Source organism: Pseudomonas sp. WS 5503, from assembly GCF_012985385.1.
Lineage (GTDB): Bacteria > Pseudomonadota > Gammaproteobacteria > Pseudomonadales > Pseudomonadaceae > Aquipseudomonas > Aquipseudomonas paracarnis.
This window is the reverse complement of the sequence record NZ_JAAQWI010000003.1, coordinates 57,672-519,044: the sequence shown is the minus strand read 5'-3', so window position 1 is coordinate 519,044 and position 461,373 is coordinate 57,672. Positions and strand designations below refer to the sequence as shown.

General features: G+C 60.2%; 392 protein-coding genes, 5 tRNA genes, 4 pseudogenes and 1 riboswitch (2 of these 402 running past the window's edge). Of the genes and pseudogenes, 181 read left to right on the top strand and 220 right to left on the bottom strand.

Annotation, left to right across the window (positions count from 1 at the left end; genetic code table 11):
• Positions 1–3,627 carry the 5' portion of a DUF6543 domain-containing protein gene (locus HBO10_RS11380; protein ID WP_034126392.1) on the bottom strand. 3,315 nt of this gene lie to the left of the window's left edge, so only the first 3,627 of its 6,942 coding nucleotides appear in the window; its start codon is at positions 3,625–3,627; its stop codon lies off the left edge, out of view.
• 158 nt (positions 3,628–3,785) lie between these two features.
• Here HBO10_RS11380 and HBO10_RS11375 point away from each other — a divergent pair, with 158 nt between their 5' ends.
• Positions 3,786–5,054, top strand: a complete 1,269-nt coding sequence (locus tag HBO10_RS11375) for an Hsp70 family protein (RefSeq protein WP_034126391.1) — start codon at positions 3,786–3,788, stop codon at positions 5,052–5,054.
• Between the two features lie 620 nt (positions 5,055–5,674).
• Here the strand turns inward: HBO10_RS11375 and HBO10_RS11370 are convergent.
• From HBO10_RS11370 to HBO10_RS11360, 3 genes are all read right to left on the bottom strand, one after another.
• A complete protein-coding gene (locus tag HBO10_RS11370) occupies positions 5,675–6,688 on the bottom strand; it encodes an AI-2E family transporter (protein WP_003188124.1) in 1,014 nt (337 codons plus the stop codon).
• A 205-nt stretch (positions 6,689–6,893) separates the two neighbouring features.
• Positions 6,894–7,193 carry a PsiF family protein gene (locus HBO10_RS11365; RefSeq protein WP_014716700.1) on the bottom strand — a complete coding sequence of 100 codons (300 nt, stop codon included), beginning with the start codon at positions 7,191–7,193 and terminating at the stop codon, positions 6,894–6,896.
• Between the two features lie 71 nt (positions 7,194–7,264).
• Positions 7,265–8,053 carry a helix-turn-helix transcriptional regulator gene (locus tag HBO10_RS11360; RefSeq protein ID WP_034125676.1) on the bottom strand — a complete coding sequence of 263 codons (789 nt, stop codon included), beginning with the start codon at positions 8,051–8,053 and terminating at the stop codon, positions 7,265–7,267.
• A gap of 98 nt (positions 8,054–8,151) precedes the next feature.
• Between HBO10_RS11360 and HBO10_RS11355 the strand changes: the two genes are divergently transcribed.
• Entirely contained in the window at positions 8,152–9,042 is an 891-nt protein-coding gene (locus HBO10_RS11355) for a DMT family transporter (protein WP_034125675.1), read from the top strand.
• 97 nt (positions 9,043–9,139) lie between these two features.
• The gene (locus tag HBO10_RS11350) at positions 9,140–9,670 is read left to right on the top strand and encodes a ferritin-like domain-containing protein (RefSeq protein WP_034125674.1); all 531 of its coding nucleotides are present in this window, start codon (positions 9,140–9,142) and stop codon (positions 9,668–9,670) included.
• 113 nt (positions 9,671–9,783) lie between these two features.
• Here the strand turns inward: HBO10_RS11350 and HBO10_RS11345 are convergent, their stop codons facing one another.
• Positions 9,784–11,850, bottom strand: coding sequence for an AsmA family protein (locus HBO10_RS11345; protein ID WP_034125673.1), 2,067 nt, complete (start codon positions 11,848–11,850; stop codon positions 9,784–9,786).
• Positions 11,851–12,207: 357 nt separating this feature from the next.
• Here HBO10_RS11345 and HBO10_RS11340 point away from each other — a divergent pair, with 357 nt between their 5' ends.
• Together HBO10_RS11340 and HBO10_RS11335 are read left to right on the top strand one after the other, a co-directional pair.
• A complete protein-coding gene (locus HBO10_RS11340; RefSeq protein ID WP_003188116.1) occupies positions 12,208–12,528 on the top strand; it encodes a hypothetical protein in 321 nt (106 codons plus the stop codon).
• 151 nt (positions 12,529–12,679) lie between these two features.
• Complete coding sequence (locus tag HBO10_RS11335) at positions 12,680–13,312, top strand: TetR family transcriptional regulator (RefSeq protein WP_003188114.1); 633 nt, start codon at positions 12,680–12,682, stop codon at positions 13,310–13,312.
• Positions 13,313–13,317: 5 nt separating this feature from the next.
• On the opposite strand, the gene HBO10_RS11330 is transcribed toward HBO10_RS11335, so the two are convergent.
• Positions 13,318–13,824 (bottom strand): C40 family peptidase, encoded by a 507-nt coding sequence (locus tag HBO10_RS11330; protein WP_034125672.1) that lies wholly within the window; start codon positions 13,822–13,824, stop codon positions 13,318–13,320.
• 340 nt (positions 13,825–14,164) lie between these two features.
• Here HBO10_RS11330 and ureE point away from each other — a divergent pair, with 340 nt between their 5' ends.
• The 5 genes from ureE (at position 14,165) to HBO10_RS11305 (ending at position 17,831) form a co-directional block, all read left to right on the top strand.
• Positions 14,165–14,665 carry an urease accessory protein UreE gene (gene ureE, locus HBO10_RS11325; protein ID WP_034125671.1) on the top strand — a complete coding sequence of 167 codons (501 nt, stop codon included), beginning with the start codon at positions 14,165–14,167 and terminating at the stop codon, positions 14,663–14,665.
• Positions 14,662–15,336, top strand: coding sequence for an urease accessory protein UreF (locus HBO10_RS11320; protein WP_034125670.1), 675 nt, complete (start codon positions 14,662–14,664; stop codon positions 15,334–15,336). The genes ureE and HBO10_RS11320 overlap by 4 nt, the downstream gene beginning before the upstream one ends.
• A 14-nt stretch (positions 15,337–15,350) precedes the next feature.
• Positions 15,351–15,965 (top strand): urease accessory protein UreG, encoded by a 615-nt coding sequence (ureG, locus tag HBO10_RS11315; protein ID WP_003188109.1) that lies wholly within the window; start codon positions 15,351–15,353, stop codon positions 15,963–15,965.
• Positions 15,966–15,987: 22 nt separating this feature from the next.
• A complete protein-coding gene (locus HBO10_RS11310) occupies positions 15,988–16,560 on the top strand; it encodes a HupE/UreJ family protein (protein ID WP_034125669.1) in 573 nt (190 codons plus the stop codon).
• A 161-nt stretch (positions 16,561–16,721) separates the two neighbouring features.
• The gene (locus HBO10_RS11305; RefSeq protein WP_034125668.1) at positions 16,722–17,831 is read left to right on the top strand and encodes an AGE family epimerase/isomerase; all 1,110 of its coding nucleotides are present in this window, start codon (positions 16,722–16,724) and stop codon (positions 17,829–17,831) included.
• A 109-nt stretch (positions 17,832–17,940) separates the two neighbouring features.
• Here the strand turns inward: HBO10_RS11305 and HBO10_RS11300 are convergent, their stop codons facing one another.
• From HBO10_RS11300 to HBO10_RS11260, 9 genes are all read right to left on the bottom strand, one after another.
• A complete protein-coding gene (locus HBO10_RS11300) occupies positions 17,941–18,846 on the bottom strand; it encodes a cation diffusion facilitator family transporter (protein ID WP_003188105.1) in 906 nt (301 codons plus the stop codon).
• A 229-nt stretch (positions 18,847–19,075) separates the two neighbouring features.
• Complete coding sequence (locus tag HBO10_RS11295) at positions 19,076–19,843, bottom strand: SDR family oxidoreductase (RefSeq protein WP_034125868.1); 768 nt, start codon at positions 19,841–19,843, stop codon at positions 19,076–19,078.
• An 823-nt stretch (positions 19,844–20,666) separates the two neighbouring features.
• Positions 20,667–21,383: an ABC transporter ATP-binding protein gene (locus tag HBO10_RS11290; RefSeq protein ID WP_034125667.1), complete on the bottom strand. Its 717-nt coding sequence runs from the start codon at positions 21,381–21,383 to the stop codon at positions 20,667–20,669.
• Positions 21,380–22,255, bottom strand: coding sequence for an ATP-binding cassette domain-containing protein (locus HBO10_RS11285; protein ID WP_005784285.1), 876 nt, complete (start codon positions 22,253–22,255; stop codon positions 21,380–21,382). The genes HBO10_RS11290 and HBO10_RS11285 overlap by 4 nt, the downstream gene beginning before the upstream one ends.
• Entirely contained in the window at positions 22,252–23,529 is a 1,278-nt protein-coding gene (gene livM, locus HBO10_RS11280) for a high-affinity branched-chain amino acid ABC transporter permease LivM (RefSeq protein ID WP_003188100.1), read from the bottom strand. The genes HBO10_RS11285 and livM overlap by 4 nt, the downstream gene beginning before the upstream one ends.
• Positions 23,530–23,531: 2 nt before the next feature.
• Positions 23,532–24,446: a branched-chain amino acid ABC transporter permease gene (locus HBO10_RS11275; RefSeq protein ID WP_034125666.1), complete on the bottom strand. Its 915-nt coding sequence runs from the start codon at positions 24,444–24,446 to the stop codon at positions 23,532–23,534.
• 284 nt (positions 24,447–24,730) lie between these two features.
• On the bottom strand, positions 24,731–25,867 hold the full coding sequence (locus tag HBO10_RS11270; RefSeq protein WP_034125665.1) for a branched-chain amino acid ABC transporter substrate-binding protein: 1,137 nt from the start codon (positions 25,865–25,867) through the stop codon (positions 24,731–24,733).
• Between the two features lie 374 nt (positions 25,868–26,241).
• On the bottom strand, positions 26,242–27,525 hold the full coding sequence (locus HBO10_RS11265; RefSeq protein ID WP_034125664.1) for an FAD-binding oxidoreductase: 1,284 nt from the start codon (positions 27,523–27,525) through the stop codon (positions 26,242–26,244).
• Between the two features lie 197 nt (positions 27,526–27,722).
• Complete coding sequence (locus HBO10_RS11260; protein WP_019818294.1) at positions 27,723–29,213, bottom strand: aldehyde dehydrogenase family protein; 1,491 nt, start codon at positions 29,211–29,213, stop codon at positions 27,723–27,725.
• Between the two features lie 153 nt (positions 29,214–29,366).
• On the opposite strand from HBO10_RS11260, the gene HBO10_RS11255 reads away from it, so the two are divergent.
• The 3 genes from HBO10_RS11255 (at position 29,367) to nadE (ending at position 32,510) form a co-directional block, all read left to right on the top strand.
• The gene (locus tag HBO10_RS11255; RefSeq protein ID WP_034125663.1) at positions 29,367–30,257 is read left to right on the top strand and encodes a LysR family transcriptional regulator; all 891 of its coding nucleotides are present in this window, start codon (positions 29,367–29,369) and stop codon (positions 30,255–30,257) included.
• A 207-nt stretch (positions 30,258–30,464) separates the two neighbouring features.
• Positions 30,465–31,679 carry a nicotinate phosphoribosyltransferase gene (gene pncB, locus HBO10_RS11250; RefSeq protein WP_003188094.1) on the top strand — a complete coding sequence of 405 codons (1,215 nt, stop codon included), beginning with the start codon at positions 30,465–30,467 and terminating at the stop codon, positions 31,677–31,679.
• A 3-nt stretch (positions 31,680–31,682) separates the two neighbouring features.
• Entirely contained in the window at positions 31,683–32,510 is an 828-nt protein-coding gene (nadE, locus tag HBO10_RS11245; RefSeq protein ID WP_014716685.1) for an ammonia-dependent NAD(+) synthetase, read from the top strand.
• Positions 32,511–32,646: 136 nt separating this feature from the next.
• On the opposite strand, the gene azu is transcribed toward nadE, so the two are convergent.
• The gene (gene azu / locus HBO10_RS11240; protein WP_003188091.1) at positions 32,647–33,093 is read right to left on the bottom strand and encodes an azurin; all 447 of its coding nucleotides are present in this window, start codon (positions 33,091–33,093) and stop codon (positions 32,647–32,649) included.
• Positions 33,094–33,426: 333 nt separating this feature from the next.
• Here azu and HBO10_RS11235 point away from each other — a divergent pair, with 333 nt between their 5' ends.
• Positions 33,427–33,609 (top strand): hypothetical protein, encoded by a 183-nt coding sequence (locus HBO10_RS11235; RefSeq protein ID WP_034125662.1) that lies wholly within the window; start codon positions 33,427–33,429, stop codon positions 33,607–33,609.
• Between the two features lie 131 nt (positions 33,610–33,740).
• Here HBO10_RS11235 and HBO10_RS11225 read toward each other — a convergent pair whose 3' ends face one another.
• The 15 genes from HBO10_RS11225 to rnr form a co-directional block, all read right to left on the bottom strand.
• Positions 33,741–34,631, bottom strand: coding sequence for a transglutaminase family protein (locus HBO10_RS11225; protein WP_034125661.1), 891 nt, complete (start codon positions 34,629–34,631; stop codon positions 33,741–33,743).
• Positions 34,631–37,117, bottom strand: a complete 2,487-nt coding sequence (locus HBO10_RS11220; RefSeq protein ID WP_034125660.1) for a circularly permuted type 2 ATP-grasp protein — start codon at positions 37,115–37,117, stop codon at positions 34,631–34,633. The genes HBO10_RS11225 and HBO10_RS11220 overlap by 1 nt, the downstream gene beginning before the upstream one ends.
• Positions 37,118–37,310: 193 nt before the next feature.
• Complete coding sequence (locus tag HBO10_RS11215) at positions 37,311–40,601, bottom strand: transglutaminase family protein (RefSeq protein ID WP_034125659.1); 3,291 nt, start codon at positions 40,599–40,601, stop codon at positions 37,311–37,313.
• 187 nt (positions 40,602–40,788) lie between these two features.
• Positions 40,789–41,238, bottom strand: coding sequence for a hypothetical protein (locus tag HBO10_RS11210; RefSeq protein WP_034125658.1), 450 nt, complete (start codon positions 41,236–41,238; stop codon positions 40,789–40,791).
• Entirely contained in the window at positions 41,235–42,155 is a 921-nt protein-coding gene (locus HBO10_RS11205; RefSeq protein ID WP_034125657.1) for a hypothetical protein, read from the bottom strand. The genes HBO10_RS11210 and HBO10_RS11205 overlap by 4 nt, the downstream gene beginning before the upstream one ends.
• 166 nt (positions 42,156–42,321) lie before the next feature.
• Positions 42,322–42,771 (bottom strand): hypothetical protein, encoded by a 450-nt coding sequence (locus HBO10_RS11200; protein WP_034125656.1) that lies wholly within the window; start codon positions 42,769–42,771, stop codon positions 42,322–42,324.
• The gene (locus HBO10_RS11195) at positions 42,768–43,700 is read right to left on the bottom strand and encodes a hypothetical protein (RefSeq protein WP_014716676.1); all 933 of its coding nucleotides are present in this window, start codon (positions 43,698–43,700) and stop codon (positions 42,768–42,770) included. Before HBO10_RS11195 ends, HBO10_RS11200 begins: the two co-directional genes overlap by 4 nt.
• Before the next feature lie 202 nt (positions 43,701–43,902).
• Positions 43,903–46,206, bottom strand: a complete 2,304-nt coding sequence (locus tag HBO10_RS11190) for a YgiQ family radical SAM protein (protein ID WP_034125867.1) — start codon at positions 46,204–46,206, stop codon at positions 43,903–43,905.
• 113 nt (positions 46,207–46,319) lie between these two features.
• Complete coding sequence (gene dnaB / locus HBO10_RS11185; protein ID WP_003188079.1) at positions 46,320–47,717, bottom strand: replicative DNA helicase; 1,398 nt, start codon at positions 47,715–47,717, stop codon at positions 46,320–46,322.
• Between the two features lie 110 nt (positions 47,718–47,827).
• Positions 47,828–48,274 carry a 50S ribosomal protein L9 gene (gene rplI, locus HBO10_RS11180; RefSeq protein ID WP_003171376.1) on the bottom strand — a complete coding sequence of 149 codons (447 nt, stop codon included), beginning with the start codon at positions 48,272–48,274 and terminating at the stop codon, positions 47,828–47,830.
• A gap of 18 nt (positions 48,275–48,292) precedes the next feature.
• The gene (locus HBO10_RS11175) at positions 48,293–49,186 is read right to left on the bottom strand and encodes a hypothetical protein (RefSeq protein ID WP_034125655.1); all 894 of its coding nucleotides are present in this window, start codon (positions 49,184–49,186) and stop codon (positions 48,293–48,295) included.
• A gap of 36 nt (positions 49,187–49,222) precedes the next feature.
• On the bottom strand, positions 49,223–49,453 hold the full coding sequence (gene rpsR, locus HBO10_RS11170; RefSeq protein WP_002551829.1) for a 30S ribosomal protein S18: 231 nt from the start codon (positions 49,451–49,453) through the stop codon (positions 49,223–49,225).
• A gap of 28 nt (positions 49,454–49,481) precedes the next feature.
• Positions 49,482–49,904 carry a 30S ribosomal protein S6 gene (rpsF, locus tag HBO10_RS11165; protein WP_003236224.1) on the bottom strand — a complete coding sequence of 141 codons (423 nt, stop codon included), beginning with the start codon at positions 49,902–49,904 and terminating at the stop codon, positions 49,482–49,484.
• A gap of 324 nt (positions 49,905–50,228) precedes the next feature.
• Entirely contained in the window at positions 50,229–50,990 is a 762-nt protein-coding gene (gene rlmB / locus HBO10_RS11160; RefSeq protein ID WP_003188074.1) for a 23S rRNA (guanosine(2251)-2'-O)-methyltransferase RlmB, read from the bottom strand.
• The gene (rnr, locus tag HBO10_RS11155) at positions 50,987–53,614 is read right to left on the bottom strand and encodes a ribonuclease R (RefSeq protein ID WP_169921992.1); all 2,628 of its coding nucleotides are present in this window, start codon (positions 53,612–53,614) and stop codon (positions 50,987–50,989) included. Before rnr ends, rlmB begins: the two co-directional genes overlap by 4 nt.
• 224 nt (positions 53,615–53,838) lie before the next feature.
• Here rnr and HBO10_RS11150 point away from each other — a divergent pair.
• The 4 genes from HBO10_RS11150 (at position 53,839) to HBO10_RS11135 (ending at position 56,889) form a co-directional block, all read left to right on the top strand.
• Positions 53,839–53,925 (top strand) — tRNA-Leu (locus HBO10_RS11150).
• A gap of 154 nt (positions 53,926–54,079) precedes the next feature.
• A tRNA-Leu gene (locus HBO10_RS11145) sits at positions 54,080–54,166 on the top strand.
• A 144-nt stretch (positions 54,167–54,310) separates the two neighbouring features.
• On the top strand, positions 54,311–55,336 hold the full coding sequence (locus HBO10_RS11140) for an extracellular solute-binding protein (RefSeq protein WP_034125652.1): 1,026 nt from the start codon (positions 54,311–54,313) through the stop codon (positions 55,334–55,336).
• The gene (locus tag HBO10_RS11135) at positions 55,336–56,889 is read left to right on the top strand and encodes an iron ABC transporter permease (protein WP_034125651.1); all 1,554 of its coding nucleotides are present in this window, start codon (positions 55,336–55,338) and stop codon (positions 56,887–56,889) included. The genes HBO10_RS11140 and HBO10_RS11135 overlap by 1 nt, the downstream gene beginning before the upstream one ends.
• Positions 56,890–56,996: 107 nt before the next feature.
• On the opposite strand, the gene HBO10_RS11130 is transcribed toward HBO10_RS11135, so the two are convergent.
• The 12 genes from HBO10_RS11130 to HBO10_RS11075 form a co-directional block, all read right to left on the bottom strand.
• A complete protein-coding gene (locus HBO10_RS11130; protein WP_034125650.1) occupies positions 56,997–58,931 on the bottom strand; it encodes a methyl-accepting chemotaxis protein in 1,935 nt (644 codons plus the stop codon).
• Between the two features lie 139 nt (positions 58,932–59,070).
• On the bottom strand, positions 59,071–60,360 hold the full coding sequence (locus HBO10_RS11125; protein ID WP_014716669.1) for an adenylosuccinate synthase: 1,290 nt from the start codon (positions 60,358–60,360) through the stop codon (positions 59,071–59,073).
• A gap of 54 nt (positions 60,361–60,414) precedes the next feature.
• Positions 60,415–61,602 carry an ATP phosphoribosyltransferase regulatory subunit gene (locus HBO10_RS11120; protein ID WP_034125649.1) on the bottom strand — a complete coding sequence of 396 codons (1,188 nt, stop codon included), beginning with the start codon at positions 61,600–61,602 and terminating at the stop codon, positions 60,415–60,417.
• Between the two features lie 293 nt (positions 61,603–61,895).
• The gene (hflC, locus tag HBO10_RS11115; protein WP_003188064.1) at positions 61,896–62,762 is read right to left on the bottom strand and encodes a protease modulator HflC; all 867 of its coding nucleotides are present in this window, start codon (positions 62,760–62,762) and stop codon (positions 61,896–61,898) included.
• Positions 62,762–63,937, bottom strand: a complete 1,176-nt coding sequence (hflK, locus tag HBO10_RS11110; RefSeq protein ID WP_003188062.1) for an FtsH protease activity modulator HflK — start codon at positions 63,935–63,937, stop codon at positions 62,762–62,764. Before hflK ends, hflC begins: the two co-directional genes overlap by 1 nt.
• Positions 63,938–64,033: 96 nt before the next feature.
• A complete protein-coding gene (gene hflX, locus HBO10_RS11105) occupies positions 64,034–65,335 on the bottom strand; it encodes a ribosome rescue GTPase HflX (RefSeq protein WP_003188061.1) in 1,302 nt (433 codons plus the stop codon).
• Between the two features lie 12 nt (positions 65,336–65,347).
• Positions 65,348–65,608, bottom strand: coding sequence for an RNA chaperone Hfq (gene hfq, locus HBO10_RS11100; RefSeq protein ID WP_003188059.1), 261 nt, complete (start codon positions 65,606–65,608; stop codon positions 65,348–65,350).
• Between the two features lie 94 nt (positions 65,609–65,702).
• Positions 65,703–66,674, bottom strand: a complete 972-nt coding sequence (miaA, locus tag HBO10_RS11095) for a tRNA (adenosine(37)-N6)-dimethylallyltransferase MiaA (RefSeq protein WP_034125648.1) — start codon at positions 66,672–66,674, stop codon at positions 65,703–65,705.
• On the bottom strand, positions 66,674–68,575 hold the full coding sequence (gene mutL / locus HBO10_RS11090) for a DNA mismatch repair endonuclease MutL (protein ID WP_020301630.1): 1,902 nt from the start codon (positions 68,573–68,575) through the stop codon (positions 66,674–66,676). The genes miaA and mutL overlap by 1 nt, the downstream gene beginning before the upstream one ends.
• A 14-nt stretch (positions 68,576–68,589) precedes the next feature.
• Positions 68,590–70,011, bottom strand: a complete 1,422-nt coding sequence (locus HBO10_RS11085) for an N-acetylmuramoyl-L-alanine amidase (RefSeq protein WP_003188054.1) — start codon at positions 70,009–70,011, stop codon at positions 68,590–68,592.
• Positions 70,012–70,026: 15 nt separating this feature from the next.
• Positions 70,027–70,497: a tRNA (adenosine(37)-N6)-threonylcarbamoyltransferase complex ATPase subunit type 1 TsaE gene (gene tsaE, locus HBO10_RS11080; protein WP_034125647.1), complete on the bottom strand. Its 471-nt coding sequence runs from the start codon at positions 70,495–70,497 to the stop codon at positions 70,027–70,029.
• Positions 70,485–71,345, bottom strand: a complete 861-nt coding sequence (locus HBO10_RS11075; RefSeq protein ID WP_034125646.1) for an NAD(P)H-hydrate dehydratase — start codon at positions 71,343–71,345, stop codon at positions 70,485–70,487. The genes tsaE and HBO10_RS11075 overlap by 13 nt, the downstream gene beginning before the upstream one ends.
• A gap of 63 nt (positions 71,346–71,408) precedes the next feature.
• Between HBO10_RS11075 and queG the strand changes: the two genes are divergently transcribed.
• Entirely contained in the window at positions 71,409–72,473 is a 1,065-nt protein-coding gene (gene queG, locus HBO10_RS11070) for a tRNA epoxyqueuosine(34) reductase QueG (RefSeq protein ID WP_034125645.1), read from the top strand.
• Here the strand turns inward: queG and HBO10_RS11065 are convergent.
• Together HBO10_RS11065 and orn are read right to left on the bottom strand one after the other, a co-directional pair.
• The gene (locus tag HBO10_RS11065; RefSeq protein ID WP_169913170.1) at positions 72,470–73,087 is read right to left on the bottom strand and encodes a trimeric intracellular cation channel family protein; all 618 of its coding nucleotides are present in this window, start codon (positions 73,085–73,087) and stop codon (positions 72,470–72,472) included. The two genes, queG and HBO10_RS11065, sit on opposite strands and share 4 nt — an antisense overlap.
• 182 nt (positions 73,088–73,269) lie before the next feature.
• Entirely contained in the window at positions 73,270–73,812 is a 543-nt protein-coding gene (gene orn / locus HBO10_RS11060; RefSeq protein WP_003171343.1) for an oligoribonuclease, read from the bottom strand.
• Between the two features lie 108 nt (positions 73,813–73,920).
• Between orn and rsgA the strand changes: the two genes are divergently transcribed.
• Positions 73,921–74,952: a small ribosomal subunit biogenesis GTPase RsgA gene (gene rsgA / locus HBO10_RS11055; protein WP_003188044.1), complete on the top strand. Its 1,032-nt coding sequence runs from the start codon at positions 73,921–73,923 to the stop codon at positions 74,950–74,952.
• 360 nt (positions 74,953–75,312) lie between these two features.
• On the opposite strand, the gene motB is transcribed toward rsgA, so the two are convergent.
• Both motB and motA read right to left on the bottom strand, forming a co-directional pair.
• Positions 75,313–76,332 carry a flagellar motor protein MotB gene (gene motB / locus HBO10_RS11050; RefSeq protein WP_034125644.1) on the bottom strand — a complete coding sequence of 340 codons (1,020 nt, stop codon included), beginning with the start codon at positions 76,330–76,332 and terminating at the stop codon, positions 75,313–75,315.
• Positions 76,333–76,335: 3 nt separating this feature from the next.
• Positions 76,336–77,187, bottom strand: a complete 852-nt coding sequence (gene motA / locus HBO10_RS11045; protein WP_003188041.1) for a flagellar motor stator protein MotA — start codon at positions 77,185–77,187, stop codon at positions 76,336–76,338.
• A 166-nt stretch (positions 77,188–77,353) separates the two neighbouring features.
• Between motA and HBO10_RS11040 the strand changes: the two genes are divergently transcribed.
• The 3 genes from HBO10_RS11040 to asd are packed head-to-tail and all read left to right on the top strand — an operon-like array spanning position 77,354 to position 80,638.
• On the top strand, positions 77,354–78,889 hold the full coding sequence (locus HBO10_RS11040) for an HDOD domain-containing protein (RefSeq protein ID WP_034125643.1): 1,536 nt from the start codon (positions 77,354–77,356) through the stop codon (positions 78,887–78,889).
• A gap of 57 nt (positions 78,890–78,946) precedes the next feature.
• Complete coding sequence (locus HBO10_RS11035) at positions 78,947–79,762, top strand: rhodanese-like domain-containing protein (protein WP_034125642.1); 816 nt, start codon at positions 78,947–78,949, stop codon at positions 79,760–79,762.
• 15 nt (positions 79,763–79,777) lie between these two features.
• Entirely contained in the window at positions 79,778–80,638 is an 861-nt protein-coding gene (gene asd, locus HBO10_RS11030; RefSeq protein WP_034125641.1) for an archaetidylserine decarboxylase, read from the top strand.
• Between the two features lie 134 nt (positions 80,639–80,772).
• Here asd and serB read toward each other — a convergent pair whose 3' ends face one another.
• Positions 80,773–81,987 (bottom strand): phosphoserine phosphatase SerB, encoded by a 1,215-nt coding sequence (gene serB / locus HBO10_RS11025; protein ID WP_003188034.1) that lies wholly within the window; start codon positions 81,985–81,987, stop codon positions 80,773–80,775.
• A gap of 133 nt (positions 81,988–82,120) precedes the next feature.
• Between serB and HBO10_RS11020 the strand changes: the two genes are divergently transcribed.
• On the top strand, positions 82,121–83,668 hold the full coding sequence (locus HBO10_RS11020; protein WP_034125640.1) for a HAMP domain-containing protein: 1,548 nt from the start codon (positions 82,121–82,123) through the stop codon (positions 83,666–83,668).
• Between the two features lie 53 nt (positions 83,669–83,721).
• Here HBO10_RS11020 and HBO10_RS11015 read toward each other — a convergent pair whose 3' ends face one another.
• The 9 genes from HBO10_RS11015 to HBO10_RS10975 form a co-directional block, all read right to left on the bottom strand.
• Positions 83,722–86,292, bottom strand: a complete 2,571-nt coding sequence (locus HBO10_RS11015) for a hypothetical protein (protein ID WP_052199931.1) — start codon at positions 86,290–86,292, stop codon at positions 83,722–83,724.
• Positions 86,293–86,455: 163 nt separating this feature from the next.
• Positions 86,456–87,169: an ABC-type transport auxiliary lipoprotein family protein gene (locus HBO10_RS11010; protein WP_032873461.1), complete on the bottom strand. Its 714-nt coding sequence runs from the start codon at positions 87,167–87,169 to the stop codon at positions 86,456–86,458.
• A 173-nt stretch (positions 87,170–87,342) separates the two neighbouring features.
• Positions 87,343–89,607 carry a DNA topoisomerase IV subunit A gene (gene parC, locus HBO10_RS11005; RefSeq protein ID WP_034125639.1) on the bottom strand — a complete coding sequence of 755 codons (2,265 nt, stop codon included), beginning with the start codon at positions 89,605–89,607 and terminating at the stop codon, positions 87,343–87,345.
• A 70-nt stretch (positions 89,608–89,677) separates the two neighbouring features.
• The gene (locus HBO10_RS11000; RefSeq protein ID WP_034125638.1) at positions 89,678–90,673 is read right to left on the bottom strand and encodes an esterase-like activity of phytase family protein; all 996 of its coding nucleotides are present in this window, start codon (positions 90,671–90,673) and stop codon (positions 89,678–89,680) included.
• Positions 90,673–92,577 carry a DNA topoisomerase IV subunit B gene (parE, locus tag HBO10_RS10995; protein ID WP_003188026.1) on the bottom strand — a complete coding sequence of 635 codons (1,905 nt, stop codon included), beginning with the start codon at positions 92,575–92,577 and terminating at the stop codon, positions 90,673–90,675. Before parE ends, HBO10_RS11000 begins: the two co-directional genes overlap by 1 nt.
• 46 nt (positions 92,578–92,623) lie before the next feature.
• Positions 92,624–93,232, bottom strand: coding sequence for a YqiA/YcfP family alpha/beta fold hydrolase (locus HBO10_RS10990; RefSeq protein WP_014716651.1), 609 nt, complete (start codon positions 93,230–93,232; stop codon positions 92,624–92,626).
• Between the two features lie 177 nt (positions 93,233–93,409).
• A complete protein-coding gene (gene cpdA / locus HBO10_RS10985) occupies positions 93,410–94,222 on the bottom strand; it encodes a 3',5'-cyclic-AMP phosphodiesterase (RefSeq protein ID WP_034125637.1) in 813 nt (270 codons plus the stop codon).
• Positions 94,223–94,319: 97 nt separating this feature from the next.
• Positions 94,320–94,769: a DUF1249 domain-containing protein gene (locus HBO10_RS10980; RefSeq protein WP_003188022.1), complete on the bottom strand. Its 450-nt coding sequence runs from the start codon at positions 94,767–94,769 to the stop codon at positions 94,320–94,322.
• Entirely contained in the window at positions 94,760–95,377 is a 618-nt protein-coding gene (locus tag HBO10_RS10975; RefSeq protein ID WP_034125636.1) for an NUDIX domain-containing protein, read from the bottom strand. Before HBO10_RS10975 ends, HBO10_RS10980 begins: the two co-directional genes overlap by 10 nt.
• Positions 95,378–95,570: 193 nt before the next feature.
• Between HBO10_RS10975 and HBO10_RS10970 the strand changes: the two genes are divergently transcribed.
• Positions 95,571–96,317 carry an RsiV family protein gene (locus tag HBO10_RS10970; protein ID WP_034125635.1) on the top strand — a complete coding sequence of 249 codons (747 nt, stop codon included), beginning with the start codon at positions 95,571–95,573 and terminating at the stop codon, positions 96,315–96,317.
• A gap of 182 nt (positions 96,318–96,499) precedes the next feature.
• On the opposite strand, the gene thiC is transcribed toward HBO10_RS10970, so the two are convergent.
• On the bottom strand, positions 96,500–98,389 hold the full coding sequence (thiC, locus tag HBO10_RS10965) for a phosphomethylpyrimidine synthase ThiC (RefSeq protein WP_034125634.1): 1,890 nt from the start codon (positions 98,387–98,389) through the stop codon (positions 96,500–96,502).
• A gap of 149 nt (positions 98,390–98,538) precedes the next feature.
• A riboswitch (TPP riboswitch) is annotated at positions 98,539–98,644 on the bottom strand.
• Between the two features lie 196 nt (positions 98,645–98,840).
• Between thiC and HBO10_RS10960 the strand changes: the two genes are divergently transcribed.
• On the top strand, positions 98,841–100,280 hold the full coding sequence (locus tag HBO10_RS10960) for a TolC family outer membrane protein (RefSeq protein WP_034125633.1): 1,440 nt from the start codon (positions 98,841–98,843) through the stop codon (positions 100,278–100,280).
• Between the two features lie 118 nt (positions 100,281–100,398).
• Here HBO10_RS10960 and waaA read toward each other — a convergent pair whose 3' ends face one another.
• Positions 100,399–101,676, bottom strand: coding sequence for a lipid IV(A) 3-deoxy-D-manno-octulosonic acid transferase (gene waaA / locus HBO10_RS10955; protein WP_034125632.1), 1,278 nt, complete (start codon positions 101,674–101,676; stop codon positions 100,399–100,401).
• A 23-nt stretch (positions 101,677–101,699) separates the two neighbouring features.
• On the bottom strand, positions 101,700–102,590 hold the full coding sequence (locus tag HBO10_RS10950; protein ID WP_014716644.1) for a LysR family transcriptional regulator: 891 nt from the start codon (positions 102,588–102,590) through the stop codon (positions 101,700–101,702).
• A 103-nt stretch (positions 102,591–102,693) separates the two neighbouring features.
• Here HBO10_RS10950 and HBO10_RS10945 point away from each other — a divergent pair, with 103 nt between their 5' ends.
• Genes HBO10_RS10945 through HBO10_RS10930 form a run of 4 tightly spaced genes read left to right on the top strand, consistent with a single transcriptional unit; the run spans position 102,694 to position 106,070 of the window.
• Positions 102,694–103,029, top strand: a complete 336-nt coding sequence (locus HBO10_RS10945; RefSeq protein ID WP_034125631.1) for a multidrug efflux SMR transporter — start codon at positions 102,694–102,696, stop codon at positions 103,027–103,029.
• A gap of 55 nt (positions 103,030–103,084) precedes the next feature.
• A complete protein-coding gene (locus HBO10_RS10940; RefSeq protein WP_034125630.1) occupies positions 103,085–104,260 on the top strand; it encodes an FAD-dependent oxidoreductase in 1,176 nt (391 codons plus the stop codon).
• Complete coding sequence (locus HBO10_RS10935) at positions 104,257–105,069, top strand: aldo/keto reductase (RefSeq protein ID WP_034125629.1); 813 nt, start codon at positions 104,257–104,259, stop codon at positions 105,067–105,069. The genes HBO10_RS10940 and HBO10_RS10935 overlap by 4 nt, the downstream gene beginning before the upstream one ends.
• 41 nt (positions 105,070–105,110) lie before the next feature.
• Positions 105,111–106,070: a hypothetical protein gene (locus tag HBO10_RS10930; protein ID WP_034125628.1), complete on the top strand. Its 960-nt coding sequence runs from the start codon at positions 105,111–105,113 to the stop codon at positions 106,068–106,070.
• A 27-nt stretch (positions 106,071–106,097) separates the two neighbouring features.
• Here the strand turns inward: HBO10_RS10930 and hldE are convergent, their stop codons facing one another.
• Together hldE and msbA are read right to left on the bottom strand one after the other, a co-directional pair.
• Positions 106,098–107,522, bottom strand: coding sequence for a bifunctional D-glycero-beta-D-manno-heptose-7-phosphate kinase/D-glycero-beta-D-manno-heptose 1-phosphate adenylyltransferase HldE (hldE, locus tag HBO10_RS10925; RefSeq protein WP_034125865.1), 1,425 nt, complete (start codon positions 107,520–107,522; stop codon positions 106,098–106,100).
• A gap of 229 nt (positions 107,523–107,751) precedes the next feature.
• Positions 107,752–109,557 carry a lipid A export permease/ATP-binding protein MsbA gene (gene msbA, locus HBO10_RS10920; protein ID WP_014716640.1) on the bottom strand — a complete coding sequence of 602 codons (1,806 nt, stop codon included), beginning with the start codon at positions 109,555–109,557 and terminating at the stop codon, positions 107,752–107,754.
• A 158-nt stretch (positions 109,558–109,715) separates the two neighbouring features.
• Between msbA and HBO10_RS10915 the strand changes: the two genes are divergently transcribed.
• A complete protein-coding gene (locus HBO10_RS10915; RefSeq protein WP_034125627.1) occupies positions 109,716–111,557 on the top strand; it encodes a bifunctional O-antigen ligase/aminoglycoside phosphotransferase family protein in 1,842 nt (613 codons plus the stop codon).
• A gap of 120 nt (positions 111,558–111,677) precedes the next feature.
• Here the strand turns inward: HBO10_RS10915 and HBO10_RS10910 are convergent, their stop codons facing one another.
• The 7 genes from HBO10_RS10910 to HBO10_RS10880 all read right to left on the bottom strand — a co-directional run bounded on the left by HBO10_RS10910 (position 111,678) and on the right by HBO10_RS10880 (position 118,729).
• Positions 111,678–112,559: a glycosyltransferase gene (locus HBO10_RS10910; RefSeq protein ID WP_034125626.1), complete on the bottom strand. Its 882-nt coding sequence runs from the start codon at positions 112,557–112,559 to the stop codon at positions 111,678–111,680.
• Complete coding sequence (locus HBO10_RS10905; protein ID WP_034125625.1) at positions 112,556–113,704, bottom strand: glycosyltransferase family 4 protein; 1,149 nt, start codon at positions 113,702–113,704, stop codon at positions 112,556–112,558. Before HBO10_RS10905 ends, HBO10_RS10910 begins: the two co-directional genes overlap by 4 nt.
• Positions 113,705–113,789: 85 nt before the next feature.
• Entirely contained in the window at positions 113,790–115,196 is a 1,407-nt protein-coding gene (locus HBO10_RS10900; RefSeq protein ID WP_034125624.1) for a PIG-L family deacetylase, read from the bottom strand.
• A complete protein-coding gene (locus HBO10_RS10895) occupies positions 115,193–116,089 on the bottom strand; it encodes a GNAT family N-acetyltransferase (protein WP_034125623.1) in 897 nt (298 codons plus the stop codon). The genes HBO10_RS10900 and HBO10_RS10895 overlap by 4 nt, the downstream gene beginning before the upstream one ends.
• Positions 116,090–117,847 carry a carbamoyltransferase gene (locus tag HBO10_RS10890; RefSeq protein WP_014716634.1) on the bottom strand — a complete coding sequence of 586 codons (1,758 nt, stop codon included), beginning with the start codon at positions 117,845–117,847 and terminating at the stop codon, positions 116,090–116,092. It abuts the gene before it with no gap.
• Positions 117,848–117,989: 142 nt separating this feature from the next.
• The gene (locus HBO10_RS10885) at positions 117,990–118,346 is read right to left on the bottom strand and encodes a YceK/YidQ family lipoprotein (RefSeq protein WP_034125622.1); all 357 of its coding nucleotides are present in this window, start codon (positions 118,344–118,346) and stop codon (positions 117,990–117,992) included.
• Between the two features lie 56 nt (positions 118,347–118,402).
• Complete coding sequence (locus tag HBO10_RS10880) at positions 118,403–118,729, bottom strand: YceK/YidQ family lipoprotein (RefSeq protein ID WP_034125621.1); 327 nt, start codon at positions 118,727–118,729, stop codon at positions 118,403–118,405.
• Between the two features lie 189 nt (positions 118,730–118,918).
• Here HBO10_RS10880 and HBO10_RS10875 point away from each other — a divergent pair, with 189 nt between their 5' ends.
• Positions 118,919–121,006, top strand: a complete 2,088-nt coding sequence (locus tag HBO10_RS10875; RefSeq protein WP_034125620.1) for a TonB-dependent receptor — start codon at positions 118,919–118,921, stop codon at positions 121,004–121,006.
• Between the two features lie 98 nt (positions 121,007–121,104).
• Here HBO10_RS10875 and HBO10_RS10870 read toward each other — a convergent pair whose 3' ends face one another.
• The 8 genes from HBO10_RS10870 to glnE all read right to left on the bottom strand — a co-directional run bounded on the left by HBO10_RS10870 (position 121,105) and on the right by glnE (position 131,224).
• On the bottom strand, positions 121,105–122,556 hold the full coding sequence (locus tag HBO10_RS10870; RefSeq protein WP_034125619.1) for a lipopolysaccharide kinase InaA family protein: 1,452 nt from the start codon (positions 122,554–122,556) through the stop codon (positions 121,105–121,107).
• Positions 122,556–123,308: a lipopolysaccharide kinase InaA family protein gene (locus tag HBO10_RS10865; RefSeq protein WP_034125618.1), complete on the bottom strand. Its 753-nt coding sequence runs from the start codon at positions 123,306–123,308 to the stop codon at positions 122,556–122,558. Before HBO10_RS10865 ends, HBO10_RS10870 begins: the two co-directional genes overlap by 1 nt.
• On the bottom strand, positions 123,305–124,039 hold the full coding sequence (locus HBO10_RS10860) for a lipopolysaccharide kinase InaA family protein (protein WP_003187993.1): 735 nt from the start codon (positions 124,037–124,039) through the stop codon (positions 123,305–123,307). The genes HBO10_RS10865 and HBO10_RS10860 overlap by 4 nt, the downstream gene beginning before the upstream one ends.
• Positions 124,039–124,845, bottom strand: coding sequence for a lipopolysaccharide core heptose(I) kinase RfaP (gene rfaP / locus HBO10_RS10855; protein WP_014716628.1), 807 nt, complete (start codon positions 124,843–124,845; stop codon positions 124,039–124,041). The genes HBO10_RS10860 and rfaP overlap by 1 nt, the downstream gene beginning before the upstream one ends.
• Positions 124,842–125,966, bottom strand: a complete 1,125-nt coding sequence (locus HBO10_RS10850; protein WP_034125617.1) for a glycosyltransferase family 4 protein — start codon at positions 125,964–125,966, stop codon at positions 124,842–124,844. Before HBO10_RS10850 ends, rfaP begins: the two co-directional genes overlap by 4 nt.
• A complete protein-coding gene (gene waaC, locus HBO10_RS10845; RefSeq protein WP_034125616.1) occupies positions 125,966–127,027 on the bottom strand; it encodes a lipopolysaccharide heptosyltransferase I in 1,062 nt (353 codons plus the stop codon). Before waaC ends, HBO10_RS10850 begins: the two co-directional genes overlap by 1 nt.
• 1 nt (position 127,028) lies before the next feature.
• A complete protein-coding gene (gene waaF, locus HBO10_RS10840) occupies positions 127,029–128,063 on the bottom strand; it encodes a lipopolysaccharide heptosyltransferase II (protein ID WP_032893896.1) in 1,035 nt (344 codons plus the stop codon).
• A gap of 221 nt (positions 128,064–128,284) precedes the next feature.
• Positions 128,285–131,224 carry a bifunctional [glutamate--ammonia ligase]-adenylyl-L-tyrosine phosphorylase/[glutamate--ammonia-ligase] adenylyltransferase gene (gene glnE, locus HBO10_RS10835; protein ID WP_034125615.1) on the bottom strand — a complete coding sequence of 980 codons (2,940 nt, stop codon included), beginning with the start codon at positions 131,222–131,224 and terminating at the stop codon, positions 128,285–128,287.
• Between the two features lie 383 nt (positions 131,225–131,607).
• Between glnE and aceE the strand changes: the two genes are divergently transcribed.
• The 4 genes from aceE (at position 131,608) to msrA (ending at position 139,737) form a co-directional block, all read left to right on the top strand.
• Positions 131,608–134,253, top strand: coding sequence for a pyruvate dehydrogenase (acetyl-transferring), homodimeric type (gene aceE / locus HBO10_RS10830; protein WP_034125614.1), 2,646 nt, complete (start codon positions 131,608–131,610; stop codon positions 134,251–134,253).
• Positions 134,254–134,264: 11 nt separating this feature from the next.
• Positions 134,265–135,917, top strand: coding sequence for a dihydrolipoyllysine-residue acetyltransferase (gene aceF / locus HBO10_RS10825; protein WP_034125613.1), 1,653 nt, complete (start codon positions 134,265–134,267; stop codon positions 135,915–135,917).
• Between the two features lie 406 nt (positions 135,918–136,323).
• Complete coding sequence (locus tag HBO10_RS10820; RefSeq protein ID WP_034125612.1) at positions 136,324–139,017, top strand: GGDEF and EAL domain-containing protein; 2,694 nt, start codon at positions 136,324–136,326, stop codon at positions 139,015–139,017.
• A 72-nt stretch (positions 139,018–139,089) separates the two neighbouring features.
• A complete protein-coding gene (msrA, locus tag HBO10_RS10815) occupies positions 139,090–139,737 on the top strand; it encodes a peptide-methionine (S)-S-oxide reductase MsrA (protein WP_014716620.1) in 648 nt (215 codons plus the stop codon).
• Between the two features lie 127 nt (positions 139,738–139,864).
• Here the strand turns inward: msrA and rlmJ are convergent, their stop codons facing one another.
• From rlmJ to putP, 4 genes are all read right to left on the bottom strand, one after another.
• Positions 139,865–140,701: a 23S rRNA (adenine(2030)-N(6))-methyltransferase RlmJ gene (rlmJ, locus tag HBO10_RS10810; protein WP_032893901.1), complete on the bottom strand. Its 837-nt coding sequence runs from the start codon at positions 140,699–140,701 to the stop codon at positions 139,865–139,867.
• 97 nt (positions 140,702–140,798) lie between these two features.
• A complete protein-coding gene (locus HBO10_RS10805; RefSeq protein WP_034125611.1) occupies positions 140,799–141,524 on the bottom strand; it encodes a DUF4123 domain-containing protein in 726 nt (241 codons plus the stop codon).
• Positions 141,524–143,545, bottom strand: a complete 2,022-nt coding sequence (locus HBO10_RS10800) for a type VI secretion system tip protein VgrG (protein WP_034125610.1) — start codon at positions 143,543–143,545, stop codon at positions 141,524–141,526. The genes HBO10_RS10805 and HBO10_RS10800 overlap by 1 nt, the downstream gene beginning before the upstream one ends.
• 217 nt (positions 143,546–143,762) lie before the next feature.
• A complete protein-coding gene (putP, locus tag HBO10_RS10795; RefSeq protein ID WP_034125609.1) occupies positions 143,763–145,247 on the bottom strand; it encodes a sodium/proline symporter PutP in 1,485 nt (494 codons plus the stop codon).
• A gap of 461 nt (positions 145,248–145,708) precedes the next feature.
• Here putP and putA point away from each other — a divergent pair, with 461 nt between their 5' ends.
• Positions 145,709–149,662 carry a trifunctional transcriptional regulator/proline dehydrogenase/L-glutamate gamma-semialdehyde dehydrogenase gene (putA, locus tag HBO10_RS10790; protein WP_034125608.1) on the top strand — a complete coding sequence of 1,318 codons (3,954 nt, stop codon included), beginning with the start codon at positions 145,709–145,711 and terminating at the stop codon, positions 149,660–149,662.
• 231 nt (positions 149,663–149,893) lie between these two features.
• A complete protein-coding gene (locus HBO10_RS10785) occupies positions 149,894–151,696 on the top strand; it encodes an acyl-CoA dehydrogenase (RefSeq protein WP_169921991.1) in 1,803 nt (600 codons plus the stop codon).
• Here the strand turns inward: HBO10_RS10785 and HBO10_RS10780 are convergent.
• Both HBO10_RS10780 and HBO10_RS10775 read right to left on the bottom strand, forming a co-directional pair.
• Positions 151,693–151,986 (bottom strand): cell division protein ZapA, encoded by a 294-nt coding sequence (locus tag HBO10_RS10780; protein ID WP_003187971.1) that lies wholly within the window; start codon positions 151,984–151,986, stop codon positions 151,693–151,695. The two genes, HBO10_RS10785 and HBO10_RS10780, sit on opposite strands and share 4 nt — an antisense overlap.
• Complete coding sequence (locus tag HBO10_RS10775) at positions 151,983–152,213, bottom strand: hypothetical protein (RefSeq protein WP_003187970.1); 231 nt, start codon at positions 152,211–152,213, stop codon at positions 151,983–151,985. The genes HBO10_RS10780 and HBO10_RS10775 overlap by 4 nt, the downstream gene beginning before the upstream one ends.
• A gap of 277 nt (positions 152,214–152,490) precedes the next feature.
• On the opposite strand from HBO10_RS10775, the gene HBO10_RS10770 reads away from it, so the two are divergent.
• The 4 genes from HBO10_RS10770 (at position 152,491) to HBO10_RS10755 (ending at position 161,045) form a co-directional block, all read left to right on the top strand.
• Complete coding sequence (locus HBO10_RS10770) at positions 152,491–154,116, top strand: methyl-accepting chemotaxis protein (RefSeq protein WP_034125606.1); 1,626 nt, start codon at positions 152,491–152,493, stop codon at positions 154,114–154,116.
• Between the two features lie 241 nt (positions 154,117–154,357).
• On the top strand, positions 154,358–156,100 hold the full coding sequence (locus HBO10_RS10765; RefSeq protein ID WP_034125605.1) for a potassium/proton antiporter: 1,743 nt from the start codon (positions 154,358–154,360) through the stop codon (positions 156,098–156,100).
• A gap of 49 nt (positions 156,101–156,149) precedes the next feature.
• Positions 156,150–159,533 carry a mechanosensitive channel MscK gene (mscK, locus tag HBO10_RS10760; RefSeq protein WP_034125604.1) on the top strand — a complete coding sequence of 1,128 codons (3,384 nt, stop codon included), beginning with the start codon at positions 156,150–156,152 and terminating at the stop codon, positions 159,531–159,533.
• Positions 159,534–159,581: 48 nt separating this feature from the next.
• The gene (locus tag HBO10_RS10755) at positions 159,582–161,045 is read left to right on the top strand and encodes a protein adenylyltransferase SelO (protein WP_034125603.1); all 1,464 of its coding nucleotides are present in this window, start codon (positions 159,582–159,584) and stop codon (positions 161,043–161,045) included.
• A 4-nt stretch (positions 161,046–161,049) separates the two neighbouring features.
• Here the strand turns inward: HBO10_RS10755 and HBO10_RS10750 are convergent, their stop codons facing one another.
• Positions 161,050–161,451: a transcriptional regulator gene (locus HBO10_RS10750; RefSeq protein ID WP_034125602.1), complete on the bottom strand. Its 402-nt coding sequence runs from the start codon at positions 161,449–161,451 to the stop codon at positions 161,050–161,052.
• Complete coding sequence (locus HBO10_RS10745; protein WP_034125601.1) at positions 161,448–161,744, bottom strand: type II toxin-antitoxin system HigB family toxin; 297 nt, start codon at positions 161,742–161,744, stop codon at positions 161,448–161,450. Before HBO10_RS10745 ends, HBO10_RS10750 begins: the two co-directional genes overlap by 4 nt.
• Positions 161,745–161,961: 217 nt before the next feature.
• On the opposite strand from HBO10_RS10745, the gene trxC reads away from it, so the two are divergent.
• On the top strand, positions 161,962–162,396 hold the full coding sequence (gene trxC / locus HBO10_RS10740; protein WP_034125600.1) for a thioredoxin TrxC: 435 nt from the start codon (positions 161,962–161,964) through the stop codon (positions 162,394–162,396).
• Positions 162,397–162,600: 204 nt separating this feature from the next.
• Here the strand turns inward: trxC and HBO10_RS10735 are convergent, their stop codons facing one another.
• Positions 162,601–163,371 (bottom strand): ParA family protein, encoded by a 771-nt coding sequence (locus tag HBO10_RS10735; protein ID WP_034125599.1) that lies wholly within the window; start codon positions 163,369–163,371, stop codon positions 162,601–162,603.
• Between the two features lie 316 nt (positions 163,372–163,687).
• Here HBO10_RS10735 and HBO10_RS10730 point away from each other — a divergent pair, with 316 nt between their 5' ends.
• From HBO10_RS10730 to HBO10_RS10635, 20 genes are all read left to right on the top strand, one after another.
• A complete protein-coding gene (locus tag HBO10_RS10730) occupies positions 163,688–164,407 on the top strand; it encodes a beta-ketoacyl synthase chain length factor (RefSeq protein WP_034125598.1) in 720 nt (239 codons plus the stop codon).
• Positions 164,383–165,195, top strand: a complete 813-nt coding sequence (locus HBO10_RS10725) for a lysophospholipid acyltransferase family protein (protein ID WP_003187953.1) — start codon at positions 164,383–164,385, stop codon at positions 165,193–165,195. The genes HBO10_RS10730 and HBO10_RS10725 overlap by 25 nt, the downstream gene beginning before the upstream one ends.
• The gene (locus tag HBO10_RS10720) at positions 165,173–165,442 is read left to right on the top strand and encodes a phosphopantetheine-binding protein (protein ID WP_034125597.1); all 270 of its coding nucleotides are present in this window, start codon (positions 165,173–165,175) and stop codon (positions 165,440–165,442) included. Before HBO10_RS10725 ends, HBO10_RS10720 begins: the two co-directional genes overlap by 23 nt.
• 9 nt (positions 165,443–165,451) lie before the next feature.
• Entirely contained in the window at positions 165,452–165,706 is a 255-nt protein-coding gene (locus HBO10_RS10715) for an acyl carrier protein (RefSeq protein WP_003187949.1), read from the top strand.
• Positions 165,703–166,248, top strand: coding sequence for a membrane protein (locus HBO10_RS10710; RefSeq protein ID WP_034125596.1), 546 nt, complete (start codon positions 165,703–165,705; stop codon positions 166,246–166,248). The genes HBO10_RS10715 and HBO10_RS10710 overlap by 4 nt, the downstream gene beginning before the upstream one ends.
• Positions 166,245–167,915: an AMP-binding protein gene (locus HBO10_RS10705; RefSeq protein WP_034125595.1), complete on the top strand. Its 1,671-nt coding sequence runs from the start codon at positions 166,245–166,247 to the stop codon at positions 167,913–167,915. The genes HBO10_RS10710 and HBO10_RS10705 overlap by 4 nt, the downstream gene beginning before the upstream one ends.
• A 161-nt stretch (positions 167,916–168,076) precedes the next feature.
• Positions 168,077–168,811, top strand: a complete 735-nt coding sequence (locus HBO10_RS10700; RefSeq protein WP_034125594.1) for a glycosyltransferase family 2 protein — start codon at positions 168,077–168,079, stop codon at positions 168,809–168,811.
• Positions 168,808–169,743 (top strand): glycosyl transferase, encoded by a 936-nt coding sequence (locus HBO10_RS10695; protein ID WP_034125593.1) that lies wholly within the window; start codon positions 168,808–168,810, stop codon positions 169,741–169,743. Before HBO10_RS10700 ends, HBO10_RS10695 begins: the two co-directional genes overlap by 4 nt.
• A complete protein-coding gene (locus HBO10_RS10690) occupies positions 169,727–171,268 on the top strand; it encodes an aromatic amino acid ammonia-lyase (protein ID WP_034125592.1) in 1,542 nt (513 codons plus the stop codon). The genes HBO10_RS10695 and HBO10_RS10690 overlap by 17 nt, the downstream gene beginning before the upstream one ends.
• Positions 171,261–171,686 (top strand): acyl-CoA thioesterase, encoded by a 426-nt coding sequence (locus HBO10_RS10685; protein WP_034125591.1) that lies wholly within the window; start codon positions 171,261–171,263, stop codon positions 171,684–171,686. Before HBO10_RS10690 ends, HBO10_RS10685 begins: the two co-directional genes overlap by 8 nt.
• Positions 171,683–172,366, top strand: coding sequence for an outer membrane lipoprotein carrier protein LolA (locus HBO10_RS10680; RefSeq protein ID WP_052199929.1), 684 nt, complete (start codon positions 171,683–171,685; stop codon positions 172,364–172,366). The genes HBO10_RS10685 and HBO10_RS10680 overlap by 4 nt, the downstream gene beginning before the upstream one ends.
• Positions 172,338–174,668, top strand: coding sequence for an MMPL family transporter (locus HBO10_RS10675; protein ID WP_034125589.1), 2,331 nt, complete (start codon positions 172,338–172,340; stop codon positions 174,666–174,668). The genes HBO10_RS10680 and HBO10_RS10675 overlap by 29 nt, the downstream gene beginning before the upstream one ends.
• Positions 174,669–174,701: 33 nt before the next feature.
• Positions 174,702–175,949 carry an NAD(P)/FAD-dependent oxidoreductase gene (locus HBO10_RS10670; RefSeq protein WP_034125588.1) on the top strand — a complete coding sequence of 416 codons (1,248 nt, stop codon included), beginning with the start codon at positions 174,702–174,704 and terminating at the stop codon, positions 175,947–175,949.
• Complete coding sequence (locus HBO10_RS10665; protein ID WP_034125587.1) at positions 175,946–176,695, top strand: class I SAM-dependent methyltransferase; 750 nt, start codon at positions 175,946–175,948, stop codon at positions 176,693–176,695. The genes HBO10_RS10670 and HBO10_RS10665 overlap by 4 nt, the downstream gene beginning before the upstream one ends.
• Positions 176,692–177,174, top strand: coding sequence for a hypothetical protein (locus HBO10_RS10660; protein WP_034125586.1), 483 nt, complete (start codon positions 176,692–176,694; stop codon positions 177,172–177,174). Before HBO10_RS10665 ends, HBO10_RS10660 begins: the two co-directional genes overlap by 4 nt.
• Entirely contained in the window at positions 177,171–178,337 is a 1,167-nt protein-coding gene (locus tag HBO10_RS10655; RefSeq protein WP_034125585.1) for a beta-ketoacyl-[acyl-carrier-protein] synthase family protein, read from the top strand. The genes HBO10_RS10660 and HBO10_RS10655 overlap by 4 nt, the downstream gene beginning before the upstream one ends.
• Positions 178,334–178,795, top strand: coding sequence for a hotdog family protein (locus HBO10_RS10650; protein ID WP_034125584.1), 462 nt, complete (start codon positions 178,334–178,336; stop codon positions 178,793–178,795). Before HBO10_RS10655 ends, HBO10_RS10650 begins: the two co-directional genes overlap by 4 nt.
• Positions 178,792–179,520, top strand: coding sequence for a 3-oxoacyl-ACP reductase FabG (gene fabG / locus HBO10_RS10645; RefSeq protein ID WP_014716589.1), 729 nt, complete (start codon positions 178,792–178,794; stop codon positions 179,518–179,520). Before HBO10_RS10650 ends, fabG begins: the two co-directional genes overlap by 4 nt.
• Positions 179,520–180,746 (top strand): beta-ketoacyl-ACP synthase, encoded by a 1,227-nt coding sequence (locus HBO10_RS10640; RefSeq protein WP_032893933.1) that lies wholly within the window; start codon positions 179,520–179,522, stop codon positions 180,744–180,746. Before fabG ends, HBO10_RS10640 begins: the two co-directional genes overlap by 1 nt.
• A 26-nt stretch (positions 180,747–180,772) precedes the next feature.
• On the top strand, positions 180,773–181,192 hold the full coding sequence (locus tag HBO10_RS10635; protein ID WP_003187927.1) for a hypothetical protein: 420 nt from the start codon (positions 180,773–180,775) through the stop codon (positions 181,190–181,192).
• 101 nt (positions 181,193–181,293) lie between these two features.
• Here the strand turns inward: HBO10_RS10635 and HBO10_RS10630 are convergent, their stop codons facing one another.
• Positions 181,294–182,187: a LysR family transcriptional regulator gene (locus HBO10_RS10630; protein ID WP_034125583.1), complete on the bottom strand. Its 894-nt coding sequence runs from the start codon at positions 182,185–182,187 to the stop codon at positions 181,294–181,296.
• Between the two features lie 124 nt (positions 182,188–182,311).
• Between HBO10_RS10630 and HBO10_RS10625 the strand changes: the two genes are divergently transcribed.
• Positions 182,312–183,586, top strand: coding sequence for an MFS transporter (locus HBO10_RS10625; protein WP_034125582.1), 1,275 nt, complete (start codon positions 182,312–182,314; stop codon positions 183,584–183,586).
• 115 nt (positions 183,587–183,701) lie between these two features.
• Here HBO10_RS10625 and hemE read toward each other — a convergent pair whose 3' ends face one another.
• The 10 genes from hemE to pilM all read right to left on the bottom strand — a co-directional run bounded on the left by hemE (position 183,702) and on the right by pilM (position 198,118).
• Positions 183,702–184,769 (bottom strand): uroporphyrinogen decarboxylase, encoded by a 1,068-nt coding sequence (gene hemE / locus HBO10_RS10620; protein WP_034125581.1) that lies wholly within the window; start codon positions 184,767–184,769, stop codon positions 183,702–183,704.
• Positions 184,770–184,965: 196 nt separating this feature from the next.
• Positions 184,966–186,384, bottom strand: a complete 1,419-nt coding sequence (locus HBO10_RS10615) for an FAD-dependent oxidoreductase (protein WP_034125580.1) — start codon at positions 186,382–186,384, stop codon at positions 184,966–184,968.
• A 32-nt stretch (positions 186,385–186,416) separates the two neighbouring features.
• The gene (gene gltB, locus HBO10_RS10610; protein WP_034125579.1) at positions 186,417–190,862 is read right to left on the bottom strand and encodes a glutamate synthase large subunit; all 4,446 of its coding nucleotides are present in this window, start codon (positions 190,860–190,862) and stop codon (positions 186,417–186,419) included.
• Between the two features lie 351 nt (positions 190,863–191,213).
• Positions 191,214–192,791, bottom strand: coding sequence for an AAA family ATPase (locus HBO10_RS10605; RefSeq protein WP_034125578.1), 1,578 nt, complete (start codon positions 192,789–192,791; stop codon positions 191,214–191,216).
• Positions 192,792–192,800: 9 nt separating this feature from the next.
• A complete protein-coding gene (gene aroB, locus HBO10_RS10600) occupies positions 192,801–193,901 on the bottom strand; it encodes a 3-dehydroquinate synthase (RefSeq protein ID WP_034125577.1) in 1,101 nt (366 codons plus the stop codon).
• A 126-nt stretch (positions 193,902–194,027) separates the two neighbouring features.
• On the bottom strand, positions 194,028–194,546 hold the full coding sequence (gene aroK, locus HBO10_RS10595) for a shikimate kinase AroK (protein ID WP_003187914.1): 519 nt from the start codon (positions 194,544–194,546) through the stop codon (positions 194,028–194,030).
• A 4-nt stretch (positions 194,547–194,550) separates the two neighbouring features.
• Entirely contained in the window at positions 194,551–195,876 is a 1,326-nt protein-coding gene (locus tag HBO10_RS10590; protein ID WP_034125576.1) for a type IV pilus secretin PilQ family protein, read from the bottom strand.
• Between the two features lie 69 nt (positions 195,877–195,945).
• Positions 195,946–196,917 (bottom strand): pilus assembly protein PilP, encoded by a 972-nt coding sequence (locus HBO10_RS10585; protein WP_034125575.1) that lies wholly within the window; start codon positions 196,915–196,917, stop codon positions 195,946–195,948.
• A complete protein-coding gene (locus tag HBO10_RS10580; protein ID WP_034125574.1) occupies positions 196,914–197,465 on the bottom strand; it encodes a PilN domain-containing protein in 552 nt (183 codons plus the stop codon). The genes HBO10_RS10585 and HBO10_RS10580 overlap by 4 nt, the downstream gene beginning before the upstream one ends.
• Positions 197,462–198,118: a type IV pilus assembly protein PilM gene (gene pilM, locus HBO10_RS10575; protein WP_034125864.1), complete on the bottom strand. Its 657-nt coding sequence runs from the start codon at positions 198,116–198,118 to the stop codon at positions 197,462–197,464. Before pilM ends, HBO10_RS10580 begins: the two co-directional genes overlap by 4 nt.
• A 229-nt stretch (positions 198,119–198,347) precedes the next feature.
• On the opposite strand from pilM, the gene HBO10_RS10570 reads away from it, so the two are divergent.
• Positions 198,348–200,813 (top strand): penicillin-binding protein 1A, encoded by a 2,466-nt coding sequence (locus HBO10_RS10570; protein ID WP_034125573.1) that lies wholly within the window; start codon positions 198,348–198,350, stop codon positions 200,811–200,813.
• A 212-nt stretch (positions 200,814–201,025) separates the two neighbouring features.
• Here HBO10_RS10570 and HBO10_RS10565 read toward each other — a convergent pair whose 3' ends face one another.
• The 3 genes from HBO10_RS10565 to rpmE form a co-directional block, all read right to left on the bottom strand.
• A complete protein-coding gene (locus HBO10_RS10565) occupies positions 201,026–202,294 on the bottom strand; it encodes a malic enzyme-like NAD(P)-binding protein (RefSeq protein WP_005784034.1) in 1,269 nt (422 codons plus the stop codon).
• Positions 202,295–202,476: 182 nt separating this feature from the next.
• Positions 202,477–203,283 (bottom strand): thermonuclease family protein, encoded by an 807-nt coding sequence (locus HBO10_RS10560; protein WP_034125572.1) that lies wholly within the window; start codon positions 203,281–203,283, stop codon positions 202,477–202,479.
• Positions 203,284–203,297: 14 nt separating this feature from the next.
• Positions 203,298–203,531, bottom strand: coding sequence for a 50S ribosomal protein L31 (gene rpmE, locus HBO10_RS10555; protein WP_005784030.1), 234 nt, complete (start codon positions 203,529–203,531; stop codon positions 203,298–203,300).
• Positions 203,532–203,888: 357 nt separating this feature from the next.
• Here rpmE and HBO10_RS10550 point away from each other — a divergent pair, with 357 nt between their 5' ends.
• The 10 genes from HBO10_RS10550 to HBO10_RS10505 all read left to right on the top strand — a co-directional run bounded on the left by HBO10_RS10550 (position 203,889) and on the right by HBO10_RS10505 (position 216,777).
• A complete protein-coding gene (locus tag HBO10_RS10550) occupies positions 203,889–206,108 on the top strand; it encodes a primosomal protein N' (protein WP_034125571.1) in 2,220 nt (739 codons plus the stop codon).
• 204 nt (positions 206,109–206,312) lie between these two features.
• Complete coding sequence (gene argS, locus HBO10_RS10545; RefSeq protein ID WP_034125570.1) at positions 206,313–208,049, top strand: arginine--tRNA ligase; 1,737 nt, start codon at positions 206,313–206,315, stop codon at positions 208,047–208,049.
• Position 208,050: 1 nt separating this feature from the next.
• The gene (locus HBO10_RS10540) at positions 208,051–208,752 is read left to right on the top strand and encodes an SPOR domain-containing protein (protein ID WP_003187899.1); all 702 of its coding nucleotides are present in this window, start codon (positions 208,051–208,053) and stop codon (positions 208,750–208,752) included.
• 219 nt (positions 208,753–208,971) lie between these two features.
• Positions 208,972–209,502, top strand: coding sequence for an ATP-dependent protease subunit HslV (gene hslV / locus HBO10_RS10535; protein ID WP_003171209.1), 531 nt, complete (start codon positions 208,972–208,974; stop codon positions 209,500–209,502).
• A gap of 37 nt (positions 209,503–209,539) precedes the next feature.
• Entirely contained in the window at positions 209,540–210,877 is a 1,338-nt protein-coding gene (gene hslU / locus HBO10_RS10530; RefSeq protein ID WP_034125569.1) for an ATP-dependent protease ATPase subunit HslU, read from the top strand.
• A gap of 160 nt (positions 210,878–211,037) precedes the next feature.
• Entirely contained in the window at positions 211,038–211,415 is a 378-nt protein-coding gene (locus tag HBO10_RS10525; protein WP_034125568.1) for a DUF971 domain-containing protein, read from the top strand.
• 249 nt (positions 211,416–211,664) lie between these two features.
• Positions 211,665–213,344, top strand: coding sequence for a class II poly(R)-hydroxyalkanoic acid synthase (phaC, locus tag HBO10_RS10520; protein ID WP_034125567.1), 1,680 nt, complete (start codon positions 211,665–211,667; stop codon positions 213,342–213,344).
• Positions 213,345–213,509: 165 nt separating this feature from the next.
• Positions 213,510–214,355, top strand: a complete 846-nt coding sequence (phaZ, locus tag HBO10_RS10515; RefSeq protein ID WP_019820034.1) for a poly(3-hydroxyalkanoate) depolymerase — start codon at positions 213,510–213,512, stop codon at positions 214,353–214,355.
• A gap of 90 nt (positions 214,356–214,445) precedes the next feature.
• A complete protein-coding gene (gene phaC / locus HBO10_RS10510) occupies positions 214,446–216,128 on the top strand; it encodes a class II poly(R)-hydroxyalkanoic acid synthase (protein WP_034125566.1) in 1,683 nt (560 codons plus the stop codon).
• A gap of 28 nt (positions 216,129–216,156) precedes the next feature.
• A complete protein-coding gene (locus HBO10_RS10505) occupies positions 216,157–216,777 on the top strand; it encodes a TetR/AcrR family transcriptional regulator (RefSeq protein WP_034125565.1) in 621 nt (206 codons plus the stop codon).
• A 186-nt stretch (positions 216,778–216,963) separates the two neighbouring features.
• Here the strand turns inward: HBO10_RS10505 and HBO10_RS10500 are convergent, their stop codons facing one another.
• The 3 genes from HBO10_RS10500 to HBO10_RS10490 all read right to left on the bottom strand — a co-directional run bounded on the left by HBO10_RS10500 (position 216,964) and on the right by HBO10_RS10490 (position 218,696).
• Complete coding sequence (locus tag HBO10_RS10500) at positions 216,964–217,881, bottom strand: phasin family protein (protein WP_034125564.1); 918 nt, start codon at positions 217,879–217,881, stop codon at positions 216,964–216,966.
• Between the two features lie 12 nt (positions 217,882–217,893).
• Positions 217,894–218,316 (bottom strand): phasin family protein, encoded by a 423-nt coding sequence (locus HBO10_RS10495; protein ID WP_034125563.1) that lies wholly within the window; start codon positions 218,314–218,316, stop codon positions 217,894–217,896.
• Between the two features lie 104 nt (positions 218,317–218,420).
• The gene (locus HBO10_RS10490; protein WP_034125562.1) at positions 218,421–218,696 is read right to left on the bottom strand and encodes a polyhydroxyalkanoic acid system family protein; all 276 of its coding nucleotides are present in this window, start codon (positions 218,694–218,696) and stop codon (positions 218,421–218,423) included.
• Between the two features lie 145 nt (positions 218,697–218,841).
• Between HBO10_RS10490 and ubiE the strand changes: the two genes are divergently transcribed.
• The 11 genes from ubiE (at position 218,842) to HBO10_RS10435 (ending at position 229,004) form a co-directional block, all read left to right on the top strand.
• Positions 218,842–219,612: a bifunctional demethylmenaquinone methyltransferase/2-methoxy-6-polyprenyl-1,4-benzoquinol methylase UbiE gene (ubiE, locus tag HBO10_RS10485; protein ID WP_003171186.1), complete on the top strand. Its 771-nt coding sequence runs from the start codon at positions 218,842–218,844 to the stop codon at positions 219,610–219,612.
• Positions 219,612–220,235 carry an SCP2 domain-containing protein gene (locus HBO10_RS10480; RefSeq protein ID WP_034125561.1) on the top strand — a complete coding sequence of 208 codons (624 nt, stop codon included), beginning with the start codon at positions 219,612–219,614 and terminating at the stop codon, positions 220,233–220,235. Before ubiE ends, HBO10_RS10480 begins: the two co-directional genes overlap by 1 nt.
• Positions 220,232–221,836 carry a ubiquinone biosynthesis regulatory protein kinase UbiB gene (gene ubiB / locus HBO10_RS10475; RefSeq protein ID WP_019820016.1) on the top strand — a complete coding sequence of 535 codons (1,605 nt, stop codon included), beginning with the start codon at positions 220,232–220,234 and terminating at the stop codon, positions 221,834–221,836. The genes HBO10_RS10480 and ubiB overlap by 4 nt, the downstream gene beginning before the upstream one ends.
• 41 nt (positions 221,837–221,877) lie before the next feature.
• Positions 221,878–222,270 carry a phosphoribosyl-AMP cyclohydrolase gene (hisI, locus tag HBO10_RS10470; RefSeq protein WP_003187884.1) on the top strand — a complete coding sequence of 131 codons (393 nt, stop codon included), beginning with the start codon at positions 221,878–221,880 and terminating at the stop codon, positions 222,268–222,270.
• Between the two features lie 2 nt (positions 222,271–222,272).
• Positions 222,273–222,605 (top strand): phosphoribosyl-ATP diphosphatase, encoded by a 333-nt coding sequence (locus tag HBO10_RS10465; protein ID WP_003187881.1) that lies wholly within the window; start codon positions 222,273–222,275, stop codon positions 222,603–222,605.
• Positions 222,606–222,631: 26 nt separating this feature from the next.
• Positions 222,632–222,910: a twin-arginine translocase TatA/TatE family subunit gene (locus HBO10_RS10460; protein ID WP_003187877.1), complete on the top strand. Its 279-nt coding sequence runs from the start codon at positions 222,632–222,634 to the stop codon at positions 222,908–222,910.
• 10 nt (positions 222,911–222,920) lie between these two features.
• Complete coding sequence (tatB, locus tag HBO10_RS10455; RefSeq protein ID WP_034125560.1) at positions 222,921–223,328, top strand: Sec-independent protein translocase protein TatB; 408 nt, start codon at positions 222,921–222,923, stop codon at positions 223,326–223,328.
• The gene (tatC, locus tag HBO10_RS10450) at positions 223,325–224,116 is read left to right on the top strand and encodes a twin-arginine translocase subunit TatC (RefSeq protein WP_034125559.1); all 792 of its coding nucleotides are present in this window, start codon (positions 223,325–223,327) and stop codon (positions 224,114–224,116) included. Before tatB ends, tatC begins: the two co-directional genes overlap by 4 nt.
• Entirely contained in the window at positions 224,113–224,820 is a 708-nt protein-coding gene (locus HBO10_RS10445) for a 16S rRNA (uracil(1498)-N(3))-methyltransferase (RefSeq protein WP_034125558.1), read from the top strand. The genes tatC and HBO10_RS10445 overlap by 4 nt, the downstream gene beginning before the upstream one ends.
• A 224-nt stretch (positions 224,821–225,044) precedes the next feature.
• The gene (locus tag HBO10_RS10440; RefSeq protein WP_034125557.1) at positions 225,045–226,961 is read left to right on the top strand and encodes a methyl-accepting chemotaxis protein; all 1,917 of its coding nucleotides are present in this window, start codon (positions 225,045–225,047) and stop codon (positions 226,959–226,961) included.
• A 135-nt stretch (positions 226,962–227,096) separates the two neighbouring features.
• Positions 227,097–229,004, top strand: a complete 1,908-nt coding sequence (locus HBO10_RS10435) for a methyl-accepting chemotaxis protein (protein WP_034125556.1) — start codon at positions 227,097–227,099, stop codon at positions 229,002–229,004.
• A 108-nt stretch (positions 229,005–229,112) separates the two neighbouring features.
• Here HBO10_RS10435 and HBO10_RS10430 read toward each other — a convergent pair whose 3' ends face one another.
• The 21 genes and pseudogenes from HBO10_RS10430 to hutC form a co-directional block, all read right to left on the bottom strand.
• Positions 229,113–229,847: an amino acid ABC transporter ATP-binding protein gene (locus tag HBO10_RS10430; protein WP_034125863.1), complete on the bottom strand. Its 735-nt coding sequence runs from the start codon at positions 229,845–229,847 to the stop codon at positions 229,113–229,115.
• A complete protein-coding gene (locus HBO10_RS10425) occupies positions 229,840–230,799 on the bottom strand; it encodes an amino acid ABC transporter permease (RefSeq protein ID WP_032893984.1) in 960 nt (319 codons plus the stop codon). Before HBO10_RS10425 ends, HBO10_RS10430 begins: the two co-directional genes overlap by 8 nt.
• A 130-nt stretch (positions 230,800–230,929) precedes the next feature.
• Complete coding sequence (locus tag HBO10_RS10420; RefSeq protein ID WP_032901820.1) at positions 230,930–231,727, bottom strand: transporter substrate-binding domain-containing protein; 798 nt, start codon at positions 231,725–231,727, stop codon at positions 230,930–230,932.
• 219 nt (positions 231,728–231,946) lie between these two features.
• A complete protein-coding gene (locus tag HBO10_RS10415) occupies positions 231,947–232,747 on the bottom strand; it encodes a transporter substrate-binding domain-containing protein (RefSeq protein WP_034125555.1) in 801 nt (266 codons plus the stop codon).
• Between the two features lie 179 nt (positions 232,748–232,926).
• Positions 232,927–235,505, bottom strand: a pseudogene (mdoH, locus tag HBO10_RS10410) (glucans biosynthesis glucosyltransferase MdoH); the annotation flags it as partial.
• Positions 235,498–237,234, bottom strand: coding sequence for a glucan biosynthesis protein G (locus HBO10_RS10405; RefSeq protein WP_034125862.1), 1,737 nt, complete (start codon positions 237,232–237,234; stop codon positions 235,498–235,500). The pseudogene mdoH and the gene HBO10_RS10405, both read right to left, overlap by 8 nt.
• 267 nt (positions 237,235–237,501) lie before the next feature.
• A complete protein-coding gene (dtd, locus tag HBO10_RS10400) occupies positions 237,502–237,939 on the bottom strand; it encodes a D-aminoacyl-tRNA deacylase (RefSeq protein ID WP_034125553.1) in 438 nt (145 codons plus the stop codon).
• Positions 237,936–238,907 carry a prolyl aminopeptidase gene (pip, locus tag HBO10_RS10395; RefSeq protein ID WP_034125552.1) on the bottom strand — a complete coding sequence of 324 codons (972 nt, stop codon included), beginning with the start codon at positions 238,905–238,907 and terminating at the stop codon, positions 237,936–237,938. The genes dtd and pip overlap by 4 nt, the downstream gene beginning before the upstream one ends.
• 103 nt (positions 238,908–239,010) lie before the next feature.
• Positions 239,011–239,130, bottom strand: a pseudogene (locus HBO10_RS31290) (alpha/beta hydrolase); the annotation flags it as partial.
• Positions 239,131–239,268: 138 nt separating this feature from the next.
• Positions 239,269–240,069 carry an N-formylglutamate deformylase gene (gene hutG, locus HBO10_RS10390; RefSeq protein WP_034125551.1) on the bottom strand — a complete coding sequence of 267 codons (801 nt, stop codon included), beginning with the start codon at positions 240,067–240,069 and terminating at the stop codon, positions 239,269–239,271.
• Between the two features lie 12 nt (positions 240,070–240,081).
• Complete coding sequence (gene hutI, locus HBO10_RS10385; protein ID WP_034125550.1) at positions 240,082–241,287, bottom strand: imidazolonepropionase; 1,206 nt, start codon at positions 241,285–241,287, stop codon at positions 240,082–240,084.
• A gap of 15 nt (positions 241,288–241,302) precedes the next feature.
• Entirely contained in the window at positions 241,303–242,712 is a 1,410-nt protein-coding gene (locus HBO10_RS10380; RefSeq protein ID WP_034125549.1) for an amino acid permease, read from the bottom strand.
• Positions 242,713–242,876: 164 nt separating this feature from the next.
• Complete coding sequence (gene hutH / locus HBO10_RS10370; protein ID WP_089042090.1) at positions 242,877–244,415, bottom strand: histidine ammonia-lyase; 1,539 nt, start codon at positions 244,413–244,415, stop codon at positions 242,877–242,879.
• Positions 244,416–244,441: 26 nt separating this feature from the next.
• Entirely contained in the window at positions 244,442–245,950 is a 1,509-nt protein-coding gene (hutH, locus tag HBO10_RS10365; protein ID WP_034125860.1) for a histidine ammonia-lyase, read from the bottom strand.
• A 148-nt stretch (positions 245,951–246,098) separates the two neighbouring features.
• The gene (locus HBO10_RS10360) at positions 246,099–246,923 is read right to left on the bottom strand and encodes a glycine betaine/L-proline ABC transporter ATP-binding protein (protein WP_052199928.1); all 825 of its coding nucleotides are present in this window, start codon (positions 246,921–246,923) and stop codon (positions 246,099–246,101) included.
• The gene (locus HBO10_RS10355) at positions 246,920–247,771 is read right to left on the bottom strand and encodes a proline/glycine betaine ABC transporter permease (RefSeq protein WP_003187838.1); all 852 of its coding nucleotides are present in this window, start codon (positions 247,769–247,771) and stop codon (positions 246,920–246,922) included. Before HBO10_RS10355 ends, HBO10_RS10360 begins: the two co-directional genes overlap by 4 nt.
• Positions 247,772–247,842: 71 nt before the next feature.
• Positions 247,843–248,808 (bottom strand): ABC transporter substrate-binding protein, encoded by a 966-nt coding sequence (locus tag HBO10_RS10350; RefSeq protein ID WP_034125548.1) that lies wholly within the window; start codon positions 248,806–248,808, stop codon positions 247,843–247,845.
• A 69-nt stretch (positions 248,809–248,877) separates the two neighbouring features.
• Positions 248,878–250,323 (bottom strand): cytosine permease, encoded by a 1,446-nt coding sequence (locus tag HBO10_RS10345; protein WP_034125547.1) that lies wholly within the window; start codon positions 250,321–250,323, stop codon positions 248,878–248,880.
• A 177-nt stretch (positions 250,324–250,500) separates the two neighbouring features.
• The gene (gene hutU, locus HBO10_RS10340) at positions 250,501–252,171 is read right to left on the bottom strand and encodes a urocanate hydratase (RefSeq protein ID WP_034125546.1); all 1,671 of its coding nucleotides are present in this window, start codon (positions 252,169–252,171) and stop codon (positions 250,501–250,503) included.
• A 389-nt stretch (positions 252,172–252,560) separates the two neighbouring features.
• Positions 252,561–253,121 carry a HutD family protein gene (locus tag HBO10_RS10335; protein WP_034125545.1) on the bottom strand — a complete coding sequence of 187 codons (561 nt, stop codon included), beginning with the start codon at positions 253,119–253,121 and terminating at the stop codon, positions 252,561–252,563.
• The gene (gene hutC / locus HBO10_RS10330) at positions 253,118–253,897 is read right to left on the bottom strand and encodes a histidine utilization repressor (RefSeq protein WP_169918764.1); all 780 of its coding nucleotides are present in this window, start codon (positions 253,895–253,897) and stop codon (positions 253,118–253,120) included. The genes HBO10_RS10335 and hutC overlap by 4 nt, the downstream gene beginning before the upstream one ends.
• A gap of 78 nt (positions 253,898–253,975) precedes the next feature.
• Here hutC and HBO10_RS10325 point away from each other — a divergent pair, with 78 nt between their 5' ends.
• The gene (locus tag HBO10_RS10325; protein ID WP_034125543.1) at positions 253,976–255,340 is read left to right on the top strand and encodes a formimidoylglutamate deiminase; all 1,365 of its coding nucleotides are present in this window, start codon (positions 253,976–253,978) and stop codon (positions 255,338–255,340) included.
• Between the two features lie 125 nt (positions 255,341–255,465).
• Here HBO10_RS10325 and HBO10_RS10320 read toward each other — a convergent pair whose 3' ends face one another.
• From HBO10_RS10320 to HBO10_RS10305, 4 genes are all read right to left on the bottom strand, one after another.
• Positions 255,466–256,035, bottom strand: a complete 570-nt coding sequence (locus HBO10_RS10320) for a lipocalin family protein (RefSeq protein WP_034117302.1) — start codon at positions 256,033–256,035, stop codon at positions 255,466–255,468.
• 30 nt (positions 256,036–256,065) lie between these two features.
• Positions 256,066–256,320, bottom strand: a complete 255-nt coding sequence (locus HBO10_RS10315; protein WP_003187823.1) for a hypothetical protein — start codon at positions 256,318–256,320, stop codon at positions 256,066–256,068.
• A 176-nt stretch (positions 256,321–256,496) separates the two neighbouring features.
• A complete protein-coding gene (locus HBO10_RS10310; RefSeq protein WP_003187818.1) occupies positions 256,497–257,507 on the bottom strand; it encodes a class 1 fructose-bisphosphatase in 1,011 nt (336 codons plus the stop codon).
• A gap of 229 nt (positions 257,508–257,736) precedes the next feature.
• Entirely contained in the window at positions 257,737–260,187 is a 2,451-nt protein-coding gene (locus HBO10_RS10305; RefSeq protein WP_034125542.1) for a glycogen/starch/alpha-glucan phosphorylase, read from the bottom strand.
• A 237-nt stretch (positions 260,188–260,424) separates the two neighbouring features.
• Here HBO10_RS10305 and HBO10_RS10300 point away from each other — a divergent pair, with 237 nt between their 5' ends.
• Complete coding sequence (locus HBO10_RS10300) at positions 260,425–260,859, top strand: YkgJ family cysteine cluster protein (protein WP_003187815.1); 435 nt, start codon at positions 260,425–260,427, stop codon at positions 260,857–260,859.
• A 197-nt stretch (positions 260,860–261,056) separates the two neighbouring features.
• On the opposite strand, the gene typA is transcribed toward HBO10_RS10300, so the two are convergent.
• Positions 261,057–262,877, bottom strand: coding sequence for a translational GTPase TypA (gene typA, locus HBO10_RS10295; protein WP_014716526.1), 1,821 nt, complete (start codon positions 262,875–262,877; stop codon positions 261,057–261,059).
• Positions 262,878–263,016: 139 nt separating this feature from the next.
• Positions 263,017–264,471, bottom strand: coding sequence for a tRNA uracil 4-sulfurtransferase ThiI (thiI, locus tag HBO10_RS10290; protein WP_034125541.1), 1,455 nt, complete (start codon positions 264,469–264,471; stop codon positions 263,017–263,019).
• 334 nt (positions 264,472–264,805) lie between these two features.
• Between thiI and glnA the strand changes: the two genes are divergently transcribed.
• The 4 genes from glnA (at position 264,806) to ntrC (ending at position 269,827) form a co-directional block, all read left to right on the top strand.
• Positions 264,806–266,212: a type I glutamate--ammonia ligase gene (gene glnA, locus HBO10_RS10285; RefSeq protein WP_003187811.1), complete on the top strand. Its 1,407-nt coding sequence runs from the start codon at positions 264,806–264,808 to the stop codon at positions 266,210–266,212.
• A 198-nt stretch (positions 266,213–266,410) separates the two neighbouring features.
• Positions 266,411–266,950, top strand: coding sequence for a chorismate mutase (locus HBO10_RS10280; RefSeq protein WP_034125540.1), 540 nt, complete (start codon positions 266,411–266,413; stop codon positions 266,948–266,950).
• Positions 266,951–267,308: 358 nt separating this feature from the next.
• Positions 267,309–268,394 (top strand): nitrogen regulation protein NR(II), encoded by a 1,086-nt coding sequence (gene glnL / locus HBO10_RS10275; protein ID WP_014716523.1) that lies wholly within the window; start codon positions 267,309–267,311, stop codon positions 268,392–268,394.
• Positions 268,391–269,827: a nitrogen regulation protein NR(I) gene (ntrC, locus tag HBO10_RS10270; RefSeq protein ID WP_003187806.1), complete on the top strand. Its 1,437-nt coding sequence runs from the start codon at positions 268,391–268,393 to the stop codon at positions 269,825–269,827. Before glnL ends, ntrC begins: the two co-directional genes overlap by 4 nt.
• A gap of 445 nt (positions 269,828–270,272) precedes the next feature.
• Here ntrC and HBO10_RS10265 read toward each other — a convergent pair whose 3' ends face one another.
• The gene (locus tag HBO10_RS10265; RefSeq protein ID WP_034125539.1) at positions 270,273–270,713 is read right to left on the bottom strand and encodes a hypothetical protein; all 441 of its coding nucleotides are present in this window, start codon (positions 270,711–270,713) and stop codon (positions 270,273–270,275) included.
• On the opposite strand from HBO10_RS10265, the gene HBO10_RS10260 reads away from it, so the two are divergent.
• Positions 270,712–271,167 carry a tRNA (cytidine(34)-2'-O)-methyltransferase gene (locus tag HBO10_RS10260; protein ID WP_003171120.1) on the top strand — a complete coding sequence of 152 codons (456 nt, stop codon included), beginning with the start codon at positions 270,712–270,714 and terminating at the stop codon, positions 271,165–271,167. The two genes, HBO10_RS10265 and HBO10_RS10260, sit on opposite strands and share 2 nt — an antisense overlap.
• 159 nt (positions 271,168–271,326) lie before the next feature.
• On the opposite strand, the gene secB is transcribed toward HBO10_RS10260, so the two are convergent.
• From secB to HBO10_RS10245, 3 genes are read right to left on the bottom strand one after another with little or no spacing between them, the layout of a single operon-like run.
• Positions 271,327–271,806: a protein-export chaperone SecB gene (secB, locus tag HBO10_RS10255; RefSeq protein ID WP_032894017.1), complete on the bottom strand. Its 480-nt coding sequence runs from the start codon at positions 271,804–271,806 to the stop codon at positions 271,327–271,329.
• Positions 271,807–271,847: 41 nt separating this feature from the next.
• Complete coding sequence (grxC, locus tag HBO10_RS10250; protein ID WP_003171118.1) at positions 271,848–272,102, bottom strand: glutaredoxin 3; 255 nt, start codon at positions 272,100–272,102, stop codon at positions 271,848–271,850.
• A 1-nt stretch (position 272,103) separates the two neighbouring features.
• Positions 272,104–272,517: a rhodanese-like domain-containing protein gene (locus HBO10_RS10245; RefSeq protein WP_032901811.1), complete on the bottom strand. Its 414-nt coding sequence runs from the start codon at positions 272,515–272,517 to the stop codon at positions 272,104–272,106.
• Positions 272,518–272,668: 151 nt separating this feature from the next.
• Here HBO10_RS10245 and gpmI point away from each other — a divergent pair, with 151 nt between their 5' ends.
• The 4 genes from gpmI to HBO10_RS10225 all read left to right on the top strand — a co-directional run bounded on the left by gpmI (position 272,669) and on the right by HBO10_RS10225 (position 277,869).
• Complete coding sequence (gene gpmI / locus HBO10_RS10240) at positions 272,669–274,195, top strand: 2,3-bisphosphoglycerate-independent phosphoglycerate mutase (protein WP_034125538.1); 1,527 nt, start codon at positions 272,669–272,671, stop codon at positions 274,193–274,195.
• A 258-nt stretch (positions 274,196–274,453) separates the two neighbouring features.
• A complete protein-coding gene (locus HBO10_RS10235; protein WP_169921990.1) occupies positions 274,454–275,749 on the top strand; it encodes a murein hydrolase activator EnvC in 1,296 nt (431 codons plus the stop codon).
• 30 nt (positions 275,750–275,779) lie between these two features.
• A complete protein-coding gene (locus tag HBO10_RS10230; protein ID WP_034125537.1) occupies positions 275,780–277,093 on the top strand; it encodes a S41 family peptidase in 1,314 nt (437 codons plus the stop codon).
• Positions 277,094–277,095: 2 nt separating this feature from the next.
• Complete coding sequence (locus HBO10_RS10225; protein ID WP_034125536.1) at positions 277,096–277,869, top strand: divergent polysaccharide deacetylase family protein; 774 nt, start codon at positions 277,096–277,098, stop codon at positions 277,867–277,869.
• 110 nt (positions 277,870–277,979) lie between these two features.
• Here the strand turns inward: HBO10_RS10225 and HBO10_RS10220 are convergent, their stop codons facing one another.
• From HBO10_RS10220 to HBO10_RS10190, 7 genes are all read right to left on the bottom strand, one after another.
• Entirely contained in the window at positions 277,980–278,735 is a 756-nt protein-coding gene (locus HBO10_RS10220; RefSeq protein WP_034125535.1) for an ABC transporter substrate-binding protein, read from the bottom strand.
• Between the two features lie 66 nt (positions 278,736–278,801).
• The gene (gene hisF, locus HBO10_RS10215; protein ID WP_003187786.1) at positions 278,802–279,572 is read right to left on the bottom strand and encodes an imidazole glycerol phosphate synthase subunit HisF; all 771 of its coding nucleotides are present in this window, start codon (positions 279,570–279,572) and stop codon (positions 278,802–278,804) included.
• 9 nt (positions 279,573–279,581) lie between these two features.
• Positions 279,582–280,319: a 1-(5-phosphoribosyl)-5-[(5-phosphoribosylamino)methylideneamino]imidazole-4-carboxamide isomerase gene (gene hisA, locus HBO10_RS10210; RefSeq protein ID WP_003187784.1), complete on the bottom strand. Its 738-nt coding sequence runs from the start codon at positions 280,317–280,319 to the stop codon at positions 279,582–279,584.
• Positions 280,320–280,358: 39 nt separating this feature from the next.
• Positions 280,359–280,616, bottom strand: a complete 258-nt coding sequence (locus HBO10_RS10205) for a DUF2164 domain-containing protein (protein ID WP_032894032.1) — start codon at positions 280,614–280,616, stop codon at positions 280,359–280,361.
• Entirely contained in the window at positions 280,617–281,255 is a 639-nt protein-coding gene (gene hisH / locus HBO10_RS10200; RefSeq protein WP_034125534.1) for an imidazole glycerol phosphate synthase subunit HisH, read from the bottom strand.
• Positions 281,255–281,851, bottom strand: coding sequence for an imidazoleglycerol-phosphate dehydratase HisB (gene hisB / locus HBO10_RS10195; RefSeq protein ID WP_003187781.1), 597 nt, complete (start codon positions 281,849–281,851; stop codon positions 281,255–281,257). The genes hisH and hisB overlap by 1 nt, the downstream gene beginning before the upstream one ends.
• 276 nt (positions 281,852–282,127) lie before the next feature.
• Positions 282,128–283,789: an OFA family MFS transporter gene (locus HBO10_RS10190; RefSeq protein ID WP_019819976.1), complete on the bottom strand. Its 1,662-nt coding sequence runs from the start codon at positions 283,787–283,789 to the stop codon at positions 282,128–282,130.
• A gap of 326 nt (positions 283,790–284,115) precedes the next feature.
• On the opposite strand from HBO10_RS10190, the gene HBO10_RS10185 reads away from it, so the two are divergent.
• The 11 genes from HBO10_RS10185 to HBO10_RS10135 all read left to right on the top strand — a co-directional run bounded on the left by HBO10_RS10185 (position 284,116) and on the right by HBO10_RS10135 (position 295,350).
• Entirely contained in the window at positions 284,116–286,332 is a 2,217-nt protein-coding gene (locus HBO10_RS10185) for an AsmA family protein (RefSeq protein WP_034125532.1), read from the top strand.
• Positions 286,329–287,396: an A/G-specific adenine glycosylase gene (gene mutY / locus HBO10_RS10180; RefSeq protein ID WP_034125531.1), complete on the top strand. Its 1,068-nt coding sequence runs from the start codon at positions 286,329–286,331 to the stop codon at positions 287,394–287,396. The genes HBO10_RS10185 and mutY overlap by 4 nt, the downstream gene beginning before the upstream one ends.
• Entirely contained in the window at positions 287,393–287,665 is a 273-nt protein-coding gene (locus HBO10_RS10175) for an oxidative damage protection protein (protein WP_034125530.1), read from the top strand. Before mutY ends, HBO10_RS10175 begins: the two co-directional genes overlap by 4 nt.
• Before the next feature lie 103 nt (positions 287,666–287,768).
• Positions 287,769–287,844: transfer RNA gene (locus HBO10_RS10170), tRNA-Phe, on the top strand.
• 632 nt (positions 287,845–288,476) lie between these two features.
• A complete protein-coding gene (locus tag HBO10_RS10165) occupies positions 288,477–289,451 on the top strand; it encodes an ABC-three component system protein (protein ID WP_169921989.1) in 975 nt (324 codons plus the stop codon).
• Positions 289,438–289,683 carry an ABC-three component system middle component 6 gene (locus tag HBO10_RS10160; RefSeq protein WP_169921988.1) on the top strand — a complete coding sequence of 82 codons (246 nt, stop codon included), beginning with the start codon at positions 289,438–289,440 and terminating at the stop codon, positions 289,681–289,683. The genes HBO10_RS10165 and HBO10_RS10160 overlap by 14 nt, the downstream gene beginning before the upstream one ends.
• Entirely contained in the window at positions 289,674–291,398 is a 1,725-nt protein-coding gene (locus HBO10_RS10155) for a DUF2326 domain-containing protein (protein WP_169921987.1), read from the top strand. The genes HBO10_RS10160 and HBO10_RS10155 overlap by 10 nt, the downstream gene beginning before the upstream one ends.
• Before the next feature lie 1,295 nt (positions 291,399–292,693).
• Positions 292,694–293,248, top strand: coding sequence for a hypothetical protein (locus HBO10_RS10150; protein WP_169921986.1), 555 nt, complete (start codon positions 292,694–292,696; stop codon positions 293,246–293,248).
• Positions 293,226–293,594, top strand: coding sequence for a hypothetical protein (locus HBO10_RS10145; protein ID WP_169921985.1), 369 nt, complete (start codon positions 293,226–293,228; stop codon positions 293,592–293,594). The genes HBO10_RS10150 and HBO10_RS10145 overlap by 23 nt, the downstream gene beginning before the upstream one ends.
• 170 nt (positions 293,595–293,764) lie before the next feature.
• The gene (locus tag HBO10_RS10140; RefSeq protein ID WP_169921984.1) at positions 293,765–294,919 is read left to right on the top strand and encodes a site-specific integrase; all 1,155 of its coding nucleotides are present in this window, start codon (positions 293,765–293,767) and stop codon (positions 294,917–294,919) included.
• A gap of 80 nt (positions 294,920–294,999) precedes the next feature.
• A complete protein-coding gene (locus HBO10_RS10135; RefSeq protein WP_169921983.1) occupies positions 295,000–295,350 on the top strand; it encodes a hypothetical protein in 351 nt (116 codons plus the stop codon).
• Positions 295,351–295,649: 299 nt separating this feature from the next.
• Here HBO10_RS10135 and HBO10_RS10130 read toward each other — a convergent pair whose 3' ends face one another.
• The 4 genes from HBO10_RS10130 to HBO10_RS10115 all read right to left on the bottom strand — a co-directional run bounded on the left by HBO10_RS10130 (position 295,650) and on the right by HBO10_RS10115 (position 300,978).
• The gene (locus HBO10_RS10130; protein WP_169921982.1) at positions 295,650–297,839 is read right to left on the bottom strand and encodes a DUF927 domain-containing protein; all 2,190 of its coding nucleotides are present in this window, start codon (positions 297,837–297,839) and stop codon (positions 295,650–295,652) included.
• Complete coding sequence (locus HBO10_RS10125; RefSeq protein ID WP_169921981.1) at positions 297,836–298,942, bottom strand: tyrosine-type recombinase/integrase; 1,107 nt, start codon at positions 298,940–298,942, stop codon at positions 297,836–297,838. Before HBO10_RS10125 ends, HBO10_RS10130 begins: the two co-directional genes overlap by 4 nt.
• Positions 298,943–299,567: 625 nt before the next feature.
• Positions 299,568–300,332: a site-specific DNA-methyltransferase gene (locus HBO10_RS10120; protein ID WP_169921980.1), complete on the bottom strand. Its 765-nt coding sequence runs from the start codon at positions 300,330–300,332 to the stop codon at positions 299,568–299,570.
• A complete protein-coding gene (locus HBO10_RS10115; RefSeq protein WP_169921979.1) occupies positions 300,319–300,978 on the bottom strand; it encodes a restriction endonuclease in 660 nt (219 codons plus the stop codon). The genes HBO10_RS10120 and HBO10_RS10115 overlap by 14 nt, the downstream gene beginning before the upstream one ends.
• A 215-nt stretch (positions 300,979–301,193) precedes the next feature.
• On the opposite strand from HBO10_RS10115, the gene HBO10_RS10110 reads away from it, so the two are divergent.
• The 4 genes from HBO10_RS10110 (at position 301,194) to HBO10_RS10095 (ending at position 305,721) form a co-directional block, all read left to right on the top strand.
• Complete coding sequence (locus HBO10_RS10110) at positions 301,194–302,456, top strand: site-specific DNA-methyltransferase (protein ID WP_169921978.1); 1,263 nt, start codon at positions 301,194–301,196, stop codon at positions 302,454–302,456.
• 442 nt (positions 302,457–302,898) lie between these two features.
• Positions 302,899–303,492 carry a lecithin retinol acyltransferase family protein gene (locus HBO10_RS31665; RefSeq protein WP_169921977.1) on the top strand — a complete coding sequence of 198 codons (594 nt, stop codon included), beginning with the start codon at positions 302,899–302,901 and terminating at the stop codon, positions 303,490–303,492.
• 133 nt (positions 303,493–303,625) lie between these two features.
• Entirely contained in the window at positions 303,626–304,624 is a 999-nt protein-coding gene (locus HBO10_RS10100; RefSeq protein WP_169921976.1) for a PD-(D/E)XK nuclease family protein, read from the top strand.
• Between the two features lie 425 nt (positions 304,625–305,049).
• Positions 305,050–305,721, top strand: coding sequence for a hypothetical protein (locus HBO10_RS10095; protein WP_034125529.1), 672 nt, complete (start codon positions 305,050–305,052; stop codon positions 305,719–305,721).
• A 36-nt stretch (positions 305,722–305,757) separates the two neighbouring features.
• Here the strand turns inward: HBO10_RS10095 and HBO10_RS10090 are convergent, their stop codons facing one another.
• Positions 305,758–307,365 carry a glycosyltransferase family 39 protein gene (locus HBO10_RS10090; protein WP_034125528.1) on the bottom strand — a complete coding sequence of 536 codons (1,608 nt, stop codon included), beginning with the start codon at positions 307,363–307,365 and terminating at the stop codon, positions 305,758–305,760.
• 87 nt (positions 307,366–307,452) lie between these two features.
• Positions 307,453–308,418: an arsenic resistance protein gene (locus HBO10_RS10085; protein ID WP_034125527.1), complete on the bottom strand. Its 966-nt coding sequence runs from the start codon at positions 308,416–308,418 to the stop codon at positions 307,453–307,455.
• A 158-nt stretch (positions 308,419–308,576) separates the two neighbouring features.
• On the opposite strand from HBO10_RS10085, the gene HBO10_RS10080 reads away from it, so the two are divergent.
• On the top strand, positions 308,577–308,990 hold the full coding sequence (locus HBO10_RS10080) for a hypothetical protein (RefSeq protein ID WP_034125526.1): 414 nt from the start codon (positions 308,577–308,579) through the stop codon (positions 308,988–308,990).
• Positions 308,991–309,301: 311 nt separating this feature from the next.
• Here the strand turns inward: HBO10_RS10080 and gabP are convergent, their stop codons facing one another.
• Positions 309,302–310,693 (bottom strand): GABA permease, encoded by a 1,392-nt coding sequence (gene gabP / locus HBO10_RS10075; protein ID WP_034125525.1) that lies wholly within the window; start codon positions 310,691–310,693, stop codon positions 309,302–309,304.
• Positions 310,694–311,248: 555 nt separating this feature from the next.
• Here gabP and HBO10_RS10070 point away from each other — a divergent pair.
• From HBO10_RS10070 to HBO10_RS10050, 5 genes are all read left to right on the top strand, one after another.
• Complete coding sequence (locus HBO10_RS10070) at positions 311,249–312,022, top strand: ABC transporter ATP-binding protein (protein ID WP_010213906.1); 774 nt, start codon at positions 311,249–311,251, stop codon at positions 312,020–312,022.
• A gap of 13 nt (positions 312,023–312,035) precedes the next feature.
• Entirely contained in the window at positions 312,036–312,788 is a 753-nt protein-coding gene (locus tag HBO10_RS10065; protein ID WP_014716503.1) for an ABC transporter substrate-binding protein, read from the top strand.
• A gap of 74 nt (positions 312,789–312,862) precedes the next feature.
• Positions 312,863–313,558 (top strand): ABC transporter permease, encoded by a 696-nt coding sequence (locus HBO10_RS10060; protein ID WP_005783890.1) that lies wholly within the window; start codon positions 312,863–312,865, stop codon positions 313,556–313,558.
• A gap of 38 nt (positions 313,559–313,596) precedes the next feature.
• On the top strand, positions 313,597–314,286 hold the full coding sequence (locus HBO10_RS10055; protein ID WP_032803763.1) for an ABC transporter permease: 690 nt from the start codon (positions 313,597–313,599) through the stop codon (positions 314,284–314,286).
• Positions 314,267–315,454 carry a methyltransferase gene (locus tag HBO10_RS10050; protein WP_034125524.1) on the top strand — a complete coding sequence of 396 codons (1,188 nt, stop codon included), beginning with the start codon at positions 314,267–314,269 and terminating at the stop codon, positions 315,452–315,454. Before HBO10_RS10055 ends, HBO10_RS10050 begins: the two co-directional genes overlap by 20 nt.
• A gap of 241 nt (positions 315,455–315,695) precedes the next feature.
• On the opposite strand, the gene bcsQ is transcribed toward HBO10_RS10050, so the two are convergent.
• Positions 315,696–316,592 (bottom strand): cellulose biosynthesis protein BcsQ, encoded by an 897-nt coding sequence (gene bcsQ / locus HBO10_RS10045; RefSeq protein ID WP_034125523.1) that lies wholly within the window; start codon positions 316,590–316,592, stop codon positions 315,696–315,698.
• Positions 316,593–316,921: 329 nt separating this feature from the next.
• Between bcsQ and HBO10_RS10040 the strand changes: the two genes are divergently transcribed.
• Positions 316,922–316,997, top strand: a tRNA-Thr gene (locus HBO10_RS10040).
• Between the two features lie 271 nt (positions 316,998–317,268).
• Positions 317,269–317,550 carry a hypothetical protein gene (locus tag HBO10_RS10035; protein ID WP_080757644.1) on the top strand — a complete coding sequence of 94 codons (282 nt, stop codon included), beginning with the start codon at positions 317,269–317,271 and terminating at the stop codon, positions 317,548–317,550.
• An 81-nt stretch (positions 317,551–317,631) separates the two neighbouring features.
• On the opposite strand, the gene HBO10_RS31280 is transcribed toward HBO10_RS10035, so the two are convergent.
• The 4 genes from HBO10_RS31280 to HBO10_RS10020 all read right to left on the bottom strand — a co-directional run bounded on the left by HBO10_RS31280 (position 317,632) and on the right by HBO10_RS10020 (position 321,255).
• On the bottom strand, positions 317,632–318,402 hold the full coding sequence (locus tag HBO10_RS31280) for a hypothetical protein (protein ID WP_230633823.1): 771 nt from the start codon (positions 318,400–318,402) through the stop codon (positions 317,632–317,634).
• 3 nt (positions 318,403–318,405) lie between these two features.
• Positions 318,406–319,434, bottom strand: coding sequence for a cobalamin-dependent protein (locus HBO10_RS31275; RefSeq protein WP_230633822.1), 1,029 nt, complete (start codon positions 319,432–319,434; stop codon positions 318,406–318,408).
• Between the two features lies 1 nt (position 319,435).
• Positions 319,436–320,374, bottom strand: a complete 939-nt coding sequence (locus tag HBO10_RS10025) for an EamA family transporter (protein ID WP_034125522.1) — start codon at positions 320,372–320,374, stop codon at positions 319,436–319,438.
• A gap of 104 nt (positions 320,375–320,478) precedes the next feature.
• Positions 320,479–321,255 (bottom strand): AraC family transcriptional regulator, encoded by a 777-nt coding sequence (locus tag HBO10_RS10020; RefSeq protein WP_034125521.1) that lies wholly within the window; start codon positions 321,253–321,255, stop codon positions 320,479–320,481.
• Between the two features lie 303 nt (positions 321,256–321,558).
• Here HBO10_RS10020 and HBO10_RS10015 point away from each other — a divergent pair, with 303 nt between their 5' ends.
• Genes HBO10_RS10015 through HBO10_RS10005 form a run of 3 tightly spaced genes read left to right on the top strand, consistent with a single transcriptional unit; the run spans position 321,559 to position 324,897 of the window.
• A complete protein-coding gene (locus HBO10_RS10015; RefSeq protein WP_034125520.1) occupies positions 321,559–322,902 on the top strand; it encodes a CHASE2 domain-containing protein in 1,344 nt (447 codons plus the stop codon).
• A 37-nt stretch (positions 322,903–322,939) separates the two neighbouring features.
• On the top strand, positions 322,940–323,305 hold the full coding sequence (locus HBO10_RS10010) for a hypothetical protein (RefSeq protein ID WP_014716500.1): 366 nt from the start codon (positions 322,940–322,942) through the stop codon (positions 323,303–323,305).
• Positions 323,306–323,319: 14 nt separating this feature from the next.
• A complete protein-coding gene (locus tag HBO10_RS10005; RefSeq protein ID WP_034125519.1) occupies positions 323,320–324,897 on the top strand; it encodes a M48 family metallopeptidase in 1,578 nt (525 codons plus the stop codon).
• Between the two features lie 82 nt (positions 324,898–324,979).
• On the opposite strand, the gene HBO10_RS10000 is transcribed toward HBO10_RS10005, so the two are convergent.
• Positions 324,980–326,266, bottom strand: a complete 1,287-nt coding sequence (locus HBO10_RS10000; RefSeq protein WP_034125518.1) for an OprD family porin — start codon at positions 326,264–326,266, stop codon at positions 324,980–324,982.
• 408 nt (positions 326,267–326,674) lie between these two features.
• Between HBO10_RS10000 and HBO10_RS09995 the strand changes: the two genes are divergently transcribed.
• On the top strand, positions 326,675–328,750 hold the full coding sequence (locus HBO10_RS09995) for a TonB-dependent siderophore receptor (protein WP_034125517.1): 2,076 nt from the start codon (positions 326,675–326,677) through the stop codon (positions 328,748–328,750).
• 447 nt (positions 328,751–329,197) lie between these two features.
• Here the strand turns inward: HBO10_RS09995 and HBO10_RS09990 are convergent, their stop codons facing one another.
• The 3 genes from HBO10_RS09990 to HBO10_RS09980 all read right to left on the bottom strand — a co-directional run bounded on the left by HBO10_RS09990 (position 329,198) and on the right by HBO10_RS09980 (position 333,786).
• Complete coding sequence (locus HBO10_RS09990) at positions 329,198–329,413, bottom strand: hypothetical protein (protein WP_034125516.1); 216 nt, start codon at positions 329,411–329,413, stop codon at positions 329,198–329,200.
• Between the two features lie 235 nt (positions 329,414–329,648).
• Complete coding sequence (gene aguA, locus HBO10_RS09985) at positions 329,649–330,755, bottom strand: agmatine deiminase (protein ID WP_034125515.1); 1,107 nt, start codon at positions 330,753–330,755, stop codon at positions 329,649–329,651.
• 121 nt (positions 330,756–330,876) lie between these two features.
• The gene (locus HBO10_RS09980; protein ID WP_169921975.1) at positions 330,877–333,786 is read right to left on the bottom strand and encodes an aminotransferase; all 2,910 of its coding nucleotides are present in this window, start codon (positions 333,784–333,786) and stop codon (positions 330,877–330,879) included.
• 153 nt (positions 333,787–333,939) lie between these two features.
• Here HBO10_RS09980 and rfbB point away from each other — a divergent pair, with 153 nt between their 5' ends.
• Genes rfbB through HBO10_RS09945 form a run of 7 tightly spaced genes read left to right on the top strand, consistent with a single transcriptional unit; the run spans position 333,940 to position 341,009 of the window.
• Positions 333,940–335,022, top strand: coding sequence for a dTDP-glucose 4,6-dehydratase (gene rfbB / locus HBO10_RS09975; protein ID WP_034125513.1), 1,083 nt, complete (start codon positions 333,940–333,942; stop codon positions 335,020–335,022).
• Positions 335,019–335,894 (top strand): glucose-1-phosphate thymidylyltransferase RfbA, encoded by an 876-nt coding sequence (gene rfbA / locus HBO10_RS09970; RefSeq protein ID WP_003187717.1) that lies wholly within the window; start codon positions 335,019–335,021, stop codon positions 335,892–335,894. Before rfbB ends, rfbA begins: the two co-directional genes overlap by 4 nt.
• Positions 335,891–336,436, top strand: coding sequence for a dTDP-4-dehydrorhamnose 3,5-epimerase (rfbC, locus tag HBO10_RS09965; protein ID WP_034125512.1), 546 nt, complete (start codon positions 335,891–335,893; stop codon positions 336,434–336,436). Before rfbA ends, rfbC begins: the two co-directional genes overlap by 4 nt.
• Entirely contained in the window at positions 336,433–337,302 is an 870-nt protein-coding gene (gene rfbD, locus HBO10_RS09960; protein WP_034125511.1) for a dTDP-4-dehydrorhamnose reductase, read from the top strand. The genes rfbC and rfbD overlap by 4 nt, the downstream gene beginning before the upstream one ends.
• A gap of 34 nt (positions 337,303–337,336) precedes the next feature.
• On the top strand, positions 337,337–339,145 hold the full coding sequence (locus HBO10_RS09955; RefSeq protein WP_034125510.1) for an ATP-binding protein: 1,809 nt from the start codon (positions 337,337–337,339) through the stop codon (positions 339,143–339,145).
• Complete coding sequence (locus tag HBO10_RS09950) at positions 339,142–340,527, top strand: sigma-54 dependent transcriptional regulator (RefSeq protein ID WP_034125509.1); 1,386 nt, start codon at positions 339,142–339,144, stop codon at positions 340,525–340,527. The genes HBO10_RS09955 and HBO10_RS09950 overlap by 4 nt, the downstream gene beginning before the upstream one ends.
• 26 nt (positions 340,528–340,553) lie before the next feature.
• The gene (locus HBO10_RS09945; protein WP_034125508.1) at positions 340,554–341,009 is read left to right on the top strand and encodes a thioesterase domain-containing protein; all 456 of its coding nucleotides are present in this window, start codon (positions 340,554–340,556) and stop codon (positions 341,007–341,009) included.
• A gap of 127 nt (positions 341,010–341,136) precedes the next feature.
• On the opposite strand, the gene cysQ is transcribed toward HBO10_RS09945, so the two are convergent.
• On the bottom strand, positions 341,137–341,973 hold the full coding sequence (gene cysQ / locus HBO10_RS09940; RefSeq protein ID WP_034125507.1) for a 3'(2'),5'-bisphosphate nucleotidase CysQ: 837 nt from the start codon (positions 341,971–341,973) through the stop codon (positions 341,137–341,139).
• Positions 341,970–342,536, bottom strand: coding sequence for an ADP compounds hydrolase NudE (gene nudE / locus HBO10_RS09935; RefSeq protein WP_014716485.1), 567 nt, complete (start codon positions 342,534–342,536; stop codon positions 341,970–341,972). The genes cysQ and nudE overlap by 4 nt, the downstream gene beginning before the upstream one ends.
• A gap of 87 nt (positions 342,537–342,623) precedes the next feature.
• Here nudE and yrfG point away from each other — a divergent pair, with 87 nt between their 5' ends.
• Positions 342,624–343,289 (top strand): GMP/IMP nucleotidase, encoded by a 666-nt coding sequence (gene yrfG / locus HBO10_RS09930; RefSeq protein WP_034125505.1) that lies wholly within the window; start codon positions 342,624–342,626, stop codon positions 343,287–343,289.
• A gap of 127 nt (positions 343,290–343,416) precedes the next feature.
• Here yrfG and lysM read toward each other — a convergent pair whose 3' ends face one another.
• Entirely contained in the window at positions 343,417–343,857 is a 441-nt protein-coding gene (lysM, locus tag HBO10_RS09925) for a peptidoglycan-binding protein LysM (RefSeq protein WP_032894105.1), read from the bottom strand.
• A 242-nt stretch (positions 343,858–344,099) separates the two neighbouring features.
• Here lysM and fdhD point away from each other — a divergent pair, with 242 nt between their 5' ends.
• From fdhD to HBO10_RS09910, 3 genes and pseudogenes are all read left to right on the top strand, one after another.
• Positions 344,100–344,939: a formate dehydrogenase accessory sulfurtransferase FdhD gene (gene fdhD / locus HBO10_RS09920; protein ID WP_169921974.1), complete on the top strand. Its 840-nt coding sequence runs from the start codon at positions 344,100–344,102 to the stop codon at positions 344,937–344,939.
• Positions 344,936–347,284, top strand: a complete 2,349-nt coding sequence (locus HBO10_RS09915; protein WP_034125503.1) for an FdhF/YdeP family oxidoreductase — start codon at positions 344,936–344,938, stop codon at positions 347,282–347,284. Before fdhD ends, HBO10_RS09915 begins: the two co-directional genes overlap by 4 nt.
• A 345-nt stretch (positions 347,285–347,629) precedes the next feature.
• Positions 347,630–348,101 (top strand): annotated as a pseudogene (locus HBO10_RS09910) (hypothetical protein).
• 146 nt (positions 348,102–348,247) lie between these two features.
• Here the strand turns inward: HBO10_RS09910 and HBO10_RS09905 are convergent.
• From HBO10_RS09905 to HBO10_RS09895, 3 genes are all read right to left on the bottom strand, one after another.
• Complete coding sequence (locus tag HBO10_RS09905) at positions 348,248–348,679, bottom strand: thioesterase family protein (protein ID WP_032894109.1); 432 nt, start codon at positions 348,677–348,679, stop codon at positions 348,248–348,250.
• 12 nt (positions 348,680–348,691) lie between these two features.
• Entirely contained in the window at positions 348,692–350,629 is a 1,938-nt protein-coding gene (locus HBO10_RS09900; RefSeq protein WP_034125501.1) for a RecQ family ATP-dependent DNA helicase, read from the bottom strand.
• A gap of 224 nt (positions 350,630–350,853) precedes the next feature.
• Entirely contained in the window at positions 350,854–352,029 is a 1,176-nt protein-coding gene (locus tag HBO10_RS09895) for a tetratricopeptide repeat protein (RefSeq protein WP_034125500.1), read from the bottom strand.
• A gap of 175 nt (positions 352,030–352,204) precedes the next feature.
• On the opposite strand from HBO10_RS09895, the gene HBO10_RS09890 reads away from it, so the two are divergent.
• From HBO10_RS09890 to HBO10_RS09880, 4 genes and pseudogenes are all read left to right on the top strand, one after another.
• Positions 352,205–352,375: a YhfG family protein gene (locus tag HBO10_RS09890; protein ID WP_087149535.1), complete on the top strand. Its 171-nt coding sequence runs from the start codon at positions 352,205–352,207 to the stop codon at positions 352,373–352,375.
• A pseudogene (locus HBO10_RS31270) lies at positions 352,375–352,551 on the top strand (cell filamentation protein Fic); the annotation flags it as partial. The gene HBO10_RS09890 and the pseudogene HBO10_RS31270, both read left to right, overlap by 1 nt.
• An 893-nt stretch (positions 352,552–353,444) precedes the next feature.
• Positions 353,445–353,801, top strand: a complete 357-nt coding sequence (locus HBO10_RS09885) for a DUF1493 family protein (RefSeq protein ID WP_034125858.1) — start codon at positions 353,445–353,447, stop codon at positions 353,799–353,801.
• A gap of 191 nt (positions 353,802–353,992) precedes the next feature.
• Entirely contained in the window at positions 353,993–354,856 is an 864-nt protein-coding gene (locus tag HBO10_RS09880; protein ID WP_230633821.1) for a DMT family transporter, read from the top strand.
• A 55-nt stretch (positions 354,857–354,911) separates the two neighbouring features.
• Here the strand turns inward: HBO10_RS09880 and HBO10_RS09875 are convergent, their stop codons facing one another.
• Both HBO10_RS09875 and hslO read right to left on the bottom strand, forming a co-directional pair.
• The gene (locus HBO10_RS09875) at positions 354,912–356,453 is read right to left on the bottom strand and encodes a phosphoenolpyruvate carboxykinase (protein WP_005783824.1); all 1,542 of its coding nucleotides are present in this window, start codon (positions 356,451–356,453) and stop codon (positions 354,912–354,914) included.
• A gap of 179 nt (positions 356,454–356,632) precedes the next feature.
• Positions 356,633–357,535 carry an Hsp33 family molecular chaperone HslO gene (hslO, locus tag HBO10_RS09870; protein WP_034125498.1) on the bottom strand — a complete coding sequence of 301 codons (903 nt, stop codon included), beginning with the start codon at positions 357,533–357,535 and terminating at the stop codon, positions 356,633–356,635.
• 124 nt (positions 357,536–357,659) lie between these two features.
• Here hslO and HBO10_RS09865 point away from each other — a divergent pair, with 124 nt between their 5' ends.
• Positions 357,660–358,463, top strand: a complete 804-nt coding sequence (locus HBO10_RS09865; RefSeq protein ID WP_034125497.1) for a phosphatase PAP2 family protein — start codon at positions 357,660–357,662, stop codon at positions 358,461–358,463.
• A 135-nt stretch (positions 358,464–358,598) separates the two neighbouring features.
• Here the strand turns inward: HBO10_RS09865 and HBO10_RS09860 are convergent, their stop codons facing one another.
• Complete coding sequence (locus tag HBO10_RS09860) at positions 358,599–359,006, bottom strand: S4 domain-containing protein (protein ID WP_003236026.1); 408 nt, start codon at positions 359,004–359,006, stop codon at positions 358,599–358,601.
• A 116-nt stretch (positions 359,007–359,122) separates the two neighbouring features.
• Between HBO10_RS09860 and HBO10_RS09855 the strand changes: the two genes are divergently transcribed.
• Genes HBO10_RS09855 through rimK form a run of 3 tightly spaced genes read left to right on the top strand, consistent with a single transcriptional unit; the run spans position 359,123 to position 361,300 of the window.
• Entirely contained in the window at positions 359,123–359,902 is a 780-nt protein-coding gene (locus HBO10_RS09855; protein WP_034125496.1) for an EAL domain-containing protein, read from the top strand.
• Positions 359,903–359,948: 46 nt separating this feature from the next.
• Complete coding sequence (locus tag HBO10_RS09850; RefSeq protein WP_169856571.1) at positions 359,949–360,398, top strand: ATP-dependent zinc protease; 450 nt, start codon at positions 359,949–359,951, stop codon at positions 360,396–360,398.
• Positions 360,395–361,300 (top strand): 30S ribosomal protein S6--L-glutamate ligase, encoded by a 906-nt coding sequence (gene rimK / locus HBO10_RS09845; protein ID WP_003187674.1) that lies wholly within the window; start codon positions 360,395–360,397, stop codon positions 361,298–361,300. Before HBO10_RS09850 ends, rimK begins: the two co-directional genes overlap by 4 nt.
• 140 nt (positions 361,301–361,440) lie before the next feature.
• On the opposite strand, the gene HBO10_RS09840 is transcribed toward rimK, so the two are convergent.
• Both HBO10_RS09840 and ompR read right to left on the bottom strand, forming a co-directional pair.
• Complete coding sequence (locus HBO10_RS09840) at positions 361,441–362,754, bottom strand: ATP-binding protein (protein WP_003187671.1); 1,314 nt, start codon at positions 362,752–362,754, stop codon at positions 361,441–361,443.
• A gap of 117 nt (positions 362,755–362,871) precedes the next feature.
• Positions 362,872–363,612 (bottom strand): two-component system response regulator OmpR, encoded by a 741-nt coding sequence (ompR, locus tag HBO10_RS09835; RefSeq protein WP_003187669.1) that lies wholly within the window; start codon positions 363,610–363,612, stop codon positions 362,872–362,874.
• A 357-nt stretch (positions 363,613–363,969) separates the two neighbouring features.
• On the opposite strand from ompR, the gene HBO10_RS09830 reads away from it, so the two are divergent.
• The 7 genes from HBO10_RS09830 to tauD all read left to right on the top strand — a co-directional run bounded on the left by HBO10_RS09830 (position 363,970) and on the right by tauD (position 372,192).
• Complete coding sequence (locus HBO10_RS09830) at positions 363,970–366,294, top strand: Tex family protein (RefSeq protein ID WP_034125495.1); 2,325 nt, start codon at positions 363,970–363,972, stop codon at positions 366,292–366,294.
• Positions 366,294–366,677, top strand: a complete 384-nt coding sequence (locus HBO10_RS09825; protein ID WP_052199927.1) for a PaaI family thioesterase — start codon at positions 366,294–366,296, stop codon at positions 366,675–366,677. The genes HBO10_RS09830 and HBO10_RS09825 overlap by 1 nt, the downstream gene beginning before the upstream one ends.
• 214 nt (positions 366,678–366,891) lie before the next feature.
• Positions 366,892–368,475, top strand: coding sequence for a glutamate--cysteine ligase (gene gshA / locus HBO10_RS09820; protein ID WP_034125494.1), 1,584 nt, complete (start codon positions 366,892–366,894; stop codon positions 368,473–368,475).
• A gap of 258 nt (positions 368,476–368,733) precedes the next feature.
• On the top strand, positions 368,734–369,711 hold the full coding sequence (tauA, locus tag HBO10_RS09815; protein WP_034125493.1) for a taurine ABC transporter substrate-binding protein: 978 nt from the start codon (positions 368,734–368,736) through the stop codon (positions 369,709–369,711).
• A 17-nt stretch (positions 369,712–369,728) separates the two neighbouring features.
• Positions 369,729–370,508: a taurine ABC transporter ATP-binding subunit gene (tauB, locus tag HBO10_RS09810; protein ID WP_034125492.1), complete on the top strand. Its 780-nt coding sequence runs from the start codon at positions 369,729–369,731 to the stop codon at positions 370,506–370,508.
• Positions 370,505–371,341: a taurine ABC transporter permease TauC gene (gene tauC, locus HBO10_RS09805; protein ID WP_034125491.1), complete on the top strand. Its 837-nt coding sequence runs from the start codon at positions 370,505–370,507 to the stop codon at positions 371,339–371,341. Before tauB ends, tauC begins: the two co-directional genes overlap by 4 nt.
• A 14-nt stretch (positions 371,342–371,355) precedes the next feature.
• Complete coding sequence (tauD, locus tag HBO10_RS09800) at positions 371,356–372,192, top strand: taurine dioxygenase (RefSeq protein WP_034125490.1); 837 nt, start codon at positions 371,356–371,358, stop codon at positions 372,190–372,192.
• Positions 372,193–372,332: 140 nt separating this feature from the next.
• On the opposite strand, the gene mgrA is transcribed toward tauD, so the two are convergent.
• From mgrA to epsC, 3 genes are all read right to left on the bottom strand, one after another.
• Positions 372,333–373,370, bottom strand: coding sequence for an L-glyceraldehyde 3-phosphate reductase (gene mgrA / locus HBO10_RS09795; protein WP_034125489.1), 1,038 nt, complete (start codon positions 373,368–373,370; stop codon positions 372,333–372,335).
• A gap of 127 nt (positions 373,371–373,497) precedes the next feature.
• Positions 373,498–375,459 (bottom strand): choline transporter BetT, encoded by a 1,962-nt coding sequence (gene betT / locus HBO10_RS09790; RefSeq protein WP_169921995.1) that lies wholly within the window; start codon positions 375,457–375,459, stop codon positions 373,498–373,500.
• 399 nt (positions 375,460–375,858) lie between these two features.
• Positions 375,859–376,785 (bottom strand): serine O-acetyltransferase EpsC, encoded by a 927-nt coding sequence (gene epsC / locus HBO10_RS09785; protein WP_014716464.1) that lies wholly within the window; start codon positions 376,783–376,785, stop codon positions 375,859–375,861.
• Between the two features lie 166 nt (positions 376,786–376,951).
• Here epsC and HBO10_RS09780 point away from each other — a divergent pair, with 166 nt between their 5' ends.
• The 11 genes from HBO10_RS09780 to HBO10_RS09730 all read left to right on the top strand — a co-directional run bounded on the left by HBO10_RS09780 (position 376,952) and on the right by HBO10_RS09730 (position 388,223).
• Positions 376,952–377,947: a D-cysteine desulfhydrase gene (locus HBO10_RS09780; protein ID WP_034125487.1), complete on the top strand. Its 996-nt coding sequence runs from the start codon at positions 376,952–376,954 to the stop codon at positions 377,945–377,947.
• 188 nt (positions 377,948–378,135) lie between these two features.
• Positions 378,136–378,930: a cystine ABC transporter substrate-binding protein gene (gene tcyJ / locus HBO10_RS09775; protein ID WP_014716462.1), complete on the top strand. Its 795-nt coding sequence runs from the start codon at positions 378,136–378,138 to the stop codon at positions 378,928–378,930.
• Positions 378,930–379,595 carry a cystine ABC transporter permease gene (gene tcyL, locus HBO10_RS09770; RefSeq protein WP_003187646.1) on the top strand — a complete coding sequence of 222 codons (666 nt, stop codon included), beginning with the start codon at positions 378,930–378,932 and terminating at the stop codon, positions 379,593–379,595. Before tcyJ ends, tcyL begins: the two co-directional genes overlap by 1 nt.
• Positions 379,596–379,598: 3 nt before the next feature.
• A complete protein-coding gene (tcyN, locus tag HBO10_RS09765) occupies positions 379,599–380,345 on the top strand; it encodes an L-cystine ABC transporter ATP-binding protein TcyN (protein ID WP_014716461.1) in 747 nt (248 codons plus the stop codon).
• 371 nt (positions 380,346–380,716) lie between these two features.
• On the top strand, positions 380,717–381,505 hold the full coding sequence (locus tag HBO10_RS09760) for a hypothetical protein (RefSeq protein WP_034125486.1): 789 nt from the start codon (positions 380,717–380,719) through the stop codon (positions 381,503–381,505).
• A gap of 185 nt (positions 381,506–381,690) precedes the next feature.
• Positions 381,691–382,932: an SfnB family sulfur acquisition oxidoreductase gene (locus HBO10_RS09755; RefSeq protein ID WP_034125485.1), complete on the top strand. Its 1,242-nt coding sequence runs from the start codon at positions 381,691–381,693 to the stop codon at positions 382,930–382,932.
• A 39-nt stretch (positions 382,933–382,971) separates the two neighbouring features.
• The gene (locus HBO10_RS09750; protein WP_034125484.1) at positions 382,972–384,165 is read left to right on the top strand and encodes an SfnB family sulfur acquisition oxidoreductase; all 1,194 of its coding nucleotides are present in this window, start codon (positions 382,972–382,974) and stop codon (positions 384,163–384,165) included.
• Positions 384,165–385,523, top strand: a complete 1,359-nt coding sequence (locus tag HBO10_RS09745) for an LLM class flavin-dependent oxidoreductase (protein WP_034125483.1) — start codon at positions 384,165–384,167, stop codon at positions 385,521–385,523. The genes HBO10_RS09750 and HBO10_RS09745 overlap by 1 nt, the downstream gene beginning before the upstream one ends.
• 138 nt (positions 385,524–385,661) lie before the next feature.
• The gene (locus HBO10_RS09740; RefSeq protein ID WP_034125482.1) at positions 385,662–386,477 is read left to right on the top strand and encodes a MetQ/NlpA family ABC transporter substrate-binding protein; all 816 of its coding nucleotides are present in this window, start codon (positions 385,662–385,664) and stop codon (positions 386,475–386,477) included.
• On the top strand, positions 386,474–387,589 hold the full coding sequence (locus tag HBO10_RS09735; protein WP_034125481.1) for an ATP-binding cassette domain-containing protein: 1,116 nt from the start codon (positions 386,474–386,476) through the stop codon (positions 387,587–387,589). The genes HBO10_RS09740 and HBO10_RS09735 overlap by 4 nt, the downstream gene beginning before the upstream one ends.
• On the top strand, positions 387,579–388,223 hold the full coding sequence (locus HBO10_RS09730; RefSeq protein ID WP_003187635.1) for a methionine ABC transporter permease: 645 nt from the start codon (positions 387,579–387,581) through the stop codon (positions 388,221–388,223). The genes HBO10_RS09735 and HBO10_RS09730 overlap by 11 nt, the downstream gene beginning before the upstream one ends.
• Before the next feature lie 2 nt (positions 388,224–388,225).
• On the opposite strand, the gene HBO10_RS09725 is transcribed toward HBO10_RS09730, so the two are convergent.
• Positions 388,226–389,329 (bottom strand): hypothetical protein, encoded by a 1,104-nt coding sequence (locus tag HBO10_RS09725; protein ID WP_034125480.1) that lies wholly within the window; start codon positions 389,327–389,329, stop codon positions 388,226–388,228.
• A gap of 176 nt (positions 389,330–389,505) precedes the next feature.
• Here HBO10_RS09725 and HBO10_RS09720 point away from each other — a divergent pair, with 176 nt between their 5' ends.
• Positions 389,506–390,132: a class I SAM-dependent methyltransferase gene (locus HBO10_RS09720; RefSeq protein WP_034125479.1), complete on the top strand. Its 627-nt coding sequence runs from the start codon at positions 389,506–389,508 to the stop codon at positions 390,130–390,132.
• Between the two features lie 109 nt (positions 390,133–390,241).
• Here the strand turns inward: HBO10_RS09720 and HBO10_RS09715 are convergent, their stop codons facing one another.
• The 4 genes from HBO10_RS09715 to HBO10_RS09700 form a co-directional block, all read right to left on the bottom strand.
• Positions 390,242–392,431, bottom strand: coding sequence for a glycoside hydrolase (locus HBO10_RS09715; RefSeq protein ID WP_034125478.1), 2,190 nt, complete (start codon positions 392,429–392,431; stop codon positions 390,242–390,244).
• A gap of 218 nt (positions 392,432–392,649) precedes the next feature.
• On the bottom strand, positions 392,650–395,715 hold the full coding sequence (locus HBO10_RS09710; RefSeq protein WP_034125477.1) for an efflux RND transporter permease subunit: 3,066 nt from the start codon (positions 395,713–395,715) through the stop codon (positions 392,650–392,652).
• Positions 395,712–396,782: an efflux RND transporter periplasmic adaptor subunit gene (locus HBO10_RS09705; protein WP_034125476.1), complete on the bottom strand. Its 1,071-nt coding sequence runs from the start codon at positions 396,780–396,782 to the stop codon at positions 395,712–395,714. The genes HBO10_RS09710 and HBO10_RS09705 overlap by 4 nt, the downstream gene beginning before the upstream one ends.
• The gene (locus HBO10_RS09700) at positions 396,779–397,861 is read right to left on the bottom strand and encodes an efflux RND transporter periplasmic adaptor subunit (protein ID WP_034125475.1); all 1,083 of its coding nucleotides are present in this window, start codon (positions 397,859–397,861) and stop codon (positions 396,779–396,781) included. The genes HBO10_RS09705 and HBO10_RS09700 overlap by 4 nt, the downstream gene beginning before the upstream one ends.
• A gap of 121 nt (positions 397,862–397,982) precedes the next feature.
• Here HBO10_RS09700 and HBO10_RS09695 point away from each other — a divergent pair, with 121 nt between their 5' ends.
• The gene (locus HBO10_RS09695) at positions 397,983–399,146 is read left to right on the top strand and encodes an AAA family ATPase (protein WP_034125474.1); all 1,164 of its coding nucleotides are present in this window, start codon (positions 397,983–397,985) and stop codon (positions 399,144–399,146) included.
• A 112-nt stretch (positions 399,147–399,258) separates the two neighbouring features.
• On the opposite strand, the gene HBO10_RS09690 is transcribed toward HBO10_RS09695, so the two are convergent.
• From HBO10_RS09690 to HBO10_RS09635, 12 genes are all read right to left on the bottom strand, one after another.
• Complete coding sequence (locus HBO10_RS09690; RefSeq protein ID WP_169921973.1) at positions 399,259–400,107, bottom strand: transporter substrate-binding domain-containing protein; 849 nt, start codon at positions 400,105–400,107, stop codon at positions 399,259–399,261.
• A complete protein-coding gene (locus HBO10_RS09685; protein WP_034125472.1) occupies positions 400,104–400,880 on the bottom strand; it encodes an amino acid ABC transporter ATP-binding protein in 777 nt (258 codons plus the stop codon). The genes HBO10_RS09690 and HBO10_RS09685 overlap by 4 nt, the downstream gene beginning before the upstream one ends.
• Positions 400,877–401,536 (bottom strand): amino acid ABC transporter permease, encoded by a 660-nt coding sequence (locus tag HBO10_RS09680; protein WP_034125471.1) that lies wholly within the window; start codon positions 401,534–401,536, stop codon positions 400,877–400,879. The genes HBO10_RS09685 and HBO10_RS09680 overlap by 4 nt, the downstream gene beginning before the upstream one ends.
• Positions 401,517–402,182 carry an amino acid ABC transporter permease gene (locus tag HBO10_RS09675; protein ID WP_003187615.1) on the bottom strand — a complete coding sequence of 222 codons (666 nt, stop codon included), beginning with the start codon at positions 402,180–402,182 and terminating at the stop codon, positions 401,517–401,519. Before HBO10_RS09675 ends, HBO10_RS09680 begins: the two co-directional genes overlap by 20 nt.
• Before the next feature lie 363 nt (positions 402,183–402,545).
• A complete protein-coding gene (locus tag HBO10_RS09670; protein WP_034125470.1) occupies positions 402,546–403,328 on the bottom strand; it encodes a MetQ/NlpA family ABC transporter substrate-binding protein in 783 nt (260 codons plus the stop codon).
• Between the two features lie 106 nt (positions 403,329–403,434).
• Positions 403,435–404,361 carry a sigma 54-interacting transcriptional regulator gene (locus HBO10_RS09665; protein WP_034125469.1) on the bottom strand — a complete coding sequence of 309 codons (927 nt, stop codon included), beginning with the start codon at positions 404,359–404,361 and terminating at the stop codon, positions 403,435–403,437.
• Positions 404,362–404,408: 47 nt separating this feature from the next.
• Entirely contained in the window at positions 404,409–404,990 is a 582-nt protein-coding gene (locus HBO10_RS09660) for an alpha/beta hydrolase (protein ID WP_034125468.1), read from the bottom strand.
• Positions 404,991–405,182: 192 nt separating this feature from the next.
• On the bottom strand, positions 405,183–408,113 hold the full coding sequence (locus HBO10_RS09655; protein WP_080757646.1) for a DUF6543 domain-containing protein: 2,931 nt from the start codon (positions 408,111–408,113) through the stop codon (positions 405,183–405,185).
• A gap of 186 nt (positions 408,114–408,299) precedes the next feature.
• Positions 408,300–408,701, bottom strand: a complete 402-nt coding sequence (locus HBO10_RS09650) for a biopolymer transporter ExbD (RefSeq protein WP_034125467.1) — start codon at positions 408,699–408,701, stop codon at positions 408,300–408,302.
• 1 nt (position 408,702) lies between these two features.
• On the bottom strand, positions 408,703–409,425 hold the full coding sequence (locus HBO10_RS09645; RefSeq protein ID WP_096143914.1) for a MotA/TolQ/ExbB proton channel family protein: 723 nt from the start codon (positions 409,423–409,425) through the stop codon (positions 408,703–408,705).
• Positions 409,426–409,450: 25 nt separating this feature from the next.
• Positions 409,451–410,263, bottom strand: coding sequence for an energy transducer TonB (locus HBO10_RS09640; protein ID WP_034125465.1), 813 nt, complete (start codon positions 410,261–410,263; stop codon positions 409,451–409,453).
• 235 nt (positions 410,264–410,498) lie between these two features.
• A complete protein-coding gene (locus HBO10_RS09635; protein ID WP_005783745.1) occupies positions 410,499–411,350 on the bottom strand; it encodes a LysR substrate-binding domain-containing protein in 852 nt (283 codons plus the stop codon).
• Between the two features lie 105 nt (positions 411,351–411,455).
• Here HBO10_RS09635 and HBO10_RS09630 point away from each other — a divergent pair, with 105 nt between their 5' ends.
• Together HBO10_RS09630 and HBO10_RS09625 are read left to right on the top strand one after the other, a co-directional pair.
• Positions 411,456–411,917, top strand: coding sequence for a nucleoside deaminase (locus tag HBO10_RS09630; protein ID WP_034125464.1), 462 nt, complete (start codon positions 411,456–411,458; stop codon positions 411,915–411,917).
• A complete protein-coding gene (locus HBO10_RS09625) occupies positions 411,904–413,091 on the top strand; it encodes a CynX/NimT family MFS transporter (RefSeq protein WP_034125463.1) in 1,188 nt (395 codons plus the stop codon). Before HBO10_RS09630 ends, HBO10_RS09625 begins: the two co-directional genes overlap by 14 nt.
• On the opposite strand, the gene HBO10_RS09620 is transcribed toward HBO10_RS09625, so the two are convergent.
• Positions 413,062–415,377 carry a TonB-dependent receptor gene (locus HBO10_RS09620; RefSeq protein ID WP_034125462.1) on the bottom strand — a complete coding sequence of 772 codons (2,316 nt, stop codon included), beginning with the start codon at positions 415,375–415,377 and terminating at the stop codon, positions 413,062–413,064. The genes HBO10_RS09625 and HBO10_RS09620 overlap by 30 nt on opposite strands.
• 155 nt (positions 415,378–415,532) lie before the next feature.
• Between HBO10_RS09620 and HBO10_RS09615 the strand changes: the two genes are divergently transcribed.
• From HBO10_RS09615 to HBO10_RS09605, 3 genes are all read left to right on the top strand, one after another.
• Positions 415,533–416,477, top strand: a complete 945-nt coding sequence (locus HBO10_RS09615; RefSeq protein ID WP_073844017.1) for a LysR family transcriptional regulator — start codon at positions 415,533–415,535, stop codon at positions 416,475–416,477.
• Between the two features lie 104 nt (positions 416,478–416,581).
• A complete protein-coding gene (locus tag HBO10_RS09610) occupies positions 416,582–417,043 on the top strand; it encodes an HIT family protein (RefSeq protein ID WP_034125460.1) in 462 nt (153 codons plus the stop codon).
• Between the two features lie 242 nt (positions 417,044–417,285).
• On the top strand, positions 417,286–418,893 hold the full coding sequence (locus HBO10_RS09605) for an alkaline phosphatase family protein (protein ID WP_034125459.1): 1,608 nt from the start codon (positions 417,286–417,288) through the stop codon (positions 418,891–418,893).
• Positions 418,894–419,018: 125 nt separating this feature from the next.
• Here HBO10_RS09605 and HBO10_RS09600 read toward each other — a convergent pair whose 3' ends face one another.
• Positions 419,019–419,924: a TauD/TfdA family dioxygenase gene (locus HBO10_RS09600; protein ID WP_034125458.1), complete on the bottom strand. Its 906-nt coding sequence runs from the start codon at positions 419,922–419,924 to the stop codon at positions 419,019–419,021.
• Between the two features lie 184 nt (positions 419,925–420,108).
• Between HBO10_RS09600 and HBO10_RS09595 the strand changes: the two genes are divergently transcribed.
• The gene (locus HBO10_RS09595; RefSeq protein ID WP_003187586.1) at positions 420,109–421,029 is read left to right on the top strand and encodes a LysR family transcriptional regulator; all 921 of its coding nucleotides are present in this window, start codon (positions 420,109–420,111) and stop codon (positions 421,027–421,029) included.
• Positions 421,030–421,132: 103 nt separating this feature from the next.
• Here the strand turns inward: HBO10_RS09595 and HBO10_RS09590 are convergent, their stop codons facing one another.
• Complete coding sequence (locus HBO10_RS09590; RefSeq protein WP_020302215.1) at positions 421,133–422,134, bottom strand: ABC transporter substrate-binding protein; 1,002 nt, start codon at positions 422,132–422,134, stop codon at positions 421,133–421,135.
• 278 nt (positions 422,135–422,412) lie between these two features.
• Here HBO10_RS09590 and HBO10_RS09585 point away from each other — a divergent pair, with 278 nt between their 5' ends.
• Positions 422,413–424,011, top strand: a complete 1,599-nt coding sequence (locus tag HBO10_RS09585) for an ABC transporter permease (RefSeq protein ID WP_034125457.1) — start codon at positions 422,413–422,415, stop codon at positions 424,009–424,011.
• A complete protein-coding gene (locus HBO10_RS09580) occupies positions 424,008–424,823 on the top strand; it encodes an ABC transporter ATP-binding protein (protein WP_034125456.1) in 816 nt (271 codons plus the stop codon). Before HBO10_RS09585 ends, HBO10_RS09580 begins: the two co-directional genes overlap by 4 nt.
• Here the strand turns inward: HBO10_RS09580 and HBO10_RS09575 are convergent.
• On the bottom strand, positions 424,810–425,880 hold the full coding sequence (locus HBO10_RS09575) for a fatty acid desaturase (RefSeq protein ID WP_034125455.1): 1,071 nt from the start codon (positions 425,878–425,880) through the stop codon (positions 424,810–424,812). The two genes, HBO10_RS09580 and HBO10_RS09575, sit on opposite strands and share 14 nt — an antisense overlap.
• Before the next feature lie 101 nt (positions 425,881–425,981).
• Here HBO10_RS09575 and HBO10_RS09570 point away from each other — a divergent pair, with 101 nt between their 5' ends.
• The 3 genes from HBO10_RS09570 to uraH all read left to right on the top strand — a co-directional run bounded on the left by HBO10_RS09570 (position 425,982) and on the right by uraH (position 428,093).
• On the top strand, positions 425,982–426,986 hold the full coding sequence (locus HBO10_RS09570; protein ID WP_034125454.1) for an AraC family transcriptional regulator: 1,005 nt from the start codon (positions 425,982–425,984) through the stop codon (positions 426,984–426,986).
• Positions 426,987–427,181: 195 nt separating this feature from the next.
• Positions 427,182–427,655, top strand: coding sequence for a heme-binding protein (locus tag HBO10_RS09565; protein ID WP_034125453.1), 474 nt, complete (start codon positions 427,182–427,184; stop codon positions 427,653–427,655).
• A gap of 27 nt (positions 427,656–427,682) precedes the next feature.
• The gene (gene uraH / locus HBO10_RS09560; protein ID WP_014716425.1) at positions 427,683–428,093 is read left to right on the top strand and encodes a hydroxyisourate hydrolase; all 411 of its coding nucleotides are present in this window, start codon (positions 427,683–427,685) and stop codon (positions 428,091–428,093) included.
• Here the strand turns inward: uraH and HBO10_RS09555 are convergent.
• The gene (locus HBO10_RS09555) at positions 428,088–428,774 is read right to left on the bottom strand and encodes a Crp/Fnr family transcriptional regulator (RefSeq protein ID WP_034125452.1); all 687 of its coding nucleotides are present in this window, start codon (positions 428,772–428,774) and stop codon (positions 428,088–428,090) included. The genes uraH and HBO10_RS09555 overlap by 6 nt on opposite strands.
• Positions 428,775–428,857: 83 nt before the next feature.
• On the opposite strand from HBO10_RS09555, the gene HBO10_RS09550 reads away from it, so the two are divergent.
• Positions 428,858–429,427, top strand: coding sequence for an Mpo1-like protein (locus HBO10_RS09550; RefSeq protein ID WP_052199926.1), 570 nt, complete (start codon positions 428,858–428,860; stop codon positions 429,425–429,427).
• A gap of 56 nt (positions 429,428–429,483) precedes the next feature.
• Here the strand turns inward: HBO10_RS09550 and HBO10_RS09545 are convergent, their stop codons facing one another.
• From HBO10_RS09545 to dibA, 6 genes are all read right to left on the bottom strand, one after another.
• Positions 429,484–430,452: a sulfate ABC transporter ATP-binding protein gene (locus HBO10_RS09545; protein ID WP_034125451.1), complete on the bottom strand. Its 969-nt coding sequence runs from the start codon at positions 430,450–430,452 to the stop codon at positions 429,484–429,486.
• Between the two features lie 3 nt (positions 430,453–430,455).
• Entirely contained in the window at positions 430,456–431,328 is an 873-nt protein-coding gene (cysW, locus tag HBO10_RS09540; RefSeq protein ID WP_034125450.1) for a sulfate ABC transporter permease subunit CysW, read from the bottom strand.
• 13 nt (positions 431,329–431,341) lie between these two features.
• Complete coding sequence (gene cysT / locus HBO10_RS09535) at positions 431,342–432,160, bottom strand: sulfate ABC transporter permease subunit CysT (protein ID WP_032894195.1); 819 nt, start codon at positions 432,158–432,160, stop codon at positions 431,342–431,344.
• 194 nt (positions 432,161–432,354) lie between these two features.
• Entirely contained in the window at positions 432,355–433,365 is a 1,011-nt protein-coding gene (locus HBO10_RS09530; RefSeq protein WP_003187562.1) for a sulfate ABC transporter substrate-binding protein, read from the bottom strand.
• 148 nt (positions 433,366–433,513) lie between these two features.
• The gene (gene oscA, locus HBO10_RS09525; protein WP_010565387.1) at positions 433,514–433,696 is read right to left on the bottom strand and encodes a sulfur starvation response protein OscA; all 183 of its coding nucleotides are present in this window, start codon (positions 433,694–433,696) and stop codon (positions 433,514–433,516) included.
• A gap of 296 nt (positions 433,697–433,992) precedes the next feature.
• Complete coding sequence (gene dibA / locus HBO10_RS09520; RefSeq protein WP_034125449.1) at positions 433,993–435,909, bottom strand: phosphodiesterase DibA; 1,917 nt, start codon at positions 435,907–435,909, stop codon at positions 433,993–433,995.
• 166 nt (positions 435,910–436,075) lie between these two features.
• On the opposite strand from dibA, the gene desA reads away from it, so the two are divergent.
• The gene (gene desA / locus HBO10_RS09515) at positions 436,076–437,260 is read left to right on the top strand and encodes a delta-9 fatty acid desaturase DesA (protein ID WP_003187559.1); all 1,185 of its coding nucleotides are present in this window, start codon (positions 436,076–436,078) and stop codon (positions 437,258–437,260) included.
• 188 nt (positions 437,261–437,448) lie between these two features.
• Entirely contained in the window at positions 437,449–438,450 is a 1,002-nt protein-coding gene (locus HBO10_RS09510) for a sensor domain-containing diguanylate cyclase (protein WP_034125448.1), read from the top strand.
• A 141-nt stretch (positions 438,451–438,591) separates the two neighbouring features.
• Here the strand turns inward: HBO10_RS09510 and HBO10_RS09505 are convergent, their stop codons facing one another.
• The 11 genes from HBO10_RS09505 to HBO10_RS09455 all read right to left on the bottom strand — a co-directional run bounded on the left by HBO10_RS09505 (position 438,592) and on the right by HBO10_RS09455 (position 447,414).
• Positions 438,592–439,794, bottom strand: coding sequence for an HDOD domain-containing protein (locus tag HBO10_RS09505; protein WP_034125447.1), 1,203 nt, complete (start codon positions 439,792–439,794; stop codon positions 438,592–438,594).
• Positions 439,795–440,016: 222 nt separating this feature from the next.
• Positions 440,017–441,294 carry a 4-aminobutyrate--2-oxoglutarate transaminase gene (gabT, locus tag HBO10_RS09500; protein WP_014716416.1) on the bottom strand — a complete coding sequence of 426 codons (1,278 nt, stop codon included), beginning with the start codon at positions 441,292–441,294 and terminating at the stop codon, positions 440,017–440,019.
• A 177-nt stretch (positions 441,295–441,471) separates the two neighbouring features.
• The gene (gabD, locus tag HBO10_RS09495) at positions 441,472–442,914 is read right to left on the bottom strand and encodes an NADP-dependent succinate-semialdehyde dehydrogenase (protein WP_003187552.1); all 1,443 of its coding nucleotides are present in this window, start codon (positions 442,912–442,914) and stop codon (positions 441,472–441,474) included.
• Positions 442,915–443,333: 419 nt separating this feature from the next.
• Positions 443,334–443,648, bottom strand: coding sequence for a RebB family R body protein (locus HBO10_RS09490; RefSeq protein WP_003187551.1), 315 nt, complete (start codon positions 443,646–443,648; stop codon positions 443,334–443,336).
• 50 nt (positions 443,649–443,698) lie between these two features.
• Positions 443,699–444,013, bottom strand: coding sequence for a RebB family R body protein (locus tag HBO10_RS09485; protein WP_003187550.1), 315 nt, complete (start codon positions 444,011–444,013; stop codon positions 443,699–443,701).
• Positions 444,014–444,093: 80 nt separating this feature from the next.
• Positions 444,094–444,417, bottom strand: a complete 324-nt coding sequence (locus tag HBO10_RS09480) for a hypothetical protein (protein ID WP_034125446.1) — start codon at positions 444,415–444,417, stop codon at positions 444,094–444,096.
• A gap of 40 nt (positions 444,418–444,457) precedes the next feature.
• Entirely contained in the window at positions 444,458–445,099 is a 642-nt protein-coding gene (locus HBO10_RS09475; RefSeq protein WP_229999321.1) for a hypothetical protein, read from the bottom strand.
• A 67-nt stretch (positions 445,100–445,166) separates the two neighbouring features.
• The gene (locus tag HBO10_RS09470) at positions 445,167–445,739 is read right to left on the bottom strand and encodes a hypothetical protein (RefSeq protein WP_034125444.1); all 573 of its coding nucleotides are present in this window, start codon (positions 445,737–445,739) and stop codon (positions 445,167–445,169) included.
• Positions 445,740–445,757: 18 nt separating this feature from the next.
• Entirely contained in the window at positions 445,758–445,985 is a 228-nt protein-coding gene (locus HBO10_RS09465; RefSeq protein ID WP_003187543.1) for a RebB family R body protein, read from the bottom strand.
• 103 nt (positions 445,986–446,088) lie between these two features.
• Positions 446,089–446,631: a sigma factor-like helix-turn-helix DNA-binding protein gene (locus HBO10_RS09460; protein WP_052199925.1), complete on the bottom strand. Its 543-nt coding sequence runs from the start codon at positions 446,629–446,631 to the stop codon at positions 446,089–446,091.
• An 87-nt stretch (positions 446,632–446,718) separates the two neighbouring features.
• Positions 446,719–447,414: a Crp/Fnr family transcriptional regulator gene (locus HBO10_RS09455; RefSeq protein WP_169921972.1), complete on the bottom strand. Its 696-nt coding sequence runs from the start codon at positions 447,412–447,414 to the stop codon at positions 446,719–446,721.
• A gap of 216 nt (positions 447,415–447,630) precedes the next feature.
• Here HBO10_RS09455 and HBO10_RS09450 point away from each other — a divergent pair.
• Together HBO10_RS09450 and HBO10_RS09445 are read left to right on the top strand one after the other, a co-directional pair.
• A tRNA-Arg gene (locus HBO10_RS09450) sits at positions 447,631–447,707 on the top strand.
• 600 nt (positions 447,708–448,307) lie between these two features.
• Positions 448,308–449,378, top strand: coding sequence for a hypothetical protein (locus HBO10_RS09445; protein ID WP_080757648.1), 1,071 nt, complete (start codon positions 448,308–448,310; stop codon positions 449,376–449,378).
• A 1,227-nt stretch (positions 449,379–450,605) separates the two neighbouring features.
• Here the strand turns inward: HBO10_RS09445 and HBO10_RS09435 are convergent.
• Positions 450,606–451,481, bottom strand: coding sequence for a LysR family transcriptional regulator (locus HBO10_RS09435; RefSeq protein WP_034125440.1), 876 nt, complete (start codon positions 451,479–451,481; stop codon positions 450,606–450,608).
• Between the two features lie 116 nt (positions 451,482–451,597).
• On the opposite strand from HBO10_RS09435, the gene HBO10_RS09430 reads away from it, so the two are divergent.
• The gene (locus HBO10_RS09430; RefSeq protein ID WP_034125439.1) at positions 451,598–452,629 is read left to right on the top strand and encodes an SDR family oxidoreductase; all 1,032 of its coding nucleotides are present in this window, start codon (positions 451,598–451,600) and stop codon (positions 452,627–452,629) included.
• Positions 452,630–452,677: 48 nt separating this feature from the next.
• Here the strand turns inward: HBO10_RS09430 and HBO10_RS09425 are convergent, their stop codons facing one another.
• From HBO10_RS09425 to HBO10_RS09395, 7 genes are all read right to left on the bottom strand, one after another.
• Positions 452,678–453,265 carry a hypothetical protein gene (locus HBO10_RS09425; protein ID WP_034125438.1) on the bottom strand — a complete coding sequence of 196 codons (588 nt, stop codon included), beginning with the start codon at positions 453,263–453,265 and terminating at the stop codon, positions 452,678–452,680.
• Positions 453,262–453,834 (bottom strand): RNA polymerase sigma factor, encoded by a 573-nt coding sequence (locus HBO10_RS09420; RefSeq protein WP_034125437.1) that lies wholly within the window; start codon positions 453,832–453,834, stop codon positions 453,262–453,264. Before HBO10_RS09420 ends, HBO10_RS09425 begins: the two co-directional genes overlap by 4 nt.
• A 194-nt stretch (positions 453,835–454,028) precedes the next feature.
• Positions 454,029–455,657 carry a VWA domain-containing protein gene (locus HBO10_RS09415; RefSeq protein ID WP_034125436.1) on the bottom strand — a complete coding sequence of 543 codons (1,629 nt, stop codon included), beginning with the start codon at positions 455,655–455,657 and terminating at the stop codon, positions 454,029–454,031.
• A gap of 201 nt (positions 455,658–455,858) precedes the next feature.
• Positions 455,859–456,509, bottom strand: coding sequence for a DUF799 domain-containing protein (locus HBO10_RS09410; protein WP_005783625.1), 651 nt, complete (start codon positions 456,507–456,509; stop codon positions 455,859–455,861).
• Entirely contained in the window at positions 456,506–456,868 is a 363-nt protein-coding gene (locus HBO10_RS09405) for a DUF4810 domain-containing protein (protein ID WP_034125435.1), read from the bottom strand. The genes HBO10_RS09410 and HBO10_RS09405 overlap by 4 nt, the downstream gene beginning before the upstream one ends.
• Before the next feature lie 29 nt (positions 456,869–456,897).
• Positions 456,898–457,578 (bottom strand): CsgG/HfaB family protein, encoded by a 681-nt coding sequence (locus tag HBO10_RS09400; RefSeq protein WP_005783620.1) that lies wholly within the window; start codon positions 457,576–457,578, stop codon positions 456,898–456,900.
• 453 nt (positions 457,579–458,031) lie between these two features.
• Positions 458,032–458,724 carry a hypothetical protein gene (locus HBO10_RS09395; protein WP_034125434.1) on the bottom strand — a complete coding sequence of 231 codons (693 nt, stop codon included), beginning with the start codon at positions 458,722–458,724 and terminating at the stop codon, positions 458,032–458,034.
• Between the two features lie 254 nt (positions 458,725–458,978).
• Here HBO10_RS09395 and HBO10_RS09390 point away from each other — a divergent pair, with 254 nt between their 5' ends.
• Positions 458,979–459,236 (top strand): hypothetical protein, encoded by a 258-nt coding sequence (locus HBO10_RS09390; protein ID WP_005783616.1) that lies wholly within the window; start codon positions 458,979–458,981, stop codon positions 459,234–459,236.
• 1,061 nt (positions 459,237–460,297) lie between these two features.
• Here the strand turns inward: HBO10_RS09390 and HBO10_RS09385 are convergent.
• Together HBO10_RS09385 and HBO10_RS09375 are read right to left on the bottom strand one after the other, a co-directional pair.
• On the bottom strand, positions 460,298–460,699 hold the full coding sequence (locus HBO10_RS09385) for a hypothetical protein (RefSeq protein WP_054896839.1): 402 nt from the start codon (positions 460,697–460,699) through the stop codon (positions 460,298–460,300).
• A protein-coding gene (locus HBO10_RS09375) for a DUF637 domain-containing protein (protein WP_080757642.1) crosses the window boundary here: on the bottom strand, positions 460,696–461,373 show its 3' portion. Its footprint extends 7,479 nt past the window's final position; the window shows 678 of its 8,157 coding nt (coding positions 7,480–8,157); the start codon falls outside the window, past its right edge; it ends in the stop codon at positions 460,696–460,698. The genes HBO10_RS09385 and HBO10_RS09375 overlap by 4 nt, the downstream gene beginning before the upstream one ends.

The window sequence follows — 461,373 nt, the reverse complement described above, 5'->3', positions numbered from 1 at the left end:
CAGCACTTGCAAGGCATCCAGAGCGCTCAAGCTTGCCGCGCTACGCTCGCTCAGTTTCAGTTCATTGGAGGGCAGTTTCAACGACGTGAGCTGCTTCATATCGCCGATCACCGCCGGCAACTCGACCAACTCGGCGCCAGTCATGCTCAGGCTCTTGATATGCGTGAAATTTTCGAGGAACAACGAGCTGGAGTGCCCCTTCCATGTGAGCCCCGATAACGCCACTTCCTGGACATGACTGAAGTCGGCCTTCAGCGGCGGCAAATCCACCCAACGAATCTCGTCTTTTGAACGACGGATATTCAACTGGCTTCCGGTCTCGCGACGCCAGCAGCGTTTGATTGCATCACTCACACGCCATTCGGCGCTGTAGTACGCCAGGGCATGTGGCCCTCTGGAGCGAGCCCACGCTTTCAAGGATTTTTTCAGGTGGTGGTATTCCAGCTCACGACTGGCCAACCCGCCTGGGACATCTTCGCCCAGCGACTGAATAAACGCTGTGACTTGCTCCTCAGTGAATGATGGATACAACCGGCGTACCCGCTCTGCTGGAGAGCGCAGCACATTAGCCGCCACCCTTGCCATATGCCGAAAGCCCGGAGCGCCGCCCATCAAGCGGACCATCGGATCGTACTCGGGCTTGCGCAGCGGTTGGTCCTCCAGCACCGTGCGCAACGCCTGGCGCGAAAGAGGGCTGCGTTGAATCGCCTGCTTCAATTCGACCGCGCTGCCCAACCCGAGACGCTGACGCTCATCGGGCGCGAGTTGCTCCCAGATGGCGCTGTAGAAATCGCCGGGCATGGTTGCCTGGAACTCACCGCTGTCCAGCAGTATCAGGCTGCGCTTGTGCGGGAAGTCGGGGGAGCCGATGGCGTCCATCAGCGTGCCCTCCGCCGAGTACTGACGCAACTCCACCCGCGAGCCACGGTGCCAGCCCGGCAGGGTTTCCAGGGTGCGCAAGGCCAGGCGCTGACTGTCGAGGTGGGTCTGAGTATCCAGGTGCAGCCCTTCGTAGGCGCGCGCCACGCGGGTTTCCTGCGCGCACCATTTAGCCTGCGTGGCCAACCGGTCAGGCAGGCGCCCGCTGCTGCGAAAAGCGGTCAGCTCATCCACAGCAGCGCCTTGCAGCAAGCGTTCGGCGGCCAGCGTCGGCAAGGCCGGGTAGGCATCCAGCACGCGCTGCACATCGGCGTCAGACGTTGGGTTCAACGCACGGTAACGCTCCTCCAGCAGCGGTCCCTTGAGGCTATCAACGGCATCGCCAAGGTACTGGCGCAGCTTGGCGGCGCGAACGTCCAGCGACTCTTCGGGGCTGCCGGGGAGTTCCTTGAGCTGCGGGTCGACGCCTTGCAAGGTGTACAGCAACTCCCTGAGTAAACGGCCCTGGGCCATGGCGGTCTCGGTCAACACCATCACGCGCTTGGGCAATAAGGGCGACGCATCGGCGCTTTCCCACACGACCTCGCCCGTTGGGCCGATGACTTTCAGCGCTACGCCATCAGGCAGCAGGCCGCGGCGTTGAAGCAGGTCAAACTGCAGTGCCGGTTCGGCCTTCTGATAGACCAGCGGGTCGCTGCTTTTGATTTGCTCGACAAAGGTAGTCAGTTGCTGATGCAGCTCGAAGCGCTTGATGGTGTCGTCAAGCAACAGCGGCAAGGGTTCATGATCGACCGCAACCTGGCGCAGAGCGTCAGTTTCGACGCCGCTGATACGCAACGGATCCGCCTGCTCGACCAGCCCGAGGCGCTTGATCAAGGTGGGCTCGTCCCAGGTCAGCGGTTCTTCCAGCTCATGAGTCCACACCCCGTTATGGTTGTGTTCCAACTCCGGCGCATAGGCGTCGGGGCGAGTCGGGTGCTGAATACGGTACTGGCCGCTCGGGTCTTGCTTGACCTGGTAATGCGTATCCTCAAACGACACCCATTGCTGACCGGCATGATCGTACAGGCCCAACGTATTGGGCTTGACCTCTGGCGCCGGTTTGGTGGTAGAGGCATAGGGCCTGAGGTCGGGGTTCCACAGTACCTGCTTGCCCGTGGGCAGCGTCACCGGTTTGAGGTGATCCACTGCGCTTTGCCATTTGACGGCGGGCAGCACCTTGGACCCGGTGGCGATGAACGCTACGTTCAGGGCTACCGATGCAAAATGCGCCCACATCTGGCGGGGCTCGCCTTGATCGTAGGCCTCAATGCCTTCAAATACTTCGTAGCACATCTGCGATGCGCCCACGGCCAACATGATCGGGCCGAGCCCCGGCACCACGAACGCGGCGAGATTGAATACGCTGACGGCCGCCTCGAAAAAGCCTTCCAGGCGTTCGAGCCGGGCCTTGCGGTCCTCGTCTTCGGTGGGCACGGCCACTGCGCGTGCATCGCTCAGGATCTTGCTGATATGCGCCTGGCGACTGCGCTGCCACAGCTCACCGGCAAGGGCGAACTCTTGCATAGGCAAGCGCGCCAACGGCGTGCGCAACGGGTAGTCCGCGCCGCCATTGCCGTTACTGGCAGGCTGGTACAGACGGTTGAACCGGGTGAAGAACCCGCCTTGTTCGCGCACCGGCACAAAGCGGCTGAAGAAGCGCCGGTACGATGCGCTGTGCAGACGGGTACGCAAGTCGGCCATGAATTCGCCACTGGACGCATACTCCTTGAGGGGCTGTTGCGGGTCGCCGGGGATGTACACCACCAGAGGCTCGGGGCGGTTGGTGTTTTGCCGATCAGGGCCGATCAGCAGCGGCCCCACCAATACGCTGTCGAACACGTTGAGCGCGGTGTATGTCACAGGCTTCCCGGCCAGTTTCGGCGTGGCGGAGCCCGTGACCACATTCTGGAGCATCTGGCAGGCGTTGGCACTGAGCGGTCCGGTGCTTTGCGACCGGGCAATATCGATGCACAGTGCCAACTGCTCGCGTTGATGCTCTTCCAACAGCTGTTCAAGCGCCTGGCGTTCATCCGAGTCCTGGGGCTCTACAATGGCCTTGATATGCGCCTGATAAAGCGCGCCAAGGTCCAATGTGCGGCAAAGCCTGGCGAAAGCATGGGGCGTGATCGCCACCGCCTGTGCATGGACGGCCGCGAAGGTCGCAATGATGTGGGGGTTTTCTAGGTTGAAGGTGGTGATCAGTTGGCAATCGGTGCACGACGACGGCTGCTCTTCATCGGCCTCGAAATTGGCCAGGGCCGCTTCCAACAGGGAAATGCCGCGATACCTGTAGCTCAGTGACGGGTCGTTTTGCTGCTCGAAAACAAAGGCACCGTAGAAGTCATCGCGAGCACCTTTTGAGCCGTATTTGCGCACGAAAAATACATTGCGCACATCCAGTTCCAGGTTGAACTCTTTCTTGATCGCCTCTTTGAGCGGCTGTTCGGCGAAGGCCAGGACGTCTTCAATCTGGCCCAGGTGCTCTTCAATCGCATTGAGCGTTTCGCGAAAGCGCGTGTGCCGGGCAGCCAGAGTGGTTTTGTCTTGGTGAGTGGCGGCCAGGTACCAGGCAGGAATATCCATCTCGTGCGTGCCTAGCTCTTGCTGGCGTTGCGGCGAGCCTTCCATGAACCAGTTCGGCACGCGTTGTTTGAGAAAGTCGTAATGCACGCCGCGCAGGTCGGCGTTGAAGGTTGCATCAGGCATAGCGATTCGTCCGTGAGGGCAGTAAAACCCGAGCCTAACCAAGCCCCTGCCGGTTCAAGACGTAGCTATATAGCGCGAATTTACGGATCGCCGGTCTACGCATCCGCTCGCGAGTGACATACACTGCGCGGCCGTTTTTTGCCCGGAACCTGTAAGACATGAAAAACGAATCTCCAGCCCGTGCCTGCGGCATCGACTTCGGCACGTCCAACTCCACCGTCGGCTGGATCCGCCCCGGCGAGGAGACGCTGATCGCGCTGGAGGACGACAAGATCACCCTGCCGTCAGTGGTGTTCTTCAACTTCGAGGAGCGCCGCCCGGTATATGGTCGCCTGGCGCTGCACGAATACCTGGAGAACTACGAAGGCCGCCTGATGCGCTCGCTCAAGAGCCTGCTGGGTTCCAAGCTGATCAAGCACGACACCAGCGTGCTCGGCACTGCCATGCCCTTCACCGACCTGCTGGCACTGTTTATCGGCCAACTCAAGAGCCGCGCCGAAGCCAACGCCGGTCGTGAATTCGAAGAAGTGGTACTGGGCCGCCCGGTATTCTTCGTCGATGACGACCCGATGGCCGACCAGGAAGCGGAAAACACCCTGGTGGATGTGGCGCGCAAGATCGGCTTCAAGGACATCTCGTTCCAGTACGAACCGATTGCAGCGGCGTTCGACTACGAGTCGACCATCGAGAAAGAAGAGCTGGTGCTGATCGTCGACATCGGCGGTGGTACCTCCGACTTCTCCCTGGTGCGTCTGTCGCCGGATCGTCGTCACAACGACAATCGCCAGAGCGACATCCTCGCCACCGGCGGCGTGCACATCGGCGGTACCGACTTCGACAAACAGCTCAGCCTGCAAGGCATGATGCCGCTGTTCGGCTACGGCAGCCGCATGAAGAGCGGCGCCTACATGCCCACCAGCCACCACATGAACCTGGCCACCTGGCACACCATCAACTCGGTGTACTCGCAAAAATCCCAGCTGGCCCTGGGCAGCATGCGCTACGACATCGAAGACACCGGCGGCATCGACCGCCTGTTCAAACTGATCGAACAGCGCGCCGGGCACTGGCTTGCCATGGAAGTGGAAGAAACCAAGATCCAGCTCACCCATCAAGACAGCCGCCACGTGCCGCTGGACCGCATCGAAGCGGGCCTGAGCGTAGACCTGAGCCGCGCACTGTTCGAGTCGTCCATCGACAGCTTGCTGGAACGTGTACGCGGCAGCGTCACGCAGTTGCTCAACGACGCCTCGGTGAGCGTGGCGCAGGTGGACACGGTGTTCTTTACCGGCGGCTCCAGCGGCATCCCGGCGCTGCGCCACAGCATCTCTGCAATGCTGCCGAATGCGCGGCATGTGGAAGGCAATATCTTCGGCAGCATTGGCAGTGGTTTGGCGATTGAGGCGAGCAAGCGCTACGGCAGCTGAGTTTCAGCTGAAACCGTGGCGCGCCCACTTGACGGTAACCACGATGCGAAGCGAGCCGCTTTTGATCTTGATCTGCTTTTGATCTTAGGCGCCCCGTTAAACCACGCTGGCCGGAATTCGACAGGGATTTGGGGGGTAAACCGGCAGGGATGCCGGTTTAGCCGCCCCGCGCCATGGATGGCGCGTGGCGGCGGCCCCCTAAATCACTGGCGGATTACGGGCACACCGAGCCCAAGCGAGGTGCCGAGTGGTGGGGCAAGAGCGTTTTGCTTACTTTTGCGCTTCTCAAAAGTGAGACGCCGTCAGGGCGTAACCCTAAGCGGCCGTTACCTAAATAACGGATATGTACGCGGTCAAATCCAAGATCCCGGTCGGCAGTCAGGCCGCCTTCGCGAGCAAGCCCGCTCCCACAGTTTGATCGCGGGGCGTCAGATAGATAGGGGCCGGCTGTGAGGCCGTCATCGCAGGCAAGCCAGCTCCCACAATTTGATCGGGTTGCGTCAGGTAGATAGGCTTCGGCTGCAGGCCGTCATCGCAGGCAAGCCAGCTCCCACAGATGATCGCATTTCAATGTAGGAGCGGGCTTGCCGGCGATGGCGTCAGCCCAGGCGACACAAGGCTTAAACCATCCCACCCAGCTTCAGCTCGCTTTTCAGATAGGCATAGTAAATCGGCCCCGCCACCACCCCCGGCAGGCCGAACGCTGCCTCAAACACCAGCATCGCCAACAACAACTCCCATGACTTGGCACTGATCTGCCCGCCGACGATTCGCGCGTTGAGGAAGTACTCGACCTTGTGGATCACGATCAAATACCCCAGTGCCGCCACCGCCACCCAGATCGACAGCGACAGCGCCACGATGGTGATCAGGGTGTTGGAGATCAGGTTGCCAATCACTGGCAGCAGACCGAGCAGGAAGGTCAGCACGATCAGGGTCTTGGTCAACGGCAGGTGAATGCCGCATAACGGCAGCACCACTGCCAGGAACACCGCGGTGAAGGCGGTGTTGAGCGCGGCGATCTTGATCTGGGCGAACACGATATTGCGAAACGCCTGGACCAGCAGGTGCAGGCGGTCGAACAGCGCGGCGGCCAAGGGTTTGCGCTTGGTCAGGTCGGGCACGCGCTGCAAGGCGATGATCGCACCCAGCACCATGCCGATCAGCAAGGTGACGAACATGTGGGCGGCGTCTTTGCCGACCAGTTGCAGTTCGCTCAAGTGCTTGCTTAGCCAATCGCCAATGGCCACGCGAAACTCCGCGGCGCTGGCGGGCAAATAGGCGTCGATGGACGGCGGTAATTGACCGCGCGCGCGGTCGACCACGCCCATGAATTTGTCCAGGGAAGCCCCCGGGTTTTCCGCTTCGTGGAGCAGGAAGCTGATGGCGCCAGCGAAGATCAAGGCCAACACGCTGACGATCAAGGTGCCCAGCAAGGCCACCGCCAGCCAACGCGCGCGCCGGCCTTCGATCAGGCGTTGCAGTTGAGGGGTGAGCATGTTGACCAGTTCATAGACCAACAGGCCGGCCAGCAGGCTGGGCAGCAATTTCAGCGGCAGTACCAGCAGCAACCCGCCGAAAATGATGATGTAGCTGGACAGCAACAACACATGACGCTGAGAAAACGTTGGCATACAGCCTCAAAACAAACGGCGTTGAAGGATGGGCAGTCTGCCAGCCTTGAGGGAATCAAGCGAGAGCGGGTGTTGTGAATACGATCAGGTGTGGGAGCTGGCTTGCCTGCGATACGGGCACCTCGGTGTATCCGTCATACCGAGGCGACGCAATCGCAGGCAAGCCAGCTCCCACAGGGGTTCTGCAGCATTCGTGAACTCGCGATCAGCCCTTGAGGCAGGTGCTCATGAATGTCTTGCGCGCATCACCGGTCAACGCCTTGGTTTTCGCCGACGCATTGCAGTCTTTCATCTTCTGCTGCTGCGGGGTCAGGGTCTTGGCGTCGTTGGCGGCAGGTGCCGACAGGCAGGTCTTCATGAAGGCCTTACGGTCATCGCCCTTGAGCGTCTTGGTGGTGGCCTCGGCATTGCAGGTGGTCATTTTGTTCTGCTGGGCAGTGGCGGCAAAACCCTGGGCACACATCAGCAGGCCCATCATCAACAACGGAATACGCAGCATCTTCATGGAGTTTTCTCCCTGTTACCGTGCCGACGGGCACGGCCTACAGCGCAGTGTAGTCAAAACCTGTTACAACTTCACCGGCCACGAATATTCGCCCGCCGGTATTGCTCCGGCGTACAGCCGGCGTGGCGTTGGAACATGGCGATAAACGCCGAGGCGGTGCTGTAGCCCAGATCAAACGCCACGTGTTGCACACTGCGGTCGCTGTCCAGTGCCTCGATGGCCGCCAGGTAGCGCAGGCGCTGGCGCCATTCGCCAAAGCTCATGCCCAGCTCGCGCACAAACTGGCGCGCCAGGGTGCGCTCGCTCACATGCACCTGCTCGGCCCATTGCGCCAGTGGCCGGTTGTCTCCCGGCTCTGCCTGCATGCCCTCCAAGACCCCAAGCAATCCCGGGTGGCGGGCGTAGGGCAGGAAGCAGTCGTGGACCGGCGCCTGCCTGAGCTGGTCCACCAGCACCTGGGCCAGGCGGATGTCGGCGTCGGTGCGCGGTGCATTGACATCGCGCAGGGCGAAATCCTTGAGGATCGCCTTGAGAATGTCGCTGATCGCCAGGGTGCAAGGCTGCTGCGGCAACTGCTCGCACAGCTGCGGCGCCAGCCCTACGGAGTGGTAGACAATCGCCTCGGCATTGTAGGAGCTGTGCTCGGTATGCGGCGGCACCCACACCGCGTATTGCGGTGGCGACATGAAGCGATTGCCCGCCACTTCCATGCGCATCACACCGCTGGCCGAGTAATCCAGCGAGCCCCAGGTGTGCTGGTGCGGGGTGCATTCGGTGTCCGGGGCAAAATCGGAATACCGAAAGTACACCGGGCTTGGCAGGCGGGCAAAATCGGGCAGGCGCACGGTATGTCGGGACATATTGTCTGGATTCAACGCTTAGTTGTCTGGATCGCAGTATAGGCTTCGATCCAGACAGAGGATAATCCTGCCTCGTCAACACTCTGGGTTTCTTTTCAATGCAATACGCGTATCCGCTGCTGGCTATCTTTATCTGGGCCGGCAACACCGTGGTCAACAAATTGGCCGTGGGCTCGATCTTCCCGGCTGAAATCGGCTTTTACCGCTGGCTGTTCGCTGCGTTGCTGTTCACGCCGTTCATGCTCAAGCCGGTGATCGCCCACTGGCCGCAGATCCGCCCCAACCTGGGCAAGATCTTTATCCTCGGCGTACTCGGCATGGCGGTGTATCAAAGCCTGGCCTACTACGCCGCAACGCTGACCAGTGCCACCAACATGGGCATCATCCTCTCGCTGATGCCACTGATGGCGTTGACCGCCGCGATTATCAGCCTCGGCCAACGCCTGACCTTTGGCGCGCTGACCGGCGCGGTGCTGTCGTTCGCAGGCGTGGTAGTGGTCGTGTCGGCCGGCAGCCTGGGCGCGTTGCTGCAACATGGGGTCAACCTGGGCGACGGCATGATGCTGGTGGCGACCCTGGCTTATGCGGTCTACAGCACCCTGCTGAAAAAATGGCAACTGCGCCTGCCGCCGTTGGTGCTGCTGTATTTGCAGGTGCTGGTCGCGGTGGTGGTGCTGCTGCCGCTGTATCTGTTCTCGGCCAAGGCCGGTTTGGGCTGGGCGAATATTCCGCTGGTGCTATATGCCTGCCTGCTGGCTTCGATGCTGGCACCGCTGGCGTGGATGCACTCGGTCAAGACCCTGGGGCCAAGCCGTACCACACTGTTTTTCAACCTGCTGCCTTTGATTACCGCACTGATTGCAGCCGTGGTGCTGAAGGAGGAGTTGGCGCTGTATCACTTGGTGGGGGGCTTGCTGACCCTGGGTGGAGTAATTCTGTCAGAGCGTTGGACCACACCGGTCAGACGCCCTCAGGACACATCCTGTTAAATCCGATAAAACTTTTCGCCTGGCCCGGGACTCACAACCAATAGCGATCACGCCGGCAGAGCGTGGCGTACAACCGGATTAGCCCCAGGAGATTGAAATGACTGAAGCACGATTGACTGACGTTGCAACCCTGCGCAGCCGCGCCCGCCAGAACGTCGAAAACGGCGCCGTGACCGAAGGCTATGACGCCGACCGCGAAGAAATCATCCGCCTGCTCAACGAGTCGCTGGCCACCGAACTGGTCTGCGTGTTGCGCTACAAGCGTCACTACTTCATGGCCAACGGCCTCAAGGCCAGCGTGGCTGCTGATGAGTTCCTGGAACATGCGACCCAGGAAGCCGAGCACGCTGACAAACTGGCCGAGCGTATCGTGCAACTGGGCGGCGAGCCGGAGTTCAACCCCGACCTGCTGTCGAAAAACTCCCATGCGCAATACGTGGCGGGCAACACCTTGAAGGAAATGGTCTACGAAGACCTGGTGGCCGAGCGGATCGCGGTAGACAGCTACCGCGAGATCATCCAGTACATCGGTGACAAAGACCCGACTACCCGTCGCATCTTCGAAGACATCCTGGCTCAGGAAGAAGAACACGCCGACGATATGGCGGATATTCTGCAGGATCTGTAATAACTAACACCGCAACATCCCCCTGTGGGAGCGGGCTTGCTCGCGATAGCGTTGGATCAGTTGATAAATCTTTGACTGATACTCCGCTATCGCGAGCAAGCCCGCTCCCACAGTTACTTCACGGTCTTGGGCGCCTTGCCTTCCTTCATCTGTTGCAGCAACGGTGCGCACTCATTGGGCTCGCCACCGCTTGGGGCAACCAAGGCGAGCAAGCCAGCAGCAGGCCCGGCGATCACGCCGAGGGCGACCATGCCCGCACCGCGTAGCGCCAACGGAATGGCTTTCACGCCAGCATTGGGCTTGATGAAAGGTCCATTGACGTAGAGCGGTGAACGCAGGGAGAACAGGCGAAAGCCCTTGGATTCCGGCGTGATGGTCAGGTCCAACTGCTCGGTGGCCATATTTGCGGTGCCGTCGATGTAGATGATCGCGTTCTCGGTATCGAACACAAACAGCCGCGTGGTCGCCAGGCCCGTCTTGATGCCGAAGTCCGCCGCTGCGCAGTTAATCTTCACTTCCTCGTCGCCGAACAGACGGCCCACCACGTAGTTGCCCACGTTGAGCCCTGCGATTTCCATCAGGCTTCGGCTGATGGCGCCATCGTTGATGAGCATCTTCAGGTCACCGTTGGACGTGCCCAACAGTGCGGCCACCGAGTTGCCGCGCCCGGAAATATCGGCATCGCCGTTGAGTTCACCGAAGCTGGTTTTCATCGGTTCGAAAGTCGGGAACAGCTGCTTGAGCTTGAAGTTGCGCGCCGTCAGCTTGGCGCGGCCCTCCATCGGCGTAGTGCGGCCGTTCAAGCGAATCTGCGCATCAAGCTTCCCACCGGCCACGCCAAAGCGCAGGGGTTCAAGGCTCAGTTGGCCGTCGTTGAGCACCAGGTGGGTGTAGAGGTCGGTAAAGGGCAAGTCGGCACTGTGCACGATACGCTTGCCGGTGAACTCCACATCGGCATCCATCTCGCGCCAGCGTTCGGTGCGGAACTCTTCAACCGGCAGCACTTTGGTCGCCGGTTGCTTGCTTTCACCGCCACGGGCTTTTTGCTCGGCATTGGAATCTGCGCCAATCAGCGGCGCCAGGTCATCCATCAGCAGTTGGTTGGACACCAGCGCGCCGCTGAGCTTGGGCCGTGGCTGGCTGGCAACATAGGCCAGGTCGCCGTGGATGTCGCTGTTGCCAATCTTGCCGTTGAAGTTCTCGTAGCGAAAGGAGGCGCCGCTGGCCTCATGCAGTTTGGCGATCAGGTGGCCGTCGGTGGAATAGGCCGGCGAATCCGGCAGGGTCACGCCGGTCAGCGGATACAGGTTGCCCAGGCTGCTGCCCGACAGTTTCAGGCGCAGGTCCAGGGCACCTAGGTTCAGCGGGTCGGTCAGGGTGCCGGCCAGGGCGATGCTGGTGTCCGCGATCTTGACTTGGGCTTGCAGCGGGAACGGCTTGGCCGCGTCCTGCAAGGCCAGCAAGCCACCGATCTTGCCCGTGCCCGCGAGTTTCTGGCCGTGGTACTGGCCTTTGACCTTGAGGCCGAACGCGTAATCCTGGGGCGCCGAGCCTTTTTCCAGGGCTTTTTTGGCGTCGGCATCGCCGACGATTTCACCGAAGGGAATCGGCTTGCCCAGCGGGTCGATGATCACATCCAACTGGGTCTTGAGGCTTTGATCGTCAAGGGTCACATGGCCTTTGTCAAAGCCGATGGCGCCAATATCCACCACCCAATTGGACGGTTCGGCGTTGGGGTCCTTGGGGTCGAACTTGAACGTCCAGTTGGCGCGGCCATCAGCCAGGCGCTGCAACTGGGCACTGGGTTCGGTGAGGTCGATGCGCGGGATCACCACACGCTGCACCAGCAAGGCCAGGGGCGAAATGCGCAGCTCAACCTTCTTGAGCGTGACCATCTGCGGTTGTTTCGACCAATCGGGGTTCCCCAGAGTCAGGTCTTCGGCAATCACATGGGGCCACGGCACCCAGGCGCGCCAGCCGCCTTCATCGGGCTCACGCTGCCACACCACGGCGAGGTTGCCGTTGATGGCGAACGGACGATGCAGTTCTTCGGAGACCTTGGCATTGAGGGGCGGCTTGATGCGGTTCCAGTCGAAGAACACCAACACCAGTACCACGATGGCAATCAACAGAACGAAGCTGGCGCAGCTCCAAGCGAGAATTTTACGAGTGCGCGTCATTGCACAGGACTCCTGAATACGACTGGCTGGGCAACAGCCTTTTAAACAGCTTATAGGACTACGACTGGCAAAGTGCCTGGGGGTTTAACGCAACCGCGGATTTAACCGAAAAAAGCGATTTTCCTGATCAACCAGACAATTTTCCCCATCGACGACGCACCATTGTTACCCAGGTTCGTGTCGAAAATACCCACATCGGTGCAAAGCCGCGGGCTTGAGAGGCTCGATCTAGAGCCTCCGGCGAGAACAATCAATTCTGTTGATTATTACCATTGTGTTTATGAACTTTTATATCGACTTATCAAGGGTAACATTAGCCCTGTACCCACTTTATCGCCCTCCCTAGGAGCAACCATCATGAAACGCCAATTACTCGCTACCGTTCTGTTATCTGTCCTGGCTTCCAGCGCTTTTGCCCTGCCAGCTGCCGAACAGGCCACCCCGCAGAACAAAGCTCAAGCCGTGCAAACCAGCCAAACCGTGGCTCGCAGCGGTTCGCAAGAAGACGAAAACCGTGATTACGCCAAAGGCGCGGTAGCTGAAAATGGCTACAACCGCCTGCAAGAAAAAGGTCTGGTCGAAGGCGGTGCTGAACAAGCCAACAAACGCGCCTACACCGAAGGCGTTGCTGAAGGCGGTGCCGACCGTCTGCAAGAACTGCATCAAGCACAGAGCTAAGCCTGTGGTGGCCCAGAAAAAAGCCCGATCTGCCGATCGGGCTTTTGCTTTTATATAGAACGCATCACGCCCCGCCCCTGCCAAGTTCGACGCCGGCAAAGCGCTTTTGCTAGAGTGCGTCGCTGTACTTGCCGACAAAGCTCATCCGCTCATGCTGCCCCGCGCCGAACAGAAGCAACAGACCCGCCTCGCCCTGATGGACGCAGCCCGCCATCTGATGGAGTGTGGCCGTGGGTTTGGCAGCCTGAGTTTGCGCGAAGTGGCCAAGACCGCGGGTATCGTGCCCACCGGTTTCTATCGCCATTTCGCCGACATGGACCAACTTGGGCTGGTACTGGTAAGCGAGGTCGGCCAGACCTTTCGCGCCACGATCCGCCTGGTGCGCCACAACGAATTCGTGATGGGCGGCATCATTGATGCCTCGGTGCGCATATTTCTCGATGTGGTTTCGGCCAACCGTTCTCAGTTCCTGTTCCTGGCTCGCGAACAGTACGGCGGCTGCCTGGCCGTGCGCCAAGCCATCGCCGCCCTGCGCGAAGACATCACTCGCGACCTGGCCGCCGACCTGACACTGATGCCCAAACTTCAGCACTTGGATGCCGAAGGTTTGCACGTGATGGCCGACCTGATCGTCAAGAGTGTGTTCGCCACCCTGCCCGACATCATCGACCCACCGGCCCACGCCTTGCCGGCCCACCTTACGCCCCAGGCGAAAATCACCCAGCAGCTGCGCTTTATCTTTATCGGCCTTAAACATTGGCAAGGGCTGGGCAGTACCGAGTAAGTCAATCAACCCGCCGTGTGGAACCGTTTGGCGGTGGTGTAGTGCTTGTTCCAGTAGCTATTGCTCAATGAATCGATACGGATGGTTTTGCCGGTACGCGGCGAATGGATGAATTTGCCCTGGCCGATATAAAGGCCGACATGGCTGACCTGACCCCGCCCGTTGCCTTTGAAAAACACTGCATCCCCTGGCTTTAAAGCACTGCGTTTGATGGTTGTCGCCGATGAACGGTGCATGGCGGCAGTGGTGCGGGGTAGCTGGATATTGGCTTGGGTCTTGAACAAGTACACCAGGAAGCTACTGCAATCGAAGCCCTGCTCTGCCGATGTGCCGCCCCACTTATAGGGCGTACCCAGCAACTCATGGGCGCGGTCAATGACATCGTCGATAGAGGCCGGCTTGATGCTTTGCAGCGAAGAGCTGAAGGTGGCGCGGGGTTGGAAATTGGCCTTTGCCGATGAAATAAAGCAGGTCAGGCTGACAAGGCATACACAAAAAATTGATCGAAGCATGATGAACGTCGCGGTGGAATTAAACAGGCCGCATAGCGTAAAGAACCCGCAGGTAATCTCATGAGCTCCAAATCCTGATGACTCGTAGGAAAAATCCTAAAAAACACCCACAAAGAAAAAGATGAAAGAAACTTCATCAAACTGAGCGGCGCCATCAACGCAGAATGCCCTTCCCCGGTGCTATAAACCTCGGCACGCACCAAATTGATACATGCGCGGAAATCATCCGACGCCCTATTGAGCAGCATGCCTGCCTGACTACAGGGAATTCCTACTCGATTCCGTGATTGGCAAGCCCCTTGCTCTAGGTCTTTCATCGCTCACAGTTGGAAGCTCTCTGATGCTGGTGATACACCGCCGAATCGCCCCCCAAGCCCTCTGGGCCGCCGAGTTGCTGCTCAACTTCGAAGCCCGCAGCAAAAGCCGCCTGCGCTGTTTCAGTGCCGACGGTGAAGACGTCGGCCTGTTTTTGGAGCGGGGCCAGCCGCCCTTGCACGATGGTGAATTCCTGCAGGCAGAAGACGGACGCGTCGTACGGGTATGCGCCCGCCCTGAACAACTGCTGCACGTCACCTGCCGCAACGCCTTCGAGCTCACCCGTGCCGCGTATCATCTGGGCAACCGCCATGTGGCCCTGCAAGTCGGTGACGGCTGGCTGCGCCTGCTCGATGACTACGTGCTCAAGGCCATGCTCGAGCAAATGGGTGCCGATGCGCAGACCCTAGAGGCGCCGTTTCAACCTGAGCACGGCGCCTATGGCGGCGGCCATCATCATTCACGGCATGGTGATGAAGACTTCAACTACGCGCCCAAGCTGCATCAGTTCGGCGTGCGTCTATGAACCCAGCCTGGGCGCTGCTGCGCCTGGCCAGTCCGCAACTGCCGATTGGCGGCTACAGCTATTCCCAAGGCCTGGAAATGGCGGTGGACAACGGCCGCGTGCAGGATGCCGCGAGCTCCCGGCGCTGGATCAGTGACCAGTTGCTGCTCAACCTGGCGCGTTTCGAAGCCCCGCTGCTGCTCGCCCACTGCCGCGCAGCCGTCGAACAGGACTGGGCCCAATTGGCGCAGTGGTGCGACGAGCATCGCGCCAGCCGTGAGACCCGGGAGCTGTATCAGGAGAGTCGTCAGATGGGCTATTCCCTGCAACAACTGCTCAACGGCTTGCCGGAACTGGACGACAGCGCCCGTGATTTTCTTGCACAACGCGACGAACCGCATCTGGCCCTGGGCTGGGCCTTGGCCGCGCGCGCCTGGCACATCAACCCCGGCGATGCTCTTGCCGCCTGGCTATGGAGCTGGCTGGAAAACCAACTGGCGGTACTGATGAAAACCCTGCCATTGGGCCAGCAAGCGGCCCAGCGGTTGACCAGCGAACTGCTGCCGCTGCTGCAACAAGCACAGCAGGATGCCGAACGCATTAACCCTAACCATTTGGGCAGCGCCGCTTTTGGCCTGTCCCTGGCGTGCATGGCCCACGAGCGCCAGTACAGCCGCCTGTTCCGTTCCTGATTCTGGAGAAGCACATGAACACACAACCCCTGCGCGTCGGTATCGGCGGCCCGGTAGGCTCGGGCAAGACCGCCCTGACCCTGGCCCTGTGCCTGGCGCTGCGCGATCGCTACAACCTGGCGGTGGTCACCAACGACATCTACACCCGTGAAGACGCCGACTTCCTGGTGCGTAACCAGGCCCTGGCGCCGGAGCGCATCATCGGCGTGGAAACCGGTGGCTGCCCACACACGGCGATTCGCGAAGATGCCTCGATCAACCTGGAGGCCGTGGACCAACTCAACCGCCGTTTTCCCGGCCTGGACCTGATTCTGGTGGAGTCCGGCGGCGACAACCTGTCGGCCACCTTCAGCCCGGAACTGTCGGACCTGACCATCTATGTGATTGATGTCTCTGCGGGCGACAAACTGCCGCGCAAGGGCGGGCCCGGTATTTGCAAATCCGACCTGCTGGTGATCAACAAGATTGACCTGGCCCCGCTGGTGGGTGCCTCGCTGGAACTGATGAACAGCGACACCCAGCGCATGCGCAACGGCAAACCCTTTGTGTTCAGCAACCAGAAGACCGGGGTCGGCCTGGACGACATCGTCGCCTTCATCGAACGCCAGGGCCTGCTGACCGCCGCCTGATCAACTTATAAGGAACCTGTCCGTGAGACTCAACAGACTTTTCGCCGCCGCCGCGCTGCTGCTCGCCCCTGCCTTGGCCTTCGCCCATCCGGGCCATGGCGACAATGGCCTGGTGGCCGGTATCAGCCACCCCTTGGGCGGCCTCGATCACTTGCTGGCCATGCTTGCGGTGGGCCTCTGGGCGGCCCAGCAAAAAGGCGCCGCGCGTTGGGCGCTGCCGTGCACCTTTGTCGGCACCATGCTGATCGGCGGGGTGTTGGGTTTCGAAGGGCTGCAATTGCCGGCGCTGGAAAGCGGGATTGCTGCATCGGTGCTGGCCTTGGGCCTGGCGGTAGCGTTGGCGGTCCGGCCGCCGCTGTTCGTGGCCGTGGGCGCCACGGCGTTGTTTGCGCTGTTTCACGGCGTGGCCCATGGCCTGGAACTGCCGGATATGACCAGCCCTTGGGCGTATGCGGCTGGGTTCGTGGGGGCAACAGCCGTGTTGCACGCTGCGGGTTATGCAGTGGTGCGCTTTTTGCCGGCAGCTGCGGCACCCTTGGTGCGAGTGGCCGGGGCTGCTTCGGCGGCGACTGGGGTGTGGTTGCTGGCGGGCTGAGGAAAAGATCGTTCCCACGCTCCGCGTGGGAATGCAGCCTAGGACGCTCTGCGTCCCAAAGCATGACGCAGAGCGTCATAAAATGCATTCCCACGCAGAGCGTGGGAACGATCAGCCTGCTACCATGCGCGCCTACACCCCTGCCGTGACGACGCCAGCCAATGCCCATCGCTTCCCCCTCTTCCCTGACGCCTGTGCTCACGCACTTCCATGACCTGATCGTGCCTCTCTGGCAAGGCCCGGGCTGGAATGCCGACCTGGCACTGCCCTTTGAGGCACTGGATGCCGATCACCAGCCACTGCCCCCCCAGCGCTATCGCGCCATGGCTTGCGCCCGGCAGTTGTACCTGTTCGCCAGCCTGATCGGCGAACCCGGCGCGGCTTTCGCCGAAGAACGTGCGGCGGCGCTGTTTCGCTCCCTGCAACGGCACTTTCATGATGCCGAACACGGTGGCTGGTTCTACAGCATCGACCCCGCCGGCCAGCCGCTGGACGAGCGCAAAGACCTCTACACCCACGCCTTCATTATCTTTGCCTGCGCCCATTACTGGGCCAAGGTGCGTGAGCCGTTGGTCGAGTCGGTACTCAACGCTGCCCTGGAAGTCGTCGCCCAACGCTTTGCCACCGGTGACGGCTTGTACGAGGCCGTACTGGAGCGCAACTGGGCCTCGCTCGACTCCGGCCCGTTGCAAAACCCGTTGATGCACCTGGCTGAAGGCTTCCTCGCCACCCTCGCGGTGCGTGAGGACGCCCAGGTACAAGCGGCCCTGCTGGCACTGGCGACGGCCATGCAGCAACGCTTCATCGACCGCGAGCACGGCGTGATGATGGAGAAACCTTTGGGCGCTGTGGATAACTGGTTTGAGCCGGGGCACCAGTTCGAATGGTTCTTTTTGCTGGAATCTTCAGCTGTGCTGCGCGGCACTGCACTGCATGAGTCGCTGACACGGGCATTTGCCTATGCCGAGCAAAAGGGTGTGGATAAGTTAAGCGGTGCGGTCAGCGGCATGCTGGCGCTGGATGGCACGGTGCGCGACGGTACCCAACGGATCTGGGCTCAGGCGGAGTACCTGCGGGCACTGACTTTGCGGCCAGGCAGCGAGGCGATGCTGCAGCGTCAGTTGCAGGCGCTGCAACAGCGCTTTTTGCATGCCAAGGGTTGGCATGAATGCCTGGATGGCGAGGGTAAGGTGAGCCGGCGGGATATGCCTTCGACTACGCCCTATCATTTGGCGACTTGCTATCAGGGTTTGGTCCAGTATCTGGGCTGACCTGCAGGGCTCCATCGCAGGCAAGCCAGCTCCCACAGTTGATTGTGTTCGCACATTTAAATGTGGGAGCTGGCTTGCCTGCGATAGCCTCACCTCGCTCTAACAGACTTTAGGCAATCCACTTGCGGTCGCCCGTAAAACTGATCGTCAACCACCGCGCCGCATCCGCCGCCCCCAGCCCTGTGGATATCTCTTCACGCAGCCCATCGAGGGTGGCGACGTTATCCACCGGGTAATCCGCTGGCAGCACCACATGAATCTCGATAAACCGCGCCCGCCCGTGCTTCTGCACATAGGACACGTAGTCGTCGAAACCATGCTTGGCCTGCGCCGCGTCCATCACCTCGCGGACCTTGTCGTCCAAGTGATCCGGCGCGATCCCCAACACTTCGCGCAGCGCCGGGCGCAGGATCTTGAACGCCGGCGCCAGCATGCTCAGGGCCAGCAGGATCAGGATCAACGGGTCCACGTAGACCGCCCACTCGCCATAGCCCTGGGACTTGAGCAACAGCGCCGCCAGGAAGCTGATCAGCAAGCCCACCGACAGCATCGCGTCCACCAGCCAGCTGATGTTGTCGAACTGGATCAATGACGATTTGAGTGTGCGATTGCGGTAGCGCACATAAAAGAAGTACGCGAACTCCACGACCGTAAATACCGCCGCATAAATGATCACCAGCCCCAACTCGATTTCGCGCCCGCCATTGATAATGCCGAACACGCCATTGAGGAACGCGTAGATGGCGATCAGCAGCAGGAAACTGCCTTCTATCAGCAGCACCATCGGCTCCAGGTGCCAATAGCCGAATTGGAAACGCTCGTTGCTTTTCTTGGCGATCAGCTTGGCCGTGATCAGCATCAGCACCTTGATGGCGGTGGCGATCAGCGAGAAAAAGCCGTCGAACAGAATGGATTGGGCGCCGGATATCACACCCGTGACAATCCCTGCGATCGCGACTGCGAACATCAGGATAGTCGATTGTTTGAGCAGTGCCTGCTCACCTCGGTTACTCACATTGCCTCCTGTCAAAACCTTTAAACCGCTGGGTGCGGTGGGGTTTTCAGGCGGGCAGTGTACCTTATGCCGCATTTTGACCGATTTGCCGCCACTGATCGTTCCCACGCTCCGCGTGGGAATGCATCGCGTGACGCTCTGCGTCACCAGCAGAAAGCGGGGCGCAGAGCGCCCCCGGCGGCATTACCACGCGGAGCGTGGGAACGATCAGCGTGTGTGGCGCAGGCGCTTAGCCCTTGGCCCCACGCTCAATCGCAAACCCAGCCCAGGTCTGGCTCACCGGCATCAGCTCCAGGCGGTTGATGTTCACGTGCGCCGGGGTGTTCATCACCCAGAAAATCGTATCGGCAATGTCCTGCGGCTGGATCGGCTCCGCACCTGCGTAGGTGGCGTCATAACGCGCCTGGTCACCGCCGAAGCGCACCAGGGAGAACTCGCTTTCACACAAGCCCGGCTCGATATTGGTCACGCGCACGCCGGTGCCTTGCAGGTCGCAGCGCAGGTTCAACGAAAACTGCTTCACGAACGCCTTGGAGCCGCCATATACATGGCTGCCCGGGTACGGGTAGTTACCGGCGATGGAGCCCAGGTTGATGATCCCGGCACCGCGGCCATGGGCAATCAGGCGCGGCAACAGCAGGTTAGTGGTGGTCAGCAGGCCCTTGATGTTGGTATCGACCATGGTTTCCCAATCGTCGAGGTCGCACTTGGGCGCAGGGTCGGTGCCCACGGCCAGGCCGGCGTTGTTGATCAGGCCGCGCAGCGTGGCGAACGACGCCGGCAGGTTGGCGATGGCCTCCTCCATGCCTTTGCGGTCGCGCACATCCACCACCAGGCCATGCACTTCGGTCTGCTTGGAAAGCTCTTCGACCAAGGCGTTCAAGCGCTCGGCACGACGACCAGTGAGCACCAGTTTCCAACCGGCCTCGGCAAAGCGACGGGCACAGGCTTCGCCGAAACCTGAAGTAGCGCCAGTGATAAACAGCGTGTCGGACATGGTGTTCTCCTTGCGGGCATCGGGGAAAAAAACAGCCAGCAGAATGCCCTTACGCCGCGTTTGCGGCAACCGCTGTGCACACACACGCATGCCTGACTGATCATTTTTTAACCAATCTTCGCAAAGCCGTATAAACCGTAGCTTGCAGCCATATACGCGCAGGTTATCCACAACTGCGCCCACAGTCTTTGGGGGCAAGTGCAAACGGCTCAAAGCCGCTGTGTACAAGGGTTGCAGGCGGTTTTATAAAGTTTTTTGCTTGACCTGGGCGAGCGCCTATGTAGCCGCTGACAAATGCAGAAAAACACAACGATGGCTCCAGGCCAGTCATTCCGGCCCCTGCGCAAGTCTTTCCAGAGTTTAGTCACAGACTTATCCACAGGCTGGAAGGACTTATTTCGTTCATATACCTGTGTCTTTAAACAGGTTGACAAACCCTTGAGACGGTCGCGAAAAATACCCTGATCGAAAAACAACCAACACGCTACAAGCCACGTGGTTAAAGGCTTTCAGCCAGCTACTCCCACGTTACCCACAGCCGGTTCCACAGTGGATGGGGACAAGTCAAAACTGTGACAAAACAGGGATTTGCGGCGGCTATATGTCGCGCTTTTGAGGTGGGCTGGATTTGTTTTCCACAATTTGGTGGAGGGCTTGTTGACACCGCAAAAACAAATGTGGGAACCGGCTTTGGGTGGGCGCTGGCTTGCCTGCGATGCGGCCACCTCGGTATGTCAGCTAAACCGAGGTGATGCTATCGCGGGCAAGCCCGGCTCCCACATAAGGCCCGGTTCCCACAGGGTTGATGCGCCTGGATCTTGGGTCAGTGACCGCCCAGGTAGGCGTTGCGCACTTCCTCGTTCACCAGCAACTCCTTGCCGGTGCCTGTCAGGCGAATCTCACCATTGACCATCACATACGCCCGGTCCGACAGGCGCAGCGCATGGTTGGCGTTCTGTTCCACCAGGAAAATGGTCATCCCGGTGGACGCCAGCTCGCGCAGGGTGGAAAAGATCTGCTTCACCACAATCGGCGCCAACCCCAAGCTTGGCTCATCGAGCAGCAACATCTTGGGCCGGCTCATCAGCGCACGGGCGATGGCGAGCATTTGTTGCTCACCACCGGACATGGTCATCGCCCGCTGGTTGCGTCGCTCCTTGAGCCTGGGGAACAGCTCGAACATGCGTTGCATGTCCTCGCTGGCGAACTTGTCGCCAATGGGGATGGTGCCCATCAGCAGGTTTTCCTCGACGGTCATGTCGGGGAACACCCGCCGCCCTTCCGGCGACTGCGCAATGCCGTTGGAAGCGATGTAGTGGGACGACTTGTGAGTAATGTCGACGCCGTTGTAGAGGATCTGTCCCGACTCGGCCCGAGGCTGACCGAAGATCGACATCAGCAACGTGGACTTACCCGCGCCATTGGAGCCGATCAGGCTGACGGTTTCGCCTTCGTTGATGTGCAGCGAGACTTTTTTCAGGGCCTGGATCGGGCCGTAGAACACGTCCAGGTCCTTCATTTCGAGGATAGGTGCGCTCATACCAGCTCCTCTTCGTCCGCGCCCAGGTAGGCGGCGATCACTTTCGGGTCGTTGCGGATCGCATCCGGGCCGCCTTCGGCGATCACGTTGCCGTGGTCCAGCACCACAATGTGGTCGGAAATACTCATCACCATGCCCATGTCGTGTTCGATCAGCACCACCGTAAGGTCGTGTTCGTCGCGCAGCAGGCGAATCATCGCGCTGAGGGCTTCGGTTTCCTGCGGGTTGAGGCCGGCTGCCGGTTCGTCCAGGCAGATGATCTGCGGCCGCGTGCACATGGCGCGGGCGATCTCCAGGCGGCGCTGCTGGCCGTAGGAGAGCTCGCCGGCCAGACGGTTGGCGCAGTCCACCAGGTCGACCACTTCCAGCCAGTAGAACGCGCAGTCCAGCGCATCGCTTTCGGCCTTGCGGTAGCCCTTGGTGTTGAGGATGCCGGCAAGCATGTTGCGGTTGACCCACATGTGCTGGGCCACCAGCAGGTTTTCCAGCACCGACATTTCCTTGAACAGGCGAATGTTCTGAAAGGTGCGAGCCAGCCCGGCACGGTTTACCAGGTGGGTGCCGCCGAACATCTTGTAGTACACGCGGCTGAGGAAGCTTTTGGGCGACACGAAGTCGGTGGCCTCAAAGCGCTCGCCGAGCAGTTGGATCACGTTGGTTTGCTTGCCGCGCACGTTGAGCTCGATCTTGCCGCCACTGGCTTTGTAGAAGCCGGTGAGGCAGTTGAACACCGTGGTCTTGCCGGCGCCGTTGGGGCCGATCAGGGCGAAGATCGAGTTGCGTTCAACCTTGAGGCTTACATCGCTCAAGGCTTTGATACCACCGAAGTGCATCATCAGGTGTTCGACGGACAGCACGACTTCCTTGCTCATGGCGCTACCCCTTTGCGTGGCGTCACACCGGTACGGCTAATCCGAATCAAGCCACGCGGTCGCCAGATCATCATCACCACCATCAACACCCCAAACAGCAGCACGCGGTACTCGGAAAAACTACGCAGCAGTTCCGGCGCCACGGTCAACACGAACGCTGCGATCACCACGCCAACCGTCGAGCCCATGCCGCCCAACACCACAATGGCGAGGATCAACGCCGACTCGAAGAAGGTAAACGACGACGGGTTGACGAAGCCCTGGTAGCTGGCAAAGAACACCCCGGCCAAACCGGCGGTGGACGCGCCGATGGTGAAGGCTGAGAGTTTGACCAGCACATGGTTCAGGCCCATGGAACGGCAGGCGATTTCATCTTCGCGCAGGGCTTCCCAGGCGCGGCCGACCGGCATGCGCGTCAGGCGATGCTTGATGTACAGCACGGCCAGCACCACCAGAAACAGCACGATGTAGATGAACATGAACTTGATGTTGGGGTTGTAATCGATGCCGAAAAACTCGTGAAACGGAATGCCGCCATCCTTCGCACGCTTGCCGAACTCCAGGCCCAGAAAGGTCGGTGACGGCACGGGCATACCGTTGGGGCCACCGGTGAACGACAGCCAGTTGTTGAGCACCAGGCGAATGATTTCACCAAAACCCAGGGTCACGATGGCCAGGTAGTCACCGTGCATTCGCAGCACCGGGAAGCCGAGTATGCAACCCGCCAACGCCGCCGCGATGGCCGCCAGTGGCAGGACCGTCCAGAAGCCCAGGCCCAGGTATTGATAACCCAGCGCCAGGCCGTAGGCACCGATGGCGTAGAAGGCCACATAACCCAGGTCGAGCAGGCCCGCCAGGCCCACCACGATGTTCAGGCCCAGGCCGAGCAACACGTAGATCAGCCCCAGGATCACCACGGTGAGCAGGTATTTGTTGGCGAAGATCGGAAACACGATGGCGATCACGATCAGCGCCGGGATGATCCAGCGCAGCCGCGACTTGTAATCCGGTGGCAGCACGTGCACGCCGGAGCCGCTGCTCTCGAACCCCTGCAGGATCTTCACGCCCTTGGGTGTTTGCAGGAACAGGCTGAGGGCAAAGCGCCCGGCCATTACGATGGCGACCAGCACGGCAACCCGCGCAGGTTCCAGGTTGAAGCTGTAGCCGTCGAGCACCACGCCGACAATCGGGCCGAACACGATCAGCGAAATCAGCCCCGCGAGTACCGTATCGACCACACTTTTCTTGATATCAATGGATTTGGCAGCAGACATGTTTACACCTTCGCCACGAGTGGGCGACCAAGCAGGCCCTGGGGACGGAAAATCAGAATCACCACCAGCAGGGAGAAACTGAACACGTCTTTGTAGTCAGAGTTGATCAACCCCGCGAACAGCGACTCGGAGATACCGAGGATGATCCCGCCCAGCATCGCCCCAGGCAGGGAGCCGATGCCGCCGAGTACCGCCGCGGTAAACGCCTTGATGCCGATGATGAAGCCGGCATAGAAGTCGAAGGTGCCGTAGTTGAGGGTGATGAGCACGCCGGCCAGGGCGGCCATGGCGGCACCGATGACAAACACGTAGGAGATCACGCGGTCGGTGTTGATGCCCAGGATCGAGGCCATCTTGCGGTCTTGCTGGGTAGCGCGGCACATGCGGCCGAGCTTGGTGTATTTGATGATGTAGGTGAGCAAGGCCATGCCGGCAAAAGCGGCGACCAGGATGAACACTTTGGTGTAGGTCAGTTGCACGAACCCGGTGCCGATATCGACGCGCCAGGCGCCGGCCAGCAGGGTGGGAATGCCTTGTTGCTTGGCGCCCTGGGCGATCTGCGCGTAGTTCTGCAGGATCAGGGAGATACCGATGGCGCTGATCAGCGGTGCCAGGCGGGTGGAGTTACGCAGGGGTTTGTAGGCGACACGCTCAATCACCCAACCGTACACGCCGGTGACGACCACGGTGAAGATCAAGGTACCGAGAATGAGCAGCGGGAAGGATTCGATGCCGAAGTAAGCCAGCAGTGCCAGACTGATCGCCGCGAGGTAAGCGGAAATCATATAAACCTCGCCGTGGGCGAAGTTGATCATGCCAATGATGCCATAGACCATTGTGTAGCCGATGGCGATCAGGCCATAGACCGACCCGAGGGTCAGGCCGTTGACCAGTTGCTGCAGGAAAATACCATCCATAACGCAATCTCACGCGGTGAGCACCTGCACACCGGTGGGTGTGCGGCGCTTCTGGAGGAAAAGACAGGTTTGTTGCAATGGAGCAGGCAACCACGCCCTCTGTGGGAGCTGGCTTATGTGGCGAGGGAGCTTGCTCCCGCTGGGCTGCGAAGCAGCCCCAAACTGGGCAATCGAGATACATCAGATGTATTTCGGTAAGCGGTTGGGAGTGCTACGCACTCCAGCGGGAGCAAGCTCCCTCGCCACAGCAAGCCCCCCTAACCTTAGGCCCGTGGTGCTTGTACTTACTTCTGCTTTTCCAGCTGATGGTATTTGCCGTCTTTGTCCCACTGGTAAACCACGTAGTCAGAGACTTTCAGGTCGCCCTTGGTATCCCAGGCTTTTTCGCCCATGACGGTTTTAACCGGGTTGGCCTTGAGCCACTTGGCAGCGTCTTCGCCCTTGTTGGACTTGGCACCGTTGAAGCCGGCGGCCAAGGCCTGGATCGAAGCGTAGGCGTACAGGGTGTAGCCTTCAGGCTCGGTGCCGTTCTTGCGGAACTCTTCCACGACCGTCTTGCTGTCCGGCAGCAGGCGCGGGTCGGCGCCGAAGGTCATGTACACGCCATCGACGTACTGCGCACCACCTGCGGTGGACACCAACTCGTCGGTGACCACGCCGTCATCGGACATGAACTTGACGTCTTTCAAGCCCGCTTCACGGATCTGGCGCACCAGTGGGCCGGCTTCCGGATGCAGGCCGCCGAAGTACACGACGTCGGCGCCCAGGGAGCGGATCTTGGTGACCAGGGCGCTGAAGTCTTTCTCGCCACGGGTCAGGCCCTCTTCCAGCACCGGCTTGACGCCGCGCTTGGTCAACTGGGCGGCGGTGGCGTCGGCCAGGCCTTTGCCGTAGGTGTCCTTGTCGTTGATCACCGCGACTTTCTTGCCCTTGAGCACGTCGACGATGTAGTCGCCGGCGACGATGCCTTGCTGGTCGTCACGCCCGCACATACGGAACATGGCGCCCAGGCCGCGTTCGGTCACTTGTGGGTTGGTGGAGCCTGGGGTGATGGCGATGATGCCTGCTTCGTCGTAAACCTCAGACGCCGGGATGGTGTTGGATGAGCAGAAGTGCCCGACCACACCGATCACTTTGTCCTGGTCGGCCAGGCGGTTGGCCACGGCCACGGCCTGCTTGGGCTCGCAGGCGTCATCGCCCGCCACCAGTTTGATCTGCTCGCCGTTGATGCCGCCGGCCTTGTTAATAACGTCGGCTGCCGCCTGGGCACCCTTCATGTACTGCTCACCGAAAGCGGCGTTGGCACCCGTCATCGGGCCCGCCACACCAATTTTCACATCAGCTTGAACAAACGTAGAAACACCCAGCGCCGCAGCAACGGCGAGGGCCAGAAAACCTTTCTTGTAAAACGTCTGGGACATGAGTGGTGCTCCGATATTTTTGATTTTTGGCACGACAACTTGCATTCAAACCTTTCACCGAAAGCTCAGAGCAAGCCGCGTGCCATTACTTTTTTATTCTTCAAAAAGACACGGTGTCATTGTTATTACAGGCGTTTCGACGCCTTTTGCCAGGACGTGCAACCGTCTAGCGTCTAGAGGTGCAACCAACACTTCAAAAAAGTACAACCCTGGCAGGTCGCACCTGCAACCACAGGCATAAACGACAGTTCCTGCAGCTGTAACAATGTGCGTAACGGAACTGCACATTTACAGTGCGTGATTGCTACGACTTGCACCAATACAGATGGGTAGCCTGCTAAGAAAACGCAGGCTTTTGAGGGGTATTTCGCTGATCAGATCACGATCCTCAGGCATTGCCCGGCGTGATAGAGCGAGAAGCCGGCTTCATACAGGCAGCTGCGCAAGCCCACCGCGGCCAAGGGTTGCATGGGCGTAAAAGGGATCGGCAAGGCTTGGGTGTCCTGGTGACACAGGTAGTCGGCAAACGCCTTGCCCACCACGCTGCCGGTGGTCACCCCGCGTCCGTTATAACCGGTAACCGCCACCAGGCCGGGGGCCGGTTCGAACAGGCGCATCAAGTGGTCGGGAGTGAATGCGATGCAGCCGGTCCAGGTGTATTCCCACTGCACCGGTTTGAGGTACGGGAAGTAGTGTTGCTGCACCCGATCGGCCCACGCCTTGAGGAACCACGCCGGTTTCTGGTTGCCGTTACCCAGGCTGCCCAGCAACAGGCGGCCATCGGCATCGCGGCGAATGCTGCTCAGGACCTGGCGCGTGTCCCACGAACCCTGGCCGCCGGGGAGGATCTGCTTGGCCGCGTCATCGGTCAGCGGCGCCGAGGCCACCTGATAGTAATAGCCGGGGAAGAAGTTACGCCGCAGTTCGGTCCATTCGCCTTCGGTGTAGGCGTTGGAGGCGATCACCACCTGCGCGGCCTGCACCGCGCCCTCGGCGGTCTGCACCGACCAATCGGCGCCTTGGCGTTCAAGCTGGGTGACCGGGGAATGATCGAACAACTGCCCGCCCAACGCTGCGGCGGCATTCGCCAACCCAGTGGTGTAGGCCATGGGGTTCAAGGTGCCGGCGCGCCGATCCAGCAACGCGGCGGCGATTTTCCGGGTACCGGTGGCCTGCTCGCAGGCCTGGCCGGTGAGTAACTCAACCGGTGCGCCACGGCGTTTCCACTGCTCCTCACGGCTGCGCAAATCCGCCTCGCCACGGGCGTTGTGCGCCATGTGCAAGGTGCCTTCACGGCGCAATTGGCAGTCGATGTTGTACTTGTCGATCAGGCTGAACACCAGGGACGGCGCCGCACCCAACATGCGGTTGAGTTGGCTGCCCACCGCCGTGCCGAAACCGGCCTCGATCTCGTCCGGTGGAATCCACAGGCCGGCGTTGACCAGCCCGACGTTGCGCCCCGAACCACCGTGGCCGGTGCGATGGGCCTCCAGTACGGCGACGCTTTTACCCTGTTCCAGCAAATGAATGGCCGCCGACAAACCGGTGATGCCGGCGCCGATCACGCACACATCCACCTTGACCGCGCCCTTGAGCGTGGCCCGGTCCGGCCGGCCTGGGGTGAGGTGTTCCCATAAACATGTTTCGCGCAGTGCCATTGCCAGACTCCGGGATGAATTCACCACCGCTCGTTCCCGCGCTCTGCGTGGGAATGTAGCCTTGGACGCTCCGCGTCCGCATTGTCGTGACGCGGAGCGTCACAGGATGCGTTCCCACGCAGAGCGTGGGAACGATCAGTATCACCTGTGGGGGCTGGCTTGCCTGCTCCCACATTGATCTCACTCCGACCTGAGGCTCAGTCGAACGTGATGCCTTGTGCCAACGGCAACTCCAGCGAGTAGTTCACGGTATTGGTCTGCCTGCGCATATACCCGCGCCACGCATCCGAGCCCGATTCACGCCCGCCGCCGGTTTCTTTTTCACCCCCGAACGCGCCACCGATCTCCGCGCCGCTCGGGCCGATGTTGACGTTGGCAATGCCACAGTCGCTGCCCACCGCCGACATGAACTGCTCGGCTTCACGCACGTCAGTGGTGAAGATGCAGGATGACAAGCCTTGTGGCACGGCGTTGTTCAGGCGCAGGGCTTCGGCGAAGTCGGTGTAGCCGACCACGTAAAGAATCGGCGCGAAGGTTTCGCTGCACACTACGTCGCTTTGCTCGGGCATTTCCACGATGGCCGGCGATACGTAGTAGGCGTTGGGGAATTTGTCTTGCAGTTGGCGCTTGCCGCCGAACACCTTGCCGCCTTCGCTCAAGGCTTGCTCAAGGGCGTCCTGCATGTTGTCGAAACTGTGCTTGTCGATCAGCGGGCCGATCAGATTGCCTTCCAGAGGGTGGCCGATGCGCACTTTCGAATAGGCGGCCTTGAGGCGGGTGACGATTTCTTCCTTGACCGACTCATGGGCGATCAGCCGGCGCAGGGTGGTGCAGCGTTGGCCGGCTGTGCCCACTGCGCTGAACAGGATAGCGCGTACGGCCATGTCCAGGTCGGCGCTTGGGCCGAGGATCATCGCGTTGTTGCCGCCCAGCTCAAGGATGCTGCGGGCGAAACGCGCGGCGACTTTGGGTGCCACTTCACGGCCCATACGCGTGCTGCCGGTGGCGCTGATCAGGGCAACGCGCGGGTCATCCACCAGCGCAGCGCCGGCGTCGCGGCCGCCGATGATCACTTGGCTGAGGTACTCGGGGGCACCGTCGAATTTTTTCAGTACGCGCTCGAACAAGGCCTGGCAGGCCAGTGCGGTGAGCGGGGTCTTTTCCGACGGTTTCCAGATCACCGCGTTGCCGCACACCAAGGCCAGCGCAGTGTTCCACGCCCACACAGCCACCGGGAAGTTGAAGGCGCTGATCACGCCGACCACGCCCAGCGGGTGCCAGGTTTCACGCATATGGTGGCCTGGGCGCTCGGAGGCGATGGTCAAGCCGTACAACTGGCGCGACAGGCCGACGGCGAAGTCGCAGATGTCGATCATTTCCTGCACTTCACCCAAGCCTTCCTGGGTGATCTTGCCGGCTTCCCAGGAAACGAGTTCGCCCAGGTCGGCCTTGTACTCGCGCAATACGTCGCCGAACTGGCGCACCAGCTCGCCACGTCGCGGCGCCGGCACTTTGCGCCAGGCTTCGAATGCATGCTCGGCGCGACTGACCTGTTGCTCCACCTCGGCGGCACCTTCCCAATGGACACTGCCGATACGGCTGCCATCAATCGGTGAATGCACAGGTTGTTTCCCCGCCTGGTACAGCGCCGGGTTTACCCCGAGACGATCAAGCAATGCGGCAACCATGGGTCGCTCCTTCAAATCTGCGTAGAAAAATCGCGCCGCTGCTTGCACGGCGATCCTGAGCCTATTTGTAGCTGGCCCAAGACTTGCCAACAAACGACGATTAGGCGAGATATCATTCCCTTTATTCATGCAAAGAATAAAAAGAGGCATGCCGTGCTGAACAAAAGATATTTGCCCTCGATCACCGCCCTGCAGTGTTTCGAAGCGGCCACCCGCCACCTGAGCTTCACCCGCGCCGCCGAGGAACTGAACCTCACCCAAAGCGCGGTGAGCAAACAAGTAGCGCAGCTGGAAGAGCTGTTACAACACTTGCTGTTTCGCCGCGTGCGCCGCCGCTTGCAGATGACCCCGGCGGGCGACCTGTACCTGGTGGAAGTGCGCAAGATCCTCACCCAAGTGGAAATGTCCACCCACTACCTGCGCTCCTACGGCGGTGAAACCGAAGTGCTGCGCGTGTCCACGCCCTACACTTTTGGCGCACGCTGGCTGGTGCCGCGCCTCAAGGGTTGGCGTTTGCGCCACCCGCAGATCCACCTGGACCTGTGCAACGAACAGGACCCGGACGAGTTACTGCAAGGCAAGGCCGACATGGCGTTCTATTTCGGCCAGGGCGCACGCCCCGGCACCGAGAGCCTGAAATTGTTCAGTGAAGAGCTGGTACCGGTGTGTTCGCCCGACAGCCTGCCCGCCCAGCCCTTCACCGACCCCACACAACTGAGCGAGCTGGTGCTGCTGCAAAACGCGTCACGGCCCCAAGGCTGGCATGACTGGTTCGCCAGCCAGGGTTTCCATACCGAGCACAGCTACCATGGGCCGCGGTTCGACACGTTTTATATGTGTATTCGTGCGGCGCAGGTGGGATGCGGCGTGGCGCTGTTGCCGCGTTTTCTGGTGGAGGAGGAATTGGCCGAGGGCAAGTTGGTGATCCCCTGGCAACATGCGATGCCGAGCCAGGATGCTTACTACCTGGCGTATCCTGAGCATTCGGCAGAGGTGCCCAAGGTGCGCGAGTTTGTGAAGTGGATGATGGAGCAGGTGCTTTAGCGCCTGGAGAATCGCCATCGCAGGCAAGCCAGCTCCCACCGTTTGGAATGCACTTCAAATGTGGGAGCTGGCTTGCCTGCAATGGCGCCAGTGGCCTTACTGAAAAAATCACTGGCAAAACCCCACAAGTCTATGCGCCACTAACCCCCTTCCTCAATTGTGCGTAAAGGCCGGCCTCCATCGCCGACCCGTCTGGAGATTCCCGTTATGAGCGAGAGTGTGTTTGCCGATCGCATCGTGCAGAACCTGCTCGACACCGACTTCTACAAGCTGACCATGATGCAGGCGGTGCTGCACAACTACCCGAACGTGGAAGTTGAATGGGAGTTTCGTTGCCGTAACAGTGAAGACCTGCGCCCTTACCTGGCGGAGATTCGTTACCAGATCGAGCGCCTCGCCGAGCTGAGCCTGAGCCCCGATCAATTGGGTTTCCTGGAACGCATCAGTTTTATGAAACCGGATTTTCTGCGCTTCCTCGGGCTGTTTCGCTTCAACCTGCGGTATGTGCAAACCGGCATCGAGAACGGCGAGTTGTTTATCCGCCTGCGCGGACCGTGGCTGCATGTGATCCTGTTTGAAGTGCCAATGCTGGCCATCGTCAGCGAGGTGCGTAACCGCTACCGCTACCAGACCGTGATCCTTGAACAGGCCCGCGAGCAGCTGTATCGCAAGTTCGACTGGTTGACCGCCAACGCCAGCAGCGATGAGCTGTCGGAGCTGCAAGTGGCGGACTTCGGCACGCGCCGGCGTTTTTCCTACCGGGTGCAGGAGGAAGTGGTCAGCGTGCTCAAGCACGATTTCCCTGGGCGCTTTGTCGGCACCAGCAACGTGCACCTGGCGCGCGAATTCGATATGAAGCCGCTGGGCACCATGGCCCATGAGTGGATCATGGCCCACCAGCAACTCGGCCCGCGCCTGATCGACAGCCAGATCGCCGCCCTTGATTGCTGGGTACGCGAGTACCGTGGCCTGCTGGGTATCGCCCTCACCGATTGCATCACTACCGACGCCTTCCTCGGCGACTTCGACTTGTACTTCGCCAAGCTGTTCGACGGCCTGCGCCATGACTCCGGTGATCCGATCCAGTGGGCAGAAAAAGCCATCGCTCACTACCACAAGCTGGGCATCGAACCGATGAGCAAGACCCTGGTGTTCTCCGACAGTCTGACATTGCCCAAAGCCTTGGAAATATTCCGGGCGTTGCGCGGTCGCATTAATGTGAGCTTTGGCATCGGCACCAACCTGACCTGTGATATTCCAGGGGTGGAACCGATGAGCATCGTGCTTAAAATGACCGCCTGCAATGGCCAGCCCGTCGCGAAGATCTCCGATGAAGCGGGCAAGACCCATTGCACCGACCCGAATTTTGTCGCCTATTTGCGTCACGTTTTCAAAGTACCTGCCCTATCCAGCAAGGAGTGAATCATGCAAGCCGTACAGCGTGAGATTGCACAACAGCTCAAGGTGCAAGCCCCGTTCAAGGACCAGGCCGCACTCGAAGCCGAGGTTGCCCGGCGCGTGGCCTTTATCCAGGACTGCCTGCGCAATTCCGGGCTCAAGACCCTGGTGCTCGGCATCAGTGGTGGTGTCGACTCCCTGACCGCAGGCCTCTTGGCCCAACGTGCGGTGCAGGAACTGCGCGCCAGCACCGGCGATGAGGCGTACCGCTTTATCGCCGTGCGCCTGCCCTACGAAACCCAGTTCGACGAGCACGACGCCCAGGCCTCGGTGGACTTTATCGAGCCGGATGAACGTCACACCGTGAACATCGGCCCGGCGGTTAAAGCCCTGGCCAATGAAGTGGCCGCCTTTGAAGGCAAGGCCGCGGCGTCCCGTGACTTCGTGCTGGGCAACACCAAGGCGCGCATGCGTATGGTGGCGCAGTACACCATCGCTGGCGCGGCCGGTGGCCTGGTGATCGGCACCGACCATGCGGCGGAAGCGGTGATGGGCTTCTATACCAAGTTCGGTGATGGCGCGTGCGATCTGGCACCGTTGAGCGGGCTGGTGAAGCATCAGGTGCGGGCCATTGCCCGTCACTTTGGTGCGCCGGAATCGTTGGTGGAGAAGGTGCCGACCGCTGACCTCGAAGACCTGTCGCCGGGCAAGCCGGACGAGGCGTCACATGGGGTGACCTATGCCGAGATCGATGCGTTCCTGCAGGGGGAGCCGGTGCGTGAGGAGGCGTTCAGGATTATCTGCGAGACCTATCGCAAGACTGAGCACAAGCGGGTGATGCCGTTTGCGCCTTGAGGTGAACCCGATGGTTTTGCATTGATTGTCAGATCGCCATCGCAGGCAAGCCAGCTCCCACACTTGACCGGATTCCAACATGGGAATGCGGTCGAATGTGGGAGCTGTCTTGCCTGCGATGAACGGTAACGCGGTCTTACTTCAGGACCACAGCACCTTTCATCATCGAGATGTGGCCTGGGAACGAGCAGAAGAAGCTGTATTTCTCATCGGCCTTCAGCTTGGAGACGTCGAAGGTCACCGAGTCTTTCTCGCCGGCACCGATGATCTTGGTGTGGGCGATGATGCGCTCATCACCGGCTTTCAGGTAATCCTTGTCGATCCCCGCAGCCATGCCGTCGGTTGCCACCGGTTGCATATTGGCTTCGGTAGTCAGCACCCAGTTATGGCCCATCACGTTCTTGGGCAGGTTACCCGAGTGAGTCAGCTCAACGGTGAACTGCTTGCAGCTCTTGTCGATGGTGATTTCTTTAGTGTTGAACGACATTTGGTCGGTGGAGTCGACAGTGACCTTGCACTCTGCAGCAAGCAACTGGCCGCTCGCCAGAGTCAGCAGGGAAACAGCAACGAGTTTGGCAAACATGTGAATCTCCAAGGCAGGGTTTTAAAAACGCGGATTGCGGTAAGGGTGCCTCAATCAGGCTTGAGTTCTTATGATCTGAATCAACAGATTGTATACAACTTTAGGCTATCAGCTTCATCAACACAATCAACCAGCCAAACTGCCGCACCCTGATTATGATCGGCCCATCACTCACGGGAGTTCATGCCATGCACCTCAATCACCTGTTCAACGGCCTCCTGGCTGCCTACGCCTGCGGTAAGTGAAAGCAAACGCCCCCCCGAAGCTGCTACCATGACGACCCGAGGCAGCTGCGCGCCGCCCACCCTCACCTTCGACCCTAGAGGATCGCCCATGGCCAAACCTAATTACTCCTTCGCCAAACGTCAGAGAGACTTGGCCAAGGAACAGAAGAAAGAGGAAAAGCTGCAACGCAAGAAAGCCGCTGCTGAGGAAGAAGCCGGCGCGCTGAACCCGGATGCCGAAGGTGAAGCGGCACCTGACGAGACCGAAACCCCGAAAGCTCCAACTGAATGATCGTTCCCACGCTCCGCGTGGGAATGCAGCCCCGGACGCTCCGCGTCCCGCACCAGGCTTGAAGCCAGCGCAAGGGTGACGCAGAGCGTCACAGCAGGCATTCCCACGCAGAGCGTGGGAATGATCGTTTTTCATTCCAGCGGCATCACCGTCACCCGCACCTCCGGGTCGTGGCTGCCTCCCCCCAGAATCACCCCACGCAACGGCGACACATCGGAGAAATCCCGGCCCCAGGCCAGGGTGATGTGCTCCAGCGCCGGCTGCACATTGTTGGTCGGGTCAAAATCCACCCAGCCTGATACCGGGCAAAACACCGAGACCCACGCATGGGACGCATCCGCGCCAATCAGCCGTGGCTGGCCGGGCGGTGGCTGGGTCAGCAGGTAGCCGCTGATATAGCGCGCCGCCAGGCCCCGCGAACGCAGGCAGGCAAGCATCAGGTGAGCGAAGTCCTGGCACACGCCGCGACGGCGCTCCAGCACTTCAACCAGCGGCGTGGCGACCTGGGTGGCTTCGGCATCGAAGGTAAATTCGCTGAAGATCTTCTCCATCAATACCTGCGTGCCCAGCAGTAAAGGCTCGCCGGGCGGGAAGCAGCTTTCGGAGAACTCGACGAAAGTTTTCTTCAGATGGACATAGGGCGACTCGAAGCGATAACGACAGGCTTCGATCAGTTCGGCGCTCAATGCCTGGCTGCTGTAAGTCAGGCTGTCGCGGGTGTGGTCCCAGGGCGGCGACCGCTGGAAGTCCAGAGCGGGTCGCGCCAGCACTTCCACGGTGAGCCCGGCGTTCACCAGCAATTCATCATGGGGCCGTTCGAACGCCAGGCGAGTGATCGGGTTGCCGAATACGTCCAGTTCGTCGCGGCGCGAGGTGGGTTCCGGGCTGATATCCAACTGCTGCCAGGTGCACTTCTGCCAGGCGCACGGCCTTGGCCAGAGGTGCGCCAGTTGCTGGGCCAGGGACACCGGGCTGTCATAGTGGTAATGGGTATCGTGGAAAATCTGGTAGCGCGCGCTCATTACACCGACACCGTTTGCTGGCTGACATCATCCACGTGGGCAAAATGGCGCAGCGCCAGGCGATCCGACACTTGCCCGCTTTCATCGGCCACCGCTTGCAACAGGTCGGCCAGGCCGTCCAGCGCGGCACGCACGCTGGTTTCGCCAAACAGGCCGTTCTCCAGGCAGCCCAGGTCAAAACGCGCCAGGCACTCGACCAAAGGCACCAGCCCGGTTTCACGGGGCACGCCAAAATCATCATTGAGACGGCGCAGGGTGCGGCTCACCAACTTGAGCTGGAACAGCACCGCATGGGGGTTCTGCTCGTCGAGCAGCAGCAGGTCGAGCACCGGGATCAACTGCGGCACCGCCAGGTAGCGCGAGCGGTAGGTGATACTGCTGTTGCCCAGCTCCAGCAACCATTCCAGCCCGGCCTGATCGAACACCGCCACGCCGCGCAGGAATGCCGCAAGGCTGCTGCTCAGAAATTGCAGACGCTCGATGCGCCGGCCCATCATCAAGAAGCGCCAGCCTTCATCGCGGGTCATGTCGTCCAGGGCAAAACCGGACAGTGCCGCCAGGGACATCACCAGGCGGTTGAGAAAGTCGAGCAGCTCGCCAAAGTCTGCAGTGTCGCTTTCCAGTTCCATGGCTTCGCGTTGCAGCTCCACCAGGGCCTGCCAGTTTTCCCTGGACAACTTGCCGCGCACCTGGGACGCCGCCCACTGCAGACGCTGCAGGTTGGCGCGCAGACTTGAAGGCCAGTCATCACCCAGCAAAGCGGCGAGCAGGCGCTCAGGCAGCTCGCCCTCCTCAGGCAACAGGCGCAGGCTTTCGCCCAGTTCGACGGCGGCCTGCAACGCCAGCGGATCGTCGCCATCGACATACCGCGCCAGCACAATGCGCAGCCAGCGCGCACTGTCGTCGCAGCGCTCGCAGTAACGACCGAACCAGAAGAGGTTTTCCACCACGCGCGAGGGCAGATAGGGATCGCGGCGCACCAGGTCATAGGCGCCAATGGTGCGTTGGGCGCGCCACTGCTCGCCACCCGGCACACGTTCGCCGAGTACCCAGGTGTCCTTGCTCGCCCCGCCGCGCTGCATCGACACCACCTCGGCATCGGCGTCGGCCGCCACGCGAGTCAGGCCGCCGGGCAGTACCCGATAACCGTCTTCACTGGCCACGGCGTAGACACGCATACCAATGGCACGGTGTTGCAGGTGGTCATCCACGGTGTGCCATACCGGCGCCTGAGACAGTTGCGCCAGCTCTTGAGCGACATAGGCATAGGGCCGCGCACGCATGCGTTCAGCCAGGGCCTGGCGCTGTTCGTCGTCAAGTTCGCGACCAAACACCGGGGCGAAACTTTGTGAGGGAAATGCCGGCTTGATCAGCAGCTCCGGGAGTTTTTCCAAGGCTTCGGCAAGCACCGGCGCTTCGCCGCACCACCAGGTGGCAATCGACGGCAGGATCAAGGCTTCACCGAACAAAAACTCGTTGATCTTGGGCAAAAAGCCCAGCAACCCCGGGGACTCCAGCACGCCGCTGCCCAAGGCATTGGCCACCAGCACATTGCCTTGGCGTACGGCGTCGAGCAGGCCCGGCACGCCGAGCGCGGAGTCGGTGCGCAACTCCAGCGGGTCGCAGAAATCATCATCAAGGCGACGCATGATCGCGTGCACCCGGCGCAGGCCGCTAAGGGTTTTCAGGAACACGGTGCTGTCGCGCACGGTGAGGTCGCCGCCCTCTACCAAGGGGTAGCCGAGCTGGCGCGCCAGGTACAGGTGTTCGAAATAGCTTTCGTTGAAACGCCCCGGCGTGAGCAGCACGATCAGTGGCGGCTGGTCATCGCCAGGGGCCTGACGCGCCAGGGTTTCCTGCAGCGTGCGAAAGAAACCGGTGAGGTGCTGCACCTGCATATCCCGGTACAGGTCCGGGAAGGCGCGGGACACGATGGTGCGGTTTTCCAGGGCGTAGCCGGCGCCCGATGGGGCTTGGGTACGGTCGGCGGTGACCCACCAGCGGCCGTCCGGCGTGCGCGCCAGGTCGACCGCGTACAGATGCAGGAACGCACCGTCGGGCGGCTGGATGCCCTGGCACGGCCACAGAAAATTGTTATGCCCGAACACCAGTTCGGCCGGCAGCAAGCCTTCCTTGATCAGGCGCTGCGGGCCATACAGGTCGGCCAGCACCGCATTGAGCAGGCGCGCACGCTGGGCGATGCCGGCCGACAGTTGCTGCCACTCCTCGGCCGCCAGCACATGAGGCAGCAGGTCCAGTTCCCAGGGGCGGTCGGCGCCCTTGGGGTCGGCGTAGACGTTATAGGTGACGCCGTTTTCCTGGATCTGACGCGTCAACAACGCCTGGCGCTGGGCCAGTTGTGCGGGCGTGCTGCGTTGCAGGTGATCGAACAAGCGTCGCCAATGGGCACGCACCGCGCCGCTGGCGTCCAGCAGTTCGTGATAGGTGCCCGCGGTGAGCGGGTAACGGTCGAGCAAGTCGGACATGGAACGCTCGGCAGAGGCAAGGGAAGTCAGGTTAACTCAAATTCACTACGATCCAATGTGGGAGCTGGCTTGTTGTGGCGAGGGAGCTTGCTCCCGCTCGACTGCGCAGCAGTCGCCTGCTATTGGGGGCGCTTCGCACCCCAGCGGGAGCAAGCTCCCTCGCCACAAAAGCCCTCCCACACTTGGATCATGTTCATTCCTTATTTTTTGTGAAGCGCCGCAAATCCAGGGTCATTGGCAACTCATCGTTTACCGTTACAGCCGGCACTGGCAGCTTGCCCGGGCTATGCCCCAAGCGGAAAAACCGCGCCATGCGCCGGCTCTCCGCCTCATTGGCGTTCACCGGCAGGCTGTCGTAATTGCGCCCGCCCGGGTGCGCCACATGGTATTGGCAGCCACCCAACGAACGCTGCATCCAGGTGTCGAGCAGGTCAAATACCAGCGGCGCATGCACGGGGATGGTCGGTTGCAAGCAGTTGGCCGGTTGCCAGGCACGGTAACGCACGCCCGCCACGAACTCGCCGACGCGGCCGGTTGGTTGCAGCGGCACCGGCACGCCATTGCAGGTCAGCAGGTAGCGTTGCGGTGGCAACCCGCTCAACTTCACTTGCAGGCGCTCCAGGGACGAATCCACATACCGCACCGTGCCACCCACTGCGCCCTCCTCGCCCAGCACATGCCAAGGCTCCAAGGCCTGGCGCAGTTCCAGTTCGATACCGCTGACGGCGTAGTCGCCCACCTTGGGGAAACGAAACTCCAGATGCGCCGCGAACCATTCGGCACGCAGCGGGTAGCCGGCCGCGTTCAGCTCGACGATCACGTCGGCAAAGTCCTGCTCGATAAAGTGCGGCAACAGGAAACGGTCATGCAGTTCAGTGCCCCAGCGCGCCAGCTTCGGCGGCGCATAGGGCTCGCGCCAGAACCGCGCGACCAGCGCCCGCAGCAACAACTGCTGGGTCAGGCTCATGCGCGCATGGGGCGGCATTTCAAAGGCGCGCAATTCCAGCAGCCCCAGGCGGCCAGTGGCGCCGTCGGGTGAGTAAAGTTTGTCGATACAGAATTCGGCGCGATGGGTATTACCCGTCACGTCGATCAGCAGGTTGCGCAACAGGCGATCCACCAACCATGGCGGGCAGTCCTCGCCCGGTGCCGGCATCTGCGCGAAGGCGATTTCCAGTTCATACAGCGCATCGTTGCGCGCCTCATCCACCCGGGGTGCCTGGGAGGTGGGGCCGATAAACAGGCCGGAGAACAAATAGGACAACGACGGGTGGTTATGCCAGTAGCTGATCAGGCTGCGCAGCAGGTCCGGTCGGCGCAGGAAGGGCGAATCCTTGGGCGTCGCGCCGCCGAGCACGAAGTGGTTACCGCCACCGGTGCCGGTATGGCGCCCATCGATCATGAACTTCTCGGTGGTCAGGCGGGTTTGCCGAGCCTCTTCGTAGAGGAATTCGGTGCGTTCTACCAACTCGTCCCAGGTGGCGGACGGCTGTACGTTGACCTCGATGACACCGGGATCTGGCGTGACCCGGAAATTGCTCAGGCGCGTATCCGCTGGCGGCTCGTAGCCCTCCAGCAGTACCGGGCAATGCAGCTCTTCGGCGGTGGCCTCAATGGCAGTCACCAGCTCCAGGTAATCCTCGATGCGCTCCAGCGGCGGCATAAACAGGTACAGGCGGCCTTCCCGTGCTTCGGCGCACAGCGCGGTACGGGTCAGCCAGTCGGCGGACTCGTCGACCTTGGGCACACGCTCGTCGTCCGGGGCCGGCTCGCCATGGCTGCGCAATTGCGCCGCAGTGGGAAGCTCGGGCTGGTCCTGGTTCGGGTCGGTGGGGTGTATGAACGGATACTCAGCCGCCGTCACCCAGGGCTGGGAAGCCAAGGGCAGCCGGTAACCCAGCGGCGAATCACCCGGCACCAACCGGCAATGGTTGTCGCGCAGGTACCAACGCCCACTCTGCCAGCGGTCATTGGCCGCAGTACGTGCCAGCGGCAGCACCTGGCCGATGACTTTATCCAGGCCCTGGCTGAACACTTTACGCAGGCGTTCACGCTCCAGGTCGTCGCTCAGACGCGGGTCCTGAGCGGTGACGTTCTGGGGCAGCGCCCCTTCGCGCCACAGGTAGTAGAAATTGTCCTCGAACGCCGGGAACACAAAGCGCGCCGGCAGTTTCAGGCGCTCGGCGACGCTGGCCAGGAAACGCCCGGCCATCACCCCATCGGCGCCGTAGTCTTCTTGCTCATCGGCGATCAGTGCGCTGTTGTGCCAGATCGGCACGCCGTCGCGGCGCCAGTAGCAATTGAGCGACCAGCGCGGCAGTTGCTCGCCGGGGTACCACTTGCCTTGGCCGAAATGCACCAGGCCCTTGGGCGCATAGTGCTGGCGCAGGCGCTGGAACAGCTCGGCCGACAGGCGACGCTTGTCCGGGCCCAGGGCTGCGGTGTTCCATTCGGCGCCGTCTGGGTCGTCAATAGAGACGAAGGTCGGCTCGCCGCCCATGGTCAGGCGTACGTCGTCCTTGAGCAGGTCGCCGTCGATCTGCCGGCCCAGGGCCTGGATCGCCAACCATTGTGCTTCGGTGTAGGGCTTGGTCACCCGTGGCGCTTCCCAGATGCGCTCCACCGACATCTCATGGGTGAACTCGCATTCGCACGGCTCAACCAACCCACTGATGGGCGCGGCAGACGATGGATCGGGGCTGCAGGCCAAGGGGATATGCCCTTCACCGGCGAACAACCCGGACGTGGCATCCAGGCCAATCCAGCCAGCGCCGGGCAGATACACTTCGCACCAGGCGTGCAGGTCGGTGAAGTCCACCTCGGTACCGGACGGGCCGTCGAGGGCTTTGACGTCGGCGGTCAGTTGAATCAGATAACCAGAGACAAATCGCGCCGCCAACCCGAGGTTGCGCAGCAATTGCACCAACAACCAGGCCGAGTCGCGGCAGGAGCCGGACGCGTTTTCCAGGGTAAATTCCGGGGTTTGCACACCCGGCTCCATGCGAATCAGGTAACCGATATCGGCGGCCAGGCGCTGGTTGAGGCCGACCAAGAAATCCACAGCAGGCAGCGGCGTGCGGTCGATACCGGCCAGGTACGCAGCCAACCTTGGCGTCAGCGGCAAGGTTTCCAGATACGGCGCCAGCTCGCGCTGCTCATCGGCGGCGTAGCTGAACGGGATTTTTTCGGCGTAGGGCTCGAGGAAAAAATCGAACGGATTGAACACCGCCATCTCGGCGACCAGGTCGACCTCAATGCGCAACTCGTCAGTCTTTTCCGGGAACACCAGGCGCGCCAGATAATTGCCCTGGGGGTCTTGCTGCCAGTTGATGAAATGCTGCTCGGGCAACACCTTCAGCGCGTAGGACAGTATTCGCGTACGGCTATGGGCTGCCGGACGTAGCCGAACGATCTGTGGGCCGAGTTCGACAGCACGGTCGTAGCGGTAATGCGTAACGTGGTGCAACGCGACATGAATCGACACGGCGGCCTCCTGCGAGCCAGGGCATAAGCACAACGCGCGCAAGACTTATGCCACAGCAGCAGTCATTGCACTAAAACGTCAGGCCCGGTGCAGTACAGCACCAAAACGGCGCCAACGTTGTGGCTATGGTGCAGGCGCTGCACACATTTGTAGCGCCGGGCTGAGGGCAGGTGGTGAATCTACCCAATCAGTGGTGTTTGTGTTGGGCAATCATGGCCTGGCGCAGGCAGCGGACTTCGACCAGTTTCTGGCGCATTTCACGGTGGCGTTTGCTGTTGAACAGCAATAGCCCAATTAATGGAAACACCAGGCTCAAGGCATATACCACCCCGTTCGGTTGATCATTGAGTGTTGGCAATACACCCAGAAAGCATACCCCCAGCAGCAACACTAGCGGCCAAATCCATTGGGGACGCCCGCGTGCGATCATGAAATTGCAGTGCACAATGACTAGCGTGAGTGCGATACCCGCCAGGAAGGAGTATTTGGCATTATCTGCCATGGACAGGCTTGGCATATAGCTATCGAAGAACACCGGAACCGCAAACACGAGGGTGAAAATGCAGACGAATATCGCCCCCATAAAGACGGGGAAATACGTCGACAGAAAACTGCGAATGCTAGGCAGCTCGTTCATTGTTCGGCCTCCTCATACAGACCTATGGCAATTGTGCGTACGTTCCCTGACACCGCACTACCGGTAAAACCGATGGCTGCGCCCAACGCGTCCTTGATCTGCGTGACCGTTGCATGCTTGACCTCGGTGGGCGTGAACCGCTTAGGCAACTCGCCCGACAACTGCTTTAACTTGATCATCTTGGACGTCAAGCGTGGGTCGTTGATGCTCAGCAGCTCTTTGGTCAGCTTGGCGCGCTCCTGTCGATTCAGGCCCCTGAGTACCTCTCTCACACTTTTCCCGGTAGAGGCCTTATTCAGCCGCACCAGCTTGACCGTTGCCAATGCCGATGAACCCACCCCAACCAACGACGCCGCATCCAGGGCAATCATGGTGTATTGGTACCACTCCTCACTGTCGAGCTGATCATTGCGCGCGGGGTTGCGGATCTCATTGACGGTGCGATAGCCGCTGGCAAAGCACTGCACAGAACTGGCTGCCGCGGCCGTATAGCCGAGCGCCACGACCACCGAACTGGCCCCCGCCGAAAACGGAACTGCGACGGAACCACTGAGCACCACGATCCAACCGATAACCGCGCCGGCACACGATAGCGTGGTATTGACCGCTTCGCCCACCAAGCGGGACTCACGCGGATTGTCTTGCACCTGCTGAGCGAATTGCGTTGGTGCGATGTACTTCTGCGCCTCACGCAGGATCAAACGCTTGGGTGCGATGCTGCAGATGGGCTGAAATTCGCGCAGGGTGACAACGTTGAAATCGGCATCGATATACACAACACCTGCACCGACAATGGCGGGGTCTGCATCGATGGCGGCGAACAGCCGTGGCAGGTTGATCAGGCTCTCGATACGCTGGCGCGCCATAAATTGAGAGCGGTTGGAATCCATGCCGATGTTGAACAAGGAGCTGCCCATAAGTGTTCTTCCTTGAAATTGAAAGTGCCCAGACCGGCCTCATCGCAGGCAAGCCAGCGCCCACACTTGAAATGCATTCCCCTGTGGGAGCTGGCTTGCCTGCGATAGCAATCTGATGAGCGCCCCCCTAACAAACAGGCCACCTACCGCCAATAAACCTATCTAATCAACGGGTCTTGCGTTGCGCAATCGCCGCCCGACGCAGGTGACGTATTTCGAGTAATCGCTGACGCATTTCACGATGGCGCTTGCTGTTGAGCAGCAGCAAACCCAGCAGCGGAAACAGCACCGCCGAACCGTACACCAGGGTATTGAGGCCGTATTGAATCATCGGCAAAACGAACAGCAGGCAACACACCAGATAGCCCGCCACCAGCCGGGTCGCCCAGGGGTACCCGCGTGCAATCATCACATTACCAAACACCAGTACCGCTACCAGCACCAGTATTGCAGCCCCGGAGTAGTTGGCCTTGAGCGCCGGTTCAACCCCGCGCAAATAGGTTACGCCCGCCGTGGAGACAGCCACCGAACCAGAGAAAATCGCCATGAAGATGGTGCCCATGAACACCGGAAAATAACGCGCAAGGAAACTGCGCCTATCGGGAAACCCCTTCATTCCGTCAGTTCCTCATACAGGCCAATGGCAAGCGTCGACGCCGAGCCGACGTGACCGGTTCGATAGCTGCCCCAGATACCCAACATGCCGCCCAAGGCGTCCTTGAGCTGGGTGAGCGTGGCATGACGAATTTCCGTGGAGCTGTAGCGCTTGGGCAACGTGCCGGCGCGCTGCTGCAACTTGAGCAACTTGGGGGTCAGGCTTGGGTCTTTGAGACTGAGCAATTCCTGGGTCAACTTCTTGCGCTCCTGGCGATTCAAGCCCTTGAGCAATTCATACCAGCTCTTGCCCAACGCAGCGGCTTTTTTGGCCTTGAGCAGCCTTAATGTGGTGAAGGCTCCCGTTCCGATCCCGACCAACGACGCGGCATCGAGAATCGGTGACACCGCGCCATACCACTGGGCGTCGTCCATGCGGTCGTTGGCATCTGGGTCAAGGATCTCGTTATAGGTCCGGGCCACGCCAAACCCGCACTGAGCGCTGCTGGCCAGCGCCGCCGTGACACCGATACCCACCACAAAAGCACTGGCACCGGCGGTGAACGGTACGGCGACGCTGCCACTGAACACCACGATCCAGCCGATCACCGCCGCCCCACAGGAAAGCCCCATGTCAAAGGCCTCCTTCTGGAGGCGCCCTTCACGGGGGTCGGTCTTCACCTGCTCGACAAACTGCGCCGGCGAGATGTACTTCTGCGCCTCGCGCAAAATGACGCGCTTGGGTTTGATGCTGCAGATGGGTTTGAATTCGCGCAGGGTGATCACGTTGAAGTCGGCGTCGATGTACACCACGCCAGCGCCGACGATGCTGGGGTCGGCGTCAATGACGGCGAACAGCCGCGGCAGGTTGATCTGGCTCTCAATGCGCTGGCGCGCCATGAATTGGGAGCGGTTGGAGTCCATGCCGATGTTGAGCAAGGGGTTGCCCATAAGTGTTCTTCCTTGAAATCGAGAGTGCCCAGACCGGCCTCATCGCAGGCAAGCCAGCTCCCACGCTTGAAATACATTCTCCTGTGGGAGCTGGCTTGCCTGCGATAGCAATCTAATGGGCGCCACCTTACCAAACAGACTCACCACCGACCAGAAAGCAAAACGCCAGCACGAGGCTGGCGTTTTGCATTTCAGGCGTCGATCACCGCGGTACAACCGGCTTGCGCGTAGGCTTGCCGCCCTTGCCCTTGGCCGCATCGCTGCGCTCTTTGGCCGCCTGCTTATTGCGCGCCTGGGCCGCAGCCTTGGCTTGCTCGCGCTTGTCCCACGGGTTGCTGCCGTCGCTGCCACGGGGTGGCAGGCCGGTGTGCTGGGTGAGGATCCTGGTGGTGGTTTCCTTGGCGACCTTATGGCTGCCGGCCGGCGTCGAGTTCTTGCGCCGGGCGCTCTGGTAGCTGTCGGTGGACGGCTGGTGCAGCGGGATCAACTGGTCCTTGCCCGACCCGATCAGGTCGGCACGGCCCATGCGGGTCAATGCTTCACGCAGCATCGGCCAGCCCTTCGGGTCGTGGTAACGCAGGAACGCCTTGTGCAGGCGGCGCTGCTCCTCGCTCTTGACGATGGTCACCGCGTCGCTCTTGTAGGTGACCTTGCGCAACGGGTTTTTGCCCGAGTGGTACATCGCGGTGGCGGTGGCCATCGGCGACGGGTAGAACGCCTGCACCTGGTCGGCACGGAAGCCGTTGCCCTTGAGCCACAGGGCCAGGTTCATCATGTCTTCATCGGTGGTACCCGGGTGGGCGGCGATGAAGTACGGGATCAGGTACTGCTCCTTGCCCGCTTCCTTGGTGTACTTCTCGAACATGCGCTTGAACTTGTCATAGCTGCCAATGCCCGGCTTCATCATCTGGTTGAGCGGACCTTCCTCGGTGTGTTCCGGGGCGATCTTGAGGTAACCACCGACGTGGTGGGTGACCAGCTCTTTGACGTATTCCGGCGACTCGACGGCCAGGTCGTAGCGCAGGCCGGAAGCGATCAGGATCTTCTTCACACCCGGCAACGCACGGGCGCTGCGGTACAGCTGGATCAACGACGAGTGGTCGGTGTTCAGGTTAGGGCAGATGCCAGGGAACACGCACGACGGCTTGCGGCACGCGGATTCGATTTCCGGGCTTTTGCAGGCGATGCGGTACATGTTCGCCGTCGGGCCGCCGAGGTCGGAGATCACGCCGGTGAAGCCCGGCACTTTGTCGCGGATCTCTTCGATCTCGCGAATGATCGACTCTTCGGAACGGTTCTGGATGATGCGGCCTTCGTGCTCGGTGATCGAGCAGAAGGTGCAGCCGCCGAAGCAGCCACGCATGATATTCACCGAGAAACGGATCATGTCGTAGGCCGGGATCTTCTCCTTGCCATACGCCGGGTGCGGTACGCGGGCGTACGGCATGCCGAACACGTAGTCCATTTCTTCGGTAGTCATGGGAATGGGCGGCGGGTTGAACCATACGTCCACTTCACCGTGCTTCTGCACCAGGGCGCGAGCGTTGCCTGGGTTGGTTTCCAGGTGCAACACGCGGTTGGCGTGGGCATAGAGCACCGCGTCGCCGCGGACTTTTTCCACCGATGGCAGGCGGATCACGGTCTTGTCACGGGTCATGCGCGGGCTGGCCAGGATCTGCACAACCTTGGCTTCTTCCGGATCATCCACCGGCCCCTTTTCCTGCTCGATGGCGCAGGCCTGGGTGTCCTGGGTGTTGACGTACGGGTTGATGATCTTGTCGATCTTGCCCGGACGGTCGATGCGCGTGGAATCCACTTCGTACCAACCGGCCGGCGTATCACGGCGGATGAACGCGGTACCGCGCACATCGGTGATGTCTTCGATCTTGTGGCCCCACGACAAACGCTGGGCAACTTCGACGATGGCCCGCTCGGCGTTGCCGTACAGCAGGATATCGGCGGTGGCGTCGATCAGGATCGAGTTGCGCACGCGGTCCTGCCAGTAGTCGTAGTGGGCGATACGACGCAGGGAAGCTTCGATGCCGCCAAGCACGATCGGCACGTTCTTGTAGGCTTCCTTGCAACGCTGGCTGTACACCAGGCTTGCACGGTCGGGACGTTTGCCGGCCATGCCGCCAGGGGTATAGGCGTCGTCGGAGCGGATTTTCTTGTCCGCGGTGTAGCGGTTGATCATCGAGTCCATGTTGCCGGCCGCGACGCCGAAGAACAGGTTCGGCTCGCCGAGCTTCATGAAGTCGTCTTTGGACTGCCAGTTCGGTTGCGCGATGATCCCGACGCGAAAGCCCTGGGACTCCAGCAGCCGGCCGATGATCGCCATGCCGAACGATGGGTGGTCAACATAGGCATCACCGGTGACGATGATGATGTCGCACGAATCCCAGCCAAGCTGATCCATCTCCTCCCTGCTCATCGGCAGGAATGGCGCAGGACCGAAACATTCGGCCCAGTACTTGGGATAGTCAAATAACGGCTTGGCTGTTTGCATGACGGTGACCGGTGTGAAGATGAAAAATCGCGGGCGCGGAATATAGCACAAATTTTGACCAATTCCGACGGTAGTAGTCGGAATTGTGGTGGCCCCATCGCAGGCGCTTGAAACTACTCGTCGTCGTCGAAGTTGTAGCTACCCGGCGCCAGGTTCTCGAAACGCGTGTACTTGCCGATGAACGCCAACCGGATAAACCCGATCGGGCCGTTCCGCTGCTTGCCGATGATGATTTCGGCAATGCCCTTGTGTTCCGTCTCGGGGTGGTACACCTCGTCGCGGTACACGAACATGATCACGTCGGCGTCCTGCTCGATCGCTCCGGATTCCCGCAAGTCGGAGTTCACCGGACGCTTGTTGGGACGTTGTTCCAGGGAACGGTTGAGCTGGGACAACGCCACCACCGGGCAGTTGAATTCCTTGGCCAGGGCCTTCAAGGAACGAGAGATTTCAGAAATCTCGTTGGTACGGTTGTCGCCACTGGAACCGGGGATCTGCATCAACTGCAGGTAGTCGATCATGATCAGGGCGATGTCGCCATGCTCACGCACCAGGCGCCGGGTACGCGCGCGCATTTCGGACGGGCTGATACCGGCAGTGTCATCGATGAACAGCTTGCGGTCGTTGAGCAGGTTGACCGCGGAGGTCAGGCGCGGCCAGTCGTCGTCTTCAAGCTGGCCGGAACGCACCTTGGTCTGGTCGATACGGCCAAGCGACGAGAGCATACGCATGATCAACGATTCGCCTGGCATCTCGAGGGAGTACACCAGCACCGCCTTGTCGCTGCGTAACACGGCGTTTTCCACCAGGTTCATCGCGAAGGTGGTCTTACCCATGGACGGACGACCGGCGACGATGATCAAGTCGGACGGCTGCAGGCCGCTGGTCTTTTCGTCGAGGTCGGTGTAACCGGTGGAAATACCGGTAATCGCGGCATCGGTGTTGAACAGGGTGTCGATGCGGTCGATGGCTTTGGTCAGCAGGTCGTTGACGCTGACCGGGCCGCCGGTTTTCGGACGGGCCTCGGCGATCTGGAAGATCTGGCGCTCGGCTTCGTCAAGGATCTCGGCAGCGGTGCGGCCTTCGGGGTTGAAGGCGCTGTCGGCGATTTCGGTGCTGATGCCGATCAACTGGCGCAACGTGGCGCGCTCGCGGACGATCTGGGCATAGGCCTTGATGTTGGCGACGGACGGCGTGTTTTTTGCCAGCTCACCGAGGTAGCCCAGACCACCCACTTGGGAGGTCTGGCCTTCCTTGTCCAACTGCTCGGCCAGGGTTACCACGTCGATCGGTGAGTTCTGGTCGGCCAGCTTGGCGATGGCGCGGAAGATCAGGCGGTGGTCATGACGATAGAAGTCACCGTCCGAGACTTGATCCAGCACGCGTTCCCAGGCGTTGTTGTCCAGCATCAAGCCACCGAGCACGGCCTGTTCGGCCTCGATGGAATGCGGCGGCACCTTCAGGGCAGCGGTTTGCAGATCGTATTGCTCAGGAGCAGAGATTTCGTTCATGGCCACTTGGAATTTGGGGTGTGTAGAAAAACAAAAGGCACGACCTGTAAACAGGATCGTGCCCGATGTTAACCGGCTGGCACGCGAGGTGCCAGTCAGTTAGGTGCGACTTAAGCTGCTACCACGACAACGCGTACGGTGGCTTCAACTTCGGCGTGCAGGTGCACGGCTACGTCGAATTCGCCTACGTTGCGGATGGTGCCGTTCGGCAGACGAACTTCGCTCTTCTGCACTTCAACGCCGGAGGCGGTCAGTGCATCAGCGATGTCGTGGGTACCGATCGAACCGAACAGCTTGCCTTCGTCACCAGCGGTGGCAGTGATAGTCACTTCCAGCTCAGCCAGTTGGGCAGCGCGAGTTTCGGCCGACGCTTTTTTGTCTGCTGCGGCTTTTTCCAGCTCAGCACGACGCTCTTCAAACGCAGCCAGGTTGGCAGCGGTTGCAGCGGTGGCTTTGCCGTATGGCAGCAGGTAGTTACGACCGTAGCCGGCCTTAACGTTCACTTTGTCGCCCAGGTTGCCCAGGTTGGCGACTTTTTCCAGAAGGATCAGTTGCATGTGAAAATCCTCTAACTTTTAACCTTCACCGTTCGCGTTATCGGCGTCTTTCGACGCCAGACGACCGCGAAAATCAATCAGGCTGTCAACAATGGCCAAGACCACGAGTAACGGATAGATCAGCTGCATGAACAGCAACAGCGTGACGTACAACCCCACCAGCCAAAACCTGGCCAGTCGCTTTTGCGCGGCAAGCCCATGAATCAGGGCCAGCCCGGCAAACACCAGCGGTACGCTGCAAATCGGCGCCAGCAAGGCCATCTGTGGGCCGAAGTTCGGCCCGACAACCATGCACGCCAGCAGCAACATCGCCGGCCCCGCTGGGATTCTGATACTGCGAAACTCGCGACCAAAACCACCCGGGTTGTACAACAACGCCTGCCAATAACGCCCAAGAATCAGGCTCAGCACGCTGACGACCTGCAACAAAGCCGCAATAAGGCCGGTCAGGACCGGGGCAATCAGTGACGCAAACCGCGCTCGCTCATCTACCGACAAATGCTGGTAGAGATCCCCGAGGGCCAACGGCAGGATCTTGACGATCTCCTGCGCCAGCGCCTCGATCTGCGGGCGGAAAGCCGCGCCAAGCATCACTGAGTACACCAACCCCAATGCCACGCTGACCAGCAGCGTGCGGACCCAGGACTCACTTGCGCGCAAAACCAACGCAAGGCTCGATGACCCCAGCAGTACCAGAAGTACCCGTGGATCACCCATTTGCAGCCACCAGATCAAGGCCGGCAACAAACCCAGGGCAAGAACGCCAAGGGCGTCCTTCAAACCGCGCCGCAGTAGCACAAGGCAACCTGCGGCAGCACCCAACCAATAAAGCAACGGCAATGCCGCACATCCAGCCACTACCAGAGTGGCCTGCACGCGACCGCGCATGATGAACTCAGCTAAGGCGCGCATGCATTCAATCCCTTACTACTTGTCGACTGCCCGGTCTCAGCGGCCGTGGCTGTCGGTGTAGGCCAGCAGGGCCAGGAAGCGGGCGCGCTTGATAGCGGTGGCCAGCTGACGCTGATAACGTGCTTTGGTACCGGTGATACGGCTTGGAACGATTTTGCCGGTCTCGGATACGTAGGCTTTCAGAGTGTTGAGATCTTTGTAATCGATCTCTTTCACGTCTTCAGCGGTGAAGCGGCAGAATTTACGACGACGGAAGAAACGTGCCATTTGATAGGCTCCTTAAAAGGTCCGTGGATTACTCGTCAGCGTTATCGCTGTTGTCGCTGTCATCACTATCAGCGCTATCAGCGCCTTCGTGCTCAGGACGGTCGCGACGCTCACGGCGCTCACTGCGGTTTTCTTCAGCCTTGAGCATCTCGGATTGGCCAGTAACGGCTTCTTCGCGACGGATGACCAGGTTACGGATCACAGCATCGTTGTAGCGGAAGTTGTCTTCCAGCTCGGCCAGGGCCTTGCCAGTGCACTCAACGTTCAGCATCACGTAGTGAGCCTTGTGAACATTGTTGATTGCGTAGGCCAGTTGACGACGGCCCCAATCTTCCAGACGGTGGATTTTGCCGCCGTCTTCTTCGATCAGCTTGGTGTAACGCTCAACCATGCCGCCGACTTGCTCGCTTTGATCCGGGTGGACCAAAAAGATGATTTCGTAATGACGCATGAATGCTCCTTACGGGTTGTAGCCTGCCGCTCAAAAACGGTCAGACAAGGAGTGAATGACACTTATGGATCTTGCCGCAGGGGAGGCACATCGGTGCCTGCCAGGAAGGCAAGGGGCGCAATTGTAGAGAAGGGGGAGAAGCGGCGCAAGGCAATTGGTGATTATTTGAACAACCCCAAGCACCACAAACACAAATGTAGGAGCGAGCTTGCTCGCGAAAAACTCACAGACACCGCGCTCATTCAGGAAGCCCGCGTTATCGTTGACGTTTTTCGCGAGCAAGCTCGCTCCTACATCAGGATTGGGGCAAGCCCCACATGGTGATTACTTCTTGGGCTTGGCCTTAGCCTTCGCACCACGCTGACGCTGGGCTTCAAACAGGCACACGCCCGTCGCCACCGACACATTGAGGCTGCTGACACTACCGGCCATCGGCAGGTGCACCAGATAATCGCAATGCTCACGGGTCAGGCGGCGCATGCCTTTGCCTTCGGCGCCCATGATCAGGATCGTAGGGCCGGTAAGGTCCTGGTCATAAATGCTGACCTCAGCCTCCCCCGCCGTGCCCACGACCCACAGGCCGCGCTGCTGGAGCTTCTCGAGGGTACGCGCCAGGTTGGTCACGGCCACCAGCGGAATCACTTCCGCCGCACCGCAGGCGACCTTGCGCACCACCGGCGTCAGGGTCGCGGACTTGTCCTTGGGCACGATCACTGCCAGCGCACCGGCAGCATCCGCCGAACGCAGGCAGGCGCCGAGGTTGTGCGGGTCGGTCACGCCGTCCAGCACCAAGAGCAACGGTGCACCTTCGGTACGGTCGAGCAGCTCGTCGAGCATCGCCTCGCCCCACACCTGGCTCGGACTGACGTCAGCCACCACGCCTTGGTGAACGCCTTCGACCCACACGTCCATTTCACGACGCTCGGCCTGGCCGATGGCAACCTTATTCTGCGTAGCCAACTCGACCAGCGCCTGTACGCGCGGCTCGCTGCGACCTTCGGCCAACCACACCTGCTTGACGCGCTTGGGATGGTGACGCAGCAGTGCTTCTACGGCGTGCACGCCGTAGATTTTTTCCAGACTCATGACTTGGCCTTAGGTTTGCGCGACCCGCCGCTTTTTGCGGGAGCCGAACCCGCTTTTGGCGGGCCTTTACGGTGTTTACTTGGCTTGCTCGACGGCTTTTCCGCCCCGTGGGACTTTCCCCCAGACGCCGCTTTACCACCGCTTTTGGCTTCGTTGAGCAACTGCTGCTTCAACTCGCGGCTCTTGCGCAGCTCGGCGTTTTTCGCCGCCGCGTCGCTTGGGCGGTAGGCTTCAGGGGCCTTGTCCTTGGCGGAAGAACGACGACCAGTCTTGGCAGGTGCAGGCTCGGCCGTGGTTTTTGGGGTGGCCGCTTTGCCTTTGGACGCAGGCGCCGTGGTTTCACCACGTTTTTTACGACCCGCAGGCTCTGCCGGCTTGTCAGGCATGCCGAAGTCGATCTTGCGCTCGTCGAGATCGACACGCATGACCTGCACTTCAACGGTATCGCCCAAGCGGAAGCTGCGACCGGTGCGCTCGCCCGCCAGGCGGTGATGCACAGGATCGAAGTGGTAGTAGTCACCCGGCAAGGCGGTGACGTGCACCAGGCCCTCGACGTAGATGTCGGTCAGCTCGACGAACAGGCCAAAGCCGGTCACGGCGGTGATGACACCCGGGAACGACTCGCCCACGCGATCCTTCATGAACTCGCACTTGAGCCAGTTCACCACGTCGCGGGTGGCTTCGTCGGCGCGGCGTTCGCTCATGGAGCACTGCTCGCCCAGTTGTTCCAGGGCCGCTTCGTCGTACGGGTAGATCCGTGCTTTCGGAATGGTCATGGCACCGGCGCGCTTGACGTGCGGGGTGTTCTGCTTGGAATGGATCACGCTGCGGATCGCACGGTGCGTGAGCAAGTCCGGGTAGCGGCGAATTGGCGAAGTGAAGTGGGTGTACGCCTCGTAATTCAGGCCGAAGTGGCCCTGGTTATCGGCGCTGTACACCGCCTGGCTCAGCGAGCGCAGCATCACGGTCTGGATCACGTGGTAATCCGGACGGTCCTTGATGCTGGCCAGCAGGGCCTGGTAATCCTTCGGCGTCGGGCCGTCCTTGCCTTTGTGCAGGGACAGGCCGAGTTCGCCGAGGAAGGCGCGAAGTTTTTCCAGGCGCTCCGGCGGGGGGCCGTCGTGCACACGGTACAACGCAGGAATTTCGTGCTTCTTGAGGAACTCGGCAGTGGCCACGTTGGCCGCCAGCATGCACTCCTCGATCAGCTTGTGCGCGTCGTTACGGGTGGTCGGGGTGATCGCCGCAATCTTGCGCTCGGAGCCGAAGACAATGCGGGTTTCCTGGGTTTCGAAATCGATCGCGCCACGGGTATGACGGGCACCCAGCAACACCTTGTACAGCGAGTACAGCTGCTTGAGGTGCGGCACCACGCCAGCGTACTCGGTACGCAGGGCCTTGGCTTCGCTGGTCTTCGGCGTTTCCAGGATGGTGCTGACCTTGTTGTAGGTCAGGCGTGCCTGGGAGTGGATCACCGCTTCGTAGAACTGGTAGTCGGTCATTTCGCCGGTTTTGGAGATGGTCATCTCGCACACCATGGCCAAACGGTCGACTTTCGGGTTCAGGGAGCACAGGCCGTTGGACAGCTGCTCGGGCAGCATCGGGATCACGCGCTCTGGGAAGTACACGGAGTTGCCGCGCACCTGGGCTTCGTTATCCGGGGCCGAACCGATCTTCACGTAGCTGGACACGTCGGCAATCGCGACGTACAACTTCCAGCCGCCGGAGAACAGGCGCAGCTTGCCAGGCTTGGCTTCGCAGTAGACCGCATCGTCGAAGTCGCGGGCATCTTCACCGTCAATCGTGACAAACGGCAGATGACGCAGGTCGATGCGTTTTTCTTTGTCTTTCTCTTCGACTTCCGGCTTGAGCTTGGCGGCTTCCTTGAGCACGGCCTCAGGCCAGACGTGAGGGATATCGTAGGTGCGCAAGGCAACGTCGATTTCCATGCCCGGCGCCATGTAGTTGCCGACCACTTCAACGATATCGCCCTGGGGCTGGAAGCGCGCCGTTGGCCAGTGGGTGATTTTCACCTCGACGAACTGGCCGACCTTGGCGGCGCCATTACGGCCCGGGGTGATCAGCACTTCCTGCTGGACCTTCGGGTTATCCGGCACAACGAAGCCGATGCCGCCTTCTTCGAAGTAACGGCCGACGATGGATTCGTGGGCGCGGGACACCACTTCGACGATCACGCCTTCACGACGACCACGGCGGTCGAGGCCAGAAACCCGCGCCAGGGCACGGTCGCCATCGAACACCAGACGCATTTGCGCCGGGCTCATGAACAGGTCGTCACTGCCATCGTCCGGGATCAGGAAGCCGAAGCCGTCACGGTGGCCGGCAATGCGACCCAGGATCAGGTCCAGCTTGTCGACCGGCGCGTAAGTGCCACGACGGGTGTAGATCAATTGAGCATCGCGCTCCATCGCACGCAGACGGCGGCGCAGGGCTTCGAGCTGGTCTTCGGTGGTCAGACCGAATTCTTCAACCAGTTGCTCACGGCTAGCAGGCGAACCACGATCGGCGAGGTGCGCCAGGATCAGTTCGCGGCTAGGAATAGGGTTTTCATATTTTTCCGCTTCACGAGCGGCCTCGGGATCGAGGGACTGCCAATCGGCCATTAGAGAGTTTTCACCTTGTCTATATGCGGGTTAGTTTGGCATACGCGTATTGAAACGGGAAATTTCAGGTATCAACAAGCGTTTAAAAGCCCTTTGCGGCCCCCGGAGCGCACCTTGCACGACCACTGGCGAAATTTTCCAGGCTTTTTTCATGGCAGGGGTTTACAGCTCAAATATCGCTCCGTATAGTGCGCGCCATCGACGACGGCAACGTTGTTGATGCTGCCCAGGTGGTGAAATTGGTAGACACGCCAGCTTCAGGTGCTGGTGATCGCAAGGTCGTGGAAGTTCGAGTCTTCTCCTGGGCACCAAATTCAGATCAAACCCGCGAAAGCGGGTTTTTTCGTTTCAGGCCTCTGATTTTTAACGGAAAAATTGATTTATATTTTTCGAATCAGGGGTTTACAGATCAAAAGCCCCGCCGTATAGTTCGCCCCATCAACAGCGGCAACGTTGTTAGATAATGCCCAGGTGGTGAAATTGGTAGACACGCCAGCTTCAGGTGCTGGTGATCGCAAGGTCGTGGAAGTTCGAGTCTTCTCCTGGGCACCAAATTCAGATCAAACCCGCGAAAGCGGGTTTTTTCGTTTCCGGGGTTTGAAAACTTCCCCAGTGATTTCCCCCTCATCCGCACTTGAGAAGATTTATCGTTTATCCTTGCAATGATTTGTTGCATATAAGCGAGGAACACTTCGGATGATGATCCGTGACAACCGACTCAAGACATCCCTTCTGCGCGGCCTGACCCTCACCCTACTCAGCCTGACCCTGCTCTCGCCCGCCGCCCATTCTGCCGACAAGGTCTCCCTGACCTTATACAACGGCCAACACAAAGAAGTCGGCGATGAACTCGCCAAGGCCTTCGAAGCCAAGACCGGCATCCACGTCAACGTGCGCAAAGGTAGCAGCAACCAGCTGGCCAGCCAGGTCGTCGAAGAAGGTGAGCGCTCCCCTGCAGACGTCATCTACACCGAAGAATCACCGCCCCTGAACAAACTCGGCGAGCAAGGCCTGTTGGCAAAAATCGATGCCAGCACCCTCGATGTCCTGCCCAAGGATTACGTGGGCAAAAACGGCGACTGGATGGGCGTGACCGCACGCACCCGCGTCGTAGCCTTCAACCCCAAACTGATTGCCGAAAAAGACCTGCCCAAGTCGGTACTGGATTTTGCCGGCCCCGAGTGGCAAGGCAAAGTCGGCTTCGTTCCCACCAGCGGCGCGTTCCAGGAGCAAGCCGTGGCGATCATCAAGCTGCACGGTCGCGAAGCCGCAGAAGAATGGCTGACCGGCCTGCGCGCCTTCGGCAAGGTGTACAGCAACAATATGGTTGCCCTCAAGGCCGTGGAAAAAGGCGAAGTAGCCACCGTGCTGGTGAATAACTACTACTGGTTTGCCCTGAAAAAGGAAAAAACCAATCTGGATTCCCAACTGCACTACTTCACCGATGGTGATGCTGGCGGCCTGATCACCGTATCCTCCGCTGCCGCACTCAAATCCAGCAAGCATCCCAAAGAAGCTCAGCAATTGCTGGCATTCATGGCCAGCGAAGAAGGCCAGCGCGTGATCACCAACACGTCGGCCGAGTACCCGCTGCGCAAGGGCATGGAATCGAACCGCGGCCTCAAGCCATTCAGCGAACTGCAGCCACCAAAGGTCACCCCCGCAGACCTGGGTAACGCCGAAGAAGCCCTGGAACTGGAACGTGACGTTGGCCTGAACTGATGAACCCATCGCTTTCCGTCGCGGGGTTCACCCCCCGTCGCAAACGCCCGTCGATCTGGCTGCTGCTACCTGTGCTGTTGCTGGTTGGCCTGAGCCTGTTGCCGCTCGCCTACGTCGGGCTCAAAGCCTGGCAGGCGGGCTGGACGGAGGCGATGCATCTACTGTGGCGGCCTTATGTGTTCGGACTGCTGCGCAACACCCTGGCGCTGATGGTCGGCGTGACCCTGACCTGCGGCGTGATCGGCCTGTCCCTGGCCTGGCTGCTGGAACGCAGCAACCTGCCAGGGCGGCGCATCTGGGGTGTGATCCTGTGCCTGCCGTTTGCGGTGCCGGCGTTCGTCAGCAGTTTTACCTGGGTGTCGCTGAGCGCCCAGTTCGAGGGGCTTGGCGGCGCGATCCTGGTGATGAGCCTGTCCAAATACCCGCTGGTATTTCTGCCGGTGGCGGCAACGCTACGCAATCTTGACCCCTCCCTGGAAGAATCGGCCCGCACGCTGGGGCTCAACCGCTGGGGCGTGTTCTTTCGCATCACCTTGCCGCTGCTGTGGCCATCGCTGCTGGCCGGCTCACTATTGATCGCACTGCACATGCTGGTGGAATTCGGCGCGCTGTCGATCATTGGGCTGCAGACCTTCACCACCGCGATCTACCAGCAGTTCGAACTGGAGTTCAGCAATGCCAATGCGGCAATGCTCTCGGCAGTGCTGCTGGTGATGTGCCTGACCCTGCTATGGCTGGAACTGCGCGTACGCGGCAAAGGCCGGCACGTGCGCATCGGCCAGGGCGCGGCGCGGCACGCCGAGCAGGTTCGACTGGGCAAGTGGGCGCCATTGGGCCAGGTGTATTGCCTGGCGCTGGCGATCATTGGCAGTGGCATCCCACTGGGAATGCTCGGGTATTGGTTGGCAGTCGGTTCGTCGGCAGCGTTTCCGATGGCCGAGATCGGTGAGGCGCTGCTGTCTTCCCTGGCGCTCTCGCTGGGCGGCGCCGCACTGTGCCTGGTACTGGCAGTACCGGTTGGTTTGCTGGTGGTGCGCTACAAAGGGCAACTGGCGCTATGGGCCGAACGCTTGCCGTACTTACTGCATGCCCTGCCCGGCCTGGTGATTGCGTTGACCCTGGTGTATTTCGCCCTGCATTACGTGCCAGCGCTGTACCAGACCTCGGCATTGCTGCTGATTGCTTATGCGCTGCTGTTTTTGCCATTGGCGCAGGCGCCGATTCGTACAGCACTGAACAAGGCGGCGCCACAGTTGGAAGAGGCTGCGCGCACGTTAGGCGCATCGTCCTTCAGTGCGTTTTGCCGGGTGACGTTGCCAATTATCTTTCCGGCGCTGGGGGCGGCGTTTGCCTTGGTGTTCCTGGATGCGATGAAGGAATTGACGGCGACATTGCTGCTGAGCCCGACCGGGCTGAATACCTTGGCGACGGCCGTCTGGGCGCATACCTCTAATGTGGAATTTGCGGCGGCGGCGCCGTATGCAGCGTTGTTGATTCTGGTGTCGGGGTTGCCGGTGTATCTACTTACGACGCGGATGTATTTGAGCCGCTGAAACAGTTATCGCAGGCAAGCCAGCTCCCACAGTGACCGAGTTCCAACTTTGGAATGCAGTTGAATGTGGGAGCTGGCTTGCCTGCGATGAAGCCCGTCCAGACAACCTCACGCCCTGAACTGCCCCAAGCTCGCCTTCAACTGCGCCGCCAACCCATCCAGCACCTTCCCACTGGCCGTCGTCTCCACCACCGCTTGCGCCGCACGCTCGGCCTGGGCATGGATCACCTCCACGCGCCCACGCACCGCATGCGCGCCCTGGGCTTGATGCTCGGCCGCGCGCGTCGCCAGGCCAATCGCCGCATGCACCTGCTCCACAGAAGCCTGCACCGTCTGCTGCAAGCGCACGCTGTCGCGCAGCACCAGCAAGCCCTCATTGGCCTGGCGCCCCGCCTTGCCGATGGTTTCCACCGCCTCACGCGCGCCCTGCTGCAATGCCACGATATGCGCCTGGATATCGCCGGTGGAGCTTTGAGTCTTGCTCGCCAGCGCACGCACTTCATCGGCCACCACCGCAAAGCCGCGCCCAGTCTCGCCAGCCCGTGCCGCCTCGATGGCCGCGTTGAGAGCGAGCAGGTTGGTTTGCTCGGCGATGCCGTGAATCACGGTGAGCACGACCTCGATTTGCTCGCTTTGCTGCGCCAGCCGTTCGATCACTTGGGAACCGGCCTGCACCTGCCCCGCCAACGCCTCGATCAAGCTACCGACTTCAGCCGAGGTTCGTGAGTTTTCATCCGTGGCCTGGCGAATATCCACCACCTGCTGCAAGGCCGCCTGCATAGCGTGGCTTTCGGCCTGGGCCTCGTCGGCCATTTGCGACAAAGCGCGCAAACTCTCGGCCACTTCATCACGCTGCAAGCCCGCCGCCGCATCGGCGCCAGCATTGCGCAACGTCATGGCGCCGATTTCCACGCCAGTACGCTGGGCCACGTCGCCCGCCTCGCGCACGATGGGCTGCAACTTATCCACAAAGCGATTGACCGCCGAGGCCATATCGCCGATTTCATCCTTGCTGTTGATCTGCACGCGCTTGGTGAGGTCGCCCTCGCCGGCCGCCAAATCATCCATCGCGGCAATCAGCAACTTCAGGCGATTGACCACGCGTCGCCCCAGCACAATGGCGATCAGCAGCAATACCCCAAGCCCCACCAGTGCCAGCCCCATGCCGATGCGCCAGCGCAGGGTGCCCGCCGCGTCTTGCACGGCGGCGGCGGTGTTGGCCGTCATTTGCGTGGCAGTGGCTTGTGCCGATTGCAGCCGGGCACCCATCGCGTTGGCGCTGTCAGCGGCGGCTCCCTTGAGGCTATCACCCACCAGTTGATCACCGCTGGCGATCAGCGCGGCAAAGCGCTTATCCAAGGCTTGCAGGTCGGCCTCAACCGCAGCGGTCGACACGCCCATGCGCACCTTGCCGATTTCCACACCGTTGGGGCTGATGGAGGCTTCAACGTAGTACACGGAAGGGTCAGTCTTGGCCGCGTCCAGTACCTTATCCAGAGCACGCTCACCCGCGCCTTTTGCCAGCAACGCCTGGTTGATCGGGTTCTCACGGTTCAGATAACGCGTCAGGTGCTCGCCTGCGGCGTCGTCATACACCACGAACAGCACATTGGGATTGCGCTGGGCCCGGCGGGCAAACTCTGAAAGAGTCGGCACGTCACTGTCCCACATGGCACGGGGCGCGACCGAGGCCAGCAGTTGCGCCATGTCATTGGCGGAGTCCTGCAGGTCTTTTTCCAGCGTCGCACGCAACTGCTTTTGCTCTTCCTGCAAGCGCGTGGAAAGCCCGGCTGTGAGGCGCTGGCGCGTGCTGGCGGAGAGGCTGTCCAGGCTGGACGTGACTTCCTTGCCAGCCTGGGCCAGTTCACCAGACAACTTCTGGCTATCTATGCCCAGGCGATTGCCCAAATCGGCTTCCAGCGCCGTCACCGTGCTCCGCGTCAGCGCGACGGCCACCAGCACTTGCACCAAAAGAGCGATACCAAGGGTAACGAACACCGGCCGCAACAGACGGCTTTGTAACAACGAGAGAACGGCAGACACTGGAAATCCCTCCACCACGGGTGCCATTAATTTGATAGCACCTCGAAAGAGGGAAACACAGCAAGGGTCGTGCCGCTTGCCAGGCAGAAACGACAAAGGGCTCCCGAAGGAGCCCTTTGCTTTTTACATCAACAACTTATTACGCGAACGGGTGACGCAGAACGATGGTCTCGTTGCGGTCCGGGCCGGTCGAAATAATGTCGATCGGTGCACCGATCAGCTCTTCCACACGCTTGATGTAGGCGCGGGCGTTGGCTGGCAGTTCTTCCAGGGTCTTGGCGCCCACGGTCGATTCGGTCCAGCCTGGCACTTCTTCGTACACAGGCTGCAGGCCCACGTAGCTGTCAGCGTCAGTCGGGGCAACATCGTTGCCTTGGGCGTCTTTGTAGCCGACGCAGATGTTGATGGCTTCCAGACCGTCGAGTACGTCCAGCTTGGTCAGGCAGATGCCCGAGATGCTGTTCACATCGATAGCGCGACGCAGGATAACGGCATCGAACCAGCCGCAACGACGAGCACGGCCAGTGGTGGCGCCGAATTCGTGGCCTTGCTTGGCCAGGTGCGCGCCGACGTCGTCGAACAGCTCAGTCGGGAACGGGCCCGAACCTACACGGGTGGTGTAAGCCTTGGTGATGCCCAGGATGTAGTCCAGGAACATCGGGCCAACGCCCGAGCCGGTGGCAACGCCGCCAGCAGTAGTGTTGGAGCTGGTCACGTACGGGTAGGTACCGTGGTCGATGTCCAGCAACGAACCCTGGGCACCTTCGAACATGATGTCCTTGCCAGCGCGACGCAGGTCGTGCAGCTCGGCCGTCACGTCCAGCATCAGCGGCTTGAGCAGCTCAGCGTATTCCTTGCACTCGGCCAGGGTCTTTTCAAACTCGATGGCTGGCTCTTTGTAGTAACCGACCAGCATGAAGTTGTGGTAATCCACAAGTTCACGCAGCTTGTCTTCAAAGCGCGGCATGTTGAGCAGGTCGCCCACACGCAGGCCACGACGTGCAACCTTGTCTTCGTAGGCCGGGCCGATGCCGCGACCGGTGGTGCCGATCTTCAGCTCGCCACGCGCCTTTTCACGGGCTTGGTCCAGCGCAACGTGGAAGGACAGGATCAGCGGGCAGGACGGGCTGATACGCAGGCGCTCGCGCACCGGTACGCCTTTTTCTTCCAGCTTGGTGATCTCGCGCAGCAGGGCGTCAGGCGCAACCACCACGCCGTTGCCGATCAGGCACTGCACGCCTTCGCGCAGAACACCCGACGGGATCAGGTGCAAGACGGTTTTTTCGCCATCGATGACCAGGGTGTGGCCAGCGTTGTGGCCACCTTGGTAGCGCACTACGGCGGCAGCATGTTCGGTCAGCAGATCAACGATCTTGCCTTTGCCCTCATCACCCCATTGGGTGCCCAGGACTACGACATTCTTACCCATAACACTTGTCCTCATTCGCGCAAACTTGGTGCCGGCGATGGCCGGCAGGAAAACTCAAGAAGCCAGTGGCGATACTTGCCAAAGCCCGTTCTGCTGAATCAATTGCCGGTCGCAGTCCGCTTCACGGGCGGCGGCCAATGGCTGCCCAGGCAAGGCCTGGACTACACGCTGACCCTCACGGCGTAACTGGCAAACCTGCTGCCAGAGCGCTGCGTCCGTACTGTCGGGCATCCAGATGCCACCAGACGGCAGCTCGACCTCAGCACGCCCCAGGGTCACCAGGGTTTTCAAATCGGTGGAAAAACCAGTGGCCGGACGCGCACGACCGAAGTCGGCGCCGATATCGTCATAGCGACCACCTTGGGCGATGGCCTGGCCAACACCCGGGACGAATACCGCGAACACCACACCGGTGTGGTAGTGGTAGCCGCGCAATTCACCCAGATCAAAATACAGCGGCAGCTCCGGGAACCGTGCCGACAGGCGCTCGGCAATTGCCAGCACATCGTCCAGTGCCGCCAATACCGGTGCCGGAGCATTGGCCAGGCGCTCACGCGCAGCCACCAGCACTTCACGGCCGCCGCACAGATTTACCAGCGCCCGCAGCATGCCAGCCAGCTCAGCAGGCACACCCTCGGTGAGAGCGATCACTTCATCGATCGCCTTGCGCTGCAGGGCATCGAACAACTGTTGCTCCACTTCACCGGACAACCCGGCAGCACGCGCCAGGCCACGGTAGATACCGACGTGGCCCAGGTCCATGTGCACGTCCGGCACATCCGCCAGTTGCAGCATGGCCAGCATCAGGCTGATCACTTCCACATCGCTGCTCGGGCTGGCGTCGCCGTACAACTCGGCGCCCAACTGGATCGGGCTACGGGAAGACGACAAGGCGCGCGGCTGGGCATGCAGTACGCTGCCGGCGTAGCACAGGCGGCTCGGGCCTTCACGACGCAGGGTGTGCGCATCGATGCGCGCCACTTGTGGCGTGATGTCGGCACGGAACCCCATTTGCCGGCCCGATTGCGGGTCGATGACCTTGAAGGTGCGCAGATCCAGGTCCTGGCCCGCGCCGGTCAGCAGGGATTCCAGGTACTCGATATGGGGAGTCACGACAAACTCGTAACCCCAGCTCTGGAACAGATCCAACACCTGGCGACGCGCTACTTCAATGCGCGCAGCTTCTGGTGGCAGTACTTCTTCGATGCCATCTGGCAGCAGCCAGCGGTCTACCGTTGCCATTACGCCATTCCCCTTTGATCCGGGCGGCCAGCCCTCGGCCGAGCCTTGAGTGAAGCAGAAAATACCCGCCCCTTGCATAAACCACGCGCAAGAGCGACGTGACGAACGGCCTGCAAACGGCCTCGTCGGGCACTTTCCTCGAAAAACCTGTCACGCCTGCCGAATCAAACATGCAGACGCAAAAAAGCCGGGAATTTCCCGGCTGCCGCATCATACACCCGTTTTCTGAAAGGATCACCCCGCCAGGCATTTTAGCCGCCCGACGGAGTGCGCCTTACAGAATCACGGGCTGGTTACTTGGACTTTTCCAGGTAGCGGAAGAAGTCGCTGCTTGGGTCCAACACCAGTACGTCGGTTTTGTTCGCGAAGCTTTCACGGTAAGCGCGCAGGCTACGGTAGAACGCGTAGAACTCCTGGTCCTGGCCGTAGGCCTTGGCGTAGATCGCCGCGGCTTGAGCATCGCCGTCACCACGAGCCTCTTCAGACTCACGATAGGCTTCTGCCAGCAGTACACGACGCTGACGGTCGGCATCGGCACGGATACCTTCAGCCAACTCGTTACCCTTGGCGCGGTGCTCACGCGCTTCACGCTCACGCTCGGTGCTCATACGCTCGAACACGCTGCGGTTCACTTCCTTGGGCAGGTCAATGGCCTTGACGCGAACGTCGACCACTTCAATACCCAGCTCTTTTTCCGCCATGGTGTTCAGCGAACGGGTGATGTCAGCCATCAGCGCATCACGTTCACCGGATACCACCTCGTGCAGGGTGCGCTTACCAAACTGGTCACGCAGGCCCGATTCCAGACGACGGGACAAACGCTCGTCGGCAATCTGCTTGAGGCCGGAAGTCGCAGTGTAGAAGCGCTCGGCATCCTTGACGCGCCACTTGGCGTAGGCGTCAACCATCACGGCTTTCTTTTCCAGGGTCAGGAAGCGCTGTGTCGGTGCATCCAGGGTCATCAGGCGGGCGTCGAACTTGCGCACCTGGTTGACGTAGGGGACTTTCACATGCAGGCCCGGCTGGACATCCGCCTGGACCACGCGACCGAATTGCAGCAGCACCGCACGCTCGGTCTGAGCGACGATGTAGAAGCAGTTCCAGGCAGCGATGACCACGACGACGCCCACAATCAGGGCGGTCAGCGATTTATTGCTCATCAACGGCTCTCCCTGGTACGTGTTTGCTGTTGCAGCAAGTCAGCGGCCGCACGGGCGCTCGCTTCGTTGGCAGCGGCATTCGAACCGGTGGACGGTGCACTGGCGCCGCTACGACCACCTTCGATCATCTTGTCCAGCGGCAGGTACAGCAGGTTGTTCTGCCCACCTTTGCTGCCGGTCACGAGAACCTTGCTGGTGTTGCTGAAGACTTCCTGCATGGTGTCCAGATACAGACGCTCGCGGGTCACTTCAGGAGCCTTGCGGTACTCGGCGACCAGCTTGGTGAAACGATCTGCCTCACCCTTGGCGCGGGAGACCACCTCATCGCGGTAACCGTTGGCATCTTCAAGGATGCGCTGGGCCTGACCACGGGCTTCCGGCACAACGCCGTTGGCATAGGTTTCAGCCTGGTTGCGCGAACGCTGCTCGTCTTCACGTGCACGGATCACGTCGTCAAAGGCTTCCTGCACTTCACGCGGTGCCGCTGCGCTCTGTACGTTCACCTGGGTAACGGTGATACCGGTGCGGTAAGTGTCGAGGAAGCGTTGCAGACGCTCCTTGATTTCGCTGGCCATCAACTCACGACCTTCGGTGAGCACCTGGTCCATGGCGGTGGAACCCACCACGTGGCGCAGGGCACTTTCGGTTGCGTGTTGCAGGCTGATTTCCGGCTGATCAACGTTCAGCACGAAGTCTTGCAGGTTGCTGATCTTGTACTGCACGGTCAGCGGCACTTCGACGATGTTCTCGTCTTCGGTCAGCATCTGGCCCTGCTTGGTGTACGCACGCTCACGCGTCACGTTCTCCATGTACTTCTTGTCGATCGGCGGGAAATAGATGTTCAGGCCTGGCCCGACAGTCTCGTAGTACTTGCCGAAGCGCAGCACCACGGCTTGCTCCTGCTCGTCCACCACGTAGACCGCGCTGTACAGCCATACGGCCGCGAGCACGACAAGACCCAGGCCCAGCAGGCCATAGCCACCGCCCTTGCTTGTGCGACCGCCGTCGTCACCACCACGTTTTTTTCCACCACCGAACAACCCATTCAGGCTTTCCTGCAGCTTTCGGAAGGCCTCGTCGAGATCCGGTGGCCCCTTGCGGTCGCCATTATTGCGGCGCTTACCACCCCAAGGATCCTGATTATTCGAGTTGCCACCCGGCTCATTCCAAGCCATAGCGCTCTCCATCTGATAAAGCAAAGACGCACCCACGGCGCGCCGACCAATGCTACAGAATGCCTGCTACTGCGGCACAACCGCTTTCTCAGGCTTTTATTGCAAAGTGTGTTGTTCGATGAACTCTGCCGGTACAACACCCTCTCGGCTGACCAGCCGATTGAGTTCCGAGCGTGGCAATCGAACGGCCAGCAAGCTGACACCTTCTTCGTCGTGTTCTTCTTTCTGTACCGCGCCCAACTCGAAAAACTGTGCACGCAGTCGAGCAAAACGCTGCGGCAAGCGCAAGGTGCCGACGAACAAATCGCTGCCGAGCAATTCGGCAATGGCTTGTTCCAGCAACTCCAAGCCACTGCCATCTCGCGCCGACAACCAGACCCGCTGGGGCTTGCCGTTCTCGTCGCGCTGGATCTGTGGCTCAACGCCTTCAAGCAAATCGAGTTTGTTATAGACCTCGAGGATCGGCAAGTCCTGGGCACCAATCTCGCCCAGCACCACCATGACCTGTTCAATCTGCAACATACGATCCGGTTCGGCCGCATCGATCACGTGCAACAGCAGGTCGGAATTGCTCGACTCTTCGAGCGTAGACCGAAATGCCTCGACGAGCTTGTGGGGCAGGTGACGAATGAAACCCACAGTATCGGCCAGCACAATCGGCCCCAGGTCGTCGATGTCCAGACGCCGCAGGGTCGGGTCGAGGGTGGCGAACAGTTGGTCGGCCGCGTACACATCCGACTTGGTCACGTTATTGAACAACGTGGACTTGCCGGCGTTGGTGTACCCCACCAGGGACACGGTCGGGATATCCGCACGGGAACGGCCACGTCGCGACTGTTCACGCTGGCTGCGCACTTTTTCGAGGCGGCCCTTGATCTGACGCAGGCGAACCCGTAGCAGACGCCGGTCGGTTTCCAACTGGGTTTCACCCGGGCCACGCATGCCGATACCGCCACCCTGACGTTCAAGGTGAGTCCAGCCGCGAACCAGGCGGGTGCTCATGTGGTCAAGCTGGGCCAGTTCAACCTGGAGCTTGCCTTCATGGGTGCGGGCGCGCTGGGCGAAAATATCGAGAATCAGACCGGTACGGTCGATCACGCGACACTCGAAAACACGTTCGAGGTTACGTTCCTGACTGGGCGTGAGGGTGTGATTGAAGATCACCAGATCGGCTTCTTCGGCATGAACCAGGTCGCGCAGTTCCTCGACCTTGCCGCTGCCAATCAGATATTTGGCGGTTGGCCGATGACGCGGTACGTTAAAAAACGCAACGGTCTCGGCGCCGGCCGAATTTGCCAACTCCTGAAACTCCTGCGGATCTTCGCGCGCCTCAGGGTCCTGTCCATCCAAGTGAACGAGGATTACTCGCTCACCACCACCGTGGCGCTCAAAGAACAAAGGAGACTCCTATCAGGCGTTACCTGGCTCAGCGTCACCCTGTTCATCACCTGCTGCGCTAGGCAGACGGATTGGACGAACTGGAACGACTGTCGAGATAGCGTGCTTGTAAACCATCTGGCTGACGGTGTTTTTCAGCAGGATAACGAATTGGTCGAACGACTCGATCGTACCTTGCAGCTTGATGCCGTTGACCAGATAGATGGAAACCCCAACTTTCTCTTTACGTAAAGTATTCAAGTAAGGGTCTTGTAGCGAATGCCCTTTTGACATGTGCCGCACTCCTTTAAGGATCAATAATAAAAAATCGGAAAATAGATAGCTTATGGCCGTCACACCCCCAAGGATAGACGGCAATTGCAAGGACTCAGCTCAATATGGAGACCGTTCCCAAGTATTTCAAGGCGCGTGACAGATTGTCGCTGTCCAGGCTGTCCAACCAGTGCAAATCGCTCCAGCTGCGCAGCCAGGTGAACTGGCGCTTCGCCAATTGGCGCGTGGCAATGATGCCGCGCTCCTGCATTTCGGCGGACGTCAGCTTGCCATCCAGATGATCCCAGACTTGGCGGTAGCCTACAGCACGTATCGAAGGCAGCCCTGCATGCAGGTCGCCTCTTGAACGCAATGCTACGACCTCGTCCACAAACCCCTGTTCCAACATTATTGTGAATCTTTGTGCAATTCGTTCATGCAACACCTGGCGGTTTGCCGGAGCGATGGCCAGATTCGCCACAGTATAGGGCAATTGTGACTGTCCAGATGCGCCTGCATCAGTACTTTGCGCAGTTTGTTTCAGGCGATGTTCAGTCATGGTCTGGCCACTGACGCGCCAGACTTCCAGGGCGCGTGTGAGCCGCTGGGGGTCATTGGGGTGAATACGTTCCGCAGACACCGGGTCTACCGCCGCCAACTGGTCGTGAAGGGCCTGCCAGCCAAGGCGCGCAGCCTCATCTTCAAGTTCGGCGCGCACCTGGGCATCGGCAGGCGGCATATCGGCCAAGCCTTCCTGCAACGCCTTGTAATAGAGCATGGTGCCGCCCACCAGCAGCGGGATATTGCCGCGCGCGGTGATCTCGGCCATGGCCGCCAGGGCGTCGGTGCGAAAGTCCGCCGCCGAATAGCTCTGCGCGGGGTCGATGATGTCGATCAACTTGTGCGGATATTGGGCCAACAGCGCCTTCGACGGCTTGGCCGTACCGATATCCATGTCCCGGTAAACCAGGGCAGAGTCGACGCTGATCAACTCACAGGGCAGCACCTTGGTCAGCTCGATGGCCAGGTCGGTCTTGCCGGCGGCCGTGGGGCCCATCAGGAAAATGGCGGGGGGCAAGGCACTCATCAGCGGCCGCGCAAGAACAGTTTGTCCAGATCATCCAGGCCCATCTGGGTCCAGGTCGGTCGGCCATGGTTGCATTGGCCGCTGCGCTCGGTGTTTTCCATGTCGCGCAGCAGGCCGTTCATTTCCGGCAGGGCCAGGCGGCGGTTGGCGCGGATGGCGCCGTGGCAGGCCATGGTGCCGAGCAATTCGTTGATATGCGCCTGGATACGGTCACTGGTGCCGTACTCCATCAGGTCTGCCAGTACGTCGGCCACCAGGCGGTTGGCCTCGGCCTGCTTGAGCAGCGCGGGAATCTGGCGGATCGCCAGGGTTTCCGGGCCCAGGCGTTGCAGTTCGAAGCCCAGCTTCTGGAACACACTGTGATGTTCTTCTGCGCAGTCGGCTTCACGCTGGCTCACCGCCAGGGATTCGGGCACCAGCAGCGGCTGGCCGCTCAGGCCTTCGCTGGCCATGGCGATCTTCAGGCGCTCGTACATGATCCGTTCATGGGCAGCGTGCATGTCCACCAGCACCAGGCCATGGGCGTTTTCGGCGAGGATATAAATGCCTTTGAGCTGCGCCAGGGCATAACCCAGCGGCGGAATATCACCGCCGCCTTCGGGCAACGCCACAGCAGCACCCGACTCGGCACCCGGCAGCGGCGCGAAAAACTCACGGTACGCCGCCTGGGCCTCGGCCACCGGCACCGTCGATTGCGGGCGCGGTGTGTATTGATACTGATAACCCGCACCGGCACCCGAATTCGGCGCCGTGTAGGCTGGCTGCGCCTGCGGCGATTGCAGCAGGTTGGCCGCCAGGCTCATTTCACCTTGCGGCCCGAACTCACCGGCCTCGGGACCGCTCGGGCGCACCACCGCGGTGACGATCGGCGCCGACAATTGATCATCCGGGCGCACATCACCCAGGGCACGGTGCAGCGTGCCATACAGGAAGTCATGCACCATGCGCCCGTCACGGAAGCGCACCTCATGCTTGGTCGGGTGCACATTGACGTCGACCACCGAAGGGTCAACCTCAAAGAACAGCACAAAGGTCGGGTGTCGCCCGTTGAACAGCACATCGCGATAAGCCTGGCGCACCGCGTGGGCCACCAGCTTGTCGCGTACCGCCCGGCCGTTCACAAAGAAATACTGCAAGTCGGCCTGGCTGCGGGAGAACGTCGGCAACCCGACCCAGCCCCACAACCTCAAGCCATTGCGCTCGATCTCAATCGGCAGCGCCTGTTCCAGGAACCCGCTGCCACACACCGCTGCCACCCGCCGAGCACGCGCGGCGTCGTCGTTGGCTTCGTGCAGGCTGAGGATGGTCTTGCCATTGTGGCGCAGGTGAAACGCCACATCGAAACGCGCCAAGGCCAGGCGCTTGATGACTTCTTGCAGGTGATCGAATTCGGTTTTCTCGGCCTTGAGGAATTTGCGCCGCGCCGGGGTATTGAAGAACAGGTCGCGCACTTCCACCGAGGTGCCCACCGGATGCGCCGCCGGCTGGACCCGAGGCGCCATGTCGCGGCCTTCGGTTTCCACCTGCCAGGCTTGCTCGGCGCTACGGGTGCGGGAGGTCAGGGTCAGGCGGGCCACGGAGCTGATGGAGGCCAGGGCCTCGCCTCGAAAGCCCAGGCTCATGACCCGCTCCAGGTCTTCCAGGTCGCGGATCTTGCTGGTGGCGTGACGGGCCAGGGCCAGGGGCAGGTCATCCGAAGAGATGCCGCTGCCATCGTCACGTACCCGCAGCAGCTTGACGCCGCCCTGCTCCACATCGACATCAATGCGTTTGGCACCGGAGTCGATGCTGTTTTCCAGCAACTCCTTGATTACCGACGCCGGGCGTTCAACCACCTCACCCGCGGCGATCTGGTTGGCAAGGCGCGGGCTGAGCAATTCAATGCGCGAGCCGCTGTTCAAGGTGGATTCGCTCATCACTGCGCCGCCAATGAAGTGCCGGGGATGGTCAACACCTGGCCTATCTTCAACTCGTCGGTTTTCAGGTTATTGGCGCTGCGCAAGGCAGCAGGCGTGACCTGGAAACGGACCGCCAGCATGGCAACGGTATCACCGGGTTGCACACGATGGTCACGCGGGCCTTGGGCGATTTTGCCGGAGTCGCGCAACCAGGCGATATAGGTGCCCGGCGGCGGGTTTTGCTGGAAGAACTGCCGCACACCGGCGCTGATCGAGCGCGCCAGCGCTTGCTGATGACTGGCGCTGGCCAGTTTCGACGCTTCGTTGGCGTTGGAGATAAACCCGGTTTCCACCAGGATCGACGGGATGTCCGGCGACTTCAACACCATGAACCCGGCTTGTTCCACACGCTGTTTATGCAGCGACGTCACGCGACCGATATTACTCAGCACTTTCTGCCCGACGTTAAGACTGGAAGTCAGCGAGGCCGTCATCGACAGGTCGAGCAGCACCCCGGCAAGCATCTTGTCCTTGTCATCAAGGGAAACGTTGCCGGCCCCGCCGATCAAGTCTGAACGGTTTTCACTGTCGGCCAGCCAGCGCGCAGTCTCGGAGGTGGCGCCGCGATCCGACAGGGCAAATACCGAGGCGCCAAAGGCAGCGGTTGAAGGCGCGGCGTCGGCGTGAATGGACACAAACAGATCCGCGCCCTTCTTACGGGCAATTTCAGTACGGCCACGCAGCGGAATGAAGTAGTCACCGGTACGGGTCAGCTCGGCGCGGTAGCCTTTCATGCCATTGACCTGGCGTTGCAGCTCACGAGCGATGGCCAGTACCACGTCCTTCTCGTGCTGGCCGCGTGAGCCGGAAGCCCCCGGGTCTTCGCCACCGTGGCCGGCGTCGATCACCACGATAATGTCGCGCTTGCCTGCCGGTGCAGGCGGCGGCGGTGGCAGCTTGACTTGGGGTTGCGAAGGGTTGACCGGCACCGCAGGCACCGTCGCCACGCTTGGCGTTGGCGCAGGCGGCGGTGCGGCGTCGGCGGGGTTGTCGAACAAGTCGACCACCAGGCGGTTGCCGTACTGGGCGTTGGGGGCCAGGGAGAAGCTTTTGGGGGTCACGGCCTTTTTCAGGTCAATGACCACACGCAGGTCGGTCGGCGTACGCTGGGCAGAGCGCATGGCGGTGATGGGCGTGTTGGCGGTGGAGACTTTCAGCGGCGCGGCCAGGCTGGCACCGTTGATATCGATCACCAGGCGATCAGGCGCCGTCAAGGTAAAGACGCTGTGCTGGACCGGGCCAGACAGGTCGAACACCAGTCGCGTGTTATCCGGCGCTCGCCACAGGCGAACACTTTTCACCTGTGAAGCAGCCAGAGCATTGACAGTCATTGCCGCAAGCAACACCCCCACGACAGCAACCAACGCGCGAAAGCGCATACCTAACCCCACCAATTATTTGAATTCCAATGCCAGAGCAGCACACCACGACTCAGCGCGTGGGCTCTGGGGCAACAACTTCAGCTGACGTCCGTGCTCATGCGGGGTAATGGTAATGGTCAGGTCCGGCTTTGGCAAAAAGCCTGTGCCTTTATTTGGCCACTCGATCAGGCACAGCGCATCATCGTCGAAGTAATCACGGATGCCCATGAACTCCAACTCTTCCGGATCGACCAGGCGATAGAGGTCGAAGTGGAAAGCACGCACGTCGCCGATCTCGTAGGGCTCGACCAACGTGAAGGTCGGGCTTTTTACCGCGCCGGCATGGCCAAGGCCGCGAATAATCCCTCGGGACAGTGTGGTTTTGCCTGCGCCCAGGTCACCCTCGAGAAAGATCAACCCGGCCCCTTGCGTGACCTGTGAAATACGCTGGCCCAACGCGACCATGGCCTCTTCATCTGCCAGGAAAAGAATTACTTCAGGCACGGCGACTGCTCCTCCAGCAATTGACGAATGGCGGGGATCAGGTCGCTGGCAGCCAAGCCGCGACCAAAACTACCCTGGCGGTCTCCGGCGGTCGCGTGCAACCACACGGCCAGGCAGCTCGCTTCGTACGCGGGCATCCCCTGAGCCAATAGTGCCCCGACCAGACCGGCCAAGACATCACCGAGCCCCGCCGTCGCCATCGCCGGATGGCCTTGATCACAACGGGCAAGCCGTCCATCCGGACTTGCAATCAAACTGCCAGCACCCTTGAGGATAGCCACTGCATTGAATTTCTGACTCAACGCGCGCGCCACCTTAAGGCGATCTGCCTGAACCTCGGCTGTCGATAGCCCCAACAAACGCGCAGCTTCGCCCGGATGAGGGGTAATCACACAGTTGGCCGGCAGCTCGACGCTGCCAGTGGCCAGTTGATTGAGCGCGTCGGCATCCCACACCTGCGGCACGCTGGCATTGGCCGCGACCGACAACAGGCTCTTGCCCCAGGCGTCATCGCCCAGGCCTGGGCCAATGACGATCACCGAGATTTTTTCCAGCAGGCCCATCAACTGGTTGGCCGAGCTCACGCCGACGGCCATGACCTCCGGCAGCCGAGCCAGAGCGGCCGGCACGTGTTCCGGCCGCGTCGCCAGCGAGACCATGCCGGTGCCGCTGCGCAAGGCACTTTCGCTGCTCAGCAACGCTGCGCCGCCAAAGCCACGGTCACCACCGATGACCAACAGGTGGCCGAACTGGCCCTTATGGGCGTCCGGGGAACGCGCAGCCAGTTGCGGCAAATGGCCGGGCAACAACAGCTGAACGTCGGTAATTGGGTGTTTTGTCTGAGGCATGCGTCTTCAAGCTCCGATGTCTGGCAGAATTATACGCATCTAACCTGTGGTTTCCCCTGTCTCATGCCTGCTATTACCTCCGATCTGCCCGCCCTCGCCCAATCGATCAAAGACTGGGGTCGCGAGCTGGGCTTTCAACAAGTGGGCATCAGCGGCCTCGACCTGGCTGAGCATGAACAGCACCTGCAACGCTGGCTCGACGCGGGTTACCACGGCGAGATGGAGTACATGGGCGCCCACGGCAGCAAACGCTCCCACCCCGAAGAGCTGGTGCCCGGCACCCTGCGCGTGGTTTCACTGCGCATGGACTACCTACCTGGCGACACCCAGATGGCGCAATTGCTGGCCCAACCAGAAAAAGCCTACATCTCGCGCTACGCCCTGGGCCGCGATTACCACAAGCTGATCCGCAAGCGCGTGCAGCAACTGGCCGACCGCATCCAGGCGCAGATCGGGCCGTTCGGCTTTCGCGCCTTCGTCGACAGCGCGCCCGTCCTGGAAAAAGCCATTGCCGAGCAAGCGGGCCTGGGCTGGATCGGTAAAAACACCCTGGTTCTCAACCGCAAGGCCGGCAGTTATTTCTTCCTGAGCGAACTGTTTGTCGATCTACCGTTGCCGGTAGACCCACCCCACGCCACAGAACACTGCGGCCGCTGCACGGCGTGCCTGGACATCTGCCCCACCAACGCCTTCGTCGGCCCTTACGTGCTGGACGCGCGACGCTGCATTTCGTACCTGACCATCGAACTCAAGAGCGCTATCCCCGAAGACCTGCGCCCACTGATTGGTAACCGGGTATTTGGCTGCGATGACTGTCAGATCGTTTGCCCGTGGAATCGTTTCGCTCGACCTACCGCCGAAAGCGATTTCAAGCCACGGCACAATCTGGATAACGCAGAACTGGCCGAATTGTTTATGTGGGACGAGGATAAATTCCTCAGCAGCACCGAGGGCTCGCCCCTGCGTCGCGCCGGTTACGAGCGCTGGTTACGCAACCTGGCGGTGGGCCTGGGTAATGCGCCCTCCAGCATTCCAGTGCTGGAAGCCTTGAAGGCGCGGCGGGACTACCCGTCGGAGTTGGTACGCGAACACGTGGAATGGGCGCTGGAGCAACACGCTGCGCGCTAGTGCACATCGTCGTTGTAGACGAACTTGGGCATTTCCCAGTGAAACCGGATCGCCAGCAGGCGTAACAGGAAACCACTGAACAGCGTCAGCAGAATTGCTTGCTCGCTGGGCAGCTCCAGGTACAGGCACAGCAAGTAGAACCAGGCAGCCAGGAACGACACGCTGGCATACAGCTCGCGGCGGAAGATCAGCGGGATGTCGTTACAGAAGATATCCCGCAGGATGCCGCCGAATACCCCGGTGATGACCCCGCTGACCGACGCCACCAACATGCCGTGGCCCATTTCCAGGGCGGTCATGCAGCCGATCAGGGTGAAGGCCACCAACCCCACCGCATCCAGCGCCAGGAACAGCGAGCGCAGGTGGCGCATCAAGGGCGCGATAAAGATCGTCACCAATGCTGCAACAGAGGTCAGCACCAAGTATTCCGGGTGTTTGACCCAGGTCAGCGGGTAGTGGCCGAGCAACACATCGCGCACCGAACCGCCGCCCAGGGCTGTCACGCAAGCGATCAGCACCACGCCAAACCAGTCCATGCCACGCCGACCCGCGGACAGGGCGCCAGTCATGGCTTCGGCGGTGATGGCGACGAGGTAGAGCATCAGCAACATGATGGCGATCCTGACAGAGAGGCCGGCAGTCTAATCATTTGCCGAGGGCACCAAAAGGGGGCGCTTGGCGATAAACCGCGTCGCCTGTATCGCAGGCAAGCCAGCTCCCACACTTTGAATTTGCGAATGCAGTCAAATGTGGGAGCTGGCTTGCCTGCGATAGCGCACTCACTGGCGCCGCAGAATCAAGCCTTGATGAAATGCTTGCGGTAATGCTGCAACTCGGCAATCGACTCACGAATATCGTCCAGCGCCAGGTGCGTGCTGCCTTTATGGAAGCTGTCTTTGACTTCCGGCGCCCAACGCGCAGCCAGTTCCTTCAAGGTCGACACGTCCAGGTTGCGGTAGTGGAAGTAACTTTCCAGCCCCTTCATGTGCGTATAAAGGAAGCGGCGATCCTGGCAGATGCTATTGCCGCAGATTGGCGACTTGCCCTTGGGCACCCATTTTTCCAGGAAGGCGATAGTTTCGGCCTCGGCTTCGGCCATGCTGATGCGGCTGTCGCGCACGCGCTGGGTCAGCCCGGAGTTACCGTGGGTGCGGGTGTTCCACTCGTCCATGGTGGCGAGTACGGCGTCGCTGTGGTGGATGGCGATCACCGGGCCTTCGGCCAAGGTGTTGAGGTTGCTGTCGGTGACAATGGTCGCCATCTCGATGATGACGTCGGTGTCGGGGTTCAGACCGGTCATTTCCAGATCGATCCAAATCAGGTTCTGTGGGTTTTGCATGGCTTGATTCTCTTGGCACCTTGGCGTAGCCGGGCAGTTTAGCAGGCGGGGGCGTGCTAGACTCGCGACCGTTTTACCCAACTTTTGCATTATCGACACGGAACACCAATGGCCAAACGCCAGCTCAACCGTCGCCAAAACTGGCGCATCGAAAAGATTCAAGGTGAACGCGCCGCCCGCGCCGCCAAACGTGAATCCTCCGCCGTGGAAGCGCTCGAGGGCGGCGACCTGGGCCCCGAACAAACGGGCCTGGTGATCGCGCACTTTGGTGTGCAGGTCGAAGTCGAGGCGCTCGAAGGCGAACTCGCAGGCCAGGTGTTCCGTTGCCACTTGCGCGCCAACCTGCCCGCGCTGGTCACCGGCGACAAGGTGGTGTGGCGTGCCGGCAACCAAGGCATCGGCGTCATCGTCGCCCAGTTGCCACGCAGCACCGAACTGCGCCGCCCCGACAGCCGTGGGCAGCTCAAGCCGGTGGCGGCCAACGTCGACATGATCGTGATCGTGTTCGCGCCACTGCCCGAGCCCCATGCCAACCTGATCGACCGTTACCTGGTCGCGGCTGAGCATGCTGGCATCCGCCCGTTGCTGCTGCTGAACAAATTCGACCTGATCGACGAGCAGAACGCCCCGGCGCTCAACGCATTGCTGGCGGTCTACCGCACCCTGGGCTACCCGGTGCTGGAAGTGTCGGCTCACCACGGCAACGGCATGGAACAGCTGCAACAGCAGTTGGACGGGCGGATCAGCGTGTTCGTCGGCCAGTCTGGCGTGGGCAAGTCGTCGCTGGTCAACAGCCTGTTGCCGGAAGTCGAAACCCGCGTGGGCCCGCTGTCGGAGCTGTCCGGCCAAGGCACCCACACCACCACCACCGCACGGCTGTTCCACTTCCCGGGCGGCGGCGAGTTGATCGACTCGCCGGGTATCCGTGAATTTGGCTTGGGCCACGTCAGCCGTAGCGATGTGGAAGCCGGCTTTATTGAGTTCAACGACCTGATCGGCACCTGCCGCTTCCGCGACTGCAAACACGACCGCGAGCCGGGCTGTGCGCTGCTCAAGGCACTGGAAGATGGGCGCGTGCAGCAGCAGCGGATGAACAGCTATCGGTCGATTATTGCGAGCTTGCCCGAGAGCAGCTACTAAGCAGCCCCCACCTCTGTAGGAGCGAGCTTGCTCGCGAAGACCTCAAGCGCAACGCGGGCATCCTGGATACACGCGTTATCGTTGACGTTTTTCGCGAGCAAGCTCGCTCCTACAATGCAGCATCGGTATCGGTGGCCGTTACCGCAGGAATGGATATGTACATCGGCAAATCGCCATCGCAGGCAAGCCAGCTCCCACATTTGGATTGAGGGCGTCAGGTAGATAGGCGCCGGCTGTCAGGCCGTCACGGGAGCAAGCTCCCTCGCCACAGGCCCAGCGTCGCCCCAAAATTGTGTAGATATCTATGACAGCGCAGATACAACAAGGCCGCGATTATCGCGGCCTCGTTGTATCTGGAACTTACGGCTTCGGCGCAGGCGTCGTAGGATCCTTGACGCCCCCATCATCAAACAGGTTCAGCTTCTGGCGCAGCTCATGGGCTGGCAGCGGTTCCTGCTCCGGCGGTAGCGCGTTGGGGTCGGCCGGCACTTCGCCTGGCGCACCGTCGCCCTGGGTCGGTACCGGTGGCGGGGGTTGATCGCCTTCAATCGCACGCTGGGCTTTTTTGGTCAGCACCACGATGTCGATACGGCGGTTGACCGGGTTGAACGGGTCTTTGGGATCAAACAGTTGCGAGGAGGCAAAACCCACTACCCGCGCCACTTGCGGGTCCGGGTAGCTGCCGGCCACCAGCGCACGCCGGGCAGCATTGGCGCGGTTGGCCGAGAGTTCCCAGTTGCCGAAATCACCCTGGCCCGCGTAGGGCTTGGCGTCGGTATGCCCGCTGATGCTGATTTTGTTCGGCACCGCCTTGATGGTGTCAGCCATGGCCAGCAGGATGTCTTCAAAGTACGGCTTCAACCGCGCACTGCCAGAGTCGAACATCGGCCGGTTGGCCGCATCGGTAATCTGGATGCGCAGCCCCTCGGGGGTGATCTCGAAGGAAATCTGGTCCTTGAACTTCAGCAACTGTGGGTTTTCTTCAACCTTGTTCTGCAATTCCTGCAGCAACAGTTCCAGTCGCTCCTGTTCGACCTGCTCGGCCATGGATTCGACAGTGTCGCGCTCAATCGGGATTTTTTCCTGAGGCGATTCAGTTTGCACTTCCGGGTTGATGGTGCGCTCGGGCGCCAGTTCCGGCGAGCCGCCCAGGTCAATGACAAACGGCGTACCGCTTTCCGAAAAGCCAATCGGGTCCTTGAAGTAGCCGGCGATGGCGATTTTCTGTTCTGGCGTAGCGGTGGACATCAGCCACAACACCAGGAAGAACGCCATCATCGCCGTGGCAAAGTCGGCGAAGGCGATTTTCCAGGCACCGCCATGGTGCCCCGCAGCGAAGCGCTTGACGCGCTTGATGATGATCGGCTGGTTGTTTTCCATGGCTTAGCGACCGCGAACCGCTTGTTCCAGCTCGGAGAAACTTGGGCGGTGTTTCGGGTACAACACCTTGCGCCCGAACTCCACGGCCAACGACGGCGGCATGCCCGACGCCGATGCCACCAGGCACGCCTTGATCGCTTCGTAGAGGTTGATCTCTTCCTTGGCATCGTGGGCCAGGGAGGTGGCGAGCGGGCCGAAGAAACCATAGGCGGCGAGAATACCGAAGAAGGTGCCGACCAGCGCCGCACCTACGTGCATGCCGATGGCCGCCTGATCGCCCTCGCCCAGGGACGCCATGGTCACCACGATCCCCAGTACCGCCGCGACAATACCAAAACCGGGCATACCGTCGGCAATGCCGGTCACGGCGTGGGAAGGATGCTCCAGCTCTTCCTTGAGGCTGAACAACTCCATGTCGAACAGGCCTTCCAGCTCGTGAGGCGCCATGTTGCCGGAGGACATGATGCGCAGGTAATCACAGATATACGCGGTCATGCGCTCGTCTTTGAGCACGGCCGGGTACTTGGCAAAAATCGGGCTGGCCGCGGCGTCTTCGATATCGCCTTCGATCGCCATCATGCCTTCGCGGCGGCTTTTGTTGAGGATCTCGTAGATCAGCCCCAGCACTTCCAGATAAAACGTGTGGGAGAAGCGCGAACTGAACATGCCCAGGGACTTCTTGACCACGTGCATGGTCATATAGCCTGGGTTGGCCTGCAAAAATGCGCCGAACGCGGCACCGCCGATAATCAGCACTTCGAAAGGCTGGATCAGTGCGGCGATTTTACCGTGGGAGAGGACGTACCCTCCGAGCACACTTGCGATGACGACAATGATGCCGATAATTTTAGCCATAGGAGAGGGGTACTTGCGCCGTCGGGTTCATGGACATATGGGGTGCAGCAGAAAACTCTTGTTCTACTTATCGGCAAAACTGCGCCAGACTATAGCCCGTTAAGGCGAAAAGCCAATTCGGCCCGTTCCGGGCGTGTTGAACGCAAGTGATGATCGCGCCCCAATCATGGCAATTGAAACGACAGTCCCAACAAACCGCCCCACTACCCTCGCCGCTTGGATCAAGTGCCTGGACGACGTGCTGCTGCCCGTGCCCCAGGCCAGCCATGAACGTGTGTGTAAAGCCATTCGCGATAGCCGCAGTTCATTGCGAGAAATTGCTGAGCTGATGCAAAACAGTCCGGCCCTTGTGCTGAGCGTGATGCGCGAAGCCAACAGCCACGCCCACGGCAGCCTGACCGAACCTGCAGAAAACCTTGAAGTCGCACTTAACCGTCTTGGCCTCAAACGTGCCGAAGAGTTGTTGGCGCGCCTGCCTTCGGTACCCGCCCGGGAAATCCCCGTGGCCTTGCGTCAACTGCTGCTGATCAGTCAGCACGCATCCCAGCAAGCCAACGGTTTGTTCGGCAGTCGCCTGGCGCGGCTGTGGCAGGACATCCACTGGGGCAGCCTGCTGTTTCTGTCGCCGCTGTGGCCGATGGCCGTCGCCTACCCCAAGCTCCTGGAGGAGTGGGAGTTGCGGGTGATCCATAAAGGCCAATCGGCGCGCCAGGTCGAGCAACAGCTGTTCGGCGTGCGTTTGCTTGACCTGTGCCTGGGCCTGACCGAAGCCTGGCACCTGCCGATCTGGGTTTCACAGGGCTACAAGTTGCTGTTGGCCGAGCAACGCCTGCTGGTCAAGGCGCTGCACATTGCCCGTCAAGACGATGCCCTGCGCCACCAGCAATTGCTCGATGCCGAGCCCAACCTGCGACGCTGGCTGAACCAGCCGGCCAACACCGTGTTGCTGGCCAACGGCCTGGCGATGTCGGCCCAGGAATCCTGGACCTGCCCGCACACTGAGCGCTGGCAATACCTGACGGCGCTGTACCTGCAAACGCCGTTAAGCGATGTGCAACAGCAAGCCCACCAACAAGCGGTGACCAGTGCTCGTACCACCTTGATGCCCGACCTCTGGCACCCGGCGCTGTCGCTGATCTGGCCGTGGCACGTACAGAAAGTCCATCGCGGCTTGCTGCCTGCACCACCGCCCACTGCCGAAGCCTTGGCCGTGTGGCGCACGCGTTGCACCGAGTTGCTGGTGGAGCCGAGCCGCTTTGCCAACGCCATGCACCTGACCACTTGCGCCAAGGAAGCCCTGGTGGCAAGTGGCATGCAGCGGGTACTGATATTCATGGCAGATCGCGCCTTGAGCACCTTGCGTGTACACCAAGCCGACGGCCTGCCCAAGGACGCGGCTCACCTGAGCCTGGATGTGGTCAATAGCACACTGCTGCAACGCCTGCTGGAAAAGTCCGCCCAGGTACGCCTGAACCCCGACAACCATGCGCAGTTTTCCGCATTGCTGCCACCGATCCTGCATCGTCTGTTTATTGGCGAGCATCTGCTGCTGCGCTCACTAAGCTGCAACGGCCGTGTGGTCATGCTGATCGTGGCGGACCAGGGCGGCGGGCCGTTCTCGGAAACCACCGTGCAGGCGTTCGGCAAAACCGCCCAATGCATCGAGAAAGCCCTGCACAGCTTTACCAACCGCAGCGCCTGATGCTTGCGCTACAATCACCGGCCTTTATCGCCAACATTTGTGCCCAGGAGACCTCACATGCCTGACTTCTCTGGCTTGCCGCTGGTGATCGAATCCGCCGACCTGTTGGGTCGCCTCGATTCCAAGCACTTGATACTGGTAGACCTCACCAGTATCGCCCGCTACGCCGAAGGGCATATCCCCGGCGCGCATTTCGTTGACCCCAAGCGCACCCAACTGGGACAGCCACCGGCACCCGGCCTGCTACCAAGCAAGGCCGACCTGGAAAAACTGTTCGGCGAACTGGGCCACACCCCGGACGCCACCTATGTGGTCTACGACGACGAAGGCGGCGGTTGGGCCGGGCGTTTTATCTGGATGCTCGACGTGATCGGCCACCAGAAATATCACTACCTCGACGGTGGCCTGCTGGCTTGGCTGGAGGAAGGGCACCCGCTTTCCACCGATGTGCCCCCAGCAGCCGGCGGCCCGGTCAGCCTTACGCTGCACGACGGCCCCACAGCCACCCGCGAATACCTGCAAAGCCGCCTCGGCGCGGCCGACCTGGGGATCTGGGACGCTCGTGGCCCGCTGGAGTATTCCGGCGAGAAAGTGCTCGCAGCCAAGGGCGGCCACATTCCCGGCGCGGTGAACTTCGAATGGACCGCCGGCATGGACAAGGCGCGCAGCCTGCGTATCCGCCGTGACATGCCGCAAATCCTCGAAGACCTCGGGCTGACCAAAGACAAAGAAATCATCACCCACTGCCAGACTCACCACCGCTCTGGCTTCACCTACCTGGTGGCCAAGGCGCTCGGTTATCCGCGAGTCAAAGGTTATGCCGGTTCCTGGGGCGAATGGGGCAACCACCCCGACACCCCCGTTGAGATTTAAGGTTTAAGGACAGTTATGAAAAAGCAGTTGTTTATCCTCAGCCAGTACTTGCTGCCGCACCACTTGCTGTCGCGCCTGGCCGGCTGTATCGCCGAGTGCCGCGTGCGCTGGTTCAAGAACGCATTCACTGCCTGGTTCGCCAAGCGCTACCAGGTGGACATGTCCCAGGCCCTGGTGGAAGACCTGACCGCCTACGAGCACTTCAACGCCTTCTTCACCCGCGCGCTGAAAGACGGCGCCCGTCCGTTGGATCCAACCCCATGCGCAGTGCTGAGCCCTGCCGATGGCGCGGTTAGCCAGCTAGGCCCGATCGAACATGGTCGTATCTTCCAGGCCAAGGGCCACAGCTTCAGCGTGCTGGAACTGCTCGGTGGCGATGCGGCAATGGCTGCGCCGTTCATGGGCGGCGACTTCGCGACTATTTACCTGTCGCCCAAGGACTACCACCGGGTACATATGCCACTGGCCGGTACCCTGCGCGAGATGGTGTATGTGCCAGGGCGGATTTTCTCGGTCAACCAGACCACCGCCGAAAACGTGCCGGAACTGTTTGCCCGTAACGAGCGCGTTGTCTGCTTGTTCGACACCGAACGCGGCCCGATGGCCGTGGTGTTGGTAGGTGCGATGATCGTTGCGTCGATTGAAACCGTGTGGGCCGGTTTGGTAACGCCGCCGAAACGCGAGCTGAAAACCTTCCGCTACGACGAAGCGGCCCGCGCGCCGATTCATCTGGAGAAAGGTGCGGAGCTGGGTCGCTTCAAACTGGGATCGACCGCCATCGTGTTGTTCGGGCCGGACCAGGTGAAGTGGGCTGAAGAACTGGCAGCGGGTACGCCGGTGCAGATGGGCCAGGGTATCGCCGCTGCTAAAGCCTGATATTGCAGTTGATCGCTCCCACGCTCCGCGTGGGAATGCAGCCCGAGGCGCTCTGCGCCCAAAGCGTGACGCAGAGCGTCACTGGAGGCGCTCCCACGCGGAGCGTGGGAACGATCAGTGACAGTGAGATCGGCTTATAGCTGACCGTCTCGGTCACGCAGGCCCAGCAGATACAACACGCCATCCAACCCCAAGGTCGAAATCGCCTGCTTGGCTGACTGCTTGACCAAGGGTTTGGCGCGAAAGGCCACGCCCAACCCGGCAATCGCCAGCATCGGCAAGTCATTGGCGCCGTCGCCGACCGCAATGGTCTGCTCCAGGCGCAAGCCTTCCTTATGGGCCAATTCCTTGAGCAGGTCGGCCTTGCGCTGGGCGTCGACAATCGGCTCCACCGCGACGCCAGTCACTTTGCCATCCACCACTTCCAGCTCGTTGGCGAATACATAGTCAATGCCCAGCTTGGCCTGCAACTGCTTGGCAAAGTAAGTGAAGCCGCCGGACAGGATGGCGGTCTTGTAGCCCAGGCGCTTGAGTTCGGCGAACAGGGTTTCGGCGCCTTCAGTCAGGCGCAGCGACGCGCCGATCGAATCCAGCACGCCAACGTCCAAGCCTTTGAGCAGCGCCAGACGCTCCTTGAAGCTGGCACGAAAATCCAGCTCGCCGGCCATCGCGCGCTCGGTAATCTCCGAGACTTGCTCGCCCACACCGGCCGCCTTGGCCAGCTCGTCGATGACTTCGGCTTCGATCAAGGTGGAGTCCATGTCGAACACCGCCAAGCGGCGATTGCGACGGAACAGGGAGTCTTCCTGGAAGGCGATATCGACATTCAGTTCCTGGGCCACGCTCAGGAAATCGGCGCGTAGCGCTTGCGCGTCAGCCGGTTCACCGCGCACGGAGAACTCGATGCAGCCCTTGCCTTTGTCAGCCGGAGTGTCCAAGGGCATGCGACCCGACAGACGGTCGATATGGTCGATATTCAATCCGTATTGCGCGGTGATCGAACTGACGCGCTGCAACTGCTCAGCCGTTACCTTGCGGGTCAACAGGGTGACGATATGGCGCTTTTTACCCTGGCCTTCGACCCAGTGCTGGTAGTCAGCTTCGGACACCGGGGTGAAACGTACCTGTTGATCGAGCTTATACGCCGTAAACAGGATGTCCTTGAGTACCGAGGAGGCCTGTTCGGTGCTAGGGATCTCCACCAGGATGCCGAACGACAAGGTGTCGTGGATCACCGCCTGGCCGATGTCGAGAATGTTCACACCACCCTGGGCCAGGACGCCGGTAATGGCTGCGGTGAGACCCGGCCGGTCTTCACCCGTGATGTTGATCAGGACAATTTCGCGCAAAGCGCACCCCCAGGCTGGAAAAAAACCGCATTCTACCCACTTTCAGTGACCATCGGGCACAGCCAGCGCTTTGCCGGCCATGGGCCTGTCGCTATACTGCGCGTCAACTTCACGGACCAAGAGCCGAGCGCAAGTGAACCGGCCCACGCCAGTAAAAACCGATAACTTCTTCCTGCTGATCTTCCGGGCACTGCGCCATCGCCGTGTACCGATTGCATTGCGCATCGCCAGCCATAACGTGATCCTGGTCGCTCTGGCCCTGGTGATCTACGCCTGCGTGATGGGTTTGCAGTTCAAGCAGGCCATGCACGAGCAAGCTGACGCCCTGGGCGCGAGCCTGACAACCCAGACTGCCACTTCGGCGACTGAGTTGTTGGTGTCCAACGACATCCTCAGCCTCAACGTGTTGCTCAACAACCTGACCAAGAACCCGCTCGTGGCCCACGCCGCTATCTATAGCGTGGACAACCGGATCATGGCCGAGGCCGGGCAACGCCCGAAAAACGGTCTGCTCGGTGAGGCCGAAGGCCTGTATCAGAGTAATATTACGTTCCAGGACGTGAAGGCCGGCCAACTGCGTATCAGCCTTGATATGCAACAGTTCCAGCAGCCGATGACCATCAGCCTGCAAAGCATGGGCATTCTGAGCGCGATCCTACTGGCCTTGGCCCTGGCCTTGAGCCTGCGCCTGGGCCGGCATATCTCCACACCGTTGATGCAACTGCGCATCTGGCTGCGGGATATCGACGAACACACCCCGGCCACCGATCGCCAGGACGAAATCGGCGACCTCGCGCGTCAGCTCCACGCCAGCTTTGCCCCGGAGCCAAAAGCGCCTGAAGTCGAGCCCGAGCCTGAGTACGACGACACCGAGGACTACAATGACGAGCCTGAGTTTGAAGTGCGCGACCTGCGCGACCCAGGCTTCGACGAAAGCGCCCCGGTGGCCGGCCTCAAGCCTGCGCCGCGCCATGTGATCAAGGCCGAGGAAGACGAGCTGGACGACGAAGACCCGTTCGCCGACCTGCGCGACACCTCGGCAGCCGCCCCAGTCGCTGCGCCCAAACCCGTTGCGGTCAAGAACGCCGAGCCACAGCACAGTGCCGTACTCGCCGTGCAACTGGGCGCCCAGGAGCAACTGCGCCGCCTGCCCCGTGCCCGCCTGACCGAACTGCTCGAACGCTACCGCGACTGCCTCGACCAGGCCGCTTCGCTCTACCAGAGCGAACTGCACACCCTGAACGATGGCAGCACGCTGATGCTGTTCCACAGCGAAGACAGCGGCGAGGACTACCTGACCAATGCCATCTGCTGCGGCGAGCTGTTGCGCGCCCTGGGCCATGCCCTGCAGATCGAAGTGGCCGACAGCGGCATTACCCTGCAACTGCAGCTGGGTCTAACCGTGGGTGACGACCTGTTTGGCATCAGCCAGATCGACCTGCTGCTGACCGAAATCGCCCAGGATGCCCTGGCCTTGTCCCAGCACAGCCGTAACCTGCTGTTGGTGGAGCGCAAGATCAGTGAAGACACGTTGATCCGCCAACGCGCACGTATCCGCCCGATTGCCAGCCCTGAAGGGGCCAGCTGTGTGGAGCGGTTGATGGAGCCGTATCCATCGATGCTGGAGCGGCAGTTGGCGCGGATGCATGAGACCCGCAACAAGGGTCGACTCCAAGACTAATGCATTGATGATCACAAGCCCGCAGAGAACAAACACCTGCGGGCTTTCTAGTACTATTTGATTTTCTTGCTATCCACGACATTTATGGTTCGGCGTGGAATCCAGCCTGACCTGACCTGGTCCAAAAGCTGATACCCACTCATTTTAAAGTTGGACCCGACGGGTAGCGGCCTTTCTATCTGGACAGACCATTGTCCAAAACCATCGACAACCGCGTACCCAAGTGGAACTCCGGGCCTGTTCTCCTGATTCAACTCAACCACGGCCCCCACAACGCCAGTGCCTTTTACAAGAGGCTGGCGGCCAACGGTCTGGTTTTCGGCAGGGGTTTCGATAACCGGAGCATCGGGAACCTGCACTACCTGGAAGGTCCTATTCGCCAACCAGCGGGCGATTTTACCGTCAAGCTGCTGATAGCCCGTCATGACAAAGGAGTTTGTGACCGGCAGAGGCTGATCAACCTGCACCGACCAGCGTCCATAGCCATCGACAGTGGTGGTCGCCAAGGCGTTATACGGGTCACCCGATTTGAGCAACACGACGGTCGCGCCCGCAATACCACTACCTGACACAACTGGCCGACGTCCTGTTTTCACACCTTGTGCAGGGGTTTCGATAATCGCCAGATCGGGAGCATCGACAACCTGGATAGTTCTATTGGCCAACCAACCGGATCTTTTCCCCTCAATCGACTGATATCCAGTCATGGTAAAGGCGGGTGGGCTTATCGGCAGCGGATTATCAACCTGCGTGGCCCATCGCCCATAACCATCGACGGTAGTAGTGGCTAAAATATTTTCAGGTTTGTACGACTGCATCAACACAACAGTAGCACCTGCTACACCCGTACCGGTCACAAAAGGCCGGCGGCCCGTTCTGACGCTTTGGGCCGGCGTTTGGATAATCGCCGGGTCAGGTACATCAACAACCTTGAGTGTCCTGTTCGCCAGCCAACCCGAACGTTTTCCATCAAGGGTTTGATAGCCGGTCATGGTAAAGGCGGGTGGACTTATCGGTAGAGGGCGCTCTATGCGCACTGACCAGCGGCCATAGCCATCGACCCTAGTAGTGGCCAGCGGGTTGTAAGGATCGTAGGATTTAAGCAACACCACAGTAGCACCAGGAACACCGGTACCTGACACTTGCGGCAGGCGGCCAACTTCGACATTTTGGGCGGGGGTCTCGATTATTGCCGCAGGCACGCTCAGTTCAGCCACCTTGAAGCTGCGATTGCCAGATAACACCGAGGTTCTTCCCCCAAAAGTTTGTCGGGCAGTATAAGAATAACTGCCAACATCATGCACTGACAGCGAGTACACCGACCAGTTGCCGTTGCCATCGGCAATGGCAGTGCCCACGACCTCCTCGGGCTTGGAAGCATTTACTATTTCAATACGTGCGCCAGGCCAGGCAGTGCCGGCAAATACTGGCTGTTTACCGGTGCTGGCCCCCTCGAGAGGGACCGCAATGACGGGAGCGGGGACCGTGGTTGTACAGTAAGGAAAACCCGCCCCATCAAGCGCGACCGCGACTATCGCCTCGTCCGCCCCGGCGCTGCACACAAACACTTTAACCTTGCCGGAAGAGTCCTCAAATGTCTGCCCCGTAAGTAAGGTAGGATCGTTGGTTCTTGGCGTCTCTGGCGTGGCATCAATCTGCACATTCTGCACGCCTTGCTCCCTCGCATAACGCATCCACACGCCATTGACCCGGTTGTCATTCTCCGGAAAGTTATCAAAGACCGTAGGTTTCCTGTATTCGAGCGACAACAACGGGTAGTAGGCCCCACCGGGCGAATGGGTTTCAGGGATCTTGATCAGGTACAGCTGCGGGCCTTCGCGTCCCAACACCTTCAAACTGTAAAGGCCGGTGCGCGTGATAGTCGTCGCCTGGCCATCATCCAGCCAGCCGGCATAGCGGCGGCTGACCGCAGGATAAAGCGTGCCACCACCTGACACTGAGTCACCAGTGTCTCCATACTCAACGTAAGTGCAATCAACAGGCGCACTCACAGACGCGCCATTGCGGGGGCAGCCTATGAGGCTTCCCCCATGACGAAAGCCTAAATTATGACCAAGCTCGTGCTTGTAAACATGCGGTGAGCCTGCCTTGCCAAACACTCCAACATGCCTACCGGGGGTAAAGGCCAAGGCGCCACCGCCACAGTTAACGATGTTAATTTCATAGTCGAAATCATCGGGATTAAGGCCATTCTTTTCGGCAGTCTTGCGACCCTCCGCGATAGACGTGGACATAGAGCATCCCTCAGGCTTCGGTCCAGACGTCGCCTCCACTACCCGCCCCTCCAACTTCAGCTTTCCACCGGACGCAGCCAGAATATAAGAGCGTAATGAATTAGGATCAGTAGACAGCGTATGCAACTCCACCTGATCCCTGTCCAACACTCGCTCTCCCTGCCAATGGGTTACCGTGACCAGCATCCTCTTGGTGCCCGTCACAGGGCGGATTATCTGACTCAAGCTTGACAGTTCACCTTCGGCGGGCGGAAGTTCATCATTTTCAAGGCCGCCAAATTCACGATTAACTTCATGGCTACAGCCCATGAGAGCAACACTTAATGCACTACAAAAAAACCAAGCGAGGAAGATCGATATTTTTTTCATGAGTTCAGTACCTTAAGAGATAGGACTGAAATCACACTAGAGACCTTATGCGCAGCTGGATACTGTCAGAATTAACAGGTACGCAGAATTAGGCGCTGGCGTTTTACAGCAGGCATGAAAAAGCCCGCGGGCTTGGCGGGCTTTTTCAAAAATAAATTTCAGATCAGAACCTGAACACTTCCAGATCCGTACGAATCGGCGTGGCCATCGGCATCTTCGGCTTTTCCGGGGCCGCAGGCTTGGCCTGGGCAGGGGCCTGTTTACGCGGCTGCGCTTCGGCAATCGGCGGCTGGTTGGCCAGTGGTTTGAGCGCCACCGACAACTGCTGTGCCAAGTGCTGCAACAGCACACCCTGGGCCTGGACCTGGGACGCAGTGGTGCCGGCGTGTTCTTCCTGCAGGTGCACAATGCGGTTGTCCCGCACCTGCCCGCGACGGTCGATCAGGCGCCACTGTGCATCCAGGATCGCCGGTTGCGACTTGCCGGAATCCAGCCGCGTAATGGTCAGCAACACCTGTACATCCGGGGTGAACCCGGAGGGTCCCGGCGCCAGGACTACTCGCTGGCTGTCTAACTGGCCGGCGACCTGACGCAACATCAACTGGTTGATATCCGACGACAGGCTACCGGCCCAACGACCATCTGTGGAACCTTGCAGGCTGCCGTCGTTCTGACGTTGAAGCAGGGTTTCGCGTTGCAGGTAATCGGCAACGACTACCGGCCCCAGCAATACTGCCATGCCAGCGGTTTGGGCTGGCTGAGCCGGACTTCCGCTGTCCAGCTGGTACAGCGACACCGGTTGATGTGTGCTGCAACCCGCCAACCCCAAAAGGCCAGCGAGCATCAAAAATAGAGGAAGGCGTGGAGCAGTCATCATCCCATCCAAGTGGCTGCCACAAGGCGAACCACAATGTAATACTAAAAATAACCTGAACACGCTCGGCCACGCCGGCGCTGGAAAGGCCATATCATCCGTGAATATGCGCCATGACTCCAGCGCGAAAGCATCGATCTACGCGTTAAATCGTAGATCGAGGCCTCTAGTACCGCTTAAACCGGCGTTTCGACCAGCAAGGCATCCACTCGCTGGAAGCCTCGTGGCAGTTTGTTACCTCGCCGGCCACGCTCACCCTTGTAGTGTTCAAGGTCGTCAGGGCGCAATGACAACGTGCGCTTGCCGGCCTGGAGCACCAGGGTAGAGCCTTCCGGGACCACGGCGATGTCAGTCACATACTCCTCGCGACTGGCCACCCGGTCACCGGGAATCCCGATGATCTTGTTGCCTTTACCCTTGCCCAACTGCGGCAAGTCGCTGATCTTGAACACCAGCAAGCGCCCTTCGGTGGTCACCGACGCCAGCCAGTTGCTTTCACGATCCTCCACCGGCCTCGGCAGAATCACCTTGGCGTTGTTCGGTAGGCTCAACAGCGCCTTGCCCGCCTTGTTCTTGGCCTGCAGGTCTTCACCCTTGACCACGAAACCGTAACCGGCGTCGGAGGCGATGACATACAGCGAATCATCGTCCGGCAACAGCACGCACTCGAAATTCGCCCCCGGCGGCGGCGTGAGGCGCCCGGTCAACGGCTCGCCCTGCCCCCGTGCAGACGGCAGGGTGTGGGCCGGCACCGAATAACTGCGCCCGGTCGAGTCGATAAACACCGCGAACTGATTGGAACGCCCGGCGGCAGCGGTCTTGAAGCCATCACCGGCTTTGTACGAAAGGCCGGTTGCGTCAATATCATGCCCTTTGGCGGAGCGAACCCAACCCTTTTCCGACAGAACGACGGTAATTTTCTCGTTGGGCAACAGCTCGGTTTCGGTCAGGGCCTTGGCTTCAGCGCGCTCGACGATAGGCGAGCGACGGTCATCGCCATAGGTTTCCGCATCTTTGAGCAGCTCACTGCGCACCAGCTTCTTGAGCTTGGCTTCGCTGCCCAGCAGGGCTTGCAGCTTGGCTTGTTCCTTGAGCAGGGCATCCTGCTCATCGCGCAGTTTCATTTCTTCCAGGCGTGCCAACTGGCGCAAGCGGGTGTCGAGGATGTAGTCCGCCTGGATTTCGCTCAGCTCGAAACGCGCGATCAGCTCGGCCTTCGGATGCTCGGCGGTACGGATGATATGGATCACTTCATCCAGGTTGAGGTAGGCGATCAGCAAACCGTCCAACAGATGCAAGCGGCGCTCGACCTTGTCGAGGCGGAATTGCAGGCGGCGGCGCACGGTTTGTACGCGGAACTCCAGCCATTCCACCAGCAGATTGCGCAGGTTCTTCAACTGCGGCTTGCCGTCCAGGCCGATGATATTGACGTTGACCCGATAGCTGGACTCCAGGTCGGTGCTGGCAAACAAATGCTGCATCAACACTTCATGATCCACCCGGCTGTTGGTCGGGATGATCACGATACGGCACGGGTTCTCATGGTCGGACTCGTCACGCAGGTCGGCCACTTGCGGCAATTTCGACGGCTTGGCCTGCATCAACGCGGCGATCTGCTCCAGCACCTTGGCACCCGATACCTGGTGCGGAAGCGCGGTCACAATAATGTCGCCGTCCTCAATGTGGTACACGGCACGCATACGCACCGAGCCCTTGCCCGTTTCGTACATCTTCAGCAGGTCGGCGCGCGGCGTGATGATCTCTGCTTCGGTCGGGTAATCCGGGCCCTGGATATGCTCGCAGAGCTGCTCGACCGTAGCCTTGGGCTCATCGAGCAAGCGCACGCAGGCGGTGGCGACTTCGCGCAGGTTGTGCGGCGGCACGTCGGTGGCCATGCCGACCGCGATACCGGTGGTGCCATTGAGCAGGATATTCGGCAAACGCGCCGGCAACACCAGGGGTTCGTCGAGGGTGCCGTCAAAGTTCGGCCCCCAGTCGGCAGTGCCCTGGCCCAGCTCGCTGAGCAGCACTTCGGAATAACGCGACAGCCGCGCCTCGGTGTAACGCATGGCGGCGAAAGATTTGGGGTCATCCGGTGCACCCCAGTTACCCTGGCCGTCCACCAAGGTATAGCGGTAGCTGAACGGCTGAGCCATCAGCACCATGGCTTCATAGCAAGCCGAATCACCGTGGGGGTGGAATTTACCCAGCACGTCACCGACGGTACGCGCCGATTTCTTGTGCTTGGAATCGGCGTCCAGGCCCAACTCACTCATGGCGTAGATGATGCGCCGTTGCACGGGCTTCAGGCCGTCGCCGATATGCGGCAAGGCACGGTCCATGATCACGTACATGGAGTAGTTGAGGTAGGCATTTTCGGTGAATTCAGCCAGCGACCGGCGTTCTACGCCATCTAAGCTGTCTGCGAGGATGTCACTCATGCGGGCCTCATCATGGGGTAAGGCGCAGCGGAACTGCCGCTGCGCTGATTCAATTCAAAAAAATCTCGACTCATGGCTGGGCACTCCAGCCGCCATCCGGAGCGGCAAAACGATAGACCATCGGACGTTTTTCACCATCGGCACGCGGGCCGAAATTGTTGTCGATCCCAACCCAGGCACCGTCAGCATCCACCAACAGGGCCTCAGCCAGGCCATACGACTGTGGGTAACGTCGCTGTGGCGTCAGGGTGTCGTCGGCAAACGACCAGCACAGCTCAACCTTGGCCGTGAGCGGGTCGCGCCGGCAGATCTGGAACGCATTGCGCTCCAGGGTAAACAGCTTGCCGTTGAACAGCGACAAGTCGGCAAAGTCCTTGGACACGGCCTTGGCGTTGGGGAACTGCGCCGGTTGCACTTCCTGGCCGGCCTCGCTCAACAATACACAACGGCCATCACAATCCCATACGCTCTGCCCACGCTTGATCGAGACCAGGCCACGGCGTTCACGCTCGGCAGCCAGCCAGATCTGATTGCCTTCAGGGTTTACCGCCAAGCCTTCGAACAAGGCATTAAAGTGCAGCAACATGCCACTGGCCCTGGCTTCACGCACCATGCCCGGCGCGATTTTCAACCACTCCGGCGCGCCCGTGGCGGGCACCTGCAACACCGCGGCATGGGCTTCGCTGACAATGTAACGATTGCCTGCGGCATCACAGCTGATGCCTTCAAAGTCCAGGTCACCACCACGTATGAACGAAGCGGCCTTGGTGCGCGAACGCAAGCCCCAAGGCAGGCCGGACTCGGGCACGGGCGGCACGTCGATCTTCAGCGCTTGCGCGCTCCACGTCGGCGCACGGGTATCCAGGCGGTAAATCTGGTCGTCATCGCGGTCCGAAACCGTCCACAGCTCGTTGCCACACAACGCCAGGCCCGACAGGTTCCCACCGCGCATGCCGTCAACCGGGTGTTCCGAGACCAGCTTGAGCTCTGCCACGCTGGCTGCGGCCAACTGGGTGACCGCCAGCCCGCTCAACATCAGGATCGCCAGGGCGAAGCCTGTGCGCATCAGCCCAGAACCTCGGCCAGGTTGCCTTTGGATTCAAGCCAGGTCTTGCGGTCGCCAGCGCGTTTCTTAGCCAGCAGCATGTCCATCATTTCCGAGGTAGCGGCGAAGTCTTCCAGGGTCAACTGCACCAGGCGCCGGGTGTTCGGGTCCATGGTGGTTTCGCGCAGTTGCGGCGGGTTCATCTCACCCAGGCCCTTGAATCGCGTGACCTGTGGCTTGCCGCGTTTCTTCTCGGCCACCAGGCGGTCGAGGATGCCATCGCGCTCGGCTTCGTCCAGGGCGTAGAAAATTTCCTTGCCCAGGTCGATGCGGTACAGCGGCGGCATGGCGACGTAGACGTGACCGGCATCCACCAATGGGCGGAAGTGCTGCACAAACAACGCGCACAGCAAGGTAGCGATGTGCAGGCCGTCGGAGTCGGCGTCGGCGAGAATACAGATCTTGCCATAGCGCAGCTGGCTCATGTCCGCTGCACCCGGGTCGACCCCGATGGCCACGGCGATGTTGTGCACTTCCTGGCTGGCCAGCACTTCGCTGCCGTCGACTTCCCAGGTGTTGAGGATCTTGCCGCGCAGCGGCAGGATCGCCTGGAACTCCTTGTCCCGCGCTTGCTTGGCGGAACCGCCGGCGGAGTCACCTTCGACCAGGAACAGCTCAGAACGCATCGGGTCTTGCCCGGCGCAATCGGCCAGCTTGCCCGGAAGTGCCGGGCCCTGGGTGATGCGCTTGCGCTCGACCTTTTTGCTGGCCTTCAAGCGCCGGCCGGCGTTGTTGATCGCCAGCTCCGCCAGGGCCAGGCCCAGCTCGGGATGCTCGTTGAGCCACAGGCTGAAGGCGTCCTTGACCACGCCAGAGACAAACGCCGCTGCCTCGCGGGACGACAGGCGCTCCTTGGTCTGGCCGGAAAATTGCGGTTCCTGCATCTTCATCGACAGCACGAACGCGATGCGTTCCCACACGTCTTCCGGCGCCAGCTTGACGCCGCGCGGCAACAGGCTGCGGTATTCGCAGAACTCACGCATGGCATCCAGCAAGCCTTGGCGCAAACCGTTGACGTGGGTGCCGCCCTGGGCCGTGGGGATCAGGTTGACGTAGCTTTCCTGCACGCTGTCGCCACCTTCGGGCAACCACAGCAGCGCCCAGTCCACCGCTTCTTTATTACCCGACAGGCTGCCGCAGAACGGCTCGTTGGGCAGGCGTTCGAAGTCGCTGACCGAGTCTTCCAGGTAGGAACGCAGGCCGTCTTCGTAGTGCCACTCGACCTTCTCGCCGGTGCCTTTGTCTTCAAAGCTGACCAGCAGGCCCGGGCACAACACAGCCTTGGCCTTGAGCACGTGCTTGAGGCGGCTGATGGAGAATTTGGGCGAATCGAAATACTTGGGGTCCGGCGCAAAGTACACGCTGGTGCCGGTGTTGCGCTTGCCAACGGTACCGATCACTTCCAGGTCGGTGGCTTTGTAGCCATCGGCGAAGGTCATCTGGTACTCGTTGCCGTCGCGCTTGACCTTGACCCGCACCAGGGTCGACAGCGCGTTGACCACGGAAATACCCACACCGTGCAAACCGCCGGAGAACTGGTAGTTCTTGTTGGAGAACTTGCCGCCGGCATGGAGCTTGGTAAGGATCAGCTCGACGCCCGGCACACCCTCTTCGGGGTGAATGTCCACCGGCATGCCACGACCATCGTCGGACACTTCCAGGGAATGGTCGGCGTGAAGGATGACTTGCACCGACTTGGCGTGCCCGGCCAAGGCTTCGTCGACGCTGTTGTCGATGACTTCCTGGGCAAGGTGGTTCGGCCGACTGGTGTCGGTATACATGCCGGGGCGTTTGCGCACCGGGTCGAGGCCCGAGAGGACTTCGATGGCGTCGGCGTTATAAGAGCTAGCGCTGGGAGTGGCCATGGGGTCTCGTCGTGAGTCGTTCGATTAAAAAGTGACCTGCGATTTTTTACAGTGACGAAAAATCGAAGGATTGAAACTGATCTGCGCCAATGCCGGCAAAACACAACAGTGCCGGCAATTGCTGGGCGAACCCCTGGTAGCCATGGTCGCCACCGGCCTGGATGCGCAAGGCGCAGGCCCGGTAATACTGTTGGGCCAGGCGATAATCCAGGGTTTCGTCCCCGGTCTGCAACCACACCTGATAACGCGCGGCATCCTGGGGCGCCGGTACTTCCAGCTCGGCCAGGGCCGTGACGTGGTCCTGTGTCAACTCCCAGGTCTCATCGGTGTAGAGGTTCTTCTGGGTGCCCAGGTAACCGTCGAACATCCGATGGGGACTGACCGCCGGGTTGACCAGCAACGCCTTGAGACCATGGCGTTCTGCAAGATGGGTTGCATAGTAGCCGCCGAGTGAGCTGCCGACCAGCAGTGGCCGGCCCAGTTGCGCAATCGCTTGCTCCAATTGAAGAATCGCCTGACGAGGGTGGTGATGCAGCGCCGGTACACGTAGCTGGTCGGACAGGCCGAGGGTGCCCATCACAGTGGTCAACTGGCTGGCCTTGTTGGAAGCCGGCGCACTGTTGAAACCGTGGATATACAGGATCGAAGCGGACATGCCGGGCTCTCCGTGCTGGGGCCAAAGAGGCGCAGTTTACAGGGAATGCAGGCAGAAGCGGACCAATGTGGGAGCTGGCTTGCCTGCGATGGCGGCGATTCAGTCAACGAGTCAGCGCCAGGTACACCGCCATCGCAGGCAAGCCAGCTCCCACCCTTTGATCAGTGTTTGCAGGTCTTAATAGCCGTTGCTGCCGTAATCGACGGTGAATGCGAAGCCCACCAAACGCTCCACCCCCGTCTCCAACCGTCCGTCGCCATGCAAACGCAACCAGCGATAACCCGGCGCCTGCTCGCTGACCTGGAAATCCTCACTTCCCGGCGCGAACTGGATACAGGTGGACGGCGAAGCCAGCAGTCGCACCCCGTTGCGCTCGCCGTCGATCTCCTGATGCACATGGCCCCAAAGCAATGCCTTGGTCTGCGGGAAGCGCTCAAGCACGGCAAACAGCGCCTCGGGGTTGCGCAGGCCGATAGGCTCCATCCACGCACAACCGATGGGCACCGGATGATGGTGGAAACAAACCAGGTGATGGCGGTCCGGCGCTTCGCTCAAGGCCTGCGCCAGCCGTTGCAGTTGCTCGTCTTGCAAGTAGCCCGGCACCGAACCGGGTACCGCCGAATCCAGCAGGGTGATACGCCAGTTGCCGATATCCACCACCGGTTCGAGCAAATCACTGTGCATGGCGGCCTGGGCCATGACCTGCGGTTCGTCGTGGTTGCCGGGAATCCAGCGCGCCGGGGCGCCAAGGGGAGCGGTCAAATCGCGAAACTGCTGATAGGACGCCAGCGTGCCGTCCTGAGACAAGTCGCCGGTCGCCAGTATCAGGTCGATGGCCGGCTGTTGCGCACGCACCAGCTCGACCACCCGCTGCAGGCTTTCACGGGTATTCATGCCCAGCAACGTGGCGTCAGCGTCGGCGAACAGGTGGCTGTCGGACAACTGCACCAGCAACACGGCATCAGGATTCACGGCGGATACGCTCGGCAAGGCGCTCTCCCTGGCAACTACAGGAATGGACATTTGGCGCGATTATGCTGGGGCAGGACACAAAGAGGAAACCCAAGGAAGCAGGCACAGTTCACATCTACCGCACCACTTCAAACTCATGGCCCAAGGCCAGGCAGTGGCTGAGCCATTCGCCGAGGAACACATTGAGCTGTGCTTTCTCATCGGGCTGGTGCATGAACACATTCGGGTAAGGATAGATGCTGCGAAAGCGTCGTGCGTGCTCGGCACTGATCACTTCGGCCATACGCGCGTCGTGGTACACCTGTACTTCCAGTTGCGGCACCGGCAACCACGGCAGGCTGTGCTCCTGGCGCACCCGCAGGGTGGTGGTGTACGGGCAGGTCAGAATGACTTCCAGGGTCAGCACACCGAGCATCTGATCGCCATGGGTGACAGCAATGCGCCGCGCCTGCGGGGCGTGGCGCATGTCCGGGAGCAGGCGCATCAGCCGCGCATAGTTGGCCTCGCAGGCCGCTTGCAGCCCGATCAGGTCAACTCGATAACGTTCCCGTGCCTTTACTGCCATAACCCCCTCACTTCCGCGCGATTAAGCGCAAGCCATTGCAGGGCGATAATGCTGGCTGCGTTGGAAATCTTGCCATCGCGCACCGCCTGCAAGGCATCTTCGAATGCCCAGACGGTGACGCGGATGTCTTCTGCTTCTTCTTCCAATCCATGGACACCACCCGCGCCCGAGCTGTCGCATCGGCCCAGGTACAGGTGGACAAATTCAGTACTGCCGCCCGGCGACGGGAAATACTTGGTGATCGGCCACAGCGCGGAGAATGTCAGCCCAGCTTCCTCCTCGGCCTCGCGGTGTGCAACCTCCTCGGGTTGCTCATCCTTGTCAATCAGGCCGGCGACCATCTCCACCAGCCAGGGGTTGTCGGCGCGGCCCATGGCGCCGACGCGGAACTGTTCGATCAACACCACCTCATCGCGCAGCGGGTCGTAGGGCAGCACGCACACGGCGTCATGACGCACGAACACCTCGCGGTTGATCACCCGGCTCATGCCGCCGTCGAATTTTTCGTGGCGCAGTTGCACGCGATCGAGCTTGTAGAAGCCTTTATAGGCATTGTCACGCTGAACAATCTCGATCTTGTTCGGCGTCGACTTCGCGATATCCGTCATGGTGTCCCTCGTTAAGCTCGTGCAATGGGCGCCATCCTAACGCGCCGACGCCCGTTGATGCAGCCCCTTTGCGGTTGCCGGGAGAGGCGGCGAGCGTCAAACTCGCTGCAATCAGTTTAGTGGCGAACTGGCGGCCACGTTGGCAGTCCAAGCGCTACTCTTTTCGCTTTCCATCGCTTTACGAAGGACACACATGTCGCTTTTAAAAATCGCCTCCGTGGCCTGTATTGCCTTGACCCTGGGTGCTTGCCAGAGCCTGTTCCAACCGGCCTATCTCAAGCCGCTGGACGTTACCACCGACAAATCGGAGCAGATCAAGCCCGGCTGTGACAGCCCGGCCTGCCCGCTGGTGAACATCGACACCGTGCATTTCCCCACCGAGCCACAACTCGACAGCCTGGTGGAACAGCGTTTGCTGCAAATGACCCGCACCACGCCTGGCGCCAGCGTACCGGCGAGCCTGAACGCCTACCGGAACACCTTCCTGCGTGAGTCGCCGGACCGCCATGGTATGTACTTGCAAGCCAAGGTACGTGACCAGCATGACGGACTGGTGATCGTTGAAGTGTCCAGTTACCTGGACACCGGCGTCGCCCACGGCGAGCCAGGCCGGGGGTTTATCAACTATTCACGGATTCTGCATAAGGAACTGACCCTGGCCGACATGCTGTTGCCCGGCCAGGAGCAGGCCTTCTGGAATACCGCGAAAGTTGCCCACAACAGTTGGTTGATCGGCACCAAGATGGACCGCGATCCGGAGTTCGTGAAGAGCTGGCCATTCCAGAAAACCCCGAACGTGGCCCTGACCAGCGGCGGTGTGGTGCTCAAGTACAACGTCAGCACCATCGCCCCTTACGCACAGGGGCTGATCGAAATCACCCTGCCCTATACGCGCCTCACCGGCGTGATCAAGCCTGAGCTGGTGCCCGCACGCCGTTGATCGGTTGGTGGTTCAAGGGTGTTATTGCAGAGGGAGATTGGGTGTTCGTCGGATCGCTATCGCGGGCAAGCCCGACTCCCACAGGGGATCGGCTGTGAACACAAAATCTGTGTCCACTTAGGCCAACTGTGGGAGCCGGGCTTGCCCGCGATGACGGCGGTGCAGACACCGCCGCCTAGGGATCAGACCTTCTTGTAGAGCTGGCTACCTTCCTGTTTGAAACGCTCAGCCTGCTCGGCCAAGCCCTTGGCCACGTCCACATCCACCGCATCGATGCGCTGGTTGGCCGCGTACTCACGCACCTCATGGGTGACCTTCATCGAGCAGAATTTAGGCCCACACATGGAGCAGAAATGCGCGACCTTGGCCGATTCCTTGGGCAACGTCTCGTCGTGGAATGCCCGTGCGGTGTCCGGGTCCAGGCCGAGGTTGAACTGGTCTTCCCAGCGGAATTCGAAGCGCGCCTTGCTCAGGGCGTTATCGCGAATCTGCGCGCCAGGGTGGCCTTTGGCAAGGTCGGCCGCGTGGGCCGCAATCTTGTAGGTGATGATCCCGGTCTTCACGTCATCCTTGTTCGGCAGCCCCAAGTGCTCCTTGGGCGTGACGTAGCAGAGCATGGCGCAACCGAACCAGCCGATCATCGCCGCACCGATACCCGAGGTGATGTGGTCGTAGCCCGGCGCAATATCAGTGGTCAGCGGGCCGAGGGTGTAGAACGGCGCCTCGTCGCAGCACTCCAGCTGCTTGTCCATGTTCTCTTTGATCAGTTGCATCGGCACATGGCCGGGGCCTTCGATCATGGTTTGTACGTCGTGCTTCCAGGCGATCTTGGTCAGCTCGCCCAGAGTCTCCAGTTCACCGAATTGCGCAGCGTCGTTGGCATCGGCCACCGACCCCGGGCGCAGGCCATCCCCCAGGGAGAAGCTGACGTCATAGGCCTTCATGATTTCGCAGATCTCTTCGAAGTGCGTGTAGGCGAAGTTTTCCTTGTGATGGGCCAAGCACCACTTGGCCATGATCGCGCCGCCACGGCTGACAATGCCGGTGACGCGATTGGCGGTCAGCGGCACGTAGCGCAGCAGTACGCCGGCGTGAATGGTGAAGTAGTCCACGCCTTGCTCGGCCTGTTCGATCAGGGTGTCGCGGAACAGCTCCCAGGTCAGGTCTTCGGCAACGCCGTCGACTTTTTCCAGGGCCTGGTAGATAGGCACGGTGCCGATCGGCACGGGCGAATTACGGATAATCCACTCGCGGGTTTCATGGATATGCTTGCCAGTGGACAGGTCCATGATGTTGTCCGAGCCCCAGCGAATGCCCCAGGTCATCTTCGCCACTTCTTCTTCAATGGACGAACCCAGGGCGCTGTTGCCGATGTTGCCGTTGATCTTCACCAGGAAGTTACGGCCGATAATCATCGGTTCCAGCTCGGTGTGGTTGATGTTGGCCGGGATGATTGCGCGGCCGCGAGCGATTTCTTCGCGCACGAACTCGGGCGTGATGATTTTCGGAATACTGGCGCCGAAGCTGTGCCCGGCATGTTGTTGCTTGAGCAGGCCGCTGGCGCGAGCTTCCTCAAGCTTCATATTTTCGCGGATGGCCACGTATTCCATTTCTGGCGTGATGATGCCTTTGCGCGCGTAGTGCATCTGGCTGACGTTGGCGCCGGCCTTGGCCCGACGCGGGTTTTGCAGGTGGGCAAAGCGCAGGTAGGCCAGGTCGGGGTTATCCAGACGTTCCTGGCCGTAGCGTGAACTCAAGCAGGCCAGCCGCTCGGTGTCGCCACGCTCTTCGATCCACGGCGAGCGCACATCGGCCAAGCCTTTGCGCACGTCGATGATGACATTGGGGTCGGTATAGGGGCCGGAGGTATCGTAGACCACTACAGGGGCGTTGATTTCGCCACCAAACTCAGTGGGGGTCACGTCCAGGCTGATTTCACGCATCGGCACGCGAATATCCGGGCGGGAGCCCTGCACGTAGATTTTTTGCGAGCGGGTAAATGGCTGCACGGAGCCGGAGTCGACCTTGGCCGATTCACTCAGGTGCACGGTATTTTTTAGTTTTGTACTCATCACAGGCTCTCCAACTTATCCAGGCGGTGGATTTTTGTCGGAGCGAACCTGTGACGGACGGACGCACTGGAACCAGTGCTGTGCTTGGCGCACGAGGGCTGTTCGATTGTCGAACAACATCCCGGACGAAGCACAAGAGGACTCGCCGGGTGACGAGAAATCTTGTTCCCTACGCAGGCGCTAACCTGATCAGGTTCAACGGGATCCGGTATTTACCGATCTCAGCCTTCCAACAAGGCACCCCGACAAGAACGCGGCCAGTCTAGACCATGGCGTGGGCAAATTGCCAATAGCGGTGCATTCAGCGTGATGAATGGCGTGATCGTGGGATTGTTGTGTGACGGTACGGCCACTACACTCGGGCACGGCCTCAAGGCTTGACGCCAGGCATGGCCAGCCTTAGCCTTGGGCGCTGAATTATCACCGTAATATTCTTACTAGGGATCGCCTCATGCTGCGCAAACTCTCACTGGCTGTTGCCGTGTCTTGTGCGACCAACGGACTGGTCTGGGCAGCTGAAGCGCCCTTGTCCGCCAATACCGACCTGGTCAGCGTCTATCAGGAAGCGGCGAACAACAACGCCGACCTGGCCGCTGCCCGTGCGCAGTACGGCGCGCAAAAAGAAGTAGTGCCCCAGGCCCGCGCAGGTTTGCTGCCGAATCTGTCGGCCGGCGCCGACAGCAATAACGTACGTACCCAGATCGACCAACCGGCCGCCACGGCCAACCGTGACGCCCACTCCTGGCGGGCCACCCTGAGCCAGCCGCTGTTCCGTGCCGACCGCTGGTTCCAGCTGCAAGCCGCCCAAGCCGTTAACGAGCAAGCCTCGCTGCAACTGTCGGCCTCCGAGCAGAACCTGATTTTGCAAAGTGCCGAGAGCTACTTCGCCGTGCTGCGTGCCCAGGACAACCTTGCGTCGACCAAGGCCGAAGAAAATGCCTTCAAGCGCCAGCTCGACCAGTCCAACGAACGCTTCGATGTGGGCCTGTCGGACAAGACCGATGTGCTGCAATCACAAGCCAGCTACGACACTGCCCGGGCCAACCGCATCCTGGCCCAGCGTCAGGTGGACGACGCTTTCGAAGCGCTGATCACCCTGACCAACCGCCAATACAACTCGATTCAGGGTATCGTCCACACGCTGCCGGTGCTGCCGCCGGCACCGAACGACGCCAAGGCCTGGGTCGAAACTGCCGGGCGCCAGAACCTTAACCTGCTCGCCAGCAATTACGCGGTAACCGCCGCCGAAGAGACCCTCCGGCAGCGCAAGGCCGGCCACTTGCCGACGCTCGATGCGGTTGCGCAATACGAAAAAGGCGACAACGACGCCCTGGGCTTCAGCAACCCGAATCAGTTGCCCATCCCGTACGGTGGCGATGTGTCGCAACGCACCCTCGGCCTGCGCTTGAACATCCCGATCTACAGCGGCGGCCTCACCAGTTCGCAAGTGCGCGAATCCTATTCGCGCCTCGACCAGACCGAACAACAGCGCGAAGGCCTGCGCCGCCAGGTAGTGGAAAACACCCGCAACCTGCACCGTGCAGTCAACACCGATGTGGAGCAGGTACAGGCACGCCGTCAGTCGATCATCTCCAACCAGAGCGCGGTGGAAGCCACGGAAATCGGCTATCAGGTGGGTACGCGCAACATCGTCGACGTGCTGGACTCACAGCGCCAGCTGTACGCGTCAGTGCGCAACTACAACAACAGCCGCTACGACTACATCCTCGACAACCTGCGCTTGAAGCAGGCGGCGGGCACGCTCAACCCGGGGGATTTGCAGGATCTGGCGCGCTATCTCAAGGCCGATTACAACCCAGACAAAGACTTCCTGCCGCCGGACCTGGCCAAAGCCGCTGCCGAACAGCTGAAGGCCCGCCCCGGCTATTAAGCGCACCGCCGAACTCATGTGGGAGCTGGCTTGCCTGCGATGCAGACACCTCGGTACATCAGGTACACCGAGGTGATGCTATCGCAGGCAAGCCAGCTCCCACATTGGGTTGGTGTGGTCAGTGTTTGATCAGTTTGTCCAAGCCATCCAGTAAACGCTTTAACGCGCCCTGGTTGGCCTGCATCACCTTGAGCCCAGCCTGCGCCATCTTGCGTGCATCCTGGGGCAACTCAAACAACTGTCGCACCGCTTCGGCCAGCCCATCGGCATCGTCCACCTCTCGCAAAGCCCCGGCGTCGCGCATCATCGCGGTGATGTCGAGGAAGTTGAAGACATGCGGGCCCATGATCACCGGTTTACCCAGCGCCGCCGGTTCCAGCGGGTTGTGCCCGCCAGTCGGCACCAGGCTGCCGCCGACAAATGCGCTGCCGGCCAGGGCGTAAAGAAACAGCAATTCGCCCATGGTGTCGCCAAGCAGCACCGAGGTTTGCTCGGTGACCGGCTCACCGCTGGAGCGACGCACGGTGGCAAACCCTTGCTGCACGCAGCGATCAAACGTCGGGCCAAAGCGCTCCTGATGACGGGGCACCAGAATCAGCAGTGCATTGGGATAGTTCGCCAGCAACTGGCGATGAGCTGCCAGCACCACGTCGTCTTCACCTTCGTGGGTACTGGCGGCGATCCAGACCGGACGCTCGCTGGCGCCCCATTGTTCACGCAGGGCGGCGGCGCGGGCCGTCAACTGAGGGTCGATGCTCAGGTCGAACTTGATCGAGCCGGTCACTTCCACGGTTTCAGGCCGTGCGCCCAGGCTGCGAAAACGCTCGGCCTCTGTCTCGGTCTGTACCGCGAGCAAGCTCATTTCTGCCAGCATCGGCGCCGTCAGCTTGGCAAATCGCGCATACCCCTTGGCCGAACGCGCCGACAGCCGCGCATTGGCCAGCGCCACCGGGATACCGCGCTGGGCGCAGGCATGGATATGGTTGGGCCACAGCTCGGTTTCCATGATCACCGCCAGCGTAGGCTGCACGCGGTCGAGAAAACGCTTGGCGGCGCAGGGCAAGTCGTACGGCAAATAGCAGTGCTGGATGCGCGGTTCGTTGGCAAATAGCGCCTGGATACGCTCGGAACCTGTGGGTGTCATGCAGGTGACAGTCATCGGCAGCTGTGGATAACGCTCCAATAAGCCGCGAATCATCGGGGCGGCGGCAATGCTTTCGCCGACCGACACCGCGTGCACCCAGATCCCGCCGGGCCGCATCACCGGCAAGCCATAGGAAAACCGCTCGCCCACCCGCTTGGCATAGGCCGGCGCTTTGCGCGCACGCAACCACAAGCGTAAAGCCACCAACGGCAGCGCCAGGTAAAACAGACAGCTGTAGAGAGTTCTATTCATGGCGGCGGAGTTTATCGGCTTTTTCAGTCGATCGCCTGCAAGCACTCGGCAAAACGTTTGGCCAAGAAGCGAGCGGCGGGCCCCAGGTGCTCGTCGCGGCGCCACACCAGTTCCACCACCAGGGCGGGCGGGGTCCATTCGCTGGCCAATTCGACCATCTGTTGCTGGTAGGTCGGGTATTGCACGATATGCCGAGGCAGCCAGGCCCAGCCCAGGCCACTCATCAGCCATTCGGCCAATACGTAGAAGCTGTCGGCACGCCATACCAAGGGGCTGGCCGCCTCGCTGCCGGGGTAGACGCTGGTCTGGGTCGACATCAGCAACTGCCGAAACTGGGCCAGGTGTTGGCACGTCACGTACTGCTCCTTGGCCAACGGGTGATTGACTCCGCACACCGTGACCATTTCCACACTGCCCACCACCCTTCGCTCCAGGGCTTCGGGAATCTGGTCGTGATAGAACAACAGCCCCAGGTCCGCCTTGCGCTCCACCAGCTTGCGCGCCACATCCCCCTGGGCCGCGCTGGACAACTGCACCTCTAAAAGCGGGTAGTGCACCGCCAGCGCCTCCAGGCTGTCGAGCACAGGCTGGAACAACATCGCCTCATCCTGAGCCAGGCGCAGGCAGGCTTCCTCGCCGCGGGTCAACGACAACGCCCGGCCCGTGAGGCGCTCACACTGGCGCAGCACCTCACGCGCTTCCTCCAACAACACACTGCCGGCCTCGGTCAGGCGCGGTTGCCGGCCGCTGCTACGTTCGAACAGGACAACGCCCAAGTCAGCCTCCAGCAGGGCAATGCCACTGCTGACCGCCGATTGCGCCTTGCGCTGCCCACGGGCCACGGCAGAAAACGAACGCTGCTCGGCGACGCTGACAAACAGCCGCATCTGCTCCAGATCCCATTGCACGCTCATGGCTCAACCCATCTCAATTCCAGATAGGTAATGACTTTACCCCATCTGGCGAACCTCTAGAATGCCGACCTTATCAAATGCGCATCACGTCGAGGATTGCCCCATGAATGCCGCCTACTACTACTTGGCCATCGCCATCTGCTCGGAAGTGATCGCCACCGTTTCCATGAAAGCCATCAAAGGCTGGAGCACCCCTATCCCGTTGCTGCTGGTGATCGTCGGTTACGGCGTGGCGTTCTGGATGCTGACCCTAGTGGTACGCACCGTGCCGGTCGGCGTGGCATACGCGGTGTGGGCCGGGATGGGCATCGTGATGGTCAGCATCGCGGCGTTGTTAATCTATGGGCAGAAGCTGGATGTGCCGGCGATGCTGGGGATGGGCCTGATTGTGCTGGGCGTGGTGGTGATTCAGCTGTTCTCGAAAACCGCCGGGCACTGACCGCCACTCAACAGCCTGTATACTGCGCCTCTTGTCTTGAACACTGAGGTCGCCGATGCCATCCGTTATTTCCACCGACGTTCTGATTGTCGGCGCCGGGGTTGCCGGCCTCTGGCTCAATGCGCGCCTGCGCGGCCAGGGGTTCTCCACGGTACTGGTGGAAAACGCCACCCTGGGCGGCGGGCAAAGCCTGAAGTCCCAGGGGATCATTCACGGCGGTGCGAAATACGCCCTGCATGGCGCCCTCACCGGCGCCTCCGAAGCCATTGCCGATATGCCGCGCCGCTGGCGTGAAGCCCTGGCCGGCAGCGGCGAGCTGGACCTGTCCGGTGTGCGCGTGCTGTCCCAGGCGCATTACTTGTGGTCGCCCGGCACGATTGCCGGCAACCTCACCAGCTTTTTCGCCAGCAAGGCCGTGCGTGGCCGCGTCGATCAGGTCAAGGGCGACGAACTGCCCCTGGCGCTGCAGGACCGTCGCTTCAAAGGCAAGGTCTATCGCCTGGCCGAGCTGGTGGTGGACGTGCCCAGCCTGATCAACCGCCTGGCGCAACTGGCCGGTGACGGTCTGCTCGCTGGTCAGCACATCGAACCGTTGCTGGAGGGTGACACCCTGGTGGGCTTGAAGGTCGATGGTCGTGAGATCCGCGCCCAGCGCATAGTCCTGAGCGCTGGCGGCGGCACGGCAGACTTGCTCGCCGCCTTGGGCCATAGCCAGCCGGCCATGCAAAAACGCCCGCTGCACATGATCATCGCCAAAGGCCCAGGCCTCAAGCCGCTGTACGCCCACTGCCTGGGCGGCGGCACCAAGCCGCGTCTCACCGTGACCACCCACCCGGCCGCGGATGGCAATTGGGTTTGGTACATGGGCGGTGATATCGCCGAGGCTGACGGTGTGGGGCGTACGCCTGAAGAACAGATCGCCACCGCGCAGAAAGAGCTGGCGCAACTGCTGCCCTGGATCGACATGAGCCAGACCCAGTGGGCCACCCTGCGGGTGGATCGCGCCGAGCCGCTGCAATCGGGGCTGAGCCGTCCCGATAACGCGTTCCTTGCCGAAGACGGCCGTCTGCTGGTGGGCTGGCCCACCAAACTGGCCCTGGCGCCGGACTTCGCCGACCGCGTACTCCACGCTCTGGAGCGCGACGGCATCCGCCCAGGCGCCAATACCCCGCTGCCCGAGCTGCCAGCGCCGGCAATCGGCCAACCCGCCTGGGAGCAACTGTTGCCATGAGCCTGCCAACCCTGCACGACCTGCATCGCCCCCTGGGCAGCACCGGCCTGCTGGTGTCGCCCCTGGGCCTGGGCACCGTCAAGTTGGGCCGCGACCAAGGGGTGAAATATCCCAACGGCTTTCAGATCCCTGGCGACGACGACGCCCGCATGTTGTTGCGCCAGGCCCGCGAGCTGGGCATCAACCTGATCGACACCGCGCCGGCCTACGGCATGAGCGAAGAGCGCCTGGGGCCGCTGCTGCGTGACCAGCGCAAGGACTGGGTAATCGTCAGCAAGGTTGGCGAAGAGTTTGCCAATGGCGTGTCCCACCACGATTTCAGCGCGGCCCATACGCGAATGTCGATTGAACGCAGCCTGAAACGACTTGAAACGGATTTTATCGACCTGGTGCTGGTGCACTCCGACGGCAACGACTTGCATATCCTCAATGATTGCGAGGTTTACCAGACCCTGGCGCAGCTGAAGAAAGACGGCAAGATCCGCGGTTTCGGCTTCTCCGGCAAAACCGTCGAAGGCGGGGTGAAAGCGCTGGAGCAGGGCGACTGTGCGATGGTTACCTACAACCTCAACGAACAGGCTGAGAAGGCCGTGATCGACTATGCGGCCGCCCACGGCAAGGGCATCCTGGTGAAAAAGGCGCTGGCCAGCGGCCACGTATGCCTGGAACCGGGAATGGATCCAATTCAGGCCAGTTTCACCTTGTTGTTCGCGCAAACGGGCGTCGCCAGTGCTATTGTCGGGACCATTAATCCGCTGCACCTGGCCCATAACGTAGCAACTGCTGCCCGGGTCATTCGTCAACTCTGATGCCGCCCACGCGGCCGACCCCGTCGCAAGAAGGAGCCGACATGCCGCGTACGCTAATAAGAAAGAACCCCAGCAACTTCAAGACACTGCCGCTGCACGTCGAAGCCACCCCCGAAGGCCTGAGCTACCAGAGCGTCGGCATGCCGCTCAACTTCGCCCAGACCTTGCAGCGGCGCAAGCCGGTCGAGGTGTCAGATCCCGAGCGCTTCGCCCTGGAACTGGCGAACCTCGGCGTCTCGGTACGCCTGACCCTGCACTGGCAAAACAAGGACTACTGGGTGCTGGTGCGCCAACGCCGCCAGGACCGTGGCGATGTTGTGCTCAAGCTGATCTCCGGCTACGTCCCGGCCCATGAACTGAACCTGCCGCTGCACACCGCCATCCAGGAAATTGCCGAAGAGTGTCTGCTCGAAACCCCAGAAGGCTGGCTCGGCGGGCGCTTCAACGACACCTGGCTGCCGGCGCCCTACTCCGCAGCTTTGCATTACCGCGAGGCCCTGCCGTTTCGCCTGAGCCCTTTGTCTGGGGCCGCACGCCCGGTGCGCTGCGCCACCATGCAACTGATCGAGCGGCCACGGGCCTACGTGCACCTGCCGACCGCCTCGCTGCAATTGATTTATGACCTGCGCCTGGAAGTGCCGAAGGAAGCCAAGTCCCTCAGCTTGTTTCATGTGGATGAGCGTTTGGAGGGTGACCAACTGGTGGCGCGCCTGGACCGTCAGCGCCCGGACCTGTACTTGATGCCGCTCAAAGATGGCGAGCCACTGGCAGAGTTGTACACGGTCAAGAAAGACCAACTGTACCCGGCCAGCACGCGCGGCCTCTATCTGGCGGAAAGTTTTGCCCAGCAAGAGGGATGGCTGGTGCGCGATGAGCGGATTCGTTGGAAGGATTGGCTCAGGCAGCAGGGCCTGGCACAACCGGAAAAAGACTCCAAGCTCAAGCGCTTGACCGGCAAGGCACGGCAGATGCTGCGCAAGATCGTGCCGAAGAAAAGCTAGGGGCGAGCAGGCTCGCCCCACGGGGTATCACTCGTTGTTGCGGATCTTCTCGACAATCGCAGTGGTGGAGCTGTTTTCAACCAACCCCAGCACTTTGACCGTGCCGCCGTAGGCGCTGACGATGTCCGCACCGACTACCTGATCGACAGTGTAGTCACCACCCTTGACCAGCACGTCGGGCTTGACCTGGGCCAACAGGTTTTCCGGGGTGCCTTCGGAGAAGCTGATCACCCAGTCCACCGCGCCCAGGCCCGCGAGTACCGCCATGCGCCGGTCAACACTGTTGATCGGGCGGCCAGGACCTTTCAAGCGGCTGACCGAAGCGTCATCGTTGACCGCAACGATCAAGCGATCGCCTTGGGCGCTTGCCTGCTCCAGGTACGTCACATGCCCGGCGTGCAGGATGTCAAAGCAGCCGTTGGTGAACACAATGCTTTCGTTGTGAGCTCGAGCATCGTCAATTGCCAGCAGCAACTGCTCCAGGCCCAGCACACCGCGCTCCGAGCCTTCGGAACGCTGGATCGCACGGCGCAACTCAGGTGCGCTGATGGCTGCAGTACCCAGCTTGCCCACCACAATGCCCGCGGCCAGGTTAGCCAAGGCCACGGCGTGGGGCAGTTCCTCGCCAGCCGCGATAGACGCAGCCAGAGTAGAGATTACCGTGTCACCGGCGCCCGTAACGTCAAACACTTCACGGGCACGCGCCGGCAGGTGCATCGCCGGGTGACCCGGACGCAACAGGGTCATGCCGTGCTCGCCACGGGTCACCAGCAAGGCGCCCAGGTCGAGATCGGCCATCAGCGCCGCGCCCTTGCTCACCAGTTCGTGCTCATCAGCGCAACCGCCGACGATGGTTTCGAACTCACTGAGGTTGGGCGTGAGCAGGCTGGCGCCTCGGTAAACCGAGAAGTCCTTGCCCTTGGGATCGGCCAACACCGGAATGTTGCGAGCCTTGGCGGCCTGGATCAACACCTGGTGATTCTGCAAGGCGCCTTTGCCGTAGTCGGACAACACCAGCACCTTGATACCGTCGAGCAGCGCGTCGACCTGGTCGCCCAGGGCCAGGGCGTCGGTGGCGAAGGGTTCTTCGAAATCGATACGCAGCAACTGCTGGTGACGGCTCATGACCCGCAGCTTGACGATCGTCGGCTGATGAGCGATGCGCTGGAACAACGCATGCACGCCGGCACCCTGCAGGCTGTTGGCCAGACTTTCGGCCGCTTCGTCGTCGCCGGTCACACCCACCAGGGAGGCCGGGGCGCCGAGGGCGGCAATATTGAGCGCGACGTTGGCAGCGCCACCTGGGCGGTCTTCGATTTGCTCGACCTTGACGACCGGCACCGGAGCCTCAGGGGAAATCCGTGAGGTACCACCATGCCAGTAACGGTCGAGCATGACATCGCCGACCACCAAGACAGCGGCTTGATTGAATCGCGGCATGGACAACTTCATGGAGCAACCCACATACAAAATGAACAGGGGCGCGATATTAGCACAGGGTTTGCGATGGCTTGCGACCACCGCAGGGCAAATGTGGGAGGGGATTTGCTCTCTGTAGGAGCGAGCTTGCTCGCGAAAAACTCACAGACGCCGCGTTTATTCAGGAAGCGCGGTTTATCGTTGAGGTTTTTCGCGAGCGAGCTCGCTCCTACATTTCCTTTACACCGTGATGCCGGTTGGATCAGGTGATATCAGCCTGCACCGGTGCATCCAGACCCATGGCATGCAGGCGGGCGTAGTAACCGTTCTGCGCCAACAACTCGCCATGGGTACCACGCTCGACAATCCGCCCGTCGTCCATCACCAGGATCAGGTCAGCCTTCTCGATGGTGGACAAACGGTGCGCGATCACCAGGGTCGTGCGGCCTTGCATGACCTTATCGAGTGCCGCCTGGATATGCCGCTCGGACTCGGTATCGAGGGCCGAGGTGGCCTCGTCGAGGATCAGCAACGGCGCGTTCTTGAGCAATGCACGGGCAATCGCCAAGCGCTGGCGCTGGCCGCCGGACAACAGCACACCGTTCTCACCCACCTGGGTATCGAAGCCCTTGGGCAACTGATCGATGAAGTCCTTGGCGTTGGCATCCGCTGCCGCCGCTTCCACATCGGCACGAGGTGCACCGGCCAGGTCGCCGTAGGCGATGTTGTTGGTCACAGTGTCGCTGAACAGGGTCACATGCTGGGTGACCTGGGCAATGTGTTTGCGCAGGTTGAGCAACTTGTAGTCTTCAATCTCGATGCCATCGAGCAGGATTTCACCGCTTTCATGATGGTAAAAGCGCGGGATCAGGCTGGCCAGGGTCGACTTGCCACTGCCCGAACGCCCCACCAGCGCAATCATCTGCCCAGGCTCGGCGGTGAAGCTGATGTCCTTGAGCACATGGCGATCGGTGCCAGGGTAGGTGAAGTTCAGGTGACGCACTTCCAGGCGACCGCTGACCTTGTCGCGTTCGAGAGTGCCGTGGTCGACCTCAACGTCTTCGTCCAGCTGTTCGAAGATACTTTCGGCGCCCGCCACACCTTTCTGAATAGTCGAGCTGACCTCCGAGAGCTGGCGGATCGGCTTGGGCAGCAAGCCCGCCAGGGTGATGTAGGCCACCATGTCACCCGCCGAGGCGTCGCCACGCAGGTACAGCACCAGGAACATCAACACGGCCATGGCGGAGTAGATCACCAATTGCAGCGCCGGGGTGTAGATCGCCCCGGTGCGGGTCATGCGCAGTTGCTTGTTGGTGTTGCTCTGGCTGGCCTTGAAAAAGCGCTTCTGTTCGTAGACTTCGCCGCCGAAGCTGCGCACCACGCGGTAGCCCTGGATGGTCTCCGAGGCCACGTGGGTCACGTCGCCCATGGCCACCTGGATCTTCTTGCTCTGCTTACGGAATTTCTTGCTGGCGGTACTGACCATCACGGCAATCAACGGCAGGATCGCGATCATTACCAACGTGAGGCGCCAGTTCATGTACAGCAAGGAGGCGAACAGGAAGATCACCGTCATGCCTTCGCGGATCACCACCTTGATAGCATCGGTCGCGGCCCCCGTGACCATGGTCACGTTGAAGGTGATGCGGGAAATCAGATGCCCGGAGTTGTGATTATCGAAGTAGCGGTTGGGCAGCGTCAGCAGGTTGTTGAACAGTTGCACCCGCAAGTCGTGGACCAGACCCAGGGAGACCTTGGCCAACAGGTAGTTGCCCAGGAACGAACCAAGGCCCTGCCAGGCCGCGATCAGGATGATCAGCAGCGGCACTGCCTGCAGCAATTGCAGGTCGCGCAAAAAGGGCACGGTCGGGAACAGCACAGCTTCCGGATTGGAGAGACCGTCGACAAAGTACTTGAGGATGTAACCCAGCATCGGTTGGGTCGACGCGAAAATCAGAAATCCAAGGATACTCAACGCGAACAAGCCCATATAGGGCTTAACGTAACTGAGCAGGCGGAAGTATATTTTCAAGCTCGAAGGGCTTGCGCTCGGACTGGAGTCGGTCATATCACGCGGCGTTTTGAAAAAGGAGGCTGACTTTAGCACAGCTTCTCTGTTGTACTTGCACCCGGCGTAAGCCGCGGCCCGGTTGGATCCTACCGGCGACATTACTTAGCCACTAGCTTAAGATGGTCGGCTTTCTATTTCTGGAATGGCTTTACTGTATGCACTCCAAGCGCCTTACCTATGGCTCAAATCGCGTTTTCGACTTCCTGGTCCTATGGATTTTGCCTGTTGGCTTGCTGCTGCTCCTGAGTGCACTGTTCTTTGTCGGCAATCGCAATGTACTGCACCGCATTGTCTACATCCTGTTCAGCGTACCGACCTTGTTTCTGTTGTGCATGCGCCCTCGGGAATTCAAGGACCTGCTGCGCGAGCCCCTGGCAATCGCGTTCCTGGCGTTCTCCGCCTGGGCGTTGACCAGTCTGCTCTGGAGCCCGGCGCCCAGTTCCGATACTGACCTGTTCAAGCGACCATTGAATACCTTCATGCTGTTTGGCGGCTGCGGTCTGCTGCTGCATTACCGCAACGAATTGTTCAAGCCGATCTTCTTCAGCGCTGCGGTGATTGCGCTGGTGGTCAGCCTGGGTAACCTGGTGGCGTTCGCCAAGGGTTATTCGCCCGGCATGCGCATGATCGGCGGCCTGGGCGCCCTCGACAACCCACTGCTCAGCTCGCATCTGTTTGGCTTTTTCACGGTGTACTGGCTGTATGTCTGCATGAATACCCAGCGTCTCAAGGTACTGTGGTTCAGCGTTCCGGCCCTGGCGGTCATGACCACTGCGGTGCTGGCGACCGGCTCACGCACGCCACTGGTGGCGCTGACGCTGGCCATCCTGTGGATGAGTTTCGTAAGCCGCAACCGCCGTGCGGCACTGCTCATTATCGGCATGGCCCTGGGTGCTGCCGGACTCCTGTTGCTCCACCCCGAATTGATCACCAAACGCGGCAGCTCGTTTCGCTTCGAACTGTGGAGCATGTCTCTGCAGCTTATCGCCGAACACCCATGGATCGGGCATAGCTATGACTCGGAGCTGTTTCTCACAGTGTCGGATGGCCTTCAACTACGCGAAACCCACAGCTTCGCCCTCGGCGTGCTCTATTACGTCGGCATCATCGGTTTCATCCCATGGGCCTTCATGCTCGTTTGGGGCTTATACAAAGGCCTGCAGCAACGCGCCCAGCCGCTGTTCATCCTGGCTTCGTCACTGCTGGCCTACGGCATCGGTGCGGGCCTGACCGAGGGCGGCGGCATTCTGTCGCGCCCTAAGGAGCACTGGTTCCTGCTGTGGATTCCGTTGGCAATTATCACCGGCCTGAGCCTCGCCCAGCGCCATCGCAGCCTGCTGCGCATGCCGGTGCAGAACCTCAAGCCCGCAGCGTTTGAACAACTTTGCAGCAACGCCCATGTGATTGAAGCCGATGGCCTGGGTCCCAAAGTCCTGCGCCTGGAGGACGGCAGTTTCCTGAAGCTGTTCCGAACACGCCGCTGGTACACCTCCGGCAGCTTCAACCCGTACTCCGAGCGCTTTGCCAGCAACAGCGAGCAACTGCGCACCTTGGGCATTCCTACGCCGCACATCCTCGGGCTCTACCGCCTGAGCGATGCCAGCAGCGCAGTGCGCTACACGCCGTTGCCCGGCCTGACGTTGCGCCAAGCGCTGCAAAGCCTCGACAGCAGCCTGCGTGAATCACTGGTTGAGCGCTTTGGACGGTTCATGGCGCAACTGCACGAGCGCGGCGTGTACTTCCGCTCGCTGCACTTGGGTAACGTGTTGTTGATGGACGACGGTGAGTTCGCCCTGATCGACGTGGCTGACCTGCGCATCTACCCGTCTTCACTGCGTTACGCCTTGCGCCAACGTAACCTGCGCCACATGCAACGTTATCCTCAGGATCGCAACTGGCTGTTCGAAACGCACTTCGAACAACTGCTCAAGGGTTACGCCTCGGAGGCGAGCCCAGCCGCCACTGCGAAAATCCGCGAGCAGGTCCAAAGCCTGTAAACACCTGTAGGAGCGAGCTTGCTCGCGAAAAACTCACCGGTGCCGCGTTTATTCAGGAAGTACGCGTTATCGTTGACGTTTTTCGCGAGCAAGCTCCCTCCTACAGGGTGCGGCGTTGGTTCAGTTCTTGAGCGGCGCCAGATACAACCGCACCAGCCCGCGCAAGGTCTTGCGCCCCCAGAACTTCAAAGGGATCTGCTTGAGCACCTCCCGCGCCAACGGGCGGTCGCGGTCGGCGGTCTTGAGAAACATCGAGTTCAGGAAGTTGTAGCGAACCGCGTCATAGGCCGGGTGCTCGCTGAACTTGGCGTAGGTCTTGAGGATGTTCTGGATCATGTAGCGGTGATTCTTGTACGTGTTGCTGGCGTGCTGGCGATACTTGGCCATCACCACGTCAAGGGCGTCGATGGTGTAGCCCGCCGCCGTGATCTTCAGTTGGATCAGCAAGTCTTCCAGGGGAATCTGCGGGTCGAAACCACCGACCTCCTCCAGCACTTCGCGACGAATCAGCATGGTCGGCGCCGGTGGAAACGGCTTGCGGTCCAGGAACAGGTCATCGAAGTCCAGACGTCGAAACGGCACGTCGCGACGCTGTTTCTTCTCCGGGTGCAGGTTGCCATCCCCGTCGATCAGCTCGATATTGCCAGCACACATGCCCACCTTCGGCTTGCCGTCCATATACGCCACCTGGGTGGCAATACGGTCCGGCAACATGATGTCATCCGAGCCGAACGGTGCGATCAGGCTACCCTTGGCGCGAGCGATCGCACCGTTCAAGGTCGCGCTGAGCCCTTGGTTCTGCTGCACCTGGAAATCAAAGCCGTGCTCGGCCTGCAAGCGCTGGATGCGTTCGACGCTGTCATCCTTGGAGCCGTCGTCGACTACCAACAGCTCGATATTGGGGTAGGTCTGCCCCAGCACGCTAAGAATGCTTTGCTCGATGTACTGACCATGGTTGTAGGAAGCGATGATCACCGAGACCAGGGGTTGTTGCTGATTCATGCTCTACCTACTTCACGCAAACCGGTTTCAATCAGGGTCAGGTACTTGTGCTTGAACTCGTCGAGGGTGTGGTTGGCCTCCAGATAGCGGAACACCTCCTCCCCCTTGGCGCGCAATTGTTCATCGCTCAAGGCCAGGTAAGTGTCCAGGGCCGCAGCCAATTGTTCGACATTGCCTGGATCATGGGACAAGCCGCCCGCACCCTGCACCAGTGGCAGCATCGCCGGGCCGTTGGAGGCGATCACCGGAAGGTGGCCGCTCATGCCTTCCAGCAAGGCCAGGCCCAGGCCTTCGAACAGCGACGGCATGGTCCAGATATCGAAGCCGCGCACGTACTTCATGCCGTCTTCGCGAAAGCCCAGCAAGTGCGCACGGCCGGTCAGGCCGAGGCGCTCGATGTCGGCACGCAGGTCGGCTTCGGCACGGCCAGAACCAATAATCCCCACCTGCGCCTCAGGGTATTTGTCCTTGAGCGTGGCGAAGGCCTGCAGCAGATGGGTATGGCCTTTGATCGGCACGAGGCGGCCCAGGGCGCCGATCATCCGTGCATCCATCGGCAGGCCCAGGGCCTTGCGTGCGTCTTCACGGGACAGCTGCAAAGCCTCTGCCTGGGGAATGTCGATCGCATTGGTGACGTAGGTGGTGTTCTCAGGGGTGAACCCGCAATTGAGGTCTACCAGGTAGTCCTTGACCGCTTCGGACACCCCGACAAAACGCCACGCCGGGCTGACCCAGCGCTGGGTCTGACGTCGACGGTAACCACGGGCATACTCGCCAAAGCCGTGGGAGATGCCGATGCACAGCGGGATCTTCAACCAGCGGTTGAGCGACAGCATCATGTTCACCGACTTGAAGCGGTTACAGATGACCACGTCGAACTTCTGCTCGCGGCAGTACTTGTAGATCTGCCACATGGCGCCAAAGCGAATGCCCTTGAGGGACTTCTCCGGCAGCTCGAAATAATGGGAGTGCTCGGCCACGCTCAGGGGCTGGCCGGGCAGCGGGCGCCCACTGAGAAATCCGGAGGTCACCTCGAAGCGCTCAGCCGGCAGGGATTTGACGATTTGCTCACCCAAGTCCGCGAAGTCATGGGTCTTGACGTTGTAGTCCGGCTGTAACTGCAAAACCTTGAAACGAGGCTTCATAACTCTCCATGCAGCGATCTGGCTACGGGCATGCAGCCCGGTAAAAAGGGCGACAGGCGCATAACGGCCTGCCTTCAATCGGCTCTCAGTCCTGCTTCAGGACCCACAACAGCTCGTGACGGCGCACGGCCTTGCGGAAGAATTCGTTCTCGCCATAGGGCGATGGACTACGGCCCGCCAGCAGTTGCTGCAACCACCTACGCACTCGACGCTTGAACGGCGCTGGCGGCTGCAGGTCGTGCATCATGCCCAGGGCCATGGCCTTGTCCTGCTGCTGGCTCAAGGCGAGAGCGAAACTGCACGGCACCAGTTCCACAGCACCATCGAAACGTGGCGGCAGCGCCACGCCAGCGCCGGAATCGCCCATTGGCCAGCGGTCGTTATCATGCAGGTGATTGGCGTAGCCGAGCAATGTGTCGGGCTGCCACTCCAGGCCCTGCAAGGCTTCCAGCACTGCCGCGTGGGCGCAGATATGGTCGGCGTGAGGGTCAAGCAACGGCGTGGGCAAGACGATGACCTGGGGCCGCGCCTTGAGCAGCAGCGCCCGCAGGTCGGCGATCAGGTTATGCCAGGTCGGTGCACCATCAGCATCGCCAGGCAGGGCAAAACCATTGAACTGGCGGAACAGCCGCGTATCGGCCAAACCGGCTTCGCGGGAGGCTTGAGGCTGATCTGGCGCGGCCTGCATGGCTTGCAATTGCATGCAGAAGTACCCCAACTGCACGCACTGCGCCTCGGGCACGCCCGCCCAGCGGGGCACGGCGACGCTGTCCCAGGCCCGCAAACGGCCCTTGAGGCGCGCAGCTTCAACCTTGGGCAGGCCCATGTTCTGATAATGCTCAGCTTCGATTTCACCGGCCGTCAGCGTGACGATCCAGCTTTCAGTCGCCTGGCTGTAAAGGCTGAACGCAGCCAGCTCGGCATCGTCGGCATGGGGCGCGATCACCATCACACGTTGCTGGCGATAGTCCGGCTGGCGAAAGCGCCACAGCGTCGGCTGCCCCTTTATCCGGCAAAAACGCCCGCGCAATTCGAGCTTGCCCGCGGCCAAGGCTTCGGCGGCGCCGGTCAGGTTCAGATAACGCCGCCCAGCGACGCCGCGCTCGAAGGCTTGCCGGTCCGGGCTTTGCAGGCCCAACAGGTCCACCGCAGGGTCGAAGAAACGCCCCAGCCAGGTACTTTTCAACTCAATGCCGACGATCAGGGTTTCATCCGCCGCCAACGGCGCATCCAGCAACAGCCGGCCCGCCTCCAGGCGCAAGCCGGGCTGTTCGCTGCCGGCCGGGAACGCGTACTCATAGCTGTCTTTGGGCGAGTAAAACAGGTGATCGGCAAACCAGGCTTCATGGGCGGCCCACAGCAGCACCGCAAGGATCAGCGGCAACCACCATGCGACCAGTACGCCGGTGGCGACCAACACCAGCACGCCAATCAATAGCGCAATACGCTTGTTACGCCGATGGCGCTTGAGCAGTTGCTGTTTACGGCTCATACACTGAACACCGGCACCGGGTTGCACCAGCGCTCCTTGTATTCACGGTCGGAACGCCCGAAGGAGAAGCGCAGCGACTTGTTCGCCGCCCGCGCCTGCTCCCAGGCACTTTGGGTATTGAGAAAACTCAGCACGCTGCCGGGGCTGAATGCACGGGTTTCAGGGTCGACGCCGCCATTGACATACTCGGCACTGAACCATTCGTTGGACTGCACCTGATACACCAATTGCACTGCAATCGGCGCGTCGTTCAGAAACAGCACCGAGCCGAACAGGAATTCCTTGAGCAACTCCAGCACCTCGGCCAGACGCGCCGCGCCCGCCGCCGGGAAGCCCCAACGACGCTGGAACAGGTCGCAATAGATCGCCGCCAGTTCTACGCTGGAAAACTCACTGACCGCCCTTACCAAGCCGCCCGCCTCTTCCAACAGGCGCAGTTCACGCCGCTGGTTGTAGCGAAACTTCTTCGACAGGTCTTCGGGAGTACGCGCCATGGCCAATTGCTCGGCCTGGGGCTTGAGGGTGCTCACGCGCCCTTGATTGAGCGTCGACAGGTAGCGCGCACGATGCCGCAACGGCACCTGCGCATCGGCAGCAATCGGCAGGATGATCTCGGCGTTGCCCAGGTCAAACAGGCCTTTCTTGCCGCTGCGCTTGAGCACATCCTTGGACAGCGCCAGGTCGCGCCCCCAGGTGGCGATCGCCCCCTTGAGTTCACCACCGTGCTCCCAGCCCAGGTAGCGCACAGGTATCTGCGCCAGCCCGGCCAACCGCTCAATCACCTGGGGATGGGTCGCCACACTGCCGCCGTAACGCTGCCAGGCCTGGGCGTAAACCTCGGCCTCGACAGGCGCCCAGCCACGTTCACGCCAGCCCTGGAAGCGGTTCAGCATTTAAACCACGGCGTCATAAGGGTCCACGCCGTCCTTGACCACCAGAATGTCTTCCATGATCAGGTACTGCAGGTCCGAGCCGAAGAACATGTTCAGCGCGTCGGTCGGCGAGCAGATCATCGCTTCGCCACGGCGGTTGAGCGAGGTGTTCAGGGACACGCCGTTACCGGTCAGCACTTCCAGCTCTTTCATCATGTCGTAGTAGCGCGGGTTGTATTCGCGCTTGAGCACCTGGGCGCGGGAAGTACCGTCTTCGTGCACCACTTCCGGTACACGGGTCTTCCACTCTTCGGCGACTTCAAAAGTGAAGGTCATGAACGGCGCCGGGTGATCGACCTTGATCATCTGCGGGGCCACGGTGTCGAGCATCGACGGGCAGAAAGGCCTCCAGCGCTCGCGGAACTTGATCTGGTGGTTGATGCGATCCGCCACGCCGGTTGCACTTGGGCAACCGATGATCGAACGACCGCCCAGCGCACGCGGGCCAAACTCCATGCGGCCCTGGAACCAGGCGACCGGATTGCCGTCGACCATGATCTTGGCAATGCGCTTAGGCATGTTCTCGATCTTGCGCCAGTTCGGCTTGCTCTCGTGCTTGGCGCACGCGGCAATAACGTCTTCGTTGCTGTAGGACGGGCCGAGGTAGACGTGTTCCATCTTCTCGACCGGTACACCACGAGCATGGGACACGTAGGCCGCCGCACCGACGGCGGTGCCGGCATCGCCGGAAGCCGGCTGTACGAACAGCTCTTTGACGTCGTCACGGGCAATGATTTTCTGGTTCAGCTTGACGTTCAGCGCACAGCCGCCGGCGAAGGCGAGCTTGCCGGTGTCCTTGAGGATGTCGCCCAGGTAGTGGTCGATCATCTGCAAAGCCAGTTTCTCGAACAGCGCCTGCATGCTGGCCGCGTAGTGGATGTACGGCTCGTCGGCGATGTCGCCTTCGCGTTTCGGCCCCAGCCACTCGATCAGTTTTGGCGAGAAGTAGAACCCCTTGCCCTTCTCTTTGTAGCGGCGCAGGCCGATGACGTTGGCGTAGTCGGTGTTGATCACCAGTTCGCCGTTTTCAAAAGAGGCCAGGCGCGAGAAGTCGTATTTGCTGGCATCGCCGTACGGCGCCATGCCCATGACCTTGAACTCACCATCGAGCATCTCGAAACCGAGGAACTCGGTGATTGCGCCGTACAGGCCGCCGAGGGAGTCCGGATCGTAGAATTCCTTGATCTTGTGGATCTTGCCGTTTTCGCCGTAGCCAAAGAAGGTAGTGGCGTACTCACCCTTGCCGTCAATGCCCAGGATCGCGGTTTTTTCCTGGAAGCCCGAGCAGTGGTAGGCGCTGGATGCGTGAGCCAGGTGGTGTTCTACGGGTTCAATCTTGATTTTCTTCGGATCGAAGCCCAGTTGCTCCAGGCACCAGACGATCTTGTTGCGATAGCGCTTGTAGCGACGGTTGCCCATCAGGATCGCGTCAAGGGCGCGGTCCGGGGCGTACCAGTAACGCTTGGCGTAGTGCCAGCGCGCCTCGCCGAACAGGCTTATCGGGGCGAACGGGATCGCCACCACGTCAACGTCCGAAGGCTTGATGCCAGCCTGCTCCAGGCAGAACTTCGCCGACTCGTAGGGCATGCGGTTCTTTGCATGTTTGTCGCGTACGAAGCGCTCTTCTTCGGCGGCCGCAATCAGCTTGCCGTCGATATACAGGGCTGCGGAAGGATCATGGCTAAGGGCGCCGGACAGGCCAAGAATCGTCAATGCCACTGGGGTCTAGCCTCTTTTAGTCTGCATGCAGGCGCATCGCGCCTGAAAAAAGTGTGTTTCCCGCCGGGGCGGGAAACAGCTAAAGGGCGGGATTATAGCTTAAAAGCAGAGGGAAGCTGTTAGCGACAAGCGCCGAGAGGGGCTAGCGAAAGATCTCGATGCTGCCGTCCTTGTTCTGGCGGTAGATCGTATAAGGCAGCATCAGGGTGTCCATGACACCAGAGGCGACAAATTCAATCGCGATGATCGGGAAGGCATTGCCTTGGCGATCCAGCAGGTTTTGGTCCTTCAGGCTTTTATCCGGTGCGGGCTCGCCATTGAGGGTACAAAAGCCGTAGATCACCCCACTGTAGATACGCGGCACGTTTTCGCAGTGGCTGCGCGACTCCTTGAGATTCTGGCTGGCCACGGCATCCGGACGGAAGACGGTATTGATCGTTCCGCAACCGGAGGCCAATAACAAGGTTGAAACCAGCAGGACTCTGAAACCACGACTCACGAACAACTCCTTTCACTAAATAGATGGGCTGGGCACGTGCTCTTATATCCATAGGCTTATGAACGGCCTGGACGCCAATAGATGCTGATATTACCGTCGGCCGATTGTCGATAAATCGTATAGGGTAAAACCACCGTATCGGCAACCGCGGACACCGCAATATCCACGAGCACGAATGGTATGAGGAACCCGGTGGGGTCCGGGGCCGCGTGCAGCATGCAAAAATCAAAGGCCACACCGCTGTACGCGCGGGGAATGGATGGGCAATAGGTTTTTACGAGCCTGAGCTCACGCGCCGTGTCGCCCTCTTTGCGCATGACGCTATTAACCGTTCCACAGCCGCTTAATAACAGCGCAGCGACGCTTATACACAGCGCAGCCATTATTTTTCTTGTCATATCCTAGCCTCGCAAACGGTCAGCCAAGCTAGCACCGAGAGATTGGCTCATTCATCTGAGAAGCGCCGCCGCATTGCGTAAGAAAAATCCGAAATGATAAAACCTACCTGACTGTTTAAACTTGCGCACTTTTTGCGCGCCTTCGCTATGCGTGCCCAAGACTCTGGCTGCCTCATGAAAAAAACGCACGCTCGCTTTTTCCTCTTGCTGCCTGGCCTGCTGGCCTTGAGCAGCACAGTGCAAGGCGATGACTCGCCACTAACCCTCGCCCCCACCGTCGTCAGCGGCTCGCGCAGCGCCAGCCCGACGTTCGATTTGCCCTATTCCGTGGACGGCATCAACCGCGAGCAGATCAGCGACGGCCAGCTCGGCATCAACGCCTCCGAAGCCCTGTCCCGCGTGCCCGGCCTGGTGGTGCAGAACCGTCAGAATTACGCGCAAGACCTGCAGATCTCGTCCCGAGGCTTCGGCGCCCGCTCAGCATTCGGCGTGCGCGGCATCAAGCTGATCGCCGACGGCATCCCCGCCAGTACCCCGGATGGCCAGGGCCAGGCCGCGACGTTCAACCTCGACACGGCCGAGCGCATCGAAGTGCTGCGCGGCCCGGCGGCGACGCTGTATGGCAGTAACGCCGGGGGCGTGATCCAGATGTTCTCCCGCGACGGCGAGGGCCCGCCGCGTATCGGCGCCGAAACCCTGGTGGGCAGCGACGGCCTGAACAAGAACCACCTCAGCGCCGAGGGCGCGGTGAATGGCGCCGGGTTTGTGCTCGATGCCTCGCGCATGGACACCAACGGCTACCGGGATCACAGCAGCGCGCGCCGCGACCAGACCTTCGCCAAGCTCAATGTTGAGCCCGATGACGACAGCAAGCTCGCATTGATCTACAGCAGCCTGGAGCAGAACGGTACGCAGGATCCGCTGGGGCAGACCTGGGCAGCGTACAAGGCAGACCCGCGCTCGGTAAGCGCCAATGCGCTGAACTACAACACGCGTAAAAGTATCGATCACCAGCAATTGGGGATGAATTACGAGCGGTATTTCGGTGGCGCGACCTTGCAGGTCAATGCCTACACCGGGCGGCGCAGTGTGATTCAGTACCTGTCGATCCCCAAGGGCACGCCCGCCAACGAACGCGGCGGTGGCGTAGTGCAATTTGATCGAAAGTTCTACGGCGGCAGCGTGCGCTGGCTGCAGCCCATCGAAAGCGCGCCTGGCGAGCTGACGATCATTACCGGCCTGGACTTCGACCAAAGCGAAGACAGCCGCCATGGCTATCAGAACTACAGCGGCAACACCCTCGGCGTGAAAGGCCAACTACGCCGCGACGAAATCGACACGGCTCGCAGCCTCGACCCGTATATCCAAGCCAACTGGGCCCTCGACCGCTGGACCCTGCAAGCCGGCGTGCGCCACAGCACGATGCAGATGGACGTTGACGATCAGTTCCTGAGCAATGGCGACGCCAGCGGCAACAAGACCTACCAGAAAAACACCCCTTCGATGAGCGTGATGTACGCGTTCACCCCCGACCTGCACGCCTACATCAGCGCAGGCAAAGGCTTTGAAACCCCGACTCAGGCCGAGCTGGCCTATGCACCGGGCAACGCCGAGGGCTTCAACTTCGGCTTGAAGCCGTCTGAAAGCACGCAATATGAAATGGGCGTGAAAGCGCAACTGAACAACACGCGGATCAACGCCGCCATTTTCCAGATCACCACCGAGGACGAACTGGTGGTGCAGCAATCCATCGGTGGCCGTACCAGCTACCAGAACGCCGGTCGCACGTTGCGCCGCGGCTTCGAACTGGGTGTTGAAAGCCAGCTGAGCGACCATTGGAGCACCAGCCTGGCCTACACCCGCCTGCACGCAACCTACGACAGCGACTTTACCAGCGGCGCCAACACCATCGACAAAGGCAACTACCTCCCCGGCGTGCCACAAACCACCCTGTTCGCCGAACTGAACTGGAAACCACGGGACTGGGTCAGCACCGCCATCGAAGGCATGTACCGCAGCAAGGTCTACGTAGAAGACACCAACCAACAACACGCCGCGCCGGCCTACAGCGTCTTCAACTGGCGCGCACGGTTTGAGCAGAAGGTAGAGCACTGGACCTTTCACCAGACCCTGCGCCTGGATAATCTGCTGGATCGTCAGTACGTGGGATCGGTGATTGTGGGGGATGGCAATAACCGCTATTACGAAGCGGCGCCGGGGCGCTCGTGGTATGCGGGGGCTGGAGCGCAGTACCAGTTCTGAATGCAGCGCCTGGACGGGCGCCATCGCGGGCAAGCCCGCTCCCACATTTTGACCGCGTTCACAGATCAAGTGTGGGAGCGGGCTTGCCCGCGATAGGTTTAACTGCCGACACCGGCCTCTTTGGGCAACCGCTGATCAATCACGCGATACAACGCACTGCCTTGCGGCCAGTTACGCATAAACCTTGCACGGTCTTTGGCATAGGCCGACGCAAAGCTGGCAGCGGAAGAGTGCTGACACATCGCATCCAGATCAATCATCGCCCAGTGCCCGTCGCTCCAGAACAGGTTATGGCCTTTGAAATCCCCATGGCTGATGCGCTCGCGGATCAAGTCGGCAAACAACTGGTCCAGCGCCTGCAACTCGCTCTCGGGCGCCTCGCCGCTCTCCACATACGGCGCAAAGCGCTCGATGATGTCCGGCCCAGGCAGGTATTCGGTGACCAGATAGGCGCGGCTGCGCAACCAAAGGAACCGTTTCTCCAGCACCGCCAGCGGCTTGGGTGTGGCGAAGCCCAGGAAGGCCAGGCGGTTGCCTTCGCGCCAGGAGTGCCAGGCGCGGCTCGGGCGCCAGAAGCGCTTGAGCCAATGGGCAAAACCCTTGATGTTGTAGCGCTTGATCACCAGCGGCCGGCCGGCCACGTCGACCTTGGCCACGCTCGCCGCGCCACCGGTCTTGTACAGGTGACCCTGGTCGAGCAACGCATCGGCCTGCTCAAGCACCGGCACCATGGCGGCTTCTTCTTCGCGGCGGATCGCACGCAAGCCAAAAGCGCCGCGCACCACACTGAACAGCGTGCATTCGCGGCCGGTCTTGTCCAGGTAGTCTCTCAAGCGCCAGGCGCTGACTTTACGCACCTGTTTTTCCAGGGCTTGCATTGGCAAGGCGTGTTCGCCGTTGGCCAGCAAGTAATACACCAGCAACTCTTCGGTAAAAGGCTCGAGGTTTTTCGGCAGTTGGGCGAAGAACACACCGAGGTTCTCCAGCACTCGATTGCGCGATAGCGCCTTGCCCGCCTCTTCGACACGAATGCCGGCGCCATCGATCAGATACAGCTTGCCATCCTTACGTAGCAAGTTGTCCAGGTGCAGGTCTTCTTGCCACAGGCCCTTGGCATGCATCTGGGCGATCGCGCCCAGCGCTTCGGCGAGCACAGCGGTTTGTTCGTCCGCCAACGGCGGCAGGTTTTCGACGGCGAGCCAAGCGTCGGACAGGCTTTGGGCCCCCTCGATAAATTCAAACAGCAGCCAACCACCCTCGCCGTCCTGCAAGCCATCGGCCAGCAGCAACGGCGTGGTCAGGCCTTGCTCAGCCAACAGACGCACACCCGTGAGCTCACGCTGAAAATGCCGCGCCGCCTTGCTGCCCACCAATAACTTGGCCAACACCGGGCGACCACGCCACACGGCGGCACCCACGTAGCGCTGCCCCGGCAACACCCGCAGCAGGCTCAGCAATTGCAATTGCCCAGGGCCGGCGGCATCCGCCAGGTCGAGGGTCAGTGGCAGGCTGGGGGTACGCCCAGCCGATTTCAGCTCGGATAAACGCATCAGCGGTTCTCCTTGTGGCTGCGGCGCGCGGTCAGGCGCTGGTGCCAAGTGGACACCAGGGCACCGTCCTCGGGCTGCTCAAGGTACGCCGCCAGCAGTTGGCGCACCTGCGCATCCGACCATTGCGGCGCACGGCGCAGCAGCGGTTCCAGGTCCTTGACCCGGTCACGCCAGCCAAACAACAGCGGGCGGGTTTTCTCCAGGTCGATCAACTGTGCGGCATACCCCTCACCGGCAGGCTGCAGGAAAATATGCTTGGGGTAAAAACAGCCATGCACCTGCCCGACGCTGTGCAGATGACGCGCCAGCTTGCCGCAGGCCAACAGGATCGCACTGTGCTGGGCTGCGCTCAATTGCGCCCACTGCTCCAGCAACGAATCCAGGTCATTCCAGCCATCCAGCGCACGGGTGAGCAGCATCGCCCGGCGCTCACCCTTGACCTTGCGCTCACCGAAGAACGCCGCTTGCAGGGCCGGGATGCCGAGCTTTCGATACAGGCTGATGTTGCGAAACTCACGGGCAAAACTCGGCTCGCCAAACGGCCGGTGCAAGGTGCGTGTGAGGTAGTTGCTCTGGCGTTTGAGGTAGTAGCCCTGCCCCTCAAGCTCCAGGCGATACACACTGCTCCAACCGTCGCCGCTGGTGTTCGGCTCGTCCACCGCATCCAGTTGCTTGGCCCACAGGGCGTCGAAGGTCGCCAGGCCGTTGCGCTCAAGCAGAGCGCGGTCTTCAGCCGCCAGGAAGTCACTCATTCGCGTCCCTCGAAAAACTTCACCACATGGCGAATTCGCTGTTTGTCCGACGCGGTCAGGTGCGCGCGCTGGCGATATTGCAGGTAGAAACGCAGGCGCTGGGTGGCCGACAAGTGATACTTGGCGACTTTGTCCAGGCAGGCCAAGTCCTTGGTGATGCGGTACTTGAGCCAGAAGCCGCGCCAGAAATCACCGTTGGGGCAGTCGATCAGGTACAGGGTGCGCTGGTCGTCCACCAGCAGGTTGCGCCACTTCAAGTCGTTATGGGTGAAGCGGTGATCGTGCATGGTGCGCGTGTATTCGGCGAGCTGGCGGCTGATGCCATCGACCCACCGGGGGTCTTTGAGGCGCTCATCGTGACGCTCGGCCAGCACCGACAGATCTTCGGTCTTGGGCAGTTCACGGGTGATCATGGCGCCACGGTTATAGGCCAGGCCCTTGCGGTCCAGGCCCCAGGCCACCACGTCGGCGGTGGGGATGCCCCACTTGGCGAAACGCTTGAGGTTCTGCCATTCGGACTTCACCCGCGGCCGACCCAGGTAACGACGCAGGCCCTTGCCGGCACCTACGTAGCGCTTGACGTAATAATTGACCCCGCCACGCTCCACCCGAATCACTTCCGACAACGGGTCGCGGGTCAGCCGCTCGCCTTGCAAGGCGAACACCGCGTCCAGGCTTCCAAAGTCATCCGCCAGGGCGGCGTAGGCAGGTTCCAGATTCCAACCCGCCATCAGATTGCATCCCCGTATCGTTGTTTACGCGCATACAGCTTTGCTGCCATGCGTTCCAGCGCAGACAACAGCGCGGTTTGCTCCGCCAGGATCTGGCGCAGCGGCTGCTGGAAATAGGCCTTGAGAAAACGCAGCTTGTCGCGCTGGGTCAAGCCGATCTCCAACGCGGAGTAATACAGGCCGGCCAAGTCTTTGTTGCGCCAGCGCACCGGGATCGTCGCACGCACCTGGGCACGGTGCAGGTCGATCACCGACAGCTTGAGGTTGTCGACACTGATGGGCCGGTCGGTGTGCAGCAGGAAATGGCAGAGGTAGCAGTCACGGTGGTTGACGCCACCGCGGTGCATCGCGCCCACGGTACGCGCCAGCTCAAGGGTCAAGGCATGCTTGATCGCCGGCACGGGCGGTTGCTTGACCCAGTCGAGGGTCAGGTCTTCCAGGCTGATGATGGGGGTCAGTTCCTGGGTGATGATGAACGAGTGCTGGTCGGCCGGGTTGCTGCCTTTTTCACCGAACGCCACGGCGGTCATGGTCGGTACACCAAGCGCCTGCAAGCGCTGGATCGCCACCCACTCCTGGCCCGCGCCCAACACCGGCAATTTGGCAGTAACCAGGTTCTTGAGGATTTCGCCCCAGCCGATCCCACGGTGGATCTTCACAAAATAAGGCTGGCCCTCGACCACCGTACGCAACGTACGGCGAGCGGCCAGCTCGCGGAACACCTGGCCTTCCAGCTTCTCGACCTCGGCGAACGCATCGCGTCCAGCCCAGAGGGTCTTGAAGGGTTCGGCTAGAATCAACTTCATCGGTTTGGCTCCGCCAGAATCAGGTCCGCAGCGTACTGCGGCATGCTAAAGAGGTCGGCCGTCTCGGCGAAGGCCAGACCATTGCGACTCCAGGTCGCACGCGCTTGTGGGTCGTCGAGCATATCGACCAGATACTGGTTGAGCTGGGTTTGCTCGAACGGCTCGTCCAACACCCGGCCGCTCTGGGCCTTGTCGATGTAGAACGCGTAGCCGCACACCTGGCTCACCAGTACCGGGAGGCCGGCGACCACCGCTTCGACCAGCACCATGCCGGCCGCCTCGTTGTACGCGGGGTGAATCAACAGGTCCGCCCCCAGCAGGAAACGCGGAATATCATTGCGGCCCTTGAAGAACTGCACCTGGTCGCCCAGGCCCAGCGCCGCGCTCTGCAATTGGAATACTTTGGGGTCGTCCTGGCCGATTACAAATAGCCGCGTACGTTTCTTCAGCCGCGAGGGCAGTGCGGCCAGCGCCTTGAGGCTGCGGTCGACGCCCTTGGTCTTGAACCCCGAACCGATCTGCACCAACAGCAGATCATCCTCGGCCAAGCCGAATTCAGCGCGGAACTCAGAGCGGATCTCGGCGGCGTTCGGCGGGGCGCGGCGGTCGCGGGCAATACCCGGTGGCAACAGGTGAAAACGCTCGGCCTGGGTGCCGTAATACTGGGTAAACAGCTGTTGCTGATGCTCGGACAACACCATGATCTGCGTCTTGGCGTTTTTATCGAACACGGCGCGCTCGTATTCGGCAAAGTGCTTGTAACGCCCGAACCAGCGATACATCGGGTTGCGCAGGGTCTGGGCCTTGTCCTCGAACACACCGTCGGCGGCAAAGTACAGGTCCAGCCCCGGCATCTTGTTGAAGCCCACCACGCGGTCCACTGGGCGCTTGGCCAGGTCGGCCTGGATCCAGGCGTAGAGCTTTTCGTTGCGGCGGTGGTTGACCAAGGCCTTGACCGGCGCCACCAGCACCTCAAAGCCTGGCGGGATATCACCTTCCCAGATCAGGGTGTACACCCGAATGCTGTGGCCGCGCTGCTGGCATTCCAGGGCGATGCGCATGAAGTCGCGCTGCAGGCCACCGAAAGGAAAGTACTTGTACAGAACAAAAGCCAGTTGCATCAGTGCTGCTCCTCGGCCAGTAACAACGTGCTCAGCCGGCTTGCGACACGCTCAGGGTTCAAGCGCGTGAAGCACAGGGGCGACTCGCGGGCGATGTCGAACCGCCGCAGGTCGTCGGCAGTGGGTTGATAAGTGCACTGTTTTTGCAGGCAAGGCGCACACGGCCAGTCGCTGGCCAAGTGAATCTGGCCCTTGCCGTAGGCACCGGTGAGGCCTGGGTTGGTGGGGCCGAACAGGGAAATGGTCGGCACGTCCAATGCCGCCGCCAAGTGGCCAAGGCCGGTGTCGACGGCCACGCAGGCACGGGCGCTCGCCAAGACACGGGCAACGCCCGCCAGGTTGAGCTTGGGCAACACTTGGGCGTTGGGCAGGCCGAGGGCCAGGCGTTCGGCCCGCGCCTTTTCGGCGGCGTTGCCCCACGGCAGCTTTACGTCCACGCCCAGGCGGCCCATGCGTTCGGCCAGCTCGCGCCAATAGGCTTCGGGCCAGTGCTTGGTGTCCCAGGTAGTACCGTGCAGCAGCAATACGAACGGTTTTTTCGGCGGCAGGCCGAGCAGCTTTTCAACGCTCAGGCCGTAGTCGCCCAGGCGTTGGGGCAGGTCGTAGCCCAGCGCGACGGCGAACAGCTGGCGCAAGCGCTCCACCGCATGCTGCCCACGGGCCACGGCCAGGCGCCGGGAGTAAAAGCGCGCAGCCAGGGGTTCACGCGCAGAATCTTTGTCGAAGCCAGCGATGGGCGCCCGCACATAGCGCGTCAGCCAGGCGCTTTTGAGCAAGCCCTGGGCGTCGATCACCAGGTCGTATTTAGTCGACTGCACCGCCTGCTTGAAGCGCCGCCATTCGCCGCTCTTGACGGTTTGCCAGAGGTTCTTGCGCCAGCGGCGAATCGCCACCGGAATCACCTTATCTACCGCCGGGTGCCAGGTTGGGATTTCGGCAAAGCCTTCTTCCACCACCCAGTCGAACCGAATACCGGGAATCGCCCGCGCTGCATCAGTGAGGGCCGGCAAGGCATGGATCACGTCGCCCAGGGATGAGGTCTTGATTACCAGAACCCGCAACTCAGTGAACCTCGACCACGTCGCCCTGCAAACGCTGCAAGGCATCGGTTACCGGCTGGGGCAGCAACTGGCGCAGGCAGTTGTAGTGGCCGAAACGGCAGGTACGCTCAAAGCACGGGCTGCAATCCAGGCCCAGGCGCACCACTTCGACCTTGTCGGCCAACGGCGGAGTGAAGCCTGGGGATGTGGAGCCGTACACGGCCACCAGCGGACGGTTCAGCGCCGCCGCCACATGCATCAGGCCGGAATCGTTGGACACCACCGAGTCGGCGCACGACAACAGGTCGATGGCCTCAGCCAGGGACGTGTCGCCACTGAGGTTCACCGCTTCTTCACGCAGGCCGGGGATAAGGCGCTGGCGAATGTCTTCACCCACCGAATGATCGTTCTTGGAACCGAACAACCACACCTGCCAGCCTTCGCGGATCTTGGTTTCAGCGACTTTGGCGTAATGCTCCGAAGGCCAGCGCTTGGACTCGCCAAACTCGGCGCCAGGGCACAAGGCCAATACGGGCCGATCCAGGGTGAGGCCGAACTTGGCCAGCGCCGCGTCGCGGGTCACCGGGTCGATCTGCAAGCTGGGGCGTGGGTACGGCTTGGGCAGTTCAGCACCCGGCTCGTAGGCCAAAGCCATAAAGCGTTCGATCATCAACGGGTAACGGGCTTTATCCAGGGTGCGTACGTCATTGAGCAGCACATAGCGAAACTCGCCGCGCCAGCCGGTGCGCTTGGGAATACCGGCAAAGTACGGCACCAGCGCCGACTTCAGCGAGTTAGGCAGCAGGATCGCCTGGTCGTACTGGCCCGCCATGGACTTGCCGATGCGTCGGCGGGTCGCCAACTCCAGGGCACCGTGGCCGAGCGGGAAGCTCAAGGCCTTGCGCACCTCGGGCATGCGCTCAAGGATCGGCCGGCTCCACTCAGGGGCGAGCACGTCGATCTGGCAGTCTGGATAGCGCAGACGCAGGCACTGAAACAGTGTCTGTGCCATCACCATGTCACCGACCCAACTGGGCCCAACGATCAGAATATTCATGTAGTTTCCACAAACGATGCGGGGAGGCCTATGCCTCCCCGCCTCGATAATGACTGTAGATCGCGGTGCGCCAGGGAGCATCTTTATGTGGGAGCTGGCTTGCCTGCGATCGCATCACCTCGGTATCCCTGATAAACCGAGGCGCCTGCATCGCGGGCAAGCCCGGCTCCCACATCAATCCGCATCCCATATAAAAATTGGCGTCGCCAATCAGTCGAGTTTCAATTTAAGCCCAGCGCCTGCCAGATTCGCATCACCTGTCGCCGCTCGTCGGCGAACTGGTCCCCGGCTACCGTACCGGCCTCGTTCTGCAAAGCCTGGCGGTGCGCGGCTGAGCGGTAAGCCTTGTACACTTCTCGCAGCAAATGGGCATCGGCGGCGGGCATCAGCCCGACCTGCTCCAGGCCCTCCAGAATGCGGATATTGTCGGTGTAGCGCAGCAACGATGGATGTTGCGCAGACCACGCCAAAGCCGCGTATTGCACCATAAATTCAATATCGACGATACCTCCGGCGTCCTGCTTGAGGTCGAACAGCGCCGTGGCCTCGAAGGCATTGGCGCTCCTGCCGGCCGTCGTGGCCTTGGTGCCCAGGTTGTCACGCATCTTGGCACGCATCTCGCTGACCTCCTGGCGCAGCTTCTCCAAGTCCCGCTCACGCCCCAACACGTTAGCCCGTACCTGCTCGAACGCCTGGCCCACATCCTGGCTGCCCACCAGTACCCGCGCGCGGATCAGGGCCTGATGTTCCCAGGTCCAGGCTTCATTTTGTTGATACCGATCAAACGCCCCCAGGGAACTCACCAACAAGCCGGATGCGCCGGAAGGTCGCAGGCGCATGTCCACTTCATACAGCTGGCCGGAGTTGGTCTGGGTGGTCAGCAGGTGAATGATGCGCTGGCCCAGGCGTGTAAAGAATTGCGCGCCATCGATCGGCTTGGCACCGTCCGTTTCGGCCTGGGGGTCGCCGTCATGGATAAACACCAGGTCCAGGTCCGAACCATGCCCCAGTTCGATGCCGCCCACTTTCCCATAACCGACAATGATGAACCCAGGATCGCACAGGGTGCCGTCCAGTCGCTGCGGCGAGCCGTGACGGGCGACCGTCTGGCGCCAGGCCAGGGCCAGCACTTGTTCAAGAATCGCTTCGGCCAGCCAGGTGAGGTAGTCGCTGACCTTCATCAACGGCAGGCTGCCGGCGATTTCCGAGGCGGCCACCCGCAGGCGGTGCGCCAGTTTGAAATGGCGCAAGGCTTCCATTTGTTGCTCAAGGTCATCTTCGGGAATGCGCGTGAGGCGCTCGCGCAACTCAGCGGCCAGCTCCGGCGCCAGCGGCGGCTTGAACAAGCGGCCTTCGTTGAGCAATTCATCCAGCAGCAGCGGGAAACGGGTGATCTGCTCGGCGATCCACGGGCTGGCCGCGCACAAGGTCAACAGGCGGCGCAAGGCATCGGGGTTCTCGGTCAGCAGCACCAGGTAGGCCGAACGCCGGGCGACGGCTTCCACCAGCGGCAACACGCGCTCCAGCACGAGGTCCGGGTTGGCATGTTCAACGGCCTGGGCCAGCAGGCGCGGGATAAACGCATCCAGGCGCTCGCGCCCAAGGCGCTGCATGGCGCGCAACTGCGGGCTGGCGCGCAGGCTGGCCAACGCCTTGAGGGCCTTGGGGGCATCGGTGAAACCACCTTCACTCAGTTGACGGCACGCCGCGTCGTCATCCTGGGATTCCTCCCACAGTGGCAACCATTCACCACCGACCACCAATTCGCTTTCTTCGCCTTCTTCCTCATCAGGGTCGGCAATCACCTGGCGAAAGTGCCAGTCCACGCGACCACGCCAGTACATCAGGCGCTCGTGGAACGCGGCCCAGTCACTGAAGCCAAGCATAAAGGCAATGCGCGCCTGGTCTTCGGGGCTGTCCGGCAGCATTTGCGTCTGGCGGTCGGCAATCGCCTGGATCGCATGCTCGGTGTAGCGCAGGAACTCGTAACCGCTGCGCAGCTCGCTGATCACCGCTGCGGGCAAATAACCCTGGCCTTCCAGCGTGCCCAGCACGTTCAACAGCGGGCGTTGCTGCAGGCTGAGGTCGCGGCCGCCATGGATCAGCTGGAATGCCTGCGCGATAAATTCCACCTCACGAATGCCGCCTGCGCCCAGCTTGATATTGTCGGCCATGCCCTTGCGCCGTACTTCCTGCTGGATCAGTTGCTTCATGGTGCGCAGCGCTTCGATGGCCGAGAAGTCCAGATAACGGCGGTAGACAAACGGGCGCAGCATGTCGAGCAGTTGCGCGCCAGCCGCCTGGTCGCCGGCCACCACCCGCGCCTTGATCATGGCGTAGCGCTCCCAGTCCCGGCCCTGGTCCTGGTAGTACTGCTCCAGCGCGTTGAAGCTGAGCACCAGGGCGCCGGCCGAACCGTAGGGGCGCAGGCGCATGTCGACGCGGAAGACAAAACCGTCGACGGTCATCGGGTCCAGGGCCTTGATCAGTTTTTGACCCAGGCGAATAAAGAACTCCTGATTATCCAGGGCGCGCTTCACGCCCACCGTCTCACCGCCCTCGGGGTAGGCGAAGATCAGGTCGATATCCGACGACAGGTTCAGCTCCACTGCACCGAGCTTGCCCATGCCGAGGATGACCATGTGCTGTGCCTCGCCGCTGCGTGCGCCGGTCGGCGTGCCGAACTGGGCGCAGTGGCGCTGGTACAGCCATTGATAGGCCTGGTCGATGCAGGCGTCGGCCATGTCGGACAGATCGCGACAGGTTTGCACCAAGTCGGCCTGGCGTGTGAGGTCGCGCCAGATGATGCGCACCTGCTGGCGCGTGCGTTGGCGGCGCAGCACGCGGCCCAGTTCATCTTCTGTTTCGGCCTGTTGCACGGCACCGGCTATCTGGCTGCATAGCTCGCCGGGCGCAAAGCCGCGGTCCAGCTCGCCCCAGGCCACCAGCTCCAGCAACATCAAAGGGTCACGAACACTCTGTTCAATGACGAAATCACTGGCGGCGCACACGCGAGCGAAGTCGGCCCACCGTTGCGGCGTCCACGCAGAAAGGCCATGATCGTCATCCAGCGCGGCCACCACGTCACGAAATGACTGCTCGGCCCGGTTGGCGTAAGGCAACAGAATGGCCGGCAGTTCGGCCAGCGTTGGAAGGCTCATGGTCTATCCTTGATCGGCGTGTAAATGGCGTGTAGTTGTGAAGGCAAGAGCCATGCTCGGTGAAGGACTGTCGAACAAAGGTTAGAAATAGCTGAAATTAAATTAATCTTGGCAGGCAACATCAAAGTTTCACCTTTTCTTGTTCGCAATAGACCAACAATAACGATTATGCTCACCAGCAAGACCGAGCCATACGCTCAGTCTTGTGTAGTTTTACTACTCGTATATACATTCGAAAGGCTGAAATGGCCGACGATTTGTAGTAAAACTACAGGACGCCGAAGCAACCTTCGGCCATCCAAGAATTTATGTCGTCTGCCCACAAGGCCAGTCGCAAACTTCAGGCAACCGATTCTGGTAGCCTTTCCGCCCTGGAGCAAGCCATGCAAGACCTCGATCCCGTCGAAACCCAGGAATGGCTGGACGCCCTGGAATCGGTTCTCGACAAAGAAGGCGAAGACCGTGCTCACTACCTGATGACCCGTATGGGCGAACTCGCGACCCGCAGCGGCTCGCAACTGCCTTACGCCATCACTACGCCATACCGCAACACCATCCCCGTTACCCACGAAGCACGCATGCCTGGCGACCTGTTCATGGAACGCCGCATTCGCTCGCTGGTACGTTGGAACGCCATGGCGATGGTAATGCGCACGAACTTGAAAGATTCGGACCTGGGCGGTCACATCTCCAGCTTCGCTTCCAGCGCAACCCTGTATGACATCGGCTTCAACTACTTCTTCCAGGCCCCGACCGACGAACACGGCGGCGACCTGATCTACTTCCAGGGCCACACCTCGCCAGGCGTCTACGCCCGGGCGTTCATGGAAGGTCGCATCAGCGAAGAACAAATGAACAACTTCCGCCAGGAAGTCGACGGTCAGGGCCTGTCGTCCTACCCGCACCCTTGGCTGATGCCTGATTTCTGGCAGTTCCCGACCGTTTCCATGGGCCTTGGCCCGATCCAGGCGATCTACCAGGCACGCTTCATGAAGTACCTGGAAGCCCGTGGCTTCATCCCGGAAGGCAAGCAGAAAGTCTGGTGCTTCCTGGGCGACGGCGAGTGCGACGAGCCGGAATCCCTGGGCGCCATCTCCCTGGCCGGCCGCGAGAAGCTCGACAACCTGATCTTCGTCATCAACTGCAACCTGCAGCGCCTCGACGGCCCCGTTCGCGGCAACGGCAAGATCATCCAGGAACTCGAAGGCGTGTTCCGCGGTGCTCAGTGGAACGTGACCAAAGTCATCTGGGGCCGTTTCTGGGACCCACTGCTGGCCAAGGACGTCGACGGTATCCTGCAACGTCGCATGGACGAAGTCATCGACGGCGAGTACCAGAACTACAAGGCCAAGGACGGCGCGTTCGTTCGCGAGCACTTCTTCAACACGCCTGAACTCAAGGCCATGGTTGCCGACCTGTCCGACGACGAGATCTGGAAGCTCAACCGTGGCGGCCACGACCCGTACAAGGTCTACGCGGCGTACCACGAAGCGGTCAACCACAAAGAACAACCCACCGTCATCCTGGCCAAGACCATCAAGGGTTATGGCACCGGTGCCGGCGAAGCGAAGAACACCGCGCACAACACCAAGAAAGTCGATGTCGACAGCCTGAAGTTGTTCCGCGACCGCTTCGACATCCCGGTCAAGGACGAAGAGCTGGAGAACCTGCCGTTCTTCAAGCCAGAGCCAAACAGCGCCGAAGCCCGCTACCTGAGCGAGCGTCGCAGCGCACTGGGCGGTTTCGTACCACAGCGCCGCGCCAACAGCTTCAGCGTACCGACGCCAGACCTGAACACCCTCAAGGCTATCCTTGACGGCTCGGGCGACCGTGAAATCTCCACCACCATGGCCTTCGTGCGCATTCTGGCGCAGCTGGTCAAGGACAAGGAAATCGGCCCGCGCATCGTCCCGATCATCCCGGACGAAGCCCGTACCTTCGGTATGGAAGGCATGTTCCGTCAGTTGGGCATCTACTCCTCCGTCGGCCAGCTCTACGAGCCAGTCGATAAAGACCAAGTGATGTTCTACAAGGAAGACAAGAAGGGCCAGATCCTCGAAGAAGGCATCAACGAAGCGGGCGCCATGAGCTCCTTCATCGCTGCCGGTACTTCGTACTCCAGCCACAACCAGCCAATGCTGCCGTTCTACATCTTCTACTCGATGTTCGGCTTCCAGCGTATCGGCGACCTGGCCTGGGCCGCTGGCGACAGCCGCACCCGTGGCTTCCTGATCGGCGGCACCGCCGGCCGCACCACGCTGAACGGCGAAGGCCTGCAACACGAAGACGGTCACAGCCACATCCTGGCTGCCACCATCCCGAACTGCCGCACCTTTGATCCAACCTACGGCTATGAGCTGGCGGTGATCATCCAGGACGGCATGAAGAAGATGACCGAAGAGCAGCAGGACGTTTTCTACTACATCACCGTGATGAACGAGTCCTACCAGCAGCCAGCCATGCCGGCCGGTGTGGAAGAAGGCATCATCAAGGGCATGTACCTGCTCGAAGAAGACACCAAGGAAGCGGCGCACCACGTACAGCTGATGGGCTCCGGCACCATCCTGCGCGAAGTGCGTGAAGCGGCGAAGATCCTGCGCGACGAGTTCAACGTCGGTGCCGACGTATGGAGCGTCACCAGCTTCAACGAACTGCGCCGCGACGGCCTGGCCGTGGAGCGCAGCAACCGCCTGCACCCTGGCCAGAAACCAGCCAAGAGCTACGTCGAAGAGTGCCTGGCCGGCCGTAAGGGTCCAGTCATTGCCTCTACCGACTACATGAAACTGTTTGCTGAACAAATTCGCCAGTGGGTCCCGTCCAAGGAATTCAAAGTCCTGGGCACCGATGGTTTCGGCCGCAGTGACAGCCGCAAGAAGCTGCGTCACTTCTTCGAAGTCGACCGTCACTTCGTGGTGTTGGCAGCCCTGGAAGCCTTGGCTGACCGTGGTGAGATCGAACCCAAGGTGGTGGCTGACGCTATCGTCAAGTTCGGGATCAACCCGGAAAAACGCAACCCACTGGACTGCTGAGGAGATTTTTTGTGAGCGAACTCATTCGCGTACCTGACATCGGCAGCGGTGAAGGTGAAGTAATCGAGCTGTTTGTGAAGGTCGGCGACACCGTCGAAGCCGACCAGAGCATCCTGACCCTCGAGTCGGACAAGGCGAGCATGGAAATCCCTGCTCCCAAGGCCGGCGTGGTCAAAAGCCTGAAAGTGAAGCTGGGCGACCGTCTGAAAGAAGGCGACGAACTGCTGGAGCTGGAAATCGAAGGCGCTGCTGATGCAGCCCCTGCGACCGCTGCTCCGGCCGCCGCTGCACCTGCACCTGCTGCTGAAAAGCCTGCCGCTGCCGAGGCTGCTCCAGCCCCGGCCGCTGCACCTGCCGCAGCGACCGTCCAGGACATTCACGTCCCGGACATCGGTTCGTCGGGCAAGGCCAAGATCATCGAGCTGCTGGTCAAGGTCGGCGACACCGTTGAAGCCGACCAGTCGCTGATCACCCTGGAGTCCGACAAGGCTTCCATGGAAATCCCATCGCCGGCTGCCGGCGTGGTGGAAAGCATCGCGGTCAAGCTGGAAGACGAAGTCGGCACCGGTGACTTCATCCTCAAGCTCAAAGTACAAGGTGCTGCGCCAGCCGCCGCACCAGCACCAGCACCGGCTGCTGCTCCGGCTGCCAAGGCTGAAGCGGCACCTGCCGCTGCTGCCCCTGCTCCGGCCGCAAAAGCCGAAGCTGCGCCAGCCCCCGGGGCTGCTGCGCCTGCGCCAAGCGGTGCCAAGGTTCACGCCGGCCCAGCCGTGCGTCAGCTGGCCCGTGAATTTGGCGTCGAGCTGAGCGCTGTTGCAGCCAGCGGCCCTCACGGCCGTGTGCTGAAGGAAGACGTGCAGGTTTACGTCAAAGCCATGATGCAAAAAGCCAAGGAAGCTCCGGCTGCCGGCGGCGCTACCGGTGGTTCGGGCATTCCGCCGATCCGTACCGTGGATTTCAGCCGCTTCGGCGAAATCGAAGAAGTGCCGATGACCCGCCTGATGCAAATCGGCGCGGCAGGCCTGCATGCCAGCTGGTTGAACATCCCGCACGTGACCCAATTCGACCAGGCCGATATCACCGACCTGGAAGCGTTCCGCGTTGCGCAGAAAGCCGTGGCCGAGAAGGCCGGCGTGAAGCTGACCGTGCTGCCACTGCTGCTCAAGGCCTGTGCACACCTGCTCAAGGAACTGCCGGACTTCAACAGCTCGCTGGCGCCAAGCGGCAAGGCGATCATTCGCAAGAAGTACGTGCACATCGGCTTTGCGGTCGACACCCCGGATGGCCTGCTGGTACCGGTCATCAAGAACGTCGATCAGAAGAGCCTCCTGCAACTCGCTGGCGAAGCGGCTGCGCTGGCTGCCAAGGCCCGCGACAAGAAGCTCACCCCGGACGACATGCAGGGCGCCTGCTTCACCATCTCCAGCCTCGGCCACATTGGCGGCACTGGCTTCACGCCAATCGTCAACGCGCCGGAAGTGGCGATCCTGGGTGTGTCCAAGGCCACCATCCAGCCTGTGTGGGACGGTAAAGCGTTCCAACCCAAGCTGATGCTGCCACTGTCGCTGTCCTACGATCACCGTGTGATCAACGGTGCTGCGGCTGCGCGCTTCACCCAGCGCCTGAGCCAGCTGCTGAACGACATCCGCACCATCCTGCTGTAAGTCGCAGGGCCTTCCTTTTACCTGGAAGGCCCTTGCCACACCGATTTCCGAGCGCCACGCTCGTACCTCAACCCCGCCACTTGGCGGGGCTTTTTTTGCCTGTCTTTTGTAGGAGCGAGCTTGCTGTGGCGAGGGAGCTTGCTCCCGCTGGAGTGCGAAGCGCTCCCAAGATTTTGGGGCCGCTGCGCAAGCAAGCTTGCTCGCCACACGCAAGCACCCTACCTGCGTCAACGCACCATCGATCACCCCAATTACAGAAATCCCTCGCGCGGCCGATAACAGGCTTATAGCACTTAGCCTTCATCCTCTCTTGTCACTGCGTCCTGCATGATGCAACCTTGCCGCAGTCGACAGTCAAGAGGGCGTGAGCCCAGCGCAGTGCGCATTTTCCCAAGCGAGTTTCCCCATGAAAAGCCAACCCGATGTCGCCCGTATGGCGGCCGAGGTAGTGACGCAATTACCGGTGCCTTCGCGCCTCGGTATGCTGCGTTTCGAGCGGCTTAATGAGGCAAGCTGGGCCCTGCTCTACCTCGATCCCAATTGCGAACGCCAGTTCGGCCTGCCGGCGGTTGAACTCTGCGCCTTGATCGGCACGCCCTACGCCAGCCTGATGGAACCCCAGGCGCGCTACCAGTTGCACGATGCGATCCAGCAGCAACTGGCCCACAGCCCCCATTATCTGGTGCGCTACAACCTGCACACCCATGACGGCCCGCTGAGCGTGCTGGAGATGGGCGAGGCCTACAAACAACATAACCGCCACCTGGTGCGCGGCTACCTGATGGTGGTCGAGGGGCTGTTCAGCGAGACCAGCGCACCCGCCCCGACGGTCGACCTGGAAAACCAGAACAGCCGCCTGCAAATCGCCCTGGAGCTCAACCAGCGAGCGCAGCAGGAGCAGTTGCAACACCTGGAACGAGTGCGCGCCCAGCAGGAATTGATCCTGCTGCTGGCGCGCCAACGCTACACAACGCCAAATTCCCTGCAAGAAGCCGCTGAACTGATCACGCGCAGCGCCTGCGACATTTACCAGATCGACTGCGCCAGCATCTGGAACCTCGAAGGCCATCATCTGGTACCGATCTCCGCCTATCACCGCGCCGATCAACAACACCATCTGCCTGAAGCCATTGATGCCAGCGGCTTCCCGGATTATCTGGAGGCCCTGCACTCCAGCCGCGCCATCGACGCCACCCACGCCCTGCGCGACCCACGCACCCGGGAAATGGCCGAAAGCCTGCGCGCCAAGGACATCCACGCGATGCTCGACGCCAGCATCCGTGTCGACGGCCAGGTCGTCGGCGTGCTGTGCCTGGAGCAAGGTGGCAGCCCACGCGCCTGGCAGTCCGATGAAATCGCGTTCGCCGGCGAGCTGGCAGACCAGTTCGCCCAAGTCATCAACAACCACAACCGCCGCACTGCCACCAGCGCCCTGCACCTGTTCCAGCGCGCCGTGGAGCAAAGCGCCAACGCGTTCTTGCTGGTCAATTGCGACGGCGTGGTGGAGTACGTCAACCCCAGCTTCACCGCGATCACCCAGTACAGCGCCGAAGAAGTCCACGGCCATCGCCTGGCCCAACTGCCAGCCCTGGAAAACCTCAGCGAATTGCTGTTCGACGCGCCTTCGGCCTTGGCCAAAAGCAACAGCTGGCAAGGCGAGTTCAAGAGCCGCCGCAAGAACCTGGAACCGTACTGGGGCCAGCTGTCGATTTCCAAGGTGTATGGCGACAACCGCGAGCTGACCCACTACATCGGCATCTACGAAGACATCACCCAGACCAAGCTGGCCCAACAGCGCATCGAACGCCTGGCCTACACCGACAACCTGACCAACCTGGGCAATCGCCCGGCGTTCATTCGCAACCTCGACGAGCGCTTTGCCCGCGACAGCGACAGCCCGATCAGCCTGCTGTTGGTGGACATCGACAACTTCAAGCGCATCAACGACAGCCTCGGCCACCAGACTGGCGACAAGTTGCTGATCAGCCTGGCGCGCCGCCTGCGCAACAGCTTGAGCAGCGGCGGCAGCCTGGCGCGTTTTGCCAGTAACGAATTCGCGGTGCTGTTGGACGATGCCGACCTTGAGACCGGCCAGCAGGTGGCCAGCCAGTTGCTGACCACCCTCGACAAGCCGATGTTCGTCGACAACCAGTTGATCAGCGTAACCGGTTCCGTGGGCCTGGCCTGCGCGCCGCTGCATGGCCGCGACCCGCAGACCCTGATGCGCAACGCCGGCCTGGCCCTGCACAAGGCCAAAGCCAACGGTAAGCACCAGGTGCAAGTGTTTACCGAAGCGCTGAATGCCGAGGCCAGCTACAAGCTGTTCGTGGAAAACAACCTGCGCCGTGCCCTGACCCAGAACGAGCTGGACGTGTTCTACCAGCCCAAGCTATGCCTGCGCAGCGGTCGCCTGCTGGGCATGGAAGCGCTGTTGCGCTGGAACCACCCGGAAAAAGGCATGATCCGCCCCGACCAGTTCATCAGCGTGGCTGAAGAAACCGGGCTGATTATCCCCATCGGCAAATGGATCGCGCGCCAGGCCTGCCGCATGAGCCGGCAATTGACGGCCGCAGGCCTGGGCAACTTGCAGGTGGCCATCAACCTGTCGCCCAAGCAATTTTCCGACCCGGACCTGGTGGCCTCGATTGCCACCATCCTCAAGGAGGAACAGCTGCCGGCCAACCTGCTGGAGCTGGAGCTGACCGAAGGCTTGCTGCTGGAAGCCACTGAAGATACGCGCCTGCAACTGGACCAGCTCAAGAGCTTTGGCCTGACCCTGGCGATGGACGACTTCGGCACCGGTTACTCGTCGCTGAGCTACTTGAAAAAATTCCCCATCGACATCATTAAGATTGATCGCAGCTTTATCCATGAAATCCCGGACAACCAGGACGACATGGAAATCACCTCGGCGGTGATCGCCATGGCCCACAACCTCAAACTCAAGGTCGTGGCCGAAGGCATCGAAACCGCTGAGCAGTTGGCGTTCCTGCGCCGGCACCGTTGCGACGTGGGCCAGGGCTACCTGTTCGACCGCCCGATCCCGGGTGCCGAGCTGATGCAGAGGCTTAAACGCTACCCGCGCGGGCCAATCGCCTGACAGCGCTGTAACACTCGGGCACACTGGCTGTCTGACAATTTACTGTTACTCAACCTGACGAGAGGACTGATCATGGTCTTGCGCTCGGAAATTCTGGTGAACAAAAACGTGCTGCCTACTCAAGAACAAGCGTTGCCTGGTCGTGAAACCCCGATGAAGTTACCGGAAACGCACTTCGTCAACGGCAACCCACTGCTGGGCCCGTTCCTGGATGACGTCGGCTTTGCGATCTTCGGCCTGGGCTGCTTCTGGGGCGCAGAACGCAAGTTCTGGCAGCGCGACGGCGTGGTCAGCACCGTGGTCGGCTACGCTGGCGGCTTTACGCCTAACCCCACTTATGAAGAAGTCTGCTCGGGCCTGACCGGCCATAGCGAAGTGGTGCTGGTGGTGTATGACCAGGCCAAGGTGAAATACGAAGACCTGCTGAAAATGTTCTGGGAACTGCACAACCCGACCCAGGGCATGCGCCAGGGCAACGACATCGGCAGCCAGTACCGTTCGGTGATCTACGCCACCACGCCTGAGCAACTGGCGGCAGCCAAGGCCAGTGCCGAGGCGTATCAGCAAGAGCTGAGCAAGGCCGGCCTGGGTGAGATCACCACGGAAATCGAAGAGGCCCCGACGGTGTACTTCGCCGAGGCGTATCACCAGCAGTACCTGGCGAAGAACCCCCAGGGCTACTGCGGGATCGGCGGCACGGGCGTGACCTGCCCGATCTGACCCTTGTGCCATGATCATTCCCACGCTCCGCGTGGGAATGCCGTACTGGATGCTCCGCGTCCGCTTTTAACATCGTGACGCGGAGCGTCACAGGCTGCGTTACCACGCGGAGCGCGGGAACGATCGGTTACTCGGCGATCAGCCAATCCATCTGCCAGCCACCCTGGGTCTGGCCCAGTTGCTTGGACAACCATGGCAGCAACTCACGCAATTCCTCTTCCAGGCCCCACGGCGGGTTGGCAATCGCCAGGCCCGAGCCGGTAAGGGTATTGGGCGTGTCCAGCGGATGCACCAGCAACTCCACACGCAGCAGCTTCGGCGCACCGGTACCGGCCAGGTCCTGGTAGAAACGGCGCAACATGCGCTGGTCTTTCACCGGGTACCAGATCGCCGCCACCGTCTGGCGCATACGGCTAACAGCCTCCTTGAGGGACGCGGCGCAACGCTGCATTTCGTCGAGTTTTTCAAACGGCGGGTCGATCAGCATCAGCGCGCGCTTTTCCGGTACCGGCAGCAAGGCCCGTGGCACGTGCCAGCCTTCGCCCAGATGCACTTTGACGCGGCGATCACCCTTCATGTTGTCCTTGAGCAGCACGCCATCTTCAGGGTGCTTCTCGTTGAGCAACACACGGTCCTGGGGCCGCGTGAGGCGGCGCGCCAGTTCCGGCGAGCCCGGGTAGTAGCGTAACTGGCCATCCGGGTTCATCTCGTGCAACACGCGCATGTAGTCGGCGGTCAGCGGCGGCAGGTCGCTTGCGCCCCACAGGCGGGCGATGCCTTCCAGGTACTCACCGGTGCGGTTGGCCTGGTCGCCCTGCAAGTCATACAAGCCAATGCCTGCGTGAGTGTCGAGGTAGGCGAACGGCTGTTCCTTGCGCGACATCAGGGCGATGAGGCGGGTCAAGGTCAGGTGTTTGAAGACATCGGCATGGTTGCCGGCGTGAAAGGCGTGACGATAATTCATGGTTGCTCCTGCGCAGGGGGCGAAGTTTACCTTCTACCGGTGCAAAGGTGCAGGGCCGCATGGCGGGCGGCACGGAAGTGACGCTATCGCCAGGGGCTCAACTGAGCTGCGAGGCAAGGTAATCAGCCAATGCACCATGGCTGATTTGCGGCCTGCGTGCGAAGTAGGCGACTTTATGCTGCAAGGTTGCTGGCGTAAACGCGGTATAGAGGTCAGGACGCTGCTCTTGGAGCCATTGCAGCAGGTTGTCGACCAGCACCTGCGGTGACTGCTGCGCCATATGCTTGAGCAACGATTCCGGCACCTGCCACCAGGGGCTGGCTGGGGCCGCAGTGACTGGTTTGGCCGCCACCGACAGCGGCTGGCCGTTGATCAAGTAGCGCTGGAACACTGGCAACACGCGCCCGGCCTCGTCGCCTAATGACTGCAACATCGGCAAAAGGTGCGCGCCATCCCAGAAACGCAAAAACACCGGCTGGCTTTCCGGCAGGTACACCTGGGTCAAACCCTTAAAATGCGCGATCACCACCTCCAGCGGGCTGGACGAGACCGCCAGCCAGCCCCAATCCGGCGCTTGGGTGGTGGCTATCCAATCGAGAAAGGCACTGCTCGGCTCAACGACGCCAACGTAGGGCATGACCTCATCCCAGTCAGCGTAGGCCGTGCCCGCCCAGATCGGTCGCGGCATCTTTGCAGCGGCCGTGGCTTGCCAGGCGGCGAGCGGCTTGGCGTCGCTGGCATTGCCCAGCACGGCGTACAGCTGTTCATCAGGCTGCAACGGGTATTGCGCCAGCCAGGCATTGGGCGTCAAGAGCGCGGGCATCAGGACGCACTCCGTGTATGGGCGTCGATGTCGCACTGGCCGCTCTTGCAGCGCTCGCATTCTTCGCAGAACGGCGCGCTGCGTTTGAGGCTGAACACTTGTGCACGGCTTAACGGCGCGGGAACCGCTGCCAATACAGCCTCTTTCAACCCAGGCATTAACGGCGCCGGCGTCGGGGCAGGCGCGCTGCCGAGCTGGATCGGCACACTGCTGAAAATCCCGCCCGCTGACAATGTGATCGACTGCCCGCCCGCCTGGATCGTCACGCTGGCACCCGCATCAATGATGATGCTTTGCCCGGCCCCCAGCGCAATGATTTGCCCGGCACGCATGTGCCGCGAACCGCCAACCACCAGATGGTCATCCTGCTTGAGCTCGGTCAAACGGTTGCCGTGGGTGATGCGCTGCTCCTGGCCCTGCAACTCATGGCGCGACTCGCCGCCCACCTGCACGCGACGCTGGTTATCGACCTGTACCTGTTGATCATGCAGCACATGCTGGGTCCAGTCCCGCTGGGCGCGCAGGTAGATTTCTTCGGCGCCCTTGCGGTCCTCGATACGCAGTTCGTTGTAGCCACCACCGCCAGGGCTGCTCTGGCTACGCCAGAGACTACGGGTCTTGTCCGCGGGCAGGTCGAGGGGCACAGGCGTGGCGGCGTTGGGCAGGCACCCCACCACCAGCGGCATATCCATGTCGCCATTGACGAACCCCACCAGCACTTCCATGCCCACCCTGGGTATCAGCACCACGCCATAACGGTCATGGGCCCAGCCACTGGCGACCCGCAGCCAGCAACTGGAATGGTCGTTGTGCTCGCCGACACGATCCCAGGCCAGTTGCACCTTGACCCGGCCGTATTCGTCACAGTGAACCTCACTGTCAACCGGGCCGGTGACCACTGCACTTTGATATCCCGATACCGTCGGGCGCGGCTGCTCCGGCAAGGGCGGACGAAACACCGCATCCCATGGCGCGGCGACAAATGCGTTGCGATACCCTTGGCGCAGTTCCCCTCCGTCCTCCTCGGTGACCGCCTCCTCCAGCACCTGAGGCTGCTTGCCTTCATGGCGCACCTGCGTCACCAGCCACAGGTCGTTCCAGTCCTCACGGGGGTGCTCACGCAACTGCAGAAACCGGCCACTGGCCAACGCCGGCTCATCGCCCTGGCCATGGGCACTACGATAGTCGCTGCGGTACCGCTCCAGGCCACGCTGGGCGAGGCATCTGCCTTGGGCTCGGTCGGAAAAGTTGCCGGGGTAGTGCTGCGCTTCAAGCTTGGGCAATGACTTGTCGACGGCTGCGCTTTCCAGCTCGACATGGGGTTTGCGAAAGTCGTAATCGCGAAGATTCAACGCCGTGGTGCAGGTCGCCAATTGCAAGGTGAAGCGCTTGATCGCAGTGGTAGCAGCGACCATTCCCGAACCAGGCCGGTACGGCGTGGGCTGATCTGCCTGGGCAAATACGGTCTGGTCATCGCCAAACACCAGCAGGTGCCCTGCGGGGGAATGCTGGAAGTGATAGTGAATCCCCAGCTCGGCACACAGGCGCTGGATGAACGCCAGGTCGCTCTCGCCGAACTGCACGCAATATTCACGCTCAGGGTAATCACCGCTCAACCGGAACTCGAAGCGGTCACTGTGAATCCCCTGCCCGGCCAGCACTTGGGCAACAATCTGCGGCACCGTCTTATGCTGAAAAATGCGCTGGTGGCTGCTGTGTGCCAGGTACGCCAGATGCGGCGCAAGGCTGAGCTGGTAGCGCGTCAGGCGCCGGCCCGAGTCGCCCTGGGCAACCCGATACACCAGGCCGTGAACGCCATGCCCCTGATCGTCGAAGCCCAAGTACACCTGGCGATGCAGCAAGCCCTCCAGGTCGATATCCGGCTGCTCGCTGACCAACTCAAGTTCAAAACGATAGGGCTGGCTGATGGCCTCGGTGCCGTCGAACGCGAACACCTCGAAATCACTCGGCGCCCCATCCAGGGCCAGGGTAAATGCAGGTTGGTTGGCAGGAGCGAACATCCGGTGTTTCTCTGCGAAGGGTGGGCGGTCGATTCTGCACCAGCCGTTCGCCTTGCCGAGCGCTGCCTCGGCAAATAAGTAAGGTCCTACGTGAGCGCCGCTGGAACCCACGGGCATCGACGGCAATTGCACCAATCAGCCCACACAAAAAAAGGCCCAGTGTCCTTCGGACGTGGGCCTTTCTTGTTCGTTCAGTAGGCGTTAAACGCCCAGCGAATTACTTGTTCAAGTTGTAATCTTTTTCCGCAGCATCAAAACGCTCGACCATGCCCACCGTCGGTGCGCCCATCTTGCTCACGAAGTAGATCGCCAGGCTGGCGAAGATGAAGCCTGGGATGATTTCGTACAGGCCCAGCAATTCGAAGTGCTTCCACACGATCACGGTGATCGCGCCGACCAGGATGCCGGCCAGGGCGCCGTTGCGGGTCATGTGTTTCCAGATGACCGAGATCAGTACCACAGGGCCGAAGGCTGCACCGAAACCGGCCCAGGCGTAGCTGACCAGGCCCAGTACACGGTTTTCCGGGTTGGCGGCCATGGCGATGGCGATCAAGGCCACTACCAGCACCATGATGCGACCGACCCATACCAGCTCAAGCTGGGAAGCGCCTTTGCGCAGGAACGCCTTGTAGAAGTCTTCGGTCAGGGCGCTGGAGCACACCAGCAGTTGGCAGCTCAGGGTGCTCATCACAGCCGCCAGAATGGCCGACAGCAACACACCGGCAACCCATGGGTTGAACAGGATTTTGGCCAGCTCGATAAACACACGCTCTGGGTTTTCAGTCACCGGGCCTGCCACTTCCGGGTGCGCCGAGAAGTAAGCGATACCGAAGAAGCCCACCGCCACGGTGCCGCCCAGGCACAGGATCATCCAGGTCATGGAGATGCGACGCGCCTTGGCGATCGACTTAACCGAGTCCGCCGCCATGAAGCGCGCGAGGATGTGCGGCTGGCCGAAGTAGCCCAGGCCCCAGCCCATCAACGAGATAACGCCGATGAAGGTGGTGTTTTTCAGCATGTCGAAGCTGGTCGGGTCCTTGGCTTCAATGGCCAGGAAGGTGGTGTCTACGCCGCCGGTGGCCAGCAGCACGATGATCGGCGTGAGGATCAGCGCGAAGATCATCAGCGTGGCTTGCACGGTGTCGGTCCAGCTGACTGCCAGGAAACCACCGATGAAGGTGTAGGCAATAGTCGCTGCAGCACCGGCCCACAGCGCGGTCTCGTAGGACATGCCAAAGGTGCTTTCGAACAGGCGGGCGCCGGCGACGATGCCGGAGGCGCAGTAGATGGTGAAGAACACCAGGATCACCACAGCGGAGATGATCCGCAGCAGGCCGCTTTTATCTTCGAAGCGGCTGGAGAAGTAATCCGGCAGGGTCAGGGCGTCGCCGTTGTGTTCGGTCTGCACGCGCAGGCGGCCGGCCACGAACAACCAGTTGAGGTAGGCACCGACGATCAGGCCGATGGCAATCCAGCTTTCCGACAGACCCGACATGTAGATCGCGCCCGGCAAGCCCATCAACAGCCAGCCGCTCATGTCGGAAGCACCAGCGGACAAGGCTGTCACCACGCTACCGAGGCTGCGACCGCCCAGAATGTAATCGGAAAGGTTGTTGGTAGAGCGATAGGCCATAAGGCCGATCAGAACCATTGCTGCGATGTAGATCACGAACGTGATCAGGGTTGGATTACTAACGCTCATAGGAGTGACGCCCTGGCTTTGTTTTTATGTAGCGACGGTCATGGGGACGGCCACCCGTGGATAACCGGATAGACGAACCTGCATGCCGCGCATTTATGACTGACGTTTCCCCAGGAAAGCCGCCAGCCGATGAACCCACCCAGAGGGTTGGTTGCACCTTGGTGCGCGAATGCTATTCAACAAAGCAAATAAGGTGCAACCAGTTTCTGCCGTTTAAGTTGCACCCAAGTATGTTTTAGGACAAACGCGCTTTTTTTGCTCCTTTTCGGAGCAAGAACAGCCGATCTCAGAAGAAAATGCACCAGCGCGAAGCGGATTCGGTCGTGTGTTTATTTTTTTCCGATCAAGCGTCGAACATTTAACCAACAAAAGGGTTGCACCCGGTTGCACCTCAGGATGGGCAAAGCTAATCTTGCCGCCAGCAGATGCCACTCGGTAGTGGCACCCATGAGGATAAAAAAATGGCAACGACCACCCTTGGGGTCAAACTCGACGACCCGACCCGCGAACGCCTGAAGGCCGCCGCGACCTCCATTGATCGCACGCCGCACTGGCTGATCAAGCAGGCGATTTTCAATTACCTGGAGAAACTCGAGGGTGGTGCAACCCTGTCCGAGCTCAATGGCTTGAGCACCAAGGAGGCCGATGATGCCGGCGAGGTCCAGGCCGACCACGCCCACCAGTGCTTCCTTGAGTTCGCCGAGAGCATTCTGCCGCAATCGGTATTGCGTGCCGCAATCACCGCCGCTTACCGCCGCCCCGAGCCGGAAGTGGTACCGATGCTGATCGAACAGGCGCGCCTGCCGGCACCGATGGCCGAAGCCACCAACAAGCTGGCCGCGAGCATTGCCGAAAAACTGCGCAATCAGAAGAGTGCCGGCGGCCGTGCCGGTATTGTTCAGGGCCTGCTGCAAGAATTCTCCTTGTCGTCCCAGGAAGGCGTGGCGCTGATGTGCCTGGCCGAAGCGCTGCTGCGTATCCCGGACAAAGGCACCCGCGATGCGCTGATCCGCGACAAGATCAGCACCGGCAACTGGCAGCCCCACCTGGGCAACAGCCCATCGCTGTTCGTCAACGCCGCTACCTGGGGCCTGCTGCTGACTGGCAAGCTGGTGTCCACCCACAACGAAGCAGGCCTGACCTCGTCCCTGAGCCGCATCATCGGCAAGAGCGGCGAGCCGATGATCCGCAAGGGCGTCGACATGGCCATGCGCCTGATGGGCGAGCAGTTCGTCACCGGCGAAACCATCGCCGAAGCCTTGGCCAATGCGAGCAAATTCGAAGCCAAGGGCTTCCGCTATTCCTACGACATGCTCGGTGAAGCCGCACTCACCGAACACGACGCCCAGAAGTACCTGGCCTCGTACGAACAAGCCATTCATTCCATCGGCAAAGCCTCCCATGGCCGTGGGATCTATGAAGGCCCGGGCATCTCCATCAAGCTCTCCGCCCTGCACCCGCGCTACAGCCGTGCGCAGTACGAGCGCGTGATGGACGAGTTGTACCCGCGCCTGCTGTCGCTGACTTTGCTGGCCAAGCAGTACGACATCGGCCTGAACATCGACGCCGAAGAAGCCGACCGCCTGGAGCTGTCCCTGGACCTGCTCGAGCGCCTGTGCTTCGAGCCGCAATTGACTGGCTGGAACGGCATCGGCTTTGTGATCCAGGCGTACCAGAAGCGTTGCCCGTATGTGATCGACTACGTCATCGACCTGGCCCGCCGCAGCCGCCATCGCCTGATGATCCGCCTGGTAAAAGGCGCGTACTGGGACAGCGAAATCAAGCGCGCCCAGGTCGAAGGCCTGGAAGGCTACCCGGTCTACACCCGCAAGGTATACACCGACGTTTCCTACATTGCCTGCGCACGCAAACTGCTGTCGGTGCCGGAAGTCATCTACCCGCAGTTCGCCACGCACAACGCCCACACCCTGTCGGCTATCTACCACATCGCCGGTCAGAACTATTACCCCGGCCAGTACGAGTTCCAGTGCCTGCACGGCATGGGTGAACCGCTGTACGAACAGGTTGTAGGCAAGGTTTCCGAAGGCAAGCTGAACCGTCCGTGCCGTGTATACGCACCGGTTGGTACCCACGAAACACTGCTGGCCTATCTGGTACGCCGCCTGCTGGAAAACGGCGCCAACACCTCGTTCGTCAACCGTATCGCTGACCAGTCCATCTCGATCCAGGAATTGGTAGCCGACCCGGTGGCCAGTATCGAGCAAATGGCAACCCAGGAAGGCGGTTTCGGCCTGCCACACCCGCGCATCCCTTTGCCGCGTGACCTGTACGGCAGCGACCGCGCCAACTCGGCCGGTATCGACCTGGCCAACGAACATCGCCTGGCCTCGCTGTCCTGCGCCCTGCTGGCCACCGCTCACAACAACTGGAAGGCCGCACCGATGCTCGGTTGCGCCGCCAGCAATGAAGCGGCACAACCAGTGCTGAACCCATCCGACCTGCGTGACGTGGTCGGCCAGGTACAGGAGGCCACCGTCGAAGACGTCGACAACGCCATCCAGTGCGCCATCAGCGCCGCACCGATCTGGCAGGCCACCCCGCCCGCCGAACGCGCTGCCATCCTCGAACGCGCCGCCGACCTGATGGAAGGCGAGATCCAGCCGCTGATGGGCCTGCTGGCCCGCGAAGCCGGCAAGACCTTCGCCAACGCCATCGCCGAAGTGCGTGAAGCCGTGGACTTCCTGCGTTACTACGCAGTGCAGGCGCGCAACGACTTTACCAATGACGCCCACCGCCCATTGGGCCCGGTGGTGTGCATCAGCCCGTGGAACTTCCCGCTCGCCATCTTCAGCGGCCAGGTAGCTGCAGCGCTGGCTGCCGGTAACCCGGTGCTGGCCAAGCCTGCCGAGCAGACGCCGCTGGTGGCTGCCCAGGCCGTACGTATTCTGCTTGAAGCCGGTATTCCGGAAGGCGTGCTGCAATTGCTGCCAGGCCAGGGCGAAAGCGTCGGTGCCCGTCTGGTGGGTGATGATCGCGTCAAAGGCGTGATGTTCACCGGTTCCACCGAAGTGGCGCGCCTGCTGCAACGCAATGTCGCCGGTCGCCTGGATGCCCAGGGTCGCCCGATTCCGCTGATCGCCGAAACCGGTGGCCAGAACGCGATGATCGTCGATTCCTCGGCGCTGACCGAACAAGTGGTGATCGACGTCGTATCGTCGGCCTTCGACAGCGCCGGTCAACGTTGCTCGGCCCTGCGCGTACTGTGCCTGCAGGAAGATTCGGCAGACCGTGTGGTCGAAATGCTCAAGGGTGCCATGGCTGAATGCCGCCTGGGTAACCCGGAACGCCTGTCGGTCGACATTGGCCCGGTGATCGACGCCGAAGCCAAGGCCGGTATCGAGAAACACATCCAGGCCATGCGTGACAAAGGCCGCAACGTTTACCAGGTGGCGATTGCCGACGGTGAAGAGATCAAGCGCGGCACCTTCGTGATGCCGACCCTGATCGAGCTGGAAAGCTTCGACGAACTGCAACGCGAGATCTTCGGCCCGGTATTGCACGTAGTGCGCTACAAGCGCAAAGAGATCGACCAGCTCATCGGCCAGATCAACGCTTCCGGCTACGGCCTGACCCTGGGCGTGCACACCCGCATCGACGAGACCATCGCCAAGGTGATCGACAACGTCAATGCCGGTAACGTCTACGTCAACCGCAACATTGTTGGCGCCGTGGTCGGCGTGCAGCCGTTCGGCGGCGAAGGCCTGTCCGGCACTGGCCCCAAAGCCGGTGGCCCGCTGTACCTGTACCGCTTGCTGTCGACTCGTCCTACCGATGCGATCGAGCAATCCTTCGTACGGGGCGACAAGCTGGCCGCGCCGGACGTGCGCCTGCGTGATGCCATGAGCCAATCGCTGACCGCCCTGAAAACCTGGGCCGACGGCAATAAGTTCAGCGAACTGAGCGCGTTGTGCACGCAGTTCGCCGCCCAATCGCAGAGCGGTATCACCCGCCAACTGGCCGGCCCGACTGGCGAGCGCAACAGCTACGCCATCCTGCCGCGCGAGCACGTGCTGTGCCTGGCCGAAGTGGAAGGCGACCTGCTGACCCAACTGGCGGCGGTATTGGCCGTCGGTGGTTCGGCGGTATGGCCGGAAACCGAACTGACCAAGGCCTTGTTCCCACGCCTGCCTAAAGAGATTCAGGCGAAGATCAAGCGCGTGGCTGACTGGACCAAGGACGACGTAGTGTTTGACGCCGTGCTGCATCACGGTGATTCCGACCAACTGCGTGCGGTGTGCCAGCAAGTGGCGCAGCGCAGTGGGGCGATTGTCGGGGTGCATGGCCTGTCGCAAGGCGAAACGGCGATTGCGCTGGAGCGTCTGGTGATCGAGCGTGCGTTGAGCGTAAACACCGCCGCGGCGGGTGGTAACGCCAGCCTGATGACCATCGGCTAACTGATACAACGCGGCTGATCGTTCCCACGCTCCGCGTGGGAATGCAGCTCAAGGACGCTCTGCGTCCAGAAGCGTGACGCGGAGCGTCAAAAGAGGCGTTCCCACGCAGAGCGTGGGAAAGATCTCGATGCCTCGCCAGCGTTCTGCCCTTCTATCACTTAAATCAATCTTGCTATCCACCCTCCATTCGCGGACTTAGACTCAGGCCAATTCCTTCAAAGGTACGCCGCCATGTCCGAGACGCTGCTCAGTTCCCGCAATCTGGCTTTCGAGCTGTACGAAGTCCTCGATGCCGAGGGCCTGACCCAGCGCGAGCGGTTTGCCGAACACAACCGCGAAACCTTCGATGCCGCGATCAGCACGGCGCGCAATATCGCAGAAAAATACTTCGCCCCTCACAACCGCAAGAACGACGAAAACGAGCCACGCTATGAAAACGGCCAGGCGATCCTGATCCCGGAGGTCAAACCCGCCGTGGACGCCTTCCTTGAAGCCGGCTTCCTCAACGCAGCACGTAGCTTTGAAGCAGGCGGCATGCAACTGCCGACCCTGTTGTCCCAGGCTTGTTTCGCGCACTTCCAATCGGCCAACGCCGCCTCGACGTCCTACCCGTTCCTGACCATGGGCGCCGCCAACCTCATTGAGAGCTTCGGCACCGAGGAGCAGAAACAACGCTTCCTGCAGCCAATGATCGACGGGCGCTTCTTCGGCACCATGGCCCTGACCGAGCCCCATGCCGGTTCCTCCCTGTCGGACATTCGGACCCGTGCAGAACCCGCGGCTGACGGCAGTTATCGGCTCAAGGGCAACAAGATCTTTATCTCCGGTGGCGACCATTCGCTGTCGGAAAACATCGTGCACATGGTGCTGGCCAAATTGCCGGACGCTCCCGCAGGCGTGAAGGGCATTTCGCTGTTTATCGTGCCCAAGTTCCTGGTCAACGATGACGGCAGCCTGGGCGCTCGCAACGATGTGCTGCTGGCGGGGCTGTTCCACAAGATGGGCTGGCGCGGCACCACGTCCACGGCGCTTAACTTTGGCGATAACGGCAACTGTGTCGGCTACCTGGTGGGCAAGCCGCACCAGGGGCTGAGCTGCATGTTCCAGATGATGAACGAGGCACGCATCGGCGTAGGCATGGGCGCGGTGATGCTCGGTTACGCCGGCTACCTTTACTCGCTGGACTACGCCCGCGAACGGCCCCAGGGGCGCCTGCCGGATAGCAAAGACCCGAGCACCGCACCGGTGGCGATCATCCAGCATGCCGACATCAAGCGCATGCTGCTGACCCAGAAAGCCTATGTGGAAGGCGCCTTTGACCTCGGCCTCTACGCGGCGCGGCTATTCGACGACACCACCACCCTGCAAACCGACACCGAGCGCAAGCAAGCCCACGAACTGCTCGACCTGCTCACGCCCATCGTCAAATCCTGGCCGTCGGAGTTCTGCCTCAAGGCCAACGAGCTGGCGATCCAGATTCTCGGCGGCCACGGCTACACCCGCGAATACCCGGTGGAGCAGTACTACCGCGACAACCGCCTGAACCCCATCCATGAAGGCACCCACGGCATCCAGTCCCTGGACCTGCTCGGGCGCAAATTGGCGCAGAACGGCGGCGCCGGTTTAAAGCAGTTGATTCGCCTGATCGCCGAAACCGGAGCCCGGGCGCAAAAGCACCCTTCACTCACGGCACTGCGAGAGCCTCTGGAGCAACTGGTAAACCGGCTGCAAAGCGTCACGATTGGCCTGCTGACCGATCTCGCCCAAGGCAAGGTCAACAGCAGCCTGGCGAACTCGGCGCTGTACTTGAAAGTGTTCGGGCACACGGTGATTGGCTGGCGCTGGCTGGAACAGGCGATCCGCGCCGAAGAAGGGCTGGCCAAGGGGGAAGCGGCTGACGCGGCCTTTTATAAGGGCAAGCTCCAGGCCGCCCGGTACTTCCTGACCTGGGAAGTACCGAGCTGCCATCATGAACTGGCGATTCTGGAAGCACGCGACGATACGTGCCTGGGCATGCAAGACGAGTGGTTCTAAGGCTGACCGATCACCTTGGAAATCACATCGACCGTGGCGCTGACTTGCTCTTGGTAACGGTCGAGTTCCTGCTGGTGCGCCTGTTGCATTTCAATCTGCTCGGCGCACAGGTTCAGCGCGGCCAGTACCAATAGCTTGTCACCGATCAGGGTCGGGTACTTTTTCTTGGTAACCGCCAGGGAGGCCTTGAGCATGGTCACGGCATGCATCAGGGTCTGATCTTCGCCGGCCGGTGCCTTGATCGAGTAATCCTCTCCGAGAATCGAAACGACCTTTATGCCCTCACTCATGCGCTGACAGGCCCTGCACTTACACGCTCAACCAGCGCCTGGATGCGGGCGGCGGTGGCGCCGTGCTTTTCTTCCTGTTCCATCAGGTTCAGTTGCAGGCTGTCGTTTTCGTCCTTGGCGCGGGCCAGCTCGGCCTTGAGGGATTCGTTGCTGCCCAGCAATTCTTGATTCTGCTGTACGAGGTCGCTGACCAGTTGTTCCAACTGGCTGAGGGATGCTTCTAACATTTTGATTTCTCGGGCTTTTAAAAAGGGCGGTGACGATAAAGAAAATTCACCTCGGATGCCAGGGTTATCCCTGGCCGCGCAGCCCGATGATGCAAGGCCGGGCCGCACTTTCGAGCCTTAGTGACTGCATTTACCCGATCTGGTTCCTGAACTCACCCAACCCCTGGTCCGATGCGACAAAAGCGCGCGCCCCCTTAAGACTTTAGTCGCATGGCCGATAAGGCGGGCACACCTCGTCTCATGGCCGCATGGATAGCGCCTCCCCCAGGACTCCAGCATGTCTCTTCGTAATATGAATATCGCCCCGAGGGCCTTCCTCGGCTTCGCGTTTATTGGCGCCTTGATGTTGTTGCTCGGTGTGTTCGCCCTGAACCAGATGAGCAAAATTCGTGCAGCCACCGAAGACATCACCTCGGCCAGCGTGCCCAGCATTCGCGCCCTGGATGAATTCACCCAACTGACCCTGCGCCTGCGCGTGCTGTCGTACCGCTTGCTGACCAACCGCGAGCCGGATGTACAGCAAAAGACCCTGGAAGCCTTTGAACTGCGCAATCAGCAGATTCGCACAGCCCAGGACATCTACGAAAAACTGATCACCAGCACCGAAGAGCGCAACGTCTACAACGAGTACGTCCGCTTGCTGGGCCAGTACCGCCAGATTGAAGAGCGCATGAAGAGCCTGTCTCGCGCCAATCAGGTCAACGAGCTGCGCAGCCTGCTCAACACCGAGTTGCTGGACAACTCCGAGCAGGTCAATGCGGTCTTGACCCGCTTGCTGGATATCAATAACGACGACGCCAACGCCACCAACCAGCGCGCCAAAGACCAATACGACATGGCCTTTGACCTGGTGGTAGGCCTGCTGGTGATTGCCACGGCGCTGACCTTGCTGTTTGCCTGGTTGCTGACCCGCAGCATCACCCTGCCCATCGCCCAGGCGCTAGAAGCCGCCGAAGAAGTGGCCGAAGGCAACCTGACGCGCCCGATCAGTGTGGACGGCAACGACGAAGCCGGGCGCCTGCTCGCGGCCATGGCCAAGATGCAACACAAACTGCGCGACACCCTGCAACGTATCGCCGGCTCCGCTACCCAGCTGGCGTCTGCCGCTGAAGAGCTGAATGCGGTCACCGACGAAAGCGCCCGTGGCCTGACCCAGCAGAACAACGAAATCGAACAGGCCGCCACTGCCGTCAACGAGATGACCAGTGCGGTGGAAGAAGTCGCACGCAACGCGGTGAGCACCTCCGAAGCCTCGCGCAATGCCACCACCTCTGCCGGTGACGGTCGCGACCTGGTGCAGGAAACCGTTAGCGCTATCGAACGCATGAGTACCGACGTGCAGGCCACCGCCTCCCTGATTGGCGACCTGGCCAATGAATCGCGGGATATCGGTAAAGTGCTGGACGTGATCCGTGGCCTGGCTGACCAGACCAACCTGCTGGCCCTGAACGCCGCGATCGAAGCAGCTCGAGCCGGGGAAGCCGGGCGTGGTTTCGCCGTGGTGGCCGATGAAGTGCGGGCGCTGGCCCATCGCACCCAGCAGTCCACCAGCGAAATCGAGCGCATGATCGGCAGCATCCAGACAGGCACTGAACACGCGGTGGATTCGATGCGCAACAGCACCGAGCGCGCCGAATCGACACTCAACATCGCCCGAGGCGCGGGCCTGTCGCTGGACACCATCAACACGGCGATTGTGGAAATCAACGAGCGCAACCTGGTGATCGCCAGTGCGGCGGAAGAACAGGCCCAGGTGGCGCGGGAAGTGGACCGCAACCTGGTGAATATCCGTGACCTGTCGGTGCAATCGGCAACCGGCGCCAGCCAGACCAGCGCGGCGAGCGGTGAGTTGTCGCGCTTGGCGGTGGATCTGAATGGGATGGTCGGAAGGTTCCGCCTCTGAAATAAGCCTTTGCTCACACCCCATACCTTGTGGGAGCTGGCTTGCCTGCGATAGCAATCTGTCAGCTGACGCCCATGGCGCCTGGCACACCGCAATCGCAGGCAAGCCAGCTCCCACATTTGAGCGATGTGCAGCCACAAAAGCTTTTTGACAGCGCAGCAATTCAACAGGTTAGAATCCCTGGCACGCAGACTGCATGGTCAGTTTGCGCCCCGTCTTCCCCTGCCCTGGAGTACTGCCTTTGAATGCGACGACCATCAACAGCCTGTTCTTGATCGGCGCGTTGCTGGTGACTGCGAGCATTCTGGTGAGTTCGCTTTCGTCACGCCTGGGTATCCCCATCCTGGTGATTATCCTGGCCGTGGGCATGACCGCCGGGGTCGATGGCGGTGGCATCATTTTCGATAACTACCCCACCGCCTATCTGGTGGGCAACCTCGCCCTCGCCGTGATCCTCCTCGACGGCGGTTTGCGCACCCGGGTGGCGAGTTTCCGCGTGGCGCTGTGGCCGGCCTTGTCCCTGGCCACGGTGGGGGTGTTGATTACCACCGGCCTCACGGGCATGGCCGCGGCCTGGCTGTTTAACCTCAATATCATTCAAGGCTTGCTGATCGGCGCCATCGTCGGCTCCACGGACGCCGCGGCGGTATTCTCGTTGCTGGGCGGCAAGGGCCTCAACGAGCGGGTCAGCGCCAGCCTGGAAATCGAATCCGGCAGCAACGACCCGATGGCGGTGTTCCTCACCGTCACCCTGATCGACATGCTCGCCAGCGGCCAGACGGGCCTGCACTGGAGCCTGCTCACGCACCTGATCCGCGAATTCGGCATCGGTGGCCTGGTAGGCCTGGGCGGCGGCTGGCTGATGTTGCAGCTGGTCAACCGCATCAACCTGGCCAACGGCCTGTACCCGATCCTTGTGATCGCGGGCGGCCTATTCGTATTCGCCCTGACCAACGCCCTGCACGGCAGCGGCTTCCTCGCCGTGTACCTGTGCGGGCTGGTGATCGGCAACCGCCCGGTGCGCAGCCGGCATGGCATTTTGCATATGCTCGACGGCATGGCTTGGCTGGCGCAGATCGGGATGTTCTTGGTGCTGGGCCTGCTGGTGACGCCTCACGATTTGCTGCCCATCGCCCTGCCCGCCCTGGGCCTGGCGCTGTGGATGATCCTGTTTGCCCGGCCGCTGTCGGTGATGGTTGGCCTGCTGCCATTCAAGGCGTTCCACGGGCGCGAAAAAGCCTTTATCGCCTGGGTGGGCCTGCGCGGCGCGGTACCGATCATCCTCGCGGTGTTCCCGCTGATGGCCGGCCTGCCCCATGCGCAGCTGTACTTCAACCTGGCATTCTTTATCGTGCTGGTCTCGCTGTTGGTGCAGGGCACCAGCCTGCCGTGGGTGGCCAAGTTGCTCAAAGTCACCGTACCGCCAGACCCGGCACCGATCTCCCGCGCGGCCCTGGAAGTGCACGTTACCAGCGAGTGGGAGTTGTTCGTCTACCGCCTGGGCGCTGAAAAATGGTGCATCGGCGCGGCCCTGCGCGAGCTGAAAATGCCCGAAGGCACGCGCATCGCCGCGCTGTTTCGTGGCCAGCAACTGCTCCATCCGTCGGGTAGTACGGTGCTGGAAGTCGGCGATTTGCTCTGTGTGATCGGCCACGAACACAACCTGCCGGCCCTGGGCAAACTGTTCAGCCAGGCGCCGCAACGGGGCCTCGATTTGCGCTTCTTCGGTGACTTCGTACTGGAAGGCGACGCCCAGCTGGGCGCGGTTTCCGCCTTGTACGGGCTCAAGCTTGAAGGTATCGACCCGGACATGCCATTGAGCCGCTTCATTACCCAGAAGGTTGGCGGTGCACCGGTAGTCGGCGACCAGGTGGAGTGGAACAACACCATCTGGACCGTCGCCGTCATGGACGGGAACAAGATTGGCAAAGTCGGCGTCAGATTCCCCGAAGGAAGTCGCCCGGGCCCCGGACTCTTCCTCTAAACTGCGGGACAACGACGCCCCGATTCTTCACTTTGCAAGACCGGTCTCTATGCCAACCCTGCGTACTTTTCTCGCCACTGCCCTGCTGGGCCTGACCCTTTGTGTTGGCAGCGTATACGCCGCCGACCCGCCCAGCGCCGAAGCCGTCCAGCAAAGCCTGGATAAACTGCCCGACCGCAAGCTGCCTGACGCCGACATGAAGGCGCTGCAGGCGACCCTGCAACAGACCCTGACCTACCTGGGCAATCAGCAGGACTACGAGCAGCGCCTGGCCGACCTCAAGCGCCAGCTGGAAGAGGCCCCGCGCCAGACCAATGAGAACCAGCGTGAGCTGGCGCGCCTCAAGGCCACCAAAATCATTCCGGTGGCCCAACGCTACGCCAGCCTGCCGGTGCCGCAGCTTGAGCAGTTATTGGTGCAACGCAGCACCCAGCAAGGCGACCTGCAAAAAGAACTGGCCGACGCCAACAGCCTGACCATCGCCGCCCAGACCCGCCCCGAGCGCGCCCAGACCGAAATCAGCAGCAGCCAGACGCGCATCCAGCAAATCAACGCGACGCTCAAGCTCGGCAAAGACAATGGCAAACCTCTCAGCGGCGACCAGCGCAACCAGCTCAACGCCGAACTGGCGGCCCTGAATGCCTTGATTCCCCTGCGCCGCCAGGAATTGGCCGGCAACAGTCAGCTGCAAGACCTGGGCAACAGCCAGCACGACCTGATCCAGGAAAAAACCGCACGCCTGGAGCAAGAAATCCAGGACCTGCAAACCCTGATCAACCAGAAACGCCTGGCCCAGTCCCAGCAGACGGTGACCCAACAGTCCATCGAAGCGCAGAAAGCCGGCGGCAGTAGCATCCTTGCCAAGGAAAGCGCAGACAACCTGAAGCTGTCCGACTACCTGCTCAAAAGCACCGACCGCCTCAACGACCTGACCCAGAAAAACCTGCAGACCAAGCAGCAACTGGACACCGTGACCCAAAGCGATTCGGCCCTGGACGAGCAGATCAACGTGCTCAAGGGCAGCCTGCTGCTGTCCAAGATTCTCTATAAACAAAAGCAGGCCCTGCCGCGTCTCACCGTGGACAAAGACCTGGCCGACGACATCGCCAACATTCGCCTGTACCAGTTCGAGGTCAACCAACAGCGTGAGCTGATCAGTTCCCCAAGCGCCTATGTGGACAACCTGCTGGCGAACCAGCCACCGGATGAGGTCACCCCGCAACTGCGCCGCACCTTGCTGGAAGTGGCGATCACCCGCAGCGACCTGTTGGAGCGTCTGAGCCGCGAGCTGAGTGCACTGCTCAACGAATCCATCACCCTGCAACTGAACCAGAAACAACTGCTCAGCACCGCCAGCACCCTGCGCGCCACGCTCGACGAGCAAATGTTCTGGATCCCCAGCAACAAGCCGCTGGACACTGAATGGCTGGAAACCGTACCGGCGCATCTGAGCAAACAGGTCACCACCCTGCCCTGGGCGTCCAGCGTCAGTGAGCTGTATGACGGCCTGACCCAACGCCCACTGCTGTTCCTGCCGTTGCTGTTGCTGATCGGCGCGCTGTTGTGGCGACGCAATGCGCTGTATGTGCGCCTAAAAAAGGTTCACCAGGACATCGGCCACTTCAAGCGCGACAGCCAGTGGCATACGCCGCAGGCCATCCTGATCAACATCCTGCTGGCGATGCCCGTGGCCCTGGGCCTGGCGCTGTGCGGCTACGCGTTGCAGATCGACGCCCGCGGGCAAAACGCCAACCTGGGCGCGGCCTTGCTGCAGATCGCCCAAGCCTGGCTGGTGTTCTACACCGCCTACCGCATCCTCGCGCCGGGCGGCGTGGCGGAGCTGCACTTTCGCTGGGAAAGGCCGCAGGTCGAATTCCTGCAAGGCTGGATACGCAAGCTCGGGCTGGTGGTACTGGCGTTGGTGGCCGTGGTCGCGATTGCCGAACATCAACCGGCCGCGCTGGCTGACGACGTGCTGGGTATCGCCGTGGTACTGACCTGCTACGGGCTGATGGCCTGGCTGCTGGGCCGCCTGCTGCTGAACAGCCCGACCCACGAAAAGGCCTCGCTGTTTCGCAAAGCTATCGGGGTGGTGTTCACCGCGCTGCCCATCGCTCTGTTTATTGCCGTGTGCTTTGGCTATTACTACACCGCGCTGAAACTCAGCGACCGGCTGATCAATACCCTGTACCTGCTGATGTTCTGGCTGGTGATCGAAGCCACCTTCGTGCGCGGCCTGGGTGTTGCCGCAAGGCGCCTGGCCTACGCCCGGGCCCTGGCCAAACGCCAGGCAGCCAAGGAGGCCGGTGACGGCGAAGCGGTGATCGAAGAGCCGACCCTGGACATCGAGCAGGTCAACGAACAGTCCATGCGCCTGATCCGCCTGGCCCTGCTCGGCGGCTTTATCGCGGCGCTGTACTGGGTGTGGTCGGACCTGATCTCGGTATTTTCCTACCTGGACAACGTCACCCTGTACGAATACACCAGCGGCACAGGTGCGAATATCAGCATGGTGCCCATCAGCATCGGCGACCTGCTGGGCGCGTCGATTATCATCGGTATCACCTTCGCCCTGGCGCGCAACCTGCCCGGCCTGCTCGAAGTCCTGGTGCTGTCCAAGCTCGACCTGGCCCAAGGCAGCGCCTACGCCACCACCACCTTGCTGTCCTATATCATTGCCGGCGTGGGCTTTGTCACCACCCTTTCCACCCTCGGTGTGAGCTGGGACAAGCTGCAATGGCTGGTGGCCGCGCTGTCGGTGGGCCTGGGTTTCGGCATGCAGGAGATCTTCGCCAACTTCATCTCCGGCATCATGATTTTGTTCGAACGCCCGGTGCGCATCGGCGACACCATTACCATCGGCAACCTGTCGGGTACGGTAAGCAAGATCCGCATTCGTGCCACCACCATCACCGACTTCGACAACAAGGACATCATCGTCCCCAACAAGACCTTCATCACCGGGCAACTGATCAACTGGTCGCTGACCGACACCATCACTCGGGTGACCCTCAAACTCGGCGTGGACTACGGCTCCGACCTGGACCTGGTGAAGGAATTGCTACTCAAGGCGGCGCGAGAGAACCCACGGGTACTCAAAGAGCCGGAACCCCACGTGTACTTCCTCAACTTCGGCGAAAGCACCCTCGACCACGAGCTGCGCATGCATGTTCGCGACCTGGGCGACCGCAACCCGGTGTTGGACGAGGTCAACCGCTATATCAATCGTGAATTCAAGAAACAGCACATCAACATCTCGTTCCGGCAGATGGAAATCTACCTGAAGAATCTTCACGGCCAGGAATACAAATTGGTGCCGGCCGAAGACGAGCGCAAGACCATCGCCGAGCCCATCGACAAGCCCGACGCCCCGGAGCCTCCCGCAGGCAAAGTGGCGGATGCGCCAGAGCCGCCACCCAGCAAACTCGACTAAACGCCCTATCCCCAGCAGAATGCTCGGACATTCTGCTGGAGATGGCCGGTGAAAGCCCTCGACGAACTGACCTTCGACAACCGCTTCGCACGCCTGGGCGACGCATTCTCGACTCACGTACTGCCCGAGCCCCTCGACGAGCCGCGCCTGGTCGTCGCGAGCAAGGCCGCCATAGCCCTGCTCGACCTCGACTCGGCCGTGGCCGAAACCCCGGTATTTGCTGAGCTGTTCGGCGGCCACAAGCTGTGGGCCGAGGCAGAACCACGGGCGATGGTGTACTCCGGGCATCAATTCGGCGGCTATACCCCGCAACTGGGAGATGGTCGCGGGTTGCTGCTGGGCGAGGTCTATAACGAGGCCGGCGAGCATTGGGATTTACACCTCAAGGGCGCCGGGATGACGCCTTACTCGCGCATGGGCGACGGGCGTGCCGTGTTGCGCTCTTCGATTCGTGAATTCCTCGCCTCCGAGGCCCTGCATGCGCTAGGCATCCCCACCAGCCGCGCCCTGTGCGTGATCGGTTCCAGCACGCCGGTATGGCGGGAGAAACAGGAACGCGGGGCGATGGTTTTACGCCTGGCCCACAGCCATATTCGCTTCGGGCACTTCGAATATTTCTACTACACCAAGAAGCCTGCGCAGCAGGCCGAACTCGCCGAGCACGTGCTGAACCTGCACTACCCCGAATGCCGCGAGCAACCCGAGCCTTACCTGGCGATGTTCCGCGAAATCGTCGAGCGCAACGCCGAAATGATCGCCAAATGGCAGGCTTATGGTTTTTGCCACGGCGTGATGAACACCGACAACATGTCGATCCTGGGCATTACCTTCGACTTCGGGCCCTTCGCGTTTCTCGACGATTTTGACGCGCACTTCATCTGCAACCATTCCGATCATGAAGGCCGCTACTCCTTCAGCAACCAGGTGCCGATCGGGCAGTGGAACCTCAGCGCCTTGGCACAGGCGCTCACGCCATTCATCAGCGTTGAGGCACTGAAGGAAGCCCTCGGCCTGTACCTGCCGCTGTATCAAGCGCACTACCTGGACCTGATGCGCCGCCGGCTGGGGCTGACCACCGCCGAAGAAGACGACCAGACGCTGGTGGAGGGTTTGCTCAAGCTGATGCAGAACAGCGGTGTGGACTACACGCTGTTCTTCCGCCGCCTGGGCGACGAATCGGCGACGTTAGCCGTGGCGCGGTTGCGTGATGACTTTGTCGACATGGCCGGGTTTGATGCCTGGGCCGAGCGGTACAAGGCCCGTGTTGCACGGGATGGGGATTACACCCAGGAACAGCGCCGTGAGCGCATGCACGCGGTCAACCCGCTGTACATCCTGCGCAACTACCTGGCCCAAAACGCCATCACCGCCGCCGAATCAGGCGACTACAGCGAAGTGCGGCGGCTGCATGACGTGCTGACCAGGCCGTTTGAGGAACAAGCGGGCATGGAGCAGTACGCGCAACGGCCGCCGGATTGGGGCAAGCATTTGGAGATTAGTTGTTCGTCGTGACCCCTTAGATAAAGGTCTCCACCGACACCCCGAAACGCTCGGCCAGCCAACGAATCTGGCGCACGTTGAGCTGGCGTTTTCCGCTCAGTATCTCCGAGACAACCGATTGCGCCCCAACGCCAGGAAGGTCACTCTGGGTAAGATTGTGCTCGCGCATCATGTAGCGCAGCACATCGACCCCACTGGCGACGGGCATTGGGCGATGCTCACGATCATAAGCTTCGATCCAGTCGCTCAGAATGTCGACCAGGCTCATCAGCGGGCTGTCCTCGTCTTCACCCACCAGACTCAATAGCTCATCCAAACCGCATACCAATGCGTCGTAGTCTGCCTCGTTTTCCGGCTTGCGCAGCACAGGCGAAACGAACTGCCAGTGCTCTGCCGCCACTCGCATAAGTGCGCTCATATGATTTTTTCCTTCCATTTGTTTTTCTCATAATCACGGTGGTCAAGCAGGTGTTTGATGTAAACGCGCTGCATTCGATACTGCACCGACGCAATCAACCTCAGCTTGTTACCGCCAATATCAAATACATGAAATTCACCTACCTTGTCGGTGGCGGGAAACATGGCTTTCATTGCGGCAAAGTCCTTGGGGGCGTTGCGCTTGATCACGCGATACCACTGATCCAGAGCTGTTGCAGAGCGCGGCCATTTTCCTTTTGCTTCCCAGATCCTGCTTTCACTGATGACTCGCATGCAACGTCCTTATCGCATCTTGCTATGAAGGTTAAACCTGAATTCGAACTATCGCAATTTGCTATAGCCGCAAACAGACCGGTGGTGCACAACAAAAAGCCTAGCCACACCGTTCACGCTGGCGAGGACGAAAATGTGAGCGAATAAGTATCTATATCCTTGATAAACCTCTGTCTCGACACCAAATACCCAACTGGCCAAACCCCAGGAGCCTCCGATGTCCGAACCTCTTGTCATCCCCTGCCCTCATTGCAACGGCCTCAACCGCATCCCCGGCGAACGCCTGGGTGATGCGCCCAAGTGCGGGCGCTGCAAGCAGTCGGTGTTGCTGAACAAACCCTTTGATTTGAAACAGGGTGACTATGCCAACCAGATCAAGGGCGACCTGCCGCTGCTGGTCGATGTGTGGGCCGACTGGTGCGGGCCGTGCAAGTCGTTTGCGCCGGTATTCGAACAGGCAGCCGGGCAGTTGGAAGGCAAGTGCCGGCTGGCGAAGCTGGACAGCGAGGCTAACCAGCAGCTGTCGGCGCAGTTGGGGATTCGCTCGATTCCCAGTTTGATTCTGTTCAAGAACGGCCGCGAAGTGGCGCGCCAGAGCGGGGCATTCCCGTTGCCGCAGTTGATGAGTTGGTTGAGCAGCCAGGGGGTGTAAACATCCCCCTCAATCAACTCGGTCAATGTGGGAGCTGGCTTGCCTGCGATGCAGGCGACTCGGTGATTCAGGCACACCGAGTCGATATCTTCGCAGGCAAGCCAGCTCCCACATTTGGATCGCGGTGCCTCATCTCGATCAGCGTGGGCTGTCAGGCCGTAACCGGCAAGCCAGCTCCCACAGTGTTCGGTGTTGCCTGTTGGGTCAGGCGTTTTCCAGCAGGTTATGCAGGTCCACAAACTGCTGCGTCAACTTATGCCGTGGGTCCAGGTGGATCAGCGGCTTGCTCTCCTGGTGCGACTCGCGCATACGCACGGAGCTGGCCAGGTACACCGGCAGTACCGGGAGCCCTTCGGCAATCAACTCATCAAGAATCTGCTGCGGCAGGCTCGCCCGTGCCTGGAATTGGTTGACCACGATGCCTTCCACTTCCAGGCCTTCGTTATGGTCGTCCTTCAATTCTTCGATCTCAGCCAGCAGGCCATACAGGGCCTGGCGGGAAAAGCTGTCGCAATCGAAAGGGATCAGTACGCGATCGGCGGCAATCAGCGCTGAAACCGCGTAAAAATTCAGCGCTGGAGGCGTATCCAGGTAGATTCGGTCGTAATCTTCGCTCAGTTCATCCAGCAGCTTTCGCAACTTGTTGATCTTGTGCTTGGCCTCAAGCTTGGGCTGCAGGTCGGCCAGTTCCGGGGTGGCGGTGATCACATGCAGGTTATCGAACGGGGTTTCGTAGATATCTACCCTGTTTTTCTTCGAAAACGGCCCCGTCGACAGGGTTTGCTTGAAAAAATCCGCGATTCCCATGGGGATGTCGTCGCCCGTCAGCCCGGTGAGGTACTGAGTTGAGTTGGCCTGTGCATCGAGGTCCACCAACAGGGTTCGATAACCTTCGCTGGCGCTGACCGCCGCCAGGTTGCAGGCGATGCTGGACTTGCCCACACCGCCTTTTTGATTGAACACCACGCGCCGCATGGAAAAACCTCCGTGTATCAATGAATCCCCCGAGTGTAGAGCGCAAAAGCGCTGGTTAGCTACCTCGTTCATCCTCACGCGCTGTCTGGCTCACAAATGAATGGAAACCGCGCAACGATCGAGTCCGGCCTTCGCTCGCCGATAATCTGTAAATTCTTCCAACTTATTTGTGATCAATAGTGAACAAACTTTCACCACTATTTGCTAGAACCCCACGGCACCGGGATAATGCGCGCCATACGGCCATTGCTCCCTGTCCCGGAATCCGGGGCCATTGGCCGCACATGGAAGCCCGCAGGGGCGGGATAACTTCTCAGTGATCAACTTCAACATCGCCCAATGGCGCGCCTGGGCTCCTGGCCTTGCGAGTGCGGACGACTGGTACGCCTGGTGCCGGGACCCGGTGTTGCCGCCTGTCAGCGAAGCGTCCCCCGATGTGTCATTTTTGCCAGCCATGCAGCGCCGTCGTCTGAGCCGGCTGGCGCGCATGGCGTTCAGCGTCGGCTGGCCGCTGGCCGAGGGCCTTGAAGACCTGCCACTGGTGTTTATTTCCCGCCACGGTGAAACCCCGCGCACCTTGGACATTCTCAGCGACCTGGCCAACGAGCAGCCGCTGTCGCCGACTCAGTTCAGCCTGTCGGTGCATAACGCGGTAATTGGCCTGTGGTCGATCCTGCGCAATGAAACCAGCGAGATGACCGCCCTCGCCGCCGCCGGCGATGGCCTCGAACACGGCCTGCTCGAAGCCGCCGCTCTGCTCAACGAAGGCGCCGCCGCCGTATTGCTGGTGATCACCGAAGAACAACCGCCCCACGCCTACGCCAGCTGGATTACAGATGTGCCCTTCCCCTATGCCCTCGGCCTGTTGCTCACGCCGGGCGACGAGTGGCAACTGGAACTCACCACCAGCACTGTCCAACTCACTCAAACCCAGTGGCCCCACGCCCTGAACCTGCTGCGCACCCTGCTGACCGAACAGGGCGCCTGCCAACATGCCTGGAAGAACCGAGTATGGAACTGGCAACGCAAGCCCTGACCCACAAGCCACGGCAGGCCTATTACTGGCGCCTGTTCGCCACGGCCCTCAGCTTTTGCCTGTTTGGCATCGGCGGGCTGTGCCTGCGTTTGCTGGTGTTTCCGCTGCTCAGTTGCCTGCCGGGCGATGCCAGCCAGCATCAACGGCGCGCACGCCACACCATCAGTTGCCTGTTCTGGTTTTTTATTCGCTTGATGAAGGGCCTGGGCATTCTCACCTACAGCGTCGAGGGAGCCGAAAAGCTTGGCCGCCCTGGCCAGATGATCGTCGCCAACCACCCGTCGCTGATCGACGTGGTGTTCCTGATCGGCCTGATGCGCCAGACCAACTGCGTGGTCAAGCAGAGCCTGTTCCAGAACCCGTTCACCCGCAGCCCGGTGCGCGATGCCGGCTATATCAGCAACGACGGCAGTGCCGACATGCTCGATGCCGCAGCCGACGCCCTGCGCGCCGGCCAGACGCTGATCATCTTTCCCGAAGGCACCCGCACCACGCCGGGCGCAGCGCCGGCCTTTCATCGCGGCGGTGCAGCCATTGCGCTGCGTGGTGCGACAATCATCACGCCAGTGGTGATCAAGGTCAGCCCCACCACCCTGACCAAGGCCGAACCCTGGTATCGCATCCCCCACCGTCGATTTCACTTCAGTTTGCGCGTGGGCGCCGATATAGAGCCACAAGCGTTTGCCGCAGTCGGGCCCGCGCCCCAGGCTTCACGCAAGCTCAACGATCACCTGCATCACTATTTCATTAAGGAGCTCGCCGAAGATGAGCGACCAACACCGCCTTGAGCACGACATAAAGACGCTGATCATCGAGGCCCTGGGCCTGGAAGACATCAGCCCCGACGATATTGGCAGCGACCAGACCCTGTTTGGCGAAGGCCTGGGCCTGGATTCGGTCGATGCGCTGGAATTGGGCCTGGCGATCCAGAAAAAATACGGCATCAAAATCGATGCCGACGCCAAGGACACCCGCAATCACTTCACCAACGTGGCCAGCCTTGCGGCGTTCGTCACGGCCCGACAGGCAGCTTGAGACCGTACCATGCAAACTCGTGACGATATCTTCAACACCCTGCGCGACGCCTTGGTGGAACTGTTTGAACTGCCCCCGGAACGCGTCACCCTCGACGCCAACCTGTACCAGGACCTGGAAATCGACAGCATCGACGCCGTGGACCTGATCGACCACATCAAGCGCCAGACCGGCAAGAAAATCGCCGCCGAAGAGTTCAAGGCGGTACGCACGGTGAACGACGTGGTAGAGGCGGTGTACCGTCTGGTCCAGCCCGCCGCATGAGCCGGTTGATCGGCCTTGGCCTGTTATTGGCGGGGCTGCTGTACCCCTTCGCGGTGTATTACGGCACCGAGCACTTTGCACCTTGGCAGTTCGGCTTGCTGCTGGGCAGCCTGTGGCTGTTGCGCGCGCTCACCGCTGCGCGGCGCCCGGGCAGCCGTTGGATGGCGGTGGTGGTGATCGTGTTTTGCCTGGCACTGGCATGGTTCGATAACCCCCAGTGGCTGCGCTGGTACCCGAGCCTGGTCAGCGGATTCATGCTGGCGCTGTTCGGCCTGAGCCTGAAGTACGGCCCGCCGATAGTCGAGCGCCTGGCACGCATGACCGACCCGCACCTGCCGCCCCACGCGGTGGTGTATACCCGCCGGGTCACCCTGGTGTGGAGTGTGTTTTTTCTCTGTAATGGCCTGCTCGCCGCCGCGCTCACCCTGTGGGCGCCGCTGAGCTGGTGGACGTTGTACAACGGCCTGATCGCCTACGGGTTGATGGGCTTGTTGTTTGCCGTGGAATGGCTGGTACGACAAAGGGTTCGAGGCCGCGTATGAAAGGGTTGAAACTTGAGCACTTGCTGCTTGAGCCACTGCAAGATCGCGGGGTGACCGCCGAGCCCCTCATGAATCACGCGCAACTGTGCGAGCACTCCCTGAGCCTCGCCGCAGGCATCAAGGCCCGGGGTATCCGGCGCCTGGCCGTGCACCTGGAAGACGCCGGCCTGCTGGCGATTGCGCTGCTGGGCGCCTGGCGGGCCGGTGCGAGCGTACTGCTGCCCGCCGACCTGCAACCCCAGACGCGCCAGCGCTGGGCCGACGCCGTGGATGCCTGGCTGGTCGAAGCCAGCGACCTGGACGCGCTGTATCAAGCGCCCTTGAGTGCCGCCGCCCTCGACCTGGACAACTGCCAACTGAGCCTGTGCACCTCCGGCTCCAGCGGCGAGCCCAAGCGCATCGACAAGTCCCTGCGCCAGTTGGCCAATGAAGTAGAGGCGCTGGAAGCCCTGTGGGGCAAAGATCTCAAGGACGCCTGCATCATCGGCAGCGTCGCTACCCAGCATATCTACGGCTTGCTGTTTCGCGTGTTGTGGCCGCTGTGTGCCGGCCGCACCTTTGTACGCAAGCAACTGGCGTTCCCCGAAGACATGCAGCGCGCCAGCCGTGAGCACCCGCAATTTGCCTGGGTGGCCAGCCCGGCGCTGCTCAAGCGCATGGGCGACAACCTCGACTGGCCGGCACTGAGCCAGGTTGCACGGGTATTTTCCTCCGGTGGCGCGTTGCCGGTTGATGCGGCCGGCAGCCTCTACGACCGTTTACAGCAATGGCCCACAGAAATCCTCGGCAGCTCGGAAACCGGCGGCATCGCCTGGCGCCAGGGTGCGCAACCCTGGCAGCCGTTTGCCGACGTGCAACTGAGCCAGGATGCCGACGGCGCTTTACGCATCGCCTCAAAGTACTTGCCCGAAGGGCACGTCGAACAGACCGCCGACGCCGTTCGCCTGCATGCCGATGGGCGCTTCGAACTGCTGGGCCGCCTGGACCGTATCGTCAAGCTGGAAGAAAAACGCATCTCCCTGCCGATGTTGGAACAAGCGCTGATCGCCCATGAATGGGTGGCCGACACCCGCCTGGGCGTGGTGCAGGAAAACCGTGCGTCCCTGGGTGCCGTGGTGGTGCTCACCGACGCGGGGCTGCATGCCCTGCGCAACCAGGGACGCCGCACGCTCACCCAGACCCTGCGCCAGCACCTGAGCCAACACTGCGAAGCCCTGGCCTTGCCACGCCGCTGGCGCTTGTTGCGCCAACTGCCGCTGAACAGCCAGGGCAAGCTGCCCCAGGCCGATGTCGAAGCTCTGCTACTGGCGCCTCGCCCCAAGAGCCCAGAAGTGTTGGCGCAAGTCGAAACAGAGGGTGAATGGACCTTGCAACTGAGCGTTCCGCCGGACCTGGCCTATTTCAGCGGGCACTTCCCGGTCACGCCGGTATTGCCCGGCGTGGTGCAAGTGGAATGGGCCTTCAACCTGGGCCAGCAACTGCTTGACCTGCCAACCAGGTTCGCCGGCATGGAAGTGCTCAAGTTCCAACAACTGGTGCGCCCGGGCGATCACATCGAACTGCACCTGCGCTTTGATCGGGAGCGTAGCAAACTGTACTTCGCCTATCGCAATGGGGTTGCAGCGTGCTCAAGCGGGCGGATCGTGCTGGAGGCCGCGCATGCATAACCTGTTCTTGTGGCGAGGGAGCTTGCTCCCGCTGGAGTGCGAAGCGCTCCCAACCCAGGCATCACCCACTCCCAGGATGATCTCGGTCGCCTCCATTGGGGCTGCTTCGCAGCCCAGCGGGAGCAAGCTCCCTCGCCACGGGGTTTGCGCAGGCTTTGAATATGCATAACCCCTGCGCTTTGATCCCGGTATACAACCACGAAGCCGCCGTGCCGGCCGTGGTCCACAGTGTGCTGAAGAGCGGCCTGCCCTGCCTCTTGGTGGACGATGGCAGCAGCGCCGCGTGCGCAGCCGTGCTGGCGCAGTTGGCGACGCTGGATAACGTCACCCTGCTGACCCTGCCCAGCAACCAGGGCAAGGGCGCCGCCGTGATGGCCGGTTTTCGCGAAGCAGCGCGCCTGGGCTATACCCACGCTCTGCAAGTGGACGCCGATGGCCAGCACGACCTGCGCGAAGTCCAGACCTTTATCCACACCTCACGCCAGCACCCCGACGCCGTCATCTGCGGCTACCCGGAATACGACGACAGCGTGCCCAAGGGTCGCCTGTACGCACGTTACCTGACCCACGTGTGGGTGTGGATCAACACCCTGTCGCTTGAGATTCGCGACTCGATGTGCGGCTTTCGCGTGTACCCGCTGGCGCCGACGCTGGCGCTGATGGACTCGGCCTACATCGGCACGCACATGGATTTCGACTCGGACATCCTGGTGCGCCTGGCCTGGCGCAACCAGCCGATGCGCTGGCTGCCCACCCAGGTGCACTACCCCGCCGACGGCCTGTCGCACTTTCGCTTGTTGCGCGACAACCTGCGCATCAGCGCCATGCACACGCGGTTGTTCTTCGGCATGCTCGTGCGTGCGCCGATGATCCTGTGGCGACGGTGGCAAGCATGAACGACAGCACCAAGCATTGGGCCGACCGCGAGGAACGCGGCAGCTTCTGGCTGATGAAATTCACCGCGGTCGCGGTCAAAGTCCTCGGCCGTCGCCTATTGAGCCCGTTGCTCTACAGCATCGTCTTTTACTTCTTCCTGTTCGGCCGCACCGCACGCCACAGCGCCTGGCAATACCAGCAGCGGCTGGCGCAATGGAGCGGGCGCAATAACTTGCTGCCGAGCCACCGCACAGTCTTTGCCCAGTTCATGGCCTTCGCCGATTCGCTGCTCGACAAGCTGGACGTGTGGAACGGCAAGCTGCGCCTGGAGCAAATCGAGATCAACGACCCGGCGCAGTTGCGCAGTCAACTGCGTGGCGAACGCGGGCAGATGTTGGTGGGTGCGCACCTGGGTAACCTGGAAGTGTGCCGCGCCCTCGCGGAGATTGGTGAGCAGGTCACCATGAATGTGCTGGTGCACACCAAGCACGCCGAGCGTTTCAACCGTCTGCTGGGCGAGGCCGGCGCGACCCATTTGCGCCTGATCCAGGTCAGCGAATTGGACCCGGCCACCATGCTGCTGCTCAGCCAGCGCCTGGACGACGGCGAGTGGCTGGCGATTGCCGGCGACCGCATCCCGCTGCACGGCGGGCGCACGGTGCGCGTGGACTTCCTCGGACACACGGCGGCATTTCCCCAAGGCCCATGGCTGCTGGCGGGCTTGCTCAAGTGCCCGGTCAATCTGCTGATGTGTCTCAAGCACCAGGGTCGCTATCGCCTGACTATCGAGCCCTTTGCCGATTTGATCGAATGGAAGCGCAGCACCCGTGAGCAAGTCATTGCCGAATGGACCACCCGCTACGCCGCACGCCTGGGCCAGTTCTGCCTGCAAGCGCCCCAACAATGGTTCAACTTTTACCCTTTCTGGAAGACCGATGACGACGCCTCTTGAGCCCATCACCTTTGGTGAACGCCCCCTGCGCATCGAAGACGTGCTGGCCCTGGCCAACCGCCAGGTGCCCACTCGCCTGCAGGACGATGCCGCGTACCGCCAACGCATCGCCAAGGGCGCGCAGTTCCTCGACTCGCTGCTGGACAAGGAAGGCGTGATCTACGGCGTGACCACCGGCTACGGCGACTCCTGCGTAGTGGCGGTGCCGCTGGAGCACGTCGAAGCCTTGCCGCGTCATCTGTACACCTTTCACGGTTGCGGCCTGGGCAAATTGCTTGATGCCCAGGCTACTCGCGCCGTACTGGCGGCGCGTTTGCAGTCGCTGTGCCATGGCGTGTCCGGGGTGCGTGTGGAACTGCTGGAACGCCTGCATGCCTTCCTCGAAAACGATGTGCTGCCACTGATCCCGGAAGAAGGCTCGGTGGGCGCCAGTGGTGATCTGACGCCGCTGTCCTATGTGGCTGCGACCTTGTCCGGCGAACGTGAAGTGCTGTTCCGTGGCGAACGCCGCCCGGCGGCCGACGTACACCGCGAGCTGGGCTGGGAGCCGCTGGTACTGCGGCCCAAGGAAGCCCTGGCACTGATGAACGGCACCGCAGTGATGACTGGCCTGGCCTGCCTGGCCTTTGCCCGCGCCGACTACCTGTTGCAACTGGCCACGCGCATCACCGCGCTCAACGTGGTGGCGCTGCAAGGTAACCCGGAACACTTCGACGAACGCCTGTTCGCCGCCAAGCCGCACCCTGGGCAGATGCAAGTCGCCGCGTGGCTGCGCAAGGACCTGGCCATCGACGCGCCCACCGCCCCCCTGCATCGCCTGCAAGACCGTTATTCGTTGCGCTGCGCGCCCCACGTGCTCGGCGTATTGGCGGACAGCCTGAACTGGCTGCGCTCGTTCATCGAGGTCGAACTGAACAGCGCCAACGACAACCCGATCATCGACGCCGAAGAAGAACGTGTGCTGCATGGCGGGCACTTCTACGGCGGGCATATCGCCTTCGCCATGGATAGCCTCAAGACCCTGGTCGCCAACGTTGCCGACCTGCTCGACCGCCAGCTCGCACTGTTGGTGGACGTACGCTACAACCATGGCCTGCCGAGCAACCTCTCAGGCGCACCGGCTGACCGCGCGATGATCAACCACGGCTTCAAGGCCGTGCAGATCGGCACCAGCGCCTGGACCGCCGAAGCGCTGAAAAACACCATGCCGGCCAGCGTGTTCTCGCGCTCCACCGAGTGCCATAACCAGGACAAGGTGAGCATGGGCACCATCGCTGCCCGCGATGCGATCCGCGTGCTGGAGTTGACCGAACAGGTCGCCGCCGCGACCCTGCTCGCCGCCAACCAAGGCGTGTGGCTGCGCGCCCAGGCCGAGGATGCCCGCCCACTGCCACCAGCACTGGCCGCGATGCACGCCGAACTGGCCCAGGACTTTGCGCCGGTCATCGAAGACCGCGCCCTGGAAGGCGAACTGCGCCTGTGCCTGCAACGTATCGCCGCGCAACACTGGAGGCTGCATGCGTAGCCCCGGCGTGTTGCACAGCGACACTGAAATCCTCGTGCCGTTTTTCGACATCGACACCATGAACGTGGTGTGGCACGGGCATTACGTGAAGTACCTGGAAGTGGCGCGCTGTGCGTTGCTGGACAAGATCGGCCATAACTATACGGCGATGCTCGAAGCCGGCTACGCCTGGCCGGTGATCGACATGCAGCTACGCTATGTACGCGGCGCGACCTTCGGCCAGACCATCAACGTGCGCGCCAGCCTGGTGGAGTGGGAGAATCGTTTGAAGGTCAATTATTTGATCACCGACCTGGCCAGCGGCGAGCGTTTGACCCGCGCCAGCACCGTGCAAGTGGCGGTGCAAATCGCCAGTCGCGAAATGCAGCTTGCCTCGCCCAAAGTCTTTACCGACGCCGTAGAGAGAGCCCTGGAATGAGACCCCCTGTAGGAGCGAGCTTGCTCGCGAAGATCGCCAACGATAACGCGGGGCGCCTGACACCCCGTGGGGCCCTCAGGTTTTTCGCGAGCAAGCTCGCTCCTACGGTGGCTGCGTTGTTGCTGAGCTTCAGCGCCCAGGCTTTTGACTTGCAGCAGTTGAGCGATCAGCTTGCCAAACCCTCCGTGATCCACGGCAACTTCACCCAGGAAAAGCACCTGCGCGCCCTGCCCCAGCCATTGGTGAGCAAAGGCACCTTCGTGCTCGCCAAGGATCACGGCCTGCTGTGGCTGTTGAAAACTCCGCTGCAACAGGACTACCGCATCACCTCCCAAGGCATTGCCCGCCGTGACGCCAATGGCTGGCAACTACTGCCAAACAAGAGTGCCGGCGCCGAACAGAATCGTTTGTTCCTGGCGGTACTGCAGGGCGACAGCAGTGGCCTGCAGCGCGACTTCGACCTGCAACTGCAAGGCGAGGCCCAACAATGGAAGCTCACGCTGACCCCGCGTTCGCTGCTGCTCAAGCAAGTGTTCACCCAGATCAATATCGACGGTGGCGCACTGGTGCGCACCATTGAACTGCTGGAAACCCAAGGCGACAGCACGCTGTTGCGCATGCAGGACAGTACCGCCGACCAGCCGTTGAGCAATGCGGAGCAACACGACTTTGCCCAGTGAGCGCCTGCTGCCGCGCCTGTTCCTGACCTTGCTGGTGGCCGTGCTGGCCCTGGCAGGCTGGCAGTGGCGTGACGGCGCGCCGTTGTCGGCCAACCTGATGGAACTGGTGCCCGGCAGCACGCCGGACGCCTTGGAACTGCAAGCCGAACAGCGCATGCAAGAGCCGCTCAACCGCGAAATGCTGGTACTGGTGGGGCATGCCGACCGCCAGCAAGCGGTGGCCGTGGTGCAGCAACTGGGTGAGCGTTGGCAGGCCAGCGGCCTGTTTGAAAAGGTGCAGTGGAACCTGCAAGCCGACTTGCCAGCGTTGCGCGAACAACTGCTGCGTGGGCGTTTGTCGATGCTCTCGTCCAAGGACCGCGAACAACTGATCCAGCAGCCTGAGGCGTTCATCCAGCAACGCGTGCAATCGCTGTTCGACCCCTTCACCGGTTTCAGCCTGGTGCCAAGCCAGGACGATTGGCTCGGCCTCACCGGGCGCATCCAGAACAGCCAACCGCAACACGGTGCGGTGCAAATGGACATCGGCAGCGGCGCCTTGATCGCCGATGCCGACGGCAAAAGCTGGGTGCTGCTGCGGGCCCGCACTACCGGCAACGCCTTCGACATGAAGTTGCCGCTACAAGTGGCGGACTTGCTGAAGGCCAGCCGCGAGCAAGCCAGCGCACACGGCGCGCAACTGCTCGCCGCCAGCGGTTTGCTCTATGCGGCCAACGGGCAACAGCAGGCCACTCGGGAAATGACCTGGGTCGGCGGCGGCGCCACCCTGGGCATCCTGTTATTGCTGCTGCTGGCGTTCCGACGCTGGCGAGTGTTGCTGGCATTCGTGCCGGTACTGGTGGGCATGCTGTTTGGCGCGGTGGCATGTGTGGCGCTGTTTGGGCATATGCATGTGATGACCCTGGTGCTGGGTTCCAGCCTGATCGGCGTGGCAGTGGATTACCCGCTGCATTACCTGTCCAAAAGCTGGAGCCTGCAGCCGTGGCGCAGTTGGCCGGCGTTGCGCCTGACCCTGCCAGGGCTGAGCCTGAGCCTGGCCACCAGCGCTATCGGCTACCTGGCTCTGGCCTGGACGCCGTTCCCGGCGCTGACCCAGATTGCGGTGTTTTCGGCTGCCGGTTTGGTCGGTGCCTATTTGTGTGCCGTGTGCCTGTTGCCCGCGCTGCTCAAGGGCGTGGAACTGCGCCCGGCGCAATGGCCGCTGCGTGTCGCCCAAAGCCTATGGCAGCTGCGCACGGCCTTGCTCAAACGCGTGCCCAGTTCGGTACTGCTGGTGGGGGTGCTGCTGTTCTGCGCGGCGGGCCTGTGGCAACTGAACACTAAAAACGATATCCGCCAATGGATCGGTGCGCCGCCGCAGTTGCTGCACGAAGCCCAGGCCGTGGCGCGCATCACCGGGTTCCAGCCCACCAGCCAGTTTTTCCTGGTGCGAGCGGACAATCAGCAGCATTTGCTGGAGCGCCAGGCCGCCCTGGGCAAACGCTTGGACCAGTTGGTGCAGATGGACAAGCTCCAGGGCTACCTGGCGCTCAATCAACTGGTCAACCTCCCCGCCGAACAAAAACAGTTGCGCGAGGCGCTGAACAACCTGGCGCCGCACTGGCAACCGCTACTGGACCTCGGCGTGCCCCTCAGCGCCCTGCAAGCCGAAGTGGCGCAGTTGCAGGCGCTGCCCACCGCAGACATCGGCGCCGCATTGCAAGGCCCGCTGGCCGAGCCTTGGCGCACGCTGTGGCTCGGCCCGGTGGACGGTGGCGTGGCGGCCATGGTCAGCCTGCAAGGCTTGAACAACCCGGCGCTGCTGCGGGTGCAGGCACTGGACTTGCCCGGCGTGCAGTTGGTGGACCGCTTGGGTGACTTGAACCGGGTGTTTGCCGACACGCAGATCAGCGCTGCCGAATTGAAGTTGCTGTCTTGCGTGCTGATCGTGCTATTGCTGATTGCGCCCTTCGGCTTTGGCGGCGCCTTGCGTATCGTTGCCTTGCCGCTGCTGGCTGCGTTGTGCAGCCTGGCCAGCCTCGGTTGGCTGGGCCAGCCGCTGACTTTGTTCAGCCTGTTTGGCCTGCTGCTGGTCACGGCCATCAGCGTCGACTATGCGATTTTAATGCGCGAGCAGATCGGCGGCCCTGCCGTCAGCCTGTTGGGAACGCTGCTGGCGGCGCTGACGACCTGGTTGTCGTTCGGCCTGCTGGCCGTCTCCAGTACACCGGCCGTGAGCAATTTCGGCTTGTCGGTCAGCCTGGGCCTGGCGTTCAGCTTTATGCTGGCACCCTGGGCCAGCCGCCAGAAACACGCCTTATGAATGTGATTAGCGCCCATGCGGCAAGGAGCCCTCGTGCCCACAGTTGAAATGGAACGTCGCCAGGTGGTGGTGATCGGTGCCGGGCCTTCCGGTGCCATCGCGGCCGCGCTGTTAAAGCGCAAAGGGCATGATGTATTGATCATCGAGCGCGAGCATTTCCCGCGTTTCTCGATTGGCGAAAGCCTGCTGTCGCACTGCATCGACTTCATCGAAGAAGCCGGCATGCTCGACGCTGTGCAAGCTGCAGGCTTCCAGGTAAAAACCGGCGCCGCATTCGCTTGGGGCGAGCGCTACAGTGCCTTTGATTTCAGCGACACCTTCAGCAACGGCAAGCCCACCACCTTCCAGGTGCAGCGCGGCGAGTTCGACAAATTGCTGGCCGACCAGGCGGCGTTGCAAGGCGTGGAAATCCGCTACGGCCAAACCATTGTCGGCGTGGATTTTTCTGCCGAGAGCCGGTATTTGCATGTGCGCCGCCAGAATGGCAGCGAGTACCACCTCAAGGCCAGGTTCGTGCTCGATGCCAGCGGCTACGGCCGTGTGTTGCCACGCCTGCTGGACCTGGAAGCACCGTCGAATTTCCCGCTGCGCCAGGCCGTATTCACCCACGTCGAAGACCGTATCGAACACCCAGGCTTTGACCGCAGCAAAATCCTGGTGACCACTCACCCGACCAAGCGCGATATCTGGTTCTGGACCATCCCGTTCAGTAACGGCCGTTGCTCGGTAGGCGTGGTCGCAGCCAAAGAGCATTTCGAGGGTGCCGACAGCGACCTCGACGCCTGCCTGCGCGGCTTTATCGAGCAAACCCCAAGCCTGTCCGCCGTGCTGCAAAATGCCGTCTGGGATACCCCGGCGCGCACCATCGGCGGCTACTCGGCCAACGTCAAAACCCTGCACGGTCCAGGCTTTGCGCTACTGGGCAATGCGGCGGAATTCCTCGACCCGGTGTTCTCTTCCGGCGTGACCATTGCCATGCGTTCGGCCAGCATGGCCGCAGGAGTGCTGCACCGCCAATTGAGCGGAGAAACGGTGGACTGGCAAACCGAGTTCGCCGAACCGCTCAAGCGCGGTGTCGATACCTTCCGTTGCTACGTCGAGGGCTGGTACGCGGGCACGTTCCAGGACGTGATTTTCCATCCTGGCAGTTCACCGGAGATTCGCCGCATGATCAGCTCTATCCTGGCCGGTTACGCCTGGGATGAACGCAACCCGTTTGTCAGCGAGCCGAAACGGCGCTTGCGGATGTTGTCGGATATTTGTGCGAGTGAAGCGGTATGAGCAGCCCTGGCGTTGAAAAAAACTACCTGAGTCAAAACTACGTCGAAGAAACCAAGTTCGGCTTCTGGTTCCTGCGCAGCCATACCTGGCAGCATCACGTATTGCGCGTGGCGATCAATGACCTGCGCAGCCTGTTCAGCGAGCCGCTGCCGGTGGCGCCGGTGTTGCTGGATGCCGGTTGCGGCCAGGGCAAATCCTTCCAGTTGCTGCATCAGGTGTTCGCGCCTTCGCGCCTGATCGGCCTGGATGCCGACCCTCACAGCCTGGCACTGAGCCGTGAAGAAGCCGCGCGGCTGGGCCTGGACGTCGAGCTGATCGGCAGCGACTGCGCGACCCTCAACCTAGAGGATGCCAGCGTCGATATCCTGTTCTGCCACCAGACCTTCCATCATCTGGTGGAACAACATCGCGCACTCAAGGAGTTCTATCGGGTGCTCAAGCCGGGCGGCTATCTGCTGTTTGCCGAATCCACCGAAGCCTACATCGACACCTGGGTGATTCGCTGGCTGTTCCGCCACCCGATGCATGTGCAGAAAAGCGCCGAAGAGTACCTGGAGATGCTGCGCGAGCAGGGCTTTGAGTTCGCTGCTCAGAACATTTCGTACCCTTACTTGTGGTGGAGCCGTTCCAGTGACTTCGGCCTGCTGGAACGTTGGGGCCTGCGCAAGGCACCGCCGGTGGGTCAGCGCGAGGAAACCCTGGTCAACTGCGTGGCCCGTAAACCTGTGGAGAATGCGGCCCCATGATGCGCCTGCTGTTGATAAGTTGCCTGTTGCTGCTCAGCGCCTGTGCCAGCCAGGCGCCGCTGCCGGAAAAAATGCCGGCCCTGGCCTTGCCGATGCAATTGCATGTGCAGCGCCTGGCGGACAGCCAGAGCCAGGACTGGCTGCTGGTGATCCAGCGCGAAGGCCGCGCGATTCGCTGGTCGATGATGGACCCGCTGGGCATTCCGCTGGCCCGGCAAAAACTGCTTGATGGGCAGTGGCAGGCAGACGGCTTGCTGCCGCCCAACCCCCAGGCGCGCACGCTATTTGCCGCGCTGCTGTTTGCCCTGACCGCGCCTGGTGACGTACCAGCGTTGTATCCCACTGCCCAGGCCATGGACCTGACGCGCACGCTGCCGGGCCACTGGCAGATCGTCTACCAGTCTTCGGAGGTGTTCAGCGTGAACATGGCCGACCCGCCGCTGAGTTACCGCATCAGCCCGCTGGGTGTGAGCCGATGACCGCCTACCTCAATGCCCTTGGCGTGATCTGCGCCCTTGGCCGTGGCCAGGCGCAAGTCAGCCGCAAGCTGTTTGCCGGCGACTGCTCGGGCATGCGTGCCGAAAGCGGCTGGGTGCCGGAGCGCGTCGTGCCGGTGGCCGCCGTACACGGCGAACTGGCGCGCCTGCCCCCGGAACTGGCCCAGCAAAGCAGTCGCAATAACCAGTTGCTGTTGGAAGCGGCGCTGCAGATCGAAGATCAGATTCGTCAGGCCATCCAAACCTACGGCGCTGACCGGGTCGGGGTTGTGCTGGGCACCAGCACCTCGGGCATTGACGAAGCCAGCCGTGGCATTGCCCATTACCTGCAGAACACGCAGTTCCCCGCTGACTACGATTACCAGCAACAGGAACTCAGCGCCCCGGCCAACTTCCTCGCCGACTGGTTGAAAGTAAGCGGCCCGGCCTATGTGATTTCCACCGCCTGCACCTCCAGCGCCCGAGCATTGATGAGCGCCCAGCGCCTGTTGGACCTGGGGGTGTGCGATGCGGTGATCTGCGGCGGCGTGGACAGCCTGTGCAAGCTGACGCTGAACGGGTTTACCGCGCTGGAAGCAGTGTCTGCCGAGCGCTGTAATCCGTTCTCGGTGAACCGCAACGGCATCAATATCGGTGAAGCGGCGGTGCTGTTCCTGATGAGCCGTGAGCCGGCCCCCATCGCCTTGCTGGGCAGCGGCGCCAGTTGCGACGCGCACCATATCTCCGCGCCCGAGCCCAGCGGCAAGGGCGCGTTGCTGGCCATGCGCAAGGCCTTAGCCTGCGCGAAGCTTTCGCCCGAGCAGATCGGCTACCTGAACCTGCACGGCACCGCGACCCAACACAACGACGCCATGGAAAGCCTGGCGGTCGCCAGCCTGTTTCCCGGCGGCGTCGCCTGCTCATCGACCAAGCCCATGACCGGCCACACCCTCGGCGCTGCCGGGGCACTGGAAGCCGCGTTCTGCTGGCTGAGCCTGACCCATCGCCTGCTGCCACCCCACGTATGGGACGGCCATCCCGACCCGGCGCTGCCCGCCTTGCAATGGGTGCGCAGCGGCGACAGCTTGAAAAAACCCTGCCTGATGAGCAACTCGTTTGCATTCGGCGGAAACAATGTCAGCCTGATAATCGCAGAGGCCCCATGATCGATTGGCCACTCGCCGAACTGCTGCCCCATGCGGGCGACATGATCCTGATCGACCAGGTGCTGTCGTTCGATGAAGAGCAGATCCACACCCGCGTCACCGTCAAGCCCGGCGGCCTGTTCAACCGTGCTGACGGCAGCCTGCCAGCCTGGGTCGGCATCGAGCTGATGGCGCAAAGCGTCGCCGCGTATGCCGGTTGCCATGCACGCCAGCAAGGCAAGGCCGTGGAACTCGGTTTCCTGTTGGGCACACGTAAGTTCGAGTGCAACGTGGAGCACTTTCCGGTCGGTGCCGAGCTGCATATCCACGGCCTGCGCTCCCTGGAAGACGACAACGGAATGGGCGTGTTCGAATGCCACCTCACCGGCGACGGTATCCAGGCCAGCGCGCGCTTGAACGTATTTCGACCGCCCCAGGCGGCCAACTATTTAGATGAATCGAAGGACGAAACGCCATGACTGAATCCGTACTGGTCACCGGCTCCAGCCGTGGTATCGGCCGCGCCATTGCCCTGCGCCTGGCCCAGGCCGGCCATGACATTGTGCTGCATTGCCGCAGCGGTCGTGCCGAAGCCGACGCGGTACAGCTCGAGGTCCAAGCCCTGGGGCGCGAGGCACGCGTGCTGCAGTTCGACGTGGCGGATCGCGCTGCGTGCAAAGAGATCCTTGAGGCCGATGTGGAGCAGCATGGCGCCTATTACGGCGTGGTGCTCAATGCCGGCCTGACCCGCGACGGCGCCTTTCCTGCGCTGTCGGAAGACGATTGGGATGTGGTGATGCGCACCAACCTGGATGGTTTCTACAACGTGCTGCACCCGGTGATGATGCCGATGATTCGGCGCCGCGCCGCCGGGCGTATCGTGTGCATCACCTCGGTGTCCGGGCTGATCGGCAACCGCGGCCAGGTCAACTACAGCGCCTCCAAAGCCGGCTTGATCGGCGCGGCCAAGGCGCTGGCCATTGAATTGGGCAAGCGCAAGATCACCGTCAACTGCGTGGCGCCGGGCCTGATCGACACTGCGATGCTGGATGAAAACGTGCCGGTAGAAGAACTGATGAAAATGATCCCGGCCCAACGCATGGGCACGCCGGAAGAAGTCGCCGGCGCCGTGAACTTCCTGATGTCCGCCGAAGCCGGCTATATCACGCGCCAGGTGCTGGCCGTGAACGGGGGCCTGTGCTGATGAAGCGCGTTGTCGTCACCGGCATGGCCGGCGTGACCTCCCTGGGCAGCGACTGGGACACCATCGCCGCCAACTTTCGCGCCAACCGCAGCGGCATTCGGCGCATGGATGAGTGGGACCGTTTCACCGAACTGAACACGCGCCTGGCCGGCCCTATCGACGATTTCGTCGTGCCTGCTCACTGGACGCGCAAGCAACTGCGCAGCATGGGCCGCGTCTCGCGCCTGGCCGTGTGGGCGGCGGAGCAGGCGTTGCAAGACGCCGGCCTGCTCGGTGACGAGTCGATCAAGGACGGGCGCATGGGCGTGGCCTGTGGCTCGTCCACCGGCAGTACCGATGAGATCAAGGCGTTCGGCAATATGCTGCTCAATTCGGTGGCCGAGGGGCTCAATGCCAATTCCTATGTACGCATGATGCCCCACACCACGGCGGCAAATATCAGCATCTTCTTTGGTCTCACGGGCCGGCTGATTCCTACCTCCAGCGCCTGCACCAGCGGCAGCCAGGGCATCGGCTACGCCTATGAGGCAATCAAGTTCGGGCGCCTGCCGTTGATGCTCGCGGGCGGCGCAGAAGAGCTGTGCCCCACCGAAGCTATGGTCTTCGATGCGTTGTACGCCACCAGCCTGAAAAACGATGCGCCGCAAACCAGCCCGCGCCCCTACGACAGCGGCCGCGATGGCCTGGTGATCGGTGAAGGTGGCGGAATGTTGGTGCTCGAAGAGTTGGAGCACGCGTTGGCGCGAGGCGCGCATATTCACGCTGAACTGGTTGGCTTCGGCAGCAACGCCGACGGCCAGCACACCACCCGCCCGGAACAGAAAACCATGCGCCGCGCCATGGAGCTGGCCCTGGAAGACGCAGGTCTTGAACCGTCCGCCATCGGCTACGTGAACGGCCATGGCACGGCTACCGATCAGGGCGACATCGCCGAAACCCTGGCCACCAGCAGCCTGTTTGGCAGCCGCATGCCGATCAGTTCACAGAAGAGTTTCCTCGGCCACACCCTGGGTGCCTGCGGCGCGCTGGAATCGTGGTTCAGCATCGAGATGATGAACCGCGACCAGTACGTGCACACCTTCAACCTGGACGCGGTCGACCCGCAATGCGGCGAGCTGGACTACCTGCAAGGTGGCTTTCGCCAGATGCACAACGACTACGTGATGAACAACAACTTTGCCTTCGGCGGCGTCAACACCTCGTTGATCTTCCGCCGCTGGAGCTGACTTTTTAATCGACTGGAGAAAACGGAATGTCTTCCCTGCTACGCGCTACCCTGATCACGCTGGCCCTGCTGACCACGGCTGGCTGCACCAGCAAACCGGTGCTCAACACCCAGCACGAGTTGCCGGCCACGAGCCAGGTCAGCGAAGAAAAAATGAAACAGGTGATCGTCGCCGCCCTGCAAAAACGCGAGTGGACGGTACAACGCCTGAGCCCGCAACTGGTGCAGGCCGAGATCACCGTGCGCGGCCAGTTCTACGCCGCAATCGACATCCGCTACACCCGCAACAGCTACGCCATCACCTACCGCGACAGCCGCGACCTGGGCTACAAGGACGGTAAGATCCATCGCAACTACAACCGTTGGGTGAGCATGCTGGATCGGGATATTCTGGCGGGGTTGCGTACTTACAGCGTGAATGAAGCAAATACTTCGCCCCAAAACTGACCCCCTTGTGGCGAGGGAGCTTGCTCCCGCTGGACTGCGCAGCAGGCCCATTTTTTAGGGCCGCTACGCGACCCAGCGGGAGCAAGCTCCCTCGCCACAGGTTATTGAGCGGCCTTACGCGTCAACAACTCCACAAACCCTTTCGCCATTGGCGTTTGCGCGCCCTTGCGCTGCACCAGCCACACCGCCGTCACTGCCTGCGGGTCGAGCAAGGTGCGATAGACCACGCCATCAATGCGGATGCGCTGGTAAGACGCCGGCAGCACCGACACCCCCAACCCCGCCGCCACAAGGCCGATGATGGTCATTGCTTCCCCTGCTTCCTGAGCAAAGTGCGGGCTGAACCCGGCGTCGCGAGCGAGGTTGAGCAACTGCGCGTACAAGCCGCTGCCGTAACTGCGCGGGAAGAACACGAAAGGCTCCTCGGCCAATTGCTCCAGATGCAAGCCGCGCTCACTGCCTTGCGCCAACGGGTGGCCGGCGCTCAATACCGCGACCAAGGGTTCGCGCATCAACTCGATCACGTTCAGTGAGTCGGGCAAGGGCAAAGGCCGCATCAACCCAACCTGAATCGACTCGTCCACCAGCGACTCGGCTACTTGGGTGCTGCTCATTTCTTGCAGGTTCAGATGCACCGCCGGGAATGCTTGGCGGAAGGCAAAGATCGCCTGGGGAATGCTGGCGTTGAACGGCGCAGACGAGGTGAAGCCGATCTTCAATTCACCCAGTTCCCCCAACTGCGCACGCCGCGCCACATCTGCCGCCTTGTCGACCTGGGCCAGCACCAACCGTGCCTCTTGCAAGAACAAGCGCCCGGCCTCGCTCAGCTCGACCCGACGATTGGTACGCTCGAACAAGCGGGCGCCCAGCTCGTGTTCCAGCGCCTGGATCTGCTGGCTCAGGGGCGGCTGCGAGATGCCCAGCACCTGCGCGGCGCGGCCGAAGTGCAGTTCTTCGGCAACGGCGATGAAGTAGCGCAAATGGCGAAATTCCATGCAAGCCTCATTAGGTCGTAAAAGCTATCAAACAGGTCGAACAATATATTGGAAAGAATCATTAGCCAGCTATATGCTTTTTCGTATTGTCAGTCCTGGCAGACTTTCCTCCCCGAGGTCCCTCGTGAATCCTGCTGTTGCTCCACTTGCCCAACACACCCCGCCCTCAGCCCTTGATGACGTGGTGGCGCAGCTCAACGACGCGTACATCGAAAAAGGCACGCCGATGTTCATGCGCACCGTGCTGGCGCTGTTCTCCGGCGGCTTCGCCACCTTTGCGCTGTTGTATTGCGTGCAGCCGATGATGCCGGCGCTGTCCCACGAGTTTTCCATCAATGCGGCGCAAAGCAGCCTGATTTTGTCCGTCGCGACCGCCATGCTCGCCTGCGGCCTGCTGATCACCGGGCCGATATCCGACAGGCTGGGGCGCAAGCCGGTGATGGTCGCTGCGTTGTTCTGTGCGGCGCTGGCCACCATCGCCAGCGGCTTGATGCCGAGCTGGGAGGGCATCCTGTTGATGCGTGCACTGGTGGGCTTGTCCTTGAGCGGCCTGGCCGCCGTGGCCATGACCTACCTCAGCGAAGAGATCCACCCGCAGCACATCGGCCTGGCCATGGGCCTGTACATCGGCGGCAACGCGATTGGGGGCATGAGCGGGCGCCTGATCATCGGCGTGTTGATCGACTTCGTCAGCTGGCACACCGCAATGCTGATCATCGGCGCCCTGGCGTTGATCGCTGCCACGGTGTTCTGGAAGATCCTCCCCGAATCGCGCAACTTCCGCGCCAGCAGCCTCAAGCCACGCAGCCTGGTGGACGGCTTTGTCATGCACTTCAAGGACGCCGGCCTGCCGTGGCTGTTTCTCGAAGCCTTCCTGCTGATGGGCGCGTTCGTGACGATGTTCAACTACATCGGCTATCGCCTGCTGGCCCCCCCCTACGATCTGAGCCAGGCGGTGGTCGGTTTGCTGTCAGTGGTGTACCTCTCGGGCATCTACAGCTCGGCCAAGATCGGCTCACTGGCCGACCGCCTCGGCCGCCGCCGCGTGCTATGGGGCACCATCGTGCTGATGCTCGCCGGCATGGCCCTGACGCTGTTCACCCCGCTGTGGTTGGTGGTGCCAGGCATGCTGGTGTTCACCTTCGGCTTCTTCGGCGCCCACTCGGTCGCCAGCAGCTGGATCGGCCGCCGCGCAGTGAAAGCCAAGGGGCAGGCGTCGTCGCTGTACCTGTTCTGCTATTACGTGGGGTCGAGCATTGCCGGGACTGCGGGTGGATTTTTCTGGCACTTTGCCGGGTGGAACGGGATTGGCGGGTTTATCGTCGCGCTGCTGATTGGCGCGTTGCTGGTGGCGTTGAAGCTGGCGAAGTTGCCGCCACTGGGCCATGTGAAAGCCTGAGGCGACTGGCTTTATGTGGGAGCTGGCTTGCCTGCGATAGCGGTGTTGAATTCGCCGCCGCCATCGCAGCGATGCGGCGACCCGACAAGCCAGCTCCCACATTTTGTTTTGCGTTTTACTCGTGGTATTGCGCCGATAGTTCGTGCACTGCGCGCAAGAACGCACCCGCGTGCTCCGGGTTCACTTCCGGTGTGATGCCGTGGCCAAGGTTGAACACGTGGCCACTGCCCTTGCCATAGCTGGCCAGGATGCGTCCGACTTCGGCGCGGATCGCTTCTGGCTTGGCGTACAGCACGGTCGGGTCCATGTTGCCTTGCAGGGCAACCTGGTTGCCGACGCGACGGCGCGCTTCGCCGAGGTCGCAGGTCCAGTCCAGGCCCAATGCATCGGCGCCCGCGTCAGCGATGCTTTCCAGCCACAGGCCGCCGCCTTTGGTGAACATGATCACCGGAACCTTGCGGCCTTCGTGTTCACGGATCAGGCCGCTGACGATCTTGCGCATGTAGGCCAGGGAGAACTCCTGGTACGCCGCCGACGACAGGTTGCCACCCCAGGTGTCGAAAATCTGTACCGCTTGGGCGCCTGCCATGATCTGGCCGTTGAGGTAGGACGTGACCGACTGCGCCAGCTTGTCCAGCAACAGGTGCATGGCTTGCGGGTTGTCGTAGAGCATGGCCTTGGTCTTGCGGAAGTCTTTCGACGAGCCGCCTTCAACCATGTAGGTGGCCAGGGTCCAGGGGCTGCCGGAGAAACCGATCAGCGGCACGCGGCCGTTGAGCTCGCGGCGGATGGTGCTCACAGCATCCATCACGTAGCCCAGGTCTTTGTGTGGGTCAGGGATCGGCAGGGCTTCGATATCGGCCAGGGTGCTGACGACTTTCTTGAAGCGCGGGCCTTCGCCGGTTTCGAAGTACAGGCCTTGGCCCATGGCATCCGGGATGGTGAGGATATCGGAGAAGAGGATGGCCGCATCCAGTTGTGGGTAGCGGTCCAGCGGCTGCATCGTGACTTCGCAGGCGAACTCCGGGTTCATGCACAGGCTCATGAAATCACCGGCGTTGGCGCGACTGGCGCGGTATTCCGGCAGATAGCGACCGGCTTGACGCATCATCCACACCGGGGTGACGTCTACGGGTTGCTTGAGCAGGGCACGAAGGAAACGGTCGTTCTTGAGGGCAGTCATGTCGGCATCCGCAAAAAAAGTGCGGGCATTTTCTCAGAGCGCGACGCAAAAGGCACGGAATGCACCGTGCCTTTTGTCTATCGGGTCAATTTGTCGCGGCAATGCCGCCGCAGGATCGCTCCCACGCTCCGCGTCATGCTGTTCGGGACGCGGAGCGTCCCTGGCGGCATTCCCACGCAGAGCGTGGGAACGATCATCAGACTTGCAGGTAGTCCAGGATGCCTTCGGCGGCGTTACGGCCTTCGAAGATCGCGGTGACCACCAGGTCCGACCCGCGCACCATGTCGCCACCGGCGAAGATCTTCGGGTTGCTGGTCTGGTGCTTGTACTGGCCTTGTTCCGGGGCCACGACGCGGCCCTGGCTGTCGGTCTGGATTTCGAACTGCTCGAACCACGACGCCGGGCTTGGGCGGAAACCGAAGGCGATGACCACGGCGTCGGCCGGGATGATCTCTTCGGAACCCGGAATCGGCTCGGGGCTGCGACGGCCACGGGCGTCCGGTTCGCCGAGACGGGTCTCGACCACCTTCACACCCTCGACGCGGTCTTCACCGACGATGGCAATCGGCTGGCGGTTGTAGAGAAATCTCACGCCTTCTTCCTTGGCGTTCTTCACCTCTTTGCGCGAGCCGGGCATGTTGGCTTCGTCACGGCGATAAGCGCAGGTCACCGACTTGGCGCCCTGGCGGATCGAGGTGCGGTTGCAATCCATCGCGGTGTCGCCACCGCCCAGCACCACGACCTTCTTGCCCTTCATGTCGACGAAATCTTCCGGCGACTTTTCAAAGCCCAGGTTGCGGTTGACGTTGGCGATCAGGAAGTCGAGCGCGTCATACACGCCGGGCAAGTCCTCACCGGCAAAGCCGCCCTTCATGTAGGTGTAGGTGCCCATGCCCATGAACACCGCATCGTATTCGGCGAGCAGTTGCTCCATGGTGATGTCTTTGCCGATTTCGGTATTGAGGCGGAACTCGATACCCATGCCGGTGAACACTTCACGACGGTGGCTGAGTACGGTTTTTTCCAGCTTGAATTCAGGGATACCGAAGGTCAGCAGGCCACCGATTTCCGGGTTCTTGTCGAACACCACCGGAGTCACGCCGCCACGCACCAGCACGTCGGCACACCCCAGGCCAGCAGGGCCCGCGCCGATGATCGCGACGCGCTTGCCGGTCGGCTTGACCTTGGACATGTCCGGGCGCCAGCCCATGGCGAACGCCGTATCGGTGATGTACTTCTCCACCGAACCGATGGTCACCGCGCCAAAGCCGTCGTTGAGGGTGCAGGCACCTTCACACAGACGGTCTTGCGGGCACACCCGGCCGCAGACTTCCGGCAGGGTGTTGGTCTGGTGCGACAGCTCGGCGGCGGCGAGGATGTTGCCCTCGGCCACCAGTTTGAGCCAGTTGGGAATGAAGTTGTGCACCGGGCACTTCCATTCGCAATACGGGTTACCGCACCCCAGGCAGCGGTGGGCCTGGTCGGCCGAGTGCTGGGGTTTGAAGGGTTCGTAGATTTCCACGAACTCTTTCTTGCGTTGACGCAACAGTTTCTTCTTCGGATCTTTGCGCCCGACATCGATGAACTGGAAGTCGTTATTCAGACGTTCAGCCATGTTAAAACCTCATCAAACTGTTCAGGCGCATATCACTGCGGGTTGGCACGGATGCTGGAAAGCAACGACTTCAGGTTGGCAGCCTTGGGCTTGACCAGCCAGAAACGACGCAGGTAATCATCGAGGTTTTCGGCGAGGTTACGACCCCATTCGCTGCTGGTTTCCTCGACGTACTCGTCCAGCACGTGCTGCAAGTGGTTCCGGTAGGACTCCATGGCTTCGCCGCTGATGCGCTGGATCTCGACCAACTCGTGGTTGACCTTGTCGACGAAGGTGTTGTCCTGGTCGAGCACGTAGGCGAAACCGCCGGTCATGCCCGAACCGAAGTTGTAACCGGTCTTGCCCAGTACCGCGACAAAGCCTCCGGTCATGTACTCGCAGCAGTGATCGCCAGTGCCTTCCACCACGGTGTGGGCACCGGAGTTACGCACGGCGAAACGCTCACCGGCAGTACCTGCGGCAAACAGCTTGCCACCGGTGGCGCCGTACAGGCAGGTGTTGCCGATGATGGCACTGTCCTGGGTCTTGTACACGCTGCCAGCCGGCGGAACGATGACCAGTTTGCCGCCAGTCATGCCCTTGCCCACGTAGTCGTTGGCGTCGCCTTCCAGGTACATGTGCAGGCCGCCGGCGTTCCACACGCCGAAGCTCTGGCCCGCAGTGCCCTTGAAGCGGAAGGTGATCGGCGCTTTCGCCATGCCCTGGTTGCCGTGCTTGCGTGCGATTTCGCCGGAGATGCGTGCGCCGATGGAACGGTCGCAGTTGCAAATATCCAGGGCGAATTCGCCACCGCTGGCGTCGTTGATCGAGGAGCCGGCCATTTCGACCATTTTCTCGGCCAGCAGGCCTTTGTCGAACGGTGGGTTGCGGTCCACCTGGCAGAATTGTGGCTTGTCTGCCGGGATGTGATCGCTGCCCAACAGCGGCGTGAGGTCCAGATGTTGTTGCTTGGCGGTCTGGCCTTCGAGGATGTCCAACAGGTCGGTGCGACCGATCAGCTCTTCCAGCGAACGCACGCCCAATTTGGCCAGCCACTCACGGGTTTCTTCGGCGACGTAGGTGAAGAAATTCACCACCATGTCGACGGTGCCGATGTAGTGATCCTTGCGCAGTTTTTCGTTCTGAGTCGCCACGCCGGTGGCGCAGTTGTTCAGGTGGCAGATGCGCAGGTATTTGCAGCCCAGGGCGATCATGGGCGCAGTGCCGAAGCCGAAACTTTCGGCGCCGAGGATCGCGGCCTTGATCACATCGAGGCCGGTTTTCAGGCCGCCGTCGGTCTGTACTCGCACCTTGCCGCGCAGGTCGTTGCCGCGCAGGGTCTGGTGGGTTTCGGCCAGGCCGAGTTCCCACGGTGCACCGGCGTACTTGATCGAGGTCAGCGGCGAAGCGCCGGTGCCGCCGTCGTAGCCGGAGATGGTGATCAGGTCGGCATAGGCCTTGGCCACACCGGCTGCGATGGTGCCGACGCCGGCTTCTGCCACCAGTTTCACCGAGACCAGGGCCTGGGGGTTGACTTGTTTGAGGTCGAAGATCAACTGCGACAAGTCTTCAATCGAGTAGATGTCGTGGTGCGGCGGTGGCGAAATCAAGGTCACGCCCGGTACGGCGTAACGCAGCTTGGCGATCAGACCGTTGACCTTACCGCCTGGCAATTGACCACCCTCACCCGGCTTGGCGCCTTGGGCCACCTTGATCTGCAGCACCTCGGCATTCACCAGGTACTCCGGGGTCACCCCGAAACGGCCGGTGGCCACCTGCTTGATCTTCGAGCTTTTGAGCGTGCCGTAGCGCGCCGGGTCTTCACCGCCTTCGCCGGAGTTGGAACGCGCACCTAGGCGGTTCATGGCTTCGGCCAGGGCTTCGTGAGCCTCGGGCGACAAGGCGCCCAGGGAAATACCGGCGGAGTCGAAGCGCTTGAGGATCGATTCCAGCGGCTCGACTTCGGCGATGTCCATCGGCGTGTCCAGGGTCTTCACCTTGAACAGGTCGCGGATCATCGACACCGGGCGGTTATCCACCAGGCTCGTGTATTCCTTGAACTTGGCGTAGTCGCCCTGCTGCACAGCGGCTTGCAGGGTGTTGACCACGTCCGGGTTGTAGGCATGGTATTCGCCACCGTGCACGAACTTGAGCAGGCCACCTTGCTGGATCGGCTTACGCGCGCTCCAGGCTTCGGCGGCCAGGGCTTTCTGCTCGGCTTCGATGTCGACGAAACGCGCACCCTTGATGCGGCTCGGTACGCCACGGAAACTCAGCTCGCAGACTTCTTCGGACAGACCGATGGCTTCGAACAACTGCGCGCCACGGTAGGAGGTGACGGTGGAGATACCCATCTTCGACAGGATCTTCAGCAGGCCCTTGGTGATGCCCTTGCGGTAGTTCTTGAACACCTCATAGAGGTCGCCCAGCACTTCACCGGTACGGATCAGGTCACCCAGCACTTCGTACGCGAGGAACGGGTACACCGCCGAAGCGCCGAAACCGATCAGCACCGCAAAGTGATGCGGGTCGCGGGCAGTGGCGGTTTCCACGAGGATGTTGGAGTCGCAGCGCAGGCCTTTTTCGGTCAGGCGGTGGTGCACCGCACCGGTCGCCAGGGACGCGTGGATCGGCAACTTGCCAGGCGCGATATGGCGGTCGGTCAGTACGATCTGGGTACGACCGGCACGCACGGCTTCTTCAGCCTGGTCAGCAACGTTACGCACTGCGGCTTCAAGGCCCAGGCTCTCGTCGTAGTTCAGGTCGATGATCTGACGATCGAAGCCCGGACGCTCAAGGGTCATCAGCGAGCGCCATTTGGCCGGGGAAATGACCGGCGAGCTGAGGATCACACGGGAGGCATGCTCAGGCGATTCCTGGAAGATGTTGCGCTCGGCGCCGAGGCACACTTCCAGGGACATCACGATGGCTTCACGCAGCGGGTCGATCGGCGGGTTGGTCACCTGGGCGAACTGCTGGCGGAAGTAGTCGTACGGCGTGCGTACGCGCTGGGACAGCACGGCCATTGGCGTGTCATCGCCCATGGAGCCGACGGCCTCGTAGCCTTGCTCACCGAGCGGACGCAGCACCTGGTCGCGCTCTTCGAACGTGACCTGGTACATCTTCATGTACTGCTTGAGCTGGTCCACGTCATAGAAAGCCGAACCGTGGTCGTTGTCTTCCATGGTCGCCTGGATGCGCAGGGCGTTCTTGCGCAGCCATTGCTTGTACGGGTGACGGGACTTCAAGCGGTTGTCGATGGCGTCGGTATCGAGGATCTGCCCGGTCTCGGTGTCCACGGCCAGGATCTGGCCAGGGCCCACACGGCCTTTGGCGATCACGTCTTCAGGCTTGTAGTCCCACACGCCGATTTCCGAGGCGAGGGTGATGAAACCGTTGGTGGTGGTCACCCAACGCGCCGGGCGCAGGCCGTTACGGTCGAGCAGGCACACCGCATAGCGGCCGTCGGTCATGACCACGCCGGCCGGGCCGTCCCACGGTTCCATGTGCATCGAGTTGTACTCGTAGAACGCACGCAGGTCCGGGTCCATCGTCTCGACGTTCTGCCACGCTGGCGGAATGATCATGCGCACGCCACGGAACAGGTCGATGCCGCCGGTGACCATCAGTTCGAGCATGTTGTCCATGCTGGAGGAGTCGGAACCCACGCGATTGACTAGCGGGCCGAGCTCTTCGAGGTCCATCAAATCGTTGGCGAACTTGGTGCGACGGGCCTGGGCCCAGTTGCGGTTGCCAGTGATGGTATTGATCTCGCCGTTGTGGGCGAGGAAGCGGAATGGCTGGGCCAGCGGCCATTTCGGCAGGGTATTGGTGGAAAAGCGCTGGTGGAACACGCAGATTGCGGTTTGCAGGCGCTCATCGCTCAGGTCTGGATAGAAGGCGGTGAGGTCCGCCGGCATCATCAGGCCTTTATAAATGATGGTCTTGTGGGAAAAGCTGCAGATGTAATGGTCGGTGTCGGCGGCGTTGAGCACCGACGAACGACGACGGGACGTGAACAGCTTGATCGCCATGTCCTGGTCGCTCAGGCCATCGCCGGCGATGAACACTTGTTCGATCTGCGGCAGGCGCTCCAGGGCCAGGCGGCCGAGTACGCTGGTGTCGATGGGCACTTTGCGCCATCCGACAATTTGCAGGCCGGCGGCGGCGATCTCGCGGTTCATGTTCTCGCGAGCGGCTTCGGCTTTTACCGGGTCCTGGTTGAAAAACACCATGCCCACGGCGTACTGCTTGGGCAGTTCGACCGCGAATTGCTCTTTGGCGACAGCGCGCAGGAACTGGTCGGGCTTTTGAATCAGCAAGCCACAGCCGTCACCGGTCTTGCCGTCGGCGTTGATCCCACCGCGGTGGGTCATGCAGGTCAGGGCCTCGATGGCCGTTTGCAAAAGGGTATGACTGGGTTCGCCCTGCATGTGGGCTATCAGGCCGAAACCGCAGTTATCCTTGAATTCATCGGGTTGGTACAGACCTGCTTTCATAGACACTTTCTCACCAGGCTGCCTCTTTTACCGAGGCAAATTTCTTTTCAATTCAACCGGTTACCTTCCACGCCGAACGTACGCCGGCTTAGCGGGGGCAAAAGGGAGGTCATTGTACACACCGACACAGACGCTCACAAATTTAGCGACGAAATGTCGCAAATCTATGTCGCATTTATGAAAGGTTTAAAGCGATATGCTGTGCTAGTCAAAACTTTTTTAATTCTGACCGCTACGACTCAAAAGCCACTGTGACGCAGACACCACAAAGCGCGCGGTCTCGGGAGACTGCACGCACTTGCGGATTTTTTGAGGTGCCGGGAGGGCGGCCTGGGTAAGGCCGCCGGATCTTCAGCGAGTTGCTGCCAGTTCTTGTTGAACGCTGGCAACAGTGCGAGGCCAAGGTTTACCAGCCTGAACCTTCGCTGGCAAGGCCTTGATGGCAGAATCGGCTGCGGCGCGGCTTGGGAAGCTGCCGTAGGTGATCACGTAGAGAGGCTTGCCGTTGAGCACTTTCTTGAAATAACGATACTGGCCGCCCTGCTCTTTGACGAACGCCTGGGCATTGGCTTCGGAACTGGTGCCGAGGATTTGCACCACAAAGTTACCGGTAGGCTGGCTGCTGTACCAGCTGCTGCCAGCAGCGCCGGCCTTGGCAACGGTGGCGGCTGGTTTTTCCGCTGGCTTGGCGGCCGGGGCTGGTTTGGCGGCTGGCGCTGGTGCGACAGGCTTGGTCACCGGAGCAGGCTTGGCGGTAGCAACGGTGGGCGCCGGCGTCGGAGTCGGCTTGGCGACCGGAGCAACCTGCGTCGCTGGCACACCGGCCGGTACGCCTGCAGGTGGTGCGGTGGTGGTCACGGTCGGCGGCGTGGCGCTGGAGCCTTCCACCGGCACGCCGTCGTCACCTTCGGAGATGCCACCGGCTTCTTCTGCCAGAGGGCCGCGCATCACAGGTTGGCCGACCATCGGCAGGTTGGTCGGTTGGCCGGAGTTGGCAAATTCGACGTTTGGCGTGGGCTTGCCCAGTGGCAACTGCGCCTGTTCGGTTGGCGCGCCAGTGGTTGTCGGTGCTTTGTTGCGGCCCGGGATCAACCAGGCGGCGGCAACAGCGACCACGACAACGGCGGAAATAGCCAATACGTGCTTCTTAGGCATAGTGAACCCCATCTTTGGACGCTTGACCGCAGAGCGGCTGGCAATCATGGCTTCGATCATGGCATCGCGGGCAACCTGGTTGATGTTTCCAGGCCAGCCATCGGAGCTTTCGTGAATATCAGAGATCTGCGCAGCGGTGAAAAGTTCGATACCCGCCCCTGCGCCTTCAAGACGTTGTGCAAGGTATTCGCGGGTTTCTTCCTCTTCGTACGGCTGCAACTCGATGACGTGAAACAGCTCCTGCTCACCGCTGATCTGCTCCAGATCGGCGATCAACGACGACTCACCGAACAGGAACACATGCGGGCGACCTTCCGGCGTACCCGCTGCCAGGGCCAGCAAGGCTTCCAGGGCCGATTCGTCGAGCTGCTCGGCATCGTCTACCAGCAGGTAGACTTCCTGGCCGGTCAGGCCCAATTGCACCACCTGCTTGAGAATCGCGTTCGGCTCGGCGTTGGAGACGTTCAACGCTTGCGCCACCTCGCGCAGTACGCCAGCCGCATCACCGGCACTGCGGGCAGACACCACCACGCTCTGCACCGATTGTTTGTTGGTGCTGGCCACCAGCGCCTGGCGCAGCAAGGTCTTGCCGCTGCCCAGAGGGCCGGTCACCACCAGCAGCAACTGGCTGTAGCGCGCAAGGTGATGCAACTGCCCAAGTACCGGCTTGCGCTGGGCGGGGAAGAACTTGAAACCCGGCACCCGTGGTGCGAAGGGGTCGTGGCTCAAGTGATAATGGCCGAGGAACGCCTCGTCGGCATGCAAACTAGTCATCGGGTCTTATTAACCTTTGAGCTGGGCCAGGGCGCGGTAATCCGCTCCCAGCGTGGCCTGTAGAATCTCTTTTGGATAATCGTCGGTCACCACGGCTTCGCCGATGTGGCGCAGCAGTACCAGTCGAAGTCGACCGTCGATCACTTTCTTGTCTATCGCCATATGTTCAAGGAAATCCGCCTCGGTCATCTCCGTGGGCGGAACGACCGGCAAACCGGCACGCTGGAACAGGCGGATACCGCGATCACGCTCTTGGGCGCTGATCCAGCCCAGGCGCTGCGACATGTCCAATGCCATCACGGTGCCAGCCGCTACGGCTTCCCCATGCAACCACACACCATAGCCCATGTGCGTTTCGATCGCATGGCCGAAGGTGTGGCCCAGGTTCAGCGTGGCCCGCACGCCGGACTCACGCTCGTCGGCGTTGACCACCAGCGCCTTGGCCGCGCAGGAGCGGGAAATCGCTTCGGTCAGGGCTACCTGATCGAGGGCGCGCAAGGCGTCCATGTGTTCTTCCAGCCAGGTCAGGAACGGCTCATCGCAGATCAGCCCGTACTTGATGACTTCCGCCAGGCCCGCCGACAGCTCGCGCGGCGGCAAGGTGTTGAGGGTAGCGGTGTCGATCAGCACAGCCTGAGGCTGGTAGAACGCGCCGACCATGTTCTTGCCCAGCGGGTGGTTGATACCGGTCTTGCCGCCCACCGACGAATCGACCTGGGACAGCAAGGTGGTCGGCACCTGGATAAAATCCACGCCGCGCTGGTAGCAGGCCGCGGCAAACCCGGCCATGTCGCCAATCACACCGCCGCCCAGGGCGACCACAGTGGTTCGACGGTCATGGCGCGCAGTCAGCAGGCCATCAAAGATCAGTTGCAGGGTTTCCCAGTTTTTGTGGGCTTCGCCGTCAGGCAACACCACGGAGATCACCGAGTACGCCGCCAGGCTGCGGCTCAGACGCTCAAGGTACAGCGGCGCGACCGTTTCGTTGGAGATGATTGCCACCTGTCGGCCGGCAATATGCGGCGCAAGCAGTTCGGGCTGGTCCAACAGACCTGCGCCAATGTGGATCGGGTAGCTGCGCTCGCCTAGATCGACCTTAAGTGTCTGCATGTGTCCCCGCGTTGAAGATGTATTGACGACCGGCACTGTCGACATCTCGACACCGCCTGGTGGCTCTACGCCATACCTTATAAGGTCATGGCGCGCCGCCGAGAATAGCGCATTTCGGGCCAGGCTTTAACGGGGTGGCAACCGTTGCAGGCGCTCAAGGATGTCAAGTACGACCATCCGAGGTGGCCGCTCATCGGTTTCCACCACCAGATCGGCGATTTCCCGATACAGCGGATCGCGCAGCGCCAGCAGGTCCCGCAGGGTTTTCGCCGGGTCGGCGGTGCGCAGCAACGGGCGATTGCGATCACGGGCGGTACGGCCCACCTGCTGTTCGACCGACGCGTGCAAATACACCACCCGACCACCGGCATGCAGCGCCCGACGGTTTTCATCGCGCATGACGGCGCCACCGCCGGTCGCCAATACCACGCCATCGCAGCCGCACAGCTCGGCAATCATCGCCTGCTCGCGGTCACGAAAGCCCAGCTCGCCTTCTTTATCGAAGATCCATGGGATATTGGCACCCGTGCGCAATTCAATTTCCTTGTCGGAATCTTTGAACGGCAGGCGCAGCTCTTTGGCCAGCAAACGGCCGATGGTGCTTTTTCCAGCCCCCATCGGCCCTACAAGAATCAAATTTCGCACAGAATCAACGACTCACAGCAATCGCCTGGTTATTCATGATACGCGGAGTCAGGAATACCAGCAGCTCGGATTTTTTCTCCGCCAGCACATCGCGCCGGAAAAGGCGGCCAAGATACGGCACATCGCCCAAAAATGGCACTTTATCTACCACTTTGCTTTGGGTGTTGGAGAAAACCCCGCCAATGACGATGGTCTCGCCATCCCTGACCAGAACCTTGGCGTTGACCTCGTTTTTCTTGATCGGCGGCACGTCATTGAGTCGGTTCAGGTAGTCGGGCTCATCCTTGGTGACCTTGACCGCCATGATCACATGGTCGTCGGGAGTGATTTGCGGCGTGACTTCAAGCGACAGCGAGGCCTCTTTGAACGACACCGAGGTGGCACCCTGGGAGGTGGATTCCTGATAAGGAATCTCGGTGCCTTTGAGGATGCGTGCAGTCTCTTTGTCGGAGGTGACGACCTTGGGCTGCGAGACGATCTCACCGTTGCCGGTTTTTTCCATGGCGGTCAGCTCAAGGTCCAGCAACAGGTTGTCGGTGATATAGGCGATCCCCAGGCCCGAGGTTCCGGCCAGCGACCCCAAGTCGACAAAGGGTGAACTGGGTGGGTTTTGCGGCGGCTCGGCACCCTCCGCCAGCGGCTTGCCAATACCGCCAACGCCGCTGTTGCCGCGGGTGAGCCGCCCACCCCAGCGCACACCCAGGCTTTTGTCGTAGTCGACATTGGCCTCCACAATCCGCGCCTCGATCATGACCTGGCGTACCGGGATATCCAGTTGCGCCACGATGCGCCGCAGCTCTTCGAGCCGCTCGCCAGTCTGGTAGGCGATGATGTTGTTGGTGCGGTCATCCACCGCCACCGAACCGCGCTCATCGGTGGCGCCCTCAAAGCCGGTCACCGACTGGAACAGCTTGGCCAGGTCGGCGGCCTTGGCGTAATTGACCTGCAGCAGCTCCCGACGCAAGGGCGCCAGCTCGGCCATCTGCTTGCGCGACTCCAGCATCAACAGCTCGCGAGCAGCCAATTCATCGGCGGGCGCCACCAGCAACACGCCCGCCTTGACTCGCTTGTCCAAGCCCTTGGTTTGCAGTACCAGGTCCAGAGCCTGGTCCCAGGGCACATCCTTGAGCCGCAGGGTGATCGAGCCCTGCACATCATCGCTGGTCACCAGGTTGAGCCCGGCGACATCGGCAATTTGCTGCAAGACCGCGCGCAGGTCGATGTCCTGGAAATTCAGGGTCAGCTTGGCGCCTGTATAGCTGACCGGCTGGGCACTGTCGGGCGGCGGCAGTTGGATAAGGTCCAGGCGATTGGGCACAGCAGCAGCCATCGGTGCCGTGAACGCTATCCATAGCGCCACACCGAAGGACGAGAAGGTCCTTTTCATTGTTTGATTCCGTTATGAGTTGACGTTCAGCACAAGGGTTCGCGGGCGTTCCAGCCAGGCGCCCTGTCCATCGGGAAACAGCTCCACCAGCTCGACAGCAGCGTCTTGAATGGCCGTGACCTGGCCATGGTCCGGCCCCAGGTAATCACCCACCGCCAGCCGATACACCCTGGCCCCAGCCCGCAACAAGGCAAAGGCCTGCGCACCACGGGACAACGTACCGACCATTTCGAACTGATCGAGGCGCATACCCTCCAACAGTCCCCGTGGCCGGGTGAAATCCGGGGCAAAGGCCGGGCGGCCCGGAACGTGCGGTGCCTGCAAGGCGGGCGGCGTGAACGGGTCGCGCAAGGACGAGGGTTCGTAGACAAATTGCGGCCCTGGGTCGAGCACCTGACGGGCCTTGCCGTTTTGCAGGGTGCTGCGATAGGTCTTGGCGAGCATGTTCAGACGCAACAAGGCACCCTGATGCCCGAGCGCAACATCCTGCACGGTAACGACCCGCGGCACCCCACCCAAGGCACTGACAAACTTCGCCAGGTCGTGGTAAACCCCGGACGCGCTTATCTGCATGGGTTGTTCGATATAAAGCTGCCGAGGCGCTTCATCCAGCACGGTGATGCCTTCGACCCACACCCCATGAACAGCCGCCAGCCGGGCGATGTCTTCCAGCACGGCAGGCACCTCGGACTCGCCGGGCAATTGCCCTAGAAGGCTGGCGAGATTGTCTTCCATGCTCCGGACTTGCCGGGTGCGCAGCTCAAGGCTCGCGGCCAGGCCGGTCTTTTCTGTGAGTTGCTGCTGCAGCGCCTGCTCCCGCGCCTCAAGCCCGTGCAATCGCTCCCGCTGCGGCCCCCCATGCGAAACCTCGCCTAGCACTAACACCATGCCGGCCAGCGCACAGCCAAGCAGCACCTTGCCCGGCAGGGACCATTTGGCAGCGTTGTAAGAGAACGTGGAAAAATCGAGCCTGGGCAGGCTCATGGTTGCGCCTCACTGGACTCTCCCTGGCGCACCATCAGCTGGAATTCACTTTCGCCGCGTGCACCTTCGGATTGCACGCGCTGCAGACGGGTCGAACTGGAGCCGTGGATTGGCTTGAGCTGCTGCATCAAACGGGCGATATCCTGGTTGCTTTCTGCCGTGCCGCGAATGCTGATGGTGTCGCCGTTCGCAACCACCTCATGCAGATGGACACCTTCAGGCACCGAGCGAGCCAATTGCTCGAACAATCGGGCACCGGAAGAGCGGGCATCGTGCAGGTCCTGAACCACCTTCATGCGTTCGGCCAGTTGCTGGCTTCGCGCCTGCAAGTCGTCGATGGTCCTGATCCGCGAGTCCTGGGTAGCGATGTGCTCTTCCAGGCGGCTGTTGCGGCTTACCTGCCGGTCTATCGCCTGGTCGATCACTTGATCAGCCAACCACAGTGCCGCGAGCGCCACGCAGGCAAACGCCAGCAATAGCACCAACAGGTATTTGCGCCTGCGCTCCGCGAGGGCCTGGCGCCAAGGCAAAAGATTGATTCGTGTCATCCAGCGAAACTCCTCAGGGCCAGCCCGCAAGCCACTCCCATCCCTTGGGCATCCAAGGCCCATTGTGCACCATCGACTCTATGACCCGGCGTGAAGCTGGCAAAATCCTGAAGGCAAGCGCGCTCCAATGCAAACCCTTCTACATCGACCACCCGCGGCACCAGCCCCGCCAAGGCCAAAACCGCCTCGCGCGCTTCGACCTGCTCACGCAGGCACGCCGCCAGCATCACCTCTACCCACTGCGGGCCTTGAGCCGATGGCCCTTGAACCTGAAAGTCGATGGCCACCTCGTCCAATGGATAGGGGATGAACTGGTCGGCTTCCATCTGGATCTTCCAGGCCATTTCCTCATCACTGAGGCCGGCGTCCATGTCAATCAGCCGGGTAATTACCGACGGGCCCGCAACCGCCACGGCGGCGTACCGGGCCGAGGTACCCAGGCGCGACAGTGCCTGTTGCAGCATACGGCCCACTCCCTCAAGGTCCAGCAAGGTGCCGTCCACCACCGCCTGGGGCGGCAGCATTTGCATAACGTAGCCCTGGACGCTGAAACCGCCTGATGAACGGCCCAGTTCGATCAGCTTGATGCCGCTGTCATTGATATCGACCCCCAACACCGTGTCGACTTTTCGCCTGAAAAATCCCTTTCCCATAAAACTCCCCAAAACTTTCCCTGTCATACCGGCTGTCATCTCGCCTGATTGCTGCCAGGCACCTTGCATTCGGTCGGCTTGTTCAAGGCTCGCGAATGACGCCCCAAGCTGAAAAATGCTTTAATGCCCAGCGTTTTTTCCCGCTTTTTATCTGCTGCCCGGGTCGATCCATCGTTTGCCATGCATCCCCGACGCGTAACTCATTCTTTTCTCTGGAAATCCAAAAGCCTTGATTCGTCTGCTGAAGTTTTTCGGGTACTCCATTGTCGCCATCGTTTGCGGGCTGCTGCTCGTACTCAGCGGGGCCTACCTCTACCTTAGTCCGGGTTTGCCCTCCGTAGAGGCCCTCAGAAGTATCCAGTTGCAGATTCCTTTGCGGGTCTACAGCAGCGATGAAAAACTGATCGCGGAGTTCGGCGAAATGCGCCGCACACCGATCCGTTTCGCCGACATTCCACCCAATTTCATCAGCGCTTTGCTGTCTGCCGAAGACGATAATTTCGCCAACCACTACGGCGTAGACCCCAGCAGCCTGGTGCGTGCAGCCACGCAATTGGTAAAAAGTGGACACATTCAATCGGGTGGCAGCACCATCACCATGCAGGTGGCGAAGAACTTCTTCCTCACCAGCGAACGCAGCTTTTCCCGCAAGGCCACCGAAATCCTGCTGGCGCTGCAGATCGAACGCCAGTTGACCAAGGATGAAATCCTCGAGCTGTACGTCAACAAGATCTACTTGGGCAACCGCGCCTACGGCATCGAGGCCGCGTCCCAGGTCTACTACGGCAAGTCGATTCGTGACGCCAGCCTGGCGCAAATGGCGATGATCGCCGGCCTGCCCAAGGCACCGTCGCGCTTCAACCCGCTGGCCAACCCGGCGCGCAGTAAAGAACGCCGTGACTGGATCCTGGGCCGCATGTACAAACTGGGCAAGATCGACCAGGCCGCTTATGAAAGTGCCGTAGCCGAGCCGCTGAACGCCAGCTATCACGTGCCGACCCCAGAAGTGAATGCACCCTATATCGCCGAAATGGCCCGCGCCGAGATGGTTGGCCGTTATGGCAGCGAGGCCTACACCGAAGGTTTCCGCGTCACCACGACGGTGCCGAGCAACTTGCAGGAAATCGCCAACCACTCGGTACATGAAGGTCTGATCACTTATGACCAGCGTCACGGCTACCGTGGCCCCGAGTCGCGCCTGCCGGGCAAGACCCTGAGTGCCTGGACCACCGAATTGGGCAAACAGCGTTCGATCAGCGGCCTGGACCCGGCCATCGTCACCCAGGTAACCAAGGACGGCATCCAAGTGCTGACCCGCTCTGGCGAAGCCCATGTAGCCTGGGACAGCATGAAGTGGGCACGCCCGTTCCTGAACACCAACAGCATGGGCCCGATGCCCAAGCAGCCATCCGACGTGGCCCAGGTGGGTGATTTGATCCGCGTGCAACGCCAAAAGGATGACAGCCTCAAATTCAGCCAGGTGCCGCTCGCCCAGGGCGCCCTGGTGTCCCTGGACCCGCAGAACGGTGCGATCCGCGCACTGGTCGGCGGCTTTGCCTTCGAGCAGAGCAACTACAACCGCGCTACCCAGGCCAAGCGCCAGCCGGGCTCCAGTTTCAAGCCGTTTGTCTACAGTGCCGCGCTGGACAACGGCTACACCGCCGCCAGCCTGGTCAACGACGCGCCAATCGTGTTTGTCGATGAATATCTGGACAAGGTCTGGCGCCCCAAGAATGACACCAACACGTTCCTCGGCCCGATCCGTATCCGCGAGGCGCTGTACAAGTCACGCAACCTGGTGTCGATCCGCCTGTTGCAGGCGATGGGCGTAGGCAAGACCATCGACTACATGACGCGCTTTGGCTTCGCCAAGTCGGACCTGCCGCCAAACCTGTCCCTGGCCCTGGGTACCGCGACCCTCACGCCGATGGAAATCGCCACCGGCTGGAGCACCTTTGCCAACGGCGGCTACAAGATCGCGCCGTACCTGATCGACAAGATCGAAAGCCGCAATGGCGACACCCTGTTCACCGCCAACCCGCCACGGGTACCCGGCGACGTGGTCAATGGTGTGGCCGCGACCGACGGGCTTGCGGTACCGAGCAACGGCGGTATCACCATCGAGGCGACGCCAGGCACACCGCCGGCCGCAAACGCCGGCGCACCGGCCGAACCGCAAGCGCCAGCGGTTGCCGAGCGCATCGTGGACGGCCGCACTACCTACATCCTCAACAGCATCCTGCAAGACGTGATCAAGAAGGGCACCGGCCGCCGCGCACTGGCCCTGGGCCGTGCGGATATCGCTGGCAAGACCGGTACCACCAACGAGTCCAAGGACGCGTGGTTCTCCGGCTACAACGGCGACTACGTGACCACCGTGTGGACCGGCTATGACCAGCCTGAAAGCCTGGGCCGCCGCGAGTTTGGTGGCACCGTCGCCCTGCCGATCTGGATGAGCTACATGGGCGCAGCGCTCAAGGACAAGCCGCTGCACACCCAGCCAGAGCCAGAAGGCATCCTCAGCCTGCGCATCGACCCGATCAGTGGCCGCGCAGCTTCACCGAGCACGCCGAATGCGTACTTCGAGCTGTTCAAGAGCGAAGACACACCGCCATCGGTCAACGAACTGGGCAACGGCGCAGTGCCGGGCAGCCCGCTGCCGGCGGATGAAGGCGCGCCGATCGATTTGTTCTGACCTGATCACGCTGATCGGCCGATCGTTCCCACGCTCCGCGTGGGAGTGCATCCTGTGACGCTCTGCGTCACGACCTTAAAAGCAGACGCGGAGCGTCCAGGTGGGCATTCCCACGCAGAGCGTGGGAAAGATCAGCCACGGGACATCAGCCACAAAAAAGCCCCGACTGATCACTCAGTCGGGGCTTTTTTTGCGGGTGCGTCTACAACGGCTTAGCCGTTGAACACATCATCCACGCTTTGCAGCGGGTAGTTCTTTGGATACGGCAGGGTAGCCACACCAGTCTCGATAGCGGCCTTGGCCACGGCATCGGAGATCAGGGTGATCAGGCGCTTGTCCATTGGTTTCGGAATGATGTACTCACGACCGAATTCCAGCTTGGCGCCACCGTAGGCGTCACATACATCCTGAGGTACCGGCAGCTTGGCCAGTTCACGCAGGGCGTTGGCAGCGGCCACTTTCATTTCTTCGTTGATGCGCTTGGCGCGAACGTCCAGGGCACCACGGAAGATGAACGGGAAGCCCAATACGTTGTTGACCTGGTTCGGGTAGTCCGAACGGCCGGTGGCCATGATCACGTCGCTGCGAGTGGCGTGGGCCAGCTCAGGAGAGATTTCCGGATCCGGGTTGGAGCAGGCGAACACGATAGGGTTCGGCGCCATGGATTTGAGGCCTTCAGCGCTCAGCAGGTTCGGGCCGGACAGGCCAACGAACACGTCGGCACCGTCGAGGGCGTCAGCCAGGGTGCGCTTGGAGGACGGATGGGCAAACATCGCCTTGTACTGGTTCAGGTCGGTACGCTCGGACTGAATCACGCCCTTGCTGTCGACCATGTAGATGTTTTCCAGCTTGGCGCCCATGCTGATGATCAGCTTCATGCAGGAAATGGCCGCGGCACCGGCGCCCAGGCAGACGATTTTCGCCTCGCCCAGGGTTTTGCCAGCAATTTCCAGGGCGTTGATCATGCCGGCTGCGGTAACGATCGCGGTGCCGTGTTGGTCATCGTGGAATACCGGAATGTCGCACTGCTCGATCAGGGCCTTTTCGATCTCGAAGCACTCAGGTGCCTTGATGTCTTCCAGGTTGATGCCACCGAACGTGATGGAAATGCGCTTGACGGTGTCGATGAACGCCTGCGGGCTTTCGGAATCGACTTCGATGTCGAAGACGTCGATGCCGGCAAAGCGCTTGAACAGCACGCCCTTACCTTCCATGACTGGCTTGGAAGCCAATGGGCCGAGGTTACCCAGGCCCAGAATCGCGGTGCCATCGGAAATCACTGCAACCAGGTTGCCTTTGCCGGTGTACTTGTACGCCAGCTCTGGGTCACGGGCGATTTCACGTACGGGTTCGGCAACACCAGGGCTGTAGGCCAGCGACAGGTCGCGGGCAGTGGCAGTGGCTTTGGTGAGCTCTACACTCAGCTTTCCTGGACGAGGATGGGCATGGTATTCGAGAGCGGCAGTTTTCAAATCAGACATATCGGCATTCCGCTTTTACTGTTGGTCGACGGACCGCCGAGGATACGCGTGTCGTAAAGTCCCTACAAGACTGGGCAGTCACAGGTGTCAAGGGCCCTGCGCTACGACTTTTGGCCAAGAGCCACGGGATACAAGGGCTCAACTGTTCACAATCGAAATAAAAAATGTCTACAATTTTTTATTCAAAGCGCCGATTTCAGCATGCCGGGGTCGGTTATTGGCAACAGCCAGCGCGCTTGGCCTTTTTTCAGGCCGCCACGGCGGGCTCGATCCTGCACCCAACCGCGCGCCTCAATGGTGCGGCCTTGCAGACCATCGAGCATGGCCGTATCGAACTGGCTGATCAGCTCGGGCGCAATACGCAATACCAGTGAACCCTGCAGTTCAATCCAGATTCCACCGCGATTGCGCTCGATCTTGCTGACCCGACCGGCCACCAGGGCAAACCCGGAGCGCTTGAGATTCGCCACGCTTTGCACTGGCGATTGGCGCCACAGGCCGAGCCGTGCCTGGCGGGCGCTGTTTTCGGCCGCCTGCTGGCAAGGAACCAGGTCCACATTCGGCGCCACGCCCACTTGGTACCCCAGGCCCTCGGCCAGCAGTTGCGCCTCCAGGTTCTCGCCATTGGCGCCGTAGAGGTGAGCCAGGGTGCGCCCGTAATGATCTTTGCCTTCGCGCCCCGGCACCAGGCCGACACGCCCATCGCTGGCCTTGACCAACGCCTGCAGGCGCTGACGGGCGGCGACAGCGAATGGCTCGTCAGGGCGACCCTTCTTGCCGGTTTCCGGCGCGTTGAGGCCGATCATACGCACGCTGCGACCGTCCTTGAGGCGCACCGTGTCGCCATCCACCACACGCTGTACCTCCACACGCACGATGGCCGCCGGGGCGGGGCAGAAGGGGTTGGCCTGAGCGGTCGCCAGCCAAATCCCAGGCACAAAAAAGGCGCCCACAAGGGACGCCTTTTTCAACAGCAGGTAAAAGCCCATAAGGCTCTTGAACCTTACTCTGCTGGAGTAGCAGCAGGCTTCTTGCCGAAAGCACCAAAGCGATCTGCGAAGCGCTGTACGCGGCCGCCGGTGTCCAGAGTTTTCTGCTTACCGGTGTAGAACGGGTGGCACTCGTTGCATACGTCAGTACCCAGTGGCTTGCACAGGTTCGAACGAGTTTCGAACTTGTTGCCGCAGCTGCAGGTGACTTCGATGGTTTCGTACGCTGGATGGATATCGGCTTTCATGGCACTTCCTCGGGCTAGCGTGCCGCCACTCGACACTATTGTCGAATACCGCACGTAATTAGGCCGCGGATTCTACCAGACCTTTTTAATCACGCAAGCGGCGGGAATGGTCGAAAACTTCCTTTCATCAGATATTCCTCACACACCGCCGTCAATGTGGGAGCCGGGCTTGCCCGCGAAGGCGGTGTGTCAGTCACTGCATCTGTTACTGCACTAGCGCTTTCGCAGGCAAGCCAGCTCCCACAGGAGGCTGAGCCGTTCTGGAGATCCGATTCCAGTACTGAAGACGGGACACCCCCGGTCTGCTAGGCTCGCGCCCCTGCGCCACCGCTTGCCTTTATTGATGAGAATCCTCGCGTGCCCGACGCCATTTTGCGCCTAGCCCTGCCCTCGCCCCTGCGCCGCCTGTTCGATTACCGGGCCCCGCCCGGCGTGTCGCGTGCGCAGTTGCAACCGGGCATGCGCGTGCGCGTGCCGTTCGGACGCCGGGAAATGATCGGCATTCTGGTGGAAGTCACCGACCACAGCGAAGTGCCTGCCGAAAAGCTCAAGCCGGCAATTGCCCTGCTCGACGCCACACCACCGCTGCCGCCCGCGCTGTTCAAGCTGTGCCTGTGGACCGCGCAGTATTACCAACACAGCCTGGGCGATACCTTGAGCTGGGCGCTGCCGGTGCTGCTGCGCCAGGGCGAACTGGCCGAAGCGCGCCAGGAGCGTTTCTGGTCGATGGTGCCGGGCGCACGCCTCGACGACCCGCGCATCGCCCGCGCCCCGCGCCAGCGTGAGGCCCTGGCCACCTTGGCACAGCACCCACACGGCGTGGCCCATCAGCTATTAAGCAAACTGATGCTGAGCAAAGACAGCCTCGACCTGCTGCTGGCCAAGGGCCTGGTGCAGGTGGAAATCCGCAAGCACGCCCCGGACCCGCGCCACGAACACTGGCTGGCCCAGCCGGAGTTGCCGCTGAACCCCGAGCAACGCGCCGCGTATGAGGCGATTCGCGCCGGTTTCGACAGTTTCCATGCATTCCTGCTGGCCGGCGTCACCGGCAGCGGCAAGACCGAAGTCTATTTGCAGCTGATCCGCGAAACCCTGCAGGCGGGCAAGCAGGCACTGGTGCTGATCCCCGAGATCAACCTGGGCCCGCAGACCGTGGCGCGTTTCGAGCAACGCTTCAATGCCCGGATCGCCTTGGTGCACTCGGCAGTCAATGACCGTGAACGCCTGGAGTCGTGGCTCGCGGCGCGGGATGGCGAGGCCGACATTATTATCGGCACGCGCTCAGCACTGTTCACGCCGATGAAAAACCCCGGGCTGATCATCGTCGACGAGGAGCACGATGGCTCCTATAAACAGCAGGAAGGTTTGCGCTACCACGCCCGCGACCTCGCGCTGGTACGCGCCCGCCAGGAAGACATCCCGATTGTGCTGGGCTCGGCCACGCCGTCCCTGGAAAGCCTGCACAACGCCTACACCGGCCGTTACGGGCTGCTGCGCCTGAACGAGCGTGCTGGCGGCGCCAAACAACCGCGCTTCCTGCGACTGGACGTGAAAAGCCGCCCGCTGGACAGCGGTATTTCCGGCCCGATGCAACAGGCCATTGGCCAGACCCTGGCCGCCGGCCAGCAAGTATTGGTATTTCTCAACCGCCGCGGCTTTGCCCCGACGTTGCTGTGCCATGACTGCGGCTGGATGTCCGGGTGCGAGCGCTGCGATGCGCGCATGACGGTGCATCAGCGCCACGGCGAGTTACGCTGCCATCACTGCGGCCATGTGGAACGGGTACCGCGCCATTGCCCGCAGTGCGGCAAGGTGGACCTGCGGCCCGTGGGCGCCGGCACCGAGCGCGCCGAAGAACGCCTCGGCATTCTGTTCCCGGACTACCCGGTGCTACGGGTGGACCGCGACAGCACGTCGCGCAAAGACGCCATGAACCAACTGTTCGCCACCATCCACAAAGGCCAACCGTGCATCCTGGTGGGCACGCAGATGCTTGCCAAAGGGCATCACTTCCCACGGGTCACCCTGGTGTCGATCCTGGATGCCGACGGTGGGTTGTTCTCCGGGGATTTTCGCGCCAGCGAACGCATGGCGCAGTTGATCGTGCAGGTGGCAGGACGCGCCGGGCGGGCCGAAGAGCCAGGCAGGGTGATTATCCAGACGCACCTGGCCGACCACCCGCTGCTGATTCAACTGACGGAACAAGGCTACTTTGCCTTCGCCGAACAGGCCTTGAGCGAACGCCGCGCCGCCGGCCTCCCGCCCTTTGCGCACCTGGCGCTGCTGCGTGCCGAAGCCCACAAACCCGGGCAGGCCGAAGGCTTTCTTGATGAGGCCTGCAGCGCCGCCGAACGTTTATTGGGCGAACTGGCCCTCAGTGGCATCGAACTACTCGGCCCGGTGCCAGCGCCCATGGAGCGGCGCGCCGGACGTTATCGCGCTCAGCTACTCTTGCAGGCAACCTCCCGCGCCCCGCTGCATCGGCTATTAAGTCGCTGGATGCTTGAGCTGGAGCAACTGCCCAGCGGTCGGCAGGTGCGATGGTCGCTGGATGTAGACCCGGTAGATTTGTATTGAGGGTAATTACGTCATCGCAGGCAAGCCAGCTCGCACATTATGAAATGTGAATACCCTTAAATGTGGGAGCGGGCTTGCCCGCGAAGAGGCCCGCAGGTCCGCCATATAGTCTGAACGGTTGGCAAGCCCGCCCTCGCCACGGATAATGCCCAGTTTTTCCACCTGCGCATCGCGCGCCGCCGCTTGCGGTCGAAAGAGAACACCATGAAAGACACCATTCGCCAGCTGATCCAACAAGCCCTCACCCAACTCGTCAACGAAGGTGTGTTGCCTGAAGGCCTGTCGCCGGCGATCCAGGTGGAGAACACCCGCGACAAGACCCATGGCGACTTCGCCAGCAACATCGCGATGATGCTGTCCAAGCCGGCCGGCATGAAGCCGCGTGACCTGGCAGAAAAAATCATCGCAGCCCTGCCGGCTGACGCCAGTGTCACCAAGGCCGAAATCGCCGGCCCAGGCTTTATCAACTTCTTCCAGAACACCCAGGCCCTGGCGTCACGCCTGGATGCCGCCCTGGCCGATGCGCGCATCGGTGCACGCAAGGCCGGCGACAGCCAGCGCGTGGTCATCGACCTGTCGGCACCGAACCTGGCCAAGGAAATGCACGTGGGCCACCTGCGCTCCACTATCATTGGCGATGGCGTGGCACGCGTGCTGGAATTCCTCGGCGACACCGTGATCCGCCAGAACCACGTGGGCGACTGGGGTACCCAGTTCGGCATGCTGATGGCCTATCTGCAGGAAAACCCGATCACCAGCAACGAGCTGGCCGACCTGGAAAATTTCTACCGTGCTGCCAAAAAGCGTTTCGATGAATCCGAAGAGTTCGCTGACCGCGCCCGCGGCCTGGTGGTCAAGCTGCAAGCCGGCGACGAAGAATGCCTGGCGCTGTGGAACCGCTTCCGTGAAATTTCCCTGTCTCATTGCCAGGAAATCTACGAGCTGCTCAATGTGAAACTGACCATGGCCGACGTGATGGGCGAAAGCGCCTACAACGACGACCTGATCAACGTGGTCAACGACCTCAAGGCCAAGGGCCTGCTGGTCGAAAGCAACGGCGCCCAGTGCGTGTTCCTCGAAGAATTCAAGACCGCCGACGGCGAGCCGCTGCCGGTGATCATCGTCAAGGCCGATGGCGGCTACCTCTACGCCACCACTGACCTGGCCGCCGTGCGTTACCGCAGTGGCGTGCTCAAGGCTGACCGTGCGCTGTACTTCGTCGACCAGCGCCAGGCCCTGCACTTCCAGCAGGTGTTCGAAGTGGCGCGTCGCGCCGGTTTCGTCACCCACCCGATGCACATGGAGCACATGGGCTTTGGCACCATGAACGGCGCCGATGGCCGCCCCTTCAAGACCCGCGACGGCGGCACCGTGAAGCTGATCGACCTGCTGACCGAAGCCCAGGAACGTGCCTACAACCTGGTGAAGGAAAAGAACCCGGAGCTGGCCGAGGCCGACCTGCGCAACATCGCCCGCGTGGTGGGCATTGGCGCGGTGAAATACGCCGATCTGTCCAAGCACCGCACCAGCGACTACAGCTTCAACTTCGACCTGATGCTCAACTTCGAAGGCAACACCGCACCGTACCTGCTGTACGCCTACACCCGCGTGGCCGGGGTGTTCCGCAAGCTGGGCAAGGACTTCAGCGAAGTCGAAGGCCAGATCGCGCTGGACGCCGTCCATGAACAGGAACTGGCGGCCAAGCTCGCGCAATTTGGCGAGGTGCTCAACAGCGTTGGCGAAAAAGGCACGCCGCACATCCTGTGCACCTATTTGTACGAAGTGGCCGGCCTGTTCTCCAGTTTCTACGAGAACTGCCCGATCCTGACCGCCGACGACGAAGCCCAGAAACAAAGTCGCCTGCGCCTTGCCGCATTGGCTGGACGCACCCTCAAGCAAGGCCTGGAACTCTTGGGCCTGGAAACTCTGGAGCGTATGTAAGTTGGCTGCCAAGAAAAAACCTGCACCCAAGCGCGGCGCCAGCCGCTACCAGGCCCCGGCGAAGCAACCGATTCCGGGTTGGCTGTGGATGGCCATCGGCCTGACGGTCGGCGCATTTATCGTGTTTCTGATGAAGCTGGAGCCCGGTCAGGGCGATGACGTCAAGCGCGTCAAACAGGAGCAGCAAAAGGCCACGAAAATCGCCGAAGCCAACAAGACCGCGCCGAGCCCGACCGCACCGGTAAAGCCCAAGTACGACTTCTACACGCTGCTGCCGGAATCGGAAGTGATCGTGCCGCCTGACGCCGTGCCGGAAAAAACCCTGCCGACGCCACAAGTGCCGACCACGCCGGTAACCCCAGCGGAAGCGGCAAAAATCGACACGGCGCGCGCCCAGGCCGCGCTGGCCGGTATCACGCCGCCGCCAGCACCGCCAGTGGCAGCCACCAAGGCTGCGCCGGTGACCAAGTTCTTCCTGCAAGCGGGCTCGTTCCCGAAACAGGCGGATGCGGACCGTGTACGCGCACAGATCATTCTGTTGGGCCAATCGGTATCGGTTGAGTCCGGCACGGTGAAGGACGCGACCTGGTATCGCGTATTGGTGGGGCCGTTCAGCAACCGCGAACAGCTGACCGTGGCGCAAAAGCAATTGGCCGGCGCCGGGTTTAGCAACCTGTTGTTACAACAACGCCAGAGCCGCTGACTCATACTCACTGATCGTTCCCACGCTCCGCGTGGGAACGTGTCCCTTGACGCTCTGCGTCACAGAGCAGGCGCAGAGCGTCAAGGCGGCATTACCACGCGGAGCGTGGGAACGATCACCACTCGTCTGCCCTGCCTTCCTACGGTTGAAATCCCCCTCGCCACCCCCATATGAGTTTCCATCAGGGCATTTTCGCCCCGCTGCGTGGAGACTCTCCCCTTGACCACCATCGTTTCAGTACGTCGCCACGGCAAAGTTGTCATGGGCGGCGACGGCCAGGTTTCCCTGGGCAACACCGTGATGAAAGGCAACGCCAAGAAAGTGCGCCGCCTGTACCACGGCCAGGTACTTGCCGGCTTCGCAGGCGCAACCGCCGACGCCTTTACCCTGTTCGAGCGTTTCGAAGGCCAGCTTGAGAAACACCAGGGCCACCTGGTGCGCGCCGCTGTGGAACTTGCCAAAGAATGGCGCACCGACCGCTCCCTCAGCCGCCTGGAGGCCATGCTCGCGGTTGCGAACAAAGACGCTTCCCTGATCATCACCGGCAACGGCGATGTGGTTGAACCCGAGCATGGCCTGATCGCCATGGGTTCAGGTGGCGGCTACGCCCAGGCTGCGGCCAGCGCGCTGCTGAAGAAAACCGACCTGTCGGCCCGTGAAATCGTCGAGACCGCCCTGGGTATCGCTGGCGATATCTGCGTGTTCACCAACCACAATCAGACCATTGAGGAGCAGGACCTCGCCGAATAAGCCCTGGGCTTATTCAGGCTTGAGGCCGCCAAACACTATGTCCATGACTCCCCGCGAAATCGTCCATGAACTTAACCGCCATATCATCGGCCAGGACGATGCCAAGCGCGCCGTTGCCATTGCGCTGCGTAACCGCTGGCGCCGGATGCAACTGCCGGAAGAACTGCGCGTTGAAGTAACGCCCAAGAACATCCTGATGATCGGCCCTACCGGCGTCGGCAAAACCGAGATCGCCCGACGCCTGGCCAAATTGGCCAATGCACCGTTCATCAAGGTCGAAGCGACCAAATTCACCGAAGTCGGTTATGTGGGCCGCGATGTCGAGTCGATCATTCGCGACCTGGCTGACGCCGCCCTGAAGATGCTGCGCGAACAGGAAGTGACCAAGGTCAGCCATCGCGCGGAAGACGCCGCTGAAGAGCGCATCCTCGACGCCCTGCTGCCACCGGCACGCATGGGTTTCAACGAAGACGCCGCACCTTCGTCGGATTCCAACACCCGTCAGCTGTTCCGCAAGCGCCTGCGTGAAGGCCAGTTGGATGACAAGGAAATCGAGATCGAAGTGGCCGAAGTGTCCGGCGTGGATATCTCTGCCCCGCCTGGCATGGAAGAAATGACCAGCCAGTTGCAAAACCTGTTCGCCAACATGGGCAAGGGCAAGAAGAAAAGCCGCAAGCTCAAGGTCAAGGATGCGCTCAAGCTGGTGCGCGACGAAGAAGCCGGGCGCCTGGTCAATGAGGAAGAACTCAAGGCCAAGGCCCTGGAAGCGGTCGAGCAACATGGCATTGTGTTTATCGATGAGATCGACAAGGTGGCCAAGCGTGGCAACTCCGGCGGCGTGGATGTCTCCCGCGAAGGCGTGCAGCGCGATCTGCTGCCGCTGATCGAAGGGTGCACGGTCAACACCAAGCTGGGCATGGTCAAGACTGACCACATCCTGTTTATCGCCTCCGGTGCCTTCCACCTGAGCAAGCCCAGCGACCTGGTGCCCGAGCTGCAAGGCCGCCTGCCGATTCGGGTGGAGCTCAAGGCACTGACGCCGGGCGACTTCGAGCGCATCCTCAGCGAACCGCATGCCTCGCTCACCGAGCAGTACCGCGAGCTGCTGAAAACCGAAGGGCTGGGTATCGAATTCCAGGCTGACGGTATCAAGCGCCTGGCGGAGATCGCCTGGCAGGTCAACGAGAAGACCGAGAACATCGGTGCCCGTCGCCTGCATACCTTGCTTGAGCGCCTGCTTGAGGAAGTGTCTTTCAGCGCCGGCGACATGGCCGGTGCGCAGAATGGCGAAGCGATCAAGATCGATGCCGAGTATGTGAACGGTCACCTGGGCGAATTGGCGCAGAACGAAGACTTGTCTCGTTATATCCTGTAAGCCTCACTCAATGTGGGAGTGGCTTGTGTGGGAGCTGGCTTGCCTGCGATAGCATCACTTCAGTGTTCCTGAAACACCGAGGTGCCTGCATCGCGGGCAAGCCCGGCTCCCACATTGGTCCCTCCCACATTTTGAGCCGGTTCCTACAGGGTTTTCTCCAATGTCGAAATTTCCTACTGCTGTAAACCTGCATAAAACCTCCAATACCCTCGGCCTGACCTACGGGCCAGACGAAACCTACCAGTTGCCCGCCGAATTCCTGCGGGTGCACTCCCCTTCTGCCGAGGTCCAGGGCCACGGCAAACCCATCCTGCAATTCGGCAAGCTCAACGTCCGGTTGATCAAGCTGGAACCCGCCGGCCAGTACGCACTGAAATTGACCTTCGACGACGGTCATGACAGCGGACTGTTCACCTGGGACTATCTCTATCAGCTGGCCGTACGTCAGGACGCTCTATGGGCCGACTACCTGGCCGAGCTCAAAGCCGCTGGAAAAACCCGCGACCCGAGTGAGTCGGTCGTGCGGCTGATGCTCTAGCACAGGGGTCTTGCTGTTTAGAGCGCATTTTCTAATTTCATCTGCTTGAATGCCCTGTCGCGTGGCCAACGATTGGCCCGCTTGCGAAAAAAAATAAACTCGGGTAACCAATGGAGCTGGCAAGTTCCCTGCATTTGACGATGCGGTATCAACGGTCACCCGAGTCGCAGTACCAGGCTGGTGTCGTGTATCGAAATTGGGTGCGCAGCAATCGCCGGTACTCGTCTTTCGGACAATGGAGCGTCGTAGATGAGTAACAAGAATAACGATGACTTGAAACGCCAGGCCTCGGAAAACACCCTGGGGTTGAACCCGATCATCGCGTTACGCAAAAAGGATTTATTGGCCTCGGCCAAGATGGTGCTGACCCAAGCCATCAAGCAACCGTTGCACAGCGTCAAGCACGTCGCCCACTTTGGCGTTGAATTGAAGAATGTGATGTTCGGCAAATCCGCGCTGGTGCCCGAGGGCGACGACCGTCGCTTCAACGACCCAGCCTGGAGCCAGAACCCGCTCTACAAACGTTATTTGCAGACTTACCTGGCGTGGCGCAAGGAGCTTCACGACTGGATCGACGACAGCAACCTGTCGGCACAAGACATCAGCCGCGGCCACTTCGTGATCAACCTGATGACCGAAGCCATGGCCCCCACCAACAGCGCGGCCAACCCGGCGGCGGTCAAACGCTTCTTTGAAACCGGCGGCAAAAGCCTGCTCGACGGCCTTTCCCACCTGGCCAAGGACATGGTGCACAACGGCGGTATGCCCAGCCAGGTCAACATGGGCGCCTTTGAAGTCGGCAAGACCCTGGGCACCAGCGAAGGCGCGGTGGTGTTTCGCAACGATGTACTGGAGCTGATCCAATACAAGCCCATCACCGAACAGGTACACGAACGCCCGCTGCTGGTGGTACCGCCGCAGATCAACAAATTCTATGTCTTCGACCTGTGCCAGGATAAGAGCCTGGCGCGCTTCTGCCTGCGCAATGGCCAGCAGACCTTTATCGTCAGTTGGCGCAACCCCACCAAGGCCCAACGCGAATGGGGCCTGTCGACTTATATCGAGGCGCTCAAGGAAGCAGTGGATGTGGTCACGGCGATTACGGGCAGCAAGGATGTGAATATGCTCGGTGCCTGCTCCGGCGGCATCACCTGCACCGCACTGTTGGGCCACTACGCGGCGCTGGGCGAGAAGAAGGTCAACGCACTGACGCTGCTAGTGAGCGTGCTGGATACCACCCTGGACACCCAGGTGGCGCTGTTTGTGGATGAACAGACCCTGGAAGCGGCCAAGCGCCATTCTTACCAGGCCGGCGTGCTGGAAGGCCGCGACATGGCCAAGGTATTTGCCTGGATGCGCCCCAACGATCTGATCTGGAACTATTGGGTCAACAACTACCTGCTGGGCAACGAGCCGCCGGTGTTCGACATCCTGTTCTGGAACAACGACACCACACGCTTGCCGGCCGCGTTCCATGGCGACCTGATCGAACTGTTCAAGAACAACCCACTGGTACGCGCCAACGCCCTGGAAGTGTGCGGCACGCCCATCGACCTCAAGCAGGTCACCGCCGATATCTACTCCCTGGCCGGCACCAACGACCACATCACGCCGTGGCAGTCCTGCTACAAGTCAGCGCAGTTGTTCGGCGGCAAGGTCGAGTTTGTGCTGTCCAGCAGCGGGCATATCCAGAGCATCCTCAACCCGCCGGGCAACCCCAAGGCACGCTACCAGACCAGTGAGGGCCTGGCCGGAAGTGCGTTGGAGTGGCAGGAGAATGCGACCAAGCACACCGATTCGTGGTGGCTGCACTGGCAGGTGTGGCAGGCGGAGCGGGCGGGAAAACTGAAAAAAGCCCCGACGACATTAGGCAATAAAACCTATGCAGCCGCTGAAGCGGCGCCGGGTACCTATGTACATGAACGCTAGGCATTCTTGTGATTGAAATGAGATCAGATGTGGGAGCTGGCTTGCCTGCGATAGCGATGGGCCTGCTCACTAATCGCGGCCTGAAAGAATGCCATCGCAGGCAAGCCAGCTCCCACACTGACCGAGCTCCTACAGACCAATAGCACCACTTCACAGGGCTTGAGCATGGCGCAACCGTTCATCTTCCGCACCATCGACCTGGATGGCCAGACCATCCGCACGGCGGTACGCCCGGGCAAGCCGCACTTGACCCCGCTGCTGATCTTCAACGGCATCGGCGCCAACCTTGAGCTGGTGTTTCCGTTCGTCCAGGCCCTGGACCCGGACCTGGAAGTGATCGCCTTCGACGTGCCCGGCGTGGGCGGTTCCTCGACGCCGAACCGACCCTATCGCTTCCCCGGCCTGGCCAAACTCACCGCGCGTATGCTCGATTACCTCGACTATGGCCAAGTGAACGCCGTGGGCGTGTCCTGGGGCGGAGCGCTGGCCCAGCAATTTGCGTATGACTACCCCGAGCGCTGCAAGAAATTGATCCTGGCAGCCACCGCAGCCGGTGCCTTCATGGTGCCGGGCAAACCGAAAGTCTTGTGGCTGATGGCAAGCCCCAGGCGTTATATCCAGCCGTCCCACGTGGTGCGCATTGCACCGATGATTTATGGCGGTTCGTTCCGCCGTGATTCCAAACTGGCCGCCGAGCACGCCAGCAAAGTGCGCTCGGCCGGCAAGCTGGGCTACTACTGGCAACTTTTTGCCGGGCTGGGCTGGACCAGCATTCATTGGCTGCACAAGATCCGCCAGCCCACCCTGGTGCTGGCCGGGGACGATGACCCGCTGATCCCGCTGGTCAACATGCGCATGCTCGCCTGGCGCATCCCCAATGCACAGTTGCACATCATCGATGACGGCCACCTGTTCCTGATCACCCGGGCCGAAGCCGTGGCGCCGATCATCATGAAGTTTCTCGAAGAGGAGCGCCTGCGCGCCGTGATACATCCGCGACCGGCGGTGTGAAGGACCACACCACCGCGCAACTTGCCAGGAACCGACTATGGTTCTGGATTGGCGTGCCTGCTTGATGACTTGACGAAGGAGTGTTGGCTCATGCGAGAAAGACCCGTGACGAACCCGGCGCCCACCCCCGCTGCGTTCATCAACGCGCAAAATGCGATCACCGGCCTGCGCGGCCGGGACTTGCTGTCGACCCTGCGTACCGTCGCCGCGCACGGCCTGCGCAACCCGGTGCACACCGCCCGCCACGCCCTGGCCCTGGGCGGCCAGCTGGGCCGCGTGCTGCTGGGTGAGACCGTGCACGAACCCAACCCCAGGGACCATCGCTTCAGCGACCCCACCTGGAAGCTCAACCCGCTGTACCGGCGCAGCTTGCAAGCGTATCTGAGCTGGCAGAAACAGACGCGCCACTGGATCGATGACAGCAACCTCAGTGACGATGATCGCGCCCGCGCGCAGTTCGCCTTCGCCCTGCTCAACGATGCCGTGTCCCCTTCCAACACGCTGCTCAACCCGCTGGCGATCAAGGAGTTGCTCAACTCCGGCGGCAACAGCGTGGTACGCGGCGTGAGTAACCTGTTCGAAGATCTGCTGCACAACAACGGTTTGCCGCGCCAGGTCAGCAAGCACGCCTTTGAAGTGGGCAAGACCGTGGCGACCACGCCCGGCTCGGTGGTGTTTCGCAACGAGCTGCTGGAGCTGATCCAGTACAAGCCCATGAGCGAAAAACAGTACGCCAAGCCGCTGCTGGTGGTGCCGCCGCAGATCAACAAGTACTACATCTTCGACCTGAGCCCGGCCAACAGCTTTGTGCAATACGCACTGAAAAACGGCCTGCAGGCCTTTATGGTCAGCTGGCGCAACCCGGACGTGCGGCATCGCGAATGGGGCCTGTCCACCTACGTCGCGGCGCTGGAAGAAGCGCTCAACGTATGCCGGGCCATCACTGGCGCCCGCGAGGTCAACCTGATGGGCGCCTGCGCCGGCGGCCTGACCATCGCCGCGCTGCAAGGCCACCTGCAAGCCAAGCGCCAGTTGCGGCGCATCTCCAGCGCCAGTTACCTGGTAAGCCTGCTGGACAGCCAAATCGACAGCCCCGCAACATTGTTCGCTGATGAACAAACCCTGGAAGCCGCCAAGCGCCGCTCCTACCAGCAAGGCGTGCTGGATGGCCGCGACATGGCCAAGATATTTGCCTGGATGCGCCCCAACGACCTGATCTGGAATTACTGGATCAATAATTACCTGCTGGGCAAGGAACCGCCGGCGTTCGACATCCTGTACTGGAACAACGACAACACGCGTCTGCCCGCCGCCCTGCACGGCGACCTGCTGGACTTCTTCAAGCACAACCCCCTGAGCCATCCCGGTGGCCTGGAGGTATGCGGCACGCCCATCGACTTGCGCAAGGTCTCGGTGGACAGCTTCAGCGTGGCCGGCATCAATGACCACATTACGCCGTGGGACGCGGTGTACCGCTCCACGCAACTGCTGGGCGGCGAGCGACGCTTTGTGCTCTCCAACAGCGGGCATATCCAGAGCATCCTCAACCCACCGGGCAACCCCAAGGCCAACTATGTCGAGAACCTCAAGCTGAGCAGCGACCCACGGGCCTGGTATTACGACGCCCAGCACGTCGAAGGCAGTTGGTGGCCACAATGGCTGGAGTGGGTACAAAAACGCTCCGGCGTACAACGCGAAACCCTCACCGCCCTGGGCAACCAGAATTACCCACCGATGGAAGCGGCGCCGGGTACTTACGTGCGTGTGCGCTGAGCTCAGCAATCAACTTTAAGAAGACTGGATGAAGACCCGCGACCGTATCCTTGAATGCGCCCTGCAGTTGTTCAACCACAAGGGCGAACCGAACGTATCGACCATGGAGGTGGCCAATGAAATGGGGATCAGCCCCGGCAACCTCTACTATCACTTCCATGGCAAGGAGCCGTTGGTGCTGGGGCTGTTCGAGCGCTTTCAGTGTGAGCTGGCGCCACTGCTGGACCCTCCTGCGGATGCGCAACTGGGAGCTGAGGACTACTGGCTGTTTTTGCACCTGATTGTCGAGCGCATGGCCCACTACCGGTTCCTGTTCCAGGACTTGTCGAACCTGGCGGGGCGCCTACCGAAGCTGGCCAAGGGGATCCGCCACTTGCTCACGGCGCTCAAGCGCACACTGGCGTCATTGCTCGCGCGCTTGAAGGCGGCGGGGCAACTGGTCAGTGATACCCAGGCGTTGGGGCAACTGGTGGAGCAGATCACCCTGACATTGCTGTTTTCGTTGGATTACCAACGGATTCTGGACCGTGAAGGTGAGGTACGGGTGGTGGTGTACCAGATCATGATGCTGGTGGCGCCGCATCTGCTGCCAACGGCGCGGCAGGCGACCGAGCGGTTCGCCTTGAAGTACCTGGATGACACCGATTAAACATGTAGGAGCGAGCTTGCTCGCGAAAAACGTCAACGATAACGAGTGCCTCCTGAATAAACGCGGCGTCTTTGAGTTTTTCGCGAGCAAGCTCGCTCCTACAAAATGGGGAATGCGGCGTTTTTGAGGCTTGCATAAAAAACGCCCAATCTTCGCAGACCGGGCGTTTTATGTGTCCCGTAAAAATCAGGACTGACTGGATGGCGTCGGGGTAACCGGCGTTGCAGTCGGGGTAGCAGCCGCATGCGTCGGCGCGGACACCGAATTGGCGGTAGAAGCGGCCGGTGCTGGTGCCGTGGCTGGCTTTGCGGCTGCCGGTTTTTTCGCTACCGCAGGCTTTTTGGCCGCTGCAGGCTTGGCAGCTGGTTTCGCAGCGGCGGGCTTGGCAGCAGGTTTAGCGGCAGCGGTTTTAGCCGCAGGTTTGGCAGCCGGTTTAGCCGCAGGTTTCGCGGCGGCTTTAGCGGCCACTGGCTTAGCGGCAGGCTTGGTAGCCGGTTTGGCGGCAGCAGTTTTAGCCGCTGGCTTGGCCGCAGGTTTCGCCGCGGCTTTGGCCGGCGCTTTGGCAGCGGGTTTGGCAGCTGGCTTGGCGGCGGCTTTAACCAGAGGCTTGGCGGCAGTTTTGGCGGTGGGTTTTGCAGCGGCGGTTTTAGCCGCAGGTTTGGCCGCCGGTTTTGCTGCAGGCTTGGCCGCGGCGGTCTTGGCGGGAGCCGCTTTGGCGCCGGTGAGCTTTTCGATTTGCTTGGTCAAGGTATCAACCTTGCTATGCAGCGCCTTCAACTCAGCCTTGCTCGGTACGCCCAGTCGCGAAATAGCACTGTTGAGGCGCTTGTCGAACGTTTCTTCCAACTTGCCCCAGGTATCCGAAATACTCGATTTGGCGGAACCCGCACTCGCCTTGGCAGCGTCGACTTTTTTACCGACCGTGCTCTTGGTCAACTTCTCGGCCTTCTCGCCGTCTTTGACCAAGGTCTCGAAGAGTTTGCTGCCGTCACTGTCGATCTTCGAGTACACGCCTAAACCAGCGAGCCAGATTTTGCGGGAATATTCTTCAACTTTCCCGACCCACGAGCTGCCTTCTTTCTGAGTAGTCTTTTTAACAGCCATCCCGATGTCTCCTTAGTGTTTACGCGCGACACGTTCGAGCAATGCCGTCAGCTCTTCGAGCTTAGCAGAGAGTGTCTCCACGTCATGTTTAGACGCAATGCCGATCCGATTCAAGGCACTGCCGACACGAGTATCAAAAGCTTTTTCAACTTTATCCAGTTGAACTTCGACCAGGCCTTTGACGCCGGAGACGTTACTCTTTACTTGGTCAATCTGACTGTTGGCGGCATCAAGTTGTTCAACTACAACTTTTTTACCTTTACTTTCAACACGTTGACCGCTTCTAACGAGTTCTTTGAAGTACTCGCCGCCTTCGCTGCCGACCTTGGCATAGGCGCCAAGACCCGCCAGCCAGATCTTGCGGGCGTAGCTTTTAACCTCACTCAGGGGGGTGGTCTGAACGTCGATTTTTTTCTTCAAAATAACTTTGGCCATGGTGCACCTCACACAGAATTGGGTGGCGGACGGCCCGCAAGAGTTGAGGGCTTGGGCACAAAGTAAGGTTTAAAATTAGAATCGGCACCCTAAGCACAGCCGTATCAAGCCAGGGCCTTATCCAGGGCCTTTTCGATTTCGGACTTGATCGTGCCACTCATGGCCGACATCAGCAGGCCAAGTTCCACATCAATGCGCAGCGAATCATCGGCCACCAATACCGTGCCTTTAACCCCGGAGCGCTTGAGCTTCAGGGTGTCGCCAGCCCACGAAGACTCCACCCCATATTTATCCTCGAGTTTGCGCGCCAATTGCTCCGCCTTGGCCCGCGCCTGTTCTTTTCCCAGGGTATGTTCACGCTCAACGGTAATACGGGCCATTGCAATGACTCCTCTTTATAACGACTCAGAACACCCGCCATGCGGCAAAAGGTCTCGATGAGCGTCTATCTTACCTGCAGCCTTGCCAAGACAAAGCAGGCCTTGGGGATTATCATGTCCCGCATTCTCTTTTGGTGACAGCGATATGACTGATCAGCGCAAAGGCAGCGATGCCGAACCCACCACTCACTTCGGCTTCAAGAACGTCCCGGAAAGCCAAAAGGCGGAAAAAGTCGCTGAGGTGTTCCACTCCGTGGCAGCCAAGTACGACCTGATGAACGACGTGCTCTCCGGCGGCATGCACCGCCTGTGGAAGCGCTTCACCATCGAGTTGTCGGGCGTACGCACCGGCAACCGGGTGCTGGACATCGCCGGTGGCACAGGCGACCTGGCGGCCAAGTTCTCCAAGCTGGTTGGCCCGACCGGCCAGGTGGTATTGGCCGATATCAACGGCTCGATGCTCAAGGTTGGCCGCGACCGCCTGCTCGACAAAGGCGTGGCCGGCAATATCGAGTTCGTCCAGGCCGATGCCGAGAAGCTGCCGTTCCCCGACAACCATTTCGACTGCGTGACCATCGCGTTCGGCCTGCGTAACGTGACTCACAAGGAAGACGCGATCCGCTCGATGCTGCGCGTACTCAAGCCGGGTGGCCGCCTGCTGGTGCTGGAATTCTCCAAGCCGACCAACGCGCTGATGTCTAAGGTCTACGACACCTATTCGTTCGCCTTCATGCCACTGATGGGCAAGCTGATCACCAACGACGCCGAGAGCTACCGCTACCTGGCCGAGTCGATCCGCATGCACCCGGACCAGGAAACCCTGAAGTCGATGATGGTGGAGGCCGGTTTCGACCGCGTGACCTACCACAACATGACGTCCGGCATCGTCGCCCTGCACCGCGGCATCAAGCCCTGATGCTGCTGCAAGGTCTTCTCGCCAGCGTTGAGCACGGTCTCAACCGTGTACTGCGCCTGGACAGCACCGCCCTGGCGCGGCTCGCGCACCTGACCGGCAAAGTCATTGCCGTTGATTGCCGCAGCCCCGCCGTACAGCTGTTTATCCTGCCCAGCGATGAAGGCCTGCTGCTCGCCACCCAATGGGCCGCTGAAGCCGACTGCACCCTGCGTGCACCAGCCTCAAGCCTGTTGCACCTGGCGCTGAGCCGCAACAAGACTGCCATCCTCCACAGCCCCGAGGTGGAGCTGGAAGGCGACAGCGCCGTGCTGATGGACCTGGCCGCCGTACTGCAAGACCTGGAGCTGGACTGGGAATACGAACTGTCGCGCTGGATCGGCCCCGTCGCCACCCAGTTGATCAGCGGGCACCTGCGCAGCCGCTCGCGCTGGTACCAGCAAGGGTTCGCCAGCCTCAACCAGAACCTTGCCGAATACCTGAGCGAAGAATCGCGCACCCTGGTCGGGCAACGGGAAGCGCAAGCGCGCTTTCGCGAGCTCGACAAGGCCAAAATCGACCTGGAACGCCTCGAGGCCCGCTTCGAGCGCTTGAGCCGTTCCCTTGATCCAAGCGATAACGCATGAAGCTGCTCGCCGTCCGCCGTTTGTTTCGTATCCAGCGCGTCGTAATCCGCTACCGTCTTGATGACCTGCTGTTTGCCCTGCCCTTGCCGTGGTTCCTGCTAGCGGTGCGTTATGTGCTGCCGTGGCGCTGGTTGCCCCGCAAGCCGTCGCCGTTGAGCCGTGGCGCCAGCCTGCGCTTGGCGTTGCAGGATTTGGGGCCTATCTTCATCAAGTTCGGGCAGATCCTCTCCACCCGCCGCGACCTGTTGCCCGAAGACATCGCCGACGAGCTGATGCTGCTGCAGGACCGCGTGCCGCCGTTCGATTCGCAGCAGTCGATGGCGCTGATCGAAGAACAGCTGGGCCAGAAGATCAGCGAGGTGTTCAGCCGCTTCGACGTCGAGCCCCTGGCCTCGGCGTCAGTGGCGCAAGTGCACGCCGCGCAGCTCAAGACCGGCGAAGAAGTGGTGGTGAAAGTCATTCGCCCAGGCCTCAAGCCGATCATCGGCCAGGACCTGGCATGGCTGTTTATCCTCGCCCGCGCCGCCGAACGCTTCTCCGCCGATGCGCGCCTGCTGCACCCGGTGGACGTGGTCGCCGACTACGAAAAAACCATCTACGACGAACTCGACCTGCTGCGCGAAGCGGCCAATGCCAGCCAATTGCGACGCAACTTCGAAGGCTCGCAACTGCTGTATGTGCCGCAGGTGTATTGGGACTGGTGCCGGCCAAAAGTGCTGGTGATGGAGCGCATCTACGGCGTGCAGGTCACCGACCTCGCGACCCTGGCCGACCAGCGCACCGACATGAAGATGTTGGCAGAACGCGGTGTGGAGATTTTCTTCACCCAAGTGTTCCGCGACAGTTTCTTCCACGCCGACATGCACCCGGGCAACATCTTCGTCAGCACCGTCAACCCGTGGAGCCCGCAGTACATCGCCATCGACTGCGGTATCGTCGGCAGCCTCACCCCGGAAGACCAGGATTACCTGGCGCGCAACCTGTTTGCCTTCTTCAAGCGCGACTATCGCCGTGTGGCGCAGTTGCACATTGATTCGGGTTGGGTGCCAGCGGAAACCAAACTCAACGAGTTCGAAGCGGCGATCCGCACCGTGTGCGAGCCGATCTTCGAAAAACCGTTAAAGGATATTTCGTTCGGCCAAGTGCTGATGCGCCTGTTCCAGACCGCGCGGCGCTTCAATATGGAAGTGCAGCCGCAACTGGTGCTGTTGCAGAAGACCCTGCTGAACATCGAAGGCCTGGGCCGCCAGCTCTACCCGGACCTCGACTTGTGGAACACTGCGCAACCCTTCCTGGAACGCTGGATGCGCGAGCGCATGAGCCCGAAAACCATGCTGGGCAACCTGCACAGCCAGTTCGAGCAACTGCCGCACCTGGCCAACATGACCCGCGACCTGCTGGAGCGCATGTCCCAGCCCCATGCCAAGGACCCTGAGCCACCGTGGCGCAAGCGCAAGGACGACTGGTTCCTGCGCCTGCTCGGCGCCGCGCACCTGGTGGGCGGCGTGATGCTGGCGATTGGTGGGCCATTGAACCAACTAGGCCACTGGCCAGCGGGCATCATGGTCGCCGTGGGCGTTTATCTGATCGTGCGTCGATAGCCCATCCGGTTATACACTGTCGCAAATTGCCGGAGCCGAACATGAAAGACTGGCTGGATGAGATCAAGTGGGACAGTGACGGCCTGGTGCCGGCCATTGCCCAGGACTACAAGACCGGGCGCGTGCTGATGATGGCCTGGATGAACCGCGAGGCCCTGAGCCTCACCGCCGCCGAGCAGCGCGCCATCTACTGGTCACGTTCGCGTGGCAAACTGTGGCGCAAGGGCGAAGAGTCCGGGCACGTGCAAACCCTGCACGAGCTGCGCCTGGACTGCGATGCCGACGTGGTAATCCTCAAGGTCGAGCAGATCGGCGGCATTGCCTGCCACACTGGCCGCCACAGTTGCTTCTATCGCGTGTTCGAGAATGGCGAATGGAAGGTTGTGGAGCCGGTGCTCAAAGACCCGCACGCCATCTACCCAGCAGGACACTGAACATGAGCGATACCCTGAACCGTGTGGCCCAGGTGCTGGAAGACCGCAAAGGCGCGGATGCTGACAGCTCCTACGTCGCCAGCCTGTACCACAAGGGCCTGAACAAGATTCTGGAAAAACTCGGCGAAGAATCCGTCGAGACCATCATTGCGGCCAAGGACGCGCAAATCAGCGGTGATTACAGCGATGTAATCTATGAGACCGCAGACTTGTGGTTCCATAGCCTGGTGATGCTCGCCCAACTGGGGCAGCACCCACAGGCCGTGCTGGATGAACTGGACCGTCGCTTCGGCTTGTCCGGGCACGCCGAGAAGGCCTCGCGCCCGTCCGCCTGAATAACTGAGACTTGAGGATTTGAAGCATGGGCATTTTTGACTGGAAACACTGGATCGTCATTCTGGTGGTGGTGGTATTGGTGTTCGGCACCAAGAAGCTCAAGAACCTGGGCACCGATGTGGGCGAGTCGATCAAGGGCTTTCGCAAAGCCATGAACGATGATGAAAAGCCGGCCGAGCCAAGCGCCAACCCGGTGCCACCGGCCCAGCCTGTTCACCCGCAGGCCACCCAGCCGATCACCGAGCGCCGTACCTTCGACGTGCAGGCTGAAAAGGTCCAAGAGCCGACCCGCAAAGACTCGTGAGCACTGACTAATGTTTGGTATCAGCTTCTCTGAACTGCTGCTCGTCGGCCTGGTGGCCCTGCTGGTACTGGGGCCGGAACGCCTGCCCGGTGCCGCACGCACCGCCGGCTTGTGGATCGGGCGCCTCAAGCGCAGTTTCAACGCGATCAAACAGGAAGTTGAACGGGAAATCGGTGCCGACGAAATCCGTCGGCAATTGCACAACGAGCACATCCTCTCGTTGGAGCAGGAAGCCCGCAAGATTCTTTCCCCGGTGCAAGAGCCGGCCAAGCCGCTAACGCCGGTGGCCGAGCACAGCATCGCGCCAGCCCCTGTGGCCGACGCCACACCGGCAGCGCCCGCCCCACCGACGCCTGCGCCGACGCCCGTCGCGTCGCCCGCGCCCCATGACCCTACATTGCCGCCGCGAGCCCCATGAGCGCTGATAAACCGGAAAACGACCAGCACATGCCGCTGGTCTCGCACCTCACCGAGTTGCGAACCCGCCTGCTGCGTTGCGTGGCGGCGATCTTCATCATCTTTGCCGGGCTGTTCGCCTTTACCCAGCAGATCTACACCTTCGTCTCGACGCCTCTGCGCCAGTACCTGCCGGCCGGCGCGACGATGATCGCCACCGATGTATCGTCGCCGTTCCTGACCCCCTTGAAGCTGACCATGATGGTCTCGCTGTTCCTGGCGATCCCGGTGATCCTGCATCAGATCTGGGGCTTTATCGCGCCGGGCCTGTACAAGCACGAGAAGCGCATCGCTGTGCCATTGCTGGTATCGAGCATCCTGCTGTTCTACACCGGCATGGCCTTCGCCTACTTCCTGGTGTTCCCGCTGATCTTCAAGTTCTTCGCCGCCGCCACCCCGGCCGGCGTGGAAATGATGACCGATATCACCAGCTACCTCGATTTCGTGATGACGCTGTTCTTCGCCTTTGGCGTGGCATTCGAAATTCCGGTAGCGGTAGTGTTGCTGGTGTGGATCGGCGTGGTCGACGTCAAGTACCTGAAAAAGATCCGCCCGTACGTGATCATCGGCTGCTTCGTGGTCGGCATGATTCTCACGCCACCGGACATCTTCTCCCAGACCTTGCTGGCCGTGCCGATGTGGATGCTGTTCGAGGTGGGCATCCTGTTCAGCGGCCTGATCAGCAAGCGTGGCGAACACCCGGATGACGCACCTGCCGACGACGACCAACCGCCAGCGACCCAGCCGTGAACCTGCTGCTGCTCGAAGAGGCCGACTTTATCGCGGCCGACCGCGTAGTGCTGCGTGATCGTCGCCTGGTGCATATGCAGGAGGTTCACCGCGCCGCCGTCGGTGACACCCTGCGTGTGGGCCGCATTGGCGGGCTGATGGGCAATGCCCAACTGCTGCGCCTGGAAGCCACTGAAGCCGAACTGCAAGTGAGCTTCGACCAACCGCCACCGAGCAAACTACCCCTGACCTTGCTGCTGGCCCTGCCCCGCCCGAAGATGCTGCGCCGGGTGCTGCAAACCGTGGCGGCCATGGGCGTGCCCAAGGTGGTACTGGTCAACAGCTACCGCGTGGAAAAAAGCTTCTGGCAAACCCCGTTCCTGGAGCCGGAAGCGGTGCGCGAGCAACTGATTCTCGGCCTGGAACAAGCGCGGGACACGGTGCTGCCCGAGATCGTTATCGAGAAACGCTTCAAGCCGTTTGTGGAAGATCGTCTGCCGGCCATGGCGGCTGGCACCTTGGGCCTGATCGGCCATCCGGGCGATTACCCGTCCTGCCCCCGAGCCCTCGATGAACCGGTGACCCTCGCGATCGGCCCGGAAGGCGGCTGGATTCCCTATGAAGTGGACCTGCTGACCAAGGCCGGTTTACAGCCGGTGCAACTGGGTGCACGTATTTTACGCGTCGAAACCGCCGTAACGGCCCTGCTCGCCCGCCTGTTCTAACCCCCCGACTGATCGTTCCCATGCTCTGCGTGGGAATGCCGCTCAGGACGCTCTGCGTCCACCCTTGTGACGCAGAGCGTCACGCCATTCATTCCCACGCAGAGCGTGGGAACGATCACCAGAGCGTGGGAATGATCGCCAGAGCGTGGGAACGATCAAGTATCCCCGTGCGTTGCCGATAGCCTTTGAATAAGTCCAAGCCTTGTTCCAGGGGAGTTCGCAGCATGTATCGTTGGTTAGCCGAGAAGTTGGGGAATGTAAGCGTCAACCGCAAGCTGAGCGTGGGCTTTGGCCTGGTGTTGCTCCTGACGCTGTTGATCACCTTTACCGGCTGGACCGGACTGGGCGATGTGATCAGTCGCGGCGACAAGCTGGGCTTCATTTCCAGCCTCAATGGCCTGACCAAAGACCTGCGCCTGGCGCGCCTGGACTTCGATATGCGCCGTGGCGAGCAAGGCACGGACAAGGTCGACGGCCTGCTCGCCCACCTCGACAGCGGCCTGAAGACCGCCGCCGAGCTGATCGAGCAACCTGACGACAAAGCCCTGGTCGAGCAACAGCAGGAAGCCTTGAACCAATACAAAAAGGCCTTCGCCGCCATGGTCCAGGCGGGCCTCAAACGTGAGGGCGCCCGCAGCAAGCTCGGAGACACCGCCGACAATGCCGTCGCCAAGATCAACGAAATCGAAAAAGCCCTGCTGCAAGGTGACAGCGTCGCCCAGTTCAACAGCGTGGTCGAGCAGAGCAAGCTGATCCAGCAATCGCGCTTCCAGGTACGCGGCTACACCTACAGCGGCAAGGTCGAAGCCGAGCAACCGGCCCTGGATGCCATCGACAACGCCCTGAAAAAAATCACCGAACTGCAAGGCCAGTTGCCTGCGCAATACCAGGCCAACCTGCAAGAAGCCGGGGCTTCACTGCAAGCCTACCGCGCTGCCGTCAGCCAGTATCGCGATTCCCAGGTCGCCAGCGCAGCAGCGCTGAAAACCATGATCGCCCAAGGCGACATCCTGCTGGGCCACAGTGAAAAACTCACCGTCTCCCAGACCGCCGTGCGTGACGCAGATGCCGCGCAGGCCAAATACCTGTTGCTGCTTGCCACCGTACTGGCGCTGATCGTCGGCGTCTTCGCGGCCTGGGCCATCACCCGCCAGATCGTCATCCCGCTGAACCAGACCCTCGAAGTCGCCGAGCGTGTGGCCTCCGGCGATCTGAGCCACAACCTGGAATCGGGCCGCCAGGACGAACTGGGTCAATTGCAGCGTGCCATGCAAAGCATGACCGTGGGCCTGCGCGAATTGATCGGCGGGATCAGCGACGGGGTCACCCAGATCGCCAGCGCCGCTGAGCAGTTGTCGGCCGTGACCGAACAAACCAGCGCCGGGGTCAACAGCCAGAAGGTCGAGACCGACCAGGTGGCCACCGCCATGAACGAGATGGCGGCCACCGTGCAGGAAGTGGCGCGCAATGCCGAAGAGGCCTCGGAAGCCGCCGTGGCTGCCGACCAGCAAGCCCGTGAAGGCGACCAGGTGGTGGGTGAAGCCATCGCCCAGATCGAGCGCTTGGCCACCGAAGTGGGTAATTCCACGGTGGCCATGGGTGAACTCAAGCGCGAAAGCGACAAGATCGGCAGTGTGCTCGACGTGATCAAATCCGTGGCCCAGCAAACCAACCTGCTGGCCCTTAACGCCGCCATTGAGGCGGCGCGTGCCGGTGAGGCCGGGCGCGGCTTTGCCGTGGTGGCCGACGAGGTGCGCAGCCTGGCCCAGCGCACGCAGAAGTCCACTGAAGAGATCGAAGAGCTGATCGTCGGCCTGCAAAGTGGTACCCAGCAGGTGGCAACCATCATGGACAACAGCCGCGGGCTGACCGAGAGCAGTGTTGAGCTGACGCGCCGGGCCGGCCACGCGCTGGGCAATATCACCCGTACCGTCTCGACCATCCAGGCCATGAACTCACAGATCGCCACCGCCGCCGAGCAGCAAAGCGCCGTGGCTGAAGAGATCAACCGCAGCGTGCTGAATGTGCGCGACATCTCCGAGCAAACCTCGTCGGCCAGCGAAGAAACTGCGTCCTCCAGTGCCGAACTGGCGCGCCTGGGGATCTACCTGCAGACCCTCGTCGGGCGCTTCCGAGTCTGAATTACCCTACACGGCGGCTTACCAAAGCCGCCGCAACTTGTGAAATCTCCTACACAGTTATCAGCCCTCCACGGTCCCGAATCGAATTAGCGTTTCATGTGTCGCGAAACGCTTTCTCTGATTCGGAGGTTCACCATGTTTCTTCGGCTGACCCGCGTGCTGGTCAATGCCAGCGTCCGCCTCAAGCTAGCCCTGGGTTTTGGCCAAGTGCTGATCCTCAGTTTCCTGATCGCAGCCACCGGCTGGCAAGCCTTGAGCGCCGTGCTTTACCGATCCGACAGCCTGACGGTCCTGGGCCATCTGGCTGTCGAAGCCGAGGCCATGCGCGCCGACCGCATCGTGTACCGCACGCTGATGGACAGCAACAGCCTGGACAAGATGAACCAAAGGATTGAACAGATCGACCAGTATCTGACCGGCCTTTCGAGCCGCTTGCGAGCCGCCACCGACCGACAATGGCTGGAAGAAGCGGCTCTGTTGGTGTCGGGCTCGAAAGCCGCGCTCGTACAGTTGCCACCGTTGCTGGCCGCGCGCGAGCAGATCCGTCCGGCGCTCAAGAAGTCCGCCCTGCAGGCCAGCGACACCCTCGCTCAACTGGCCAGTGACTTGCCCGATCAAAATGACGAGAAGGCCCTCGACGCCATCGAGAACCTGCGCCAGGCCATGGAGCAAGCCGAAGATCGAGCGCAGAGCCCCGCCTGGGCGGCCGTTACCTTAAAGGCCTACGCCGATGCGTTCGACCAGTCGCTTGATGAACTGCAGGCCGCGCTGGCTTCCGTCACCGCGCTCCCGGTGGACTCGACGCTGCTCAAGACCGATTTGGCCAACTACCGTGAACAACTGCTAAAGCTCGAGCAAGCCCAGCTCGATACCGAAACCGTGCAAAACAGCTTCGAACAGCAACTCAACGAGCTGCGGGACAAGAGCAATCTGCTGAGCCAGAGCCAGAATGCCAGGCGCAACAACGAGGCGGACCAAACCCGTGCGTTGCTGATCAGCGTGACAGTGGCCGCCCTGGCACTGGGCACGCTGGCCGCCTGGTGGATCGCCCGGCAGATTGCGGCGCCACTGCGAGAAATTCTCGGCGCCGCCCACCGTGTTGCCGAGGGCGACCTCAGCCATGACATGGCGGTCGACCGTCGCGACGAACTCGGCCAGTTGCAGCAAAGCATCGGGCAAATGACCCGCAGCCTGCGTAGCCTGATCAGTAGTATCGGTGACAGTGCCCGGCAGATCGCCGGAGCGGCCACGCAGTTATCCACCGTCACCGAGCAGACCCGCAGCGGGCTCAACGAGCAGAAAGATGAAACCGACCAGGTGGCGACGGCAATGAATGAAATGCTCGCCACTGCCCAGGAAGTGGCGCGCCACGCCGAACGCGCCTCGGTGGCGGCCCAAGAAGCCGACCATCAGGCCGGCGCCGGTGAGCAGGTGGTCACCCAGGCCGTGGAGCAGATTGGCAACCTGGCCAGTGAAATGGCGCTGTCAGGCCGTGCGATGCTCGCGCTGCAACAGGAGAGCCAGAAGATCGCCAGTGTGCTGGACGTGATCAAGTCTGTTTCTCAGCAGACCAACCTGCTGGCCCTGAACGCCGCCATTGAAGCGGCACGTGCGGGCACTGCCGGCCAAGGCTTTGCGGTGGTCGCCGACGAAGTGCGCAGCCTGGCCCAACGCACTCAGGAATCGGCCGAGGAGATCGAAGGGCTTATCCTCGGCCTGCACAATGGTACTCAGCAGGTGGCAGACATCATGGACAGCAGCCGCAACCTGACCGACAACAGCGTCGCCCTGACCCGCGACGCCGGCGACGCCCTGAGCGCCATTGCCCGCACGGTGTCGATCATCCAGGAAATGAACCCGCAGATCGCCGCCGCAGCGGAACAGCAAAGCGCTGTGGCCGAGGAGATCAACCGCAGTGTGTTGAAGGTGCGGGACGTGTCGGAACAAACCGCCGCCGCCAGCGAGGAAACGGCGGCCGCGAGTGTTCAGTTGACAAGGTTGAGCCTGGACTTGCAGACGCTGGTCGACAAATTCAAGCTCTGACCTGTGGCGAGGGAGCTTGCTCCCGCTGGGCTGCGCAGCGGCCCAAAATCTTGGGAGCGCTTCGCACTCCAGCGCGAGCAAGCTCGCTCGCCACAGAGGCAAATATTTCTACAGGACTTGGCGCAGGAAGGCCTGGGCACGCGGGTCTTTTGGCGCATTGAAGAACTCGGCCGGGGCGGCGTCTTCCAGCAGTTTGCCGTGATCGAAAAACAACACCCGGTCTGCCACTTCCCGGGCAAAGCCCATCTCGTGGGTGACGCACACCATGGTCATGCCTTCCAGGGCCAGGGTCTTCATCACGTCGAGCACTTCACCGACCATTTCCGGGTCGAGGGCCGAGGTGGGCTCGTCAAACAGCATCACCTTGGGCTCCATGGCCAGGGCTCGGGCAATGGCGACTCGCTGCTGCTGGCCGCCAGACAGGCGCGATGGAAACTCGTGGGCCTTCTGCGCAATACCGACCTTTTCCAACAGCGCCAGGGCCTTGGCCTCCCGCTCTTGCTTTCCGCGCTTGCGCACGACCTTTTGCGCCAGGCACAGGTTTTCCAGCACGGTCATGTGGGGGAACAGGTTGAAGTGCTGGAACACCATGCCGACTTCACGGCGGTAGGCATTCACGTCGGTCTTAGGGTCGGCCAGTTGCAGGCCGTCGATGCTCACCGAACCCGAATCGAACGCCTCCAACCCATTCAGGCAGCGCAAGAAGGTGGACTTGCCGGAACCCGAAGGACCGATCACCACCAGCACCTCGCCCTTGGCCACTTGGGTGGTGACGTGATCCACCGCGCGCACCAGCTGCCCACGGGTATCGAAGACTTTTACCAGATCGCGTACTTCAATCACTTTGGGCAAGCCTCCGCTCAAGCCGGCTGGCCATCTTCGACAGCGGCAGGTTGATCAGCAGGTACAAGCCCGCCACACAAAACAGGATTTCAAACGGCGAGAAGGAGGTGGTGATCACTTCGCGGCCGCTCTTGAGCAACTCGGTAATCGCGATCACCGACACCAGAGACGTGTCCTTGACCAGGCTGATAAATTGCCCGGCCAGGGGCGGCAGCACACGCTTGAAGGCCTGCGGCAGTACCACGTGGCGCATCGACTGGCTGGCGCTCAAGCCCAGGGAACGCGCCGCTTCATCCTGGCCACGGGTGATGGACTGCACGCCGGCGCGCACGATTTCGGCCACGTAGGCACCCGTGAACAACGACAGCGCGGCAATCCCGGCAAACTCCCGGGACAGGTTGAGCACCGTGCCGATAAAGAAATAGAAAATGAAGATCTGCACCAGCAGCGGCGTGCCCCGCACCAGCTCGACATAGATTGTCGACAGATCGCGCAAGGTGGGATTTTTCGACAGCCTGCACAGCCCGGTCGCCAAGCCAATCGCCAAACCCAGGATGCCGGACACCACCGACAGCCACAGCGTGGTCCACAAGCCCCACATCAATGGTCCCAATGCCCATTGCCGGGTCACGCCGACCACATCGCCTTCAGCCACATCGTCGCCGCGCGCCACTTGCAGGCTGTTATCGGCGACTGTGAGCTTTTGCTCGACTCCGGCGTCGTTGCGCAGGGTGACTTCGGCCGTATCGCCTTTGCGCACCAACTCGACCACGGTGGAAATATCCGCGGCGCGCTGGGAGGTCTCGGCTTGATAGGCGAAGTATTGGGGGACGCGATTCCAGCGCCATTCGTAAGACATCAACGACGTGGCGTAGTACAAGGCACCCGCCAGGCCGACCAGCACGACCACCGTCAGCAGGTGCCAGGGCCATTGGGCTTTTTTCTGTTTCATTTCACTTTCCGCATAGGTGTCGCCTGATAGGCCGCCATCGCGGGCAAGCCCACTCCCACAGGTTGATGTGTGAATACAGTCAAATGTGGGAGCTGGCTTGCCTGCGATACAGGCAACTCGGTGTCAGGCCTTATTCCATGTCCTTGAGCCACTCGGAGCTCTTGAACCACTTGTCATGGATGCGATCGTAGGTGCCGTCGTTACGGATCTGGTGCAGGAAGTTGTTGATGAAGTTGATGCTGTCGTAATCGCCTTTCTTCAAACCGAACGCCAGGGGCTCAAAGGTGAAGGGTTCTTCCAGGAACACCAGTTTGCCGTTACCGACTTTCTTCTCGGCCACCACGTTGTACGGTGCGTCGTAGACGAACGCGTCAGCCTTGCCGTTGACCACGTCGAGCACGCCTTCCTGCTCGTTGTCGTAGCCGTGGTACTTGGCTTTGGAGATCAGCTTCTTGGCGACCATCTCACCGGTGGTGCCGAGCTTGGAGGTCAGGCGGTATTTCTCGTCGTTCAGGTCTTTGTAGGACTTGATGGTGCCTTCCAGTTCCTTGCGGATCAGCAACGTCTGGCCGACCACGATGAAGGGTTCGCTGAAATTCAGGCGCAGGTTGCGTTCCTGGGTCAGGGTCATGCCGCTGCCGATCATATCGAACTTGCCGGTCAGGAAGGCCGGGATGATGCCGTCGTAACCGGTGGACACCAGCTCCAGCTTGACGCCCATGGACTTGGCCATAGCCTTGAGGATGTCGACTTCGAAACCGATGATTTCACCGCGCTTGTCGGTCATTTCGAACGGCATGTAGGTGGGGTCCATGCCAACTTTCAACGTGCCGCGCTTGACAGCCTCATCAATGGCGCCGGCCTGGGCCGCAGTGGCAGCGACCAGCGCAGTGACGCCGAGCATCAGCATCGAAAGATACTTTTTCATCATCAAGACCCCTGAACGATTCTTATAAGGTTGGCGCACAAGAGGGCTGCGCCATTTCGGGGTGCGATCCTAACCCACTCGTTGTCCGCCACAAAGGTTTCACCGGTAAATGTTATCGGCGTGTGTCGGAAAACCCTGACAGCGACCCGGCCAAACACAGGCGCAGACGCTTCAGCGCGGCCTCTCGATCAGGGATTGATGTGTAAGCAGTTATGACGATCAGTCGATCTCGGCTATCCAGGCCGTATCCCTGAACCACTTGTCATGCAGGCGATCGTAGGTGCCGTCCTGGGCGATCTGGTTGAGAAAATGGTTGATCCAATTGAGGCTGTCGTAATCCCCTTTTTTCAGGCCGAACGCCAAGGGCTCAAAGGTGAAGGGTTGCTCAAGTGCCAACAATGTACTGTTCTGTGGCCGACTCATCGCGATCAGGTTGTAGGGCGCATCATGGATAAAAGCATCGGCCTTGCCTTCAACGACCTGCCGCACGCCTTCTTCCGGGTTGGGCACACTGCTGAGCCGCGCAGATACAAGAAAGCGCTGTGCTGCGGCTTCACCGGTGGTGCCTTGGGTGGTAACCACGCGGTAACTGGCGTCGTCCAGTTCTTCAATACTGGAAACCTTCCCCGCCATGCGTGGGTGCAGCAGCACTGTCTGGCCCACCACGACAAATGAATCACTGAAGTTGAGTTTGAGGTTGCGCTCTTGAGTGACCGTCATGCCGCTGCCAATCAGATCAAACTTGTTCGTCGTCAGCCCCGGCAACAGATCCGTGTAAGGCACTGCCACCAATTCAAGCTCTACGCCAAGTGCGCGGCTCATGGTATGGAGCAAGTCAATTTCAAAGCCGACGATGCGCCCCTGCTTATCGAGCATTTCGAAAGGGACGTTATTGGGGGTTGTGCCGACCTTAAGCACCCCACGGCGCACAGCGTTGTCCAGTGCGCCCGCGTAAAGCAAGCCTGCGTGCCCCCCCAGGAAAAAGCCCATCAGCAATGCCAAACAATACCTTTTGATCATGAATGCCCCCGTGGCGAGTCCAATTTGGGGGGCGATCCTAACCCAGCCGCGGGCACGGCAATACGCCTCGATCAAAGGTCTTTTGTTTCGAAATAACAAGGAGTTAGCGATAAAAAGGAAGAAGCGAAAAACGCTGTAGGACCAACGTTTGAAACACCCCCGAAGTGAGCCTTCGGGGGTGCCTGAATCAGGCCGGTTGGGCCTGGGACGACTGTGGTTGCAGGGGCAGCAACGGCGCGTGCGGATCGGCCTTGATCGAGGCACGCCAAGCGCCTAGCCACTCGGCGTGGCCTTCGCTCCACACCTGCTCATGCAGGCGAGCCAGGGCCACCGGGTCGCTGAGCAAGGCCAGGCGTTCGCTGTTGTTGAGGCCGGCCGGGCCGACTTTCAACGCGTGGCGAACCCGTTCCATGCGCAGGTACTCGATGGGCTCGGCCTCACGGTGCCGCGAGGTCGCCAAGGCGCAGGCCAGGGCGTTCTGCTGCGGGTCTACCACCGAACGCACAAAGCCGTCGTTGAGGGCGTGCCAACGGTTTTCGTGGGTGTACTTCTCGGTCGAGAGCAAGGCTTGCGGCGGATTGTATTCCTCAGGGATCAGGAACAGGCTCTCGTCGCGGGACTTGAGGCCCAGCTTGACCCGGCTGGAAATCACCGACACCGGGATCGACAGCATCAGCGAACCGACGATCGGCACCAACCACCACAGGAAGCTCGGGTTCAGCCACACCACCAGCAGGGCCCACAGGAAGCCCAGCAGGGTTTGCGGACCATGACGCTTGACCGCTTCGCTCCATGGTGTGGAGTCATCGTCACGTTGCGGCGAGTTCCAGGTTGCGGCCCAGCCGAGGAAGGCGGCGAGGACGAAACGGGTGTGGAAGATCATCCGCACCGGCGCCAGCAGCATGGAGAACAACATCTCCAGCAGCATCGACAGGGTCACCTTGAACTTGCCACCGAACTCTTTGGCGCCCTTGGCCCAGATCAAGATGATGCTGAGCAGTTTAGGCAGGAACAACAGCACGATGGTGGTGGAGAACAGCGCTACCGCCTTGTCCGGGTGCCATTGTGGCCACAGCGGGTACAACTGGCGCGGCGCCATGAAGTATTGCGGTTCCATCAGGGTGTTCACCGCCAGCAAGGCCGTGGACAACACCAGGAAGAAGAACCACAACGGCGCCGACAGGTAGGACATCACGCCGGTGAGGAACACCGCACGGTGCACCGGGTGCATGCCTTTGACCAGGAACAGGCGGAAGTTCATCAGGTTACCGTGGCACCAGCGACGGTCACGCTTGAGTTCGTCCAGCAGGTTCGGCGGCAGTTCTTCGTAGCTGCCCGGCAGGTCGTAGGCAATCCACACGCCCCAGCCGGCACGGCGCATCAGCGCGGCTTCAACGAAGTCGTGGGAGAGGATCGCACCGGCAAACGCGCCTTTACCGGGCAGCGGCGCCAGGGCGCAGTGCTCGATAAACGGCTTCATACGGATAATGGCGTTGTGGCCCCAGTAGTGGGATTCACCCAACTGCCAGAAGTGCAGGCCGGCGGTAAACAACGGGCCATAGACGCGAGTGGCGAACTGCTGCATGCGCGCATACAGGGTGTCCATGCCCGACGCACGCGGCGCAGTCTGGATAATCCCGGCATCCGGCGTGGCTTCCATCAGGCGCACCAGGCTGGTCAGGCACTCGCCGCTCATCACAGAGTCAGCGTCAAGAACGACCATGTACTTGTAGTCACCGCCCCAACGACGGCAGAAGTCGTCGAGGTTGCCGCTCTTGCGCTTTACGCGACGGCGACGACGGCGATAGAAGATCTTGCCGAAACCACCCGCTTCGCGGCATACGTCGAGCCAGGCTTGCTGTTCGGCGATGCAGATGTCGGCGTCGTTACTGTCGCTGAGCACGAAGAAATCGAAGCGGTCCAGGTCACCGGTTGCGGCCACCGATTCGAACGTCGCACGCAAACCGGCGAATACACGCGGCACGTCTTCGTTACAGATCGGCATCACCAGGGCGGTGCGCGCATCCTTTGGAATCGGCTCGTCACCGGCGCTTTTACCGGAGATACGGTATTTATCGTGACCGGTCAGCAGCTCCAGGAAGCCCATGAGCGCAGTCCAGAAACCGGCCGACACCCAGCAGAACAGAATCCCGAACATGATCAGGATGCTGGTTTGCAGCGCGTAAGGCAGTACCTGGGTAGCGGTTTGCAGCAGGGTCTGGTTGCGGATCTCGTCGAAGTCGACCAGCGACCAGCCTTGGTACGGCATGATGCCTTTCATGTACCAGCCGGCCACGATGGTCTGGCCCAGCATCAGCACCAACAGGATGTAACGACGGATCGAGCCCACGGTACGCCAGCGCGCAGCCGGCAGTACCCGCTCGTCTTTCGGTGGCTTGGGCGGGTTGGTGCGCCCGGTCATCCGGCGCCAACCGCGCACCAGGATGTTGGTGCGCCAAGGCTCGGGCACCACTTTGGTCCGACGGATCGGCGGCGTGGCCTTTAGGCACACACGACCGCTGGCATCGAGCGCCAGCATCTCGGCGTCTTGCAGCTCTTCGGCGCTGTTGAGGGTCAAGCGGCGGCCAACCGACGCTTGGGCAGCGTCGGTCGGTGCGTCGAAGGTCTTGGACGACAGACGTTCGTGCAGCTCGCTGAAGGACTTGCAGCCCGCCAGCTCGGCGCGCTGCTCAGCCGTCATGGGTAGATGCGCCAGATACTCGGACAGAGTCTCTGGCTTGACTTGAGAATTACTCATCGGCAGGCAACTGATAGCTCCAGGTTTCGGTCAGGACTTGCTCGGTCTTGATCGGCTCCGGCGTGGCTGGGGCAGCCTCAGGCTGTTTGGCTTCCTTGTCCTTGGCGTCTTTCTTGGCCTGTTTCTCATGCTGCTTGGCCAAGACTTTATCGGCCTTGAGCACATGGTTGGAAACCGACTCAGCCTCAGGCTGCACGATATCCTGCACCAGTGCCGCGCGCATTTCGGTCGGCTTGCTTGCGTCCTTGATCTTCATACGCAGGGTCAGGCGCCAGCCTTTGGTGTGTTCGTTGTAGCGCACGCTGTTTTCAACCAGTTCAGCGTTATCACCCACACTCACCTGGCTACGCACCGGGGCGTCCGGCAGCAGTTTCTTCAGGGACGGGCCCTCGAAGTCCACCAGGTAGGCCACGCTGCCATCCGGCTGACGGATCAGGTTCGATTGCTTCACATCACCCGTGGAGCGCAGGGTCTGCTTGACCCAGGCACTGTCCGGCGAATGGAAGGCCGCGTCGTCCAGTGTCCAGTGCAGGCGGTAGGCCACGTCCAGCGGCTTGCCGACTTCCGGCAGTTCGGCCGGGCTCCAGAACGCCACGATGTTGTCGTTGGTTTCATCGGCGGTCGGGATCTCGACCAGGTCGACAGAGCCTTTGCCCCAGTCACCTTCAGGCTCGATCCAGGCGCTTGGGCGCTTGTCGTAGTTGTCGTCCAGGTCTTCGTAGTGGCTGAAGTTGCGGCCACGTTGCAGCAGGCCGAACCCACGCGGGTTCTCGACGCTGAAGTTGCTGACCGACAGGTGTTTAGGGTTGTTCAGCGGACGCCAGATCCACTCGCCATTGCCGGCGTGAATCGACAGGCCGCTGGAATCGTGGAGCTCGCGGCGGTAGTTGAGGACCTTGGACGGCTGGTTGGCGCCGAACAGGAACATCGAGGTCAACGGCGCAACGCCCAGCTTGCTGACCTTGTCACGCAGGAACATCTGGGATTTGACGTCCACTACGGTGTCGGTGCCAGGACGCAGGATCAGGCGATAAGCGCCAGTGGCGCGTGGCGAATCCAGCAGCGCGAAAATCACCAGGTGCTTGTCACCCGGCTTTGGACGCTCGATCCAGAACTCGGTGAAACGCGGGAATTCTTCGCCAGACGGCAACGCGGTGTCGATCGCCATGCCACGGGCAGACAAGCCGTACACCTGATCCTTGCCCACGACGCGGAAATAGCTGGCGCCGAGCATGGTCATGATTTCGTCTTGCTTGTCGGCCTTGTTGATCGGGAAAAGCACACGGAAACCGGCGTAACCCAGCTGTTCGGTGGCTTTAGGATCAAATTTCACGTCGCCGAAATCGAAACGCGTCGGGTCGTACTTGATTTCATGCACGCTGTCGGCGGTGACTTCGTTGATTTTCACCGGGGTGTCGAAATGCATCCCCTGGTGATAGAAGGACAGCTTGAACGGGGTGTTCTGATCGGCCCACTCGGCTTTTTCATTGCGGAAACGAATCTTCTGGTAGTCAGCGAATTTCATTTCGCGGAATTCGTTCGGCAAATTGCTGCGCGGAGCTTCGTATTTCTGCCCAGCCAGCTCTTTTGCCTTGGCCGACACATCATCCAGACTGAACGCCCACAGTTGACCCGCGCCGAACAGGCAAAACAGGGCAGAGCCCGTCACCAGTGCGTTTCGTAACCGTTTGGCAGACAATTTTGGTGCATTACAGGGACTAACAATCACGAGCAACCCTCGCCGAAAACAGATCAAAAAACCAACGGCCAGCTATCTATATGCCAGGTTGGCGAGCAATGTTCCGACTCCTCTGGGGCGAAATGATTCCCCATGCGGTTGTCGGACAAGGCTCTACCTAAGTCAAAAATGGACCAAACAACGCTGATCCCCGTAGCGCGCGATTATCTAGTAGCCCGCGAGACAACGCATCAGGGACAGTGAAGTATTTGTAGCGAAACCCTGCGTTTTTAGGCATTAACGTCGTTTTTCATACATTCATGTCTGTAAGAGGAAGGTCACAGGGCCATCATTGACCAAGTGCACCTGCATATCCGCGCCAAAACGCCCCGACGCCACCTTGCCATGCAATTGTTGCGCTTGTAACAACAAGTGCTCAAAAAGCGCCGCTCCCAGGGCCGGAGGAGCCGCTGTGGAGAAGCTGGGCCGTAGCCCGCTTTTGGTATCCGCCGCCAGGGTGAACTGCGACACCAGCAGCAAACCGCCGCCGATGTCCTTGAGGGACAGGTTCATCTTGCCCTCCTCGTCACTGAACACCCGATAGTTAAGCAGCTTGTGCAGCAGTTTGTCGGCGCTTTCGGGCGTATCTGAAGGCTCGACGGCCACCAGCACCAGCAAACCCTGGTCAATCGAGCCTATCACCTCCCCTGCGACCTCAACCCGGGCGCCACGCACCCGCTGCAACAAGCCCTTCATGCTTCTTCAGGCGGCAGGTCGAGCAGGCGCCGGGCCATTTCGCCGGTCGCACGCACCAGCGCGTCGGTGATGCCCGGCTCGGACGCCGCGTGCCCTGCTTCGCGGATCACCTGCAACTCGCTGTTGGGCCAGGCCTGATGCAGCTCCCAAGCGTTATCCAGCGTGCAGATCATATCGTAGCGGCCATGGATGATGACGCCAGGCAGATGGGCGATCTTGTGCATGTCGCGAATCAGCTGGTTGGGTTCCAGGAAGGAGTTGTTGGTGAAGTAATGGCATTCGATACGTGCGATGGACAAGGCGCGCTGCGGCTCGGAAAACCGTTCCACATGCTGCGGGCTCGGGCACAGGCCCAACATACGGCCTTCCCAGCCCGACCAGGCTTTGGCCGCATGCATCTGGGCGATCTGGTCGTTGCCGGTCAGGCGCTTGTGGTAAGCGGCAATCATATCGTGGCGCTCTTCCACCGGGATGGGTGCCACATAGTCCTGCCAGTAGTCCGGGAACAGGCGGCTCGCGCCCTCCTGGTAGAACCAGCGAATATCCTGCGGGCGGGCGAGGAAGATGCCGCGCACGATCAGGCCATGCACGCGCTCGGGGTGGGTTTGCGCGTAGGCCAGGGCCAGGGTCGAACCCCAGGAGCCGCCGAACAGCACCCATTTGTCGATGCCCAGGTGCTCGCGGATGCGCTCAAGGTCGGCGACCAGATCCCAGGTGGTGTTGTTCTCGAGACTGGCCCTTGGCGTAGAGCGGCCGCAGCCACGCTGGTCGAAGGTGACAATATGGTAGAGGTTCGGGTCGAAATAGCAGCGGCTCTGGGCGTCGCAACCGGAGCCGGGGCCTCCATGGATGAACACGACAGGCAAGCCTTCGGGGGAGCCACTTTCATCGACGTACAGGGTGTGGGTGTCATCGACAGCCAGATCGTGCCGGGCGTAGGGTTTGATCTGCGGGTACCAAGTCTGCATTGCGTGCTCCGTAGGGTGTCGAGTTCATCCCTGGGGGGACGTCTATTATTTTGCCGTCTGGCATCATAAACCCGAATTGTGCAATGAGCATGTCCTTGAGCACTTAGACCTGTGTCAGCAGTTCGCGCCTCAGGTAACCAAGCAGATAGTCATACAGCCGATCCACCTCCGGCACCTGGCCGCGTGCCCGCAAACAACCGTGGGCCAGCCCTTTGCCGGGATGGCGGTGTGTCAGTTGATAAAAGTGTTGCTGAACCCCCGTTATCGCAGGCAAGCCAGCTCCCACATTTCGAGCGCATTCTCATGATAGAGCGCGGTCAAGCGGGCTTGCTCGCGAAAGCTATTGCAGCAGCACCAACAATTACCGGTAGTGCTTCTGCCCCCAAGCCAACAGCCCTTCCAGCAACTGCCTCAACACCACCTGCGTCGGCTCGGCCAAATCATGGCGATAACGGAACGGCTCGAACTCCTCCATATAGGTGCTCTGGCACAACTCCAGCTGCACCGCATGAATATCCTGCGCCGGGTTGCCGTAGTGACGGGTGATATGGCCGCCCTTGAAGCGCCCGTTCAGCACATGGGTATATTGCGGATGCTGAGCGCAGATGGCTTCCAGCTGGCTGGCCAGCTGCGGGTCGCACGCAGCGCCGTTGAAGGTACCCAAATTGAAGTCCGGCAATTTGCCGTCAAACAGGTGCGGGATCACCGAGCGGATCGAGTGCGCGTCGAACAGCAGCGCGTAGCCGAACTCGGCCTTGAGGCGTGCCAGTTCTTCCTGCAGTTGACGGTGGTACGGACCCCAGATTTTTTGCAGGTAACTGGCCCGCTCCTCCTCGGAGGGCGTTTGCCCTTCACGGAACAACGGCACGCCATCGAACAGCGTCTCTGGGTACAGGCCGGTAGTAGCACCGGCATACAGCGGCGCGTTGTCGGAGGGCCGGTTGAGGTCGATGACAAACCGCGAGTACTCCGCCGCCAGGGTGCTGGCGCCCAGCTCTTCGGCAAAGTCATACAACAGCGGGATATGCCAATCGGTATCCGGCAGGCTTTGCGCCTCGGGGATCAACCCGGCCTCCACCGCAGGGGTGAGCCGCAGGCCGGCGTGGGGCATGCTGATCAGCAGCGGCACGCGGCCTTGTTTGAATGTCAGAACCTTATCCACAACTGCATCCTCTCAAACAGTGACGTCGACGCCGTGGCGCACGACGCGTTTATCCAGTTCGCCACCCAGCCAGTAGGCCAGGTCGGCGGGGCGATCGATCTGCCAGGCGACAAAATCCGCGACCTTGCCCACTTCCAGGGAACCATGGGTATCGCCCAGGCCCAACGCGGTGGCCGCGTGTTGCGTGGCGCCGGCCAGGGCTTCTTCCGGGGTCATGCGGAACAGGGTGCAGGCCATGTTCAGCATCAGCCGCACCGACAGCGCCGGTGATGTGCCGGGGTTGAGGTCGCTGGCGATGGCGATCTTCACGCCGTGTTTGCGCAGGGCGTCCATGGGCGGCAATTGGGTTTCACGCAGGAAGTAGAACGCGCCCGGCAATAGCACGGCGACGGTACCGGCCGCAGCCATGGCGATGGCGTCTTCTTCAGTCATGAATTCCAGGTGGTCGGCCGACAACGCGTGGTAGCGCGCCGCCAGGCTTGAGCCATGCAACGACGAGAGTTGCTCGGCGTGCAGCTTCACCGGCAAGCCAAGTTGCTGGGCGACCTTGAATACCCGCTCAACCTGCTCGGGGGAAAATGCCAGGTATTCACAGAAGGCATCGACCGCATCCACCAACCCCTCGGCGGCCAGGGCCGGCAGCATCTGGCTGCAGATGTGCTCGATGTAATCGTCGGCGCGGTCCTTGTACTCCGGCGGTAACGCGTGGGCGGCCAGGCAGGTGGCGCGCACGCTGACCGGCAGCGCTTCACCCAGGCGCCGGACCACGCGCAACATCTTGCGTTCGTTGGCCAGGTCCAGGCCGTAGCCGGACTTGATCTCCACCGTGGTCACGCCGTCACGCAGCAAACTGCGCAGGCGCTTTTCAGCGCTCAAGAACAGCTCATCTTCGCTCGCCGCACGGGTTGCGCGCACAGTGCTGGCAATGCCGCCGCCCTTGGCCGCGATCTCGGCGTAGCTGACACCTTCGAGGCGCTGCTCGAATTCGCCGCTGCGATTGCCACCGAACACCGTATGGGTGTGGCAATCGATCAGCCCGGGGGTGACCCACGCGCCTTGCAGGTCATGCACCTGGGCGTAATCCGCGGTTGGCGCCTGGCTGCGGGGGCCGACCCACTCGATGAGCGAGCCGGCAGTCACCATGGCGGCATCCTCGATGATCGAGTATTTGCCGTTGGCCATGGTTGCGACGTGGCAGTGTTGCCAAAGCGTTTTCATCAACGCCTCCCTAAGTTATCGATGAGACAAAACCGGGTCGTAATCGACCTTGGCCGTTTGCCCGGCGGCAGGCTTGACCCACAGCCAGTAGGCGATGATCAGCAGCACGATCCACACGGCGCCTACCATCAACGCCGCCTGGGTATCCGGGAAGTAACCGAGTACACCAAACACAAACAGCATGAACACAATGGCCGCCGCCGGCGCATAAGGCCAGAACGGCACCGGGAATTTCAGTTCGGCGATCTGCGCCTTGGTCATCGAGCGGCGCATGGCGACCTGGGTAAACAGGATCATCAGCCATACCCACACGGTGGCGAAGGTGGCAATCGAGGCGATCAGCAAGAACACGTTTTCCGGGATCAGGTAGTTGAGCACCACACCGCCGAGCAAGGCGGCGCCCATGACCACCACGGTCATCCATGGCACGCCTTGCTTGGACAATTGCGCGAAGCCCTTGGGCGCCTGCCCTTGTTGAGCCAGGCCGTACATCATGCGCCCGGCGCCGAAGATGTCGCTGTTGATCGCCGACACCGCCGCCGAGATCACCACGATATTGAGGATAGTCGCCGCCGAGCCTATCCCCAGGTTGCTGAAGATCTGCACGAACGGGCTGCCCTGGCTGCCGATCTGCGGCCACGGGTAGATGGCCATCAACACGAACAGGGTGAGCACGTAGAACAGCAGGATACGCAGCGGCACAGCGTTGATCGCCTTGGGGATCACCCGCTGTGGGTCCTTGGCTTCACCGGCGGTGATGCCGATGATTTCGATGCCACCAAAGGCAAACATCACCACGGCAAACGAGGCGATCAGCCCACCAATGCCGTTGGGCATGAAGCCGCCGTGGGCCCACAGGTTGCTCAGGCCGCTGGCCTGGGTTTCGCCCGCCGAGTGAATGCCGAACAACATGATGCCAAAGCCGCCGAGGATCATCGCCACAATGGCACCGACCTTGAGCAACGACAGCCAGAACTCCATCTCGCCAAAGACTTTGACGTTGCACAGGTTCAGGCCGCCGATCAAAAACACGATGCCCAGCACCCAGACCCAACGGGCCACTTCGGGAAACCAGAAGCCCATGTAGATGCCGAACGCGGTGACGTCGGCGAGGCAGACGATGATCATTTCAAAGGCGTAGGTCCAGCCGAGGATAAACCCGGCCATGGGCCCCAGGTAGGTGCTGGCGTAGTGGCCGAAGGAGCCAGACACCGGGTTGTGCACGGCCATCTCACCGAGGGCGCGCATCACCATGAATACAGCAGCGCCGCCGATCAGGTAGGCCAGCAGCACGGCAGGACCGGCCATTTGGATGGCGGAGGCAGAGCCATAGAACAGCCCGGTGCCGATCGCGGAACCGAGGGCCATGAATCGAATATGTCGGGCGTTGAGCCCGCGTTTCAAACCTTTTTCTGGCTGGTGCATTTCTCGTCCCTAATTATTCTTATGAGGAGAAGATCGTTCCCACGCTCGGCGTGGGAACTCCGACCTGGACGCTCCGCGTCCGCTTTTAGAGCGGTGACGCAGAGCGTCACAGGATGCATTCCCACGCGGAGCGTGGGAATGATCAGGCACAGACCGAGTCCCGGTCAGAGGCTTGGCAGCAACTTGGCCGGCACCAGCTCATTCAGGCAGCGGCTGGCGAGCAGCTCGCTGGCGGCGTTGATGTCCGGGGCGAAGAAGCGGTCCTTGTCATAGAACGCCACTTTGTCGCGCAGGATGCCACGGGCTTTTTCCAGCTTGGGCGAGGTCTTCAGGCCGTCGCGCAGGTCCAGGCCCTGGCACGCCGCGAGCCATTCCACCGCGAGGATGCCCCGGGTGTTCTCGGCCATTTCCCACAAACGCTTGCCCGCAGCCGGTGCCATGGACACGTGGTCTTCCTGGTTGGCCGAAGTCGGCAAGCTGTCGACGCTATGGGGATGGGCCAGCGCCTTGTTCTCGCTGGCGAGCGCGGCAGCGGTCACCTGGGCGATCATGAAGCCGGAGTTCACCCCGCCATTGCCCACCAGAAACGGCGGCAGTTGCGACATGTGCTTGTCCATCATCAACGAGATCCGGCGCTCGCTCAGGGAGCCGATTTCGGCAATGGCCAGCGCCATGTTGTCGGCGGCCATGGCCACGGGTTCGGCGTGGAAGTTGCCACCGGAAATCACATCGCCCTCGGCAGCAAAGACCAACGGGTTATCGGACACTGCGTTGGCCTCTACCACCAGCACCTCGGCGGCCTGGCGCAATTGAGTCAGGCACGCACCCATGACCTGCGGCTGGCAACGCAGGGAATACGGGTCTTGCACCTTGTCGCAGTTCTGGTGCGATTGGGACACCTGGCTGCTCTCACCGAGCAGGTCACGATAGGCCGCTGCCGAGTCGATCTGGCCACGCTGGCCACGCGCCGCATGAATACGCGCATCGAACGGCGAACGCGAACCCAGTACCGCTTCCACAGTGAGGCCGCCGCAAGCGAGGGCAGCGGCGAACAGGTCTTCGCCTTCGAACAGGCCACGCAGGGCATAGGCCGTGGACACCTGGGTGCCGTTGAGCAGCGCCAGGCCTTCTTTGGCGGCCAGGGTCAGCGGCGTGAGGCCGGCGATTTTCAGTGCCTCGGTGGCTTCCAGCCATTCGCCCTTGTAACGCGCCTTGCCTTCGCCAAGCAGTACCAGGGACATGTGCGCCAGCGGCGCCAGGTCACCGGAAGCACCCACTGACCCCTTGAGCGGAATGTGCGGGTACACCTCGGCGTTGATCAGCGCGATCAGCGCGTCGATCACCTGGCGACGAATCCCGGAGAAGCCACGGCTCAGGCTGTTGACCTTGAGCACCATGACCAGTCGCACCAGTGCATCGCTGATCGGCTCACCGACGCCGGCGGCGTGGGACAGGACCAGGGAACGCTGGAGGTTTTCCAGGTCTTCGCTGGCGATGCGGGTCGAGGCCAACAGGCCAAAACCGGTGTTGATGCCATAGGCGGTGCGGTTCTCGGCGAGAATCTGCTCCACGCAGGCAACGCTGGCTTCGATCTGGGCCGAGGCGCTGTCATCCAGGCTGAGGGTTACTGGCTGCTGGTAGATGGCACGCAGTTGGGCGAGGCTCAGTTGGCCTGGAATCAGGTTTAGCGCAGTCACATTCATACTCCTTGTGAATTGTTCTTAGGTGTTCAGTGCAAATTCGGTAAAGCAGTGTCTTTAAGCAATTGGGCAGCGGCGGCAATATCCGGCGCCAGCCAGCGGTCCTGTTCATAAGCAGGGACCACTTCGCGCAGCAAACGCCAGGCGCGGTCGGTACCGGCGCCGAAGCGCTGGTCCTTGAGAAACTCGAAAGCCTGGGCCGCCAGCAGGTACTCGATAGCAAGAATCTGGGTGACGTTGGCCAGCACCTGGTGCAACTTGAGCGCGGCGTTGGTGCCCATGCTCAAGTGGTCTTCCTGCAGGCCTGAGGTGACGAAATTGTCGAGCACCGCCGGTTGCGCCAACTGGCGGTTCTGCCCGCACAAGGACGCGGCGACGTACTGCACGATCATCATTCCGGAGTTGACGCCCGGGTTGCTCACCAGGAAGGCTGGCAGGCCGCTGACATGCGGGTTGACCAGGCGGTCCAGGCGACGCTCGGCCACCGAACCGATCTCGGCCATGGCGATGGCGAGCATGTCGGCCGCCAACGCGACGGACTGTCCGTGGGGGTTGGCCTGGGACACCACGCGGTAGCTGTCTGGGGTGCCCAGCACCAGCGGGTTGTCGGTGGCGCTGTTGAGTTCGGTCTCGATCTGGCGCGTGGCGTGTTCCACCTGGTCGCGGGCCGCGCCGTGAATCTGCGGGATCGAGCGAATGCTCAAGGCGTCCTGGGTGCGAATACCCTTGCTGCTGGCAATCACCTCACTGCCATCGAGCAGGGCACGCAGGTTGATACCTACGTGCTGCATGCCAGGATGCGGTTTGAGAGCAATGATTTCTTCGTCAAAGGCGTCGATCTGGCCGCGCTGGGCTTCGAAGCTCATGGCACCGATCACGTCGGCCCACTGCAGCAAGTGATGCGCGTCGGCCAGGGCCAGGCAGCTCAGGCCGGTCATGCACGGCGTGCCGTTGACCAGGCACAGGCCGTCCTTGGCGCCGAGCACCACCGGCTGCAAGCCTTCAGCCTGCAACGCGTGTTGCGCCGTGACGATCTGGCCGCGATAACTCACATTACCAACGCCCAGCAGGGCCACGCCGATATGGGCCATGTGGGTCAGGTACCCCACCGAGCCTTGGGACGGTACTTGCGGGGTGATGCCGTGGTTGAGCAGCGCCAGCAGCGCGTGTACCACCTGCGGATGCAGGCCGGATTTGCCGTGGCTGTAGTTGATGATCGCCGCGCAGATGATCGCACGGGTTTGCTCATCGCTGAGCACCGGGCCGACGCCGCAGGCGTGGCTCAACAGCGTATTGCGCGACAGTTGGCTCAGTTGCTCGGTCTTGAGCGAGACGTTGCACAACGCGCCCAGGCCGGTGTTGACACCATAGGCACGCTCGCCGCTGGCGACGATGCGCTGCACGATGGCCTGGGCATTGTCGATACGCGCCCAGGCGTGGCCCGACAGTTCGAGCATGGCGCCGTGGCGGGCGACGGCGGCGACGTCCTGCCAGCGCATGGGGGTGTCGGCGATGATGATTTTGGTTGCCTGGGACATCTTCATACCTTCTTCAATTCTTAGGCAGCATTGATCGTTCCCACGCTCTGCGTGGGTACGCCGCCTGGGACGCTCTGCGTCCCCCCAAGTGACGCGGAGCGTCACGAAATGCGTTCCCACGCGGAGCGTGAGAACGTTCAAGCCCGGATCAGACCACCGCCGCCCGCCGCTGAACAAAGCGGTCCACATACTCATCCGCCGGCGAATGCAGAATCTCTCGCGGCGTGCCGACCTGGATCAGCTTGCCGTCCTTGAGGATCGCAATGCGGTTGCCGATGCGCACGGCCTCGTCGAGATCGTGGGTGATGAACACGATGGTCTTGTGCAGGGTCTTTTGCAGTTCGAGCAACTGATCCTGCATCTCGGCGCGGATCAACGGGTCGAGGGCGCTGAAGGCTTCGTCCATCAGGATGATGTCGGTGTCGGCCGCCAAGGCGCGGGCCAGGCCCACGCGCTGGCGCATGCCACCGGACAGCTGGTGCGGGTATTTGTTTTCGTAGCCTTTGAGGCCCACGGTTTCGATCCAGTGCAACGCACGTTCGGCGCAGACTTGCTTGGTTTCGCCACGCACTTTCAGGCCGTAGGCAACGTTGTCGAGCACGCTCTTGTGCGGCAGCAGGCCGAAGCTCTGGAACACCATGCTGATCTTGTGCCGACGGAATTGGCGCAGGGCTTCCATGTCCAGTTGCAGGATGTCTTCGCCATCCACCAGGATCGCGCCGCTGGTGGGGTCGATCAGGCGGTTGAAGTGGCGCACCAGGGTGGATTTGCCCGAACCCGACAAGCCCATGATCACAAAGATCTCACCGGTGCCGATGTTCAGGGACAAGTCATTGACGCCGACCACGCAACCGGTCTCGGCCAGTACCTGGTCTTTGGTCTTGCCCTGGCCGACCATGGCCAGCGCATCCTGGGCGCGTGCGCCGAAAATCTTGAAGACGTTTTTGACTTCGATTTTGCTGACAGTCGTCATTTGCTCGCCTCATGCCGTGGGCGGCCATAAGCCTGGGTAATGCGGTCGATGACCACTGCAAGAATCACGATCGCCAGCCCGGCTTCAAGGCCACGGCCAACGTTGAGGGTCTGGATGCCGACGAGTACGTCTTCACCCAAGCCACGGGCACCGATCATCGAGGCGATCACCACCATCGACAGCGCCATCATGGTGGTCTGGTTGATCCCGGCCATGATGCTTGGCAGCGCCAGCGGCAATTGCACGCCGAACAGTTGCTGCCAGCGGTTGGCGCCGAAGGCGTTGATGGCTTCCATGACCTCGCCATCGACCTGGCGAATACCCAGGTCTGTCAGGCGAATCAGCGGCGGCGCGGCGTAGATCACTGTAGCGAAAATCGCCGGGACCTTGCCCAGGCCGAACAGCATCAGCACCGGGATCAGATACACGAAGCTGGGCATGGTTTGCATGATGTCCAGCAGCGGCATCAGCACCGAACGCAGGCGATTACTGCGCGCCGACAAGATACCCAGGGGGATGCCGATCAACACCGAAATCACCGTGGCCACCATCATCAATGCCAGGGTTTGCATCAGCTTGTCCCACAGGCCAACGGCGCCCACCAGGAACAGCAAACCGACGATCACCGCCGTGGTCACCACCTTGCGTGTGGCGTGCCAGGCGATGCCCCCGACGATGGCCAGCATCAGCCACCAGGGCGCTGCGCGCAGCAGGCCTTCCAGGTTGACGATGGCCCACAGCAGCGTATCGGAGATGTGCCGGAACACATCGCCGTAGTTGGTGACCAGTGCGTCCACCCAACCGTTGACCCAGTCGGCGATGGAAAAGGTAAAGCTCTCAGGAAACATATCGTGCTCTCGATCCAGTGGGTTGTGGCCAGCCGCCCGGCCACCCTTGAGGGTAGCCGTGCACACTTGACCTACAAGGCCGCGTCGATTTTCTTGGCTGCGTCTTCGCTCACCCAGGCGTGCCAGACTTCAGGATGTTCCTTGAGGAATATTTTCGCCAGTTTCGGCGACTCGATCCGCTCCTTGGCCATGCGGCCCAGGTTCTGGTTCAGCAGGTCGATGGGCAGGTTGACCTTTTCCAGCACGGCCACCAGCTCCGGGGCTTGTTCGTGGAAAGTCTTGGAGAGGCCGACCTTGATGCTCACGGTTTTGTCCACGCCGGGCTTCTCTTCCAACTTGACCAGATCGACCTGGCCCATCAGCGGTGTCGGTGACCAGTAGTAGAACAGGATCGGCTCGCCACGCTTGTAGCTCGACAGTACCGCCGCATCCAGCGCCGGGCCGGTGCCCGGGCGGAAGTTGGTGTAGGTGCTTTCCAGGCCGTAGCTCTTAAGCATTTCGCTGTTGTCCAGCTCGCAGGTCCAGCCGGCCGGGCAGTTGTAGAAGCGGCCCTTGGACGGCTCTTCCTGGTCCTTGAACACCGAGGCGTATTTGGCCAGGTCGGCGATGCTTTTCAGGTCCGGGGCCTTGGGTTCGAGCTTGCGCTTGGCGTCACCTTCGATCACATAGCGCGGCACGTACCAGCCTTCGACCGCGCCCACCACCGGGGCACCGACGCCAACGACTTTGCCGGCCTTCTCGGCTTTGTTCCAGACCTCGCTGCGGCCTACCCACTCCTCGGCGAACACTTGGATATCGTTGCTGCCCAGGGCGTTTTCCATGGTGATGGAATTGCCCGGCAAGCTGTCGGTTTTGCAGTCGTAGCCTTTTTCGAGCACGGTTTGCAGGATGTCGGTGAGCAACATGCCGCTTTCCCAATTCAGGCCGGCGAATTTCACCGGTTTACCCGACTCGCACCAACCGGCCGCCTGGGCGCCGGCACTTGCCAGCACGCCGGCCGCGAACAAAGTAGCCAGCAAGGTCTTATTCATAGTCATTGTTGTGACGCTCCCAATCTTGAAATGGATTACGGCAGTCAGTAGGCGTCCTGCCCTGTCCACGTCCCATCAGGCTTGTGCAGCCAGCTCGTTTGTTATGGGTGAAGCGCCCTGCTCTTTTGGCAGGATCAGGTGATCGGGTACCGTGCCGTGCCATTTTTTCGCACACACGTAATACAGGGCCGCCGGCAGTACCAGGCCGATGATCCAGGAGATATCCACATCACCCAGCGCGGCCACCAGGGGGCCGGTGTAGAACTTGGTGGAGATGAACGGCAACTGCACCAGTACGCCGAACACATAAACGCTGATGCCCAGCAGGTTCCAGCGGCCGTAGCGACCGTTCGGATCGGCCAGCGCCGGCACGTCATAACGCTCGCGGGTGATGCAGTAGTAATCCACCAGGTTGATCGCGCTCCAGGGCGTAAAGAACGCCAACAGGAACAGGATGAACGACTTGAATGCACCGAGGAACGAATGCTGGCCGAGCAACGCGATCAGCGTGGCCGTGCCGACGATCATCAACACGAATACCAGACGCTGCAGACGCGTGACCTCCAGACGCCCACGAAAGCCGCTGATGATAGTGGCGATGCACATGAAGCTGCCGTAGGAATTGAGCGTCGAGATGGTGACCTTGCCGAACGCGATGCTGAAATACAGCAACGCAGCGGTGGCCCCCGTGCCGCTCAAGCCAACGATGTACGCCACCTCGTGACCGGCAAACTGCCCGTTGGACATGGCCGCGGCAAACACGCCGAGGACCATCGCCACTTGGGCCCCGATGACCGAACCTGCGCCAGCAGCGAGAAAGGTTTTGACCGATGAGGTGTGGCTCGGCAGGTAACGCGAGTAATCCGCCACGTAAGGGCCGAACGCAATCTGCCAAGAGGCCGCCAGCGACACGGCCAGCAGGAAACTGCTCCAGCTGAAGTGGCGGATCTGCAGGAGCGCGCCAACGTCGGTCTGGCTCATCAGGCGGCTGAACAGGTACACAAAGGCAACCACGCCAATCAGGCTGGCGACCCGGCCGATGAAGTGGATCACCCGGTAACCCAGCACCGTGACCAGCACGATGACACTGGCGAAGATCAGGATGCCGACGCTGTCGCTGACCCCGAACAACTGGCCCAGCGCCTGGCCCGACAACACGGTACCGGTGGCGGTGAAACCCAGGTACATCAAGCACACCAGCACAATCGGAATGGCCGCGCCATACACGCCGAACTGCACCCGGCTGGAAATCATCTGCGGCAGGCCAAGCTTGGGCCCTTGCGCCGCATGCAGCGCCATGACGCCACCGCCGATCAATTGACCGATGAGCAAGCCGATCAACGACCAGAACACATCACCGCCCAGCACCACGGCCAGCGCCCCGGTGACAATCGCAGTGATCTGCAGGTTGGCACCCATCCACAGGGTGAATTGACTGAATAGACGACCATGTCTTTCCGCTTCCGGGATGTAGTCGATCGAACGTTTCTCGATCAACGGGGTGGTGTCGTTTGCAGCCATGTTGTTCAACCTCTGATGGATTGTTTTGTATGCATCTTGCTCTTCTGTGGGAGCTGGCTTGCTGTGGCGAGGGAGCTTGCTCTCGTTCGACAGCGAAGCTGGAGCCGGCTTTTTGGGGCTGCTTCGCACCCCAGCGCAAGCAAGCTTGCTCGCCACACAAGCCCACCCCACATTGAGTTACTTGATCATCGGCAGGTTCAGGCCTTGTTCCTTGGCGCAGTCGACAGCGATCTGGTAACCCGCATCCGCATGACGCATCACCCCGGTCGCCGGGTCGTTGTGCAGCACGCGGGCAATCCGCTCGGCCGCTTCGTCAGTACCGTCGCACACAATCACCATCCCCGAGTGCTGGGAGAAGCCCATGCCCACGCCGCCACCGTGGTGCAGCGAGACCCAGGTGGCGCCGCTCGCGGTGTTGAGCAAGGCGTTGAGCAGTGGCCAGTCGGACACAGCGTCGGAGCCGTCCTGCATGGCTTCGGTTTCGCGGTTCGGGCTGGCGACCGAGCCGGAGTCCAGGTGATCACGGCCGATCACGACCGGCGCGGACAGCTCGCCGCTGCGCACCATTTCGTTGAACGCCAGGCCCAACTTGGCACGCTGGCCCAGGCCGACCCAGCAGATACGTGCCGGCAGGCCCTGGAAGCTGATGCGCTCGCGGGCCATGTCCAGCCAGTTGTGCAGGTGGGCATCGTCCGGGATCAGTTCTTTGACTTTGGCGTCGGTCTTGTAGATGTCTTGCGGGTCGCCGGACAGCGCCGCCCAACGGAACGGGCCGATGCCACGGCAGAACAGTGGGCGGATGTAAGCCGGTACGAAACCTGGGAAGTCGAACGCGTTTTCCACGCCCTCTTCCTGGGCCATCTGGCGGATGTTGTTGCCGTAGTCGAAGGTCGGGATGCCTTGCTTCTGGAATTCGAGCATGGCTTTGACGTGGACGGCCATCGACTGCTTGGCGGCCTTGATCACGGCGGCCGGCTCGGTCTTGGCGCGAGCGCGATATTCGTCCCAGGTCCAGCCGGCCGGCAGGTAGCCATTGAGTGGGTCGTGGGCACTGGTCTGGTCGGTGACCATGTCCGGGCGCACGCCGCGCTTGACCAATTCCGGCAGGATCTCGGCGGCGTTGCCCAGCAGGGCGATGGAGATGGCCTTGCCTTCCTTGGTGTACTTGGCGATACGCGCCAGGGCGTCGTCGAGGTCCGTGGCCTGCTCGTCGACGTAGCGGCTGTTCAGGCGGAAGTCGATGCTGACTTGCTGGCACTCGATGTTCAGCGAGCAGGCGCCGGCCAGGGTTGCGGCCAATGGCTGCGCGCCGCCCATGCCGCCGAGGCCGGCGGTGAGCACCCAACGGCCGGTCAGGTCGCTGTTGTAATGCTGGCGGCCGGCTTCCACGAAGGTTTCGTAGGTGCCTTGAACGATGCCCTGGCTGCCGATGTAGATCCAGCTGCCGGCGGTCATCTGGCCGTACATGGCCAGGCCCTTGGCATCCAGTTCGTTGAAATGCTCCCAACTGGCCCAGTGCGGTACCAGGTTGGAGTTGGCAATCAGCACGCGCGGGGCGTTGCTGTGGGTCTTGAACACGCCGACTGGCTTACCGGATTGCACCAGCAGGGTTTCGTCGTCGTTCAGATTGGTGAGGCTCTCGACGATCTGGTCGTAGCACTCCCAGTTGCGCGCCGCACGGCCGATACCGCCGTACACCACCAATTCTTTGGGATTCTCGGCCACTTGCGGGTCGAGGTTGTTCATCAGCATGCGCAGCGGCGCTTCGGTCAGCCAGCTTTTGGCGGTGAGCTTGTTACCGCGGGCGGCGCGGATTTCGACGTCACGGTATTTTGTAGGCTTGGTCACAGCTAGGACTCCTCGGCGATCGATGCGCGAACATGGATGGTGCGAAGTCTTACGCACACATCTTTACTTGTATGTACAAGCATATGCAATCGAGCGGCCAACTTTTGAAATGAGCCTCGCAGATTTTTTCCAAAGGCGCGCGCAAGCCTTGATAATCAAGGCTTGGAGGTTTGATGAAATTTCTTACGGAGGCGTTTTACAGCAAAGAGGATTTGTCACGACAGCGTGGCTTTGCGTCACGCTGGGGCGTTCGGTAACAAATTGGTGCGCGGTCTTGGGAACAGCGCACAAACAAATATGGGAGCTGGCTTGCCTGCGATAGCGGTGTGTCAGTCAGCACATCCTAGCCTGATACACCGCTATCGCAGGCAAGCCAGCTCCCACAGTTTTTAACCGCGTGCGGTCAGTTCGATGATGCAGCAGCGGCCTGTGACCGATATTTCCAGCAGTTCAGTGTTACCGTCCACTTGCAGGCAATCGTAATGGCCCAGCTTCTCGCCCAGCACCGTCACTTCATCCGCCACGCTGAACACCAACAGCGTCTGCGCCGTGCTGAAAAACCGCTGCACGCCATCCACCCACTGCAAGCGTGCGTGGTAACGCTGTGGCGAGTAGATCAGATTGAAATCGCGAATCGGCCCGGTGATCAAACGGCATGACACCTGGCTTTCGCCCTTGAACGCGAACGGCTGCAACGGTAACAACCCGCGCTGCTCCTCACCGTCTACGGTCAGCACCATGCCGGCGCCTTTGATCACCGTAATCACTCGCTGGTAACCGGCGAAGGTGGAAAACCCACCCGACTCGGCGATATCGGCAATCGACAAACGCCAGCCAAATCCATCCAGGCCGGTGCCGGCGTCGCGACTGATTTCTTCGGTACTGCCGCCGCCGTTCTTCCACGGCATGCGCACGTAGTCGGCGGCGCGCCAGACGTTGATCTCACTCATTTACTGAAGCGTCCTTCGAGGCTGTGACGGGAACCGGGGTGGATCAACCGCGCCGCAGTCACCGGCTGGCGACCCGACCAGGTGCGTCGGCGAATCAACAGGCACGGCTCGCTCGGCTCGATCTGCAACAACTTGCACTCGGCGGCATCGGCGAGAATCGCCTCAACCACATGCTCACCCTCAGTCAACGGCGCGACCTGGTTCAAATAGGCATACGGGGTTTGCTGGGTGAAGTCCTGCTGCAGGTATTCCGGCGCGACCAGGGCGTTGACGAAACGGTCTTCGATTTGCACAGGAATGTCGTTCTCGTAATGCACGATCAACGAGTGGAACACCCGCCCGCCTTCGCGCATTTCCAAGGCGACGGCGCGCTCGGAACCAGCAGCTTCTTCGCCCAGGGTGATGACCTGGCAAGTGTGCCGATGCCCGCGGGAGGCGATTTCATCGGCGATATTGTGCACTTCAAACAGGGCCGACTGGCTTTTCGGCTCGGCAACAAACGTACCCACACCCTGCATACGCACCAACAAGCCTTCGGCGGTCAGCTCGCGCAGGGCACGGTTGATGGTCATGCGGCTGAAGCCCAACTCGCTGACCAGCTCGCTTTCCGACGGCACGCGGTAATGGGGCGGCCAGTTGCCGTTGAGGATCTGCTGGCTGATCATCTGTTTGACGCGGGCATACAAGGGCGCCGGACTTTCGTCCATGTGGGCAGCCAGCGAAGAGTTGGCGGGCGGAGTCGGCACAGGGAATCCTTGCAGGGGAAAAAGATGCATAGATTGCCGGAGTTTACCGAGCAGGCAAACGTCTGTATATGTATATACAAATAAACACACGACCGGGGTGCCTTGATCATGTCCGCTTTCTTTGCCGAACGCGCACTGCTGCCTAATGGATGGGCCAATGATGTACGTCTTGAAGTCAGCGCCGATGGCCTGCTGACAAAGGTTGAGCCCAATGCCAGTGCAGAAGGCGCGGAACGGCTCAGGGGCCCGGTGTTGGCGGGCATGCCGAACCTGCACTCCCATGCCTTCCAACGCGCCATGGCGGGCTTGGCCGAAGTGGCCGGCAACCCCAACGACAGTTTCTGGACCTGGCGCGACTTGATGTACCGCATGGTCGGCAAGATCAACCCCGAGCAGTTACAGGTCATCGCCCGTCAGCTGTATATCGAAATGCTCAAGGCCGGCTACACCTCGGTAGCCGAGTTTCATTACGTGCACCACGATCTCAGCGGCCAGCCCTATGCCGACCGTACGGAGCTGTCCCGCCAGATCAGCCAGGCGGCCGCCAGCAGCGGGATCGGCCTGACCTTGCTGCCGGTGCTCTACACCCACGCGGGTTTTGGTGGCCAAGCGCCGAATGAAGGCCAGCGACGGTTTATCAACAGCACGGAACACTACCTGGACCTGCAAGCACGCCTGCAGCCCATTCTGGCGGCACAACCGGCCCAGCAACTGGGCCTGTGCTTCCACTCCCTGCGCGCCGTAACCCCCGAACAAATCCAGACCGTGCTGGGCGCCAGTGACAAAAACTGCCCCGTGCATATCCACATCGCCGAACAGCAAAAAGAAGTCGACGACTGCCTGGCCTGGAGCGGCAAGCGCCCGTTGCAGTGGCTGTATGACAATGTCGAGGTGGATGATCGCTGGTGCCTGGTGCATGCCACCCATGCCGATGCCGACGAAGTCACGCGCATGGCCAACAGCCGAGCGATTGCCGGTTTGTGCCTGACCACCGAAGCCAACCTGGGCGATGGGATTTTTCCGGCGGTGGACTTCCTCGCTCAGGGCGGCCGCATGGGCATCGGTTCCGACAGCCATGTGTCACTGAGCGTGGTGGAAGAACTGCGTTGGCTGGAATACGGCCAGCGCCTGCGCGATCAACGGCGCAACCGCCTGTATCGCAGCGATCAGCCGATGGTGGGTCGCACGCTGTTCGATGCTGCGCTGGACGGTGGCGCACAAGCGCTGGGCCAGCCGATTGGTCGACTGCAAGTGGGCAAGCGTGCGGACTGGATAGTGCTGGACGGTAGCGACCCGTACTTGGCGACGGCCAGTGAGGATGGGATTCTCAACCGCTGGCTTTTTGCCGGTGGTGATCGGCAAGTGCGCGATGTACTGGTCAATGGCAAATGGGTGGTGCGAGATGGGCATCATGCTGGCGAAGAAGACAGCAGTCGGGCATTCACCCAGGTCCTGAAGGACTTGCTGAACTGACGACCAACCCATAACAACTGTGGGAGCTGGCTTGCCTGCGATACAAACACCTCGGCGCTTCAGTTACACCGGGTTGATGCTATCGCAGGCAAGCCAGCTCCCACATTTGATTGAGGGGCCGCAAATTACTGAGACGTCTTCGCCATCTGCTTATCCGACGTGCGCCAGATCAACCGCGTGGTGTCATAGCCTTGCTGTCGCGCCCTGCTCAGCAGGTCTTCGCGGGTATCGGCACTCACCGTCGGCGTGCGCGACAGGATCCACATATAGCGACGGCTCGGGCTGCCGACGATGGCGGTCTTGTAGTCATCGCTGACATACAGCACCCAGTAGTCGCCCTTGGCAACGCCCGGCAACAGCGATGTAAACCAGTTATTGAATTCCACCCACAGTTTGTCGGTCTTGCCTGGCACCTGCGGCGTTGCCGTGCCTTTGGCCTCTTGCCACTTCCACTCAGGCGTCAGGCAGCGGTTGAAAACCGACATGTCACCATCAGGCAGCAAGGTGTAGCGGGCTTCGGATTGCGCACAGTTGCGCTGGAAGTACATCGGCAACCGGGCCAACTCATACCAGGTGCCCTGGTAACGCTTGAGGTTGACGTTGCTCGCAGTCTTGGGTTGCAGATCATCGCCAGAATGGCTGGCGCAGCCCGCCAAAAACAGGCTGGCGCAAAGGAACAAAACAAAACGCATCATTCTTCTTCTCCCGCAGGCTCGCGCCCCGGTTTACTTCAGGCCTTGCCCGGAAAACATCAGAACTTTGTCACCGGCGTACTGCACGCTGATAAAGCTGTTTTTATCGCCCCAGGTGCAGCTGGACATGCCCAGTGCGCCGGAACAATCGGTTGGCTTGCCCAGCAACGACTCCACCTCGGCCTTGGCCATGCCGGCCGAGAGCTTTTGGTAGTTTTCTTGGGTGACCTTGCTGCAAGCGGCTAAGAGCACGCAAAAAGCCAGCAGGGCGAGACGGCGTATAGACATGGAAAAGCTCCTGGAGAGACAAAGCAGCTGGGGTATCTGCCAGAAGCTTAGAAGGGAAAAGGGGTGTCTGGTTCCCGACGAGCGAAAACAAAAAAGCCCCGAAAACGCTGAAACGTTTCGGGGCTTCTTTAACGGTGATCCATCTCACAATACAGCGGCTCACCGCTCGTTACGGCTTACTTCTTGTGATAGGCCGTCACGCGCTCAACTTCTTCCTTCGAACCCAGGAATACCGCCACACGCTGGTGCAGGCCTTCAGGCTGAATGTCGAGGATGCGCTGGTGGCCGTCGGTGGACGCACCGCCTGCCTGTTCAACCAAAAACGACATCGGGTTGGCTTCGTACATCAGGCGCAGCTTGCCTGGCTTGGACGGCTCGCGGCTGTCGCGTGGGTACATGAACAGCCCACCACGGGTCAGGATGCGGTGTACGTCGGCAACCATCGCGGCCACCCAGCGCATGTTGAAGTTCTTCTTCAGCGGGCCTTCTTCGCCTTCCATCAGCTCGTTGACGTAGCGCTTCACCGGTTCTTCCCAGTGGCGCTGGTTGGACATGTTGATGGCAAATTCCTGGGTAGAAGCAGGAATCGAAATGTCTTCGTGGGTCAGCACGAAGCTGCCCATTTCACGGTCCAGGGTGAAGCCCTTGACGCCGTCGCCCAGGGTCAGCACCAGCATGGTCTGTGGGCCGTAGATCGCGTAGCCGGCAGCAACCTGCTCGGTGCCTGGCTGCAGGAAAGCCTTTTCGTTCAGGGCTTCGTTCTGGCTCAGGTATTCGTTGGGGCAACGCAGTACCGAGAAGATGGTGCCGACCGGTGCGTTGATGTCGATGTTGGACGAACCGTCCAGTGGGTCGAACACCAGCAGGTATGCGCCCTTCGGGTATTTGCCTGGGATCTGGTAGGCATTGTCCATTTCTTCGGACGCCATGCCGGCCAGGTGGCCGCCCCATTCGTTGGCTTCGAGCAGGATTTCGTTGGACAGAACGTCCAGTTTCTTCTGCACTTCGCCCTGCACGTTTTCAGTGCCCATGCTGCCCAGGACACCGCCCAGTGCGCCTTTGGAAACGGCGTGGCTGATTTCCTTGCAAGCACGCGCCACCACTTCGATAAGGAAGCGCAGATCGGCAGGCGTGTTGTTGCTGCGGGTCTGCTCGATCAAATAGCGACTCAAGGTAACGCGGGACATGGAAGGCTCCGGAGAATGGGGGGCTAAAAACCCGCGCAGTTTAGCGCGAGTCGGGGCTGATTTCCTCTAATCAGAGGATTTAACGCCAATAGAGTTCACGACCCAATGCAATAGCCCTCTGTAGGAGCGAGCTTGCTCGCGAAAAACTCACACGCGCCGCGTTCATTCAGCAAGCACGCGTTATCGTTGGAGCTCTTCGCGAGCAAGCTCGCTCCTACAGGGGTATCAGTTAGTCGAGGGCTTTCCAGATCTCGGTGGCGTACTCGCGGATGGTGCGGTCAGAGCTGAACCAGCCCATGCGCGCCGTGTTGAGCACCGCCGAGCGCCACCAGGCCTTGGAGTCGTGCCAATGCGCTTCGACCCGCGCCTGGGCGTCCCAGTAGGCGTCAAAGTCGGCACACACCAGGAAGCGATCGTAGTCGATCAGCCCATCGATCAGGCCCACATAGCGGCCCGGGTCATCCGGCGAAAATACCCCACCACGGATCGCTTGCAGCACGTCGTTCAAGCGATGGGACGCGGCGATGTCCGGCCCGGCGCTGAACTCGCCGGCGTGCTTGCGGGCTTCTACCTGCTGGGCGCTGAGGCCAAAGATAAACATGTGCTCGGCGCCGACCCGCTCGTGCATCTCCACATTGGCGCCGTCCATGGTGCCAATGGTCAGCGCGCCGTTGAGGCCGAACTTCATGTTGCTGGTGCCGGACGCTTCGAAGCCGGCCGTGGAAATCTGCTCCGACAAATCCGCTGCCGGAATGATGCTTTCCGCCAGGCTGACGTTGTAGTTGGGCAGGAACACCACCTTGAGCAGGCCGCGCACGGTCGGGTCATTGTTGACGGTGCGGGCGATGTCGTTGGTCAGCTTGATGATCAGCTTGGCCTGGTGATAACTGGCCGCTGCCTTACCCGCGAAGATTTTCACCCGCGGCACCCAATCGATGCCCGGCTCGGCACGGATCGCCTGGTACAGCGCCACGGTGTGCAGCAGGTTGAGCAGTTGGCGCTTGTATTCGTGGATGCGCTTGACCTGCACGTCGAACATCGCCGCCGGGTTGATCGCAATGCCCAGGCGCTCATGGATGATCTGCGCCAGTGCGCGCTTGCTGTGCAGGCGCTGTTCAGCGAACGCTTTGCGGAAGGCCGGTTTCTCGGCAAAGGGTTCCAACTCGATAAGACGCTGCTCGGGCTGGTCCAGAATATCCGGGCCCAGGGCTTCCACCAGCATATCGGTCAACTTGGGGTTGGCCTGGTACAACCAGCGACGGAAGGTAATGCCGTTGGTTTTGTTGTTGATGCGCTCGGGGTAGAGCTTGTGCAGTTCGGAGAACACCGTGCTGCGCATTAGCTGGGTATGCAAACCGGACACGCCGTTGACGCTATGGGAGCCCAGGAATGCCAGGTTGCCCATGCGCACGCGGCGGCCGTTGTCTTCTTCGATCAGCGACACAGCGCGCAAGACATCAAAGTCGTGGATGCCTTTGGCACGCAGCGAGTCGATGTGCTGGGCGTTGATCAGGTAGATGATCTGCATGTGCCGCGGCAGCATGCGCTCCATCAAACCGACAGGCCAGGTTTCCAGGGCCTCGGGCAGCAAGGTGTGGTTGGTGTACGAAAGGGTCTCGACGGTGACATCCCACGCGGCTTCCCACGGTACATCGTGCAGGTCGACCAGTTGGCGCATCAACTCGGCCACGGCGATGGACGGGTGGGTGTCGTTGAGCTGGATGGCGGCGTGCTCGCCCAGGCTGAGCACCGAACCGTGCATGTTCTTGTGGCGGCGCAGCAAATCCTGCAGGGACGCGGAGACGAAGAAATATTCCTGGCGCAGGCGCAGCTCCTGCCCTGCTTCGGTGCTGTCGGCCGGGTAAAGCACTCGGGAGATGCTTTCGGCACGGGCCACCTCGGCGACGGCGCCCAAGTGGTCACCGGCGTTGAAGCGCTCCAGATGCAGGTCTTCTACAGCCCGCGCACGCCATAGGCGCAGGGTGTTGACGCTGGCGCCGCGCCAACCGACGACCGGCGTGTCATAGGCAACAGCACGTACGGTTTCGTTGGGCGACCATACCTGGATCATCTTGCCGGAGGCGTCCGCAACGGTTTCGACGCTGCCGCCAAAGCCAATCGGGTAAATCACTTCGGCGCGCTCGAATTCCCAAGGGTTACCGAAATCCAGCCAGCGTTCGGTCTGTTCCTGCTGCCAACCGTCGACAATGGCCTGGCGGAACAGGCCGTGTTCATAACGAATGCCATAGCCGTGGCCAGCAATGCCGAGGGTCGACATGCTTTCCATAAAGCACGCCGCCAGCCGGCCCAGGCCACCGTTGCCGAGCGCCGCGTCGGGCTCCAGCAGGCGGATGCGTTCCAGATCCACGCCCAGCTCCGACAGCGCTTCGCGAGCGATCTCCAGCACACCCAGGTTGCTCAGGCTGTCGTAGAGCAACCGGCCAATGAGAAATTCCAGGGACAGGTAATAAACGCGCTTCTGGCCTTTGCGATAAATACGTCGCGTGTGGTCCATCCAGTGATCGACCATCTGGTCGCGGGCGGCCAGCGCAATGGCTTCGAACCAATCATGGTCGAAGGCGTGATCCGGGTCCTTGCCCACCGCGTAGGTGAGTTTGGTCAAGACAGCATCGCGGAATGCGGCTACCTCTGCTTCTCGTGCAAGCGGTTCCTGAGACATCGGTGCGACCTCGGGCGAGATTGAAGGAGTTGCTAGAGCCTAGTCGGTCTGACAGACGGTAGACGTGCTGGTTCGGCAGTTTTTTAACTCATTCGCCATGGGCTGAATTTGATGCAGGGGTCGTGCCCGATCAGACCGTGGCTAAACCTTTGAGCTGAAACCTGCAAAATATTGTTCAAAAAACCACCAATCCCGGTATGATCGCGCGCCCGGATAACGCCCCACCTTGGAACCTTGATGAAGCCTCAACTGATCGCCGCCGCGGAACTCGACCGTCTAGAGACCTGGCAGAAATATTCCGCCCATATGTGCGGCGGCTGCGTGTCCAGCTGCTGCACGCTGCCGGTGGAGGTGAAGATCAAGGACCTGATCCGCATTGGCATCGTCGATGAGTTCGAGCGCGGCGATCCGCCGAAGAACATCGCCAAGCGTTTGCAGAAAGAAGGCATCGTCGAGCGGTACAACAACAAGTCCGAAATTTTTACCCTGCAGCGCATGAGCAACAACGACTGCCTGTACCTGGATCGTAAGACGCGCTTTTGCACTATTTATGACAAGCGCCCGGATACGTGCCGCAACCACCCGAAAATCGGGCCGCGGCCGGGGTATTGCGCGTATAAGCCCAAGGAAGTGGTGCGCGAGACCAACTTCAAGACCCTCGACAAGTTCTAAGTTTTTGATCGTTCCCACGCTCTGCGTGGGAATGCAGCTGTGGACGCTCTGCGTCCGCTCTTGAAAGCAGGACGCGGAGCGTCCCAAGCGGCGTTCCCACGCGGAGCGTGGGAACGATCACAACACACAAACTGCAGGCATAAAAAAACGCCCCCGGCCTTTCGACCGGGGGCGTTTTTCATTCAGCCTGAGTTAACTCAGTTCTTGGCTTTCTTGGCAGCGCGGGTACGCTCGCCTTCGTCCAGGATCTTCTTACGCAGGCGGATCGACTTAGGCGTGACTTCGCACAGCTCGTCGTCCTGGATGAATTCCAGGGCCTGTTCCAGGGTGAAGCGAACAGGTGGAACCAGAGCGATGGTTTCGTCTTTGCCCGAAGCACGCATGTTGTCGAGCTTCTTGCCTTTGGTTGGGTTCACGCCCATGTCGTTGTCGCGGCTGTTCAGACCAACGATCTGGCCGTTGTAGATCTCTTGACCGTGTTCAACGAACAGCTTGCCACGCGCCTGGAGGGTTTCCAGGGAGTAGGTCAGCGCCTTGCCGGTTTCTACCGATACCAGAACACCGTTCTGACGGCCGGACATGTCGCCGGACTTCATGGTGTCGTAGCGATCGAAGATCGAGGTCAGGATGCCAGCACCGTTGGTCAGGGTCAGGAACTGGTTACGGAAACCGATCAGACCACGAGCAGGGATGTTGTATTCCAGACGCACACGGCCTTTGCCATCCGGCACCATGTTGGTCAGGTCGCCCTTACGCAGGCCCATCTCTTCCATGACCTTGCCCTGGGACTCTTCCGGGGTGTCGATGGTGACGTTTTCGAACGGTTCCTGCTTCACGCCGTCAACTTGACGGATGATCACTTCCGGACGACCAACACCCATTTCGAAGCCTTCGCGACGCATGGTTTCGATCAGTACCGAGAGGTGCAGCTCACCACGGCCGGAGACCTTGAACTTGTCAGCCGAGTCGCCTTCTTCAACGCGCAGAGCAACGTTATACAGCAGCTCCTTGTCCAGACGCTCCTTGATGTTACGGGAGGTCACGAACTTGCCTTCTTTACCGCAGAAAGGCGAGTCGTTTACCTGGAAGGTCATGGAAACGGTTGGCTCGTCAACGGTCAGAGGCTTCATCGCCTCGACGTTGTCCGGCTGGCACAGGGTGTCGGAGATGAACAGCGAGTCCATACCGCTCACGCATACGATGTCGCCAGCGAAAGCTTCTTCAACGTCGATGCGGTGCAGGCCGTGGTGACCCATCAGCTTCAGGATACGACCGTTACGCTTCTTGCCGTCGGCGCCGATAGCGACAACCGGGGTGTTCGGCTTGACGCTACCACGAGCGATACGGCCAACGCCGATAACACCCAGGAAGCTGTTGTAGTCCAGTGCCGAGATTTGCATCTGGAACGGGCCTTCACGGTCGACTTTCGGTGCTGGTACGTTGTCGACGATCGACTGGTACAGCGGAGTCATGTCTTCAGCCATGTCGGTGTGGTCAAGACCAGCAATACCGTTCAGGGCCGAAGCGTAGATGACTTGGAAGTCCAGCTGTTCTTCGGTGGCACCCAGGTTGTCGAACAGATCGAAGATCTGGTCCAGAACCCAGTCCGGACGCGCGCCTGGACGGTCAACCTTGTTGATGCACACGATCGGACGCAGGCCGGCTTCGAAAGCCTTCTTGGTCACGAAACGGGTTTGCGGCATAGGGCCGTCTTGAGCGTCAACCAGCAGCAGAACGGAGTCAACCATCGACATTACGCGCTCTACTTCGCCGCCGAAGTCGGCGTGGCCCGGGGTATCCACGATGTTGATGTGGTAGCCGTTCCAGTTGATAGCGGTGTTTTTTGCCAGGATGGTAATACCGCGCTCTTTTTCCTGGTCGTTGGAGTCCATCACGCGCTCGTCGTTGAGCTCGTTGCGCTCCAGGGTGCCGGATTGACGCAGGAGTTTGTCTACCAGGGTGGTTTTACCATGGTCAACGTGAGCAATGATGGCGATGTTACGTAGATTTTCGATCACTTGTGTATCTCGATCAGAGGATTCGGTGTGCTGACAGGTCGTGGCAGCGATTAACAGTAGAGTCAGGCCTTGCCGTTACAGCTTGACGGCAGAGTCGGGGGGCCGGTGACGCAGGCCACAGGCAAACAGCCCCGGGCTCTTAGCTCGGTCGATAAACGCGCACATTGGCATGCCCCTCACTGAGCAAATGGTGGGCATGCAGGCGACTCATCACGCCTTTGTCGCAATACAACAGGTACTGACGGCTGTTATCCAGTTCCTTGAAACGCGCGTTCAGTGCGTAGAACGGCAGCGTTTGCACGTCGATGCCAGCGATTTCCAGCGGCTCATCTTCGGCGGCATCCGGATGACGGATGTCGACGACGATCTGGCCCGCCAGGGCTTCGCTGACTTCTTCGATCTGCACATCCTGGCCCAATTCGTCGATCACCCGATCGATTGGCACCAGCTTGGCGTTCTCGAGCGCACGCTCCAGAATCGCCATGTCGAATTCTTTTTCTTCATGCTCCACGCGGTGACGCTTGGCGTGGGTCTTGGGGTTCACCGAAATGACCCCGCAGTATTCAGGCATATGCTTGGCAAAGTCGGCGGTGCCGATTTGCTCTGCCAGGTCGATGATGTCCTGCTTGTGGCTGGCGATCAGCGGGCGTAGCACCAGCTTCTCGGTCACGCAGTCAATGATCGACAGGTTAGGCAGCGTCTGGCTGGAAACCTGGGAAATCGCTTCGCCGGTCACCAGGGCGTCGATCTGCAATTGATCGGCGATTCGGGACGCAGCGCGCAACATCATACGCTTCAATACTACGCCCATATGACTGTTATCGACTTTGCCGAGAATTTCGCCCAGCACTTCCTCGAACGGTACGCTTACAAATAGCACGCGCTGGGAGCTGCCGTATTTCTTCCAGATAAAGTGCGCGACTTCCATCACGCCCAATTCATGTGCACGCCCGCCCAGGTTGAAGAAGCAGAAGTGGCTCATCAGGCCGCGGCGCATGATCTGGTAAGCCGCCACCGTGGAATCGAAACCGCCGGACATCAATACCAGGGTCTGTTCCAGGGCACCCAGCGGGTAGCCGCCGATGCTGTTGTGCTGGCTGTGGATCACGAACAACCGTTGGTCGCGAATTTCCATGCGCACTTCAATTTGTGGCGCTTTGAGGGAAATTCCAGCGGCGCCGCACTCACGACGCAGCTTGCTGCCGACGTATTTCTCGACATCCATGGAGCTGAACGGGTGCTTGCCGGCACGCTTGCAGCGCACCGAAAAAATCTTGCCTTCAAGCGCGCTACCGTAGTGCTGCTTGCACTTTTCGGTGATGTCGTCGAAGTCGCCCAGCGGGTACTCATCCACCTGCAGGAAATGCGCGATGCCCGGCATGCAGCTCAGGCGCTCGGTCATGTCCTTCAAGGCTTTGGCGTCGGTAATGCGGGTTTCCAGCTCGAGGTTGTCCCACACGCCGTTCACCACCACAGCCGGGTCCAGGTCACGGAGCACGGCACGGATGTTCTTGGCCAACTGACGGATGAAACGCGTCCGTACCGGTCGGCTTTTGATGGTGATCTCGGGGAAGACTTTAACGATTAATTTCATGGAAACAGCGCGCGCCGGGCCTGCTGAAAAAGGGGGGCGCGGATTATAGCGGAAATCGCTCAAGGTTTAACCAGTTAATATGCATTGCATACGCAATGCACCAAAACGGGTCATTTACACAAATAAACGCTACATTGCAGTGCGCGATTTATGCCGTTTTTGCCGATTGCACCGTTATAGGGGCTATTTTGAGGCAAAACGGCCATGTTGGCGCACTGGCATGCAATTTGCTCTCTTGTGAGGCAGGTTGCCTTGGCGGAGTATCCGCGCCGGCATCACCCAAATTCTAAGGGCTAACTCCACTACCCAAGCCCGAAGCCACCCGGAGGACACCATGTCGAAGTCGGTTCAACTCATCAAAGATCATGACGTTAAATGGATTGATCTGCGCTTCACGGACACAAAAGGCACTCAGCACCACGTGACCATGCCGGCTCGCGATGCGCTGGAAGATGACTTCTTCGAAGTCGGCAAGATGTTCGACGGTTCCTCCATCGCTGGCTGGAAAGGCATCGAAGCCTCCGACATGATCCTGCTGCCAGACGACAGCACCGCCGTACTCGACCCGTTCACCGAAGAGCCGACCCTGATCCTGGTGTGCGACATCATCGAACCTTCGACCATGCAAGGCTATGACCGCGACCCACGCGCCATCGCCCACCGTGCCGAGGAATACCTGAAGTCCACCGGTATCGGCGACACCGCATTCTTCGGCCCTGAGCCAGAGTTCTTCATCTTCGACTCGGTGAAGTTCAAATCCGACATCTCCGGCTCCATGTTCAAGATTTTCTCCGAGCAAGGCTCGTGGATGTCCGACCAGGACGTGGAAGGCGGCAACAAAGGCCACCGTCCAGGCGTGAAAGGCGGCTACTTCCCAGTCCCACCGTTCGACTTCGACCATGAAATCCGTACCTCCATGTGCAACGCACTGGAAGAAATGGGCCAGACCGTTGAAGTTCACCACCACGAAGTGGCGACTGCCGGCCAGAACGAAATCGGCGTGAAATTCAACACGCTGGTGAAGAAGGCTGACGAAGTTCAAACCCTGAAATACTGCGTGCACAACGTTGCCGATGCCTATGGCCGCACCGCTACCTTCATGCCTAAGCCGCTGTACGGCGATAACGGCTCGGGCATGCACGTTCACGTATCGATTTCCAAAGACGGCAAGAACACCTTCGCCGGCGAAGGCTATGCCGGCCTGTCCGACACCGCTCTGTACTTCATCGGCGGCATCATCAAGCACGGCAAGGCCCTGAACGGCTTCACCAACCCGTCGACCAACTCCTACAAGCGTCTGGTCCCAGGTTTTGAAGCGCCGGTGATGCTGGCCTACTCGGCACGCAACCGCTCCGCTTCGATCCGTATTCCTTACGTCAACAGCCCTAAAGGCCGTCGTATCGAAGCGCGCTTCCCAGACCCGGCTGCCAACCCTTACCTGGCCTTCGCCGCCCTGATGATGGCCGGCCTGGACGGTATCCAGAACAAGATCCACCCTGGCGACGCCGCCGACAAAAACTTGTACGACCTGCCGCCTGAAGAGGCCAAAGAGATCCCACAAGTGTGCGGCAGCCTGAAAGAAGCCCTGGAAGAGCTGGACAAGGGCCGTGCGTTCCTGACCAAAGGCGGCGTTTTCAGCGACGACTTCATCGATGCTTACATCGCCCTGAAAAGCGAAGAAGAAATCAAAGTACGCACCTTCGTACACCCACTGGAATACGAGCTGTACTACAGCTGCTAATCCGGTAGCGCTGCTTGAGGTAGCGTGATGAGAAAGACCTCCTTCGGGAGGTCTTTTTTTTGCCTGAGATTATTTACGTCCCCCTCCTGTAGGAGCGAGCTTGCTCGCGAAAAACGCAAAGACACCGCATTTTTTCAACATTGGCGCGTTATCGTTAGCGACCTTCGCGAGCAAGCTCGCTCCTACAGAGGATCGCCCTTGAAACATCGACTTGTATTTGCCCTGCTGTTCATCAGTGCCAGTGCGAGCGCAGCGCCGCCTACGCTGGAACCCCTGCTCAACAGCATCGCCGAACGCCTGGAGATTGCCGACCAGGTAGCACTGAGCAAGTGGGACAGCCACAAGCCCGTGGAGGACAAGAAGCGCGAGCAAGAGGTGATCGCCAGCGTCACTGCCCAAGCACCTAGCTACAAGCTGGACTCGGCCTCTGCCGAGCAGTTTTTCGCCGCGCAGATCGAAGCCAATAAACTGGTGCAATACACCCACCTGTCCGATTGGCAGTTCCAGGGCAAAGCTCCCGACGACCCGCGCCCGGACCTGGTCCAGCAGATCCGCCCGCAACTGGACGATCTGCAAAAAAGGCTGCTGCAGCAGTTGGCCGACTTCACCCCCCTGCGCACAGACCCCAAATGCCCCCAATGGCTGGCCGAGGCCGTGCACGAACCGCTGAATGATCCGCTGCGCCAACTGGCGATGATCCGCGCCACCGCCGAGCTGTGCATCTACAAAGGCGAGTGACTGCAACCCCATTCAAACATGTGGGAGCTGGCTTGCCTGCGATAGCGATGTTGAATGCACCACCGCTATCGCAGGCAAGCCAGCTCCCACACTGACTGCGATTCGCCTTAAATCTTCAGTTGCTGAACAACCTTCACAAAACCGCACTATATTGGTGCGATAGCCTGCACCCTTCTCAATTGCCCAGCCCATTTTGGTTCGAAACTTCCCGTTGAGGCTGGCAGAACGCCACAGTTTCGCGCCTCAAACCCTTATTTCAGGGCATTAGCGCTTCTTTTCGGAGCCTTGGTTTGGTTTTTGCATTTTCCTTGTATCAGCGTGTGCCTCAAGCCCACGCCTTGCTCCAAAAGAGGTCCCGATGACCATCAGCGATGCACTGCACCGTTTGTTACTCGACAACCTGACCACCGCGACCATCCTGCTCAATGCCGACCTGCGCCTTGAGTACATGAACCCGGCGGCGGAGATGCTCCTGGCGATCAGCGGCCAGCGCAGCCATGGGCAGTTCATCAGCGAATTGTTCACTGAGTCGGCCGAAGCCTTGAGTTCGTTGCGCCAGGCCGTGGAGCAGGCACATCCGTTCACCAAGCGCGAAGCGATGCTCACCGCGCTCACCGGGCAAACGTTGACCGTCGACTACGCCGTGACCCCGATCCTGAGCAATGGCGCGACCCTGCTGCTACTCGAAGTCCACCCTCGCGACCGCCTGCTGCGCATCACCAAGGAGGAAGCACAGCTGTCCAAGCAGGAAACCAGCAAGATGCTGGTGCGCGGCCTCGCCCACGAGATCAAGAACCCGTTGGGCGGCATTCGCGGCGCGGCACAGTTGTTGTCCCGTGAGCTGCCGGACGAGCACCTCAAGGACTACACCAACGTCATCATCGAAGAAGCCGACCGTCTGCGTAACCTGGTAGACCGCATGCTCGGCTCCAACAAGCTGCCGTCCCTGGCGATGACCAACGTGCATGAGGTGCTGGAGCGGGTCTGCCAATTGGTCGAAGCCGAAAGCCAGGGCTGCATCACCTTGGTGCGCGACTACGACCCGAGTATTCCCGACGTGTTGATCGACCGCGAACAGATGATCCAGGCGGTGCTCAACATCGTGCGCAACGCCATGCAGGCCATCAGCAGCCAGAATGAGCTACGCCTGGGCCGCATCAGCCTGCGCACCCGCGCCCTGCGCCAGTTCACCATCGGCCATGTGCGCCACCGCCTGGTGACCAAGGTCGAGATCATCGACAACGGCCCCGGCATTCCTGCGGAGCTGCAGGAAACCATCTTCTTTCCCATGGTCAGCGGCCGCCCGGACGGTACCGGGCTGGGCCTGGCCATCACCCAGAACATCATCAGCCAGCACCAGGGCCTGATCGAATGTGAGAGCCACCCTGGCCACACCACGTTCTCGATCTTCCTGCCATTGGAACAAGGAGCCCCCACGACATGAGCCGTAGTGAAACTGTCTGGATCGTCGATGACGACCGTTCTATCCGCTGGGTCCTCGAGAAAGCCTTGCAACAAGAAGGCATGACCACCCAGAGCTTCGACAGCGCCGATGGGGTGATGAGCCGCCTGGCACGTCAGCAGCCGGACGTGATCATTTCCGATATCCGCATGCCTGGCGCCAGTGGCCTGGACTTGCTGGCGCGCATTCGCGAGCAGCACCCGCGCCTGCCGGTGATCATCATGACCGCCCACTCGGACCTGGACAGCGCTGTCGCGTCCTATCAGGGCGGCGCCTTTGAATACCTGCCCAAGCCATTCGATGTGGATGAAGCGGTGGCGCTGGTCAAGCGCGCCAACCAGCACGCCCAGGAACAACAGAACCAGGAAGCGCCGCCGACCCTGACCCGCACCCCGGAAATCATCGGGGAAGCGCCGGCGATGCAGGAAGTGTTTCGCGCCATCGGGCGCTTGAGCCACTCCAACATCACTGTGCTGATCAACGGCGAATCGGGGACCGGTAAAGAACTGGTGGCCCACGCCCTGCACCGCCACAGCCCACGGGCGGCCTCGCCGTTTATCGCGCTGAACATGGCGGCGATCCCCAAGGACCTGATGGAGTCCGAGTTGTTCGGCCATGAGAAAGGCGCATTCACCGGCGCGGCCAACCTGCGTCGCGGACGCTTTGAACAGGCGGACGGCGGCACGCTGTTCCTCGATGAGATCGGCGACATGCCGGCCGATACTCAGACTCGCTTGCTGCGCGTGCTGGCTGACGGCGAGTTCTACCGTGTGGGCGGGCATACGCCGGTGAAGGTGGATGTGCGCATCATCGCGGCCACCCACCAGAACCTGGAAACACTGGTGCATGCGGGTAAATTCCGTGAGGACTTGTTCCACCGCCTCAACGTGATCCGCATCCACATCCCGCGCATGTCGGACCGTCGCGAAGATATCCCCACCCTCGCCCGCCACTTCCTCAGCCGCGCCGCCCTGGAGCTGGCCGTCGAGCCCAAGCTGCTCAAAAGCGAGACCGAGGAATACCTAAAGAACCTGCCGTGGCCCGGCAACGTGCGCCAGCTGGAGAATACCTGCCGCTGGATCACCGTGATGGCGTCCGGGCGCGAAGTGCACATCAGCGACCTGCCACCGGAGCTGCTGAGCCTGCCGCAGGACTCGGCCCCCGTGACCAACTGGGAACAGGCGCTGCGCCAATGGGCTGACCAGGCCCTGGCACGCGGCCAGTCGAACCTGCTGGACAGCGCCGTGCCGGCGTTCGAGCGGATCATGATCGAGACTGCCCTGAAGCACACTGCCGGCCGTCGTCGCGATGCGGCCGTGCTGCTGGGTTGGGGGCGCAATACCCTGACGCGCAAGATCAAGGAATTGGGGATGAAGGTGGATGGTGGGGATGATGATGAGGGTGATGAGGCCTGAACCCCAAGACCGCTGAAGGCCCAGTGTGGGAGCCGGGCTTGCCCGCGATGACGGTGTGTCAGCCACCCTGTATAGGGCTGACACGCCGTCATCGCAGGCAAGCCAGCTCCCACATTGGTTTTGTGCAATGCCTGCAGACTGTGCACCGCTTCAATGCACGATGAACCGGCATTGAGCACAGACCAGAAAACCTGCATATCGCTTTCGCTACAAATTTCTTGGTAGCAGAAACAAACAAAGCCCCGTATTCCGGGGCTTTGCGCTTTTTGGCATTTTTTTCCAGCAGCAATTGCAAGTTTTGGCACGCCCCCTGCAGTAACCCCAGTACTACCCAGTTTCGGGGACCTTGGTACAGGCAGGCCGAGAATCCCCTCTTTAACACCGAAGCCTTAGGCTTCACCCCGTTTTGGGAGCCCTGGTACAGGCAGGCCGGGAACTCCCTCTTTTATTGCTCTTGGAGATGGATCTCCAGCCGCCAGCGGCCATCGACCTCTGCACCGCTCCACTCCCCACGCAACGGCCGAGCCGCCACCAGGTTCAGCAGCAGGCCGGCGTCGGTCTTGCGTATGCGCCAATTCACGTCCTTGCCGTTGACCTTGAGCTGCCCGTTGGCAGCCTTGCCCTGGGCGTCAAACAGCAGCGCCACGGTGCCGTCGATATGCTCGCCGTGCAGCTTGGGTTCGTCGTTGAACCACACCACCAAACCATCCGCCGCAGGTTCTACCTGTTGCAGCTCAAGCGGCTCGGGGGTGGTCAAGCGACCGATCATCAAGCCAATCATCAAGCCGACAATCGCCAATGAGCCCAACACCCTCGGCAATAGCTTCGGTCTCGGGTCGTCTTCGGGGGTAGAATGCAGCGCATCTTTGTCTTCGGAGCCGTGCATGTTTCACGTCATCCTTTTTCAACCAGAAATTCCGCCGAATACCGGCAACGTTATCAGGCTGTGCGCCAACAGTGGCTGCCACCTGCATTTGATCGAGCCGTTGGGCTTTGACATGGACGACAAGCGCCTGCGCCGTGCCGGGCTGGACTACCACGAGTACGCCACCCTCAAGCGCCATGCCGACCTCGCCAGTTGCCTGGAGAGCCTGGGCCACCCTCGGCTGTTCGCGTTCACCACCAAGGGCTCGCGGCCGTTTCATGATGCCAGCTTTGCCGAGGGCGACGCGTTCCTGTTCGGCCCGGAGAGCCGAGGCCTGCCGGCCGAGGTGCTTGACGCATTGCCCGATGGCCATCGCCTGCGCTTGCCGATGCGTGAAGGCTGCCGCAGCCTGAACCTGTCGAACACCGTAGCCGTTGCCGTCTATGAAGGCTGGCGCCAACTGGGCTTTAAATAACACCGCATAACAAATGTGGGAGCGGGCTTGTGTGGGAGCCGGGCTTGCCCGCGATGCAGGCACCTCGGTGTGTCAGTCACACCGCAGTGATGCTATCGCAGGCAAGCCAGCTCCCACACAAGCCCGCTCCCACATTTTAGAACGGCATCGCTCAGCAAATTACTGAACGGTTGGCGCGCCTTCCTGTTGCATGCGCTGCAGCTCTTGGGCGTACAGGGCATCGAAGTTCACCGGAGCCAGCATCAGGGCCGGGAACGAACCACGGGTGACCAGGCTGTCCAGGGTCTCACGGGCATACGGGAACAGGATGTTCGGGCAGAACGCACCCAGGGTGTGGCTCATGGACGCTTCGTCCAGGCCCTGGATCAGGAAGATACCGGCCTGTTGCACTTCAGCGATGAAAGCGACTTCTTCACCATTCTTGACGGTGACCGACAGGGTCAGCACGACTTCGTGGAAGTCACCTTCCAGGGATTTCTGACGGGTGTTCAGGTCCAGCGCAACGCTTGGGGTCCACTCCTGACGGAAGATGGCCGGGCTTTTCGGCGCTTCGAACGACAGGTCACGCACGTAGATCCGCTGCAGCGAGAACTGTGGGCCTTGAGCTTCTGCTGCTTCGGTGTTCTGTTGATCAGTCATCGCAGATCCTTCTTTATCTTGGGTTCTTGAGGGTTTAGGCGTCAGGCGGACAGCAGCGCATCAAGTTTACCGGCGCGCTCCAGAGCGAACAGGTCGTCGCAACCACCGATATGCCGGGTGCCGATCCAGATCTGCGGGACCGACGTGCGGCCAGCCTTCTGGGCCATTTCGGCGCGCACCTGGGGCTTGCCATCGACCTTGATCTCTTCAAAGGCAACACCCTTTTTCTCAAGCAAGGCCTTGGCCCGCATGCAGTAAGGGCACCAATCGCTGGAATACACGACAACCTGGCTCATATCACTTCACCAACGGCAGGTTATCGCCACGCCAGCTGCTGATACCACCCGACAGCTTGGCGGCGGTGAAGCCGGACTTGAGCATCTCACGGGCGTGGGTGCCGGAGTGCTGGCCCTGGGCATCGACCAGGATGATGGTCTTGGCCTTGTGCTTCTCCAGTTCGCCCAGACGCGCAATCAGCTTGTCCTGGGGAATGTTCAGGGCGCCAACGATATGGCCGGCGGCATAATCCTTGGCCGGGCGAATATCGACGACGACGGCCTCATCCTTGTTGACCAGCGCGGTCAGCTCCGACGTGCTCAGGCTGCGACCACCGCGGCTCAGTTCGTGAGCGATCAGCAGCGCCAGCAGGATGACGAAGGCGCCCACAAGCAGGTAGTGGGCAGTGGCAAATGCAATCAGGTGATCAACCATCAAGGAGGTTCCAGGGCGTTAAAATGGCGGTAAGTATACACAGCCGCCAGGGGGGGCCAACCCCCGTAAAGCGGTGACGTGGTTGGAACTTCGCTTTAAACTGCCACTCCCTTTTCAATTGTCTTCCTTTATTAGCGCCGCGAGAGGATCTATGACTACCACGCCTAAACCTTTGGTCCTGATAATTCTCGATGGCTTCGGACACAGTGAAAGCCACCACGACAACGCGGTGTACTCGGCCAACAAGCCGGTACTGGACCGCCTGACCGCCAGCGTGCCCAACGGCCTGATCTCAGGTTCCGGCATGGACGTGGGCCTGCCGGACGGCCAGATGGGCAACTCGGAAGTCGGCCACATGAACCTAGGTGCCGGACGAGTGGTGTACCAGGACTTCACTCGTGTCACCAAGGCGATCCGCGATGGCGAGTTCTTCGAAAACCCGACCATCTGCGCCGCGGTCGATAAAGCCGTTGCCGCCGGCAAGGCCGTGCACTTCATGGGCCTGTTGTCGGACGGCGGCGTACACAGCCATCAGGATCACTTGGTCGCCATGGCCGAACTGGCGTTCAAGCGCGGCGCTGACAAAATCTATCTGCACGCCTTCCTCGACGGCCGCGACACGCCGCCTAAAAGCGCGCAATCCTCCATCGAACTGCTGGATACCACCTTCGCCGCCCTGGGCAAGGGCCGTATTGCCAGCCTGGTGGGCCGTTACTTCGCCATGGACCGCGACAACCGCTGGGACCGTGTCGCCCAGGCCTACAACCTGATCGTCGACGGCCAGGCCGAATTCAACGCGGCCACCGCCCAGGAAGGTCTGGAAGCGGCCTACGCCCGCGGTGAAAGCGATGAATTCGTCAAAGCCACCACCATCGGCGAGCCGGTGAAAGTCGAAGACGGCGACGCCGTGGTGTTCATGAACTTCCGCGCCGACCGCGCCCGTGAACTGAGCCATGTGTTCGTCGATGAAGGCTTCAAGGACTTCGAACGCGCGCGCCAGCCGAAGGTCGAGTTCGTCATGCTCACCCAATACGCCGCCAACATCCCTGCCCCGTCGGCATTCGCCCCGGGCAGCCTGGAGAACGTGCTGGGCGACTACCTGGCCAAGAACGGCAAGACCCAACTGCGCATCGCCGAAACCGAGAAATACGCCCACGTGACGTTCTTCTTCTCCGGTGGCCGCGAAGAGCCGTTCCCCGGCGAAGAGCGCATCCTGATCCCGTCGCCAAAAGTCGCTACCTACGACTTGCAGCCGGAAATGAGCGCACCGGAAGTCACCGACAAGATCGTCGACGCCATTGATCACCAGCGTTATGACGTGATCGTCGTCAACTACGCCAACGGCGACATGGTTGGCCACAGCGGCAACCTGGAAGCGGCGGTCAAGGCCGTGGAATGCCTGGATAAATGTGTTGGCCGCATCGTCGACGCGCTGGAAAAAGTCGGCGGCGAAGCGCTGATCACCGCCGACCATGGCAACTGCGAACAGATGTCCGACGAATCCACCGGCCAGGCGCACACCGCGCACACCACCGAACCGGTGCCGTTCATCTACGTCGGCAAACGTGACCTGAAAGTGCGTGAAGGTGGCGTGCTGGCGGATGTGGCGCCGACCATGCTCAAGCTGATGGGGTTGGAACAGCCGAAGGAGATGACCGGGACCTCGATCCTGGTCTGATCCAAAGTACGCCACAAAACGGTGTGGGAGCGGGCTTGCCCGCGATAGCGGCTAATCAGTCGACATCTATGTCGCTGACCCACCGCAATCGCGGGCAAGCCCGCTCCCACATTGGTTTGTGGCGCTTTGAGAGATATCTTTTTGCCATACCAGCACCACTCGGCACCTATCTTGCCCACCAGCCCCAATTGGGCGTTTTTTTTGCAGCGCTTGGCGGGCATACTAGGCCGTCCTTTTCCCCTGGTGTCGCCCGCCTCTATGCTTCGCGCCTTGATAACCCTTGCTCTTGTCTGCCTGCTCCAACCGGCGTTTGTCGATGAGCGCGCACAAACCCAACAACAGTTGGACGCTACGCGTCAGGACATTACCGAGCTGAAAAAGCTGCTCGGCAAGCTCCAGGAAGAAAAATCCGGGGTGCAGAAAGACCTGCGCGGCACGGAAACCGAAATGGGCAAGCTGGAGAAGCAGGTCCAGGAGCTGCAAAAAGAACTAAAGAAGAGCGAGTCGGAACTGGAGCGACTCGACGCTGAGAAAAAAAAACTCCAGAGCGCACGCGTTGAACAGCAACGCCTGATCGCGATCCAGGCCCGTGCCGCGTACCAGAGCGGCCGCCAGGAGTACCTCAAGCTGCTGCTCAACCAGCAGAACCCGGAAAAATTCGCCCGTACCCTCACCTATTACGACTACCTGAGCCAGGCGCGCCTGGCGCAATTGAAGGGGTTTAACGAAACCCTGCGCCAATTGGCCAATGTCGAACAGGAAATCGCCGACCAGCAATCGCAGCTGCTCGACCAGAAAACTGCCCTCGACACCCAGCGCGACCAGCTCGATAAAGTACGCAAGGAACGTCAGCAGGCCCTGGCCAAGCTCAACAGCGACGTAAAAGCCCGCGACGCCAAGTTGCAGGCCCGCGAGCAAGACCAGGCCGACCTGGCCAAAGTCCTCAAGACCATTGAAGAAACCCTGGCCCGCCAGGCACGCGAGGCCGAAGAAGCGCGGCAAAAAGCGCTGATCGCCCAGCAGGAAGCCGAAAAAAAGCGTCAGCGTGAGGCCGAACTGGCTGCCACCACCGACGCTCCGGCGCCGCGCAAACCGGCGCGTGCAGCCCCTGGCCCGTTGGTTTCCAGCAGCGGCGAGTCGTTCGGCGGCCCTTTTGCTTCAGCACGAGGCAAACTTCCATGGCCGGTTGATGGTCGATTACTGGCACGCTTTGGGGAAACCCGTGGCGATGACACCCGCGCCAAGTGGGATGGCGTGATGATCAGCGCCTCTGCCGGCAGCCAGGTCCACGCGGTGCACGGTGGGCGCGTGGTGTTCGCCGATTGGTTGCGGGGCGCCGGCTTGCTGGTGATTCTTGACCACGGTAATGGCTATTTGAGCCTTTACGGCCACAATCAGACACTACTCAAGTCGGCAGGTGATGTTGTAAAAGCCGGTGAATCCATCTCCACTGTCGGTAACAGTGGCGGCCAGGACACCCCGGCGCTGTACTTCGCTATTCGTCAGCAGGGCCGCCCGAGCGACCCTGCACAATGGTGCCGGTCCCAAGGATAGGGTCGCATCTACATTAGGAGTTCGTTCGACATGCTGCATTTGTCCCGCCTCACTTCGCTGGCCCTGACGATCGCCCTGGTGATCGGCGCGCCTCTGGCTTTTGCCGACCAGGCCGCACCGGCTGCACCTGCCATGGCTGCGACGACCAAGGCGCCATTGCCGCTGGACGAGCTGCGCACCTTTGCCGAGGTCATGGACCGGATCAAGGCAGCGTATGTCGAACCCGTAGACGACAAGGCCCTGCTGGAAAATGCCATCAAGGGCATGCTCAGCAACCTCGACCCGCACTCCGCTTACCTGGGCCCGGAAGATTTCGCCGAGCTGCAGGAAAGCACCAGCGGTGAGTTCGGCGGCCTGGGCATCGAAGTGGGCTCCGAAGACGGCCAGATAAAAGTGGTCTCGCCTATCGACGACACCCCGGCGTCCAAGGCCGGCATCCAGGCCGGCGACCTGATCGTGAAGATCAACGGCCAGCCGACCCGTGGCCAGACCATGACCGAAGCCGTCGACAAGATGCGCGGCAAGCTCGGCCAGAAGATCACCCTGACCCTGGTACGCGACGGCGGCAACCCGTTTGACGTGACCCTGGCCCGTGCAACCATCACGGTCAAGAGCGTGAAAAGCCAGTTGCTGGAGTCGGGCTACGGCTACATCCGTATCACCCAGTTCCAGGTCAAGACCGGCGACGAAGTGGCCAAGGCCCTGGCCAAGCTGCGCAAGGACAACGGCAAGAAGCTCAACGGCATCGTGCTTGACCTGCGCAACAACCCAGGCGGCGTGTTGCAGTCGGCGGTCGAGGTGGTCGACCACTTCGTCACCAAGGGCCTGATCGTCTACACCAAGGGCCGTATCGCCAACTCCGAGTTGCGCTTCTCGGCCACCGGCAACGACCTCAGCGAGAACGTGCCACTGGCGGTATTGATCAACGGCGGCAGCGCCTCGGCCTCGGAAATCGTCGCCGGCGCCCTGCAAGACCTCAAGCGCGGCGTGCTGATGGGCACCACCAGCTTCGGCAAAGGCTCGGTGCAGACCGTATTGCCGCTGAACAACGACCGTGCACTGAAGATCACCACGGCGCTGTATTACACGCCGAACGGCCGCTCGATCCAGGCCCAGGGCATCGTGCCGGACATCGAAGTACGCCGCGCCAAGATCACCAACGAGATCGATGGCGAATACTACAAAGAGGCCGACCTGCAAGGCCACCTGGGCAATGGCAACGGCGGTGCCGACCAGCCAACCGGCAGCCGCGCCAAGGCCAAGCCGATGCCGCAGGACGATGACTACCAACTGGCCCAGGCGCTCAGCCTGCTCAAGGGCTTGAGCATCACCCGCAGCCGTTGATCATGCGTCTTGCCCTGATCTTCGCTGTGCTGTGCAGCCTGGCAGGGGTCGCTCAAGCGGCCACTGCCAGCGAACCGCACAAAGCCTACCTGACGCTTATCATCGACGACCTGGGGCAAAACCTGCCTCGGGATCGTCGCGTGCTTGCGCTACCCGGCCCGGTGACCGCCGCCATCATGCCGGACACTCCCCACGCCGCCGAATTTGCCCGTGAGGCCCACAAGGCTGGCAAGATCGTGATCCTGCACATGCCCATGGACCCGGCCACCGGCCCATTCGCCTGGCACCCGGAGCTGTCCATCGAAGAACTGGGCAAGCGCCTGGACGCGGCATTTGAAGCCGTGCCCTACACCGCCGGCATCAACAACCACATGGGCAGCCGCATGACCGCACAACCGGTAGCGATGGCCTGGCTGATGGGTGAGTTGCAACGGCGTCACAAGTTCTTCGTCGACAGCCGCACCAGCGCGCAAACCGTCGCCGCCGCCGAGGCGCAGAAGATCGGTTTGGCCCATGTGTCGCGGGATGTATTTCTCGATGACGAACGCACCGAGGCGGCGATTACCACGCAACTGCAGACCGCGATCAAACTGGCGCATAAACAGGGTTCGGCAGTCATGATCGGGCATCCTTACCCACAGACGCTGGCGGTGCTGGAGCGCGAGTTGCCCAAGCTCAAGGCGCAGGGCGTGGAGTGGATCGATATCAAGTTGATGATCAGCGTGCGCAGTAATCGGGCGATGAGTGCCCACGGCAAGAACGGCATCTATCGCTGACAGTCACTGTGGCGAGGGAGCTTGCTCCCGCTGGAGTGCGAAGCGCTCCCACGATTTTAGGGCCGCTACGCAGCCCAGCGGGAGCAAGCTCCCTCGCCACAACAGCTCACTTACAGATATTGCGCCATGATTTCGTCTATACGGCCGCTGTTGCGTAACTCATCCAATGCGGCCTGGAGCCTGGCCACCACCTCATCCGGCACGTCCTTGTTCAACGCCAGGTAAAGCTGCGCACTGTTGAAGCGCAATACCGTCTTGAGCCCGTTCACTCCCACCTGCCGCGCCAGGTAACGCCCAGCAGGGTCGCCAGTGGCCCAAAGATCGATCTGGCCTTCCATAAGCTTTTGCGCATTATCCTGGTCACGCAGGGCGACTATCGGCTTGAGCCCCTGCTTGTCCAGGCTTTCGGCAATGGCATCGCCTTTGTAGGCGCCAATCTTGTAGCGGCGCGCTTGCTCCAGATTTTCCAACTCGATCTTGCTGTCTGCCTTGGCCAGCAACACCCAATCGTCCGGGCCGATAGGGCCGACCCATTTGAACAAGGCTTCACGATCTGGCAACCGCGCCATTACAAACACGCCGTAACCTGGCTGTTCCAGGGCGAGCTTGTAGATTCGCTCCCAAGGAAAACGCAGAGTGAGGTTGTAGGAAATGCCAGCGCGCTTGAAGGTTTCGCGCACGATGTCCACGGCAATGCCTTCGATGTTCTCGTCCTTGGCGAAGTTCTTGCCGTTTTTCGCCATGTTGTAGGGCGGGAAATTTTCCGTCAGCAACACCAGGGAGGCGTCAGACGGTTGTTCGGCGTGCGCCGTAGCCACCATGAACATGGAGGAACTGGCGAGGGCGAGCAGCAGGTGTTTGAACATGAAGGCTACCGGAATCCATGGCAAGCGCAGAGAGTGCCGCGAGCCTGCCATGGTGTCCAGCAGCGTTTAGCGCACGACGATACCGCGCGCTGCCATGTAGGCCTTGGCCTCGGGCACGGTGTATTCGCCAAAGTGGAAAATACTCGCTGCCAGCACCGCGCTGGCGTGGCCTTCAAGCACGCCATCGGCCAGGTGTTGCAGGTTGCCGACGCCGCCCGACGCGATCACCGGGATGCCCAGTGCATCGCTGATGGCGCGGGTGACGCCCAGGTCGAAGCCGTTTTTCATGCCGTCCTGGTCCATGCTGGTCAGCAGGATTTCACCGGCGCCCAGGCCTTCCATCTTCATCGCCCACTCCACCGCGTCCAGCCCGGTAGGCTTGCGCCCGCCGTGGGTGAAGATCTCCCAGCGCGGGGTTTCACCCGGGCCGGAGACCTTCTTGGCGTCGATAGCCACCACGATGCATTGCGAGCCGAAGTGTTGCGCGGCTTCGCCGACAAACTCAGGGTTGAACACCGCGGCGGTGTTGATCGAGACCTTGTCCGCACCGGCATTGAGCAGATTGCGGATGTCTTGCACGGTGCGCACTCCGCCACCCACGGTCAGCGGGATAAACACCTGGCTGGCCATGCGCTCGACGGTATGCAGCGTGGTATCGCGGCCATCGACGCTGGCAGTGATGTCGAGAAAGGTAATCTCGTCGGCACCTTGCTCATCGTAGCGACGGGCAATTTCCACCGGGTCGCCGGCGTCACGAATGTTCTCGAACTTGACGCCCTTGACCACGCGACCGTTGTCGACGTCCAGGCAAGGGATGATGCGTTTGGCCAGAGCCATGGTCAGTCCTCAGCCGTTGTAGGCATCGCAGTAAGCCTGGGCTTCGGCGACGTCCAGGGTGCCTTCATAGATCGCACGGCCGGTGATGGCGCCGATGATCCCAGGCGCCTTGGCGTCCAGCAGCGACTTGATGTCGCCCAGGTTGTGGATGCCGCCGGAAGCGATCACCGGAATCTTGGTGGCCGCTGCCAGGGCTGCGGTGAAAGGTACGTTGCAGCCCTGCATCATGCCGTCTTTGGCGATGTCGGTATAAACGATGGCGGACACGCCGTCGGCTTCGAACTGCTTGGCCAGGTCGATCACTTGCACGGTGCTGATTTCAGCCCAGCCGTCGGTGGCGACGAAGCCGTCCTTGGCATCCAGGCCGACGATCACCTTGCCAGGGAACGCGCGGCAGGCTTCGGCGACGAAGGCTGGGTCTTTCACGGCCTTGGTGCCGATGATCACGTAGCTCACGCCCGCTTTCACGTAGTGTTCGATGGTTTCCAGGGAGCGGATACCGCCGCCGATCTGGATCGGCAGGTTCGGGTAGCGCTTGGCAATGGCGGTGACCACCTCGCCATTGACCGGCTGGCCTTCGAAGGCACCGTTCAGGTCCACCAGATGCAGACGACGGCAGCCCCCTTCTACCCATTTGGCAGCCATGCTCACCGGGTCATCGGAGAACACGGTGGAATCTTCCATGCGGCCTTGGCGCAGGCGGACACAAGCGCCGTCCTTGAGATCGATAGCGGGGATAATCAGCATCTGGCAAACCTTATTCGATATTCAGCAATGCTTGGGAAATCAGGGTTTCTCAAGCGACCACAAGTCGCTTTCGATGCTTTCGAACCTTTCTTTAAGGAGCGTCTGCGTGTCGAAAATCGCCCTGTTGTAATAATGCGGCGCCACTTCGGTGGTGAACAACTCAAGAATTTCGGCGACCTCGAACGAGCCCAGCTTGAGCTCGAAGCGGTCTTCCATGAACCGCTTGATCTTGTCGGTAGCCTCACGCTCCTGCTCGGGCGCGAGGTTCAAGATCGGCGGCTTCGGCTTCCTGGCCATTTACCAGCGACCATCCCACGCGGCGAAGTTCTGCAGCAATTGCAGGCCATGGGTATGGCTTTTCTCCGGGTGAAACTGCACGGCAAAGCGCGAACCATCGGCCAGTGCGGCGGCAAAATCGACGCCGTAATGCCCGCCACCCACCACCTGGCGCGGGTTACCGGCGGCGATGTAGTAGCTGTGCACGAAGTAGAAACGCGCCATGTCCGGGATGTCGTGCCACAGCGGGTGATCGACGGTGCGGCGCACTTCGTTCCAGCCCATGTGCGGGACTTTGAGGTGCTCGCCATCTTCATGCAGGTCTTTGCCGAAGAACTTCACCTGGCCCGGAAACACCCCGATGCAGTCCACACCGCCGTTCTCTTCACTGCTGTCGAGCAAGGCTTGCATGCCCACGCAGATACCGAGGAAGGGGCGGTCCTGGCTGACTTCGCGCACCAGGCTGTCAAAGCCCAGGCGGCGGATCTCGGCCATGCAATCGCGAATCGCGCCAACGCCGGGGAACACCACGCGGTCGGCTTCGCGAATCACGTTGGCATCGCTGGTGATCAGCACCTTGCCGGCACCTACATGCTCGAGGGCCTTGGCCACCGAGTGCAGGTTGCCCATGCCGTAGTCGATAACCGCGACCGTCTGCATTACAGAACGCCCTTGGTCGACGGCATTTGCCCGCCCATGCGCTCATCGACTTCCACGGCCATGCGCAGTGCGCGGCCGAAAGCCTTGAACACGGTTTCGATCTGGTGGTGAGTGTTGGTGCCGCGCAGGTTGTCGATGTGCAGGCTGACCAGTGCGTGGTTGACAAAGCCCTGGAAGAATTCCTGGAACAGGTCGACGTCAAAGCCACGGCCCACGTTAGCGCGGGTGTACGGCACGTGCATCTGCAAACCCGGGCGACCGGAGAAGTCGATGACCACACGGGACAGCGCTTCATCCAACGGGACATAAGCATGGCCGTAGCGACGGATGCCTTTTTTGTCGCCGATGGCCTTGGCAAACGCCTGGCCGAGGGTGATGCCCACGTCTTCCACCATGTGGTGGTCGTCGATATGCAGGTCGCCTTTGCCGACGATATCCAGGTCGATCAGCCCGTGACGGGCGATCTGGTCCAGCATGTGCTCAAGAAAAGGTACACCGATATCAAATCGGGCCTTTCCGGTGCCATCCAGGTTGATCGAGGCTTTGATCTGGGTTTCCAGAGTGTCGCGCTCGACAGATGCCTTACGTTCGGCCATCACCAGCTCCGCAAAATCATTGGGCGAAAAAGGCAGCCATTATAGGGGCGCAGGCGCTAAACAGAAACAACGAAGGGGATAAGACTGACGAGTTGGAGCGAGGAATGTCGGGGATAGACATGTGCATACATGTGAGCATGGGCTTATGTGGGAGCTGGCTTGCCTGCGATGCAGACACCTCGGGGTATCAGTTACACCGCAGTGATGCTATCGCAGGCAAGCCAGCTCCCACACAAGCCCGGCCCCACAGGAGCCGGGCCCACCCTTATTGCGGTGTCAGTGGAACAGTACCGCCGTCTTCTGCAGGGTCACCCACACACCCCACGCCAGCGGAATACCCACTACCAGCCACGCAGCAATCGCCAGCGGCTTGCTGGCGGCGGAGGCCTTCCACTCCAGCACGGTGGTGGCATCGGCACCTTTGTCATGGCCCAGCGCCTGTTCGGCGGCAAGTTCTGCATCAGTCATGAAGTACTTGTCGGCCACCGGGCGCACCAGCAGGTTGCAGATGAAGCCCAGCACCAGCAGGCCGGCGAGGATGTACAAGGTGATGTCGTAGGCCGCGGCGCGTTCAACGCCGATGCTCAACTGGTATTCACGCAGGTAGTTCACCAGCACCGGGCCCAATACGCCCGCAGCGGCCCAGGCGGTCAACAGGCGACCGTGAATCGCGCCAACCATCTGAGTGCCGAACAAGTCCGCCAGGTAGGCCGGAACCGTGGCAAAACCACCGCCGTACATCGACAGAATGATGCAGAACGCGGCCACGAACAGCGCCACGTTACCCAGGTGCCCCAGGTTCGGGATCAGCGCGTACAGGGCAAAGCCCAGGGCGAAGAACACAAAATAGGTGTTTTTACGCCCCAGGTAGTCGGAGAACGACGCCCAGAAGAACCGGCCACCGATGTTGAACAGGCTCAACAGGCCGGTAAAACCAGCGGCAATGGCTGCAATGGAGGCCAACTGGCCCGCATCCAATTGACCAAATGGCACATCAACACCCAGCAACTTGCCGCCGAACACTTCCTGCAGCAGTGGCGAAGCCATGCCCAGGATGCCGATACCGGCCGACACGTTCAGGCACAGCACCAGCCATACCAGGCGGAACTGCGGGGTTTTCCACGCGACATTCACATGCACATGGCGGTGAGTGATCATCGCATTGCTGGCTTTTTTCGCCGGAGCAGTCCAACCCTCAGGCTTCCAGCCGGTTGGCGGCACGCGATACAGCAGTGCACCACCGATCATGAACACGAAGTAAATCGCCGCCATGACTACAAAGCTCTGCCATACACCGACGCTGGTCGGTGAAGAGAAATGGCCCATCAGCGCCGCGGCCAAAGGTGCACCCACCATCGCGCCGCCGCCAAAGCCCATGATCGCCATGCCGGTCGCCATGCCGCGCTTGTCCGGGAACCACTTGATCAAGGTCGAGACGGGAGAGATATAGCCCAGGCCCAGGCCAATACCGCCAATGACCCCGGAGCCGATCCACATCAGCCAGATCTGGTGGGTATAGATACCCAAGGCCGAGATCAGCAGGCCACCACACCAGCACAGCGCCGAGACAACACCAGCCTTACGCGGCCCGGCGTGTTCCAGCCAACCGCCCCAGATCGCTGCGGAGCAGCCCAGGAAGATGAAGAACAGGGTGTAGATCCAGCCCAGCATGGAGATGGGCCAGTCGCATTGGGACGAAAAGACTTGGGCGATAAAGCTCATGTCCGGCGCGCAGGCCACCGGCGCGGTGATACCCAGCGCCTTGGACAAGGGCAGCCAGAACACCGAGAAGCCGTAGGCCATGCCGATGCACAAGTGGATGGCCAGTGCGGCCGGTGGAACCAGCCAGCGGTTGAAGCCCGGCTTGGCGATGATGCGCTCCTTGGACAGGAACGCAGGCTGTGCGGCGGCATTGCCGGCCACAGTGCTAGTGCTCATTGGTGTTTCCCCCAGTTATTGGTATGCGTCCGTCAGGCGCTCTCTCCCTCGGCCTTGCACGCAAAGCGTGGCCGTTTTGTTGAGTGAAGCTCCCTTTTAGGCGCGACGTTAAGTCGCAGAAGGCGGACGAACGTGCAGAGATTAGCACCAGTGGATGACGGAAAAATCAAACTGCCACTACCTTTTTTCGATTATCTGTATTTTCTTGACGTCAAAATCCCATTTCCGCACCGGTGGATACAATGTAACGATCCGTGAACTGACGCCGGCCTTCGGGCGTTATACTCTGCGGCTAAATTTTGAAATCGACATACAAGGACTCGCCCATGAAAGCGTTCGGCAAAATCCTGGGTCTGGTACTTCTCGGGCTGTTGCTGATCATTGTGGCGCTCGGCTTTGCCCTGACCCACCTTTTCGATCCCAACGACTACAAAGAAGAAATTCGCCAGATAGCCCGCGACAAGGCCCACATCGAGCTGACGCTCAATGGCGATATCGGCTGGAGCCTGTTCCCCTGGCTGGGCCTGGAGCTTCATGAAGCCAGCGTCGCAACCCTGACCGCACCGACTCAACCGTTTGCCGACTTGCAGATGCTCGGCCTGTCGGTGCGCGTACTGCCGCTGCTGCGCCGCGAAGTGCAGATGAGCGATGTGCGTGTCGAGGGCCTGAACCTACGCCTGAACCGCGATAAGCAAGGCCACGGCAACTGGGAAGACATCGGCAAGAACCTGCCCGACGAAACCACAGGTACCCCCGCTCCCGCGCCGGTCGAACCCGTGGCTGAAACCAAGCCGGAAAAGCCACCGCAGCCGATCCGCCTGGACATCGACAGCCTGACCATCAACAACGCCCGCGTCGAATACACCGATGAACAGACCGGCAAGCAATTGAGTGCCGAAAGCATCCAGCTGAGTGCCGGTGCCATCCACGAAGGCGCCAGCATCCCGCTGAAACTCACGGCATTCCTGGGCAGCAACCAACCGCTGATGCGGGTCAAGACCGAACTGAACGGCAACTTGCGCATCCAGCGCGCGCTCAAGCGTTATCAGTTCGAAGACATGCGCTTGAGTGGCGAGGCCACCGGCGAGCCGTTGCAAGGCAAGACGGTGAGCTTCTCCACCCAGGGCCAATTGTTGGTGGACCTCGCCGCCAACGTCGCCGAGTGGACCAACCTGAAACTGGCGGCCAACCAGTTGCGCGCCTTGGGCGAACTGAAGGCCAATGACCTGGACAAAACCCCGCAGATCAGCGGCGCGCTGTCGGTCGCCCAGTTTGACTTGGCCAAGTTTCTTGAGAGCGTCGGCCACCCATTGCCTGCGATGGCCCCGGGCAGCCTGAGCAAGGTCGAGCTGGTCAGCCGCCTCAAGGGCACGCCCACCAGTGTGGCCCTGGAAAACCTGAACCTGAAACTCGATGCAAGCACCTTCAGCGGCCGCGTCGCTGTCGAGGACTTCGCCAAGCAGTCACTGCGGGTACAGCTCAAGGCCGATACCTTCAATGCCGACAACTACTTGCCGGCCAAATCCGAAGCGGCCAAAGGTGCAACCGCTGCACGCCAGGCCGAAGTACAGAGCAGCGAAGCCGGCGCCATGGCCGCAGGCGGCAACACGCCATTGCCGGAGGCGCCGACCAAAGGTGCCTGGAGCAACGACAAACTGCTACCGCTGACGCGCCTGCGCAGCCTGGACGTGAATGCAGACCTGGCCTTTGGCGAACTGACCCTGAGCCAGTTGCCCATTCAGAACGCGGTGCTCAAAGCCTCTGGCATTGACGGGCAACTCAAGCTCGACACCCTTAGCGGCGTTCTCTACAACGGCACGTTCCAGGCCAACGGCACACTCGACGTACGCCAGGACACGCCAGTGCTGGCCCTGCAAAGCCACATCAAGCAGGTACCCGTTGAGCGCATCCTGCAGGCCCAAGGGAAAAACCCGCCGGTCAAAGGCCAGCTCACCCTCGACAGTAACCTCAACGGCCGTGGCAATAGCCAGAAGGCCTTGATCGACAGCCTCAACGGCACCACCAGCATCGTGATCAACAACGGTGTGCTGCTCAATGCCAACATCGAGCAGCAACTGTGCACCGGCATCGCCCTGCTCAACCGCAAGACCCTGAGCGCCACACCAGGCGGCAAGGACACGCCCTTCCAGGAACTGCGCGGCAACCTCACGTTCCGTAACGGCGTGGCCAGCAACCCCGACCTGAAAGTACGCATTGCTGGCCTGACGCTCAACGGCAACGGTGATGTGGATTTACGCGTGCTGGGCATGGACTACCGCGTCGGCATCATCGTCGAAGGCGACAAGCGCGACGTGCCGGACCCAGCCTGCCAGGTCGGCGCCAACTTCCAGGGCATTGAGGTGCCACTGCGCTGCCGAGGCCCGCTTGAGCTTGGCGCCAAGGCCTGCCGCCTGGACAAGGACGGCCTGGGCCAGGTCGCCCTCAAGGCTGCCGGCAACCGCCTCAACGAGAAGCTGGAAGAGAAACTCGACAAGGTTAACCCCAAGCTCAAAGACGCATTGAAAGGCCTGTTCAACCGATGAGAAACGAGCAGTTTTCACAAGCGGTGCTGGACTGGTACGACCGCCATGGCCGCCACGACCTGCCCTGGCAACAGGACATCACCCCTTACCGGGTGTGGGTGTCGGAGATCATGCTGCAACAGACCCAGGTCAGCACCGTGCTCAACTACTTCGACCGGTTCATGGCGTCCCTGCCGACGGTCGAAGCCCTGGCCGCCGCGCCGGAAGATGAAGTGCTGCACCTGTGGACGGGCCTGGGCTACTACACACGGGCGCGCAACCTGCAGAAGACCGCCAGGATCGTGGTGGCCGAACACGGCGGCGAATTCCCCCGCGACGTGGAAAAGCTCACCGAGCTGCCGGGCATCGGCCTGTCCACCGCTGGCGCGATTGCCAGCCTGAGCATGGGCCTGCGCGCGCCGATCCTCGACGGCAACGTCAAACGCGTGCTGGCGCGCTTTACCGCGCAAGAGGGTTACCCGGGCGAGCCCAAGGTCGCCAAACAGCTGTGGGCCACCGCAGAGCGCTTCACACCCTTTGAGCGCGTCAACGCCTACACCCAGGCCATGATGGACATGGGCGCCACCCTGTGCACCCGCAGCAAACCCAGTTGCCTGCTGTGCCCGCTGGAAAAAGGCTGCGAAGCCCACATGCTGGGCCTGGAAACACGCTACCCGATCCCGAAGCCGCGCAAGACCATCCCGCAAAAGCGCACGCTGATGCCCATGCTGGCCAACGCCGAGGGCGCGATCCTGCTTTACCGTCGCCCGTCTACGGGCTTGTGGGGCGGCTTGTGGAGCTTGCCGGAGCTGGACGACCTGCAAGACCTGGATCACCTCGCCAACCAGCACGCGCTGGCGCTGGGCAAGCATCAGGAACTGCCCGGGCTGGTCCACACCTTCAGCCACTTCCAGCTGGCCATCGAACCCTGGCTGGTCCAGGTCGAGGAAACCGCCCATCACGTGGCCGAGGCCGACTGGCTCTGGTATAACCTCGCCACCCCGCCGCGCCTGGGCCTTGCCGCCCCGGTGAAAAAACTGCTGAAGCGCGCGGCCGACGTATTGAACGCAGGAGTTTCGTCATGACCCGCACCATCATGTGCCGCAAGTACAAAGAAGAACTGCCAGCCCTGGAGCGCCCTCCGTACCCAGGTGCCAAGGGCCAGGACATCTACGAGCACGTCTCCGCCAAAGCCTGGGGCGACTGGTTGAAACACCAGACCCTGCTGATCAACGAAAAACGCCTGAACATGATGAACGCCGAAGACCGTAAATACCTGGCCGGCGAAATGGACAAGTTCTTTTCCGGCGAGGAATACGCCAAGGCCGACGGCTACGTGCCGCCTGCTCAATAATTGATCAAAAACCAGGGTCTGCACGTAAGCGACGGTAATAATTAAATATTTTTTGAAAACTTGCTTGACGACCCCCTGAAAAACCCGTTTAATGCGCCCCGTTGCCCAGATAGCTCAGTCGGTAGAGCAGGGGATTGAAAATCCCCGTGTCGGCGGTTCGATTCCGTCTCTGGGCACCAAAATACCGAGAAACCCCAAGGAACAATGTGTCCTTGGGGTTTTTTATTGCCTACGATTTTATGGTCGCTGGACCATTTCTGGACCAAGGCGCTTCGGAGTGTGATTGAAAGGCGTTCAACGGACTTTCGGCACCCGAGCCAAAACTGAATAGTTTTAACCTGATTTAAATTGTCAGGTTGAGAGCCTCCCTCAGACAAGCTGAGGCGCCGGCAATACAGTCCGCCCCAGCGCAGCCCTTTCGCTTCCCCAGGCACGCCACAGAGCCTCTGAGCACCCTCTACCATCTCGCACTCCAGACGCTTACAAGTCACGCGGTATGCGCGGCGTGTACCGAAGGCGCCAAGCGTCGTAGACCGCACCACCAACCCTCGACACGCTTCGGCAGCAAAGCTGCGTTGGCCTCGGTTTTTTTACCAAATAAAAGCCACTTGCATATCGAAACAACTTAGAGACGGAAAGATCAAACTCAAGTATTTCAACCAACAAACAACTATCAGCATTTTATATCTATCAAATGTACACCCTCATAAAATTACAACTGCGAAAATTCAAAGGTATAGCGAAAACCATAAGAATATGCTATATATCCCGCGCGGGACATAAAATATAATGTCAGAACATGGAGGTAGTCATGGATAGAATAGAAAAAACATTAGCACGAGTCATATTCAAATCTAAAGTCGCCACCTTAGCTGGAATGGCCTTTCAAAATTTCTTTACTAGTATCATGACTTACCACTCCACTGATTTCACCACAGTCAAACCTCAAGGAAGTGAGGGCGACTGGAAAAATGACGGCCACGAGCCACAAATGGGAAGGTACTATCAGGTTTATGCTCCTGAGGTATTTGAAGAAGTAAAAGCTATTTCCAAGATCATTGAAGACTTCGACGGACTTCTTTTGAAGTGGGGCAACGGCAAGGTTTACCCTATCGGCGTAAAAGAGTTTTACTTTGTAATAAACGACGCATATCGCATACAACTAGGCACATATCCTACTACACTAGCAAAGCTAGAAGACATTCGACAACTGCACAGCCTCAGTGTATGCAAACCCTTTCTTTCCAAAGACCTAGAAGATAAGCTTCTTGATCTTGAAGATGACAAAATCTATTCTGTCATTGGATACATCCCTAATCCAGCCGATATCAAAGTACTAAGTCTTTCCCTTGTGGATGAGGTTGTTAAATACATTGCCGAAAATCCTACTACCCCGTCTCTCGACCAAACACTAACCAGCCCACTATTTAAAGAAAAAATAGTTTTCAATGAATTAAAGGCCACTGCCCCTTTACTAACAACGGCAAACTATCGCACCGGAACCTTAGAAATTTATTTCAGCGCAAATAGCAACTTCACCCGTCAAGAAGTAAGAGACAAACTTAAGGCAATTTACGAAGACAGCAAGCAAATTATTTTTCCGAACTCAGATGACGCCACCGAATCTGACCACCGCTTGTTTTATATACTTAACGAAATAACACCAAAATCTACCAATAACAATCCAAGGGTCTCTAAAGAGCTTCAAGATGCGGCCCTTGTAGTTATGTCATTTTTTTTCGAAGCTTGCGACATATTCGAGGAACCAACTTATGCTAATGCCTGACAAGCATGTTAAGTTTTCTGAGTCCTTGATTGGATTAGGCTCTTTCGTACTGGAAAGCCTAGATGAGCCTATGAGCATTGATGCGCTATGGAAATCTTTCAAACAAGCAAGAACAGAACAGAAATATCCATCCCCTCATTCATTTGAAAGTTTGGTATTGGCAGTGGACGTATTATTTTCTATCGGTGCTATCGAACCAACAAAGCTGGGAGCGCTTAGAAAATGCGCCTGATCCGACTATCTGCGAACCATCAAACATTCAAAACTGTTAATTTCAATCGAACAGGCATTACTATAATTGTTGGGTCTAAGACCAAGGACTCAAAGTCTGTTACTTATAACGGTGTAGGAAAGTCACTGATAGCAGAAATCATACACTTTTGCTTAGGTTCAAATAAAAACAAGGAGTTCGAGAAAAAAATACCTAACTGGATTTTTTCTCTTGAAATAGAGACCTCAACTAATCTTCATAAAATTTCAAGAAACACATCCAACCAAGCTGTTGTATTACTTGACGAGCAGGAAATCAAGCTTGCCAGCCTCAATCAATGGCTTGAACAACACTGCTTCTTTATCCCTAGAGGAGTGCCAGGGCTTTCATTTCGTTCTCTTGTTCCTAAATTCATACGCAGAGGCTTGAAGCAGTACAGCGACCCTAGGGAAACAGGTGATTACTCCGAATATGATAGTTTAATTAGAAACGCACTACTGCTGGGGATCGACGTTCATCTCATTGCGTTGAAGAGCAAAATCCGCGATGAAATCAATGCTCTTCAAACCCTACGAAAAAACTTTAAAACCGATCCACTTATCCGAGAATTTTACTCCGGAGGCAAAGACTCTGACATACACCTTAGTCATCTGGAAAGAAAAATATCCGAACTTGAGAAAAATCGCGACGAGTTTATAGTTGCTGAAGACTACTATGACATTCAACAAGAAGCTGACTCTCTATCTGAAAGCGCCGAAAAAATAAAAAATAATATTTTTATATTAAGAAGCGCGATAGTAAATATTGATGGCAGTATAAAAGAGCAGCCTGACCTATCCGTAGAAAGGATTAAAAACCTCTACAACGAGCTATTGCAGCAATTTAAACCCGAAGCTTTAAAGCGTTTGGATGAAGTTTCAGAGTTTCATAAAAAGCTTCTTGAAAATCGTATTTCTAGACTTAGCCAAGAAAAAATTAGAATACTTGGAGATCTAGAATCAGAAGAGAAGTCACTAAAATCAAAACAAACTGATCTTGATTCAAAGCTTCAACTTCTCGGAAAGACGCGTGCACTCGACCAATATACAGCGATAGTTAATCAGATTGCAGATCTAACGACTCAGTTGCAAAAACTCAAAGACTACAACTCACTCTCAATTGAGCTCAGCAACAAAGAAGCTAATCTAGAGCTTCAAATGAGCGAAGAGATAATTAAAACCAACAATTATCTTGAAGAAACAAAAGATGAGCGAGAAGGAAACTTCGAAGTTTTTAAAGAATATGCAAATCGTTTCTACCCAAACTCTCCAGCGGGCATAACACTGCACAACAACGAGGGTAAAAAAAATAAAATCCGATTTAACTTTGATGTACGCATTGAGAATGACAGCTCAGACGGAATCAATGAAGCAAGAATCTTTTGCTACGATATGACACTACTATCGCTTCAAGAAAACCATAGGATCAATTTCATCTTTCATGATAGTCGATTGTATTCCAACATGGATGTCCGCCAAAGGGCCGAACTATTTAGAATAGCAAGCGAAACCACACGTAGGAATGACTTACAATACATTGCAACGTTGAACCCGGACCAGATATCCGGCATGAGCGAGGACTTCACCCCTGAAGAATACAAGTCGCTAATACAAGACAACATTGTTCTTGAGTTGAAGGACGACTCGCCTGAAAGCAAGCTCCTCGGAATTCAAGTTGATATGCACTACGACCGTTGATTAGTGATAAATAACCTGAGACCAAGGCAGCTCTGCTGCCGCAGCATGTCGAGAGTTGGTACAACAAAACTGAGTTAGGCGCGTAAGACACTGTCACTGTGCCAGCCTCACTCATCGCATTAAGAGGTACAACACGAACGAGCTTAACCGTGCTGTACCTCACACATGTGAATGCCACTTGTTGACGCCGATCCGATTTTTGATCCACCTGCCGGAATTTAATTAATCCACCTCAGACCTCAAAAAGCGTCACTACTGGCCGGATTGTTGGGTGTTCAGGCGGGTCAATTAAAGTTGGCGCTCTAGGTTAAAAGTGGATCAGCGTCAACACCGGAATGACGTCCTCCAATCCACTATCACAGTGTCCCGAACCGGTGCCATGTCCAACGACATGGCACCCCAGATTAAATCGAACAACGGTAGTACCCAACCTTCTGCAACTCAGACTCGCAGTAGGCTTGCCGCCTCTTACCTAGCACCTTCCTAAATAATTGACTGCTGGTCGGGTGCCCGTCTGACTCGTAGCGGCGCATCGCCGAAGTCAATTCAGGCATCTCTTTCACCAAGACCTTCCCGAAACTCCGTGCTAGCCGGATCCTTTCCTCCTTCGAACACTCCGGTAGCCTAAAACAATAAAAATCTTTAAACACCATAAGATCGTAAGCTTCTGGACGGTTCCTGGCAAACACCCTCATAAAATCACTTTCCTTAATTACCAGATTAATTTTGTCTCGCATTTTCGCATTAGCCAATTCAAATAACTGTACATCTGGCATGGTGCCACCTCTTTTATTAGTTTCTAGAATCAGTATTCATCAAATAAATAGAAACAAAAAGCCCCCGCAATCCAACACAAAACCACCCTCACTTGGTTTCCCTTGGAAGTCCTGAGCAAAACCGTAATCGCCAAAATCGTAATTATGCAAATATCGTGAATATATATTTCTATGATCCCAACACTCTGTCGGGTGAGTACCCAGGAGAAATCTATGTGCACATGCAAAAACCCTTGGATTTCCAGCGCCGTTGACACAGGCCGAAACATCCCTGACCCGCGCGTTCAAGTCGCCATCAGTATCTACGATCTGTTCTGCACGTTTTGCCGCGAAAAGTAGGCGTTTAAACCATATTCACACTAAAGCCCATGTTGCACAGGCTTCATAGCTTTAGCCTCGTTAATACCCCCTTATCTAAGCGACTGGAGGGTATTCAAAATAGACTAATCAACGTGACCACGCCGTCAACCCGCCTGAGCGGACACTGAGCCCGTCACGTCGACACACTTCGGAAATAATATGAGCAGAACCAAAGCCGTCGAACCCAGCTTTATGGATCTCATCGCGGTAAAAGAAGCCCAAGCATCAAAACTGAGCTCCGGTGCCGAAGGAAAGATCACCTATCAACTCGCCCTTTCAACCGACAGAAAACAGGTGTTCATTGCGTTGATCGACAGTGGCAGTCAAGGCTACTTCAGCCGAGAGTGGATCAATACCGACGCCATCCTCGAAATACTGGAAAGCCTAGGTCAACGGGCAGAAGCGTTCCCCAGCAAAGTACTCCTACCGGTCTTTACAGGACGCTCCAGCAATAACGCTCCGTTCCTTGCTGCCGCGCTACTGGCTGAAAAGCTACTGGGCAGAGATGGGAAGCTTGAATCCAAATTGCGTGTGCTCGACGACGCAAGCAGCTGGAAAAAAGCTGTGCTTGCGCTCAAAGGTAAGCCTATGCGTGTTCAGATTGATGGTAAGCCGATCCTATCCACAACGCAGGCGAACAACTCATCGTTGGAGCCAAACACGGAGCAAGGGAAAATCCAGGAGACAGAGCATGCTGCTGATTCGTCAGAGTGAAGCTACTGCCCAAATCCTGGATAAGGATATGCGCCAATGGGTAGAGAACCAGTTTCGGGTTCTACAAGGTTATGGCACTCAGTGGCAACCCGATGAAATCGGCTGGTTTGCTGTCTGGGGCGAAGGCGATGATCCCTACGACAAAGGGCTATTCCTTGGCGTTAGAAGCTTCCTGCACAGTCCCTATGATCCGGTAGCCTCATTTGAAATCGTCGAGGACCATGGTCACTTCTATACCGCCGTCATCCTCCTGTCTGACTTGCTCTCGGTGGAAGTACTGATTCCGAAAGGACTCGTTCTTCCATCAGAGATGAGCACGCGGATCGCGCAATGGAGTTCGCATTGACCAGTACCTCCACCGAAAGAACCGGAAATGAACCGGAGCGGCGGGCGCGATCAGCAGCGCCAAAGTTACCACCCCATTCACCCAACCCTACCGACCACTGATGACTTCCCTGGCTCAGCTTTCTGAGCTGACTCAGGGATAGTCCAAACGCGTGTCAAAAAAGGTGCCCTATGAGCAAGCTCATCCGCCTTTCCAAGCGTGTGATTGACGCACTTCCCCCACAACCAACCGATGCCAAAGCCAGGGAAAGCGAGTATTCCGACACCGAGGTTCCAGGACTAAAACTGCTGATCAACAAACAAGGACGCAAGTTCTTCTATCTGCGTTACCGACATGCCGGGCGACAACGAAGCATGAAGCTGGGGAATTATGGAGAGCTAGAAATTGGCGATGCCCGTTTACTGGCGCTCAAACACAGGGCTCAGCTTTCAAATGGCATTGATCCACAAGAAACGCTTGTCGAATCAGGGATGACCTTTCGCCGCTTCATCGATGACCACTACCTGCCCCACGCCTACGCCAGCAAGCGCAGTGCAAACAGTGATGATTCAAAGTTCAAAACCCACCTCTTCGAGATGTTCGGTGCTCGACCGCTCGCCTCCATCAGCCGACAGGAGATCCAACGCTACCACGACGAATTGATCAGCCGCAGAGCCCCAGCTACCGCCAATCGACACCTTGCCCTCCTGAAGCGGAGTTTCAACCTCGCCATCTTGTGGGGCTACCTCGACACCAACCCGGCGACGGGTATTCGTATGCACACCGAGAATAACCAATCTCAGCGTTTCCTCAGCATCGATGAGGCCAAACGTTTATGGACTGTCCTCAGCACGGAACAAAACCAGATTGCCGCCAAAGCCATCAAGCTGATGCTACTCACCGGGGTAAGACGCGAAGAAGCATTACAGGCCCGATGGGAGGACATTGATCAAGAGCGGTTACTTTGGAATCTGCCAATCACCAAGAGCGGACGCCAGCGCTTTGTGATGCTCAGCGAACCGGCGTTGGCCGTCATCAACGAATTGCCGGGCAAGGCTAACGGTCAATATCTCTTCCCCGGCGCCAAACCCGGCAAGCCACTCAACAACGCTCGTAAATGCTTTCAGCGCGCTTTAAAAGTCGCCGGACTCGTTCACCTACGAATTCACGACCTACGCCACACCTTCGCCTCATTGGCCATTAACAACGGCGCCAGCCTGTACGAAGTCCAGCACCTGCTGGGGCACGCCAGTAACAAAACCACCCAGCGCTATGCACACCTTGCTTCCGAGAACCTGCGGGTGGCCTCCAATCGCGTCAGTGATCTCGTAACAGCAACCACCTAGCCAATGCCCGACACCACCTGTCAGGTAGCCTTGGCTTTCTTTCAACACCGCGACACTCAATATCCCATCAGGAGTTCACCATGCGAAAAATCGTTCTTGCTGCCACCGTCGCCACATCGCTACTGTCGATCTGTGTTCAGTCCCACGCCAGTAGTCTGATGTCACTTTCGGGCATGCAGTACTTCGCCAAAAACTGTGAAAAGCGAGGTGGCACAAGCTACGTCAGCAACGACCAAGGCCGATCAATGCAGCCTTACAGCTATCGAGATATAGCCTCCACCCTGAAACATTCAAAAACCACCGCATTGCTGGAAGCGAGCATGAATGGGCAACGAGCCTCAGAAGCGGACCTCGATAAGTACCTGGCGCAAACCGAGAAAGCTGAAGCAAACAAGATGGAAAGCACCGGTACATTGCGATGCCAGCGCTAAAGCCATCAGATACATGCCGCCGTACACGTTGATGAAAAAGGCTCAGCGATTGGCTGAGCTTTTTTTATTCAAAAGTTACGCAGTGCCCGCGGTGTACCGGGCGGACACTTCAGCTAGTGACAAGCCTTTCGAAAAAATAAAAGCCCCACGTCTTCCTAGAAGAACGCAGGGCATAGTGCTGAGAAAGTTAAAAGTCGCAGGAAGGTGGAACGATTGGGTCAAGATTGATCAGGCCAAAGCCCAGCACCCTGTAGAGCAGCGACCTGAAAATAAGCACCTAAACTACAATACTCACTGGGTTAATCGTCACTCTTTAAAAAGCACTCGTCATCCTCAGACCAATAAACACCATGTTCCAACAACCAACTCACACGCATATGATAATAAGGGTCTTTCCCTACCGTATTACGACCGGCTTCAGCACGTACAAGAAGCCCATCCTCCTTGAAGCGCTTACTGATAATCTCAACTCGACCGTTCCCTGGAAAAATCTCTTCCAAGCAAGCCTTGGAGATCATAAGAGTTGGCATGCCATCAGTTTGGTCCTTATGGCGATATATAGCCAGCTTTGACTTTGGAGAGCCGATCGAAATACGTGACTTAGAAAGCAGAAATTCTTCCAATACCTGTAGATGATTCCATCGAGTTGTATACCAAAGCCAAGTACAGACTAAAACACTGTGCATAATACTTTCTTTATTTACATACTTGCTGCTAAACACATTATTTCTCAGCGCAACCTGCCCGGCTAACGCAGCCAGTGCAAATCGAACTACAACACGCTTAGCCCCATCATTAGCGACATAGCTTGGTAAAACTTCATGAATATCTGAGACCAATGCTTTTAGCTCACCGTCCCAAGCTTGGTTAGCCATTTCCGCTAGCAGCGCTTTGATGAAAGCGGGTGCAACCGTGCCGTATTGCTTCTGAATACCTACAGAAACCGCACTCTTAATATCGCTTGGAAGAAAAGCAAAATCCTCATCGTCTTGCCCTTCAAAACTGACATCACCACCAATATTGATATCCACACCTCTATCTAATACACCTTGAGGGGCATTTCGACTGATCATGGAAATAATGGGTTTCTCACCGGAGGTCATGCCAAATAATGTTTTTGGCGTTGACTCCTGAAGGTCTCCCGAACTGTTGAGTCGGGTACGATTGCTGCCGTTCCCAATTTCGTACACGAACGTGTCCAGCTCTCCAAACCCGTTACTACCGATCTCATCCACCAATAAAGGGCCGAGAGAGAGCTGCTGGCCCTTGGCCTGAAGAGCTCGCTGTGTTGAACCAAACGTCTCGATAATGGATTTTCCGGCACGGCCCACGGTGCTTTGGCCCGGCGCGGCGGTGTTCCCATACAGACTGGCAACTGTTGAAAGCAACAATGTTTTGCCTCGACCTGCGCCACCGAAGAAGTTAAAAATACAAGAGGAAATCCCAGGTAGAAAATCAACCATAGAGGCAGCCAACCCAAGCTGCAAAGCGCCCATAAGAATAGGATTTTTACTTACAGGAGCGAGCACCAGATCGTTCCAACCATCAAGTGTTCCTACCTGCGAAAGTCGAGGGGACTTAATATCTATAAAATATTTATCCGAATTGAAATTCGGAGCATAAAACAGATCGCAACCAACCGCGCAGGCTTCAATATTTGATTTATCATCTAGCTGCCAGCCCTCAGAACGAACCCAGATCCGTGCCTCCAGTTCATTGAACGCATAGCGCAGTAAATGAGGAATAAACTGCCCTAAAGACTTCCTATCAACAACACTAGTAGCAACCGAAAGCACCTTTTCAGCAAGGACTTTTATTTCTTGAAGGTCACCATTTGAAATAACTTCAGAGACGACCCTATATTTCTTGCCCGAACGACTTAGAATGTTAACTCGACCAAAGACCTCACCTGTTTCTGAATCACGCAAAATCTGATCTATCCAGAGACTAGGAGCGACATCTTTAACATCATCCTTTTTTCGAAATCGAATCGTATCCAACGATAGCTCGAACCCTGGGTAGGCTCGGTCCCCATACATAGATTCCAGCAAACCGATATTACTGGCTTCAACGACGCGCAGAAAATCAAACGGATCAACCTTGGGCTCCGAACCGTCGACAGGAACAGCCCAAGAACCATACTCTGTTGATGCCGGGATATTGCCGACGTACATGCTCACCTTTATACGACCTAGCGCCTTTTGAAAAAATCGTAAAATCTGCTCGCCTTCAAAATTAGAATTATCGAATGGAAAAAAAACTTCCTTACTGGTCTTGAAAATCAGAAATTTCTTTTCTAGCACCCTCACTAGAGACGAATAACTACTATGGATAGTGGGAACAGAAAAAATCACGGTTGACTCACCAAACTCTACAGATGTCACACCCGTTAACTGTTTTGTGTCACCATCCAATGCTTTACCCCCTGCCAAGTGCGCAGCGTCAACAATATCGGCACTTAGCTGGCTGTTCGATAGAAATCGCATCATTCCGAATCCTCCTGACCAGAAATCAGGAAGGACGAAACCAATTTGCTTGCCTTCAGCAGGTCCGAGGAGGCCAAAGCACTGTATCGTTCGGTCATCCGTATAGATGAGTGACCTAGTAGACCTTGCACGGTATACAACGGGATTCCCGCCTTCACGCAAGCGGAAGCGAACACATGACGAAGATCATGGAAGCGAAACGACTTCGGGAGCTCGGCAGCTTTGCAGGCTTCTTTCCATGGACGCACTGGGCGCGTCATATGGAAATTGTTGTACGACGATGGAAAAACCCAGCCATCATCTGGGAAATCCGACGTAGCCAATGCTAGACGCTCAAGTACGTCAAAGCACTTCTCGTTGATTGGCACATGGCGTATACGACCCGTCTTGGTGATTCTTAAAGTAATACGGCATAGAGTCTGATCCAAGTCAGTCCACTTTAGACTCAATGCTTCACCTACCCTCATGCCAGTAAGTAACAGAAATTCGACCAGACACGAGGTGCGCGGATAACGAGGTTCAAGCCATTTGACCGCATAGGAAAGGCGACTAATGAGGTCAGCATTAACCTCATAGAGCTTAACTGGCATTTCACGCTTGAGCTTTAGGCTACGCGTCGGATCGTTGTCGCAATAACCAAGGTCAACCGCGAACCTGAAGATAGAGCGCAGCATCGCCAAATAACGATTTTTGGTAGCATCTTTCAGCGTTGGACGTAGTGATTCCATCACCTCTTGTATGTCGGCTAACGTGATAGCCTTAATGTCTTTGTCACCGAGGATAGGTGCCACCACCAAGTCATAGCGCTTACGCTCACGTGCCATTGAGCGCTTACCGCTGTAATTGCCAGTTTTCTCATACGCCTCAAAAGCCTTGTCGATGGTGACAATAGCGCTGTAGCCAGAATTGATGACCTCAATAGCTTTTATGCGGGCTTTTTCCAAAGTCAACTCTTTGGAAGTACCCAGTTTCATCCGACGACGCCCATTAGATCGAGAGCGAACGTAATAAGTGCAATTACCAGACTTTGGATAGGTGACAATGATTAGGCTTTTCAAAGCCGAATCACGGACTTCGGTTTGCTTCACTGGCTTTATTGCAGACATGACTATTTGCCTCACGAATACGTGCTAAATTTAGATTCATAATTTTTCAACCTAGTAGCTAGTAGCGGGACTAATCCCAGAGAATAGTAGTGATACTGCTTCGCTATAGACTTAGCGAGTTAACATTTTTACTTAATATCTTAAAAGCTGGTCAGTGGACTCAACCAACTGACGAAAACGTACCTGAGAGGCCAGCGAAAGGGAACCAAAATATTATTCAGTGAGGCGCCGAGAGGACAGCACTTTGTGTGTTGGCTAGGTTACTGAAAACTGTTTTCCCAAGGACATCCTTCCCATAATGGCCTGAGCAAATATCGTTCCACCCCTTCGAAATTTATTTTCGCAAACCACCTTAAAGCCGGCGAACGATCATGCAGATTCCAAAGGTGTCTCAGCAAGGCGAGAGGTCGTAATCACTGATAGGCGATGGCTAAGATGCTTTCTATCAGCACAAAGGAGCTAGAAAAGGCTCCCACCGCTCCGAAGGACAAGCGAGACGGGCCTGCAGTCCGTTGCAGCAGCCTGACTGCATTTTTTCCCTACAAGACAGATTCAAATAATAACTTAGCACTATGGAATAACAACGAAATTAAGCAATCAGCAATTAAAAACCTTTACAAAAAAATCAAAAGGGTAAAGACATCTGAAATCCGTCAGCATCATCCTCGGAATCAAGTAATTTGTTGCCCTCCCCGAATTCAAGCCGCTTTCTAGCCATCGCAAGATACTCAGGGTTGATATCGGCTAGCACAGCTCGGCGCCCGAGCTTTTTACAGACCGCGCCTGTAGTGCCAGATCCGCACATAGGGTCGAACACTAAATCACCTGGCTTCGTCACCATTTCGATCAGTGGGCTATATACAGCCATTGGCTTCTGGGACGGGTGTCCGGTTTGCTCCTTCTTTCCCACGAACCCAATGATCAAAGCAGATTCAATCACCGATGGAGGCCCAGGCATATAGCGAAGCTTACCTTGCGATTGTTTCTCTATCTGCGCTTCATTTAGAAAGTGCTCAGGAAAGAGTTTTGCCCCCGGAACACTCGTATGGAGACAGGCCATTTGAGCTGAGCGCCAACCACGTATTACAGACGGATTGTTTTTGTAATACCAAGTAAGCCACGCGGTGAATTTATGGCCAGACGGTATTCGATCAATGAAGCGCGCAACTATCTCTGGAAAGCCCCAGAAATAGATGTGATCCGCGATGACTGCCAAGCGCTCCAAAACACTAGTTATGTACTCGACATAGTCATCACGTATGCCACCAACTCCCTTATTATACCAAGGGTCGAACATCACACACTCACAGCGACCATACTGTTGTCGAAAACGCTCGATGGAGTCAAAGACATCGAGCGGGTCGTATACGACAATATCACTCGGACTCATGTCCAAAATATCCCGTCAAAAACTGCAAAGCTTCGCGCTTCTGCCTTTCATTTACCGATTGAAGAATTCCTATCAGATTAAATTTTCCAGTACTGGAGTCCCAGTAATTCTTCTTCATCACCTGATGTCGCCCACACAGAGCTTGCCATTTGGATGAATCGTTCGTATCAGTCGCAGGGTCGATTGAATGAGGCACCATATGATCAGGTGTTAGCTTGACGGTCCCGCCCCCTATAGGGTCTAAATCGCCAGGAGCAAGGTTGCATCGTTGGCCGTCTTCAGCCCATTCACAGCGGTGATTCGCTCGACTAAGTACGCCCTGCCAGCAAGCGGCAGACGGGAGGACTCGCCGCCCGGCGATGGCGCGTCGCTGTGCATGCGGCATCACGTACTCTTCTGGCGTAAGCAATAACCAGTCCCGCTTCGACAAAATCGTATAACCCTTGTCTGTCCTGAGCTCGGAAAGACGCTGATGCCAGTTTTCAGGCTCTCTTCCTGTTTCCGGGTTGGTCGCCGCACGGATGATTTGCTGCCGGGTGACGATCTTCCCTAGGTTATTAAGAAAAAGTGCCTCTATCCGAGCACTTACCGATCCTTGTGTGTAAGCGGAGGTGTCTGTGCTGTAAACCTTGACCTGCGGAATCATTGCCTAGCTCCTGAAAACCCGTGTTTCAGAATGCCATCACTTCCACCCCGCGTGAAGACCTTCCCTCACTTACCCGACGTCAAGATCTGTTCGATGGCATAGCTACCTCCACTGTGTGATGGCGCGCTAATGCATTAACAAAACCAATGAATTTTACGCCCCTTTCCCTCTTCGAAAGTGCTAAAATTTCGCTCTTAAAAGGTGGACAACACTGTATGAACTCAATACATCTTAAATCTCGAATCGTCGAAATCGCAAAAAATTTAGGGATAAGTGATCACCAACTTCCATTAGAGCTTTCAAATCCACCCGTTGCCCATCTAGCTGAAGAACAATGCACTTTAATTAAAGCTGATAACTTAACAGCCTTAAGCTGGCTACTCGACCAAAACAAACGGGACATTGATTTTTGCTATATCGACCCTCCCTACAATACCGGTAGCACTTTCGTATACCACGATAAACGACAGGCTAAAAGTGCAAGTATTTGGTCAAAGCATCACGACTGGCTAGCATTCATGCTGCCCAGACTAGTGGCAACCCAGTTACTCCTTGCGGACGATGGTGTTATTGCGATAAGCATTGACGACTACGAGTACCCATATTTAAAGATCTTGATGGATTCAGTATTCGGAGAAAACAACTACATTGCCACCTTAGTGGTATGTCGAAGCAAAAATGGAAAAGGCAGCAAAGCTAATGTGGCCGTCAACCATGAATATGTCTTATTGTATGGAAAAAGTGAGCAATCCACATTGCGTGGGGTAGAGGACCAAGATTTAGAAAAATACAATAAAGAAGACGAGCATGGCCGCTTCACTATAGATGGACTGTTTAGAAAAAAAGGCGATGCGAGCAAACGTGAAGATCGCCCTAATATGTTCTACCCACTTTACTACTCCCAAGATGGTAAAGTTTATGCAAGTAAAATAAGTGAAGACCTCCGTGAAGCTTGGCCTGTCGACTCAAAAGGAGCAGAAAGAAGGTGGCTTTGGGGGCCAGAAAAAGCTCAGTCTGAAAGCTGGAAATTATATGCATCTCCAAAAGGTGTAATATACGTAAAAAACTATTCAGCACCGAATAAAAGAATAAAAATACGCAGCATTTTGGACAAGCCTGAATATCTCAATGACAGAGCGTCAAGGGAAGTAAAATCCATTTTTGGAGAAAGGGTATTTGAAACCCCAAAACCAATAAACCTAATAATGGACCTGATTGACTGCTGCTCATCCCCAGAGGCAACTGTACTCGACTACTTTGCCGGAACCGGCACTACCGCACATGCCTGCCATCTACTGAATAAGAATAAAAGCGCAAACAGGAAATGTATTCTTGTGGAGCACAATCACTTTATAAATAAATCACATACAGCGAACGCAGCTGGCTTTAAAACCACAGCTGACATAACTGAATTTAGACTAAATAAACTAAGCGAAGATGATCAGAGCTTTAATTTCTCAACGCAAGAAATAGAGTAGCCCTGCCCACTGAGCCCCTGCAACAGGAACCTAGCCCTTGACTCACATTCTATGCACTCTAAGCGTCAGCCGAGCTTTTGAGTGCTGCAAGCAGGGCTTGCGCCTCCACTCGCCCGACCAACACTGGTGAATCACTTACAAAAACTCTGCGAGTGCGCCCCAGACCTCACCACAAGGCTCCCGTGCACTACCAACTGAAGTGGCATTTCTTGCTCGCTCATATGTCACGCGGTACGCGCGGTGCGTCGAAAAGCAGCAGAAAGCAGCCCTCCACGCTCCGGTGCTCCTCCGGCACGTCCGGAGTGTTTTGGTGTTACATGGCCCGTTTCTGGCCGGAAAAAATACCCCTCCAATTGAGATTGAGCCAAGAAAACCAGTCCACCTACTAATGGATATATAATGATGGCAGCATGATTATCGGTGCCATAAGCTTCGCCATAGAGTGCATATCGATTACAGCTTTTTAGGGACAAAAATGCTGGGAAAAATTTTGAAAACCTTATTAGTTCCAAGCATCCGCACCACTATCAATCCAACATTCAAGCTTACTTCAACTAAGCGAACTGAACGAAGCCTAGTAAAAGCAATCATCTGTGCAGGCTTGGATAAAGAAGCGGATCTTGTGCCAGGCTGTATAGTTGTATGTGATCTTGCGGGGAGCTTTGCTGATCACACGGGGATATATATTGGAAAAAACAATCGCATTGTAGAACGAAACGGTGACGGAGAAATTAAAAAAGTCACTCCGCACGCCTTTATGAACTCGCATGGACTTCGAACGGGCATAACCATTTATGCCGCCTATTCTAATGGAAAAATCATTAGCACCCCAGAAATCTCTGATAGAGCTAGTGCCGAAGTGGGTAATAAAAGCGTATACCATTTAATCTTCAATAACTGTCACCGCTTCACGGCTTATTGTGCAACAGGTGTCGAACACTCAGTGACCACTTTCGATTCGCTTACAACAATTCTGGAGGAAAAGTTTCCTAATCTCCGCTGGGTCCCCGTAAAAGACCAGTATACAAAGAAATAGTGCATTAAGTCCCCACGGATCATGATGTACAAACCTCATGATCCGATCGCTGATTACACATTCCTGAGGCCTGGTTCCAGTGGTCAGACCCTAGCCTTCAACGTTGACGTACCATTGCGCATGGACCCTGACATTGAACAATTTATTCAAGTATGCCAGCAAGGAACTCAGTACAGACGCCTTCCTAGCTTGGTTTTTCAAAGAACTGGATGAAAATCCGGATATCAGCCTATATCGCTCACAGGTGTTCAATGCTTTGGGGTTCACCAAAGAGGGCGAAACGCCCGTTAATATTCACTCAAAACTACAGTCCGGCAATGTTGATTTAATGCTGAGCTTTGACGTGAATGACGAACGCCGCAACATTTTATTTGAGAATAAAACTTCGTCAACCATTCACTCAGATCAACTTAACACCTACCATAAACGCTTCCCCGACTGTTACAAATACATTTACTTCAAGATCGGCTATATCGACGTATTGGAACGACAGAGCTTAGGAAAGTATGACCTCATCTCCGCCCATGACTTCTACAACGCGGTTAGCTTTTTAGCTCACTTCCATCCAATCATTCATCAATACTGCGCGTTTCTAAAGGACAACTGGATTTCCAAGGAGGAAAATGTCTTAAAGAGCTTAGCCAATTCGAGTCCTGACGCGTTCAAAAGCGCCATAGGCCAACGATACTTCATCGGTGAACTCTATGACCAATTGCAGGGCAGTGATGCTTGTTTGAAATTCAAGAAAGGAGTAAATAAAAACGGTTCACCATGGACTCAGCTAGATTTTTGCCAACGAAAGAACTACTACGAGGGAATAAACGAAACGTTGTTATGGAGAGTTGACTCCCGCTCCGGGAGAACCTACCTACGCATCAACCAGTACGCTGCCATCCCCAAGGACGGTCTTGACATTGCTGCCCACAAAAAACGGCGCCTACAAGCACTGCGCAAGCTAGCAGCAGACATCAGCAAGCCTTACGACTTAAAGCCCGGCAAGCTTTCAAACAAGGGCGTGAGAGAAAGCGAGGTCATCATTTTTTTCTTTGACGAGAACCCTTGCTGCCTCCTCAAAGAGCTCCTTCCAGAATTCACCACCAATTTTCAGGCCTTGTACTACCAACTGGAATAGCATTTCTTGCTGGCTCAAAAGTCACGCGGTGCGCGCGGTGCATGGAAACGCAGCTGCAATCAGCCCACCCCGCTCCGGTGCTCCTCCGGACCGTCCGGAAGGTTTTGAGGCCATCTGGCCCGTTTCTGGCCGGGCTTTACAGCAGTGACGTTGAGATCGAGCCAGGATATCCAGTGCTTTCTCAAATCAGGTAGAAGATTCACAGGTTTTGAAAATCCCCGTGTCGGCGGTTCGATTCCGTCTCTGGGCACCAAAATACCGAGAAACCCCAAGGAACAATGCGTTCCTTGGGGTTTTTTATTGCCTGCGATTTAATGCGACTCACGCATTTACGGACACGATGTCGCAGCAGGACGATTGAGGGTTATTTTTGGCTGGACTCAATCGTTCAGCCTTTACCCAAATCTCAGTTGTAAGGTTTTTTCATGACCCGCTTCTTGCTTTGCACCCTGTTACTACTGACCGCCCTGCTCAGTGGGTGTGCCACGCAGCTGGACGTAGCGATCAACGCGACGCCTGATCCCGACTATCACTTCGACCGGCAGGCAACCGTGCTGGTGACCTCCACTGGCGGAAGTGATGAAAACTCACTCAATGCTCGCTACTACCTGCGTGACATGGTCCGCGCCATGCAGGACCAGGGCTTTCGCAATGTCTTCACCGACACCACCCTGCCCAAGAACCACGCGCCGATCAAAATGACCGTCACCCTGGACGTCGACAGCAAGCAGGTGACGTATCGCTATACCGCCACCGAATACGGGCAGGTGGCAAAAAGCACCACCACTCAATGCAAGAAGAACAAGAAAAAGACCGACCAACTGACCTGCACCAGCACTCCAAACACCTCATACGGCCCGGTAGGGACCTCGGAGCGCACCGGCTACACCACGCTCACCACCTTCCGGGTCACCGCTCGTGATGAAGTGAGCAGGCGCGCGGTCTACCTGCTACGGGCGTCTTCCTATAACGACGATTGCCAAGCCGCCAAGGTAGAAGCCTTCTTGGTACAGCAGGGTTTGCAGAATCTGAATTTCCAGGACCGCGTGCAGCGCAATTACACGGTCACGATGCCTGAAAGCTTCCGCTGCAAATAATCATCTGCTCGACAGGCCCTTGGCTCAAGGGCCTCCTTACTTGAGCAAGAACACCATCAACGGGTTGTCATTCAAGCGCCCTTGATAGCTCGGCGCCAGGTGCTCCACCGGCGACCCCTTCAACAGCGCGGTCTCCTTGCGCGACACGATCACCCAGGAGGGCCGGGGCAGCGCCGCCAACTTCTCAAGCTCGTGACGCCCGACAAACAGCGGCTGTTCATCGTGATCCAGGTTCATCATGTAGCGCACCGCCCAGGTATCCCGGGCCAGATCGACAAACACCAAGGGACCTGGCTGCGTCTGGCGCAACGCCTCCACCTGGCTGACAAACCGCCGGGTGTCGAATTGCAGGTCCTTGGCCGGCTCTATCACTGTCACAAGCAACAACCATTGCGCCACCAGCGCGATCAGACTGAGCCACACCAACCGCCATGCTCGCTGCCAGGCAATCAACGCTGCGGCTTGCAGCACCACCAGCACGCCGATCATCAACGGCAAGGAAATCTCCGGCCAGTAGCCCTGTTTATGCCAGGCGTGTCGACACACAAACAACACAACCACGCACAACGCCGGCAGCGCCGCGACGAGCCATTCATAGCAACGGCGCACACCCACCAGCCAGCCTTGCGCGTGAAGCAGCCCATAGGCAGCGACAGCCGCAAACATCGGCACCATCGGCAGAATGTAATAAGCGCGCTTGAAATGCGGTACCGACAGGCCGAGCAGAATCATCAAGCCGCAGCCCCCGAACCGCACCAGCAATTGCAGGTGCTCATTGGCCCAACGCTCGGGCCAGCGATGGCGCAACGCAAACAGGGTCGCGAACGCCAGCGGCACCACCGGGAAGTAGCGGTACAAGCTCAGTTGGAAATAAAAGTAAAACGGCTCACCCGACTCATCCAGACGCCCGCCGACTTGCATTTTGAAGACTTCATCGGCAAACGCATCGCCACCACTGAACCGCGCAAGCTTCATCAGCAGCCACCAGCACGCGGCGAGCAACACCAGGCCGACAATGCCGTGGATCAACACCTGCCGGACACGCTCCCCCGGCTTGCTCAGTGCCCAATACACACACACCACCGCGCAGACTTCAATCAACCCCAGCGGCCCACGTATGGCGAAACCCAGGATGAACAGCGGGAACACCGCCAGTTGCCTCAGCCGCGACCCAAGGCGTTCGCCGGTGTGCAGCAGGTAGAAACTGCCCACGCATAACAATGCAACCATCTGGTCCAGGCACACCGAGCGCGACTTCTCGAGCAACTGGGCGGTGAGCAGCGTGAGCAGCACCGTCAGCAGCGACCAGGCACGGCTGTAGGGCGCCAGCAGGCGATACATCAGCGCGATCACCCCCGCCGACGCGAGCGCTGTGGGCAGCACATTCGCCAAGTGGTTCGGCGCGTCAAACAAGCGCGCGAATAGATAACTGAAGAAGGTCGCAGTGCCGGGGTAATCCGCATAGGGCTGGCCGTAGGTGGTGGGGAAAAGACTCGCGCCATGGCGATACATTTCCTGCAGGAACAGCGCCCAACGCCCGTCAAAACCCTGGGGCTGCTGATCCCAGATACCTACTGTGAACAACAAGAGAGCGACCAGGAAAATACCCAGTGACTCCAGGCGAAAACGGTTGCGGTGATCCATCGGTTGACCTGTCAGGTGGGAAGCGCTGGCGTATGGTGCCGAACGCGCCCCTGAATGGCGCCTGAACAGACCTGAACATTCACGTGGTTACCGACTGGTGGGCCACACCACTGCCGGGATCAGGCGAACGTAGGCCAACTCGGCAACCAGCTCGATCAGGGTCTGCAGGATCACCACCGTTGCGGCCAAACCGCGCACATCCTCCGGCAGGGCCAGCGCCAATGGCAAAACCACCAGCGAGTTACGCGTCGACGCACTGAACGTCACCGCCCGCGCCGTCACCGCTGGCAGTGCGAACAGCCGCGCAGCCCCAATGCCCATCAACGGTGCCAACAGTACAAATGCCACGTAGATTGGAATGACCGGCAACAACAAGTTGATATCTCGCACCACCGCAGTGATGTGCGAAGCGAGCACGACAAACAACACCAGCGCCATCGCCGGCACCGGCAACCACGCCCAGGCGCTGCTCCAAAGACCGATAGCGCTCGAACGCCGCGCAAGCGCGCTGGTGAGGACAGCCAGAAGCATCGGCACCACAATCAACCCCACGAACGCCTCTACAAATGGCCCCGCCGCTACCACCACGCTGGATTGCTCGTCCAACATCAGCCCCAGGTATACCGGCAATAGCAGCAGTTGCAGCAAAAGCAACAGCGGGGTTGCCGCCAGCATCGAACGCGAATCGCCCTTGCCGATATGGGTAAATACCACCACGTAGTCGATACAGGGCGTCAGCAACACCAGCAGAGCGCCCACCAGCAACGCCGGGCGCTCCACCAGGCCGCTGGTCAACCCCCACACCAGCAAAGGCACCAGAATGAAATTGGCCAGCAGCAAGGCCGCCATGAATCGCTTGTTGCCCAAGCCTTGGCGCAGCTCAAGAAAGGGTATCTGCAAAAACATCGCATACATCAGCACGGCGATGGCAGGTGTCACCCAAAGGCTGAAGCCCTGCGCCGACAAGGGCCAGAACAGGCCAAACGTGACGGCCACAAAGACGGCAACAAAGTAGATCGGGACCTGATGGTGTTCCAGGGTGTCACGGGTCATGGGCGGGCTCTGGTGGGTCAATAGACTGTCAGCCTAAGTACCCGCGCAGATAAGGTCGAGCACTACAGCAATCATTGCCGCCCGAGAAACCCTTGGGATTTACCCCAACCTGCGCTTCAATACACCCTCCAGACCAGACCCCCAAGGACGTTGAGCCCATGGCCTCGCCAAACAAGCAGCAAAAACGCGCCCACCGGGCAAAAGCCAAGGCCAAGCAAAACCGCACCCAGCGCGCCGTGGCGCACAAGCCGGATGCTTTTGCTGGCGACGACAGCCGCATCGACCTTGAGTCGGTGGATTTGACTGAACTGTTCGTCGAAATGCGTGCCGCTGGCGAGATCAGCCAGCAGGCGCTGTGTGCGGTGTTCCTGGCGCACCCGTTGCTGGCGCTGGTGCTGGAGCAGGAAGGCGAAGAAGAAGCGACCGACTTTATCCTGGCGGCGCTGATCGAGTATCGGCAGTGGGCGACGGACAGCGATGACGAAGCCGCGGCGTTAGCGTGGATTGAGTCGCCGCAGTTCCAGGCCGATTACGTGGCGGCGTCCCAGGCGCTGGCCAACGCCCCCGACTGACACAAAATAAAAATGTGGGAGCGGGCTTGCCCTAATGCCAGTCAGTTAAGAGCTCGAGCAGACAACCAGTGACTTGTGGCGAGGGAGCTTGCTCCCGCTGGACTGCGTAGCAGTCCCATTTTTGGGGCCGCTTCGCGCCCCAGCGGGAGCAAGCTCCCTCGCCACAGTTACCGATTCTGTCTTAACTGACTGGCATTAGGGCTTGCTTGAGATGGCGGTGTGTCAGTCGACGAATATATCGACTGGCAGTCCGTCATCGCGGGCAAGCCCGGCTCCCACATTGTTGCGCGGTGCGCTACCACCGTCTCTCGTCAGTTAAGCGCCGCAGCCCCTACTCTTTGGGCCTTGCGACGGCTCGCCACCACCAACCCCGCCAATACCACCAGCAAGCTCAGAACCCCGGTGGCGATGATCTCGACCCGGTGCGCTTCCTGGAACAACATGATGGTCAACGTACCGACGATGAACACCATCACCGCGTACGTCAGGCCTGGGAACAGCCACATCTTGAAGACGATCTTCTCGCCCGCTGCCGCACGCTTCTGGCGCATGCGCAGTTGCGACACGGCAATTACCAGGTACACCAGCAACGCAATGGCGCCGGAGCTGGCCAGCAGGAATTCGAACACCGCCGCCGGAGCGACGTAGTTGGCGAATACCGCCAGGAACGCGGCGCCGGTAGACAGCAACACCGCCCAGTAAGGCGTGCCGCTCTTGTTGGTGCGCTTGGCCACGGCCGGTGCGTCACCGCGACGGCCCAGGGAGAACAGCATGCGCGACGCGGTGTACAGCGCCGAGTTGAGGCAGCTGGTCACGGCAACCAGCACCACCAGGTCGACAATCAGCTTGGCGTTCGGGATACCCATGCGCTCGAGCACAGTCTGGTAGGAACCTACGGCAGCCAGGGTCGGATCGTTCCAAGGCACCAGGGACACCACGATGAAGATCGACAACAGGTAGAACAAACCAATCCGCCAGATCACCGAGTTGGTGGCCTTGGTGATTTGCTGGCCCGGGTTCTTCGATTCGGCTGCGGCGATGGTGACAATCTCGGTGCCCATGAACGAGAACATGGTGGTCAGGATCGCCGCCAATACGGCACCCATGCCGTTGGGCATGAACCCTTGGGTATCGAACAGGTGCGAAACACCGCTGACCTGGCTGGTGGGCAAGAAGCCGAAGATCGCGGCCAGGCCGAGGATCACAAAGCCCACGATCGCCACGACCTTGATCAGCGCAAACCAGAACTCGAACTCGCCGTAGTTCTTCACGCTGAACAAGTTGGTTGCGGTGAGCAGCAAGGTAATGACCAGGGTGAACACCCAGATCGCCACGTCGGGGAACCAGGCGTGCAGGATGGTCGCCGCCGCGTTGGCTTCCAGTGGAATCACCAGCACCCAGAACCACCAGTAGAGCCAGCCAATGGTGAAACCGGCCCAGTGGCCGATTGCCCGGTCGGCATAGGTAGAGAACGAACCGGTATCCGGTGACGCAACGGCCATCTCGGCCAGCATGCGCATCACCAGGACTACCAGCGTACCGGCGGCTGCATAGGCCAACAGCACAGCCGGGCCGGCAGCAGCGATCGCATGGCCGGAGCCGACAAACAAACCGGCGCCGATGACACCGGCAATCGACAGCATGGTGACGTGACGCGGTTTGAGCCCCTGTTCGAGGTCATTGGAGCTTTGCGTACTACTCATTGACACACCTTTGCGAGGAATTGCGAAAACGGTTCGCCCGGCTTGCAGCCTTTCTCGTGAAAAGAATCCAACAGGGCGTTCTTTATTTTTTACGCAAGATTTGCGCCAAAATATTTCAGAACCACAGTTGGCGGGGGCTGTAGGACAATTCACCACTCATCGCAAGTCATTGAGAACAATGGCATTCCGCTATAGCGTTACCGTGCGACTCACATTCATGGCATTGCGACGCACCAAAAACACACACAAAAAGTAAGTGACGCCCCATAACCGGGCTGATATGGACCGTTTGCCCGGTTAACCCTTCCAACACCCGGCCAAAGCTGGCACCATCGCGCCCTTTTTTACGCGAAGCCTGTGGATCTTTCCGGGTCAAACGTCTGTAGGTTGTTGATGGCGCGACACACTGCTGCGCCGATGCGACACCCTGCCGCAGACCACCGGTTAACCGTCCGCTGCGCTGTTGGCTGTCATCCAAACGCTATGCTAGCTTGGCGCCTCGCCAGGAAGGCGGCCCAACAGCGAAGATCGCAACGAACACAATGAGGACCGCACATGGCCGAGGCCACGCCCGCGCTTGAAATCCGCAACTTGCATAAACGCTATGGTGAGCTTGAGGTACTCAAAGGTATCTCGCTGACCGCTCGCGACGGCGATGTGATCTCGATCCTGGGTTCCTCCGGTTCCGGCAAGTCCACCTTCCTGCGCTGCATCAACCTGCTGGAAAACCCGCACCAGGGCCAGATCCTGGTGGCCGGCGAAGAACTCAAGCTAAAGGCCGCGAAAAACGGCGAACTGATGGCCGCCGACGGCAAGCAGATCAACCGCCTGCGCAGCGAAATCGGGTTTGTGTTTCAAAACTTTAACCTGTGGCCGCACATGAGCATCCTCGACAACATCATCGAGGCTCCTCGGCGCGTGCTCGGCCAGAGCAAGGCCGAAGCGATAGAAGTGGCCGAGGCCCTGTTGGCCAAGGTTGGTATCGCCGACAAGCGCCACGCCTACCCTGCGCAACTCTCTGGCGGCCAACAACAACGCGCAGCGATTGCGCGTACCCTGGCGATGCAGCCTAAAGTCATCCTGTTCGACGAACCGACGTCGGCGCTTGACCCGGAAATGGTCCAGGAAGTACTTAATGTGATCCGCGCGCTGGCCGAAGAAGGCCGCACCATGCTGCTGGTCACCCACGAAATGGGCTTCGCCCGCCAGGTATCCAGCGAAGTGGTGTTTTTGCACCAGGGCCTGGTCGAAGAGCAAGGATCGCCACAGCAGGTATTTGAAAACCCGCTTTCGGCGCGCTGCAAACAATTCATGTCCAGCAACCGCTAACGGAGCAACATGCATGCAGACCTATAAGAAATTCCTTCTGGCCGCGGCCGTCTCGATGGCATTCAGCGCCACGGCCATGGCAGAAACCTTGAAGATGGGGATCGAAGCGGCCTACCCGCCGTTCAACAATAAAGACGCCAGCGGCAACGTTGTCGGCTTCGACAAGGACATCGGCGACGCCCTGTGCGCCAAGATGAAAGTCGAGAAGTGCGAAGTGTATGTGTCCGACTGGGACGGCATCATCCCTGCCCTGAACGCCAAGAAGTTCGACTTCCTGGTGTCCTCGCTGTCGATCACCGACGAGCGCAAGCAGGCGGTTGACTTCACCGACCCGTACTACTCCAACAAGCTGCAGTTCATTGCGCCCAAAGCCACTGCGGATTTCAAGACCGACGCCACTTACCTCAAAGGCAAGGTGATCGGTGCACAGCGCGCAACGCTGGCCGGTACCTATCTGGAAGACAAGCTGCCGGACACCGAAGCCAAGCTCTACGACACGCAGGAAAACGCCTACCTCGACCTGACCTCCGGTCGCCTCGACGGCATCCTGGCTGACAAGTACGTGCAGTACGAATGGCTCAAGAGCAAAGACGGTTCGGCCTATGAATTCAAAGGCGACCCGGTGGTAGAAAGCGACAAGATCGGTATCGCCGTACGCAAAGGCGACCCGCTGCGCGAGCGCCTGAACAAAGCCCTGGCAGAGATCAAGGCAGACGGCACCTACAAGAAGATCAACGACAAGTACTTCCCGTTCAGCATCGAATGATCTGAACGGCCTGCCCGGCGCGCTCCTGCGAGCGCGCTGGCTTTTAGCAATGCCTGCCGCGATATGAAAACACCATGAATTTCGATCTCTACGGATTCGGCCCGGCCCTTGCCGCCGGCGCGCTGATGACCGTCAAACTGGCGCTCACGGCCCTGTGCCTGGGGCTGGTGCTCGGCCTTGCCGGCGCCTTGGCCAAGACCTCCCCGTACAAGCCACTGCAATGGCTGGGCGGTGCGTATTCGACCATCGTTCGCGGTATTCCCGAATTACTGTGGGTGCTGCTGATTTACTTTGGCACCGTCAACCTGATGCGTGCGCTCGGTGAGTTCTTCGGCAACCCCGACCTGTCGCTGAGTGCCTTCGCCGCCGGCGTCATCGCCCTGGGCCTGTGCTTCGGCGCCTATGCAACGGAAGTGTTCCGCGGCGCGATCCTCGCCATTCCCAAGGGCCACCGCGAAGCCGGTGTGGCGTTGGGGCTGTCGAAGTTTCGGATTTTCACCCGGCTGATCATGCCGCAGATGTGGCGCATCGCCCTGCCGGGCCTGGGTAACCTGTTCATGATCCTGATGAAAGACACCGCGCTGGTGTCGGTGATCGGCCTGGAAGAAATCATGCGCCACGCGCAGATCGGCGTGACCGTGACCAAGCAACCCTTCACCTTCTTCATGGTCGCCGCCTTCATGTACCTGGGCCTGACCGTACTGGCGATGACCAGCATGCACTTCCTGGAAAAACGCGCCGCCCGCGGCTTTGCGAGGAGCACCCAATGAGCGGCGACTACAGCTGGCTATCGCACTTTGACCTGGGCCTGAACTGGGCCGTGATCATCAAGTGGCTGCCGAAGTTGGCCCAGGGCGCAACCCTGACCCTGGAGCTGGTGGCAATCGCCGTGATCGCCGGCCTGCTGCTGGCGATCCCTCTGGGCATCGCCCGCTCTTCGCGCCGCTGGTACGTGAGCGCCCTGCCCTACGGCTACATTTTCTTCTTCCGTGGCACGCCGCTGCTGGTGCAGTTGTTCCTGGTGTATTACGGCCTGGCGCAGTTCGACGCCGTGCGCAACAGCTTCATGTGGCCGTACCTGCGAGACCCGTTCTGGTGCGCCACCGCCACCATGACCCTGCACACCGCCGCCTACATTGCCGAGATCCTGCGCGGTGCGATCCAGGCCATTCCGCCGGGCGAGATCGAAGCGGCGCGGGCCCTGGGCATGTCCAAGCCCAAGACGCTGTTCTACATCATCCTGCCACGCGCCTCGCGCATCGGCCTGCCGGCCTACAGCAACGAAGTGATCCTGATGCTCAAGGCCAGCGCCCTGGCCAGTACCGTGACCCTGCTGGAACTGACCGGCATGGCGCGCACCATCATTGCCCGCACTTACCTGCCGGTGGAGATTTTCTTCGCCGCAGGGTTGTTCTACCTGCTGATGGCCTACGTGCTAGTGCGCGGCTTCAAACTGCTGGAAAAATGGCTGCGCGTCGATGCATGCCAAGGACGTTGAGGCACGCTTCCAGGCACTGGATGCGTTCCTGACCGAACACCAAGGGCTGTGGCGACCACGGCCCTTTACTCAGTTGCAGTTGCCCTGGGAAACCGAGCATCCCGAGTTATCCCAGTGGCTGCGCAAGCGTTCGCTGGCCGAAGCTGAAGCCAGTCACAACCAACCCCACGACCTGCCCGCGCCCACACCTTTTCCACAGCTGGCCGCTCACGCGCTGCGCCTCGCTACTGTGGATAAGTTACCCACGCACACCCTTGAGCCCGCTCGCCATCGTTTGAATGTCGACGTGCCAGGGCGCAAATGGCAACAGATCGAAGCCTTCGGCGCCGCGCTGACCTTTACCCAAACGCCTGCCCACTGGCTGGACTGGTGCGCCGGCAAAGGCCACCTAGGCCGCCGCCTGCTGCAACCCGGCCAACAGCTGACCTGCCTGGAATACGACCCCGCCCTGATCGCCTCCGGCCAAGCCTTGAGTGATCGCCACGGCCTGCCCGCAACCCATCATCTGCAAGACGTGATGGCGGATGTCGCGATCCAGCCCGAACACACGCCGGTCGCCCTGCATGCCTGCGGCGACCTGCATGTGCGCCTGCTACAACTGGCCAGCGCCGCCGGCTGCAAACAACTGGCCCTGGCGCCCTGCTGCTACAACCGCATCACCGCCGACCGTTATCAAGCCCTCTCCGCCGCCGGGCGCGCCTCACTGCTGCAACTGTCGATTGATGACCTGGGCCTGCCCCTGAGCGAAACCGTCACCGCCGGCAACCGTGTACGCCAACAACGGGACACCTCCATGGCCCGCCGCCTGGGCTTTGACCAACTGCAACGGCAACTGCGTGGCTGCGACGACTACCTGCCAACACCTTCCCTGCCCGCCAGTTGGCTGGATAAACCCTTTGCCGACTATTGCCAGGAACTGGCAAGCCTCAAGGGCTTATCCACAGGCGAGCAGAACTGGCCGGCCCTGGAAGCCCACGGCTGGCAACGCCTGGCCGAGGTGCGCAACCTTGAGTTAGTGAGAGGCTTGTTTCGACGCCCATTGGAACTGTGGTTGGTATTGGACCGGGCACTGTTCATGGTGGAACAGGGCTACAACGTCGAGGTCGGCAGCTTCTGCGAACCATCGTTGACCCCTCGCAACCTGATGGTGCTGGCCGAGCGCGAATAAAGGGCAAAAAATCCTACAAGCGCCCTGTGGATAACTCTGTTGATGAATACTTTGCAAAGGCAGTACATATAGGCCTTTCACGCCAAAAGCCAACCTGGTCATTTTTTGTTCACAAAATAAAGTGCACACAAAACAGGCAGTTGCAGCGTGTTGAGAACTGCTGCACAAAATGGCTGTTTCGTGACAACCGTTACCAACCGATTGTGCATAAGCATCTGGCGCCACGCGCATAACGGGCGCTTTATGCGGTCTGTTTTGGCGCCTTCAGCCACAAGCAAACCTCGCTGATATCATCACTGGCCAGCCGTTTCGCCACGTTATCCAGCGGGTCGGATGAGTAGGCCAACGCCTCGTTGATGGCCATATCGCGATGAACTTCCAACGGGTCTTTGCCCAAGCGATGCTTGAACGCCTCGACCATGTCCAGGCTGAAGGGGTTGCTCTCATCCACCTGGTTAATCACCACCTGCACAACCGGCGGGCGCTCGCCCTCAAGGTGCGGAGCGAGCAGCAAGTCCAGATGATCCAGGGTCCCAAGGCAAGCAGCGTCCGCCTGCACGATGACCAGCACCACATCGGCAACGCTCAACGCTTGATGGAAATAGACGTTATTACCCGCAGGCGTATCGATGATCACCGTGTGCCGCTCGCTGAGCCCCAGGCCTCCAAGACGCTGCGCCAGCCAACCGGGCTCCTGCTTGAGCCAGCGCTCGAGGCTTTCCTGCTGCTGGATATCGATATCGCCGAAGGTCATCACCTGGCAACCGGCAAAGCCCAACTGCTGCAAGGGCGCCCATTGCCCATGCTCCAGACTGGTGCGGCCGATTCCGGGCAAGGTGGAACTGACCCCAAAGTGATGATGCAAGGCATTCTGCGGGTCCAGGTCCAGCGCCACCACCGACTCGCCCAGGCGCTGCAACCCACTGCTCAAGGCCGTGACCAGAGTGCTGCGGCCCACACCGCCATTGATAGACACCAACGCCACTATTTTAGGGCGCAGCTCCGGGGCATTGAGGGGCTGTTGGTAAATACTTTCGTCAGGAACACTGCCGAAAAAGTGCATTCTTGCATTGATGCCGTCGGCATCATGGGTAACGTCTTTGCCAAACAACGCCAGAATTTCTTTGCTTAGGCTCATAGCCTGCTCCTCACGACGCAGCTTAAAGACGTGAAGGTCAGCAAGTGCGGGCACTTGCCGCAGGTCTTTTTATAGGCGCCCTTGTTGGGGGCATTCTGTGACAAAGGGTTTGAAGTGTCATTATTTTGCTGTTTTTATGCTCGGCTTTTTAGATGGACGGTAGACAGTCAATTTAATGGCTTTTTCAGCGTGTGTTTTTCCACAGGCTTGCAACCTGTGAAAACGTGCCCAAGACAGCCTGATCGCAAGAAACCTCCGACTTTGCAAAAATAGTCAGAATTCAGGGGTTTACAGAACCTTTCCAATCGCTATAATCGTCGCCCTAACACGCCGGTATAGCTCAGTTGGTAGAGCAACTGACTTGTAATCAGTAGGTCCCGGGTTCGACTCCTGGTGCCGGCACCATACAAGGTTCCAGAGAAGGCTTTCAAAATCTCTGGAACCCCCGAAAAACCCGCCTTCTGGCGGGTTTTTTCGTTTTGGCGTTCCGTCGGATTCCGCCAAATCTTATGGATACCAGCCGAAAACCACCTCGATTTTCACGGGCAATCGTCCGCCCTGCCCGCCCCATCCTTCATCAGCAGGCCTGCACACAAATCAGCGACGAACTGGGGCATGGTCGTCTCGACGTGGTATCGGCTTATAACGATGATCGAGCACGAGCAAAACAGTCGACATGGCGCTGTTCCTGGCGGATCTTCTCACCGGGTCGCATGCCATTCGCGAACGTCACCTACGCCAAGCAAGGACCATTCAAGCGGAGATTTCTAATCGCTTGCACAAAGATAATCCATGGACCTGGCAGCGAAAGCATCCCGCATGGTTTCTAAACCGTCACGTGAACCAATACGCTGAATCGACGCGCTATTACTGGCTACTGACCGCGCATTTGCTCACTCTTCGCTTAGGAAAATTCAACCTATCGATGAAGGTCAAAAACCGGTCAGAAGCAGGCTGATGGTGTAAGTGGCTCAATTGACGTGTGAGGTTGTTTGGCTACTCGCTCGAAGTCATTGAACGAGTAGGGCTGTGTAAAAAATCAGACATCCACTGGCCACGTTCCGCGCCGCACCATTTCCCGCACCCGATCAGCACCATTGGCGCGTACCAGCAATTCCATACGGGCTTTTTCGATGTCCTCGGCACTCCATTGCTCGGTGGCCATGGTGGCTTTTTCGTGAGACCAGCCATTGTCGTAGTGACGGACCACATACTGCTGTTGGTATGCCCACATCTCGGTGCCCGGAATCGGGGTCACGATAAACGGGTTGGCGTAGGCCATGCCTGCGCCCATAAGGCTGACGGCATAATCAATGGTATTACCGATTTGCCCCAGGCTTTCGATGAACGGCTGTTCGGCAGCCGAGGCCGGCGGGTTGACGAAGCCGAGCATGAAGCCGCCCGTCACCTGAATTCCGCACTCGGTAAACATCTGGATGATCTCAAAGGTTGCCTGCTGAATCGCGTTGAAACGCGACTTGTTGGAGTTCACCAGGCTCTCTTCGTTGGCGCTCTCCACCGCAAGGTAAATGTTGTAGCAACCGTTGTCGGCGATTGAACGGATAAACGTCTTCGCCGTGAGACCGCCGCGAATGGCAGCGATGACGTTGCGGTAGTGCGGGCTTTTGAGTTCCTGCTCATCAAGTTCCGCCAGAAATCGCTCGCCCTTGTGCAGCAGCACCAGATTGAACAGGCTCAGCCCACCTTCCTCGACCCACGGCAAATGGTGTTTCTTCAACAGCTTGCCGACCTCCATAGCGTACAGCGGGTCATGCATCAAGTGATCGTCTTCGATCAACACTTCGGTCACGCCTTATTTGACCAAATCCGCCAGATGCAGGTCGAACCAGTCCAGCCCCAATGCCCGCCAGGGGCCGTTGATTTTGGGGATATAGCAGAAGTTGCAATTGACGTTGCAGCCTATGGTGGAAAAGATCTGCGCCCAGGCGCCGGTCTTGCGCACCCGCGCACCGGAGGAATGATAGGGCTGCAAGTAGTTGTTCATGTTCAGGAAACTGAAATCCGGCAACGGCATGACGCCCAGCCGCTCATCCAGATCCTGCCGGGCCGGGACAATGCTCAAGTAGCTGGATTTGCGCGTCGGTCGAACTAGTTGGCCACTGTAGCTGCGATAGGCGATGCCCGGCACCGCGTCGACATTGCCGCCTTCATGGGTGACCGCGTCGAGCAGCAGCGTGAAGGCGCGATCCGCTTCGTTGATCAGGGTGAAATCGAAAGGCGAGTCCAGCAAGGCATTCTGCCAGTCACCGCTGGAATGGGCACCGCCCGTCACCAGCAGCAAATTTGGATCGATGGATTTCACCAGGTCGGCCAGCGCCCGGGCGTTGCCCCATTGCACGGTGTAGTTGCACTGGATGCCGACGATGTCCGGTTGTGCATCTTCGATGATCTTGCGCATTTGCACATCGGTGAGGCCATAGCGGACCAAATGGCCCTGATCGACGTTCACCAGAGTGTTTTCCTGGGACCAGCCGGCGAATGGCGCGTCGACGATCTGCACCTCGTAGCCGGCGCGCTTGGCCACCGTGGCGATGCGCAACAGGCCAATGGGCGTGCCGGCGCGTTTCATTACTTCGAACGTGTCGATGCCGATGTCGGCAAATGCGCTGCCCAGCGGTACCGGCTCAATCAGCCGCGTGTAAGGCGGCACGAACAGCAACACACGTGGCGCTTCGCCATTTGCGCGGCGGCGAATGCCGCTGCGGCTGGACTTCAATGACGGTAGTCCCAGATGCTGGAGCGCAGGACGAGTGGGCGCCACGCTGAATCGTGGCAGGTCGCGTTCAATTCTTGTGGCGCCTTCAGAGGCAATCAGGTCCATCTCAAAGCTCCTTTACAACAGTGATGTCGGCGTTGGGCTGGCCTGTTTTCGAGGTGGCGATAACAGCGCCAACGATAATCAGCAGTGTGGGAATAATCAGGATCGGGCTGGCATGGCTTTGCCCTATGGCCACCAGCAGCAGGGTCGAGATCAGGGGGGCCAGATAGGAGAGAGCGCCGAGCATCGCCAGGCTGCCGTGCTTGGTGGCGTGGTCCCAGGCGAAAAACGCCAGGCCCACCGGCCCCAGGCCAAGGCCGACGATGGCCGCCCATTGCCCGGCGCTTGGAATGACCGCGGTTTCAAACGCCAGATGGCAGACCAGGCCGGCCACTGCGACGAGGCCACAGATGCCACCAATGATGCTGCTTGGCACGTCACTGAAACGGCGGTTGATCACCGAATAGGACGACCAGACCAGCGCGCAGGCGAAGGCGGCCAGGTAGCCGGCTACCGGCATGGCGGCGGCTTCATCCGAGGCGCGCTGTTGCATGATGAACGCCGTACCGGCCAACCCCAGCAGCGCGCCGAGTAACTGGCGTTTGCGCAGCCGTTCCCCCGCGCTGAAGGCCGAGAGCAGCACAATCAACAGTGGCCACAGGTAGGCAATCAGGCTCGCCTCGGCAACCGGGGCAGCCTTGAGGGCGAAAAAATACAGCGCGTGGTAGGCGAATATCCCTAGAAAACCGACCGCCCATACCGACCAGGGCTGACGCCAGCTGCGAAACCCCGCCATGCCGTTGCGGCCAAGGATGCACAGGCTCGCTACAAACGCGACGGCAAAACTCAGGGTCAGCAGTTGGAAGGGTGGAATGCCTTCGGTGAGGCTGGTCAGCAACGCCAGGCATGACCACAGGAACACCGCGATCACGCCGATGGCTGTGGCCGAGGCTGCGGCTCTGACAGACACCTGTGTTTTGGCAATGCGCGTCACTTCGGTCATCTACGCCCCGTCTGATTTATCCTTGTCGGTGGGGCAATCATAGAAAGGTCCGGCCGGGCGGGTATTGATGAGCACTGCTGAAGATTTGTTCAGGCCTGCCGGATTCACCTTACCCGCGAACTTCGTCGCACCGTGGCCGGCGTCAGGTCGCGGTTCTTTTTCAGGGCGTGGGTGAGTGCACTTTGATCGGCATAACCGACGCGGTGGGCGATCTCGGTGATCGACAGCGCGGTTTCGCACAGCAAGTCGATGGCACGGTTGAGACGCAAGGTGGCGATATGCGCAAAAGGCGTGCTATTCAAATGCCGAGCGAACAGCACGTAGAGTTGCCGCTCGCTGGTGCCTGCCACCCATGCAATCTCGGTGGCGCTAAGCCGGCTGTCCAGATGGCTTTCGATGTAAGCGAGTGCCCGTGCCAGGGTGAACTGACCATGCTCAGGGATGATTCCGGGCGGCAGCGTCAGCGAAGACAGCAGCAAAGTACTCCAGGACTCCGCCACCTGAGGTGAACTGGTCAGCAAGGGCGCGCTGCGGCTGGCGTATTCGAGTAAATGGCGGATTTCCGGGCCTACTGGGAAAAAGCGTTTGTCGGCCTGGAGTCTGGTCGACAGGTCGAGATTCTTGGGCCCGCCGAACGTCGTGGCCGGCACGTCGAGTACCAGAAAGATATTGGCCTTTTGCGCCAGAAACGCATGGCGAGCACCGGCAGGAATTACCACGCCCTGACTCCAGTCGACCTTGCCGGCCCGACCGTCGACTTCGATGTCCATGGAGCCGGACTGCGGCAGCACGAGCTGATGAAAGTCGTGATCGTGCAATTCGACTTGGCCCGAATACGAACGAAGGGCCAGTGAAACCGCTGGGTTATCGTGACTGCCCATAGCGCCTCTCCGTTGGCTCAGGTTCACATCATGCCTGAGTCAGAGAACCCGGTGCCACTCCCGCGAGCGCTCAGGGGAGATGCGACGAGTCATCGGCAAGAACTCGTGCGGGACGCGGGCTGATTTCATCGCGGGCAAGCCCGGCGCCCACAGCGCGAAGCCCTGGCCTGGATAGGCCAGGGCTTTTTACGAATGACGACCCATGCGCCCATAGCGATATGGCACATAGCCACTTTTCCAATTGACACCCCCTCCCCACTCCGTTAAAAACCCCGCCTTGCTTGCGTTTTTATCGAGACATGGATGTTGTCCAAACCCCCGCTGTTCAAATACCGCCGCTATTGGCTGGCGGTCATCATCGTGTTGCTGGCGATTCTTGATCCTTTCGGCCTGGCCAGTTCCAGCGACAAGGCGTCGGCGCAGTGGCTCAATCGTATGTTCGCCAGTCACTACCCGAGCCTTGGGCAGCAGCGGGTGGCGGTGGTGTTGATCGATGATGCCTACCTGATGCGCAATAACAGTTCGTGGCCCATGCCCTATGGCGAGCAGAGCAAGTTGTTCAAGCGCTTGCTGGCGTACAAGCCCCAGGCGGTGTTTGTGGATTTGCTTTATAGCCACGACCACTCGTTTGGCGACCCGACGCGGGGCAGCCAGTTGCTGGCGAATGTGTTTGAGCGTTATCAACGCCAAGGCATCCCGTTGTGGCTGGCCAATACTGGGTTGACTCGCGCAGAGGCGGGCCAGGCGAATACGCTGGCGCCGTTCATGCAGGTGAGCCAGCCGGCGCTGGTTGTATGGGAAGGGGTGGATGACAAGTATCCACTGGCGATGCGCACACAGGCAGGGCTGATGGAAACTCCCGCCCTGTCGCTGTATCGAGTGTTCTGTGCCACGCAGCACTGCAAGCAGCCGCCGGTGGATGTGCAAGCCGCTGCGCAGCGCCAGCCCATCGCGGTGCAGTGGGGGCTGAAGCTGGCGCCCGAACAGGCACGTATTGCCGATATCCGCCACTGCGCGCCGGCACGGCATTTTTTGCTGGATGGGGTGGCGCAGTTATTTCAGGCGGTGTTCTGGAAGCTCGACGACTCGGCCCAGGCGCGCTGCCCTTATACGCTGACGTTGTCGGCCAGTGACCTGGAGGTCAGCGACCCCGATGACCAGGCACTGGTCGCCGACTTACTGCGCGACCGCCTGGTGTTGGTGGGCGCCAATATCGCTTCCACCGGGGACTTGGTGGAGTCGCCGGTACACGGCCAACTCCCTGGCGTTTACCTGCACGCCATGGCGCTGGACAACCTGATCAATGCGGGCATGGACTACGACCATGAACCGGCCAATTTCCCCCACCTGCCGTTCAATTGGCTGGACCTGCTGGAGCTCGGGCTGCTGGCGTTGATCGCCGTGCTCAAGGCGCTGCACGCACGTCGCCTGGCGGGCCATCGCCCCTGGAGCCGGTGGCGGCGCCAGGAAATCTGGTTTTTTACCTCGCCGTGCCCGTCGTGGCTGTTGGTGATGTCGATGTTGGCGGGGGTCAGTGTGTTGCTGAGCCTCAATGACATCACCCCGGTCAACGTACTGGGCATTGTGTTGCTGTCGTTGGTGCTGTTCAGCGAGCGGATCGAAGCCTTCTTCGACCGCGATCGCTGAGTGCACCGCTCTGCTATCTGACTCAAGGAAACCAAGGATGAACAGAAGCCTCATCGTCTTGCTCGCCGCCCTCTTCACCCAGGGCGCCTGGGCAGAAACCCACAGTATCAAGGCGTTCCTCGCCGACCCGGTGACAGTGCTGGACGAGCAGGGCAAGCAACAACGTGAGCTGGCGAAAAAGGACGCGCCCACCCAGCCCCTGCCGGTGTTGCAGTACAACCAGGCACTGGATCTGGTGCAGGTAGAACTGGCAGGCCAGAAGGTGTGGCTGGACACCATGGATTTGCGCATCGAGCCCCCGCTGAACGTCGTCGACCTGCCCTGCCAGGGCCTGACCAAAAGCCAGGCCAAGGACAGCCGCAACAACTCCACCATCGGTTTTGGTGCCGGCTGCAATCAATAAAAAGGAGCGTTGCGGTGAAGGGATATCTAGTAGCAGCCAGCCTGTTGGCCAGTTCGGTGCTCAGCGGTTGCGCCACCTTGAAAGGCGCAGACCAGGCGTTTATGAACCTGGTGGGGCCCTCGACCCAGTCCCGGGTTCAGGGCCATTACGTGGATAACAGCGACGTACGCCAGTATTACAAGCTCGACCCACAGCGCCAGAGCCAGCAGCGTTTGAGCTACGACGGGCGTGCGGTACCGGCCGCTGAAGCGCGCCAGCAGAACCTGGTGGATATCCCGATGCTGCAAGGCTACTTGCAGGGCATCGTCACGCGCTTGTCCAAGGGCTGGCCGGGGGAGTTGCCGCCGCTGCAGGTGAAGATCACCGACAGCTATGGCTTCGGGCCGTCGGCAGACCCCTACGGCAACCTGTTCGTGCCGCTGGGCATGCTGGACAACGTCGCCAGCGAAGACGAAATCGCCGCGATGCTGGGCCATGAAATGAGCCACGTATTGCTGCATCACCATGACCGCATGGCCGCTTTCCAGCAGCAGAAAGACATGTTTACCACCGTCGCCTCCACGGTCGCCTTGGCCACCATGGCTGCCGATACGGGCGTGGACCGCAGCTCCGGTACGATGAAACTGTTCAGTAAAGACCCAGCCGGCACCCAGAAGACCATCGGCAACACCGTGCTGTATACCGCCCTGGCCAATACCTTTTCCGATCAGGTATGGAGCACCGCCTGGGGCCGCAGCCAGGAAGACCAGGCCGACTTGCTGGGCACCGACTTGATGATCCGTGCCGGTTACGCGCCGCGAGCCGCCACCCATAGTCTGGAGCGCCTCAACGACTTCCAGGGCAAGCAGAAGCCCTTGCTCACGGGGTTCCTCACGGCGCGCAAGAATGCCATGCAGGATTCGCTGCAGCAGTTCAATCTCAACCAGTTCACCAAAGAGCTGGACGTGCTGGTCAAGGATGGCTTGACCACCGGCATCACCGCGACCAGCCAATACTTCAACCGCTCACATATGTCGGCGATGGACCGCGACACCGAGCTGCGCCAGTACTTGCAACGCGAGTATCGCCAGGAACGCCGCGCCCGGGTCAACCCGCAAAGCTGGTCGAAAATGAAGAATACGCCCCAGGTGGCGAAGGCTTTGCAGGGCTATAAAGACGCGTACTTCGCAATTGATGCCCTGGAGAAAAACAAGGTGCCGCAGGCTGACGCTTTCATCCGCAAGGCTCTGGCCTCGCCGGTAAAAGACCAGCCGAGCATTCGGCGCACCGCCTATACCGTGCGCCTGGCCCAGGGCAAAAACAGCGAAGCGGTGAAAGAGTTGCAGGCGATCAAGGACTGGTCCCTGGCAGGGCCTTCCACCTATGACTTGATGATCAGCTACCACCTCAAACGCGGTGACGGGCAATCGGCCCTGGCGATGATCGACAAGGCAGAACGCAACCTGGGGTCGGAAGAACTGTTTATTACCGAGAAGCTGTTGGCCAACCAGCAACTGCAGAATGCGCAGCAGGTGCAAAGCGTACTGCGCAAATGCGAGCAGTACCCGACGCGCAAAGAGAACTGCAAAAAGCTCGCACCGGTCAAAGCCTGACGCCCCCGCGAGCGGACAATAAAAAACCCCGAACCAGTCGGGGTTTTTTTATCGCCTGGCATCAGGCACGACATTCGATCAATTAGAAAACGTTGATCGGGTAGTCGGCGAACAGACGGATTTCGTTACCGCCTACGTTGTAGTTGCTGGCGTTGTTGGAAACGCGCAACCACGAGGCACGGGCACGCAGGCTCAGGTCTTTGGCTGGGCCGCTCTGTACCACATACTTGAACTGGTTCCAGATTTCACGCTCGGTGCCATCGCCACGGCCAGTGCCGTCGTCGATGTTGGTGCCGCGCACGTAGGCAATGTTGTAGGTCAGGCCCGGTACGCCGAAGGTGGCGAAGTCGATGCCATAACCTGCTTGCCAGGAGCGCTCGTCCTTGCCGTTGAAGTCGGACCAGTAGGAGTTGGCCAGCAGGATGGTATTGCCGCCGTCGCCAATGCCGCCAGCGTTGCGGTAGCCACCGTACAGGTAGCCGGTGTCACCGGTGCTGCGCTGGTGAGCGAGGGTGAAGCTGTGCGCGCCAACGGCCCAGGTAGCGCCCAGGCTCCAGATCTTGTTGTCGCGAGCGTCCGCATCACCTTGGTTTTCCAGGGCGAAGCTGCGGTCCAGCTTGGTTTTGTAGCCATTGAAGTCAAATGTCAGCGACTGTTGTTCTGGCAGGGCCAGCACGTAGTTGACGTTGACGTATTGCTTCTTCAGCACGTCCTGCATGTCGGAGGCGTACAAAGCAGCCGACAGGCTTTCGGTGAATTTGTAGCTACCACCGATGTAGTTGATGCTCTTCAAACGGCCGCTGTCGCTGCCCTCGGCGCTCTTGCGAGCTTCCTTGGTGAAGTGACCAGCATCCAGTTGCAGGCCGGCAATTTCTTTGGAAACGATCGAGGTGCCCTCGTAGGTTTCCGACAGCAGACGCGAGTTGTCGTATTGCAGGACCGGCACGGCCGGCATCTGCTGACCGTATTTGATCACGGTGTTGGAGATACGCGCCTTGACGGCTGCGCCGCCTTTGGCCAGGTCGTTGGCGGCTTCTCCGCTGTCACCTTGCTTGAAGAAGTCGATACCGCCAGCGCCGCTGCGACCTTTACCACCATCCAGGCGGATAGCGTATTGGCCAATCACATCCACACCCACACCGACAGTGCCTTGGGTGAAGCCGGACTCGAACTTGCCGATGAAGCCTTGGCCCCATTCAGCTTTGTCCTGCTTGCCGTTTTTGTAGTCACGGCTGATGTAGGCGTTACGTGCTGCGATGTTCAGGTGGCTGTCTTCAACGAAACCCTTGGATTGCTCCTGGTCGTTTGCCATTGCTGTCGATGCGCTCAAAATCCCCAGAGCGATCAGACTCATCCGTTGCTTCAACATTTTCTTATATTCCTTATTACGGGTTGAGTACGCGCTGTGACACCAGGCTCCTGTTGCTTTTCTGGTGTCGACCTTGCCAGCAAAAAGAAGGCCCGCGGACGACTGAACTGCCGCGGGCCTTTTTTTATTGGATTTAGTCATGGTGGTTAGCCACAGGCGTTGGGCGCAATCCTATGCGGGCGTTGAACTATGTGTCAATTTCGTGAATCGTCTGTATTTAGGCGATATTCGTCTAAGCGGCGGGCTAAAGCGGCGGGATGAAAGCGTTGAAAACACCTTGATCAGCCCTTGGAAACACATTAAGTAACAAATCCGCATGCAATGCGTTAGGGAATAGATAACACGCGCAAATGCAAAGCATTACTATTCGCGCACAATTTTCCTGCCATGTCATTTGGATACACTCCCATGCCTGCCCCTCGCCTGACGCCCCTCTCCCTTGGGCTCTCTGTCCTGCTGTCTGCTGGTTTTGCCGGTGCGGCCACGGTCCTGCCCGAAACCTCGATCAGCGTGGAAGCAGACGAAGACGACCCACGGGTCAAAGAGACCAGCACGGCCACACGCACCGCGACGGCTGTTCGCTATGTGCCCCAGGCGATCGACTCAGTCAAAACCGAAAGCCTGCGCTCCTATGGCACCAACGACCTGGGCCAGGCATTGAGCGGTATCCCCAACGTCAGCAGCGGCGCCGATACACGCTTCGACAGCCTGCGCATACGCGGTTTCGACGCCAGCAATGACTTCTATCTGGATGGCATTCGCGACGACAGCCAGTACGTACGTGACCTGCATAACATCGAGCGTATCGAAGTGCTCAAGGGACCGGCCGCCGTGCTTTACGGGCGAGGCGGCCAGGGCGGCATCGTCAACCGGGTGAGCAAAATGCCCACCCCGGGGCAAAAGTCCAGCATCGAAGCCCAAGGCGGCAGCAACGATTTGCGCAGCCTGTATGCCGACCTGAGTACCGACCCCACCGATAACATCAGCCTGCGCCTGAACATGGGCAACCAGGACAACAACAGCTTTCGCGATGGCGTCAGCGGCAACCGCCAGTTGTTCGCGCCGTCGATGAGCTGGCAGCTCACTCCAGAGCTGAACTGGCTGGTGCAATACGAATACAGCCGCTACAACCGCACCCCAGACCGTGGCATTCCTGGTGTCAACGGGCGCCCGGCGGATGTGAGCCGCAGCACCACTTACTTTGATCACGGCGATTACATCGACGATAAGTCCCAGTCGCTGCGTTCCAGACTCGCCTACGAGCTCAACGCCGACTGGCAACTGCGCCACACCCTCGGCGTGTTCAAGCTCGACAGCGATTTCGACAATACCTACCAGACCGGCTATGACCCGAAAACCAACACCGTCAGCCGCCAACACTGGCAGCAGGACCTGACCACCCGCAACGTGTTCAACAACCTGGAGCTGGAAGGCGGTTTCGACACCTTTGGCCTGGAACACCGCCTGCTCACCGGTATTGAGCTGGGTAGCCAGCGCCGCGATCCGAAGCTGTACTCCGCTCGCGATGGCAAGACAGTGCCGAGCCTGGACCTCAACCAACCCAATCGCCGCCTGAGCCACACCGGGAGCATGCGACTGTCGAGTAACAACCACACCGAAGTCGAAAGCCGCGCCCTCTATATACAGGACCAACTGCGCCTGAATGACCAGTGGCAACTGCTGGGCGGGCTGCGTTACGACCGCTTCGAAGTGGACACCACCAACAAGCTGCTCGACATTCAACAGAACGTGAAAAGCCACAGCACCAGCCCGCGCGTCGGCCTGGTGTGGACGCCCCTGGAGCACCACTCGTTCTACGCCTCGTGGAGCAAGACTTTCACCCCAGCAGGCGGCGGCCTGATCGGCATCACGCCGAACGCCACCGGCAACGTCAACGACCTGAGCCCGGAGTTGACCAAGCAAAAAGAAATCGGCGTGAAGAGCGACTGGTTCGATGAGCGCCTGAGCACCACCCTGGCTGTGTACGAGCTGGAACTCTACAACCGCCGCACCAGCGACCCGCTGGACCGTACCATTACCCTGCTCACCGGCGAACAACGCTCACGCGGCGTGGAGCTGACCGCCACCGGCAAGATCGTCGACAACTGGTATGTGCGCGGCGGCGTAGGCCTGCAAGATGCCAAGGTCGAGAAGGACAACAACGGGTTTGAGGGCAAACGGATCAGCGACGTGGCCAAGCGCAACGCCAGCCTGTTCATCACCTGGAAGCCGGAGATGGGCTGGTACGCGGAAACCGGTTTGACCCTGGTCGGCGATCGTTACGCCGACAACCTCAACACCGTGGTGTTGCCTGGTTATGGTCGCTGGGACGCGCTGGCCGGGTTCCGTCAGAAAGAATGGGACGTGCGGGCAGCACTGAACAATATCGCTGATAAAAACTACTACGCCTCGGCGACCAGTGCGGCGCAGATTCAACCAGGCGAGCCGCGAAGCCTGGTAGTCACCGGTACCTACAGCTTCTGACACACCTCATGGGAACCAAAGCCTGTTCCCACACTGGTTAGGTATTGCCCACAACATCAGCGCCTGGCGCAGATCCCTGTGGGAGCGGGCTTGCTCGCGATAGCGGTGTGCCAGTCAGCCAATCTTCAACTGAGCCACCGCCATCGCAGGCAAGCCAGCTCCCACACTGGTTAGATATTGTCCAAAAAATCAGCGCCTGGCGCAGATCCCTGTGGGGGGCTTGCCCGCGAAAGCGGTGTGCCAGTCAGCCAATCTTCAACTGAGCCACCGCCATCGCAGGCAAGCCAGCTCCCACGCTGGTTAGATATTGTCCAAAAAATCAGCGCCTGGCGCAGATCCCTGTGGAAGCGGGCTTGCCCGCGATAGCGGTGTGCCAGTCCCCCAATCTTCAACTGAACCACCGCCATCGCAGGCAAGCCAGCTCCCACAGTCGGTTTCAGGTGTTCTTTAGTTGCTCATCAACTCGCACAACGCCTGCACTTCGTCCTCCGTGAACAACCCCACCGGGTAGCGCTCACTCATCACGCTGCGCAAATCAGGCAATTGCCTGACCTGTGGCGAGCCGTTCGCCTTCAACCAAAGGGCCAACGCATGGATGGCGTCTGCGTCGACCCGCAAAGGGTGGAACGTATGCGTGTTCATCAGGTGGACATCGGCATTCATTTCAGCGCTCTCTCCTGCTGCGTGAGCGGCTAACTTACTCAAGGTTTGTGACAGAACTGCACGGTCATCCCCCTTGGGCTACTGTAACCACAGCGATACAAGAGCTATGCCAATGTGCCCTGTTCACCGGCATGCAGGCATGAAAAAGCCCGCGACCGGGCTGGGTCGCGGGCTTGCGGGGAACACTGCAAACGCGCGGTGCTCGTGCGCCATCAAGGCGCTGTTACAACTGCACTCACTTTCGCTGCGGAGCTGGCTGCTGTTGGGTCAGGCAATGGATATTGCCCCCACCCAGTAACAATTCGCGGCCCGGCACCATCACCACTTCATGTTGTGGGAACAGGTTCTGCAGGATTTGCTTGGCCTGATCGTCCAACGGGTCATCGAAACTCGGCGCGATGATGCCGCCATTGACGATCAGGAAGTTGACGTAGGAACCGGCCAACCGCACGGTCGGATTACGCTCCTGGCTACCGTCAACCAGGTCTACCCCGGCGCATTCCTCCTCAGTGGCATACAGCGGACCCGGAATCGGCATTTTATGCACGATGAACGAGCGGCCCTGGGCATCGGTGCTGCTTTGCAGCACGTCCATGGCTGCGTGGCAGCGTGGGTAGTTCGGGTCTTGCGGGTCATCGGTCCAGGCCAACAGCACTTCGCCCGGGCGCACGTAGCAGCAGAAGTTATCCACATGGCCGTCGGTTTCGTCGTTGAACAGGCCATCCGGCAACCAGATGATCTTGTCTACCGCCAGGTTATCGCTGAGCACCGCCTCAATGGCCGCACGATCAAGGTGCGGGTTGCGGTTGCGGTTCAACAGACATTCTTCGGTAGTGATCAGGGTGCCTTCGCCGTCGACATGAATCGAACCGCCTTCAAGCACAAAGCCTTCAGTGCGGTAACGCGGTGCGCGCTCCATCTCGAGGATCTTGCCTCCCACCTGTGAATCGCGGTTCCACGGTGCATACAGGCCGCCGTCAAAACCACCCCAGGCGTTGAAGTCCCAGTTCACACCCCGTACTTCTCCACTGCCGTTGATCACGAAAGTGGGGCCGGTGTCGCGAACCCAGGCGTCGTCATTGGACATTTCCACCAGGCGGATATTGGGTACGTCCAGGCGGGCACGGGCGTTTTCGTACTGGCTGGCGGAGACCGCGACGGTCACCGGCTCAAAACGTGCGATGGCCTTGGCCACCGCCACATGGGCCGCCTGAGCAGGCTTACCGCCCAGGCGCCAGTTGTCTGGGCGCTCGGGCCAGATCATCCAGGTCTGGGTCTGGGGCGCCCATTCGGCAGGCATGTGAAAGCCATCGGCGCGAGGTGTGCTGTGCAAGGTGGTCATGGCGATCAGGGCTCCGAATGGGGTGAAGGACAACTTTATAATGGATAAAAATCGGCTTTAACAGACTAAAAACATGATAGGTGCTCGCGCCTGCAAAAAATAGCCGATAACAATCGATAAATCACAGTTGCTCATCCAGCACTTTCGACAGCATGTCTACAAAGAAGTCCACGCTGCGTCTGGACGTCACCATCGGTGGCTTGATTTTGAGGATATTCAGATAATCACCGGTAGGCTGCATGAAAATCCCCAGCTCCCGCAGCCGGTCACACAACAAGGCGGTTTCTGCAGTCGCAGGTTCGAGGGTCTGGCGATCGCGCACCAGTTCAAGGCCCAGATAGAAGCCCGAACCGTGCACGGCACCGACGAGTGGATGGTGATCGATCAATTCCTCCAACCGTGCCTTGAAATGCCCACCTACCAGTTGGGCGTTTGCCCACAGCTTTTCCTCTTCCATCACATCCAGCACCGCCATACCGATCCGGCAACTGACCGGACTGCCTCCTGATGAGGAGAAGAAGTAACCCTCGGCTTCCAGCGCCTCGGCAATTTCTCGGCGGGTGATCACTGCACCCAACGGCTGGCCGTTGCCCATGCCTTTGGCCATGGTGATGATGTCAGGCACCACACCTTGCTGTTCAAACCCCCAGAAGAAATGCCCCATGCGGCCGTAACCCACCTGCACTTCATCGGCGATGCACACGCCTCCCTGGGCACGGACCAGGCCATACACCTGTTGCAGGTAACCCGGTGGCAGGGAGATGCCGCCGGCATTGCCGTACACCGGCTCACAGATGAACCCGGCTAATTGACGCTGGCTCGCGGCGATTTTCGCCAGGTTATGCTCCACGCTTCGTACATAGTCCGACGCGCTGTCCGGCCCGCGGAATTCACCGCGGTAGGTATTGGGCGCGGTCACGGGGTGTACCCAATCCGGGCGGCTGCTCAAGGCCTGGGGGTTATCGGCAATCGACGTGGACACGGCATCCGCCGCCACCGACCAGCCGTGATAGGCCTCCAGCACACTGAGCATGTCGCGCCCGCCGCTGTAGGCCCGGGCCAAACGAATCGCCAGGTCATTGGCCTCGGTGCCGCTGTTGACCAGGAACACCCGGTCCATGCCCTCCGGCGCCAACGCCAGCAGGCGCTCGGAGAACTCGGCAACCGCCGCGTAGTGAAACCGCGAGTTGGTGTTGAGCAACGACCACTGCCGAGCCGCCACTTCAGCCATGCGCGGGTGGCCATGGCCCAGCACGGCCACGTTGTTGAGCATGTCGAGGTACGATCGGCCCTGCATATCGATCAGGTGGTTACGCCAGCCGCGCTCGATACGCGGTGGGTCGGCGTAGTAGTGCTTCTGGGAGCGGGCAAAGCTGGCATCACGCCTGGCCAGCAGGGCTTCTGGGTCCAGTTCCGGCTCCGCATCACAGGCCAGGCCCAACAGCGCTGCGGGTGACGGGCACAACGCCTGCCACGCCAACGCCCGGGAAGGTGTGCAGAACAGCGGTGGCTCAAGGTCGGCGCGGCACAACTGCACAGTCAACGGCGCATGAACCTCGCCCAGCACCTGCCCTTTGACCAAGGTTGCGCCCGGCTTGAGTGATGTGCGCACGCCCCACAAGCGCAGGCTCAGGCCGCTGTCGTGCAAACACAGCAAGCCGTCGGTACCTTCGCGCAGCATTCCCGCAAAGGGTGCTTCCAGCACCGTGCCGTGGGGCAGATGTAGTTCGACATGCAGGGGGAAGGTCTCGGGCTCTAGCGCACTGTTGGGGCGGGTGCGCGACAAGCGGTATTGCCCATAACGACTGGCCGCCAGCCCATGCACCGTCGCCGCTTGATCCAGCAAACGCCGATCGATGCCGGGAGTCTCCCAATTGCCAGCCTCGAAATGCGGGCTGAGTACGCCCAGGTCGATCAGCGCAAACTCGCGGCCCACCAAGCCTGGCAATAAAGGCGCGAAGTCTTGGTTGGCGACGGGCGGTAATGTTTTGCCGACGCTGCGCAGAATAGCCGCTTGCATGAGTTCGAAGGGCACCGACGTGGCGATATGGAAGATTTCCCACTCGTGTTCGGCGTTTTTCTTTAGATAAACGTTGTCCGGGTCCAGGCGTTGCTGCTGCTCACTGCTGAGCACCAACACCGCCGCGCGAGCGACGATCAACGGCCACAACACCTCCAGCTCTTCACGCTGCAACGGCGTGACCGCGTGGCAGGCCTGGATCGCCGGCAAGAGGGCAAACGGATCACCGTCGGTATGGTGCAACAACGCCGCGCAGGTCACCGACAGGTCGGCAATTCGCCAGGTGTGCACCAGATCGCCGAAATCGATCACGCCTTGTATGCGCCAGTGCGGCTGGGCATCACGCTGCCACATCACGTTGTCGTCGGTGATGTCCATGTGCACTGCTTGCCAAGGCAGGTGTGCCGCCAACGGCTGGACATGCGCCTCGACCTGCCTGGCCACCTGCTCCAAAGCAGCACGCTGCGGCAGGTCGGGCAAGGTTGCCAGCAGGTGGGTGATCAATGCTTGCGCGTGGCGCGGGTCCCATTGCAGGGTGCGCTCCAGGCCAGGGTGCTCGAAACCTGCCAGCGCGAGGCTCATCTGCCCGCACAGCTCACCAAAGCCTTCGATCACGGTGCGGCTCAGGTGGGGTAAATGCGTCAGGGGCTGGCCGTCGATGTAGTCCAGTAGCCGCAGGTGCAGGGTTTGGTCATCGACGTTGACCGTCAGCAACTCCTCACCCGCCAAGGTCTGGATGACCTTGGGAACACGCAGGCCGGCATGCGCGCCCAGGCTGTTGAGCGCTGCGTGTTGGGCTTGAAGTTCAACCGCGGCGTAGTCACCCCGGCAGATTTTCAGAACGAAGCGGCCCCGCGTGCTGTCAATTCGATAGTTGAGGTCTTGCTGACTGCCCAATGAGTGTAATTTGCCCGCCATACCATAGTGCCGCTCGAGCAGGCATGCTGCTTGCTCGGGGGTTACTTGTGGGCAAGACAAGCTGGCACGGTGGGTCAACGTGGCTAACGACATTGTGACGACCTTTGTTTTTTCAGGCGTCTATATCGCCATTGTTCAGGGGCACAAGGCAACCCCCCAGTAATACAGCGCTTGCACCACCCGGCTCGCACCACTCAAGCTATGCTTCATCCGCATAATGTCTATCTAAGGAAAGGGCCCTCCGATATGCGCATTCTCGTTACTGGCGGCGCTGGCTTTATCGGCTCAGCCCTGATCCGCCACCTGATCCAGCACACCGAGCACGAGGTGCTCAACCTGGACAAGCTGACTTACGCCGGCAACCTCGAGTCGCTGACCAGCATCGCGTCCAACAGCCGCTATGAGTTTGTCCAGGCCGATATCATCGACCAGGCCACCGTCAGCGCCTTGCTCGCACGCTTCGAACCCGATGCGATCATGCACTTGGCGGCCGAGTCCCATGTCGACCGCTCCATTGACGGCCCGTCGGATTTTATCCAGACCAACATCGTTGGCACCTACAGCCTGCTGGAAGCCACGCGAGCCTATTGGCAGAAGCTGGCAGAGCCGGCAAAAGGCGCATTCCGTTTCCACCACATCTCCACTGATGAGGTGTATGGCGACCTGCACGGCGTGGACGACCTCTTCACCGAGACCACGCCTTACGCACCGAGCTCGCCGTATTCCGCGAGCAAGGCAGCGTCCGACCACCTGGTACGCGCCTGGCAGCGCACCTATGGCCTGCCGGTGCTGTTGACCAACTGCTCGAACAATTACGGGCCGTTCCATTTCCCCGAAAAATTGATCCCGCTGGTGATTCTCAACGCCCTGGCGGGCAAGCCACTGCCGGTGTATGGCGATGGTCTGCAGGTGCGTGACTGGCTGTTCGTCGAGGATCATGCCCGTGCGCTGCTCACAGTGGTCACCACTGGGGTTGTGGGCGAAACCTACAATATCGGCGGCCACAACGAACAGAAGAACATCGACGTGGTACGTGGCATCTGCGCCCTGCTGGAAGAACTGGCGCCGCAACGCCCAGCCGGTGTGGAGAAATTCACTGACCTGATCACCTTCGTCAAGGATCGCCCAGGCCACGACCAACGCTACGCCATCGACGCCAGCAAGATCGAACGCGAACTGGGCTGGGTCCCGGAAGAAACCTTCGAGACCGGCCTGCGCAAAACCGTACAGTGGTACCTCGATAATCTGGAATGGTGCAGCAGGGTCCAGGACGGCAGTTATCAGGGAGAACGATTGGGCAACACCGACTTGAAGGATCTAATCGCATGATGAAGGGAATTGTATTGGCTGGCGGCTCCGGCACTCGCCTACACCCCATTACGTTGGGAGTGTCCAAACAGCTGTTGCCGGTGTATGACAAGCCGATGATCTACTACCCGATATCCGTGCTGATGCTCGCAGGCATCAAGGACATTCTGGTGATCTCCACTCCGGTAGACCTACCGCAGTACCGAAACCTGCTGGGAGACGGCAGCCAGTTTGGCGTGCGTTTCACGTATGCCGAACAGCCTTCCCCGGACGGGCTGGCTCAAGCATTTATCATTGGCGAAGAGTTCATCGGTGATGACGCGGTGTGCCTGATTCTGGGGGACAACATCTTCCACGGCCAGCATTTTGGCGATCAGTTACGCACCGCAGCCGAGCGCTCCTCGGGCGCTACTGTTTTCGGCTATTGGGTGAAAGACCCGGAGCGCTTCGGTGTGATTGATTTCGATAAAGAGGGCCGCGCCCTTTCCATCGAAGAAAAACCGGCAAAGCCCAAGTCACCGTATGCCGTGACCGGCCTGTACTTCTACGACAACGACGTGATCAAGATCGCCAAGGCGGTCAAGCCTTCGCCACGCGGCGAGCTGGAGATCACCGACGTCAACAATGCCTACCTTCAGCGTGGCGATCTTCACGTTGAACGCTTCGGCCGTGGGTTCGCCTGGCTCGACACCGGCACCCATGACAGCCTGCTGGAAGCCTCGACCTACGTTCAGACCATCGAGCACCGCCAGGGCTTGAAAGTGGCATGCCTGGAAGAGATCGCCTATGAAAATGGCTGGATCGATCGTGATTATCTGCTGGAGCGCGCCAAGTACTTTGGCAAGACCGGCTACGGCCAATACCTCTACTCGCTTGCCGGAGAGACCCAGTGAATGTAGTTGAAACCACACTACCCGGCGTACTGATCCTCGAGCCAAAGGTATTCGGCGACGAACGCGGTTTCTTCTACGAAAGTTTCAATGCGCGCGCCTTTGAAATGGCCACCGGGCTCAAGCGTAATTTCGTGCAGGACAATCACTCACGCTCGCAAAAAGGCGTGCTGCGAGGTTTGCACTATCAGCTTGAACACACTCAAGGCAAGCTGGTGCGTGTCACCTACGGTGAAGTGTTGGATGTGGCGGTCGACATCCGTCGCAGCTCACCCAACTTTGGCCAGTGGGTGGGTGTCCGCTTGTCGGCACAGAACCATCGCCAACTCTGGGTGCCAGAAGGCTTCGCCCATGGCTTCGTGGTGTTGAGTGAGTACGCAGAGTTCCTGTACAAAACCACCGACTACTACCAGCCAAGCGCCGAGCGCAGCATTCTCTGGAATGATCCGACGCTGGCCATCGACTGGGAGCTGGCCGAACCGCCGCAACTCTCCGCCAAGGATCAGGTCGGCAAACTGCTGATGGAAGCTGACTTGTTCCCATGAAAATCCTCATCACCGGCCAACACGGCCAAGTCTCCCAGGAGCTGCAACAGCGGCTCAAGGGCCTGGGCGAACTCCTCGTCCTGGGCCGCGACCAGCTTGACCTGGCAGACGCAGACCTTATCCGCCAGCAAGTGCGCATCCATCGCCCTGGCCTGATCATCAACGCGGCGGCCCACACCGCCGTCGATCTGGCCGAGAGCGAGCCGGACGCTGCGTTCGCCATCAATGCCATCGCCCCCGGAATCCTCGCCGAAGAGGCCAAGGCGTTGGGTATCCCGCTGATTCACTACTCGACCGACTACGTGTTCGACGGCACCAAACCTGCCCCGTACACCGAAAGCGACACGCCGAACCCATTGGGTGTCTACGGCCAGAGCAAGCTGGCGGGCGAGCAGGCGATTGCGGCTGCAGGCGGCGAGTACCTGATCTTGCGCACCAGTTGGGTCTATTCGAGCCACGGCAAGAACTTCCTGCTGACCATGCAGCGCCTCCTGCAGGAAAAACCGCAGATGCGCATCGTGGCCGACCAGTTCGGTGCACCGACCTGGGCCGGGACTATCGCCAACAGCACCCGCGTGCTGATCGAGCAGTGGCAGGCCGGTAAGGCAGGGGATTGGGGTGTTTACCACCTCACTGCCCAGGGTGAGACTTCATGGTTCGGCTTTGCCCAAGCCATTGGCGAGCAACTGCTCGCCGAGGGCAAGGCCTGCGCCGAGCTGGAGCCGATCCCTTCCAGCGCCTACCCGACCCCCGCCAAGCGCCCGCTGAACTCGCGCCTGGACTGCACTCGCCTGCAACAGCAATGGCACGTCAGCCAGCCACAGTGGCAAGACGCATTGCACGAGTGTCTTGCACAGCAGCACTAGGCATAATGCGCCTGTACCCACAGGCGCGACTTCCATGACCCCACCCCTTCCGCGAAGACCCCGCTGGCGCAGCCTCGCCCTGCTGGCTCTGTGCCTGGCACCGCTGTTGTGGCCGCTGGAGCATTTGGCCGAGCGCTATTACCGCAGCGAGCTGGCCGGGCAAAACCGCCAGACCCTCGACCTCTACGTCGCTAACTTGCTGGGCACCCTGCATCGCTACGAAATACTGCCGCAGATCCTCGGGGACTTACCGGCCCTGCGCACTGCATTGGGCGCGCCCCACGTCAGCACCCACCTGGTCAATGCCAACCAGTTGCTCAAGGACGTCGCCGCCCAGGCCGGGGTAGAGGTGATGTATCTGATGGACACCACCGGCAAGACCCTCGCCGCTTCCAACTGGGACAAGCAAGACAGCTTTGTGGGGCGCAACTTTTCCTTCCGTCCGTATTTCAGCGAAGCCATGGCCGGGCGCCTCGGACGGTTCTTCGGCCTGGGCACCACCTCGGCCAAGCGCGGCTACTTCTTCGCCGCCGCGGTGCGTGACGGCGATACCATCATCGGCGTGCTGGTGGTGAAGGTCGACCTGGACCACACCGAAAGCCTGTGGGGCAATACCCCGGAACAATTGCTGGTCACCGACCACAACGGCGTGGTGATCCTCACTTCGCGCCCGCAATGGCGATTCCGCGCCACGCGGCCACTGACCGCCGAAGAACGCCAGGCCATCATTGCTATCCAGCCCTACCCCACCCGCGACCCGCAGCCGTTGAGCCTCAGCAGCAGCGCTTGGCTGCGCCAGTCCACGGCTATCGCCGAGACCGGCTGGAACGTGGAAATCCTCGCGCCGCGTTCGCTGATCAACCGTCCGGTGCGCACGGTCGTCGCCGTGGGCGGTGCCACGTTGTTGGTGCTGATGCTGTTGCTGGGGTTGCTGATGCAGCGCCGCCGGCACTATCTGGAACGCATCGCCTTCGAAGCCAAGGCCCGCCGCGAGTTGGAAATGCGCGTGGCCGAGCGTACCAGCGACCTGGAGGGCCTTAACCGGCGCCTTAAACAGGAAGTGCTGGAGCGCGAGCATGCCCAGCAAGAACTGGTGCGCGCCCAGGATGATCTGGTCCAGGCCGGTAAACTCTCGGCGCTGGGCACCATGTCGGCGAGTATCAGCCATGAATTGAATCAGCCACTGGCGGCGATTCGCAGCTATGCCGAAAACGCCGAGATCCTGCTCGACCATGAGCGCACCAACGATGCCCGCGGCAACCTCAAGCTGATCAGTGAATTGACCGGGCGCATGGCCTCGATCATCGCCCACTTGCGTGCCTTCGCCCGCCGTGACCGTCACGCGCCGGAGAGCGTGGCCCTGCAACCGGCACTGGATGACGCCCTGGCATTACTGGCCAAGCGTCGGCGTTCGATGGAGGTGGAGTTGATTCGCGACTTGCCAGAGGCGACCTTGTGGGTGCAGGCCGGTGAAACCCGTCTGCGCCAGGTGCTGGGTAACTTGCTGGCCAATGCTCTGGACGCCCTCACCGAAAAAGGCCCGCCACGCAGACTCTGGCTGAGTGCCGAAACCACGCCCCAGGGCGTCAACCTGTACATTCGCGACAATGGCCCGGGCTTTTGCATGGAAGCCCTGGGCCGCGCCAGCGAGCCGTTCTACACCACCAAGACGCGCACCCAGGGCCTGGGCCTGGGCCTGGCGATCTGCGACACCCTGATGCGCGCCTTCGGCGGCGAACTGTTGTTCGCCAACCACAAGGAGGGCGGCGCGCTGTTAACCTTGAAATTGCGCGCCGGCTCGCCGGGCGTCAGTCTGCAACCGTCCGAGGACCGCAGTGTATGAGTATCGACAACTCGATTCAGGTGGTATTGATCGACGACGATCCACACCTGCGTCAGGCCCTGTGCCAGACCCTGGACCTGGCCGGCCTGAAAGTCCTGCCCCTGGGAGAAGCCAACGGGCTCACCGCACGCCTGTCCCGCGACTGGCCGGGCGTGGTGGTCAGCGACATTCGCATGCCCGGCATGGACGGCCTGGAACTGCTGGCTGAACTGCACGGCCAGGACCCCGACCTGCCGGTGCTGCTGATCACCGGCCACGGCGACGTACCGCTGGCGGTGCAAGCCATGCGTGCCGGCGCCTATGACTTCCTGGAAAAACCCTTCGCCAGCGACGCGCTGCTCGACAGCGTGCGCCGTGCCCTGGCCCTGCGCCGGCTGGTGCTGGACAACCGCAGCCTGCGCCTGGCTCTCAGCGACCGCCAGCAACTCAGTACGCGCCTGGTAGGGCACTCGCCACAGATGTTGCGCCTGCGCGAGCAAATCGGTGCACTGGCCGCGACCAAGGCCGATGTGCTGATCCTCGGCGAAACCGGGGCAGGCAAGGAGGTCGTCGCCCGCGCCCTGCACGACCTCTCAAGCCGACGCAGCGGCCCGTTTGTGGCGATCAATGCCGGGGCGCTGGCGGAATCGGTGGTGGAAAGCGAACTGTTCGGCCATGAACCCGGCGCGTTTACCGGCGCGCAAAAGCGCCGCATCGGCAAGTTCGAGTTTGCCAATGGCGGCACGCTGTTTCTGGATGAAATTGAAAGCATGAGCCTGGATGTACAGGTCAAGTTGCTGCGCCTTTTACAGGAGCGCGTCGTGGAACGCCTGGGTGGCAATCAGTTGATCCCGCTGGATATCCGCATTATCGCCGCCACCAAGGAAGACCTGCGCCAGGCCGCCGACCAGGGCCGCTTCCGTGCCGACTTGTATTACCGCCTCAATGTGGCGCCGCTGCGCATCCCCCCGCTACGAGAACGGGGCGAAGATGCGCTGATGCTGTTCCAGCACTTCGCCGACGAGGCCAGCAGCCGCCACGGCCTGCCCTTGCACGAACTGCAACCGGGCCAGCGCGCGCTGTTGCTGCGCCACAGCTGGCCAGGCAATGTGCGGGAACTGCAAAACGCCGCGGAGCGTTTCGCCCTCGGCCTGGAGTTGGCCCTGGATAACACCCAGGACCACCCCGCGGCCGGTGTGCTGACCTCCACACCCGGAGGCCTGAGCGAGCAAGTCGAACAGTTCGAAAAAAGCCTGATCGCCGCCGAACTGACCCGCCCCCACAGCTCTGTGCGCAGCCTCGCCGAAGCCCTGGGCGTACCGCGCAAAACCTTGCACGACAAACTGCGCAAACACGGCCTGAACTTCGCCGACAGTGCCGGCCAGAGCGCCGATGACGAATGACATCGTCCACCTACAAAGAGGCCGCCATGAGCCGTGATAGCCGTTACCTGGAATCCATCCTCCACCACGACATCCCACTCACTCGGGAAATGGGCCTCAGGGTGCTCGACTGGCAACACGACCAACTGCAACTGCACCTGCCCTTGCAAGCCAATATCAACCACAAGAGCACCATGTTCGGCGGCAGCCTCTACTGCGGCGCGGTGCTGGCGGGTTGGGGTTGGCTGCACCTGAAGCTGCGTGAAGCCGGGATTGAAGACGGGCACATCGTGATTCAGGAAGGTCAGATCAGCTACCCGCTGCCGGTGACCCAGGACGCGACAGCCATTTGCGCGGCGCCGGATGAAAAGATTTGGAAGCGCTTTGTGGCGACCTACCAGCGCTATGGGCGGGCGCGGTTGGCGCTGGAGACGTGGATTGTGAATGAAGGCAGTGCAGAGCGTGCCGTCGTCTTTACCGGCCAATACGTCCTGCATCGCTAGCAGCCATGACAAAAAACAACTGTGGGAGCGGGCTTGCCTGCGATAGCGGTGGATCAGCCAATAGCTGTATGACTGACACTCCGCCATCGCGGGAAAGCCCGCTCCCACATTTTGCTCTGCAGTGGCCTTAAGATCTGGCCAGGGTCAACAGCCGCTCACGCCACGCCGCCTTGGCCGGCAACGCCAGAAAGAACGGGTTCAGCAACGACTCCCGCGCCGGGTAACTGAACGGTTTGCCATTCAACTCCAATACTTCACCCCCAGCTCCTTCCAATACACCCTGGGCCGCTGCGGTATCCCACTGCGAGGTCGGCGCCAGGCGCGGATAACAATCGGCACTGCCCTCGGCTAATAAGCAAAACTTCAAGGAGCTGCCGATATTCGCCAGTTTCAACTCGCCCAAGCCTTCACTGAGGCCATTGAGCAGGCGCTCCTGCTCAGGGCTGGTATGACGACGGCTGGCCACCACCGTAAAGGCCTCACCCGAGGCCGGGGCCTGGCGTACTTGAATCTGCTTGGGCGCTGCATTGACGTCCGACCGCCAAGCCCCCAGGCCCGCGCCGCCGAAGTAGCAACGGCCAGTGGTCGGTATCGACACCACGCCGAACACCACGCGGCCCTGTTCGATCAATGCAATATTGACGGTGAACTCTTCACTGCCAGAAATGAATTCCTTGGTGCCATCCAGAGGGTCCACCAACCACCAACGCTGCCAGCCGGCACGCACGCTCTGATCGATATCGGCGTCCTCTTCAGACAGCACTGGAATGCTTGGGTCCAGCGCGGTGAGGCCTGCGAGAATGAGATGATGGGCAGCCAGGTCGGCAGCCGTCACGGGAGAATCATCCGCCTTGGACGTCACGGCTACCTCGGCACGCCAGTACGGCAGGATGGCTTCACCCGCCTGCCGAGCCAGTTCAATGACCGGTGCGATAAACGGGTGGCCTAAAAACAGTTCGCTCATGCGGTGAACGCTCCACGCTGGGTCAACAGGTCTCTCACCAGATACAGCGCAGCCAGGGCGCGACCTTCGCTGAACTGCTCGTTTTGCGCCAGCGCCGACAGCTCACGCAGGTTGACCCGGTCTACCCGCATTGGTTCGGGCTCATCACCTTCAAGACGCTCTTCGTAGAGATCGGTAGCCAACACCACCTGGATCTTCTGGCTCATATAGCCGGGCGACAATGACAGCTCGGTGATGTGCTCTAACTGCCGTGCACCGTAGCCGGCCTCTTCCTTGAGTTCGCGGTCTGCCGCTGCAAGCACGTCTTCGCCGGGCTCGATCAGGCCTTTGGGCAACGACAATTCATATTCGTCAGTGCCGCCGCAGTATTCTTCCACCAGCACTGCATGATCTTCATCGATCATCGCCACAATCATCACGGCGCCATAGCCCGTGCCACGCCCGACAAGACGCTCATAGGTCCGCTCAACGCCATTGGAAAAGCGCAATTGCACTTCCTCCACGCGGAACAAACGGCTACTGGCGACTATTTCGCGGGCGAGGACAGTGGGTTTCTGGCGCATAAACGGCTCCTTGGCGTGATCGGGTTACTATACCGTGGCTTTTCCGATTGTCTGTGTCGGATATTTTTACTTACATGAGACCCCACCATGCCCTCTCTGCCCTGGCACGCCATCGACACCGTCCTGCTGGACATGGACGGCACCCTGCTCGACCTGCATTACGACAACCACTTCTGGATGGAACACCTGCCGCAACGCTATGCCGAACTGCACGGCGTAAGCCGAGCCATGGCCGAGATGGAGTTGCAGCCACTGTTCGAGCGTAACGCCGGACAATTGCAATGGTATTGCCTGGATTTCTGGAGCGCCGAGCTCAAGATCCCGGTGCGCGAACTCAAATTGGAAACCGCCCACCTGATTGCCCTGCGTCCGGATGCCGATACATTCCTGGCGGCGATCAAACAGGCCGGCAAGCGCGTGATCATGATCACCAACGCTCATCGTGATTCGCTGTCATTGAAGTTGGAGCGCATTGAACTGGCGCCGTATTTCGAGCGATTGATCAGCTCTCACGACTACGGTTTCCCCAAGGAAAACCCGCAATTCTGGGAGGCCTTACAAGCGGATATCCACTTTGACCCGGCCCGTAGCCTGTTTATAGATGACACTTTGCCGATCCTGCGCAGTGCCCGGGATTTCGGCGTGGGACATTTACTGGCAGTGAAAGAACCTGATAGCAAAAAAGGCTCAAAGGACACCGCAGAATTTGCGGCCGTCGGGGATTATCGAGAACTCATCGCCGGGCTTATGTAGGAGCGAGCTTGCTCGCGAAAAACGTCAACGATAACGCGTGCTTCCTGGATAAACGCGGTGCCTGTGAGTTTTTCGCGAGCAAGCTCGCTCCTACAAAAGGGCGAGCTTGCTCATTTTATCCTGCGTATTACTCAGGGATGCGCAGTGTTTGACCTGGGTAGATCTTGTCCGGGTGCGACAACAGTGGCTTGTTAGCCTCGAAAATCTTGTTGTACTTATTCGCGTCGCCGTAGACCGTTTTAGAGATTGCGCTGAGAGTGTCACCGCTTTTCACAACAACAAAGCGTGAAGCCACCACGACTGGACCACTGACAGTAATCTGGTCATCCACACTTGCCACGCCGGCAATGTTGCCCAGCGCCAACAGGATCTTTTCTTTCTCTTCCTGCGTGGCCACTTCACCGGTCACTGTGACCTTGTCGCCATCCACCGTGGTTTGCACGTTTGGATTACCCAGGCCCACCTTGCTCACATGCTCCTTCAACTGCTCACTAGCGTTCGCATTACCCGGCGTCAACAGGTCGACAATCTTTTCGCCGGCTTCTTTGATAAAGCTAAAAATACTCATGGTGCGCTCTCCTTGGGATTTAATTTCCAGATGCCCAAGACTAGACCAGTCCTGCCGACTTGGGTTCCAGACTGGCTAAAGACTCAAAAGTATCCAATTCACCCCTGCTTGGAATAAGCCCGACGAAAACGCGGGTGAACCTTGATCGACGCCCTCTATCAATAGATCAATACAGGCGATTAGACGCGACCCTTTGTCGCGCCTAGTCTAATCACTGATCAATCCGCCGGTGGGACTGCCCCATGAACGCCAAGCGCCCTCACTGCGCGGCGCCCGCTCTCGAATCGACCGCGCCCGTCGCCAGCCAGAGCTATCACTATTGCAATCTTGAACACACTGAATTCGCCAGCACTGCGCTGGCCGCAGAGGTGGCGTTGGCGATTGCCTATAACGATATCAGCCAGGCGGTGATGCTGGTGACGCCTACGGACCTGGAAGACTTCATTGTAGGTTTCAGCCTCGGCAGCGGCATTATCACCGACGTTAACGACATTTATGACCTGAAAATCAGCGGTTCAGGCGCAGCTCAGTACGCTCAGGTGCAGGTTTCCAGCCGTGCGTTCTGGAACCTCAAGCAGCAACGCCGCCAATTGGCGGGCGCCAGCGGCTGCGGCCTGTGTGGCGTGGAAGCGGTAGAGCAAGCATTGCCCGACCTCCAGGTACTGCCCGGCGCGCCCTTGCCGCCGGCGCAGTGGCTCGACGGCCTGCGCCAGCGTATCAGTGCATTCCAACCCCTGGGCCAGCACAGCGGCGCCGTGCATGCGGCGGTTTTTATGAACAGCCAGGGCGAATTGCTGATGGGTCGCGAAGACATCGGCCGGCATAACGCCCTGGATAAATTGATTGGCGCGTTGATCCGCCAAAAGATTCCGACCGACGGCGGCCTGGCGATTGTTACCAGCCGCTGCAGCCTCGAATTGATTCAGAAAGTCTTGCGCGCGGGCATCCAGACCCTGGTCAGCCTGTCGTCGCCCACCGGCCTGGCCCTGCAATGGGCACGCCGGCACAACCTCAACCTCATCCACCTGCCGCAAAAAAGCGCGCCACGGGTCTATAGCCCTGCGATGGAGCACCAGCCATGAGCCTTCACCACCAAGCCGACCAGACCCCAACCCCACGCTACAAGCCCTATAAAGGCCCAGCCGGTGGCTGGGGCGCCCTGATCAGTGTGGCGCAAGCCTGGCTGACCAGTGACAACGCCCTCAAAAACCTGCGCATGATGCTCAAGACCAATCAGAACGGCGGCTTCGACTGCCCGGGCTGCGCCTGGGGCGACTCGCCGGAAAGCGGCATGGTCAAGTTCTGCGAAAACGGCGCCAAGGCGGTCAACTGGGAAGCCACCAAGCGCCGCGTCGATGCGGCCTTCTTCGCCAAGCACAGCGTCACGGCGTTGCTGGAGCAAAGCGACTACTGGCTGGAGTACCAGGGCCGCCTGACGGAGCCAATGCGCTATGACGCCGAGACCGATCGCTACCTGCCCATCAGTTGGGATGCCGCGTTCGACCTGATCGGCAAGCACCTCAACGCGCTGCCCAGCCCGAACATGGCCGAGTTCTACACCTCGGGCCGCGCCAGCAACGAAGCCGCCTACCTGTACCAGTTGTTCGTACGCGCCTTTGGCACCAATAACTTCCCGGACTGCTCGAACATGTGCCACGAAGCCAGCGGCGTAGCCCTGGCGCAGAGTGTCGGCGTGGGCAAAGGTACCGTAACCTTTGATGACTTCGAACATGCCGATGCCATTTTCGTCTGGGGCCAGAACCCCGGCACCAACCACCCACGCATGCTTGAGCCGCTGCGCGAAGCGGTGAAACGCGGCGCTCAGGTGGTGTGTATCAACCCGCTGAAAGAGCGCGGCCTGGAGCGCTTCCAGCACCCGCAACATCCGCTGGAAATGCTCACCAACGGCGACAAGCCGACCAACACCGCCTACTTCCGCCCGGCGCTGGGTGGCGATATGGCTATCTTGCGTGGCATGGCCAAGTTCTTGCTGCTGTGGGAACGCCAAGCCCTGGCCGAAGGCAAGGAAGCGGTGTTCGACCACGACTTCCTCAATGAGCACACTGCCAACGTCCTGGAATACCTGGGTCAGATCGACGACACCTCGTGGGAGGAGATCGTCGAGCAGTCCGGCCTGACCCTGGTGGAGATCGAGCAAGCGGCACGCATGTACGCCAAAGGCAAGAATGTAATCATGTGCTGGGCGATGGGGATTACCCAGCACCGCCATTCGGTGCCGACTATCCAGGAAATCGCCAACCTGATGCTGCTGCGCGGCAATATCGGCCGCCCAGGTGCCGGGCTGTGCCCGGTGCGTGGCCACAGTAACGTACAGGGCGACCGCACCATGGGCATCAACGAACGCCCACCGGTGGCGTTTCTGGACGCGCTGGAGCGTCGTTTCCAGTTCCAGGTGCCTCGCGACAATGGCCATAACGTGGTGGAAGCGATTCACGCCATGCTTGAAGGCCGCTCCAAAGTCTTTATCGGCCTGGGCGGCAACTTTGCCCAAGCCACGCCAGACAGCACGCGTACCTTTGAAGCGCTGCGAAATTGCGACCTGACCGTGCAGATCAGCACCAAGCTCAACCGCAGCCACCTGATGCACGGTAAAGATGCGTTGATCCTGCCGTGCCTGGGCCGCACCGACATAGACATCCAGGCCGACGGCCCGCAAGCGGTGACGGTGGAAGACTCGTTCAGCATGGTCCACGGCTCCAACGGCCAACTGCAACCGCTGTCGAAACTGATGAAGTCCGAGCCGGCGATCCTGGCGGGCATTGCTGCCGCCACCCTGGGCAGCAAGCCCGTGGATTGGAACTGGCTGGTGGCCGACTACGGGCGCATCCGCGACCTGATCGCCGACACCATCCCAGGCTTCAAGGACTTCAACGAGAAGATCAAGCATCCAGGCGGCTTCTATCTGGGCAACTCCGCCGGCGCACGGCGCTGGAACACTCCATCAGGTCGCGCCAACTTCCGCCCGAACATCTTGCCCAAAGACCTGATCCACGAGCGCACCCACGCCACGGGCCGAGTGCCGGACCTGATCATGCAGTCAATGCGCTCCCATGATCAGTACAACACCACCATCTACGGCCTGGACGACCGTTATCGCGGGGTCAAAGGCCAGCGTGACGTGCTGTTCGTCAACGAAGCCGACATCATCCGCCTGGGCTTCAAGCCGGGGCAGAAGGCAGACATCGTGTCGCTGTGGGAAGACGGCCGTGAGCGCCGCGTGAAGGGCTTTACGCTGCTGGCATTTGATATTCCGGCGGGGCAGGCGGCGGCTTACTACCCGGAAGTGAACCCATTGGTGCCATTGGAAAGCACTGGCGATGGTAGCCATACGCCAACGTCCAAGTTTGTTGCGATTCGCTTGGAAGCGGCGAGTGACAATGGGTTGATCATGGCGCGCTCGGCCTGACTTGATCCGAGATATGTGTTGCTTGAACTACCGCTTTCGCAGGCAAGCCCGCTCCCACACTGGGATGGGTTCACCATTGGGACTGTGTGGACCGATCTAATGTGTGGGCTTGCCCGCGAAGAGACCAGCACAAGCACCGCACATTCTGCAGGCACAAAAAAAGGCCGCTTTTGCATAAAAGCGGCCCTTCCGAAGTAGCTAAAGACCCGTAAAAACGACTTAAGTTCCCCATACAAAACAGCAACTTAGCAAATTGTATACAACCTCTGCCGCCGGTCGGATTTCGATTGTCAGCGCCTCGATACAACCTCAGGATCGCGCCGTCATCCCTTGAGGTTTCCCTGAATGAAGTTCTCCTCGATTCTCTTGTTGTCCCTTGGCCTGGTCAGTGGCGCAGCCATGGCAGGCGGCACCACCGAAGCCGGTGTAGGCGGCGCATTGGGTGGGGTTCTAGGTTCCGTTGTCGGCCAGCAGCTGGGCGGCAACACCGGTTCGACCATCGGCGCGGCCCTCGGCGGCGCAGGCGGTAGTGCAGTCGGCGCCGACAAACGTAGCCGTGGCGAAGCCGCCATTGGTGGCGCACTGGGCGCAGCCGGCGGTAACGTCGTAGGGCGGCAGCACCGGCGCACTGATCGGCTCCGCAGCCGGCGGTGGCGCGGGCGGCGCGCTAGGCAACTACATGGGTAACGAAAGTGATCGCGACAGCCGCCATTACCGCGATCGCGACCGTGACGATCGTCGCTATTACCGCGATGGCCACCCAGGTCGCGGCCATGCCTATGGGCATCGCAAGAACAAGCATCGTTATCGCGACTGATAAACCCGCGCTCTGACGAACACATCCGATGTGGGAGCCGGGCTTGCCCGCGATAGCAGTGAAACAGGTTTAGACGTACTGCCTGATACTGCGCCATCGCGGGCAAGCCCGGCTCCCACATTTGGTCTGGGTTGCTTGTAGGTGCCTCAAACCACCAAGCGCTGCATCGCTTCGCGCAACATCCCCGGAATCGGCACTGGCTGGTTCGAGGCTCGGTCCACAAACACATGGACAAAGCGCCCCGCCGCACACGCCTCCTGCTCGCCCGCCTTGAATACTGCCAGCTCATACTGCACCGAACTATTGCCCAGCTTGCCTACCCGCAGGCCGATTTCAATGCGCTCGGGAAAAGCAATCGAGGCGAAGTAATCGCAGGCGGAACTCACCACAAACCCCACCACCTCACCGTCATGAATATCCAGCCCGCCCTGTTCGATCAGGTAAGTATTAACGGCTGTATCGAAGAAGCTGTAGTAAGTGACGTTATTCACATGGCCGTAGGCATCGTTGTCGTGCCAACGCGTGGTGATCGGTTGGAAGTGGCGGTAATCGTCGCGCACAGGCGTTGAGTCAGGCATCGGCAAGTCTCATCAAAGTTGATCCAATTGAGCATGGGCCCAGTCGCGTACCTCGGCGTAGGGGTAGTCTTCCAGCGCAGCAAAACCGGGAATGCCCCGCGCCTTCAACTTGGTAAACAACGGTACGCTGATACCGCCAAGGAAACGCGTCAAACGCTCCGCATTCGGCAAGTGCCCCGTGTGCTCATGATGCCTGTGGATAAAATCACCGCACAGCCCCATGAAGTTTTTATCCACAAGCGGCGGCAGGTTCGGCAGCGCCGGCAGATGGGCGACCTGGCCGTGGCATACCGAACAATGCCCGCAACGCCGGGGTGCATTATCATCACCAAAGTAGTGCGCCAGACGTTGCCCCAGGCAGTGGTCGGTGGCGAACAGGTCGAGCATGGCGTGAATCCGCGCGACCTCCGTCACCTCATGCTGCTTGAAGCCTGTGTATAACTCGGCGCTTAACGCATGCGGGTCGAAATGGGTGTCGAGCAAACTGTAGACCTCAGTCATCTGCTTGCTTTCGAGCTCGATCAGGCCCTGCTCCTGAAAATAATCCAGTGCCTTCACCACCCGACTACGCTCGGCATTGTGCTGTTGATAAAGCGCATCGAAATCGACCGTCGCCCAGGTTTTAGCGCGCTTGCACACCTGGATGATCGCCGCGACAAACTGCTGCCGCTCGCCGGAAAAACGCGCCAGCAAGGCTTCGGGTTCGATCAGGTATTTGAAACGGTATTCCGCATAAAACGCATAGCGCGGCGCGATCACGCCCTTGAGCTCCAACTGCACCAGGAGCGTCTTGAGCGGCAACTCGCGAATATTGCTGTGGTCCGACAGCGACCTGAGCAGGAACTCCCACTGCCCTTCACTACGCGCGGCCTGCAATTCCTCCAGTACGCGCAAAATGCCGTCCTGCTCCGGCGTATCACCGTACACGAAGTTTTCCAGCACATTGAGGCTGTCGCGGTTGGCCAACACCAGGCAATCCGACGGCTGCCCGTCACGCCCTGCGCGGCCGATTTCCTGGCTGTAGTTCTCGATTGACTTGGGCAGGTCGAAGTGCACGACATTGCGGATGTCACTCTTGTCGATGCCCATGCCAAACGCGATAGTTGCGACAATGCAATTGGAACGCCCGCCCATGAAACGCTGCTGGATACCTTCGCGTTTTTCATGGGGCAGCCCCGCGTGATAAGCCTCGGCCTGAATACCGTGGCGGCTCAGATGCTCGGAAATCTGTTCGGCGGTTTTCTGCAAGGTGACGTAGACAATACTCGGCTGGTTGGCCCGCGCTTTCATCCATTCCAGCAGCCTGCGGCGTTTGTCGTGGCCGCTGACCGGTTCCACCAGCAGGTTGAGGTTGGGGCGATAGAAGCCCGTGGTCACTACATCTTCGGCAGCAATGGCGAACTTGGCCTGCATGTCGGCGATCACCTGGGGCGTGGCCGTGGCCGTCAGCAACAGCGCCTGAGGGATGTTGAACTGGCGCTGGTAGTCCGGCAGCTTCAAATAATCCGGGCGGAAGTTGTGGCCCCATTCGGAGATACAGTGCGCCTCGTCTACCACCAGCAACGAGATCTGCACGCTGTTCAGGAAATTACGGAAACGCTCGTTCTTCAAACGCTCCACGGAAATCATCAGAATCTTGAGCTCGCCCGATCGCGCACGGGCCATTACATCATTGGCCTCATCACGGCTCTGGGCCGAGTCGATACTGCCCGCCGAAATGCCATGGCGCTGCAGGAAACCCAACTGGTCCTGCATCAACGCCAGCAACGGCGACACCACCAGCGTCAGGTGCGGCAGCAACACGGCCGACAACTGGTAACACAAGGATTTGCCCGACCCCGTAGGGAAAATGGCGGCGGCAGATCGCCCAGCCAGCACGGCGCTGACCGTCTCTTCCTGGCCCAAGCGAAAGTGTGGGTAACCAAAGACCTGCTGGAGGGTGTCGTGCATAAGGCTGTCACTCCATTGACCGCTGAGTTGGCTCAAAAACATAGCCCGGGAATCTCAGCGAATCGAGAAAGGTCGCAAGGAAAAAAGAGACAGGATGATACACAGGGGGAGGGATGGCTCAGGGCCGAAGTGGGACTTTTCCTAGAAAGTAACAAGACGCAGCAGATACAAATGTGGGAGCTGGCTAGCCCTCTCCCACATTTCAAAACCGTGCTACTGCTGAATCAGCGGTTTTGCACCCGCTCGATCGCCGTGTCATACACCGGGTTGGCCTTTTGCTCCTTGGCCAACTGGTAATGACGCAGCGCATCCGGGAACTGCCCGGCCGCTTCGTAGATGCGTGCAATGTTGTAGTAAGCACCGGCGCGCACAGTCGCGGCATTGGTACCGGTGGCCAGGGCGATAGCCTTGCGGTTGGCCCAGATCGACTCCGCGGTATTGCCGGCTTTCTGATACGCCAGGCCCAGGTTGCCGTAAGCCTTGCCGAAGCTGTTATCCAGCTCGATGGCTTGACGGAAGAAGTCGATGGCCTGGTCCAGGTTACCGGCCTGGTAGGCCGCTTCGCCCTTGAGGTTCAGCTTCTTCGCATCGGCCTGTACCGACGAGCTCACCGTCACGGCGGTGACGGCAATGCTGTCATCCAGCAACGGCTTGACCTCGTTGAGTACATCTTCGGCGCCGACTCTCACGCCGGTGAAGGTGTTGATGTCCTGGAAGTCGCCACTGCCGGTCATGCGGAACACAGTCCACAGGTTGCCCGTGCGGTTCTGCGGCACATAGTAGGTGCGTACCAGGGATTGCCCCATGTACACGAACACCTTGGCCTCACTGTTGGACAACTCGCTGGAGGTGGGAGAGCCGCTGTTGGAATAGTCGTGCACGGCATAAACGTAGCTTTCGCCGTAATGCTTTTTCTGCAGGGTGATGGTCTCCGGGCCATAGCTATCGGTGTCATCCACGTCCAGTTCGGCGTCGGTGCCCTTTTTATTGTTGAAGAAGATGTTATTGCCGGGGAAGATCATATGGGAGTCGAGGTCGCGCGGAGCCTTGCCCCAGGTCAACACCACACGCAGGCCGTCGAGATTTTCCATCACCGGGCTGATGGCATAGGTCATGCCTTTGCACGGGCACTTCACCACCAGGTTGGAATAGCCAGGCTTCTTGATGATCAGCAGGTTGCTGGCATCGTCAGCCGCTTCACTGGTCAGCGTCACCTGGCCTTGCGCGTTGGTACGGCCCACCACGTTCTGCGCGCCATTACGTTGCAGCAGCACCTCGGCATCGGCGATTTTCTGGTCCTTGACCACCGCGCTCAGCACTTCAATCGGCAACTGCTCGGCCTGGGCAGAAAACGCCACCGCACACAAAGACATCGCCGAGGCGACACGAAGCAAACCCATGCTTAACTCCCTTTAAGTAGTGGGCGGAATCGCCCTACAAGATTTTGCGGTGAAACATACGCTGAAATGAGCTCGCTGGCAGATTTTTTATACAAGTTGTGACGGGCGTTTTATCCCGCCTACCGAGCTACGCATTGCGCTACATTCAAGCCTTGCTTTCCAAGAGGACGCAGCGATGAGCGAACTGACGTTTGAGCAAAAACAGGATCACTATCACAAGATCCGGCGTTCCAATTACTTGGCCAGCCTGCGCCTGGAAGGGTTCGATACCCAACCGACCGACGTCGACAAACCCCTGCCGACACGCGAAGCCGTCCTTGCCAAGTACCGCAACACCTCTAGCTGATGCTCGACAAATACGGGGTGGGCCAGGACCCATACTGCTACCCCGGTAGCAGCACTCTGCGCAACCGCCTCCATTTGCTCGATGAGGCACGCCTGCACCAGGCCGAGCGGGAATTATCCGAAATCGCCGTAGACAACCTTCCACTCTTTCCGCCGCCCTACGACCTTGATCGCCTGTCACCCGCTTCTCTCGTTGCAAGCCATAAATGCCGGAGGCTTTTGTAAGACACCGCCAAACGTCACGCCATCCGTTTCCCAAACTGCTTCAAATACCCGTTCAACCCTCTATACCAGTTACGCGTAGCCGACTGAACATAACCTCCTATCAACTGTCTCGGAAAAAACCGTGAACATCGAAAGGACTCAATATATCGGCCACTATGGCATCACTTTCACGGTAATTCGACTCACCGTGATGCCAAACAATCGACAAGAGCTAGCCACACTTTGCTTGCTGGAAGCAAAAGCTTCAGCGATAGAGGTCCGCTTGCGGCTTCAGAAGTTGTACGAAAAGATGCTTGCCCGAGATCTACCCTGCGTCATGACAGTGGCCGCCTCAAAGCCACTAACAACCTCATAAAAGAAATCATTTCTGGCGCAGTTGCAGCCCCTGTCGGGATCATATCCAGTAAAGCAGAATCGATAGTCGAGAACGCTATCAGCGATTTGATTTCTCGCAGGATCCGCAACTTTCACAGCGCAGACATCGTCATTGGCCTGGATGCTCAGGTCAGCGGTGGCATAGGCCCGCAGCGCTCAAGTGTCTCAATGCATGTGCACTCCAGATGAACTTTAGTCAATGGCTTTACCTACAAACAGCGCTATTGTTCGCTCTCCATCTGCTGCTGTATTACAAAATCACTGACGGCACGTTAAGAACGCGTTTCGCCGTTACCTTCATCGTAACGGGACTGCTTCTGTTGTTCTGGCTACCCTACATCGCCATTGTCCTGAACATTCAACTTCTTCCCCTGGCCTTGTTCTTGATAGGCTTGGCTCTCTTCATCACGCGAAACAAATACCGCCTGCAACGTGACAGGCCCCCTCACCCACTCCTGCGTGCCCCCACCATGAACCTGGCCCCCAACTTCCCAGAAGACCCTGCCATGCAGCAACTTGTGCAATTGCTGCATGAAGAAATCGGCTTGCCAACACACAAGACCATTGGCTTGCACACCTCACTGAACTTCGACCTCGGGTGCGATGGTGCTGAGGCCAAGCAATTCATGGAGGCGCTGGAGCAGGATTTTGGTGTCGACCTGAGCGACTACGACGCTTATCGTTACTTCCAGCCGCCGGTGTTCGACGTGTTCCTGAAGCGTCGCGCCAAAGGCCGTGGTGACAAGATTCCGCTGACCATCGGCATGCTCTACCTGGCGATCAAGACCCACCGCTGGGACACGCAGACGCTGGAAAACCTGAGCTGAATCCAATGAAGGATTTTTTGTAGGGGCGAGCTTGCTCGCGAAAAACTCACAGGCGCCGCGTTCATTCAGCAAGCACGCGTTATCGTTGACGTTTTTCGCGAGCAAGCTCGCTCCTACAGTATTAGGGCAAGCCCGCTCCCACACTGGATCTGCGCTAATCTGGCGAGCCGTATAAATAACAAGGACCTTACATGGACGTAACAATGGGCCTGCTGGCCGCCCTGCTCTGGGGCGGCACGGACTTTCTGGTGGGCCTCAACGCCCGAGCCGTTGGCGTAAAACACGCGGTGTATTTCGGCCAAGCCCTCGGTTTTTTGATCATGACCCTCCTGCTGGTCATTTTCCCAGCCTTCCTTTTCAAATCCCTTGATGCACCGTTAAGCGTTTGGCTCCTGGGCGTCGCCGCCGCTCTGCTGACGGTGTCCGGCGCCCTTGCGCTGTCCAAAGCCTTTGCCTTGGGCAAAGCGGCCATCGTCGCGCCATTGGTGACGTCCTATGGGGTCGTGACCACCTTGCTGTCCTGGGCCAGCGGTGAACACATCAGCCTGATACAACTGGGCTGCATCGCCCTGTGCGTGATCGGCGTTGTGCTGTCCAGCATTCACAAGGACAACGGTACGCCTCACAACAACCCGCGCCTGTCCATTGCCTACGCCATGTCCGCCGCAACCCTGTACGGCACCAGTTTCTGGCTGCAAGGTCGCTACACACTGCCAGTGCTGGGGCCAATCACCATGTTGTGGCTGGGTTACCTGGTGGGCTTGTGCGTGCTGGTGGTGATGGTGCTGAAGATCAAGGATGGCTTGAAGATCCCGCCGCTGAAAAATTGCGCGACGTTGACCGGTGCGAGCTTGATGAACCTCGGCGGTTTTTCGGCGTTTTCGTGGGGCGCAATGGCCGGCTCGGTGTCGGTGGTGACGGTGATCAGTACGCTCTCTGGAGGGATCGCGGCGATCCTGGGGTTTGTATTTTTCAAAGAGCGTTTGTCAGCGGTGCAGGTGGCAGGCGTTGTACTGGTGCTGGTCGGTGCAGTGGTACTGCACATCGCCGATTAATCGTTCGCCCATAAAAAAGCCGCCTAACAGGCGGCTTTTTTACAACCGGCGAATCTTACAACTTAGGACCCGCCGCCTTGATCGCATCGCTGACTTCAAACTTCTTAAAGTTTTCGATGAACAGGCCAGCCAGCGCTTTCGCTGCTTCGTCGTAGGCAGCCTTGTCAGCCCAGGTGTTGCGTGGGTTCAACAGGCCGGTTTCAACGCCCGGTACGGCCAATGGCACGTCGAGGTTGATGGTGTCCAGGTGTTCAGTTTGCGCACCGATCAACGCACCGCTCTGGATCGCTGCAATCACGCCGCGAGTGGTCGGGATGTTGAAGCGTTTGCCGACGCCGTAGCCGCCGCCGGTCCAGCCGGTGTTGACCAGGTAGACCTTTGAGCCGAAACCACGGATACGCTTGATCAGAAGCTCTGCGTATTCGCCAGCCGGGCGTGGGAAGAACGGCGCGCCGAAGCAGGTGGAGAAGGTCGACTTGATGCCGCTGCCCGAACCCATTTCGGTCGAGCCCACCAGAGCGGTGTAGCCGGACAGGAAGTGGTAGGCCGCTTGTTCTTCGCTGAGGATCGACACAGGCGGCAGTACGCCGGTCAGGTCGCAGGTCAGGAAGATCACCGCGTTTGGCTCGCCGCCCAGGTTCTTCTCGGAACGCTTGGCAACGTGCTCCAGCGGGTAGGCGGCACGGCTGTTCTGGGTCAGGCTGACGTCGGCGTAGTCGGCGTGCTTGGCCTCGTCGATCACGACGTTTTCCAGCACAGCGCCGTGCTTGATAGCTTTCCAGATAACCGGCTCGTTCTTCTCGGACAGGTCGATGCACTTGGCATAGCAACCGCCTTCGATATTGAACACCACGCCTTCGCCCCAGCCGTGCTCGTCGTCACCGATCAGGTAACGGCTTTCGTCGGCGGACAGGGTGGTCTTGCCAGTGCCGGACAGGCCGAAGAACAGGGTCACATCGCCTGCTTCGCCAATGTTGGCGGCGCAGTGCATCGGCAGCACGTCGGCAGCCGGCAGCAGGAAGTTCTGCACCGAGAACATGGCTTTTTTCATTTCACCGGCGTAACGCATGCCGGCAATCAGTACTTTTTTCTGAGCGAAGTTGAGGATCACGCAACCGTCGGAGTTGGTGCCGTCACGCTCTGGCACGCACTCGAAGTTGGCCACGTTGAGCACTTGCCACTCTTCACGACCGGCCGGGTTGTACTGGGCCGGGTTGATGAACAGGCAACGACCGAACAGGTTCTGCCAGGCAGTCTGGGTGGTCATTTTCACGGCCAGGTAGTGGTCTTCTGCAGCCCCTACGTGAACATGGGAAACGAAATGCTCTTGCGCGTTATTGAACGCCTCGACGCGAGCCCACAGGGCATCGAACTTGTCGGCCGGGAACTTGCGGTTGATCGGGCCCCAGGCAATGGCGTCCTGGGTGGACGGCTCTTCAACGATGAAACGGTCAACCGGCGAACGACCGGTGCGATGACCGGTTTCTACGACCAGCGCGCCAGTATCGGCAAGCACGCCTTCACCGCGCTGCAGGGCTTCTTTGACCAGATCGTCAACACTCAGATCGGTGTATACGGCGTTATTGGCTTGCGTCATGAGGTTCCCCGTCGGCCTATGGCCGAGTGCTCCAAACGTTTTGTAGTAGAAAGTTGCGCACTACTACCGCGAAAAAAGTGGGCCGGATTATGCCAGAAAAGCCCAAAAAGAGTAGGGCCCTCCCGTCAGAACACCTCTAATCCGGCGTTTGTCAGGTGATTTACCTGTGCTTAAACGTTTTAGTGGCGGGTGTCGGAAGGGGTGTCGCTGCCTGCGCCGGCGAACAATTGCGCTACATCAGCCGCGTCGAACAGGTAGCGCTGGTTGCAGAACTGGCAGTCGATCTCGATATGGCCGCCATGTTCCACCACCAGATTTTGCGCATCTTCCAGGCCCAGGCTGACCAGCGCGTTACCGGAACGCTCGCGCGAGCAACTGCAGTGAAAATGCAGGCCCTGTGCGTCGAACAGGCGCACGGCCTCTTCGTGGTAGAGGCGGTGCAGGATGGTTTCGTTGTCCAGGCCCAGCAGTTCTTCGGCCTTCAAGGTGTCGGCCAAGGCGATGATATGCCGCCAGCTTTCGGCACGATCATCCTCATCCTTGATGCGATCGGCCGGCAGTTGTTGCACCAGCAAACCACGGGCGCGCTTGCCGTCGGCGTTAAGCCAGAACTTGGTGCCCACTTGCTGGGACATAACGAAGTAGTTGGTGAAGCATTCCGACAGGGTCTGGCCGTCGAGGTCGACAATACCCTGGTACCGCTGGCCTTCAGTCGGGTCGACAGTCAGTGCCAGGACGCCGTTGGGCATCAGGTCGGCCAAGGTGGCATCTGTGGCAATCTGGTCAGCCTCGTAACGGGCCAGGCCACGGATCTCGCGCTCGCTCGAGCACTCGATCATCAACATGGGCACTGGCCCTTCGGAACGAGCCTGCAAGATCAGCAAACCGTCGAACTTCATGGTGCCCACCAGCAGCGCCGCGGCGGCCATCAACTCGCCGAGCAATTGCGCGACCGGCTCCGGATAGGCGTGTTTGGCAAGGACTTCGGCATAGCTGAGCTCCAACGAAACCATCTCGCCGCGGGCATCGCTCTCATCGAAGATGAAGCGTTGGGTGAAGTCGGTATCCGGTAGATCAGTCATAGGTCTGGGTATCTGAAGTGATGACAAAATGATTACAAGGTTTATAAAATTAAACGCTTTAGCACCATCTTGGTGCGACTTCTCCTGAATTCAAGGAGCTGAATAGAGCGATGAGGGACAGTTTATGAACAATCCGGGTTTGTTCCAAGCCAACTGGAACCTCCGGCGATGGGCTCTTTGCAATCTACTCGCTATCGGACTGCTGTGTTTTTGGCTGTGGCCCACGGGCCAGATGCTCTGTGTGATTTTCGACGAGTGGCTGTTTCATCTGCTCAATGGCCCATTGGCCACGAACTCGACCTGGCTACATGTGTGGGCCGTGGCCAGCCTGCGGCCGTTTGATGCAGTGGTCGGCGTGATTTTGCTGGCGCTGTTGATCCGCGGCGACTGGGTGTTCAAGGCCGTACAGGTGCGCCAGGCGTTTTTTGGCTTCCTCGGCATTCTGCTGCTATTGCTGTTTATCCGCATGCTGTTCTCAAAACTCGCGGCGCACATGGGCTGGCAGCACAGTAGCCCGTCGATGGTCATCAGCGGCGCGATTCAAATGAGCGACTTTTTCCCAGGGTTGGAGAAAACCTGGGAATTGAAGGACCGCTCGAGCCAGAGCTTCCCCGGCGACCATGCTTCGGTGCTATTGATCTGGGCGATGTTCATGAGCGTGTTCGCCCGGCGCATCGGCCAGGTGCTGGTGATCTGGGGCCTGGCGCTGCTGTTCATGATGCCGCGGCTGGTAGCCGGCGCGCACTGGGGCCAGGACGATTATATCGGTGGCGTACTGCTGGCGCTGTTGGCGCTGGGGTGGGGGTATTACACGCCGTTTGCGGCGAAGGTGTCGGGCGCTTTGTTGCGGATGACGGCGCCGCTTTTCGGGCTACTGAGCAAGTTGCCCGTTATTGGGCGGTTGAGTGTCATGCGCACAACTCCGTAACCCCCAGGGCTAAAAGTGGGAGCGGGCTTACTCGCGAATGCGGGGTGTCAATCAATGCATCTGTGCCTGACCCACCGTATTCGCGGGCAAGCCCGCTTCCACATTTGATCGAGTTTGCATGGGCGACTCGTGCAATCAATCGTCATTGCCGCTGCCGCGAAACTTGAACAGATCGCGGCGCTGCTTCTTGCTCGGCTTGCCGTCAGTGGTCAGGCCTGAAGCCCCTGCCTTGCGCATGGCCGCAGCGTTTTCGCGCTTGGCGATGCTGGCTTCGGTCTCGGCATACAGTGCCTGCGCTTCAGGCGCGCCGCGGCGTACGATGGAAAGTGCCTGCACCACGATGGTTTTTTCATCAAACCCTGTACGAATCTGAAACTCGTCGCCGACGCGCGGCTCCTTTCCCGGCTTGCAGCGCTCGCCGCGATGATGCACCTTGCCGCTCTCGATAGCGGCCTTGGCCAGAGCGCGGGTCTTGTAGAACCGCGCTGCCCACAACCACTTGTCCAGCCGGACCTTCTCTTCCTCTTCCTGCTTTTGAGCCACTTGAATTCCTCGCTCTGAAAAATGTCGCAACTTTACCGTTGAAACCCTTCGACGCATAAACCCCAAGGCTCACCTAAGATACGCCAGATAGCACCCTGTTTTCGCGAGGATACGCCGTGACCGACTTTCCCCTCTCACTCACCTCGCCCAACCAGCGGTGCGTGGGTTGCCAGCAAAGCGAGCCTCTGGGGTTCGATTTTGCGTTCGCCTACCAGCCTATCGTAGACCTGCGTGACCATACGATCTTCGCCAACGAAGCCTTGGTGCGCGGTCCCCAGGGAGAAGGCGCGCTGTCGGTGCTGGCTCAGATCAACGAAACCAATCGCTACCGCTTCGACCAGCGCTGCCGGACCAAGGCCATTGCCGGTGCCGCAGCCCTGGGCATGCAGACTCACCTTTCCATCAACTTCATGCCCAATGCCGTATATCGCCCGGAGCTGTGTATCCGCAGCACTCTGGAGGCCGCCCGGGCGCACAATTTCCCGCTGGACCGGCTGATTTTCGAGACCCTGGAAAGCGAGCACGTAGATAACTATCGCCATTTGACGAATATTCTGCGTGAATACCGCGAATTCGGCTTCAAGACCGCCATCGACGATTTCGGCGCGGGCTATTCGGGGCTGAACCTGCTGGCCGATTTCCAACCTGACTTGATCAAGCTCGACATGGCGCTGATTCGCGATGTCGATCAGGATCGTGTCCGTCAGGTGATCGTCCGGGGGATTGTCACAATCTGTGAGCAGTTGGGGGTTACTGTCATCGCCGAGGGCATCGAAAGTGCCGGCGAGCGCGACTTCCTGTCCGACTGCGGAATATTTCTGATGCAGGGCTTCTGGTTCGCCAAGCCTGCATTCAAAGCGTTGGCTGAGGTATCTCCTCAAGCCTGGGCGAATTGACCGGTTAACCATATTGAAGACATTTGACCATTTGACCGTTGTGGGTCTGCGTGAGTGGGTGGCACTTCCCGACTTGGGAGTGGCGGGCCTGCGGGCGAAGATCGACACCGGTGCCAGCACCTCCAGCCTGCACGCCACCGATATCGAGCCTTTTGAGCGCGACGGTGAAAAGTGGGTGCGTTTTACCGCGCATCTGGGCAGCGTGGTGCAACTACGTCACCGCCGCTGTGAAGCGCCCCTGGTGACGATGAAAACCATCAAGAGCTCCAACGGCCATGCACAGGTGCGCTACGTGATCAGCACTACCCTGGCCCTGGGTGATCGGGTATGGCGGGTGGAGTTCACCCTCGCCTGTCGCAAAGCCATGCGTTACCGCCTGCTGCTGGGCTCCAAGGCGCTGATTGACGGCCAGTTGGTGGTCAATCCAGGCCTCAAGTACGTTCAAGACAAGCCGGTGTTCCCGGTCTCCACTATTTCTGCCCCAGGTGCTGCATGAAGATTGCTGTGCTGTCGCGAAACCCGCGTCTGTATTCCACCCGTCGCCTGGTCGAGGCCGGCACTGAACGTGGCCATGAAATGGTGGTGATCGACACGTTGCGTGCCTACATGAACATTGCCAGCCACAAGCCGCAGATCCACTACCGGGGCAAACCCCTGGAAGGCTTTGATGCGGTAATCCCGCGTATCGGCGCTTCGGTGACGTTCTATGGCTGCGCGGTATTGCGCCAGTTTGAAATGATGGGGGTGTTTCCGCTGAATGAATCCGTGGCCATTGCGCGCTCGCGGGACAAGCTGCGCTCCCTGCAACTGCTGTCGCGCCGGGGTATCGGTCTGCCGGTCACCGGTTTTGCCCACTCTCCGGACGACATTCCCGACCTGATCGAGATGGTCAATGGCGCACCGCTGGTGATCAAGGTACTGGAAGGCACCCAGGGCATCGGGGTGGTGCTGTGTGAAACAGCAACGGCGGCGGAGTCGGTGATTGAGGCGTTCATGGGCCTCAAGCAGAACATCATGGTGCAGGAGTACATCAAGGAAGCGGGCGGCGCGGACATTCGCTGCTTCGTGGTGGGCGACAAGGTGATCGCAGCCATGAAGCGCCAGGCCAAGCCCGGTGAGTTCCGCTCCAACCTGCACCGTGGCGGCAGCGCCAGCCTGATCAAGATCACCCCGGAAGAACGCATGACCGCGCTACGGGCGGCCAAGGTGATGGGGCTGAGCGTGGCGGGTGTGGACATCCTGCGCTCCAACCATGGCCCCCTGGTGATGGAAGTAAACTCATCGCCGGGCCTGGAAGGGATCGAAACCACCACCGGTAAGGATGTGGCGGGGATCATCATTCAGCATCTGGAAAAGAATGGCGGGCCGAATATGACTCGGACCAAGGGAAAGGGCTGAATACCCACATCTGCCACACGCCGCGAACCACTGTGGGAGCTGGCTTGCCTGCGATGACACCGGTACATTCAACATCGTCGTTGAATGAACTACCGCTATCGCAGGCAAGCCAGCTCCCACATTTGCATTCATATTGCTTGTTAGACAGCGTCTCGAGGCAGCATCAACCCCAGCGGCAGCCGCACCCGCGCTTCCAACCCGCCGCCTTCACGGTTGCGCAACTCGACATTGCCGCCATGCATCGACGCAATCCGCCGCACAATCGCCAACCCCAACCCGGTGCCCTTGCCTCCTCGGGCGCGGTCACCACGGGTGAAGGGGTTGAAGATACCCTCCAGCTCAGCCGGGTCGATTCCTGTGCCACGGTCCATCACGCTCAGCACCACGTAAGGCGCGGCACTGTCGCCAGAAACGTACGCCGCCACTTCCACATCGGAACCGGCATGGTGCAAGGCGTTGCCAATCAAGTTGTTCAGCAGGCGCTTCATCGACACCCGGCGTAATGCGAACGGCTGGATCGGCTCCAGGCGCGTGCGCACCTGCTCACCATTCTGGTTATAGGGCGCAACCACCTCACGCACGAGGTCGGTGAGGTCGACCTCCTCGACCACTTCATCCCGCCCGTCACGGATGAACGCCAGGAACTGGTCCAGAATAGCGTCCATGTCCTCGATGTCGCGCACCATGTCATCGGTGAGGTCGGTATGGTCCCCCATCAACTCCAGGGACAACCGTAATCGCGTCAGCGGCGTGCGCAAGTCATGGGACACCCCCGCCAGCATCAACTCGCGTTCGCGCCCGGCCTGTTCGACATCTTCTGCCATCTGGTTGAAGGCGCCGTACACCTCGGTCATCTCACTGGGCGTGTCGCTGACCGGCAAGCGCACACTGCGCCCCTGGCCCAGTTGGCGAGCGGCAAACACCAGGCGCTTGAGGGGTTGGTTGAGCTGGCGGACGAAAATCCACGCGGACGCCGTTGAAAGCAAGCCAATGGCCAGGAACCAGCCCAACACGTTCCAGATTTTTTGCCCCCTCAGCGGGTGCGGATAAAGCGGAACCTTGATCCAGGCATCCCCCAGGCTTGGCGCTCGCACCCACAGCGCAGGCGAAACATGCATACGCAGCCGCACCTCGGTGTCGGCACCCAACTCGGCCTGCATCTGGCGCTGGTAGATCTCGCTGTAAGGCCAATGCTGCTCGCCTTCAGGCACACCTGCGCCGTCAACCCGCGTCAGCGTCGACGCCTTGGCTACTTTTTCGCGGTTCTCAGGGTCTACCGCCCAATAACCACGCAACGTCAGGGCGACACCATGGCTGTACTGCCGGTCCACCAGCACGTCTTCGTTCATCAACAGATAAACCAGCGTGAGCGCCTTGGAAAACAGAACGACAATAAGCACCAGCCAGAGGGTGCGGGAGAAGAAACTTTGTGGGAACCACAGCGGGGTTTTCATAGATGAAAGCTGCACACCTTGCAGGAACGAGCGGCGCTCGCAGAATTGCAGACGCCGGGCATCCCGTCGACCCTCATGGAGTCAAACGCCAGGATACCCGCCCCTGCAAATCATCGGTCACTTGGTTGCGGTGCCATCCGGCACAAACACATAACCCACACCCCACACCGTCTGGATATACCGCGGCTTGGACGGGTCTGGCTCGATCATCCGGCGCAATCGGGAAATCTGCACGTCGATGGAGCGCTCGAGGGCGTCCCATTCCCGGCCACGGGCCAGGTTCATCAGCTTGTCACGGGTCAGCGGCTGGCGAGCGTTCATCACCAGGGCCTTGAGCACTGCGAATTCGCCGGTGGTGAGCATGTGCACTTCTTCACCGCGCTTGAGCTCACGGGTGGCCAGCGACAATTCGTAATCGCCAAAGGTGACGCTTTCGTCTTCGCTGCCCGGTGCACCCGGTACCGCCGGTGCCTGGCGACGCAACACGGCCTTGACCCGCGCCATCAGCTCATCGGGGTTGAACGGCTTGGCCAGGTAGTCATCAGCGCCCAGCTCCAGGCCCTTGATGCGGCTCAGTTCATCGCCCTTGGCGGTGAGCATGATGATCGGGATCTGATTGTTCGCACCGCGCAGGCGCTTGCAGGCAGTGAGGCCGTCTTCACCGGGCAACATCAGGTCGAGTACGACCAGGTTGAAAACTTCACGCCCTAACAGACGATCCATCTGTTCGGTGTTCGGCACCGCGCGGGCACGATAGCCCTTGGAGTTGAAAAAACGCTCCAGCAGGCTGCTCAGCCCCGGATCGTCATCAACGATGAGAATTTTTTCGCCTTCAGCAGTTTGTGCGGTGCTGCTCATTGGATGCTCCTCTTATCTCGGCGCGCATTATGGCGTAGCTGCCGTTATACGCACCGTGTGCATTGTTAGCAGATTTTTCATCTACTGCCAGCGAACCCGCGCCCTACAAGCTGCGGCGCAGTAGCCCCCAAGGGCAGAACGCTGGTTATAATGCGGCGCCTCCGTGCAGGGCAACGTCAGATCGTTACCGTTTGCTGCCGGGCTTTTTTTACCCGCTTGTCGTGACTTTTTCGATTTCGAGGGTCAATAGCCAGCCTCTTGACCCAGGCAGCGGCGCCAGTCGGGCCGCTCAACCAGCCTCGCCGAGCCTTGTTTTTACGGGCCGGCGCGCTGATTTTAAGAATTTCAGGTGGTTTTATGGACAGCATCAACAGCCGCATCGCCGAGGAACTCGGTGTACGCCCACAACAGGTCGAAGCGGCCGTCGCTCTACTGGATGAAGGCTCCACCGTGCCCTTCATTGCCCGTTACCGAAAAGAAGTGACCGGCAGCCTCGACGACACCCAACTGCGTCACCTGGAAGAGCGCCTGCGCTACCTGCGAGAACTCGACGAACGGCGTATCAGCATCCTCGCCAGCATCGAGGAACAGGGCAAGTTGACCCCTCAACTGGAACGCGACATCAAACTCGCGGACACCAAGACCCGCCTCGAAGACCTTTACCTGCCGTACAAACAGAAACGTCGTACAAAGGGCCAGATCGCCCTGGAAGCCGGCCTGGGTGATTTGGCCGATGGCTTGTTCAACGACCCATCGCTGACGCCAGAAGCCGAAGCCGCCCGTTTTATCGATGCTGAAAAAGGCGTCGCCGACGTGAAGGCCGCGCTCGAAGGCGCCAAGTACATCTTGATGGAGCGCTTCGCCGAAAACGCCAGCCTTCTGGAAAAACTGCGTACCTACCTCAAGCAGGAAGCCATCCTCAGCGCCCGCGTCATCGCCGGCAAAGAGGAAGAAGGCGCCAAGTTCCGCGACTACTTCGAACACGACGAACCGCTCAAAAGCATGCCGTCCCACCGCGCCCTGGCGATTTTCCGCGGCCGTAACGAAGGCATTCTCAGCTCCGCGCTGAAAGTCGGTGACGAGCTGCCGGGCACCATGCACCCGTGCGAAGGCATGATCGGTCAACAATTCGGCATCCAGAACCAGAACCGCCCGGCAGACAAGTGGCTCGGCGAAGTGGTGCGCTGGACCTGGAAGGTCAAGCTCTACACTCACCTGGAAACCGACCTGCTGGGCGAGTTGCGCGACGGCGCCGAAACCGAAGCGATCAACGTGTTCGCCCATAACCTGCACGACCTGCTGTTGGCCGCACCGGCTGGCCCGCGTGCCACCCTGGGCCTCGACCCGGGGCTGCGCACCGGTTGCAAGGTCGCGGTGGTCGACGCCACCGGCAAGCTGCTGGACCACGCCACCGTGTACCCACACGTACCGCACAACAAGTGGGACCAGACCCTGGCGATCCTGGCCGCCTTGTGCGCCAAGCACGCGGTGGACCTGATCGCCATCGGCAACGGCACCGCCAGCCGCGAAACCGACAAGCTGGCCGCCGAGCTGATCAAAAAATACCCAGCCATGAAGATGACCAAGGTCATGGTCTCCGAAGCAGGCGCTTCGGTGTACTCGGCGTCGGAGCTGGCCTCCAAGGAATTCCCGGACCTCGACGTGTCGATCCGTGGCGCGGTGTCCATCGCTCGTCGCCTGCAAGACCCGTTGGCCGAACTGGTGAAAATCGACCCTAAATCCATCGGCGTCGGCCAGTACCAGCACGACGTATCGCAGCTGAAACTGGCACGCGGCCTGGATGCGGTGGTGGAAGACTGCGTAAACGCCGTGGGCGTAGACGTGAACACCGCTTCGGTGGCACTGCTGGCGCGAATCTCGGGCCTCAACGCGACCCTGGCGCAGAACATCGTCAGCCATCGCGACGAAAATGGCGCGTTCAAAACCCGTGCTGCGCTGAAAAAAGTCGCACGCCTGGGTGAAAAAACCTTTGAACAAGCGGCCGGCTTCCTGCGCGTCATGAACGGCGATAACCCCCTGGACGCCTCGGCAGTTCACCCGGAGGCCTACCCGCTGGTGCAACGCATTGCCGCCGAAACCGACCGCGATATCCGTTCGTTGATTGGTGATGCCGCGTTCCTCAAGCGCCTGGACCCGAAGAAGTACACCGACGAAACCTTCGGTGTGCCGACCATCACCGACATTCTGCAAGAGCTGGAAAAGCCTGGCCGCGACCCACGTCCCGAGTTCAAGACCGCCGAGTTCCAGGACGGTGTCGAAGACCTCAAGGACCTGCAACCGGGCATGATCCTCGAAGGCGTGGTGACCAACGTGACCAACTTCGGCGCGTTCGTGGACATCGGCGTGCATCAGGACGGTTTGGTGCATATCTCCGCGCTTTCGGAGAAGTTCATCAAGGACCCACGTGAAGCGGTGAAAGCCGGTGACGTGGTCAAGGTCAAGGTCATGGAAGTCGACATCCCACGCAAACGCGTCGGCCTGTCGATGCGCATGAGCGATACCCCCGGCGAGAAAATCGACGGTGCCCGTGGCGCTCGCCCCGGTTCGGCGCCGCGCCAGTCGCAGAACAACGCCCCGCGCAAGGAAACCACCACCGCCGCGCCAAGCAACAACGCCATGGCGTCGCTGTTTGCCAACGCTAAACAGTTGAAGAAGCGCTGATGGAAATTCCGGCCGGTTTGACCCAGAGCGCATTCAGCGAACTGATCGGCTGCCGCCTGCAACGCCTGGAAGAGGGCGTTGCCGAGGTGGCCCTGACCCTGGAGCCGCACCTGCGCAACCGCGCGGGCAAGCTCCATGGCGGGGCGATTTTCAGCCTGGTGGATATAACCATGGGCCTGGCCTGTTCCAGCGCCCATGGTTTCGACCAGCAGAGCGCCACCATCGAATGCAAGATCAACTATATTCGCGCTGTGGAAGACGGTGAGGTGCTGTGCACCAGCCGGGTGATCCACGCCGGTCGCCGCACCCTGGTGGTCGAGGCCGACGTGTATCAGAGCGAAAGACTTGTCGCAAAAGCACAGGGCACGTTCGCTGTCCTATAGCTCCCCACCCCCGATTTGAGTTAATTTCGGCGCTGCGATAACAGCGTCGGAATTTTCTCGCTGCGCTGTAGCCCAATTCATGGAGTGAAGTCGGCAGATTCAGAGCGGGTCAAATCGACTCAAAACCAGGCGATCACGCCAGTTTCAACTTCACCCTTGTAGACCGTCCTGCCCACCCCCATATTGGGGCGACTGACGCGTGAAGGAATCCAACTTGAGCGAACTTCTCAACCGCCGCCTGGCCCTGCTCGGCAAGCGCGAACACCTCTCCCTGCTAGAGCAATGCTTGCACGGCATCGAGCGCGAATGCCTGCGCGTCACCAACGAAGGTCGACTGGCGCAAACGCCGCACCCCGAAGCCCTGGGCGCCGCGCTGACCAATGAACAGATCACCACCGACTACTCGGAATCGCTGCTGGAGTTCATCACCCCTGCCCTGCCGAACCCGGCCGATACCCTGAGCAGCCTGGACAAGATCCATCGCTTTGCCTACACCAAGCTGGGCAGCGAATACCTGTGGAGCCCCTCGATGCCGTGCCCGTTGCCGGCCGAGGAAGATATTCCGATTGCCTACTACGGCACCTCCAACATCGGCCAGCTCAAGTACGTGTACCGCAAGGGCCTGGCCCTGCGTTACGGCAAGACCATGCAGTGCATCGCCGGCATCCACTACAACTTTTCCCTGCCGGAAGCGTTATGGCCGTTGCTCAAGGAAACAGAAGGGTTTGTCGGCACCGACCGTGACTATCAATCCACGGCCTACATCGCGCTGATCCGTAATTTCCGTCGCTACAGCTGGCTGTTGATGTACCTGTTCGGTGCCTCGCCAGCCCTGGATGCCGGCTTCCTGCGCGGACGCTCGCATCAGCTTGAAGTCCTCGACGCCGACACGCTGTACCTGCCCTACGCCACCAGCCTGCGCATGAGCGACCTGGGTTACCAGAGCAACGCCCAGGCCGGCCTGACGCCGTGCTACAACGATTTGGCCAGCTACACCGACAGCCTGCGCGAAGCGGTGGCAACACCCTACGCGCCCTATGTCGAAGTCGGCACGCACAAGGATGGCGAGTGGGTGCAGCTCAATACCAACATCCTGCAGATCGAAAACGAGTACTACTCCAACATCCGTCCCAAGCGCGTGACCTACACCGGCGAGCGGCCGATCCAGGCGTTGATGGCGCGCGGCATCCAGTACATCGAAGTACGCTGCCTGGACATCAACCCGTTCCTGCCGATGGGTATCGACCTGCCAGAGTCGCGGTTCCTCGACGCATTCCTGCTGTACTGCGCGCTGAACGACAGCCCACTGTTCGCCAACAACGAGTGCGGCAACGCCACCTCCAACTTCCTCAGCGTGGTCAAGGAAGGCCGCCGTCCGGGCCTGCAATTGCAGCGTGACGGCCAGCCGGTGGATATGAAGGAGTGGGCGGCCGAGTTGCTGGAGAAGATTGCCCCGCTGGCCGACCTGCTCGATCAGAGCCATGGCATCACCGAGCACAGCGAGGCATTGGACGCCCAGTTGGCCAAGGTCAAGGACCCATCCCTGACGCCGTCGGCGCAGGTGTTGGCAGCCATGGCTGAGCGCAAGGAAAGCTTTGCGCAGTTCTCCCTGCATCAAAGCGAAGTCCATGCCGAATACTTCCGCAAAGAACCTTTGGCGCCTGAGGAACAAGCGCACTTTGAAGAACTGGCCCGTGCGTCGCTGGCGCAACAGGCAGAGCTGGAGCAGAACGAAGTAGGCGATTTCGATGTGTTTGTCGGTTCGTACCAGGCAAGCATCCTCGCCATCAGCAACTAACCTCAGGCTCGCTCCCCTGTGGGAGCTGGCTTGTGTGGGAGCTGGCTTGCCTGCGATATCGGTGGGTCAGCAACCCACCTGTTGACTGATACACCGCTATCGCGGCAAGCCAGCTCCCACATTATTCTGCCAGCCTGAAAACAGGCTTCGCCATTTACCCTCATAAGCTAATTCGAAAAAGTTATTTATTTTCTAATTCTTAGATCATTTAGTCTCCTCTCACGCCGACCCTCGGCCGCCTGATTGAGGAGCTTCCCTTTGAAACTGCTGACCCCTCTGCGCCTGTTGGCCGCATTGTCCCTGGCCGGTGCCAGCCTGTTTGCCCAGGCGGCGGACGTGACCATTGCGTATCAGACCACCGTGGACCCGGCCAAAGTCGCCCAAGCCGACGGCGCCTATGAAAAAGCCACCAACGCCAAGATCGACTGGCGCAAATTCGACAATGGCGCCGACATCATCGCTGCCATCGCGTCCGGCGACGTGCAGATCGGCTACCTCGGTTCCAGCCCGCTCACCGCCGCGATAACCCGTAAAGTCCCGGTGCAAACCTTCCTCGTCGCCACCCAGATCGGCGGCGCCGAAGCCCTGGTGGCGCGTAACGGTTCGGGGATCAACAGCCCTCAGGACCTGGTCGGCAAAAAAATCGCTGTGCCCTTCGTTTCCACCGGCCACTACAGCCTGCTCGCCGCCCTTAAACACTGGAACATCGACCCGGCCAAAGTCACCATTCTCAACCTCGCCCCGCCGGCCATCATTGCCGCCTGGAAGCGCGGTGATATCGACGCCACCTATGTCTGGGACCCAGCCCTGGGCGTGGCCAAGGAAACCGGCAAGGTGCTGATCACCTCCGGGGAGCTGGCCAAGTTCGGCGCGCCGACGTTCGATGCCTGGATCGTGCGCAAGGACTTCGCCGAGAAGCACCCAGAGATTGTCACCGCCTTCGCCAAGGTCACTCTGGATGCCTACGCCGCCTACCGCAAAGACCCACAAGCCTGGCTCGCCGATTCCGGCAACGTCGACAAACTGGTGAAACTCTCCGGCGCCAAGGCCAGCGATATCCCGTTGCTGCTGCAAGGCAACGTCTACCCGTTGGCCGCCGACCAGGTAACGCTGCTGGGCGCACCGACCACCAAGGCCGTCACCGACACCGCTGCGTTCCTCAAGGAGCAAGGCAAGGTCGAGGCCGTGCTGCCCGACTACGCCCCTTATGTCAGCGCCAAGTTCATTACCAACTGACTCAGGAGTTCACTGCGATGGCCTTGCTACAACTGGAGCGCATCAGCGCACAGTACCCAGGCGCCCCGGAACCGGTACTGTCCGATATTTCACTGGAGCTTGGGCCCCAGCAATTGCTGGTCGCCCTGGGCCCGTCCGGCAGCGGCAAGACCTCGTTGTTGAACCTGATTGCCGGCTTCGTCGAACCGTCTGCCGGGCGTATCACCCTCGATGGCGTGCCGGTCAAAGGCCCCAGCGCCGAGCGCGGCGTGGTGTTCCAGGACGATGCCCTGCTGCCCTGGCAGGACGTGCTGGCCAATGTGGCTTTCGGCCTGGAACTGGCCGGCGCGCCCAAGGCGCAGCGCGACGTGCGGGCGCGTGAAATGCTCGCGCTGGTGGACCTGGCCGGTTTCGACAACCGCCGCATCTGGCAACTCTCCGGTGGCCAGAAGCAACGCGTCGGCCTGGCGCGTGCGCTGGCGGCCGACCCGCGTGTACTGCTGATGGACGAACCCTTCGGCGCCCTGGATGCCTTCACCCGTGAACAGATGCAGGAGTTGCTGCTGCAAGTGTGGCGGCGCACGGCCAAGCCGGTATTCCTGATTACCCACGACATTGAAGAAGCGGTGTTTCTCGCCACCGACTTGATCTTGCTGGCGCCCAACCCCGGCCAGATCGTCGAACGCCTGCAGCTGGATTTCGGCCAACGTTACGCCGCCGGTGAATCAGCCCGCGCAATCAAATCCGACCCGCGCTTTATCGAAACCCGTGAGCATGTGCTGGGCAAAGTGTTCTCCCAACGGCAGGTGTACGCATGAGCAGCTACGAACTTCCCGCCACGGCCACCGAGCCTGCGACACATGCCGTGATCCCGCTGCGCCGTCGCCTGAGCACGCGCTGGATCAGCCTGCTGACCCTGGCGGCCTTGCTTGCCCTGTGGTGGGCGGTGACCGCCACCGGTTTGATCGAACCTTTGTTCCTGCCGCCACCGTCCGCCGTGTTGCAAAAAGGCTGGCTGCTGGCAACCACCGGCTACATGGATTCCACTTTGTGGCAGCACCTGGGCGCGAGCCTCAGTCGCATCGGCCTGGGCCTGGGCTTTGCAGTACTGACCGCCGTGCCGGTGGGGATCGCCATCGGTGCCAACCGTATCGCCCGTGGCATTCTCGATCCGCTGATCGAGTTCTACCGGCCGATTCCGCCCCTGGCCTACCTGCCGTTGATCGTGATCTGGTGCGGCATTGGCGAGCTGTCCAAGGTGCTGCTGATCTACCTCGCTATCTTCGCCCCGATTGCCATCGCCACCGCCACTGGGGTGCGCACCGTCGACCCGGCCAAATTACGCGCGGCGCAGTCGTTGGGCGCCAGCCGCGCGCAACTGATTCGCCATGTGATCCTGCCCAGCGCCCTGCCCGATATCCTCACCGGTGTGCGCATCGGCCTGGGCGTGGGCTGGTCGACCCTGGTGGCGGCCGAGTTGATTGCCGCCACCAGCGGCCTGGGCTTCATGGTGCAGTCGGCGGCGCAGTTTCTGGTCACTGATGTGGTGGTGCTGGGCATCCTGGTCATCGCCCTGATCGCCTTCGCCATGGAAATGGGCCTGCGCGCCCTGCAGCGTAAATTAGTGCCCTGGCATGGCCAAGCACACTGAGTGAAGAACCCACAATGAGCAGCCTGACCGTTACCCCATTAAGCTCCGCCCTGGGCGCCCAGATCGGCGGCGTCGATATCACCCAGCCGCTGACTCCCGAACAGCGCGACGCCATTGAACAGGCGTTGCTCGACTATTCGGTGCTGTTCTTCCGTGACCAGCCGATCACCCCTGCACAACAGGCACGGTTCGCGGCAAACTTTGGCGACCTGCACATCCACCCGATCTACCCCAACGTGCCGGAACAGCCCGAAGTGCTGATCCTCGACACCGCCGTCACGGATGTGCGTGATAACGCGGTGTGGCATACCGACGTGACGTTCCTGCCCACGCCGGCCCTGGGCGCTGTGCTCAGCGCCAAGCTGCTGCCAGCCTTCGGCGGCGATACCTTGTGGGCCAGTGGGATTGCGGCGTATGAGGCATTGTCCGAGCCGTTAAAGCGCATGCTCGATGGCCTCACCGCCACACACGACTTCACCAAGTCGTTCCCGCTGGAGCGCTTTGGCAACACCGCCGAAGACCTTGCGCGCTGGGAAGCGACCCGCAAGAAAAACCCGCCGCTATCGCACCCAGTCGTGCGCACGCATCCGGTGAGTGGGCGTAAATCGCTGTTCGTCAGCGACGGATTCACCACCCGAATCAATGAACTGGAACCGGCCGAAAGCGAGGCCATTCTCAAGCTGCTGTTCGCCCACGCCACCCGCCCGGAATTCACCATTCGCTGGCGCTGGCACGAGAATGATGTGGCGTTCTGGGATAACCGCGTCACCCAGCATTACGCCGTGGATGACTACCGGCCGCAGCGGCGGGTGATGCACCGGGCGACGATTCTTGGGGATGTGCCGTTCTAACGCTTGGCGACAGATCGTTCCCACGCTCTGCGTGGGAACGCCTCCTGTGACGCTCTGCGTCACGACTTTAAAGCGGACGCCGAGCGTCCGGGGCTGCATTCCCACGCAGAGCGTGGGAACGGTCACCCAGTGGTGTAAGGTTATTCAGCAGTGGATGGCTTTTCCCACAGGTTGATCCCACCTTCCTGCGCAAACCTATCAATCTCCGCCAGTTCTTCTGCACTGAAGCTCAAGTTCTTCAACGCCCCGACGTTCTCGATAATCTGCTCCGGCCGGCTTGCGCCGATCAGCGCACTGGTTACCCGTGGATCACGTAACGTCCACGCCAGCGCCAACTGGGCCAGGCTCTGGCCACGGCGTTTGGCGATTTCATTCAGGCCGCGTACATGGGCGATGTTGGCTTCGGACAGGTGTTGGGCCTGCAACGAGCCACCACCCGGACGATTGACCCGCGCATCGGCCGGTACCCCGTTGAGGTATTTATCGGTCAACAAACCCTGGGCCAGCGGCGTGAAGGCGATCACCCCGGCGCCGAGTTCTTCAGTGGTGTCCAGTAGGTCTTTTTCCACCCAACGGTTGAGCAGGTTGTAGGCCGGCTGGTGGATCAACAACGGCACTTTCCACTCGTTGAGCAACGCTGCGATTTCGCGGGTTTTAACCCCGGAGTAAGACGAGATACCGATGTACAACGCCTTGCCTTGTTGCACGGCAGTGGCCAGGGCGCTGGCGGTCTCTTCCAGGGGCGTGTCGGGGTCGAAGCGGTGCGAGTAGAAAATATCCACATAATCGACGCCCAGGCGTTGCAGGCTCTGGTCCAGGCTCGCCAATACGTATTTACGCGACCCGCCACCCTGGCCGTAAGGGCCGGGCCACATGTCCCACCCGGCTTTGCTGGAGATGATCAACTCGTCGCGATAGTGCTTGAAGTCTTCGCGCAGCAACCGACCGAAATTGATCTCGGCGCTGCCGTAGGGCGGGCCGTAGTTGTTGGCCAGGTCGAAGTGGTTGATACCCAGGTCGAACGCGGTGCGCAGCAATGCGCGCTGGGTGTCGATCGGGGTGCTGTCACCAAAGTTGTGCCACAATCCCAGGGACAGTGCCGGCAGCACCAATCCACTACGGCCTACGCGGCGATAAGGAATAGATTCATAGCGGTTTTCGGCAGCAATGTACGTCATCGAATCCTCTCTTGATCTAGGGCAAATAAGGCCCGGGAATAGGCATATTCCCGGGCCTTTTAAGCAGCTGAATCGCTTAAGTCTGCCTCTTCCTTTTACAGCAAAGACCTACTTGAGAGGAACGCTATCAGCGCACCATGTGCAAGAACTGCAGATGGCGCTCGTACTGGTCGAGGATGTCATTGATGATCTGCTCCTTGGTGTAGCCCACCAGGTCATAGTCCTGGCTGCCCTCACTCAAGTGCACTTCGGCCCGATAGTAGCGGCGGTTGTTGATCTCTTTCTTGCCAATGCCGCCCAAGGCGAACGACGGTGTGAAATAGCCACGCATCTGCACCTGGTAGATGAACGGACGTTCTTCACCATGGCCGATTTCGAGGCTGACGCTGTCGTTGGACGGGTCGGGCTGGGTCACCACGGTAAGGCCCTTCTCGACAAACACTGCGGTCACTTCCTCAATCGCCGGGCGCACCGTGGTGTCGAGGAAACGGTATACCTCATCGCGGGATGGGAAATGCACCGCCTGGCTCAAACGCTGGCGCCAGCCACCTCGACCTTTGCGCGAAGCGGAGATCGGTGCCAGGGAATGCAACTGCGCGATCTGCTTTTGCGACTCCAGGTAGAACGCCTTGTGCAGCCCCCACATCATCAGCAGCAGGATCAGCGAGAACGGCAGCGAGGTCAGTACCACCGCAGACTTGAGCGAGTCGATACTGCCGGCGAACAGCAACGCACTGGTGACCAGGGCGGTCATCGCGCCCCAGAACACACGCAGCCACTTCGGCCCGTCTTCATCCGCGTTGCCGCCTTTGGACGAGAGGGTGGACAGCACCACAGTGCCGGAGTCAGCCGAGGTCACGAAGAACACAAAGCTGATGAACACCGTGATCGCGATCACCGTCTTGCTCCACGGGTAGGTTTCCAGCAGCAGGTAGAGGCTCATCGATGGGTCATCGATCGCCGACTGGCCCAGTGCAGCCATGCCATGGTTGAGCACCTGGTCGATGGCGCTGTTACCGAAGATCGACATCCACGCCAGGGTGAAGCCCAGTGGAATCAGCAGCACGCCAAACACGAATTCGCGAATGGTGCGGCCACGGGAAATGCGCGCGATAAACAGGCCCACGAACGGCGACCATGCGATCCACCAGGCCCAGTAGAACACCGTCCAGCCGCCCAGCCAGTCGCTCGGCTTGTTGTAGGCGTACACATCAAAACTCTTGGTGGGCAGCGCCCCCAGATAGTCACCGATGTTCTGGATCAAGGTGTTGAGCAGGTGCTGGGTAGGCCCGGCGAACAACACGAACAGCAGCAGCGCACAGGCCAGCAGCATGTTGATGTCGGACATCACCCGCACGCCCTTGTCGACGCCGGCCACGGCCACGATGATCGCCGCGCCCATCATCAGGGTGATCAGGCCCACCTGGATCCACTGGGTGTGGGCAATGCCAAACAGGTAGTCCAGGCCAGAGTTGAGGTGCAGTACGCCAAAGCCCATGTCGGCGCCCAGGCCGAACACCGTGGCAATGATGCCAAAGCCATCCACCGCGTAACCGATAGGGCCATTGATGCGCTTGCCGATCAGCGGGTACAGCGCCGAGCGCAACGCCAGCGGCAGGTTATGCCGGTAGGCGAAATACGCCAGGGCCATGCCGACAAACGCGAACACGCCCCAACCATGCAGGCCCCAGTGCAGGAACAACACCTGCATGGCCTGGCGCGCCGCATCGGCGTTCATTGCTTCGCCCTGGGGCGGCTGCACCAAGTGCGTCAGCGGCTCCGAGACGCAAAAGAAAAACAGCGTGATGCTGATCCCGGCGGCGAACAACATGCCGGCCCAGGACAGGTAACTGAATTCGGGCTCGTCGTGGTCGGCACCGAGTTTTATCTTGCCGTAGCCCGATAGCGCGGTGACCACCACGAAGACCAGATACAGCGTCATCGCCAGCATGTAGTACCAGCCGACCGTGTTGGCCGCCCAGTTTTGCGCCGCCAGCAGCCAGGCACCGGCCTGTTGCGGGATAGCGATGACCGTGATGCCGAACAGCAGGATGACGGTGGCGGCAAAGTAGAAAACGGGCGCATTCATGCGCACCATGCCGCTGGAAGGGGTGGACGATGCACTCATGAACGATGCACCTCAAGGTTGCGGGATATGGCTGTAAAAAACGGACTCAGCAAAGGTAAGCCTCCTGTTGTGAGCGGGCAGCGAACCACCGGTTTAACTTGAACGAACGTTCAAGTTAAACATGAATAGGCGGTCTTGGACTAATCGCAGGGCTGAGTGGTAGGTGTTTCCTACACTAGCTCAGGGATTGGTATGACGCGTGGAGGAGACGAATCGTTCAGCAACCCGACGGTGAAATACATACGAAATGTGGGAGCTGGCTTGCCTGCGATAGCGCTGGGTCAGCCACCCATCTGTTGACTGATACACCGCTATCGCAGGCAAGCCAGCTCCCACACTGACCGGCGTTTGACTCAGGTATTACTTCTGCGCCCCATCATCATGCTGCAAGTTCGCCTGGGTGATATTCGCCCCGGCCGGCACGCTGCGGGTCAGCCACACATTGCCGCCGATGGTCGAACCCTGGCCAATGGTGATCCGCCCCAGGATCGTCGCCCCGGCGTAAATCACCACATCATCTTCAACAATAGGGTGACGCGGGTGGCCTTTCTGCAATTGCCCATCTTCATCCGCCGGAAAGCGTTTGGCGCCCAATGTCACGGCCTGGTAGATGCGCACGCGCTCGCCGATGATCGCGGTCTCGCCAATCACCACGCCTGTGCCGTGGTCGATAAAGAAACTCGGGCCGATCTGTGCGCCGGGGTGGATATCAATACCGGTGGCCGAGTGGGCGATTTCCGCACTGATCCGCGCCAACAGCGGCAGGCCGGCGCGGTACAGGTGGTGGGCCAGGCGATGGTGGATCACGGCCAGGATGCCCGGGTAGCACAACAGCACCTCATCCACACTGCGTGCGGCCGGGTCGCCGTGGTAGGCGGCCAGTACGTCGGTGTCCAGCAGGCTGCGCAAGGATGGCAACGCCAGGGCGAAATCCTGGATCAGGCGAATGGCGTGGGCGTTGACTTCGCTGTCGTCCTCACCGCTCTGGCGCGCGGCATAGCGCAACTCCAGGCGCGCCTGGGCGAGCAAGGCGTTGAGCGCGACGTCGAGGGTATGGCCCACGTAGAAGTCTTCGCTTTCTTCGCGCAAGTCCGCCGGGCCCAGGCGCATCGGAAACAGGGCGCCGCACAAGGCCTCAAGAATCTGCGCCACCGCCTCGCGGGACGGCAACTCGCGGCCACCATGCTCGCCACTCAAGCGCCCATTGCGCGTTCGCCACTGGTCGCGGGCGCCGCGCAGTTGGCTGACGATGGTCTGCAATTGCCAATGACTGGAACGCTCACTCACGGTATTCACTCCTGACGAAATGGCCATCACTTTACGGTATGCACCTAGGCAGCTCTTAAGAACCAATGGTGTGGAGCTAAGAACCTTTAGTCATAAGCGATTGGCGGTTGCCCGATGAAAAGTGCCTGCCTATAGTCCCCCAATCACTCAGCCACCGTGCGTAACCATGATCAAACAACAGCTCGACCGTTTTAACCGTCTGGAACTACTGGGCAGTGCCACGGCCCTGGAAAAGCTCGAGCGGCTGTCGGCTTGGCTGGGCAGGGACATCTACGTCAAACGTGATGACACCACGCCGCTGGCCATGGGCGGCAACAAGCTGCGCAAACTCGAATACCTGGCCGCCGACGCCATCGCCCAGGGCGCCGACACCCTGGTCACCGCTGGCGCGATCCAGTCCAACCATGTGCGCCAGACCGCCGCGCTCGCCGCCAGGCTTGGCCTGGGCTGTGTTGCCCTGCTGGAAAACCCTACCGGCACCGACGACCCCAACTACCTGGGCAACGGCAATCGCCTGCTGCTGGAGCTGTTCGACGCCAAAGTGGAGTTGGTGGAAAACCTCGACAACGCCGACGACCAACTCAACGCCCTCGCCGACCGCCTGCGCAGTAACGGCAAGAAGCCGTACCTGGTGCCTATCGGCGGTTCCAATGCACTCGGCGCGCTGGGCTACGTGCGCGCCGGGCTGGAGTTGGCCGCGCAGATTGAAGACAGCGGCATTCAATTCGCCGCCGTGGTGCTCGCCTCTGGCAGTGCGGGTACCCACAGCGGCCTGGCCCTGGCCTTGAGCGAAGCACTGCCGCAGCTGCCAGTGATCGGCATCACGGTGTCGCGCTCCGAGCAAGCGCAATTCCCGAAAGTGCAGGGCCTGGCCGAACGCACTGCCGAGTTGCTCGGTGTGGCTATCCCCGACGCCTTCAAGGTCACCCTGTGGGACGAGTATTTCGGGCCGCGGTATGGCGAGCCAAACGCTGGCACCCTCTCGGCGATCAAACTTTTGGCCAGCCAGGAAGGTCTGTTGCTGGACCCGGTGTATACCGGCAAGGCCATGGCCGGTTTGCTCGACGGCATCGGGCGCCAGCGCTTTGAAGAGGGGCCGATCATTTTCCTGCATACCGGTGGCGCGCCGGCATTGTTTGCCTATGACTCAGTATTCAACTGATTGAATACTGTCGATGTGGGAGCTGTACATATTCCTGAAAAGAATATGAAATTGTATTTTTATTACTTTCAAGACTTAAAAACCCACCTTATCATCGCGCCGAAGGCGAAGACGCGCTTCGCGCTTTAGGGCAGGATACGACTACCGCGTCACCTGCTTCGCTCACCATAAAAACACAGGGGCTTTCCATGACTATTTCTGCATTTCGTCGCACGCTGTTGGTTGGCACTTTGGGCCTCGCGCTTGGCGCTGGCTGGCTGGGCCAGGCCGTTGCCGGCGAGCAATTGAACACCATCAAGAAGGCCGGCGAGATCAAGATCGGCCTGGAAGGCACCTACCCGCCGTTCAGCTTTGTCGATGAAAGCGGCAAGCTCAGCGGTTTCGAAGTGGAACTGTCCGAGGCGCTGGCCAAGGAGCTGGGTGTCAAGGTCAAGCTGCAAGCCACCCCTTGGGACGGCATCCTCGCCGCGCTGGAATCCAAGCGCCTGGACGCCGTGGTCAACCAGGTGACCATCTCCGAAGAGCGCAAGAAAAAGTATGACTTCTCCAAGCCTTACACCGTGTCCGGCATCCAGGCGCTGGTGCTGAAAAAGAACGTCGACTCGATCAAGAAAGCCGACGACCTGGCCGGCAAGAAAGTCGGTGTGGGCCTGGGCACCAACTACGAACAATGGCTCAAGGACAACCAACCAAAAGCCATTATCAAGACCTACAACGACGACCCGACCAAGTTCCAGGACCTGCGCATCGGCCGTATCGACGCCATCCTGATCGACCGCCTGGCCGCCCTGGAATACGCCAAGAAAGCCCCCGACACCGCCGCTGCCGGCGACGCCTTCTCCCGTCAGGAATCCGGTATCGCCCTGCGCAAAGGTGAGCCCGAGCTGCTCGATGCGGTGAACAAGGCTCTGGACAAACTGCGCGCCGACGGCACGTTGAAGACGCTGTCCGAGAAGTACTTCAACGCTGACGTCACGCAATAATGGAAGCAGGTTTCCAACTCGCGCTGGACTCCGCGCCATTTCTGCTCAAGGGCGCGTACTACACGGTAATCCTCAGCCTGGGCGGGATGTTTTTCGGCCTGCTGCTGGGCTTCGGCCTGGCCTTGATGCGCCTCTCGCGCTTCAAGCTCTTGAGCTGGACCGCCCGGGTCTACGTGTCGTTCTTTCGCGGCACGCCGTTACTGGTGCAGCTGTTCCTGATCTACTACGGCTTGCCACAAGTGGGCATCGAGCTGGACCCGATCCCGGCCGCCATGATCGGCTTTTCGCTGAACATGGCTGCCTATGCGTGTGAAATCCTGCGCGCCGCCATCGCCTCCATCGAGCGTGGCCAGTGGGAAGCTGCTGCCAGTATCGGTATGACCCGTGCGCAGACGTTGCGCAGGGCCATCCTGCCCCAGGCGATGCGCACGGCGTTGCCGCCTTTGGGTAACAGCTTTATTTCACTGGTCAAGGACACGGCGCTGGCCGCCACCATCCAGGTGCCCGAGCTGTTCCGCCAGGCCCAACTGGTGTCGGCACGTACCTTCGAAATTTTCACCATGTATCTGTCCGCGGCCCTGATCTACTGGATCCTGGCGAGCATCCTGGCGCATCTGCAAAATCGTCTGGAAGACCGGGTCAACCGGCATGACCTGGAGTCTTGAAGCATGATCGTGGTTGAAAAATTGACCAAGCAATTCAACGGCCAGGTGGTGCTCAACGGCATCGACCTGGAGGTCAAGGAAGGCGAAGTGGTCGCCATCATCGGCCCCAGCGGTTCGGGCAAGACCACCTTCCTGCGCTGCCTGAACTTCCTCGAAGAACCCACCAGCGGCCGTATCAAGGTGGGTGACATCGAGATCGACAGCAGCAGGCCGCTCAACCAGCAACAGGGCCTGGTGCGGCGCCTGCGCCAGCATGTGGGCTTTGTGTTCCAGAACTTCAACCTGTTTCCCCACCGCACCGCGCTGGAAAACGTCATCGAAGGCCCGATTGTGGTCAAGAAGATGCCACGGGAAGCGGCGGCCGAACTGGGGCGCAAGCTGTTGGCCAGGGTCGGCCTGGCGGGCAAGGAAGCGTCGTACCCACGGCGGCTGTCCGGCGGCCAGCAACAGCGTGTGGCGATTGCCCGCGCATTGGCCATGGAGCCGGAGGTGATCCTGTTCGACGAACCCACCTCGGCCCTCGACCCGGAACTGGTGGGCGAAGTCCTGGCGACCATTCGCAGCCTGGCCGAAGAAAACCGCACCATGGTCATCGTCACCCACGAGATGAGCTTTGCCCGTGATGTGGCCAACCGGGTGATCTTTTTCGACAAGGGCGTGATCGTCGAACAGGGCGAAGCCAAGGCGCTGTTTGCCAACCCCAGGGAAGAACGTACCAAGCAGTTCCTGAGCAAATTCCTCGCCCACTGACGCCTCCCAGTGTAGGAGCGAGCTTGCTCGCGAAGAACGTTAACGATAACGCGGTGAATCAGATTGACCGAGTTGCCTGGGCGTTCTTCGCTAGCAAGCTCGCTCCTACAACGGGTTGCAGGTTGAGCGTGTAAAAGCCCCCGTCGCAAGCGCCTTAAAATCCCCCTCCCCGTCAGACCCGTCTGAATCTCGCCAAACCCGCCGTTTAGCCCTTTGCCTCCATTGACGCTCCTTGGCCAACCCTCTTATCTAGCGCCTTGAGGATTGGATCCTATCCCGGCTACTGACTGAATCGTGCCTTTCGAACCCCCTTGCGCCTGTGCGTCCAGGTTTCGGAACGATTGCTGCTGGCTGCATCAAGGAGATTACTTATGACACACACTCAAACCCCGGCCACGCTCAGTGCCCCAAGGCTTCCCCAGGCTATTGGAAACGGCATCAGCGCCCTGGCCTCCGCCCACTTGCAGGTCGATATTTCACCCTACCCGAGCATGGAAGAAGGCGACCTGATCGAACTGTTCTGGAACAACTGCTTCGCCGCCTCGCGCAAGGTGACGGCCTGCAGGATCGGCACGTGTACCCACTTATGCGTACCGCAGAGCTTTGTGCAGGACGGACCGGCACGCGTCCATTACCAGGTCTTGCAGATCGGCCATGGCCCGATGCGCTCGGCGGTGACGCTGGTGCGGGTCAAGACCAGCTATCCGGGCGGTCAGCCTTCGCCGCGCCTGAACCCTGAAGGCGACACTGAAAACCAGAATCTGGCGCCCGTGAACTTGCCCGAGACGATTCGCCGCCACGGCGTCAACAGCAGCCAGGTAAGGCGCGGCATTCCGCTGACCATCGAGCCTTACCTGAACATGAGCACGGGCGATGCCATTACGTTGCGCTGGGGCGATGTACGCTTGGACCTGCCCCGCATCCAAGCCAACAGCGTCGGCCTGGCGGTGCGGGTGTGGGTGCCGCCCCACGTGATTGTCGAAGCCGGCGACGACTGCCGGTTGGAAGTCACCTACTGCATTCTCGACCGCGTGGGTAACAACTCCCGCTGGGCGCCCGCCCGCACGCTGCGCATCGCCGCCTGCACACCGCCCCGCCCTGCCTCGCCCGCACCGGGCTATCAACCGCGTCGCTTCGGTTCACCCTGTGAACCGGGGTGACAGCCCTTCTATGCATATTCCTAAAAGTTAGTTTATTTAAATAATTAACACGCTTAGGGTATATGCACCGGACCACCGGACATTCCTGATTTTTCTGTTTATTTCATTGAATGCGAGGTCGGTATGGTCAGAATTACCCCGGTGCGCAACGCCAGGGCATTGCGTGCAGCCAAGGAGCGGCGCTGATGTCTAACTTGGCTCTAACACCCCCCCAGAGTGATCTGGACGTAGCCCCCCTGCTGTTGCCCGCCACGGTGTTGCGCAACGACGCCCAGGCACTGAGTGCAGCCCACGAACTGGCCCAGGCTGCACGCCTGCACGCCGCCCAGCGCGACCAGCAACGCAAACTGCCCTGGGCGCAGATCGAACAGTTCACCCGCAGCGGCTTGGGCAGTATTTCCATTCCCCGGGAATACGGCGGCCCACAGGTGTCGTTTGTGACCCTGGCCGAAGTCTTCGCGATCATCAGCGCAGCCGACCCGGCACTCGGGCAGATCCCGCAGAACCATTTCGGCATCTTGTACGTATTGCAGGGCACCGCGACCGAGCGTCAGAAAAAGCAGCTGTTCCAGAGCGTGCTCGACGGCTGGCGCATCGGCAACGGCGGCCCGGAACGCGGCACCAAAAATACCCTGGAGCTCAAGGCACGCATTACGGCCGAAGGTGATGGGTACGTGGTCAGCGGCCAGAAGTTCTACTCCACCGGCGCACTGTTTGCTCACTGGGTCGCCATAAAAGCGTTGAACGATGACGGCAAGCAAGTCATGGCCTTCGTGCGGCGCGGCAGCGAGGGGCTGCGCATCGTCGATGACTGGTCGGGCTTTGGCCAACGCACCACCGCCAGCGGTACCGTCTTGCTTGATCGCGTGGCCGTGGAGCCGGAACTGGTCATCGACAACTGGCGCCTGGGCGAAAGCCCTAATATCCAGGGGGCCGTGTCGCAACTGATCCAGGCCGCCATCGACGCTGGCATCGCCCGAGGCGCCCTCGACGATGCCATTGCCTTCGTGCGTGAACGCTCACGCCCGTGGATCGACGCCAAGGTCGAACGGGCCAGCGACGACCTGTATGTGATCGCTGATATCGGCAAGTTGAAGATCGAACTGCACGCCGCCGAAGCCCTGCTGCGCAAGGCCGGCCAGGTGCTTGACCAGGTCAGCGCCGCACCGATCACCGCGCAGTCCGCCGCCCACGCCTCGATTGCCGTGGCCGAGGCCAAGGTGCTGACCACCGAAGTGGCGTTACAAGTCACCGAGAAGCTCTTTGAACTGGCCGGCAGCCGCGCCACCCTGGCCGAATTCAACCTTGACCGTCACTGGCGCAACGCCCGGGTGCACACCCTGCACGACCCGGTGCGCTGGAAGTACCACGCCATCGGCGCCTATCGGCTCAACGGCACCTTGCCGGCTCGTCATTCCTGGATTTAACCAACCAGAACACTTTTCCACGAGCTTCTGGAGAAACTCATGACCCTTTCTCACCCCGTCGCGGTCATCACCAGCGACGAACAAGCGCTTATTGTCGCCAGCGATCTTGCTGAAGACTTGCGCCGCGACAGCGCCCAGCGCGACCGCGAACGCCGCCTGCCATTGCCCGAACTGGACGTGTTTTCCCGCTCTGGCCTGTGGGGCATCAGCGTGCCCAAGGCCTACGGTGGCGCGGGCGTGTCCAACGTCACCCTGGCCAAGGTCATCGCACTGATCGCCCAGGCCGATGGCTCGTTGGGCCAGATTCCGCAAAACCATTTCTATGCCCTCGAAGTACTGCGCGTGAACGGCAGTCCCGAACAGCAGCAACGCCTGTACGCCGAGGTGTTGGCCGGCCAACGCTTTGGCAACGCCTTGGCGGAGCTGGGCACCAAGACCGCCCACGACCGCATTACCAGCCTCACCCGCGACGGCGACGGTTTTCGCATCAACGGGCGCAAGTTCTACGCCACCGGCGCGATCTACGCCCAGCGCATCCCCACCTCGGTGGTGGATGCAAATGGCGTGCAGCAACTGGCCTTCGTACCGCGTGACAGCGAGGGACTGACGGTGATCGACGACTGGAGCGGCTTCGGCCAGCGCACTACCGGCAGCGGCTCGGTAGTGTTCGACAACGTGTGGGTCGCGGCGCAAGACGTGGTGCCGTTCCAGAGCGCTTTCGAACGCCCGACCACCGTCGGCCCGCTGGCGCAGATCCTCCACGCAGCCATCGACACCGGCATCGCCCGCGCGGCCTTTGAGGACGCCTTGCATTTTGTGCGCACCAAGACCCGCCCATGGATCGACGCCGGCAACGACAAGGCCACCGAAGACCCGCTGACACTCAAGAGCTTCGGCCACCTGAGCAGCCGCCTGCACGCCGCCGAGGCCTTGCTGGAACGTTCGGGTGAATTCCTCGACCGCGCCAAGGCCGACAGCAATGCCCAGACCGTCGCCGCAGCCTCCATCGCCGTTGCCGAAGTACGCGCCCTGAGCACCGAGATCTCCCTGGCGGCCGGCAGCACCCTGTTCGAACTGGCTGGCAGCCAGGCGACCCTGGCCGAACACGGCCTGGACCGCCACTGGCGCAACGCCCGGGTGCACACCCTGCACGACCCGGTGCGTTGGAAATACCATGCGGTCGGCAACTACTACCTCAACGATGAAAACCCGCCGCTGCGGGGGACCATCTGATGAGCAAAAAAAAGATCCTGCTCAATGCTTTCAACATGAACTGCATCGGGCACATCAATCACGGTTTGTGGGCTCATCCACGAGACAACTCGACCGAGTACAAGACCCTCGAATACTGGACTGAACTGGCGAAGATCCTTGAACGCGGGTTGTTCGACGGTTTGTTCATCGCTGATATCGTCGGCGTGTATGACGTCTATCAGGACTCCATTGACGTGCCCCTCAAGGAGTCGATCCAGCTACCGGTCAACGACCCGCTGCTGCTGGTGTCGGCCATGGCCGCCGTCACCCAGCACCTTGGCTTCGGCCTCACCGCCAACCTCACCTACGAACCGCCGTACCTGTTCGCCCGGCGCATGTCGACGCTGGATCACCTGAGCCGTGGCCGGGTGGGTTGGAACATTGTCACCGGCTACCTCGACAGCGCCGCCAAGGCCATGGGCCTTACCGAACAGGTCGAGCATGACCGGCGCTACGACCAGGCCGATGAATACCTGCAGGTGTTGTACAAGCTCTGGGAAGGCAGCTGGGAAGACGACGCGGTGCGCAACGATCGCCAAGCGCGGGTGTATGCGCAACCGGGCAAGGTGCACAAGGTAGAGCACCACGGCGAGTTCTATCAGGTGGAGGGTTACCACCTGTGCGAGCCCTCGCCGCAGCGCACGCCGGTGCTGTTCCAGGCCGGCAGTTCCGAGCGCGGCTTGCTGTTCGCCGGGCGGCATGCCGAGTGCGTGTTTATCAGCGGGCAGAACAAGGCCGCGACCAAGCGCCAGGTGGACAAGGTGCGCGCCAGCGCAGTGGAGGCTGGGCGCAACCCGGACGACATCAAGGTGTTCATGGGCCTGAACGTCATCGTTGGCGCCACTGAAGCGTTGGCCTGGAACAAGCACGCCGAGTACCTCAGCTACGCCAGCGCGGAAGCCGGCGTGGCGCACTTCTCGGCCTCGACCGGGATTGATTTTGCCCAGTACGCGTTGGACGAACCGATCCAGTACGTCAAAAGCAACGCGATCCAGTCGGCCACCCAGAACCTGCAGAACAACGACTGGACCCGGCGCAAATTGCTTGAACAGCACGCCTTGGGCGGGCGCTATATCACCCTGGTGGGCTCGCCTGAACAGGTGGCCGATGAGCTGGAATCCTGGATCAGCGAAACCGGGCTGGATGGTTTCAACCTGACGCGCATTGTGACGCCGGAGAGCTATGTGGATTTCATTGAGCTGGTGATACCGGAGCTACAACGACGGGGCTCGTACAAGACGGAATATGCGCAGGGAACGCTGCGGGAAAAAGTCTTCCACGACACGGCTCGCTTACCCAGCCAACACACCGGCTCTACTTACCGCCACATTGTTTGATCGTTCCCACGCTCCGCGTGGGAATGCCTCTTGGACGCTCTGCGTTCGCTTGTGGGACGCGGAGCGTCCCTGGCGGCATCACCACGCGGAGCGTGGGAACGATCTCGCTACCTAAGACCTTATGACTGGAAAACCACTATGAAAAAGACATTCCTAAACCACCCAGTCAAAGCACTGGCCCTGGCCTTCGGCTTATTCAGCTCGGCGGTATTTGCCGCCGACGCCCCGCTGAAAATCGGCACCACCGCTGCCTTCGCCATTCCGCTGGAAGCCGCCGTAGAAGAGGCCGGCAAGCAGGGTCTGAAGGTCGAACTGGTGGAGTTCACCGACTGGATCGCGCCCAACGTCAGCCTCGCCGCCGGCGATATCGACGTGAACTACTTCCAGCACATCCCCTTCCTGGAAAACGCCAAGGCCGCCGCCGGGTTTGACCTGGTGCCGTATGCGCCAGGCATCATCAATAACGTCGGGCTGTATTCGAAAAAGTACAAAAACTTCAACGATCTGCCCGCAGGCGCCAGCGTGGCGATTGCCAACGACCCGATCAACAGCGGTCGCGGCCTGCAACTGCTGGCCAAGGCCGGGCTGATCACCCTCAAGCCGGGTGTGGGCTACAAAGCCACCGAAGAAGACATTGTCGCCAACCCGAAAAACATCAAGATCCTGCAAGTGGAAGCGGTGCAACTGGTGCGCGCCTATGACGACGCCGATCTGGTGCAGGGCTACCCGGCATACATCCGCCTGTCCAAGACCTTCGATGCCGAGTCGGCACTGCTGTTCGACGGCCTCGATCATCCGGAATACGTGATTCAGTTCGTCATCCAGCCCAAGAGCAAAACCGACCCACGGGTGATCAAGTTCGTCGATATCTACCAGCACTCGCCAGTGGTGCGTGCGGCTTTGGACAAGTCCCTCGGCAAGCTCTACCAGGTCGGCTGGGAAGCTAAACCATGAGTGCCGCCAACGCCCGATTGCACGATCTGGTCCCTGCACCCAGCCACGCCGAACAGACTGAACTGCACCCGGACTTGAACCGCGCCCATGTGCGGTTCATCAACCTGGGCAAAACCTATGACGACACGGTGCACGCGCTGCAAGGCATTGACCTGGCGATCCAGCGTGGCGAAGTGTTCGGCATCATCGGCCGCAGCGGCGCCGGCAAGTCATCGCTGATCCGCACCATCAACCGCCTGGAACAACCCAGCAGCGGACGGGTGCTGATCGACCAGGTGGACATCGGCAGCTTCGATGAAGACCACCTGGTGGCGCTGCGGCGACGCATCGGCATGATCTTCCAGCACTTCAACCTGATGTCGGCCAAGACCGTGTGGCAGAACGTCGAGTTGCCGCTCAAGGTCGCCGGTGTACCCCAGGCACAACGCGCGCGAAAGGTGCATGAACTGCTGGAGCTGGTAGGCCTGCAAGACAAACACAAGGCGTACCCGGCGCAGCTGTCCGGCGGGCAGAAGCAGCGCGTCGGCATCGCCCGCGCGCTGGTGCACGACCCCGAGATTCTGCTGTGCGACGAAGCCACCTCGGCCCTCGACCCGGAAACCACCCAGTCGATCCTCGGCCTGCTGCGCGAGATCAACCAGCGCCTGGGCCTGACCATCGTGCTGATTACCCATGAGATGGCGGTGATCCGCGACATCTGCGACCGCGTGGTGGTGCTGGAGCACGGGCGTATCGTCGAGCAAGGCCCGGTGTGGCAGGTGTTTGGCGATCCGCAACATGAGGTCAGCAAGACCCTGCTCGCACCGCTGCAACACGGCTTGCCGCCAGAGTTGCAAAGCCGCCTGCAACCCACGCCAGCCTCGGCCGACGCCGCACTGGTACTGCGCCTGCAGTTCACCGGCAGCGACACCCTGGAGCCAGACCTCGCGGCACTGTTCAGTGCCCTCGGCGGCCGTGTGCGTTTACTGCAAGGGGGCGTGGAACGCATCCAGGGGCATGCCTTGGGGCAACTGCTGCTGGCGGTGAATGGATCGCCGCACAACGCCGAAGAACTGCGCAAACGCGCGGCCAATTGGGCACAACAGGTGGAGGTGCTGGGCTATGTGGTTTGATCGTTTAGTGCAGGGCGCCATCGACACCTTGTTGATGGTGGGGGTGTCGTCGCTGATCGCGCTGCTGGTGGGCATTCCGCTGGCGGTCTTTCTGGTCACCAGCGACAAGGGCGGCATCTACCAGGCACCGGCCCTTAACCGCGTGCTGGGAGCGTTCGTGAATCTGTTCCGCTCCATTCCGTTCCTGATCCTGATGGTGGCGCTCATCCCGTTCACGCGCCTGATCGTCGGCACCACCTATGGCGTCTGGGCGGCAGTGGTACCGCTGACCATCGCCGCCACGCCGTTCTTTGCACGCATCGCTGAAGTGAGCTTGCGCGAGGTCGACCATGGCCTGATCGAAGCCGCGCAGGCCATGGGTTGCCGCCGCTGGCACATCATCTGGCATGTGCTGTTGCCAGAGGCGTTACCCGGCATCGTCGGCGGCTTCACCATCACCCTGGTGACCATGATCAACTCATCGGCCATGGCCGGGGCGATCGGCGCCGGTGGCCTTGGCGATATTGCCTACCGCTATGGCTACCAGCGCTTCGATACGCAGATCATGCTCACGGTGATTGTGCTGCTGGTGGTGCTGGTGGCGGTGATCCAGCTGAGCGGGGACCGATTGGCGCGGGTATTGAACAAGCGCTGACGTCACGGGCACTCATCCAATTGGGCAACGCTGGCACGGGGCACGAAGGTGATGGTTTTTTCCTTGGCCTGCCAGGGCCGCACGATGTAGCTGCCATCCGAGTCGGCCATCACTCGCAGTTTTACGCTGCGCTTGGGGTTGTCGGTGTCTACCAGCGCGCCGGGGACCTTGGCCTCTGCCGCCCAGGTCATCAACGTACAAACGCGCCCTCCCGAGGCGGAGCCTTGCAGCGGCAGGCCACCCAACTTGGCCCCGCTCGCCGGGATCAGCCCGAGTAAAACGATGAGCGCAAAGGCCACCAATGAGGCGAACGCCACCGGGTTTTTCTGGACGCGCATGCGCACCACCAAGCAGGCGGCGCTCCCCTGGATCAGGAACAGCACGGCCATTTCGGCGGCCATGAACGGCGCAAAGAACACGGCGCTGTCGGAGTACTCGCTGAAGGCGCGGGAGACCGGCACCGTCACCATCAGAATGACCACCATTTGAACGACCCCGGCGCCAGCACTGGCCAGCCAGAACTCGCCGGACAACTCACGCAGGGCAACATCGGCGGGGCGCGCACGAATGATGATGCCGACATAGGCCACTACCGCCGCCATGATCGCCACGATCCAACTGAGCGTCAGCAAAAGCCCACTTTCGGCGTTCACGGACAGGTATACGGCGCACATCCAGAACACAAACATCACCAACAGGCTGGCCGCCCAATGTCCCAGTAACCTCCTGTGCTGGGCCGTCTCTTGCGGCGACTGCGGGCTGGGATTGAGTTGATCACTCAGGCGCACACCGGTGCCGTTCAGGCGCGTGAATAAGATGAACGTGGGCACCAGGATCGATGCACCCATCATGCCGATCACAAATACCAACATGGCGAACATAGCCGGCAAGGCAGTGAACGCCGACGCCGACAGGATACTCAGCGGCACCTTTTCCATCTGGATGTACTGGTACAGGTACAGGCCTGCCACCGAGAGAATCCCCACCGTCAGCGGCCAGGCACGCTCATTGAGCCACAACAGCCCATTGCTCAATCTCGTGGCGTATTGGTCGACCTTGTTCGGCGCGGTGTTGTCGCCAACGGGTGAACGTTTTTCCTCTTCCATGGATGTGTAGCCCTCTGCAAATGAGGGCCGAATCTTACCCACCATTTCCCGTGGCGGTCTGTCGGATGCGCGCACTGCGACCGCCATGAAGTGCCCTACAGCGGATACACGGTTTTCAACTCAAGAGTGGGCCGGGGTATAGTCCCCCTACCTCAGCCGCAGCCGTGCGCCATGCCATGAAACTTGCTCCCGACGACCTCAACCAGATCACCTCCACCACCCTGGGCCATTACAACAAGGTGGCCGAAGACTTCCGTGAAGGCACCCGCGATCACGATGTGAGCCAGAACATCGACGCGCTGCTGCGGCATATCCAGGGCACGCCGCCATTCACTGTGCTGGATTTCGGCTGTGGGCCAGGGCGGGATTTGCAGACGTTTACGCGCATGGGGCATATCGCCGTGGGCCTGGATGGCTCCGAGCGTTTTGCGCAGATGGCCCGCGAAGACAGCGGCTGTGAAGTGTTGCAGCAGGACTTTCTCAAGCTGGACCTGCCCGCTGCGCGCTTTGACGGGGTGTTTGCCAATGCGGTGCTGTTTCATATTCCCAGGCAGGAACTGCCGCGCGTGCTCAAAGAGCTGCATGGCGCGTTGAAACCTGGAGGCGTGCTGTTCAGCTCCAACCCTCGGGGCGAGAACCAAGAGGGCTGGAATGGGCCGCGGTATGGCTCTTATCACGACCTGCAGGCGTGGCAGGCCTTGCTGACTGCGGCTGGGTTTGAAGAGCTGGAGCATTACTACCGGCCGGCCGGGTTGCCGCGGGAACAGCAGCCTTGGTTGGCGAGTGTGTGGCGTAAAGTTTAGTGCTGCATCGCCTGTTCCGGCCTCATCGCAGGCAAGCCAGCTCCCACCTTTGGAATGAATTTCACTGTGGGAGCCGGGCTTGCCCGCGATGGCGCCGTAACGGGCAGCGTTATTTCACCTGATACACCACCGGCTCCTCCCCCTCCACAAGCACCGTCACACTGCGCCCGGCATACCCCTGTTTTTCCACCGCCGAGAAATTCGCCACCAGCCGCGTTCCATCGGCGAAGGTGGTTTGCTGCAGCTGTTTGTCCACCGTCAGCCAACGGAAACCAGTCATTTCCTGGGTCGCCAAGCGCTGGTGCAACGGCCGGAAGAAGCGGTCCTGGCGCTGAATAATCGGCAGCCGCGCCTTGAGCGTCGCCGCACTGAGGTGGTACAGCGGCGGCACGTTGTAGAGCAGTTGGGTCAGTTCATTGTCGCCCTGCACATTGCTCAGTTTGAGGCTGTCGAACAGCCAATGATGGGTGGTGATCACCGAGCCATGGAACACCGTCTGGTATAACGGCAGGCGCATCGTCGGCTCGAAATACACCGTGCGAAACGGCTCCTTCAACGGCACTGATTTGAAGAACACCGCCGGTTGCTCGGTTGGGTACCAGTTGCCGACGAAGTACGGCGACTGCGGGTCCTGGGTCATCTCGCGATCCCCCCAACCGATCACTGGGGTCTGCATGCCGTGGGCGAACAGGATGCCCTGGGCGGTGATCGCGTTGCCGTCTTCCGAGCCTGTGACCAGCTTCGGCACGGTGTTGATCCAGCGGGAGGCGTCGATATTGCCTTCGGCGTTTTGTGCCTGGGTCATGCTGGCGTTGCTGCGATAGCTGTCGAACAGCATGCTGGTGGCGTAGGCATCGAGAAACCAGGCATTGAAGCCAGCCTTGGCGTGTACCGCCTTCACCCGCGCCTCCAGCAGCGGCCGCACGCAACGCGGGTCGGTGTAATGGCCGGACTTCTGGAAACCGGTTTTCAGCTTGCCGTCTTTCAACACGATCGCGCAGTCGCGATAGGCCTTGGCGCCCAGGTGGGCAGTGGTCCAATCGGGGTTTTCCGTGGCGGACAGGGCCGTTTCATAGGAGTCGTAAGGCGCCATCAGAAAACCGGCTTCCACCCCCGCGCGAATCGCTTCGGGATGCCAGAGGCCACCCTCCCAACCTTCGCCCAAGGTCAGCAACAGACGCTGCAGCCCGGCGTCGCGCAGGGTTTGAATCGTGCTACTGCCCCAGGTTTGCGGGCTGTCACTCAAGGCTCCCGCAAAGTCCACGGCCAGTTCACTGCGCAGCTCGCCATAACGAGCGGCAAGGCGGGTCATGTCTGGCTCTTGCACTTGCCAGGCCTGTCGGGCCTTGGTGTTGATCGCTGCGTTGAGGCCGCGCAGGAGCACGGTTTGCTCATAGCGATTCAAGGGAGTGGACTGCGCCAGCAACTGTGCGCTCTGTTTGTCCATCAGCGTCTTGAGTTCATGACTGCGCAGCCGTTTGATCAGTTTGGGCCAATCACGCACATCGCCCAAAGCCAGCAGGCCGTTGTCCCAGAGGTACACATGGCTGGCGCCCAGCAGCTTCTGGGCTTCGGGTGTTTGCCGCAGCTTGTCCGCCAACGGCTCATAACGGCCCTGCTCCACCAGCCACTGGCGGTAGCGCTTGGCGCCAGCCAACGGGTCGGCATCGCCCAGGGACAGGCGCAGCGTCATCGGCGCGTCGGGCGCCAGCGGGGTGAATTCATGGGCCGCGGAGAGGGCCAGGCCGTTGCCGTCGACTTGCCATTGCAGGCGGTTGTTGTAGGGGTTGGTCAACAGCCAGTTCAACGTGAAGGCACCGTGATCCACGCCCCATAGCGGCAGGCTCAGGTCCTGGGTGGTATTGAGCTCACCCCGCTCCAGCAGAAACGCCTTCCAGATCGCATTGCCGGCAGGCACGTAATGCCCCTCGGCCAAGGGCCAGATCAACCCTCGCCCCACGGCCTCGGCAGGCTGGCGCAGCAGGGCCAGTTCACCGGGCTCGCGGGCGTTGATGGTCAGGGCCAGGTCACGCTGTTGCAGGCGGGCGCTCAGGCGATAGGCGCCGTTGTCCCATTGCCAAGTGGCTTGGTCAGGCGTGTTTTGCAATTGGCTGACGGCATGCGCGGCCACACCGCTGGATGCCTGCACCGAAGCCTGGCCTGCGGGTGTCACGCGCAGCGCCAGGGTGGCGGGGTCGAGTTCGACGCGCCACAAGGCGTTTTCCAGTACGGTGGCGGCGAAGGCAGGCGGTGCAAGGAGCAACGCGCAAAACAGCAAGGTGAAACGCAGGCACTGCATGAGGACCGACCTGGGTTTGGAATGAGGACCAGAGGGTACAACATGCAAGGGTCAGCCAGGACGACGTCGGGATTTTTCAGAAGCTTCACACAGCCTCAGTCAGTTAAGGCTCTTTTGTAGGAGCGAGCTTGCTCGCGAAAAACTCACAGGCGCCGCGTTTACTCAGGAAGCACGCGTTATCGTTGACGTTTTTCGCGAGCAAGCTCGCTCCTACAGAATTAATCCTGTTGTGGCTGATGTTCCTGTTTCGGCTCGCGAATCTTGTACCAGGCCACATACAGCGCCGGCAGAAACAGCAACGTCAGCAACGTCGCAATGATGATCCCGCCAATCATCGCGTAGGCCATCGGCCCCCAGAACACCTCCCGCGCAATCGGGATCATGCCCAGGCTCGCCGCCGCAGCCGTCAGCAGAATCGGTCGACGCCGGTGTTCGGTGGCTTCCACCACCGCATCCCACGGCGTGTAGCCGGCCTCTTCGTACTCGTGGATCTGTGTGACCAGAATCACCGAGTTGCGGATGATGATGCCGATCAGCGCCAGGATCCCCAGGATCGCCACAAAGCCCATGGGCGTTCCCGTGGGGATCAACGCCAGCACCACGCCGATCAGCCCCAGTGGCGCGACGCTGGCTACCAGGAACATCTTCTGCACGCTGTGCAACTGGATCATCAGGAAGGTGGCCATCAGGAACAGCATCAACGGCACCACCTTGGCGATAGGTCCCTGAGCCTTGCCACTTTCTTCCACAGTGCCACCGGTGGCGACTTTGTAGCCCACCGGCAAGCCTTCGCTGAATTTCTCGATGGTCGGCGCCAACTGCTTGACCAGGTCGGTCGGCTGCATCTCATCGCGCACCGCGGCCTTGATGGTAATCGTCGGCTTGCGGTCACGACGCCAGACCAGCGGCTGCTCCAGCTCGTAACGCACGGTGGCGAACGCCAGCAATGGAATCGAGGTGCCGTTGGGCGTAACGATCTGCAGGTTCTGCAAGGTTTCCGGCGTACCGCGCTCGGCATCCTCGGCGCGGCCGACCACGTTGATCAGGTAGATATCGTCGTGCACCTGGGTCACCGCCGCGCCGCTGACCACGCTGTTCATCAACTGCGCCACGTCTTCCGACGAAAGCCCCAGTTGCCGCGCCTTGTCTTGGGCGATGTCGACGCGCAGCACTTTGCCCGGCTCGTTCCAGTCGTAGATGATCTCGCCCAGGTGGGTGTTCTGATCCAGCAAGGTCGCCAGTTCAATGGCGTGTTTGCGCACCTGGTCGATGTCTTTGCCGGACACGCGGTACTGGATCGGCCGCCCTACCGGCGGGCCCATTTCCAGCGGCTGCACGTAGCTGCCGATACCGACAAAATCATCGCGCAAGCGTTGTTGCAGGCGGGCGATCAGGGCGCCACGCTCTTCCAGGCCCTTGCTCACAATCACCAGTTGCGCGTAGTAGGGGTTTTCCAACTGCTGGTCCAGCGGCAGGTAAAAACGAATCGCGCCCTGGCCGATGTAGGTGCTCCACCGGGCGATGTCCGGGTCGTCCTTGATCATCGCTTCGAGGCGGTCTACCGCCTTGCGCGTCTCGTTGATCGAGGCGTTTTGCGGCAGGTTCAGGTCGACGAGAATTTCCGGACGGTCCGACGACGGGAAGAACTGGTTCTGCACAAATTGCATGGAAAACACCGAGGCCACGAACAGCGCCACGGTGATACCAATCGCCCACCAACGGTTGCGCATGGCCCACAGCATGCCGCCATTGAAGGCACGGCCAATGCGCCCCGGCTCGGCGTTGTGCGGTTTCACATTGGCGCTGAGGATATGCACGCCGATCACCGGCGCAAACAGCACCGCCACCACCCACGACACCAGCATCGCCACGGCAATCACCGCGAACAAGGTAAAGGTGTACTCGCCCGCCGAACTGGCGTTGAGGCCAATCGGCACGAAGCCGGCCACGGTCACCAGCGTGCCGGTGAGCATCGGGAATGCCGTGGAGGTATAGGCGTATGTCGCCGCCTGTTCCTTGGTTTCGCCTTTTTCCAGACGCGTGATCATCATCTCCACGGTGATCATCGCGTCATCCACCAGCAGGCCGAGGGCGATGATCAATGCGCCCAGCGACACGCGCTGCATGGTGATGCCGCTGTATTCCATGAACACGAACACCAGCGCCAGCACCAACGGAATCGAGCACGCCACCACCAACCCGGCGCGCATGCCGAGGCTGATAAAGCTCACCACCAGCACGATGATCACCGCCTCGAACAACGCGCTGGTAAACCCGCCGACGGCTTCTTCCACCACTTCGGCCTGGTCGGACACCTTGTGCACGCCGACGCCCACCGGCAGGTCGGCGGTCAGCTCGTCCATGCGCCCGTGCAGGGCCTTGCCGAACGACTGGATATTGCCGCCCTTCTGCATGGCGATGGCCAAGCCAATCGCCGGTTTGCCGTTGAAGCGGAACATCGGTCGCGCCGGGTCCACATAGCCACGGCTGATGTCGGCAATATCCGCCAGCCGGTAGAAACGGTCATTGAGGCGCAGGTTGACGTTGGCCAGGTCTTTCTCCGAGGCGAACTGCCCGGAGGTGCGCACCGAAATCCGCTCCGGCCCAGCCTCGATTACCCCGGCCGGCGTTACCGCATTCTGCGATTGCAGGCTTTGCACGACCTGGCGCTGATCAATCCCCAGGGCCGCGAGTTTGCGCGTGGAGAAATTCAGGTAGATCACTTCGTCCTGCTGGCCGATCATTTCGACCTTGCCCAGCCCCGGTACCGAACGGATTTCGGCGCGCACCTGCTCCACGTAATCACGCAGCTGACGCATCGACAGGCCATCGCCGGTAAAGGCGTACACCGAGCCGAACACGTCACCGAATTCATCGTTGAACGACGGCCCCTGCAAACCCTGGGGGAAGGTGCCGCGGATATCATCGATCTTCTTGCGAACCTGGTACCAGATTTCCGGGATGGCCTTGGCACTGGTGGTGTCCTTGAGGAACACGAACACCGTGGACTCGCCGGGCCGGGTGTAGCTTTTCACGTAGTCGAGGGAATCGAGTTCCTCGAGTTTTTTCTCGATGCGGTCGGTGACCTGCTTGAGGGTTTCTTCCTGGGTCGCGCCCGGCCAGCGGGTCTGGATCACCATGGTCTTGATGGTGAACGACGGGTCTTCTTCACGGCCCAGGTTCATGTACGAGAACACGCCCATCAGCAGCGCGACGAACATGAGGTACCAGACGAAGGACTGATGCTTGAGGGCCCAGTCGGATAAGTTGAAGCTCCCTTTCATCGCGGGCTGTCCTCGTCGATTTTGACTTTTTGCCCAGGTTTCAGGCTGTTCACGCCGGCGGTGACAATGCGCTCGCCGGGTTTGACGCTGCCATTGAGCAAGGCGCTGTGAGCATCACGGCTGATAACCGTGACCTCGCGGGGTTGCACGGTCTGGCTCTGGGTGTCGAGCAGCCAGATACGGGTCTTGCCGTCGACTTCCTGCAAGGCGCTCAGGGGCAGTTCGATACGCGGGGCGATGGCGGTGCTCAAAGTCACGCTGATTGCCGTGCCCAGGCGGAACGCCGGCGGGGTTTCGGCCAGGCTCAGGCGTGCGCGACGGGTGCGCGTGGCACTTTGGGCCTGAGGCTCGATCTCACGCACCACGGCAGTGGTGTGCACGCTGGGGTCCAGTTGGCCAGCGACCAGGAACACCACATCGGCAGGCAAGCGTTCAGCCAGGCCGGCGGGCAGGTCGATCACCGCTTCCTTGATGTCCGGACGGGCCAGGGTCACCACTTGCTGGCCGGCGCTGACTACTTGGCCGGCCTCGGCATTCCAGGCGGTGACGATGCCGGCATGGTCGGTGCGCAGTTCTGCGTAGTTGAGCTGATCCTTGGCCTGGTTGACCGAAGCACGGGCCTGGTCGAGGGTCGCCTGGGTGGTTTTCAGGTCGGTCTGGGCCACATCCAATTGAGCCTGGGCACCCACACCACGGTTGAACAGTTCCTGTTGCCGCCGAGCGTTGGCCTGGGCGTTGATGAACTGCGCCTGTACACGCGCCAGGTCGCCCTGGGCAGCGCGTAATTGGTTCTGCTGGTCGGTGGGGTCAAGCACGGCGAGCAGAGCGCCCTTCTCCACTTCGGCGCCGACATCCACAGCGCGACGGGCGATGCGGCCCGGCACACGGAAACCCAGGTTGCTTTCATAGCGGGCCTGGATCGTGCCGGCGAAACGACCGAGGTTTTCCTGGTCTTCAGCCTTCACTTTCATGGACAGCACCGGGCGTATGGGTTCGGGCGGCGCCTCTTCCTTGGAGCAGGCCATCAGCAACAGGCTGGCGGCGACAATGAGCGTCAATTGCTTCATGGCTGCGCTCCGGGTTGGGCGATCTCGACGACCATGCCGGGGTGCAGCAATTGCCCACCGGCTATCACGACTTTTTCACCGCCTTTGAGGCCCTCGCCGATGATCACTTTGCCGGTGAGGTAGCGCGCCACGGTGACCTTGTGCAACTGCGCCTTGCCTTCGCCGTCCACCAGCCACACGGCTGGCTCGTTGAGGTCTTTGGTCAGCGCTGACCAAGGCAGCTCGATGCTCGCCTTGGCCGGGCCATTGGCGGTGGCGCTGACCACCGACCCCAGTTCCATGCCCTTGGGCAGGCTTTGCAGGGCGATCTTCACTTGGACGGTGCCGGTATTGGCGGCCACGGCGGGCGTGACTTCACGGACTTTGCCCACGGCCTTGATGCTCGGATTGTCCAGCAGGCTAACCGTAATCGGCGCGTCGGGCGGCGGCTCCACCAGCAAGGATTCATACACGTTGAACACGGCGTCACGTTCGCCATCGCGGGCGAGGCTGAAGATCGGCACGGTGGCCTGTACCACTTGGCCGACTTCGGCCTGGCGCGCGGTGATGATGCCCGGGGCATCGGCAATCAGCGAGGTGTAGCCCAATTGTTCGCGTGCATTGGCCAACTGCGCCTGGGCAGCGGCCAGGGCACTTTGGCTGCTGCGCAGCGCGGCCTGGGCGGCGTCATATTCGCTGCGGCTGGTATAGCCTTTGGGCAAGAGTTTTTCCTGGCGCACAAAGGCGGCGGCGGTCTGCTTGACCCGCGCCTGTTCGGCCACGACCTGGGCCTGGGCCGAATCGACGTTGGTTTGCAGGTCCTTGGGGTCGAGCTTGGCTAGGACTTGCCTGGCTGTGACGCGGTCGCCCACGTCGACCATGCGCTGGATGATCTTGCCGCCCACGCGAAAGGACAGATCGGTTTGCACCCGCGCCTGGATATCACCGGTCAGCGTCACCGCCGCGGCGAAATCCGCCGACTGCACGGTTTGCACGAACACCCGTGAATGCTGCTTGGGCTCGGCTTTGTCCTGGCCACAGCCGCTGAGCAGCGCCAGGAGGCCAAGGCTGAAAATAAATGTCGAGGTGCGACCGCCCATGCAGGCTCCTTTTGCGTGATGCCGACGTTCAAGTGTGTATGCGACTGTGAGCTTAGATCAGGGTTCCTTATCTGCATGGAGGATCCCATACTCCAATGGTTCCCATGCTGACTAAATACACATGCTTAAAACCCTCGCGGTGGCCAATTACCGCTCGATCAACAAATTGGTGGTGCCCCTGGACCGGCTGAACCTGGTGACAGGGCCCAATGGCAGCGGCAAGTCCAACCTGTATCGCGCCCTGCGCCTGCTGGCCGAAACTGCCCAGGGTGGGGTGATCAATGCGCTGGCCCGCGAAGGCGGGCTGGATTCCACATTCTGGGCCGGGCCGGAAAACATCAGCCGGCGCATGCGCAATGGCGAAGTACCGGTGGAGGCCGTGGTCGCCCAAGGCGTCAAACGCTTGCGCCTGGGCTTTGCCGGGGAGGACTTCAGCTACGCCATCTCCCTGGGCATGCCCATCCCGGTTCCCGGCAGCGAGTTCAAACTGGACCCGGAGATTAAAAAGGAATGTATCTGGGCCGGCCCTCTCTACCGTCCGGCCAGCCTGCTGGTTCAGCGCTCGGGACCGATGGTACGCGCCCGTGATGGCCGCGCCTGGGACGTGCTGGCACAACACACGCCCAACTATCACAGCCTGTTCGATCAGGTCGGCAGCCTGCGCGGTTCGCCGGAAGTGTTGCTGCTGCGCGAAAGCATCCGTGGCTGGCGCTTTTATGATCACTTTCGCAGCGATGTGGATGCGCCGGTACGCCAGCCGCAATTAGGCACGCGCACGCCGGTGCTGCATCACGACGGTCGGGATTTGGCGGCCGCGTTACAGACGATTCGCGAAGTGGGCGATGTCGAGGCGTTGCAGCACGCGGTCAGTGATGCCTTCCCCGGCGCACGGTTGCATATCGAACCGTTGCAGGGCGGACGCTTTGCCATTGAGTTCTATCAGGAAGGCTTACTGCGCCCGTTGTCGGCGGCGGAGCTGTCGGACGGCACCCTGCGCTACCTGCTGCTGATCGCAGCACTGCTGACCCCACGCCCGCCGACCATGATGGTGCTGAACGAGCCGGAGACCAGCCTGCATCCCGACCTGTTGCCGGCACTGGCGCGCTTGATTATCCAGGCGTCGAAGCAGTGCCAGGTGTGGGTGGTGAGCCATGCCAGCCGATTGATTGCGGCGTTGCAGCAGGATGAGGGGTGTAACTCGATTGTGTTGGAGAAGGTGATGGGGGAAACGCGGATTGTAGGGCAGGGCATTTTGGATGCGCCGGCGTGGCATTGGCCGGAGTAGGAGCGAGCTTGCTCGCGAAAAACGTCAACGATAACGCAGCGCTATCTGCTAGCCCGCGTTGCCTGTAGGTTCTTCGCGAGCAAGCTCGCTCCTACAAGGACGGGGTGATCAATCAGCCCTGCCACTTACCGCCTTCAACAATCACACTTTCAGGCTTGGTGTCATCGCTCAGCTCTTTGCGCACATATTGGTCATAAAGCTTGAGCAGAAACTTCTCCTCGCCCAACTTCGCCAACTCCGCATTCACCCAGTCACGCAGCTCGGTATTGCCCTTCTTCACCGCCGGGGCAATCGGCGCTTCATCACCCAGCTTCTCTTCCAGCACGCGGTAACCCGGGTTCTGCTTGGCCCAGCTGAACAGCACCAGGTTGTCCTGGGCATAGGCATCACCACGGCCGGCCGACAGAGCTTGCAGCGACTCGGAGTTCTTCTCGAACTTGAGCAGCTTCCAGTCCGGATGGTTCTTGGTCAGCCAGATATCCGCCGTGGTGCCGGTGGTGACGATGGTCGTGCGGGTTGCCAGGTCATCCAGGCTTTTGACGGCGCTGTCATTCGGCACCAGAGCCTGCACCGCGACTTTCAGGTTGGGGTTGGTGAAGTCCACCGCGTCCTTGCGTTCAGGCGTCACGGTCATGTTGGCGAGAATCAGGTCGACCTTGTCGCTTTGCAGGAACGGAATGCGGCTGGCCGGTTCCACGGCGACAAACTCCACCTGGTTTTCATCGCCCAGCAGGTCCTTGGCGAACTGCCGGCCGATGTCGGTATCGAAGCCGACATAACGACCCGCTTCGTCCACAAAACCGAATGGCGGCTTGTCGGTAAACACGCCGACAATCAGCTTGTCCCGCGCTTTGATTTTGTCGATGTAGCTCACAGCCGCGGGTTTTACCGGCTCTTCGGCCTTTTTATCGCAGCCGGCCAGCAAGGCGACGGCAAACAGTGGCAGCAGTAACTTTTTCATATCAGCTCCAGTTCCTTGATCTTTTTGGGCAGTGTTGAAACAAAGGAGAACTTCTCCAGGAACTGCTGCGCGCGCGCGGTCTGCGGGTTCGTAAAGAATGCCTCGGGGGTGTTGTGTTCGAGGATGCGACCGGCCTCCATGAACACCACGCGGTCGGCGACGGCGCGGGCGAAGGCCATTTCGTGGGTAACGATCAGCAGGGTCATGCCATCGCGGGCCAGGTCCTGGATCACTTCCAGCACTTCCTTGACCATCTCCGGGTCGAGGGCCGCGGTGACTTCGTCAAACAGCATGACCTGAGGGTTCATGCACAACGAGCGGACGATGGCGATGCGTTGCTGCTGGCCGCCGGAAAGCTGGCGTGGGAAGGCGTCGCGCTTGTCGGCAAGGCCCACGCGCTCCAGCAATTTTTCCGCCTGCTCACGGGCCTCCCGGGGGTCGCGCTTTTGCACTTTGAGCGGGCCGAGCAGGATGTTGTCGAGCACGCTCATGTGCGGGAACAGGTGGTAGCTCTGGAACACCATGCCGATGTCCTGGCGTACCTGGCGCCAGTCGGTGGTTTTATCCAGCAGCTCTTTGCCGGCGAACCGCAGACTGCCGCTGTGTGCCACTTCCAACCCGTTCAAACAACGCAGCAAGGTGCTTTTGCCACAGCCGCTGGGGCCGAGGATCACCACCACTTCGCCGCGTTGCACGCTCAGGTCGATACCCTTGAGCACCTGCGCCTCGCCGAAGAATTTGTTGAAACCCTGGAACTCGATCAATGCGCTCATGCTTGGGCCCAGCGCCGTTCCAGCACCTTGGAGGCGGCTGACAACGGGTAGCAGATAAAGAAGAAAAACAGGAACAGCGCACCGTAGATCAATACCGACTCATAGGTGCGCTCGATGATTTGCTGGCCGACCTTGATCACATCCACCACGCCGATCAGCACCGCCAGGGAGCTGGTCTTGATGATGCGCGTGTACACATTGATGGTCGGCGGCGTCATGCGCTTGAGGGCCTGGGGCAGCAGTACATAGCCGTACAACTGTGGGCCGGACAGGCCAATCGACAAGCCCGCTTCGCGCTGGCCACGGGGCAGCGAATGCAACGCGCCACGCACCACTTCGCCCACCTCGCTGGCGCCCCACAACGACAGCACCAGCACCGCGCACCAGAAACTGGGGATGCTCAGGCCGAAGAAGATCGGCACGCCAAAAAACAGCAGGTACAACCACACCAGTACCGGAATGGCGCGGAACAGTTCCAGGTAGACCCGCAGCACGCCGTTGATCGCCTTGTTATTCAAAGTGCGCAGCACGCCGTAGAGCACGCCGCCAACCGTACTGAAGGCGATGCTCAAAAACGAAATCGACAGGGTTTGCGCAGCGCCCTTGCCCAGTTGCGGCAACGACACCCAGAGCAACTCAAGACCCGAACTGGCCATGTTGGAGCCTCCTTTCCAGGCGGCTGAGCAACAGCGACAACGGCAAGAACAACAGCACGCAAATCAGCGTCAGCACAGCGAGCATTTCGTAGGTTTTGTAGTAGAGGGCGATGTAGCTCTTGGTGGTGTAGAGAATTTCCGGCACCGCCACGGCGGAAACCACCGTGGTTTCCTTGAGCAGAAAGATGAAATTGGCGAACAGCGCCGGCAGGCTGAGGATGCCGGCCTGGGGCAAGATCACATGGCGCAACAGCTGCCAATCGGACAGGCCAATGGACTTGCCCGACTCGATTTGCGCCAGCGGCACCGCTTCCACACCAGCGCGCAGCACCTCGGTGAGGTAGGCGCCGCCCAGAAAGGTCATGGTGATGATAGCCGCCCAGAACCCGGAAATATTGAAACCCAGGGCCGGCAGCGCGAAGTAGACGAAGAACAGTTGGATCAACAGCGGCGTGTTACGCGCCAGCTCCACATAGAGCGCCACCAGGCGCGACAGGTAAGGCGTGCGAAACACCAGCAGCGCAGCGTTGATCAGCGCCACCAGCAAGGACGTGGCAATGGCGATCAGGCCGACTTGCAGCGTGACACCCACGGCCTTGAGAAACGCCGGCAGCGTGCTGAGGATAAAAGCGAAATCGAAGGTCATGTGCAGTCCATATCGCCGCATGGGTAATGCCGCGAGCGCAGTCCGTGCCGACGTGGATAACGTCAGCTAGCGCGAACTTTAAAGGTATAAAAATCAAAATTTAAATACCAAAATAGCATATTGATATCACCCAAAAACCTAACCCCTGCGGGAGCTGTCGATCATTCCCACTCTCTGCGTGGGAATGCAGCCCAGGACGCTCTGCGTCCGCTCTAAAGTCGTGACGCAGAGCGTCACAGGAGACGTTCCCACGCGGAGCGTGGGAACGAGCAATCGCACAGTTTTGACTGTATTTCAGATAAAAAAACGCCGACGCTGTAGTAGCCGTCGGCGTTGAAACCTTGAAGGGGATTTTGGCTTACATCAGAACGCTGGCACCACCGCGCCGTTGTACTTCTTCTCGATGAAAGCTTTGACTTCCGGGCTGGTCAGGGCCTTGGCCAACTTCTGGATAGCATCGCTGTCCTTGTTGTCCGGGCGGGCCACCAGGAAGTTTACGTAAGGTGATTTGGCGTCTTCGATGATCAACGCGTCCTTGGCCGGGTTCAGGCCAGCTTCCAGGGCGTAGTTGGTGTTGATCAGGTCGAGGTCAACCTGGTCCAGCACCCGTGGCAGCAGGGCCGATTCCAGCTCTTTGAACTTCAGGTTCTTCGGGTTGCTGGCGATGTCTTTCGGCGTGGCCAGGGCGTTGGTCGGGTCTTTGAGGGTGATCACACCGGCCTTTTGCAGCAGCAACAGGGCGCGGCCGCTGTTGGAGCCTTCGTTCGGAATCGCCACGGTGGCGCCATCTTTCAGATCTTCGATTTTCTTGATCTTTTTCGAGTAGCCGCCGAAGGGTTCAACGTGCACGCCCACCACGGTAATCAGATTGGTGCCTTTACCCTTGTTGAAGTTTTCCAGGTATGGCAGGGTCTGGAAATAGTTGGCATCCAGGCGTTTCTCAGCGACTTGCACGTTTGGCTGTACGTAGTCGGTAAAGACTTTGATCTGCAGGTCCACACCTTCCTTGGCCAGGGTCGGCTTGATCAGCTCGAGGATTTCGGCGTGGGGAATCGGCGTAGCAGCCACCACCAGTTTCTCGCTGGCCTGGGCAAAGCCAGCAGTCAGGGCAGCCGCCAGAGCGGTAAACAACAGAACCTTTTTCATGCAATGTCCTTCTAACGACCGTTTTTATGTGAGGTGCCAGCGAAGTGCTATCGCGGCGTGGAAAGGACAATACCTAGATTTTTTATTCCCGAACAATATCTTTTATTCACGTTGATATTCCATTTTGCTCATACAGGAATTTACGCACCGATTCCTGCTCGGCCGGGCTGGCGCTGGCCAAAATTCGTCGCACTTGCTCCAGCGGCGAACCCGCCGCTGGCAAGTTCAAATGCTCGGGCAAGATTTCATCGCCGCTGCTCACCAGCAAGGCAAAGTGAATGACGTTTTCCAGTTCGCGGGTGTTACCCGGCCAAGTGTGGTGTTCCAGCACCTGCTGGGCGGCGTCGCTGATCAGTGGCACCGGCAGGTCCAGGCGCTGGCTGTAGATGCCGAGGAAATATTCGGCCAGGGACAAGATATCCCCCACCCGCTCGCGCAACGCCGGCAGGTCCAACCGGCCCTCACTCAAATAATGGAACAGACGCTCGTGAAACTTGCCCACGGCCACGGCCTGGGCCAGGTCGATGCTGGTGGCGGCCACAAGGCGCACATCCACCGGGCTGGGCTGGTTGGCACCCACACGGGTGACTTCGTGGTTTTCCAAAGCCGCGAGCAATTTCACCTGGATCGGCAGCGGCAAGTCGCCGATCTCATCCAGGTACAAGGTGCCGCCATTGGCCGAGCCGAACCAACCCGCGCGGCTACTGGCCGCGCCACTGTGGCTACCGGCGGCATAGCCAAACAACTCGGCATCGGCATAGGTGGGGCTGATTGCGCCACAATTGACCGAGACAAACAGGCCAGTACGGTCACTGCCACGGTGGATATGCCGTGCCAGCAGTTCTTTACCGCTACCGGTCTCGCCGCGGATCAGCACAGGCAAGGCTCGCGGTGCGAGGCTTTCCAGCTCTTCGCGCAGTTGGCGTGAGCGTGGATCGACAAACACCAGAGCTTTGGCGCGAATACTCAGCGGACTCTTTTCCGCGTCCGGGAAGGTCAGCAATGGCTGGCCGAAGGTTTCATGCAGACTCATGGCAGGCTCCCACCCCAATCCACACAGGGACGGGGCGTTGAAAAATATTAGGCGCTGCGCCGAGCGTGGTGCTCGAGGCGATGTTGCAGGCGATAGAGGTAAGCAAACCCTTGCTCCCAGCGCCGGTGGCCGGACTTCACATTGATATGCCCGGCGCCCGACAAGATGCCGGCTTCGGCGCCCCACTGACGCGCCAGTTCCAGAGCCCTGGGGGCGCTTACGGCACTGTCGTTGTCGGAGCTGACCACCTGGCTGGGAAATGGCAGCAGGTCAGTTGGAATAGGGGCGAAATTGCGCAGTGCAGGGGCACACGCAGGACGCTCGACATCCGCCGGTGCCACCAGCAATGCGCCGCGTACCTGCCGCAAGAAGTGCACGGGGGCAGTGGCGGCCCAGTGGGCCACGGTGATGCAACCCAGGCTATGAGCGATCAGGATGACCGGCGTGCTGTCGGCAGCGATGGCCTCGGCCAGTGCGGCGACCCAATCCTCGCGACGCGGCGTCAGCCAATCGGCCTGTTCCACCCGTGCGCTGTTGGGCAAGCTGTTTTGCCAATGGGTTTGCCAATGATCTTCTGGCGATCCTTGCCAGCCCGGCACGATCAGATAACGAATCGACTCGCTGTGCATGGGTGTGCCCTCCTGCAGCGTTTAACGTTGCTGGTCAGTATAGGGTGAGGATCACGCACCAATAAGGAATAAAAAAGAATTTATTAATAACCAAAAGGAATTTGCACCCTTTTCAGAACTTGCTTTTACCAAGCCCTTCATTAAAACCGGCCATTGCGCCCCTGCCACCGCGGTGCAATGACCGAGCCAACCTCAGCGAGAATGATGCATAGAGTGTTCCGAGCCGATAGCAACTCCGAGCTTATGATTCATCGCCATATAATAATCACGCACTTGTGTAAGTTTTTCCGCATACGCTTGCGGAAGTAAAATACGCGCATTCATCAGATCCGTCAGTTCCTCAACTTCTGAAAAAAATCCATACTCTTTTTGCGCCAATACATCACCAAACATTCTCGGCCCAGTGATCTCGAAAATTTTCTTTTCATACTCGTTATAAATTTGCCGCTCTGCGGCTGTCGAGTTTTCCTTCAGAAAGGGACGATTAGCGTTTAGCCATTCTTCGTTTGCCTTGTATCGCTCATACGCCGTCTCCAGAATCTCGTCAAATACAGGGTTGTCTGGATGACTGGCAAAATTACTGGTGTTGAAGCCATTGAAGTCCGTAGGTTCGTAAGTAACCGGCACGTTCATCAAGATATCATTAGGCGTGGCTTTCAATGTGACCTCGCCCACATTAAAGGTCAGCGCATCATCCGTATCCAGATAGATGCCACCGTACTTTTTCATTAGCACAGCGCGCATGACGTCCGATGACGCCGCTAAATTCTGCCCACGCCCTGAACGGAAAAACTGATACATCTCGCCGTATTGACCTGCATTCAGAGCCTGAAAACTTTCATCGGCCTTTAAATCATGAACTTCAAGCCCGCCCACTTTATGATCCAACGCTGAATGTATTTTCTGAAAAGTATCCGCGTCATTGGCATCAACGTGAACAATCGATTTATACCCGGGGCTTTTCCGGGAATTTTCCATAATATTATTGAGTAGATTTTCCGGCATTTCATTGCCGGCCCAAAAATAGTGGATCACTTTCGGCACGTCTGTAGCACCGGACGGCAGTACCGGCATTCTCGGTAGTTTCAGTACTTTGGTTGTCATCGAAGCAGGCGCATTTTTACTGGCCTCAATCGCTTCGGCTTGAGTGCCACCCAGCCACCGTCCTTGACCTTTACGCCAATAAAAGATGTCGTTCACCTGACCATTGGCTTGGAGCCCGCGCCAAAGACCCGCTTCGACGTCATACGTAACTTTGGTACCGTATTGACCGACATAAACCATATAGTCTTTCCCGATCATGCGCCTTACGTCATCCATGGGAACCCTGACCTCCTCAAGGATCACTGGAGGTGAGACGGGCCCCATCGGGTATCCGATATGCCCATTGACACGTTGTGGTGGCCTGAAGAATGGGCGCGCTTGTTCAGTCACTTGGGTGGGTGTGCGGGTTGCAGCATCAACCCCTGCTGCAACGCCACCGCCGGACACCCTCTCTGTCAGCGCTTTCGCCAGTGGTGCCCCCGCGTGAGTGGCCAACGGCGGTACGGCGTTCAACACGCCAAACACAATGCGGTCGGAAGCCGTTGCTTTTCCCTGGACGGCGTCATCAATACCGATACCTGTCTGGGCAGCCCCGGCGGCCAGGAAGAAAACATCCAGCCCTATAGCGACTTCGGGCATCACCAGCGCCAGCGGCGTCATGAACATAGCGACCTTGGTAGCCTCTTCCACGACATGCAGCACCTGGTTCTTGGTGTAGTCCCCGTCACTGACAATCGCATTGTCGGCGTCCGAATAGGACCGTGCTTTTTGCCGAACCTTGACCGCTTCGAAAGGATCGCCGTGCAACTGCTCAACAGCGATGAAACGATCCGGCACCCAACCGTTGAGGCTCGCAAGGAAAGCATTGCCTGATGCCTGCGCATCGGACCAGTTTCCCATCCCCTGCAGGGTCTGACGTACGCCGTCTGAAAACGTTCTGTCAGCTTGATCCTTGAGGGAAAAGTGCGTCAACAAGGACGCGCGCTTTACGGGGTCCGAGGCTTGCCCGGCCAGCCACGTTGTCATTTGCTGCGGATTATCGAAGCGATGTATTGGCGAGGAGTTGCCAGGGATGTAAAGCAACGTCAACTGGGTTTTCCGATCGGTCACACACATCAAGTCGGTCGACTCAAACCCATTGATGCTCAGCAGGCCGATGTCCAGATCCGGGTCCTTCACGGCAGGCCCTTCAAAATCCTGGACCGTCAGCTTGGACCAATCCTTTTGCGCAACAGGCCCCAACGCTCGCTGGGCGAGTGCCGTCTCGGCAGGGCCAAGGCTCCCTTCCAGGCGCTGCAGATTGATGGCTTTGACAAACGAGATTTTACTCAATGCCGTATAAGATTCGCTGTGCTTGTCCCAAAACCCATCAAGGGTCTTCTTATACAGTTGGGTCCGGTCTGTATCCCAGACTAATGCCTTGAAGTCATCCACCGGTATGGAAACGCGGGTGTCGTCGTTATAGGGGGCATCGCCCGGCGCACTGGGCTCCCGATAAATACCTTGTCGAGTGTTTGCTTCCTGCACCCAACCGTCAATCTGGTTGTAAATATATATCGCTGGCGAAAAGTACTTGCCAATCTTTACGAACCAGCTTTCATCTTTCTTGATTGTTACATCTTGCCTGTTTTTCAATGCCGCTTGTGTCAGGGTGATTTTTTCTACCACCTCTTTTTCATCCTCACTGTCATCTTTAAATGTCACCAGATAGGTTTTATCTGGATCAATATCCACACCCCATTGCTGCTTTATCTTTGCAGATAAAATAGTGGAAATTTCTTTTTCGGGCGTTACAAAGTCGGCGGTTTGCTTGCTGATATAAGATTCTAAACGAGTATTTTTTTTGAATGCCGAGTTGCTCCCACCTCCTGGCGTAGGGCTTGCTTCAGCGCCCTGCAGTAAACTCTGTTTTCTCTTATAGTCAGCCAGCGTGGGCAAAATACAGGCTGATGGATGTCTCAGGCCGGCCATACGATCGTTCGAAGATGCCATTACCGCAGGCTTTTCTTCAGGCTTTTCAACCGTTAAATGGGGATTAACGAACGTATTCACGACTTGGACAGGAACGCGTATAGACATGCAATTACTCCATTAATTAAATCACTCTATGCGCCGACCAGAATAAGCATGCAGCCGAGAATTGCACGCTCGGATGCATGTAAATTCTTTTCCTGTGCAACATCTGTAAACATGCAATGCTTAGATAAAAAAAGGGCCGCACCCTGCCAAGGAAAGCGGCCCAAAAACTGTCGAGACTTTTTGAAACTAACGTGCAGTGATCACCGACAACTTGGTGATGCCCGCACGCTCAATCGACGCCATGGCTCGTGCCACTTCGCCGTAGTTCACTCCATCGTCAGCCTGCAGTTGCACCCGCACATCGGGGTCCTTGGCCTTCGCCGCCTGCAGGTTGAACTCCAGCAGATCCGGCTGGATTTCGTCCTTGTTGATAAACAATTTGCCGGCGCCGTCGATGCTCACCACCAGCGGGTCCTTTTGCTCAACCGGCGCCACGGCCTGGGTCTTGGGCAGGTTGATCGGGATCGAGTTGGTCAACAGCGGCGCGGTGACGATAAACACCACCAGCAGCACCAGCATCACGTCCACCAGCGGCGTGACGTTGATCTCGCTCAGCACCTCATCACTGTCTTGCGTGGAGAAGGCCATGTCAGGACGCCTCCTTCACTTTCTGCGGGCTACCGGCGCCGGCCTTGGTCAGCGCCGGGTGCAGCAGCACGCGGAACGCGTTTTTCTGCGCCAGGCTGTAGAAGTCGTGGGCAAAGTCATCCAGGTCTGCCGCCGTCAGCTTCAGGCGGCGCAAAAAGTAGTTGTAGACCAGCACCGCAGGCACCGCGACGGCGATCCCCACGCCGGTCGCCACCAGTGCCGCGCCGATGGGCCCGGCCACGGTTTCCAGGCTGGCGGACCCGGCAGCACTGATCCCCTTCAGCGCTTCCATGATCCCCCACACGGTGCCAAACAGGCCGATAAACGGCGAGGTGCTGCCGATACTGGCGACTACAGCCAGACCGGTTTCCAGGGAGCGGCGCTCACGCACAATTTGCTGGCGCAGAGCGCGTTCGAGGCGGTCCTGGTGATTGATCGCCTGGCTCAAATCCGCAGCGTGGGTGGTATCGCCCACCTGGATCGCGGCATAACCGGCCTGGGCTACACGGGCGGCGGCGCCAGGCTGGGTTTCGGCGAGTTCGGCGGCCGAGTCGAGGCTCGATGCCGCCCAGAACTGTTTGTGAAACTTGCGATCCTGGGCCTTGAGGCGACCGAACTGCACGCCCTTGAGCAAGGCCAGGCCCCAAGTGGCGACCGAAAAGGCCACCAGCAGCCAGATCACCGCGCTTTCGATGGATTCAAGTGGAGATGCCAATGCCATGATGTTTTCCCTCTGCGCCGCTGAATAATTAATGAATCTTGAAATCGATGGGCACGCTCACCCAGCCGTTCTGGGCCACATCGCCCTGCTTGGCAGGCACGAAACTCCAGCGCTTCACCGCCGCCAATGCCGCGTCATCCAACTGCTGGCGACCACTGCTTTTTTGCACCTGGATCTCACCCGGTTTACCGCTGGCCAGCACCTGCACCCGCAGCAACACCGTGCCTTCCCAACCGCGACGCTGAGCCAGTGACGGGTATTCCGGCGCCGGGTTTTTCAGGTACGCGGCGTTGGCCGAAGCAGGCGTCACCGGCGCTGGCGCCGCAGGTACGGGCGGTGCAGGTAGCGCTGGCGTCGGTGGTGCAGGTGGCTGCTCGACGGCCTTGGGGGCCGGCTTGGGCTCAGGTTTAGGCACGGGCTTGGGCTTGGGTTTCGCAATGGGTTTGGGCGGCGCCGGCTTGGCCGCCAACTCATCCACCAGCGGCGGCGGGGGCTCGACCACAGGCGGAGGCGGTGGTGGCGGTACAGGCGGTGGCGGCTCAACCACCGGCGGCGCCGGCTGGGAAAATTCGATGGTCATCGGTGGAATTTCCGGCGGCACAATCGGCAGCACCGGCGTGGGTTTCTGGCTCACCCAATAGATCACTGCACCGTGCAGCGCCAACACCAGCAACCCGAGCAAAACCCCTTCGCGGCGGCTGGAAAAACGCTTCGGGGTCTTCTGCAGGCGTAATTGACCCAACGGCGCGCGATGCGGCCGGCCAAGGTCGACCAACTCACCACTCGGTGCCTGACGCCACTGCGCCTCAGATGCACTGGCGGCGGTCTGGACTTTGCCCATTGATTCACTCCCTGCGGTTTTGAAAAACCGACGGGCCAGCGTGAAGGCCCGTCGAGGGCTGAATCATCGGTGCCAGACACTTATCTCTTAAAGTAATCTTTAAAGTTATATATAGAACAAAAACGCATAAACAAAACAGCCGATCACGCCAAAGCCACGGGGTCCGTGGCCTGGCTTCAAGCCGTTGTCTTTCAATGCCTTAAAGGCATACAAAATATTCGGCAAAGGTATGGGCTCAGTGCGGGTTTCCACTGCACAAGGCCAGCAATTCACCCAGCAAACTCTGGCCCGCTGCGCCCAAACCACTGCGGCCATACAGGGCCAATCGCACGCCATGAACAGGTGGCAAGCCACTCTCTGGGCCGAGTATGCGATGGCCCGGTTGCAATACCCGTTCTGGCAATAAACTGATGCCCAAGCCTGCCGCCACCGCCGAGCACACACTGGCCAGGCTGGCGCTGGAATAGCCGATGCGCCAACGCCAGCCGGCCCGTTCCAGATGGTGCAGCATGTCGTTGCGATACAGGCCGCCCACGGGGAAAGCCACCAGCGGCAGCGGGTCGCGGCCCAGGGCCGGGGTGCTCAGGCTGTCGACCCAATACAAGGGCTCGGGCCACGACGCCACGCAGTCGTCGCTGTCGCCCATCTGCTTGACCAGCAACACATCGAACTCACCGCCCCGGTACTGGCGCTGCAATTCAGGGCCCAGACCGCTGGTGACCTCCAGACGCACCCGTGGATAGGCCACCACAAACGCCGATAGCAGCGGCATCAGGCGCTCGGCGGCGAAATCCTCCGGCACGCCGAGGCGCAACACACCGTCGCTTTGCTGGTTGATCAGCACGTCGGCGGCTTCTTCGTGCAATGCGAGAATACGGCGCGCATACGCGAGCAGACGCTCACCCTCGGCGGTGGCCACTACCCGGCGCTGATCGCGGTCCAATAACTGACAGGCCACTGCGTCTTCCAGACGGCGGATCTGCTGGCTGACGGTGGATTGAGTCAAATGCAGGCGCTCGGCCGCCCGGGTGAAATTGCCGCAGTCCACCACGGCGACAAAGCTGCGCAACAACACGGGATCGAACAACATCATCACCATTTCGTTTGCCACTGATTGGCATGTTTATATTTAATTTCAGCATACCTTGCTGGCTGACCATACTTCACCTTTCATCGCACTCCGGGGCCTTGTATGACCAACGATCAACCACACCTGCAACGCGCTATTGCCTTGGCCCGCGCCAACGTCGCCCAAGGTGGCCGCCCCTTCGGCGCGGTGCTGACGCGCAACGATGAGGTGTTGGTGGAAGCCGTGAATGAGATCCACCTGACCCAGGACCCCACCGCCCACGCCGAACTGCTGGCGATCCGCGCAGCGAGCCGACAACTGGGTGCGCGCCTGGAAGGGTGTGTGATCTATGCCAGCGGCCAGCCTTGCCCGATGTGCCTGAGCGCCATGTACCTGTGCGGCGTCGAGCGCGTAGTGTTTGCCGCCAGCAACGAAATGGCCGAGCCGTTCGGCCTGTCGACCGCAGCCATCAGCCAACAGGTTGGCTTGCCCATCGACGCGCAACGCCTGCCCATTCAGCACCTGCCCGATGCCGCAATGACTGCGCTGTATCACCAGTGGAAAACCCTGCATGACCCTGAATAAATCCCTCGCCGGCTGGGGCCTGCTGGTGGTGCTCGGCCTGAATCTGCGCCCGATCCTCAGTTCCATCAGCCCACTGCTCGGCGAGATTCGCCAGGCCACCGGCCTGAGCTTTCAGAGCAGTGCCCTGCTCACCAGCCTGCCGGTGATCTGCATGGGGTTGGTGGCACTGGTGGGCGTGCGCGTGGAGGCTCGCTTGGGCGAGCGTCGCGGCATCGCCCTGGGCTTGTTGATGATTCTGCTGGCGTGCCTGGCGCGCTGGCTGATGGGCCAGGCTTCGGCACTGCTGGTTACCGCGCTGCTTGGCGGTGCGGGTGTTGCGCTGATCCAGGCGCTGGTGCCGGCAATGATCAAGCGTGAATTCCATCACCGTGTGCCCGTAGCGATGGGGGTGTACTCGGCGTCGCTGATGGCCGGCGGTGGGCTGGCGGCGCTGCTCAGCCCGTTGATAGCCACGCATTTCCAGCAATGGCAGGCAGGCCTGGGTGTGTGGTTATTGCCGGCGCTGGGGGCATTGCTGCTGTGGGCCTGGCTACCGCTGGGCGCAGCGCGCAATCCACTGCAGGCGCCTGCGTTCAAAGGGTTGCGCAACCGCCGCGCCTGGCTGCTGGCGCTGTATTTCGGCCTGGTCAATTGCGGCTACATGAGCATGGTCGCGTGGCTGCCGGCCTACTATCAGCAACTGGGCTGGGGCGTGCTGCCCAGCGGGTCGTTGCTGGCATTCATGACGATCTTTCAGGTGGCGGCCGCCCTGCTGATGCCGGTGCTGGCGCAACGCGGTATCGACCGCCGTCCATTGCTCAGCATCAGCCTGCTGGCCCAAACCATCGGCTACCTCGGCCTGATCATTGCGCCGCAGGAATATCCCCACCTGTGGGTGGCCTTGTGCGGCTTCGGGTTAGGGGCGTGCTTTGCCCTGAGCCTGCTGCTGACCCTCGACCACCATCGCGACCCACGCCAAGCGGGGCAACTGGCTGCGTTCGTGCAAGGCGTGGGCTTTTTGATCAATGCGATTTCGCCGTGGCTGACCGGCTGGCTGCGCGAGCTTACCGGCAACTTTGTCAGTGCCTGGGTGGTGCTGACGGTGACGGTGGTGGCGATGCTGCTGGTGACGCGGGTGTTCAGCCCGGCCACCTATCGCACCGACCTAGAAGTCGTAGCGCCCAGTCACGCCTAGGGTGCGCGGCGTGCCCAGCAGGCCCTCGTAACCGCCGTTACCACCGGTCCACAGGGTGGTGTAGTAGGTTTTGTCGAAGGCGTTTTTCAGCCACAGCGACACATCCCACTGCCCCTGGTCATAGCCGCCGCGCAAACCGGTAGACAGGTTGACCACCGCATACGCCGGGATCTGCCCGTAGTCGGAATCTTCCACCGTGCCCACCGCCTTGGAACGGAACGCATAGCTGGCGGTGACATAGGGTTCGAAGCCGTTCGCCAGGTTCCACTTGTATTCGCCGTTGGCGTTGGCAATCCACTTGGACGCGCCCACCACCTGGTGGCCGCTCAAGTCGCAGGACGCAGGCGCACCGGGACGCAGGCTGGTTTCCGGCGGGCACGGTGCATCCTTGTAAGACAGGTACGTCACGTCATTGAAGGAACCGTTGATGTTCAGGGTCAGGCCCTTGATCGGCACCAGGGTGCTTTCCACTTCCACGCCCCGCGAGCGTACCGAGCCGGCGTTGGTCAGGTACTGAACGCGGTTGTCCTGGTCGTAGGCGTTGGTTTGGTAGCCGTTGACCTGGGTCCAGAACAGGTTGGCATTGAGCTGCAGGCGGCGGTCCCACAACGTGCTCTTGAAGCCTAGCTCGGCGTTGTTGGCGCGCTCGGTGCCGATCAGCAACGAGTCGGCTCCGGCCGTCGGCGCAGACCCCACCGCCAGGTTCACACCGCCGGACTTCTCGCCATGGGACAGCGTCGCGTAGCCCAGCAGGTTTTCATTGAAGTGATAACTGAGGTTGAGCAGCCCCGACGGCGTAGCGCTGTATTGCGACAGGTCGCCCGAGTCATAGGCCCCGGTACGCCCACGCCGCGCCATGGCGGCGGCCCCGCTGACCGCCGCGCCACCGACGGGCGCATTGCGCGTGACCCAGGCGCTTTTTTCTTCGTAGGTGCCGCGTACACCGGCGGTGAAATCCAGGCGTTCGGTCAGGTGCCAGGTGCCTTGGGCGAACAGCGCGAAGCTGTCGGTGCGGATATGCCCGTTGCCCACACTGCTCACGTTGCTCAACGCACCGGCAGGTGTGCCGTTCCAGATATCGGCCTTGGTCCCATAGTAGGCAAAGGATTTGTTATCCAGGTCGGAGCCGAAGTAGTAGGCGCCCAGCACGTAATCGAAGAAACCACCGCTGGGCGACGCCAGGCGCAATTCCTGGGACCACTGCTTGTCTTCCACCGAAACCCCGGCGTTATACGACGCCGGTACGTTGAGGCCGTCATCGTTGCGCGGGGTGAAATTCCACCAGCGATAAGCACTCACCGAGGTCAGGGTGAAGTCGCTGGGCAGCGTCCAATTGGCTTCCAGCGACGTACCGCCCTGGAACACCGTGACGTGCTGGTCGTTGTCGAGGTTGACCTTGCGATGGGTGCCGTCCACCAAGGTTGCGCCCGCCGCGTTGGCCCGGGATTGATACAGGTTGGTGCCATTGATGGTCGGGCCGGTGCTGTACAGCACGCGGGTGCCGGCGCTGGAGTCTTCTTCGTTGTAGTCGCCGATCCAGCGCAGGTTGAACGCTTCGTTGGGCTTGTACAGCAGTTGCCCGCGAAAGCCCTGGCGTGAACCGCCGTTCAGATCATGGCCGTCGTGTTCATTCTTGATGTCGCCGTCGCTGCGCGTGCGATAGGCCGAGAAACGCCCTGCCAGGTCATCGGTCAGGGGGCCGGAAATCGTACCCTTGGTCTGGAAATAACCGTCCTCGCCCAAGGAAGTTTCGATGCTGCGCTCGGGAGTAAAACTCGGCGCGCGCGTACTGATATTGATCACGCCAGCGGTGGTGTTCTTGCCGAACAACGTGCCCTGGGGGCCGCGTAAAACCTCAAGCTGCTCAATGTCCATCAGGTCGAACACCGCCATACCCGGGCGCCCGAGGTAGACGTTGTCGATATACAGCCCCACGCTGCCTTCCAGGCCATCGCTGGCCGGGTTGTTGCCCAGGCCGCGGATCGACACGCTGGACTGGCGCGCATGCATATAGGCGACGTTGACGCTGGGCACCAGTTGCTGCAAATCCTGGATGCGGTACACCCGCTGGGTTTCCAGGGCCTGGCCACCGAGCACGCTCATGGGCGTCGGCACGGCCTGGGCACTTTCGGTACGCCGCCGGGCAGTGACCGTAACAGTTTCCAATTGGCCACTGGCGCTTTCGCCCTTGCCGGCAGGCGCGGGTGTTTCAGCGGCCTGGGCCGGCGACCAACTGCTGCTACCGGCCACTAGAACAGCCAGGGGCAAGGACTTGAACAAACTCATAAGCGGCTCCAGAACCCCGGAATACTCGTCGCCTTATATTCCTAAAGGTTATTTATTTATGTTTTTACGAACATTTACTGCATAAGAGATAGCCTTTATAAGGAGTCGACGTAATGCATAGCCAATGCATTTCCCGGATATTTTTGATGTGAAAAATGCATATCGACCTGCGCCAGCTTCGCCACTTCATCGCCCTTGCCGAACAGCGCAGTTTCGTCGCGGCAGCAACGGCGGTGAACCTGTCGCAGTCGGCGTTCAGCCGCAGCATCCAGGCCCTGGAACACAGTGCCGGTTGCCAACTGGTCGACCGTGGCCGCAAAGACCTGGCCCCCACCAAGCAAGGCCAGGTGCTGCTCGAGCATGCACGGCGCCTGGTCAGCGGCGCCCAACAGCTGGCCAACGAAATCAGCCAGTTCAACGGCCTGGAAGCCGGTGAACTGCGTTTCGGTTGTGGCCCAGCGCCGGCAGCTGGGTTAGTCCCACGTGCCATCGGCAGTTTTATCGGGCGCTACCCCAAGGCCCGCGTGCAGTTCCAGGTGGACGACTGGCAAAGCCTGGGCAAGCGGCTGCTCAGCGAAGAGTTCGAATTCTTCGTCGCCGACACCCGCCACTTCGAAGCCAACCCCGACTACCACACCCACCGCCTGCGCCCGCGCCGTTGGCACTTCTGCTGCCGCGCCGGGCATCCCCTGGCCGCACGCAACAGCGTCAGCGCCGCCGAGCTGATGAGCTACCCGCTGGCAGTGACCATCCGCCCGCCGAACCTGCGCAAAGTCATCGTCGACCTCAGCGGCCGGCCGGATTACCAGCCCAATGTGGAATGCGAAAACGGCTACAGCCTCATGGGCGTGGTATTGCGCTCGGACGCCATCGGCATCGTCAGCGCCAACAGCGACGTGCTGCACATGGCTCGCGGCGAACTGGTGTGTTTGCAGATTGAGGGATTGGACGAAAACCTGGAGGAGCGCTACACCCGCTACGGGATCGTCAGCCGTGCAGGGTATCGGTTGTCGCCGCTGGCGCAGGCGATGATTGAGCAGATCAAGGAGATTGATGAGAGAGACGAGGATGCTTATGCGTTGGAAAATATTGCGGTCTGACTAAGCGGTGAAAGCGGCCCGCAACGTCAGTGAAGTCATCATTAGATAACAAAGATCACATACAAGAGAGTCTACCTTTTGACCCGCACGAGGAAGCGCGTTTGATGGACTGTATCTTTTGCAGCATTGCCCGCGGTACTGCACCCTCCCACCTCCTGTGGGAAGACCAGACCCACATGGCATTTCTCTCCATATTTCCCAATACGCCGGGGTTCAGTGTGGTTATCCCCAAAACCCATCACGGCAGCTATGCGTTTGCCGAACCGGACACCGTGCTGTGTGACTTGGTCATCGCAGCCAAGAAGACGGCGACGCTTTTGGACAAAGCGCTAATAGGTGTGGCTAGAACGGGCATGATTCTGGAGGGTTATGGCGTCGATCATCTGCACGCCAAATTATTCCCGATGCATGGGACCGGGGAAGATAGCGCCTTCAAAAAAATCAGTTCGACCCAGGACAAATATTTTGAGCGTTATGAAGGCTATGTCTCCTCCCATGACGCTTCCAGGGCAGATGATAAAGCGCTGGCAGGACTGGCCGCTCACATCAGGTCCTTCGCCGGGTAAGCCTGCTCCCACCATTTGATCGCGGGGAGTCAGGTAGATATGTATCTGCTGTCAGGCCGTCATCGCAGGCAAGCCAGCTCCCACAGGGAAATGCATTTCAACTGTGGGAGCTGGCTTGCCTGCGATGACGCCAGCAGCCACACCCATGCACTCAATGCATAGAACCCAGTCCCCAAATGCACTTGCCAGAGCGCCCCTCGAACGGCGAAAAAACCCACCTGTCCTCCGTTCGGTAAATTCCTATGTCTGACGCCAAACCCGTGCGCAACGTGCTCTACATCATGTGCGACCAACTGCGCCGCGACTACCTGTCCTGCTACGGCCATGCCCATCTGCATACGCCGAATATCGACCGCCTGGCCGCCGCCGGTGTGCGTTTCAGTCGGGCCTATACACAAGGCACCATCTGCGGCCCGTCGCGCATGTCGGCCTACACCGGGCGCTATGTCAGCAGCCATCAGGTGGCGTGGAACGCAGTGCCGCTGCCGCTCGAGGAGCTGACGATCGGCGACTACCTGCGCCCCCACGGCATCCGCACCGCCCTGGTGGGCAAGACCCACGCCACGCCGAACCTTGAGGCCTTGCAGCGCCTGCAGATAGACCCCGACAGTGCCCAGGCCGAGCCACTCAATGAGGTCGGTTTCGATGCGTATCTGCGTCACGACGGCATCTATCCCGACAGCCCGCTGTTCGAGGATAAGCGCGAATCCGCGCCCTACACCCAATACTTGCGTGATCACGGCTACCACGGCAGCAACCCTTGGCACGAATGGGCCAACGCCGCCGAAGGTGAGAACGGCGAAGTGCTCAGCGGCTGGCATATGCGCAACGCCGGCAAACCCGCACGGGTGGCCGAAGAACATTCGGAGACCGTCTACACCACCGACCGCGCCATCGATTTTATCGACGAACAAGGTGAACAGCCCTGGTGCCTGCACCTGTCGTATATCAAGCCGCACTGGCCCTACATCGCGCCGGCGCCGTATCACGCGCTGTACGGAACCGAGCATGTGCAGGCGCCGATTCAACCTGAACACACCAGCGATCACCCGGTGTACCAGGCATTTCGCCAACACCAGGAGAGCCAGAATTTCTCCCGTGACGAGGTGCGCCTCACGGTGATTCCGACCTACATGGGCCTGATCAAACAGATTGACGATCAACTCGGGCGGCTGTTCGACTTTCTGCAAAGCGCTGGCCGCTGGGACGACACGCTGATCGTGTTTACCAGCGACCACGGCGACTTCCTCGGCGATCATTTCCTCGGTGAAAAAGAATTCTTGCTGGAGCCTGCGGTGGGTGTACCGCTGATCGTGCGCGACCCGCGTGCCAGCGCCGATGTCAGCCGCGGCACCGTGGATGAGCGTCTGGTGGAAACCATCGACGCCCTGCCCACCTTCCTCGACGCCTTGGGCTTGCCCGCCGCCGACCATCGCCTGGAAGGCCGCTCATTGATTCCATTGCTGCAGGGCGAGCAACCCACTTGGCGCCGCTATGCCATTGCCGAATACGACTACGCCTTCCAGGCCCCGGCTCGCGAGCGTCTGGAGCAACCCATCGACCGTTGCCGCATGACCATGGTGCGCAGCGAGCGCTGGAAGTACCTGGCGTACGACGGCTTTCGCCCGCAACTGTTCGACCTGGAAAACGACCCGCAAGAAGTGCACGACCTGGGCAGCGATCCTGCTTATGCCGAGGTGCGCGAGACGCACTTGGGTTATCTGTTCGACTGGTTGCGCGGGTTGAAACGGCGCACCACCATCAGCCACACGGAGGTTGAGGTGCGCGGGCAATGGTTTCGTTATGGTGAGCCAGAGGCAGAGAAAGTGGTGAAGATCGGAGTCTGGTAAACACCACAAATCCAAATGTGGGAGCGGGCTTGCTCGCGAATGCGCAGCGTCAGTCGACGTATTCATCAACTGACCCACTGCATTCGCGAGCAAGCCCGCCCCCATATTTTTAGTCCTCACCCGGCTTAAAGACCTTTAGTGGTTTTGCTTGATTGCCCCTGCACCCCCACCGGCACATCGCCCTTGAGCGTAACCCGGCGCACGATGCGCTCCTGGGTGCCGTAGTCGTCCACCGCGTAATGCTGGGTGGCGCGGTTATCCCAGATCGCCACGTCACCGGTGTTCCAGCGCCAGCGCACGGTGTTTTCCAGGCGGGTGACATGGCCTTGCAGCAGGTTGAACAACTGCGCCGACTCTGCCTGGGAGTAGCCTTTCAGGCGTTTGACGAAGTGCCCCAACAGCAGGGTTTTCTCACCGCTGACCGGATGCACGCGCACCACCGGGTGTTCGGTTTCATACACCGTGGAAGTGAATACTTTGCGGTATTCCTCCAGCTTCTCCACCGCCACATCCGGCTTGCGTGCGGCGTAGTCGTATTCGTTGCTGTGCACCGCCCACAGGTGATCAGCCAGTGCGCGCAGTTCCACGCTGAGGTCATTGTAGGCAGCGGCTGTGTTGGCCCATACGGTGTCGCCGCCGGACACAGGCGCCAGCACCGAACGCAGGATCGAGGCCTTAGGGTAGGCATCGACGAACGTCACGTCGGTGTGCCAGGAATTGGCGCGCTGGCCACGGGTGCCATCCAACTCCATCAGGAACCGCGTGCCGTCTCGTACCGGTACGGTGGGGTGGGCGATCGGCTCGCCGAGCAAGTGAGCAAAGGCTTCCTGGCTCTGGTCATCGAGATGGGTCTGTTCGCGGAAGAAGATCACCTTGTACTGCACCAGCGCCTGCTGGATGGCCTCGACGGTGGCGGCATCCAGCTCACCGGACAGTTTGATGCCACGGATTTCGGCGCCGATCCGCCCGGCTACCGGATGAATATCGAGTGGTTGGGCGATGGGTTGAACGGCTAATGCGGCGTTGCTCATTGTGATGACCCTCATGTGCCTGCGAAACGGTGGGGGGACGCTTCCAGCAACGCTCTATCCATATGCAATTTAGGTCTAGCAAATGAATGAATGCTTCGTTGACGGAATAAGAGCTTGCATTTAAAACCTCAGCTTGCTCGGTCGCAAATGCCTTCGACCTATTTTTAAAATGCCGGGAAAGCATATGGATCTTCGCCAACTGCGATACTTCATCGCCCTCAACGAACACCGCAGTTTCGTGCGTGCCGCGGACGCCATGGGCATCACCCAACCAGCGTTCAGCCGCAGCATCCAGGGGCTGGAACAGGAGTTTGGTTGCGTGTTGGTAGACCGCGGTCACAAGGACTTGCGCCCCACGCCGGAAGGCCAGGTGGTGTTGCAGCACGCCCTGAGCCTGGTGCATGGCGCAGCGCTGCTGAGCAGTGAAGTGACGCGCATGACCAAGCTCGACGCCGGCGACCTGCGCTTCGGCTGCGGCCCGGCGCCAGCCGTGAAACTGGTGCCGGATGCGGTGGCGCGGTTTATCAACGCCCACCCGAAAATCCGCACCACGTTTCAGGTGGATAACTGGGAAACCCTCAGCCGCCGCCTGAGCCGTGAAGAGATCGAATTCTTTATCGCCGACATCCGCCAGTTCGAAGCCGACCCGAATTTCCAGACCCGCGCACTCACCCCCAAACGCGGGGTGTTTTTCTGCCGCCCCGGCCACCCCTTGCTCGCCAAGGACAGCCTGTCCACCAACGATATGTTCGACTACCCGCTGGCGGCGCCGCTGATCTCCCAAGGCATTCGCAAACTGCTGGCGAACCTGAGTGGGCGTATGGATTTCTCCCCGAGTATCCAGACCGAGCACTTCCCGGCACTGGTGAGCATCGTGCTGCAAACCAATGCCATCGGCGTCGGCACTGAAGAAGCCTTTGCCGAGGACATTGCCAGGGGGGCGCTGGTGCTGCTGCACTGGCGCAACTTGCCGCAGCACATGGATACCCTGAGCGCACGCTGCGGGATCGTCAGCCGCACGGGGTCGCGGTTGTCGCCGGCGGCGAAGGCGATGATCGAGACCTTGGTGGAGGTGGATAGCCAGCAGGTCAGTGTGGCGGTTTGAAGGGCCTCATCGCAGGCAAGCCAGCTCCCACATTGAGCGGTGAACACGTTCAAGTGTGGGAGCTGGCTTGCCTGCGATGGCGATAGCCCAGGCACCGACAAGCTCAGAGCCCTGCCGCCACCAGCCCAGGCGCCACCCAATCACTCACCTGAAACGACTTGCGAATCAACTTCTCCCTGGACGCCAGGTCCACCGCATCCTGCAATTTGCCCAGGAACACCGGGTCTAGGGTCGAGGGGAAAACTTCGCTGAGTTTCTGGTCTTTCAAATCATTGGTGAGGATCACCGGGGGGTAACTGGCCAGCCCTGATACCAGCGCTATGTACGCCTGTTTGTTGTTGTCATCGGTCAACCACTGCACCGCTTGCTGCTGGGCCTTGAGCAACGTGGCCACGGCGTCTGGGTGTTCATCGACGAATTTGGAGCTGCCCACCAGCACGGCCTGGATGCTGCCGGCATCGCCCAGGTCCTTGGTGGTCAGCGGTATCTCTGCCAAACCTTTGGCCTGCAACGCCGTCAGGGTGGACCCGCCCCAGGTGGCGTCAATCTGCTTGGCGGCCAGGGCGGCAGCGGCCGCGTTGAAGTCCAGGTTGATCACCTTCAGGTCCTTCTCGCTCAAGCCCTGGCTGGCCAATGCGCTGTCGAACGACAACTGGCTGGCCGTGCCTCGGAACACCGCCACGCGCTTGCCCTTGAGGTCTTGCAGGGTCTTGATGCCGGAGCCCGGCACCACGCCGAGGTAGTGTTTCACTCCCCGTGCAGAGGCGCTGAGCAGCCGCGTGTCCAGGCCATTGGAGCGGCCGATGATCGCTGCCAGGTCGCCCAGATAGGCCAGGTCCACCTGGCCGTTGGCGAACGCTTCATTGATCACCGGGCCGGCGCCCTTGAAGTAATTCCATTGGATCTTGATGCCTTGGTCGGCAAAGGCTTTTTCAAAGATCTGCTGTTCACGCAACACGTCGGTGATGCCACCGCCGCTGTGCTGGCTGCCGGCACTGAGGTCGGGCACTGCGATGCGGATTTCCTTGAGGTCGGCGGCATGCACCAACCCGGCCAGGGCGGTGCCGGCGAACAGGCTGATCAGACGTTTAAAGGGCAGTTTCATAAGCGCAGCTCCTGGTGGGCGACGGTCGCCTGGGAGCAAAAAGTAGGCACAGACTGAACAAAACTTTAAATACCATAAATTCACAATTTAATAGCTTTTAGAAATATGCAGGCTAAGCCGCAGCCTCCAGAGGCATATGCATAAACAGCATCGAAAATATTCTTCGAATGCATTGGATGCGTGGCGGCGTGAGGCTTTAAATGACTTTTCTTATCTCACAATCATCTTGATCGCGCTTTTGTAAGATCGAAATCACATAACGCATTCGGAGGTCTTCCATGGCCCGGATTTCACTTCTGAGCCTGCCGCTGGCGGCCCCGCCCAAAGGCATCGCGCCGCGCTGGCCGCAGTTGGGCCAGCGTTTATTGCCGTGGCTGCTGCCGCTCACGCTGTTTGCCTTATGGTGGCTGGCCAGCCGCAATCATTGGATGAGCGAGCAGATTCTGCCCACTCCCGCCCTGGTGTGGAGCAGCGCGGTGGAATTGGCCGGCGGCGAGTTATGGAGCCATCTGGCCATCAGCTTGCAGCGCTTGTTCTGGGGCCTGCTGGCCGGTGTCAGTGCCGGCGCGATACTGGGCGCGTTCCTGGGTTTCAGTGCGCGCGCCGAGCGCTTGGTGTTCCCGACGTTCAGCGCGCTGGCGCAAGTGCCGACCCTGGCCTGGATCCCGCTGTTCATGGTGTTTTTCGGCATTGGCGAAACCCTCAAGCTGGTGGTGTTGGTCAAAGCCATCGTGGTGCCCGTGACCCTGCATACCCTGGTAGGCGTTCGCGACGCCCAGCCCAACCTGCGCGAAGCCGCCCGTGTACTGCGCCTGCCTGGCCACTTGCTGATCCGCCGTCTGGTCCTGCCCGCCGCACTGCCTGCGTTCATGGCCGGTGTACGCCTGGCCCTGGCGGCGGGCTGGACCTCCCTGCTGGCCGTGGAGCTGCTGGCCTCCAGCGAAGGCATCGGTTACCTGATGGTGTGGGCGCGCCAGTTGTTCATGCTCGATATTGTCTTTGTGTGCATCGTGGTCATTGGCGTGCTGGGTGTGGTGATGGACCGCGGCATCGGCTGGCTGGACCGCAAGTGGGTGCACTGGCCCCATCCGGCCACTGCGCAGATTCGACGCGGGCCACGCTACGAAGGCTGGCAGCGCTTGCAACCCTGGCTGTTGCCGCTGCTGCTATTGGCGTTATGGCAAGTAGCGACTCAGCAGGATTGGGTCGATCCAAACATTCTGGTCAGCCCCTGGGCGGTGCTGCAAACCAGCGTGGCGGGCGTGCTGGATGGCAGCCTGACTACGGCGCTGGGCAAAAGCCTTGGCCGGGCCCTGGGCGGGTTGCTGCTGGGCGGTAGCCTGGGCTTTGCCATGGGCCTGTGGCTGGGGCTGTCGCGGCGCAGTGAGCGGCTACTTGGCCCCACTTTGTCCGCGCTGCGCCAGATCGCGATTTTCGCCTGGGTGCCGCTGCTCACCGCCTGGTTCGGCCTGGGTGAACTGGCCAAGTGGGTGTTTATCGCCCTCGCCGCTTTCTTCCCGTTGTTTATTGCCACCCAGCGCAGCGTGCTCAACTTGTCGCCCCAGCTGCGCGAAGCCGCGCAGGTGCTGCGCCTGAACCTCTGGCAACGCTTGCGCCGCCTGGTACTGCCGGGCGCCGCGTCGGGGATTTTCGCCGGCCTGCGCCTGAGCCTGATCTACGCCTGGATGGGCACCCTCGGCGCCGAATATTTCATGCCCTCAGATGGCGGCATCGGCAGTCTGATGATCGGCGCCCAACAGTTGCTGCGCATGGATTTGATCATGAGCGGCATGCTGCTGGTCGGCCTCACCGGCGCCGCTCTGAACCTGATCGGCCAACGCATCGAAACCCGTGCCACCCGCTGGAGACACGCATGAACGCACCGATTGTCAGCTTCAACCACGTGGGTAAGTCCTTCGACGTCGATGGCTTCGAACTGGAAGCCATCCGTGAATTCAACCTGGAGGTGGCCGAAGGGGAATTTGTTGCGATTGTCGGCTCCAGCGGTTGCGGGAAATCCACACTGCTGCGCTTGCTGGTGGGCTTGGATACGCAGTTTCGCGGCGAGATCCAGGTCGATGGCAAAGCCGTCAGCGGGATCGGCGGCGAACGCGGCATTGTGTTCCAGGAGCACCGCCTGTTCCCGTGGCTGACCGTGGCGCAAAACATCGGCCTGGGCCTGGTCAACGAGCCCCTGAACGAGGCCGAGCGCAACCGGCGCATCAGCGACTTTATCGAACTGGTGGGCCTCACCGATTTCACTCGCGCCTACCCCCACCAACTCTCCGGCGGCATGGCGCAACGGGTGGCGATTGCCCGCGGCCTGGTGGCCAGCCCGCGCATCCTGTTGCTGGACGAACCCTTCGGCGCCCTGGATGCACTGACGCGCCAGCAGATGCAGGACGAACTGCTGGCGATTCGTGCCCGCGCCAGGATCACCACGGTACTGGTGACCCACGATGTGGAAGAGGCGATTTTCCTCGCCGATCGCGTGGTGGTGATGGAGCCGCGTCCGGGGCGAATCAAGCAGGTCGTCGAGATCACCCTGCCTCATCCGCGCCAGCGCAGCAGTTTTGAATTCCACCAGCTACGCGAAGAGCTGTTGCACGAATTAACCAGCGACGACCATTACCAACCGCCGGTGCGCGAACAGATCCGCGACCTGCCATTGGCGTTCATTGCTTGCTGAAAGAGAGCTCAGTGCGCGGGTGTTCCTGGGGCTCCAGGCGATTGGCTCGCGCAAACGTGCCCAAATCATTGAAGCGCACCCCCATCTCGGCCATGACCTTGTGCGCCACCTTGGCGGTCATCTGGCGGATGTAGAACGGTTCTTTCACCACAAAGTGATGGATGCCGTGGGTGCTGCCGAAGTTGAAGCAGAACGCCTGCAACGGCCACAGCCACCAAGGGTTCAGCACTTGGGTTTGCTGCATCACATTGCCCAGTTCCACATCGCCGTAGTAATGCATGTTGGAGCTGACAAAGTGCAGGCAGAAGGTGCGCAACACGTTCGGGCCGATGATCACCACCGCAGCGATATCGATCACCTGCATCACCTGCAAGGTACCGGCTGACCACTGAATGGGCGCGCCCATCAAACTGGCAATCCCATTGGCGGCATGAAAGCCCAGGAAGACGTACCACGCGCCCCAATGCAGCAAGGCCAGCGGTGCGTACACCAGCAGCACGCGCTTGAGGATGCTGAACCTGTGCGGCCAGGTCTTGGCGCGCAACAGGCGGATCAAGGCCGACATCATGTTGTCCCCCACCATCAGCAACCGTGCGATGCCCCAGGGTTCGCCATTGGTGATCGCGCGCTCTTCCATGTCGGCTTCGGTGCCCGAGACCTTGTGATGGTTGAGGTGCAGGTGCCGGCGTATCCATGGGTTGATGGTGCTTGGCCGCGCCAGCCATACCAGGCCCATCATCAGGTTGTGGGGCACGCGTTGCTTGCGAAAGTACATGCTGTGGATCAGGTCGTGTTCCAACTCATGAGTGAGCGAGGCGAGGAAGGCATTGAGCAGCAGACACACCCACCAGGCCATATGACCGCTGATATAGAGCGCTGCCGAGCCGAACATGCCCAGCAGGGCAAAGGCCAGGATGCCTGCGCCCAGCGCGTCCTGATGCAACAACCAGGGGTGCCGCTGGCGCAAGCGCACGCCTTCGGCCATCACCACCTCGCGGATACGCGCCGAACGCTGTTGCGCATTCAACGGCTGGGGGCTTGCAGAAGTACCGTCCATGCTTCCATTCTCTTGTGAAGTGATGCCTGCATCCTGCACTTAACCCTAGCGCAGGGCGCTAGCCGCGCACGCCAATCTGTTGACCACAAGCGCCAATTGCCATGACCGAACCCACTTCCCTCGCCAGCTGGACCCGTGCCCTGCGCAAGCAGCTCGACGCCCTGGGCCTCGACAGCGCCGCGCTGTGCGCCGAGGCCGGGCTCGACCCGCAGCAGATGGACGACCCCAACGCCCGCTACCGGTTGTCGGCCACCACGCGCCTATGGGCGCTGGCGGTACAGGCCAGTGGCGACCCGGCGATTGGGCTGCGGGTGTCGCGGTTTGTCAGCCCCACCACCTTTCATGCGCTGGGTTACGCATTGGTGGCCAGCGGCAGCTTGCGCGAGGTGTTCGAGCGCATCGTGCGCTATCACCAGGTGGTCAGTGATGCCTTGGACCTGGAGCTGAGCCGCCACGGCGACGTCTACCGTTTTCGCCTGCTCCAACCCCCAGGCAGCCCTGCGCCCGCGCCGGAAGCGATTGATGCCTTTGCGGCGATCTACGTGCGCACGTGTCGCAACCGCCTGGGTCGCGACTATGCGCCGTTGGCCGTTTACCTGCGGCGCCCGGAACCCGCCGACCCCGAGCCGTGGCACAGGGTATTTCGCGCGCCGGTACGGTTTGCCGCCGACGAAGACCGCCTGGAATTCGCCGCCAGCGACTTCGACAGCCATCTGGACGACGCCAACCCGGAGCTGGCCGAACACAACGAAACCGTGCTCAAGCGCACCCTCGCCCAACTGCAACCGCTGACCTGGGAACGCAAGGTGCGCGCCGCCATCGAGGCGCAATTGCCAGACGGCGAGCCAAGCGCCGAACACATTGCTCAAGCGCTGCATTTGAGCCTGCGCAGCTTGCAGCGGCATCTGGCCGATGAAGGGTGTCGGTTTGACGCCTTGCTCAATGAGTGCCGGCAAAACCTGGCGTTATTGCACCTGCGCGACCCGCAGTGCTCATTGGCCGAGATCAGCCATTTGCTGGGGTTTGCCGATACCAGCAGTTTCAATCGTGCGTTCAAGCGCTGGACGGGGATGACGCCGGGGCAGTTTCGCGACGGATTGCAGTAGGAAGGGCCTCATCGCAGGCAAACCAGCTCCCACAGGGGAATGGGGTTCACATCATGTGGGAGCTGGCTTGCCTGCGATGAGGCCAGTACAACCACCACAAATCCCTGAGTTTGATTACAAACCTGTCATCCAATTGTGCGGCTTTTGTCCGCGTCCGCTGGTTACCGTGACGGCCTGCTTTCTGGAGCCCTCACTATGTACCGCACTGCCTTGTTCCTGAGCCTCGCCGTGGCCACCGTCGCCCAGGCGGCGCCACAATTACCACGCCATGCCGAGCTGGATCTGCACACCGCTCGCCAACTGGCCGACGCCAGCCTGGCCCACTGCACCGCTGCGCTGACCGTACTCGACCGCGGTGGCAACCTGTTGCTGGGCCTGCGCGCTGACGGTGTCGGCCCGCACAACAGCCTCGCCAGCCAACGCAAGGCGTACACGGCGCTGTCGACAAAAACCCCGACCCGGCTGTTTGCCGAACGGGCGCGTAATAACCCAGAAGCCGCCAACCTCAACAGCTTGCCCGAGCTGCTGTTGCTCGGCGGGGGCGTGCCGCTGTTTGCCGACGCCGAACTGGTCGGTGCCCTAGGCATCGCCGGTGCCGGTGGCGCCGCGCAGGATGAAGCCTGCGCCGTACAGGCCGCCGAGCAACTGGGCCTGAAAATCACCCCTTGATTCCACTTCCCTCAAAAGGACTTCGCGATGAAAACCTTGAGCATGACCCTCGCCGCACTGAGCCTGAGCGGCCTCTGCAACCTGGCCCTGGCCGACGGCAACCCCCTGAGCGTGCACGTACTCAACCTGGAAAACGGCCTGCCAAGCGCCGGGGTCAATGTCACCCTTGAACAGCATGTGGGCGATAAGTGGCAGTCGCTGTCTGAAGGTGTCACCAACCAGCAAGGCCGCATCGCCGAGCTGTTCCCGGCCAACCGCAGCATGCAGCCGGGCGAGTACCGCGTGGTGTTCAAGACCGGCGATTACTACAAGAAGGCTAACCGCGAGACGTTTTTCCCTGAGGTACCGGTGATATTCCAGGTCAAGCAGGCCGACCAGCACTACCACATCCCGCTGTTGCTCAGCCCTTACGGTTTCTCTACCTATCGCGGTTCATAGGCCCGCGGCCAACCGCAGCCCATTGAGGTCGCGTATCTCGATGGCACCGTAACTCAAGCCGATAATGCCCTGTTGCTCCAGCGCCTTGAGCAGACTGTTGATGGTCTGGCGCGACAGGCCCAGCATCGCCGCCAGATCCTCCTGGGGCAGTTGCAGCACGCGGCGCGCCTGATCCACTTCGCCGTAGCCTTGGGCAATCATCAACAACCGATGGGCCAGCCGCTCTGAGGCGGGCATCAGGCTTATCTGTTCGATATTGATCAACGACAGCCGCAGTTTATGGCTCATCAACAGCGCCATCTCCCGCCAGAACAGCGGATGCTGCTCGAGAATGCCGAGCATCGCCGCCTGCGGCACCTGCAGCAGCCTGCAAGCACCCGTGGCCAAGGCATCGTGGGTGCGCGGCAAGTTGTCGAACAGGCAGATCTCGCCGAACCAGTAGGGCGTTTCCACCAGGCTCAATACCGCTTCCTTGCCTTGGGCACTGACCGCACTGATGCGCACCGTGCCTTCCAGCACCGCATACACGCCGCACGGCGGGTCACCGCGCTTGAACAGGTACTGCCCCGCCGTCAGCACACGCAACCGCGCCGCCTCCAGCAGGCTACGCTGCAAGTCAGGCGGCAAATGGCTGAACCAATGACCGCGAGCCAATTGCGCGTGCCATGTCCCTGTGTCCATGCGAACTCCGAAGATTGTCGCCCAGTTGACAGTTAGGCACCGACTGACAGGGCATGATCAAACATCCTACAGGAGGAACAACAATGAAAAGCCTCGTCGACCACCTCAGTCAATACGCCGCGTACCACCGCGACCCACGCAACATCGCCAGCCACTTCATCGGTATTCCGTTGATTGTGGTGGCGGTGGCCGTGCTGCTGTCGCGCCCCGAATGGTCGGTGGGCGGGCTGTGGCTATCACCTGCGGTGCTGTTGGCGCTGTTTTCGGCGTGGTTTTATCTGCGCCTGGAACTGGCCCTGGGGGTGCTGATGACGGTGCTGATGGGCTTGTCGGTGTGGGCCGGGCATGTGCTGGCGGCGCAAAGCACGGCGGTGTGGCTGAGCAGCGGCGTGGGCATGTTTGTGGTGGGCTGGGTGATTCAGTTCGTCGGGCATTACTACGAAGGCAGGAAGCCTGCGTTTGTGGATGATGTGTCGGGGCTGATCGTGGGGCCGTTGTTTGTGGTGGTGGAGTTGGCATTTTTGCTGGGGTTGCGGCAGGACCTCAAGCGCCAGATTGAAGAGCGCTCTGGGCCGGTGGCGCGGCGCGGTCTTGATCGGTCCCATGCTCTGCGTGGGAATGCAGGCCAGGACGCTCCGCGTCCAAAAGCGTGACGCAGAGCGTCACCAGAGGCGTTCCCACGCAGAGCGTGGGAACGATCACGTGAGGTTCAGGTTTTGGGTTTGAAGAACAGGGTCTCGCCCCGCGCCAGGCCGGTGAGGCTGTCATGGTCTTTCACCACTTCGGCCTCGATCAATTCACTCTGGCCTTCAACCTTCAAGGTCACGCGAGTGGTCGCACCCAACGGCCGAATATCCCGCACTTGCGCCGCATGGTGATCTTCCAGTTCATGGCGTGACAGCGACACTTCGTGGGGGCGGAACAGCAGGTGCTTGTCTTCGCCCAAATGCAGGCGGTTGGAGTCCCCCAGGAAGTGATAAACAAAATCGCTGGCCGGGTTTTCGTAGACGTCGCCCGGTGAACCGATCTGCTCGATCACACCCTTGTTCATCACCACGATACGGTCGGCAACTTCCATGGCCTCTTCCTGGTCGTGGGTCACGAAGACCGAGGTCAGGTTGATGTCTTCGTGCAGGCGCGCCAGCCAGCGGCGCAGTTCTTTACGCACCTTGGCATCGAGGGCGCCGAAGGGTTCGTCGAGCAGCAACACCTTGGGCTCCACCGCCAGGGCGCGGGCCAGGGCGATACGCTGGCGCTGGCCACCGGAGAGTTGTTCCGGGTAACGGTCCGACAACCAATCAAGCTGCACCATGTTCAGCAGCTCGTGAACCTTGCTGGCAATCTGGCTTTCGGTGGGGCGTTGGTTTTTCGGCTTCATGCGCAGGCCGAAAGCGACGTTGTCGAACACGGTCATGTGGCGAAACAGCGCGTAGTGCTGAAACACAAAGCCCACGTTGCGATCACGCACATCGTGGCCGGAGACGTCTTCGCCGTGGAACACAATACTGCCGGTATCCGGGGTTTCCAGGCCGGCAATGATGCGCAGCAGCGTGGTCTTGCCGCAGCCGGACGGGCCCAGCAACGCCACCAGCTCGCCACTCTGGATATCCAGGTTGATGCTGTCCAGGGCCTTGAAGGCATTGAAGTTTTTGCTGACATTACGGACTTCGATCGACATGACTTATTCCTCACCCGCGCTGTTGCGCAGGCGGTTGATTCGGTTCTCGCTCCACTGCTTGAGCAGCAGGATGAAGAGCGCCAGGATCAGCAACAGGCTGGCCACCGCAAACGCGGCAACGTGGTTGTATTCGTTGTAGAGAATCTCGACATGCAGCGGCAGCGTGTTGGTGACGCCGCGAATGTGGCCGGACACCACCGACACCGCGCCGAACTCGCCCATGGCCCGCGCCGTACACAGCACCACGCCGTAGATCAGGCCCCACTTGATGTTCGGCACGGTGACATGCCAGAACATCTGCCAGCCATTGGCGCCCAGCAGGCGTGCGGCTTCTTCTTCCTGGGTGCCCTGCTCCTGCATCAGCGGGATCAGCTCACGGGCCACGAACGGCACGGTGACGAAGATGGTCGCCAGCACGATGCCCGGCAGGGCGAACACGATCTGGATGTCGTGGTCTTGCAGCCACGGCCCGAAGAAGCCCTGGGCGCCGAACATCAACACATATACCAGGCCTGCGATCACCGGCGACACCGAGAACGGCAGGTCGATCAGCGTGACCAGGATGCTCTTGCCACGGAACGAGTACTTGCTCACGCACCAGGCGGCGCTGACGCCGAACACCAGGTTGAGCGGCACCGAAATCAGCACGGCGATCACCGTGAGTTTCAGCGCCGACAGCGCGTCGGGCTCAAGGATTGCGCTGAAGAACGTGCCGAGGCCGTTCTTCAAGCCCTGGGACACCACCACCAGCAATGGCAGCAGCAGGAACAGCACGAATACCAGCCAGCCAAGGCCGATCAGGATACGTCGCGAGGTCGCGCTGCCACGGCGGGCGGCGTTGGCCGAGGACGCGACGGAAATAGACGATTGGGACATGTTCCGCGCCTCCTTATGGACGTTCGATGCGCCGCTGCAACAGGTTGATCAGCAGCAGCAAGACAAAGGACACCACCAGCATCAGCACACCAATGGAGGTGGCGCCGCGGTAGTCGTATTGGTCGAGCTTGACCATGATCAGCAAGGGCAGGATTTCGGTTTTCATCGGCATGTTGCCGGCGATGAAGATCACCGAACCGTACTCACCCACGCCTCGGGCAAAGGCCAGGGCGAAGCCGGTCAGCCAGGCGGGCAGCAATGCCGGCACTAGGATGTAGCGGAACACTTGCAACGGCTTGGCGCCGAGGCAGGCAGCGGCCTCTTCGATTTCCCGGGGGATATCGGCCAGTACCGGCTGCACCGTGCGCACCACGAAGGGCAACGTGACGAAGGTCAGCGCCAGGGTGATACCCAGGGGGGTGTAGGCGATCTTGAAACCCAGGTCCGTGGCGAACTGGCCGACCAGGCCGTTGGGCGCGTACAGCGCAGTCAGCGCGATACCGGCGACGGCGGTGGGCAGGGCGAACGGCAGGTCGATCATCGCGTCGATGACTTTGCGCCCGGGGAAGGTGTAGCGCACCAGCACCCAGGCCAGCAAAGTGCCAATCACACCGTTGATGAGTGCGGCGTACAGCGCGGTGCTGAAGCTCAGCTTCAAGGCCGCCAGTACACGAGGTGCGGAAATGATGTTCCAGAACTGATCCCAGGTGAGTTGAGCGGCGTGTACAAACATCGCCGCCAGCGGGATGAGTACGATCAGGCTGAGGTACACGACGGTGTAGCCCAGCGTCAGCCCGAAGCCGGGTATGACGGGGGAGATACGACGCGACATAAGAGTCCTTGGTTAGCGGAACGGATATGCGTGCGGCCCACTGTGGCGAGGGAGCTTGCTCCCGCTGGGCTGCGAAGCGGCCCCAGAACCAGGCAACCACGATGTACCGTGAGTACCGGTTTTGGGAGTGCTTCGCACTCCAGCGGGAGCAAGCTCCCTCGCCACAACAAGCCCCGCGCAATAGTCGGTGTTGATTATTGCGCCGTGTAGATCTGGTCGAACACACCACCATCATTGAAGAATTTCGGTTGGGCAGTTTTCCAGCCGCCGAAGTCTTTGTCGATAGTCACCAGGTCCAGTTTCGGGAACTGCTGGGCGTATTTGGCGGCGACTTTTTCATCCCGTGGCCGGTAGAAGTTCTTCGCCGCAATCTCCTGGCCCGCCGGGCTGTACAGGTGGTTGAGGTACGCGGTGGCGATCTCGGTGTTGCCCTTTTTCTCGGCGTTCTTGTCGACCACAGCCACCGGCGGTTCCGCCAGGATCGACAGGGACGGCACGACGATGTCGAACTTGTCGGCGCCGCCGTCTTCCTTCAAGGCCAGGAACGCCTCGTTTTCCCACGCCAGCAGCACGTCACCCTGGCCGTTGTTGACGAAGGTAATGGTAGAACCGCGTGCGCCGGTGTCCAGTATCGGCACGTGCTTGAACAGCTCTTTGACGTATTCCTGGGCCTTGGCTTCGCTGCCGCCTGCCTTGAGGCCGTAGGCCCAGGCGGCGAGGAAGTTCCAGCGTGCACCGCCGGAGGTTTTCGGGTTGGGCGTGATCACCGACACGTCTTTCTTGATCAGGTCGCCCCAGTCCTTGATGCCCTTGGGATTGCCCTTGCGCACCAGGAACACAATGGTGGAGGTGTAGGGCGTGCTGGCGTCCGGCAGGCGGGTCTGCCAGTTCTCCGGCAAGGTCTTGCCCAGCTTGGCGATTTCGTCGATGTCACCGGCCAGGGCCAGGGTGACGACGTCGGCGCGCAGCCCATCGATCACCGCCCGGCCTTGCTTGCCCGAGCCACCGTGGGACTGCTGGATCTTGACGTTGTCGCCGGGGTGGGACTGTTTCCAGAAGCTGGTGAATTCAGCGTTGTAATCCTGGTACAGCTCACGGGTGGGGTCGTACGAAACGTTGAGCAACTCGTAGTCCTTGGCAACGGCGGAACCGGCAAACACGGCACTGGCCAATGCGGCCAAGGCATAACGGCGAATCGACGACATAGAAGCTCCTGAAATTCTTGTATGTTGGCGCAACCCTGTAGGAGCGAGCTTGCTCGCGAAAAACCCAAGAGCACCGGGTTAAACCTGATGCGCTGCGTTATCGTTGGCGTTTTTCGCGAGCAAGCTCGCTCCTACTGGTGACTTATTCTTAGGCGGGTTTGTTACCCGGGTTCTGCAGACGGAATTTTTCCTTGCGTTCGATCTGTACCACTTGGGCGTTGTGTACGGTGATTTCCACCGCGCCAAACCGCAGATCGCGCAGGGCGCTCTGGATTTCACGCAAAATGGCTGCTTCGTCCTGGCCGTCAACGCTACGTAGAGATGCGCTCATGGTCTCGCTCCTGAAAATGAGTAGTGCCTGGCAGTGGCGGCACTGCTTGCGGCGTGAGGGCGATAGTAGATAAGCGCAGATATTCTTAAAAATACTATTTAAGAATGTTTATATAACCAGAAAGAATTTTCTGATAGGGCATGGGGTTGCGAGGGTTTCCACAGAAAAAACTCCCACGCACAGGCGCCGCAGCCCCCTGTGGGAGCTGGCTTGCCCGCGAAAGCGGTGGTGCAGTAACACATGCAGTGACTGACACACCGCCTTCGCGGGCAAGCCCGGCTCCCACATTGACCGCGTCAGTCCTGGCGGATCAGAGGTGCCCGCGTCCAGTCGATTTCATCAGCCGGCATCGGCCGTCCAAACCAGTACCCCTGGCCCATGTCGCATTCCTGATCCAGTAGGAACCGCGCCTGCTCCACCTGCTCGATCCCTTCGGCGTGCACCTGCATGCCCATGCTTTTGGCCAGAGCGATCACCACGCGCACAATCGCGGCGTCGTCTTCGTCCCACGGCAAGCCCGCCACAAAGCCCTGGTCGATCTTGAGCTTCTGCACCGGCAGGCGTTTGAGGCGCAACAACGAAGAATAGCCGGTGCCAAAGTCGTCGATCGCCAGGCGCAGGCCCAGTTCGCGCAGGCGGTGCAGTTGCTCCAGTGCGACTTCCGGGTCGTCCATCACTGCGCTCTCGGTGACTTCCAGCTCCAGGAAGGCCGGGTCCAGCCCAGTGGTGTGCAGCACTTGGGCCACTTGCTCATACAACTCGCGTCGGGCAAACAGGCGGCTGGAGACATTGATTGCGATAAAGCTCAGCGGCGCGCCGTCGGCCAGCCATTGGCACATCTGGCGGCAGGCCTGGTCCATCACCCACGCATCGATCTCGGCAATCAGTCCGGTGCGCTCGGCGATGGGGATGAACTCGCCCGGGGGTACCAGGCCGCGTTCCGGGTGCTGCCAGCGCACCAGTGCTTCAACGCCGACCAAACGGCTGTCGTGCAGGTCGTGCACCGGCTGGTAATAAACGCGCAGCTCATGTTGGTCGAGGGCGCGACGCAGCTCGCCAGCGATTTCCACCCGATGCTGGGCGTGGGCGGTCAGCTCTTCGGTATACAACGCGTAGCCTTCGCGCCCGGCGCTCTTGGCCTTGAACAACGCGGAATCGGCGTTACGCAACAGTTGCTCGGCGCTCAGGGCGTCACTGGGGAACAGGCTGATACCGATACTGGCGCTGATAAACAGCTGGTTGCCGTCAAAAATGAACGGATCCTTCATGGCGTTGAGCATGCGCTGCGCCAAAGCCGCCGCTTGCACCACCTGCGGGCAGCTTTCTGCCAGCACGGCAAATTCGTCGCCCCCCAGGCGCGCCAGGGTAACCCCCGGCCCAAACAGGCCGCTCAGGCGTTCGGCCACCAACTTGAGCAACTGATCGCCAACGTTATGGCCGAGGCTGTCGTTGATGATCTTGAAGTGGTCCAGGTCCATCAACAGCAGGGCGCAGCCACGTTTATGCACCTGCGCGGAGGCCAGGGCCTGCTCGGCGCGATCGGTGAACAGCAGGCGGTTGGGCAGGTCGGTGAGCGGGTCGTGATGGGCCAGGTGCGCCAATTCGTGCTCGGAGTTCTTCATGGCGCTGATGTCCGAAAACACCGCCACGTAGTGGCTGACCTGGCCCTGGTCATCATGAATCACCCGGATGGTTTGCCACTGGGGGTAAACCTCGCCGCTTTTACGGCGGTTCCAGATTTCCCCGCTCCATTCGCCGGTGCTTTGCAGGGCCTGGAACATTTGCTGGTAGAAATGCGCCGAGTGGCGCCCGGACTTGAACAGGCTTGGCCGTTGGCCCATGACGTCTTCGCACTGGTAGCCGGTGATCTCCATGAAAGCGCGGTTAACGTGCACGATCAGCCCTTGGGTATCGGTGACCAGCACCCCTTCGCGGGTGCAATCGAACACCGCAGCGGCCTGGCGCAGGCGCTCGCGGTTCTCTTTCAGGGGTTGTTGCAACGCATGGGCACGGGCAAAACGCCGGCCTATCCAGTAGATGACCAAGGCGCTGAGGCTGACCCACACATAACCGCGCGCCTGCAGCCAGCGCCCCAGCTCCAGGGGTTCATCGATAAAGTTGATTAATAGGTAATGGCTGAGCTGGAGCCAAAGGATGGAAACCAGCAGGTACACCAACCCCGCACGTAGGGCACCTCGGTATGAAAACAGCATATGCTTAGTAATCCTTACTAAATAACCAGAATCGCCCTACAAAGGATCAGGATTATAGAGTAGGAAACACTTTGTAAGTCTTATCTGAAACGGTGACTGGTTTTATCTGCAAAGGAAGTGATAATGCGGGTGCTGTTTTTTTCTTTATCTGAGGGCCATACAGCCTATGTGGTACAACGGTTTTCTTGATCTGTCCGCCTGGCAACTGGTGGCAGTCACGCTGTTGATGACCCACGTGACCATTATTGGGGTCACTGTCTATCTGCACCGTTATTCGGCCCATCGCTCGCTCGAGCTCAATGCCGGCCTTAAACACTTCTTCCGCTTCTGGCTGTGGCTGACCACGGCGCAGAACACCCGCGAATGGACCGCCATCCACCGCAAGCACCACGCCAAATGCGAAACCGTCGATGACCCGCACAGCCCGGTGATCAAGGGCTTGTCCACCGTGCTGCGCAAAGGTGCCGAGCTGTACCGCGCCGAGGCGGAAAACCCCGAGACCCTGCGCATTTACGGCAAGAACTGCCCGGACGACTGGATCGAACGCAATCTCTACACGCGCTACCCGCTGTTGGGCGTGGCGCTCATGGGCGTGATCGACCTGCTGCTGTTCGGCACCATCGGTATCACCATCTGGGCGATCCAGATGATGTGGATCCCGTTCTGGGCCGCCGGCGTGATCAATGGCCTGGGGCATGCCGTGGGCTATCGCAACTTCGAATGCCGTGACGCCGCCACCAACCTGGTGCCGTGGGGCATCATCGTCGGCGGCGAAGAGCTGCACAACAACCACCACACTTACCCCAACTCCGCCAAGCTGTCGGTGAAGAAGTGGGAGTTCGACCTGGGTTGGGCCTGGATAAAAGTGTTCAGCTTCCTGCGCCTGGCCAAGGTGCAGCGCGTGGCCCCCATCGCCCACCGCGTCGAAGGCAAGGGCAGCCTGGACATGGACACCGCCATGGCGATCCTCAACAACCGCTTCCAGATCATGGCCCAATACCGCAAGTTGGTGATTGGCCCGTTGGTCAAGCAGGAGCTGGAGAAGGTCGATCATTCGGTGCGCCACCAGTTCCACCGCGCCAAGCGCCTGCTGTCGCGGGAAACCAGCCTGCTGGAAGACCGCCACCACTTGCGCATCCAGAGCATGCTGGAACACAGCCATGCCCTCACGGTGATCTACGAGAAGCGCCTGGCGCTGCAGCAGATCTGGCTCAAGACCAGTTCCAACGGCCACGACATGCTGGCGGCGATCAAGGAATGGGTGCATGAAGCCGAGGCCAGTGGCATCCAATCCCTGCGCGATTTTGCCCACCAGCTGAAGACTTACTCGTTGCGTCCTACAGCAGCGTGAGGGCGCCGTGGGAGGGTTCACCCTCCCACGCACTGGCTTTTTGGCGCCATTTTCCGGGCACCGTCAATCCACGCCGTTCACGGAACTTCACCGCAATTCCCCTCTCTCAAAGAACACTTCGCCATCATGGTGACCCCTTGTAGTGACCGCTTTTGCACCCTGCGGCGCGCCCAGAGAGAGTTGTACCGATGGTTCACGAAAAGCCCAGCCTGCCCGATGTGCCCACCGCAGAGCCGCCGCGCCCGGCCGCGGCGGCGACCCTGTTGGCGCTTATGCATGCTCAAGGTGAAGTCGAGCGGCTGAGTGAGCGTGAGCAACTGCTCAGTTCCCTGCTGGTCAGCGTGAACGCCGTGCTGTGGGCCATCGATTGGGAAACACGCCGTGTGCTGTATGTGAGCCCGGCGTACGAGCGCCTGTTTGGCCGCTCCGCCGGCCTGCTGCTGGCCGACCACCGTGAATGGCGCAACAGCGTCCACCCCGAAGACCTCGACTACGCCGAACACAGCCTGGCCCGTGTGCTGGAACAGGGCGCCGTGGAGGACCGCGAGTACCGCATCATCACCGCTGACGGGCAGATCCGCTGGTTGAGTGACAAGTGCTACATCAACCAGCAGGTGGTGCCCGGTGAAGCGCTGATCGTGGTGGGCATCGCCGAAGACATCACCGAAAAGAAGCAACTTGAGCTGGAACTCCATCGCCTCGCCACCACCGACGTACTGACCCAAAGCAGCAACCGCCGACACTTCTTCGAACTCGCCAACCAGGCCTTCGACAACGCCTGCGTGCAGGGCACCCCGCTGGCGTTCCTGTTGCTGGACATCGATGATTTCAAAGACATCAACGACACCTACGGCCACCTGGAGGGCGACCAGGTGCTGCGGCGCATCGCGGAAAGCGGTCGCGGGGTATTGCGCCGTGGCGACCTGTTCGGGCGCATTGGCGGCGAAGAATTCGCCGCCGTCCTGCCGGGTTGCCCACCGGAGATGGCCCTGCAGGTGGCCGAGCGGCTGGGCAAGGAAATCCAGGCGTTGGTGTTCAGCTACGAAGGGCATGAATTCAATGTGACCGTCAGCCAGGGCCTGGCCGGCCTGCGCGAAGATGACTCCACCCTCGACAGCCTGTTTGCGCGAGCGGATGCGGCGATGTACGAGGCCAAGCGCCAAGGCAAGAACCGTGTTATCGCCGGGTAACACCGCTTGGCATTTATGCCTTTTTGTAGGAGCGAGCTTGCTCGCGAAAAACTCACAGGCGCCGCGTTTATCCAGGAAGCCCGCGTCATCGTTGACGTTTTTCGCGAGCAAGCTCGCTCCTACATGCGTTCGGTGTGGGTTTCAGGTTTTGCGCACTCGGGTCAGTTCCGACAAGCCGACCTTGAGCAGCCGCGCCGTCTTGCTGCCAGCCAGTTCTTCCAGCCCTTCGTGCTCGGTCAGCCGCGCCATTTGCACCGCCAGGTTCACCACCAGGGCTTCGCGCGAATACACCCCGCCTTCCAGTGAATAGATCCCTGCGATCAACTGCCGCAGCTCCAGCGGCAAGCGCCAACGCGTGCGCAACGCCGAACCGTAGGCGGCGCCAAAGGCGTCGAGAGATTCGCCGATGGCTTCATCATCCAGGGCGCCGCCGCCCTGGCGCCAGTCTTCCAGGCAGCGCAACAAGGCCAGGTCGCCCAAGCGATGCAGGATGCAGGCGCTGTAGCAGCGCTGGTGGTCGAGCTCCAGCATGCGCGCCAGGCGCCGGGCGTAGTCGGCGCTGTCCTGGGACAATTGCCAGTGCCGCTCGGCGTAGGCCACCAGCCCAGGGTCGCCCAACACCACGTTGTGCTTGAGCGCCAGGCCCAGGATGAGGTTCATGCTCTGGCCGGGCACCAACTTATGCAGGGCCTCTGACAGGGTCTGCACTGGCGTGCCGTGGTAGCCGGCGCTGTTGGCGGCGGCGATCAATACGGCGGTGATTTGCGGGTCGCTGTGCACCTGGTCTTCCAACTGCTTGAGGTCCAGGCCTTCGGGCCCCAGGCTGCGTTGCACGGCGGTTTTCACATCCACACGCAACGGCGCCCCATCGCAGACCTCGCGGCGCCGCTCGAGGAAGGCTGGCAAGGTCATGCCCGGCGCCAGCGGTGGGATTTCGCAGTACACGCTTTCGCCTTCGTTGAGCAGCAGGTCTTGCAAGCGCTGGGTCAGGCTTTCCATGTTCAGCGGGCGGGTCAGGTAGGCGGTGGGCGCCAGGGGCAAGGCTTCGCGCACGCTGGCGCTGTCGTTACGACTGCTCAGCAAGATAAACGGCAGCGAACGGCGCTTCTGGCGCACGCTGCGCAGCAGGCTCAGGCCATCCACGCCCGGCAGTTCCCAATCCGCCAGGATCAGGTCATAGGTTTTTTCTCCCAACAGCGTAGCGGCGTGCTGCCCATCGGCGCACACATCCAGCCGTGCGTCACAGCGCACATTCAACAGCACTTGCTTGAGCAGGTCCCGCGACCAAGGGTCTGCTTCGGCGATTAACACTCGGGGTACAGCGGGTAAATCAACAGCAGTCATCCAGCACGCTCCATCGGCAATGCTTGCACCTTAGACAATGCAGGCGCGTGCGTACAATGAAGCAGGCACAAAAAAACCGCCGAAGCGGTTTTTTTGTACGGGCTGTAACCTGTGGCGAGGGAGCTTGCTCCCGCTGGACTGCGCAGCAGTCCCAAATCAAAGAGCGGGGCCGCTTCGCGCCCCAGCGGGAGCAAGCCCCCTCGCCACAGTGACTAAGGTTGGTCAGAGTTCGGAGAAGCACTCTTCGATGATCGCCAGGCCTTTGTCCAACTGCTCGTCCGGCGAGGTGAGCGGCACCAGTACGCGCAACACGTTGCCGTAGGTGCCGCAGGACAGCAGGATCAGGCCCTTGTCACGTGCCTTGGCTACCACGGAGGCAACAGCGGCAGCGTTTGGCTTGTGGGTGTCGCCGTCTTCGAACAGCTCGACCGCGATCATCGCGCCCAGGGCACGCACTTCGCCGATCACCGGGTACTTGGCCTGGATGGCCTTGAGGCCAGTCACCAGGCGCTCGCCCACGGCCTTGCAGCGGTCCAGCAGGTGCTCTTCTTCGAACACTTCCATCACCGCCAGGGCTGCTGCGCAGGCAATCGGGCTACCGGCATAGGTGCCGCCCAGGCCGCCTGGGGCGATGGCGTCCATGTACTCGGCCTTGCCGCACACACCGGCCAGCGGGAAACCGCCCGCGATGGATTTGGCGAAGGTGGTCAGGTCGGCGGCAACGCCCATCTGTTCCATGGCGAAGAAGGTACCGGTACGGCCGGCACCGGTTTGCACTTCGTCGGCGATCAGCAGGATGCCGTGCTTGTCGCACAGTTCGCGCAGGCGCTTCATGAAGGCTTTCGGCGCGACGTAGAAGCCGCCCTCGCCCTGCACCGGCTCGATGATGATGGCGGCGATATCACGCGGCTCGGCATCGTTCTTGAAGATGCGCTCGATGCTGGCGATGGAGTCGTCGACGCTCACACCGTGCAGTTCGTTCGGGTACAGCGCACGGAACACGCCGCCCGGCATCAAGCCCATGCCGGCCGAGTAAGGCACGACCTTACCGGTGAGGCCCAGGGTCATCATGGTGCGGCCGTGGTAGGCGCCGGTGAAGGCGATCACACCGGCACGGCCCGTGGCGGCGCGGGCGATCTTCACGGCGTTCTCCACCGCTTCGGAACCGGTGGTGACCAGCAGGGTTTTCTTGGCGAAATCACCTGGCACTTTGGCGGCGACTTTTTCGCACACTTCTACGTAGGGCTCGTAGGCCAATACCTGGAAGCAGGTGTGGGTCAGCTTGTTGAGTTGCTCGGTCACGGCCGCGATGATTTTCGGGTGCACGTGGCCGGTGTTCAGCACGGCGATACCGCCGGCGAAGTCGATGAACTCGCGACCTTCAACGTCGGTCACGGTGGCGTTCTTCGCGGAGTCAGCGAAGATCGGGTGAATCTGGCCAACACCGCGCGGTACAGCGGCTTCGCGGCGTTTCATCAGGGATGCGTTGGTCTTGCTCATAAAGTCCTCATTCGCCGCTCATCGGGCGGCGTGGCTCAAGGATAGGTGGCGGGGAGGCAACTACGGCAGCATGCGATGATCGACTGCCACAGCTTTCCCGGCCACTGCGAATAACCATGTGAAACACGCAAAGGGGCAGCGCTCTCGTGCCCTCTGCGTTTACTGCAATCCCGTGCCTTAGATACCCAGGCAGAGGTATTTGATTTCCAGGTAGTCCTCGATCCCGTACTTGGAGCCTTCACGGCCCAGGCCCGAGGCCTTGATGCCGCCGAACGGCGCCACTTCGTTGGAGATCAACCCGGTGTTGACGCCGACCATACCGTATTCCAGGGCCTCGGCCACACGGAACACACGGCCCAGGTCGCGGGCGTAGAAGTAGGAAGCCAGGCCGAACTCGGTGTCGTTGGACATGGCGATCACTTCGGCTTCGTCTTTGAAGCGGAACAGCGGCGCCAGCGGGCCGAAGGTTTCTTCCTTGGCCACGGCGGCGTTTTTCGGCACGTCGACCAGGATGGTCGGCTCGAAGAAGTTGCCTTCCATCACCTTGCCACCGGCCAACAACTTGGCGCCTTTGCTCAGGGCATCAGCGATATGTTCCTGCACCTTGGCCACGGCTTTTTCGTCGATCAGCGGGCCGGTGGTGGTGCCGTCTTCCAGGCCGTTACCGATCTTCAGTTTGGTCACCGCCACCTTGAGCTTTTCAGCGAAGGCGTCGTACACCGAATCCTGGATGTACAGGCGGTTGGCGCAGACGCAGGTCTGGCCGTTGTTGCGGTACTTGGAGATGATCGCGCCTTCGACGGCCTTATCCAGGTCAGCGTCGTCGAACACGATGAACGGTGCGTTACCGCCCAGCTCCAGGGAGACTTTCTTGATGTCCTTGGCGCATTCGGCCATCAGTTGGCGACCAATTTCGGTCGAGCCGGTGAAGGACAATTTACGCACGATGGGGTTGCTGGTCAGCTCGCCGCCGATGTCGCCAGCGCTGCCGGTGACTACGCTGAGCACGCCTTTGGGGATACCGGCGCGGTGCGCCAGCTCAACCAGGGCCAGGGCCGAGAACGGGGTTTGCGAGGCCGGCTTGATCACCATGGTGCAACCGGCGGCCAGGGCTGGGCCGGCTTTGCGGGTGATCATCGCCGCAGGGAAGTTCCACGGGGTGATGGCGGCGGTCACGCCGATAGGCTGCTTGATCACGATCAGGCGCTTGTCGGGCTGGTGGCCGGGGATCACGTCGCCATAGATGCGCTTGGCTTCTTCAGCGAACCACTCGATAAAGGAGGCGGCGTAGACAATTTCGCCCTTGGCCTCGGCCAGCGGCTTGCCTTGTTCGAGGGTCATCAGGCGGCCGAGGTCGTCCTGGTTTTCGATCAGCAGCTCGAACCAGCGGCGCAGCTTGTTGGCGCGCTCCTTGGCGGTGAGCGCACGCCAGGCTGGCAGGGCCTTGTCGGCGGCTTCGATGGCGCGGCGGGTTTCCGCAGCGCCCATCTTCGGCACGGTGCCGAGAATTTCGCCCGTGGCCGGGTTGTTGACTTTGATGGTTTGACCATTGTCCGCATCGACCCAAGCGCCATCGATAAAGGCTTGCTGGCGGAACAACTGGGTGTCTTTAAGCTGCATGTCGGCTTTCCTTAACAGCACCGCGCGCACGCGGAGCGAATTAGAGTTGTTGAAAGGCGCCTTGTGGGCGATGTCTTTGTAGGAGCGAGCTTGCTCGCGAAAAATTCAAAGGCGCCGCGTAAAACCAGAAGCGCGACGTCATCGTTAACGATTTTCGCGAGCAAGCTCGCTCCTACACGACATCAACCTGGGCTGCCGTCAGGGAAATCAGTCCAGCACGCCAGGATAGGTGAAAAGCGCACGGGAGACAGAGCGTTTGAAATCTCAAACGAATCCTAGGATCAATGGGGGTACAGGGCAATAGGATGTTCGAAAAAAAGAACGAACATGGCGCATCCGGCGCATCTTTCGGATCAAGTGCCCACACGACAACAGCCCCGGAGCCTTGTGGGCGCCGGGGCTGTTGGGGGCCTTGCAGCTTAAGGTTGGAACGACTTGAGCACGGCCAGCAGGCTGGTCAAGTTGTCGGCCACGCCGCCCTGGGCGACTTTTTCGGTGGCGGCGGCGCCAGCGGTGGTGTCGACACTGTAGATCTGCATCACGCCCTGGTTGGTGGCCGCCTGAGCCAGGGTGTTTTGTTGCTGTTGGGCCGAGACCGAGTTCTGGAACAGGATCGCCGTGGCCTGGCCCATGGATTGATAGATGGTGCTCATGGCCATCGCGGGTGATTCGGCAACCACCTTGACGTTGGTCTGGGTGACGGCATCGGTGATTTGCGGGCTGACTGTACTCATGGTTGAAACTCCTGGGTTGAGAAAGAACAACATCCGTTATTGCTCAGTGCTTAAGGCTGGAACGACTTGAGCACGGTCAACAGGCTGGTGAGGTTATCCGACACGCCGCCCTGGGCGACTTTCTCGGTGGCCGCCGCACCTGCGGTGGTATCGACGCTGTAGATCTGCATCACGCCCTGGTTGGTGGCCGCCTGGGCCAGGGTGTTTTGCTGCTGCTGGGCCGACACCGCGTTCTGGAACAGAATCGCCGTGGCCTGCGCCATGGATTGATAGATAGTGCTCATCGCCATCGCAGGCGATTCGGCCACCACTTTGACATTGGTCTGGGTGACCGCGTCGGTAATTTGCTCGTTGACTAATGGCATGATCAATTTCCTTATTTAGTACACGGTGCATTCCGTGTTCATCAATGAACGTTGCGAAACAGGCGCTGTGAAACGCAGGGTCAAGGTTTCGTAGTGGGGCCCAGCGCCGCTTCAATCTGGGCGATCAACCCTTGGATCAATGCCTGCACTTCCTTGCGTTGCGCATCCTGGTCGGGAGCTGCGCCGTCCAACACCTGGCGCAGGGCCGCTTCACGTTGCAGGGCAGCGTTCTTGAGCGCTTGTTCGTTGGCCTTCGATTGCTCAAGCACCTGGGTGGCGCGCTTGAGGGTTTCGTCGACGATGGCCTGGGGCGTTCCGGCGAAAATCTGCGGGTTGCGCAGCATCGCTTCGAGCCGTTGGCGGTCGTCGGTGGACAGGACCGAGGGTGTGGAAGGGGGTGCCATGTCGATCTCCTTGGGTTTTACGTCGCCTGCAAAAGGGCCGCTAAAGCCGCACCTCTCTGCCGTCTTCCCAGAAACCGGCAAAGAAAAAACGCGGCGACGCAGCACAGAACGTCGCGAGCTCTGCCGGTGTCATCGCTGAGGGTTGCCGATTGAAGATGGCCGGCGGTGGCGGAACCAGATTGGCCGCGTTGTAGAGGTTGCCGACCTCATAAGCGTTGGCCGCGAATTGTGAGCAAAAGGAACCGCTGCCTATCGCTATCGACTCATTGATCCGAGCCTGCAGGGTGTCGTTGGCCTTCCAGTTCTTGAATGCAGAAAGCATCGCGTTCCACGCGCTATAACTGCCGTCGATTTCATCGCCGAGCTTGTCGAAATAAAACTGCTTGGCCGCCAGCGCCGCCGCAAACCCCAGCTCAGTGTCACGGCAGGAAAACACCATGGCGGTGCGAGGGGGTTTTTCCAGGCTCACGTCAGTCAACGCCAGGCCAGTGCCGACGCTTTCGATCACCATGGTCTTGCTCACCGCAATTGCCGGGTGGACCACATTCAGATACGTCGTGTCCTGTGAGAACACCTTGGCTTTGACCAACTGACCGGCTTTGATGAAAGCCCGCGTCGTACTGTCATCTTCTTGCTTCACCGAAAAAATAAGATCTCCAACGTCCATGATGTCGCTCCTCACTCAAGAAAAGTTGCTTTCAAGTTGCTGTTGCACCGCTCCAGCAGAACGCCGAAGCGCTGTGCTCGGTTCAGGCCGCTGGCGCGGCCCGGTTGGCCAAGGTGTCGGCGTACTTGGCGATGCTCTGGTCGATCTTGTCGATGGCCACGCTGGCGGCTTCGGCCTCCATTGCACCGGCAGCGGCAGCCACAGCGGCAGCGGCGCCCACCAGCAGGTCGGTGGCCAGGGCGCCCAAGGCGTCTTCGGCAGCGGCCGGCAGGTTGTCCTTGACGATGTTCTCGGTCATTTGCTGGAGCAGCACGGCCTGGGCCGCCAGGGCGATCTTGCTGACCCCGTCGAAGTACCCCGCCGCCGCTTGCGCCACCAGCCCGGCCGCCTGGCTGATCATCATGTCGGCCGGCACCGCGATCTGCGCCGGCGCATAGGCAAAGTTCTGCGCGTTAGTGAACTGCACCGCCTGCACGATCTGGCTATTGAGCGCCGCCGTGCTGTCGGATGACGGCGCGCTCACCTGGTTGAGCAGGTGCTCGTTCATGCGCGCCATGATCGAGCGCGAGGCCGGTGCGGCGGGCGCCGTCGCAGGTGGATCGGCGGCGGGCGTTGCTTGGGAGGCGGCGGGTTTCTTTCTGCTGAACCACGACATAATCGATCTCCCGAGGGCTCAGCCCTTCTCGCCAATCTGCATGATCAGCGCCACGGCCTTGGAGATCACCGCGTTGGAAATCTGATTCATCGCCTGCTGGCTGTTGACCGCGTTCTGCAACGACAGGCCCGCCGCGCTGCTGGCCACCTGGTACAGCGACGCGATGGCCTGGGCCGGCGCCTCTGCCACCACCTTGACGTTGGTTTGAGTGACCGCGTCGGTGATCTGGCTGTTGACCTCTGTCATACATCTCTCCTTGATGGCATTCACCCAGGTTTGGGTGTGGATAGCGGCGGCGTGCTGCGCTCATACCACTAGAACGCCCCACGCCAACGTCTGTGAATCACCTTCAGCGCAAGGCACTGCGCAGCAGTTGCACACGCTTGCGCACCAGCGGCAGCTTCACGTGCAGCGCGGCAGCGATTTGCGGGTAAGGCAGGTCATCGACAAAACGCATCTCGAACAAGCGCTGCTGCAACAGCGGTAACCGTGCGACGTGCGCTTCGATCTGCTCCAGGCGCTCATAGCATTCCACCCGCTCCAGCACCGAAGCGCAGGGCGCGGCGAGCGCGGCCAGGTGATCGTGCTCAAGGTCCACCGAATCATCGAACAGCCGCCCCTCGCGCTTGCTGCGCCGCACGCTGTCGAGAAACACATGATCGAGCACCAGAAACAGAAACCCCTGAGGGTCGCGAATGCGCTCCGGCGAACGCCGAAAAAACAGCAGGGCCTTGATCGCCGTGGCCGACAACCACTCCTGGCCCTGATCCAGATTGCCCTTGGCCCGCCGCAACGCCCGGCGCCTGAGCTCGCCGTGCACAGCGCGCCAACTCGCTTCGAACAAACGGTCATCGGCGGCCCATTGATCCTTGAATTGAACAGTCATCCCCATCGCCAGCACTCCTGTGCATCCTTGATGAAGGGCCAGTCTGCGAGGGCACGACGGGGGCACGCTGTTACCTGGGGAACACCGCCACTACTAATTCAGCGCAAAAGCCTTGCGCCGCAAATGCTCGACATCGTTGATCACCATGCGCTCCAGATCGCCGCTGATCACCCCACTGCGCCGCCACACTTGCAGCTGCACATTCAACTTGGGGCGACTGGTATTCAGCATCGACGCCAACACTCCTTGGCTTGCGGGCAACGACACACTGGGCAAGGCCAACGCCAGGTCGATCTCGCCCAGGTTCGCCAATAAAAACCGCGCCAACCGCGACTCCAGCCGATGCAGGCACACCAACTCCAGCAACTCGATGGCGTGCAGCAACCTCAGCATCATCAACATCAACAAACGCCGCAGAAACGCCGGCTCCTCAAACAGCACACCAAAATGCCGGCTACCCAACTGCAACAACCGCGTGGGCCCGCTGGCAAAGGTAGAAGACTCGCGCCCATGATCCTTGATCAACGCCGTCTCCCCCACCACCTGCCCGGCCCCAGTACTGCCGATAATCTGCTCGCGCCCATCCGGCCCATGCACCACCGAATAAATCCGGCCCTCCACTACCAACGCAATGAATTCGAGGGTGTCATCCTTGAAATACAACAGCTCACGATCATCCAGCGTGCGCTCCACCATATGGGTGGCCACGTAGCGCAAGAGATGCTCCGGCATACCTCGAAACAAATCGGAGCGAGCCAGCAGGGTTTGTCTGAGCGGGAGATCGAGCATCACGGTTCCTTTGGAATGCATGCGTTCACCTGAGGAATTGCGGCGTGGAAGCGGGTTAAAGCCACAAGAGCAAAGCAAACAAAGGGACGTGCGGCGCGGGGAGTTGTGAATGAGGGTGGCAATTAGCCATTTTTCGTCGGAAATGGACGACAGGGGGCGGGGCAAATGCCGGAATGGACGCATCAGGTCGACATGGGTATGATGTCGCCCGCACAAGCATCCGTAGCTCAGCTGGATAGAGTACTGCCCTCCGAAGGCAGGGGTCGTGGGTTCGAATCCCGCCGGGTGCACCAGATATGAAATGAAAAAGCCTCAGGTTGAGAGATCTGGGGCTTTTTTGTGGGTGGCGATTCAGTGCTTATGCAACACCTCAAAGCGCGCTGATAAGACCTCGTTCGGAAAGCGCTTGTGCAGCAACAGCAGCTTCTCATCGACTGACGAGATGTTTCCCCTCCTTACGCGGCTTCACGACGGCTTGAAAATAAATCTGTCCCCTTTTTGCTATTAGTGCGCCAGGCAATACTAGACAGGCCCTAGACGGATTTTCGCCGATGGGTCTCGTCTGAATTTCCCCCAACGCAAGCAATACGCTGCCCCCAGCGTAAAAGGCTGCGTGCTGATGACTGATGCTCGTCAAATATTTACCAGAGGGGACGACTAGTTAACTCTGGACCAGAAACAGTTCATCTTGCCACCTCGCCAAACTGCCGGTTGCAAAATCCAGCCAGACTGGCTTTTTGCCATCTATGGGCTAGCATCATTGCCACGCAGGGCGTAACGATAAAAAAGTATTCAAAAAAACAAACCCTTTTCAGCATCAATTGGGGCACGCTGAAATTTTAATTACTTTCCCCGACAGTCCACTTTTCCTAATAAAATGCAAGGAGCGCGACATGCAATACGTAGCATGCTTAAGGGTAGGGCAAAACGATATAAAAGCTCTCATCAATCTGGAGCCTGAAAGGAGAGATGTATTTACTCCTCTTTTAGATATGAGAGGAGATGACGACAGACACTTACAGACATTTTTGGCAACCTGGACTGATCACCCATTTTTCCTAGATGTCTCTAGAGTAAGAAAAGACGTCGGAGAGGACTTCATTGGAGGCAACGACCTTCACAATGCTAGTGATGCCTTTGAAAATAAGCAGCAGTTTTTTCTAAACACCCAACAATCAAATAACAATATAATCCCAGTAATATCATGGACCGACGATGATCCGCAAAGAGACGTTATCCAGTTGGCGCTTTCTGCAGAGCGAAATTTCAACCAAATTGCAATTCGAGTCTTCTGCCCTGAAAAACCGACCTCTGCATCTTGGGCCAGACTTTTATCAATTCTAGACTCTCTAAATCTGCCTAACTTCGCGCATGTGGTACTGGATTTCGGGGCAACCTCACCAGCAAGTACGGCTGCAGGCTCCGAATTTAACCATTCCTTGAAACAGCTTAATGTTTACAACTTACAAAGCGTAGTACTGCTTAGCACTTCATTCCCTATCGACAAACCAGCGTCTAATACCTCTCGATCTTCTGCTTGTTATGACGTCGCTTGGCAGTCAAACATTGACCGCAACGGCATAAATCCTAGCCCCACATACGGCGATTACGCGGCAACCAACCCGACCGCACCGATGGAGTACATTCCAGGGATGCCAGTGCTACCATTCGGCTGTTATTACACTCCAACGGAATGGTGGCAAAGAAGGAAAGGAGGAAATAAAGAATTTGCAAACTATATTGAAATAGCACAAGAGGTTAGAAGCCTACCAGGTTACCATGGTGATGATTTCTGTTGGGCTACTCGGGAGTACTCCAGAATTGTCGCAACCTCTACGGGATACGGCAACAATGGAACATGGAACGGTTATAGAATCAATCAGCATATCTGCGCAATGATTTTATCTATAACCGACGACGCTAATGAAGAGTTTGATGAATTAGATTTTGACGATCTCATCTAAGAATATCGACTCTTAAGAGCTCGCAAAACGCAAGCTCTAATTTCCACCAGAGGAAGTGCGTCGCTAACTTTATGGCGCACATCCTTAATCAGGTCCTTCCCGCGGACATTGACACCGGAGCTTTTAGCCAGAGAGTCGAGCTCATCCCGCCATAAAAAACCCGTCAAATGGAATTTATCCTGCGACCTATTCGACTTGGCGCTTCTTACCATCGCCATTCCTGAATAATCGTCTACTACCAGTATTCCTACAGTGGGAATAGAGACTTCTAGCGCCTTAATTAAGTGTTTCGAATGACAGCAAAGCCACACCTCATCAAAACACGCTAAATAAGCCTCTTGCTGACCTCTCCACCTACTCAAAGTATCCGCGTGAGACTTTATCTCAAATGCGCTCAACTTCCCGTTGGCATGAACGAGGTCTGCCCGCCGAGCCTTATCAATAAAGCAAAGCTCTTCAATGAAGACATCCTGAGCATCATGGGGCATCACTTTCGTGATCCACTGCTTAAGGAGAGGTCGTATTTCGGTTGGATTTAGCATGGAGCGATTATAGCCTTCGATTTTGAAGTCTTCACAGTAGATCTGTAGGGTGCTCGACGAGAGGATGTCGGCCCCCTTCCAAGCCGAGGAGCTATAGCATCACCAAATCTTATCGCGCCTCAGCAGGAGTCAGACCCTAGCATCGAGGAAGTCTGATCCGGCAATACTCGTCTGGTCGGGATAATACGTAAAATGAACGCACCCGAATGACCAGTACCCTGATCCGGGTGGTGCTGGCGCAGGGAAATAGCAAGAACGCCTCTGTGTGGGAGGGGAGCGCCACACGGCGCCAGCGTAATCGCCGCAAAAGTGTGGCGCCTCAAAAGTGGAGAACGAGATAATCGGGCCACTTTTGGACTGATACATCAAAGGAGTGGTGGCGATGGCCATAACTTTGCGCTTGTGGCGGCTTTATCAAGATGATAAAGCCGTTCGTCGGGGGGGTGGAGCAACGAACCTCGACGGTTTTTTCAGCCAGCGAAAAACCGACCGAAAACACCCCAGCAGCCGGCGCCGTGTATCCCCAAGTGTATCCCTTAAAAAGATACAAATGACCTTTAAAAACGTGCGCCTCACCCCCAGGTCCAAATGACACCGGGGCACCAGATATGAATGGAAAAGCCCTAGGTCGGGAGATCTAGTTTTTTGCGAACGATGCCCAGTACTACGCCACACCCTAATCCCCTTACGCCACCGACCCATCCCCCCTCAACACCTCCCGCAACACCCCCTCCAACACCCCAAAAAACCCCTGAATATGCCCCTGCTTCAACGCCTGCGGTCGCGTAACCAAATAAACCTCCATCGCCGGCAGTTCTATCTCCTGGAAAACCTCACTCAACCCCGTCGCCAAAATACGCGGCAACACCGCCACCCCCATCCCCCGCCTCACCGATTCAAGCTGCACCGCAAACGAACTCACCCTAATCGGCGCATGGTCCAGCCCGGCAGCTTTCGCGGCGCGCATTTGCGGTAGCAAGTCCAGCGGTGGCAGCAAGGCGATACTGGCGGCAGTGGCTGGCGTTAGCGCAGGAAACCGTTGCAGGTATTCGGCGGTTGCGAACACGCCGTAAGCGAGTTTGCCCAGCCCTCGGTAGATCAGGGAAGGTTCGCCCAAGTGTGCGGTGCGTATGGCGATGTCGGCCACGCCTCGTACGATTTTGTGGAAGTCGGTGGTGACCTGCAGCTCTACGGAGCAGCCTGGGTGCTGCGCTGTGAATCGGCTGGCGGCTTCGAGCACGCTGGCAGAAAAGCCTTCGCCGGCGCTCACCAGCACGGTGCCGCTGAGGGCTGCTGGCGTGCCGTCGGCGGGGGCCTGGCGGCGCAGGCCGGATTCGGCTGCCAGGGCGACGTCTACCAGGGCTTGGCCTCGGGAGGTGAGCCGGCAGCCTTCCACGCCGCGTTCCACCAGTGGTTCGCCCAGGGCGGTTTCCAGTTGGGTGAGGCGGCGGGAGACGGTAGAGGCCGCGATACCCAGTAATTGGCCTGCCTGTAAAAAGCTGCCGCGCCGTGAGACTGCCAGCAGCAGTCGAAGATCGTCCCAATTTGCCTGCAATGCCATATCTCCGCGCTTCCCTGGTGTGCAGATGTGCAAAGCCATTATGCCGCAGGCGCTGTTTTTACGGCGCGGGCTGACCGGTATATCTACTGGCCTTCTCAACAAATGGAATGGCCTGTATGAACACGAACCCCAATCGCTTGCGCAGCACCTTTGTGACCGGTGCCACCGGCTTGCTGGGCAATAACCTGGTACGGGAGCTGGTCGCACGGGGTTATGCGGTGAAGGCGCTGGTGCGCTCGGCGGCCAAGGGTGCGCAGCAGTTCGGCGATTTGCCGAGTGTGGAACAGGTGGTGGGAGACATGGCTGATGTGGATGCCTTTGCGGCGGCGTTGCAAGGCTGCGATACGGTGTTTCACTGCGCGGCGTTTTTTCGGGATAACTACAAGGGCGGCAGCCATTGGGAGGAACTGGAGAAGATCAATGTCGTCGGTACGCGAGCCCTGCTGCAACAGGCGTATGACGCCGGTGTGCGACGGTTTGTGCACACCTCGTCGATTGCCGTGCTCGACGGCGCCCCCGGTACACCGATCGACGAGACGTGCCTGCGGGCCGAGACCGATGCGGACGACTACTACCGCAGCAAGATCCTGGCTGAGCGGGAGGTGTTGAGGTTTCTTGAAAGCCATCCGCAGATGTACGCCTGCATGGTTTTGCCCGGTTGGATGTGGGGGCCGGGTGACCGTGGGCCGACGTCTTCGGGGCAGTTGGTCCGGGACGTGATCAACGGCAAGTTGCCGGGGCTGATTCCTGGCACCTTTTCGCTGGTCGATGCCCGCGATGTGGCCTGGGCGCACATTGCTGCCGCCCAGAGCGGGCGACGGGGCGAGCGTTATCTCGCAGCCGGTCGCAACTTGACCATGCGCCAGCTGATTCCGGTGCTGGGGAGTATTGCCGGGGTCAAGGTGCCCTCCCGCCAACTGCCGCTGCCCGCGCTGTACCTGTTGGCAGCGATGCAAGAGGCCTACGCCTACCTGACCGGCAAGCCCATCTTGCTGAGCATGGCGACGTTGCGGCTGTTGATACGCGAGGAGCACCGTACCCGCTTTGACCATCGCAAAAGTGAAGAGGAACTGGGGCTGAGTTTTCGTGTATTGGAGCAGACCCTCACGGACACGGTGGCGTGGTCCCGGGCCTACGGCGGGTTGTAATAAAAAGCCCCAGGTCGACAGGCCTGGGGCTGGTTCTTGGCGACAGGTTCAATGCTGTTGCAACGCCTCTAGCCTTGCCGGCAAGTCCTCCTCGGGAAAGCGTTGGTACAGCGCCAGCAGTTTTTCATCCGCGGCCCTGGTTTCGCCCGCTCGACGCAGGTTCACAATTTCCTGCAGACCTGCTTCCAACGTCGGCAGCGCCCGTTTGCTGAGTTTCAGCGCTGGCTGATCCGCCACTGCGCTTTCGGCTTGAGCAGGCGCACTTTCAACCCGTGGCGCTATCGCCATCCGGGCCATTGGCGCGGGGGCGGAGAAGGCTTGCGGCGCTGGCTGGGCGGCTTCTTCGTGGTGCGGCGCAGAGAATGTCGCGGTGGAGATTTCGGGTTGCGGCACGGGGGAGCGCATGACCACGCCGATCATCAGTGCCAACCCGGCGACGGTGGCGAATGCCATTTGCCAGCGCGGGCGTTGGCAGGCTTGCAGCCAGCGTTGCCACAGGCTGGGTTGCGGCTGCGGGGCTTCGCGGCGGGCGGCGTTGAGGATAAAGGCGTCGAGGGACGCGGGCGGTTCGCCCGTGCTGTGTTGACGGTAGTGCTGGAGCAGCGCGTCGTCTGGGGTGTGTCGGGAGTCAGTCATACGGGTACCTCCTCGGCCAGCAGGCGCCGCAATTTTTGCAGGGCGTAGCGCAAGCGGCTTTTTACGGTTTCCAGCGGGGCGCCGGTGAGGGTGGCGATTTGCGGTATTTCGAGCTCGCCGTGCAGGCGCAGCAGAAACACTTCGCGCTGGTCTTCGGGCAGCTCTTGCAGGGCCGCGTCGAGGCGCGCCTGGTCGCGGCTGAGGGTCAGTTGCTGCTCGGGGCCGTCGCTGTCATCGGCCTGGGCGTGGAGCTGTTCATCGTAGCTGTCATGCAGGGGGTTGTGGATGCCGTGCTTGCGCCAGTGGTCGATCAGGCGGTTGCGGGCGATCTGGAACAACCAGGTGCGAAAACTCGCCCGGCCTTGTGGCTGGGTGGTGCTGCGGATCAGGCTGAGCCAGGTGTCCTGGTAGATTTCTTCGGCCAGTTCGGCTTTGTTGCATAGGGACACGAGGAAGAAGTACAGGCCCTGGCGGTGGCGGCTGTACAAGGCTTCGAAGGCGGCAGCGTCACCGGTTCGGTAGCGGGCCAGCAGCGATTCGTCGCTGGGTGAGTCGTCTGGAACGGCCATGTAATGGGCGAACTCCTTTTGGTCAGCCGAAGCAGGATTACTGTAGGAGCGAGCTTGCTCGCGAAGAACGTCAACGATAACGGGTGCTTCCTGGATAAACGCGGTGCCTGTGAGTTTTTCGCGAGCAAGCTCGCTCCTACAAAAAGCTTTAGCAGCAAGCCCCCTCCCACATTTGATCTCGGTTGTGAGCGAGGTCAGGGTTTGAGGCTTTGGGCCAACTCCACCAGTTGCACGAATTCGTTGCGCAGCCCGAAGGGGTCATCGCCGCGGGCCGAGCGTGCCAATTTGGCGGTGTCTTGCAAGCTCATGGTGCCAGTGTAGCGGCCATCGCCCTTGAGCTGTTGGGCGAAGGCGGCCACGGCAGACGAGAAGCGCAGGTCGTCGCTGGCTGGGGTGGCCTGGTTGGCGATAGGGCGTTCGATCAACTGGCTGTTACCGCCCGCAGCTGGTTTGTAGCGCACCCGCAGCATCGCCAGCTCATCGGACTTGCCTTCGGTCGCAGGCGCGTCGGCGTAACGCAGAGGTTCCAACCAGCCCTTCTCGCCCTTGGGCACGATTTCATACAGCGCCGTCACCGTGTGCCCTGCGCCAATCTCACCGGCATCGACCTTGTCGTTGTTGAAATCCTCACGCTTCAGGGCGCGGTTTTCATAGCCCAGCAGGCGGTACTCGCTGACCTGGGCCGGGTTGAATTCCACCTGCAGTTTCACATCCCGCGCCACCACGGCCAGGGTGGAACTGAGTTGCTCTACCAGCACCTTGCGTGCTTCGCGCAGGTTGTCGATGTAGGCGTAGTTACCGTCGCCCGCGTCGGCCAGTTGTTCCATCAGGTGTTCGTTGTAGTTGTCCACGCCAAAGCCGAGGGTGGTCAGCGATACGCCGCTTTTGCGCTGGGCCACGGCCATCTGCTTGAGGCTGTCGAAGTCGCTGATGCCCACGTTGAAGTCGCCGTCGGTGGCCAGCAGGATGCGGTTGATGCCCTGGTCGATAAAGCCTTCGCGGGCCATCTGGTAGGCCAGTTCGATGCCGGACGCGCCCGCCGTGGAGCCGCCGGCGGTGAGTTGGTCGATGGCGTTGCGGATCTTGGTTTTATCGCGACCGGAAGTCGGCTTGAGCACCACGCGGGACTCACCGGCGTAGACCACCAGTGATACGCGGTCCTGATCACGCAGTTGATCGACCAGTAATTTCAGCGTGCTCTTGACCAGCGGCAAACCTTCGCGGCGGTCCATGGAGCCGGACACGTCCACCAGGAACACCAGGTTGGCGGGCGCCAGTTCGGCCACGGTTTTATCGGAGGCCTTGATGCCGATGCGCAGCAGTTTTGTGCGCGGGTTCCACGGCGTGGTGGCGACTTCGGTGGTGACGCCAAAGGGTGAGCCGTCGGTGGGCAGGGCGTAATTGTAGGGAAAGTAGTTGACCATTTCCTCCAATCGCACCGCGCCTTCGGGCGGCAGGCGGCCTTGGTTGAGGAAGCGCCGTACGTTGGCGTAGCTGCCCGTGTCGACATCCACGCTGAAGGTGGAGACCGGGGTTTCGGCGACGCTATGCACCGGGTTATCCGGCAGGTTGGCGTATTGCTCGCGGGGTTCGCTGCGGTAGTCCATCGTCGCCATTTCCCGCACCCTCATTGGTGCCGGCATGGCCATCCGCTTGACCACTGCATTCTGGATCGGCGCGCTGTGCAGCTCGGCGAGAGGCGCCGGTTCAACCGGTTTGGAGACTTCGGGGGACGATGACAGCCCACACCCAGCCAGCGCCACCAGCAGGGTAACGGTGAAGCCTTGGGCAGCGGGACGCAGGTAAAGCAGAGGGCGGGACATGGGGCTGAGCCTCGTGAATGAATGAGCCGTTCACAAGGTCAGACGCGAGATAGGTTGGGTTCGGGTTAAACCCTCGAAATTCACCCCGATCAATGTGGGAGCTGGCTTGCCTGCGATAGCGGTGGGCCAGTGCTGGAAAGGCTGCCTGACACACCGCTATCGCAGGCAAGCCAGCTCCCACAGTTGAATGGCGGTGTTCTCTTAGTCCGTGCCGTATTTGGGGTTACGCGGGCCGTACAAGATGCCGGTGCGTTGCCCTGCCGACAGCAGCCGCGCACTGGTGATACCGGCAATCGGGTGTGCCGCATCGGTGGAGCTGTTGATCACCTGCTTGACCGCCGCCGTGATCAACATGCCCACCAGGCCGCCACCGTTGTTGTTGCCCTCCTCGCTCGACGCCCGCGCAGAACCGGTCCACAGGGTGGTGCCGGTGCGCAGGTCCACCAGTTTGGCCGAGGCCGTCACCGAGGTGTCGCTGGAGATCAGCATGTACTGGGTGCCGTACTCGCTGATGGTGATGTACAGCGCCGCGTCCGCACCAAAGATGTCATGCAGCTTGGCCGGTTGTACGGCCTGGATATCGTTGGCGGTGGTCAGGCCGTTCTGGCGGAAGGTTTCGTCCACCAGGGCAATCGGCAACACGTAGTAGCCGGCTTCGGCCAGCGGGTAGGTGACTTGCGACACCAGGCTGTAGGACGCCTGCACTTCCGGCGATTCATTGATCGGCGGCAGTACCAGGATCGACTTGGGCCGCGCCTGTTTGTACGCCGAATAATCAACCGTCTTGGGTGCGGCGCAACCGCCCAGCAACGCCAGGGCCAGCAAGGCGCCGGTGAGTTTTAACAGGCTCATTTGGTGGCGACTCCGGTCTTGGCGTTTTTCAACAGAAAGTCCATGTACGCAGCAGACTCAGGGAACAGGGCCTTCTCGGTGCGAAACTCCTGCACCATCTGGTCATCCTTGCCCATGTTCATGTACAGCATGCCCAAGTGCGCGTGGTAGCCCGGCGGCGCCTTGCGGCCACTGGCGTTGATCTTCTGCAGATCGCGTTCCAGTGCTTCCACCTGCGCTTCCTTGGGCTCGCCCTTGAAGTACTCGTAAACCTGTGGCTGGTAGCTCTCCCATTGATACAGGGGCTGGGGCGCCGTCTGGCACCCGGCTACCGTCGCGACTGCTGCCAACGTCAGCGCCAATTTCACTGCCTTGCTCATCCGTGTACTGCTCCTTGTGGTGTGGCTGATCAGTTACGCGGGTTCCAGGCGCCGGCGTTGATGCCGTCGACCAGGCGGTTGATCGCTTCGCGCATGGCCAGGTCCAGCACCTTGCCATTGAGGGTGGAGTCATAGCTGGCGGTGCCGCCGAAGCCGATCACTTCACGGTTGGACAGCGCGTACTCACCGGCACCCTGGGTGGAATACACCACTTCGGAGGTGTTGATGTTGACGATATTCAACGCGACTTTGGCGTAGGCCACTTGTGTCTTGCCACGGCCGAGAATGCCGAACAGCTGGCGGTCGCCGGTTTCTTTGCGGCCGAACTCGGTCACATCGCCAGTCACTACGTAGTCAGCGCCCTTGAGCTTCTGCACGGTGCCTTTGATCTTGGCTTCCTGGGAGATTTCGCCCATGTTGTCGCGGTCCAGCACGCTGAAGCGGTTGGTCTGCTGCAAGTGGGTGATGAGGATGGTCTTGGCCTGGCCGCCGAGACGGTCAACGCCATCGGAGAAGATGCCGCGCATGTAGCTGGAGCGGTTATCGAACTTGCCCACGGCAATCGGCACACGCACGCCGGAATAGGCCACGTGGGCGCTGGCGACTTGCTCCACCGGCATCGCGCGGTTGCTCTCGGTGGCGCAACCGGCCACGGTCAACAGCGCCGCGGCGGTGAGGCCCGACAGCAGGATTTTGGACAGTGTCTTCACAGGGTGCTCCTTGGGTGAGGAAATCAGCGTTGCTGGGTTTTCCAAGGAGATAGGCAGCCTGAAAACGTGCTGGCCTGAATTCTTCCCTGAAAGACGGTGATGCAACGGCTGCGGCATTTTACGGGGTCGAGAGCGGTTCTCAAGTTGTTTCGGCCATAGGTCGGGGGGCTTAGCCTACTGCCGACCGCAATACTCAAAGCAACAAAGATCAAATGTGGGAGCTGGCTTGCCTGCGAAAGCAGTAGTGCAGCAACAGACACACGGCCTTCATAAGCACACGTCTACTGTAGGAGCGAGCTTGCTCGCGAAAAACGTCAACGATAAAGCGTGCTTTCTGAATAAACGCGGCGCCTGTAGGTTTTGCGCGAGCAAGCTCGCTCCTACAAAAAAATCCTTAACTCACTGGCATTAGCCCAAGCCCGCCCACCAACAGCCGCCAGCCTTCGCACAGCCCTACTTGAGCTCCTTCACCAGATACTGCGCAGAGATCTGCGTAATCCCGGTCAACGCCCGGCGCAAGGCTTCAGGGTCAGTGCGGTAAGTGAGCGGCGTGTAGCCATAGACGTTCTGGCCATTGAACGGCGTAACCGCTTCAAAGGTGCGCCAGACCATCTCATCGCCGCGATCCATCTGCGCTAACACGTTAAGGGTCGGGTAAATCACACTGCTGAAACCCTGGGTCAGGCGAAAGCCCCACTCGGACACGGTCAGCTGAATCTGCGCATCGGCGGGCTCATCATCGCCGACCACCTTGAGCGTCGAAGTCTTACCCAACTCATCGACAAAGCCCTGCTTGAGCAACACGCCTACATCGAGTTTTTCCGCCTCCATCACCGTCAGAATAGCCACCGGCGTCGGCATCTCGGCCAATTGCCCAAGCTTCATGCCGCCGGCAAACCCGGCGCCACTCAACGCCGCAGTACCCAGCTTGGACGCCCCGCTGGCCATGCCAACACCGGCACCAACCCCGGCCCCCAGGGCCGCGCCCCAGGCCTGATCGCGGCCGAAGTACACCATGTTCTTTTCCCACTTCACGGGCAGGACTTTGACGGTCTTGATCTGCGCGCGGTTTTCGGGAGTGAGGGGGTGGCTGACGCAGCCGCCGAGGATGAGGGTGGCGAAGAGAATGAGGAGGAGGTTTTTCACATTGGTCCTTTAATGTTTGGGGTGAGGCTTTCGGATTTGCATAGTCGTAGTGCGTTTGTTCGTGGGCAGTATGTCGGCAATAGGTGGCAAGACGTTAGCGGCTGCGGGCACGCTCCGAAGCAGCGGCATTTTGATGCCTTGCGCGGGCTTGGTGGTGCGGCTTATAGTCCGGCCGTCGCTCAAAAAGCGACCGGGTTTGGCGACCCGAAGAACGAGCCCTCAATAATCCAGAGAGCTTAATGATGAATCGATACATTCCCCTAACCGGCCACGACTGCACCGTCCCAGCCCTGATCATCGACACCCAGGCACCTCTCGACGTCCTTCACGACGCCGCCGTGCACCGCATTCGGGCCGTCACCCAACTGCTGGAAAACCTGGCCTTCCGCGAACAACTCAGCAGCGATGCCGTAGTACTTTCAGACTTCGCCCATTTGCTGGCCATTCCGCTGCGCGATGGGTGTGATTTGCTGGATGTCATCAGTCGCAGGCTTAATGCCGATCCGTCCTGAGTGAAAATCGGGCGGCCTTTGTGTCGCCCGCTTTGCGCTCAATTCCCTTGGCCACTCTCTTTACGATTTTTCAACCAGGACTGTATCCAAACGCCTACCCCAGTAGGTATTGCATAGGCAAAAACACCGGGTAACATATCTACGATTTCAGGAACAAAAGGGGACAGATTTATTTAATATGCTCTTCAACTCTAATTTAAATAAATCTGCCCCCTTTTCTGCTCTAAAAAAAATATATCCTATATTCGACTCTTCACCGAAACGGCTCCATGCAAATAGATCTGTCCCCTTCGATCGCAGCTCCATTCGAAACAGATTTATTTTTTACTTAGCCATTTAAATAAATCCGCCCCCTTTTCTCTTCCTTTTCTCTCGCCCCCTTTTCTCTCTTTTCTTTTCCCTTAAAACAACAGTTAAAAGACATAACATCCTTTTACGTTAGAAGTTTCGTATCTCCATGACTTTATTAGCCGATCCGCAGCGACAAAAACCGAATATCGACAATCTCTAATCCAACTTATGTAATACCGCCTGCCTCCGTTTTCATCAACAACCTTATCAAAGGTCTTATTTTTATTTACAGGCGACCAATATGAGTCGCCACATCCTCGAGTGCAGTCTTTGTAAAGGTGGGAATCGAAATGAGTACCTACCCATAGATTCATTCCATTTTCCCAATTGGAATGGGAAGGTGCGCAGCCAGCCAAGGCCGACAATAATACTACCAAAAGCCATTTATTAATTTTCACGCTTTTTCTGCGACTCAATTGCTGGGCGGTACTTATCGTACAGTGCTCCATAATTTACAAGCAGAGCAGGCGGCATGCTGCCCAAATTTTCAAAAAACGACATATCAGCTTGTTTGTGAGCTTTCAAGTTAATCATCCAACCATCGTGCAATGTAGCAAACCCATTAAACCCTGGAATTTGGTTTAATATATTGCTGACTGGAGTACCGTGACTGGAATAAAGGGGACAGATTTATTTAATAGGGCTTTACCGCCATCTCGAATTAAAATAAATCTGTCCCCTTTTACTCTTTTATTACATTTCTATTATTTCTATGCACTCAAGACGAACGAACTCACATCACCAAAATTCAAAAACTCTTGAAAACAAGAAGTAACGACACCTATATCTCTAGTTATGAAACTCGCCGGGTAATAGTCGCCCAAAATCTCAACTGAACTTGTCCCCATCGACGTATTATTAAGAGTACGCACGACGTGCTCACCATCTTCAAGGTATTGATTTAGCATCAAAAGATAATTTCCAGAATCAGCGTAAAGATTGATTTCATACGGTCCATATTCAGGCGTCGGTGAAATAGACAACGAAGCGACACCGTCAAATTTTCTATACTTGCTTATAATGGACTTCACATCTTCCAGGGACGGTTGGCGAACAAGAGGGATTTGCAATCTACCGTGTTCAGGATTAAGTGTATACCCTCCAATTATCATCTATTTTTCTCCTTAATGGACTTCATGCCTGACTCCCAGTAATAGTTTTTCGGAAGTCCCGTTTTATCATCTATAGCTTTCACGGTGAGCGATTTCAACTCAGCTTTTTCTGCGGCAGCAGCAATGTCACCTTTGCAGAAACCGCATACATCTTTTCCTGCGACCGTCATGGACATGTCCGCCCCCGCAGTTTTACCAGAGCTATATGCTTGCTGAATCACACCTATTTCTGCGTGGGCATCTTTCATATTTCCGTTTGGATAAAGCTTGCCAGGATTCGTAGCAGCTTTATCTGCAATCCTATCCGTGATCAACGAAGGTATTTTCGGGTCTGCCTCGTTGAGCGGACGAGAGGTCTGATTGACGTCTTGGAAGGTTTGTCCACCTACCTTTCCCTCTGCGGCTACTTTCGGAGCCGCGCCCTTAGCCGCCCCTTCTATAACATTCCTCTCGGCCAGTGCAGCGGTTTCGGAATCCGTAAACATGCTTGTTGCGTTTGCATTCTTAGACGCAGCGCCTTTGGCTGCTCCTAACTCTGCTCCTTCAACGACTCGCCCAGCAACCTTACCTGCCCCTCCTAACCCACCGCCGAACATCATGCCAACCATTTCGGCATGATCACCCTTCATAGTTTGCTGCACCGCGAGGCGCGTGTCGTCCTGATTCTTATCTTG

Coding starts and splice junctions, on each gene's coding strand:
- HBO10_RS11375 (WP_034126391.1), top strand. CDS start 3,786: ATGAAAAACGAATCTCCAGCCCGTGCCTGCGGCATCGACTTCGGCACG.
- HBO10_RS11370 (WP_003188124.1), bottom strand. CDS start 6,688: ATGCCAACGTTTTCTCAGCGTCATGTGTTGTTGCTGTCCAGCTACATC.
- HBO10_RS11365 (WP_014716700.1), bottom strand. CDS start 7,193: ATGAAGATGCTGCGTATTCCGTTGTTGATGATGGGCCTGCTGATGTGT.
- HBO10_RS11360 (WP_034125676.1), bottom strand. CDS start 8,053: ATGTCCCGACATACCGTGCGCCTGCCCGATTTTGCCCGCCTGCCAAGC.
- HBO10_RS11355 (WP_034125675.1), top strand. CDS start 8,152: ATGCAATACGCGTATCCGCTGCTGGCTATCTTTATCTGGGCCGGCAAC.
- HBO10_RS11350 (WP_034125674.1), top strand. CDS start 9,140: ATGACTGAAGCACGATTGACTGACGTTGCAACCCTGCGCAGCCGCGCC.
- HBO10_RS11345 (WP_034125673.1), bottom strand. CDS start 11,850: ATGACGCGCACTCGTAAAATTCTCGCTTGGAGCTGCGCCAGCTTCGTT.
- HBO10_RS11340 (WP_003188116.1), top strand. CDS start 12,208: ATGAAACGCCAATTACTCGCTACCGTTCTGTTATCTGTCCTGGCTTCC.
- HBO10_RS11335 (WP_003188114.1), top strand. CDS start 12,680: ATGCTGCCCCGCGCCGAACAGAAGCAACAGACCCGCCTCGCCCTGATG.
- HBO10_RS11330 (WP_034125672.1), bottom strand. CDS start 13,824: ATGCTTCGATCAATTTTTTGTGTATGCCTTGTCAGCCTGACCTGCTTT.
- ureE (WP_034125671.1), top strand. CDS start 14,165: ATGCTGGTGATACACCGCCGAATCGCCCCCCAAGCCCTCTGGGCCGCC.
- HBO10_RS11320 (WP_034125670.1), top strand. CDS start 14,662: ATGAACCCAGCCTGGGCGCTGCTGCGCCTGGCCAGTCCGCAACTGCCG.
- ureG (WP_003188109.1), top strand. CDS start 15,351: ATGAACACACAACCCCTGCGCGTCGGTATCGGCGGCCCGGTAGGCTCG.
- HBO10_RS11305 (WP_034125668.1), top strand. CDS start 16,722: ATGCCCATCGCTTCCCCCTCTTCCCTGACGCCTGTGCTCACGCACTTC.
- HBO10_RS11295 (WP_034125868.1), bottom strand. CDS start 19,843: ATGTCCGACACGCTGTTTATCACTGGCGCTACTTCAGGTTTCGGCGAA.
- HBO10_RS11290 (WP_034125667.1), bottom strand. CDS start 21,383: ATGAGCGCACCTATCCTCGAAATGAAGGACCTGGACGTGTTCTACGGC.
- HBO10_RS11285 (WP_005784285.1), bottom strand. CDS start 22,255: ATGAGCAAGGAAGTCGTGCTGTCCGTCGAACACCTGATGATGCACTTC.
- livM (WP_003188100.1), bottom strand. CDS start 23,529: ATGTCTGCTGCCAAATCCATTGATATCAAGAAAAGTGTGGTCGATACG.
- HBO10_RS11275 (WP_034125666.1), bottom strand. CDS start 24,446: ATGGATGGTATTTTCCTGCAGCAACTGGTCAACGGCCTGACCCTCGGG.
- HBO10_RS11270 (WP_034125665.1), bottom strand. CDS start 25,867: ATGTCCCAGACGTTTTACAAGAAAGGTTTTCTGGCCCTCGCCGTTGCT.
- HBO10_RS11265 (WP_034125664.1), bottom strand. CDS start 27,525: ATGGCACTGCGCGAAACATGTTTATGGGAACACCTCACCCCAGGCCGG.
- HBO10_RS11260 (WP_019818294.1), bottom strand. CDS start 29,213: ATGGTTGCCGCATTGCTTGATCGTCTCGGGGTAAACCCGGCGCTGTAC.
- pncB (WP_003188094.1), top strand. CDS start 30,465: ATGAGCGAGAGTGTGTTTGCCGATCGCATCGTGCAGAACCTGCTCGAC.
- nadE (WP_014716685.1), top strand. CDS start 31,683: ATGCAAGCCGTACAGCGTGAGATTGCACAACAGCTCAAGGTGCAAGCC.
- azu (WP_003188091.1), bottom strand. CDS start 33,093: ATGTTTGCCAAACTCGTTGCTGTTTCCCTGCTGACTCTGGCGAGCGGC.
- HBO10_RS11235 (WP_034125662.1), top strand. CDS start 33,427: ATGGCCAAACCTAATTACTCCTTCGCCAAACGTCAGAGAGACTTGGCC.
- HBO10_RS11225 (WP_034125661.1), bottom strand. CDS start 34,631: ATGAGCGCGCGCTACCAGATTTTCCACGATACCCATTACCACTATGAC.
- HBO10_RS11220 (WP_034125660.1), bottom strand. CDS start 37,117: ATGTCCGACTTGCTCGACCGTTACCCGCTCACCGCGGGCACCTATCAC.
- HBO10_RS11210 (WP_034125658.1), bottom strand. CDS start 41,238: ATGAACGAGCTGCCTAGCATTCGCAGTTTTCTGTCGACGTATTTCCCC.
- HBO10_RS11205 (WP_034125657.1), bottom strand. CDS start 42,155: ATGGGCAGCTCCTTGTTCAACATCGGCATGGATTCCAACCGCTCTCAA.
- HBO10_RS11200 (WP_034125656.1), bottom strand. CDS start 42,771: ATGAAGGGGTTTCCCGATAGGCGCAGTTTCCTTGCGCGTTATTTTCCG.
- HBO10_RS11195 (WP_014716676.1), bottom strand. CDS start 43,700: ATGGGCAACCCCTTGCTCAACATCGGCATGGACTCCAACCGCTCCCAA.
- HBO10_RS11190 (WP_034125867.1), bottom strand. CDS start 46,206: ATGCAAACAGCCAAGCCGTTATTTGACTATCCCAAGTACTGGGCCGAA.
- dnaB (WP_003188079.1), bottom strand. CDS start 47,717: ATGAACGAAATCTCTGCTCCTGAGCAATACGATCTGCAAACCGCTGCC.
- rplI (WP_003171376.1), bottom strand. CDS start 48,274: ATGCAACTGATCCTTCTGGAAAAAGTCGCCAACCTGGGCAACCTGGGC.
- HBO10_RS11175 (WP_034125655.1), bottom strand. CDS start 49,186: ATGCGCGCCTTAGCTGAGTTCATCATGCGCGGTCGCGTGCAGGCCACT.
- rpsR (WP_002551829.1), bottom strand. CDS start 49,453: ATGGCACGTTTCTTCCGTCGTCGTAAATTCTGCCGCTTCACCGCTGAA.
- rpsF (WP_003236224.1), bottom strand. CDS start 49,904: ATGCGTCATTACGAAATCATCTTTTTGGTCCACCCGGATCAAAGCGAG.
- rlmB (WP_003188074.1), bottom strand. CDS start 50,990: ATGAGTCTGGAAAAAATCTACGGCGTGCACGCCGTAGAAGCACTGCTG.
- rnr (WP_169921992.1), bottom strand. CDS start 53,614: ATGGCCGATTGGCAGTCCCTCGATCCCGAGGCCGCTCGTGAAGCGGAA.
- HBO10_RS11140 (WP_034125652.1), top strand. CDS start 54,311: ATGATGATCCGTGACAACCGACTCAAGACATCCCTTCTGCGCGGCCTG.
- HBO10_RS11135 (WP_034125651.1), top strand. CDS start 55,336: ATGAACCCATCGCTTTCCGTCGCGGGGTTCACCCCCCGTCGCAAACGC.
- HBO10_RS11125 (WP_014716669.1), bottom strand. CDS start 60,360: ATGGGTAAGAATGTCGTAGTCCTGGGCACCCAATGGGGTGATGAGGGC.
- HBO10_RS11120 (WP_034125649.1), bottom strand. CDS start 61,602: ATGGCAACGGTAGACCGCTGGCTGCTGCCAGATGGCATCGAAGAAGTA.
- hflC (WP_003188064.1), bottom strand. CDS start 62,762: ATGAGCAATAAATCGCTGACCGCCCTGATTGTGGGCGTCGTCGTGGTC.
- hflK (WP_003188062.1), bottom strand. CDS start 63,937: ATGGCTTGGAATGAGCCGGGTGGCAACTCGAATAATCAGGATCCTTGG.
- hfq (WP_003188059.1), bottom strand. CDS start 65,608: ATGTCAAAAGGGCATTCGCTACAAGACCCTTACTTGAATACTTTACGT.
- miaA (WP_034125648.1), bottom strand. CDS start 66,674: ATGAGTGCCTTGCCCCCCGCCATTTTCCTGATGGGCCCCACGGCCGCC.
- HBO10_RS11085 (WP_003188054.1), bottom strand. CDS start 70,011: ATGCGCTTTCGCGCGTTGGTTGCTGTCGTGGGGGTGTTGCTTGCGGCA.
- HBO10_RS11075 (WP_034125646.1), bottom strand. CDS start 71,345: ATGCCTCAGACAAAACACCCAATTACCGACGTTCAGCTGTTGTTGCCC.
- queG (WP_034125645.1), top strand. CDS start 71,409: ATGCCTGCTATTACCTCCGATCTGCCCGCCCTCGCCCAATCGATCAAA.
- orn (WP_003171343.1), bottom strand. CDS start 73,812: ATGCAAAACCCACAGAACCTGATTTGGATCGATCTGGAAATGACCGGT.
- rsgA (WP_003188044.1), top strand. CDS start 73,921: ATGGCCAAACGCCAGCTCAACCGTCGCCAAAACTGGCGCATCGAAAAG.
- motB (WP_034125644.1), bottom strand. CDS start 76,332: ATGGAAAACAACCAGCCGATCATCATCAAGCGCGTCAAGCGCTTCGCT.
- motA (WP_003188041.1), bottom strand. CDS start 77,187: ATGGCTAAAATTATCGGCATCATTGTCGTCATCGCAAGTGTGCTCGGA.
- HBO10_RS11040 (WP_034125643.1), top strand. CDS start 77,354: ATGGCAATTGAAACGACAGTCCCAACAAACCGCCCCACTACCCTCGCC.
- HBO10_RS11035 (WP_034125642.1), top strand. CDS start 78,947: ATGCCTGACTTCTCTGGCTTGCCGCTGGTGATCGAATCCGCCGACCTG.
- asd (WP_034125641.1), top strand. CDS start 79,778: ATGAAAAAGCAGTTGTTTATCCTCAGCCAGTACTTGCTGCCGCACCAC.
- HBO10_RS11015 (WP_052199931.1), bottom strand. CDS start 86,292: ATGAAAAAAATATCGATCTTCCTCGCTTGGTTTTTTTGTAGTGCATTA.
- HBO10_RS11010 (WP_032873461.1), bottom strand. CDS start 87,169: ATGATGACTGCTCCACGCCTTCCTCTATTTTTGATGCTCGCTGGCCTT.
- parC (WP_034125639.1), bottom strand. CDS start 89,607: ATGAGTGACATCCTCGCAGACAGCTTAGATGGCGTAGAACGCCGGTCG.
- HBO10_RS11000 (WP_034125638.1), bottom strand. CDS start 90,673: ATGCGCACAGGCTTCGCCCTGGCGATCCTGATGTTGAGCGGGCTGGCG.
- parE (WP_003188026.1), bottom strand. CDS start 92,577: ATGGCCACTCCCAGCGCTAGCTCTTATAACGCCGACGCCATCGAAGTC.
- HBO10_RS10990 (WP_014716651.1), bottom strand. CDS start 93,232: ATGTCCGCTTCGATCCTGTATATCCACGGTTTCAACAGTGCGCCGGCT.
- HBO10_RS10980 (WP_003188022.1), bottom strand. CDS start 94,769: ATGGCAGTAAAGGCACGGGAACGTTATCGAGTTGACCTGATCGGGCTG.
- HBO10_RS10975 (WP_034125636.1), bottom strand. CDS start 95,377: ATGACGGATATCGCGAAGTCGACGCCGAACAAGATCGAGATTGTTCAG.
- HBO10_RS10970 (WP_034125635.1), top strand. CDS start 95,571: ATGTCGCTTTTAAAAATCGCCTCCGTGGCCTGTATTGCCTTGACCCTG.
- thiC (WP_034125634.1), bottom strand. CDS start 98,389: ATGAGTACAAAACTAAAAAATACCGTGCACCTGAGTGAATCGGCCAAG.
- HBO10_RS10960 (WP_034125633.1), top strand. CDS start 98,841: ATGCTGCGCAAACTCTCACTGGCTGTTGCCGTGTCTTGTGCGACCAAC.
- waaA (WP_034125632.1), bottom strand. CDS start 101,676: ATGAATAGAACTCTCTACAGCTGTCTGTTTTACCTGGCGCTGCCGTTG.
- HBO10_RS10950 (WP_014716644.1), bottom strand. CDS start 102,590: ATGAGCGTGCAATGGGATCTGGAGCAGATGCGGCTGTTTGTCAGCGTC.
- HBO10_RS10945 (WP_034125631.1), top strand. CDS start 102,694: ATGAATGCCGCCTACTACTACTTGGCCATCGCCATCTGCTCGGAAGTG.
- HBO10_RS10940 (WP_034125630.1), top strand. CDS start 103,085: ATGCCATCCGTTATTTCCACCGACGTTCTGATTGTCGGCGCCGGGGTT.
- HBO10_RS10935 (WP_034125629.1), top strand. CDS start 104,257: ATGAGCCTGCCAACCCTGCACGACCTGCATCGCCCCCTGGGCAGCACC.
- HBO10_RS10930 (WP_034125628.1), top strand. CDS start 105,111: ATGCCGCGTACGCTAATAAGAAAGAACCCCAGCAACTTCAAGACACTG.
- hldE (WP_034125865.1), bottom strand. CDS start 107,522: ATGAAGTTGTCCATGCCGCGATTCAATCAAGCCGCTGTCTTGGTGGTC.
- msbA (WP_014716640.1), bottom strand. CDS start 109,557: ATGACCGACTCCAGTCCGAGCGCAAGCCCTTCGAGCTTGAAAATATAC.
- HBO10_RS10915 (WP_034125627.1), top strand. CDS start 109,716: ATGCACTCCAAGCGCCTTACCTATGGCTCAAATCGCGTTTTCGACTTC.
- HBO10_RS10910 (WP_034125626.1), bottom strand. CDS start 112,559: ATGAATCAGCAACAACCCCTGGTCTCGGTGATCATCGCTTCCTACAAC.
- HBO10_RS10905 (WP_034125625.1), bottom strand. CDS start 113,704: ATGAAGCCTCGTTTCAAGGTTTTGCAGTTACAGCCGGACTACAACGTC.
- HBO10_RS10900 (WP_034125624.1), bottom strand. CDS start 115,196: ATGAGCCGTAAACAGCAACTGCTCAAGCGCCATCGGCGTAACAAGCGT.
- HBO10_RS10895 (WP_034125623.1), bottom strand. CDS start 116,089: ATGCTGAACCGCTTCCAGGGCTGGCGTGAACGTGGCTGGGCGCCTGTC.
- HBO10_RS10880 (WP_034125621.1), bottom strand. CDS start 118,729: ATGGCTGCGCTGTGTATAAGCGTCGCTGCGCTGTTATTAAGCGGCTGT.
- HBO10_RS10875 (WP_034125620.1), top strand. CDS start 118,919: ATGAAAAAAACGCACGCTCGCTTTTTCCTCTTGCTGCCTGGCCTGCTG.
- HBO10_RS10870 (WP_034125619.1), bottom strand. CDS start 122,556: ATGCGTTTATCCGAGCTGAAATCGGCTGGGCGTACCCCCAGCCTGCCA.
- HBO10_RS10865 (WP_034125618.1), bottom strand. CDS start 123,308: ATGAGTGACTTCCTGGCGGCTGAAGACCGCGCTCTGCTTGAGCGCAAC.
- HBO10_RS10860 (WP_003187993.1), bottom strand. CDS start 124,039: ATGGCGGGTTGGAATCTGGAACCTGCCTACGCCGCCCTGGCGGATGAC.
- rfaP (WP_014716628.1), bottom strand. CDS start 124,845: ATGAAGTTGATTCTAGCCGAACCCTTCAAGACCCTCTGGGCTGGACGC.
- HBO10_RS10850 (WP_034125617.1), bottom strand. CDS start 125,966: ATGCAACTGGCTTTTGTTCTGTACAAGTACTTTCCTTTCGGTGGCCTG.
- waaF (WP_032893896.1), bottom strand. CDS start 128,063: ATGAATATTCTGATCGTTGGGCCCAGTTGGGTCGGTGACATGGTGATG.
- glnE (WP_034125615.1), bottom strand. CDS start 131,224: ATGAGCCTTCCAACGCTGGCCGAACTGCCGGCCATTCTGTTGCCTTAC.
- aceE (WP_034125614.1), top strand. CDS start 131,608: ATGCAAGACCTCGATCCCGTCGAAACCCAGGAATGGCTGGACGCCCTG.
- HBO10_RS10820 (WP_034125612.1), top strand. CDS start 136,324: ATGAAAAGCCAACCCGATGTCGCCCGTATGGCGGCCGAGGTAGTGACG.
- msrA (WP_014716620.1), top strand. CDS start 139,090: ATGGTCTTGCGCTCGGAAATTCTGGTGAACAAAAACGTGCTGCCTACT.
- rlmJ (WP_032893901.1), bottom strand. CDS start 140,701: ATGAATTATCGTCACGCCTTTCACGCCGGCAACCATGCCGATGTCTTC.
- HBO10_RS10805 (WP_034125611.1), bottom strand. CDS start 141,524: ATGCCCGCGCTCTTGACGCCCAATGCCTGGCTGGCGCAATACCCGTTG.
- HBO10_RS10800 (WP_034125610.1), bottom strand. CDS start 143,545: ATGTTCGCTCCTGCCAACCAACCTGCATTTACCCTGGCCCTGGATGGG.
- putP (WP_034125609.1), bottom strand. CDS start 145,247: ATGAGCGTTAGTAATCCAACCCTGATCACGTTCGTGATCTACATCGCA.
- putA (WP_034125608.1), top strand. CDS start 145,709: ATGGCAACGACCACCCTTGGGGTCAAACTCGACGACCCGACCCGCGAA.
- HBO10_RS10785 (WP_169921991.1), top strand. CDS start 149,894: ATGTCCGAGACGCTGCTCAGTTCCCGCAATCTGGCTTTCGAGCTGTAC.
- HBO10_RS10780 (WP_003187971.1), bottom strand. CDS start 151,986: ATGAGTGAGGGCATAAAGGTCGTTTCGATTCTCGGAGAGGATTACTCG.
- HBO10_RS10775 (WP_003187970.1), bottom strand. CDS start 152,213: ATGTTAGAAGCATCCCTCAGCCAGTTGGAACAACTGGTCAGCGACCTC.
- HBO10_RS10770 (WP_034125606.1), top strand. CDS start 152,491: ATGTCTCTTCGTAATATGAATATCGCCCCGAGGGCCTTCCTCGGCTTC.
- mscK (WP_034125604.1), top strand. CDS start 156,150: ATGCCAACCCTGCGTACTTTTCTCGCCACTGCCCTGCTGGGCCTGACC.
- HBO10_RS10750 (WP_034125602.1), bottom strand. CDS start 161,451: ATGAGCGCACTTATGCGAGTGGCGGCAGAGCACTGGCAGTTCGTTTCG.
- HBO10_RS10745 (WP_034125601.1), bottom strand. CDS start 161,744: ATGCGAGTCATCAGTGAAAGCAGGATCTGGGAAGCAAAAGGAAAATGG.
- trxC (WP_034125600.1), top strand. CDS start 161,962: ATGTCCGAACCTCTTGTCATCCCCTGCCCTCATTGCAACGGCCTCAAC.
- HBO10_RS10735 (WP_034125599.1), bottom strand. CDS start 163,371: ATGCGGCGCGTGGTGTTCAATCAAAAAGGCGGTGTGGGCAAGTCCAGC.
- HBO10_RS10725 (WP_003187953.1), top strand. CDS start 164,383: ATGGAACTGGCAACGCAAGCCCTGACCCACAAGCCACGGCAGGCCTAT.
- HBO10_RS10720 (WP_034125597.1), top strand. CDS start 165,173: ATGAGCGACCAACACCGCCTTGAGCACGACATAAAGACGCTGATCATC.
- HBO10_RS10715 (WP_003187949.1), top strand. CDS start 165,452: ATGCAAACTCGTGACGATATCTTCAACACCCTGCGCGACGCCTTGGTG.
- HBO10_RS10710 (WP_034125596.1), top strand. CDS start 165,703: ATGAGCCGGTTGATCGGCCTTGGCCTGTTATTGGCGGGGCTGCTGTAC.
- HBO10_RS10705 (WP_034125595.1), top strand. CDS start 166,245: ATGAAAGGGTTGAAACTTGAGCACTTGCTGCTTGAGCCACTGCAAGAT.
- HBO10_RS10700 (WP_034125594.1), top strand. CDS start 168,077: ATGCATAACCCCTGCGCTTTGATCCCGGTATACAACCACGAAGCCGCC.
- HBO10_RS10695 (WP_034125593.1), top strand. CDS start 168,808: ATGAACGACAGCACCAAGCATTGGGCCGACCGCGAGGAACGCGGCAGC.
- HBO10_RS10690 (WP_034125592.1), top strand. CDS start 169,727: ATGACGACGCCTCTTGAGCCCATCACCTTTGGTGAACGCCCCCTGCGC.
- HBO10_RS10685 (WP_034125591.1), top strand. CDS start 171,261: ATGCGTAGCCCCGGCGTGTTGCACAGCGACACTGAAATCCTCGTGCCG.
- HBO10_RS10680 (WP_052199929.1), top strand. CDS start 171,683: ATGAGACCCCCTGTAGGAGCGAGCTTGCTCGCGAAGATCGCCAACGAT.
- HBO10_RS10675 (WP_034125589.1), top strand. CDS start 172,338: ATGCGGAGCAACACGACTTTGCCCAGTGAGCGCCTGCTGCCGCGCCTG.
- HBO10_RS10665 (WP_034125587.1), top strand. CDS start 175,946: ATGAGCAGCCCTGGCGTTGAAAAAAACTACCTGAGTCAAAACTACGTC.
- HBO10_RS10660 (WP_034125586.1), top strand. CDS start 176,692: ATGATGCGCCTGCTGTTGATAAGTTGCCTGTTGCTGCTCAGCGCCTGT.
- HBO10_RS10655 (WP_034125585.1), top strand. CDS start 177,171: ATGACCGCCTACCTCAATGCCCTTGGCGTGATCTGCGCCCTTGGCCGT.
- HBO10_RS10650 (WP_034125584.1), top strand. CDS start 178,334: ATGATCGATTGGCCACTCGCCGAACTGCTGCCCCATGCGGGCGACATG.
- fabG (WP_014716589.1), top strand. CDS start 178,792: ATGACTGAATCCGTACTGGTCACCGGCTCCAGCCGTGGTATCGGCCGC.
- HBO10_RS10640 (WP_032893933.1), top strand. CDS start 179,520: ATGAAGCGCGTTGTCGTCACCGGCATGGCCGGCGTGACCTCCCTGGGC.
- HBO10_RS10635 (WP_003187927.1), top strand. CDS start 180,773: ATGTCTTCCCTGCTACGCGCTACCCTGATCACGCTGGCCCTGCTGACC.
- HBO10_RS10630 (WP_034125583.1), bottom strand. CDS start 182,187: ATGGAATTTCGCCATTTGCGCTACTTCATCGCCGTTGCCGAAGAACTG.
- hemE (WP_034125581.1), bottom strand. CDS start 184,769: ATGACTGCCCTCAAGAACGACCGTTTCCTTCGTGCCCTGCTCAAGCAA.
- HBO10_RS10615 (WP_034125580.1), bottom strand. CDS start 186,384: ATGGCTGAACGTCTGAATAACGACTTCCAGTTCATCGATGTCGGGCGC.
- gltB (WP_034125579.1), bottom strand. CDS start 190,862: ATGAAAGCAGGTCTGTACCAACCCGATGAATTCAAGGATAACTGCGGT.
- HBO10_RS10605 (WP_034125578.1), bottom strand. CDS start 192,791: ATGACTAGTTTGCATGCCGACGAGGCGTTCCTCGGCCATTATCACTTG.
- aroB (WP_034125577.1), bottom strand. CDS start 193,901: ATGCAGACACTTAAGGTCGATCTAGGCGAGCGCAGCTACCCGATCCAC.
- HBO10_RS10590 (WP_034125576.1), bottom strand. CDS start 195,876: ATGGCTGCTGCTGTGCCCAATCGCCTGGACCTTATCCAACTGCCGCCG.
- HBO10_RS10585 (WP_034125575.1), bottom strand. CDS start 196,917: ATGAGCCTGCCCAGGCTCGATTTTTCCACGTTCTCTTACAACGCTGCC.
- HBO10_RS10580 (WP_034125574.1), bottom strand. CDS start 197,465: ATGACACGAATCAATCTTTTGCCTTGGCGCCAGGCCCTCGCGGAGCGC.
- pilM (WP_034125864.1), bottom strand. CDS start 198,118: ATGGGAAAGGGATTTTTCAGGCGAAAAGTCGACACGGTGTTGGGGGTC.
- HBO10_RS10565 (WP_005784034.1), bottom strand. CDS start 202,294: ATGTCTGATTTGAAAACTGCCGCTCTCGAATACCATGCCCATCCTCGT.
- HBO10_RS10560 (WP_034125572.1), bottom strand. CDS start 203,283: ATGGGCTTTTACCTGCTGTTGAAAAAGGCGTCCCTTGTGGGCGCCTTT.
- rpmE (WP_005784030.1), bottom strand. CDS start 203,531: ATGAAAGCCGATATCCATCCAGCGTACGAAACCATCGAAGTCACCTGC.
- argS (WP_034125570.1), top strand. CDS start 206,313: ATGAAAGACACCATTCGCCAGCTGATCCAACAAGCCCTCACCCAACTC.
- hslU (WP_034125569.1), top strand. CDS start 209,540: ATGTCCATGACTCCCCGCGAAATCGTCCATGAACTTAACCGCCATATC.
- HBO10_RS10525 (WP_034125568.1), top strand. CDS start 211,038: ATGTCGAAATTTCCTACTGCTGTAAACCTGCATAAAACCTCCAATACC.
- phaC (WP_034125567.1), top strand. CDS start 211,665: ATGAGTAACAAGAATAACGATGACTTGAAACGCCAGGCCTCGGAAAAC.
- phaZ (WP_019820034.1), top strand. CDS start 213,510: ATGGCGCAACCGTTCATCTTCCGCACCATCGACCTGGATGGCCAGACC.
- phaC (WP_034125566.1), top strand. CDS start 214,446: ATGCGAGAAAGACCCGTGACGAACCCGGCGCCCACCCCCGCTGCGTTC.
- HBO10_RS10505 (WP_034125565.1), top strand. CDS start 216,157: ATGAAGACCCGCGACCGTATCCTTGAATGCGCCCTGCAGTTGTTCAAC.
- HBO10_RS10500 (WP_034125564.1), bottom strand. CDS start 217,881: ATGGCTGTTAAAAAGACTACTCAGAAAGAAGGCAGCTCGTGGGTCGGG.
- HBO10_RS10495 (WP_034125563.1), bottom strand. CDS start 218,316: ATGGCCAAAGTTATTTTGAAGAAAAAAATCGACGTTCAGACCACCCCC.
- HBO10_RS10490 (WP_034125562.1), bottom strand. CDS start 218,696: ATGGCCCGTATTACCGTTGAGCGTGAACATACCCTGGGAAAAGAACAG.
- ubiE (WP_003171186.1), top strand. CDS start 218,842: ATGACTGATCAGCGCAAAGGCAGCGATGCCGAACCCACCACTCACTTC.
- HBO10_RS10480 (WP_034125561.1), top strand. CDS start 219,612: ATGCTGCTGCAAGGTCTTCTCGCCAGCGTTGAGCACGGTCTCAACCGT.
- ubiB (WP_019820016.1), top strand. CDS start 220,232: ATGAAGCTGCTCGCCGTCCGCCGTTTGTTTCGTATCCAGCGCGTCGTA.
- hisI (WP_003187884.1), top strand. CDS start 221,878: ATGAAAGACTGGCTGGATGAGATCAAGTGGGACAGTGACGGCCTGGTG.
- HBO10_RS10465 (WP_003187881.1), top strand. CDS start 222,273: ATGAGCGATACCCTGAACCGTGTGGCCCAGGTGCTGGAAGACCGCAAA.
- HBO10_RS10460 (WP_003187877.1), top strand. CDS start 222,632: ATGGGCATTTTTGACTGGAAACACTGGATCGTCATTCTGGTGGTGGTG.
- tatB (WP_034125560.1), top strand. CDS start 222,921: ATGTTTGGTATCAGCTTCTCTGAACTGCTGCTCGTCGGCCTGGTGGCC.
- tatC (WP_034125559.1), top strand. CDS start 223,325: ATGAGCGCTGATAAACCGGAAAACGACCAGCACATGCCGCTGGTCTCG.
- HBO10_RS10440 (WP_034125557.1), top strand. CDS start 225,045: ATGTATCGTTGGTTAGCCGAGAAGTTGGGGAATGTAAGCGTCAACCGC.
- HBO10_RS10435 (WP_034125556.1), top strand. CDS start 227,097: ATGTTTCTTCGGCTGACCCGCGTGCTGGTCAATGCCAGCGTCCGCCTC.
- HBO10_RS10425 (WP_032893984.1), bottom strand. CDS start 230,799: ATGAAACAGAAAAAAGCCCAATGGCCCTGGCACCTGCTGACGGTGGTC.
- HBO10_RS10420 (WP_032901820.1), bottom strand. CDS start 231,727: ATGAAAAAGTATCTTTCGATGCTGATGCTCGGCGTCACTGCGCTGGTC.
- HBO10_RS10415 (WP_034125555.1), bottom strand. CDS start 232,747: ATGATCAAAAGGTATTGTTTGGCATTGCTGATGGGCTTTTTCCTGGGG.
- dtd (WP_034125553.1), bottom strand. CDS start 237,939: ATGAAGGGCTTGTTGCAGCGGGTGCGTGGCGCCCGGGTTGAGGTCGCA.
- pip (WP_034125552.1), bottom strand. CDS start 238,907: ATGCAGACTTGGTACCCGCAGATCAAACCCTACGCCCGGCACGATCTG.
- hutI (WP_034125550.1), bottom strand. CDS start 241,287: ATGAAAACGCTTTGGCAACACTGCCACGTCGCAACCATGGCCAACGGC.
- HBO10_RS10380 (WP_034125549.1), bottom strand. CDS start 242,712: ATGCACCAGCCAGAAAAAGGTTTGAAACGCGGGCTCAACGCCCGACAT.
- hutH (WP_089042090.1), bottom strand. CDS start 244,415: ATGAATGTGACTGCGCTAAACCTGATTCCAGGCCAACTGAGCCTCGCC.
- hutH (WP_034125860.1), bottom strand. CDS start 245,950: ATGTCCCAGGCAACCAAAATCATCATCGCCGACACCCCCATGCGCTGG.
- HBO10_RS10360 (WP_052199928.1), bottom strand. CDS start 246,923: ATGACGACTGTCAGCAAAATCGAAGTCAAAAACGTCTTCAAGATTTTC.
- HBO10_RS10355 (WP_003187838.1), bottom strand. CDS start 247,771: ATGTTTCCTGAGAGCTTTACCTTTTCCATCGCCGACTGGGTCAACGGT.
- HBO10_RS10350 (WP_034125548.1), bottom strand. CDS start 248,808: ATGACTATGAATAAGACCTTGCTGGCTACTTTGTTCGCGGCCGGCGTG.
- HBO10_RS10345 (WP_034125547.1), bottom strand. CDS start 250,323: ATGGCTGCAAACGACACCACCCCGTTGATCGAGAAACGTTCGATCGAC.
- HBO10_RS10335 (WP_034125545.1), bottom strand. CDS start 253,121: ATGAGTGAGATCAACGTCTGGCGCGCCGCCGACTACGTGCGCATGCCG.
- hutC (WP_169918764.1), bottom strand. CDS start 253,897: ATGCATCTTTTTCCCCTGCAAGGATTCCCTGTGCCGACTCCGCCCGCC.
- HBO10_RS10325 (WP_034125543.1), top strand. CDS start 253,976: ATGTCCGCTTTCTTTGCCGAACGCGCACTGCTGCCTAATGGATGGGCC.
- HBO10_RS10320 (WP_034117302.1), bottom strand. CDS start 256,035: ATGATGCGTTTTGTTTTGTTCCTTTGCGCCAGCCTGTTTTTGGCGGGC.
- HBO10_RS10315 (WP_003187823.1), bottom strand. CDS start 256,320: ATGTCTATACGCCGTCTCGCCCTGCTGGCTTTTTGCGTGCTCTTAGCC.
- HBO10_RS10310 (WP_003187818.1), bottom strand. CDS start 257,507: ATGTCCCGCGTTACCTTGAGTCGCTATTTGATCGAGCAGACCCGCAGC.
- HBO10_RS10305 (WP_034125542.1), bottom strand. CDS start 260,187: ATGTCTCAGGAACCGCTTGCACGAGAAGCAGAGGTAGCCGCATTCCGC.
- HBO10_RS10300 (WP_003187815.1), top strand. CDS start 260,425: ATGAAGCCTCAACTGATCGCCGCCGCGGAACTCGACCGTCTAGAGACC.
- thiI (WP_034125541.1), bottom strand. CDS start 264,471: ATGAAATTAATCGTTAAAGTCTTCCCCGAGATCACCATCAAAAGCCGA.
- glnA (WP_003187811.1), top strand. CDS start 264,806: ATGTCGAAGTCGGTTCAACTCATCAAAGATCATGACGTTAAATGGATT.
- glnL (WP_014716523.1), top strand. CDS start 267,309: ATGACCATCAGCGATGCACTGCACCGTTTGTTACTCGACAACCTGACC.
- ntrC (WP_003187806.1), top strand. CDS start 268,391: ATGAGCCGTAGTGAAACTGTCTGGATCGTCGATGACGACCGTTCTATC.
- HBO10_RS10260 (WP_003171120.1), top strand. CDS start 270,712: ATGTTTCACGTCATCCTTTTTCAACCAGAAATTCCGCCGAATACCGGC.
- HBO10_RS10265 (WP_034125539.1), bottom strand. CDS start 270,713: ATGCACGGCTCCGAAGACAAAGATGCGCTGCATTCTACCCCCGAAGAC.
- secB (WP_032894017.1), bottom strand. CDS start 271,806: ATGACTGATCAACAGAACACCGAAGCAGCAGAAGCTCAAGGCCCACAG.
- grxC (WP_003171118.1), bottom strand. CDS start 272,102: ATGAGCCAGGTTGTCGTGTATTCCAGCGATTGGTGCCCTTACTGCATG.
- HBO10_RS10245 (WP_032901811.1), bottom strand. CDS start 272,517: ATGGTTGATCACCTGATTGCATTTGCCACTGCCCACTACCTGCTTGTG.
- gpmI (WP_034125538.1), top strand. CDS start 272,669: ATGACTACCACGCCTAAACCTTTGGTCCTGATAATTCTCGATGGCTTC.
- HBO10_RS10235 (WP_169921990.1), top strand. CDS start 274,454: ATGCTTCGCGCCTTGATAACCCTTGCTCTTGTCTGCCTGCTCCAACCG.
- HBO10_RS10230 (WP_034125537.1), top strand. CDS start 275,780: ATGCTGCATTTGTCCCGCCTCACTTCGCTGGCCCTGACGATCGCCCTG.
- HBO10_RS10225 (WP_034125536.1), top strand. CDS start 277,096: ATGCGTCTTGCCCTGATCTTCGCTGTGCTGTGCAGCCTGGCAGGGGTC.
- HBO10_RS10220 (WP_034125535.1), bottom strand. CDS start 278,735: ATGTTCAAACACCTGCTGCTCGCCCTCGCCAGTTCCTCCATGTTCATG.
- hisF (WP_003187786.1), bottom strand. CDS start 279,572: ATGGCTCTGGCCAAACGCATCATCCCTTGCCTGGACGTCGACAACGGT.
- hisA (WP_003187784.1), bottom strand. CDS start 280,319: ATGCTGATTATCCCCGCTATCGATCTCAAGGACGGCGCTTGTGTCCGC.
- HBO10_RS10205 (WP_032894032.1), bottom strand. CDS start 280,616: ATGGCCAGGAAGCCGAAGCCGCCGATCTTGAACCTCGCGCCCGAGCAG.
- hisH (WP_034125534.1), bottom strand. CDS start 281,255: ATGCAGACGGTCGCGGTTATCGACTACGGCATGGGCAACCTGCACTCG.
- hisB (WP_003187781.1), bottom strand. CDS start 281,851: ATGGCCGAACGTAAGGCATCTGTCGAGCGCGACACTCTGGAAACCCAG.
- HBO10_RS10190 (WP_019819976.1), bottom strand. CDS start 283,789: ATGAGCACTAGCACTGTGGCCGGCAATGCCGCCGCACAGCCTGCGTTC.
- HBO10_RS10185 (WP_034125532.1), top strand. CDS start 284,116: ATGAAAGCGTTCGGCAAAATCCTGGGTCTGGTACTTCTCGGGCTGTTG.
- mutY (WP_034125531.1), top strand. CDS start 286,329: ATGAGAAACGAGCAGTTTTCACAAGCGGTGCTGGACTGGTACGACCGC.
- HBO10_RS10175 (WP_034125530.1), top strand. CDS start 287,393: ATGACCCGCACCATCATGTGCCGCAAGTACAAAGAAGAACTGCCAGCC.
- HBO10_RS10165 (WP_169921989.1), top strand. CDS start 288,477: ATGGATAGAATAGAAAAAACATTAGCACGAGTCATATTCAAATCTAAA.
- HBO10_RS10160 (WP_169921988.1), top strand. CDS start 289,438: ATGCTAATGCCTGACAAGCATGTTAAGTTTTCTGAGTCCTTGATTGGA.
- HBO10_RS10155 (WP_169921987.1), top strand. CDS start 289,674: ATGCGCCTGATCCGACTATCTGCGAACCATCAAACATTCAAAACTGTT.
- HBO10_RS10150 (WP_169921986.1), top strand. CDS start 292,694: ATGAGCAGAACCAAAGCCGTCGAACCCAGCTTTATGGATCTCATCGCG.
- HBO10_RS10145 (WP_169921985.1), top strand. CDS start 293,226: ATGCTGCTGATTCGTCAGAGTGAAGCTACTGCCCAAATCCTGGATAAG.
- HBO10_RS10140 (WP_169921984.1), top strand. CDS start 293,765: ATGAGCAAGCTCATCCGCCTTTCCAAGCGTGTGATTGACGCACTTCCC.
- HBO10_RS10135 (WP_169921983.1), top strand. CDS start 295,000: ATGCGAAAAATCGTTCTTGCTGCCACCGTCGCCACATCGCTACTGTCG.
- HBO10_RS10130 (WP_169921982.1), bottom strand. CDS start 297,839: ATGATGCGATTTCTATCGAACAGCCAGCTAAGTGCCGATATTGTTGAC.
- HBO10_RS10125 (WP_169921981.1), bottom strand. CDS start 298,942: ATGTCTGCAATAAAGCCAGTGAAGCAAACCGAAGTCCGTGATTCGGCT.
- HBO10_RS10120 (WP_169921980.1), bottom strand. CDS start 300,332: ATGAGTCCGAGTGATATTGTCGTATACGACCCGCTCGATGTCTTTGAC.
- HBO10_RS10115 (WP_169921979.1), bottom strand. CDS start 300,978: ATGATTCCGCAGGTCAAGGTTTACAGCACAGACACCTCCGCTTACACA.
- HBO10_RS10110 (WP_169921978.1), top strand. CDS start 301,194: ATGAACTCAATACATCTTAAATCTCGAATCGTCGAAATCGCAAAAAAT.
- HBO10_RS10095 (WP_034125529.1), top strand. CDS start 305,050: ATGACCCGCTTCTTGCTTTGCACCCTGTTACTACTGACCGCCCTGCTC.
- HBO10_RS10090 (WP_034125528.1), bottom strand. CDS start 307,365: ATGGATCACCGCAACCGTTTTCGCCTGGAGTCACTGGGTATTTTCCTG.
- HBO10_RS10085 (WP_034125527.1), bottom strand. CDS start 308,418: ATGACCCGTGACACCCTGGAACACCATCAGGTCCCGATCTACTTTGTT.
- HBO10_RS10080 (WP_034125526.1), top strand. CDS start 308,577: ATGGCCTCGCCAAACAAGCAGCAAAAACGCGCCCACCGGGCAAAAGCC.
- gabP (WP_034125525.1), bottom strand. CDS start 310,693: ATGAGTAGTACGCAAAGCTCCAATGACCTCGAACAGGGGCTCAAACCG.
- HBO10_RS10070 (WP_010213906.1), top strand. CDS start 311,249: ATGGCCGAGGCCACGCCCGCGCTTGAAATCCGCAACTTGCATAAACGC.
- HBO10_RS10065 (WP_014716503.1), top strand. CDS start 312,036: ATGCAGACCTATAAGAAATTCCTTCTGGCCGCGGCCGTCTCGATGGCA.
- HBO10_RS10060 (WP_005783890.1), top strand. CDS start 312,863: ATGAATTTCGATCTCTACGGATTCGGCCCGGCCCTTGCCGCCGGCGCG.
- HBO10_RS10050 (WP_034125524.1), top strand. CDS start 314,267: ATGCATGCCAAGGACGTTGAGGCACGCTTCCAGGCACTGGATGCGTTC.
- bcsQ (WP_034125523.1), bottom strand. CDS start 316,592: ATGAGCCTAAGCAAAGAAATTCTGGCGTTGTTTGGCAAAGACGTTACC.
- HBO10_RS10035 (WP_080757644.1), top strand. CDS start 317,269: ATGGCGCTGTTCCTGGCGGATCTTCTCACCGGGTCGCATGCCATTCGC.
- HBO10_RS31275 (WP_230633822.1), bottom strand. CDS start 319,434: ATGGACCTGATTGCCTCTGAAGGCGCCACAAGAATTGAACGCGACCTG.
- HBO10_RS10025 (WP_034125522.1), bottom strand. CDS start 320,374: ATGACCGAAGTGACGCGCATTGCCAAAACACAGGTGTCTGTCAGAGCC.
- HBO10_RS10020 (WP_034125521.1), bottom strand. CDS start 321,255: ATGGGCAGTCACGATAACCCAGCGGTTTCACTGGCCCTTCGTTCGTAT.
- HBO10_RS10015 (WP_034125520.1), top strand. CDS start 321,559: ATGTTGTCCAAACCCCCGCTGTTCAAATACCGCCGCTATTGGCTGGCG.
- HBO10_RS10010 (WP_014716500.1), top strand. CDS start 322,940: ATGAACAGAAGCCTCATCGTCTTGCTCGCCGCCCTCTTCACCCAGGGC.
- HBO10_RS10000 (WP_034125518.1), bottom strand. CDS start 326,266: ATGTTGAAGCAACGGATGAGTCTGATCGCTCTGGGGATTTTGAGCGCA.
- HBO10_RS09995 (WP_034125517.1), top strand. CDS start 326,675: ATGCCTGCCCCTCGCCTGACGCCCCTCTCCCTTGGGCTCTCTGTCCTG.
- HBO10_RS09990 (WP_034125516.1), bottom strand. CDS start 329,413: ATGAATGCCGATGTCCACCTGATGAACACGCATACGTTCCACCCTTTG.
- aguA (WP_034125515.1), bottom strand. CDS start 330,755: ATGACCACCTTGCACAGCACACCTCGCGCCGATGGCTTTCACATGCCT.
- HBO10_RS09980 (WP_169921975.1), bottom strand. CDS start 333,786: ATGTCGTTAGCCACGTTGACCCACCGTGCCAGCTTGTCTTGCCCACAA.
- rfbB (WP_034125513.1), top strand. CDS start 333,940: ATGCGCATTCTCGTTACTGGCGGCGCTGGCTTTATCGGCTCAGCCCTG.
- rfbA (WP_003187717.1), top strand. CDS start 335,019: ATGATGAAGGGAATTGTATTGGCTGGCGGCTCCGGCACTCGCCTACAC.
- rfbD (WP_034125511.1), top strand. CDS start 336,433: ATGAAAATCCTCATCACCGGCCAACACGGCCAAGTCTCCCAGGAGCTG.
- HBO10_RS09955 (WP_034125510.1), top strand. CDS start 337,337: ATGACCCCACCCCTTCCGCGAAGACCCCGCTGGCGCAGCCTCGCCCTG.
- HBO10_RS09950 (WP_034125509.1), top strand. CDS start 339,142: ATGAGTATCGACAACTCGATTCAGGTGGTATTGATCGACGACGATCCA.
- HBO10_RS09945 (WP_034125508.1), top strand. CDS start 340,554: ATGAGCCGTGATAGCCGTTACCTGGAATCCATCCTCCACCACGACATC.
- cysQ (WP_034125507.1), bottom strand. CDS start 341,973: ATGAGCGAACTGTTTTTAGGCCACCCGTTTATCGCACCGGTCATTGAA.
- nudE (WP_014716485.1), bottom strand. CDS start 342,536: ATGCGCCAGAAACCCACTGTCCTCGCCCGCGAAATAGTCGCCAGTAGC.
- yrfG (WP_034125505.1), top strand. CDS start 342,624: ATGCCCTCTCTGCCCTGGCACGCCATCGACACCGTCCTGCTGGACATG.
- lysM (WP_032894105.1), bottom strand. CDS start 343,857: ATGAGTATTTTTAGCTTTATCAAAGAAGCCGGCGAAAAGATTGTCGAC.
- fdhD (WP_169921974.1), top strand. CDS start 344,100: ATGAACGCCAAGCGCCCTCACTGCGCGGCGCCCGCTCTCGAATCGACC.
- HBO10_RS09915 (WP_034125503.1), top strand. CDS start 344,936: ATGAGCCTTCACCACCAAGCCGACCAGACCCCAACCCCACGCTACAAG.
- HBO10_RS09905 (WP_032894109.1), bottom strand. CDS start 348,679: ATGCCTGACTCAACGCCTGTGCGCGACGATTACCGCCACTTCCAACCG.
- HBO10_RS09900 (WP_034125501.1), bottom strand. CDS start 350,629: ATGCACGACACCCTCCAGCAGGTCTTTGGTTACCCACACTTTCGCTTG.
- HBO10_RS09895 (WP_034125500.1), bottom strand. CDS start 352,029: ATGGGTTTGCTTCGTGTCGCCTCGGCGATGTCTTTGTGTGCGGTGGCG.
- HBO10_RS09890 (WP_087149535.1), top strand. CDS start 352,205: ATGAGCGAACTGACGTTTGAGCAAAAACAGGATCACTATCACAAGATC.
- HBO10_RS09885 (WP_034125858.1), top strand. CDS start 353,445: ATGAACCTGGCCCCCAACTTCCCAGAAGACCCTGCCATGCAGCAACTT.
- HBO10_RS09880 (WP_230633821.1), top strand. CDS start 353,993: ATGGACGTAACAATGGGCCTGCTGGCCGCCCTGCTCTGGGGCGGCACG.
- HBO10_RS09875 (WP_005783824.1), bottom strand. CDS start 356,453: ATGACGCAAGCCAATAACGCCGTATACACCGATCTGAGTGTTGACGAT.
- hslO (WP_034125498.1), bottom strand. CDS start 357,535: ATGACTGATCTACCGGATACCGACTTCACCCAACGCTTCATCTTCGAT.
- HBO10_RS09865 (WP_034125497.1), top strand. CDS start 357,660: ATGAACAATCCGGGTTTGTTCCAAGCCAACTGGAACCTCCGGCGATGG.
- rimK (WP_003187674.1), top strand. CDS start 360,395: ATGAAGATTGCTGTGCTGTCGCGAAACCCGCGTCTGTATTCCACCCGT.
- HBO10_RS09840 (WP_003187671.1), bottom strand. CDS start 362,754: ATGAAAACCCCGCTGTGGTTCCCACAAAGTTTCTTCTCCCGCACCCTC.
- ompR (WP_003187669.1), bottom strand. CDS start 363,612: ATGAGCAGCACCGCACAAACTGCTGAAGGCGAAAAAATTCTCATCGTT.
- HBO10_RS09830 (WP_034125495.1), top strand. CDS start 363,970: ATGGACAGCATCAACAGCCGCATCGCCGAGGAACTCGGTGTACGCCCA.
- HBO10_RS09825 (WP_052199927.1), top strand. CDS start 366,294: ATGGAAATTCCGGCCGGTTTGACCCAGAGCGCATTCAGCGAACTGATC.
- tauB (WP_034125492.1), top strand. CDS start 369,729: ATGGCCTTGCTACAACTGGAGCGCATCAGCGCACAGTACCCAGGCGCC.
- tauC (WP_034125491.1), top strand. CDS start 370,505: ATGAGCAGCTACGAACTTCCCGCCACGGCCACCGAGCCTGCGACACAT.
- tauD (WP_034125490.1), top strand. CDS start 371,356: ATGAGCAGCCTGACCGTTACCCCATTAAGCTCCGCCCTGGGCGCCCAG.
- mgrA (WP_034125489.1), bottom strand. CDS start 373,370: ATGACGTACATTGCTGCCGAAAACCGCTATGAATCTATTCCTTATCGC.
- betT (WP_169921995.1), bottom strand. CDS start 375,459: ATGAATGCGCCCGTTTTCTACTTTGCCGCCACCGTCATCCTGCTGTTC.
- HBO10_RS09780 (WP_034125487.1), top strand. CDS start 376,952: ATGATCAAACAACAGCTCGACCGTTTTAACCGTCTGGAACTACTGGGC.
- tcyJ (WP_014716462.1), top strand. CDS start 378,136: ATGACTATTTCTGCATTTCGTCGCACGCTGTTGGTTGGCACTTTGGGC.
- tcyL (WP_003187646.1), top strand. CDS start 378,930: ATGGAAGCAGGTTTCCAACTCGCGCTGGACTCCGCGCCATTTCTGCTC.
- tcyN (WP_014716461.1), top strand. CDS start 379,599: ATGATCGTGGTTGAAAAATTGACCAAGCAATTCAACGGCCAGGTGGTG.
- HBO10_RS09760 (WP_034125486.1), top strand. CDS start 380,717: ATGACACACACTCAAACCCCGGCCACGCTCAGTGCCCCAAGGCTTCCC.
- HBO10_RS09755 (WP_034125485.1), top strand. CDS start 381,691: ATGTCTAACTTGGCTCTAACACCCCCCCAGAGTGATCTGGACGTAGCC.
- HBO10_RS09750 (WP_034125484.1), top strand. CDS start 382,972: ATGACCCTTTCTCACCCCGTCGCGGTCATCACCAGCGACGAACAAGCG.
- HBO10_RS09745 (WP_034125483.1), top strand. CDS start 384,165: ATGAGCAAAAAAAAGATCCTGCTCAATGCTTTCAACATGAACTGCATC.
- HBO10_RS09740 (WP_034125482.1), top strand. CDS start 385,662: ATGAAAAAGACATTCCTAAACCACCCAGTCAAAGCACTGGCCCTGGCC.
- HBO10_RS09735 (WP_034125481.1), top strand. CDS start 386,474: ATGAGTGCCGCCAACGCCCGATTGCACGATCTGGTCCCTGCACCCAGC.
- HBO10_RS09730 (WP_003187635.1), top strand. CDS start 387,579: ATGTGGTTTGATCGTTTAGTGCAGGGCGCCATCGACACCTTGTTGATG.
- HBO10_RS09725 (WP_034125480.1), bottom strand. CDS start 389,329: ATGGAAGAGGAAAAACGTTCACCCGTTGGCGACAACACCGCGCCGAAC.
- HBO10_RS09720 (WP_034125479.1), top strand. CDS start 389,506: ATGAAACTTGCTCCCGACGACCTCAACCAGATCACCTCCACCACCCTG.
- HBO10_RS09715 (WP_034125478.1), bottom strand. CDS start 392,431: ATGCAGTGCCTGCGTTTCACCTTGCTGTTTTGCGCGTTGCTCCTTGCA.
- HBO10_RS09710 (WP_034125477.1), bottom strand. CDS start 395,715: ATGAAAGGGAGCTTCAACTTATCCGACTGGGCCCTCAAGCATCAGTCC.
- HBO10_RS09705 (WP_034125476.1), bottom strand. CDS start 396,782: ATGAAGCAATTGACGCTCATTGTCGCCGCCAGCCTGTTGCTGATGGCC.
- HBO10_RS09700 (WP_034125475.1), bottom strand. CDS start 397,861: ATGGGCGGTCGCACCTCGACATTTATTTTCAGCCTTGGCCTCCTGGCG.
- HBO10_RS09695 (WP_034125474.1), top strand. CDS start 397,983: ATGCTTAAAACCCTCGCGGTGGCCAATTACCGCTCGATCAACAAATTG.
- HBO10_RS09690 (WP_169921973.1), bottom strand. CDS start 400,107: ATGAAAAAGTTACTGCTGCCACTGTTTGCCGTCGCCTTGCTGGCCGGC.
- HBO10_RS09685 (WP_034125472.1), bottom strand. CDS start 400,880: ATGAGCGCATTGATCGAGTTCCAGGGTTTCAACAAATTCTTCGGCGAG.
- HBO10_RS09680 (WP_034125471.1), bottom strand. CDS start 401,536: ATGGCCAGTTCGGGTCTTGAGTTGCTCTGGGTGTCGTTGCCGCAACTG.
- HBO10_RS09675 (WP_003187615.1), bottom strand. CDS start 402,182: ATGACCTTCGATTTCGCTTTTATCCTCAGCACGCTGCCGGCGTTTCTC.
- HBO10_RS09670 (WP_034125470.1), bottom strand. CDS start 403,328: ATGAAAAAGGTTCTGTTGTTTACCGCTCTGGCGGCTGCCCTGACTGCT.
- HBO10_RS09665 (WP_034125469.1), bottom strand. CDS start 404,361: ATGAGTCTGCATGAAACCTTCGGCCAGCCATTGCTGACCTTCCCGGAC.
- HBO10_RS09660 (WP_034125468.1), bottom strand. CDS start 404,990: ATGCACAGCGAGTCGATTCGTTATCTGATCGTGCCGGGCTGGCAAGGA.
- HBO10_RS09655 (WP_080757646.1), bottom strand. CDS start 408,113: ATGTCTATACGCGTTCCTGTCCAAGTCGTGAATACGTTCGTTAATCCC.
- HBO10_RS09650 (WP_034125467.1), bottom strand. CDS start 408,701: ATGGCCTTCTCCACGCAAGACAGTGATGAGGTGCTGAGCGAGATCAAC.
- HBO10_RS09640 (WP_034125465.1), bottom strand. CDS start 410,263: ATGGGCAAAGTCCAGACCGCCGCCAGTGCATCTGAGGCGCAGTGGCGT.
- HBO10_RS09630 (WP_034125464.1), top strand. CDS start 411,456: ATGACCAACGATCAACCACACCTGCAACGCGCTATTGCCTTGGCCCGC.
- HBO10_RS09625 (WP_034125463.1), top strand. CDS start 411,904: ATGACCCTGAATAAATCCCTCGCCGGCTGGGGCCTGCTGGTGGTGCTC.
- HBO10_RS09620 (WP_034125462.1), bottom strand. CDS start 415,377: ATGAGTTTGTTCAAGTCCTTGCCCCTGGCTGTTCTAGTGGCCGGTAGC.
- HBO10_RS09615 (WP_073844017.1), top strand. CDS start 415,533: ATGCATATCGACCTGCGCCAGCTTCGCCACTTCATCGCCCTTGCCGAA.
- HBO10_RS09610 (WP_034125460.1), top strand. CDS start 416,582: ATGGACTGTATCTTTTGCAGCATTGCCCGCGGTACTGCACCCTCCCAC.
- HBO10_RS09605 (WP_034125459.1), top strand. CDS start 417,286: ATGTCTGACGCCAAACCCGTGCGCAACGTGCTCTACATCATGTGCGAC.
- HBO10_RS09600 (WP_034125458.1), bottom strand. CDS start 419,924: ATGAGCAACGCCGCATTAGCCGTTCAACCCATCGCCCAACCACTCGAT.
- HBO10_RS09595 (WP_003187586.1), top strand. CDS start 420,109: ATGGATCTTCGCCAACTGCGATACTTCATCGCCCTCAACGAACACCGC.
- HBO10_RS09590 (WP_020302215.1), bottom strand. CDS start 422,134: ATGAAACTGCCCTTTAAACGTCTGATCAGCCTGTTCGCCGGCACCGCC.
- HBO10_RS09585 (WP_034125457.1), top strand. CDS start 422,413: ATGGCCCGGATTTCACTTCTGAGCCTGCCGCTGGCGGCCCCGCCCAAA.
- HBO10_RS09580 (WP_034125456.1), top strand. CDS start 424,008: ATGAACGCACCGATTGTCAGCTTCAACCACGTGGGTAAGTCCTTCGAC.
- HBO10_RS09575 (WP_034125455.1), bottom strand. CDS start 425,880: ATGGACGGTACTTCTGCAAGCCCCCAGCCGTTGAATGCGCAACAGCGT.
- HBO10_RS09570 (WP_034125454.1), top strand. CDS start 425,982: ATGACCGAACCCACTTCCCTCGCCAGCTGGACCCGTGCCCTGCGCAAG.
- HBO10_RS09565 (WP_034125453.1), top strand. CDS start 427,182: ATGTACCGCACTGCCTTGTTCCTGAGCCTCGCCGTGGCCACCGTCGCC.
- uraH (WP_014716425.1), top strand. CDS start 427,683: ATGAAAACCTTGAGCATGACCCTCGCCGCACTGAGCCTGAGCGGCCTC.
- HBO10_RS09555 (WP_034125452.1), bottom strand. CDS start 428,774: ATGGACACAGGGACATGGCACGCGCAATTGGCTCGCGGTCATTGGTTC.
- HBO10_RS09550 (WP_052199926.1), top strand. CDS start 428,858: ATGAAAAGCCTCGTCGACCACCTCAGTCAATACGCCGCGTACCACCGC.
- HBO10_RS09545 (WP_034125451.1), bottom strand. CDS start 430,452: ATGTCGATCGAAGTCCGTAATGTCAGCAAAAACTTCAATGCCTTCAAG.
- cysW (WP_034125450.1), bottom strand. CDS start 431,328: ATGTCCCAATCGTCTATTTCCGTCGCGTCCTCGGCCAACGCCGCCCGC.
- cysT (WP_032894195.1), bottom strand. CDS start 432,160: ATGTCGCGTCGTATCTCCCCCGTCATACCCGGCTTCGGGCTGACGCTG.
- HBO10_RS09530 (WP_003187562.1), bottom strand. CDS start 433,365: ATGTCGTCGATTCGCCGTTATGCCTTGGCCGCATTGGCCAGTGCCGTG.
- oscA (WP_010565387.1), bottom strand. CDS start 433,696: ATGAGCGCATCTCTACGTAGCGTTGACGGCCAGGACGAAGCAGCCATT.
- dibA (WP_034125449.1), bottom strand. CDS start 435,909: ATGCTGTTTTCATACCGAGGTGCCCTACGTGCGGGGTTGGTGTACCTG.
- desA (WP_003187559.1), top strand. CDS start 436,076: ATGTGGTACAACGGTTTTCTTGATCTGTCCGCCTGGCAACTGGTGGCA.
- HBO10_RS09510 (WP_034125448.1), top strand. CDS start 437,449: ATGGTTCACGAAAAGCCCAGCCTGCCCGATGTGCCCACCGCAGAGCCG.
- HBO10_RS09505 (WP_034125447.1), bottom strand. CDS start 439,794: ATGACTGCTGTTGATTTACCCGCTGTACCCCGAGTGTTAATCGCCGAA.
- gabT (WP_014716416.1), bottom strand. CDS start 441,294: ATGAGCAAGACCAACGCATCCCTGATGAAACGCCGCGAAGCCGCTGTA.
- gabD (WP_003187552.1), bottom strand. CDS start 442,914: ATGCAGCTTAAAGACACCCAGTTGTTCCGCCAGCAAGCCTTTATCGAT.
- HBO10_RS09490 (WP_003187551.1), bottom strand. CDS start 443,648: ATGAGTACAGTCAGCCCGCAAATCACCGATGCCGTCACCCAGACCAAC.
- HBO10_RS09485 (WP_003187550.1), bottom strand. CDS start 444,013: ATGCCATTAGTCAACGAGCAAATTACCGACGCGGTCACCCAGACCAAT.
- HBO10_RS09480 (WP_034125446.1), bottom strand. CDS start 444,417: ATGGCACCCCCTTCCACACCCTCGGTCCTGTCCACCGACGACCGCCAA.
- HBO10_RS09470 (WP_034125444.1), bottom strand. CDS start 445,739: ATGTCGTGGTTCAGCAGAAAGAAACCCGCCGCCTCCCAAGCAACGCCC.
- HBO10_RS09465 (WP_003187543.1), bottom strand. CDS start 445,985: ATGACAGAGGTCAACAGCCAGATCACCGACGCGGTCACTCAAACCAAC.
- HBO10_RS09460 (WP_052199925.1), bottom strand. CDS start 446,631: ATGGGGATGACTGTTCAATTCAAGGATCAATGGGCCGCCGATGACCGT.
- HBO10_RS09455 (WP_169921972.1), bottom strand. CDS start 447,414: ATGCTCGATCTCCCGCTCAGACAAACCCTGCTGGCTCGCTCCGATTTG.
- HBO10_RS09445 (WP_080757648.1), top strand. CDS start 448,308: ATGCAATACGTAGCATGCTTAAGGGTAGGGCAAAACGATATAAAAGCT.
- HBO10_RS09435 (WP_034125440.1), bottom strand. CDS start 451,481: ATGGCATTGCAGGCAAATTGGGACGATCTTCGACTGCTGCTGGCAGTC.
- HBO10_RS09430 (WP_034125439.1), top strand. CDS start 451,598: ATGAACACGAACCCCAATCGCTTGCGCAGCACCTTTGTGACCGGTGCC.
- HBO10_RS09425 (WP_034125438.1), bottom strand. CDS start 453,265: ATGACTGACTCCCGACACACCCCAGACGACGCGCTGCTCCAGCACTAC.
- HBO10_RS09420 (WP_034125437.1), bottom strand. CDS start 453,834: ATGGCCGTTCCAGACGACTCACCCAGCGACGAATCGCTGCTGGCCCGC.
- HBO10_RS09415 (WP_034125436.1), bottom strand. CDS start 455,657: ATGTCCCGCCCTCTGCTTTACCTGCGTCCCGCTGCCCAAGGCTTCACC.
- HBO10_RS09410 (WP_005783625.1), bottom strand. CDS start 456,509: ATGAGCCTGTTAAAACTCACCGGCGCCTTGCTGGCCCTGGCGTTGCTG.
- HBO10_RS09405 (WP_034125435.1), bottom strand. CDS start 456,868: ATGAGCAAGGCAGTGAAATTGGCGCTGACGTTGGCAGCAGTCGCGACG.
- HBO10_RS09385 (WP_054896839.1), bottom strand. CDS start 460,699: ATGATAATTGGAGGGTATACACTTAATCCTGAACACGGTAGATTGCAA.